The organism is Vibrio sp. dhg, from assembly GCF_003443775.1.
Lineage (GTDB): Bacteria > Pseudomonadota > Gammaproteobacteria > Enterobacterales > Vibrionaceae > Vibrio > Vibrio natriegens.
In genome coordinates, this window is sequence record NZ_CP028944.1 from 1,268,479 (window position 1) to 1,729,851 (window position 461,373).

The 461,373-nt window shown below is 44.3% G+C and carries 389 protein-coding genes, 6 pseudogenes and 1 riboswitch (2 of these 396 cut by a window edge); of the genes and pseudogenes, 219 read left to right on the plus strand and 176 right to left on the minus strand.

The window, feature by feature from the left end; all coding sequences use genetic code 11:
* Together DBX26_RS21435 and DBX26_RS21440 are read left to right on the plus strand one after the other, a co-directional pair.
* On the plus strand, positions 1-1,854 hold the 3' portion of the coding sequence (locus DBX26_RS21435) for a methyl-accepting chemotaxis protein (protein WP_118120834.1). It extends 150 nt beyond the left edge of the window; only the last 1,854 of its 2,004 coding nucleotides appear in the window; its start codon lies off the left edge, out of view; the stop codon is at positions 1,852-1,854.
* Positions 1,855-1,857: 3 nt separating this feature from the next.
* Positions 1,858-3,027, plus strand: coding sequence for an ROK family transcriptional regulator (locus DBX26_RS21440; RefSeq protein ID WP_118120835.1), 1,170 nt, complete (start codon positions 1,858-1,860; stop codon positions 3,025-3,027).
* A gap of 281 nt (positions 3,028-3,308) precedes the next feature.
* Here the strand turns inward: DBX26_RS21440 and DBX26_RS21445 are convergent, their stop codons facing one another.
* Complete coding sequence (locus DBX26_RS21445) at positions 3,309-6,017, minus strand: glycoside hydrolase family 2 protein (RefSeq protein ID WP_118120836.1); 2,709 nt, start codon at positions 6,015-6,017, stop codon at positions 3,309-3,311.
* Between the two features lie 838 nt (positions 6,018-6,855).
* Here DBX26_RS21445 and DBX26_RS21450 point away from each other — a divergent pair.
* From DBX26_RS21450 to DBX26_RS21480, 7 genes are all read left to right on the plus strand, one after another.
* Entirely contained in the window at positions 6,856-8,481 is a 1,626-nt protein-coding gene (locus tag DBX26_RS21450; protein ID WP_065298034.1) for a SulP family inorganic anion transporter, read from the plus strand.
* 3 nt (positions 8,482-8,484) lie between these two features.
* Positions 8,485-9,501: a UDP-glucose 4-epimerase GalE gene (galE, locus tag DBX26_RS21455; RefSeq protein ID WP_118120837.1), complete on the plus strand. Its 1,017-nt coding sequence runs from the start codon at positions 8,485-8,487 to the stop codon at positions 9,499-9,501.
* Between the two features lie 17 nt (positions 9,502-9,518).
* Entirely contained in the window at positions 9,519-10,568 is a 1,050-nt protein-coding gene (locus DBX26_RS21460) for a UDP-glucose--hexose-1-phosphate uridylyltransferase (protein WP_118120838.1), read from the plus strand.
* 256 nt (positions 10,569-10,824) lie between these two features.
* Entirely contained in the window at positions 10,825-11,994 is a 1,170-nt protein-coding gene (locus tag DBX26_RS21465) for a glycoside hydrolase family 88 protein (protein ID WP_118120839.1), read from the plus strand.
* 66 nt (positions 11,995-12,060) lie between these two features.
* Positions 12,061-14,247 (plus strand): 1,3-beta-galactosyl-N-acetylhexosamine phosphorylase, encoded by a 2,187-nt coding sequence (gnpA, locus tag DBX26_RS21470; protein ID WP_118120840.1) that lies wholly within the window; start codon positions 12,061-12,063, stop codon positions 14,245-14,247.
* A gap of 107 nt (positions 14,248-14,354) precedes the next feature.
* The gene (locus DBX26_RS21475; RefSeq protein ID WP_254063558.1) at positions 14,355-16,373 is read left to right on the plus strand and encodes a polysaccharide lyase 8 family protein; all 2,019 of its coding nucleotides are present in this window, start codon (positions 14,355-14,357) and stop codon (positions 16,371-16,373) included.
* A 181-nt stretch (positions 16,374-16,554) separates the two neighbouring features.
* Positions 16,555-19,308 carry a pitrilysin family protein gene (locus DBX26_RS21480; RefSeq protein ID WP_118120842.1) on the plus strand — a complete coding sequence of 918 codons (2,754 nt, stop codon included), beginning with the start codon at positions 16,555-16,557 and terminating at the stop codon, positions 19,306-19,308.
* Between the two features lie 58 nt (positions 19,309-19,366).
* Here the strand turns inward: DBX26_RS21480 and DBX26_RS21485 are convergent, their stop codons facing one another.
* A complete protein-coding gene (locus DBX26_RS21485; RefSeq protein WP_118121248.1) occupies positions 19,367-20,464 on the minus strand; it encodes an AarF/UbiB family protein in 1,098 nt (365 codons plus the stop codon).
* 290 nt (positions 20,465-20,754) lie between these two features.
* Here DBX26_RS21485 and katG point away from each other — a divergent pair, with 290 nt between their 5' ends.
* The 3 genes from katG (at position 20,755) to DBX26_RS21500 (ending at position 27,105) form a co-directional block, all read left to right on the plus strand.
* Positions 20,755-22,926, plus strand: coding sequence for a catalase/peroxidase HPI (gene katG / locus DBX26_RS21490; protein ID WP_118120843.1), 2,172 nt, complete (start codon positions 20,755-20,757; stop codon positions 22,924-22,926).
* A gap of 557 nt (positions 22,927-23,483) precedes the next feature.
* A riboswitch (cyclic di-GMP riboswitch) is annotated at positions 23,484-23,568 on the plus strand.
* Positions 23,569-23,838: 270 nt separating this feature from the next.
* Positions 23,839-25,410: a glycoside hydrolase family 68 protein gene (locus DBX26_RS21495; protein ID WP_118120844.1), complete on the plus strand. Its 1,572-nt coding sequence runs from the start codon at positions 23,839-23,841 to the stop codon at positions 25,408-25,410.
* 72 nt (positions 25,411-25,482) lie between these two features.
* Positions 25,483-27,105 (plus strand): glycoside hydrolase family 32 protein, encoded by a 1,623-nt coding sequence (locus DBX26_RS21500; protein WP_118120845.1) that lies wholly within the window; start codon positions 25,483-25,485, stop codon positions 27,103-27,105.
* 310 nt (positions 27,106-27,415) lie between these two features.
* Here DBX26_RS21500 and DBX26_RS21505 read toward each other — a convergent pair whose 3' ends face one another.
* The 6 genes from DBX26_RS21505 to DBX26_RS21530 form a co-directional block, all read right to left on the minus strand.
* A complete protein-coding gene (locus tag DBX26_RS21505; RefSeq protein WP_065298042.1) occupies positions 27,416-27,700 on the minus strand; it encodes a hypothetical protein in 285 nt (94 codons plus the stop codon).
* A gap of 80 nt (positions 27,701-27,780) precedes the next feature.
* Positions 27,781-28,191 (minus strand): hypothetical protein, encoded by a 411-nt coding sequence (locus DBX26_RS21510; protein WP_118120846.1) that lies wholly within the window; start codon positions 28,189-28,191, stop codon positions 27,781-27,783.
* Positions 28,192-28,200: 9 nt separating this feature from the next.
* The gene (locus DBX26_RS21515) at positions 28,201-28,422 is read right to left on the minus strand and encodes a hypothetical protein (protein WP_014235041.1); all 222 of its coding nucleotides are present in this window, start codon (positions 28,420-28,422) and stop codon (positions 28,201-28,203) included.
* 11 nt (positions 28,423-28,433) lie between these two features.
* Positions 28,434-29,999 carry a M6 family metalloprotease domain-containing protein gene (locus tag DBX26_RS21520; RefSeq protein WP_254063560.1) on the minus strand — a complete coding sequence of 522 codons (1,566 nt, stop codon included), beginning with the start codon at positions 29,997-29,999 and terminating at the stop codon, positions 28,434-28,436.
* A gap of 753 nt (positions 30,000-30,752) precedes the next feature.
* Positions 30,753-31,211, minus strand: coding sequence for an exoribonuclease R (locus tag DBX26_RS21525; RefSeq protein ID WP_118120848.1), 459 nt, complete (start codon positions 31,209-31,211; stop codon positions 30,753-30,755).
* Between the two features lie 157 nt (positions 31,212-31,368).
* Entirely contained in the window at positions 31,369-32,187 is an 819-nt protein-coding gene (locus DBX26_RS21530; RefSeq protein WP_254063562.1) for an AraC family transcriptional regulator, read from the minus strand.
* 262 nt (positions 32,188-32,449) lie between these two features.
* On the opposite strand from DBX26_RS21530, the gene DBX26_RS21535 reads away from it, so the two are divergent.
* From DBX26_RS21535 to DBX26_RS21555, 5 genes are all read left to right on the plus strand, one after another.
* Entirely contained in the window at positions 32,450-33,589 is a 1,140-nt protein-coding gene (locus DBX26_RS21535; RefSeq protein WP_118121249.1) for a tyramine oxidase subunit B, read from the plus strand.
* A 35-nt stretch (positions 33,590-33,624) separates the two neighbouring features.
* Positions 33,625-34,044, plus strand: a complete 420-nt coding sequence (locus DBX26_RS21540; protein WP_014235036.1) for a RidA family protein — start codon at positions 33,625-33,627, stop codon at positions 34,042-34,044.
* A 94-nt stretch (positions 34,045-34,138) separates the two neighbouring features.
* Positions 34,139-35,431: an FAD-binding oxidoreductase gene (locus tag DBX26_RS21545; protein WP_118120850.1), complete on the plus strand. Its 1,293-nt coding sequence runs from the start codon at positions 34,139-34,141 to the stop codon at positions 35,429-35,431.
* A 38-nt stretch (positions 35,432-35,469) separates the two neighbouring features.
* Complete coding sequence (locus tag DBX26_RS21550) at positions 35,470-36,870, plus strand: APC family permease (RefSeq protein WP_118120851.1); 1,401 nt, start codon at positions 35,470-35,472, stop codon at positions 36,868-36,870.
* A gap of 729 nt (positions 36,871-37,599) precedes the next feature.
* A complete protein-coding gene (locus DBX26_RS21555) occupies positions 37,600-38,523 on the plus strand; it encodes an OmpA family protein (protein ID WP_118120852.1) in 924 nt (307 codons plus the stop codon).
* 210 nt (positions 38,524-38,733) lie between these two features.
* Here DBX26_RS21555 and putP read toward each other — a convergent pair whose 3' ends face one another.
* Complete coding sequence (gene putP, locus DBX26_RS21560) at positions 38,734-40,185, minus strand: sodium/proline symporter PutP (RefSeq protein WP_118120853.1); 1,452 nt, start codon at positions 40,183-40,185, stop codon at positions 38,734-38,736.
* Between the two features lie 49 nt (positions 40,186-40,234).
* Entirely contained in the window at positions 40,235-40,621 is a 387-nt protein-coding gene (locus DBX26_RS21565; protein ID WP_014235031.1) for an ectoine synthase, read from the minus strand.
* 137 nt (positions 40,622-40,758) lie between these two features.
* On the opposite strand from DBX26_RS21565, the gene DBX26_RS21570 reads away from it, so the two are divergent.
* The gene (locus DBX26_RS21570; protein WP_020333509.1) at positions 40,759-41,646 is read left to right on the plus strand and encodes a LysR substrate-binding domain-containing protein; all 888 of its coding nucleotides are present in this window, start codon (positions 40,759-40,761) and stop codon (positions 41,644-41,646) included.
* A 125-nt stretch (positions 41,647-41,771) separates the two neighbouring features.
* Here the strand turns inward: DBX26_RS21570 and DBX26_RS21575 are convergent, their stop codons facing one another.
* Together DBX26_RS21575 and DBX26_RS21580 are read right to left on the minus strand one after the other, a co-directional pair.
* On the minus strand, positions 41,772-42,971 hold the full coding sequence (locus DBX26_RS21575) for a type III PLP-dependent enzyme (RefSeq protein ID WP_020333507.1): 1,200 nt from the start codon (positions 42,969-42,971) through the stop codon (positions 41,772-41,774).
* A 263-nt stretch (positions 42,972-43,234) separates the two neighbouring features.
* Positions 43,235-44,149 carry a LysR family transcriptional regulator gene (locus tag DBX26_RS21580; RefSeq protein ID WP_014235028.1) on the minus strand — a complete coding sequence of 305 codons (915 nt, stop codon included), beginning with the start codon at positions 44,147-44,149 and terminating at the stop codon, positions 43,235-43,237.
* Between the two features lie 83 nt (positions 44,150-44,232).
* On the opposite strand from DBX26_RS21580, the gene DBX26_RS21585 reads away from it, so the two are divergent.
* A complete protein-coding gene (locus DBX26_RS21585; RefSeq protein WP_118120854.1) occupies positions 44,233-45,573 on the plus strand; it encodes an aspartate aminotransferase family protein in 1,341 nt (446 codons plus the stop codon).
* Positions 45,574-45,598: 25 nt separating this feature from the next.
* A complete protein-coding gene (locus tag DBX26_RS21590; RefSeq protein ID WP_118120855.1) occupies positions 45,599-47,095 on the plus strand; it encodes a CoA-acylating methylmalonate-semialdehyde dehydrogenase in 1,497 nt (498 codons plus the stop codon).
* Between the two features lie 72 nt (positions 47,096-47,167).
* Here the strand turns inward: DBX26_RS21590 and DBX26_RS21595 are convergent, their stop codons facing one another.
* Positions 47,168-47,815, minus strand: a complete 648-nt coding sequence (locus tag DBX26_RS21595) for a glutathione S-transferase family protein (RefSeq protein WP_118120856.1) — start codon at positions 47,813-47,815, stop codon at positions 47,168-47,170.
* A 118-nt stretch (positions 47,816-47,933) separates the two neighbouring features.
* On the opposite strand from DBX26_RS21595, the gene DBX26_RS21600 reads away from it, so the two are divergent.
* The gene (locus DBX26_RS21600) at positions 47,934-48,767 is read left to right on the plus strand and encodes a LysR family transcriptional regulator (RefSeq protein ID WP_118120857.1); all 834 of its coding nucleotides are present in this window, start codon (positions 47,934-47,936) and stop codon (positions 48,765-48,767) included.
* A gap of 87 nt (positions 48,768-48,854) precedes the next feature.
* Here the strand turns inward: DBX26_RS21600 and DBX26_RS21605 are convergent, their stop codons facing one another.
* A complete protein-coding gene (locus DBX26_RS21605) occupies positions 48,855-49,169 on the minus strand; it encodes a multidrug efflux SMR transporter (protein ID WP_014235023.1) in 315 nt (104 codons plus the stop codon).
* Between the two features lie 118 nt (positions 49,170-49,287).
* On the opposite strand from DBX26_RS21605, the gene DBX26_RS21610 reads away from it, so the two are divergent.
* From DBX26_RS21610 to DBX26_RS21625, 4 genes are all read left to right on the plus strand, one after another.
* Positions 49,288-50,151 carry a LysR family transcriptional regulator gene (locus DBX26_RS21610; protein WP_118120858.1) on the plus strand — a complete coding sequence of 288 codons (864 nt, stop codon included), beginning with the start codon at positions 49,288-49,290 and terminating at the stop codon, positions 50,149-50,151.
* 168 nt (positions 50,152-50,319) lie between these two features.
* Complete coding sequence (locus DBX26_RS21615) at positions 50,320-50,745, plus strand: DoxX family protein (RefSeq protein WP_118120859.1); 426 nt, start codon at positions 50,320-50,322, stop codon at positions 50,743-50,745.
* A gap of 243 nt (positions 50,746-50,988) precedes the next feature.
* Entirely contained in the window at positions 50,989-51,321 is a 333-nt protein-coding gene (locus DBX26_RS21620) for a YggL family protein (RefSeq protein ID WP_014235020.1), read from the plus strand.
* Positions 51,322-51,342: 21 nt separating this feature from the next.
* The gene (locus tag DBX26_RS21625; RefSeq protein ID WP_020333499.1) at positions 51,343-52,095 is read left to right on the plus strand and encodes an alpha/beta fold hydrolase; all 753 of its coding nucleotides are present in this window, start codon (positions 51,343-51,345) and stop codon (positions 52,093-52,095) included.
* A 50-nt stretch (positions 52,096-52,145) separates the two neighbouring features.
* Here the strand turns inward: DBX26_RS21625 and DBX26_RS21630 are convergent, their stop codons facing one another.
* The 4 genes from DBX26_RS21630 to tnaC form a co-directional block, all read right to left on the minus strand.
* Positions 52,146-52,493, minus strand: coding sequence for a RidA family protein (locus DBX26_RS21630; RefSeq protein ID WP_014235018.1), 348 nt, complete (start codon positions 52,491-52,493; stop codon positions 52,146-52,148).
* 250 nt (positions 52,494-52,743) lie between these two features.
* Positions 52,744-53,958, minus strand: a complete 1,215-nt coding sequence (locus DBX26_RS21635) for an aromatic amino acid transporter (protein WP_065300547.1) — start codon at positions 53,956-53,958, stop codon at positions 52,744-52,746.
* A gap of 67 nt (positions 53,959-54,025) precedes the next feature.
* Positions 54,026-55,486, minus strand: coding sequence for a tryptophanase (tnaA, locus tag DBX26_RS21640; RefSeq protein ID WP_118120860.1), 1,461 nt, complete (start codon positions 55,484-55,486; stop codon positions 54,026-54,028).
* Between the two features lie 278 nt (positions 55,487-55,764).
* The gene (tnaC, locus tag DBX26_RS25835) at positions 55,765-55,839 is read right to left on the minus strand and encodes a tryptophanase leader peptide (protein ID WP_076633468.1); all 75 of its coding nucleotides are present in this window, start codon (positions 55,837-55,839) and stop codon (positions 55,765-55,767) included.
* Between the two features lie 492 nt (positions 55,840-56,331).
* On the opposite strand from tnaC, the gene DBX26_RS21650 reads away from it, so the two are divergent.
* Together DBX26_RS21650 and DBX26_RS21655 are read left to right on the plus strand one after the other, a co-directional pair.
* The gene (locus DBX26_RS21650) at positions 56,332-57,345 is read left to right on the plus strand and encodes an HlyD family secretion protein (RefSeq protein ID WP_118120861.1); all 1,014 of its coding nucleotides are present in this window, start codon (positions 56,332-56,334) and stop codon (positions 57,343-57,345) included.
* A gap of 6 nt (positions 57,346-57,351) precedes the next feature.
* Positions 57,352-58,890 (plus strand): MFS transporter, encoded by a 1,539-nt coding sequence (locus DBX26_RS21655; protein ID WP_118120862.1) that lies wholly within the window; start codon positions 57,352-57,354, stop codon positions 58,888-58,890.
* 66 nt (positions 58,891-58,956) lie between these two features.
* On the opposite strand, the gene DBX26_RS21660 is transcribed toward DBX26_RS21655, so the two are convergent.
* The 6 genes from DBX26_RS21660 to DBX26_RS21680 all read right to left on the minus strand — a co-directional run bounded on the left by DBX26_RS21660 (position 58,957) and on the right by DBX26_RS21680 (position 63,373).
* Positions 58,957-59,568 carry a TetR/AcrR family transcriptional regulator gene (locus tag DBX26_RS21660; protein ID WP_118120863.1) on the minus strand — a complete coding sequence of 204 codons (612 nt, stop codon included), beginning with the start codon at positions 59,566-59,568 and terminating at the stop codon, positions 58,957-58,959.
* A gap of 13 nt (positions 59,569-59,581) precedes the next feature.
* Entirely contained in the window at positions 59,582-59,725 is a 144-nt protein-coding gene (locus DBX26_RS25540) for a hypothetical protein (protein WP_162889730.1), read from the minus strand.
* Positions 59,691-60,452 carry an ABC transporter ATP-binding protein gene (locus tag DBX26_RS21665; RefSeq protein ID WP_014235012.1) on the minus strand — a complete coding sequence of 254 codons (762 nt, stop codon included), beginning with the start codon at positions 60,450-60,452 and terminating at the stop codon, positions 59,691-59,693. The genes DBX26_RS25540 and DBX26_RS21665 overlap by 35 nt, the downstream gene beginning before the upstream one ends.
* Before the next feature lie 11 nt (positions 60,453-60,463).
* Complete coding sequence (locus DBX26_RS21670) at positions 60,464-61,414, minus strand: iron chelate uptake ABC transporter family permease subunit (RefSeq protein ID WP_118120864.1); 951 nt, start codon at positions 61,412-61,414, stop codon at positions 60,464-60,466.
* Positions 61,407-62,363, minus strand: coding sequence for an ABC transporter permease (locus tag DBX26_RS21675; RefSeq protein WP_020333491.1), 957 nt, complete (start codon positions 62,361-62,363; stop codon positions 61,407-61,409). Before DBX26_RS21675 ends, DBX26_RS21670 begins: the two co-directional genes overlap by 8 nt.
* 89 nt (positions 62,364-62,452) lie before the next feature.
* Entirely contained in the window at positions 62,453-63,373 is a 921-nt protein-coding gene (locus DBX26_RS21680) for a siderophore ABC transporter substrate-binding protein (RefSeq protein ID WP_081280791.1), read from the minus strand.
* A gap of 196 nt (positions 63,374-63,569) precedes the next feature.
* Between DBX26_RS21680 and DBX26_RS21685 the strand changes: the two genes are divergently transcribed.
* Both DBX26_RS21685 and DBX26_RS21690 read left to right on the plus strand, forming a co-directional pair.
* Positions 63,570-64,508 carry a LysR family transcriptional regulator gene (locus DBX26_RS21685; protein WP_014235008.1) on the plus strand — a complete coding sequence of 313 codons (939 nt, stop codon included), beginning with the start codon at positions 63,570-63,572 and terminating at the stop codon, positions 64,506-64,508.
* 137 nt (positions 64,509-64,645) lie between these two features.
* Complete coding sequence (locus DBX26_RS21690; RefSeq protein ID WP_020333489.1) at positions 64,646-66,676, plus strand: TonB-dependent receptor; 2,031 nt, start codon at positions 64,646-64,648, stop codon at positions 66,674-66,676.
* A 71-nt stretch (positions 66,677-66,747) separates the two neighbouring features.
* Here DBX26_RS21690 and DBX26_RS21695 read toward each other — a convergent pair whose 3' ends face one another.
* The 3 genes from DBX26_RS21695 to DBX26_RS21705 form a co-directional block, all read right to left on the minus strand.
* Positions 66,748-67,959, minus strand: a complete 1,212-nt coding sequence (locus DBX26_RS21695; RefSeq protein WP_020333488.1) for a multidrug effflux MFS transporter — start codon at positions 67,957-67,959, stop codon at positions 66,748-66,750.
* A complete protein-coding gene (locus DBX26_RS21700; protein WP_118120865.1) occupies positions 67,956-68,600 on the minus strand; it encodes a recombinase family protein in 645 nt (214 codons plus the stop codon). Before DBX26_RS21700 ends, DBX26_RS21695 begins: the two co-directional genes overlap by 4 nt.
* Before the next feature lie 257 nt (positions 68,601-68,857).
* A complete protein-coding gene (locus tag DBX26_RS21705) occupies positions 68,858-70,297 on the minus strand; it encodes a sucrose-specific PTS transporter subunit IIBC (protein WP_118120866.1) in 1,440 nt (479 codons plus the stop codon).
* A gap of 387 nt (positions 70,298-70,684) precedes the next feature.
* Between DBX26_RS21705 and DBX26_RS21710 the strand changes: the two genes are divergently transcribed.
* Positions 70,685-71,671 (plus strand): LacI family DNA-binding transcriptional regulator, encoded by a 987-nt coding sequence (locus DBX26_RS21710; protein ID WP_020333486.1) that lies wholly within the window; start codon positions 70,685-70,687, stop codon positions 71,669-71,671.
* Between the two features lie 102 nt (positions 71,672-71,773).
* Here the strand turns inward: DBX26_RS21710 and glgX are convergent, their stop codons facing one another.
* A complete protein-coding gene (glgX, locus tag DBX26_RS21715; protein ID WP_014235002.1) occupies positions 71,774-73,756 on the minus strand; it encodes a glycogen debranching protein GlgX in 1,983 nt (660 codons plus the stop codon).
* A gap of 456 nt (positions 73,757-74,212) precedes the next feature.
* Between glgX and DBX26_RS21720 the strand changes: the two genes are divergently transcribed.
* The 4 genes from DBX26_RS21720 to DBX26_RS21735 all read left to right on the plus strand — a co-directional run bounded on the left by DBX26_RS21720 (position 74,213) and on the right by DBX26_RS21735 (position 78,890).
* The gene (locus DBX26_RS21720; protein ID WP_014235001.1) at positions 74,213-75,490 is read left to right on the plus strand and encodes a maltoporin; all 1,278 of its coding nucleotides are present in this window, start codon (positions 74,213-74,215) and stop codon (positions 75,488-75,490) included.
* A gap of 101 nt (positions 75,491-75,591) precedes the next feature.
* Positions 75,592-76,401 (plus strand): MalM family protein, encoded by an 810-nt coding sequence (locus tag DBX26_RS21725; protein WP_014235000.1) that lies wholly within the window; start codon positions 75,592-75,594, stop codon positions 76,399-76,401.
* Positions 76,402-76,699: 298 nt separating this feature from the next.
* Positions 76,700-77,206 carry a glycosidase gene (locus tag DBX26_RS21730; RefSeq protein WP_118120867.1) on the plus strand — a complete coding sequence of 169 codons (507 nt, stop codon included), beginning with the start codon at positions 76,700-76,702 and terminating at the stop codon, positions 77,204-77,206.
* Between the two features lie 58 nt (positions 77,207-77,264).
* Positions 77,265-78,890 (plus strand): alpha-amylase family glycosyl hydrolase, encoded by a 1,626-nt coding sequence (locus DBX26_RS21735; RefSeq protein WP_118120868.1) that lies wholly within the window; start codon positions 77,265-77,267, stop codon positions 78,888-78,890.
* Between the two features lie 177 nt (positions 78,891-79,067).
* On the opposite strand, the gene pulA is transcribed toward DBX26_RS21735, so the two are convergent.
* Positions 79,068-83,048: a pullulanase-type alpha-1,6-glucosidase gene (gene pulA, locus DBX26_RS21740; RefSeq protein ID WP_118120869.1), complete on the minus strand. Its 3,981-nt coding sequence runs from the start codon at positions 83,046-83,048 to the stop codon at positions 79,068-79,070.
* 542 nt (positions 83,049-83,590) lie between these two features.
* Between pulA and DBX26_RS21745 the strand changes: the two genes are divergently transcribed.
* Positions 83,591-84,784 carry a tetratricopeptide repeat protein gene (locus DBX26_RS21745; RefSeq protein WP_118120870.1) on the plus strand — a complete coding sequence of 398 codons (1,194 nt, stop codon included), beginning with the start codon at positions 83,591-83,593 and terminating at the stop codon, positions 84,782-84,784.
* A 233-nt stretch (positions 84,785-85,017) separates the two neighbouring features.
* Positions 85,018-85,887, plus strand: a complete 870-nt coding sequence (gene pdxY, locus DBX26_RS21750) for a pyridoxal kinase PdxY (protein WP_118120871.1) — start codon at positions 85,018-85,020, stop codon at positions 85,885-85,887.
* A 70-nt stretch (positions 85,888-85,957) separates the two neighbouring features.
* On the opposite strand, the gene sstT is transcribed toward pdxY, so the two are convergent.
* From sstT to malT, 7 genes are all read right to left on the minus strand, one after another.
* Positions 85,958-87,178 (minus strand): serine/threonine transporter SstT, encoded by a 1,221-nt coding sequence (gene sstT, locus DBX26_RS21755; protein ID WP_014234994.1) that lies wholly within the window; start codon positions 87,176-87,178, stop codon positions 85,958-85,960.
* Between the two features lie 356 nt (positions 87,179-87,534).
* Positions 87,535-88,611, minus strand: a complete 1,077-nt coding sequence (rsgA, locus tag DBX26_RS21760; protein WP_118120872.1) for a ribosome small subunit-dependent GTPase A — start codon at positions 88,609-88,611, stop codon at positions 87,535-87,537.
* Positions 88,612-88,891: 280 nt separating this feature from the next.
* Positions 88,892-89,194: a glucose PTS transporter subunit EIIB gene (locus DBX26_RS21765; protein WP_014234992.1), complete on the minus strand. Its 303-nt coding sequence runs from the start codon at positions 89,192-89,194 to the stop codon at positions 88,892-88,894.
* A 197-nt stretch (positions 89,195-89,391) separates the two neighbouring features.
* Positions 89,392-90,009 (minus strand): SCO family protein, encoded by a 618-nt coding sequence (locus DBX26_RS21770; protein ID WP_065298073.1) that lies wholly within the window; start codon positions 90,007-90,009, stop codon positions 89,392-89,394.
* 9 nt (positions 90,010-90,018) lie between these two features.
* Positions 90,019-90,444 (minus strand): hypothetical protein, encoded by a 426-nt coding sequence (locus DBX26_RS21775; protein ID WP_118120873.1) that lies wholly within the window; start codon positions 90,442-90,444, stop codon positions 90,019-90,021.
* 144 nt (positions 90,445-90,588) lie between these two features.
* Entirely contained in the window at positions 90,589-91,506 is a 918-nt protein-coding gene (locus tag DBX26_RS21780; protein WP_014234989.1) for a DUF368 domain-containing protein, read from the minus strand.
* Between the two features lie 557 nt (positions 91,507-92,063).
* Positions 92,064-94,772, minus strand: coding sequence for an HTH-type transcriptional regulator MalT (gene malT / locus DBX26_RS21785; RefSeq protein ID WP_014234988.1), 2,709 nt, complete (start codon positions 94,770-94,772; stop codon positions 92,064-92,066).
* A gap of 569 nt (positions 94,773-95,341) precedes the next feature.
* Between malT and DBX26_RS21790 the strand changes: the two genes are divergently transcribed.
* From DBX26_RS21790 to DBX26_RS21815, 6 genes are all read left to right on the plus strand, one after another.
* Positions 95,342-97,795, plus strand: coding sequence for a glycogen/starch/alpha-glucan phosphorylase (locus DBX26_RS21790; protein WP_065300531.1), 2,454 nt, complete (start codon positions 95,342-95,344; stop codon positions 97,793-97,795).
* A gap of 116 nt (positions 97,796-97,911) precedes the next feature.
* The gene (gene malQ / locus DBX26_RS21795) at positions 97,912-100,092 is read left to right on the plus strand and encodes a 4-alpha-glucanotransferase (protein ID WP_118120874.1); all 2,181 of its coding nucleotides are present in this window, start codon (positions 97,912-97,914) and stop codon (positions 100,090-100,092) included.
* A 281-nt stretch (positions 100,093-100,373) separates the two neighbouring features.
* Positions 100,374-102,578 (plus strand): 1,4-alpha-glucan branching protein GlgB, encoded by a 2,205-nt coding sequence (glgB, locus tag DBX26_RS21800; RefSeq protein ID WP_065303987.1) that lies wholly within the window; start codon positions 100,374-100,376, stop codon positions 102,576-102,578.
* Positions 102,579-102,724: 146 nt separating this feature from the next.
* The gene (gene mtgA, locus DBX26_RS21805) at positions 102,725-103,402 is read left to right on the plus strand and encodes a monofunctional biosynthetic peptidoglycan transglycosylase (RefSeq protein WP_014234984.1); all 678 of its coding nucleotides are present in this window, start codon (positions 102,725-102,727) and stop codon (positions 103,400-103,402) included.
* A 161-nt stretch (positions 103,403-103,563) separates the two neighbouring features.
* The gene (locus DBX26_RS21810) at positions 103,564-105,627 is read left to right on the plus strand and encodes an alpha-amylase (RefSeq protein ID WP_118120875.1); all 2,064 of its coding nucleotides are present in this window, start codon (positions 103,564-103,566) and stop codon (positions 105,625-105,627) included.
* 188 nt (positions 105,628-105,815) lie between these two features.
* Positions 105,816-106,193, plus strand: coding sequence for a YkvA family protein (locus DBX26_RS21815; RefSeq protein WP_065298080.1), 378 nt, complete (start codon positions 105,816-105,818; stop codon positions 106,191-106,193).
* Between the two features lie 95 nt (positions 106,194-106,288).
* Here DBX26_RS21815 and DBX26_RS21820 read toward each other — a convergent pair whose 3' ends face one another.
* From DBX26_RS21820 to nfsA, 3 genes are all read right to left on the minus strand, one after another.
* Positions 106,289-107,593: a dicarboxylate/amino acid:cation symporter gene (locus DBX26_RS21820; protein WP_014234981.1), complete on the minus strand. Its 1,305-nt coding sequence runs from the start codon at positions 107,591-107,593 to the stop codon at positions 106,289-106,291.
* Between the two features lie 420 nt (positions 107,594-108,013).
* Positions 108,014-109,282: a DUF1835 domain-containing protein gene (locus DBX26_RS21825; protein ID WP_118120876.1), complete on the minus strand. Its 1,269-nt coding sequence runs from the start codon at positions 109,280-109,282 to the stop codon at positions 108,014-108,016.
* 272 nt (positions 109,283-109,554) lie between these two features.
* Entirely contained in the window at positions 109,555-110,277 is a 723-nt protein-coding gene (nfsA, locus tag DBX26_RS21830; protein ID WP_014234979.1) for an oxygen-insensitive NADPH nitroreductase, read from the minus strand.
* A gap of 227 nt (positions 110,278-110,504) precedes the next feature.
* Between nfsA and DBX26_RS21835 the strand changes: the two genes are divergently transcribed.
* Positions 110,505-111,146, plus strand: coding sequence for a MarC family protein (locus DBX26_RS21835; RefSeq protein WP_014234978.1), 642 nt, complete (start codon positions 110,505-110,507; stop codon positions 111,144-111,146).
* Between the two features lie 162 nt (positions 111,147-111,308).
* The gene (locus DBX26_RS21840) at positions 111,309-112,181 is read left to right on the plus strand and encodes a patatin family protein (RefSeq protein WP_118120877.1); all 873 of its coding nucleotides are present in this window, start codon (positions 111,309-111,311) and stop codon (positions 112,179-112,181) included.
* A 76-nt stretch (positions 112,182-112,257) separates the two neighbouring features.
* On the opposite strand, the gene DBX26_RS21845 is transcribed toward DBX26_RS21840, so the two are convergent.
* Complete coding sequence (locus DBX26_RS21845; protein ID WP_118120878.1) at positions 112,258-113,238, minus strand: rhodanese-related sulfurtransferase; 981 nt, start codon at positions 113,236-113,238, stop codon at positions 112,258-112,260.
* 362 nt (positions 113,239-113,600) lie between these two features.
* Here DBX26_RS21845 and DBX26_RS21850 point away from each other — a divergent pair, with 362 nt between their 5' ends.
* Positions 113,601-114,089 (plus strand): GNAT family N-acetyltransferase, encoded by a 489-nt coding sequence (locus tag DBX26_RS21850; protein ID WP_065300522.1) that lies wholly within the window; start codon positions 113,601-113,603, stop codon positions 114,087-114,089.
* An 82-nt stretch (positions 114,090-114,171) separates the two neighbouring features.
* On the opposite strand, the gene DBX26_RS21855 is transcribed toward DBX26_RS21850, so the two are convergent.
* Positions 114,172-115,467 (minus strand): alpha/beta fold hydrolase, encoded by a 1,296-nt coding sequence (locus tag DBX26_RS21855; RefSeq protein ID WP_118120879.1) that lies wholly within the window; start codon positions 115,465-115,467, stop codon positions 114,172-114,174.
* A gap of 243 nt (positions 115,468-115,710) precedes the next feature.
* Between DBX26_RS21855 and DBX26_RS21860 the strand changes: the two genes are divergently transcribed.
* Positions 115,711-116,865: a D-alanyl-D-alanine carboxypeptidase family protein gene (locus tag DBX26_RS21860; protein WP_014234973.1), complete on the plus strand. Its 1,155-nt coding sequence runs from the start codon at positions 115,711-115,713 to the stop codon at positions 116,863-116,865.
* Between the two features lie 158 nt (positions 116,866-117,023).
* A complete protein-coding gene (locus tag DBX26_RS21865; RefSeq protein ID WP_014234972.1) occupies positions 117,024-117,242 on the plus strand; it encodes a VF530 family DNA-binding protein in 219 nt (72 codons plus the stop codon).
* Positions 117,243-117,307: 65 nt separating this feature from the next.
* Here DBX26_RS21865 and DBX26_RS21870 read toward each other — a convergent pair whose 3' ends face one another.
* Positions 117,308-117,760 carry a thioesterase family protein gene (locus DBX26_RS21870; protein WP_118120880.1) on the minus strand — a complete coding sequence of 151 codons (453 nt, stop codon included), beginning with the start codon at positions 117,758-117,760 and terminating at the stop codon, positions 117,308-117,310.
* Between the two features lie 206 nt (positions 117,761-117,966).
* On the opposite strand from DBX26_RS21870, the gene DBX26_RS21875 reads away from it, so the two are divergent.
* Positions 117,967-118,731: a ferredoxin--NADP reductase gene (locus DBX26_RS21875; protein WP_014234970.1), complete on the plus strand. Its 765-nt coding sequence runs from the start codon at positions 117,967-117,969 to the stop codon at positions 118,729-118,731.
* Positions 118,732-118,824: 93 nt separating this feature from the next.
* Here DBX26_RS21875 and DBX26_RS21880 read toward each other — a convergent pair whose 3' ends face one another.
* The 8 genes from DBX26_RS21880 to DBX26_RS21920 form a co-directional block, all read right to left on the minus strand.
* On the minus strand, positions 118,825-119,490 hold the full coding sequence (locus tag DBX26_RS21880) for a DUF2057 domain-containing protein (RefSeq protein ID WP_118120881.1): 666 nt from the start codon (positions 119,488-119,490) through the stop codon (positions 118,825-118,827).
* Between the two features lie 209 nt (positions 119,491-119,699).
* Complete coding sequence (locus DBX26_RS21885; protein ID WP_014234968.1) at positions 119,700-120,848, minus strand: AI-2E family transporter; 1,149 nt, start codon at positions 120,846-120,848, stop codon at positions 119,700-119,702.
* Entirely contained in the window at positions 120,841-121,527 is a 687-nt protein-coding gene (locus DBX26_RS21890; RefSeq protein ID WP_014234967.1) for a potassium channel family protein, read from the minus strand. Before DBX26_RS21890 ends, DBX26_RS21885 begins: the two co-directional genes overlap by 8 nt.
* 21 nt (positions 121,528-121,548) lie before the next feature.
* The gene (locus DBX26_RS21895; protein ID WP_014234966.1) at positions 121,549-122,436 is read right to left on the minus strand and encodes an HlyD family secretion protein; all 888 of its coding nucleotides are present in this window, start codon (positions 122,434-122,436) and stop codon (positions 121,549-121,551) included.
* Positions 122,437-122,448: 12 nt separating this feature from the next.
* Complete coding sequence (locus DBX26_RS21900; RefSeq protein WP_014234965.1) at positions 122,449-122,652, minus strand: DUF1656 domain-containing protein; 204 nt, start codon at positions 122,650-122,652, stop codon at positions 122,449-122,451.
* Positions 122,652-124,289: a TolC family protein gene (locus DBX26_RS21905; RefSeq protein ID WP_118120882.1), complete on the minus strand. Its 1,638-nt coding sequence runs from the start codon at positions 124,287-124,289 to the stop codon at positions 122,652-122,654. The genes DBX26_RS21900 and DBX26_RS21905 overlap by 1 nt, the downstream gene beginning before the upstream one ends.
* A gap of 10 nt (positions 124,290-124,299) precedes the next feature.
* Positions 124,300-126,480: an FUSC family protein gene (locus DBX26_RS21910; RefSeq protein WP_118120883.1), complete on the minus strand. Its 2,181-nt coding sequence runs from the start codon at positions 126,478-126,480 to the stop codon at positions 124,300-124,302.
* A 415-nt stretch (positions 126,481-126,895) separates the two neighbouring features.
* Complete coding sequence (locus tag DBX26_RS21920) at positions 126,896-127,753, minus strand: DMT family transporter (protein WP_014234962.1); 858 nt, start codon at positions 127,751-127,753, stop codon at positions 126,896-126,898.
* A gap of 347 nt (positions 127,754-128,100) precedes the next feature.
* Here DBX26_RS21920 and DBX26_RS21925 point away from each other — a divergent pair, with 347 nt between their 5' ends.
* Positions 128,101-128,388 (plus strand): hypothetical protein, encoded by a 288-nt coding sequence (locus DBX26_RS21925; RefSeq protein ID WP_014234961.1) that lies wholly within the window; start codon positions 128,101-128,103, stop codon positions 128,386-128,388.
* 95 nt (positions 128,389-128,483) lie between these two features.
* Here the strand turns inward: DBX26_RS21925 and DBX26_RS21930 are convergent, their stop codons facing one another.
* Positions 128,484-129,539: a trypsin-like serine protease gene (locus tag DBX26_RS21930; RefSeq protein ID WP_118120885.1), complete on the minus strand. Its 1,056-nt coding sequence runs from the start codon at positions 129,537-129,539 to the stop codon at positions 128,484-128,486.
* A 229-nt stretch (positions 129,540-129,768) separates the two neighbouring features.
* On the opposite strand from DBX26_RS21930, the gene DBX26_RS21935 reads away from it, so the two are divergent.
* The 3 genes from DBX26_RS21935 to DBX26_RS21945 all read left to right on the plus strand — a co-directional run bounded on the left by DBX26_RS21935 (position 129,769) and on the right by DBX26_RS21945 (position 131,559).
* The gene (locus DBX26_RS21935; protein ID WP_162889781.1) at positions 129,769-130,521 is read left to right on the plus strand and encodes a phosphatase; all 753 of its coding nucleotides are present in this window, start codon (positions 129,769-129,771) and stop codon (positions 130,519-130,521) included.
* 141 nt (positions 130,522-130,662) lie between these two features.
* The gene (locus DBX26_RS21940; protein ID WP_118121250.1) at positions 130,663-131,052 is read left to right on the plus strand and encodes a cytochrome b562; all 390 of its coding nucleotides are present in this window, start codon (positions 130,663-130,665) and stop codon (positions 131,050-131,052) included.
* A gap of 153 nt (positions 131,053-131,205) precedes the next feature.
* A complete protein-coding gene (locus DBX26_RS21945; RefSeq protein ID WP_118120887.1) occupies positions 131,206-131,559 on the plus strand; it encodes a hypothetical protein in 354 nt (117 codons plus the stop codon).
* Between the two features lie 78 nt (positions 131,560-131,637).
* Here DBX26_RS21945 and DBX26_RS21950 read toward each other — a convergent pair whose 3' ends face one another.
* Together DBX26_RS21950 and DBX26_RS21955 are read right to left on the minus strand one after the other, a co-directional pair.
* Positions 131,638-132,021, minus strand: a complete 384-nt coding sequence (locus DBX26_RS21950) for a VOC family protein (protein WP_118120888.1) — start codon at positions 132,019-132,021, stop codon at positions 131,638-131,640.
* On the minus strand, positions 132,014-132,943 hold the full coding sequence (locus DBX26_RS21955) for a LysR family transcriptional regulator (protein WP_014234956.1): 930 nt from the start codon (positions 132,941-132,943) through the stop codon (positions 132,014-132,016). The genes DBX26_RS21950 and DBX26_RS21955 overlap by 8 nt, the downstream gene beginning before the upstream one ends.
* Before the next feature lie 346 nt (positions 132,944-133,289).
* On the opposite strand from DBX26_RS21955, the gene DBX26_RS21960 reads away from it, so the two are divergent.
* From DBX26_RS21960 to DBX26_RS21975, 4 genes are all read left to right on the plus strand, one after another.
* Positions 133,290-133,973: a spondin domain-containing protein gene (locus DBX26_RS21960; RefSeq protein WP_118120889.1), complete on the plus strand. Its 684-nt coding sequence runs from the start codon at positions 133,290-133,292 to the stop codon at positions 133,971-133,973.
* Between the two features lie 9 nt (positions 133,974-133,982).
* A complete protein-coding gene (locus tag DBX26_RS21965; protein WP_118120890.1) occupies positions 133,983-134,675 on the plus strand; it encodes a spondin domain-containing protein in 693 nt (230 codons plus the stop codon).
* A 140-nt stretch (positions 134,676-134,815) separates the two neighbouring features.
* Positions 134,816-135,559 carry a response regulator transcription factor gene (locus DBX26_RS21970; RefSeq protein WP_162889756.1) on the plus strand — a complete coding sequence of 248 codons (744 nt, stop codon included), beginning with the start codon at positions 134,816-134,818 and terminating at the stop codon, positions 135,557-135,559.
* A gap of 20 nt (positions 135,560-135,579) precedes the next feature.
* Positions 135,580-136,953 carry a HAMP domain-containing sensor histidine kinase gene (locus tag DBX26_RS21975; RefSeq protein WP_118120892.1) on the plus strand — a complete coding sequence of 458 codons (1,374 nt, stop codon included), beginning with the start codon at positions 135,580-135,582 and terminating at the stop codon, positions 136,951-136,953.
* A gap of 32 nt (positions 136,954-136,985) precedes the next feature.
* On the opposite strand, the gene sodC is transcribed toward DBX26_RS21975, so the two are convergent.
* A complete protein-coding gene (sodC, locus tag DBX26_RS21980) occupies positions 136,986-137,507 on the minus strand; it encodes a superoxide dismutase family protein (protein WP_020333445.1) in 522 nt (173 codons plus the stop codon).
* A gap of 537 nt (positions 137,508-138,044) precedes the next feature.
* Here sodC and DBX26_RS21985 point away from each other — a divergent pair.
* The 5 genes from DBX26_RS21985 (at position 138,045) to tdh (ending at position 145,380) form a co-directional block, all read left to right on the plus strand.
* Positions 138,045-139,460, plus strand: coding sequence for an aminotransferase class V-fold PLP-dependent enzyme (locus DBX26_RS21985; RefSeq protein ID WP_118120893.1), 1,416 nt, complete (start codon positions 138,045-138,047; stop codon positions 139,458-139,460).
* A 60-nt stretch (positions 139,461-139,520) separates the two neighbouring features.
* Complete coding sequence (locus DBX26_RS21990; RefSeq protein WP_118120894.1) at positions 139,521-140,450, plus strand: transporter substrate-binding domain-containing protein; 930 nt, start codon at positions 139,521-139,523, stop codon at positions 140,448-140,450.
* Complete coding sequence (locus DBX26_RS21995) at positions 140,450-142,774, plus strand: bifunctional diguanylate cyclase/phosphodiesterase (RefSeq protein WP_118120895.1); 2,325 nt, start codon at positions 140,450-140,452, stop codon at positions 142,772-142,774. Before DBX26_RS21990 ends, DBX26_RS21995 begins: the two co-directional genes overlap by 1 nt.
* 212 nt (positions 142,775-142,986) lie before the next feature.
* Positions 142,987-144,180, plus strand: a complete 1,194-nt coding sequence (locus DBX26_RS22000; RefSeq protein ID WP_020333441.1) for a glycine C-acetyltransferase — start codon at positions 142,987-142,989, stop codon at positions 144,178-144,180.
* 168 nt (positions 144,181-144,348) lie between these two features.
* Positions 144,349-145,380, plus strand: a complete 1,032-nt coding sequence (gene tdh, locus DBX26_RS22005; protein WP_118120896.1) for an L-threonine 3-dehydrogenase — start codon at positions 144,349-144,351, stop codon at positions 145,378-145,380.
* Between the two features lie 134 nt (positions 145,381-145,514).
* On the opposite strand, the gene DBX26_RS22010 is transcribed toward tdh, so the two are convergent.
* Positions 145,515-145,715 (minus strand): hypothetical protein, encoded by a 201-nt coding sequence (locus DBX26_RS22010; RefSeq protein ID WP_020333440.1) that lies wholly within the window; start codon positions 145,713-145,715, stop codon positions 145,515-145,517.
* Between the two features lie 569 nt (positions 145,716-146,284).
* Between DBX26_RS22010 and DBX26_RS22015 the strand changes: the two genes are divergently transcribed.
* Positions 146,285-146,488, plus strand: coding sequence for a cold-shock protein (locus DBX26_RS22015; RefSeq protein WP_024372647.1), 204 nt, complete (start codon positions 146,285-146,287; stop codon positions 146,486-146,488).
* Positions 146,489-146,565: 77 nt separating this feature from the next.
* On the opposite strand, the gene DBX26_RS22020 is transcribed toward DBX26_RS22015, so the two are convergent.
* Positions 146,566-147,003, minus strand: coding sequence for a DUF3859 domain-containing protein (locus DBX26_RS22020; protein WP_118120897.1), 438 nt, complete (start codon positions 147,001-147,003; stop codon positions 146,566-146,568).
* A gap of 342 nt (positions 147,004-147,345) precedes the next feature.
* On the opposite strand from DBX26_RS22020, the gene DBX26_RS22025 reads away from it, so the two are divergent.
* Positions 147,346-148,065: a carbonic anhydrase gene (locus DBX26_RS22025; protein ID WP_020333437.1), complete on the plus strand. Its 720-nt coding sequence runs from the start codon at positions 147,346-147,348 to the stop codon at positions 148,063-148,065.
* A gap of 60 nt (positions 148,066-148,125) precedes the next feature.
* Here the strand turns inward: DBX26_RS22025 and DBX26_RS22030 are convergent, their stop codons facing one another.
* On the minus strand, positions 148,126-149,229 hold the full coding sequence (locus tag DBX26_RS22030; RefSeq protein WP_065301561.1) for a mechanosensitive ion channel family protein: 1,104 nt from the start codon (positions 149,227-149,229) through the stop codon (positions 148,126-148,128).
* Positions 149,230-149,455: 226 nt separating this feature from the next.
* Between DBX26_RS22030 and DBX26_RS22035 the strand changes: the two genes are divergently transcribed.
* Positions 149,456-149,803, plus strand: a complete 348-nt coding sequence (locus DBX26_RS22035; RefSeq protein WP_014234940.1) for a helix-turn-helix transcriptional regulator — start codon at positions 149,456-149,458, stop codon at positions 149,801-149,803.
* Positions 149,804-149,917: 114 nt separating this feature from the next.
* On the opposite strand, the gene lldD is transcribed toward DBX26_RS22035, so the two are convergent.
* A complete protein-coding gene (gene lldD / locus DBX26_RS22040) occupies positions 149,918-151,060 on the minus strand; it encodes an FMN-dependent L-lactate dehydrogenase LldD (protein ID WP_118120898.1) in 1,143 nt (380 codons plus the stop codon).
* A 299-nt stretch (positions 151,061-151,359) separates the two neighbouring features.
* On the minus strand, positions 151,360-153,051 hold the full coding sequence (locus DBX26_RS22045; RefSeq protein WP_014234938.1) for an L-lactate permease: 1,692 nt from the start codon (positions 153,049-153,051) through the stop codon (positions 151,360-151,362).
* Between the two features lie 163 nt (positions 153,052-153,214).
* Between DBX26_RS22045 and DBX26_RS22050 the strand changes: the two genes are divergently transcribed.
* Together DBX26_RS22050 and DBX26_RS22055 are read left to right on the plus strand one after the other, a co-directional pair.
* Positions 153,215-154,114: a LysR family transcriptional regulator gene (locus tag DBX26_RS22050; RefSeq protein ID WP_014234937.1), complete on the plus strand. Its 900-nt coding sequence runs from the start codon at positions 153,215-153,217 to the stop codon at positions 154,112-154,114.
* Between the two features lie 166 nt (positions 154,115-154,280).
* On the plus strand, positions 154,281-156,314 hold the full coding sequence (locus DBX26_RS22055; protein WP_118120899.1) for a prolyl oligopeptidase family protein: 2,034 nt from the start codon (positions 154,281-154,283) through the stop codon (positions 156,312-156,314).
* Between the two features lie 230 nt (positions 156,315-156,544).
* Here DBX26_RS22055 and DBX26_RS22060 read toward each other — a convergent pair whose 3' ends face one another.
* Entirely contained in the window at positions 156,545-157,042 is a 498-nt protein-coding gene (locus DBX26_RS22060) for a hypothetical protein (protein ID WP_020333433.1), read from the minus strand.
* A 195-nt stretch (positions 157,043-157,237) separates the two neighbouring features.
* Here DBX26_RS22060 and DBX26_RS22065 point away from each other — a divergent pair, with 195 nt between their 5' ends.
* Positions 157,238-159,598 carry a Lon protease family protein gene (locus DBX26_RS22065; protein ID WP_065298108.1) on the plus strand — a complete coding sequence of 787 codons (2,361 nt, stop codon included), beginning with the start codon at positions 157,238-157,240 and terminating at the stop codon, positions 159,596-159,598.
* A 116-nt stretch (positions 159,599-159,714) separates the two neighbouring features.
* Here the strand turns inward: DBX26_RS22065 and DBX26_RS22070 are convergent, their stop codons facing one another.
* A complete protein-coding gene (locus DBX26_RS22070; RefSeq protein WP_065298109.1) occupies positions 159,715-160,449 on the minus strand; it encodes a flagellar brake protein in 735 nt (244 codons plus the stop codon).
* A 129-nt stretch (positions 160,450-160,578) separates the two neighbouring features.
* Here DBX26_RS22070 and DBX26_RS22075 point away from each other — a divergent pair, with 129 nt between their 5' ends.
* Positions 160,579-160,854, plus strand: coding sequence for a GNAT family N-acetyltransferase (locus DBX26_RS22075; protein ID WP_020333428.1), 276 nt, complete (start codon positions 160,579-160,581; stop codon positions 160,852-160,854).
* Between the two features lie 8 nt (positions 160,855-160,862).
* The gene (locus DBX26_RS22080; RefSeq protein WP_118120901.1) at positions 160,863-161,840 is read left to right on the plus strand and encodes a phosphotransferase; all 978 of its coding nucleotides are present in this window, start codon (positions 160,863-160,865) and stop codon (positions 161,838-161,840) included.
* A 26-nt stretch (positions 161,841-161,866) separates the two neighbouring features.
* Here the strand turns inward: DBX26_RS22080 and DBX26_RS22085 are convergent, their stop codons facing one another.
* A complete protein-coding gene (locus DBX26_RS22085) occupies positions 161,867-162,367 on the minus strand; it encodes a GNAT family N-acetyltransferase (protein WP_065298111.1) in 501 nt (166 codons plus the stop codon).
* A gap of 388 nt (positions 162,368-162,755) precedes the next feature.
* Here DBX26_RS22085 and napG point away from each other — a divergent pair, with 388 nt between their 5' ends.
* The 3 genes from napG to DBX26_RS22100 all read left to right on the plus strand — a co-directional run bounded on the left by napG (position 162,756) and on the right by DBX26_RS22100 (position 165,654).
* On the plus strand, positions 162,756-163,526 hold the full coding sequence (gene napG, locus DBX26_RS22090; RefSeq protein WP_014234929.1) for a ferredoxin-type protein NapG: 771 nt from the start codon (positions 162,756-162,758) through the stop codon (positions 163,524-163,526).
* Positions 163,526-164,380, plus strand: a complete 855-nt coding sequence (napH, locus tag DBX26_RS22095) for a quinol dehydrogenase ferredoxin subunit NapH (protein ID WP_014234928.1) — start codon at positions 163,526-163,528, stop codon at positions 164,378-164,380. The genes napG and napH overlap by 1 nt, the downstream gene beginning before the upstream one ends.
* A 92-nt stretch (positions 164,381-164,472) precedes the next feature.
* Positions 164,473-165,654: an MFS transporter gene (locus tag DBX26_RS22100; protein WP_014234927.1), complete on the plus strand. Its 1,182-nt coding sequence runs from the start codon at positions 164,473-164,475 to the stop codon at positions 165,652-165,654.
* A 106-nt stretch (positions 165,655-165,760) separates the two neighbouring features.
* Here DBX26_RS22100 and DBX26_RS22105 read toward each other — a convergent pair whose 3' ends face one another.
* From DBX26_RS22105 to deoD, 7 genes are all read right to left on the minus strand, one after another.
* Positions 165,761-166,309, minus strand: coding sequence for an ECF-type riboflavin transporter substrate-binding protein (locus DBX26_RS22105; RefSeq protein ID WP_118120902.1), 549 nt, complete (start codon positions 166,307-166,309; stop codon positions 165,761-165,763).
* A gap of 226 nt (positions 166,310-166,535) precedes the next feature.
* Positions 166,536-167,669 carry an HlyD family secretion protein gene (locus DBX26_RS22110; RefSeq protein ID WP_014234925.1) on the minus strand — a complete coding sequence of 378 codons (1,134 nt, stop codon included), beginning with the start codon at positions 167,667-167,669 and terminating at the stop codon, positions 166,536-166,538.
* The gene (locus tag DBX26_RS22115) at positions 167,669-168,046 is read right to left on the minus strand and encodes a DUF3302 domain-containing protein (RefSeq protein WP_014234924.1); all 378 of its coding nucleotides are present in this window, start codon (positions 168,044-168,046) and stop codon (positions 167,669-167,671) included. The genes DBX26_RS22110 and DBX26_RS22115 overlap by 1 nt, the downstream gene beginning before the upstream one ends.
* 404 nt (positions 168,047-168,450) lie before the next feature.
* Positions 168,451-170,034, minus strand: a complete 1,584-nt coding sequence (locus tag DBX26_RS22120; RefSeq protein ID WP_118120903.1) for a GGDEF domain-containing protein — start codon at positions 170,032-170,034, stop codon at positions 168,451-168,453.
* Positions 170,018-171,502: a hypothetical protein gene (locus DBX26_RS22125; protein WP_118120904.1), complete on the minus strand. Its 1,485-nt coding sequence runs from the start codon at positions 171,500-171,502 to the stop codon at positions 170,018-170,020. Before DBX26_RS22125 ends, DBX26_RS22120 begins: the two co-directional genes overlap by 17 nt.
* 147 nt (positions 171,503-171,649) lie before the next feature.
* Positions 171,650-173,119, minus strand: a complete 1,470-nt coding sequence (locus DBX26_RS22130; protein ID WP_118120905.1) for an IS1 family transposase — start codon at positions 173,117-173,119, stop codon at positions 171,650-171,652.
* Between the two features lie 61 nt (positions 173,120-173,180).
* A complete protein-coding gene (deoD, locus tag DBX26_RS22135; protein WP_014234920.1) occupies positions 173,181-173,891 on the minus strand; it encodes a purine-nucleoside phosphorylase in 711 nt (236 codons plus the stop codon).
* Positions 173,892-174,289: 398 nt separating this feature from the next.
* Between deoD and DBX26_RS22145 the strand changes: the two genes are divergently transcribed.
* Genes DBX26_RS22145 through DBX26_RS22160 form a run of 4 tightly spaced genes read left to right on the plus strand, consistent with a single transcriptional unit; the run spans position 174,290 to position 178,403 of the window.
* Positions 174,290-175,240 carry a DUF523 and DUF1722 domain-containing protein gene (locus DBX26_RS22145; protein ID WP_118120907.1) on the plus strand — a complete coding sequence of 317 codons (951 nt, stop codon included), beginning with the start codon at positions 174,290-174,292 and terminating at the stop codon, positions 175,238-175,240.
* Positions 175,230-176,045 (plus strand): MerR family transcriptional regulator, encoded by an 816-nt coding sequence (locus DBX26_RS22150; protein ID WP_118120908.1) that lies wholly within the window; start codon positions 175,230-175,232, stop codon positions 176,043-176,045. Before DBX26_RS22145 ends, DBX26_RS22150 begins: the two co-directional genes overlap by 11 nt.
* 9 nt (positions 176,046-176,054) lie before the next feature.
* Positions 176,055-177,470 (plus strand): deoxyribodipyrimidine photo-lyase, encoded by a 1,416-nt coding sequence (gene phrB, locus DBX26_RS22155; protein ID WP_118120909.1) that lies wholly within the window; start codon positions 176,055-176,057, stop codon positions 177,468-177,470.
* Between the two features lie 6 nt (positions 177,471-177,476).
* Complete coding sequence (locus DBX26_RS22160; RefSeq protein ID WP_024372651.1) at positions 177,477-178,403, plus strand: L,D-transpeptidase family protein; 927 nt, start codon at positions 177,477-177,479, stop codon at positions 178,401-178,403.
* A 21-nt stretch (positions 178,404-178,424) separates the two neighbouring features.
* Here the strand turns inward: DBX26_RS22160 and DBX26_RS22165 are convergent, their stop codons facing one another.
* Positions 178,425-178,670: an Lpp/OprI family alanine-zipper lipoprotein gene (locus DBX26_RS22165; RefSeq protein ID WP_014234915.1), complete on the minus strand. Its 246-nt coding sequence runs from the start codon at positions 178,668-178,670 to the stop codon at positions 178,425-178,427.
* 544 nt (positions 178,671-179,214) lie between these two features.
* On the opposite strand from DBX26_RS22165, the gene DBX26_RS22170 reads away from it, so the two are divergent.
* Positions 179,215-180,558: a DEAD/DEAH box helicase gene (locus tag DBX26_RS22170; protein WP_014234914.1), complete on the plus strand. Its 1,344-nt coding sequence runs from the start codon at positions 179,215-179,217 to the stop codon at positions 180,556-180,558.
* 88 nt (positions 180,559-180,646) lie between these two features.
* On the opposite strand, the gene DBX26_RS22175 is transcribed toward DBX26_RS22170, so the two are convergent.
* Positions 180,647-182,290, minus strand: a complete 1,644-nt coding sequence (locus DBX26_RS22175; RefSeq protein WP_014234913.1) for a methyl-accepting chemotaxis protein — start codon at positions 182,288-182,290, stop codon at positions 180,647-180,649.
* Positions 182,291-182,638: 348 nt separating this feature from the next.
* On the opposite strand from DBX26_RS22175, the gene DBX26_RS22180 reads away from it, so the two are divergent.
* From DBX26_RS22180 to pstB, 4 genes are all read left to right on the plus strand, one after another.
* A complete protein-coding gene (locus DBX26_RS22180; protein ID WP_014234912.1) occupies positions 182,639-183,460 on the plus strand; it encodes a phosphate ABC transporter substrate-binding protein in 822 nt (273 codons plus the stop codon).
* A gap of 100 nt (positions 183,461-183,560) precedes the next feature.
* On the plus strand, positions 183,561-184,493 hold the full coding sequence (gene pstC, locus DBX26_RS22185) for a phosphate ABC transporter permease subunit PstC (RefSeq protein WP_014234911.1): 933 nt from the start codon (positions 183,561-183,563) through the stop codon (positions 184,491-184,493).
* A gap of 22 nt (positions 184,494-184,515) precedes the next feature.
* The gene (gene pstA / locus DBX26_RS22190) at positions 184,516-185,379 is read left to right on the plus strand and encodes a phosphate ABC transporter permease PstA (RefSeq protein WP_014234910.1); all 864 of its coding nucleotides are present in this window, start codon (positions 184,516-184,518) and stop codon (positions 185,377-185,379) included.
* Between the two features lie 60 nt (positions 185,380-185,439).
* A complete protein-coding gene (gene pstB / locus DBX26_RS22195; RefSeq protein ID WP_014234909.1) occupies positions 185,440-186,189 on the plus strand; it encodes a phosphate ABC transporter ATP-binding protein PstB in 750 nt (249 codons plus the stop codon).
* Positions 186,190-186,264: 75 nt separating this feature from the next.
* Here the strand turns inward: pstB and DBX26_RS22200 are convergent, their stop codons facing one another.
* The 6 genes from DBX26_RS22200 to DBX26_RS22225 are packed head-to-tail and all read right to left on the minus strand — an operon-like array spanning position 186,265 to position 193,288.
* Positions 186,265-187,908 carry a BatD family protein gene (locus DBX26_RS22200; RefSeq protein ID WP_118120910.1) on the minus strand — a complete coding sequence of 548 codons (1,644 nt, stop codon included), beginning with the start codon at positions 187,906-187,908 and terminating at the stop codon, positions 186,265-186,267.
* Between the two features lie 7 nt (positions 187,909-187,915).
* On the minus strand, positions 187,916-189,895 hold the full coding sequence (locus DBX26_RS22205) for a VWA domain-containing protein (protein ID WP_118120911.1): 1,980 nt from the start codon (positions 189,893-189,895) through the stop codon (positions 187,916-187,918).
* On the minus strand, positions 189,888-190,892 hold the full coding sequence (locus DBX26_RS22210; protein ID WP_118120912.1) for a VWA domain-containing protein: 1,005 nt from the start codon (positions 190,890-190,892) through the stop codon (positions 189,888-189,890). Before DBX26_RS22210 ends, DBX26_RS22205 begins: the two co-directional genes overlap by 8 nt.
* Positions 190,885-191,361 (minus strand): DUF4381 domain-containing protein, encoded by a 477-nt coding sequence (locus DBX26_RS22215; RefSeq protein ID WP_065301545.1) that lies wholly within the window; start codon positions 191,359-191,361, stop codon positions 190,885-190,887. The genes DBX26_RS22210 and DBX26_RS22215 overlap by 8 nt, the downstream gene beginning before the upstream one ends.
* Before the next feature lie 28 nt (positions 191,362-191,389).
* Positions 191,390-192,316 (minus strand): DUF58 domain-containing protein, encoded by a 927-nt coding sequence (locus tag DBX26_RS22220; protein ID WP_118120913.1) that lies wholly within the window; start codon positions 192,314-192,316, stop codon positions 191,390-191,392.
* 15 nt (positions 192,317-192,331) lie between these two features.
* A complete protein-coding gene (locus DBX26_RS22225; RefSeq protein WP_014234903.1) occupies positions 192,332-193,288 on the minus strand; it encodes a MoxR family ATPase in 957 nt (318 codons plus the stop codon).
* 246 nt (positions 193,289-193,534) lie between these two features.
* Here DBX26_RS22225 and DBX26_RS22230 point away from each other — a divergent pair, with 246 nt between their 5' ends.
* From DBX26_RS22230 to DBX26_RS22260, 7 genes are all read left to right on the plus strand, one after another.
* Complete coding sequence (locus tag DBX26_RS22230) at positions 193,535-193,735, plus strand: chromosome segregation ATPase (RefSeq protein WP_014234902.1); 201 nt, start codon at positions 193,535-193,537, stop codon at positions 193,733-193,735.
* Positions 193,736-193,918: 183 nt separating this feature from the next.
* Positions 193,919-194,587, plus strand: a complete 669-nt coding sequence (locus tag DBX26_RS22235) for a LuxR C-terminal-related transcriptional regulator (protein ID WP_118120914.1) — start codon at positions 193,919-193,921, stop codon at positions 194,585-194,587.
* 233 nt (positions 194,588-194,820) lie between these two features.
* The gene (locus tag DBX26_RS22240) at positions 194,821-195,477 is read left to right on the plus strand and encodes a LuxR C-terminal-related transcriptional regulator (protein WP_041170441.1); all 657 of its coding nucleotides are present in this window, start codon (positions 194,821-194,823) and stop codon (positions 195,475-195,477) included.
* Between the two features lie 237 nt (positions 195,478-195,714).
* Complete coding sequence (locus DBX26_RS22245) at positions 195,715-196,287, plus strand: calcium-binding protein (RefSeq protein WP_118120915.1); 573 nt, start codon at positions 195,715-195,717, stop codon at positions 196,285-196,287.
* Between the two features lie 76 nt (positions 196,288-196,363).
* Entirely contained in the window at positions 196,364-198,085 is a 1,722-nt protein-coding gene (locus DBX26_RS22250; RefSeq protein ID WP_118120916.1) for a type I secretion system permease/ATPase, read from the plus strand.
* Positions 198,057-199,397 (plus strand): HlyD family type I secretion periplasmic adaptor subunit, encoded by a 1,341-nt coding sequence (locus tag DBX26_RS22255; RefSeq protein WP_081281078.1) that lies wholly within the window; start codon positions 198,057-198,059, stop codon positions 199,395-199,397. Before DBX26_RS22250 ends, DBX26_RS22255 begins: the two co-directional genes overlap by 29 nt.
* A 174-nt stretch (positions 199,398-199,571) precedes the next feature.
* On the plus strand, positions 199,572-200,417 hold the full coding sequence (locus DBX26_RS22260; RefSeq protein ID WP_065298128.1) for a mechanosensitive ion channel family protein: 846 nt from the start codon (positions 199,572-199,574) through the stop codon (positions 200,415-200,417).
* Between the two features lie 71 nt (positions 200,418-200,488).
* Here DBX26_RS22260 and fhuB read toward each other — a convergent pair whose 3' ends face one another.
* From fhuB to DBX26_RS22280, 4 genes are read right to left on the minus strand one after another with little or no spacing between them, the layout of a single operon-like run.
* Entirely contained in the window at positions 200,489-202,456 is a 1,968-nt protein-coding gene (gene fhuB, locus DBX26_RS22265) for a Fe(3+)-hydroxamate ABC transporter permease FhuB (protein ID WP_118120917.1), read from the minus strand.
* On the minus strand, positions 202,453-203,382 hold the full coding sequence (locus DBX26_RS22270; RefSeq protein ID WP_118120918.1) for an iron-siderophore ABC transporter substrate-binding protein: 930 nt from the start codon (positions 203,380-203,382) through the stop codon (positions 202,453-202,455). The genes fhuB and DBX26_RS22270 overlap by 4 nt, the downstream gene beginning before the upstream one ends.
* A complete protein-coding gene (locus tag DBX26_RS22275) occupies positions 203,373-204,158 on the minus strand; it encodes an ABC transporter ATP-binding protein (RefSeq protein ID WP_118120919.1) in 786 nt (261 codons plus the stop codon). The genes DBX26_RS22270 and DBX26_RS22275 overlap by 10 nt, the downstream gene beginning before the upstream one ends.
* Before the next feature lie 52 nt (positions 204,159-204,210).
* Positions 204,211-206,307, minus strand: a complete 2,097-nt coding sequence (locus tag DBX26_RS22280; RefSeq protein ID WP_118120920.1) for a TonB-dependent siderophore receptor — start codon at positions 206,305-206,307, stop codon at positions 204,211-204,213.
* A gap of 145 nt (positions 206,308-206,452) precedes the next feature.
* Here DBX26_RS22280 and DBX26_RS22285 point away from each other — a divergent pair, with 145 nt between their 5' ends.
* Positions 206,453-208,279: an ABC transporter ATP-binding protein gene (locus DBX26_RS22285; RefSeq protein WP_065301535.1), complete on the plus strand. Its 1,827-nt coding sequence runs from the start codon at positions 206,453-206,455 to the stop codon at positions 208,277-208,279.
* A gap of 251 nt (positions 208,280-208,530) precedes the next feature.
* Positions 208,531-209,481, plus strand: coding sequence for a LysR substrate-binding domain-containing protein (locus tag DBX26_RS22290; protein WP_118120921.1), 951 nt, complete (start codon positions 208,531-208,533; stop codon positions 209,479-209,481).
* 104 nt (positions 209,482-209,585) lie between these two features.
* Here the strand turns inward: DBX26_RS22290 and DBX26_RS22295 are convergent, their stop codons facing one another.
* Positions 209,586-211,322: a BCCT family transporter gene (locus tag DBX26_RS22295; protein WP_118120922.1), complete on the minus strand. Its 1,737-nt coding sequence runs from the start codon at positions 211,320-211,322 to the stop codon at positions 209,586-209,588.
* A 321-nt stretch (positions 211,323-211,643) separates the two neighbouring features.
* Here DBX26_RS22295 and DBX26_RS22300 point away from each other — a divergent pair, with 321 nt between their 5' ends.
* From DBX26_RS22300 to DBX26_RS22320, 6 genes and pseudogenes are all read left to right on the plus strand, one after another.
* A complete protein-coding gene (locus DBX26_RS22300) occupies positions 211,644-212,831 on the plus strand; it encodes an aromatic ring-hydroxylating dioxygenase subunit alpha (protein ID WP_014234888.1) in 1,188 nt (395 codons plus the stop codon).
* A gap of 1 nt (position 212,832) precedes the next feature.
* Positions 212,833-214,257 (plus strand): aldehyde dehydrogenase family protein, encoded by a 1,425-nt coding sequence (locus DBX26_RS22305; protein WP_118120923.1) that lies wholly within the window; start codon positions 212,833-212,835, stop codon positions 214,255-214,257.
* A 156-nt stretch (positions 214,258-214,413) separates the two neighbouring features.
* Positions 214,414-214,575, plus strand: a pseudogene (locus tag DBX26_RS25675) (rubredoxin); the annotation flags it as partial.
* The gene (locus tag DBX26_RS22310) at positions 214,564-215,838 is read left to right on the plus strand and encodes an NAD(P)/FAD-dependent oxidoreductase (RefSeq protein WP_254063626.1); all 1,275 of its coding nucleotides are present in this window, start codon (positions 214,564-214,566) and stop codon (positions 215,836-215,838) included. The pseudogene DBX26_RS25675 and the gene DBX26_RS22310, both read left to right, overlap by 12 nt.
* Before the next feature lie 12 nt (positions 215,839-215,850).
* A complete protein-coding gene (locus tag DBX26_RS22315; RefSeq protein WP_118120925.1) occupies positions 215,851-217,167 on the plus strand; it encodes an FAD-binding oxidoreductase in 1,317 nt (438 codons plus the stop codon).
* The gene (locus tag DBX26_RS22320) at positions 217,164-217,514 is read left to right on the plus strand and encodes a cupin domain-containing protein (RefSeq protein ID WP_014234884.1); all 351 of its coding nucleotides are present in this window, start codon (positions 217,164-217,166) and stop codon (positions 217,512-217,514) included. The genes DBX26_RS22315 and DBX26_RS22320 overlap by 4 nt, the downstream gene beginning before the upstream one ends.
* Before the next feature lie 132 nt (positions 217,515-217,646).
* Here the strand turns inward: DBX26_RS22320 and azu are convergent, their stop codons facing one another.
* Positions 217,647-218,099 carry an azurin gene (azu, locus tag DBX26_RS22325; RefSeq protein ID WP_020335439.1) on the minus strand — a complete coding sequence of 151 codons (453 nt, stop codon included), beginning with the start codon at positions 218,097-218,099 and terminating at the stop codon, positions 217,647-217,649.
* Positions 218,100-218,377: 278 nt separating this feature from the next.
* Complete coding sequence (locus DBX26_RS22330; protein ID WP_014234882.1) at positions 218,378-219,028, minus strand: HAD family phosphatase; 651 nt, start codon at positions 219,026-219,028, stop codon at positions 218,378-218,380.
* Between the two features lie 214 nt (positions 219,029-219,242).
* On the opposite strand from DBX26_RS22330, the gene DBX26_RS22335 reads away from it, so the two are divergent.
* Positions 219,243-220,118: an NAD(P)-dependent oxidoreductase gene (locus DBX26_RS22335; RefSeq protein ID WP_118120926.1), complete on the plus strand. Its 876-nt coding sequence runs from the start codon at positions 219,243-219,245 to the stop codon at positions 220,116-220,118.
* Between the two features lie 679 nt (positions 220,119-220,797).
* On the opposite strand, the gene DBX26_RS22345 is transcribed toward DBX26_RS22335, so the two are convergent.
* The 16 genes from DBX26_RS22345 to malK form a co-directional block, all read right to left on the minus strand.
* Positions 220,798-221,415, minus strand: coding sequence for a glutathione S-transferase family protein (locus DBX26_RS22345; protein WP_118120927.1), 618 nt, complete (start codon positions 221,413-221,415; stop codon positions 220,798-220,800).
* A gap of 14 nt (positions 221,416-221,429) precedes the next feature.
* Entirely contained in the window at positions 221,430-222,464 is a 1,035-nt protein-coding gene (locus DBX26_RS22350) for an NADP-dependent oxidoreductase (RefSeq protein ID WP_118120928.1), read from the minus strand.
* A gap of 144 nt (positions 222,465-222,608) precedes the next feature.
* Entirely contained in the window at positions 222,609-223,208 is a 600-nt protein-coding gene (locus DBX26_RS22355; RefSeq protein ID WP_118120929.1) for a TetR/AcrR family transcriptional regulator, read from the minus strand.
* Between the two features lie 33 nt (positions 223,209-223,241).
* The gene (gene yqfB / locus DBX26_RS22360; RefSeq protein ID WP_118120930.1) at positions 223,242-223,568 is read right to left on the minus strand and encodes a N(4)-acetylcytidine aminohydrolase; all 327 of its coding nucleotides are present in this window, start codon (positions 223,566-223,568) and stop codon (positions 223,242-223,244) included.
* A 117-nt stretch (positions 223,569-223,685) separates the two neighbouring features.
* The gene (locus tag DBX26_RS22365; RefSeq protein ID WP_020335431.1) at positions 223,686-224,075 is read right to left on the minus strand and encodes a VanZ family protein; all 390 of its coding nucleotides are present in this window, start codon (positions 224,073-224,075) and stop codon (positions 223,686-223,688) included.
* Between the two features lie 2 nt (positions 224,076-224,077).
* Entirely contained in the window at positions 224,078-225,385 is a 1,308-nt protein-coding gene (locus DBX26_RS22370; RefSeq protein ID WP_118120931.1) for an oligosaccharide flippase family protein, read from the minus strand.
* A gap of 9 nt (positions 225,386-225,394) precedes the next feature.
* Positions 225,395-226,426, minus strand: coding sequence for a glycosyltransferase (locus tag DBX26_RS22375; protein WP_118120932.1), 1,032 nt, complete (start codon positions 226,424-226,426; stop codon positions 225,395-225,397).
* Positions 226,423-227,256: a putative capsular polysaccharide synthesis family protein gene (locus tag DBX26_RS22380; RefSeq protein ID WP_118120933.1), complete on the minus strand. Its 834-nt coding sequence runs from the start codon at positions 227,254-227,256 to the stop codon at positions 226,423-226,425. Before DBX26_RS22380 ends, DBX26_RS22375 begins: the two co-directional genes overlap by 4 nt.
* The gene (locus DBX26_RS22385) at positions 227,253-228,491 is read right to left on the minus strand and encodes an O-antigen ligase (protein ID WP_118120934.1); all 1,239 of its coding nucleotides are present in this window, start codon (positions 228,489-228,491) and stop codon (positions 227,253-227,255) included. Before DBX26_RS22385 ends, DBX26_RS22380 begins: the two co-directional genes overlap by 4 nt.
* A complete protein-coding gene (locus DBX26_RS22390; protein ID WP_118120935.1) occupies positions 228,469-229,515 on the minus strand; it encodes a glycosyltransferase in 1,047 nt (348 codons plus the stop codon). Before DBX26_RS22390 ends, DBX26_RS22385 begins: the two co-directional genes overlap by 23 nt.
* Complete coding sequence (locus DBX26_RS22395; RefSeq protein ID WP_118120936.1) at positions 229,516-230,334, minus strand: putative capsular polysaccharide synthesis family protein; 819 nt, start codon at positions 230,332-230,334, stop codon at positions 229,516-229,518.
* Positions 230,312-232,492, minus strand: a complete 2,181-nt coding sequence (locus DBX26_RS22400; protein ID WP_162889758.1) for a polysaccharide biosynthesis tyrosine autokinase — start codon at positions 232,490-232,492, stop codon at positions 230,312-230,314. Before DBX26_RS22400 ends, DBX26_RS22395 begins: the two co-directional genes overlap by 23 nt.
* Before the next feature lie 15 nt (positions 232,493-232,507).
* Positions 232,508-233,041 (minus strand): polysaccharide biosynthesis/export family protein, encoded by a 534-nt coding sequence (locus DBX26_RS22405; protein ID WP_014234868.1) that lies wholly within the window; start codon positions 233,039-233,041, stop codon positions 232,508-232,510.
* A gap of 12 nt (positions 233,042-233,053) precedes the next feature.
* On the minus strand, positions 233,054-234,283 hold the full coding sequence (locus DBX26_RS22410) for an outer membrane beta-barrel protein (RefSeq protein ID WP_118120938.1): 1,230 nt from the start codon (positions 234,281-234,283) through the stop codon (positions 233,054-233,056).
* Between the two features lie 10 nt (positions 234,284-234,293).
* Positions 234,294-235,694 carry an undecaprenyl-phosphate glucose phosphotransferase gene (locus tag DBX26_RS22415; protein WP_118120939.1) on the minus strand — a complete coding sequence of 467 codons (1,401 nt, stop codon included), beginning with the start codon at positions 235,692-235,694 and terminating at the stop codon, positions 234,294-234,296.
* Positions 235,695-236,156: 462 nt separating this feature from the next.
* Positions 236,157-237,275: a maltose/maltodextrin ABC transporter ATP-binding protein MalK gene (gene malK, locus DBX26_RS22420; RefSeq protein ID WP_014234865.1), complete on the minus strand. Its 1,119-nt coding sequence runs from the start codon at positions 237,273-237,275 to the stop codon at positions 236,157-236,159.
* 670 nt (positions 237,276-237,945) lie between these two features.
* Here malK and malE point away from each other — a divergent pair.
* From malE to malG, 3 genes are all read left to right on the plus strand, one after another.
* Complete coding sequence (gene malE / locus DBX26_RS22425; RefSeq protein ID WP_014234864.1) at positions 237,946-239,124, plus strand: maltose/maltodextrin ABC transporter substrate-binding protein MalE; 1,179 nt, start codon at positions 237,946-237,948, stop codon at positions 239,122-239,124.
* Between the two features lie 79 nt (positions 239,125-239,203).
* Positions 239,204-240,778 carry a maltose ABC transporter permease MalF gene (malF, locus tag DBX26_RS22430; RefSeq protein ID WP_118120940.1) on the plus strand — a complete coding sequence of 525 codons (1,575 nt, stop codon included), beginning with the start codon at positions 239,204-239,206 and terminating at the stop codon, positions 240,776-240,778.
* A 12-nt stretch (positions 240,779-240,790) separates the two neighbouring features.
* Positions 240,791-241,681: a maltose ABC transporter permease MalG gene (malG, locus tag DBX26_RS22435; RefSeq protein WP_014234862.1), complete on the plus strand. Its 891-nt coding sequence runs from the start codon at positions 240,791-240,793 to the stop codon at positions 241,679-241,681.
* A gap of 436 nt (positions 241,682-242,117) precedes the next feature.
* On the opposite strand, the gene DBX26_RS22440 is transcribed toward malG, so the two are convergent.
* The 4 genes from DBX26_RS22440 to DBX26_RS22455 all read right to left on the minus strand — a co-directional run bounded on the left by DBX26_RS22440 (position 242,118) and on the right by DBX26_RS22455 (position 246,744).
* Positions 242,118-242,363 carry a hypothetical protein gene (locus DBX26_RS22440; RefSeq protein ID WP_031779247.1) on the minus strand — a complete coding sequence of 82 codons (246 nt, stop codon included), beginning with the start codon at positions 242,361-242,363 and terminating at the stop codon, positions 242,118-242,120.
* A 159-nt stretch (positions 242,364-242,522) separates the two neighbouring features.
* Positions 242,523-243,008, minus strand: coding sequence for an acyl-CoA thioesterase (locus DBX26_RS22445; RefSeq protein ID WP_014234860.1), 486 nt, complete (start codon positions 243,006-243,008; stop codon positions 242,523-242,525).
* 157 nt (positions 243,009-243,165) lie between these two features.
* Complete coding sequence (locus tag DBX26_RS22450; protein WP_118120941.1) at positions 243,166-245,595, minus strand: ATP-binding protein; 2,430 nt, start codon at positions 245,593-245,595, stop codon at positions 243,166-243,168.
* Positions 245,596-245,631: 36 nt separating this feature from the next.
* Positions 245,632-246,744: a two-component system response regulator gene (locus DBX26_RS22455; protein WP_118120942.1), complete on the minus strand. Its 1,113-nt coding sequence runs from the start codon at positions 246,742-246,744 to the stop codon at positions 245,632-245,634.
* A 529-nt stretch (positions 246,745-247,273) separates the two neighbouring features.
* Between DBX26_RS22455 and DBX26_RS22460 the strand changes: the two genes are divergently transcribed.
* The 13 genes from DBX26_RS22460 to DBX26_RS22520 all read left to right on the plus strand — a co-directional run bounded on the left by DBX26_RS22460 (position 247,274) and on the right by DBX26_RS22520 (position 261,950).
* A complete protein-coding gene (locus DBX26_RS22460; RefSeq protein ID WP_014234857.1) occupies positions 247,274-248,911 on the plus strand; it encodes a BCCT family transporter in 1,638 nt (545 codons plus the stop codon).
* A 422-nt stretch (positions 248,912-249,333) separates the two neighbouring features.
* Positions 249,334-250,233 (plus strand): hypothetical protein, encoded by a 900-nt coding sequence (locus DBX26_RS22465; protein WP_118120943.1) that lies wholly within the window; start codon positions 249,334-249,336, stop codon positions 250,231-250,233.
* Positions 250,234-250,261: 28 nt separating this feature from the next.
* Positions 250,262-250,978, plus strand: a complete 717-nt coding sequence (locus DBX26_RS22470) for a hypothetical protein (RefSeq protein WP_065303924.1) — start codon at positions 250,262-250,264, stop codon at positions 250,976-250,978.
* Positions 250,978-252,156 carry a hypothetical protein gene (locus DBX26_RS22475; RefSeq protein ID WP_020335415.1) on the plus strand — a complete coding sequence of 393 codons (1,179 nt, stop codon included), beginning with the start codon at positions 250,978-250,980 and terminating at the stop codon, positions 252,154-252,156. The genes DBX26_RS22470 and DBX26_RS22475 overlap by 1 nt, the downstream gene beginning before the upstream one ends.
* Positions 252,138-253,535 (plus strand): hypothetical protein, encoded by a 1,398-nt coding sequence (locus DBX26_RS22480; RefSeq protein ID WP_118120944.1) that lies wholly within the window; start codon positions 252,138-252,140, stop codon positions 253,533-253,535. The genes DBX26_RS22475 and DBX26_RS22480 overlap by 19 nt, the downstream gene beginning before the upstream one ends.
* An 18-nt stretch (positions 253,536-253,553) precedes the next feature.
* Positions 253,554-254,852 (plus strand): hypothetical protein, encoded by a 1,299-nt coding sequence (locus DBX26_RS22485; RefSeq protein ID WP_118120945.1) that lies wholly within the window; start codon positions 253,554-253,556, stop codon positions 254,850-254,852.
* A complete protein-coding gene (locus DBX26_RS22490) occupies positions 254,842-255,606 on the plus strand; it encodes a hypothetical protein (RefSeq protein WP_118120946.1) in 765 nt (254 codons plus the stop codon). The genes DBX26_RS22485 and DBX26_RS22490 overlap by 11 nt, the downstream gene beginning before the upstream one ends.
* 23 nt (positions 255,607-255,629) lie before the next feature.
* Positions 255,630-256,946, plus strand: a complete 1,317-nt coding sequence (locus tag DBX26_RS22495; protein WP_254063565.1) for a transglycosylase SLT domain-containing protein — start codon at positions 255,630-255,632, stop codon at positions 256,944-256,946.
* A gap of 11 nt (positions 256,947-256,957) precedes the next feature.
* Positions 256,958-257,536 carry a hypothetical protein gene (locus DBX26_RS22500; protein WP_118120947.1) on the plus strand — a complete coding sequence of 193 codons (579 nt, stop codon included), beginning with the start codon at positions 256,958-256,960 and terminating at the stop codon, positions 257,534-257,536.
* 158 nt (positions 257,537-257,694) lie between these two features.
* Positions 257,695-258,159, plus strand: coding sequence for an Lrp/AsnC family transcriptional regulator (locus tag DBX26_RS22505; protein ID WP_118120948.1), 465 nt, complete (start codon positions 257,695-257,697; stop codon positions 258,157-258,159).
* Between the two features lie 226 nt (positions 258,160-258,385).
* Positions 258,386-258,988, plus strand: a complete 603-nt coding sequence (locus DBX26_RS22510; RefSeq protein WP_014234850.1) for a YitT family protein — start codon at positions 258,386-258,388, stop codon at positions 258,986-258,988.
* Between the two features lie 14 nt (positions 258,989-259,002).
* Positions 259,003-260,196 (plus strand): amino acid aminotransferase, encoded by a 1,194-nt coding sequence (locus DBX26_RS22515; RefSeq protein ID WP_118120949.1) that lies wholly within the window; start codon positions 259,003-259,005, stop codon positions 260,194-260,196.
* A 617-nt stretch (positions 260,197-260,813) separates the two neighbouring features.
* Positions 260,814-261,950, plus strand: coding sequence for a hypothetical protein (locus DBX26_RS22520; RefSeq protein WP_118120950.1), 1,137 nt, complete (start codon positions 260,814-260,816; stop codon positions 261,948-261,950).
* Between the two features lie 76 nt (positions 261,951-262,026).
* On the opposite strand, the gene DBX26_RS22525 is transcribed toward DBX26_RS22520, so the two are convergent.
* On the minus strand, positions 262,027-263,058 hold the full coding sequence (locus DBX26_RS22525) for an AraC family transcriptional regulator (RefSeq protein WP_118120951.1): 1,032 nt from the start codon (positions 263,056-263,058) through the stop codon (positions 262,027-262,029).
* A 184-nt stretch (positions 263,059-263,242) separates the two neighbouring features.
* Between DBX26_RS22525 and DBX26_RS22530 the strand changes: the two genes are divergently transcribed.
* Both DBX26_RS22530 and DBX26_RS22535 read left to right on the plus strand, forming a co-directional pair.
* Positions 263,243-264,745 (plus strand): NAD(P)/FAD-dependent oxidoreductase, encoded by a 1,503-nt coding sequence (locus tag DBX26_RS22530; RefSeq protein WP_118120952.1) that lies wholly within the window; start codon positions 263,243-263,245, stop codon positions 264,743-264,745.
* 30 nt (positions 264,746-264,775) lie between these two features.
* Positions 264,776-265,579, plus strand: coding sequence for an alpha/beta hydrolase (locus DBX26_RS22535; protein ID WP_014234845.1), 804 nt, complete (start codon positions 264,776-264,778; stop codon positions 265,577-265,579).
* A 76-nt stretch (positions 265,580-265,655) separates the two neighbouring features.
* On the opposite strand, the gene DBX26_RS22540 is transcribed toward DBX26_RS22535, so the two are convergent.
* The 3 genes from DBX26_RS22540 to DBX26_RS22550 form a co-directional block, all read right to left on the minus strand.
* The gene (locus tag DBX26_RS22540; RefSeq protein WP_014234844.1) at positions 265,656-266,078 is read right to left on the minus strand and encodes an Hsp20/alpha crystallin family protein; all 423 of its coding nucleotides are present in this window, start codon (positions 266,076-266,078) and stop codon (positions 265,656-265,658) included.
* Between the two features lie 139 nt (positions 266,079-266,217).
* The gene (locus DBX26_RS22545) at positions 266,218-267,705 is read right to left on the minus strand and encodes a diguanylate cyclase (protein WP_118121252.1); all 1,488 of its coding nucleotides are present in this window, start codon (positions 267,703-267,705) and stop codon (positions 266,218-266,220) included.
* 433 nt (positions 267,706-268,138) lie between these two features.
* The gene (locus DBX26_RS22550) at positions 268,139-269,047 is read right to left on the minus strand and encodes a DMT family transporter (protein ID WP_020335388.1); all 909 of its coding nucleotides are present in this window, start codon (positions 269,045-269,047) and stop codon (positions 268,139-268,141) included.
* A gap of 98 nt (positions 269,048-269,145) precedes the next feature.
* Between DBX26_RS22550 and DBX26_RS22555 the strand changes: the two genes are divergently transcribed.
* From DBX26_RS22555 to DBX26_RS22570, 4 genes are all read left to right on the plus strand, one after another.
* Positions 269,146-269,934 carry a helix-turn-helix domain-containing protein gene (locus tag DBX26_RS22555; protein ID WP_014234841.1) on the plus strand — a complete coding sequence of 263 codons (789 nt, stop codon included), beginning with the start codon at positions 269,146-269,148 and terminating at the stop codon, positions 269,932-269,934.
* A 79-nt stretch (positions 269,935-270,013) separates the two neighbouring features.
* Positions 270,014-270,637: a TnsA endonuclease N-terminal domain-containing protein gene (locus DBX26_RS22560; RefSeq protein ID WP_118120953.1), complete on the plus strand. Its 624-nt coding sequence runs from the start codon at positions 270,014-270,016 to the stop codon at positions 270,635-270,637.
* Positions 270,624-272,516, plus strand: coding sequence for a Mu transposase C-terminal domain-containing protein (locus DBX26_RS22565; RefSeq protein WP_118120954.1), 1,893 nt, complete (start codon positions 270,624-270,626; stop codon positions 272,514-272,516). Before DBX26_RS22560 ends, DBX26_RS22565 begins: the two co-directional genes overlap by 14 nt.
* A 1-nt stretch (position 272,517) precedes the next feature.
* Positions 272,518-273,576, plus strand: coding sequence for an ATP-binding protein (locus DBX26_RS22570; RefSeq protein WP_118120955.1), 1,059 nt, complete (start codon positions 272,518-272,520; stop codon positions 273,574-273,576).
* On the opposite strand, the gene DBX26_RS22575 is transcribed toward DBX26_RS22570, so the two are convergent.
* Entirely contained in the window at positions 273,565-273,882 is a 318-nt protein-coding gene (locus DBX26_RS22575; RefSeq protein ID WP_118120956.1) for a helix-turn-helix domain-containing protein, read from the minus strand. The two genes, DBX26_RS22570 and DBX26_RS22575, sit on opposite strands and share 12 nt — an antisense overlap.
* Positions 273,883-273,983: 101 nt before the next feature.
* Between DBX26_RS22575 and DBX26_RS22580 the strand changes: the two genes are divergently transcribed.
* The 6 genes from DBX26_RS22580 (at position 273,984) to cas6f (ending at position 280,985) form a co-directional block, all read left to right on the plus strand.
* A complete protein-coding gene (locus DBX26_RS22580) occupies positions 273,984-274,526 on the plus strand; it encodes a hypothetical protein (RefSeq protein ID WP_118120957.1) in 543 nt (180 codons plus the stop codon).
* Positions 274,520-275,905, plus strand: a complete 1,386-nt coding sequence (locus DBX26_RS22585; RefSeq protein ID WP_118120958.1) for a DEAD/DEAH box helicase — start codon at positions 274,520-274,522, stop codon at positions 275,903-275,905. Before DBX26_RS22580 ends, DBX26_RS22585 begins: the two co-directional genes overlap by 7 nt.
* A gap of 83 nt (positions 275,906-275,988) precedes the next feature.
* Positions 275,989-277,200, plus strand: coding sequence for a TniQ family protein (locus DBX26_RS22590; RefSeq protein WP_118120959.1), 1,212 nt, complete (start codon positions 275,989-275,991; stop codon positions 277,198-277,200).
* 18 nt (positions 277,201-277,218) lie between these two features.
* Positions 277,219-279,318 carry a type I-F CRISPR-associated protein Csy2 gene (locus tag DBX26_RS22595; protein ID WP_118120960.1) on the plus strand — a complete coding sequence of 700 codons (2,100 nt, stop codon included), beginning with the start codon at positions 277,219-277,221 and terminating at the stop codon, positions 279,316-279,318.
* 3 nt (positions 279,319-279,321) lie between these two features.
* A complete protein-coding gene (csy3, locus tag DBX26_RS22600) occupies positions 279,322-280,371 on the plus strand; it encodes a type I-F CRISPR-associated protein Csy3 (RefSeq protein ID WP_118120961.1) in 1,050 nt (349 codons plus the stop codon).
* Positions 280,372-280,382: 11 nt separating this feature from the next.
* Complete coding sequence (gene cas6f, locus DBX26_RS22605) at positions 280,383-280,985, plus strand: type I-F CRISPR-associated endoribonuclease Cas6/Csy4 (protein WP_118120962.1); 603 nt, start codon at positions 280,383-280,385, stop codon at positions 280,983-280,985.
* 711 nt (positions 280,986-281,696) lie between these two features.
* Here the strand turns inward: cas6f and DBX26_RS22610 are convergent.
* Positions 281,697-282,557, minus strand: coding sequence for a LysR family transcriptional regulator (locus DBX26_RS22610; protein WP_118120963.1), 861 nt, complete (start codon positions 282,555-282,557; stop codon positions 281,697-281,699).
* Between the two features lie 201 nt (positions 282,558-282,758).
* On the opposite strand from DBX26_RS22610, the gene DBX26_RS22615 reads away from it, so the two are divergent.
* The 5 genes from DBX26_RS22615 (at position 282,759) to DBX26_RS22635 (ending at position 289,407) form a co-directional block, all read left to right on the plus strand.
* On the plus strand, positions 282,759-283,256 hold the full coding sequence (locus tag DBX26_RS22615; protein WP_254063567.1) for a YgjV family protein: 498 nt from the start codon (positions 282,759-282,761) through the stop codon (positions 283,254-283,256).
* A 112-nt stretch (positions 283,257-283,368) separates the two neighbouring features.
* Positions 283,369-284,418, plus strand: a complete 1,050-nt coding sequence (gene dctP, locus DBX26_RS22620) for a TRAP transporter substrate-binding protein DctP (protein ID WP_118120964.1) — start codon at positions 283,369-283,371, stop codon at positions 284,416-284,418.
* A gap of 97 nt (positions 284,419-284,515) precedes the next feature.
* Complete coding sequence (locus tag DBX26_RS22625) at positions 284,516-286,522, plus strand: alpha-glucosidase (RefSeq protein WP_118120965.1); 2,007 nt, start codon at positions 284,516-284,518, stop codon at positions 286,520-286,522.
* A 106-nt stretch (positions 286,523-286,628) separates the two neighbouring features.
* Positions 286,629-288,251, plus strand: a complete 1,623-nt coding sequence (locus DBX26_RS22630; protein ID WP_118120966.1) for a dihydroxyacetone kinase subunit DhaK — start codon at positions 286,629-286,631, stop codon at positions 288,249-288,251.
* Positions 288,252-288,324: 73 nt separating this feature from the next.
* A complete protein-coding gene (locus tag DBX26_RS22635) occupies positions 288,325-289,407 on the plus strand; it encodes a glycerol dehydrogenase (RefSeq protein WP_118120967.1) in 1,083 nt (360 codons plus the stop codon).
* Positions 289,408-290,400: 993 nt separating this feature from the next.
* On the opposite strand, the gene DBX26_RS22645 is transcribed toward DBX26_RS22635, so the two are convergent.
* Positions 290,401-291,141: a sulfite exporter TauE/SafE family protein gene (locus DBX26_RS22645; protein WP_118120968.1), complete on the minus strand. Its 741-nt coding sequence runs from the start codon at positions 291,139-291,141 to the stop codon at positions 290,401-290,403.
* A gap of 256 nt (positions 291,142-291,397) precedes the next feature.
* Here DBX26_RS22645 and DBX26_RS22650 point away from each other — a divergent pair, with 256 nt between their 5' ends.
* The 3 genes from DBX26_RS22650 (at position 291,398) to DBX26_RS22660 (ending at position 296,076) form a co-directional block, all read left to right on the plus strand.
* Positions 291,398-293,929 (plus strand): formate C-acetyltransferase/glycerol dehydratase family glycyl radical enzyme, encoded by a 2,532-nt coding sequence (locus DBX26_RS22650; RefSeq protein WP_118120969.1) that lies wholly within the window; start codon positions 291,398-291,400, stop codon positions 293,927-293,929.
* Positions 293,930-294,021: 92 nt separating this feature from the next.
* The gene (locus DBX26_RS22655; RefSeq protein WP_118120970.1) at positions 294,022-294,978 is read left to right on the plus strand and encodes a glycyl-radical enzyme activating protein; all 957 of its coding nucleotides are present in this window, start codon (positions 294,022-294,024) and stop codon (positions 294,976-294,978) included.
* Positions 294,979-295,014: 36 nt separating this feature from the next.
* A complete protein-coding gene (locus DBX26_RS22660) occupies positions 295,015-296,076 on the plus strand; it encodes an aldose epimerase family protein (RefSeq protein WP_118120971.1) in 1,062 nt (353 codons plus the stop codon).
* 109 nt (positions 296,077-296,185) lie between these two features.
* Here DBX26_RS22660 and DBX26_RS22665 read toward each other — a convergent pair whose 3' ends face one another.
* Both DBX26_RS22665 and DBX26_RS22670 read right to left on the minus strand, forming a co-directional pair.
* Complete coding sequence (locus DBX26_RS22665) at positions 296,186-296,944, minus strand: DeoR/GlpR family DNA-binding transcription regulator (protein WP_118120972.1); 759 nt, start codon at positions 296,942-296,944, stop codon at positions 296,186-296,188.
* 18 nt (positions 296,945-296,962) lie between these two features.
* Positions 296,963-297,850 (minus strand): PfkB family carbohydrate kinase, encoded by an 888-nt coding sequence (locus DBX26_RS22670; protein WP_118120973.1) that lies wholly within the window; start codon positions 297,848-297,850, stop codon positions 296,963-296,965.
* Between the two features lie 212 nt (positions 297,851-298,062).
* On the opposite strand from DBX26_RS22670, the gene yihU reads away from it, so the two are divergent.
* The 20 genes from yihU (at position 298,063) to DBX26_RS22780 (ending at position 317,540) form a co-directional block, all read left to right on the plus strand.
* A complete protein-coding gene (gene yihU / locus DBX26_RS22675) occupies positions 298,063-298,956 on the plus strand; it encodes a sulfolactaldehyde 3-reductase (protein ID WP_118120974.1) in 894 nt (297 codons plus the stop codon).
* Positions 298,957-299,342: 386 nt separating this feature from the next.
* Complete coding sequence (locus tag DBX26_RS22680) at positions 299,343-300,206, plus strand: class II fructose-bisphosphate aldolase (protein ID WP_118120975.1); 864 nt, start codon at positions 299,343-299,345, stop codon at positions 300,204-300,206.
* A 75-nt stretch (positions 300,207-300,281) separates the two neighbouring features.
* Positions 300,282-300,902, plus strand: a complete 621-nt coding sequence (locus DBX26_RS22685) for a TRAP transporter small permease (protein WP_118120976.1) — start codon at positions 300,282-300,284, stop codon at positions 300,900-300,902.
* A 12-nt stretch (positions 300,903-300,914) separates the two neighbouring features.
* Positions 300,915-302,204: a TRAP transporter large permease gene (locus DBX26_RS22690; RefSeq protein ID WP_118120977.1), complete on the plus strand. Its 1,290-nt coding sequence runs from the start codon at positions 300,915-300,917 to the stop codon at positions 302,202-302,204.
* 192 nt (positions 302,205-302,396) lie between these two features.
* Positions 302,397-302,663: a glucose PTS transporter subunit EIIB gene (locus DBX26_RS22695; protein WP_118120978.1), complete on the plus strand. Its 267-nt coding sequence runs from the start codon at positions 302,397-302,399 to the stop codon at positions 302,661-302,663.
* Positions 302,664-302,722: 59 nt separating this feature from the next.
* Positions 302,723-303,973, plus strand: a complete 1,251-nt coding sequence (locus tag DBX26_RS22700; protein ID WP_118120979.1) for an AGE family epimerase/isomerase — start codon at positions 302,723-302,725, stop codon at positions 303,971-303,973.
* A gap of 520 nt (positions 303,974-304,493) precedes the next feature.
* Positions 304,494-305,879, plus strand: coding sequence for a carbohydrate porin (locus tag DBX26_RS22705; protein WP_118120980.1), 1,386 nt, complete (start codon positions 304,494-304,496; stop codon positions 305,877-305,879).
* 101 nt (positions 305,880-305,980) lie between these two features.
* Positions 305,981-306,670 (plus strand): DeoR family transcriptional regulator, encoded by a 690-nt coding sequence (locus DBX26_RS22710; protein WP_118120981.1) that lies wholly within the window; start codon positions 305,981-305,983, stop codon positions 306,668-306,670.
* 5 nt (positions 306,671-306,675) lie between these two features.
* Positions 306,676-306,906 (plus strand): hypothetical protein, encoded by a 231-nt coding sequence (locus DBX26_RS22715; RefSeq protein WP_118120982.1) that lies wholly within the window; start codon positions 306,676-306,678, stop codon positions 306,904-306,906.
* 922 nt (positions 306,907-307,828) lie between these two features.
* The gene (locus tag DBX26_RS22720; protein ID WP_118120983.1) at positions 307,829-308,602 is read left to right on the plus strand and encodes a hypothetical protein; all 774 of its coding nucleotides are present in this window, start codon (positions 307,829-307,831) and stop codon (positions 308,600-308,602) included.
* Between the two features lie 778 nt (positions 308,603-309,380).
* Complete coding sequence (locus tag DBX26_RS22730) at positions 309,381-309,974, plus strand: glutathione S-transferase family protein (protein WP_118120985.1); 594 nt, start codon at positions 309,381-309,383, stop codon at positions 309,972-309,974.
* A gap of 177 nt (positions 309,975-310,151) precedes the next feature.
* Positions 310,152-310,553 (plus strand): DUF4440 domain-containing protein, encoded by a 402-nt coding sequence (locus tag DBX26_RS22735; RefSeq protein WP_118120986.1) that lies wholly within the window; start codon positions 310,152-310,154, stop codon positions 310,551-310,553.
* 551 nt (positions 310,554-311,104) lie between these two features.
* On the plus strand, positions 311,105-311,380 hold the full coding sequence (gene hxsD / locus DBX26_RS22745) for a His-Xaa-Ser system protein HxsD (RefSeq protein WP_025559343.1): 276 nt from the start codon (positions 311,105-311,107) through the stop codon (positions 311,378-311,380).
* Positions 311,377-312,774, plus strand: a complete 1,398-nt coding sequence (gene hxsB / locus DBX26_RS22750) for a His-Xaa-Ser system radical SAM maturase HxsB (protein WP_118120987.1) — start codon at positions 311,377-311,379, stop codon at positions 312,772-312,774. Before hxsD ends, hxsB begins: the two co-directional genes overlap by 4 nt.
* Entirely contained in the window at positions 312,767-313,885 is a 1,119-nt protein-coding gene (gene hxsC / locus DBX26_RS22755; RefSeq protein WP_005457560.1) for a His-Xaa-Ser system radical SAM maturase HxsC, read from the plus strand. The genes hxsB and hxsC overlap by 8 nt, the downstream gene beginning before the upstream one ends.
* Positions 313,882-314,415, plus strand: a complete 534-nt coding sequence (gene hxsA / locus DBX26_RS22760; protein WP_011106271.1) for a His-Xaa-Ser repeat protein HxsA — start codon at positions 313,882-313,884, stop codon at positions 314,413-314,415. The genes hxsC and hxsA overlap by 4 nt, the downstream gene beginning before the upstream one ends.
* On the plus strand, positions 314,412-314,768 hold the full coding sequence (locus tag DBX26_RS22765; RefSeq protein ID WP_011106272.1) for a TIGR03982 family His-Xaa-Ser system protein: 357 nt from the start codon (positions 314,412-314,414) through the stop codon (positions 314,766-314,768). The genes hxsA and DBX26_RS22765 overlap by 4 nt, the downstream gene beginning before the upstream one ends.
* A gap of 2 nt (positions 314,769-314,770) precedes the next feature.
* The gene (locus tag DBX26_RS22770; protein ID WP_005457553.1) at positions 314,771-316,006 is read left to right on the plus strand and encodes a His-Xaa-Ser system-associated MauG-like protein; all 1,236 of its coding nucleotides are present in this window, start codon (positions 314,771-314,773) and stop codon (positions 316,004-316,006) included.
* Between the two features lie 614 nt (positions 316,007-316,620).
* Positions 316,621-316,797 carry a hypothetical protein gene (locus DBX26_RS25545; RefSeq protein WP_155394588.1) on the plus strand — a complete coding sequence of 59 codons (177 nt, stop codon included), beginning with the start codon at positions 316,621-316,623 and terminating at the stop codon, positions 316,795-316,797.
* Between the two features lie 137 nt (positions 316,798-316,934).
* Positions 316,935-317,540 (plus strand): hypothetical protein, encoded by a 606-nt coding sequence (locus DBX26_RS22780; RefSeq protein WP_118120989.1) that lies wholly within the window; start codon positions 316,935-316,937, stop codon positions 317,538-317,540.
* A gap of 383 nt (positions 317,541-317,923) precedes the next feature.
* Here the strand turns inward: DBX26_RS22780 and DBX26_RS22795 are convergent.
* Positions 317,924-318,937, minus strand: a pseudogene (locus DBX26_RS22795) (IS110 family transposase).
* An 89-nt stretch (positions 318,938-319,026) separates the two neighbouring features.
* On the opposite strand from DBX26_RS22795, the gene DBX26_RS22800 reads away from it, so the two are divergent.
* Positions 319,027-319,557 carry a hypothetical protein gene (locus DBX26_RS22800; RefSeq protein WP_118120990.1) on the plus strand — a complete coding sequence of 177 codons (531 nt, stop codon included), beginning with the start codon at positions 319,027-319,029 and terminating at the stop codon, positions 319,555-319,557.
* A gap of 402 nt (positions 319,558-319,959) precedes the next feature.
* Here DBX26_RS22800 and DBX26_RS25680 read toward each other — a convergent pair.
* Positions 319,960-320,110 (minus strand): annotated as a pseudogene (locus DBX26_RS25680) (IS5/IS1182 family transposase); the annotation flags it as partial.
* 327 nt (positions 320,111-320,437) lie between these two features.
* Here DBX26_RS25680 and galE (DBX26_RS22805) point away from each other — a divergent pair.
* The 4 genes from galE (DBX26_RS22805) to galM all read left to right on the plus strand — a co-directional run bounded on the left by galE (DBX26_RS22805) (position 320,438) and on the right by galM (position 324,903).
* Entirely contained in the window at positions 320,438-321,448 is a 1,011-nt protein-coding gene (galE, locus tag DBX26_RS22805; protein WP_118120991.1) for a UDP-glucose 4-epimerase GalE, read from the plus strand.
* A 55-nt stretch (positions 321,449-321,503) separates the two neighbouring features.
* Entirely contained in the window at positions 321,504-322,556 is a 1,053-nt protein-coding gene (locus DBX26_RS22810; protein ID WP_118120992.1) for a UDP-glucose--hexose-1-phosphate uridylyltransferase, read from the plus strand.
* Between the two features lie 112 nt (positions 322,557-322,668).
* Positions 322,669-323,829, plus strand: coding sequence for a galactokinase (gene galK / locus DBX26_RS22815; RefSeq protein ID WP_118120993.1), 1,161 nt, complete (start codon positions 322,669-322,671; stop codon positions 323,827-323,829).
* A 9-nt stretch (positions 323,830-323,838) separates the two neighbouring features.
* Positions 323,839-324,903: a galactose-1-epimerase gene (gene galM / locus DBX26_RS22820; RefSeq protein ID WP_162889759.1), complete on the plus strand. Its 1,065-nt coding sequence runs from the start codon at positions 323,839-323,841 to the stop codon at positions 324,901-324,903.
* Positions 324,904-324,966: 63 nt separating this feature from the next.
* Here galM and DBX26_RS22825 read toward each other — a convergent pair whose 3' ends face one another.
* The 5 genes from DBX26_RS22825 to DBX26_RS22845 form a co-directional block, all read right to left on the minus strand.
* Positions 324,967-325,965 (minus strand): substrate-binding domain-containing protein, encoded by a 999-nt coding sequence (locus DBX26_RS22825; RefSeq protein ID WP_118120994.1) that lies wholly within the window; start codon positions 325,963-325,965, stop codon positions 324,967-324,969.
* A gap of 257 nt (positions 325,966-326,222) precedes the next feature.
* Positions 326,223-327,230 carry a substrate-binding domain-containing protein gene (locus tag DBX26_RS22830; RefSeq protein WP_118120995.1) on the minus strand — a complete coding sequence of 336 codons (1,008 nt, stop codon included), beginning with the start codon at positions 327,228-327,230 and terminating at the stop codon, positions 326,223-326,225.
* A gap of 178 nt (positions 327,231-327,408) precedes the next feature.
* A complete protein-coding gene (locus DBX26_RS22835; protein ID WP_118120996.1) occupies positions 327,409-330,498 on the minus strand; it encodes a beta-galactosidase in 3,090 nt (1,029 codons plus the stop codon).
* An 85-nt stretch (positions 330,499-330,583) separates the two neighbouring features.
* Entirely contained in the window at positions 330,584-331,462 is an 879-nt protein-coding gene (locus tag DBX26_RS22840) for a MalM family protein (RefSeq protein WP_118120997.1), read from the minus strand.
* Between the two features lie 70 nt (positions 331,463-331,532).
* Positions 331,533-332,774, minus strand: coding sequence for a carbohydrate porin (locus DBX26_RS22845; RefSeq protein WP_118120998.1), 1,242 nt, complete (start codon positions 332,772-332,774; stop codon positions 331,533-331,535).
* 759 nt (positions 332,775-333,533) lie between these two features.
* Here DBX26_RS22845 and DBX26_RS22850 point away from each other — a divergent pair.
* The 6 genes from DBX26_RS22850 to DBX26_RS22875 all read left to right on the plus strand — a co-directional run bounded on the left by DBX26_RS22850 (position 333,534) and on the right by DBX26_RS22875 (position 340,714).
* Positions 333,534-335,654: an alpha-galactosidase gene (locus tag DBX26_RS22850; RefSeq protein ID WP_118120999.1), complete on the plus strand. Its 2,121-nt coding sequence runs from the start codon at positions 333,534-333,536 to the stop codon at positions 335,652-335,654.
* A gap of 361 nt (positions 335,655-336,015) precedes the next feature.
* Positions 336,016-337,389 (plus strand): melibiose:sodium transporter MelB, encoded by a 1,374-nt coding sequence (gene melB, locus DBX26_RS22855; RefSeq protein WP_118121000.1) that lies wholly within the window; start codon positions 336,016-336,018, stop codon positions 337,387-337,389.
* Between the two features lie 780 nt (positions 337,390-338,169).
* Entirely contained in the window at positions 338,170-338,385 is a 216-nt protein-coding gene (locus tag DBX26_RS22860) for a hypothetical protein (RefSeq protein ID WP_254063569.1), read from the plus strand.
* Positions 338,386-338,524: 139 nt separating this feature from the next.
* Positions 338,525-338,785: a DUF5062 family protein gene (locus DBX26_RS22865; RefSeq protein WP_020335235.1), complete on the plus strand. Its 261-nt coding sequence runs from the start codon at positions 338,525-338,527 to the stop codon at positions 338,783-338,785.
* Between the two features lie 152 nt (positions 338,786-338,937).
* Entirely contained in the window at positions 338,938-339,522 is a 585-nt protein-coding gene (locus DBX26_RS22870) for a cold shock and DUF1294 domain-containing protein (protein WP_118121001.1), read from the plus strand.
* A gap of 253 nt (positions 339,523-339,775) precedes the next feature.
* Complete coding sequence (locus DBX26_RS22875) at positions 339,776-340,714, plus strand: LysR family transcriptional regulator (RefSeq protein ID WP_118121002.1); 939 nt, start codon at positions 339,776-339,778, stop codon at positions 340,712-340,714.
* A 115-nt stretch (positions 340,715-340,829) separates the two neighbouring features.
* On the opposite strand, the gene DBX26_RS22880 is transcribed toward DBX26_RS22875, so the two are convergent.
* Positions 340,830-341,321 (minus strand): VOC family protein, encoded by a 492-nt coding sequence (locus tag DBX26_RS22880; RefSeq protein ID WP_065303750.1) that lies wholly within the window; start codon positions 341,319-341,321, stop codon positions 340,830-340,832.
* Positions 341,322-341,599: 278 nt separating this feature from the next.
* On the opposite strand from DBX26_RS22880, the gene DBX26_RS22885 reads away from it, so the two are divergent.
* Positions 341,600-342,196: a tyrosine-type recombinase/integrase gene (locus DBX26_RS22885; protein ID WP_118121003.1), complete on the plus strand. Its 597-nt coding sequence runs from the start codon at positions 341,600-341,602 to the stop codon at positions 342,194-342,196.
* A 231-nt stretch (positions 342,197-342,427) separates the two neighbouring features.
* On the opposite strand, the gene DBX26_RS22890 is transcribed toward DBX26_RS22885, so the two are convergent.
* Complete coding sequence (locus tag DBX26_RS22890) at positions 342,428-342,766, minus strand: cytosolic protein (RefSeq protein ID WP_118121004.1); 339 nt, start codon at positions 342,764-342,766, stop codon at positions 342,428-342,430.
* 891 nt (positions 342,767-343,657) lie between these two features.
* Here DBX26_RS22890 and DBX26_RS22900 point away from each other — a divergent pair.
* From DBX26_RS22900 to DBX26_RS22910, 3 genes and pseudogenes are all read left to right on the plus strand, one after another.
* A pseudogene (locus tag DBX26_RS22900) lies at positions 343,658-343,795 on the plus strand (IS66 family insertion sequence element accessory protein TnpB); the annotation flags it as partial.
* A 132-nt stretch (positions 343,796-343,927) separates the two neighbouring features.
* A pseudogene (locus DBX26_RS25685) lies at positions 343,928-344,243 on the plus strand (IS4 family transposase); the annotation flags it as partial.
* Between the two features lie 177 nt (positions 344,244-344,420).
* Entirely contained in the window at positions 344,421-345,413 is a 993-nt protein-coding gene (locus tag DBX26_RS22910) for a LacI family DNA-binding transcriptional regulator (protein ID WP_118121006.1), read from the plus strand.
* Between the two features lie 126 nt (positions 345,414-345,539).
* Here DBX26_RS22910 and DBX26_RS22915 read toward each other — a convergent pair whose 3' ends face one another.
* From DBX26_RS22915 to DBX26_RS22925, 3 genes are read right to left on the minus strand one after another with little or no spacing between them, the layout of a single operon-like run.
* Entirely contained in the window at positions 345,540-346,529 is a 990-nt protein-coding gene (locus DBX26_RS22915; RefSeq protein WP_118121007.1) for an ABC transporter permease, read from the minus strand.
* Positions 346,526-348,025, minus strand: a complete 1,500-nt coding sequence (locus DBX26_RS22920; RefSeq protein WP_118121008.1) for a sugar ABC transporter ATP-binding protein — start codon at positions 348,023-348,025, stop codon at positions 346,526-346,528. The genes DBX26_RS22915 and DBX26_RS22920 overlap by 4 nt, the downstream gene beginning before the upstream one ends.
* Before the next feature lie 56 nt (positions 348,026-348,081).
* Positions 348,082-349,017 carry an ABC transporter substrate-binding protein gene (locus tag DBX26_RS22925; RefSeq protein ID WP_118121009.1) on the minus strand — a complete coding sequence of 312 codons (936 nt, stop codon included), beginning with the start codon at positions 349,015-349,017 and terminating at the stop codon, positions 348,082-348,084.
* Between the two features lie 669 nt (positions 349,018-349,686).
* Between DBX26_RS22925 and DBX26_RS22930 the strand changes: the two genes are divergently transcribed.
* A complete protein-coding gene (locus DBX26_RS22930; RefSeq protein WP_162889760.1) occupies positions 349,687-350,433 on the plus strand; it encodes an SDR family oxidoreductase in 747 nt (248 codons plus the stop codon).
* A 276-nt stretch (positions 350,434-350,709) separates the two neighbouring features.
* Complete coding sequence (locus DBX26_RS22935) at positions 350,710-352,311, plus strand: xylulokinase (RefSeq protein WP_118121010.1); 1,602 nt, start codon at positions 350,710-350,712, stop codon at positions 352,309-352,311.
* Positions 352,312-352,659: 348 nt separating this feature from the next.
* On the opposite strand, the pseudogene DBX26_RS22940 reads toward DBX26_RS22935, so the two are convergent.
* A pseudogene (locus tag DBX26_RS22940) lies at positions 352,660-352,794 on the minus strand (thioredoxin-dependent thiol peroxidase); the annotation flags it as partial.
* A 166-nt stretch (positions 352,795-352,960) separates the two neighbouring features.
* Here DBX26_RS22940 and DBX26_RS25840 point away from each other — a divergent pair.
* Positions 352,961-353,155: a hypothetical protein gene (locus DBX26_RS25840; RefSeq protein ID WP_367947068.1), complete on the plus strand. Its 195-nt coding sequence runs from the start codon at positions 352,961-352,963 to the stop codon at positions 353,153-353,155.
* A 128-nt stretch (positions 353,156-353,283) separates the two neighbouring features.
* On the opposite strand, the gene DBX26_RS22950 is transcribed toward DBX26_RS25840, so the two are convergent.
* Entirely contained in the window at positions 353,284-353,802 is a 519-nt protein-coding gene (locus tag DBX26_RS22950) for an Rrf2 family transcriptional regulator (protein ID WP_118121012.1), read from the minus strand.
* Between the two features lie 163 nt (positions 353,803-353,965).
* On the opposite strand from DBX26_RS22950, the gene DBX26_RS22955 reads away from it, so the two are divergent.
* From DBX26_RS22955 to DBX26_RS22990, 8 genes are all read left to right on the plus strand, one after another.
* Positions 353,966-355,168, plus strand: coding sequence for an NAD(P)/FAD-dependent oxidoreductase (locus DBX26_RS22955; RefSeq protein ID WP_118121013.1), 1,203 nt, complete (start codon positions 353,966-353,968; stop codon positions 355,166-355,168).
* A 547-nt stretch (positions 355,169-355,715) separates the two neighbouring features.
* Positions 355,716-356,060, plus strand: a complete 345-nt coding sequence (locus DBX26_RS22960; RefSeq protein ID WP_118121014.1) for a P-II family nitrogen regulator — start codon at positions 355,716-355,718, stop codon at positions 356,058-356,060.
* Complete coding sequence (locus DBX26_RS25845; RefSeq protein ID WP_118121015.1) at positions 356,060-356,389, plus strand: DUF2933 domain-containing protein; 330 nt, start codon at positions 356,060-356,062, stop codon at positions 356,387-356,389. Before DBX26_RS22960 ends, DBX26_RS25845 begins: the two co-directional genes overlap by 1 nt.
* Entirely contained in the window at positions 356,373-357,002 is a 630-nt protein-coding gene (locus DBX26_RS22970; protein WP_118121016.1) for an isoprenylcysteine carboxylmethyltransferase family protein, read from the plus strand. The genes DBX26_RS25845 and DBX26_RS22970 overlap by 17 nt, the downstream gene beginning before the upstream one ends.
* Before the next feature lie 34 nt (positions 357,003-357,036).
* Complete coding sequence (locus DBX26_RS22975; RefSeq protein WP_065300095.1) at positions 357,037-357,453, plus strand: hypothetical protein; 417 nt, start codon at positions 357,037-357,039, stop codon at positions 357,451-357,453.
* Between the two features lie 93 nt (positions 357,454-357,546).
* A complete protein-coding gene (locus tag DBX26_RS22980) occupies positions 357,547-358,062 on the plus strand; it encodes a c-type cytochrome (protein WP_025767095.1) in 516 nt (171 codons plus the stop codon).
* Positions 358,063-358,109: 47 nt separating this feature from the next.
* Positions 358,110-360,371: a heavy metal translocating P-type ATPase gene (locus DBX26_RS22985; protein WP_118121017.1), complete on the plus strand. Its 2,262-nt coding sequence runs from the start codon at positions 358,110-358,112 to the stop codon at positions 360,369-360,371.
* 14 nt (positions 360,372-360,385) lie between these two features.
* Entirely contained in the window at positions 360,386-360,748 is a 363-nt protein-coding gene (locus DBX26_RS22990; RefSeq protein ID WP_025767093.1) for a cupredoxin domain-containing protein, read from the plus strand.
* Positions 360,749-361,008: 260 nt separating this feature from the next.
* Here DBX26_RS22990 and DBX26_RS25555 read toward each other — a convergent pair whose 3' ends face one another.
* Positions 361,009-361,194, minus strand: coding sequence for a hypothetical protein (locus DBX26_RS25555; protein ID WP_162889761.1), 186 nt, complete (start codon positions 361,192-361,194; stop codon positions 361,009-361,011).
* Positions 361,195-361,455: 261 nt separating this feature from the next.
* Here DBX26_RS25555 and DBX26_RS22995 point away from each other — a divergent pair, with 261 nt between their 5' ends.
* Entirely contained in the window at positions 361,456-362,097 is a 642-nt protein-coding gene (locus DBX26_RS22995; protein ID WP_118121018.1) for a hypothetical protein, read from the plus strand.
* An 18-nt stretch (positions 362,098-362,115) separates the two neighbouring features.
* Positions 362,116-362,559 carry a DUF411 domain-containing protein gene (locus tag DBX26_RS23000; RefSeq protein WP_025767091.1) on the plus strand — a complete coding sequence of 148 codons (444 nt, stop codon included), beginning with the start codon at positions 362,116-362,118 and terminating at the stop codon, positions 362,557-362,559.
* A 247-nt stretch (positions 362,560-362,806) separates the two neighbouring features.
* Here the strand turns inward: DBX26_RS23000 and DBX26_RS23005 are convergent, their stop codons facing one another.
* From DBX26_RS23005 to DBX26_RS23015, 3 genes are all read right to left on the minus strand, one after another.
* Positions 362,807-364,162: a heavy metal sensor histidine kinase gene (locus tag DBX26_RS23005; protein ID WP_044129450.1), complete on the minus strand. Its 1,356-nt coding sequence runs from the start codon at positions 364,160-364,162 to the stop codon at positions 362,807-362,809.
* Positions 364,155-364,847, minus strand: coding sequence for a heavy metal response regulator transcription factor (locus DBX26_RS23010; protein ID WP_025767090.1), 693 nt, complete (start codon positions 364,845-364,847; stop codon positions 364,155-364,157). Before DBX26_RS23010 ends, DBX26_RS23005 begins: the two co-directional genes overlap by 8 nt.
* A 104-nt stretch (positions 364,848-364,951) precedes the next feature.
* On the minus strand, positions 364,952-365,329 hold the full coding sequence (locus tag DBX26_RS23015; RefSeq protein ID WP_065300088.1) for a DUF3316 domain-containing protein: 378 nt from the start codon (positions 365,327-365,329) through the stop codon (positions 364,952-364,954).
* Between the two features lie 326 nt (positions 365,330-365,655).
* Between DBX26_RS23015 and DBX26_RS23020 the strand changes: the two genes are divergently transcribed.
* Positions 365,656-365,994, plus strand: a complete 339-nt coding sequence (locus DBX26_RS23020; RefSeq protein ID WP_118121020.1) for an NfeD family protein — start codon at positions 365,656-365,658, stop codon at positions 365,992-365,994.
* Between the two features lie 293 nt (positions 365,995-366,287).
* On the opposite strand, the gene DBX26_RS23025 is transcribed toward DBX26_RS23020, so the two are convergent.
* Positions 366,288-367,265 (minus strand): GlxA family transcriptional regulator, encoded by a 978-nt coding sequence (locus DBX26_RS23025; protein ID WP_118121021.1) that lies wholly within the window; start codon positions 367,263-367,265, stop codon positions 366,288-366,290.
* A 112-nt stretch (positions 367,266-367,377) separates the two neighbouring features.
* Between DBX26_RS23025 and DBX26_RS23030 the strand changes: the two genes are divergently transcribed.
* Positions 367,378-367,995: a LysE family translocator gene (locus tag DBX26_RS23030; RefSeq protein ID WP_118121022.1), complete on the plus strand. Its 618-nt coding sequence runs from the start codon at positions 367,378-367,380 to the stop codon at positions 367,993-367,995.
* Positions 367,996-368,613: 618 nt separating this feature from the next.
* Here DBX26_RS23030 and DBX26_RS23035 read toward each other — a convergent pair.
* Positions 368,614-370,374 (minus strand): ABC transporter ATP-binding protein/permease, encoded by a 1,761-nt coding sequence (locus tag DBX26_RS23035; RefSeq protein WP_118121023.1) that lies wholly within the window; start codon positions 370,372-370,374, stop codon positions 368,614-368,616.
* A gap of 172 nt (positions 370,375-370,546) precedes the next feature.
* Between DBX26_RS23035 and DBX26_RS23040 the strand changes: the two genes are divergently transcribed.
* From DBX26_RS23040 to DBX26_RS23050, 3 genes are all read left to right on the plus strand, one after another.
* A protein-coding gene (locus DBX26_RS23040) for an IS3 family transposase (RefSeq protein WP_115389043.1) occupies positions 370,547-371,670 on the plus strand; the annotation gives its coding sequence in 2 pieces (ribosomal slippage) (positions 370,547-370,799 and positions 370,799-371,670; 1,125 coding nt in all).
* A 394-nt stretch (positions 371,671-372,064) separates the two neighbouring features.
* Positions 372,065-373,408, plus strand: coding sequence for a hypothetical protein (locus tag DBX26_RS23045; RefSeq protein WP_254063572.1), 1,344 nt, complete (start codon positions 372,065-372,067; stop codon positions 373,406-373,408).
* 451 nt (positions 373,409-373,859) lie between these two features.
* On the plus strand, positions 373,860-375,317 hold the full coding sequence (locus tag DBX26_RS23050; RefSeq protein WP_118121025.1) for a DUF3360 domain-containing protein: 1,458 nt from the start codon (positions 373,860-373,862) through the stop codon (positions 375,315-375,317).
* A gap of 122 nt (positions 375,318-375,439) precedes the next feature.
* Here the strand turns inward: DBX26_RS23050 and DBX26_RS23055 are convergent, their stop codons facing one another.
* Positions 375,440-376,054, minus strand: coding sequence for a PolC-type DNA polymerase III (locus DBX26_RS23055; RefSeq protein ID WP_014234748.1), 615 nt, complete (start codon positions 376,052-376,054; stop codon positions 375,440-375,442).
* Positions 376,055-376,272: 218 nt separating this feature from the next.
* Positions 376,273-377,202, minus strand: coding sequence for a M14 family metallocarboxypeptidase (locus tag DBX26_RS23060; protein ID WP_118121026.1), 930 nt, complete (start codon positions 377,200-377,202; stop codon positions 376,273-376,275).
* Between the two features lie 187 nt (positions 377,203-377,389).
* Between DBX26_RS23060 and DBX26_RS23065 the strand changes: the two genes are divergently transcribed.
* Positions 377,390-378,295 carry a DUF808 domain-containing protein gene (locus DBX26_RS23065; protein ID WP_014234746.1) on the plus strand — a complete coding sequence of 302 codons (906 nt, stop codon included), beginning with the start codon at positions 377,390-377,392 and terminating at the stop codon, positions 378,293-378,295.
* An 86-nt stretch (positions 378,296-378,381) separates the two neighbouring features.
* Here the strand turns inward: DBX26_RS23065 and pyrC are convergent, their stop codons facing one another.
* Entirely contained in the window at positions 378,382-379,410 is a 1,029-nt protein-coding gene (pyrC, locus tag DBX26_RS23070; RefSeq protein ID WP_118121027.1) for a dihydroorotase, read from the minus strand.
* Positions 379,411-379,568: 158 nt separating this feature from the next.
* The gene (locus tag DBX26_RS23080; RefSeq protein ID WP_014234744.1) at positions 379,569-379,733 is read right to left on the minus strand and encodes a YqaE/Pmp3 family membrane protein; all 165 of its coding nucleotides are present in this window, start codon (positions 379,731-379,733) and stop codon (positions 379,569-379,571) included.
* A gap of 198 nt (positions 379,734-379,931) precedes the next feature.
* Between DBX26_RS23080 and DBX26_RS23085 the strand changes: the two genes are divergently transcribed.
* On the plus strand, positions 379,932-381,749 hold the full coding sequence (locus DBX26_RS23085) for a hybrid-cluster NAD(P)-dependent oxidoreductase (protein ID WP_014234743.1): 1,818 nt from the start codon (positions 379,932-379,934) through the stop codon (positions 381,747-381,749).
* A gap of 75 nt (positions 381,750-381,824) precedes the next feature.
* Here DBX26_RS23085 and nadE read toward each other — a convergent pair whose 3' ends face one another.
* A complete protein-coding gene (gene nadE, locus DBX26_RS23090) occupies positions 381,825-382,655 on the minus strand; it encodes an ammonia-dependent NAD(+) synthetase (protein ID WP_065298221.1) in 831 nt (276 codons plus the stop codon).
* A gap of 216 nt (positions 382,656-382,871) precedes the next feature.
* On the opposite strand from nadE, the gene DBX26_RS23095 reads away from it, so the two are divergent.
* Together DBX26_RS23095 and DBX26_RS23100 are read left to right on the plus strand one after the other, a co-directional pair.
* Complete coding sequence (locus DBX26_RS23095; protein WP_014234741.1) at positions 382,872-383,405, plus strand: nicotinate-nicotinamide nucleotide adenylyltransferase; 534 nt, start codon at positions 382,872-382,874, stop codon at positions 383,403-383,405.
* A 14-nt stretch (positions 383,406-383,419) separates the two neighbouring features.
* Positions 383,420-383,902 carry a hypothetical protein gene (locus DBX26_RS23100; RefSeq protein ID WP_014234740.1) on the plus strand — a complete coding sequence of 161 codons (483 nt, stop codon included), beginning with the start codon at positions 383,420-383,422 and terminating at the stop codon, positions 383,900-383,902.
* Positions 383,903-384,009: 107 nt separating this feature from the next.
* Here DBX26_RS23100 and DBX26_RS23105 read toward each other — a convergent pair whose 3' ends face one another.
* A complete protein-coding gene (locus DBX26_RS23105; protein WP_020335372.1) occupies positions 384,010-384,618 on the minus strand; it encodes an AraC family ligand binding domain-containing protein in 609 nt (202 codons plus the stop codon).
* 192 nt (positions 384,619-384,810) lie between these two features.
* On the opposite strand from DBX26_RS23105, the gene DBX26_RS23110 reads away from it, so the two are divergent.
* Positions 384,811-385,917: a 1-acyl-sn-glycerol-3-phosphate acyltransferase gene (locus tag DBX26_RS23110; RefSeq protein ID WP_065301400.1), complete on the plus strand. Its 1,107-nt coding sequence runs from the start codon at positions 384,811-384,813 to the stop codon at positions 385,915-385,917.
* A 65-nt stretch (positions 385,918-385,982) separates the two neighbouring features.
* Here DBX26_RS23110 and DBX26_RS23115 read toward each other — a convergent pair whose 3' ends face one another.
* Positions 385,983-386,582, minus strand: a complete 600-nt coding sequence (locus DBX26_RS23115; RefSeq protein ID WP_118121028.1) for a hypothetical protein — start codon at positions 386,580-386,582, stop codon at positions 385,983-385,985.
* Between the two features lie 145 nt (positions 386,583-386,727).
* Entirely contained in the window at positions 386,728-387,027 is a 300-nt protein-coding gene (locus DBX26_RS23120; RefSeq protein ID WP_014234736.1) for a DUF406 family protein, read from the minus strand.
* 510 nt (positions 387,028-387,537) lie between these two features.
* Here DBX26_RS23120 and DBX26_RS23125 point away from each other — a divergent pair.
* Entirely contained in the window at positions 387,538-387,999 is a 462-nt protein-coding gene (locus DBX26_RS23125) for a TetR family transcriptional regulator (RefSeq protein ID WP_014234735.1), read from the plus strand.
* 153 nt (positions 388,000-388,152) lie between these two features.
* Positions 388,153-388,674 (plus strand): heme utilization protein HutZ, encoded by a 522-nt coding sequence (gene hutZ, locus DBX26_RS23130; protein WP_020335368.1) that lies wholly within the window; start codon positions 388,153-388,155, stop codon positions 388,672-388,674.
* Between the two features lie 69 nt (positions 388,675-388,743).
* Here the strand turns inward: hutZ and DBX26_RS23135 are convergent, their stop codons facing one another.
* Complete coding sequence (locus DBX26_RS23135) at positions 388,744-389,658, minus strand: chemotaxis protein (RefSeq protein ID WP_118121029.1); 915 nt, start codon at positions 389,656-389,658, stop codon at positions 388,744-388,746.
* A 254-nt stretch (positions 389,659-389,912) separates the two neighbouring features.
* Here DBX26_RS23135 and ppiC point away from each other — a divergent pair, with 254 nt between their 5' ends.
* The 4 genes from ppiC (at position 389,913) to DBX26_RS23155 (ending at position 391,683) form a co-directional block, all read left to right on the plus strand.
* Positions 389,913-390,191, plus strand: coding sequence for a peptidylprolyl isomerase PpiC (gene ppiC, locus DBX26_RS23140; RefSeq protein ID WP_005375342.1), 279 nt, complete (start codon positions 389,913-389,915; stop codon positions 390,189-390,191).
* A 72-nt stretch (positions 390,192-390,263) separates the two neighbouring features.
* Entirely contained in the window at positions 390,264-390,608 is a 345-nt protein-coding gene (locus tag DBX26_RS23145; RefSeq protein WP_014234732.1) for a YajD family HNH nuclease, read from the plus strand.
* 227 nt (positions 390,609-390,835) lie between these two features.
* Positions 390,836-391,126 carry a hypothetical protein gene (locus DBX26_RS23150; protein ID WP_254063574.1) on the plus strand — a complete coding sequence of 97 codons (291 nt, stop codon included), beginning with the start codon at positions 390,836-390,838 and terminating at the stop codon, positions 391,124-391,126.
* Between the two features lie 41 nt (positions 391,127-391,167).
* Entirely contained in the window at positions 391,168-391,683 is a 516-nt protein-coding gene (locus DBX26_RS23155) for a GNAT family N-acetyltransferase (RefSeq protein WP_118121030.1), read from the plus strand.
* A 125-nt stretch (positions 391,684-391,808) separates the two neighbouring features.
* Here the strand turns inward: DBX26_RS23155 and DBX26_RS23160 are convergent, their stop codons facing one another.
* Positions 391,809-393,440: a glycosyltransferase family 39 protein gene (locus DBX26_RS23160; RefSeq protein WP_118121031.1), complete on the minus strand. Its 1,632-nt coding sequence runs from the start codon at positions 393,438-393,440 to the stop codon at positions 391,809-391,811.
* Between the two features lie 499 nt (positions 393,441-393,939).
* On the opposite strand from DBX26_RS23160, the gene DBX26_RS23165 reads away from it, so the two are divergent.
* On the plus strand, positions 393,940-394,281 hold the full coding sequence (locus tag DBX26_RS23165) for a DUF3316 domain-containing protein (RefSeq protein ID WP_118121032.1): 342 nt from the start codon (positions 393,940-393,942) through the stop codon (positions 394,279-394,281).
* Between the two features lie 144 nt (positions 394,282-394,425).
* Here the strand turns inward: DBX26_RS23165 and DBX26_RS23170 are convergent, their stop codons facing one another.
* Positions 394,426-395,352, minus strand: a complete 927-nt coding sequence (locus tag DBX26_RS23170) for a LysR family transcriptional regulator (RefSeq protein WP_118121033.1) — start codon at positions 395,350-395,352, stop codon at positions 394,426-394,428.
* A gap of 422 nt (positions 395,353-395,774) precedes the next feature.
* Positions 395,775-396,977 carry a formaldehyde dehydrogenase, glutathione-independent gene (gene fdhA, locus DBX26_RS23175; protein WP_014234726.1) on the minus strand — a complete coding sequence of 401 codons (1,203 nt, stop codon included), beginning with the start codon at positions 396,975-396,977 and terminating at the stop codon, positions 395,775-395,777.
* Between the two features lie 500 nt (positions 396,978-397,477).
* On the opposite strand from fdhA, the gene DBX26_RS23180 reads away from it, so the two are divergent.
* From DBX26_RS23180 to DBX26_RS23195, 4 genes are all read left to right on the plus strand, one after another.
* On the plus strand, positions 397,478-398,359 hold the full coding sequence (locus DBX26_RS23180) for a LysR family transcriptional regulator (RefSeq protein ID WP_118121034.1): 882 nt from the start codon (positions 397,478-397,480) through the stop codon (positions 398,357-398,359).
* 129 nt (positions 398,360-398,488) lie between these two features.
* Positions 398,489-399,589: an alkene reductase gene (locus tag DBX26_RS23185; RefSeq protein WP_118121035.1), complete on the plus strand. Its 1,101-nt coding sequence runs from the start codon at positions 398,489-398,491 to the stop codon at positions 399,587-399,589.
* A gap of 261 nt (positions 399,590-399,850) precedes the next feature.
* Positions 399,851-400,594 carry a dienelactone hydrolase family protein gene (locus DBX26_RS23190; protein ID WP_118121036.1) on the plus strand — a complete coding sequence of 248 codons (744 nt, stop codon included), beginning with the start codon at positions 399,851-399,853 and terminating at the stop codon, positions 400,592-400,594.
* A 137-nt stretch (positions 400,595-400,731) separates the two neighbouring features.
* Entirely contained in the window at positions 400,732-401,577 is an 846-nt protein-coding gene (locus DBX26_RS23195) for a CPBP family intramembrane glutamic endopeptidase (RefSeq protein WP_118121037.1), read from the plus strand.
* A gap of 86 nt (positions 401,578-401,663) precedes the next feature.
* Here the strand turns inward: DBX26_RS23195 and DBX26_RS23200 are convergent, their stop codons facing one another.
* From DBX26_RS23200 to dgcN, 3 genes are read right to left on the minus strand one after another with little or no spacing between them, the layout of a single operon-like run.
* Positions 401,664-402,521, minus strand: coding sequence for a D-amino-acid transaminase (locus DBX26_RS23200; protein ID WP_118121038.1), 858 nt, complete (start codon positions 402,519-402,521; stop codon positions 401,664-401,666).
* Between the two features lie 10 nt (positions 402,522-402,531).
* A complete protein-coding gene (gene dgcA / locus DBX26_RS23205; protein WP_014234720.1) occupies positions 402,532-403,506 on the minus strand; it encodes an N-acetyl-D-Glu racemase DgcA in 975 nt (324 codons plus the stop codon).
* On the minus strand, positions 403,506-404,510 hold the full coding sequence (dgcN, locus tag DBX26_RS23210) for an N-acetyltransferase DgcN (protein ID WP_020335355.1): 1,005 nt from the start codon (positions 404,508-404,510) through the stop codon (positions 403,506-403,508). Before dgcN ends, dgcA begins: the two co-directional genes overlap by 1 nt.
* Before the next feature lie 1,064 nt (positions 404,511-405,574).
* Between dgcN and alr the strand changes: the two genes are divergently transcribed.
* Complete coding sequence (gene alr, locus DBX26_RS23215) at positions 405,575-406,654, plus strand: alanine racemase (RefSeq protein ID WP_118121039.1); 1,080 nt, start codon at positions 405,575-405,577, stop codon at positions 406,652-406,654.
* A 69-nt stretch (positions 406,655-406,723) separates the two neighbouring features.
* Here alr and DBX26_RS23220 read toward each other — a convergent pair whose 3' ends face one another.
* The gene (locus tag DBX26_RS23220) at positions 406,724-408,814 is read right to left on the minus strand and encodes a sodium:proton antiporter (RefSeq protein ID WP_118121040.1); all 2,091 of its coding nucleotides are present in this window, start codon (positions 408,812-408,814) and stop codon (positions 406,724-406,726) included.
* 128 nt (positions 408,815-408,942) lie between these two features.
* Positions 408,943-409,122 carry a hypothetical protein gene (locus DBX26_RS23225; RefSeq protein WP_065298237.1) on the minus strand — a complete coding sequence of 60 codons (180 nt, stop codon included), beginning with the start codon at positions 409,120-409,122 and terminating at the stop codon, positions 408,943-408,945.
* Between the two features lie 298 nt (positions 409,123-409,420).
* Here DBX26_RS23225 and DBX26_RS23230 point away from each other — a divergent pair, with 298 nt between their 5' ends.
* Entirely contained in the window at positions 409,421-410,422 is a 1,002-nt protein-coding gene (locus DBX26_RS23230) for a permease (protein WP_118121041.1), read from the plus strand.
* A gap of 9 nt (positions 410,423-410,431) precedes the next feature.
* Complete coding sequence (locus tag DBX26_RS23235; protein ID WP_065303884.1) at positions 410,432-410,668, plus strand: thioredoxin family protein; 237 nt, start codon at positions 410,432-410,434, stop codon at positions 410,666-410,668.
* Positions 410,669-410,716: 48 nt separating this feature from the next.
* Here DBX26_RS23235 and DBX26_RS23240 read toward each other — a convergent pair whose 3' ends face one another.
* The 3 genes from DBX26_RS23240 to DBX26_RS23250 are packed head-to-tail and all read right to left on the minus strand — an operon-like array spanning position 410,717 to position 413,735.
* The gene (locus tag DBX26_RS23240; protein ID WP_118121042.1) at positions 410,717-412,042 is read right to left on the minus strand and encodes a TRAP transporter large permease subunit; all 1,326 of its coding nucleotides are present in this window, start codon (positions 412,040-412,042) and stop codon (positions 410,717-410,719) included.
* Entirely contained in the window at positions 412,032-412,658 is a 627-nt protein-coding gene (locus tag DBX26_RS23245; RefSeq protein ID WP_014234712.1) for a TRAP transporter small permease subunit, read from the minus strand. The genes DBX26_RS23240 and DBX26_RS23245 overlap by 11 nt, the downstream gene beginning before the upstream one ends.
* A gap of 60 nt (positions 412,659-412,718) precedes the next feature.
* Positions 412,719-413,735 carry a TRAP transporter substrate-binding protein gene (locus DBX26_RS23250; RefSeq protein WP_065298240.1) on the minus strand — a complete coding sequence of 339 codons (1,017 nt, stop codon included), beginning with the start codon at positions 413,733-413,735 and terminating at the stop codon, positions 412,719-412,721.
* A 208-nt stretch (positions 413,736-413,943) separates the two neighbouring features.
* Between DBX26_RS23250 and DBX26_RS23255 the strand changes: the two genes are divergently transcribed.
* From DBX26_RS23255 to DBX26_RS23265, 3 genes are all read left to right on the plus strand, one after another.
* On the plus strand, positions 413,944-415,371 hold the full coding sequence (locus tag DBX26_RS23255) for an NAD-dependent succinate-semialdehyde dehydrogenase (RefSeq protein WP_118121043.1): 1,428 nt from the start codon (positions 413,944-413,946) through the stop codon (positions 415,369-415,371).
* Positions 415,372-415,410: 39 nt separating this feature from the next.
* A complete protein-coding gene (gabT, locus tag DBX26_RS23260; protein WP_065298242.1) occupies positions 415,411-416,685 on the plus strand; it encodes a 4-aminobutyrate--2-oxoglutarate transaminase in 1,275 nt (424 codons plus the stop codon).
* Positions 416,686-416,815: 130 nt separating this feature from the next.
* Positions 416,816-418,609, plus strand: a complete 1,794-nt coding sequence (locus DBX26_RS23265; RefSeq protein ID WP_041170499.1) for a PLP-dependent aminotransferase family protein — start codon at positions 416,816-416,818, stop codon at positions 418,607-418,609.
* 79 nt (positions 418,610-418,688) lie between these two features.
* Here DBX26_RS23265 and solA read toward each other — a convergent pair whose 3' ends face one another.
* Positions 418,689-419,813, minus strand: a complete 1,125-nt coding sequence (gene solA / locus DBX26_RS23270; RefSeq protein ID WP_118121044.1) for an N-methyl-L-tryptophan oxidase — start codon at positions 419,811-419,813, stop codon at positions 418,689-418,691.
* A 169-nt stretch (positions 419,814-419,982) separates the two neighbouring features.
* Here solA and DBX26_RS23275 point away from each other — a divergent pair, with 169 nt between their 5' ends.
* Entirely contained in the window at positions 419,983-421,140 is a 1,158-nt protein-coding gene (locus tag DBX26_RS23275; RefSeq protein WP_118121045.1) for an iron-containing alcohol dehydrogenase, read from the plus strand.
* A 692-nt stretch (positions 421,141-421,832) separates the two neighbouring features.
* A complete protein-coding gene (locus DBX26_RS23280; RefSeq protein WP_118121046.1) occupies positions 421,833-423,185 on the plus strand; it encodes an alpha-amylase family protein in 1,353 nt (450 codons plus the stop codon).
* 116 nt (positions 423,186-423,301) lie between these two features.
* Here DBX26_RS23280 and DBX26_RS23285 read toward each other — a convergent pair whose 3' ends face one another.
* A complete protein-coding gene (locus tag DBX26_RS23285; RefSeq protein ID WP_118121047.1) occupies positions 423,302-424,306 on the minus strand; it encodes an AraC family transcriptional regulator in 1,005 nt (334 codons plus the stop codon).
* Positions 424,307-424,562: 256 nt separating this feature from the next.
* Entirely contained in the window at positions 424,563-427,010 is a 2,448-nt protein-coding gene (locus tag DBX26_RS23290; protein ID WP_118121048.1) for a glycoside hydrolase family 3 C-terminal domain-containing protein, read from the minus strand.
* Positions 427,011-427,399: 389 nt separating this feature from the next.
* Between DBX26_RS23290 and DBX26_RS23295 the strand changes: the two genes are divergently transcribed.
* A complete protein-coding gene (locus DBX26_RS23295; protein ID WP_014234702.1) occupies positions 427,400-427,693 on the plus strand; it encodes a hypothetical protein in 294 nt (97 codons plus the stop codon).
* Positions 427,694-427,773: 80 nt separating this feature from the next.
* Here DBX26_RS23295 and DBX26_RS23300 read toward each other — a convergent pair whose 3' ends face one another.
* The 3 genes from DBX26_RS23300 to DBX26_RS23310 all read right to left on the minus strand — a co-directional run bounded on the left by DBX26_RS23300 (position 427,774) and on the right by DBX26_RS23310 (position 431,062).
* Positions 427,774-429,732: a monovalent cation:proton antiporter-2 (CPA2) family protein gene (locus DBX26_RS23300; RefSeq protein WP_118121049.1), complete on the minus strand. Its 1,959-nt coding sequence runs from the start codon at positions 429,730-429,732 to the stop codon at positions 427,774-427,776.
* Positions 429,729-430,346 carry an NAD(P)H-dependent oxidoreductase gene (locus DBX26_RS23305; RefSeq protein WP_162889762.1) on the minus strand — a complete coding sequence of 206 codons (618 nt, stop codon included), beginning with the start codon at positions 430,344-430,346 and terminating at the stop codon, positions 429,729-429,731. The genes DBX26_RS23300 and DBX26_RS23305 overlap by 4 nt, the downstream gene beginning before the upstream one ends.
* Positions 430,347-430,636: 290 nt before the next feature.
* Entirely contained in the window at positions 430,637-431,062 is a 426-nt protein-coding gene (locus DBX26_RS23310; protein ID WP_014234689.1) for a universal stress protein, read from the minus strand.
* 579 nt (positions 431,063-431,641) lie between these two features.
* On the opposite strand from DBX26_RS23310, the gene DBX26_RS23315 reads away from it, so the two are divergent.
* Positions 431,642-432,766 carry an OmpP1/FadL family transporter gene (locus DBX26_RS23315; protein WP_065303874.1) on the plus strand — a complete coding sequence of 375 codons (1,125 nt, stop codon included), beginning with the start codon at positions 431,642-431,644 and terminating at the stop codon, positions 432,764-432,766.
* A gap of 100 nt (positions 432,767-432,866) precedes the next feature.
* Here the strand turns inward: DBX26_RS23315 and speG are convergent, their stop codons facing one another.
* Complete coding sequence (speG, locus tag DBX26_RS23320; protein WP_118121051.1) at positions 432,867-433,406, minus strand: spermidine N1-acetyltransferase; 540 nt, start codon at positions 433,404-433,406, stop codon at positions 432,867-432,869.
* A 255-nt stretch (positions 433,407-433,661) separates the two neighbouring features.
* Here speG and DBX26_RS23325 point away from each other — a divergent pair, with 255 nt between their 5' ends.
* Positions 433,662-433,814: a hypothetical protein gene (locus DBX26_RS23325; RefSeq protein WP_014234686.1), complete on the plus strand. Its 153-nt coding sequence runs from the start codon at positions 433,662-433,664 to the stop codon at positions 433,812-433,814.
* 78 nt (positions 433,815-433,892) lie between these two features.
* Here the strand turns inward: DBX26_RS23325 and DBX26_RS23330 are convergent, their stop codons facing one another.
* On the minus strand, positions 433,893-434,951 hold the full coding sequence (locus tag DBX26_RS23330) for a sensor domain-containing diguanylate cyclase (RefSeq protein ID WP_024372867.1): 1,059 nt from the start codon (positions 434,949-434,951) through the stop codon (positions 433,893-433,895).
* Between the two features lie 300 nt (positions 434,952-435,251).
* A complete protein-coding gene (blaCARB, locus tag DBX26_RS23335) occupies positions 435,252-436,103 on the minus strand; it encodes a CARB/PSE/RTG family carbenicillin-hydrolyzing class A beta-lactamase (protein ID WP_118121052.1) in 852 nt (283 codons plus the stop codon).
* A 211-nt stretch (positions 436,104-436,314) separates the two neighbouring features.
* On the opposite strand from blaCARB, the gene DBX26_RS23340 reads away from it, so the two are divergent.
* Positions 436,315-437,649: a ferric reductase-like transmembrane domain-containing protein gene (locus DBX26_RS23340; protein WP_162889763.1), complete on the plus strand. Its 1,335-nt coding sequence runs from the start codon at positions 436,315-436,317 to the stop codon at positions 437,647-437,649.
* A gap of 72 nt (positions 437,650-437,721) precedes the next feature.
* Here DBX26_RS23340 and DBX26_RS23345 read toward each other — a convergent pair whose 3' ends face one another.
* From DBX26_RS23345 to DBX26_RS23365, 5 genes are all read right to left on the minus strand, one after another.
* Positions 437,722-438,288 (minus strand): cupredoxin family protein, encoded by a 567-nt coding sequence (locus DBX26_RS23345; protein WP_118121054.1) that lies wholly within the window; start codon positions 438,286-438,288, stop codon positions 437,722-437,724.
* A 64-nt stretch (positions 438,289-438,352) separates the two neighbouring features.
* Positions 438,353-441,493: an efflux RND transporter permease subunit gene (locus DBX26_RS23350; protein ID WP_020335332.1), complete on the minus strand. Its 3,141-nt coding sequence runs from the start codon at positions 441,491-441,493 to the stop codon at positions 438,353-438,355.
* Between the two features lie 2 nt (positions 441,494-441,495).
* Positions 441,496-443,211 (minus strand): efflux RND transporter periplasmic adaptor subunit, encoded by a 1,716-nt coding sequence (locus tag DBX26_RS23355; RefSeq protein ID WP_118121055.1) that lies wholly within the window; start codon positions 443,209-443,211, stop codon positions 441,496-441,498.
* A 2-nt stretch (positions 443,212-443,213) separates the two neighbouring features.
* Entirely contained in the window at positions 443,214-444,530 is a 1,317-nt protein-coding gene (locus DBX26_RS23360) for a TolC family protein (protein WP_254063628.1), read from the minus strand.
* A 297-nt stretch (positions 444,531-444,827) separates the two neighbouring features.
* On the minus strand, positions 444,828-445,223 hold the full coding sequence (locus DBX26_RS23365; RefSeq protein ID WP_118121057.1) for a hypothetical protein: 396 nt from the start codon (positions 445,221-445,223) through the stop codon (positions 444,828-444,830).
* Between the two features lie 189 nt (positions 445,224-445,412).
* Between DBX26_RS23365 and fdhF the strand changes: the two genes are divergently transcribed.
* A complete protein-coding gene (gene fdhF / locus DBX26_RS23370) occupies positions 445,413-449,681 on the plus strand; it encodes a formate dehydrogenase subunit alpha (protein ID WP_118121058.1) in 4,269 nt (1,422 codons plus the stop codon).
* A 224-nt stretch (positions 449,682-449,905) separates the two neighbouring features.
* The gene (locus DBX26_RS23375) at positions 449,906-450,277 is read left to right on the plus strand and encodes a hypothetical protein (RefSeq protein WP_014234677.1); all 372 of its coding nucleotides are present in this window, start codon (positions 449,906-449,908) and stop codon (positions 450,275-450,277) included.
* Between the two features lie 25 nt (positions 450,278-450,302).
* Here the strand turns inward: DBX26_RS23375 and DBX26_RS23380 are convergent, their stop codons facing one another.
* The 7 genes from DBX26_RS23380 to DBX26_RS25770 all read right to left on the minus strand — a co-directional run bounded on the left by DBX26_RS23380 (position 450,303) and on the right by DBX26_RS25770 (position 456,268).
* The gene (locus DBX26_RS23380; RefSeq protein ID WP_020335328.1) at positions 450,303-451,403 is read right to left on the minus strand and encodes an ABC transporter permease; all 1,101 of its coding nucleotides are present in this window, start codon (positions 451,401-451,403) and stop codon (positions 450,303-450,305) included.
* Positions 451,400-452,326, minus strand: a complete 927-nt coding sequence (locus DBX26_RS23385; RefSeq protein ID WP_118121059.1) for an ABC transporter ATP-binding protein — start codon at positions 452,324-452,326, stop codon at positions 451,400-451,402. The genes DBX26_RS23380 and DBX26_RS23385 overlap by 4 nt, the downstream gene beginning before the upstream one ends.
* Before the next feature lie 4 nt (positions 452,327-452,330).
* Entirely contained in the window at positions 452,331-453,278 is a 948-nt protein-coding gene (locus DBX26_RS23390) for an HlyD family secretion protein (protein ID WP_118121060.1), read from the minus strand.
* 331 nt (positions 453,279-453,609) lie between these two features.
* Entirely contained in the window at positions 453,610-454,401 is a 792-nt protein-coding gene (locus DBX26_RS23395; RefSeq protein WP_118121061.1) for a PhzF family phenazine biosynthesis protein, read from the minus strand.
* Between the two features lie 107 nt (positions 454,402-454,508).
* On the minus strand, positions 454,509-455,564 hold the full coding sequence (arsB, locus tag DBX26_RS23400) for an ACR3 family arsenite efflux transporter (RefSeq protein WP_118121062.1): 1,056 nt from the start codon (positions 455,562-455,564) through the stop codon (positions 454,509-454,511).
* A gap of 77 nt (positions 455,565-455,641) precedes the next feature.
* A complete protein-coding gene (locus DBX26_RS23405; protein ID WP_118121063.1) occupies positions 455,642-455,983 on the minus strand; it encodes a helix-turn-helix transcriptional regulator in 342 nt (113 codons plus the stop codon).
* A 162-nt stretch (positions 455,984-456,145) separates the two neighbouring features.
* A complete protein-coding gene (locus tag DBX26_RS25770) occupies positions 456,146-456,268 on the minus strand; it encodes a hypothetical protein (protein WP_020335323.1) in 123 nt (40 codons plus the stop codon).
* 242 nt (positions 456,269-456,510) lie between these two features.
* On the opposite strand from DBX26_RS25770, the gene DBX26_RS23410 reads away from it, so the two are divergent.
* Positions 456,511-458,268 (plus strand): SgrR family transcriptional regulator, encoded by a 1,758-nt coding sequence (locus tag DBX26_RS23410; protein WP_118121064.1) that lies wholly within the window; start codon positions 456,511-456,513, stop codon positions 458,266-458,268.
* A 24-nt stretch (positions 458,269-458,292) separates the two neighbouring features.
* Here DBX26_RS23410 and DBX26_RS23415 read toward each other — a convergent pair whose 3' ends face one another.
* Together DBX26_RS23415 and DBX26_RS23420 are read right to left on the minus strand one after the other, a co-directional pair.
* A complete protein-coding gene (locus DBX26_RS23415; RefSeq protein ID WP_118121065.1) occupies positions 458,293-459,039 on the minus strand; it encodes a hypothetical protein in 747 nt (248 codons plus the stop codon).
* Between the two features lie 65 nt (positions 459,040-459,104).
* Positions 459,105-459,434, minus strand: a complete 330-nt coding sequence (locus DBX26_RS23420; RefSeq protein WP_014234668.1) for a helix-turn-helix domain-containing protein — start codon at positions 459,432-459,434, stop codon at positions 459,105-459,107.
* 138 nt (positions 459,435-459,572) lie between these two features.
* On the opposite strand from DBX26_RS23420, the gene DBX26_RS23425 reads away from it, so the two are divergent.
* Both DBX26_RS23425 and DBX26_RS23430 read left to right on the plus strand, forming a co-directional pair.
* Positions 459,573-459,881 carry a hypothetical protein gene (locus tag DBX26_RS23425; protein WP_065298272.1) on the plus strand — a complete coding sequence of 103 codons (309 nt, stop codon included), beginning with the start codon at positions 459,573-459,575 and terminating at the stop codon, positions 459,879-459,881.
* A 679-nt stretch (positions 459,882-460,560) separates the two neighbouring features.
* A protein-coding gene (locus DBX26_RS23430; protein WP_118121066.1) for an amino acid permease crosses the window boundary here: on the plus strand, positions 460,561-461,373 show its 5' portion. The gene runs 345 nt beyond the window's last position; the window shows 813 of its 1,158 coding nt (coding positions 1-813); the start codon lies at positions 460,561-460,563; the stop codon falls past the right edge of the window.

Below are 461,373 nucleotides of genomic sequence, written 5' to 3' on the forward strand. Positions count from 1 at the left end.
CCTTATATGGTTGAGTTGAATCGAGTGACAGTGCATCTGCTCACTAGCCAAGCCTTGGCTAACTCTTATTTCACACCGTTGGATGCCGACATATATACAACAATCGAATCTCAGTTTTTAAAAAACCATGAGCGCTATGATGAAAAATTGTTGGAGTTGGATGCGTTGTTCACCCAACTCAACGAACACCAAATTGATTTGTTAAAAACTCCACATGACATCGCCCTATTTTCTCAAACACACGATTTGTTCAAACGGTATCAACAAGTTGTCGACACAGAGCAATGGGTAGAGGGTCGGACTAGGCAGTTTGTTTTAGACAGCACCAAAATGAAACGTGCCGCTTATAGCTTGTCTGGCTCGGTTGATGATATGAATGCCAGCTTTATGGCAAACAATCTAGCAGCCACTATTGATTCACTTATTTTTAATACCAACCAAGGCTTAAATTCGAGTTCGGCAGACGTTATCGATGGACTGATTAAAAAGAATCGCGCCGTCGCCGAGCGGATTATTAAAACCAGCCAGTCTCTCGCGGAAAAAACACGCAGTTATACAACGCGCGATCAAAAACTCCTGAAGACTGTGATCGATCATGCGACGGACGAGCAAGGCGTGTTGGTCAAACATTATCACGCCATGTTGCAACAGGCCGAAGTTTTCGAACTCCTCGCCGAGGTTCAGTCAGATACGGCACAGTTGATCGATCTGTTTGTCCATCAGTCTGAACAGCTTCGACAACTGTCTGAACAGCAAGTTACTGAAGTCAATGTGATGCAAGCCAGGGGAGAAAAACTGATCATTTTGGTTACGTTATTCTCTTTCTTAATCGTGTCAATGGTTGCTGTGACACTAAGCCGGACGATTCGTAACGCGTTATACATGCTTAAAGCGTCGTTAAATCGTATAGAAAATGGCGATCTGACGTTAACTACCGGCATTAAAAGCAAGAATGAGTTTGGCGAATTGTCTAACTCGATAGATCAAATGATCAATACACTCAAACACTTGGTGGCATTGGTACAGTCGGTATCCCATCAGCAAAACCAGCTTGCTAATCACAATCAAGTCACTGCCTCTAAAAGTCAAAAATCGCTGGAGTCACAGCGCATCGAAACCGAAAGTGTCGCAGCGGCGATGAGCGAAATGGAAAGCTCGGTCGCGGAGGTCTCCCAAGCCACACGTACCAGCCAAACTCAGTTAAACGATATTGAGCGTTCGGTCGTGAAAGGCCAACAACAAACCGCCGACAACCTCGAAGCTCAACATCAGCTTTCACAAGCTCTAAAAGAGTCCGCAGATGCCATATCGCGAGTGAGTGATGTAAGCACAGAGATAGGCCGGGTACTCGAAGTGATTCAAGCCATAGCGGATCAAACCAATTTGCTCGCGCTTAATGCCGCCATTGAGGCCGCGAGAGCTGGAAGCATGGGGCGCGGCTTTGCTGTGGTTGCGGACGAAGTTAGGGAACTCGCTGGTCGTACAGGTCGTTCAACCCAAGAGATCCATACAATGACTCAATTGTTGCATAAATCGGTTGAGCAGGCGGTCCAGCAAGTGGAGCAATGCCATTTTTATATGCAGCACTCGCGCGAATCATCCAATCAAACCAGCATGGTAATGCAAGGTATCCAAGCTTCAATTTCTGAACTTGCTCAGTTGGGAGCACATATCGCTTCGGCGACAGAACAGCAACAAAACACCGCGATAGACATAGCAAAAAACATCAGTCGAATCTCAGACATCGCGTCCTCGAATTCAAAAGGCGCTGTGGAAGTGGCAGCAAACGGACAGAAGTTGCAAGAGCTGTCGATAGAGCAACTTAAATTGATTGAGCACTATAAGCTGGGGTGAGTGATGGTGATACGTCAAGGATTAGGTTTGTCCAATAAAGCGATTCGAGTTCACAATAAGCGTTCCATCTTAACGCATTTGGCGAAAAGTGGTCCCTTGAGTAAATCAGAGTTGGCGTCCCGCACTCAGCTTTCGATACCTGCTGTGAGCAAGATACTGTCGGAATTGGATGCTGAATCCAAAATCATGCTTTTCCACGGACCTGTTCAACGCCGTGGTAACAGTGCGGGGATCTATGCACTTAGTAATAAACTCAGTCCCATTCTTTGTTTAAATGTATCACCAAATAAAATCGCAGCACTCGTTGTTACTGCAGACCTGCAGTTGCTACTCGAAGCCTCACAGACCGAGATCAATGTCGAAACACCAGAAGCGTTAATTGACGCGGTCTGTGACGTATATGATAACGCACGAAACACCAGTAAACAGCGCAAACTACGTGTCGCTATCGGCTTGCACGGTCAAGTATCCAGGCACAGTGGGGCATCTTTACATATGCCCCTTGCCAAGTGGAAAGGCGGCTTTGAATGTCGATATTTGTTAGCGCAACGGCTTGATACAGAGGTCATTGTTGAAAACGATTGTGTCGGATTGGCATTGGCAGAAAAGTGGCAAAGTGAACGTCCTGAGCACTTTTGTGTAGTGAATTTAGACTATGGAATTGGCTCGGCTTTTATCATCGATGAGCAAGTCTTTTTTAGTCGTTCTCATGCGAATGGCGAAATTGGACACACTTTGGTGGATATTCATGGCAAGCAGTGTGGCTGTGGCCAGAGAGGATGCCTGGAGACGGTTGCCTCGTTATCGGCATTACAAAGTGAGTGGGACAAGGTTTTACAGAACGGGTGTATAGGTAATACGCATTTTATTGATGCGGTATTAGCGAATCATCCAAGTGCCATACGTTTGAGTGAAAATGCAGTCAATGTGATTGGCCGAACGTTAAGTAATTGCTTAAATTTAGTCGGCATTGAGCAAATTTTACTGTATGGCCCTTTATGTGAGTTGGGTGACGCTTGGTTAAGCAGTATTCGCGAAGCAATTGCCTCACACCCATTCAATGACAACGACGAGCTGACTCAGCATCAAACTCAAGTTATTTTTGGCGAATTATCAACTTCTCAACAACTTAAGGGGTTGGCGTATCTATTTATTGAGCAAAGCTTAAATTAGCCTGAGCATTATTGATTAATACCAACCTAAGTAAGAAAGTGGTCATACTTAATTATAGAGGACCAGAAAACAGGCATCGAACACAAACACGCATGAACCCATCCATGGGGCTTCGATTTGCCATCCATGGCAAATAGAGTTTGTTTATCGAACCCTGTTCCCTGAACAGTTAATTTTCCAAATTGGTATAACGCCTTGGGTATTTAGAACTGGGATAATTTTAATCCCCCAAGGCTTTTGGCTGAGCACAAAAAATGCGCCAACTGAGTTGGCGCGTTAGATTAGAAATGAAATTCGCCACAATCTGATTGTTGCAGTTCAACACCTCGATGCTTGGCTCTTATATAGGCGTTGCGAGCGATTCTATTATCAACTTCCTCAACAAAAGAGTGTTTAATTTCGGCTAATCGCGCAATGCTATCGGATGATTGAGTTGGTAGCTCCGATTGCAGAATAGGAAGCGTATTAGGCTTGGTATCTAATTCCAAAATAGCGGGTACAAGCGTATTCATCCCTTCATTTACCGGACGGGCAATCACCAGTATCTTGCCGGCCGTTTGCGTGGTACGAATCAACGCTGGTGCGCTCCCCCATTCCGTCGCCCTTGGGTTCGCAAAAATGTTGTCGGCTTCGATTAGGCTCGCTTCACCATAAACCTCAAACTTTATGTGATGTCGGGCCAAGCGTTTTACATTTCCATCTTCATCAGTGACTTCAGCAACGATGGTACCAATATCAGAACCATTGGCGATGAGCGATGAGTTGTCGATACTAAGGCGCAGACGTGTTGGTCGTTTTGCCGGATACTTGATTTCGGTGATCACACATTCGTCACCCACAAAGCCTTTGGCAATAATGCAGGCTTCGGTGAACCTTTCTTCGCGGTGCAGGTGCTTAAAGTCCATAAAATCAAAAGCGCCTTTGAATATAGCAGGCAAAAACGGAATGCCTTTTCTCGGATTTTTGACAACTTGCGTACCGAAATATTGACCCGCGACGCTCAGTTCAACTCTGTCCACATTGCTCACCACCACGATATCTGAACCAGAAATAGGCGTAGCTTCGTGGAGTATTTTTAAATGGTAACCCGATTGGCAAATAGGATGGGTTTTGTTTGGGTTACGCTGCGCCATGAATACATGGTAGCTGTATTTATCTTGGCGAAACGCATCCAGAATACCACCCCAAAACTGCTCAGGATGATAACCACGTTGGTGATCAAAACCATGCCATAAAGTGCCGCCAATATGCTGCCGTGGTGTTTGATGTAATACGTTGAGATTGGTGGCATATTCATGGCCGGAACTATCGGATCCTGTAGCGTAGTGCAGCGCTTGAATGATTTGTGCTTGTTCACCCCAGCTACGATGAACTCGGCTGTTAGAGTTGTGAGAATTCCAGTCGTCGACGTTATCTCCCCATTCGCGCGTAAATACGGGAACGTTAAATTCCGCAGGATAAGTCAATTGCCCTTCATCCGCTTCACCTTCTTTGACTTGGTTAGGGTGTGCATACATCACTTCTCTTGCTTCAGGACAATCAATATAGCTGTCGAGTGGAACCCAAGTCGCTTCATCCATTTCTTGATGAACAATTTGGTGTAACTCTTTTAAAAACCAGTTCGGCTGATGGGTTTCATTTAGAGCGGGTTCAAACATCCAAATGCATGCGTGGTTGCGATCGCGACGAATTTTTTCGCGTACGTTTTGCTTGGCTTGTTCAACAAACTGAGTCTCTTCATTCCAGAATTGCCAACCAATAGAAGGCTGAATAATTAATACTCCCAATTGATCAGCGGCATCAAGAAAGGCTGGGTCTTGCGGGTAGTGAGCGGTGCGGATCACCGACAAGCCAGCATCTTTGAGTTTCTTCACATCATTCCAATGCTGACTATTGCTCAATGCAGTGCCGATGTGTGCGTAGTACTGATGGCGGTTAACACCGATTAACTTTTCTTCGTAGGCTTTGCCGTTAATGTAAAGGCCATCTTTTCCTTTAAATTCGAGAGTGCGAATGCCAATTCTCAATCGCACGCTATCAATCTGTTCGCCAGAATTGTCGAAGAGTCGGCAGTCTAGCCAGTACAAATTAGGTGAGTCGGGGTGCCAAAGTTCTGGCTGCTCCACTTGCATTTTACAGCTGACATACTGATCACTAGATTCTATCGAAACATTCAACGACTGCTTGGTAGTAACGTGTCCAGTTTGGCAAGAGCTCAGTTGGCACTCAATAGTGACTGGCTGCGTATTATTCGTTTGATTAATAATCTGCATGCCAAGAACAATGGTGGCACTTTGTTCTGAAATGTTGCGATAGCGAACTCTTAATCCAGAATGTTTAGTATTAGGGGTTGGAGTGTTAGCGATTCCTTCATGGCCAAAATGCATCATCTTTTGTGTGGAATAAAGCCACACATCGCGATAAATACCGCCAACGTAAGTAAAATCAAGCTCGTATTGATTTTTTCCTGCAGGGAAGCTTGAGTCATCGCTATTATCTGCTTTGACCGCAATAATATTGGTTGAATCAAAGTTCAGGAATGACGTTATATCAATAACAAGCGGTAGAAATCCTTCTTTACGCGATGCAATCAGCTCTCCGTTAATCCACACTTCTGATTTACCTTGAATCGCTTCAAAATCAATGATGATTCTTTGATCTTTTAAATTCTCCGGGATAAGAAAGTGCTTCCGGTACCAAACGACGCCTTGGTAGTTAATGGTGCCACTGGCATCTTCAGGTAACAATTCCACACAATGTGGGAGAGAAACTGATACCCAGTTTTTATCATCGCAAATAAGTTGATTGGCGTTTAGAGGATCACCCTTGTAGAACAGCCAGCCCCCATTGAAATCAAAAACGTGACGTGACGGATCCGGCATAGAGAAAAATCCAGAATGAGAAAAATCACGCTGACAATTAAGCGAGTGAATTGGCTTGTGGTGAATGAGTTGTGACAGGCAACGAGTCTGTTCTATCTGTGATGCCATGTGTAGTTCCTAATGCTGTTACTTAGACCGTGGTATTATATCAACGCCTTAAAATTCAATTTGGAACAGTTTTGAATCCAAAATCACACTGCAAAGTTAACCAAGTTTACTATTGTTCCATTCAATCGCGTGATTGTTGGTATTTACGATTGTATAAACTGAATTGTCGCTTTATTTATTAATAAACAAGGTCGAAAAAATAAAGGAATATTGTTTTTTCTTATATTTTCCTTGGGACGGAATGGGTTGTTAATAGAAAGTGTAAGTGGTGATGAACAAGTTAATTGATTGATTTTGTTTATATAAAAAGAAAGAGCCCATAAGGGCTCTTTTAGTATGCAAACAATATCTTAGGAAATATAAAGCTATATCTTATTTCAACCAGTAACTACTTTCGTAGGGCCAATACCAGTTAAAACTTACTTTGAGCTATCAAAGACTTTAAGTTTCAAATGCTGCTAACTTAACCTCATTAAAACCATCGTATTTTAAATGACTCATATTCAATATCTTTGGATTAAAATATTAATCTGATAGTGAAGAAATATTTCATAAAATAAGAACAGCTAATAGCTAACTAGCGTTCACAGCTAAATAGTATCACTATGGAGTGATAAGTCAATTTTGAAACGATGTTTTATAATCTGTGTCACATAATTGAAATTGATAAAAATTAAAAATGAAATGACGTTTCATTTAATGTTGATTGCATCGGGGCGATTGTTTATAGTTTTTGTGCTCATTTTGCTTCTGTATGAATTTTTAGTTTCTGGGTGAGTACAGGAAAGCGAGGTGATCATCTTCCCGTCATAAATCGACTGTTGTTAGAGGAATCGTGATGCGCGCTGTTGAACATCGCAAGTTGTCCCTTCTGTTTCCGTTTTTAAGCTGGTCTTCCAAGGTAAACTCTCAAACTCTTAAAGCGGATATCTTAGCCGGACTTACAGGAGCAATTATCGTGCTCCCCCAAGGTATTGCTTATGCCATGATTGCAGGTTTGCCGCCTGAGTTTGGTCTGTATACGGCAATTATTCCCGCTATTTTGGCATCACTGTTTGGCTCATCGCATCATTTGATTTCGGGCCCGACAGCGGCTCTTTCGGTGATTGTCTTTACCACCATAAGTCAATTCGCTGATCCGGGAACGCCTCTTTACATCCAACTGTGTTTTACGTTGACCCTGTGTGCCGGGATTATTCAACTGCTTTTCGGACTGTTGCGTTTTGGCGTTGTGGTCAATTTTGTGTCTCACTCTGTGGTGCTTGGGTTCACTTTAGGTGCGGCGATTGTTATTGGGGTCAGCCAGCTTAAACATGTATTGGGTTTGCAATACGACTCAGGCGAAACGGCGGTTGAAAATATCATACTGCTCGTCAGTAATATCAATGCATTAAATAGTAAAGAGCTATTAGTGGGCATTGTTACCATCGCAGTTTGTGTGTTGTGTAAGCGCATTTGGCCAAAACTACCCCACATGTTATTCGCGACCTTGGTGGCGATGGGGTTTGCGACTTGGATGAATCATGCCGGTAACGAGGTTTTGATGGTGAGCCAAGTAAGCAGTAACTATTTAAGCCTGTCTTCTCCTTTTGTTGGTTTTAGCCATATATCTACCATGCTTGACGGTATTTTCGCGGTTGCGATGTTGGGTCTGGTTGAAGCGATTTCAATTAGCCGCTCAGTTGCGATGAAATCTCGCCAACAGCTTGATAGTAATCAAGAGTTTATCGGCCAGGGAATTTCAAACATGGTTGGCTCGTTCTTCTCTTGTTATGTCTCCTCGGGCTCTTTCACCCGCAGCGGCGTGAATTACAGTAGCGGCGCACAAACCCCACTAGCCGCGGTGTTCGCTGGCTTATTCTTATTAATCATCATGGTGCTGTTTGCTCCGTACGCAGCCTATATACCGATTGCAGGTATGGGTGGTTTGTTACTGGTTGTTGCCTGGAACCTAGTGGATGTTCATCACATTAAAGTGATTGCAAAACATGATGGTAAAGAAATCTTTATTTTGGCAGTGACCAGTCTAGCGGCGATTTTTCTTCACCTTGAACTTTCTATCTATGTTGGCGTTGCTGCTTCTCTCTTCTTTTACCTGCGCAGAACGTCGCGTCCTACCATTGAATTATTAAATTGCGACGAGCTGAATATTGATGAACAGCAAGATATCGCGGTTATCCGCATCAATGGTTCGATTTTCTTTGGTTGCGTTCAATACCTCCACCAAGAGTTGCAGAAGATCAGTTCTAAGCAACTGATTATTTTGGGAAGAGGGATCAACTTTATTGACCATCTTGGTGTACAGATGCTCGATGACTACGTGTCAACCAGCGGGCGGAGCGTCTATTTCTGTCGCTTTAAAGCGAACGCCAAAGCATCACTATTAAATGGCGCAACGTCGGTACGAGAAGAACATTTTTCCGATCGATTGACGCCATTGTTAAAGCTCATTTGTAAGAGGTAATTCATGAAAGTATTAGTGACGGGTGGCTGCGGCTATATCGGTAGTCACGCCTGTGTTGCATTGGCTGCTGCAGGACATGAACCGATTGTGCTGGATAACTTCAGCAACAGTAACCCTAAGGCCGTGGGTCGTATTGAGAAGTTGATTGGGCGTTCATTGGTTGTATATCAGGGGGACATTCGCGACCGCCTCGTGCTTGATTGCATTTTCGAACAGCACAGAATCGGTGCCGTGATGCATTTCGCCGGGTTAAAAGCAGTAGGCGAATCAGTGGCCAAACCCCTCGAATACTACGATAACAACCTCTCAGGCACGCTGAATTTACTGGCAGCGATGAGAGCCGCACATGTTTATCGTTTTATCTTCAGTTCATCGGCGACGGTCTATGGCGATCCTCTAGCGGTTCCTATTTCTGAAACTGCCCAAACCGGCGCAACGACCAACCCATATGGTACGAGTAAACATATGGTCGAAAGTTGTTTGAGAGATTTCTCTGCTGCCAATCCGGACTGGAGCATCACGCTGTTACGTTATTTCAACCCGATCGGCGCACACCCTAGTGGTTTAATTGGTGAAGACCCAACCGGTATTCCTAATAACCTGATGCCGTTTATTACTCAAGTGGCGATTGGACGACGCGACACGCTCTCTATTTTCGGTAACGACTACCCAACGCATGATGGCACTGGCGTGCGTGACTACATTCATGTGCAGGATTTGGTCGAAGGCCATGTGGCGGCACTGGAAGAGCGAGGCAATGTCAGTGGGCTGCATGTCTACAACCTTGGGACGGGTAATGGCGTCAGCGTATTAGATATGGTTGCGGCGATGAACAAGGTACTCGGCCGAGAGTTACCAGTGCGCATCGAGCCACGAAGAGCCGGTGATATTGCGCAGTGTTTTGCCGAAGTGGATAAGGCTGAGAAAGAGCTCGGTTGGAGCGCGAATCACGATTTAATGGATATGGTTGAGCACAGTTGGAACTGGCAGCAGCGCAATCCGAATGGTTACCAATCTTAATTCTTTAAGGAAACATAATGTCTCAATCATTTGATGTTGCAGAGCATCCTCACCGTCGTTTTAATCCTCTCACGGGTGAGTGGGTGCTGGTGTCGCCTCATCGCGCGAAAAGACCGTGGCAAGGGCAACAAGAAACCCTCAATATTGAAAGCCTGCCGAATTATGATAACTCATGCTTTTTGTGCCCAACAAATACTAGAATCAGCGGTGATGTGAATCCGAATTATCAAGGTACGTTCGTGTTTAAGAACGACTTTGCCGCCCTTACAGAGCAAACCCCTGATTCACCAGTGAGCGATGATCCTCTTTTTCAACTTCATAGTGCCAAAGGGGAAAGCCGAGTGATCTGCTTCTCGCCTGATCACAGCCGCACTTTGCCAGAGTTGAGCGTGGAAGAAATTGGACATGTGATTACTACTTGGATAGAACAAACGGAAGAACTGAGCCAGCGTTATCCTTGGGTGCAGGTGTTTGAAAACAAGGGTGAAAGCATGGGCTGCTCTCAACCTCACCCGCATGGTCAAATTTGGGCAAACAGTTTTGTGCCTACCTTGGTAGCCAAAAAAGACCAACAGCAGCAGCGCTATTTTGCGCAGTACCATAGTCCTCTGTTACTGGATTATGTTCAGCGTGAAGTGGCGTCTGGCGAGCGTATTGTTGTCGAAAGTGATTATTGGGTGGCCTTGGTTCCTTACTGGGCAGCTTGGCCATTCGAAACTTTGGTATTGCCAAAAATTAAGCTAAGTCGACTTACGGAAATGACACCAGAGCTTCAGGCTGATCTCGCCAAGACGATTAAGTTGTTAACTACTAAGTACGATAACCTTTTTCAGTGCTCTTTCCCTTACTCAATGGGCTGGCATGGAGCACCGTTTATCGGCGGAAATCCCGACGCTTATTGGCAAGTACATGCGAGCTTTTTACCACCATTACTGCGCAGTGCCACGGTACGAAAATTCATGGTTGGGTATGAAATGCTAGCAGAGAGCCAGCGTGACCTAACGCCTGAGCAAGCGGCAGAGCGTCTACGCAACGCTTCAGAGACGCACTACAAGCAACAAGACTAGTTTTGCGACGTTCGGAGAAGAAACGCTTCTCCGAACCGCTGAAACATATAGGTAGATAGCGGTTGGTTAGTTTGGCCATGCGCTGTATTAGGAAGCTGACAATCAGCTTTTTTTTGAAATTAATATTTAAAATGAAATGACGTTTTAAAAATGTGAGCGAGTTATGCGTTTATAGAAAAGTATCACTGTAAACTATAGATATATCATCGAGCATAACCCTGAGTTTGCATTACAAAGGTTTTAAGAGAATTTCGGTATGAGTGAAACGATTACTTTGCGTCCGTTGCCAGGCACACTGGACGAAACAAAAGTGGTGAACCATCTAACCACGGTAGTAGAAGCGATTAAGCGCAATATTCCTAAAATTGGTGAGCGTAATCCAAAAATTGGTACGTCGGAGCATCAATGGGATTACTGTGACCAGTTTGATTGGGTATCGTCTTTTTGGACTGGAGAGTTATGGCTTTGCTACCAAATGACGGCTGATCAGCAGTTTAAAAACAGTGCCAAGTTGCGCAAACAATATTTTGCCGACATGCTGCTTGACCCATTCTGGTTAGATCACGACTTAGGTTTCCAATACAGCTTAAGCTGCGTGGCCGATTACAAATTGACGGGCGATGAAGAGTCAAAAATGATGGCAATTCGCGCCGCTGATCACCTTATCCATCGTTTCAGAAAGATTGGTGGTTATATCGTTGCGTGGAATGACACGCATCCTCTTGGCCCTGAAATTACGCAAGGCAAATCGATCATCGATTCTCTGCAAAATACTGCGTTACTATTTTGGGCGTCAAAAGTGACGGGTTCTCCTGTTTATGCGCAAGCCGCAACTCGACACAGCGAGACGCTAGCGAAGCATATTGTGCGTGAGGATTACTCAACGTATCACTCATTTAACTTCCATCCGGTCACTCAGGAGCCGATCAAAGGTGAGACGTTCCAAGGTTACGCGGATGATTCCTGTTGGGCTCGCGGACAGTCATGGGCAATCCACGGTTTCGCTCAAACTTATCTGTACACTCAAGACGAGAAATTCCTAACGGTGGCGAAGAAATTAGCCCGCTACGCCGTAGAGCAAATCACAGACGATGGCGTTCCTGTTTGGGATTACTCGCTACCAAGTGACGAAATTCAGTACAAAGACAGTTCAGCAGGCGCGATTACTGCAGCGGGCTTACTGTTGATTTCGCAGTGTATTCAAGATCCAGAAGAAGCGAAGCAGTACCGAGATTGGGGTAACTTCCTGTTGCAAGGTCTGATGAACAGCTGTGATTTAACGGGCGATGAATCTGCGCTTGGCTTGCTTGCGCACGGTGCTTCGTTTGTCAAAGTTGGTCTGTGCGACAACATGTTGCCGTACGGTGATTACTACTATCTAGAAGCTTTGATGCGCGCAAACGGTTATCAGAAGTTCTTCTGGTAAGCACACTCGAATACCCATTCAGGGGGATGAAAGCCCCCTGTCTCTCCCAACTTTTTGGAGCCTATCATGACCCAAGTTGCCTCTCGTAAAGGTCATATGACCCTGCCTGTCGAAGAAGGGCAGGAAGAAGTAGTACTGGATTTATATCAGCGTTGGCAAGCGGATGCACTTCGCGACAGCGATGGTACAACCATGCCAGATTCATTAGCTGAGCAAGACAGCGACATTTATTCAGTGATGTGCCTTGTTCGTGCTGATCAGGAATACGCGAACCAACATCCAGAGTATTTACATCGTAAATATCTGATGTCGTTCCCTGTGACGGCGATGAGTGATCGCGTTGAGATTTACCCACTTAATGGTTACAGCAAAGACAAGTATGAACTGGATGATGACAGTGAGCCGAAGCTTTGGTGGGAAGTTAGAAACCGTACCTTGAACGAAGTGATTCCGGCTGACAAGTGGGAATTTGATGCGGAACATCAACGTATTGAACTCTTTGATGCGATCCCTTATCACGAGTACACCATTACCTTTATGGCGCGCCAGGTTTGGGACAGCGTTTCTATGTACAACGCGCTGACTAACGATTGGAAAGGCCCTCGTATTAAGAGTCTTGACCCATACCATCCGGAATGTCGTGCACATTTGTTAAACCATTTTGCACACTGGTTGGAAACGCACCCAAATACCACAGTGGTTCGATTCACCACCTTTGCGTTTTTGTTTGTTATCGATACGGGTGAAAAGAACCAAGACATCTATCGAGATTGGACGGGCTATGGCGAAACCGTGAGCCCACGAGCGCTAGAAGATTTTGAAAAGCGTTTTGGCTACAAGTTGTCTCCAGAAGATTTTGTTGATGCCGGTTACTACAACGGTACCTATAAAGTGCCTTCTAAGCAGTACCAAGATTGGATGACCTTTGTCCAGGAATTCGTTGTGGAGTTTGCCGCAGAGCTGGTCAACATGGCTCATCAAGCAGGCAAAAAGACCGCGATGTTCCAGGGTGATCACTGGATCGGGACGGAACCGTTCCTTGAGAGCTACCAAAAGATTGGCATCGATATCAATGTCGGCGCGGTAGAAGATGGCGTAGCTCTGCGTCGTTTGACGGATTCAGGCGGTGATCAGATTCGCGAAGCGCGTTTTTATCCTTACTTCTTCCCGGATGTATTCCGCGAGGGGAATGATCCTGTGGTTGAATCTATGTCTAACTGGACCAAGATTCGCCGTGCGATGTTGCAAAAACCGTTGGACCGTATTGGCTATGGCGGCTACTTGTCACTTGCGAACCAGTTCCCGCACTTTATTGACCATGTGACGGAAATCTCAAGTCAGTTCGGTGACTACCTTGAGTTCACACAACGCAGTGAATCGAAGAAAGTAGCAGGAAAAGTCGCCGTGTTAAGCGCATGGGGCGCGGCACGTAGCTGGCTGCAAAACCAGGCTCGAGACCAGCGTTTCTACGTTCCACCTCGCCCTGATGTGATGGAACTGGTAGGTAACAACATCCTTGAGTGTTTGTCTGGTTTGCCGTTTGACGTTGAGTTCATCAGCTTTGATGACATTGCAGAAAAAGGCATCGATCCGGAGATCAAAGTCATCATCAACACGGGTGATGCGAACTCTGCATGGAGTGGTGGTGAGTGTTGGAACGATCCAAAAGTCATCGTTGCACTGCGTCAGTTTGTTGCTGAAGGCGGTGGCTTACTGGGTGTGTCTGAGCCTTCTGCATGGCAGAAAAATGGCCGTTACTTCCAGCTTGGCGATGTATTTGGTTTAGAGAAAGAAACCTCCCTGACGATGGGACGTGTAGCGATGCCACTGCAAATCGCGGAAAACCATTACTTAAGTCAGTTCATTAAGGGTGACGAAGACTTCGGTAACCCAAGCTATGTGTACCCACAAGCGGATGACTTGACGGTATTGGCAGCGCAGGGACAACATTTGGCGTTAACCGCGCGCGGATACGGTGCTGGTCGAGCTGTGTATCTGGGTAACTTGCCATTCAGTATGGAAAACGCGCGTTTGCTACAACACATTCTGTTGTGGCTGACCCAGCAGGAAACGGTTTCTCATGCATGGTTGTCTAACAACCCGTACGTCGATGTTGCTTTTTATCCTGAGACCAACAAAGCCACGGCCGTGAACTTCACGGATCAAGCTCAGCAGGTCACGGTATTCAATACACAAGGTGAACCACAACAATTGGCATTACAGCCATATGAGTGGAGTTGGTTCGATAACTAATCAAGTCAAAGAAGGTGTGAGAGCACCTTCTTTTTTTATTTTCTGACAGTGAACAAGGTTGACTGTTGCATCCCCCTTTCTGGCTGAATTAAGGAGTTATTCGCATCGTGTATTCACAACATTTGATGCAGATCCGACATAAGGTGTCACACACAATTGTTGAACAGCAATTGTCTCTTCAAACACAACAAGTCTGGCAACGGCAAGTAGCGCAGTGGCAAGCCACTTTTTCTCCCCATTCAGGTTGGCCCGATCTCCAGTTGGCAGACGCCGTGCAGGATGGACAAATCATCCATGCTTATTTACAGCGTGTGCTGGTTCTCGCTTGCCAATTTAAACATCAGCGCTGTTTAAACGCGCATACTATTGCTGAACAGGCCTTGGCGTATTGGTATCAAATAAATCCAACTAACTGGAACTGGTGGTGGAACCAAATCGGTAAGCAACGACTGATGGGACCAATCGCTCTGTTGCTCAGTGAAGAGCTTAGTGAAGCGTTAATCAAGCAGTTGATAGAAGATCTGCCCAATAACGCGTCAATGACAGGCGCCAATCGTGTCGATCTTGCCAATGGAATAGCCTATCGTGGGTTGTTAGAAAGCGATGAATCTCTTTTTGCAAAGGCGATGGAAGCGATAGCAGAAACGATTGCCATCACTCAGGAAGAGGGCATACAGGCTGATTTCTCCTATCAACAGCACGGTCCGCAATTACAAAATGGTGGCTATGGTGAATCGTTTATCAATGTTGCGCTTCCCTGGGTTTATGTTTGCGCGCAGACTCGATTCCGTTTTTCATCACAGCAACAACGTTTGTTATTGACTTACTATCTACAAGGCTCGGTATGGATGACTCGGACCGGGCGCTGGGACTACAACGCTTGTGGCCGGGCTATCGCCAAACCTGATTTGGAAAAACCGCATTGTCGAACCATGCTGACAACTCAAGCGAAGATGTTGTTGGCTTTGTTCCCCGATTATCGCCTTCAGTTGCAAAGATATCTCGAACACCTTCAGGGGCATGACTACCCTTTTTCTGGGTTTAAACACTTCTGGCGTTCTGATTACGCGGTTATGGCTAATAATAAATACGCTGTGTCTGTGAAAGCCAATTCTTGTCGAATCACGCCGATTGAAACTGGTAATCAGGAAAATCTGACGGGTTTTTGGTTGGGTTTTGGCAGTATGAATATTGGGGTGACGGGTAACGAGTACCACGATATTTATCCTTATTGGGATTGGGCTAAGATTCCGGGTGTGACGTGTCCACAAATTGTAATGCCAGCCCACGAATGGGGAAGAATAGAACAACAAACCGACTGGACGGGCGGCGTCAGCAATCGCCGTTGGGGCATCACCAGTTTCGAGCTGGATGTGATGCAAACCCAGGGGCTAAAATCGTGGTTCTTTTGTGAGGGGGTTATTATCGCTCTTGGTGCGGGGATAAGTTCGACGCACCCTGAACCGGTAATGACCACGATTAACCAGTGCCACTATGATTTCCCAGCGTGTGTAAATGATGCATACCATAATGGGGAGTCGACGACAGTTAAAGCCAAAAGTTGGTTGCATCATGCAAATGTGGGTTACGTTCTAGGTAATGTGAATGCTCACTTACATAGTCACATACAACAAGGCAGTTGGCAGAAAATTAATGCCCACTTGAGTGCAGACAAAGTGAGTGGCAGGGTGTTTAAATTGTCAATTGACCATGGTGTTCAACCTAAAAATGCCTGTTATGAATACACGCTGTTACCTGGGTCTTCATTAGCAGAGACGAAACGTTATGCAGCTCAACCTTATGTTAAGGTATTGGAGAATACGCCTGCGCTTCAGGCGGTGGTTTATCAAGGCCATATTGGTTGTGTTTTTCGTCATCCGGGCCGTATTGAAATACCTGAGTCTGATACGCAAGAAGGTGTAACTTTAGAGGTCGATAAGCCGTGTTTATTGATTTGTGAGACAACACAGACAGGTTTTCAGTTTGCCATATCAACGCCCGGAAGAGGGGATAGAGTAAACTTAGTTCTTCACTCGAAAGGGGAGAGTCATCAGTTTTTTGTCGAGACTTCCGACAAGCTTGATCGACTCGGAGAGAGTGTTCGTTTTGACCTACACTTGCATTAGTTTTCTTTAACTTGAGCTGGTGGCTACGCTTTGAGTCCTGCACCTAGACTTCAATTGGATATAAGCCACCGCTAAAGCGGGGTCTGGAGCATGGATTTAAGCCGAAGGCCCCATCACGTATATTAAGGCTATGCGACTAGAAAGAGTTTGTATTGCATGGTCATCATCTCGGATCATTGCTATGCGCTATAGTTTGTTAGCCTCGACCTTAATATTGTCGGGCTGTGTTGTTACCCCTAACTCGACAAAGATTCAGGCTGACACCAACTGGTACGTTAATCAGTTACCGAATGGTTTGAAATATCATATCTACCCGACACAAGGCCAAGAGGTCTCTGTGCGAATGGTGATGAACATTGGTTCGTTTCAAGAGCAAACAAGCCAAAAAGGTTATGCGCATTTTGTTGAGCACATGGCGTTTAATGGCAGTACGCACTTTTCTGGTAATGAGGCGATAAGATTATTCGAGCAGTCCGGAGGGAGTTTTGGCGCGGACATCAATGCTTTCACGACCTATCAGCAGACAGGATACAAATTGGAGCTCGCAAACCCAAGTCAATTGCAAGACGCGCTAATCTGGATGCGAGATATTGGCGACGGGCTGACCTTTTCACCAACCCAAGTGGAAAAAGAAAAAGGCGTGATCTTAGGTGAGTGGCGTCGTGCGAACCCGGATGATAAGCCTTTTGCTTTAAATGCGTATCAAGCTTCGGTAGAAGGTACACTTTATGGCGAGCATGATCCTATTGGTACTCGAGATTCGATAGAAAAGGCGACGCCAGTTACGCTGAAAAGCTTTTATCAACAGTGGTACCAGCCGCAGTACGCCGAGCTTATCGTGACCGGCAATGTTAATGTCGACGCTCTTGCGGAAGACATTAACAAGACCTTTTCCAGTTGGAAAAGTACGTCAGATGTGGTGATTAAAAAACGCCGCGATATTCGCGTTAACATCAATAATGAAATCCTGCCAAGTAATTCCATAGAGTCACCCAGCCTGCATCTTGTTGTTGAACGAGGCGCGATAGGACGCCAAACCGTTGAACAACAGCATCAAGAATGGTTGGATGAAGTCGCTGGACAATTGATCCAGCAGAGACTGATCACGGATCTCAATGATGCTGCTGTTCCTTTCCAGTATGCGTACGCTCAACCTTACTATTCTAACTACCACCGGATGATGTCTGCCGGTATTGCGTTTGCGCCAGAGCGCCGCGAAAAAATGCACCGCCTGTTTATCAGCACGCTAACTTCGCTTCGGAGTTATGGCGTCACCCAAGCAGAATTAGACAGTGTTATGGCTAACTGGCAAGGTGAACTCACCAATCTGGATTCTGACTGGAGCAAGCGTAAACCTAATAGCTACGCTGATGCGCGTGTATTCCAGTTAGAGCAAAACAGCGTCAGCCAGTCCAAATCAAGTTACGCTCAGAGCCTGGCAACGTTTCTCGACAACGCCACGTTAGCCAGTGTGAATGCTCACATTACAGAGCTGCTATCTTTGCCGCCGAGCTTTTCTATCGGGATGAGCAAAAACGAAACACGCGCGCAGTTTCCCGATGTATTTTCATCTCTGAATACGGCTTATTTCCAACCCGGAGAAAAACCATTGTCGATGGAAGCGAGAGCGGGAGGTTTCCTTCAGCCAGTTAGGGAAGGCAGCATTATCAGTGCTCGCAAAGAGGCGGGAGGGTTTGAGGTATATACACTCTCTAATGGCGTCGATGTATGGTTCCAAAAGGACGAAAAAGCGGGTGGGCGCGCTTACATATACTTTGCAAGCCAAGGCGGAAAAGCGGCAGTAGATAAGCCGCTTTACCCAGCTTATGAGATAGCCACCATGGCAGTGGTAAGAAGCGGGCTCGGGTACTTTTCAGGTTCGGAGTTAGACAGTTACTTACGTAGCAACAATACTTCTATTGTTCCGATGTTAGATACCACCAGTCACGGCGTAAAAGTCACCACGCAAAAAGCACAGTTGGAAAGTGCATTGAATGCAATTTATAACCTGAGCACAGAAATTAAGGTCGATGAGCGCCAACTGACAGCGGTAAAGCAAGAATTTAAACAGCAGCGTCGCGCGTTTTTTGAATCACCAATGGGAAAGCTGGTTCAGGAAGCCAATCAAAATGCTTATCTGCCGGAAAGTCGCCATCGTATTTTGGATAGCGATGGTGTCGAGAGCGTTACCGCAGAACAGATACTGGCGGTACACAAGCGTTTATTTAAGTTCAATAACGGCTTCAAAATGGTGGTGGTTGCGGACATAGAACCAGAGCAACTTGAACCTCTGTTGACCAAGTTTGTTGCTTCTATTGAAATGACACCTGGTGAGCCTATTGATTACCACGTGGCATTGAATCCGCAGGCATCTGGTCGCTCTGTAATGACGGATGGTCATGAGCCGTCTTCACTTTATTTGCAGCGTCTGACCAACGCCAATGATGTTACCCAAAGCGCGCGGGACACGATGGTTGTCGATATCTTACAGCGCATCAGTGCAGGACGCGTAATGGCTCAATTACGTGAAGATCTGAGTCTGGATTACAGTCCGAGTATTTACCCGATGATACAGGATCGTGAGCAAGTCTCGGATTGGATCTTTGAATCGCAAGTCGACCCAAAAGATGTGGCGATCATGGACAGTCAGTTAAATAAAATTTTTGATGATCTGGCGAAAAACATTACCCAGAAAGAGGTCGATATCGCAGCGAAACAATTGGTGGTCGCCATGCTGGGAATGGAGGACAGACCTAGCCAGCGAGCATGGGCATATGGTCGTTATCTGGTGCATGACTATGGGCTGGATCTGTTGCTGAATGTGGAACAAACGGCTAAAAGCATCACTTTGGAAGAGGTTAAGTCGCGTGCGCGAGCAGTATTTGGACCGAAAGCAAAACGCACAACGATCATTCTTAATCCAATTAAGAAGTAGCACAATCGTCACTTAGCCCAAGTGAGAAGATGGACATTTTACTTGGGCTATTCAGTGGTTACTGGTGGTTTTTACTGAGCTGATATTCCTTCACCAAAGCAAGTTTGTCGCGGTAGGAGTCCATAAGTTCTTGCTTTGATTTCCCTTCATTTTGGTAGAACAGTGCACCTTGTTCGCTGAGAAAATCATAATGCTCGTTTACCATCTCAAGAACCGTATTGACGCGCTTTAGCGTTGTTGCAGTACAACTTTTCCCATCAATATCATCTTCGATATCCAAAACATGCGAGCGAAACATCTCAACAATAAATAAGTCCTCTAAGGCTTTTTTATTCTGAAGGGCGGTTTGGTATTTGGTCACTTGCGCTTCTTTGTGGTTTAAAACGGCAGAACTGGCGTGGTTAAGACGTAGCCACTTGCATTGCTCTAGTAAGACGCTAAGTGCTTCATGTTTAACGTTTTTGAATAGGGTTAATGATTCTTGGTGAGAATAACCTTGCTGCACAAGCCAGCCCGAAAGGAATCGAGTTTCAAAGCGCTCACAAAACTGAAAGATAGGCGCATTAAGGCCGTCACTGTTGAGCTCCGTTAGCAGGTCGAAGGGGTACATGTAGCCGAAATCGAACAGCCAGAGCTTATGGTCGTCATCTACGAGCAGATTGCCGCTGCACAAGTCCCACTCGAACAGGCCAATTTTTTCACACGCAGATAAGGTTGAGAATAGCTGGTAAAGCAATGAGGAAGATACATCGCTGATGGGTTTCCCTTCTATCCACTCAGAAAGAATGATGCCTAAGCGATAATCAGCGTACACCGTCGGCACGATGCATTCGAAGTCCACGGAGGTGTGCGTAGAATCTTTCTGCTTTTGCAAATCAGAACGACGCTGCACTTCATTCAGGAACGACAACTGTCCATTAAGATTTTGCACCTTGGCTTCAGGGCGCTTCTTTTTCAGAGTGTAGTCTTTTCCGCCAAACCGAACCCGAAATACTTCAGCCGTTAATCCACTTTGAAAAGCTTCCACCACATAAGGAGAAGCCTCCGTCGTTCGAGCCAATTGTTCCGGAGATATCGGACAATCGTCTATATTGCCGACGATGAGATTTTCTCCGCTCTTTTCAAATTGCATTTGCTGCTTTTGACGTTTGTCCATGTGAATGCCCATCTTCCTATTGATTCTGATTATTTTATCAAGAGTGCCAGTTTGTAAATCCTCCTTACTTCATAAACTAAGAGGCTGAGTTTTAAGGCGCATATCGGGAACTGAAGTTTTGTGAGGATGATCTGTATGCGTGTGTCATACCTTTCTGACCAATTTGTCATACAGTTCTTAAACCATGATTAAGGAGGTAAGTGTTTGAAAATTAGCCTAGAGCTTATGCTAGCTTAGCGATAAATGAGATTCACTTACGAAAAGATATTTATCTCTTTAAGGAAAACTTTATGAGTAAAGATAACCATTCTGCGGGGAAGTGCCCGGTGATGCATGGCGGTATGACATCTACGGGTTCTACTGTTATGGATTGGTGGCCGAATGCCCTAAACCTAGATATTCTTCATCAGCACGATAAAAAGACCAACCCTCTGGGTGAAAGTTTTAACTATCGTGAAGCATTGAAAACGCTGGATGTAGAAGCGCTGAAAAATGATCTAAAAGATCTGATGACAGATAGCCAAGAGTGGTGGCCAGCGGATTGGGGTCATTACGGTGGTTTGATGATCCGCATGGCGTGGCACTCAGCAGGTAGTTATCGTACTGCTGATGGTCGAGGCGGTGCATCTACCGGTAATCTGCGCTTTGCGCCATTAAACTCGTGGCCTGATAACGGTAACTTAGACAAAGCACGCCGCTTACTGTGGCCAATCAAGAAAAAATACGGCAATAAAATCAGCTGGGCTGACCTAATGATTCTGGCGGGTAACATGGCGTACGAATCAATGGGTCTTAAAACCTTTGGTTTTGCATTCGGTCGTGAAGATATCTGGCACCCAGAAAAAGATACCTACTGGGGTTCGGAGAAAGAGTGGTTAGCGCCTTCGGGTGTTGAGGGGAGTCGTTATTCTGGCGAGCGAGACCTAGAAAACCCTCTAGCAGCTGTAATGATGGGTTTGATTTACGTGAACCCAGAAGGTGTCGATGGCAATCCGGACCCGTTAAAAACGGCAGCTGATATGCGCGTGACCTTTGCTCGCATGGCGATGAATGATGAAGAGACGGTAGCACTAACTGCTGGTGGCCATACGGTCGGTAAAGCGCACGGTAATGGTGATGCTGCGGAATTGGGGCCAGAGCCAGAAGCTGCAGATATTGAAGAGCAAGGCCTTGGCTGGAACAACCATACATCGCGTGGCATCGGCCGTGATACGGTGACCAGCGGTATTGAGGGCGCGTGGACCACTCATCCTACACAATGGGATAACGGTTTCTTCAAAATGCTGCTTGAGCACGAATGGAAGCTGACAAAAAGCCCGGCAGGTGCTTGGCAATATGAACCAGTAGAAATTGCCGAAGAAGATAAACCAGTCGATGTGGAAGACTCTTCAATCCGTTACAACCCTATGATGACGGACGCCGACATGGCGCTAAAAGTCGATCCTGACTACCGTAAGATTTCAGAGCGTTTTTACCAAGATCCAGCTTACTTCAATGAAGTCTTCGCTCGTGCTTGGTTCAAACTGACTCACCGTGATTTAGGCCCTAAAGCTCGTTACGTTGGCCCAGATGTGCCGGCTGAAGACTTAATCTGGCAAGACCCAATTCCAGCAGGTAATACCGAATACGATATAGAAGCGGTTAAAGCGAAGATTGCCGCTACTGGTCTGAGTGTCTCCGATTTGGTTGCGACAGCATGGGATAGCGCTCGCACATTCCGTCGTTCGGATCTTCGTGGTGGAGCAAATGGTGCGCGAATCCGCTTGGCCCCGCAAAATGCTTGGCAAGGTAACGAACCAGAACGTCTGGCGCGAGTGCTGGGAGAGTTAACGAAAGTGGCGGAAGAATTTGGTATCAGCGTTGCAGACGCGATTGTTCTTGCGGGTAACGTCGGTATTGAACAAGCGGTGAAAGCAGCAGGATTTGACTTTGACGTGCCATTTTCGGCTGGCCGTGGTGATGCGACAGCAGAGCAAACTGACGCAGAGTCATTCGACGTTCTGGAGCCGCTCGCAGATGCTTTCCGTAACTGGCAGAAGACGCACTACACAGTTACTCCAGAAGAGATGATGCTAGACCGCGCACAACTACTTGGTTTAACCGCGCCAGAAATGACAGTCCTGATTGGTGGTATGCGTGTACTTGGTACAAACCATGGTGGTAGCAAGCATGGGGTATTCACTGACCGCGTTGGTGTATTAACGAATGACTTCTTCGTCAACCTAACTGATATGGCATACAGCTGGAAACCAACAGGCCGCAACTCTTATGAGATTTGTGATCGCAAAACGGGTGAAGTGAAGTTCACTGCAACTCGCGCGGATCTTGTGTTTGGTTCAAACTCTATCTTGCGCTCTTACGCTGAGGTGTATGCGCAGGATGATAACCAAGAGAAGTTTGTCAAAGACTTCATTGCTGTCTGGACGAAAGTGATGAATGCTGACAGGTTCGATTTGGTTTAACGAACTAATTCTGTCAAATACAGACTGAGTAATCAGTGTTCGTGTTTAAAAGCCAGCAGTATCTCTGCTGGCTTTTTGCGTACCCATGCCAGACATTTTTTATTTGCATAACGTTGCTTGAATGAAAATCGTAACGGCAGATATGTATCGCTTTATCTTACCCAAATACACTTATTGAATAATTGGTAACGTTCCCTTTTTATTCTGAGTTAAACCAATGTGAGTTCGTTGTTGCGTATGAAATTTGATCGATATTTAAATTGCTAAAATCATTGTCATAAAAATGACAGTTTTTGGTTAATAAATCAGTTGTTTATGAAGGATACGTTAATGTATCTAAACAATTTTATTGTAACCGGATCCAAGTCAGTTTCATTAAGGGTTTGTTAGGTACGCGTATTCATATATAAAGGCGTTCGGATGTCTGAATATTGTCAGAGTTTTATATCCTTAATCTTATTGATCTTGAATTGTCATTTTTCGTTGTTATGCTTTTTCGCGTGGTTAGCAAAGGCTTAGCCACACTCAGTTCATCATCTCTTCTCTTGTAGGATGCATGACTGAAAAGGCAAAACCTCCGAAAGGGGGTGACGCAAAGTCTCCGATCTAACGGACATTTCCTATGATAGCGGGACCGCCAGTTTTGTATTTCGACTTATTAAATTCGTTCGATTTTTAGTATCAAACTCTTTGGTCTGATATTTACATTCACGGGTGCATTCAGCTATTTGTTGATTCTGTTTGTCTGTGAATGGCGAAGTTTTACCTAATTTCGGGAACGTTACCGAAATTGGTGTGATTTTTAGATGATTTCGAATGGGTTATGCCGTTGATAGTTTGTGACATTTCTGAGGGTTAACCACTTCTGGAAAATTGAATATTTTGAGAATTTTATTAACAGAGGTAAGTAAAATGCATTCGACAAAAATGAAAGCGGGAGTCCCTATTTTAGGGATTTTAATGGGAACAGCGGCAAGTCAGTTAGCTTTTGCAGCACAGCTTCAACCTGGTCCAGAGCCAACGGTACACACTCAAGAAGCTTACGCTCCTGAGAGTAATTTTACGGCTAAATGGACCCGTGCTGATGCTCGTCAGCTCAAGCGTATGTCTGATCCAATGGCTGGGTCACGTGAGAACTCTATGCCACAAGAGTACACGATGCCGAGCGTCCCTCAGGATTTTCCTGACATGTCCAATGAGCAGGTATGGGTATGGGATTCATGGCCACTGACTGATGCGGATGCCAACCAATATAGCGTGAACGGACAGGAGATTATTTTCTCACTTGTTGCGGATCGGAGCCTAGGTTTTGATGAACGACACCAGTATGCGAAGATCGGCTACTTCTATCGTCCAGCGGGTATTCCAGCAGAGGAACGCCCAGAAAACGGTGGCTGGACTTATGGTGGCCTTGTTTTTGACGAAGGTGTCACCGGACAAATCTTTGAGGATCAGTCATACAGTCATCAGACACAATGGTCTGGTTCTGCCCGAATTTTCCCGGGTGGTGAAGTGAAACTTTTCTTTACCGATGTTGCGTTCTATCGTGACTCAAACGGCAATGACATCAAGCCATATGACCCACGCATTGCACTCAGCGTCGGTAAGATACACGCGAATAAAAATGGCGTGAAATTCACCGGATTCGATAAGGTGATTAATCTTCTGGAAGCTGACGGTACCTACTACCAAACGGCTGAACAAAACCCTTACTTTAACTTCCGTGACCCGTTTACGTTCGAAGATCCTGCTCATCCAGGCGAAACCTTCATGGTCTTTGAAGGTAACTCAGCAATGGAAAGGGGCTCGGCGAAGTGTACCGAGGAAGATCTAGGTTATCAGGATGGTGACCCGTACGCTGAAACAGTCAGAGATGTGAATGCATCGGGTGCGACATTCCAGATTGGTAACGTTGGTTTAGCGCGAGCGACCAATGATGACCTTTCCGAGTGGGAGTTCTTGCCACCGATCCTTTCGGCGAACTGTGTTACTGACCAGACCGAACGCCCTCAGATCTATCAAAAAGATGGTAAATACTACCTATTCACTATCAGCCACAGTACGACATTTGCAAGTGGTATCACTGGTCCGGAAGGGGTGTATGGCTTTGTAGGTGATGGTATCCGCAGTGATTACCAACCACTGAACCAAGGTTCAGGTCTTGTACTTGGTAACCCAACCAACCTGAACTTCTACCCAGGAACGCCTTACGACCCAGACTACAACCAGCCAGCAGGTCACTTCCAGTCTTACTCACACTATGTGATGCCTGATGGGTTGATTCAATCCTTTATCGATACTATCGGCGTTAAAGAAAACTTCCGACGAGGTGGTACTTTGGCACCAACAGTGAAAGTCCTGATTGATGGAGATACTACTGAAGTCGATTACTCTTACGGGACGAGTGGATTAGGTGGCTGGGCGGATATCCCTGCAAATATAAACGTTAATCCAAGCGGTGTGATCCAGAAAACGCTTAAATAGAATTCCTGAAGTTGTACATGTCATAAATCAGAGGGGCGGGCATTCCGCCCCTCTATGATAATAAGAAGGATTATGCGCTTTAAACTTAACTCACTGACGGGCATAACACTTGTCACTGTTGCCTGTGCTTTATTTGCATTGTTTACTGTCGGTCTCTCACTTTCTGGCGTTGAATTGGCGTCTGCCAGCTCGTCTCAATTTACTCGCCCTTCAGAATGGTCCCCTTATCGGCCAGCTATACATATTACTCCCAACAGACATTGGATGAATGATCCTCAGCGTCCTTTCTTTATCGATGGTGTCTGGCATTTCTACTATCTCTACAACGCTGATTACCCAAATGGGAATGGGACGGCGTGGTATCACATGACATCAAAAGACCTCGTCCATTGGCAGGAACATGGTGTAGCTATTCACAAATATAAAAACGGCCTTGGCGATATTCAAACGGGGAGCGCCGTCGTTGATACCAACAATACGGCGGGCTTTGGTGCCAGAGCGATTATTGCTATTGCGACTCAGCAACACGAAGGTGTACAGCGTCAGTCACTCTTTGTTTCAACCGATGGTGGTTACCACTTTAAAGAGTATGACGATAACCCAATCATGGATAACCCAGGGGCTGAACATTGGCGTGATCCCAAGGTCATTTGGGATGAGGAGAACCTTCAATGGGTAATGGCGCTTGCGGAAGGGCACAAAATTGGCTTCTATACCTCTTCAGATCTTAAACACTGGACATATCAATCCGATTTCCAGCGTGATGATCTTGGTCTTCTCGAGTGTCCTGATCTGTTTCAACTCTCGCTTGATGGTGATCCTAATAACATTCGCTGGGTGCTTGCATCCGGAGCGAATGGTTTCAGAACAGGAAAAACGACGGGCACGGCTTACTGGATTGGAAGCTGGGATGGAAAGCGCTTTATACCAGAAAGTGAAGAACCACAATGGCTGGACGCAGGAGCTGATTTTTATGCGATGGTGTCGTGGCAAGATTCCAATTTAGGTGCTGACCAGCGTCTTGAATCTCGCTACGCGATTGGCTGGCTTAACAATTGGGGTTATGCCAACGAGTTGCCAATTAAAGCATGGCATGGAGCCGCGAGCTCTATTGTTCGTCAAATAAAACTGCGTACTGTAGATGGAAAACCTGTCCTTTTCTCCCAGCCGATTGAGGCAATAGCAGGGCTTGAAGGCGATGCTTATACTCGCTCGGCCGTTGAAGTATTAGAGTCATCGAACACAAGTTTCCCTAAGCCGATATCTGACGCTTACCGCCTTAAAGTCGATCTTGACGCACACTCAAACGCTAGTGAGTACCAGTTACAACTCAAAGGAAAGGACGGTCATTTTGCCATTGTAGGGTATGACTTCGAACACGAAACGGTGTTTATCAGACGCGATAGGGACGCAATAGCAAGCTCAATGCCAGATGTATATCGTGACGAACGTAAAACGGTAGTTCGTGCCCATAACGGTATCGTAAAACTAGACATCATTGTCGATACGTTCACCATCGAAGTGTTTGTTAACGATGGTGAGATGTCGCTGTCTAATCTGATATTTGGAACTCAGGACGCCAATGATCTTACGGCGGTATCTGTTGGAGGCACCACCGTACTCCGTAACCTAGAACTTACGCCACTGAAGGTTACTCCGATTCAGCGTTACTCTGGTGAGGGAGCGAAGAAATAAGAGTTTAATTTGGCAAGCTAAAAGGGCGTGATGGCTTGCCATAATCTGTTCATATTTGTCTCAGAGTCGCTAAACAGACTAACTAAAACATTCCGGCAATTAAGGCTAACGCAAAAATAACAGCCAGCATAACCAGAAAAAACTTCATCATTAATCCAAGATCATTACTACCACCACGTGGGGGTTTATTACAGCAGCTCATGGTTGGTCCTTTATTACTGAGAAATGTCGATCTGATGATAATGGTTACCCTTGGGGAAAGGTAAAGGAGAACGCTCAGATAAGTCTTCCTTTACAGAAATACTAGAGACTAATGAAAATCGACACTGATACCACTTAGTAGACATTCCTGATGATGTGGCCCGCCGATAAACTCTGCCTGTCCCCGAATTTGGCTGCCGACCGTTAGCTCGTCGACGTTGTCAAAAGTGAAACAGTCTAAATGGGAGCCAGGCTCTGTAAAGCAAGGGCCAAACTGACGATCGACCTGCTCGATGAGTAAACGTACCCGATGCTTACCATTTTCATTCTGGCTAATTGCCAGCACCTGGCCGGTTAGGGTGGATTGATTGGGGGCTGCCGAAACTCCGCTCATAGTTGGCTCCGTAAAAAATAACAAGATGCACACCAGCAGTGTAGAAGGTGTGCATCGGCTTGTTAAGTACCCGTTCAATTCTACTTCTTCGCTCGGGTGGATTTTTTCTTCTCAGCGACCGGTTGCTCTTTCGGTTCGGGGATGGCGTCACTGGTCAACTCCGCATCCATGAACTCGTCAGGCATGGGTACATGCTCACCAAGCGCATCGGAAAATGCCATTTCAACCATATCCGGTTGTGGAGCCACGCTTAGGTCGCTTGTTTCTTCGTGAAAGAAGTCTTCAGGACCTGGTGCGGGTGCGTCATCAAACGCAGCCGCTTCGTTGAACTCAGCAGAACCGTTGGGTGCCGGTGCACTCAGCTCATCGTGACTCTCTGCAGCTTCTTCAACGCCTGTAGGGGGAGGACCGTCGTCTGTGACGAATGCCTGAGCCGATGTCTGAACATCAGGTTGTGACTCAGTAATATTGATATTAATAGTCTGTGCCATAGCAGCCCCCTAGAAATAAAGGATGGTGATTTGACTGGTACTGTCTTCAATGGTGCCGGATACAGTTTTACCGCTACCTTTAGCGGCATTGAGCATCATAAACATATTAGTTGAGCTGTCGGTATTGCTAGGCTTAATTTTTCGCCAGCCGATGGTATCGATATACCCCCAGACATTTTTTGAGTGTGGAGTAGAATAGGTACGAAGAATTTTTTTGTTGGAAAAGTTCATGAGTATTTCTCCTAATTCATGTATGCGGCATAAATTTTACTACCGTCGATTTGTACCGAGACGGGTCTATCGAAGGCTCGCGCGTTTACCAATAGATTGAATACATTACTGACGCCATCATTGCTGATACCATCTATTTTCCGCCAGCCGATTCCAGCGAGGTAGGCCCAGCAATTGTTCGTATGAACGGTGGCATACGTGCGTGAAACCGCGACGTTGTGCTTCCATTCTTTCGCCGCTGCACCGCCGACATTGACGTTAGCCGTGATATTGTTGCTCACGCGAGTAATATCGCTAACGGTAACCTTGGAGTCGGCCCCGCTGTAGCTTTTGCTGTTGGGTGTCGAGGTATTGGAGAAGCGATTATTGCTGCCCGATGGAAACGGGTCGTTACTGTCGCCTGAGTTAGCGTTGGTATTGAGATGGCGTTGCCCATCAGCTTGTTCAATATCGACCAGATAATGGCTTTCGTCGGTGTTGTTTGTTTTGTTTTCATCGACATGCTCGATGATCATCCCCTCGCCGGGTAAGTACTGATCGTAACCGCTTTTTTGACGGTTGCTGAGTAGAAAGTACTCCTTGCTGTTGACGCTACCAATCGGAAGCTTGTAAACCTGTGCGTTGTCGCTGTAAGGGTTGAGGTTAATAGCCTGGGCACTGTTGAAGATCACCCCAGGTGTGACCCACCCAGCTTGTACCTTACACCAAGCGGTCGGATGCGCTGGGGTATTACCGCCATTGTTCCAGCTGCCGCCCGCCATTAAATCCCAGCTACCAGTACCGCGACTTGAATAGTCGGTGTCGTATAGATCTGGCCATCCCATTAGCAGATGCCCTAATTCGTGCGACATAACGCCAACCCGGCCATTTTCTGGTGCCATAAAATAACGATCGACCACTACTCCATCTACGTTCTTGGGTGAGATGCTCCATTTATGTGACCATATGTCATCTTTATCACCAGATTGTTCGCCGCCGATGCCCGCACAAATGATCACCAGAGCTTCAACCTTCCCGTTGCCACTGTTGTCGTAGTTGGCGAAGTTGACATGAGGTGCAGCCAGATCAATCACATCCTCAGCCAGTTTTTGAGCATTGCGCGGGTAGCTACCAAAGCCAAAATCGTTGTTGGTGTAATAACTTTTTGGCTGCGGCGCTCGATACCATCCGGCTGTTGGACCGCTGCCGGATACTTGGCCCTGCACATCTAACTTGTTGTAGGACACTTCGCGATAGTATTCACGCATACTGTTGCCACCGAGTGAAAACAGCAGATTATTAAAGTGACTCTGTGGTTGCGTGGCGGTTTTATCTGAAAAGTCGACGAGCAACACCAGCGCCCGTCGCACTCCGGTTACCGGAGCCGACTCAAGAGTGTGGTTATGAGAGCGGGTTTTTGCCGGGCGTCCGGTGATAAGCGTATAAGTACGCATATCAAGCAAGTCGACCTGATCGACCTGGTCCAGTAGGCTACCGTGTAAGAAAGCATCCTTGGACTTGTCTATCTTGTTATGCAGCTCCGGGTCCGGAGGCATAATACATAAGTCTCTACACATAATATAAATTCCTTTTGCCATTATATTACGTTCGATTTCTGGTTATCTTTTAACAGCTTGGCCAGAACGATAGCACGTGCTTACAAGGGCAAGCTCGTTACCAAATGAAGCAGCTGATTCAGTCTTAAATAAGAACATGTCTTGTAAGATTCACGTTACTACTCCACCTGCCCCTGCATTGGCAGAGATGTCTTAAGCTCTTATTTATACTTTACTCAACTGAGTGCATAAAGCTTTAGTCAAGACAATCGGCAAGTCAAATAAAGCAAGGGCTACAGCCTAGTTTGGCAAGACAGAAGGGGCTTTGAAAACGAGCTAAAATGAGCGATTAAGAACGATAATAATGATTAAGTGTGTAAATACTCAGCAACAATGAGGCGGCGTAAAAATAAAAGATATTTTTTAAGTAATTGCTAGATGTTAAAAGGAGAGTTTGTAAATGCGTAAAGTTGCATATTGGTGAATGTGTAGAGGTTTGTTTAACTTTTTGCGTGATTCCATACTGCTCGCATCCAATATGAAAATAGTATCATTATCGCGATTAATTTTCTGTTTGCTCAGATTGTTATAATACGAAAAAATTTATCTGATTTTTTTGTTGAAAGCAGGTGATTATTCGAGTGTGTTTGGGGGAATGGATTCCTCAACTATACGCTATTTTCTAGCTAAGTAGAGGCAGTCCTGATTACACTGCCAGCGTCTAAGAATAGCGTTGTAAAAAGGTGGACCGATGAACCACCTTCTTTCAAATAGTCTGAATAGATCGAAACAAACTTAGTCTTGGGAGCTTAGTTTTGCATTGAGCTCAGCATAAGTGTGCAGGAGCTCTGTCAGCGTCTTAACCCACACAAATACATCCGTTGGGGTGTTTTCAAGCAGCTTTTCTACTTGCTCACAATGCGTTTCCAAAGTGATGGCTTCTTCCAAACGAAATGAAATCGCATAGAAATGCCAAAGGATCAGGCGTGTCATTCTCTCGCTGTTTTGCTTCGCGTTCTCGGAGTCATCAAAAGCTTGTTGGACTTCACTCAGCGCAATAGCCGTCATACGCAGCATCGCATCGAGGCGGGCAGACAACATACGGTCTTCACTATCCACTTCTTCTTGATCAAAAGTAAACAGCTCATTCATCACGTCTTCAGGCACCATTTTGCTGATCATGCGAGCACTAAACTCTTCCAACTCATGACGAGGCATGGTTACAAGGCAATCGAAGGTGTAATCACGAAGCATAAAATCACTCTAGTTTGGTAATAAGTTTCAGTCCTTGCATTCTAAGTGCTGAGATTTCGATTACCACTGTTTATTCTCGTTTAGGAGTGACTTTTATTGTGAGAAAAACAACGCAGAAGTGTACAAATTTAGAGCAAAGCGCACCATTAAAGTGCTTTTAGTAGCAATGAATTCGCTCCAGGTAAGTCTTTTCTTTTACTCTGTTTTGATACTCGAGCGGGGTAACATTCACCAGCTTTTTAAACTCTCGCAGAAAGTGGGGCTGGTCGCTGAAACCTAAATCTGTCGCTAGGTTCGAAAACGTGAGATTGTTGCTGTGATTGATATCGTAAACGGCTGACTGGCAACGAATTGCGCGGCTAAAGCCTTTCGGCGTCAGCCCAATATCATTTTTAAACATACGCTGCAAAGTCCGGCAGGTATATCCTGAAAACCTCTCCAGTTCCTGAACTTGGATATTCCCTTTATGCTGGCAAATTTTTGCGACGATTTGTCGGGTCACGTTCGTCGAATCTCGTAGGCTTTTCCTAGTGAGAAACTGGCTTACTGCTTCAACGTGATTAGAAAAATCTTTTGCTGCTAAGACGTAATCAATGAGTTCATTGGAGTGAGGCATAACATCTTGTAAACAATATTCTTTGTTCGTGAGTTCGCCTGCTGAGGCCTGTAAAAAATCGGGCTTAACTCCTGGATTAAAGCGGACACCGAAATAGCGATGGCCCCGTTCAAATAGTACCGACGAAGCCTCTAATCTCGTCCCGCAGACTAATGCGCCGGATGTGTCTGCATCGCAGTCAAAGACGATATCGATACACCCATCTGGAATGGCAGTCGTTGAGGATTCTGAACTTCCGGCTTTAAAGCTGTAGAAGTGAGACACTTCGGGGTTGCTGGTTGATAGACGCGTAAGAAACTGCTCTGAACTCAAAACAAACCAAGGCTGTTTTGAGTGAATCCCCGAAATATTGAACATCATTGATGAAGCCACCATTCACCTTTCCTCACTGCTCAGCGATAAGCCGCCAAAGCAAGTAAAGCAAGCAAGGTGCCATATTTTCGCCAGATGCCCCGTATTCCCCAATGTCGCAAAAATTCAATACGCCAAGAACATTGCTCAATAGTATCGAAAGCAATGGCTCAAGAAGGAAACCGCCTGATTCACATATAACGGATTTCTTGAGCACATTGATTAATGCATGAAGCAGCAAACAAAAAACTATATGGATATAGGTGGCGTTATGTCAGACAGCACAAAAATTGATTTTATCTACCTTTCAGAGCAGGACATGATTAAAGCGGGTGTAACGGATATGCCTGCATGTGTCGACACAATGGAAGAGATGTTCGCACTGCTCCAAAAAGGTGACTACCGAATGGCAGGTGCGAACAACGATTCGCACGGCGCAATGGTGACATTTCCTGATGAATCCCCATTCCCGAACATGCCTAAACCCACAGCTGACCGACGTTTGATGGCGATGCCTGCATACCTTGGCGGTGATTTCCAGACTTGCGGCGTGAAGTGGTATGGCTCGAACATCGCCAACCGAGAGAAAGGCCTGCCGCGTTCAATCCTGATGTTCATCCTCAACGATATTGAAACCAGTGCTCCACTTGCCTATATGTCTGCAAACTTGCTTTCTGCGTATCGCACAGGCGCAGTACCCGGAGTGGGCGCGCGCCACCTTGCGAGAAAAGATGCCAAAGTGATTGGTTTGCTTGGCCCAGGTGTAATGGGAAAAACCACCGTCGCCGCCTTTATCGCGGCCTGCCCGCAGGTCGATACCATCAAAATCAAAGGTCGTGGCAAAAAGAGCCTGGACAGCTTTATGACTTGGCTCGCCGCTTCTTACCCTCAAATCACTAATGTACAGATTGTCGATACCGTAGAAGAGGCGGTTCGAGATTCCGATCTGGTGACTTATTGCAACTCAGGAGAGACCGGTGATCCGTCTACTTATCCGGAAGTGAAACGCGAGTGGGTAAAACCGGGGGCATTTCTTGCGATGCCAGCCAGCTGTCGTCTCGATGAAGGGATGGAAAAGTCTGATGTTCGCAAAGTAATGGATAACAGAGGGCTGTATGAGGCGTGGTTTGAAGAGGTACCCAAGCCGACTCACAACATCATCCCTCTGGTTGGAATGCGCTTTATGGACATGATCGACGCTGAAAAAATGTCTGCAAGTGAACTGGAAGATCTGGGTGAGATTGTCGCAGGTGTTACTCCGGGGCGCAAAAACGACGAAGAAATCATCGTGATGTCAGTGGGTGGTATGCCAGTCGAAGATGTGGCTTGGGCAACCAAAGTTTACCGCAACGCTGTTGAGAAAGGCATTGGTGTTTCGCTGAATTTATGGGATGAGCCAGTACTTAGCTAAATCGAGTGGCATAACAGAACAAAGGAAATGTAGAGATGGCAAAAATAATCAAGGTAAAAACCGGCTCCCGATTCGAAGAGATTGCGAGTTACTCACGTGTCGTGACTGTCGATAACTGGATATTCGTCTCCAACACTGCGGGAAGAAACCCGGAAACCAACGAAATGCCAGATGATGTGTTCGAGCAAACTGATCAGGTGTTTCTCAATATTGAGCGGGCTCTTGCGGCTGTAGACGCGAGCTTGGGCGATGTCGTGACGTCAAAAGTGTTCATTCAAAATCCAGACGACGTCGGCGCTGTGATGGAACACATCGGCAGCAAGTTTAAAGGAATCGATCCTACGACCACCGTCACGTGTCCTCCTTTGGGCTCAAGTATTTACAAAGTTGAGTTGGAAGTGACGGCTTACCGAGGCGCTTCAAAGAGCGATACCGAACATCGGATTATTGGCTAACAAGGTAGATTCTTATCATTTTAACCTGAGCTTGGAACAAGCAAATCGCGGAGTTTTTGATGGTTCGAGTTCAGGTTACTAAAGGGATGTAGACATGATAAAAACACTCGAAATTGTAGAGACACCAAACGAGCTACCAGCATCGACCAGCGTCGTGATTATTGGTGGCGGCATTGTTGGTATTAATGCGGCACTGACATTAGCTGAGAGAAACATTCCAGTTGTTGTGATTGAAAAAGGCTTTGTTGGCGCGGAGCAATCTTCACGCAACTTGGGTTGGATACGTAAAACCAATCGTCATGCGGACGATGTTCCTTTGGCTCTCGCTTCTGACCAGCTATGGGCGGGTATGTCAGAAAGAATCAACCGTGATGTGGATTACAAGCAAAGCGGCATTATGTTCCTGGCTGATAACGAAAAGCAGATGGGCGCTTATGAGTCGTGGCTTGAATCGGTTAAGTCGCTTTCTCTGGACTCCAAGCTTCTGAGTGCGGAAGAAATCAAAGCGATGGTGCCAGGCGGTGAAGGCAAATGGCTGGGTGGAATCTATACCGCCTCGGACGGCAGAGCTGAACCTTCCATCGCCACCAGTGCGATGGCGAGAGCTGCCATTGAGAAAGGTGCGGTCATTATTCAGAACTGTGCGGTGCGCAATTTGTCTTTGTCAGGAGGAAAAGTCAGCGGCGTGGTGACTGAAAAGGGTGAGATTCGTTGTGAGCAAGTACTGTTGGCTGGTGGTGCGTGGTCCAAAGCTTTCTTGAGTCACCACGGAGTATCTTTGCCTTCGTTGCCTTTGATTTGTTCCGTGATGCGTTCTAAGCCGATGAACGGCCCGACGGACATCGCCGTTGCGGGACCAGATTTTTCATTTCGTAAACACTTGGATGGTGGCTTTGTCATCATGCAGCGCGGCGCGATAGAAGCGCGCCTGACACTCGATCACTTCTTGATTGGACACCGTTATTTAGGACAGCTGAAACAGCAACGCGATGCGCTGAGAATTTCGGTCGGGAGACATTTCATTGAAGATCTTAAAGCTTCAAAACGCTGGTCACGCAACAAATCTTCCATGTTCGAACAGATTCGCGTAATGAATCCGGATCATAACTCTGGATTAAACCAAGAAGCACTGAGAAATCTGCGCAAAGCATGGCCTGACTTTGAGCAAGCTGAAATTGCTGAAGAGTGGGGAGGGCTGATTGATATTACACCAGATTCCAAACCCGTTATCGACACTCTGGACGCGATACCTGGGTTGACTATTGCTACCGGGTTTTCGGGTCATGGGTTTGGTACAGGGCCAGCCGCAGGGATGCTCGCGGCCGATCTGATAAGTGGCACGACACCACTTATTAATCCCGAGCCATACCGATTTGACCGATTGTAGTTGGTTATCTTGATTTAACTAATCTAAGGAATAGAAATATGAACGAAGTAGTCAACACTAACAACATTCATATAGCTGAAGGATCAGCGACTAAGAATCAAAAGTTAAAGATTGGGCTTGGAACAATGATGGCGATTTGTATCGGCCTGGTTATTGTTCAGGGGGCCATGATCTCGGCGACTCAGGGCATTGGCCTCGGTGGTATGGCGTTTGTTGCCGCTATGTTCGCTGCCTTTATCCTCGCCCAGTTTAATGCGATGAGCTTTGCGGAACTGTCTTTGATGTTTCCGCAGGAGGGGTCGCTTGCGACCTACACACAAAAAGCCATCGGCCACTTTCCTGCTATTGTCGCGGTATTTGCTGGCTATGTCGTGGTGTCCGTGCTGGCACTGCCGGTTGAATTGTTCTTAGTCGACGCCATGCTAAGTGAGCTATTGCCCGGTATGCTACCTGAAAAAGTGGTGCCTTTAGGTATCCTTGTTTTGCTCAGTGTCACAAACATGGTTGGCGCGGATGTCTTTGCTCGAGTTCAAAACCTGCTGGCATTTATTCTGGTCGCAGCGCTTATTCTTGTCGGGTTGTGCGCAATCACCGGATTAAGTGAGCCACATCCTGAGTTATCAGGCACAACGGTGGATTGGAGCTTTGGTGGTGTCATTGATGGTAGTTTTGTCGGCTTGATTGCACTTGCAATGTGGCTGATGGTCGGCGTCGAGTTTATTTGCCCGATGATCAAAGAGGTGAAAAATCCAGTTAAGAATATCCCCCGTTCTATGCACCTTTCTTTGTTGTTGATCTTCCTAATATTTCTCGCCTTTGCCTACGGAGCCAGCCTTTATCTCAACGTGGATACGTTAGTGGGCTCACCAATCCCATATCTTGATTACATCAATGCTGTCTTCGGGCAAGCTGGTTTAGTGATTGCAACAGTGATGGCGCTGGCCGCAACCTGCAGTACCGTGAATACGATTTTAGCCTCTATCCCAAGAATGCTGCACGGAATGGCGATGCAAGATCAGGCATTCCCGCAGTTTAAAGCGCTTAATCGCTTTGATGTGCCTTGGGTAGGCATCGTGGTGATGGCTGGTTGTACCTCTATTCCGTTTTTGTTTCTCGATATCGACTCACTGATTGTGTTGGTGATTGCGGCAACCACAAGCTGGTTACTGGCTTACATGGTGGCTCATATCAATGTCATCGTATTGCGTAAACGTATGCCAGAACACAAGCGTCCGTACAAAACGCCTTTCTACCCGCTGCCGCAGATCTTAGGGATTATCGGGATGGGTTATGTCGCGCTGAATAACTCACCTTCACCGGAGATGACATCGCTGGTTTACACCATTACTGGAGGCATTTTAGCTTTAGTGATAGCGATAAGTGTTGTTTGGGTGAAGTTTTACATGAAACGTAAATTGTTTGAACCAGACATGAAGTAGCGAAACCTCGCGTTTAAACGTTAAGTGTATAAAAGTGAATTAAGAATAGAAGGACGCACGTAATGCGTCCTTTTGGTTATTTAAAGAAACTTTTCCAAATTACGTAGAAATTTCATCTGAATTATATTTGATGAGACCAAACAACAATGATGAAGGCTGACTAACCGACTGAGATTAGCTTTTCATCAATATAATTAAAAACATTATTCTTATTAAAACCATTAATGGATGAATTTCTCAGGAAAAGAAAAGGATTGTGAATTTTCATCAGATCTAACGTATAAAACTCACTGTTAAAATACATACGGATGAATAATAATCTTCGATTTGGCGGTTTTGTAAGAACTATCTGAAATACATGTGGTTACAAGTATGGAATTTATAATTTCAAAAATGAGGCGTTCTTTTTCTATGGAGAGGTAATTTGTTAATTTAGTTTGATTTTTGAGCGAAATGGTATGCTTTTATGCATCTCGTGAATTAATGATGTTGAAATTAATTAGCAAGTGTAATGTGACTGGATTCTATAAATGTCATTTATGGCAGAGATAAATTTGAGTTGTTAATTAAAAACCTGCATTCATATAACATGTAATTTCATTCTTATTACTAGTTGTTCCTTGTTTTAATTAAATTACACATTATTGACTCAGTTAATTGATTATTTTTATTTCGATAATTATCGATTTTAATTTTATATCGAATAATTGAATAAAGGCAGAAAAATATATGAAACTAAAAGTAGCAACGCTAGCAATTATTGTGGCTGGTGGTATTTCGGCAGCAAATGCAGCGGACTTAGATCAAAATATCGATAAGTCTGGATTTTGGCTGGGTGCAGCAGCTGGTATGGGTCTATCTGATACTGATGCTGGAGAAAGCGAAGTACTGAGCCCTAAACTTGAAATGGGTTACGATTTCGGCAAGCATTTTGGTCTTTACGGCAGCTACGATTACATGCATAACCTAAGCGATGCAGAACTGCACCTTGGCACATTAGGCGTGAAAGGAAATCTGTACTTCACTGACAACTTGTCGATGTTCGGTAAGCTTGGTGCAACGTACATCTTTGCTGATGGTAGCGAACTAAAAACTGACAGCTTTAGTGGTACTGCAGGTGTGGGTCTTGAATACCAACTGACTAATGCTGTAACGACAAAAATCGGTTACGACTACTACAACAATCTTGAAGCGAAAAATGGCCATGACCTTGACCTAAGCCAAGTGTACTGGGGCATGACGTACAAATTCGGCCAACCTGAAACGCCTCTAGTCGTTGAAGAAAAAGTTGAAGTGCCACTAGAAGTCGTAAAAGAAGTAACGCAGACTTCTCGCTCTACTTACACATTGCCTTACCAGGTGGGTCAGGTTGATGTAAATGACTACGGTCGTTACAACCTTGATGAAGTGATCACGACAATGCGCAGCAACCCTGAGTTGACTGCTGAAATCGTAGGCCGTACGGATGCGACTGGTTCTGCTGCTACCAATGAACGTGTTTCAACGCAGCGTGCAGAGCATGTTGCCCAATACATGATCGATCAAGGTATTGACGCTGAACGCATCCACACTTCTGGTGTTGCAGATCAACAGCCTTTAACGAGTGGTAGTAACGCACAACTTGAGCGTTCTGTTCAGATCACGTTGAACTAACACAAATTCCTACAGCTCTAGGAGGCGAGTCGTGTACTCGCCTCTTTGTTATACAGGAAAGAGTAATCCGTCTTTTTTTGGGACGGTTTATACGTTCTGGGACTGGGAGTTTTGTAAATTGATCTACTGTGTGGTCGGAGTCTTCCTGTAATAAAAAACTACCTTCGTCTGAAGGTAGTTTTCTAGAGACTCAAAAGCAGCCTTATTGCTTTACTTGAACTGCAATGATGTCTCGCTTTCTTTACCGTCGTTTTTGGCTGACAACAACGTTGATACAACAATCACGAGTGTGGACATCAGGAATCCTGGCACGACACCAAAGATATCAAAAATACCTCCGTCCAAAATTTCCCAAACTAATGCAATGGCTGCACCTGTTATCATTCCAAAAATAGCGGCTGCTTTGGTCATCGCTGGCCAGAACAAGCTCAGTAAGATGACAGGACCAAAGGCTGCACCAAATCCACCCCAAGCGAAGGCAACCATGCTTAATAGTGTTTGATCCGCTTTGTTGAATGCCAGCGCAAGGCCAATTAGTGCGACAACAATGACACCAAGGCGTGCAACCAGTAACACTTCTTTGTCAGATGCATTTTTGCGCAAATAGGTTTTGTATAAGTCTTCAGAGATAGTGGTTGAACACACAAGTAGCTGCGAGTCTATGGTGCTCATAATTGCTGCCAGCACACCCGCAATAATCAGTCCGGCAACCAGTGGATGATAAAATGCCTGTGCCAATGCAATAAATACCGTTTCTGCATTATCAAGCTTTGGCTCAAAATAGTATGACCCGAGCACGCCAACAACGACTGCAGACATCATGGTTATGGTTGACCAGACCATGGCAATTCGGCGAGAAACTTTCACGTCTTCTACGCTGCGTACACTCATAAAACGGACGAGCACGTGAGGTTGACCTAAGTAACCAATACACCAGCCACTGAGAGATAAAAGACCCAAGAACCAGCCATTAGATGGTTTTAAGCTTTCCAGTGAAATCTCACTCATAATTTGGCTGTAGCTTACGCCTTGCTCTGGTGCACTAAACAGGAAGAACAAACTTAAAGCGGTAATGAACAGCGATAGCGCCATCATTAACCCTTGGAAAAAGTCCGTCCAGCATACCGCAAGGTAACCTCCCATGAAGGTGTAAGAGACGATAACAATTGATCCAATAATTAGGGCTGATTCGTAACTTAAGCCGAACGTACTTTCAAAGAGAACCGCTCCGCCACTGAGTCCTGCTGCTACGTAAAGGGTAAAAAATAGCAAAGTGACGAGCGAGGACGTAAGTTGAAGAACATTGGTATTGTCTTTAAAGCGGTTGTGTAAATATTCTGGAATCGTCTGAGCATCGTTTAGTTTTTCCGTCTCTAAACGCAGCCTAGGTGCAATCAGCTTCCAGTTGAGATAAACACCCATCAGGGTAAATACAATAATCCATACGGATCCGAGGCCGCCGGCATAAAGCGCCCCCGGTAAACCCATCAACGCCCAACCACTCAGATCAGAAGCCCCTGAGCTTAATGCCGCAACACTTGGTGGTAGATTACGAGAACCTAATATGTAATCGGATACCGTATTCGTTTTTCTGTAGAAGTAGTACCCAATGGCCAGCATTCCCAGTAAATAGAGAATGAAGGCTGTATATAGATAACCCATAGACATTCCTCCCTGAATGTAGTTGTTTGTTATTTAAGGGGCGCTGAGATTAGTAGCTTGATGAGCCATCTCCAGAAAGGTTGTGTCTTTCTGTGCCTTTTAGTGGTGGGTTAAACACAGAGACTAGAATCATGTCGTTTTTCTCTGAAGCTCGCAGGTAGTGCTTATCATGCTTATCCAAAACATAAATATCGCCTTGAGAGATTTTGTAGACATTGCCTTCCATGTCTTCAACTTCGCCATCGCCAGCAATGCAGTAACATGCTTCTAGATGGTTTTTGTATTCAAGGATTGACTCTGAACCTTGTGCAACAACGGTGTGGCAAACGGTAAAGCCCATGCCATCTTGCTCAGTAAGCAGTCGGTGGCTCGTACCGTTACCCCAGTCAACAAAGTAATCACTCGTCGCTACGTCTTTTAAACTTCTTACAAACATGTGTTTTCCTTATGAAATTAATTCACCAATCCTGTTGGCTTTGGCTGGTTTTTGTTACAAAAACAATGCTATCACTTGAGTTTTTTGTAAACAAATGATGAAATCTAGATTAAATGATGAGAAAAAGTTGACTATTGATGAGTAAAAATAAAGGGTTTTTGGTACCTCCTCTTAATGCTCTAAAAGCATTTAATTGTGCAGCAAAATATGAGAATTTTTCTAAAGCCGCCGAGGAGTTACACGTAACGAGTACGGCTATCAGCCATCAGATATCAAACCTCGAAGAGTGGTTTGGAGTTGAGTTATTCAAGAAAAAGGGCAGGAGCGTGATGCTGACCCAAACCGGACATGAGCTTAAGCATAGAACTGGGCGTGTTTTTGATGAGCTCGCGGATATAGCGACGGATTTTAAAGTCAGAGGCAGGAAAAGTTCGTTAGTCGTCGGGTGTATTCCTTCGATTGCAACTCGGTGGCTGGTTCCAAACCTGAAAAGTTTTACCAAGCTCTACCCAGACGTTGAAGTGCAGGTTCTATACGTGGATATGCGGGATCAACTGGCGGGAAGTACCTATGATGTACTCATCACCTACATCGAGCAGGAATCGGATGATGTGATTGAAATTCCATTCATCTCAAGGAACACCTATGCAGTCTGCAGCCCGAAGTTTTTGGAAGAATATGGCCCGTTTGATGAACCTAAAGACTTACTCCGTTCCGAGGTTATTCACGATGAAAACAAAGATGGTTGGACAGAGTGGTTCAAATTGGCGGGAGTCGATGTGGAGGGAGGGCTTCCAGGTAACACTTATGCCGATTTTAACTTACTCGTGATTTCCGCTATCGCAGGCCATGGCGTCGCACTTTGCCCTATTGATGCCTTCCGGGAAGAAATCAAAAGAGGCGATTTAGTTACTCTTTTTGATATCGCGAGTAATACCGATAAGTTTTATAACATCTGCAAAAGGAAAGATGCATCCAAAGACGTGATGTCTTTTGTCGAGTGGTTTGTCGATGTGTGTAAGTAACATGCGCTAGGGTGATATCGGAGCATTTAGATGTTGCTTGTGGCGAAGGATTAATTTGCTGTTTTCTCGAAGAAAAAAGCTCCCAGGGTTGGGAGCTTTTGTGTTCTATCTCTATTTGCTTTTAATTAACCAAACAGACGTTCGCTGCGCTCATCACGCTCGTTAATCACAATCGTTTGAGCACGTTTGAAAAAGTTAAAATCCGTTGCTGTAGCGCTGGTGTAAGCGCCCATCATACGGCCAATGATCAAGTCGCCGTTTTCTAGTTTTGGTAGCATTACGTTTTCTGCGATCACATCAATGCTGTCGCAAGTTGGGCCAGACAACACACTTGGTAAGTACTCGCCTTCGTGCTTCAACGTTACCAATGGGTATTGCGCGTCATCAAACATCAAACCGCTGAATGAGCCGTAGATACCATCATCCAGGTAGTACCACATTTGACCGTCACGCTCTGCTTGACCCATTACTGATGCCACGCTGGTTACTGACTCTGCAACAATAAAGCGACCTGGTTCTGCAATAACCTGTACTGTTTCTGGCAACTCGTTTAACGCTTCGTTAATCGGTACGCAGAATTCATCAATTGGCATCACTTTTTCTGAGTAAGAAACCGGGAAGCCACCACCAATATCCAGTGTGCTCAATGCAGGTAAACCGCGAGCCACAACTTCGTCCATCACTTGCTTACAAGTACGGATTGCATCAACGTATTTCTGTGGGTTCATCGTTTGTGAACCAACATGGAACGACAGTCCCTTAATACGAATATTCCACTCTTTCGCCGTTTCGATGATGTTGAGTGCCTGTTCTGGCGTACAACCGAATTTTTTCGATAAGTCGGCAAACACGTCTGAGTTACGGAAGCTCAAACGCACAAGTAGCTCTACTTTGTGGCTGTACGCTTTGAACTTTTCTAGCTCGTTCAGGTTATCAACAACAAACACATTGCAGCCATACGCTAACGCATCACGAATATCACGGTCACGTTTAATAGGGTGAGTGTGAATCGTACGATCTGCAGGCACACCTTGCTGTTTTACCAGGTCAACTTCACCTGATGTTGCCAAATCGAAACTTGCGCCTTCTTCCAATAGGGTTTTAACCACCGTTGGATGAGGCAATGGCTTCAATGCAAAGTGCAGAGTGACATTCGGTAATGCTTGGCTTAGTGCTCTGTAATTTTTACGAATCATATCGCAGTCGAGCATTAACAATGGCGCGCCAAATTGTTCAACAGATGTTTGAATAAGATCGACTGTCTCCGCTGGTAAAGCCGGAGAAGAAAAAGATTGAAAACCTAGTACAGACGCAGAATGAGCCATCGCAAACCTCCAAAGTTAAGTAGACACTTTTCATGTGCATTGTGATGAAAAGTGGAGCGTCAATAAGAGCGGGGTTACCGCCGTCAAAGAAACTCTTGGATAGTTGCTCTATCGCCTTGCCACAAAACTGCTGTGATGTACTCGGATTGGCTATCATCAAGAAGCAGCGCGATATTAAGGTCATAAGTTTTCACGCGCAATAAAAAATACAGCAAATAAAGAACAAGTTTTTTATCGTCAGGATAACATTTATTAATTAATGTTTACTCTATGATTTCTAAGAATTTATCTAGTATTTGGTTGTGTTTTAACCCGCTTCTGGTCACCAAGGATATGTCTGAACTGAAGTGAAACGTATCGGTAAATAGAGGACGCATTTGGCCTTTATTACACCAATAATCGGCGTAATGCTGCGGTAGAAACCCGATGTAAGTCCCTGTCAATATAAGGAAAGCGATACCTTCGTGATCGGACGCCGTCGCCGAGCATTTTAGCTTTTGATACAGATCGGTGACTTCGGGAGACATTCGGTGTCTTGTGATGACCGAATTGGTCTGTTTAAGGCGCTCTATATTCTGATCACTTTCCATAAACAATGGGTGCTCATTGCTGCAGTAGAGGAAGTAATTTTCGTTGTACAAAGTGCGGTAATCAAAGTTGTTACTTTTGTTATTGGCAGGGAATGCGCCGACATGAAACCGTCCGTCGATTAAGCCTTTTTCGATATCTGCTGGGGTCGACATCGTGATGTTGATATTTATTTTTTCACTCATTTTACGGATATGCTTTAGCGCGCGGGTTATCTTCATGTGTGGCTGAGTGACTAAATTATTGACTAGCGCGATATTGAGCTCGCCACGCAGCTCATTATTGATTTGGTTTACGTCATTACGAAATTGCTCAATCGAGGCAAGCAGAATATCGGCGGATTCTAACACTGCTTCGCCTTCGTCAGTCAGGGTAATACCACCTCGTCCTCGATGACAAAGCTTCATATTTAGCCGTTTTTCAAGATCACTCATTTGTAACGATATGGCTGATTTTGTAATGCCAAGAACGGGCTCAGCAGCGGTATAGCTGCCGCACTCGACAACGGTTTTAAACAGGCGGATCAGTTTGATATCAAAGTCGGTGATCTGATTAATGATGCTTCGGTTTTTATTGTTGAGCTTTTTCATAACTAACGTAAAGTAAATTTATAATCTACTTAACATACTCATGTGCTAAAAATAAATCTAGTCACTACAAGGATGATATAGCGATGAGTAACTACAAATTTGCACAAGACGGAATCGATACAGATCTTTCTGCTCATTGGATGGCATTTACTTCCAATCGCAGCTTTCACCAAAATCCCCGCATCATCACTCAAGCTCAAGGCGCCTGGCTCAAAGATGCCAATGGTCGTGATATCTATGACTCGCTGTCTGGGCTTTGGACGTGTGGCGCTGGCCATGGTCGTCAGGAGATTCAAAAAGCGGTAGCAGAGCAGTTAGGGACTCTCGATTACTCACCTGCGTTTCAATTTGGTCACGAGCTCTCCTTTAAACTGGCAGATAAAATCGTCGAGAAGATGCCACAAGGGCTCGATCATGTGCTGTTTACTGGCTCTGGTTCGGAATGTGCTGACACCTCACTTAAGTTGGCAAGAGCTTATTGGCGTGTCAAAGGCAAAGCGTCGAAAACTAAGCTGATTGGTCGCGTCCGTGGCTACCATGGCGTTAACGTTGGCGGCACCAGTCTGGGTGGCATTGGCGGCAATAGAAAGACATTCGGTCAGCTGTTTGATGCCGACCATATTCCTCACACCCTGCAACCTGATTTAGCCTTTACAAAAGGTTGCGCAGAAACGGGGGGGGTGGAACTTGCGAATGAGTTTTTGAAGCTCATTGAACTTCATGACGCATCCAATATTGCCGCAATTATTGTAGAGCCAATGTCGGGCTCTGCGGGCGTGATTGTGCCGCCGAAAGGTTACCTACAGCGTCTGCGCGAAATCTGTGACCAGCACGACATCTTGCTGATCTTCGATGAAGTCATTACAGCATACGGACGTATGGGATGCTGGACTGGTGCTGAGTATTTTGGCGTGACTCCAGATATTATGAACACCGCGAAGCAGCTTACCAATGGTGCAATCCCAATGGGCGCAGTGATTACGTCTCATGAAATCTATCAGGCATTTATGGAGCAGGATTTACCTCCTCATATGATCGAGTTTGCTCACGGCTATACTTATTCCGCTCATCCCGTCGCGTGTGCCGCAGGGTTGGCAACATTAGACCTGTTGGAAAAAGACGCGTTAATCCAACAGTCGAGAGAGCTGGCACCGATTTTTGAAAATAAACTGCATGCGATAAAAGGTGCAAACCACGTTCTCGACATCAGAAATTGCGGCTTAGCCGGAGCGATTCAGATCGCACCGAGAGACAATGATCCAACGATTAGGCCGTTCGAATGTACATTAGACCTGTGGGAAAAAGGATTCTATGTACGTTCTGGTGGCGACACGATTCAATTCGGTCCAAATTTTAATGCCAAAGCTGAAGATCTAGAGCGCTTATTCGACGCGGTTTACGAGACATTGAATCAACTAAATTAAAAAAATTAAGGAAGGAAGTCAGATCATGGAAGTTATTTCGCACTTTATTGACGGAGACAAGTTCTCACACTCAGGTTCGACGATTGATGTCTACAACCCGGCGACAGGTGAGCCGATTCGCCAAGTAGAAATGGGTACGTCTGAAACCGTGAATCAGGCAATAGAATCGGCGAAACGTGCCTATCCAGCCTGGAGTAAAACGCCTCCGCTAAAACGAGCGCGTATCATGTTTGCGTTCAAGGATCTTTTGGAAGCGAATCAAGATCAGATTGCGCGTTTGATCAGTGAAGAGCATGGTAAAACGATAGAAGATTCTCTCGGCGAACTGCAGCGTGGTATTGAGAATGTGGAATACGCTTGTGGTGCACCAGAGTTATTAAAAGGCGAATACACCCGAGGAACCGGACCGGGCATTAATGCATGGAGTGATCACAAACCTGTCGGCATCGTCGCTGGTATTACACCATTTAACTTCCCTGCTATGGTGCCGCTTTGGATGTATCCACTCGCGGTTGTGTGCGGTAACTGTTTTATCCTCAAGCCGTCAGAGAAGGTACCGGCTTCAACCTTATTTATTGTTGAGTTATTGCATAAGGCAGGTTTGCCAAATGGCGTCTTAAACGTGGTAAATGGCGGCAAAGAGGTTGTTGACGCGTTGATCGAAGCTCCGGAAGTGAAAGCGATGAGCTTCGTGGGTTCGACGCCTGTCGCGGAATATATTTATTCGGAAGGCACTAAGCGCGGTAAACGAGTACAGGCACTTGGTGGCGCGAAGAACCACGCGATCATTATGCCGGACGCCGAAGTATCGAGCACCATCAACTCACTGATGGGGGCGGCATTTGGCTCTTGTGGTGAACGCTGTATGGCGATTTCAGTTGCGGTGTGTGTGGGTGATGAAGTTGCAGATAACTTGGTGAAAGAATTGACCCCGCTTATCCAAGAATTGCGAGTCGGAGCCTTTACTCAGAACTCGGTGGACATGGGACCAGTGATTGCGAAAGAGCATTTAGAGAAGATTTCCGGTTATATTGAAAGCGGTGTTGAGGCCGGTGCGGAATTAGTTGTGGATGGCCGTGGTCTTTCGGTTCCTGACTTCTCTGCTGGCTACTTTATCGGTGGCAGCTTGTTCGATAGAGTGACCCCAGACATGAAGATTTACACTGATGAAATCTTTGGCCCTGTGTTGTGTGTTGTGCGCGTGAACTCTCTTGAAGAGGGCATTCAGCTCATTAATGAACACGAGTTTGGTAACGGGACTTGCATCTTTACACGCGATGGTGAAACGGCTGAGATATTCTGCGACGAAGTGGAAGCTGGCATGGTTGGTGTCAATGTACCGCTTCCTGTCCCGGTGGCTTACCATAGCTTTGGTGGCTGGAAACGTTCGTTGTTTGGCGATCTCCATGCGTATGGCCCTGACGGCGTGCGCTTCTACACTCGCCGTAAATCCATTACTCAGAAATGGCCAAAGCCGCAAACTAACGAAGCGGCGCAATTTGCATTTCCAAGTAACAAGTAATAAATAGCGTTAATTTTCTTGGTTATTTACCTATCCCCTGGCTTTTTAGTTGGGGGATAGGTGATAAGCAGGCTAGATCGGCTCACCCGCTTCATCTTCTCCGACGATGTCCGTTTCAAGGCTGGCTTCCGCTAGCCAACGCTGCATGGTGTCGCTATTCAGGACTTTCTGCTGATATTGCGTAGCCTTTTCTGATAGCTTGATGCCGTAAGTAAGCGTGCGCAGTACCACAGGTGCATACATCGCGTCCGCAATTGACCATTCTCCAAACAGCCAACCATCCGGGTATTGTCCCATTTGCAGTGACCAGATTTGGTCAATACGCTCGATGTCTTTAAGTGCGTCTTTGCTCAAAGATACCGTTCTCTTAGCACGGCAGTTCATTGGCATCTCGTTACGTAGTGCCATAAATCCTGAATGCATTTCAGCTGATATAGCTCTTGCTTTGGCTCGCTCAGTAAGAGATTGTGGCCACGCCTTACCGTCTAAGAAAGCTTCGTTTACGTACTCGAGAATCGCCAGCGAGTCCCACACGGTAACATCATTACAAACTAAAGTTGGTACCTTGGCGGTCGGTGTAATGTCCTCCAGTGTGTTGTAAAATTCGTCCGTAAACAGTTTGATTTTCTCGATCTCAACGTCGATGTCGTATTGCATGAAGATAAGCCATGCTCTGAGAGACCAGCTCGAGTAGTTTTGATTGCCGATATAAAGTTTCATCCATGCTTCCTTATTTCTGAGTGATGGTTTGGAACATTTACGGTAATAGATTGTTTTATCGAAAACTAACGGATAGTTTTGATGGGACACATTAATAAAACCGATAGATAAGCTTAGTATGGATATTGACGCTTTAAGAAGCCTTCTGGCATTTGCAGAAACAGGCAGTTTTACGCGAGCAGCGAAGCAGATTAATCGAACCCAGTCGGCATTCAGTGCTCAGATGCGTAAATTGGAAGATGAACTGAATATTCGCCTGTTTGAAAAAGAAGGACGTAATCTGGTGCTCAGCGAAGCTGGCCTTGCGTTACGAGCTCATGCTGAGCAACTGGTCGCTTTACACAACAAAGCGGTGACACAGGTACGCCGTTATCACGATAAGCTGCCACTAAGGTTAGGCTGTCCGGAAGACTACAACGATGCCATTTTGCCGAAAGTCATCGCGATTCTAAAAAAGGCGGAACCAACCTGTTCTATTCAAGTGTTTAGCCAACCCAGCGTCACACTGAGAGAATGGCTGGATGAAGGCAAATTAGACGCCGCTATACTCACTCGCTCCGCTGGAAGTGAAGAAGGGCATTGGCTTGCTCACGATAAAGGGGTGTGGATTGCCAGTCAGGATTACCAAATGGATAAGACTAAGCCTTTACCATTGGCACTTTTCCAGCCGGATTGTAAATACCACGCTGCTGCAATCGATGGTCTAACTAAAAGAGGTATCTCTTACCAGCTGTTAGCGTGTTGTAATACCGCGTCAGCGCAAAGGGCAATAGTTCGAGAGGGGTTGGCTATTGGTGCAATGGGACGATTAAGTGTCACCAGCGACCTACAGATTCTCGATGATATGCCACCGTTGCCTGCAGTCGACATTGTGTTAGTTTCTGGAGTAACGCCGCACCCACTGCTCAGCTCGTTCGACCTGACTATCGCTGACTTTTCTTTGATTGAGTAAAGAACTTTGGTTGAAGAAAGGACGCTATTTGATGTTTAGATAAGCATTAACGCTTGCGATATAAGGCTGCGTTAATGCTTTTTCTCATTAGTGACCAAGCTTCAACATGACCACGCCAGACAAAATCAGCATGATGCCGATGTAGCGAACCATGGAAGTCGGGTCTCCGTAGAAATAAACGCCGACAAGAAATGTTCCGGCTGCGCCAATGCCTGTCCAAACTGCGTATGCGGTACCCATCGGGATCGCTCGCTGCGCTGCAAATAGCAACGCGCCGCTTATCGCCATGAATACCACTGCCATTGTTATCCCTAACACTTTGTGCCCAGATTGAGCAACTTTCAATCCAACCGGCCATCCAATTTCTGTAAGACCAGCTAAAACTAAATATAACCAGCTCATAATTTCCACCTAATTAGATAAAGGAAAAACATTTGCAGGCTATGGTATCGATTATTATGATGGATAAAAGTTAATAACTATCGATTTTTTTCATATGTTGAGTTTGGAACAAGTTAGGATGTTGGTACTCTCTGCGGAGCTAGGGTCATTTTCTGCCTGTGCAAGGAAAATGGGCAAAGTTCAATCTGCGGTTAGCCATGGTATCAGTACCTTAGAGATTGATTTAGGCATCGAGTTGTTTGATCGTTCGGCCAGAAGCCCCAAGTTAACCCCCGCGGGTGAACGTTTGATACGTAGTGCGAAAAACTTGTTGGCGCAGGCAGACGAATTCGAAAAAATTGCTCAATCCATTGAACGATCGGAAGAAAGCCAGTTGACGATAGCCATTGACGACGGCGTTTATAATCCAAAGTTCGCCGACTTGTTTAAGCGTTTGGATAACCAATTTCCCACGATTCAAATTGATGTGCTGAGTTTAGCGTCTGGCGATATTTCTGCTGAAGTTGCAAATGGTGATGTTGATATCGGAGTGATGTTCACCGAGTTTGAACAGTTAAAGCAAGTCGACTTCTGTTATGTTGGAAGCATTGATTACCTTCCTGTTTGTCATCCGAATTATCCGCTTGCAGATATTGATGTTGAACTGCAATCTGATCTGGCACCGTTTCGACAACTGGCAATCCGAGGAAAATCAAAAGTAGAATCGCAGGCTTTGATCAGTATCGCACCTAAAGTTTGGTGGAGTTCAAGCCATTACAGCGCGTTAGAGCTCGTTAAACAGCAGGTTGGCTGGGCTTATTTGCCATCATTTTTAGTCAACGACTCAATAAAGTCCGGTGAACTACATAAAATTAAAGTGGCATTCGACCACAAGCCCTGGAATGCACCTGTCGATATGGTCTTTAAAAAGGGAAGAATGCATGGGCCGGTATTTCAGTGGTTATTTGACGAAATCAAACAGATATTCACACCGACTACTTAAGTCCTCCTCAACGACACGTTTTCATACCCCAATGTGCTGGTGGCCTAATTGATTTATGTCAATGATGTTGTTCGGAAAAATTGATGAAGTCAGTTAATCTTTTAAGCTGATAATCGCCTTTCCAGACCTCTATAGTGTTAATTATTAGACATAAAAAGGGCAGTGGTTATGGGTGAACTATTAAATTTTATCGATAGAATATTGGCGAAACCCGATCTGGGTAAATTGGTGTTACGTGTCAGTTTTGCATTCCTATTTTTATTGCACGGCGTCCATAAAGTGATTGGCGGAACCGAGTTTATACAAGGCTTGTTGGTCGACCATGGTCTGCCTGCATTTGTAGCCTACGGGGTTTACTTAGGTGAAGTGGCTGCCCCAATCCTAATGATTATTGGCTTATACACTCGCTTGGCTTCTGTTGTTGTCGCTGGCACTTGTTTAATGGTTATCTATCTCTTAAACATGGGAGATTTGTTCGCTTTAAATAAGTTTGGCGCATGGGCGGTTGAAGGCATTGGTGTTTATTTGTTTGCTTCAATTGCAATTATGTTTCTTGGTTCAGGCAAGTACGCATTAAAGCCAGACGCACAGTAATTATTTACTCCTAATACTTTTGATAAAGCTGGGAAATACTCGGCTTTATTTTTATTAGTCTGATCTGTTTAGTCCTTGGCATTATCACAATGACGGCGTAATTTGAGTCTGCCTCTTTCTTAGCTTCATACCTTTCTCCGCGTATCTTTAGCTCAAAATATTTATCCCCCGTTTTAATCAGGCTACTACACTGTATAAAAGTAAATTCTTGTACTCCCGTTTAATAGTGTTTGAGGCAATATTATGGCGACTAAACGATCGAGAAGATTAAGAAAAAAGCTGTATGTCGACGAGTTTAAAGTGTTGGGGTTTTCATTTTTTTGTCATTTGAACTTAACGAATGAAGAGGAGTGCGATCTTCTTATCAATGATTTCTTGTCGTTTTTAGAGGGGCGAGGTTTAGTCATGGGTGGTGGTGCTGATCTCTCTAGCTTTGATGGTTTTGTGGTTCCTGAGCGTAGGTATGATTCAGCTTCAGAAGATGACCGTGTCGCCGTTGAACAATGGTTAACAGCACACAATGCATGCTCTGAAGTCGAGGTTAGCCCTTTAGTTGATGCCAATCAACCCGAATAAACGAGCCGTGAGTAAAGCTTCATGAGTAATGACATCGTCTTAATTAGAGGGCTTTTTCGTGGTCAGTACCATTGGGGCGAGTTTTCACTGCTGCTGAGTGAACTCCTTCCAAACCAGAGAGTTATCGCTGTAGATATTCCCGGTACTGGTGCTCTGTCGGATGAGAAATCACCATGCTCAATAGAGGAAATGGTTGAGAGTATACGTTTTCAGCTGGCAACCAATGCTCAGGTTGATATCGTCGCGATTTCAATGGGAGGAATGATTGCGCTGAAGTGGGCAGAGCTGTATCCCAATCAGGTGAGGCGGGTTGTTTGTATTAATACCAGCAGTCGGGGATTTAGTCCTTTTTATCAGCGATTAAAGCCCGTGAACTATCTCAAAATCATGAAAGCGTTGTTTTCGCGCCCAGAGCAAAAAGAGTCGATCATTTACTCCATGGTATCGAATAAGCCGATAAGCGAAACGGTAATCGATGATTGGGTTATGTTGAATCGACTCTACCCAACCACGGCGTCGAACTTTTTTCGGCAATTACTCGCAGCCATGACGTTCAGGGCGAACAAACCGGTAAACGAAATCCTATTTATCTCGTCTCTCGAAGATAATCTCGTCAGTCATACCGCGACAGAAGCCCCTGCTAAGGCTTGGAACATGCCTATTATCTACAACCATAGTGACGGGCACGATATTCCTTTGGATAATCCTGAATGGTTGGCTTACAAAGTGATTCGGTATTTAAAACTGGATGAAGAAGGACAAACGCCACCTTAGAATAGGTGGCGTTGAAATGTCTTGCTAAGTACTAACTAAGCATTTACAGACTATTGAGCGGCCGTCACGGACATTTCTACCAGAATAACATCTCTTGCCATGCGAGCTTCAACACATGCGCGCGCAGGTTTTTCTCCGTTCGCAACCCATGCATCCCACACTTTGTTCATCTCGGCGAAGTCTTTCATATCGCGAAGGTAGATGGTAACGGATAGGAGCTTATCGCGATGGCTGCCTGCTGTTTCTAGTAAGGCATCAATCTTAGCGAGGCAGCGCTCTGTTTGCTCGGTAATATCCCAAGCCGCATCACCAGCTGTCTGGCCACAAAGATAAATAGTACCGTTGTGTTTAACAATACGGCTCATACGCTCTGTGGATTCTATTCTTTCAATTGTCATTGTTTTCCTTTTTACTGCTTTTTTTTAGGATTTAGTGATAGTTATGATAAACCAACCTAACATCGTGACTTAATAAGCCAATTTAATTAGGTTGGTGTAGTCGTCAGCTTCGACTCAACATGAATATTAACAAAATCAGCCTTTCGTAACAGTGATCGTTTCTTGTTGACCAATCATTTCGTACTTTTCTTATGTTTTAGCTGACGTTCCTGTAAGCATACCGTGAATGTCGAGCCGTAAGTCATGACATCTAGCCAGAATACGTCGGCAGTATTCCCATCATGTTCATAAAATGGAAGGCGGCAGTCACGACACCAAAGAAGATGACGCCCATGAGCATTGGTTGCCCACCAGGAGCCCTAAACCCGTCTTTCGTGCCGGATGTTTTGCGCGCTTTTCTCACTAACAGTGCTGGAATGATGCAGGTCCATACGGTTGCAGCAGCTCCGGCATAACCAATGGCGCTAACAAATCCAAATGGAAACAGCACAGATAAAACCAGAGGTGGGACAAAAGTTACGGCCCATGTTTTCGCTCGACCTGTGCGGTTGTCTTCAAATTTAAATAGGTCAGCCAGGAAATCAAACACGCCTAAACCCACACCAATAAAAGAAGAAAGAATCGCGGCCATTGAAAAGCTGTTAATTGCCTGGCTCACTTTTTCTGATTCAATCACAGAGCCAAGTGAACTTAGCAGTACATCTACGTTACCCCCTTGTTCAATGACTGGGCCAAAATCAACGCGAGGCAAATTACCAAAGATGCTTGTCAGCCATAATAAATACAGAACAGAAGCGATGACCGTACCGCCCAAAATTGCATTTTTAGCTTTGTTTTCTTCACCGTAATAGGCGCGCATAGAAGCCACGGAGTGGTGGTAACCAAATGAAGTCAGAGCCACAGGTAAAATGGCCATTGCATAAGGGGCGTACTGTGATTCCTGACTGATGGTGTCTAGCAGAATAGAGGTGTCTATATTGGCTGCCAGTCCCGAGACACCAAATACGAAGCTAAGTATCATGAACAGAATCAACAGAACTGAGATTCTGTCTACTGCTCTGGTCGAGTGCCATACGAAAGCAGAAAATACGGCCACGAAAATAACCGAAGCGCTTTTGCTATCGATATCAAGCAAGTTCTGAATAATTAACCCAGAAGACGTAATATAGGCATAAAGTAAAATACCGCCGACAAAATAGACGGTCAGGTTATTAATAAAGTTAACTTTTTTACCCAGTAGCTCTTTGGTTACGGTATTAAAAGAAACTTTTAAATCATATTCTTTAAACGCTTCTAACAACATCCAGCCCGATATTGTCATCACGACCATGGTCAATAAAATCGCGAGAATGGACCACACTGTCCAGGCACCTGCACTGGCACTTGGCAAACCAAGCATACCCGCACCAACACAGACACTGGCAATAATGCAGGAGCCACCGACTAAAGATGGGTTTTTATTCATGATGTTATTCCTTTATCAAAATAAATAAAAAGTGCAACCTTCCACGCTGCGCTTAAATTTTTAGTTTTTATACTGTTTCTGCTGTCGTGATGGATGGAGCTTGAGTCTCTGACTCAACCTCTTTTAGACGCGCGGTGAAGTGACGTAAAACTTCCGGCTCATAAGTAAAGTCCAGACCTTTTACATTGGCTGCATTTTCTTTTACCGCCTGGAATGCTTCGACAATGAAATCCATATGCGTTTGTGTGTAGGTAGCGCGAGGAATGGTAAGGCGAAGCAGTTCAGCCGGACACGGGTGTTGTTTACCTGTCGCAGGGTCTCGGCCCAATAGAAGGGAGCCTATTTCTACCGCTCGAATACCAGCGACTTTATAAAGCTCGCACGCCAGTGCATGTGCCGGGAATTGCTCTGCAGGAATGTGCGGCAGGAGTTTGCTTGCGTCAACGAAGGCAGCATGGCCACCTGCCTGCTGACAAACGATGCCAATCGCTTCCAGTTTATCAACCAGGTACTGAACCTGACCGATTCGGTATGCGAGCCAGTCCTGACGCATACCATCATAAAGGCCCACGGCCAGACGCTCCATAGCGCCACCTTCTAGGCCACCATAGGTCGGGAAGCCTTCTTGAACAACACACAGCGTGCGGCATTCTGTGTACACGTCCATTAACGAGTCGTCTTTAAAGCAAAGTAAGCCGCCCATTTGAACCATGGCATCTTTCTTAGCTGACATCGCCAGACCATCGGCGTATTTGTAGCTCTCTTTGGTGATTGCTTCGATTGACCAGTCAGCGTAGCCAGCTTCACGTTGTTGAATAAAGTACGCATTCTCTGCAAAACGAGCCGAATCCATGATCACTGGAATATCGTATTTCTGGCCAATTTCATAAACCGCTTTTAGGTTAGCAAGCGATACTGGCTGGCCGCCTGCTGAGTTACAAGTGATGGTGCTAACGATATAAGGCACATTGGCAGCGCCGACTTCTAGGATCGCCTGTTCTAGTTTCTCCAGATCAAAGTTACCTTTAAAGTCTGCTTCGATTGAAGTGTCGAATGCTTCTTCGGTATAAACGTTTTTCGCAACACAGCAGTTCAACTGTGTATGGCCTTGTGTGGTGTCAAAAAAGTAATTCGACAACGCCACCATCTTGCTTCTGTCTAGTCCTTTCTCTTTCTCACGTTTTTTAATCAGAACCGGAATGTAAATTTGCTCTGCACCACGTCCTTGGTGAGTTGGAATGGTGTATTGGTAGCCAAAGATATCCTCAACGGCCTGTTGAAGTGCATGGTAGCTTCGGCTGCCGCTGTATGCTTCATCGCCGCGCAACATGGCTGCTTGCATCTCTTGCGTAATAGCGCCTGTACCACTATCGGTAAGAAGGTCGATAAACACATCTTCGCTATCCAGAAGAAAAGGGTTCATACCCGCTTTTAGAATTGCTTCTTCTCTATATTCACGTGTAGTGCGTTTTACTGGTTCAATAACGCGAATACGAAACGGCTCAGGTAAGTGTTTAAAGTTTTCCATTTTATTTTCCCTAAAAGATCATTTTTTGAATATTTTTAAGGCATACAGATGGGTTGGAATAAAACAGTGCCTTCCCAAATCTAAAATTCAGAAATAAACGCACTGCGGCAAATACATGACTTATTGCTTGATCAACACCAGAGGTGAGTTATCGGACAAAATAAGTCTCTGATTTACTGTTCTGTATGCTTGATATTTGGTTTGGGCTAATCGAGTGGTACTGCTTGTTTAAACGAATAGCAGTACAGAGCACATTGCTGTGCGCCCAATAAGAAGTGTTATTGCGCAGGGAAAAAGAAGGCGATTTTAAAATCGAGGGTTATCCAATTAGCGATATGGTTTGTAGACAACATACTAAGTCACCTTGATAGAACTAAGTAAACAAAACAATCTAACTAAGCAACCTAAAACAACGCGAACGTTTTTAAGGTGCTGATGGTTGATGCATCTATATCGAAGCATCGATTCAATATTCATTTAGCAAAATACAGACCAAATTATATCTCATTGTTTTGTAAAGAAATTTACTTTATTTCCTTCTGTTGATGTAGAGGTGGTGCACCATTGTGAAACGTACTTGTTCTTTTTTGAGGCATTACAAACAGTTTGATTGAAAAGAGTTGAGTTGCTGACACGGCCTCCAGTGTTCAATCTGCTTAAACTGGGGAAACCACACATTAATATCTACTCCAATTATCAACAAGCTGCGTGGCGCTCCAAATTTCCCCAGAAGATCGTTCAACTCATCTCCTTAGATCCTCACTTTTCAAAATGATCAAAAGTTACTTTACTAAAACTGTACCGTACAGTACAGTTTGTGCGAATCATTAGTTGAGGTGTTCAGTATGAAAAAGAAAGCCATCGCATTACTGCTTGTTTTTGGATCATTATTCGGCGTTGGTTACAGCTTGTATCAGCCGAACATAGTTAAGACGGACAACGCGTACGTCCATTCTGACGTGACAGCAGTGTCACCAGAAGTCGCAGGACAAGTTAGCCAGCTATTCGTCAAAGACAACCAATGGGTGAGCAAAGGTACGCCTTTGTTTTCAATTGACGACGAGGATTTCATCGCAAATTTGGAGATCGCAGAATCGGCGTTAGACGTCGCCAACGCAGCAATCACAGCGAACCAGACCAAAACGGAAATGCAATTAGTCAAAATTGAACAGGCGAAGCAAAGCATTACTAGCGCAAGAGCTAAATCCGATCATCAGGCTGCGGAGTTAGAGCGCTTGTCACGTCTGGTACGAAAGCAATCAGTCAGCAAGAACCAATATGAAGCGCAAAGAACGCGAGCCATTGAATCGCGCAGTCAATTAGAAACGGTTAAATTGGCGCTAAGTGCAGAGCAAAAGCAATATGAGACATTAAAAACCGAGAAAAAGCAGCTTATTGCACAACAGAAACGGGCTCAGGCAAATCTGAAACTTGCTAAAATTGCGCTAGCGAGAACGGTGATAAAAGCGCCATTTGATGGTTTTATTGCAGACAGACAAGTGCAGGTTGGTAAGTTTGTTCAGCCAGGTATGGGGCTCATCGTGATGGTTCCGGACTATGTTTGGGTAGAAGCCAATTTTAAAGAAACTCAGTTAGAAAACGTCATTGAAGGACAGAACGTTGAAGTCGTTTTGGATATGTTCCCTGACAAGCCACTGCATGGCAGAGTTGCTTCGATTACACCTGCAACGGGTGCGCAGTTTAGTTTGCTCCCGCCACAAAATGCGACGGGTAACTTTGTCAAAGTCGTTCAGCGCGTGCCAGTGCGAATTGAGTTAGATATTCCCCAAGAGCTGAGACAGCGTATCTATCCGGGCCTGTCTGTCGAGGTAGCGATTAAAACCGAAAAACAAGGTTAAATTGCCATGAAGTCACGTATCCGTTTATTGACTTGGGTGTTATTCGCTCTTGCGGCATTTGGTATTAACTCCGTGATGTTTAGTGAGCTTTCGTATGAAATGGCGGCGACTATAGGTTTGTCTCTTGATGAAACAGAGCTGGTTAAAATCGGATTTATGATTGCCCAAGTGTTGGGCTTTATCTGGGCACCGAAGTTGGTTCGTCACTGGTGTGCTTACCGGATTTTGATCACTGCTCTGCTCATAGAGATAACGGCAAGTATGATCTTATACTGGCAACTGCCGAGCCCATGGTTATTCAAACTGACTTGGCTGTTCGTTGGCTTTTTCATGAGTGTATTGCTGGTGGTGGTTAATCTCTTTTTGCTCGATGTGTTTGAGCAACGTTGGTTGCCCGTAATCATTGCTTTGACTTTAGTCTTCTCGACGTTGGTGCCGATGGGTTTGTATCCTTGGTTAATGGCACATGTATTGGAGCGATTTGACTGGTCGCTATTTTGTGTTCTATCGGCATGGTTGTACTTTTCAGCGCTTATTCTTGTGAGTATTTACAAACCTGAACCAGTTAACATTGTCGAAAAGCATAAATCGCATGTTGGTGTTTATACTATTGCAGCGTTAGCGACAGGTTTGGTCGTTTATCTGTTAATGCGAGGCCGTTACTATAACTGGTTAGATTCAGAGGCGTTTATTCAACTTACGCTGGTCGCGACCGCATTAGGGCTAAGCCTGATTTACCTCTTAGTTAAAAGACGGCGTTTAAATACCGCGTCATCGCAATTGCATAATACGCTGAAAACCAATGTCTTTATGTATAACGCCTTTTTGGCGGGTTTTGCTGTAATGGCGAGTTCTGCGCTGTTTGGGAATTTCCTTAAAATGGCGTTGAACTACAATCATCTGAACGCTGGCTATGCGCAGTTGCCATTCTTCTATGCGATGATTGTGGGCATGCTGCTGAGTGTGATGGTGTTTTACCTAAGACGAACGCTGGTTGATGCGGTTGTGCCATTAGGTGTTTTAATGATCTTGCTCTCTGTATATCGATTCAGTCTGCTACCAAGTGAGGCCGGGCCAGAATCGTTGCTTTTACCTATGCTTTTGCGTGGCTTTGGGGTAGGGATGCTGAACGTGTCGGTAACCATTGCAGTGTTAACCTATTTTAAAAATCATGAGCGCCTTGAGGGGATTTGTAACTTCTACTTGTTCCGAACCATGGGCAGTGTTATTGGCGGTGGATTTTTTTCTGGCGTAATACACACTCATAGTGCGCAAGCATCGGGTGAAATAGGGCGAACGTTAAAGCAATCGAGCCATGCCTTTTCTGCTTATGAACAGGCACTTACCAGTACGATTCTCACTCATGGACATTTGCCTAATTCCTCCATGGGGGCGGGCCAAGTGGTTGCTGTCGTCAAAGAGCAAGCCACGACTTTGGCATTAAGCAATTCATTGATTATGTTTATTTTCTCGATTTTGGCGCTGGCTCCAGTGCTCCTTATCGGCAAGAAACTGGTAGCAAAACGAGAAGCGAGTCCAAACTAGGGTTCTTTTAAGTTGAGGAATAAGCCGACTTCCAGTTCGGAGGCGGCTTCTGCCTTTAATAAGGAGTTACGCTGATTGTTTCTGATAGAGTGAGAGAAAAGCGGTGACGGCTTTACGAGCATGAGTATTCAACTCTGCATCACTGGGTAACTCAAACCCTAATAGCGCCTTGGTCTGATAATCGAGTTTGATTAGAGCGAGGAGTTGCCCGCACGCGAGATCTGGATCTTCGATGTCTAATTGTTGGCTGACGACGTCTGTCTTTAAAAACTCAATTAAGTGTTGATGAATCCGCATTGGACTCGTTTGCCAAAACTGCTTTGGTATTGAGTCGTGCTGATAAAAATCGGCAGAAATAATTCGGTAAAGTGACAGAACAGGGTTGGAACAAATACCGCGTAGATACTTCTTGGCGAAGTCTTCTAACGTTTGTTGTAGCGACTCATTTTGTTGAGCAGAAAGCTGGAAAGCCGACTCTAAACTGGTTTGAGTGTTGTGCGCCAACACTTCTGTAAATAGCCCTTCTTTATTGGAAAAATATCGGTATAAGGTTTGCTTTGAACCACCACAAATGGCAACTATTTGGTCCAATGACGTTTCTTTGTAACCTTGCGTAATAAAAAGCTCAGTGGCTACTTCGATGATGCGAATTCTTTTTTGTTGAGTGGACGCGCGCATAACAAAACCTAGCTTAAATCAGACTGTTCAGTACAGTATCACTATTGGCAAGGAGAGACACATCTTTTTGTCTTGCGGTACAAAAATGGCGACCTGATGTCGCCATTTCGTAAAGTGCTATTTTAACGTCGATAGTACAAAGAAATACGATTTCCATCGATTTCCTGAACGACAAAACGAATCTCATAAATATCGCTTAGTACCGCTTCATCAATGACTTCGTCTACAGTGCCCGCCTTAATGACTTCACCCAACTTCATTGCGACAATATGGTCAGAGTAGCAAGAAGCAAAGTTTATATCGTGAATTACGATCACCACGGCTTTGTTCTTCAGTTTAGCTAACTTGTGCAGTGTACTCATGATATCGACGGAGTGCTTGATATCGAGGTTATTGAGTGGCTCATCAAGAAAAATGTAATCGGTGTCTTGTGCGACGACCATCGCGATAAATGCCATTTGTCTCTGACCACCGGACAGTTGGTCAATAAAGCGATCTTGCAAATGGTCGATTTCCAGGTGCTGCATAGACTCTTCAATGATGCGATGGTCTTGTTCTGTTAAGCGCCCCTGAGAGTATGGGAAGCGCCCGAATGCGACTAAATCACGCACAGTAAAACGCATATTGATATTGTTGGACTGACGCAGCACGGAAAGGCGCTTGGCCAAATCTTCCGTGTTCCACTGGTCGAGCGGTTTGTCACCGATCACGACGGTACCTGCATCGCTTTCTGTCAGGCGACTTGCCATGGAAAGCAGGGTACTTTTACCTGCGCCATTTGGGCCAATAATGCTGGTCACTTTGCCAAGCGGGAAAAGGGCATCAGCATTTTTCACCACGTATTTTTCATTGTATTTTTTACTTAAACCTTGAATACGGATCATGTGATACACCTTTAATCGAATTTATTTTTCATAAGTAGAACTAGGAAGTAACCGCCGCCAAAAAAGTTGATGATGACACTGATGGTGGTATCGAAATCGAATAGGTTTTCGACGACCCACTGGCCACCAGACAGCAATACAACAGACAGTACAGAACTGGCGACGATCAGCAGGTGATGCTGGTAACCAGTGAAAATTTGACGCGTCAGCGCGACAACAATTAATCCAAAGAACAGGATTGGACCAATCAACGCGGTGGAGATAGACACCATCAACGTGATGATGAACATCACCTGCATCGTCAGTTTGTGTGTGTCGATACCCAAACTCTTGGCGTTGTCCACACCCAGCCACATCACATCCAACTTATGTGAGATACGAATTAAATAAGCGCCGCAAAGCAACATCGGAGCGACACACCAGTAAACCAGTTCACCGTTGATGTTGTTAAAGCTGGCAAACATGGAACCCTGTATGAAGTTAAACTCATCTGGGTCCGTCACCATAGTGAAGAAGCCAGTGATGCTACTGAACAAGCTGCTGAGCACGATACCAATTAATAACAGCGTGAAGATGTTTCGCTGACGGCCTCTAAAGTAGAAGCTGAATAGGGTCATGGCACACACAATCATGATGCCTGTAGACAGGACGAAATTGAGTTTACTGTTGATGACCCAAACACTCAGGCCACCAAACATTACCACCAATACCACCTGAATCATCACGTACAGGGAGTCAAAACCGAGAATCGACGGGGTCAGAATTCGGTTATTAGTGATGGTCTGGAAAATCAATGACGAGGAGGCAATGGCAATTGCTGCCAATACAATCGCCAGAACTTTAGGCACACGACGAGACAAGAAAAATTGGTAGTTGTCCGGAGTTAAACCTTTGCCGATAAATACGGCGCATATCAGTACTGCGACAGCCGCGAGTACGATGACTTTAATGGAATCACGCATTCGCTTTGTCTCTCAATACCAGGTAAATGAAAACAGAACCGCCTAAGATGCTGATGATCATCGAAATAGGGATTTCATAAGGGAAGATAATCAAACGGCCTAAAATGTCACAGGTCAGTACCAGAATCACGCCTGCATAAGCAGTCCAAGGCAAGTTGCGACGCATGTTATCGCCGATAAATATCGACACAAGGTTTGGCACGATGAGACCAAGGAACGGAATCATCCCCACGATCATCACGACAGACGAGGACAATACTGCCACTAAGATGACGCCGATAAGTACGATACGTTGGTAATTTAAGCCGATGTTTTTTGCAAAGCTTTCACCGACACTGGCGGCACTAAAGCGGTTGGCATAAGCGTAAGCTAGCACCGATACAGGGAGCGCCAAATATAAAAACTCGTAGTTACCTTGTAAAACAGAAGCGAAGTTCGCGACCGTCCAGGAGCCAAGTGTCTGCACTAAATCATATTTGTACGCGACAAAGGTCGTCATAGAAGAGACCACATTGCCATACATGATGCCTATCAGTGGTACTAAGACTGTGTTTTTGAACTTCAAACGCTGTAGAAAGCGAACAAAAATCACCGTACCAAGCACAGAAAAAGCGAAGATGGTAATGAGGTGAACCCAGCTGCTCATATCGGCAAAGAAGATCAAAGCGATGATGTAACCGAACATTGCCCAGTCCACGGTGCCAGTTGTTGACGGCGCAGCGAAGCGGTTTTGAACAATTTGTTGCATGATCAATCCAGCAATACTCAAACCTGCGCCGGCTAAAACAATGGCAATTAATCGCGGCAGTCGACTGACCAACAAGATGTTCAAACTGTGACTGTCACCAGCCAAAATTTGCGAGAGAGATACGTTTGCTACCCCGACTAGCAAAGAGATGCCAGCGAGGATGATGAGCAAAGCAAACGCCAAAATATGATGTAATTTCATAGTGAAGATTTAGGTTTATAAATACGACAATGACCTTTCACGCCATAAGCGGAAAGGTCATCTTTTATAGGGTGATTAACGTGGGCTTATTAGTTAACAACGACTTGGTTTAGCTCTTTAATCATGGTTTGAGTTGAGTGGTAACCGCCAGCAGTCAAGTACCAGGCCGCCGGGTCAATAAACATCACGCGACCATTTTTCGCTGCTGGTGTTGATTTGACGAGGTCGTTATCAAACAATGCTTTCGCTTTACCGTTGCTCTGGCCAATTGCCTGCTCACGATCTAAAACCAACAGAACTTCTGGTTGTGCATCGGCAATGTATTCAAATGAGATCAGGTTGCCGTGATTACCGGAGACGGATTTTACGTTTTGAGACGTTGATGGCGCGAAACCAGCTTCATCATATACAAACGAGAAACGGCTCTTTTCGCCGAACATAGCCAGGCTATTACCGCTGTTCGAAACAGTTAAAGCGCGAGGAGGATGTTGTGCCACTTTACTGTGAAGCGTATCTATTTGACCTTGAACGTCTTTGATCAATTGATCCGCTCTATCGCTCTTTTCGAAGATTTCGCCTAGTGTACGCCAGTGTTTTTGTGTGGTTTTCCAGTAGTCTTTGGTATCAATCTCGAACATGTACGTTGGTGCGATGTCTTTTAGATCTTTATAGATGGTCGCCATGCGCGCTTCTGCAATGATCAGATCAGGTTTCAACGTAAACAAGGTTTCGAAATTCACTTCTTTCACGCTGCCTGTGTTTTCCACAGAGTCGCCTTTGTACTTTTCCAGTGTGGTTGGAAGTAGTGTCTTTGGTACGCCAATTGGTGTAACACCCAGAGCATCGACGTAATCAAGGCTGCCGTAGCCGAGAACGACTACGCGTTTCGGTACTTCATTAATTTCTACCGAGCCCATGCTGTGTTGGTAGGTTTTTGCGAATGCCCCGATAGGCGCTAATGCCAGTAGTAGCGCACTTGTTGCTACACGAAGAGAAGTTTTACCAAACATAATGATTCCCAAAAAGGTCTATAAGTCAGTCATCTAACTGGAAAGCGTTTAAAAAAGAAAACAGAGCAAAAGATGATCTGAAAGTACTGAAACTTAAGTTGATTAAAATCAAATAAGAATGATTATTGATTGCATACACGTTATCAGATAGGTTATAACCAGCAACTGAATTATCAGAATAGTGAGTATTCAAAAAGTGAATTTAGCCCAGGTAGATTTGAATTTACTGTTTATTCTCAAGAGCTTACTTGAGGAGAAGCACGTATCCAATACCGCAGTTTTGCTGAATATGAGCCAACCTTCCGTCAGTCGGTCTTTACAAAAGCTGAGAAATTTGTTTAACGACGAGCTACTTGTGAGAACCGCTCATGGCTATGAGTTGACTCCCAAAGCCGAAGTCATCAAACAAGATCTAACCACTGTGCTAACGGGTTTAGAGAAGTTAATGCATGGTCAGTCTTTTGTTCCGGAGAAGAGTAAAGGTACGATACGCTTCTATGGTTTAGTCCCTCAAGTGACCATGTTGTTGCCTAGTGTAATTTCACGCATTCGCCAAGAAGCACCCAATATGATTGTCGATGTCGACTCTATTCCTAAAAGGCATTTTGATGGTTTGATCACGGGTGACGTGCATTTTGTGCTTTCTACCGCTTCGCCCCCAAGCTCTGAGCAAAACTTGTATCGCATGAAAGTTGCAAGCCGCGACTATCGATTCTTGATGAGCGAGTCTCATCCGTTAGCGGATGTTGAAGATTTGACGATAGACATGTTACTTGAATGCAACTTTGGCCAGATTTCTCTTCAGGGCGGCAAAACGCTGTCTATTTACCATCGGTTTGCCGAACTTGGTGTAGTGGATAAGAGCCGAAGTTTGTCGATACCCATACAGCTTTCCAATTTTAATGCAGCACCAGCCATTGCTGAAGAGACGGATGTGATATTCCATTTGCCGACCCCATTTGCGGAAGGGGCATGTGTTGGACGTAAGCTGATCACAAAAACGGTACCAGAGGAAATTCGTCTTGATAGTGAATCGGTATATCTCTATTGGCATAAGCGCTACCACAATGATCCGATGTGTAACTGGGTTAAGTCCTTGTTTAAAGAAATATACGGGTCCATCGAAAGTGAATGATTAAATTTTTAGTTATTCATTTTTTGCATAGTGGTAATTTACTGTCTGTATACGGGGAGACTTGTTTTAGCAAAATAAAACCTATTTAATGCGAACCATTATCATTATAACTTTCAATAATAATAACAGGTTTTAATATGTCTAAAACTACTCTGGTAGCACCAAAACCATTAGCAGTGGCGATCGGTGCACTATGCGCCTCAATGTCAGTTTTTGCTGATACAACCCCAACCAAAGTCGATGAACAAATGGTTGTGACGGCAACACGTACGCAGATGGAGCTGAAAAGTGCACCTGCGTCTATGTCCGTGATTACGGCAGAAGACATCGAGAATGATCCGGGTATTACGTTAGCGGATATCGTTGCGAACCAAACCAGTGTGGAAGCCGATTACGACAGTACGCGAGCTGGGCGTCAGCAGATTTCTATTCGTGGTATGGATTCAAAATACACACTCATTATGGTGAATGGGCGTCGTATGAGTTCTGCGAGTGCGATTGTCCGTGGTAACGATTTCGATCTCTCTGCGATTCCAATGGACTCAATTGAACGTGTTGAAATCATCCGTGGTCCTATGTCTGCACTTTACGGTTCAGATGGCATGGGTGGTACGATCAACATCATCACTAAGTCGCCGGAAAATGACTGGAGTTCTCAGTTAAGTCTGGATAACGCGACACCAAATGACGGAAACGGCGGGCAGAAATATACGGTTGGTTTAACCACATCAGGTGCCTTAATTGATGACACATTGTTCGCGCGTTTTTCCGTTTCTCAAACCAGTCGTGATGCGTGGCAGCCCTATTCAGGCACTAAGACTGCGCGAGGCGTTGAATATGATCGTTCGGATATCACGGCTTTAGAAGGGCGCGATACGTTAGCGATGTTCGGTACATTGTCATGGCACTTATCCGACACTCAGTTTATTGATTTAGACTTAGGTTATAGCAATGACGAGCGTGACACGGTTGCTGAAAGCGCAACGACGGTACTGTCTTCAAACTCTCGAGTTCGACGTGATAGCCAGGCAATTTCACATACTGGCTTATGGTCTTGGGGTGACACACAAGTACGTTACTCACGCGAAAACGTAGAGAATATCGATGCGGCAAATGACGGTGTGGATTCCATCGAAGAACTGACACAAATTGTGGAAGCATCGGCAACAACGTATTTTGGCGATAGTCATACGTTCACGTTTGGTATGGACTACCAAAACAGTGAGCTGACTAACCCAGAAAACCTCGTGGGCAACAAAGCAGAAGCTTACCAAGGCGCTGTGTTTGCTCAGGATCAGTGGGAAATGACGGATACTTTAACCGCAACCATTGGTGGCCGTTTGGACAAGCATGAGCAATTCGGTGAAGAGTTCAGCCCGCGTGTTTACCTGGTACACCAAACCACAGATTCACTGGTTCTAAAAGGTGGCGTAGGCAAAGCATTTAAAGCGCCAACCATGACACAAAATAACCCAGACTTTAAGTTGATCAGCTGTAAAGGTAACTGTGACATTCAGGGTAATGAAGACCTGGAAGCAGAGACCAGCATCAACTATGAGCTTTCTGCACTGTACAGTGCTCGTAACTGGGATATTGAAACGGCGTTATTCCGTAACGAGGTTGAAAACCTGATTGAGCAAACCGATGTGTTCTGTGAAACAGGAACGTGGTCAAGCTCTGTTATGAGTTGTATCGACGAGAATGGTGACCCAATTGATCGTGAGCTTTCTAACCCATACAAGTCATTTAAAAACGTCTCAAAAGCCGTTATCCAAGGGGTTGAGCTGTCAGGCAACATTCAGCTTTCTGATCAGTGGGCAATGTCGGGTAACTACACTTACCTAGATACAGAAGACAAGTCGACCGGTGAAGAGCTGAATGAGCGCTACAAGCACTCGGCATTTGCTCGCCTGAACTGGTATCCAACCAAAGACTTGGATCTGTTTGCGAGCGCTCGTTACCGTGGTGAACGTAAGATTGACTCTGAGCTGACTCAAGACTCTTACACAACGTTAGATATGGGTACGGTATATCATGTGAACGATTCACTGCGCATTCGCGCGGGTATCACCAATCTAACTGATGAGAGTGTGTCGAAAGAGCTTGAAGACATTGGTTATGTTGAAGCACCACGTACTTACTATGTTGGTATGACAGCAGACTTCTAACCAGAAATTCAAACGATAAAGGGGCGTCGCAGTTTGCACTGTGACGCCCCTTTTCTTTGCCTATTCAGATATTAACTAGCCTGAGTTACTTCATCGGCTATGTGCTCTGTAGGTAGGGATGAACTGAATCCTCGCAGGATATTCATCAATGTAATTGCAGTAAACAGTGCGATGACCAGTGACAGGTGCCACGCCTCACTCAAACCGAACTGGACTAACGTCAAACTCACCAGAGAAGAAGCGATCATTTGGCCACCACCAGACATTGCTGCGGCCGTTCCTGCTTGTTCCTTATAAGGTTGCATGACCAAAGCCTGAGCACACGGCAAAGCAATACCGTTACCCAATATCATCAGTAGTTGCCCCAGCATCAAATACAACGGCTCTACCGGACAGAAGAACAACCATATCGCCGCACTGATATGCAACACCGGCGTACATAGCAGCATCTTTTTGTTGCCAATGATCGGGCGGGCGCGGTTACAAATGGTTGTTCCGCCCAGCATACCCAGAGCGGGAATAAGTGCCCACATCGCGTATTCATCGGAAGTCATACCGATTTGATCCTGCATAATAAACGGCATGACAGACACGGTTGTGATCATCAAACTGAAGTTAAGCCAACTTATGCTAGCAAAGCTCATGAAGTAACGTGAGGTGAGTAGATTTCGGTACTGGCGTAACATCGTCTTAGGTGACGGAATGGAAGAACGCTTTGAAATTGTCTCGGTGAAGCGAAATGCAATGATTACCCAGGCGATCGACACATAACCTAGCAACGAAATAAACACCATACTCCAGCCGAAATGGAAGTTGATAAAACCACCAATAACGGGTGCCATCAGAGGTGTGATAGAAGCTGCCATCGCAATATATGACATCGCGACCGGAAGTTCGCTACCGCTAAATCGATCACGGGTAGAAGCTCGGGCTAATACAGCGCAGCAGCCAGTACCTAATCCTTGCAGAAAACGCCCCATGACCATGCCAGTAAAAGTCTGGCTCATAAATATGATCATCAGTAGCCCTGACATGGCAATCAGCAGTCCGGTTAACAAGACTTTTTTTCTGCCTAAAGCATCGGATATGGGGCCATAGATAAACTGGGACGGGCCAAAACCAAGTAAGTAAATACTTACTAACAGCTGAGCTTGGTCGAGTGAAATCGAGAAGTCTTTTGCTATCCATGGCAAAGATGGCATCACCAATCCCATACTCAGCTGACCGACACTGATAATCAGGCAGGCGAGTAAAATGGAACGAAAGTTAATGGCATTCTTCATGATGATTCACCTTTTGAAAGACCAGATCTTCCGCGTGTTCTCATTCCGCCCTCATCGTCAAATTCATTCAGTTTGGCTTTAACGCGTTTTACTGTCGACAAGCTGACATCACACTGCTGGGCAACACTTTGTAGCGTATTACCTTCAAGCAGTAGCGTTGCGATTTGTTGATGCTTGGCTTTGTCTGCAGGGCGACCGCGAAATTTTTGTTTCCACCTATCTGGCTCACCTTTAATCGCACGTCGACCTTGCTCTGCGGCAAACAAGCGATGCTGGATTTGTACTTTTCCGTAACCAGACAGCAAAGTGGTCAAGGTCTTGGTTTCAACCGATCCTGGCTCGAAACAAAGTGGCTCGCACACCGTTTTCAGTGTCACGTTTTTATTTAGTAATAGCTCGATGGTATTGAGTGACTGACTGAAATCACGTCCAAAAGTCGTTAGCCACCAAATGATGATGGTATCGCCAGGTTTGAGGATTTCGAGTAATTGTTGGAATGACTCACGCTCGGTCGGTGGTATGCAGCCACGCGCTATGTCTTCAAAATGTTGCGCGTCAGGAGCCGCCGCTTTCAAAATTGATAGGTTCTCGCTGTAAGCACGATTTCGAGGCGAATAGCGAGAATAGAGGTAGGTTGTCATGATGGTTTGCCTCGTAAAGAAAATGGTTCATATAATGTAATGGTTCATAAATATACGATGGTTCATTAATACTTTCAACACCAAATGAACCAAAGAGAAGGAAATCAGCAGAAATAAAAAAAGCCAGTCAAAAAACTTTTGACTGGCTTGGTATTAAAACCTAATGGCAGGGGGGGCCGTATTTCATCTTATCTATCTCCTCATTTCTCTGGGGCGAGAAATGAGATAGGGCAGTGGTTAACTAAGAGACGAAACGTTTAAGCGGTTGCTTGCTTATTCTGTTTTGCCTTTTCACGCATGCCCAATACGACGGTCAGGGCAAATGCAGTGATGAAAGAGATAATCATGCCAATGATGTAGTAGCTTATTTTGTCTGGTGAGATAGAGATAATGCCAGGTAAGCCTGCTGCACCAAGTGCTTGCGCTTTCACGTTAAATAGGGTGATAAACGCACTCGCAACGGCTGAGCCTACGATTGCTGCTAAGAACGGGTAGCGAAGCTTCAGGTTCACACCGAACATTGCTGGCTCGGTAATACCCAATAACCCAGTGATACCAGATGGGACAGCGATGCCTTTCATTTTCGTATCGCGCGTTGTGAAACCTACCGCTAATGCAGCTGCGCCTTGAGCGACATTCGACATGGCAGCAATAGGGAAAATAAATGTACCGCCGGTGGTTGCGATGTCTGCCAATAGCTGAGTTTCAATTGCGATGAAGCTGTGGTGCATACCGGTAATAACAAACGGAGCGTAGATAAAGCCAAACAGAGCGCCACCAACAAAACCAGCCGAATCGTATAGCCAGTTCAGACCATCACCCAGCATAAAGCCAAGGTCACGAGTAAACGGACCGACCAAAGTGAACGTCACAAAGCCAGTAATAAAGATGGCCAGCATTGGGGTTAGCAAGTTATCCAATACGGAAGGGATAATTTTACGTAGGCCAAGTTCGACTTTTGCCAGAATAAACGCAGACACGAGTACTGGAAGTACTGAGCCTTGGTAGCCGACTTTTTGGATCTCCAAGCCCAGAATGTTCCAAGTTGGGACCGTGCCCGAAACCGATGCACTGCCGAAGCCCCAACCATTCAGTAAGTCTGGGTGAACCATCAGCATGCCTAGTGCAGCACCCAAGAATGGGTTACCACCAAATTTCTTCGAAGCAGAAAACGCCAATAAAACAGGTAAATAAACAAAAGGCGCGTTGGCGAATGTGTTGATCATGCTCGCTAGGTCTGCCAGGCCTGGGTACGCTTCGATGATCGACTGACCTTCAATAAACAAGCCTTGTGCGGTAAGCAGATTGAAAAGACCCATAAGCAGACCGCCGGCAACGATCGCGGGGATGATTGGAACAAAAATATCCGACAGTCCTTTCACTGCACGTTGAACGATATTTTGTTTCTGAGCACCTGCTGACGCGACGTCGTTGGTAGACATTTCGGCCAGGCCAGTCTGTTTCGCCATCTCGGCGTATACCTGATTTACAATGCCAGAGCCGAAAATAATTTGATACTGACCAGCAACTTTGAACTGACCTTTAACCCCGTCTAATTCGCCTATGGCTTTTTCATTGACTTTTTCTTCGTCTTTTAGCGCTAAGCGTAGACGCGTAGCGCAGTGAGCAAGGGCTTGTAGGTTATCTTTACCGCCTAAGTGCTCTAGTAATTGTTTTGCTATGACTGGATAGTTCATTGCACACCCCGATTGGTATTACTGAAATTTAAAATGTATTCAAGTGCTATCGCCAATATTACAGATTGATCATTGTTACCGAATCACCTGTTTTACCACTCGTTATCGAGGGGATGTTTGACTTTATAATACTCAAGCCCGCTTAAGTTTGTGGTCTGAGTACCTATCAGCACCTGATTTATCGTTTTTGTATTTTTGGGAACGTTTGCAAAATGGATTTTTGATGATTATTCACAAGCGGTCAAAACAAAAGACTGAAATGTGTGAGTGTGATCCCCATATTCGTCAACAAAATTCCGCTTAACGAGGGTAAAATCACGTTAATTGACTAGGGATACAGAGCGCTTTCTGCAAACAATCCCAATAAATAAGTGGAATAGGGGCAATATGGCAAGTTTGCACGACGTTGCGCGTTTGGCTGGTGTGTCGAAATCCACCGTATCTCGCGTGATAAACAACGAGTATGGGGTAAAAGAAGCCACCAAAGTGAAAGTACGTAAAGCGGTGGAAGAATGTGGTTACGTAGTGAATCAGGTTGCTAAGGATCTCAAATCTCAGAAGACAAACCTTATTGGCGTGATCGTACCGCGCGTGTCTTCTCACGCTATTTCTCAGGGTGTTGATGGGTTGACCGCTGTTATTGAACGGTCAGGAAAACACGTCTTGTTAGCCAATACACATCAGATTTATGAAAAAGAAGTTGAGTATATTCAGATCTTTAATCAAAAAAGGGTCGAAGGAATCATACTCTATGCAACGCACCTAGATGCGAAACTAGTGAAAGCCATTCAACAATCTAATGTACCTGTTGTTCTGGTGGGGCAAGATGGCTCTCTGCATAATGTACCAAGTGTTGTCCATGACGATGTACGTGTTGGTTTTGAAGCGGGTAACCGCTTGATTGCAGCAGGTTGTCAACATGTCGCTTTCATTGGTGTTCAGGGCGATGACATCGCGGTTGATGCACAGCGTTCGCAGGGACTTGAGCAGGCTTTAGCCTTTCATCAACAATCATTGCTCGTCCATGCCAGAGGCGACTTCACCATAGAGTCAGGCTATCAGCAAGCGCAAGAGTTGATCAGAACCTATCCAGAAGTCGATGGACTGTTTTGTGCGACTGACCGTATCGCCGTTGGTGCTGTTAAGGCACTGCGTGAAATGGGTATAAAGGTCGGTGAACAAGTACGTGTACTGGGTGTTGGTAATGATGAACTTTCGAGCATCAGTATTCCGAGTTTATCTACTTTCAACTATGCCTTTGATAAAGCGGGGGAAAATGCCGCGAAAATGTTGCTTGAACGTATTGAAGGCCGTGGTGAAGAGATGAGCAAAGTGGTGCTGACGTTCCAAAACATCGAACGTGAAACGTGCTAGATGGAAATACCCTTTTAGGGAACGTTCCCCTAAATTAAAAATAAAAAACCGATGCGAATTAAAGCATCGGTTTTTTTATTGTTATTTCATCCAAACAAACGCTTATTCTGCTGAAGGTTTAGCTTTCGAGTTCGGCTGGTAATGTAATATCACCATTGACGTCGGTGAAAGCAGTACTTCGCCTTCAGCGTGGCCTGGATTTAAGTTGCGTACATTGGTATCACAAATCGTTATCCAATTTTGCTTGCGATCATTTGGCAACTTAAAGCGCGCAGTCGCATTGGTTTGGTTGATTAAGTACACCAACTCTTGCCCGTCTTTGCCAATCCCAAGGTGAAGTGCCACAGAGCTAAGGCGGTTCCAGTCATCATGCTCCATTAAGTGGCCATCAGTTCTTCGCCAGAAAATACGATTGTTATTGCGGCTGTCACCACTGAATGAACGAATAAATGGCACCATGTATTTCTTACGATTGGCAACCATTTGCGACATCCAGACTTTGAAATGTTGCTTACGCTCTGTTTGGCTCCAGTTTAACCAACTGGTTTCGTTGTCCTGACAGTAGGCATTGTTATTACCTCCCTGTGTATGAGACAGCACATCAGCGGTTAGGATATGAGGAATGCCGAATGAAAACAACAAGCTCGCGATCAGATTACGTTTCTGCTTTTCGCGAGTCGCAATGATCATCAAGTTTTCCGTCTCACCTTCTACACCGTAGTTTTCTGAGCGGTTATCACCGTGTCCATCGCGGTTCTCTTCGCCGTTGGCTTCATTGTGCTTGTGTTTGTACGACACCAGGTCTTGCAGAGTGAAGCCATCATGGTAAGTGATGTAGTTGACGGTCAGTTTGTAAGGCCAGTTTGCAGCGCTATAGATATCTCGCGAACCCATCAGGCGAGTCGCGAATTCTTTCAAGTAGCCTTGATCGCCGCGCCAGAAGCTACGAGAGATGTCACGAAGCTTATCGTTACATTCATTCCAGCCAAACGGAAAGTTACCCACTTGGTAGCCGTTAGGGCCGATATCCCAAGGTTCTGCAATTAACTTGGTTTCACGAAGAATAGGATCTTGTGCCACCGCTTTGAAAAATGCCGCTTCAGGGTTGTAATTGTCTCCCTGACGGCCAAGTGTGGCGGCCAAATCAAAGCGGAAACCATCCACTTTGAACTCACTAACCCAGTAACGAAGCGTATCCATCACTAAGTTTAGAGCCGGTTGATAAGTGAGATCGACGGTATTGCCACAGCCAGTATAGTTCGCAAAGTGGGTGCCATGCTTAATGTAAAAACGTGAATCTAGGGCCTTGAGGTTGAAAATTGTTGGGCCTTCGCCGCCTTCAGCGGTGTGGTTATAGACCACATCAAGAATGACTTCGATCCCGTTTTTATGAAGCTCACGAATGGTTGTTTTTAGCTCTGTAACCGCGTCCTTTTTCGCATAGCGGGGATCGGGGGTCATGAACAGGTAGGGATTATAGCCCCAGTAGTTCGCTTTCTTCATTTCGAGTAAATGGGGCTCGTGCATACACGCGGCGACAGGTAGCAACTGCAACGTGTTAATGTTCTGCTGCTTATAGAAAGCCAACATCTCTGGTGTAGACAAACCGAGATAATGTCCTTTCTTGGCGGCATCAACTTTGGGGTGAAGTTGAGTGAGACCTTTTACGTGGGTCTCGAATAGCACCATTTCTTCTCTTGGGATTCGCGGGTGTTCCGTTTTCTGCCAGTCAAAGTCATCTTTGATAACCACACACTTTGGCATATCAAAGCTTTTCTTTGCAGAGTAAGGGGGTTGGTAATGGAGCGCCTTATCGATTGATTTCGCGTAAGGGTCCGAGATGAGCAGCGGTTCATCATTATGGGAGACAATGTAGCCGTACTTCTGACCAGCCTTAACTTTTGGAATAAAGGTGTGCCGTATACCAGCGTATTCGCCTGGTAGGTCGTGCAGCGTGTACTTGTCGTCGTCGGAAAACAACGCCAGTTTTATGTCTTTATTCTCGGGCGAGTGAATAGAGAAGTTACAGCCTTCTTTATTCAATGTTGCACCCAAGGGGTATGGGCGAGATCGAAATTGCGTCATCTGAGATTCTTTATTTAATAATTATTGCTACCTATAGGAAACTATAAGTTAAAAACTTTGTCTTACTAAGGTCAACAGCCTTAATTACAAAACAAGATAAAATATTCATGTAATTTAATTACTTTAAATATTCACTTTTGTGTTTAAAATTTGATCCTCCTATCATTTTGTACGAGTCCATAAATAAAAATACTTACGGACTACGCCCTATATCCGTGATATAGCTAGATGAAACGCCATACGGTATATTTTCTACGCCTTTCTCATCCCCCTTAATTTAGTTTAGGGCGGAGGAAGTCATCCTTGTACGCCTCGGGTAATCTCGATTCTGTTGAAACAAACGGGGACTTGTTCCCATCTTACCTCTCTTTCTCTAGGTGAAGTTAAACTGCCTTTTATTCATCTTTAGAGCGAGCAGGGAAGACAGAATTATAAATACCCTTAATGGAGTTAAGAATGAAAAAAGTAAGTGTAATTGCTGCAGCAGTGGCTGCTTCTTTAGCTGCTGGCTCTGCATTCGCAGTGGATTTTCATGGTTACATGCGTGCTGGTGTTGGCGTGAGTGGTGACGGTGGCCAACAAGTAACATTTGAAAAGAACAAAATTGGTCGTCTTGGTAACGAAGGCGATATCTACGGAGAAGTACAACTAGGCCAAGAAGTTTACAACAACAACGGTAAAACGTTCTACGTAGACTCTATGGTTGCAATGACTTCTAACGGCTCTAATGACTGGGAAAGTACTTCTACTAACTGTGGTCTAAACGACGCTGGCGACGCAGTTGAGTGTGTTGATGATGCACAGTTCGCTCTACGTCAGTTCAACGTTCAAGCAAAAGGCCTGCTAAACTTCGCTCCTGAAGCAACACTTTGGGCAGGTAAGCGCTTCTACCAACGTCACGACGTTCATATCTCTGACTTCTACTACTGGAACATCTCTGGCGCTGGCGCGGGTATCGAAGGTATCGAAGCTGGCCCTGGTAAACTATCTTTCGCATGGGTTCGTAACGACCGTTCAGACATCACTGATGAAGGTAACGACGGCGATGCAGCAAACGTTAACACGCTAGACCTTCGCTACGCAGGCCTTTCTCTATGGTCAAATGCGTCTCTAGAAATGGGTCTGGATTACGCAATCGTAAACGAAACTGAAGATGCGTCTAACAGCACTAAAGATGCGAAAAACGGCGTTATGGTTACTGCTGAGTTGACTCAAGGTCTAGACTCTGGCTTTAACAAAACAGTATTCCAATACGGTACTGAAGGTTACTCTAAAGCATTCGCATTCTACGGCGATGGTAGCTGGTACGGTGCAGAAGCTAACGACGGTGCAGACGGCTACCGTATCATCAACTGGGGTGTAATTGGCCTAGGCGACAACTGGGAACTTGGTCACCAGTTAGTGTACGGTGTTGGTAACGACATGTGGGATGGTCAAGACAAGTGGGAAACATTCTCTGTAGTTGCTCGCCCAATGTTCAAATGGGATGAAAACAACAAGACTATCTTCGAAGCGGGTTACGCAATCGACGATAACGATGGTTTCGAAAGCACTTACGGTAAGATGACTGTTGCTCAAGCTTGGTCTGCTGGCTCTAGCTTCTGGGCACGTCCAGAAATCCGTCTATACGCTACTTACCTAACAGCTGACGACGACAACGATACGCAAAAATTTGACGGCGGTCGTTCAGACGATACATTCCAATTTGGTGTACAAGCTGAAGCTTGGTGGTAATCATCTAGCCACTAAGTCCTAAATTGTCCTAGAATGATACAGCCAGAACCTATCTGGCTGTATTTATTTCAAAAACAATAAAAAAGTCGAGGTAGACAGTAATGAGAAAATGGCTTGCTCCCGTACTGCTGGGCATGTTGGCGTCTGGCTGTGCGTCTGTAGAACAAGTAGAGATGACTTCTAATGACCAGCAACAGGTGATCACCCAGTCTGGTGATATTCAATGGGTACCGCTTGATGTACCTGTGGTTACTGATTTTGCTTTGACTGATAAAAGCCAAATGCTACTGGATGGTAACAGTGCAGGCGCTATCGCCGCATTTGCACTTCCGGGAAACCGTGGCAGTCTCGATTTACAACTAGAGACATTCGTTAGCACTGACCTTCAATTTTACGCACCAAATGTAATCGTGGTTAATGCGGACGGAAAAACCGTTTATTCAGCAGATTTTTCAAAGTTTGAGTACGTACCTGCAAAAATGTTGGATAACGACAAATTCGTACTCGATCTCAATGTTATTCCTGACATGAGTGGTAATGACCTTCATGTGTTGATTTACACCACTTCCGAAGATTTGAAAGGAAGTACTCAGATTCTGCATCCGGCGAAAGCCTATGCTAAAGCGCGTCATACTCAGCCGCCAGATATTGCGGATCCATTTGCAAAGCACAGCCCTCTTGGCCAGTTCCGTCTATCGGTAACTGCAAATGATATCGTTACGACTAAGATTGTTGCGAAAAACGATAATATTCCAGAAGGTGCGGAATTAACCGGTTACTACCATCGTGCAATTGAAAGAGCAGTAGCCGAAGACAATATTCCTAAAGCCTTAACCTTGCTCGATGAAGCGAAAGAGTTAGGTATAGAAGGCGCACAAGATGTATTTGTTAAAGCGGTAAATAGCAAATAATCGAATAAAAAAGGCCAGTGCAAGGCTGGCCTTTTAAATAATAAATTAACGTTTGAATATTTACCCCTACATACAGTTACCTCATTCACATATTTATTTTTATCCTTTTGTTTTTAATACTAATTAGAGTAATAATTAAACAATATTCCTAACCTGAATTTATGCTCGGGGGAATATACCTATCCAAGTAAATAAGCTCAGCAGGATAAAGTTTTATTACCTCATGCATGAGGGAATCTCAATATTAAACTTTCTCTGATCTAACGAGCTTTACTAATTAAAAAGGAATGACGTGAATATGAAGATGATGAAGACTTCTCTTGCTGCTGCCTTACTTGTTGCTTTAGTTGGTTGTCAATCTACCTCTGAGTCTGAAACGGCTGCGCAGCCTGTTATGAATATGTCTGATGGGGAAGCGATTGCATTCATGCAGGCTTGTGATAACCCAGATAGTGCAGACAAAGGACCAATTAAGAAACCGTTATTTGTCGTTGGTACATTTGCAGATTCTGACTGGAAACATGTGCCTCAGCGCCAATATAATTACAAAGGAAATAATATCTACCAAGCTGTGACTCAAGAAAAATCAGGCTCATTTAAAATGCAGTATGCAACAGAGTTATGGTTCCCTCAGTTTACGGCTAAAGGTAATCGAATGAATGTTGGCGAATTAACGCCATTAACCTTTGGTGGTTACGGTACAGATACTTCAGTTGATATTAAAGAAGACGGGAAATATGTCTGGAGCCTTCAGTTTGAAGGGGAAGGTAAACCTCTTAATGTCATGGTAAATAAGTGCCAGTAATATTCTGTTAAGTTAGTTTAATTTTGATTTTTATTTAATTAGCCCCTGCATGTGAAAAATGCTGGGGCTATTTTTTGGGAGATTATACGTGAATAAACGACTATATCGATCTTTACTGGCCTTAGCCGTAACAGGCGCTCTTTCGGGCTGCAATTCATCTGATGGTGATAACGGAGCAACTTTACCCGAAGTCAGTAACTATGCTTGCCAGACAAATGTATTGGAGCAAAGTAATCAGCTTCGGACTTATCAGATCATGGTTGAAAGCTTTGTCGATGGCGATACGAGTATTGGTTATTCCACGGGATATGGCACCAGTCATCACAATGGTGACCTGCAAGGTATTATTGATTCACTGGACTACATCCAAAGCTTGGGGATGAATGCAATTTGGCTAACGCCAATTTTTGAGTCTGAAGCCATTGATGGGCAAGATGACTGGGCTGATCGTCTGGATGCCACGGGGTACTATGCGACGGATTACTTTACTATAGATCCACACTTTGGTGATTTAGAAACCGCAAGAACGCTGGTGGAAGAAGCACACAGACGAGGCTTGTATGTCTTTTTTGATGGTGTGTTTGGTCACCATAAAGCGGGGTTAATTAAACCTTCTCCATCCGGCTTGCTACCATCTGGATCAAATAACCCTGTTGATTATCCACAGAGCCTTGAATTTTATAAAGAAGTGGCGACTTATTGGATCAACGAGCTCAAGATAGACGGATGGCGTTTAGATCAGGCTTATCAGGTACCGACCGACGCCTGGACACAACTGCGTAAAGCAGTGGATCAAGCCTCGCAAAACGTGACATACACCAACAGTGACGGTGAACAGGTGAACCCTCTTGGCTACATGGTGGCGGAAATCTGGAAAGGGGAATCAGAGATAGCAGATGAAGCCTATGGCACAGAAAGTGATCCTGCCTTGTGTTCCGCTTTTGATTTCCCGATGCGTTACCGCATTGTCGAAACGTTAGCCGTAAACGAAAGTGGTGTAGGCGGCAGAGGGGCAGACTGGCTGGATAATGGTTACCTTACGCATCAACAGTACCCAAGTCATGCACAACCTAACTTAATGATAGGCAATCACGATTTAGTGCGCTTTGGTGATCTATTGCAACGGGGTGGGATTGCAGATGTGAACGATGCAGAATATTGGTTACGCCATAAAGCGGCATTTGCTTTCCAGGCAGCTTACTCGGGACCGATCACTTTATATTATGGAGACGAAATTGGCGAACAAGTCGATGGTTTTGCTGCAAAAGAAGACATCAATACTTGTGCTTTGGCGGGATTATGTGATGACCACGTTGCCAGAAGCAGCGCGAAAATTGAAGGGATTACCGCAACTTTAGATGCTAATCAGGCTGATCTTAAAAGTTATGTTCAATCTCTGATGACAATTCGTGCTGCGCACCCTGCGTTATATGTAGGTTCACGCGCTAACCTGTTGTCGAGTAACGGCAGCTATGTCGACTTAAAGACAGCTGGTACCGATCAGGTATTGTTTGCGTTGAACACGCTAGAAAGTGCAAAAAACGTAATACTGAGTGAGGAATCGGTAGGGAGTAATAGTGCTCTGGTGGATCTGTTTACCAACGAGACCATTACGTCAAGCAATGGCCAGTATCTAATCCCGATGTCGCCGTTACAAGCTCGATTCTTTACCGTCTCTGAATAAAATTTCTGGACGCTTTTCTCTGAAGCCAAGTGCGATTGCCTATCTGAAAAGGCACCCTTGGCTTTTTAATTGACTGCTCACGTGGGAATCCCAGCCAAATAAACAATGGGTAATATGGACTTATAAAAACACAAAAAAAGGGGAAGCATGGCTTCCCCTTTTTGTATCGTAAATGACTTAGTTTTGCGTCACTGTCACGATTGGTGCTGTTGTATCAGCGGCATTGAAGTGGAAGTTATAGCTTCCGTCGGCTGGTACCGTGATACTGATGTTACCGCCACCAGACTCCATCGTTAATGGTGTACCGAATTCAATTGCGCCCTGACCGCCAAAGTTAGTGGCGTCAGCCCAATCTGAACTTGCGATCTTCATTTCGAACGAGCCCGCAGTCAGGTTGATGTCTAATGAGTAAACATCGTTTGCGACATAGCTGAACTTCGCGCTTTCAATCGCAGCCCAGTTAGCGTCTGTCACATCACCGCGTAGGTAAAGTGCAGTTTCGCCAAACGTTGGTGCGTCTGCTGATTTTGTTACCGAAACAACTGGTTTTTCTACGCTGTCATCTTGAACGTTAAGTGCATTAAGGATGAAGGTGTATTTACCTGTTTCAGTCACAGTCAGTGCACAGTTGTCACCTGTTCCCAAGTCAAGGGAATCACTTGCCTGATCCGCTGCGCTACAACCAATATTTGGGTTCGACCAACCAGTGTCTGCAAATTTGAACTCATGGTCACCAGCTTCCAGTACACCTGTTACAGAGTACATACCGTTACCAATGAAGGTCATTGCCCAGTCTGAGCTGTCTGCCCAACCGTTCATTGTTCCTTTCACGTAAACAACCGTTTCACCGTAAGGAGGGATGCTTGAAACGTCTTTGTTTGACGTATTCACAGGCAGACCCGCACCTTGCGCGCCAGCTTGAGGCTGTACAAAGACTGCCGTCGTCAGCGCTGGTACAGTGAAGGTTTCTCCAGAGAAGCTTGCTCCTTGAACAACAGTATCCGCAGAGTTTTGCTGCACGGTATGAAGTTCAAAGCCGCTTGCGCCAGCGATGGTAAACGATTGTGCCTCAGATGATGAGTTAACTACTGCGACAATTGCGTCGTTGTTTGGATCCAGATCCTGACCTGCAGAGACACCGTCATCAATCGACATAACAATCAGACCAGCAACTTGATCTTGCCCAACGTTACGGAAGTCGACACGATTCATCACTTCTTGAGCGGTATCCAGACGGAACAGTTCACTTGAACTACGGATTTTAAGTAGCTCGAGGAATTGCTGCTTGGTTAGCTCAATGTCAGTTGTATCAGGCTTCGCTGTGCTGTCACTGATGATCGTTTTGATAAGATCCCAGTTATCGCCATCTTTGTCTTCACGAGGCAGACCTACGTTCCAGTTGTTGTCGCTACCGTCAAAGAAAACACGGTTGAACCAGTCGCCAGAATCGTAAGAGTCGCGCTGCATTGATTTTGAACGAAGGAGTTCAGAGCCCATGTGAATGAACGGAATACCTTGTCCTAGCATCACGGTTGAAAGTGATACGCTTTGCATACGAGCACGATTCGCCGAGCTGATGCCTGTCGCAATCTTGTACGCGTTGTTATCCCAAAGTGTTTGGTTATCGTGCTTAGAAACGTAAGAGATGTTCTCTGAAGGCATCTTAGTATAGCCAGCAGGCGCACCGTTGTAGTCTACGTTCCTACCAAGCTTGGTTTCACCGGTGTAATCGACAAGGATGTAATCTGCCAAGTTACCTGCCATACCCAGACGAACGATATCTTGGTTGTGCAGACGACCATTTACTGCGTCAGTATCTGTTTTGGTTTCTTCGTTTGCGTATGCCGCGTTACCAAAACCCTGATTGTAACGAAGTGAGTGTTTACCATCTGAATCGACACCACCATCAAATGGACCACCACCACGAACTGCATCACGTAGGCGATCTGAGAAGGTACCGATCTCTGTACCAGCCATGTTTAGCTGAGTCGCTTGATCGAAGCGTGCGTCGTTAGCCACCTCACCAAAGTCCCAACCTTCGCCGTAGAATAGTGTGTTCGGGTCAATCTCACGGATTTGCTCTAAAGCGTAAACCATTACATCTTTTGGCTGGTGACCCATCAAGTCAAAACGGAAGCCGTCAACTTTGTAGTCTTTTGCCCAAACCTTCAGTGAGTCAACCATCAGTTTACCCATCATCAGGTTTTCAGTTGCGGTGTTGTCACAACAGGTAGAGTTTTCTACGCCACCAGTATTCACGTTTAGACGGTGGTAGTATCCCGGAACGATCTTATCCAGAACAGATTTGTCATTGATGCCAGATGCGTTGGTATGGTTGTAAACCACGTCCATCACCAACTTAAGTTCCATCTTATGCGTTGCCTGAACCATCTCACGGAATTCCAGAATACGCTGTGTTCCATTCGGGTTCGTTGCGTAGCTGCCTTCCGGTACAGTGTAATGGAATGGGTCGTAACCCCAGTTGAAGCTGTCTAGCATACGCAGATCGTTCATCAGCTTCTGTGCAGACCCAGATGCAGGATCGTAACCGTTCAGAACATCTTCAATGATTTTCGCGTCATCTTCTGATTCACAGACAGAAGCGTCAGGTTTAATGCCACATAGTTTGCCAACGGTATCGTTGATGTCGACGCGGTTGTCTACATTCTCATCGACGGTAGCGATATCAAATGCAGGTAGAATGTGTAGCGTTGTTAAACCTGCATCTTTCAGCGCTTGTAGGTGAGAAACAGACTCACGTTCAGGCTCTGTTAGCGCTAAGTATTTGCCGTTATATGCTGGTGTGCCTTGGCTGTCATTGAAACTGAAATCACGCAAATGTGATTCGTACAATACGTGATCTTCGTCTTTTTCAACGGTTGGACGGTCGTAATTGTTCCAGTCTTGTGGCATTAAGCTAGCGTCGTTCAGATCGACAACTTGTGAGTAAAGAGAGTTTAGCGACAAGCTTAATGAGTATGGGTCAGTGACCATACGCGTTTCCACAACACCTGTGGTTGGATGGTAAACCTTCACCTGATAGCGGTAGAACTTGTTTACTACGTTACTTTGTGGCTCGGAAATCCAAATACCCGTTACGCTGTCTTCCGTCATTGTAACGGTTGATTCTTCTTGCAGATTCTCATCGTAGATAATCAGAGAAACGTCTTGAGCCGTTGGAGCCCATAACTTGAAGGTTGCAGCGCCGCCTTCAACAATCGCGCCCAGTTCCTGACCGATCGCGTTACCTGCATCGGCATCAGCGAATACCGCATCCAGTACGCCTGGTTTTTGCACTTCAGTTGCAGAAATGACATCACCATCAGCGTTGTAAGCCACCATTACGATTTGTGATTTCAGAATCGTACGCAGTGTAGCGTCATCCACATCGATACCAGCAGCTTGCAGGCTAGATAGGTGACGGAAGCGAGATTTCAGCTCGTCAGACAAATCACCTGCTTTGCTTAGCTCTACCGCCGTGCCACCGGTAATCTGTTTGTCTTCATCCATTTGGATGTCGTTAGTCAGGCTGTAGTAAAGCTTCATTGAGTCAGCATTTGCTGCCGCTTCCCAAGCAATAGTGTTTGCATCTAACCAATGTGCTTTCTGGCCATCAACGTCAACTGGTCGCTCTTCGATTGGTTCGTAGAACAGTTCGCTACTGCCGTGGAAGCCAAATACCCCTTTAGATTCGCCTATCTTCGTCAGCTCAACTTTCGAGTTTGCACTGCCGAAAGCTTTGTCATCACCATTGTGTAAGATGAAGTTCATACATTCGTATGGGTCAGCGGCGTCAGGATCGACTTTAAGTACGTAGTAGGCACCGTAGGTTTCGCTGATACCGTCATATTCGCGAGGCGATGCCCAATCAGTACCACCGCTTGTAATGCCCATGGCATCTAAATCAGTACTGGTACAGCCTTCGCCGTTCCATAGGTGCAGACCCCAGCCCTCGTAGCCGCTTGCTGAAGATGCTGAGGCAACATCACGTTTATAGTAAACAACAACTTCATTCTCTCCCGCAGGGTACAGTCCTGCACTCGGGCTGGTGGTATTGTCGTCGGTGCTGTCACTACCACAACCGCTGATCACCGCGACGGAGATCAAAGGCAGTACGGTTTTGGCAATTATTGATAATTTAAATGTTTTTTTGTCCACGTTTACAAATCCATTTTTATTGAATTGATATAAAGAACGCGTCAGTTCTTCGGCTCAAAGAACGGAAGAACCATACGTCCTATCTGGTGCAAATGCCGAAAGGAAATGTTCAAAGAAATGCTAATACACTGACTCATCAGCAAAATGTGAGAACGGACTGTTTAGTTTTTTACAAATGAAAATTTTCTTACACAGTGGATTTGGTTCACAAATTAACTAATAAAACGGACGCATAGTGAGAGGAGTGACACACACTCAAAATGTTAATTTTGATAGGAGTAGGAAGGGGGGATGATAGGGGAGGAGAATGTCTCAGCCCCAAAAGCGTGACTACCTTCTATAAAAAACCAACTAATAATTTTCGATAAAAAATAAGTTAAGGCGTCTGAGTTTTAATCACGTCATTCTTTACTTCTCAACTTCAGATTTTCATCGGGTAGCCGATATAAAGTCCAAGTGCTGAAACTATTCAGACAAAAGCAATTTAAGGGTTTCCCTATGGGGGAACGTCAATTTATATCATGGAGAACAAGAGGCGGTTTATGAGTAGCATGGGTATTGCCATTGCGGCAACTGGCCTTTCACTTGTCCTGATATTTGTGTGGATGATCTCGCTGTCGATGCGAAAACAACGTCTGGAAGTAGAGCGGCAGGCTCGTGAGGCGGCATATCGCAAGGCAATGAAAAAAGCTCGTGAGCAAGAGCTTAAAGAGCGGGAATTTAAGGCTGAAACCGGGCACATACCGACGATTTTATTTCTGGCGAAAGAAGCGGAAAGAAACAATATCAAGCAGGCTTTGTATTGGTACGATAAAGCGGCGAAGCTAGACAACATCAGTGGCATGTACGGCATTGTTCGCATGAGTGAGCGTATCCGTGAAGATGTGGTTCTAAAAGAGCAGGCAAACTTTTGGCGCACCGCGATCGCTGGCGTAGAAGGTGATCTGGAAGCGAAATTTATCACCGGAAAAGCGCTGGTTTTTGGCCGAGGTGTGGAACAAAACGTCGCCAAAGGACATGAACTGATCGAAGAAGCGGCCGACGAGGGTTGTGTCGATGCGATGCTGTATATGGGTGAGTGGCAGTTATCCCCGGAAAATACGTCGGGTCACAGTGCCGACGCACTTTATTGGTTTATGAAGGCAGCAGAGAAAGACAGTATCGCTGGAAAAATTCAGGTAGGACTGTGTTACACCAAAGGTATTGGTACTGAAAAAAGCATGCTGAAAGGCCGTTATTGGCTGGAAAGTGCTGCAGAGCTCGGCAGTGCAGAAGCCATGTATTATGCAGGAGAAGCTTGGAAAGATTCGAGCAAAACTGGCAACGCTATTGCCTACATTTGGTTGTTTCTCTCTGCAAGCATGGGGTTCGAAGCAGCTCGAATTTTACGGGATAAAGTCGCGGGTAATATCGGTGTTGATGTGGTGGTGGGCTTACAGGTGATTGCCAAACCGCTGCAAAGAATGCTGGCATCCGGGGTGGTAAAAAAGCACTCTATCATTCGTGCGTTAAACAAGGTTTATAAACGTGAGGCGTACTTCCCTAATGAAGATGAATTAAAAGATGTCATCGCTGATGAGCCTAATCCAGAGCAAGACCAGTCAATCGAAGGATACACGACCAACTCTCGTCATGCGTCAATAACAGATGAGGTGGATACAACACCAAAATCTTCATTCTCCTCTCAGCCTTCCAAAGCTGCGCTCGATTTTACCCAGAACTTCCTCCAGCCGTAATGATTGAATAAGCCTCACACTTGAGGCTTTTACTTTAACAGCCTGCAAACTCTTATTTATACAACACGGTTAAGCCGGCACAAGGTTCTGAAGGCCAAATACGGGCATCGGTAAGGGATGGTTAAGAATTGAGTTAAACAATCTTTGCTAGTCGGATACACTAGCGGCTTCGCAAAACTGGCGCTTGCCGCAGTCTTTGAACTATCGATAACAAAAATAAAAGGACAGGTACAATGCAGGGTATCCTCTCTATACAATCACACGTTTCTTTTGGTCATGCCGGTAACAGCAGCGCTGTCTTTCCGATGCAGCGTATGGGTTTTGAAGTGTGGCCTATTCATACCGTGCAGTTTTCCAATCACACCCAATATGCAGAGGGTTGGACAGGTCGAGCGTTCTCAGCCGATGACATCAGTGAGCTTGTTCGTGGTTTAGGTAACATTGGCGCTCTGGAAAAATGCCAGGCTGTATTGACTGGTTACCAAGGAAGTGCAGAACAGTGCCTCGCAGTGGAACAGACGGTCACTCAAGTTAAGCATAAGAATCCAGACGCAATTTATGTATGTGACCCAGTGATGGGCGCGCCTGATAAAGGCTGTATCGTTGCTCCGGGGATTGCTGAAAACCTTTTAACGCGTCTGATGCCAATGGCAGATGTTATCGTGCCAAATCAGTTCGAACTCAGCCAGTTTGCAGAAATGGAAATTCATACGTTGGAAGAGGCTATTACCGCCTGCCAGCGAGCGCTAGCGAAAGGCCCGAAAGTAGTATTGGTCAAACACCTTTACTGTCTGGATAACGGCAGCTTCAACATGCTACTGGCTACCCAAGATGGTATTTATCTGGCAAAACGCCCACATTTTGAATTTGCCAAACAACCTGTTGGCGTGGGTGATCTTATCTCAGCGATTTTTACTGCTGGGCTACTCAAGGGTTGGAGCCCGAAACAGGCTTTCCAGCACTGTCATGATGCATGTTATGGCGTACTGAGCGCAACTTTCCATGCTGGCGAGTGGGAATTACAAACAATCGCCGCTCAGCAAGAGTTTATCGAGCCAGCTAAACATTTCCCAATTGAAGAAGTGGCCTTAGCCACTGTGTAATCGAAGTTGATATAAAAAATGGGGAGCCAATCGGCTCCCCATTTTATTTGTCTATTAAATCGTAATTCGATTATTGCTGTTCTTTTTGGTGCTCTGAACGGCAAACTGCGGCAGTGAAGACAACGTCTGTAGAACTGTTTAGAGCAGTTTCCGCTGAGTCTTGAATAACGCCGATGATAAAGCCAACCGCTACCACCTGCATTGCTACGTCATTCGAGATACCGAATAGGCCACAAGCAAGAGGGATAAGTAGTAGAGAACCACCTGCAACACCAGAAGCGCCACATGCAGATACCGCTGCGACGATACTCAGAAGCAATGCAGTCAATAGGTCAATTTCAATACCCATAGTATGAACTGCAGCCAACGTTAGTGTTGTGATAGTGATAGCAGCACCCGCCATGTTGATGGTTGCGCCTAGAGGGATAGAAACTGAGTAAGTGTCTTCATCCAGTTTTAGCTTCTCACACAACGCCATGTTCACAGGGATGTTTGCCGCACTTGAACGAGTGAAGAATGCCGTTACACCACTTTCACGCAGACATTGGAAAACCAATGGGTATGGGTTTTGTTTGGTTTTGAAGTAAACGATCGCTGGGTTTACTACCAATGCGATGATAAACATTGCACCTAACAGTACTGCTAGCAGGTGAGCGTAGCTCGCTAGCGCGCTGAAACCTGTTGTTGCGAACGTTGAAGCTACCAAGCCGAAGATACCAAATGGCGCCAGACGAATAATAAAGCGTACGATGTGAGACACACTGTGGCTTAGATCTTCGAAAACCGCTTTAGTAGTAGCTGAAGCGTGATGCAGCGCCAGACCAAGACCAACACCCCAAGCAAGAATACCGATGTAGTTTGCTTCTACTAGAGCGTTTACTGGGTTATCTACCACTTTAAATAGTAGTGTGTGTAGAACTTCTGCAATACCTTGTGGTGGGGTAGCACCCTCAGCGCCGGTTACAAGCGTTAAAGTGGTTGGGAAAAGGAAGCTTAGAACCACGGCAGATAGCGCTGCGAAGAATGTGCCCAGTAGGTAAAGCACAACGATCGGACGCATATAAGTGTGTTGGTTTTTCTTTTGGTTTGCGATAGACGCAGCAACCAAAATAAATACTAGGATTGGAGCAATCGCTTTAAGCGCTCCAACAAAAAGGCTACCAATCATTCCAGCACTTTGAGCGTGACTTGGTGAAACTGTTGCAAGTAAAACACCAAAGACAATACCGACAAGGATCTGGAGAACGAGGTTACCACGAGCATATCGGGCAACGAGGCTGTTATGTTGCATACATCATTCCTGCAATGTTATGCCTAAGTGATTGAATAATAACTACACATTACACGGCGATAATGCCCTTATTAAATAAGGGGTGAGCATTGCTTCTGGTCACTAAGACACATGATTATCAATTATCCTGTTTTTATATAGTCAGTCATTCTCTGACTGAACCGCCCATATCTTAACTTGGTAATATTTTGTGTCTAGTTTTAGTTTGTTTTTGGATTAAATGTTTGCTGAATGTTATTAAATTAAGTTGTTTGTGTTGCAATAATTTGGTGGTTATGAATGATGCTTTTTAACAAAGTTATTAAAAAGGAGACAAATGTCTCCTTAAATTGAATTGACCGACGAAAGTCAAAGCGTTAGTAATCTTGATAGCGTTTACGCTTCTCACTCATCGTATTGCGAACCATTTTTCCAAACTGTCTGTTTCTAGCTCTTTGCTCGGCTAGAGTCGCTCCGTTATTTCTTTGTTCCCTCAATAGCTTTTGGTAGTTTTTTAAGCGACGTTGTTCCAATGTCCCATTTTCGATGGCGGCTTGAACGGCGCAGCCCGGTTCTGAATCGTGGTGACAATCGCCAAAGCGACAATGTTCAGCTAGCTGGGTGATGTCAGAAAATGTTTCACTGACCCCTGCTTCGCAATCTGCCAACTGAAGTTCACGCATTCCAGGGGTATCAATTAAAATACCACCAGATGGCAAAAGGTGTATTGAGCGAGACGTTGTGGTGTGTCGGCCTTTACTGTCATCTTCACGGATATGACTGGTTGCTTGCTCCTCCTGCCCAAGCAATGCATTCACGAGCGTCGATTTGCCAACGCCAGACGATCCAATAAACGCGACTGTTTGCCCTTCATGACACCAGTTCATTAGCTTAGCAACACTGTCAGGGTCTAAACCGTTTACTGCCTCGATAGATAAAAAGTGATCCAATTTCTGTACTTGGCTTGTTATCTCATCATGGTTATCGCATAGGTCCTTTTTAGTCAGAACGATGACCGGTTCTACCATGGCTTCATGTGCTAGCGCCAAATACCTTTCAATACGGCTTAAGTTGAAGTCATCATTCAGTGAACAAACAATAAATACCGTATCAACGTTCGCGGCGATAAGTTGCTCTGCCACTTTGTCACCTGCCGCTTTACGACTGAACAGGCTGCGTCGTTCAAGTAAGCGAACAAACTGTTGGTTCTGATCTAAGACGACCCAGTCACCAACCGTCATACTGGGTAACGATGAGTGAGCATTGAGATGGATGTTACCGTCCTCGCTGGCCAATAAGTAGCCACTGCGATGATGTGCAATCACTCGTGCAAATTGCGTGTTTTCATAATCGTCTAAAGTCAGCTGCTGCTGAAAGAACGGTTTCCAACCTAAACGCTTGAGTGGGTTGCTGGTTGAAGTCAGTGTTGCAAATAAAGTGTGTGTTTTATTCATTGTTGAATTATCCCAGACGCAACAAAGCGCCTTAATACAAATTGCATTAGGGTCTAATTCGGATAGATTTGACCCCGGAGAAAACCGGGCAGAGAAGGGAGGTTGTGGCTAAGCCACCAATTGAACTTTTGGACGTTTACCCTTGCGATGCCCAGTATGTGTTTTGCATTACAATCATTTTGTGTCCTCTTTAGTTGGTTGATAATTGGGTTCGTTAATAAGACGGGGAGAGTATAGCCGCTCTCATTCGTTTGCGGTAGAGAAACTCATGCTGGCAGAGCTAACTTTGGCTGCTCATTCGCTCTTCCATTATCTGTGAATAGCTATTTGCCTTCAGCCCGTAGATGATTTGGATATGTTTATCATCTAAAACCACTACGCCGTGAGCGCCATGTTGTTTCAACGCTTTTTGATCAACGACTGCCGTTGATTTCAGAGTCAACCTCAAACGTGTGGCGCAAGCGCCTGTTTCAACGACATTCTCGATACCACCAATTGCGGCAATAATCGTGTCGACATCCTGATCCATATTTGGATTTACCTGAGTCAGGAATTTTAAAAGACGTTTGAAACCTTTAAGCATGTTGTTGTCTACCTCTGGAACTTGGAGACTAATGTATAGCGTAAATGCACCTATACATTTGAGGGGTATAGCACAGAATTATATTTTGAAACAAATAGCCAGTAAGAATAGAGCGAGATAAATGAGGCTCCCATTGAGGAGCCTCTATCGCTTAATCGTTGCAGTGTTGCGTCGTTACCAGGAGTTCTGTGACTTGACTAGCTTTTCGTCGACGTATCGTTTGAGGTGAGTTGTGAGATTGCCTCGACGATCGGTGCGGGCGTCAGCGTGTGAGGAACTTTGGTGATCAAGGTTCCGTCAGGTTTCAAGAAGTAGAAGTAGGAGCTGTGGTCTAGTGTGTATTTCAGCTCAGAGCCTTCTAATTCTGTTTTGCGGAAAATAACGCCATAGCTGTGTGCCAGCGGAGTCGTGATGTCTAGCGGCGCAGATAGCCCCTCAATCATAGGATGGAAGTAGTGTGCGTATTTTGCCGATGCATCCGCTTCATCGCGCTCAGGATCGAGAGAGATAAACATTGGGCGTAGCTGGGCCTTTTGTGATTCGTCAATTTGGTTGAGTGCGCCTGCTAGCATGGCCAGCGAGGTTGGACAAACGTCAGGACAGCGTGTGAAACCGAAGTAAACAATACGAATACGAGGGTCATTAACGTCGAAAATGTTAACTGGCTGGTCATTTTCGCCAAATAACACCGTCTGCTCTGACTTAGCTGGCTCAGTTTGTTCGGTTGGGATCGCTTCTTGGCTGTCCAAATAGCTTTTAGCGCCAAATCCGAGTACGAAAGCGACCACGAGAAATAGGGACCAGTTGCGGCTCATAATGATTCCTTACCTTTGCATTTTGATGGCGGGATAAATGGTGTCTTGTCCGTCGGAGAGCTCTCCCACCCAAGTCATTGACTCTTGAGTACAGACCGGCAAGACCACTTCACCCATGTATTTTCCTGGAGATACTTTGTTTAATAAAAACTTAGGCTCACCCATTTCCATTTCACGTCCTGACAAGCTCAATACGAGTTGTTCCGCTTCGCTGTCAGACCATTCCACAGTCAGCAGAGCAGGGACTAAGGGCTGAGTGTTATCGACATTAAGTGTCATGGTTACGTCTTGTTGGACGCAGGCCGCCGTAGATAGAAAACAATATTCATCAAGCGGTTTGAGCTCAGAGGAGGTCGACAAACTTTTTAGTAGCGTCGGGGCGTAAAACCCCGCGACCAGTGCCACAGCGACACCAGTGATCTTCAACAGTTTCATTAAGGTTCAGCAGTTATGGCTTAATAAGAACTGCATCGTAGCACACCTGGGCGATGCTCAACGAGACAAGTTCCGAGAAAATGTATTTACCTTAGTAGATTAGAAAAAAACGGAGCCATCGGCTCCGTAATGAAATTAAGACATTTATTTACTTGAATCTGCGAACTTTTCCAAGCTAAGTACTAGCGCTATCGCGGCCAGCATCATGACAATGGCGATAACCAGTTGTGATGGCTGAGAAGTTATGTGTTCATACTCAAACGGCGTCAAGTTGTGCTGAAGTAACGGAACTTGTTCACCTTTTGAGTTTGTGCGCCAGGTTAATGTTTCTTTCCATGGCCAGATTTTAGGCAGTGTGCCAATCATCAACCCGGTTAGGAACATCAATGTTGCGTCTCTAAAGTGGCGCAATAACCAAGAAAGCAAATGTGAGAACGTCAGTAAGCCGATAACACAACCTGCTAAAAACAGCGCCAAAATGTCTACTTGGAAGCCTTTTACTGCCGCTAATACGGGAGTGTACATGCCGATGAGCAGCAAAATGAAGCTGCCTGAAATGCCCGGCAGAATCATGGCGCAAATAGCGATAGAGCCAGCTATCAGCGTATTCACCATTGTCGGTTCCATATGCAGTGGCTTAAGCACCGTAATGCTGTAAGCGAATGCAACGCCAACTAATAAGGTAATGAAGCGAATAGCGTCGCGTTTTTCTACCTGACGCACGATGTGGTAAACCGAAACCAAAATCAGCCCAAAAAAGAATGACCAGATTGGAATAGGGTGCGTGTTCAAAAGCCAGGTGATCAGTTTCGCGAGGGTTGCAATGCTAACGAAAATACCTGAAAACAGCGCGATAAGGAAAAAACCATTGATATGGTTAAACGCCGCTTTCGTTCCCTCTCTTTTCCAGATGGATAAAAGCCTTGGGTTGATGCGTCGAATGCTCTCTAGCAAGGTATCGTAAATGCCTGTAATAAAAGCGATAGTGCCGCCAGAGACGCCGGGAACCACATCGGCTGCACCCATTGCCATTCCTTTAAAGAAAGTAATTAGATAGTTCATTTTCATACTGTTGATTTCTGATGATGGGGCAGAGTATACAAACATTACTGGTAAAAAAGTATGAAATAGTATTGTTATTACGAGATAAATTCCGTTCTAACCGGTTGATTATTGTTCTAAGTTTAGATGTTTTGTCTAAGTATTAAGGTATCACTCAATAATTGTGTTTGGAGTGTATTATTTGCAAATTGCATTTGCTAAATGCAACGACGTTTTTCGTTTTGCTACAGATAATGTTTTAGAACGCTTTCATATGAGATATTGAGCCAAAAATAAAGCTTTCAATTATGGCATGGTTTATGCATAATACGCCGCGACCCTTCTTAAGCCGAGGGTCACCTAGCCAACTGACGTTGTTAGTGAATACAGATTGTTCACATTAAATATCAGCCAATCGCGATTATTGCGATTGGCTATTTTTTTGTCTGAATAAAAGGCTATTTCTGCTCAACCGCAGCTCAGGCTACTAAGTGCAATTCTGATAGCACAAGCTAAATAAAAAGGGCTGACGCTTTCACGCCAACCCTCGCTTTAAGTTACTGAGTGGTTTATCTCTTCTAGTAACCCATCAATTGCAGTAGGTTTTCTGCCGTGATAATCGCTTCCTTACGGTTCGCAATGTTCAGCTTCTGATACAGGTTACGGATGTGGGTTTTAATGGTTGTTCCGGCGACATCAAGCTCCTGAGCAATTTGTTCATTACTGAAGCCTGAGTAAATCAATCCAAGCACCTGCCACTCTCGTTGAGTGAGCGGGCTAGTGCGCACTAACTCTGGTACGTTCGGGTGGTTTACCAAGTTCTCAATAAAGTCTTCATCGAAGTGAATTGAACGGCTGCGCTGATTTGATGAAATGTCTTTCATCAATTGCTGTGCGCGGTGACGTTCTAAATCGCCCAACTCATGGCGCAGGCTAAGCTTCTCTAACAAACCGCCAATGGTTGCGCCATCAATCAAGAAGTTTCCAACCATACCTGTCTGGTTGGTCATTACTAATGCTTCTTTAAGTAAGGCTTTTGCTTGTTCTTCATCTTTCTGACGCGCGGCTAATACCGCTTCAACAACTAAGTTGCGGTTCGTGTCAGTGACTAAGTTACTGCGATGCGCTTCGCTTTGTAGAAAATTCAACGCTTGGCGAGCTTCGTCATATTGACCAAGATTAATGTGCGCACGAACGATATTACGCCACTGCAATTGACAGAAGTGGTTACATGCAGATTCTGGACGAACTGCACTGTTGAGCCACTCTTGTATTGCATCCATATTGCCGCGAGCTTGCCAAAATAAGATGAGGGACAATGATGCGTTCGCCGTCCAGTCGACGTGGTAAGTCGATTGTTTCATCAAGTGTTGAATATGCTCTATAAACTTACCTGCTTTGTCTAGCTCTCCACGTCCAACAGCGATACGTGCAAGCATAGAATAGCTATGTAAGTGCTTGCTTGGCGAATGGCTTTCTAAGATCTGTAAACCCTTATAAGCACACTCTTCGGCTTCATCCAGACGATTCCAGCACCAAAGCACTTGCGCACGAATACGCAGTAAAAACTCATGCAAAGGCACGTGCTGAAGCTGATGCTCTTCAATCAGACGGAAACCCGAATCTTGCAATTCAAAGGCAGCCTGAACATAGCCTTGGGCAATCAATATTTCACTTTGTTGTAGAATCGCCCATAACGCCTGATGATAAACCTGATACTGGCGAGCCAGTTTTTCCGTTTGCTGCATCATCGGTAATGCGCGATCGAGCTTACCCAGTACGTGATTGACTTCACCAACGACTGAGGTCGCCACGATTCGGCTGCGATAGATGGTGTGATCAAGCTCACTGAGTGCAAGTTCTGCTAACTCAAGTGCTTTTTCTGGCTGGTTACTGTTAATCGCAACCTGTGCTAGTAGCGCATTGGCCTGACCTTGATAGTGGACATCCAGCTCAATATCGCGCTTTTGGTGCTCGGCTTCTGCTTCTTCAAGCAACTGACCAACCTGATTGTAACGGTGCTGACTTTGAGCCAGCCATGCGCGTAACATCGTTAGTTTTGGATGACTAAACAGCAGTTCTGAGTCAAGCTGATGAATGGCATTTTCCAAGGTGCTCAACTCGCCTTGGTTAAACATTTTCCAGCCAAATTCGTTAAGAATTTCAACCACTAAATCTTTATCGTCAGATTTCTGAGCGTGGTGAATTGCTTGGTGAGGCGATTTTTGTTGTAACCAAGCTAATGCAGCATTGCGATGTAGATCTTTTTCTTGCTGAGGAATGCGAGCCTGGCGTTCATGAGACAAAAACTCGCCAAACAGGTTGTGGAATCGGAACCAGTTATGTTCACCCTCGAGAGGGTAAATAAACAACCCGTAGCGATTCAGGGATTCAATCATACCGAGTGCATCTTCACGCTGAGTTAACGCGAATACCAACTCGTCGTTGAAATGATCCAGAACCGAAACCTGCATCAGGAATTGGCGGGTTTCATGATCGAGTAGATCAAATACTTCCTCTACCAAGTAATCCCAAAGATGTGCGTGGTTGAACTGAGAAACAGACTCTACCGTCTGCGCCAAGGTACGGTTTTGATGCTGTGCCTGAAGAGCGATAAGTTGCAATGCAGAGGGCCAGCCCTCGACATAAGTTCTGAGGCTATTGGCCATGTCTTCATCAATACCGTCAGCGATGCGCTGGTTAAAGAAGCGGGTCGTTTCTTCTGTGTCGAAGGCTAACATGTCGTTGCCGATTTCGATCATCAAGTCACGCACACGCAGGTTTGCAGTACCTAATGGCGGTGTCGCACGGCTTGTGACGACGACGGTTAAGTTGTCTGGCATGTGCTTTAAAAAGAAGCGCATCGATTCATGAATTTCATCATTGGTGATTAAGTGGTAGTCATCGAGTACCACGTAACATTCCTGATGAAAGTCAGCCATTTCGGCAAACAGCTCGCTATACAAAGAGCGTAAAGAGGATATTTGGCGTTTTTCTGCCAGTTTCTGTGCATTAGAACAACTGAAGTTTGTTGCTTTGTTTAATGCCTGCAACAGGTAATTGACAAAACGGAAGCCGTCATTATCGCTGTCATCAATACTGTACCAACCAACATTAGGCTTATCCGACAGCCACTGCGCTGCCATTGTTGTTTTACCGTAACCGGCAGGTGAGCGAAACAAAACCAATTTGTAATAAGGCGCTTGTTGCAGTAAGTCCAGCACTCTTGGACGCACAATGGCGTTATGTAACCGGCCTGGGCGAGTGAGCTTAGATGGAATCCACATTATTCGTTATGTCCTTAATTTATGTAAGCTAGCGAAATCTGAAAACGGTTTTCGTCACCAAATTTTAATCTGTTTAAAAAGTAAACAAAAATATAAATCGAGTGGGATGTTACGACATCGCTATTACACCTTACTTTGATCCACTTCCTAATTCTCACGAGATGAGCTAAATGGCACCAACTACGCCCTTTATTTGTGAGTTTAATCACTTTTTTAGGCTGGTTTGTTATTCCTTGTAGGAATTATTGCACGATGAATATGTAATTTTTGTGTTTGTGAACAAGGGGAGTGTGATCGCTAAGACAAAATTTACATCATGCTTCGACAGTGTCTTAAAAACTTCATGAGTAAATTTTAGCCTTTTCTCATATTCGCCTGTGATCGAAATCACTAAGAAGCGGAGCGTAAAAAGCTTTGTTGCGATTCAGATCACTAACTGATCGGTTGTACCCCCCTCTACGCCCTCATTCCTCCTCCTTCAAAGGAGGAGAAACAGGAGGATGTTTATTCACACCGGTAAATGCACGATATATGGCAGATGAATTACTAAAAGACGTGAGAATTTCTTAATGAAACCTACACAACAGAAAAAATTTGATAAAAAGTCGTTCCAAGACAGCGTAAAGAAACACCTATCAGTGACTTACGCACATACTGTTGAAAACGCAGATAGCCGCGCATGGTACCTAGCAATGGGTCGTGCTCTAGCGGAGATCACTACTTTTGATTTGCTTGCTACTGAAGAAGATCCTCGAATCAAAGGTGCTAAGAGCGTTAACTACCTTTCTCTAGAATTCCTAATTGGCCGTTTAACGGGCAATAACTTAATCAGCATGGGTCTGTACGAGCAAGTAACAGAAGCAATGGCTGAATTGGGTCATAGCGTAACGGACCTTCTTGAAGAAGAACGCGATCCTTCATTGGGTAACGGCGGTCTTGGCCGTCTGGCAGCTTGTTTCATGGATTCATGTGCCGCGCAAGAATACCCAACAGTGGGTTACGGCCTACACTACGAATACGGTCTATTTAAGCAATCCTTCAAAGATGGCCGTCAACAAGAAGCGCCAGATGCATGGTGTGGCGTAGAAGGTTACCCTTGGGAAGTGGCTCGTCCAGAGCTTGCTCAAGAAATCGGCTTCTACGGTCATGTTGAAGTGGTCAACGAGAACGGTAAAGAAGTTCGTAAATGGGTTCCAGGCATGACAGTAAAAGCGATGCCTTGGGATCTACCAATCGTAGGCTACGAATCAGAAACAGTTTACCCACTGCGTCTTTGGGAATGTCAGGCAATTGCTCCATTCTCACTGGCTAGCTTTAACAATGGTAACTACTTTGAAGCTCAGCATGCGCTGATCGACGCTGGCAACATCACTAAAGTGCTTTACCCGAATGACAACCACGAGAAAGGTAAAACACTTCGTCTAATGCAACAGTACTTCCACTCTGCAGCGTCAGTACGCGATATTCTTCGCCGCCACGAAGCAGCAGGCTACTCATTAGAAGAACTGCCTAAGCAAGAGACTATCCAGCTTAACGATACGCACCCAACTATCGCTATTCCTGAGCTAATGCGCATCCTTGTTGATGAGAAAGGTCTGTCTTGGGAAGCGGCGTGGGAAATCTGTTCGCACACATTCGCGTACACAAACCACACATTACTTCCAGAAGCACTAGAGACATGGCCAGAGTCGCTAATTCAGCACTTGCTTCCACGTCACATGGAAATCATTTACGAAATCAACCACCGCTTCCTGCAAGAAGTTCGTGCTAAGTGGCCTGGTGATGTTGCGAAACAGCAAAAACTTTCAATCATCGAAGACGGTTTCCACCGCATGGTACGTATGGCTAACCTGAGTGTAATCGGCTCATACGCGGTTAATGGTGTAGCTGCACTTCACTCTGAATTGGTTAAAAAAGACCTGTTCCCTGAGTTCCATGAGCTGTACCCGACTCGTCTACACAATGTGACGAACGGTATTACTCCGCGTCGTTGGTTGAAGTTCTGTAACCCAGGCCTGTCTCAGTTAATTACTGACAAGATCGGTGGCGAATGGCCAGCGAAACTGGAGTTGTTGGAAGGCATCGCGAAATACGCCACTGACGAGAAATTCCAAAAAGAATTCATGGCAGTGAAGAAAGAGAACAAAGAACGCCTGGCTCACTGGGTGAAAGAAAACATGGGTATCGAGCTGGATACCAATGCGATCTTCGATGTTCAAATCAAGCGTCTACACGAGTACAAGCGTCAGCACCTAGATTTGCTACACGTGTTGTCTCTGTACCATCGCATCCTTAACGAGCCTGGGTTTGATTGTGTACCACGTGTTGTATTCTTCGCAGCGAAAGCAGCACCGGGTTACCACCTAGCGAAAGAAATCATCTTCGCAATCAACAAAATTGCAGAGAAGATCAATAGCGACCCTCGCATTGGTAACAAGCTTAAAGTGGTATTCATTCCTGACTACCGCGTGAGCATGGCAGAAATCATCATTCCTGCGGCGGACGTATCACAACAAATCTCGCTAGCAGGTAAAGAAGCGTCAGGTACTGGTAACATGAAGATGGCGCTAAACGGTGCTCTGACTATCGGTACAATGGATGGTGCGAACGTTGAGATTCGTGAAGAAGTGGGTGACGAGAACATCTACATCTTCGGTCTGGATGTTGAAGGTGTGAAAGCGCTGAAAGCTCAAGGCTACAACCCGTTTGATTACTACAATGCGGACCATCTACTAAAAGCGTCAATGGATCTTCTTGTCGGTGAAGAATTCACACCAGGTCAGCCGGGTCTATTGCGTGCAACGTACGACAGCCTGCTTGATGGTGGTGACCCATACCTATGTCTTGCAGACTTCGCGTCTTACGTGAAAGCGCATGAAGATATGGGCGAGCAATACAAAGACCAGGCTGGTTGGGCTAAGAAAGCCATCCTTAATACCGCCCTCGTTGGCAAGTTCACGTCAGACCGCTCAATTCGAGACTATGTGAACAACATCTGGAAACTAGAACCGGTTCACCGTTAATAAGACAAGTAAAAACCAAGGTAGCCCTGCGCTACCTTTGGTTATTTTCAAATATAAGTTATTGATAACAATAAAACCCTACATGGAAGGTGTTTGCATTACCTTCGGAGAAAGCGATGAAAGAACTAACAGCATTAAAGAAAGTCGCGGAAATGGCGAGATTGGCTGACAGTTACGTCAGTGCATGGGGAGATGAGGCTAAAGTGTCTGATGAGACTCTGCGCCGTTTGCTCGCTTCACTTGGCTACGATACTAGCAGCGATGAAAAACTATTGGCTTCTGCTGAGAAGAAGCATAAGAAAGACGTACTAGCCCCTGTTCTTGTTTTACGCGACGGCGAGCCTGTCGAAGTGGAACTAAACCTAGGTACGAGTGCTCGTGAGAGTGAATTCAGCTGGCGTTTAGAAACAGAGCAAGGAGAGGTACTTGAAGGCTATCTTCAGTCTCAAATTGTTCGTGATGAACGTGCTGAGGGTGGCCCTCTAGTGTTTGCATTGCCAAAGAACTTGGCATGGGGTTATCACAAACTGATCATCAGTCGTAAGCGTCGTAAAACGCCTTATGAAATGTCGCTGATCATCACTCCAAAAGCTTGTTACAAACAAGATGCGCTTAACGAACACAAAAAGCTTTGGGGCCCGAGTATTCAGCTTTACACATTGCGTACTCAGCATAACTGGGGTATCGGTGATTTCGGAGACCTTAAGCAACTGGTTAGTGACATTGCTTCGCGTGGCGGGGACTTCATTGGCCTGAACCCAATTCACTCGTTGTTCCCGGCAAACCCAGAAGGTGCGAGCCCATACAGCCCGTCTTCTCGCCGCTGGTTGAACATCATGTATATTGATGTGGTATCCGTACCGGAATTTGCTCTGAGTGCAGAAGCTCAGCAACAAGTTGGCAGTGCTGAATTCCAGCAGCGCCTGCAAAAAGCTCGTGATTCTCATTGGGTTAATTACACAGAAGTTTCTGCGCTTAAGATGAGCGTGTTACCGCTTCTGTTCAGCGAGTTCAAAGCACGTCATCTGGACAAGAATACTGACCGTGCACGTGCATTCTTAGAATTCGTAGAGAAAGGCGGCGACAGCTTATTACATCAAGCGGCATTTGATGCAATCCATGCTGATCTACACGCTGAAGACTCAAATATGTGGGGTTGGCCAGCGTTCCCTGAAAAATACCGTACATTCGAGTCGGCAGGAACGCAGAAATACATTAAAGATCAAAAAGGCCGCGTTCACCTGTACATGTACTTGCAGTGGATCGCTGATGATCAAATCAAAGAAGCTCAAGCACTTGCAGAAGAAAAAGGCATGTCTGTAGGTCTGTACCGTGACCTTGCAGTAGGCGTAGCGGATTCTGGCAGTGAAACTTGGGCTGACGAAGGTAACCTTGTTCTGGACGCAAGTATTGGTGCGCCACCAGATGTACTGGGCCCACTAGGTCAAAACTGGGGGCTGCCTCCACTAAACCCACAAGTGCTTGAAGCAACGGGTTACGACGCTTACATCCAACTGCTGCGTGCCAACATGAAGCATTGTGGTTCGCTACGTATTGACCATGTACTTGGTCTGCTGCGTCTGTGGTGGATTCCAAAAGGCGAAAAGGCAACAGAAGGGGCTTACCTGTACTACCCAGTAGAAGACATGCTGGCAATCTTAGCGCTTGAGTCACATCGTCATCAATGTTCAGTTATTGGTGAAGACTTAGGTACGGTGCCAGACGAAATCGTAGATATTCTTCGCGATGCTGGTGTGCACTCATACAAAGTGTTTTTCTTTGAAACCTCAAAAGACGACGGCGGCTTCATTTCTCCTAAGCATTATGCTGAGCAATCTATGGCGGCACTGTGTACGCACGATATGCCAACGTTACGCGGTTTCTGGCACTGTGATGACTTGAAAATGGGTCGTGAGATTGGTCTGTACCCAGACGAAGAGCAACTAGAAGGTCTGTTTGCTGATCGTCTTAAGTGCAAGCAAGGCATTCTGGATAGCGTTCGCTGGCATGGTTATCTGCCTGAAGGCATTGGCCATGATGCGCAGTTCGTACCTATGGATTCGTACTTAAGCGAAGCGCTTCAACTGCATGTTGCAGCAGGTGATTCTGCACTGCTTAGTGTTCAGCTGGAAGACTGGCTAGAGATGGATCAACCGGTCAATATTCCTGGTACTGTTGATGAGTATCCAAACTGGCGTCGTAAGCTGTCGATGAACCTTGATGAAATTTTCAGTCGTGAAGATGTGAATCGAATTGCAAAACGTTTAACGGAAGTTCGCGCTCAAGCAAGCAAGTAAGGACGAATAGAATGAGTGAGAAAGCGAGCTGATTATAAATTTGTTTGCTCTTAGGTAAGAAATTTCCATCTACGTCACTCATTCTATAAAAACAATCCGTTAGGATGGAGTACTGTTATTATGCCCGCAATAATAGCGGGCATTTTCGTTTTTTGATGCTGCTTGCAAACATTGACGTTCGAAGCAGTGCTTTTTAGTAAGTTTACAATGTTGGCTGTGCAAGCCAATATTTTCTTAAACTCGGTGTGTTTAAGGTGGATATTGGTTTTAGGGAGAAAGGTTTGAAAAACACGAAAACAAATAAAATAAAGAGAACAAAGAAAAAGTATGAACGTGCCTATGAACTGCTAGCTCAGGCTTCTTACTCGGATCCCTTTGCGACGCTGGGGCCATTTATTGATGATGGTGAAGGTTCCCTAAGAGTCTGGATGCCAGGTGCTGATAAAGTTGAATTATTGGTTGAAGGGGAGCCAAGAGTTGCCCTTGAACGAGAAGGTGAAAGCGGATTTATTCTCAAAGAAAAACGCGATTTACACCTTACACATTACCGCTTAGCTGTAGATTGGAATGGCGTTGAACAAATCATTGACGACCCGTACCAATACCACAATATTTACCAAGAGTACGAACACCTGCACACACCGAAAGACATGTATCACTACATGGGTTCGCACTTTGTCACTCTAGAACGTGGAGGTAAACATATCTCTGGCGTTCGTTTCCTAGTTTATGCACCACATGCGTCAGCCGTGAGTTTGATCGGCGGATTTAACCAGTGGGATGGCCGTCGTCAGCCAATGCAACGCCTCGATTACGGTATTTGGGGCTTGTTCGTTCCTGGCTTAGAAGAAGGCGTACAATACAAATACGAACTGAAAGGTCCACATGGAGAAGGGTTGCCTCATAAGCAAGACCCATGGGGCTTTTATTCAGAACAGTACCCGTCATTCGCATCCATCACTTACGACCACAACCGTTACCAATGGCAGGATACGCAATGGCAAAGTCGTCCAGTAACGGAAAAGCGCAGTGAAGCGTTGTCTTTCTATGAGCTACACGCTGGCTCCTGGAAACGCAATGAGCAGGGTGAGTTTCTTAACTACCGTGAACTGGCTGAACACTTAGTGCCATATTTGGTCGACATGGAGTACACCCACGTTGAACTGATGCCAGTTTCTGAACATCCATTCTACGGTTCTTGGGGTTACCAGCCAGTGGGGCTGTTTGCTCCAACCAGTCGTTATGGATCGCCAGATGACTTCAAATACTTTGTTGATGCTTGTCACCAAGCGGGTATTGGCGTGGTTCTCGATTGGGTACCAGCGCACTTCCCATCCGATGACCATGGTCTGGCAAACTTCGATGGCACACCTCTGTTCCACGATCCAGACCCACGTCGCGGCTGGCACCAAGACTGGAACTCGTATATCTATGATGTCGGCCGCGAGCACGTCCGTCGCTTCCTAGTCGCGAATGCCTTGTACTGGTTCGAACAATTCCATATCGATGGTATTCGAGTCGATGCTGTTGCGTCCATGATCTACCTTGACTACTCACGCAGTCATGATCAGTGGATTCCGAATGTCGATGGTGGCAACGAAAACTATGAAGCGATTGCGACACTAAAATGGATGAACGAGGAGGTGTACAAACACTTCCCGAATGCTATGACGATTGCTGAAGAGTCGACGGCATTCCCAGGTGTGTCTGCGCCAACATTCATGGGCGGATTGGGCTTCGGATTCAAGTGGAATATGGGTTGGATGCACGACAGTCTTTCTTACATGAAAGAAGATCCTGTTCATCGCAAATACCACCACAATACCATCACGTTCCCGCTTATTTACGCACACAGTGAGAACTATGTATTGTCACTGTCGCACGATGAAGTGGTGTATGGCAAAGCCTCTATCCACAACAAAATGCCTGGTGATGAATGGCAACAAACCGCTAACTTGCGTGCTTACTACGGCCATATGTACGGCCAGCCAGGTAAAAAGCTTAACTTTATGGGCGCAGAATTAGGTCAGACAGCGGAATGGAACCATGATGATCAACTGCAGTGGTTCTTATTGGAGTTTGAACGTCACAAAGGGGTTCAAGATCTGACTCGTGACTTAAACCATCTATACCGAACTGAACCAGCTATGCACGATCAGGATTGTATTCCTGCTGGTTTCGAATGGCGTCTTCAAGATGAAGCCGATGCGAGTATTCTGGCTCATGAGCGTATTAGTGAGGACGGTGAGCGTATTTTGGTTATCACCAACTTTACGCCAGTACCACATGAGAAGTTCCGCTTAGGCGTTCCGAATGAAGGCCGATACGATCTTCTGCTTAACACCGATGACAGCAAATACGGTGGCAGTGGCTTCAAGGTTCACAAGAGTGTTGAAACTGAAGCGATCGAAAGCGAGTCGCTCCCACAATCTCTTGGATTGCGCATCCCACCTTTATCAACGGTGTTCTACAAGCTTGCTAAATAAGCGCCACTGAAAACATCAAGCCCGCTTTACAATGTAAATCGGGCTTTTTTTGACCAAACTTTAACCTCAGAAACTTGTTGTTCTTTGCAGAATACGGCAATCTTGCTCGCTTGCTTTTAAAGCGGAGAGTTGTCGGGATACTGAGAATGATCAAAAGGCTAAAGTCATTTCTAATTAAAGTCGTGTTGGTACTGTTGCTTGCCCCTATTGTTATGGTCGGGGCGGTAAAGTTTATCGATCCTCCAATTTGGGGCTGGAAACTCAGTCGCCTTGTCTCACCTCCAACAAACTATCCTGATCACAGTCAGCATGAATGGGTGCCTTTGTCGCAAATCTCCAAAAACATGCAGCTTGCTGTGATTGCAACAGAAGACCAAAAATTCCCGACGCATTATGGCGTCGATTTTGAGTCTCTGTTTAATGTGATAGCGAATGCGGACGAAAATGGCCCATCCCGCGGAGCAAGCACGATTACCCAACAAACCGCCAAGAATGTGTTTTTGTTTCCTGCCCATTCTTATGTACGTAAGGCCTATGAGCTTTACTTTGCACTGCTGATGGAAGCGATGTGGAGCAAAGAGCGCATTCTGGAAGTCTACCTGAATGTGGTTGAGTTTGGCCCGGGTATCTATGGTACAGAAGCGGCTGCTCAGAACTACTTTGGCGTAAGCTCAGATAGATTGTCGAAGTGGCAAGCGGCGCAATTAGCCGTGGTGTTGCCTAATCCTTATCGTATAAAAGTTTACCCACAAAGCGACTATACACAGCGCCGCACCAGATGGGCGATGAATCAAATGCGAAATCTAGGCAGCGTTCATTTGTAGAAATTTCAAACTACGCCCTGATAAAGCAAAAATGTGAGTTAATCCAAGCTTTAGGGCGTAGTCTATTAGAATGATGTGCTCAAATTTTCATCCATTTACTATTAGTGTGAATAAAACTAATAAATTTGCGTAGGTTACATACGCAATCAATGGATAGAACGATGAAACTGAATCTGATCACGACGACATTATTACTCGCCTCGGCAAGTGCTATTGCTGAACCCAATATCACCATATCTACCACAACGAACAGCCGCGATTTTCCACTCAGTGCCGAGCAACCTTTAGTCGTGCCGCTTACCAAAGACGGCTACACACTAAAAATAACCGGTATTGATGGAAGTTGTACCGCGCCCGACGGACAAAACGTAAAGTTCAATACACCCATTTCACTGAACTGTGGAGAGCCGACAGAACTTGCGCTGAAAATACGTTTTACCGGGGACTACTCGTTTGCCTATGATGAGCAGGCAAAAACGCTTCTGTTTAAGCGAGAACCAAAGAAAGCGGCGAAGACTGAGTTCAAACGCCCGATCCCAAAAGTCCAGTGTGAAGTTTATCAAGGTGGCGAAGTGTCCATTGCATTGGGGGATAGTTTCCCCGATGGAACCAAATTGCGGGATGCTTACTCAGGGCAGGTAGTCGAAGTGAAAAATCAACAAGTCTCTTTGGTGCCAGACCAAGCGTCAGGTGGAATCGTACTTCTTGAGCCGATGAAGAAAACCAAGCAAGCAATACCGTTTGACTACCGAAATGCCAATATCTACTTTGTGATGGTTGATAGATTCAACAACGCAGACAGCAGCAATGACGCTAGCTATGGGCGTAAAAAGGACGGGAAAGAAGAAATCGGTACCTTCCATGGTGGCGACCTCAAAGGAGTGATTGATAAGCTGGACTACATCAAAAGCTTGGGGACAGATGCCATTTGGTTATCGCCGATTGTTGAGCAGGTGCACGGTTTTGTTGGCGGTGGCGACAGTGGCTCGTTCCCATTTTATGCTTATCACGGTTACTGGACGCGTGACTTTACTAAGATCGACGAAAACTTCGGCAGTGAAGCTGACTTAAAGACGCTGGTGGAAGAAGCGCACAAACGCGGGCTAAAAGTGCTGATGGATGCCGTCATCAACCACACCGGTTACTCCACACTTGCCGATTTACAGTTTGATGGTATCGAAGTGCTCAAACCGGGCGCTGATTTGCCAGAAAAATGGGCGAACTGGCAACCAAAGAGTGGTGAAAATTGGCACAGCTACCACCATTATATTGATTACCAAAGTCCGAACTGGGCTAACTGGTGGGGTGGTGATTGGGTAAGAGCAGGTTTACCGGGCTATCCTGAGCCGGGCAGCAGCGATATCACTATGTCGCTCGCTGGGTTGCCGGACTTTGTCACCGAATCTGATAAAGCGGTAACACCACCTAAGTGGCTGCTAGACAATCCGGGTACGCGTGTTAAGGCGCGAGACAATTTCACCGTGTCGGATTATTTAATTGAATGGCAAACGGATTGGGTGAAGCGCTTTGGCATTGATGGATATCGCGTCGACACCGTAAAACACGTCGAAGGTGACGTGTGGAAACGTTTGAAGCAAGAAGCCTCTCAAAGCTTAGAGCAGTGGCGTAAAGAAAACGGTAAATCCGGTCAACCGTTTTGGATGATGGGCGAAGTCTGGGGACATACGGCGTATCGCAGCCCTTACTTTGACGATGGTTTCGATGCGCTGATCAACTTTGATATGCAGAAGAAACTTGATAAAGGCGCAGCCTGTTTTAGCCAAATGGCTGAAACCTACCAAAGCTATGCCGATACCATCGCCAACGAGAAAGACTTTAACCCGGTCAGCTATATGTCCTCTCACGACACCGAGCTATTCTTCTCACGCTTTAAAGACTACGCCATGCAGCGTAACGCAGCGAATGCGCTGTTGTTAAGCCCTGGCGCTGTACAGGTCTATTATGGCGATGAAGTGGGGCGTAACATTGGCCCATATGCAGACGACTTCCACCAAGGCACTCGCTCTGACATGGTATGGGAGCTGACTGACGATAAACAATCGTTGTTGAAACACTGGCAGACACTAGGGCAGTTCCGAAAAGCACACCCTGCGATTGGAGCAGGTAAGCATCACGTAATCGCTCAGGAAGGAGCGTACGTCTTCTCTCGTACTCTTGCGGGTGACAAGGTAGTGGTTGCTTTTGTCGGCCGAGAGAAACCGTAAGTCACTAGTTCAAAAAGCTCATTCTGGGTTTTAATCCAGATTTCAAAAGTCATAGCCCTCAGACTTAGGTTTGGGGGCTTTGTTTTTATTCATCGTATTTTTAAGTTCAGCAAAGAAGCACCCATTAATGTTACGTTCAGATTTGATCATTACTATTATTGCAATCGTCACAACTACCGGAGGCAACGATGACTACAGCCATGTCTTTAAAGTCGGCGCCTAATGACGCCGTTGAAGAAACACTAAAAGCGCCAGATGAGAAAACGTTTTGGCGAAAGATGAAAAACTCGGTGAGAAAAGCGGGTGAAGAACTTGCTGTGATGGGGATTAAATCCTGGCTCGCGATGACAGACGCCAATACCTCCGTGCGCCATAAAGCGATTCTTGGTGGGGCATTAGCGTATTTCGTTCTCCCAACGGATATGGTGCCTGATGTGCTGGCTGGCGTTGGATTCACTGATGATATGGCAGCGCTTACATTGGCTGCGAACACGGTGGGCAACGCTATTACGCCAGAGCATGAAGAACAAGCCAGAGCGAAACTGAATTCAATGGCTAATGACTAAAAGCCTTTAAGATTTCTTAATCAATCTTTCTCAATAAACAAAGCCCCGATGTTTCCATCGGGGCTTTGTTTTAGACAGGATAACCGTAAAACGGTTTAAGCGTCGGCGCGTTTGAGATGCACTTCTTCTTCGGCTGCGCCGGCCATTGGATCGTTGAAGCGAGCTTCATCCAATGCACCTTCTGATTTAGCAACAATAACCGTTACTGCGCTATCACCAGTAATGTTTACTGCGGTACGAATCATATCCAGTAGACGGTCAACACCCATAATCAGAGCAATACCTTCCAGAGGCAAGCCTACTTGGTTTAGTACCATCGCTAGCATGACAAGGCCAACACCAGGAACACCAGCAGTACCGATAGATGCCAGAGTCGCCGTCATGATAACCATCAGGTAGTCACCCATGGTTAAATCAATGTTGAATGCCTGTGCGATAAACGCGGTAGCGACACCTTGCATGATCGCCGTTCCGTCCATGTTCACGGTTGCACCAAGTGGTACAGTGAACGAAGACACACGGTTTTCTACGCCCATACGGTGTTTTGCTGTTTCCATAGTAACCGGAATGGTTGCGTTTGATGATGCAGTAGAGAACGCAAACATCACAGCATCTTCCATTTTACGCAGGAAGGTAATTGGGCTAAGCCCAGTAAACCCTTTCAACATTAGGCTGTACGTTACCAGACCGTGTAGCAGCAGTGTGCCAGCTAGAACGATAAAGTACTCGGCAAGGTTTAGGATTGCACCCAAGCCCAAACCAGTAAACAGCTTCGCCATCAGGAAGAACACACCAAATGGTGCCAGGTTCATCAAAATAGCAACCAGCTTCATGATCACTTCATTCAAGTCTGAGAAGAATGCAGCGATACGCTCGCCTGGTTTACCAGCAGCACTGATCGCGATACCAAATAAAACGGCAAACACGATAACTTGAAGTGTTTTACCTTCAGCCATTGCACTGATTGGGTTAGTCGGGAACATATCAATGATCACCTGACCCAAAGACGGTGCTTCTGCTGACTTGAATGAGCTTACCGCAGTAAGATCAGCGCCTGCGCCTGGCTGGAACACGGTGCCCATAGTCAGAGCAAGTGTGATAGCGACAGCCGTTGTTGCAATGTATAAAGCTAGGGTTTTACCACCCATGCGACCTAAAGTAGATAGGTCTTTAAGAGAGCTAGTACCACAAACGAGTGATACAAATACCAAAGGTACTACTAGCATCTTCAAGCTGGCGACAAAGATCTGTCCACCAACTTCAAATAGTCCATTAACAATGTATGCGTCGACAAATCCGTTGTCAGCAAAAAGTGTGCGAATTGCAAATCCTGTCAAGATACCCGCCACCATACCGAAAATAACACGGCTGGTAAGCGACATCGGTTTCTTGGTATTCATGAGAACACTCCTTATAGTTATGCACTCTGAGTTCACTTCAAAGTGGCGTGCAGGTTAGCAGCGGAGTGAAAAAACACGAAAGAAAAAACCTAATCTTGGTCGGTAGATGTGACCACGGTCACCATAAAAAATATTATTTTAACAGTTATTTAACTTTAAGGCTGGTTGTAATGGCTGTTTTTTAACACTTTTATCGAGTATAAAACTAATGTTCACCTATTGTTACACTTTGGTGTTCTATGTTTTGGTTGCATATTGAACTCGTGATTATTCACCCCTGATTAATGTGGGACTAAATATGCAACTGAAACTTGTTTATATAATGCGCATTAGTAGTCGATAATTAGAGCAATACATTTATCTCACTATTCGCATCGCTCTGTTATCTTTAGCTACTAAGTTGGTAAATTCAGCGCCATATCAACATTGTACATGGGACAGGCTAGATAGCTGTAGATGATCCCACTCCCAACGGCTTTTGTTGTTGTTTGGAATTCCACCAACCCAATATTGTTGCTCAAATTTAACATTACTGTTTAAGCACTGTATTCCATGCTCGGTTATAAACACTTGTTGCTCCCACCAGTTTTTTTCTAACGAGTCTACTGTTATCAGTGGTTTCTCATTGGTCGCTAAAGGAAGGACCAGTGCGTAGAACATCACATCACCCAGATAGGGCAAGGGTTCGCTCTGCTGATAAAGCTGAAACCACTTACTCACTGAAATCTCGTTGCTTTGTTCCTTTAGTGCATCGAGTGCGAGACGCTGAGTGAAGCTCAACCCTGATATTGAATGGGGGAGCTCGCGCAAATGCCGCATAAGAACCGCACTCATATTTGGCAAGCAATCCAACTCATGTTGATCTAATAGAGAGACAATAGAATCTGGCGTTTCTTCTGTGAGAGCTTGCCAACACCGACTGGCCTGGCTCATTAATCTTGCGTTTATCGGCTTGCGATCATGCCAGCATGAACGAATCGCCTCTGCGGGTAGTTGTCCAAAACCGATAAAACGTTCTGTACCGGGGAATTGGTTCAATTCAATGATCTCAATGACTTTAGCTTTTACGTTCTCAAGATAAGTCAGGCAACGGATCAACATGAGTTGATCATAGCTATCATGCTCCACCCAAAATACGATGCGCTCAAACTTATCGTCTAGCAGAGTCTTTACGTTACGCTGCTCTTGCTGAGCGATGTTTTGAACAGATTCTTTATGCCCCATAACGGGCAGCAGCGTATCAACAACGAACTGAGCGCGTATGGCTAAAAATGATTGCTCAGCTTTAGGAATAGGGCCCATGCATAGTGGATCAATCATTGGGAGAAACTGGCCTTCAAAGCCGCTCTCTTTAAGTTTTTCCTGAATATCATGTCCACAACGAACATGGAGCGTACTCAGGCCACTGTCTAACGCTTTTTCTCGTTTAGCGATAGCGTTCTTATGCGATTCTAAACGTTCCACGTGAGCTTTTAGTTTGTTCCAACTCGGTAAGCCGAGCTCTCTTGCTAAAGCATGTTGAACATCAGCAAGCTGAATAGACTCGAAAGATAGAGTGTCGGGTTGGGAGTGAAACTGTTTAACGAGACCCAGCGTATTGAAGTCACGTTGACGAATTGCCTTTAAACGCTTTTTAGCAATGATTTTTTGCTGATTGAGATTAATTGAGAAGCTGTTGTGAGGTTGCATTTTTCACCTTTCTTATTCTCTTCCACACTCGCCTGAACAGAAGCTTTAAGAAGGTAAAAACAGAGTGTACCTGCTGGAAATGCAGGGAAGCCAAATTGCCGTGAACCGAGTTCTTTCCGCGAGTGTTGGGTGCTTTAGGCGTGAGCTCGTTTATCATAGGCGACGGCTGAATGACTGGCAACCGAAAATCAGGGTTCAGAGAAGGAATAGTTAATAAAAACAAAGCCCCACCTCGATTGGCAGGGCTATCCAAGGCAATCGTTCAATACAATCTAGCGCTTTGCTAATCCTTTGCCATGTAAATAAGGCAGAATATGCGGACGAGACTCTCCGGCTAATTTTGTTGTCACTTCCTCAGACCAGGTGCTTTGCTTTTGATTACTTGAACGAGTGGCGTAGTAATCGTGCATGGTTTGGTCGTAAGCTTTTATGTCTTCAATATTTAAAGCTTGGTACTGATTTTCGTGTACGATCACTTTTGCTGGTAAGCGAGGTTTAACTTCTGGGTCTTGCTCTGGATGGCCAAGACACATACCAAACAAAATGGCGGTATTGGCAGGTAAGCCGAGCAACTCATCAACACCTTGGGCATTATTTCTCAAGCCACCAATGTATACGCCACCCAATCCCATCGATTCTGCTGCCAACAGACAGTTTTGCGCCATGATGCCAGAATCAACGGCACCAATCAGTGTTAACTCGGTGAAGTCTGCTTGTACTTGAGGGTTAATAGCCGAGTGACGCTGATAATCAATGCAAAACACTAAAAACTCCGCCGCACTCGCAACGTAAGCTTGGTTACCTGCGTATTGCGCCAGTTGTGCGCGTTTTTCTGGATCCGTGACTCGGATGATGGAAACGACTTGCAGCATACTGGAAGAAGATGCGGCTAGGCCAGCTTGAATAATCGTGTCCAGTTGAGCTTTATCTATTGGTTGCGGGCTGAATTTTCTTATCGAGCGGTGGCTCATTATAGTTTCAATCGTACTGTTCATGATGATTTAACATCCTTTGTTATTGTTTTCATATTTCGTGGAACTCACCTTATCGGCATTTGATGGCTGGGTAAACTTTCTCCAAAGAAAAAAGCTCAAAAGAAAAGCTCAAACGAAAAAAGTGAGCCTTAAACCATAAGTTTTACTAGAGAAAGCCAGTTATCAGGCAGGCTTTAAGATATGGGTATATACTGTCTTAAAATCAATGAATTACATGCGGTAAAAAGATGAAAGAACTGATCGTTCACACAGTAACGGTATTTATGGGTTTCTTCGCCATCATGAACCCTATCGCGAATATTCCCATATTCTTGAGCTTAACTGCGGATGAAGATAAAGAGACGGTTCGCTCCATAGCACTGCGTTCGGTGTTTATTGCTTTTATCATCGTTGCGGTGTTTTCAATTGCGGGAAAACTGATTTTCGATTTATTTGGGATTACGCTTTATGCGCTGCGTATTACTGGCGGAATTCTGGTCTTTTTGATTGGTTACAACATGCTACAAGGTGATACTACCCATCAAAAAACCAAGGAAAAGGCTTACTCACCTGCCCAGCAACAAGCGGCGTTAAGTATCGCGGTTTCCCCTCTCGCGATGCCAATATTGGCTGGTCCTGGCACTATCGCAACGGCGATGAACTTTGCGACCGCTGGTGGGTTTGATCAAACAATCATTACCATCGTTTCTTTTGCTGTGCTCTGTATTATCACGTACATCTTGTTTTTATTTGGCGATAGATTAGTGAAAGCCGTTGGTCCTAGTGCGCTCAATGTTGTGACCAAAATGATGGGGCTGATATTGGCGGTCATCGGCACTCAAATGCTCATTGATGGTGCTGCTGAAGCGTATAAGAACGTTTTCTCTTAATCCTACTAGGATTATGTAAGGTGTAGGCATGGTTACAGGTTGTACTTTGTAGCGAAATCTGACTTGAGTATAGGAATCACCTATCTAAATAATAAGAATAACCAATTGTTTCTATTGCCTTACTTTCAATACTATTTTTAAACACAGTATTGGGGAGGAAATATGGTAAAAAAAGCAATTGTGGTTGAAGGTGGTGCGATGCGAGGCGTCTTCGCTAGTGGCGTGCTAGATGCATTCATGGAGCAAAATTACAAGCCGTTTGATTTTGCAATTGGTGTGTCAGCAGGTGCATCGAATTTGATTGGTTACTTAACTGATTACCCACATCGCAGCATTAATATCATCACCAAGCTTGCAACCTGTAAACGTTTCTTCGATCCAACCCGCTTTATAAAGGGCGGTGACCTTATTGACGTTAAATGGTTATTTGAAGAATCTAACCGCTTATATCCAGTCGATGAAAAGAAGTTGTTTGATGGTATTCCATTTTTTGCGACCACAACTAATGTGGATACAGGTAAGGCAGACTATTATCGAGTCAATCGCGATAACTTCCATCACGCGCTAGAAGCGACGACTGCTTTGCCTATCGCATACAAACATACTCCTTGCTTTTCTGGTGGCTGTTACACCGACGGAGGCGTGGCGGATTCAATTCCGGTTCGCGAAGCTTACCGAAGAGGCGCGAGAGACATTACTGTGGTGTTATCCCACCCGCTGAATTACTCGAAGAAGCCAGCCAAAACAACCTGGCTCACTAAGAAGCTGTTTGCCGAGCATCCTAAAATGGTCGAAGCAATGTTGCACCGAACAGAGAACTATAACGAATCGTTGGCGTTTATTCGTAACCCGCCGGAAGACGCGCGTATCCGCGTTATTGCTCCGCCTGATAATTTTCATGTACAGCGTTTATCAATGCGTCAGTCTGTGTTGCTTGAAGGTTATGAGATGGGGCTTGCAGAGGGCAGAGCGCACCTGAAAAATCTTGCTGGTGCTCATGACTTAGATCGAGAGAATTGTCACTTCTGTATTTAGCGCAGCGACGCTTAACCTTTCGTCACTCGTAAATATGTAAATCGGCGAACCATGGTATATGGTTCGCCAATAAGCGTTAGGCTTGTTTACGCTGTGCTTCTTTTTGAGCAATCTTAGCCGCACGTCGCTCTTCACGTTGCTTCGCGCTTTCACCGCCAACGTGCTGTTCACCACGTTGATCCGCTAAAGAAATCTGCTTTTCACGTTCGCGGAATCGAGCAATCTGCTCTTCTGAATGCGTACCGTGACATTTAGGGCAGCTTACGCCTTGCTCGTAAAGGTCTGATTGTTTGTCTTCTTCTGTGATTGGCAGACGACAAGCGTTACATAAGTCGTAGTCCGCTTTCTCTAGCTGGTGGTTTACAGCAACACGACCATCGAATACGTAGCAATCACCTTCCCACATGCTCTCTTCTTGTGGCACTTCTTCCAGATATTTTAGGATGCCGCCTTCAAGGTGATAAACTTCGTCAAAGCCTTGCTCTTTCATGTACGCTGTTGATTTCTCACAACGGATACCACCAGTACAGAACATTGCCACTTTCTTATGCTTGGCCGGATCCATATTTTCTTTCACGTAGTCTGGAAATTCACGGAAAGTTTCAGTATTTGGGTTTACCGCACCTTTAAAAGTACCGATTTCGATTTCGTAATCATTACGCGTATCAACAACAAACACATCTGGATCCGCAATAAGATCGTTCCAGTCTTTTGGTTTCACATAAGTGCCAACCACATGACGAGGATCGATACCTTCAACACCTAAAGTTACGATCTCTTTCTTGAGTTTTACTTTAGTGCGGTTAAAAGGCTGTGTTTCAGCAAGCGACTCTTTATAAACAGTGCCCGCAAGACGTGGCTCTGCATTTAGCCATTCAAGCAGGGTATCAATACCCGCGCGGTCCGCAGCAACGGTACCGTTGATACCTTCACTTGCCAGCAGAAGGGTGCCACGAATCTGGTTCTTTTCCATCAGTGCAAGCAATGGTTCGCGTAGCTCTTGATAGTTACCTAGTTCCACAAACTTGTACAGCGCACAGACAACATACTGACTCATGAGATTTCCTTTAAAAAAACAGGCTTTAATAAAACAAGTGGTCGACGACCATTAAATTATAACGGCCCGGAGTATACCTGACTAAAACGGTCAGGTATACAGGTAAACCCGTCGGACAGGAAACATGCATGTTGATTGGTTAGTGACAAAATGAGGATGCAGAATGGATAGCTGCTTCCCCGCAAACCTTGTAGGTCTTCAAATTATCAACAAAAATCTAAGTTAATTGACGAGGTTAACCTCGACAGGTTTGTGTGAAATTTGTACGTTTAATTGGTGAGCCCTCGTTACTCGTAAATGCACTCAGCTCAGTACAGCAAGATAAAAAACAAAAATCAATTCAACGGAATGGTTAGTAAGACATGCAGCAGTTTCATATCAGGCGACTCAGAGAAGAGGATATACCGCTTCTCAAACTTCTTTTAGTTGAGCTCGATACTTCTCACTATCAAGCTGAGCCCGACTTTTATCGCTCACCACAAGAAATGGCTGAGATTAGGGATAGCCGTAATATCTTTGAAAAATACTTCGATGGCAGTATCACTGCATTTGTAGCTTGTTCAAATCGAAACATTGTGGGGTTTATTTCGGGAACCACGCGTGAAGTTAACTCCATCATTTCACCCGAGAAATACGTTGGCTTTATCAATGAACTTGTTGTTGCGGAAAGCCATCGAAACTTGGGAATAGGCTTGTCGTTGATGGATAGAATTGAAAGTGCGCTTTGCAGCTTGGGCGTAGAGGAAATCGGATTGTCCGTTGGTTCTTTTAACCACGAAGGCGAAGATTTTTATCACAAGATGGGCTATCGAGTGATCACTAAGTCCATGATAAAAAGGATCAAAGATTAATCGACTGGCGTGATACTCGGTATTGGATAGCAAAACGCCTTTTCATGGTGAAAAGGCGTCGGTATGCAGAACGGGTGTCTTATTAAACCAAAGTTGCCGCAGTCTGGTTACCCATCGCAATTAAGGTATCCAGAATGCGTTCGCCGTCAGCACGCAGACCATTGTGTTCATATTCGTTGGTGATCCACGCTTTTGAGTTCGGCATAGAAGCTAATGTTTCTCGGCTGATGTCCATTTCCACAAACATATCGTCGGCGTAAACCGCACAGCTCACCGGAACTTTGTTCAACGCCAGTTGGTTTTGGTCATAAAGGGGTGACCAGTCCTCTTTGCTTGCCAGCATTTCAGCAGCTTCTTTCAGTGGCTTTAGGTTGGTGTATTGGTCAAACATCCATGGGAAAACCATTTCCCCGGTAAAGTAGAAAGGTTGGCCTTTTTCATAGTTAAACGCCGGGTTTGACTGACGTACTCGGTGTGCACTCCAATTTGAAGCAAAGCCCTGGCAGTATATAGACTCGTGCAAAATGGCGTAAATAGGGTTGGTTTGGAAGTTTTGCTGAGCCAGCATGTCACTTAAAAACTCGTAACGAAGCTGCGTTTTTCCGTTTACTTCTATGAGTGCGCTTTCCAGCCAGTAATACGTTGGCAAGAAGGTATCGCTGACCCCAAAATTAATCCCAATCTGTTGGAATTGCTCAACGGTAAAGCGTTGCCCGTTTGGCAGAAACTCTTCATTTTCTAACAGGTGATCGGCAATGGTTTGGCAAAGTTGCTGCGCTTTAGGAAATTGCTGGAAGAACGCCTGATTCTTATCCATTGTACGTTTAAACGTTGCTTTATACACATCGTCGGGATGACGTGAAACAGACGGCACGCCACCAGTAATGTAGCTTCGGGTCAGGCTTTCAGGGAACAACGACAAATACGTCAGAGAGCAAAAACCACCGAAGCTTTGACCTAGTATCGCCCACTTTTCTACACCAAATTGTTGACGTATAAATTCAGCATCGCGAACAATATTGTCTGCTCGGAAATGGCTCAGGTATTCTGCCTGCTGGAGTGGCGTCAGGTGCGCCAGCGTTTGGTGGTTGATCACCGAACTGTTTCCGGTGCCTCGCTGGTCGAGCAGTAATACTCGGTACTCTTGAAGTGCTCGTTTTATCCAGCCGTTATGGCCATTTTGACGTGGAGAAGGGAAGCCAGGACCACCTTGAAAGTACACAAGCCATGGTTTGGTTGAGTCTTCGTCTCCCACTAAACATACCGAACGGGCGAATACTTCAATAGTGCCTTTGCTCTCTTCCTGGTAATTCAAAGGGACATTAAATGTGTGGGGAGTGTAGTGCAATCCTGCGTCGATAAATGATAGAGCATTCATTGTTTTATTTATATCCTTGTTGGGTTCAGCATCTAGTAGACCTTACGCTCGCTACTTTACTTCGAAATCAGGGTTTAACCAAGAATCCGAAGTAGAGCAAGTCACATCTAAGGCGTTTAATCTCTTTTGTAAAATCAACGTAAGTTCAAGAAAATGAAACGATTAGCGACTGGTGCAACTGGTTGAATGAGCTATGCTCATTAGAGCGACGACAAAGTGAGTGTGAATTGTGGAGGATGTTGAATGAAAGTGTCACTGGCTCAATGGATTATCGTGACTTGTTTAGTTAGCGTGCCCGCATTTGCGGTGGTCACGCCAAGCCCACCTGAGTTACAGGCGAAAGGGTACGTGTTAATGGACTTTCAGTCGGGAGCCATTATCGCAGAACAGAACGGGAGAGCCGGATTAGCCCCTGCCAGTTTAACCAAACTCATGACGGCATATGTCGTGGGTCAGGAAATCAAAGCAGGTCGATTAAATTGGGATGATTTAGTGACTGTCAGCGAAAATGCGTGGTCAGAAAAATTCCCTGGTTCCTCCAAAATGTTCATCAAACCGAAAGATGAAATCAGCGTTGCGAACTTGATGCGCGGTGTCATTATCCAATCGGGAAATGACGCATGTGTCGCTCTGGCGGAACATGTGGCAGGCAGTGAACATGGATTTGTGGCTTTGATGAATGGCTGGGCCGAAAAGCTCGGGCTTCAAGACACTTACTTTGTGAACTCTCATGGGCTGGATAGCGAAGGCATCCAAACTTCTCCTTTGGATATGGCGACGTTGATGAAATCGATCATCAATGACGTACCTGATGTTTATGCGCTCTACAACGAAAAGGTGTTTAAGTGGAACGATATTACCCAATACAACCGTAATAAGTTGTTGTGGGATAAGTCTATTAAAGTGGATGGTGGCAAAACAGGTTACACCAGCAATGCGGGATATAGTCTCGTCAGTTCAGCGACTGAAGGTAAAATGCGTTTGATATCTGTCGTGATGGGAACGCCTAGCGCGCAAGCACGCATCAGTCAGTCTAAAAACTTGCTCAGCTATGGTTTCCGTTTTTATGACACTAAGAAGGTGGCTACACAGGGACAGGTGGAATCAAAGGTTAAGGTCTGGAAAGGCAAGGTGAGTGAAATAGAAGCGAGCTTCCCGCAAGATGCCTATTTGACCCTACCTCGCAGTATGACAGCTGGCTTAGATAAGAGTGTCGAAATGAAAGAACCTTTAATGGCACCGATTGAGCAAGGGGAAGTGGTTGGTAAAGTCGTGTGGAAAAATAACGATGAAACCGTCGCCAGCTATCCACTGGTCAGCAACCAAGCGGTTGAACCTGCCTCGTGGATTGGTCAAATCTGGGACAGCATTGTTTTATGGGTGAAATCGTTTTTTTAATTAACCCCACTTGAGATTAATTCATTAAGCAATGAATCAACTAACAGCCCGCTTTCCGTCGGGCTGTTTTTATTCTGATGTAAATAACAGTTGGGAATCAGGTTTGTTTCAGTTAGATTAGCCCGCCAAATCGCCCTATAAATTGTTGGATTGAAATCATGAGCAACGAACAACCGAATAACCCTCTGCACGGGTTGAGTTTAGAAAAAATCGTCACCCGTTTGGTTGAGCACTTTGGGTGGAATGGTATGTATGAACGTGTTCGTGTTAACTGTTTTAAAAAAGACCCGTCTATTAAGTCGTCGTTAAAGTTTCTTCGTAAGACGCAATGGGCACGAGATAAAGTTGAAGCGCTGTACATCGAAACTTTCTGTTAAGCTGCCGAAAAAGCAATTATTCCCGAAAGCACGATTGTGTGCCGCCGGGAATTTAAACTCGACAATTATTCTAGGTGGTGAGTGCTGCCCACAGTCGCTTCCAGTTCCAGAATCGACTTGCGGACGCTGTCTGGAATCTCAGTCTTAGTGTTATTTTTAAAATCAAACATCACACCCGTTGCCGTCGCGACGGTGACCACTTTTCCCCACTTTTTGCTAAATACCTGATATTCCATTGTCATGCGATCGCCTTGCATGCCGATCACTCGAGCGCCAATCAGAAGCGTGTCCGGGTAAGTCACCGGCAATTTATAACGACACTGAGTCTCACTCAGAACAGGGCTAATTTGCGAGGTTTGCAGGTCGACGAGCAAATTAATCGCTTCAAAATAGTCCAGACGTGCGGTTTCGAAGTAACGAAAGTAGACGACGTTGTTGACGTGTTGCAAGGCATCCATTTCTCCCCAAGCTACTCTGATCTCAGTCACGACGGGGAAGTCTTTTAGTAGTGTGTCCATTTTCTTTGTTCCTTTTTCATCAACGTTGCCACAAATTGTGAAGCCACTTATTAATCTGAGTATTTATTCTAGATGTAATTATTTAGAATGTAATAAAATTGTTCCTGAAGTGTGAAATAAACTGGTTGTTTATGTAAAGTTTAATCTTTACATAGTAACGTTGTAAGCGTAAGTTTATTTGAGAGTGGCTAAAAGGGAGATGTCTCATGGCAGAACTGAAAAATTTCAATCTCGCCAGAGTTGAGAAGCGAATAGACTGGACAGGCGAGCTGTTCAGCTTAAGAGTATCTGGCGCTCCACTTTCCTTTAAAGCTGGTCAATTTACCAAACTCGCGTTGTTAGACGAGAATGGCAACCCAATCAGCCGTGCCTATTCCGTGGTGAATGCTCCGAGCGAACAGTTTGACTGGCTGGAGTTTTTGATTGTTGCGGACCCTCAGGGACAATTGTCGCCAAAACTGCAAAAGTTAAAGACTGGTGACAGTATCTATGTTGGTGAAACGGCACACGGAGATTTGATCCATGATTCGATTCCCAAACAAGCACATGACCTTTGGTTGCTTTCAACTGGTACGGGTATCGGGCCATTTTTGTCATTGTTAGATGACATTAATCTGCTTCCTCATAACGAAAAGATTGTTTTGGTTCATGGTGTTCGCTATGAGAAAGACCTGGTGTATAAGTACTTAATTGAGCACTTAGAGCAGCGCTATGAAGGCCGATTAAAGTACGTGCCTATTGTTAGCCGAGAAGCAGTGGAAGGTAAGTTACAAGGCCGCATTCCCGACTTTATTGCCTCAGGAGAGCTGTCTAATCGAGCGGATGTGCAGTTCTCACCTTGCAGTAGCTTTGTGATGTTGTGTGGCAATCCAGCAATGATTAAAGACACGTTGCCAGTATTGCAAGAACGCGGTTTAGAGAAGTTTCGAGTCAATACTGGTGGTAACATCATTTACGAGCGTTACTGGTAAATCGGAAATATTATAGCTCAGCAGTTGTTGAGGTTATTATAGTACGAAAAAAGCCACATTAGATGTGGCTATATAAACTCAGAAAGACCCAACTTATTGTTGGTTGATGTACGCTTTAAAGCGAGCTTTGGTTTCAGCATCCGCTTTTTGGTACCAGAAGTGCAGCATTTCTTCTGCGGTTGAATCTGCTTTTACTGCCCCACGTGCTTGCTTCATATCTTCAGGGATTTCAGCGGGTAACGTCATTGGCTGAACCATCGCTCCTGCAACAGCAATTGCTGCCACGCCACCAGTTCGATTGTAATCTTCTACTTCGCGAACATAGTCACGGCCAATCTGCATACCTTCTTTGATAAGCTTGTCTTGCTTAACGGCAATCGCGTTGCCAGATGCATCTACCAGTTTCCAGTCTAAGTCTTTGATATTGTCTTCTGCATCGTTCAAGTTACGGTATTCTGGAAGTTGAAGTGCCAGTTTAGAATCTGAAGACGTAAAGCTGGTGACAATCACGTCGCTTTCAACACTGACACGGTCATTGCCTTTGTTGAAAAACGGAGTAAATCGGAATACGACCTGGTTAACGCCATCAGGTAACGTTAGTGTTCTTTCTGAGGCAAAGAAGCCGCCATCCAGCTTCACTTTTTCACCGTTTGCTGCGAGTACCGAAACGTCGTCAGGAACACTAACCGTTACGTCAGCGAATGCCATGCTACTCATTGCCAGAGCGAGCGTGCAAGTTAAAGGCTTGATCAATTTCATTGTTTTTATCCTAAGCACTATTTATTAGTGAGCATCGAGAGTGCATCGTTATGCGTTTGATTGCAACAATCAAGTGTCATTAGTTTGAAAATTTAACATTAGTTTCATTTTTCATCGTTATTGAGATGAAAATGTGACACCAATAAAAACAAACCGCTGCAATGCAACGGTTTGAAAGATTGTGAGTATCGGATTAAGGCTTGGTGAGCTTAAATACCTGCACCGTTGCCAGATTCACTTTGGTCTTTTGCTTCCTCCAGCAAGTCGCCCAATTCCTCTTGCTGCTGGGCTTTCTCAATGCTTAGCCACCAAACGAATAGCTCATACCAAATTGAAAGAATAACCGCGCCAAGGAAGAGGCCTACGATACCGTAGACAAGCATACCGCCGATAGCACCAATCAGAATAATTGGCATCGGAGTGTCCACGCCTCGACCCATCAGCATTGGCTTGAGCAAGTTTTCAGAAAGAGCACCAACGACCGCCCATACGGTAAACAAGGTTGCAGTCGTGCTGTCTTGAGTCATGTACATGTAGCCAATCACAGGTAGCACTGCAAGAAGAGCCGGTAACTGAGCGATACACAAAATCATCAGTATTAGAGTAAGCAAGCCAGCGGCAGGCACGCCAAATACGAAGAAACCCGCACCAATCAGCAACGCTTGAATCGCAGCGACACCGACAACGCCAAGTAAAACGCTTTTAATGGTTGCTGCAATGAGCGTCGCCCAGCTTTTTGCATTGTCACCTGCGGTACGAATGGCAATGGTGGTTAGGCCAGATGCCAATGATTCTGAGTAAGTCATAAAACCAGCGGCAATCGCCAAAGACAGAATAGAAAGCAATACACTACCCAGAGCGCCACCCATCATGCCAAGCAGGGAAGTCAATGCTGACTTAATCTGAGGCATAAAGGTTTGAATTGCTTGTTCTAAATTCGTCGAGAAAAGTGTCCAGGTGTCGTAGAGCTTACCACCGACAAGTGGCCAGTCTGCAACCGATGGCTTCGGCCCAGGTATTTTGACATCACCGCTCTGGAGTACTTGCAGTGCGTGGGTTGCACCGTCGTAAATGGAACCAGAAACCATCACAAGCGGTGTCACTAACAGCGCGATACCAAGCAAAGCGATGGTGGTTGCTGCCAAACCACGCCTGCCACCATAGGCTCGCTGAAGCCTTTTAGTGACGGGTAAAAGTGCCACTGCAATGATCGCCCCCCAAATAACGGGAAGGATGAAAGGCCTGATGATGTCGTAAGTAAACATAAACAATACGAAGATCAAGCCAATTCGTATTGACGATTCCACCATATTACTGATGAAAATCTTACTTTCATTTCTTTCCGATGATTTATCCATTTTTATTTACCTGATGATCAATGTTGGAACTGACGAGGCTAGAAACCACAATAGCCATATAAAACACACCTGTAATGGCCTCTAAATAAACGATGACTTGAGCCAACGGAGTCAGAGGACTGATATCGCCATAACCAAGAGTGGTCAGGGTGACGAAACTGAAATATGCCGCATTGGAGAAGTTTTGCCCCCAGGATATCGCCTCCATACCGGTGAAAGCCTGTGGTGAAAACTCCAGTAAAATGAGGTAGGCGATGGCCCACATCAAACCCAGCAACAGGAATAACGCAACAGACCCAATGACTTTGTTACTGTTGACGTGACCAGTAAACAGGATTTGTCTTGCAATAGATTTAAAGGTGCCAAAGAAAAACGCAAAGGTTAACGCGAGCATCACGACGTTCATTTCTTTGATATGAAAAATCGTTTTTATCACGATGACCAACACCCAGACTGCGAAAAGGGTGTAAAGGAATCGAGACCAGGTTTTATCGAATCGTAGACTAGCAAAACACACGATGAACGTGATTATCGTAAACGCCTGTAAAATATGCTCGATTGCCCCTTCATCCACCACCTGAGCAGATGCTCCGCCAATCAACAAAACGATGAGTGACAGTGTGAGATAGAAGAAGTTATTTTCTTCATTAATGTTTTTGAGTTTTTTTCCAATGACCATAGTTGTTCTCTCACTTAGTAACTATTCATTGTTTTCTGATGAGTCTTTCATCACCATGATGGAAGCGGAAAGGCCAAATCGAAGCTCGATATCTTCTGGCAGTTCTTTAATGGCAATACGCACAGGAATGCGCTGTGCCAGACGAATCCACTGGAAGACAGGGTTAACATTTGGCAGCAGGTTATAACCGACGGTACCGTCCCGTGGCGCGATACCCCAGCCGATAGAATCGACGGTTGCGTCAATAGGTGTTTCTGGATGAGACATCAGCGTCACTTGTGCTTTGCTGCCAGGCTCGATTTGCTGTAACTGGTTCTCACGGAAGAAACCAAATACCCAAAAGCTGTGTTTGTCGATAAGCGCAAGCAGAGGCTGGTTGGCAACCGCTTGAGTACCGTTGCGGATATCCAGATTAGAAACAAAACCGTCGACGGTCGCATAAACCTTGGTATAGCTAAGATTCAATTTCGCAGACTTTAACTGCTCTTCTGCCGCCTTGATTTGTAGTAGAGATTCTTCATAGGCAATCTCACGGCGAATAAGATCTTTGTGGGATACTGCGCCGCGATCTTTCGCTCGGATATCCGTTAAACGGTCGTACTCGATTTTCTTACCGCGAGAGCTGACGATGGATTTTTCCAGTCCCACTTCTGCTTGCGATAATGCAACCTCGTAGGTGGTTGGGTCGATCTCAAACAATAAATCGCCAGTTTTGACTTCTTGGTTGTCTTGTATCGCAACGTTCACAATCGGACCGGATACGCGAGGCGCAACTTTGATGACATTGGCACGTACCTGACCATCTCGCGTCCAGGGATTATTGAAATACTCTTCATACTTTTGATAGCCGAGCCAAGCTGCGCCACCAAGAATGACAAGATTGAGTGCAATTACGAATAGTTTTTTCATCTTGTTTGGCACCTAAAATTGAATATAAAAGCTGTCTATCGCCACCACATAACAGACCATGATGGCGATGAAAGTCAGCGACGGAAAAGCGATAAAACGAGATAAGCGAGTCTTGTTTAACAGGATGACGGTTATCCACGTTGCGGTGACCGCAAGAAACAGCACTAGCAGTAACGGGGAAAAGTACACATCACCCCAAGAGAGTTCATAAGGCATTATGGCTCCTCCCCTTTAGGCGGTTTGTCACCAGCCCGTTCAATAGGAAGTGGCGGTAGAACTCGGTTTTCTTGGTCTAAATACCCATCCCAGTCGGTGCGTTCGACCATCTGCTTCGCAATCTCGTCAGATAAGAACGGCTTACCGGTTTGTGCTTGCCAACCCCCACCAAGGGACTTGTAAAGAGCGACGACCTGGTTGGCAACATTGCCTTTGATAGAGGCGTAGTTATCTTCTGCTCGCGTCATTTTCTCTACTGAGTTCAGTAGACGCTCAAAGGAGATTTGGCCGTTTTCGTATTGCGTCATCGAAATGTTGAAGGCACGAATAGAAGAGTTTACCGACTGCAAACGTAGCGATTTTTGTTCTAAATACAGGTCGTAAGCTTCTAACGCGTTGGTGACTTCATTGACGGCCTGCAGTACTTTTTTGTTGTAGTTGGTTAAGGTTTCCTGAAAGCTGGCATCTTCGTAGCGAATGTTATTTTTCACACGGCCATATTGGAAAATGTTCCAACTAAACGCAGGGCCTGCGACCATCGTGAGTGAGTCACTGAAACTAAAGCTACTGCCATCTGGTACGGTACTGTCGATACCAATCGAACCAAACAGAGAAAAACTTGGATATAAGGCCGCTTCCGCGACACCAATTTGGGCGCTTTGCGCGCGAGCTTGCATCTCAGACACTTGCAAGTCTGGTCGGCGCATGACTAAGTTGGCGTCGATTTGTGTCTCTAAAAGTGGTGGACGCGGTACAATCGAGTTTTCGTCATTGCCAGATAACGCCGTTTTTCTGCCTGTTGATTTAAATTGTGCTTCGTATTCGGCGATACGCTCGGATAGACCATTTGATGCCAGAATGGTGTCGACTTCTTCTGGCAACACGCCTAACAGAAGCGCAATCGCGGAGCGTGACTGCTTCATCGCAATTTCAAGGCTGGGCTGGGCGGCTCTTGTGGTGTACAACTGGTTTTGTGCTTGTTGAACGTCGAGCTCGGTCACGTTACCTGAGTCGAATTGGACTTGAGTAATATTGACCACGCGCTCTTGGATCTCGATGTTTCGTTTAGAGAGCAGAATACGTTCTTGGTAGGTTCGATAGTTGATGTAATTGCGCACCACTTCTGACGTGATGGTTACCATAATATCGTGGTAAGACGCGATCGTTGCATAGTAACCCGCTTCTACCGATTCAATCCCGCGAGCATATTTACCCCAAATATCCATCTCCCAAGCTGCATCAAATGATAGCGCAGCATTGTTGAACCCTTGATCGTTGACGTAAGCACGTGCCAAATTACCGGATACGGTTTGTACCTGTGGATACTGCAAGCCTGATGCAACGCCAACTAAGGCACGGGCTTGGACAATACGCAACCCAGCGGCTTCTAAATCAAGGTTTTGCTGGCTCGCCAACTCAACCAGTTGATTCAGTGTTGGGTCATTAAATTGTTGCCACCACTGCTGTACCTTTTGCTCAGATTGCTCGGTATCCTGTACTGCGTTTTGCAATGACCAATCACTTGGTAAAGCAGATTTCTGGGGATGGACATAGTCTGGCCCCACAGTTGTACACGCACTGAGCCCAATCAGAGTCATTATGGCGAGGCTTGGTTTCGTTAATTTTTGAAGCATCATACCCCTACCTTTAAAACCGCTTCTGTTGTAAGTTCACCCAATCGATATCCTCATAGGTTTGCTTGCAATGTTTAATTGCTTCGAACACGTTCCGTTTTAAATTCAGCAAGATATAAAAACCAGCTATCTCTGAATAAGCGTAGTCAGATAAATCCAATTCATTAAAAAAATCTTCCAGCTTATCTTCGAAGGATTGGTAATCCTGACTGTATTGATTAAATACGGAGTCGAGTTCTTCTGTTACCTGGTGGCTGGCTAATGCACCCGCCATCAAAGGAATGATGGAGTCACGATGTTGTTGACGGAGCTTGTTTATCAAAGGGTTAGACAACAATTTTTTCTCTGCAACCATGAGCACGTTTATGTGGCTGCATAGCACGTCACAAGCTTTGCTGAATGCACCGATCGCCTCTGGTGTCGTTTGGTCAAAATGTTTGTGATTGATTTTGGAACCCCACACTTTGAGTTTTTTCGCAGACACGTTCAATGTGACTATGTGCAAAGCACGCTTAAGTGGCGTGAAAAAGGATTCAGACTGTTTTTGATAGGTGACAAACAAAGCTCGTGTATGCCGGAAATAGCGTTCTTTTATGGTTAAGAATAGGTGCTCGGGTCTTGAACTGAACGGAAAGTAATGAGCAAAAATAATCATGAATACGACCAAGTAAAACAGTGTCATGATCGTCATTAAGATCCCGAAGTGGTAGAACATATTATTGTCCAGCCCAAGTACAAACAGGCCGACCATGTAGAAAATTGTTATCGGTCCGTTGAACAGGTAAAAACCAATAAATGTGTAGATAAAGATAAACAGGCCTAGCTCCAGACCGAGATCCAGTTGCGGCAAAATGAATAAATAAGATGGCACCGCAAACAGGAAACCAAAGGTGAATAACACCAATAGTAAAATTGGATGCACAGGAACAAAGGACAACAAAGACATGAACATGGTCGAGAAAATCACAAATGAGTAGCCACCCGGAGGGTTAAAATAGATCCAGATGAGCCCTGCAACCCAGTAGGTTACGAAGGTTTTGACTGCTGTTTTGAAGTTTTCTGCATCCCACCACAAGAACTTGCCTTTCGATTCTGGCAGTTCAATGTTGAACGAGACATTGTTCGTCACCGAGTCAATACAGCTAATGCTTTCAGCCATGCGCGAGAGGTTCTGATGCATGGATTCCAGCAGAAACCCTAAAGTGATTGCCGAGCCTTTAGTCAGGTGTGGTACCGAATCTAGCAATTCTTGATTGTATTCAACCTTAAATTCTTTAGTGCGGTAAACGTGTTCATTGTCTTCCCAAACCTGCTGACAGGTATGGAATAACTGTTCTATTTCCGCGATCGTTTCATCAAAGTTAGTGATGCACTGACGATCTTCTTCAAGGCTAAAATGGCTATGCACGGCAACCGATAATTGCTGAGTAATTTGTTTGCTCAGGTGAACCGCCAAGCGCCACTCTTTTAAATACGCGGAGACGTCACTGCACTCAACACTCACAGTTGCAAATCGTTGCTCCAGACTATTTTGCGCAGCAAACATTTCTTCGGTGAGCTTGTCGATATTGAGTTGTGATGCTCTGTGTTCTGATTCCTCTGGTGATTCTGAACCATCGACAGAGTCAGGGTGTGATTCATGACTTTGCTCAAAACTATGCACAATCGTGGCGAATAACGCTTGCTGAGTTTGATTCAACTGCTCAATAAGCTGACGCAGATTTTGTTCGGTTTTGACTGGAAATAGAAAAGTACCGACCAATGTATAGATCACCACGCCAAAAACAGTCATGTAGGCGCGATCAACACCGTAAAGAAAAGCGCCGTCCGCATCACCACCATTGGACATCATTAACGTCATCACCCCGGTAAGCATCAGCAGCGTAGGGTCTTTTTGGTAAGCGTTACGAAAATAAAAGATGAATGAAACGACGAGCGACACGCTCAGCATATACAGCAGGCGATCTTGTGCGAATAGTCCAACCAGCAACAAGCCGACAACTGCCCCGACTAGGGTACCGAGAACGCGCAATGTGCCTTTTGCGAGAGACTCTCGACGACTGCCTGTTGTGGCAATCAGCATCACCGTTGTCGCTGCGGTAGACGCCTGCGGCCACCCCATAGCAAAGGGGATCAGATAAGCCAGGGTGAGGCTAAGCGATACTTTTATAGCAAATTTAATTTTGTCGTTCATAGTCAAAGTTTGCTCAGGCTTATCGTTTCAAGTTGATGAATTTGTTAATAAAAAGTTGGTTTAGGGTTGCACTTCCAACTATATTTTGGTTGGCGGAATATAGCGAGCAAAAAGGAGCAGATTGTAAATCTTGTGTCAAAACTAAATGCATATAAAGCGATCAATTTACCTGTATCCCTTGTCATTACTAGGGGCATTGGGTAAATGCTCAAAACCACTACTTTTACGTGGTCTTATTTATGAAACAGATTTACTGGTTTTTCCTAGCCAAGATTTCTTTAAATCTATAAATCGCCTGATACTAAATAGGGGGCATTTGTTTGGTGTCATCTGTGCCACACCTTTAAAAAGCATAGATGATGAATGGGATTTTGAGAGGAAAAGTTTTATTTTTTATTAAGTTGTAGAGTTTTTACTATTCTTTATTTGCATTTTGGGAGCGAGATAAAAAAACCAGCGCGATGCCACCTAAAATGATTGTGCTAGTGAGGACGGAATGAATTGAAAGGGATTCACCAAGCAGAATAGACCCAAGTACTAGGGCAATTACGGGTACCGAAAGCTGGCTTACCGCAGCTTGCAGTAGAGTCAGTTGCTGGATTACGTGATACCACAGTAAATAACCAATCCCTGATGCAAGCACACCGGAGGTGATCGCGAGTGAGATGCCTTCAATGGTGAGATTGACCGAAGAGAGAAGAAAAGGGGAGACCAGTAAACTGATTACCGAGGCTGCAATAAAACCCCATGCGATTCCGCTACTTGGTGAAGGAGCATGCTTACCAAGTGCAGTAAAGAGCGCCCAGCAAACGCCAGATATCACGATAAGAAGTGTCGACCAAATATCAGGACGAGTCGCTGATGGAAGCATCAACCAAGCGAAACCCAGAATGGAGACGGCGATACCAATCACTTCTAAAGTTTTAAATCGTTCGCCTTGCCACCAATGTAAAGTCAGAAGCGTCAACTGTACTGCCCCAAATAAGAGTAGGGCGCCTGTTCCTGCATCCATATTCAAATACGCGTAAGAAATCAGTACCGCATAGCCAAACAATGTCACACCGGCGAGAACTTTAAAGCGACTTGTTGGTTTTTCAGAGTGCCAAGTTCCGGTGATAAGGAGAAAAAACACCAGCGTCGTCGCCCCGGAGATCAACCGGATTATCGTGAAGCTTCCCGCATCGCTCAGTCCATCTACCAACGCTGCACGACATAACAGTGAATTGGCGGCAAAGGCGAGCATCACAACAACGGTCAGCAAAAAAGTAAACATCTTCAATCCTTAAATTGGGTGCATAGAATGAGTGTAGCGGCAAAGTGATTTATTCAATTAGTTGATTAAGTGATTAGTTATACCGGTTGTCTTTTGCTGCCTGGGGAGCTAGCTGATGATCATTTGACTAATGATAAAATCATCACTAAATAATTTAATTTTACAAATTGTAGGGCTTTTGTTAAATATTTGAATAGAAAGGAATAGTCCGTAATTTCTTTCGCTCTGTTAGGATTTTTCCTACACCTATCTTGTGATACTTCTTGCTATCTTTTCCGAAGGCTGGAACACAATCAATATAAACATGTGTTCTTAACGTCAGGCTATAACGAAAAAGAAAGACTACAATGAATGAATTTGTTTTGCGATTGATGAAATGCGCGCGTGCTTATGAAAGCTTCATCGGTAATAAACTGCTGAGTAAACAAAGCATTAATACTGAAGAATTGAAAAATATACGAAAAGAAGCACTAATGCGATTCCCGGAGTTAAAAACGCAGCACCTCAACCAAGTCAAAGAAACGGTGGAGTTCGAGTTATTTAACAAAGTACTGCACAATACCATGTTAAAAGTGGGCTTTCGTATTCCTGAAGGCAAAGCCGCCGGTACAACCGCGATTTACATTCGTCGCTAGAAGAAAAACAGCCGTCCAATGACGTATTGCGTGTCTTGGAGGCTGTTTTCTTATCGTAAGACACAGCGGGTGAGACGCTATAGCCTGAGCTGTTTCTAACTCAACTCACATTTGTTGTTAGATTGGCGTCTGCGTATCCAACCCAGCCATCCCGCTATCATCAACAAGCCAGTCCCGACAGCGCCACCACTACCACCACTGTCACCACTGCCTCCATCATCACTGCTGTCTTCAAAGATCCGAGAGTCACCTTCACTATGGTAATCTTCCGTTGCGGCTAACTCAGCGTCATAACTGGTTTTTACGCCAGCACTGGTTTGCAGTTCAATCCAAGTGGTGTAGTTCAGAACTTCGGTAAACACACTCGGTATGGCGGCAGATTCACAAATGGATGAACCATAACTGACAATACCAATCTGTTGATACATGCCGTTGCTGTCTACGTAAGTGAGCGGGCCTCCGGAATCGCCACGGCATATACCCGTATAATCTCTGCCCTCAAAGCCATTTGCACATAAACTTTCTTCGGAGTTGAAGCCTGTCACTAACGCAGCACACTCTGTGTCAGTCAGTGGGTCGACTTCTGCCCAGCGCAAATAATTTGGCACTGAAGTGTCAGTGGTTGAGGTCTGCCCCAAGCCAAATATTTGATAAGCCGAGGCGTCACTGTAATCTCCGAAATCTTGTGGCAAAGTAATGGATTGCACGTTATCAGTGATTGGTCGGGCAAGTTCTAGCACTGCCAGATCATTAATCCATAAGTTGTAGGGCGCATAGCCTGGGTGAATCGTAATTCTACGAACATCTTTAAATTCGGAGGTATAAACGTCATCCATGGTCGGGTTTTTCACTAACACACGTAAATCGTCAGTGTTCCATCCGTTTGTGAATACCTCTGACTCCACACAGTGTGCGGCGGTTAAAATGTAGCGATCATTCACGATAGAACCACCGCAAAGGTTAGCGAATTCACTAGACCCAGTTTTGTGTAGTATCAAGCGAGCAAAAAATGGTAATTGATTCAAAGTGGTAGGCTCACCACCAATGATAGCAACAGATATATCTTGTGGTGATAGATTGGTATCTGTATCCGCTAAAGTCGTTATAGGCAAAATGAGGAAAGTCCCGAGCAAAGCATGATGTAACCTCATAACCTTATCCTTATTGTTAGATTTGTTATTACATTTACTTTAGTCAAGACTCCAACAAGTACAACATTGCTTCTTACCAGTCTCATTATTCATACTCGATGAAGGGGCTTAGTCAGGAAAAGAGGCATGCTGGCAAGTGTGGATAGGGGAAGTTGAGGTTTTATGTCCTGCATCCTGACAACGTTTGGGTATACAATAGCTGAAACCTGCAAACCAAAGAGAGTAAATGATGGAATTTAAGGTTGATACCCACACACATACGTATGCCAGCGGTCACGCTTACAGTACGTTGATTGAAAACGCTCAGTCGGCAAAAGAGAACGGGCTCGAAATGTTCTGCACCACCGATCACGCAGAGTCAATGCCGGGTGCACCTCATTATTGGTTTTTCTCCAACCAAAAGATTCTGCCTCGTTACCTCAACGGTGTTGCTATCATTCGTGGCGTTGAAGCCAACATTCTTAATATCGAGGGCGATATTGATATCCCTTTGAGCGTTGACCGGAACCTTGATTGGGTCATTGCCAGTTTTCATGAGCCAGTCTTTGTTCCATCCAATAAAGAAACCCATACCGAAGCACTACTTAATGTGATCCAAAGTGGTCGTGTTGATGCACTCGGGCATCTGGGTAACCCTAATTATGACTTTGATTTCGAGACGGTTTTAAAATGTGCGCAACAACATAACGTTGCCATTGAGATCAACAATACAACCCTGAAAGGCAATAGCCGAGTGGGTAGTGTTGAACGTTGTCATGACATCGCTCAAATAGGTAAAGAAGTGGGCGTTTTCTTTACCACTGGCAGTGATGCTCATTTTTGCCATGATGTCGGTAATCTCGATCTGGTGGGTGAACTGATGGACAGAGTCGGTATTAATAGTGAGAACGTCATTACTCACTCGGCTAAGCAGTTTTTGTCGTTTCTGGCGCTTCGTGGACGAGAGCCAATTGCAGAATATGACGAAATGCTTAACGCATAAACTTGATTACATTTTGGGAATGCACCCTAAGCGCGTTTCCTTTACACTGCGAAGCTCAACTATCCGAATTATCCTCAATGAAGGGTGATCGTGATAAACAAAGCCGACAAAGAATTCGGCACTAAAAATGGAGAAGTGAAGATGTTACGTCCTTTAGTTTTAGGGTGTGCGATTGCGTTGGGCTCAAGCTACGCAATGGCAGAAGCTGTCGATCTAAAACAGAACATGAAACAAATGAAGATGGATTTCAAACAAGCGGCCGAAGCGTCGGATGTTGAAACCATGAAAACGGCCATTGATAGCTTACAAGCTATCGTGGAGCAATCTAAGCGTGGTAACTACCCACCAGAAAAGTTTGATACGTTTCTTGAAGGCTTCAACAAGTTGTCAGTGACACTAGACAGCATCGAAGCGGACTTAGATGCGGGTAATCTTACCAAAGCGAAAGCGCAACTGCGCGAAATCGATAGTCTTCGTGAAGAATACCACGACAAACGTAACCCAAGCATCTGGAGCAAGCTGTTTGGCTGATTTGGGATGGATATGAACAATCCCCAACGATTTCAAGACCCGCAACTCTGCGGGTCTTTTGTTTCTGATGGAAAATAGAACTACGCCCGAAATCCTTTATTGAGCTTGTACTTAGAATTGGTTACGCTGTATGAAATTTGTTAAGTCACCGTTATGCGTAGATTAATTCCTTTTTATCGCTCCATGCTGTTTGTTAGTGCCCTGAGTTGGGCGCTGGTAACACTAATGCCTGTTATTAATGCTCATGGTAACAGCATGGGCGTGTGGGCAACGCTTTGTACGCTTAATGGCTTTGAACTGGTACAGGTTGAAGAGGGAGACAATGCGGTAACACATAAGGGGAAACCCTGCCCATTCAGTTACTTTTCACCCTTTCATCACGACTCACTTCCAACTACACCTTTACTTTTACGACTGAGCTCGGTTATTTCTGACAGCTACACTTTTTTGGCTCTAAGTGTGCGATTTGAAACACCAGTTCCAAGGGCGCCGCCAGCCATAGCCTAATCAAACACTTAACGTTTTCTGAACCCTTTTTTTTCAGCCGAGCACTTTAAATACCCCCACGTTTTCCATCTTCACGGTTTACTTTTGATATAACTCCAAAGGCAGCCGATCCGGATCCTGAAAGAAAGTGAACGCTTTACCAGTGAATTCATCAATTCGAATAGGCTCTACTGCGATGTTCTTCGATTCAAGGTAGGCTTTTACTTCCTCAATATCATCAACTTGAAACGCCAGGTGTCGTAAGCCCTGGGCTTCTTGGAAGCTTGGACGCTCAGGTACATCTGGAAAACTGAATAATTCAATCTGGCTACCATCAGGAAGCGCAAGGTCGAGCTTATAAGAGTCACGCGCTGCGCGGTAATTTTCTGCAATAACGGACAGGCCTAATATTTCCGTATAAAAATGCTTTGACGTTGGGTAATCACTACAAATGATGGCGACGTGATGAATCGCATTAAACATGATTAGGTTCCTTTGAGATCAAGTGTTCATTGACGAAATCGATAAACACACGCAAGCGCGCGGGCATGTACTTCGTTTGGGGATACTGCATGGCTATTGCACCATGGTAGTTGCTCTTGATCATCCAATCTGCAAGCACTTCAACGACTTCCCCTGTTTCTAGCGCTTCTTTGACGACAAAGTCGTGAAAGATTCCAATACCTAGCCCTGCTTTAACGCCATTTAAGCGCATTTGTGAGTGGTTTACCGCGTAGCGACCATTTACGGCAACAGAGTGAAAGGCTTCTTCTTTAAAAAATGACCAAATGTTGTCTTTATCGTTTTCTGCCAGATAAATACAGTCATGCTGTTCAAGCTGAGTTGGGTGGTCTGGCGTGCCCTGCTTAGCGAGGTAGTCCGGTGACGCACACAACACCAGGTTGGTTTTACTTATCTCTTTTAATACCAAATTCTCGTCGGGCTTGTCAGTCAATTTGAAAGCGACGTCGATGCCTTGACGAAACAAATCGATTTCTCCATCTGCAGCGCGCAGCTTTAACTGAATCTTTGGGTAGCGCTGTAAGAAGGGTAAAACAAAAGGCTGAAGTACCGAGTTTAAAAACGCCTCTGGTGCCGCAACGGTAAGTGCACCTTTTGGCTCAGTATGATCTTCTGCTGAGAGTTCGACAGCTTGCTGCGCAGCGTTAACCATCGCAATGCTTTGGTCATATACCTTTTGACCAGCTTGAGTGATGAGCAGCTTACGAGTGGTGCGTTCGAATAATTTCACCGAAAGCGCATGCTCCAATCTCGTGATCAGTTTGCTCAACGCTGAAGGTGTAACCCCGAGTTTTTTCGCTGCGGCAGTAAAACTCCCTTCATTTACTACCAAGATAAACGAGGCAAGATCAGGAAGGAGGGCGATAAGTTTAGTATTAACCATAGGTTTTGGTTCTGTAGCGCGTAATGACGGTATTCTCTGGCACGACATGGCTGAGTTCAAGTGTATCAGTCTCGCTTTCACGATATTTTCGTCAGAAAGCATGTATCGCTTGTTTTGTTCAGTAATCAGAGTGCGCTCAACCGATTAGAAAAGGGCCATTTCTACGTGTTATGAAGTGAACCAGAAGTTGTGAGAATTTTATGAGAATTTGATGAAGTTGCCGATAGATCTACTCGCCATGCTTAGAAGCAGAACGGAAGGCGTTCGATCGTAACTTTACCCAGGCAGCCGTAAGACGATGAGTTAACGGGCTTGGATACCACTCTCATTAAAGGATGGACTCACAATGAAAAAACGTACACAACTTAGTCTCGCTATAGCTTCTGTCGCTCTGACGTTTGGCGGAGCATCGGTGAGCGCAGCAGAATTAGAAATTACCGTAACCAACGCTACCAAAGGCATCTATTTTACTCCGCTCATTGTGGCCGCACATGGCGCTAATTTGCATATGTTCAGAGTGGGTGAAGCCGCGACGTCGGAGTTAGAAGCGATGGCTGAACAAGGCGACATTTCCGGTTTATCCAGCGTGATTGGTAACGCAGGAGGCACTGTATTAGAAAATCCGGCAGGCGGCTTCCTTAATCCGGGTACTGCAACCACGTTTACCTTCGACAGCGGCGATCATGGTTATCTTTCTCTCAGCGCAATGCTGTTGCCGACCAATGATGGATTTGTTGGTTTAGATAGCTGGGAAATTCCTACGGCAGCAGGTACTTATAAAGCAGCATTGAACAGCTACGACGCAGGCACCGAAGCCAATGACGAGTTAGTGGCAAGCATACCCAATCCGCCTTTTATTACTTTCGGAAGTGGCGGGACGGGTGTTGAAACTGTGGTCTCAAATGACAAAGTTCATGTACATCCGGGGAATTTGGGTGACAGTGATTCGCTCGGTGGTATGAGCGACCTAGACAGTAGCAGTCACCGTTGGTTAAACCCCGTAGCTACCATCACCATCGTAGTGAAGTAAGGGGGACGTATGAAATACAGAATCTTACTAGTGGCTGCGTCAGTCGCTCTACTCGCAGGTTGTAATAATGATGACAACGACGAGGTAACGTCATTCCGATATACGGTAAATGTGGTGAACCTAACTGCAAATCAGCCTATGTCTCCACTGGCGGTACTTACTCATAATAGTGACTTCCGCTTATTTGAAATTGGTCAAAGTGCTTCGGTCGCCTTAGAGCACTTAGCTGAAGGTGGCAGTAATGCCGAGTTGCTTGAGATGATGAACAGCGACAGCAATGTTTATCAGGGGGTATCGGGGAATGGATTGTTACTTCCGGGGGCTTCTGACGAAGTGACGATTACCCTTAACCCACATCGCTATGGTTTTTTGTCGTTGGCATCTATGTTGGTAAACACTAACGATGCCTTTGTTGGCGAGACCGGCTTGTCACTTAAATCGCTCGCGGTTGGTGACAGCTATGAAATGAACATGAACGTGTGGGATTCCGGAACCGAGCTCAATGATGAACTCGCTGCGACGATTCCAGGCCCAGCTGGTGGCGGAGAAGGTTTCAATGCAGAGCGCAATGACAACGCTGACATGGTCGCTTTCCATGCTGGCGTTATTAGCCACGATGATGGGCTGACGAATTCTACCCTGGCTGCGAATCACCGATTTCTAAACCCTGGCGCGAAGGTGACGATCACTCGAATCGAGTAAACAGAGCTTCCGGCGGCTAAGCTTAATTCTCTTTCTTTCTGCCGCCGGAGCCTTTTATTGAAAGAAAGCGTGCTTTGATCCGGTCATGTGCAGAATGAGATTATCTCAAGATTGGGAAAGTCATTCGCAGGGAAAGGATCATGGCGCAGCAATCTATTAACCCAGCAATCAATTTAGCAGCGAACATTTTGCTGATAGAAGACGATAATGATTTAGCCGAGCTGGTTCAAATGCACCTTAAGTTTCAAGGGCATCATGTCACGCGAGTCGTTAGCATCGAAAAGGGTAAAGCTGAGTATCAGCGACAGACTTTTGAACTGGTGATCCTCGACAGGGGGCTACCAGATGGTGATGGTTTAGAACTTTGCCATTACTTGCGTCAGCAACAAGATTGGACGCCAGTTCTGGTGCTGACTGCGAGAGACAGTGAAATGGACAAAGTCGATGGCTTAGAGGCAGATGTTGACGACTACATAACGAAACCCTTTAGTGTGCTGGAGTTTCAAGCGCGAGTGAGGAATGTATTACGCCGAGCAAACCAAACGACAGATAACAAGGCCAGAGAGACAGAGACCGAAGACGCTTTGAATTTTGGCGCGTTAAAGATTGTTCCGGCGTTGCATCAGGTTTCGCTCAACAATAAAGATGTTTCGCTGACGGCGATGGAATTCTCGTTGTTACAGTTTCTCGCGACTCGCCCCGGCAGGGTCTATAGCAAAGATGAACTGCTCGATCATGTTTGGAATACCAATCACGCCGGATATCATCACACGGTTTGTAGCACCATTAATCGCTTGCGCTCTAAGTTGATGCTCTCGGATTCTGAGCATCATTTTATCCAGACAGTTTGGGGTGTGGGTTACAAATTTCAGTCGCACCAATGAGCCAGTTAGGAGGCGAAAGGATGAGCTTCAAATCGCGTTTGGTCGTGTTTACCACGGTATGGTTTTGTTTGGCTGCCGCTGCCATTGCGCTGACTTATAACTGGCAGAAAGAGACCATCGAACTTCGCACTCAGCAGAGTTTACACAAAGAACTCGCCAGTCATATGCGCGATGATAATCCGTTGATGATAGGGACAGATTACAACCCAAAAGCGCTAAAATCGATCTTCCATATTTTAATGTTGATTGGGCCCGACTTCGAAATCTATTTTCTTGATAGTCAGGGGAATATCACCACACATGCCGCTCCGGATGGGACAAAGCTGTTGAAGTCGGTGGATCTTGCTCCGATCAAACAGTTTTTACGCGGTGATACTTTTCCGATTTTAGGCGACGATCCGCGAAATAGTGAGCAACATAAAGTGTTTTCCGTCGCAGCGATTGAAGAGCTTGGCTCAACGGTAGGTTATCTTTATGTTGTGATCGGCAGCTCACGTCACACAGCGATTGCTAACGCGCAAGTTGATACGCCTTACCTCGCACTCGCTGGGCTGGTGTTACTCTCCATATTAGGCTTCGCTTTCGGTGCCTATATGTTGGTGAAGCGCAGTCTTCTTAATCCTATCGAGCGAGTGACCGATCAATTGCAACAGCAGGCGGAACATGATTTTCGACTGCATCCAGAGTTTACTCGTCAGGTTCCAGAGTTAATACCCGTGGCTCATTCTTACCAATTGATGGCAAAGCACATCCAGCAGCAATTCTTACACCTTGAATATCAATCTTCTCAGCGTCGTCAAAGTCTTGTGCAATTAAGTCACGATTTAAAGACACCACTTTCAAGTGTATTGGGGTATTTAGAAACGTGGCGATTACAACATCCTGAATCGGACCCTCTTATTGATGTGGCTTTTCGAAATGGAGAAAAACTTTCCAGACAACTGCATGCATTACTCGAAGAGGCTAAAAAAGAAGCCACGCTACCGAGCTACGAATATCTTCCCGTAGATTTAGCTGAGTTGGTGACAGAGTGTGCTGAAACGATGCAAGGTCAATTTCAGAACAAGGAAGTGACGCTGAGTGTAGAGATGGAAGAGCAAATACAGACCATTGGAGATAAAGGACTGCTGGAAAGGATGCTGCTTAACTTGTTGGAAAACGCGTTACGCCATAGTCCGTCAGGGGCGACCGTCGTTTGTCGAATCAATCTCAGTGATGACAGAGCCAGTGCCCACTTTACGCTTTCCAACCACATTGCGTCAGAGTCTCACCAAGGTTCATTAGGTATCGGAACTAAAATTGTGCAGTCCATCTTAATGTTGCATCACAGTTACTTAGAAACTGCAATGACAGCGTCACGATTTACCCAACGATTCACACTTCCCGCGGTATGAGAGAAGTGTGAATGAGTCAAGGGTTTGAGTCGTTACTCAATCACTCCACAAACAATGCGGGCCCCACCACCACCGAGTTTCGCTGGTTGATCGGAATGGTTATCCCCACCTGCATGTATCATCAGGGCTCGGCCTTTCAAATCGGACAGCTTTAGGCGTGGTGCAACGACGGGTGAAACGGCATTCCCTTCCATATCCGCATACAAGGGAGGAAGGTCGCCAAGGTGGTTATCGTCTGTCCACGGATACCCATGTTTTCCGGTATTTTGTGGATCATAATGGCCGCCAGCTGCACCGCCTAAGACGGTTTTTCCGTCTTTTTCTGCACTTTCACAAGATGGGTTTACATGTACGTGAAAGCCATGCAGCCCTGCAGGGATACTGGTCAATTGAGGCGAAAATACAACGCCGTATTGACTTTCTGATAGCTCAACCGTACCAACGCTTTTGTTGGTATTGAGATCAGTCATGGTGATCGATTGAGCGATAGCGGCAGGTGCGATCATTCCAATCAATGTTACGGGTGCAGAAATCCGCAGTAATCCTTTTAACATGGTTTGCCCTTCCATATAACTATTCGGATGTTAGTAAGTTCAATGTGCGAGTGTCGGAAAGAGACACGCGTAGCGTCATGCTCTTCAAACAACTTTTGACGTGAACTGGGGAAAGTTCTAAAGCCAGAACCGTATATTCTGACCCTAATAAAACGTAGCACATCAGACATATTTGACATAAGAATCACCGTGATAAGCGGAGAGTCAACGGCAAACTTGTTCGAAACCATGAAGAAAAACAGATGTGTAGAACTAAAAGCGAATGAACGAATCGGTTTTACTCGAGCGAATAAATTAAATTTTCCCTACTAAATCTCTCTAATTTAACTACTATTTTAATATGAGTTTAGGTGAATATAAATGATAGTTTGGGTGTCTAATATGTCATCATTTTGTTAGAAAAATGGAATAAAGATCACTTAACAACGTTGAAAAAAATTCAAGTTTGGTTTGAATAAGTAATAATGTTTTAGTAACAAGTAGTTACGTGTATTTAATTAACAATAAGATGGCTAATTTCGACAAGGAATGAAAAAGATGAGCAACAAGGAATCTACTCAGACTGATCGCAGCCGCCGTAATTTTCTGAAAGGAGCAACGGGTGCCGTTGTTGCTGGTGTGAGTGCATCTGCCTTCTCAGGCCTTGCACAAGCAGGTGAGCAGAAAATTAACTGGGGCAGCCAAGGTCTAGGTAGTAAAAACGATAGACAATTTTGGCGTAAAGTTCAAAAGCAGTTTGTTCTAGACAAAAAAACGACGTACATGAACATTGGCACGACAGGTTCTATGCCTAAGCATGTACTGGAAAACTACGCAGACAATAACAAGCTAGTAGCAACATACCCATGGGATATGCAAGGCAAGTTTGGTTCTTGGCCACAAGTTACCAATATGGCCGCGGAAATTGCTGCGGGCTTTGGTGCAGATGCGGAAGAGATCATTCTTAGTCGTAACACCACTGATGGCTTATGTACAATCATCAACGGACTGGATTTCGAAGAGGGTGACGTTATCCTCACAACGCACCATGAACATGCAGCAGCTCTTTCGCCTCTTCACGTGGCAGCAGAGCGTTTTAAAGCTGAGGTGATTCAAATTCAACTTCCGGTGTTTACTGGTATTGAAGAGGTCTCTGAAGAAGCTTATGTCGACGTGTTCAGTAAGGCGATTGAAGATAATCTTAACGCTGGTAAGAATGTCCGACTGATCGTTTTCTCTCATATCACTTACAAAACCGGTACGGCACTTCCAGCCAAGGCGATTTGTAAACTTGCGAATGAGAACAGCATCCCTACGATGATCGACGGTGCTCACACCATTGGTATGTTAAATCTCGACTTCCATGACATAGACTGTGACTTTTATGCAGGTTCTGGTCATAAATGGCAGTGTGGTGCTGGCGCGACTGGTATTTTATACGTAAGGAAAGGTGATCGTTTAAGCGAGTACTGGGAGCGGGAACTTGAAAACCCGCTTTGGTTGATTAACTCATCACTTGCTCATACTGGTATGTCCCAACAGACTCAGTTTCAGTACATTGGTAACGATAACTTCCCAGCGAAACAAGCGTTAACTGACAGCTGTAAAATGTGGGATGAGATTGGCCGAGATCGAATTGAAGAGCGTGTCCTTGGCTTAGGTAGTCTGTGTAAAGAGTTGCTTGCTGAAGCTTTACCACAAGCAAAGATCTTCTCACCAAACGTAGAGGGTTTAACCAGTGGTATCACGACGTTTAACCCACTTGCAGATGAGACGGACGGTGAAGCTCTCACGTTGTTCCGGGATCGCTTGCGCGAGGAGTATGGCTATATCATCCGTACAACGGATTTCAAGTTGAATAAAGATGATTCATACAATACGTATGCGCTGCGTATCTCTACACACTTGTTCCATGATGAGCAAGATGTAGAAGGGTTAGTTCAAGCAATTACAGACTTGTACTACTCATTCTAAGATTGTTATTGATCACGTAAGCGTCCAGTTTTGGGCGCTTTGTGAAAAAGGTTAAGCACTATGTCAGTCAAGATACTTAAACGAACCATCGCCGCGATGGGGATAATAACGGCCACCGTTATGTCTTCTTCAGTTTGGTCAAGTGATCTCCAAGAGATCCGCGAGCGTGGAGTCCTGCGCCATATCGGTGTTCCTTATGCCAATTTTGTTTCTTATATCGAACAAGGTGAAATGGAAACACTCACCGGGTTTGATGTCGACATAGTGAGAGGATTTGCTCAGTCTTTGGGCGTGCGTTATGAATACGTGCCTGCTCAGTGGAGCAATATGATCGGCAAGCTCATTGGTCAACATGTTCATTACCAAGATAAACGAGCTGTGTTGGGTGAAACGACACCTATTGAAGGCGACTTGATTGCAAATGGTGTGACCATCCTCGACTGGAGAACTGAGGTTGTTGATTTTTCGAAGGACTACTTTCCTTCTGGTGTTTGGTTAGTATCCAGAACGGATTCGTCGCTGTCTCCAATTAAGCCAACTGGCTCCATTGATGAAGACATCGGCATAGTGAAAGATCTCATAGATGGTCGAGAGGTACTAGCCTTGGAACACTCATGTCTTGACCCCAATCTTTATGACTTGTATGACACTGGAGCAAAAGTGATTCTTCCTGATGGTCACCGCCTTCTCAACGAGATGGTGCCAGCAATTATGAAGAATGATGCGGAAAGCACTTTGTTAGATGTTGCAGATACTCTCATCGCGCTTGAAAAATGGCCTGGTGAAATAAAAGTGATCGGTCCAATATCAGAAAATCAAAAGATGGCGGTAGCATTCCGAAAAAATTCACCAGAATTACGCGAAGCCTTTGACCGTTATTTGGACGCGATTAAGCAAGATGGAACGTATGAAATGCTAGTGAAGAAATATTATCCATCGATCTACTACTTTTATAATGATTACTTCATAGAAGAAAGTAAGAAAAATTAATGAAAAAGGCTGTTAAAAAAATATCCAGCAGAAAAATAATAACAATAAGCGCAATATTAGTGTCGGTTTATTTGGCGATGCTTATTGTTGTTACAAGTCTTGGCCAAAATAAATTAAAAGAATCACAACATAGAGAGCTAGACTTAAAAGTAAAAAGTTATGCAAGTACACTTGATAACTTATTTACGATTGCAAGTGAAGACATTGAAAATTTATCCAGTGATAAGACCGTCCAAACATTTTTTGCCAATTTGGCGTCTGGTATGTCTATGGAGTATGGACTGGGTGCGAGCCTGATCAATCTGAAGCATCGTTTTGACAGTAAAATCGCCAGTAAAAAAATAAATAACAGCCATATTTATGACAAGTTAACGCTGGTGGGCGGTGATGGAACGATTATCATCTCTACAAATCCTGAGAAGTTACAGTCGGTTGATGTTCATAAACTGATGATAGATCATAATCATACAGAGGAAGTCTACGCGTCTGATGAGGGTGATGGCACACTCATTCAAGTGGTCAAAAAAGTACAGTTTTCAGGAAAACAAGTCGCTTTTATTGTTGCAGACATCAACACAAGTGTCGTGATTGAGCAATTAACCAATCAAGAGCACGAAGATAGCTATAGCCGAATGGTTCTCAATGTTAAAAACGTTGAGATGGTTGTTTGGGATTCAATAACAAAGAATTCTATAGATAATCAACACGAGAGTTCCGTAGAACCTAAAGAACTGACAAGTAAAATATATTTTGAAGTGCCAGTTGAACGCTATCACTTTAAATTGAGAGCCTGGTTTGAGCCTTTAAGTGAAAGTGATGTTCTTACCTCACGATTATTTATTATTGGCCTGAGTATTCTTGCTGTAATGATTGTTAGCGGTCTTTGTTACGCTTTCATCGCGAATAATAATAGAATTGAATTAAAAATAAAGCTTGAAGAAGAAAAAAAGCGTAAGGATATTCTTTCTAAACAAAACCAAAAGCTTACTAATGAAATAGAGCGTCGTATTGCTTCAGAAAAAGAGCTCGAATTCCAAGCGAAATATGACACCTTAACCAACTTGCCAAATCGTAGTTACGGTTCAGAGCGATTGGCGTTGGAATTGATCCGCGCTGCTCGTAGTGGCTCTAAAGTGTTGGTTATGTTTATCGATTTGGATCATTTTAAACAGATCAATGATTCCATGGGTCACTTTGTTGGTGATGAAATCCTTAAGCTTAGTGCGCAACGTTTACACGGTGTCGCGAGAAAAACCGACTTACTAGCCAGAATAGGCGGTGACGAATTTTTATTAGTGGTGCCTGACTTGCCTGATGGTGACACGGCCAAACGTGTCGCATCTAGTGTGCTTACTGCTTTTGATGCGCCGTTGATGTGGAACAACCATGAGTTTTTCCTCACCAGTAGTATTGGGATGTCAGTGTTCCCCGATGATGGTGACACTGCGGAGCAGTTATTGGCAAGTGCTGATATGGCAATGTATCGAGTCAAGCAAGATGGCCGAGATGCTTTCTGTTTTTATGACCAGAACATGAACCAGGATCTGCAACGCTATCTTGATTTGGAAAGCCGATTGCGTCACGCAATTTCTAATCAACTATTGGAATTGTATTACCAGCCTATTGTTGAGCTGAAAACAGGCGAGATTGTTGGTGCAGAAGCATTAATGCGCTGGAAAGATGAAAAATACGGATTTGTTAATCCTGAAGAGTTTATCTCCATCGCTGAGAAAAATGGATTGATTCACCAAGTGGGTGAGTTTGCCATCCAGCAAGCTTGTCTGCGAGCTGCGCAATGGCAATCAATTACGCCTTTATTTATGTCGGTCAACTTCTCTAGTGTTCAGTTCCGTTATTGTGAAAAATTACTTGATTTGATAACTCAAAACTTAAGTGAATCGGGGCTCCCAGCCGATAAGTTTGATGTCGAAGTGACGGAAAGTTTACTGTTCAACCATGATCAAGAGTTATTGGACATGCTGAACAACTTGCGTTCATTGGGAACCAAACTGACTATTGATGATTTTGGTACGGGCTATTCGGCACTGAGTTACTTGCAGAAATTCCCATTTGATCGTCTGAAAATCGATCGAGCTTTCATGCAAAACGTGTTTGAAAATGAGTCGGATCAAGAACTGGTCAATGTAATTATCGCGATGGCAAAAGCACTCAATCTCAAAATTGTTGCTGAAGGAATCGAAGAGCGCCGACATGTCGATTATCTCAACAACCTAAACTGTGAGTTTGGACAAGGTTTCTACTATAGCCGCCCAGTACCCGCAGAGGAGTTCGAAGCCTTACTAAAGCAACCAAGCTGGTTGTAAATCCTTTCAATACAATGTTATAGCTAAGCATTGATGATATTTGTGCCTCAAGTTCATCAATGCTTTTCCACCTCAAGGGATAATCCCTCTTCCTGCTTTGAATTACACTACAATTAATTGATAAGTGATCGCCGGTGACGCCCGTCACACAAAGGCTAAACCAAATTCAAAACGAGTGAAAACTCGCCAACGTAATCAAGAAGGAATTGCGAATGTCTTCTGCATTTTACCAACAGATTCAACAGCAAATTGAAGAAGTGAAGGCTGAAGGTCTTTACAAAGCAGAACGTATTATTACGTCTCAACAGCAAGCTGCTGTGAAAATCTCAACCGGTGAAGAAGTACTGAACTTCTGTGCAAATAACTACTTAGGCCTTGCTAACCACCCTGCACTGATTGAAGCAGGTAAAGTGGGTATGGATGAGCATGGTTTTGGTATGGCGTCAGTACGCTTCATTTGTGGTACTCAAGACATCCACAAAGAGCTAGAGCAGAAACTGTCCAAGTTCCTGGGTAAAGAAGACACGATTCTTTACACCTCTTGCTTTGACGCAAACGCAGGTCTGTTTGAAACCATTCTTGGTAAAGAAGATGCAATCATCTCTGACGCACTAAACCATGCGTCTATCATTGATGGTGTTCGCCTGTGTAAAGCAATGCGCTTCCGTTACTCAAACAACAACATGGAAGAGCTAGAGCAACAACTGATTGCGGCAAAAGAGGCGGGTGCTCGCCACATTCTTATCGTAACGGACGGTGTGTTCTCGATGGACGGCGTGGTTGCGAACCTTCCAGCTATCTGTGACCTGGCGGAAAAATACGGCGCATTGACCATGGTTGATGACTCTCACGCGGTTGGCTTTATGGGTAAAACCGGTGCAGGCACGCACGAGCACCACAACGTGGTTGACCGTATCGACATCATCACTGGTACGCTTGGTAAAGCAATGGGCGGCGCTTCAGGCGGCTATACATCAGGTAAAGCAGAAGTGATCGACTGGCTACGTCAGCGTTCTCGTCCGTACCTATTCTCAAACTCGGTTGCACCAGCAATCGTAAATGCCTCTATCCGAGTTCTAGACCTGCTAGAAGAAAGTGGCGACTTACGTGACCGCCTGTGGGAAAACGCAGCGCATTTCCGTGCACGTATGGAAGCGGCTGGCTTCACGATGGGTGGTGCTGATCACGCAATCATCCCAATCATGCTTGGTGACGCGAAAGTTGCGGCTGAGTTCGCTGAGCGTGCACTAGAAAAAGGCATCTACGTAATCGGCTTCTCATTCCCTGTTGTACCAAAAGGTCAGGCGCGTATCCGCACTCAAATGTCAGCGGCGCACTCTCGTGAGCAACTGGATCGTGCGATTGATGCGTTCATCCAGGTTGGTAAGGACATGGGCATTATTTAAGTTTCTGTATCGCTCGTGTTTCACGTGGGGTTATGACAAAGGCTTGCCCAAATCTCCCTTGGAGAAGGCTCATTGGGTTAAGCCTTTTCACCCACGCTGTTGAGTGATAATGAAAGTTATAGAGAATTTTTTGTTGCGCACTGAGCGGAGCAATATTTGGTGAATACTATGAAAATTAAAGCATTATCAAAGCTAAAGCCTGAAGAAGGCATCTGGATGACCGAGGTGGAAAAACCTGAGGTTGGCCATAACGACATTCTGATCAAAATTAAAAAAACGGCTATCTGTGGTACAGACGTACACATCTACAACTGGGATGAATGGTCACAAAAAACCATTCCAGTACCTATGGTTGTGGGCCACGAATACGTGGGTGAAGTTGTAGCGATTGGTCAGGAAGTTCGTGGCTTTGAAATTGGTGATCGCGTATCTGGCGAAGGTCACATTACTTGTGGTCACTGTCGTAACTGTCGTGGTGGTCGTACACACCTTTGTCGCAATACCATCGGTGTAGGTGTAAACCGTGAAGGTGCATTTGCAGAATATCTGGTTATCCCAGCGTTCAATGCATTTAAAATTCCAGATGAGATCTCTGATGATCTAGCATCGATCTTCGACCCGTTTGGTAACGCAGTACACACCGCACTCTCTTTCGACCTAGTTGGTGAAGATGTGCTGATCACGGGTGCTGGTCCAATCGGCATCATGGCAGCTGCAGTTGCAAAACACGTTGGTGCACGTCACGTAGTCATCACAGATGTCAACGAGTACCGTCTGGAGCTTGCTCGTAAGATGGGTGTCACTCGCGCAGTAAACGTAGCAGACGAGAAGCTAGAAGATGTAATGGCAGAATTGAACATGACAGAAGGCTTCGATGTTGGCCTTGAAATGTCTGGCAACCCTGCAGCGTTCAACTCAATGCTAACAACCATGAACCACGGTGGTCGTATTGCTCTGCTAGGTATTCCACCATCAGACATGGGTATCGACTGGAACCAAGTGATCTTCAAAGGCCTGGTTATCAAAGGTATCTACGGACGTGAGATGTTCGAAACTTGGTACAAGATGGCTTCACTGATCCAATCAGGTCTGGATCTGTCGCCAATCATCACGCACCACTACAAGATCGATGACTTCCAAGAAGGCTTCGACGTTATGCGTAGCGGTCAGTCTGGCAAAGTTATCCTTGATTGGGAATAACCATTCTAAGTAAGAAAAGCGCTCCGAAAGGGGCGTTTTTTGTTTTAGGGAACATGAATAACCAGTAAACGTCTGGAATTAATCCCCCAAAGTCCTAACTAAGTAGAATTTTGGCTAGCAGATCGAACGACAGGTTACCTCCAATGCTTTTCTTCTAGCTCTTTTTGAGCTTTGTCTAGCAAAGCCATTAGCCTGTCCGCATCTTTGTATTTCCCTGCGATGATGGCACTACGTAATTCGACCTGTAAAGCCTTTAATTTATCTAAGCCAGTTGGAGATTTAACAAGACGACGTAAACCTTCAGCTTGATCCATAGAACTGATGTTATTGTTCATTTAAGCTCCCATTTCGATGGAGAACTATATCTCTTTGAGTTTGATGAGAAAAAACTTCTGCTGAACAATTGATACACTCATATTTGAAGTATTTTTTCCGGAATACTTTTTCTATGAATGTCCGGTGTATTCGATTAAACACCGTACTCTTCTTACACGAAGGGCACATCCCATAGAGTTGCATATAAATTAGCCTACTGACGAACGGACAAAAAATTTATTCATACCTACCTGGGTATGAAACTTAGTTATATGCATGAGATTACTTCGAGTTTTTGTTTTTTGGTGTGATGTGTACCCCATAATTTAATGTTAAATAGATGGTTAGATAAAGTTGGCAGCGGTAGGTTGATGGTGGATTTCTGTTGGATTTTTACACAGGTTAGCCTAAATATTTTCTGCAATTTCTTGTCTATTGCCTATATTGAGCTAATGGTTACTTATAGTTTTATTTGTTTTTATTAATTGGCTTACTTTTAATTCAATATAAAACTTTAAAACAAAATGGCTCTTGTAATGGTGATAACAAGTAAGTCATCCATAGTTCACCAAAGATGAAGATTGAGAATATGAGTACAGGAATAGTTAAGTGGTTCAATGGAGATAAAGGATTTGGCTTTATTACACCAGATGATGGCAGTAAAGATTTATTCGTCCACCATTCGGAAATTAAAATGAGTGGTTATAAGTCGCTGGCGGATGGCCAGAAAGTAGAATATGAAGTAGGGCAAGGGCAAAAAGGTCCGTGTGCGACTAATGTTAAGCCTCTATAACTGAGTATTGAAAAGTAAGCAGGCTCATTAAGTGTCGCTATGAGTCTGCTTTTAGTGTTTTTTAAGCATAAGTCAGGTTAAAACCCTCGGCTTTTCCAGAACTGACCTTCGTCACGAGCAACAACGTTGAATGTTTTTTCAGCGATTGTTTTACCTTGCATGTCTAGCGTCATTCGCCATTCACCTAAGTTGCTTTCTAATCCGTTAATCGGACACAGTAGCTGAATGGTATCGCCAAGATAGAAGTGCCAATCATTACTTCGTACATACACTTCTCCATCAAAAGGCGCGAGTACTTTACCCTTTTTATTGATAATGCCCGGATGATGGATGCAAAACTGTAAAAGTTGTCCTTTCGCTTTCTTAATATTGACGGTAAAGCCAAATTCAACCCCTTCATCGGCAGTAACCGTTTGGGTGAACGCTTTAATTTGAGGCAACTCTTTGGCTTTTGCATCCCAGTGGGAATAAATACCGTAGGATGTCATTTCTATAACTGGAGTACGTTTTGCCACTCATTGGTTCTCGCTCATGAATAATGCCGCGATTCTACCAAATACCTGCAGGGCTTCAAGCAAGGCCCTGTATCCTTGAATAACAGACCAATGTGGTGAGGTTGTGTCTGAATTACTCGACGTCATTTTACGCCTGATGTGATGGATGCGAAGACATCGATGCCTGGCTTTTTGTGACTTTCTGTGAAACAGAAGCTGGTGGGAGAACTATCAATTACATAACAAGAGGTCTTGCTCCCAAAGTTTATTTGCAATCATAGTTTTCGGACTATTCCAACAGGATCTTCTGAGATTAGTATAGCGAGGTTAAAAATACTTAGCTTGATGGAATAAGGTAAAACTATGAATAAGTCACTTACAGCGCTAGGTTTATCTCTAGCATTAGTTGGTACAGCGCATGCTGCAAATTGGGGATATGAGGGTAACCATGGCCCGGAGCATTGGGGGGAATTTGCTTCTGAATGTGCTCAGGGTAAAAACCAGAGCCCAATTGATATTCAGTCTACGGTTCAGGCGGAATTGGCCAAGCTGGAATTAGATTACAATGGTAAAGCTATTTCACTGACAAACAATGGCCATACGCTACAAACGAGTTTAGAAGGGGACAACAACCTGCTTGTTGACGGTAAGTCATTTAACCTCAAGCAATTCCACTTCCATACGCCATCAGAAAACCATGTAGACGGTAAATCCTATCCGTTAGAGGCGCATTATGTTCACGCAGATGAGCAAGGTAATCTTGCGGTAGTCGCGGTATTCTTCGAAGAAGGTGAAGCAAACCCTGCGTTGACTAAGCTATTAGATAAAGTCCCAGCAAAAGACAGTAACGTGACGATCAGTGCGCCATTTGATGCCAGTGCTCTGATCCCGAGCGAGAAGGATTACTATCGATTTAATGGCTCTTTGACCACGCCTCCATGCTCGGAAGGGGTGCGTTGGCTAGTGCTTAAAGATCCTCAGACGATTTCAGCAGAACAAATCGCGACATTTGAACAAGCCATGGGTGAAAATAATCGTCCAGTACAGCCATTGAATGCGCGCCTGATTTTAACCAAGCAATAACGGCTGCTAAACCATAATGAAAAAGCCCACTCAATTGAGTGGGCTTTGCGTTATTTAATGTTAAAAGCCGTTTTCGTCTTGTTCTGTCTGATTGGCCATTTGAATCGGATCCAGCTTAAGCGTTTGAGTTGGGAAGGCAATGTCTGCGTTGTGCTCTTTAATGATAGTGATCACTTGCAGTAAGACATCCTGCTTTACCTCATGGTAGCGCACCCAGTTGACCGTCTTTGTGAAGGTATAGATAAAGAAGTTCAACGATGATGGCCCGAAAGAATCGAAGTTCACGATGAGCGTTTGACGAGCGTCGATGTCTTTGTGAGCCTTCAGCATTTCCTTGATTGCATTGATGAGCTCCGGCACTTTTTCTGCGTCGTCATAGCGAAGGCCAATTTTTTCATAAATGCGTCGGTTGAGCATTCGTGACGGGTTTTCTACCACAATGCTGCTAAAAACCGAGTTGGGAACGTAAAGCGGGCGTTTATCAAACGTGCGAATAATCGTCATGCGCCACCCGATGCGTTCAACTGTGCCTTCGATCTCTCTGTCGGGAGAGCGAACCCAGTCGCCAACTTTGAAGGGACGGTCGAAATAGATCATCAAACCACCAAAGAAGTTAGACAACAAATCTTTCGCGGCTAAACCCACAATCAAACCACCCACACCACCAAAGGTGAGCAGACCTGACAGAGAAAGGCCAAACGCCTGCATGATAGTCAGAACGCCCAATGTGGCGAAGAACAAGCGAGCCACTTTCGCGATAGCCTGCACCGTCGTTTCGTCTCGTTTTTGGTGTTCGAGTACGTATTCTTCTACATTGGTGATTAGCCGCATCAAGGTCCAGACCAAGATGCTGATGATCAAAATGAGCTTGAGTGTGCTCAGCCAATCTATCTTATCGTTTAGCTCGCTTTCTAAAATAATGCCGAGTGATACGGTGGCGGGCCAACACCAGATGAGTGTACTCACCGGCGCTTTGAGAGCCTCAAGCAACATGTCATCCCAATGGAATGGTGTTTTCTCTACCAGGATTGCTAAACGTGAGCGAATTAATCGCCAAGCGATCCATGCAATAAAACTGGCGAGAGTGATAAATAGAACACTGCTGCTCCATTCTTCACTGTGTGTGAGAACATAGTTTTGAAGATCGATAAACCACTGTGACATAAGTAACTTTATTTCGAATGAGTCTTGGTGAGAAAGGTAGCAGATATTAAACGCTCACCCCAGAAATTTAACAAATATTGTATAGCACCGGCGTTATTGTCAGTAGAGTAAGTAACATTACCTTACAGGGCTTGAACGTTTAATTATAAGTTCTTTGACTTATCGCTAACATTAAGCGGTGGCAAGTGTGAGAGGGTATTGCCACTTAAAATTAGCGGAGGCAGATATGGAATTTAAAGAGCAGGATAGAATTGCGCTCTATAACACTTGGATGTCACAAAAGGCCAAAATGCACATCACTCAAATGGATATGGCGAAGCGCCTCGGTGTGAGCTTACATGAGTTTTCTGGCCTATTACGTGGTAGTTCACCCCTGACATTGGGTTTTGTAAAACAGCTATGCGAGCAGCTACATGTGCGCCCTAGTCAAGTGATTCCGACTCTAAATGAGCGAGAAATGTCTGCTATAGGTTCTGTACAACTGCAAAGCCGAGTAACGGTGGATGGCGATATTAGTAACGTATTTATCGAAGGCAACCAGGTGGTGATCGAATACGTGCATCAAGTGAGCTAGTTTTCGTAGCCCGGTCTCAATCACTATTTGAACGACGACTACGCTCTCCAGCCCTTAGCTAATTAGCTATAAAAAACGAGCCTTTGATGGCTCGTTTTTTATTGATGTATCGGATTAGCTCGGGATTTTCACTAATGAGTCTTGTGAAAGGTCGGCAATCGTTTTAGCACCGGTTAACGTCATCGCTACACGCATTTCTTTGTCGTAAAGGTCAAGCAGGTTCTCTACACCAGTACTACCTTGTGCAGCCAGTGCGTAGACAAAAGAACGACCCAGAAGCGTACAGTCCGCGCCAAGAGCAAGCATGCGAACCACATCCAATCCAGTACGAATGCCAGAGTCAGCAAAAATCTTCAGGTCACCTTTAACCGCGTCTGCGATGCTTGGTAGAGCTTTAGCGGTAGAAAGCACACCGTCCAGCTGACGACCACCGTGGTTAGATACGACGATACCATCGGCACCAAAGCGTACCGCGTCTTTTGCGTCTTCTTCATCCAGAATGCCTTTGATTACCATTGGGCCATCCCAAAAGTCACGAATCCACTCTAGATCTTTCCAAGAAATTGAAGGGTCAAAGTTTGCGCCTAGCCAACCAATGTAATCTTCTAACTTCGTTGGTTCACCACGGTAAGTGGAAATGTTACCCAGATCGTGAGGTTTACCCAGCATGCCTACATCCAGTGCCCAGCTCGGGTGACGCATCGCCTGAAATACGCGGCGCATTGCAGCATTAGGACCACTCATACCTGAGTGCATGTCGCGGTAGCGTGCGCCAGGTACTGGCATATCAACGGTAAACACAAGCGTTGTCACGCCAGCCGCTTTTGCGCGCTCGAGAACGTTTTTCATAAAGCCGCGATCTTTTAGCACGTATAGCTGGAACCACATTGGGCGTTCAATCGCTGGTGCGACTTCTTCAATCGGACAAACGGAAACTGTAGACATTGTGAAAGGAATGCCTTTTTTCTCTGCTGCTTTTGCTGCCTGCACTTCGCCACGGCGTGCGTACATGCCCGTCAAACCAACAGGAGCAAGTGCGATAGGCATGGCGAGTTTCTCACCAAAGATCTCGGTTTCCAGGCTTAAATCAGCCATATCACGTAGGACGCGTTGACGAAGAGCGACATCACCTAAATCGTCAGTATTGCGCTTCAGAGTACGTTCATCGTAAGAGCCGCCATCAATATAGTGGAATAAAAATGGAGGTAGCTTGGCTTTAGCGGCTGCGCGGTAATCGGTAGAAGCAGATATAATCATAATTGTGTCCTAGCGTTTATTCTAAGCAAAGTTGTGGAGCGTTGTTTCTCATCGCTACGGAGTAGCTGACGACATCAGAATACGGGTTAACAAAGAAGTACAACTATCAGATAGAGTAATTCTAGTAACCAATTTACATAATTGATTGAACAATCAGTCCAATTATTCAATCAGTTATATAAAGTGATTGAAGGTGACACAGCTACCGGGGGAGATTTGCAGGTCAAATAACCTATGCAGGTAGTGTTGCTAATAGCTGTGTCAAAATCGTGCAGGGCGTTGACACCCTGCGCTTTTATTTACTTCATCAAGGCATCTGTCATGTTGAATCCGTATATCAGTACCAAGCCGATAATGCCCGTCATAACAAGGTAGTAGAACGTTGGGATAACGGTTTTACGCAGCGTTGCACCTTCACGTCCCAGCAGACCTACTGTTGCTGATGCTGCTACTACGTTGTGAATCGCAATCATGTTACCCGCTGCTGCACCTACCGCTTGAAGTGAAACGACAATCACACTTGAGATAGACAGCGTTTGAGCGACTTCAAACTGGAATTGGCTGAACATCATGTTCGATACTGTATTCGAACCCGCGATGAACGCGCCTAGTGCACCAACCGTTGCACTCAATGCCGGGAATGCAGAGCCTACAAGGTCTGAGGCAAAGTTCGCGGTTGTTACTGGCATACTCGCAAGGTCTGCACCATTAACACCTGAGTTAATGAAGATACGTACCATTGGAATGGTGAATACCAGTACGAAGCCAGCACCAATCAGTGTTTTGCTTGATTCGCCGAATGCTTCACGAAGTGGTTTCGCGCTGCCGCTTTGCAGTAGTGCCGCAAGTAGCGCAACAAACACCAGGATGCCACCAGGCAGGTATAGCGGTTGGATTGCTGCACTTACGCCCGCTTCTCCAAGAATATTGCTGAAAGACAAGCTGATGCTTTGCAGGAAGCTCTTGAACTCAGCGCTTACACGGCTAGCAACAAGGATCACAGCCAACAATACGTAAGGAACCCAAGCCATTACCAGGCTCATTGGCTTACCAGATTTCTCTTGAATGTTGATTTTCAGAGAACCTAACCACTCGGCTGGCCATTTATCTTCGCTTTCAAAGTCCCATTTAGTTTTTGGTACTAGGAAGCCTTTCTTCGCTGCGGTCACCACAATTGCTAGACCAACAAGGCCACCAATCAGAGATGGGAACTCAGCACCCAGGAATACGCCAGTTAATGCATAAGGAACCGTAAATGCGATACCAGCAAACAGCGCGAATGGCAGGATATCGAGACCTTCTGTCCAGCTTCTGTTTTTACCGAAGAATCGTGTTAACATCACAGCCATTAACACTGGAATCATAGTACCAACAACCGCGTGGATAACCGCTACGTGAGCAGTAATGTCCTGAAGGTATGCTTCCCATGAAGAACCTTGTGTTACCAATGTCTCGGTAATGTTATGTGAATCCAGTCCTTTATTGACACCGACAATGATCGGCGTGCCTACAGCACCAAATGACACAGGTGTAGACTGAATCATCATACCCATAAGCACAGCTGCCATTGCTGGGAAGCCAATCGCAACGAGTAGCGGCGCAGCAATCGCAGCAGGCGTACCGAAACCAGATGCCCCTTCGATGAACGAGCCAAAACACCATGCAATGATGATAGTTTGAACACGACGGTCGGCAGAGATATCGGTAAAGCCGTTACGGATAGTTGTGATCGCTCCGGTGTGTTTTAAAGTGTTGAGCAAGAAGATGGCGCCAAACACAATCCAGAGAACAGATACAGTAATTCCTAGGCCTTGGAATACGGATGCCAGTACGCGAGTAGCTGACATATCCCAAAACATTAGGGCGATAGCGACGGTAAGACCGAACGCAACAGGCATAGCTTTTTTAGCAGGCCAGTTGAGACCAACCAATAAAATGGCGGCCACAACAATTGGCGAAAACGCCACGAGGGCAAGTAGGGTTTCACTCATTTGTACATCCTTCGTTCGCAGACTTTTTTGAACGGTATGTTTCCGTTGTAGAGGCGACTTTTTGTTGTAATGGTTTTGTTAATTTGGCGTGAATCTACTCCTTTATTTTTTTTAGATATAGGGAAATAATGAAAATAATTAATTCCAAAAGTGACATAATCAAATGAGAGCAGACGACTTAATCCTATTTTCTCAGGTAATGGAACTGGGCAGTTTTAGTAAGGTTGCTGAGGCAAATAACCTTACAAATTCGGTAGTTAGTAAAAGAATCGCCAGGTTGGAAGAAGAAATCGGCGCGCAGCTATTATATCGAACAACACGTAAATTGACCCTGACGGAAGCGGGGAAGGTGTTATTACATAGTGCTAAAAATGTGAAGCAAGCCACTCAGGAGGCTATGGATGCAGTTGCAGGCTTTGGAGAGAATGTAAGCGGACATATTAAGATGTCTGTGCCATCTATTTCTGGAGACTTGATTCTTGCTGATGCAGTAGCCGAATTTTGTAACCTTCATCCGGGCTTAACCGTCGATATGTCGCTCGATAATCGCTTCGTTGACCTTGTGGCTGATGGTTATGATCTCGTGATTCGAACGGGGTATCTTGAAGACTCCAGCTTAATTGCAAGGCATATTCTCGACTCTCAATGGGTGGTGTGTGCTTCTCCTTCTTATATAGCCAAAAATGGCAAACCAGTAGAACCGATTGATTTGACGCGTCATAACTGTTTTCAATATGCCTATCAAACCACAGGTGCTTCCGATTGGGAGTTTAAGAGTGATGAAGGCAATTACATTGTTAAAGTGTCGGGCAGTTTTTCTACTGATAACGCCACCGCGCTTCGTAAAGCGGCACTAGGTGGCCATGGTATCGCCTACGTACCAAGGTGCTTGGTGTATCACGATATTCGTAATGGCCAGCTGGTGGATATTTTTCCTGAATTGGTTGGCAAGAAACTGGGCATTTATGCGGTGTATCCATTTACTCGCCAGCCACCGAATAAAGTAAAATTATTAATTGAGCACATCCGTGATCGTTACTTAACGATTTCACACTATTTTTAGTGGCTTTGAGTTCATGTCGTCTTCAAGGCAAATTGCGTGTTAAGTATCAATTTAATAAATGTTTCAATCTTTTAGTTGAAATCAAACGTTGGCGCCCTAAGGTATGTGTTGAGAATTAGTCTCAATTAAAAATAAAACAAAATTAAAGTGGAGTAACACGGACGTTATGCATTACCCAAAAACTCGCAAAGATTCTGTCGTGGACAACTATTTCGGACACGATATCGCCGATCCTTATCGCTGGTTAGAAGATGATCGTAGTAAAGAAACGGCAAACTGGGTCTCAAGCCAAAACTCAGTGACTTTTGATTTACTGGGTCAGATCCCTTATCGCCAGAAAATTCGCGATCTGGTCGCTAGCAGCCAAAACTATGAGAAATACTCACAGCCATTTGTGCGCGGTGATTACACCTATTTTTATAAAAATGATGGTTTGCAAAACCAAAGCGTACTTTACCGTCGTAAAGGAGAGGGTGAGGCAGAAGTATTTTTAGATCCTAATACTTTTTCTGAAGAGGGGACTACCTCTCTTGGTGACGTGAGCTTTTCAAAAGACAACCGTTTAGTCGCGTATTCTATCTCTGAAGGTGGCAGTGACTGGCGTAAGATCTTTGTGATTGATGCGGAAACCAAAGCACAGTTGGAGCCTGAAATTGTCGATGCGAAATTTACCTCCATTTCCTGGTTGGGCAGCAAAGGTTTCTACTATTCCAGCTACGATAAGCCAGAAGGCAGCGAACTGTCAGCGCGTACTGAGCAGCATAAACTTTACTATCATGAGCTAGGGACTTCACAAGCTGAAGATAAAGTCGTGTTTGGCGCATTGGACTCTCAGACACATCGCTATGTATTCGCTACGACGACAACGGATGATCGCTACTTAATCATCTCTGGCGCGGAATCAACCTCTGGCAACCGCTTGTTTTATATCGACCTGAACTCAGCAGCACAAGAGATTGTGACGTTACGCGAAACTACACAAGGCGATACGCACCTTATTGATAATCAAGATGCAACTCTGCTGTTTTACACCAACCTCGATGCGCCAAATGGAAAAGTCGTCAGTTACAACACGCAAATCTCACAATGGGCAGAGGTTATTGCAGAGCAAGAGCAGCCGTTAGAAGTGGGTAAAGGCGGCGGGTATCTGTTTGCTACTTACATGGTTGATGTTCTGTCGAAAGTACAGCAGTACAACTACCAAGGTGAATGGATTCGAGATGTTGAATTACCGAGCGAAGGCACGGCATATGGTTTAGCAGGGAAGAAAGAAGAAACCACGCTTTACTACACTTTCACCAATTACGTCACGCCTCCGACGATTTTCTCTTTTGATGTAGAAACTGGTGAATCACAGCTTTATCAAGAATCTAAAGCGCCATTTGATCGCAACGACTATGAGTCGAAGCAGGTTTTCTACACCTCAAAAGACGGTACGCAAGTACCGATGATCATCTCCTATAAAAAAGGCACCAAGTTCGACGGTACTGCGCCGACCATGCTTTACGGTTATGGTGGTTTTAATATCAGCCTGACGCCAATGTTCTCTGGTAATGTAGCCAACTGGCTCGAGTTAGGGGGCATTTATGCCGTAGCGAATATGCGAGGCGGTGGTGAATATGGAAAGGCATGGCACAATGCTGGCACTCAACTGCAAAAGCAGAATGTGTTTGACGACTTTATCGCCGCAGCTGAATATTTGATCGAGAACGACTACACAAGTTCAGAACGCTTGGCAATTCGTGGTGGTTCGAATGGCGGATTGTTGGTCGGTGCGTGTATGACTCAACGTCCAGAGCTGTTCAAAGTGGCACTGCCAGCTGTGGGAGTGCTTGATATGCTTCGATATCACACATTCACTTCTGGAGAAGGTTGGAAGTACGACTTTGGTACGTCTGCGCAAAGTGAAGAGATGTTCCAGTATCTGCTTGGTTACTCGCCTGTACATAATGTGAAAGAGGGCGTGCAATACCCTGCAACGCTGGTGACCACTGCCGATCATGATGATCGTGTGGTGCCTGCTCACTCCTATAAATTCATTGCCGAACTGCAAGATAAACATCAGGGCGAAAATCCGGTATTGATTCGAATCGATGTGAATGCAGGACATGGTGCGGGCATGCCGCTCAGTAAACAAATCGATCTTACAACCGATATCTATGCGTTCACCCTATACAATATGGGCATTGAGTCTGTGTAACGACCGATGAGTTAGAAGAATAAAAAATGCCGCGACAGAATCGCGGCATTTTTCATGGTTGGGGGAACTCAAGTCATACTGTTAACAGTATATTGAATCAGATTGACTAAGTCTGACTCGTTGAACCAACCAGTCTCGGCGGCCAAACCGAAAAGCAGCTATGCCCATTTTCAGTAATTCAAAAGTTTTCTTGCCAATTTAGCATCGCTTCAGAATCAGGGGGCTGAGGCTTAATTATAGAGACGCATATTGGCTGATTCGCCAGATATCATTGCCTGCAAATGCAAAAATTGTTCGTGTGCATGAGTCACGTGCTGTAATTCAATCATCCATTCCGCGTTACGTTGCGCGGTACAAAATGCTGCCATATGTGCAAGTAAGTCTTCACTTTGCTGCGCGAGCAGGTGACTTAAGCGCTCAATCAGATCATGGCTTTCCAATTGTAAGAACTGAAATAATGCATAAGTTTGGTTGAGGGCTGAAAAAGCTGCACGTTGCGAACCGAGTCTATTGAGAATCTCTGACTGTGCCACGCTAGCATCACGTAGTCCGCTAATAAGACAAATAAATTGGCAGGGTTTGGTTTGTTCGTTTTCTAACGCTGAGTGGATGTGATTGGGTAAATGATTGAGTACATCTTCATATAAACGATGCGCTTCAGGCCAGTGACCCTGTTGTATTAATTGCCCAGCTTTCATGTAGCGCATCCAGCATTGCTCGATATCCATGTCCAACTCCCCAAATTAGATTGAATATGATATTAAATGAAAATGGTTATCAATTGCAAGTGTGTATTGTTGTCATTTTTTGTAGTTTAGTTGCTCATAAAGTGTTCGGTTAGACCGCGATGTAATGTAAATCACTTAAAATTAAACAAATAATCTCTACACTCAATTGAACACAATAAGAAAAAGGAAGCGGATATGGCAATACTAAGGCTAGAACCTAAGCAGTTGTATTCTGTAGCTGATCTAGAGAATATGCCATGTAAGTCTACCAAGGAATTACCTCCTATTGATGAAATCGTGGGGCAGGAGCGCGCTCAAAAGGCAGTTGAGTTTGCGATGTCAATCAAGGAGAAAGGGTACAATATTTACGCAATCGGTCAGAATGGTCTAGGTAAACGTACCATGATTTTACGTTACTTAAATCGTCATCAACACGATGTAGAAGCGTTATTTGATTGGTGTTATGTCGCGAATTTTGAAGACACTCGCACACCTAAAGTATTGAAATTGCCTTGTGGTATCGGTAATAAGTTACGAGTTGATATTGAAGCCTTAATGGGCAAGTTGCTCAATGCATTACCATTGGCATTTGATAACGAAATGTACTTTAGCCGCGCTGATCGTTTAAAAAACCAACTTGCTAACAAGCAACAAAATGAGTTGGATCGTATTAGCAAAGAAGCGAAAGATAAAGGCATTAGCCTGACGATCACAACACAAGGTGACTACCAGTTCGTTGCGATGAATGGTGATGAGCTGCATACCGAAGAGTCGTTTGATGCACTGAGCAAAAAAGAGCAAGAACAATTCAGTGATGCCATTGATGAGTTGGAAGTGGCGTTGCGCTCTATGGTTCGTGAGCTCACTGAGTGGGAAGAAACGTTTAGTGATAAGATCAAAAAGCTCAATGATGAAGTAACACTGGATGTGATTACTCACTTCATTAAGACGCTTAAGGTTGATTACTCTGAATATCCAGAGATCAAAACCTATCTTACTGAACTTCAAAAAGACATTGTCGAGAACGCCGATATTTTCCTTGATCAAAGTGGTGAACAAGGCGAAATAGCGACCGCGTCTTTAGATAAGAAGTTACCTCGCCGCTACAAAGTGAATGTACTGGTCAGTCGTTGTAACAGTGATTTCCCAATTGTGGTCGAAGAGAACCCTAATTATCACTCGCTGTTTGGTTCAATTGAAACGGCAACGTTTAAAGGCACCGTGTTTACCGATTTCTCGCTTATCCGGGCAGGTAGTTTGCACAAAGCCAATGGCGGCGTCCTTTTGATGGATGCACAGAAAGTGCTGGAGCAGCCTTATGTATGGGATGGCCTAAAGCGTGCGATTCGATCGCGTCAGTTAAGCTTTACCTCACTAGAGAAAGAAGTAACGTTAACTGGTGCGGTTTCACTCGATCCAGAGCCGATTCCGTTAGATATCAAAATAATCCTGTTTGGTGATTACCGAACTTATCAGTTGTTACAGCACTATGATCCAGAATTTAGCGAGCTATTCCGTGTTACGGCCGATTTCGAAGATGAAATGAGCCGAACGCCTGAGTCTGAGCTGCACTACGCACGCTTTATTTCTAGTGTCGTCCACGATAACAACATGCTGCACTGCGACAAGAAAGCCATTGCCCGTATTATCGAATACAGCTCTCGTTTGTCTGGAGATCAGTCCAAGCTGTCGCTGCACTCTGCCAACATTGCTAACTTGCTCCGAGAATCAAACTACGTTGCTCGTCAGGCCAACTCCAACATGATTCGAACCGGGCATGTACAGGAAGCGCTGAAGAATCAAGAAATGCGTGTGAGCCGCTTGCGTGATAGTGTGATGGAGTCCTATGTCAACGGTACTACGCTGATACGCACTGAAGGTTCCGCAGTCGGGCAAGTCAATGCATTGTCTGTGTTGAGTACCAGCGATTATATGTTTGGTGCACCAAACCGCATTACCGCGACCACTTGCTATGGTGACGGTGAGGTGATTGATATTGAACGCAGTGTTGATCTCGGTGGTAGCATTCACTCCAAAGGGGTCATGATTTTATCGGCGTATTTGTCGTCTGTATTTGGTAAAAATGCACGTGTTCCGCTTACGACTACGATTACCTTTGAGCAGTCTTACGGCGGGGTCGATGGAGACAGTGCCAGTATGGCCGAGCTGTGTGCGGTTGCTTCTGCGTTTTCAAAACAGCCAAACCGTCAGGATATCGCCATCACAGGCTCGATGAACCAGTTTGGTGAAGCGCAACCCATTGGCGGTGTAAACGAAAAGATTGAAGGCTTTTATGACGTGTGTGTCATTAAAGGTCGTCATAACGGTCAAGGGGTAATCATTCCGGCGTCGAATGCTCATAACCTGATGTTGCGATCCGATATCGTCACAGCGGTAGAAAAAGGCGAGTTTCATATTTGGGCGATAGACCATGTCACCGAAGCGATTGAACTGTTTACCGGAAAAGTGGCCGGAGAACCAACAGAAGAAGGCTCTTATCCGATCGATACGATTTTTGGTATCGCTCAAGCTAAGCTTAATGCATTGAGAAAGTAGACCAAATCTCGCGGAAAAGAGATTCAGTATCTGACTGAATCAATAAACAAAAAGGCACATTCAGTGCCTTTTTTCTATTCTTGTGCTGTAAGAAAAACGATGAGACAAATGCTGAACTACTTTAATTTCAGTTTGGTTCCGTCAAATTTGAGATTGCTCAGTAAGCGCTTTGCATTGGATTTGCCTACGTCATCAAACTCCACGCCGTAACGGGAGTAATGAGTCGATTTTTGCAGGTTACAAATGCGGCCATTGAGTGGGGCTAGCATGCGGCTATCCTCCGGCATAGTTACATCTAACGAAATGAAGTCACCAACCTGTAGCGGACGACTCATTGGAGAGGTCACGAAACGACAGCCACTTCGGGAAATGTCTCTTATCTCACATTCGTTGCGATATGTTTCGAAGCGTACATGAGCTTTCAAATTGACTTCGTAACGAACTTCTTTCCTGAGCTGATACACTTGCATCGTATTTGGCAGGTTGAGAACCAATAATGGATAAGGTTCACCCAAGCGATGCTGGATTTGCGCTCTAAAAGGAATAATCGCACCTTCACCACGCTGAGAGTACGCTTTGATGTTGATCCAGAACCCTTCTTGAAAGTAGAACTTGAGATCTTCTTCCGAAATATTTGGTAGCTCTACCAACGCAGTATGGTTGGAGTGACAGCCAATAAAGGTGCTGGTGGTTATAAACTTAGTTCCTACGGGCGTCGTCACGTTTAAAGAAACTTCGCTTCCGTGTTCCACCATTGCCATTGCATCGGTGCTGTTGAGTATTGTCGCCTGACGTTCTGGTTCCCTCTTACTTTGAGAAGGTCGTTTGCCATCTCCGGCACTAATTATCATATTTCTCATTATTATGGTCGAACCTGAAAAGGGACTGATATGAAATGACTGGGCTTCCTAGCGTGGTATTGATTTTATTCAGTGATATAGTTCGATTCAATAAGTTAACCGAAAATAAGGAAGTAAGTTATGCAAAAAGTGACGCACGACAGTGAAAGTGGCATCTTTTGGGTTGAACTTGAGCAAGGCTTTAGCGCTAAAGTTGTGTATCAACTGCAAGATGGCGCAATGCATATCACGTCGACCGTGGTTCCTGAAGAACTAAGAGGTAAGGGTTGCGGAAAGGTGATGATGGAAGCCGTACTGCCAGAAATTGAATCATTGGGCTACAAAATCGTCCCGGTTTGTCCTTATGTCGGGCACTATATTGATAAAAATAAACAGTGGGCACATCTTTTGGCGTAGGGGGACAAATGATCAACCCTCTCTATGTGAACATTGGCAATGAGCTAGATCTGGGTAATCTTGCTTCAGTCGAAGTGATTCAGTCACTTTGGGGAGGTTACGGTGAACTGGTGCGAGTGAAGTTCTCCAAGCGCTCAATCATTGTAAAACATGTGACGCTGCCCAAACCATCAGAGCACCCAAGAGGCTGGAATACCGATCGCACCCATCAACGTAAACTGCACTCTTATCAGGTTGAGGTCAGTTGGTATGAACACTTTAGCCAATCTGTCGACGAACATTGTCGGATACCGAAAGGGTTAAAATGCTTTCAAACGGACAATGAATGGTTGATCGTTATGGAAGATCTCGCCGAAGCGGGGTTCACCAAAGTGATGGCTCAAGCGTCCAAAAAACATTTAAAGGCTTGTCTTTCTTGGTTAGCGCATTTTCATGCCCACTATATCGGGGTTTACCACGATCAGCTATGGGATATTGGAACGTATTGGCATTTGGCAACGAGGCCAGATGAACTGGACGCGTTAGAAGATAAAGCGTTAAAACAAGCTGCTTCGTTAATTGATAGCACACTTACCTGCGCAAAATATCAAACTCTTGTTCATGGCGATGCTAAATTAGCCAACTTTTGTTTTGATGACACAGAGTCATTGGTCGCCGCAGTCGATTTTCAATATGTTGGCCATGGATGTGCGATGAAGGACGTGGCGCTGTTTATGAGCAGTGCGGTCGAGCCAGAAGCGTGTTCAGAAATGGAAAGTTGGGTTCTTGATACCTACTTCGCAGAACTAAGGCATGCTCTTCAAATCTACCAGCCGCAGCTTGATGCAAAAGCGGTTGAGCAAGAGTGGCGTCCGTTGTTTCCTGTCGCCTGGGCTGACTTTCAGCGCTTTGTAAAAGGCTGGAGCCCAAAGCATTGGAAAATAAATCCCTACACTGAAGCGTTGACCGCGAGAGCGATTGCTTATCTGAAAGGCCAATCTGAATGAAAAAGCCTCCATGTGGAGGCTGAATTCTAATTCTTACTGGGTCTTATACGTGCCATGTAATAGGTATTGATGAACTCACCATCGCGGAAGGAACCATCAATTGCTTCGCCTTCGATCTCGAAGCCATGCTTTTTGTAAAGGCCGATGGCTGCGTCGTTGTCGGCGTTCACCTCTATTTGAATTCGTCTTACATTTAGCCAGTTATCGGCTAACTCTGTCACTGTCTCAATCAACTTACTGCCGACACCAAGGCCGTGAAAACGGTCGTGAACACCTATCCCAAAAGAAGCCGTATGTGACGTTCTTGGACGTTGTGAGTGATGAAAGCCGATATTGCCGACCACTTTGCCATCTACTTCAGCGACATAGCTGTAAACGCCAGCAGGCATGTTAGATAACCTTTCCACCCACATGGCAACAGACGGGTTAGGGAGCTGCAGGGTTTCACGTTGCGCTTTAGGCTGGGAATAGATTTCAACGAGCGCTGCTGCGTCTTCAACCATGGTTGGACGTACGATTATTTCCATGCTTCTCTCCTATGTGTTTGTTTTACCTTAATCTAACCACTGTTTTGGTTTTTGAATAGCATTTTTTAGAATTTAGTGAATTTATACGTTTAAAATTAGTGGTTTATGTTAGTGGTGTTTTGAGTTTATATAGTGTTTTAGGGCAGAGAATACCGACAAGACTGAAAATGTGTTGGATTTTTATACTGAAACTTTACGCGTTTATAGGCAATTGTGGTGAATTCGTTTTTAGCGGAGAAAGAGGGTTTTCAAACTGTGAAGTGGGTAGCCGCCTAGAGTTGATTTGAATCAAGAGAGGTTGGAGTTACCTCTTATGAGGTATGGGGAAGACGTACGTTTCGGGCTATTTATGCTTAACTTGATAAAGGAGCTTCTTTGAGGAAACGTGATGAAATCTTTCCCGTCAAAAATGTCCCAAAGTCGTCGCCGATTTTTGCGTGATACTGCTCGAACAGCAATGGGCGTTGGTGCTGCAGCCTGTGTATTGGGGCTACAGTCCTTGCAAAGTCAAGCTCGCGAAACCAAAGGGGTCCCAATTCGGCCACCGGGTGCTCTGCCAGAGGGCGACTTTGAATCTGCCTGCATACGCTGTGGGTTGTGCGTACAAGCATGCCCATACGATACGTTAAAGCTTGCCACGTTACTGTCTCCAGTCGCTACTGGCTCACCGTATTTCACTGCACGCGACATACCCTGCGAAATGTGTGATGACATTCCGTGTGTGGTCGCGTGTCCGAGTGGGGCTCTCGATCCTGAATTAACCAACATTGATGATGCCCGCATGGGAACTGCCGTCCTCATCGATCACGAAACGTGCCTTAACTGGCAAGGCTTACGTTGTGATGTTTGCTATCGAGTCTGTCCTCTTATTGACGAGGCGATTACTCTAGAAAAAATTCACAACGACCGCACAGGCTACCACGCCAAGCTGATCCCAACCGTTAATTCTGAGGTCTGTACAGGTTGTGGTAAATGTGAGCAGGCTTGTGTACTGGATGTGTCTGCAATTAAGGTTGTGCCTACGGACTTAGCGAAAGGCAAAGTGGGCAGCCATTACAACTTCGGTTGGCAGGAAATAGATAAACCTTTAGAGAATGTGCTTCCAGAAGAGAACCCTGTACCGACAGGTGCACTTGAGTCTCTAAAAGGAGGTAAGTAATGGCTAAAAACTTAGCTCAAGATGCAGGCAAAGAGGCAATAGAAAAGCTTGGCTGGTGGCGAGCACACCGATTCCTAATCTTACGCAGGCTTTGTCAACTTACCATTATCGCGCTGTTTATGGCTGGGCCAACGCTAGGTGTTTTTTCGGGTAATCTTTCCTCTAGCATGTTGCTCGATACGGTTCCCATGAGCGATCCGCTGATCGTATTGCAGGCGTTGGCTACTGGGCATGTACCGGAGTTTAATGTCTTGTTAGGGGTAGCCATCGTTATTGTGTTTTATGCGATTCTTGCGCCACGAGCATTTTGCGCATGGGTTTGTCCTTTGAATGTGGTGACAGACTTTGCTGCTTGGCTGCGGCGAAAACTGAATATTAAAGCGAGTTATCGCTGGTCTCCATCATTGCGCTACTGGTTAATTCCTGTTTTGATGTTAGGCAGTGCATTCTCAGGCACGATTCTCTGGACATGGATAGACCCAGTGGCCGCGTTGCACCGAGGGCTTGTGTTTGGCATGGGAGCGGGGTGGGTTTTAGTTGGGCTCGTTTTTGTTCTGGATCTGTTACTGGTGGAGCATGGGTGGTGTGGTCACCTGTGTCCTTTAGGAGCAACCTACGGTGTCATCGGCAGAAAGAGTATTCTCAGAGTTACCGCTGTACGACGAGAAGCTTGCACCAAATGCATGGATTGTTTTTACGTCTGCCCAGAACCAGAAGTTTTGAGGTTACCGTTAAAAGAAGGGGATCGCCGGGTGATGGATCAAAACTGCATCAGCTGCGGACGTTGTTTGGATGTGTGTCCGGAACACGTCTTTGAATTTAAAAATCGCCTGAGCGTAAAGAATATCGATTAAGCGTTATTTTACTTTTGCGTCAAATTAGAATGATATTGCGAATTTGTTACATTTAGGGCTATGATGATGCCTTCATATCTAAAGGATGCATCATGAATACCTCATCTCAAGGCTGGAGAACACCGCAAAACTTCTTATTGCTCATCTCCATTATTGTGCCTATCGCCTTTTCAACTTGGATGGCGCTGCTTAACAATTTCGTTATTGAAAAAGCAAACTTTGATGGCTCAGACATCGGTTTGTTACAAAGTGTACGTGAAGTGCCGGGCTTTTTGTCGTTTACCGCCGTATTTGTGCTGCTGTTTATTCGCGAGCAACGCTTCATGCTGGTCTCTCTGGCCATGCTGACATTGGGTACGGCAATAACAGGTTATTTTCCCACTCTGTACGGTTTACTTTTTACGACCTTGTTAATGTCCACCGGATTCCATTATTTCGAAACGCTGAAACAGTCTCTCTCGTTACAGTGGCTTTCTAAAGACGAAGCCCCAGAAATGCTTGGTAAGTTCATTTCGGTAGGTGCGTTGGCCTCTCTGGTTACCTATGGCGCGTTGTGGGTGATGCTAGAGCAACTAAAACTGGATTTTAAAACGGTTTATATGGTTATGGGAGGGATAGGCTTTGTGCTTATCTTGGTGATGGCATTTGCTTTCCCTCAGTTTAAATCTACAGTACCTCAGAACAAGAAGTTGGTATTGCGTAAACGCTATTGGCTCTACTACGCGTTGACGTTTATGAGTGGTGCTCGTCGTCAGATCTTCACCGTTTTTGCAGGGTTCTTAATGGTGGAGAAGTTCGGTTATTCAGCGGCGGATATCACCTTACTGTTTTTGATTAACTACTTATTTAATTTCCTGTTTGCTAAACGAATTGGCCGATTTATTGGTGTTGTCGGAGAGCGTAAGGCGTTGATGTTTGAATACGTCGGTTTGATCTTTGTGTTTGTTGGCTACGGATTAGTTCAAACTGCGGAATGGGCAGCAGCGCTATACGTGGTTGATCATCTGTTCTTCGCTTTGGCACTAGCGATTAAAACGTACTTCCAAAAGATAGCTGATCCGGCGGATATGGCATCGACGGCGGGCGTAGCATTCACCATCAACCATATTGCTGCGGTTGTCATTCCAGTTACGTTTGGTGTTATCTGGCTGGTTTCACCTTCAAGTGTTTTCTACATTGGTGCTGGTATGGCGGCAGTGAGTTTGTTGTTTTCGCTCAACATTCCTGCCAAGCCAGAAGAAGGCAATGAAACTCGTGTGCTGAGATGGAGTTAAGATTTATTAAGTCATCTGCTCACGATGATCTGATTTAACAATGGGATGCACTGGCATCCCATTTTTGTGTCCGAATAGAACGATATAAAGCTTAGTGCTAGTGTGATTAAGTCTCTGTTAGCTTGTCGCTGCCCTTATTGCGTTTAGCTATAGTTCGGATGATGAAGTAGCCAATAATAGAAATAAGTACCGTGTTGCCTGTGGCGATGATGAGCATCTGCGTTAGGACTTTATTAAAAGGTTCAGCATAAAAGATGGTGTCAAGATAGGCTGAGCAGCCATAGCCCAGAATATTACCAATCAGTGCGAGTACCACGAAAAGTATAACGTCTTGCCTGTCGAAGCCTCCCTCGTCTAAGCGGTGACGAGTCAGGTAGGGGAAGAGTCCCATAATCAGGCCGACAACGCCAGAACCCGCCACCCAAGTTAACCATAAGCCCCAACCCGCGAACTGATCCGTGATCCAATGGCCAATAATACCCACCAAAAAACCAACAATGGGGCCGAATAACACCGAATAGACGGCTAATATTGCCATGGCTGGCTTAAGGGTTGTGTTAGCAAAGACAGGGACGCCAAACATAGGTAGGCCGCCGATACCGTAAAGTAAAGCGCCGCTAGCGATAACGATGAGAGTTTTGCCGAAAAGATTCATAGATAGCCTCTGCTTAATAGTCAGCGTTGAATATCGTTCACTTACATTACTTTGAATTATCGATAATTTTGCTGTTTATTACAGCTTAGCAGTAACCTAATTGATTGGGCTTTGGACGAGGTCGGTTTGAAAACAGTGTGTGATAAAACTCACGTATACGAAGGGGGCAGAAATTAAAAAGGAGCGGATATCCGCCCCTTTGTAAGTATGTAGCAAAGTCCATGTATTAATGGTCTAAGTACAGATAGTTTTGCCAGCTCTTCATGCGGATAAGTACTTTACGCATGATAGAAACATGGTGGAAGCTGTCTGAATAAACCGCGACTTCAACAGCTGTACCCATCGGAAGATGGAACTCACTCAAGTCATCGGTAATTTTGAGTTTGACAAACACTCGTCCACTCGTACGAAGTGCGTCTGTGCCTAACAGAGACCCACGTGCCTGGAATTGGCTTTCACCGATTGCTGGGATAACTTCAACCACTTCACCACGGAATACTCGGCCTGGGATCGCACGGAACATGAATTCAGCTTCAAAGCCGGGCTCTAGTCGTTGTAGTGAGTTTTGTCTGAAGGCCGCTGTATAGAACTGGTTGGCTTCTGTATGAACAAAGGTCATTGCCGGAGCCAGTGGTAGAGGTACCGCCATCACGCCAGGACGTAAAGCAAGTTGGGTCACGTAGCCGTCGGTCGGAGCACGAACCACCGTTTGATCTAAATTGAACTCAGCTTTGCGTAATTCGGCAAGCAATTGAGCAACTTGGGTATTCTCTCCGCCTACTTCTGAATCTAGCGCAATTTGGGCTTGTTCTCTTTGTTGCAATGCGACTTCAAGGGTAGCTTCTGCCGCTTTGTAAGCCTGACGACGAGTATCTAGGTCTTGTTCGGTAAATGCGCCGCGATCAAACCCTCTTTGGTAGCGGTCGAACTCTCGCTTCGCTTTATCTCGCTCTGCTTGCGCCTTGATAATGCCTGCCTGTGCCTCTTGAACCCCAGATTCTAAACCTAAAGCCCCTTGGCTCGCTTCTTTTACTTTTGCTTCAAGACGCGCAACTTCGGCCTCAAAAGGTGTCGGATCGATTCTAAATAGTATATCGCCCGTCTTTAATGGTTCGTTTGGTTGTACCGGCACTTCGATTACACGGCCACGAACACCAGAAACGATAGGTGTGGTTGGGTAGATCTGATTACCTATCTGAGTAAAGGGATGGTTGTAGTTCATAAGAAGCACGAGCGTGCCTATCAGTACAACGCCACCAAGGACAGCGGTTGGAACCGACCATTTGTTAAGAGGGATCTTAAAAATTTTGAAAATCGCGATACAAAAGGCTGTGTAAGTCAGGATCAACAATAAATCCATTATTTTTCCTCTTTACTTAGGTCAGCGGTAGGATTTTGCTGAGTTTGTTTCTTTAATACTGATACTTCATTTTTTAGCTCGTTTACTTCGTCAATGAGCTCTTCAAGACGATGATGAATATCGTGTGTTTCTTGTTCCAGTTGTTTAAAGCCCCAGCCTCGCTCTTTGCGCCATAATGTTGCCCAAATCCATAGGAAAGGCCACAAAGCGTGAAGTGTGAACAAACTTACCCAGCCAGCGTAATGAATCGCATCTTGATGTGGGTGTTCACGTTCTTTAGCAATTTCGTAGGGAATATCGTGAATGACGATGATTCCGTAGAAAATAACCAAAGCAACGAAAATGAGTATCCCAAGTGCAAAATAGTCTAGAAACATCTTATTTACCCGTGCTTGTTGCTATATGAAAAAAGTTACGTAAATGAGTTGCTTAAGTATTTGATACAATTATAAATGAATCAAGTATTTTTGACGGTTATGCTCCGCTACTTCCAAGATGCTTTGTTCTGTCTCAAATAGTGCACATTGAGAGACAAAGTAGTTTAAAGTTTTTGTCCCATTACATAGGGATTGCAATCATCAATTGTCTGGAAGAATTACAGCCTTTTGATACGTCGGTTGTTTAAAACAACTTGGCCCCCTAATAGTTAAGTAATAGACCTATATGGGAAGGAATGGAAACGAATTGCAGTACTTAGGAGAAGCAGCAGAGAAAATTACTGCTGCTATGCTGGCGATTACTTAAACGTTAACCGTTCTGTCGCTCAAAAGCTTGGGATCATTTATAACTCGGTACAAACTTGGTTGCGGCCATTGGCTTTCGCGCGGTAAAGCGCTTTATCGGCACGGTAAAAAGTACGCTGTGTATTTTCACCCTCTCGGTGAACAGTAATACCGATAGAAACCGTGAGGCCGCGCTCACCTAAAATATCACGCCAGTTGTAGTGATAAATTTGCTCCCGGTAATGGTCTGCGTGGATCTCGGCATGTTCTAGTTTGTCGTTTTCAAGTATGACGAGAAACTCTTCACCACCAAAGCGGATGCATGAAGCGCCTGAAAAGTTAAAGTAGTTGGATAAATGTGTTGAAACGCTCTGGATTGCTTTGTCACCGACTAAATGGCTCAGTTCATCATTGATGGATTTGAAGTGATCAATATCAATCACCATAAGAGCAAAAGCTGTATCGCGAAGCAGCAAGTCTTTCAGTTTCACTTCTAACCAGCGGCGATTGTGTAACGACGTTAATGGGTCGGTAAAAACGTCCTGCTGCAATTGAGCAACGGTATTCTTGTGTTGTTTTGTCGTCTCTTTGAGCTCTTTGTTTTCGATCTCTGACAAGATAAGTTTGAGCTGTAATTCAAAGCGATCCAGACGATGTAACTGAGCAGAACCTAGCTCACTGATAGGTATTTGCCTAACCAGTTCAGACTCAATATTAAATGCACGTTTTTCGCAATCAAGTGCGAGCTCAAACTGACCTTGAGAAGCACTAATTTTACTCATCATATTATAAAATGTGCGGGCAAGCATCGCGGAAGAGTGTTTCTTTATACGCTTTTCCACTGAACCCATAATTAGGTTTGCTAACGCCGTATTACCTTTTCCATTGAGACAGCAAGCCGTCTCCATTTTGACCATCGCAGACAACCAAAACGTTGTGGAGCTGCCCGAAGTATACTGGACACTAGAAAGTGCAAGTAAAGCGTTTGAATAGTCATGGTTCAATTGATGCAGTTTGGCTCGGTAAAGGTGAATTTGACCAGCGAGGTTTTTATCGCTGACCAGAATACTGAGCTCTTCACATTCAGTGAGCAGCTCCATAGCATCATCTGTGTGTTTTAGACTGATGTAACACGCGAGCATGTATAGCTTGTAGCGTAAACGCAAGGAACGGCTGCTGATCGCATGGTCTATTGCTTCAATTTTTTTATAAAAACGCAGCGCACGTTCGTGATCACCATAGGCATCACACAAGTTACCCATACCGACTATCGCTAATACATACTCGTCTATAAAACCGTAATCAACCGCGATATTTGTTGATTTAATATACTCGATCATCGCTGAATCATAATCACCGACATCAACCAGATGTTCACATAAACTCGACTTTACCGACAAAATATCCTCGGCATTCGCAGGTAGGGTGAGATGTTCCAAGGCTTGTCTGAGCTCGTCAATACTGTCGCTTAGCTGTCTTATCTCTTGGCGATACTCTGCACTGATAATATAACAATGTGCTTTTTCGAGAGGGGTTTCGGCGATGTGATCTCGAATATGTTTCCACAGTGCTATCGCATCTTCACCAGTCACCGATGAAGGGTCAATGCCAGCCTGAGTCACTTTATTAAGCAATTGTTCCATTTTTCATTACCTCTATGTGGCTTTCTTCCAATTGCTCTAATGTGAACGGGAAAGTCAGAATATCTTGTAAATATAGGGTGGGCGTTGGTCCTTTCAGACCTCGTCTCTCCCATGGGTAAATGTTCATCATGGACTGGACCGTTTTATATAGCGATTCGGCGGCCTGACCTTTGTCCGCTATTAACATGGCGAGCCTGTCAGTAGAAAGCCGGGATACTAAATCGGTTGGTGCGGTTAAAGAGTGAACGAGTTCAGTACAGGCATCCAAAAAAGCCGGATTGGTGTGATGAATCATGATAATCGCGTGATTCGACTGTGTAAGTTCACTTTTGAACAGAACGAGTTGCTCCCACCAGTAGGTTTCAGAGACAACGTTAGAAAGATTTTTTTCAGGATCGTATTCATGTTGAGAGCGAATATGATTGATCAGTTTACGAGCGCGCTGTTCAAGTTTGCGCTTGGAGCTGTGCGCTTTATCCGGACTGAGTTGATGCCTTTGATCTTTTATCGTTTGAAGCGAGTGTTTCCGGTATTTTTGGAAAGCGTGGAATGCGGCTTCAAACTGACCTTGTTCTTCTGCAACGCGTGACTGCTGGTAGCAAATCTGACTAAGTAACTCACCCTTATCAAAATGCCGGGCGGACTCTTCGGCGGCAATTAACAATCTCGTCGCATTTTCGGTATTGTTATGCAGAAGTTCCAGACGAGCTCTGCTAATGGACGAATGGGCTTTCATCCAGGTTAGATCATGCTCCATAGCTATCTGATGCGCTTTTTTCGTTGCAACTTCTGCGGCGTCTAATCTCTCTAATCCAAGTAAAGCCAGCCCTTTGAAGTCCCATATTTCGGCATGCCAAGTCGAGTCTTGATGATCTTTTAGCACTTCGGCTGCGCCATCAAGCACAGTTAACATCTTGACGTAATCCTTCTGCAGGTAGTAATCCCATGCTAGTAAGATACGGGCTTTTCCTTCCAGGCTGGAGATACGGACATTGTTCGCCACTTTTACGGCTAGCTCATGCGTTGATGTGGCAAGTTTGTGTTGATTGGTGATACGCCAAACGTTACCGAGCCCAATCAGAGATTCAAGTTGGACTTCGATGTTATTGTTCAGGACGGACTGTTCGAGTGCATTAATCCAGTATTTCTGAGCTGAGAAATATTTGGCTTGCCCCCAGTACTGAAGCGCAAAGGTGTGAAGAATCTCTGGAAGGTAGTCGTCGTTTTCAAGCCGGCTCTGCTTATCGTAAGCGGTCTTTATCAGCTTAAGCCCTTGACGATAATCCATAGCACACCAGCAACAGTGTGACATGATAAGTAAGGCTTGGATTTCGCCTTCGCTAAACAGCATTTGTTCTGCGGTAACACGAAACTGCTCAGCTTTACGCAGAGTGGATTTGGGTTGAGAACTAACTTGCTCTTTAAGCAGTGCTAGCTCACATGCTAGCTGAGTTTTGCTTCTATCCAACGTTTACATCCATGACCATCGAGCAGGAATTTACACCTTAACTTTATCGCTAGGTGCGCATTTCATTACGAGAGCAGATCAAGTACTACTTCATAAATCATCAGGAGATCTCATTGATATCGTAAGCACTCCTAATGATTTAGATGGTTAGGATAGGAGCTGTTTAATCGTCAAAGGTGCGTCAGTAACTTCGAGCCTTTGCGCCGCTGTGAGACCTTCTTTATCTTGATAGCACAAATTATGCCAAGCTCTGAAGATGTCTAAAAGAGGTAATAGACCTCCAGGTCTTAATTTGCGACGCGGCTCGTTGATGAAGCTTTCAAAAAGTAGCTGGAATCGATTTTGGTAGAATTGCACTTGTCGTGTTGTTGCAACATTGAACCATTTTTCAGGCTCATTATGATCACCAGCGAGGTAACAAATGCCCTTGCTGTTATCTCCTTGGTTTGAGATAGCCCAACGGTCTCGCCACCAACTCATATAGGCAATATCAATTTTACCGAATGGTAATCGCATGTCCCATGCTGGATCTTCGTCGACGTACATTAAATCGATATTTTTTTCTTTAATACGAGACAAACAGACGCTCAACGCCGCAGAGCGAAGCAGGGGATCCTGAGGCATGTAGATAGACACGCGTTTGCTTGGGCTGCACATATCGAGGACATGTAAATAATGCGCGTACGAAGTATAAGGTGGTCGAACAATCGCGCCTTTTGATGGGTAATGAAATACGGCCAGATTCCCAAGCGGATCTTCCACATTACCGCGAGCCAAAATGGTCTGGTATTTCTGGTCGATGCGTTCACGAAGTTTGCTTGAGGGCGCCGCTGGTGGCTCGCTGGCTTCTGCCGTGTACTCTTGTGAGACAAAACGAGATACCTGATCGTACGGGTTATGATCAACGCTACCCGTTGGCTCTTCATCAGAAGCGTAGTTAACGTGTTGGCAGAGAATATAACCGGAATGCGCTTCACCGGAGACGATCCAGTATACGCCGTTGTTACTCTTCGGCTGCAAAGTGATGTAATTTGACGCTAACTCGTAGCGATTTGCATGGTTTACCCAGCGAGCATCAATCGTCGCTAATTTACGGCGACAGCGACTCGCAATATGATCTACATGATCATAAAACGTTTTCGGGTTGATACTGAGTTTGCGGCAGATCTCGCGGACAGAGTACCCTGTGAATAGCAGCGCCATCAGGTTCTCTTGGAACTGTAGCTTTTTGTTCGCACCGGACCACTTGTCGACGAACGTACTTTGACACGCTTTACAACGGTAACGCTGGCGATCGCCACTGTAACCGAACGCGTGGTAGAGGTGTTTATGAGTATGGACAGAGAGCCCGAAGTTATCGCAGTCATTATTGCGACAAGCAGGTAAGCCGTCACTATGAACGTGCCGCAGACGATGAAGTTCGTTCACGACATCGCGATTGTTAAGTAAGGGGGGGAAAGCTCCACATTCACGGCATACCATCGCCGGACGCTTGGGGTTAGCATGTTGCAGAACGTAACGTTTTGCATCACTCAATCCAAAGTTGTCACACGCCAATGTTTTACAAAAGTTGAGTTGTAACCCATCTGCATCTTTTGGCAGTTCGCCGTTAGACACGATCGCCCCCTCTGGGTAATTCGGGCAGCCAGTCAGGCACTGGCTGCAAATAACAAGTGACTTAGATGTTGATTGCGGTTTCTAGTGCAACTTTCATCATGTCGTTGAATGACTTTTGACGCTCTTCAGAGCTTAGTTTTTCGCCACGGATAATGTGGTCAGAAACCGTTAGGATAGTCAGTGCTTTAGCACCTAAATCAGCAGCTACGCCGTAAATACCAGCCGCTTCCATATCTACACCTAGGATACCCAGTTTTTCCATCTTCTCGAAGATGTCTGCTTCTGGTGTGTAGAACAGGTCAGCAGAGAACACGTTACCCACTTTAACTGGTACTTCTTGCTGGCGAGCTTGTTTTACCGCTTCTTCTAGCAGACCGTAGTCAGCAATTGCTGCGAAGTCGTGGTTGTTAAAACGGATACGGTTAACTTTTGAGTCTGTAGAAGCACCCATACCGATAACAACGTCCATCAGGTTTACATCGTCACGAACAGCACCACAGCTACCAACACGGATAACGTTTTTCACGCCGTACTCAGCGATCAACTCGTGTACGTAGATGCAGCATGATGGGATACCCATACCGTGTCCCATAACTGATACTTTTTTGCCTTTGTAAGTGCCAGTGAAGCCGAACATGTTTCGAACGTCACAAACTTGCTTCACATCTTCCAGGAACGTTTCTGCAATGTATTTAGCTCGCAAAGGATCGCCAGGCATTAGAACTGTTTCAGCGAAATCACCTGGTTGTGCGTTGATGTGTGGGGTTGCCATAAGTGCTCTCCAAAGTTTTGTTTGATAAAACAGGCCCTAGTATAGATGCCTGTTACCAATTCTGTTGAATTCGTTCGTTTTCGTTGAGGCAATAATATCGGGGAGTACACCTTACCCTTGAGAGGTTGGTCACAAAAAGCGCCCTTATGGAAGCCAGTGCCAATCATTATAACCAAATCTGTTGAAAGCAAAAAGGCAATCGATTTGCTTGACGCAGGTTTGTTGACGGCGCACACAGAATTGCTGGTTTGAGCGGAAATTCTTTTTTGATTATCGGTGATCGAAATTCAAATTAGCTAAGTAAAACGATTAAATTGTACAATTTATTTTCTTGTACAATTAAAACTAACTTGCTATAAGTTATACAACAAAACCTTTTGTATAGGGATGGCGTTACTATGGAATCTTCAATCAAAGTTGGTATCAGTTCTTGTGTACTTGGTGAGCGTGTTCGTTTTGATTCTGGCCACAAGGTCAGCAACTTTGTGACTAAAGAGCTCAGCAATTACTTCGATTTCGTTTCTGTTTGTCCAGAGGTTGGGGTTGGTATGCCAGTGCCGCGACCTACGATTCGTCTCATCTTTGATGAAGAGCGGATTGCGCTCGTTGAAACAAAAAATCCTGAGAATGACCACACGGACAACATGCTGGCGTACTCGGCTAATAAAGTAGATGAGTTACAGGAGCAGCAGCTATGTGGCTACATTGTGTGTGCCAAGTCGCCTACTTGTGGCATGGAACGGGTTAAAGTTTACAGCAAGAATAATGCTTCTAAAGAAGGGGTGGGGCTGTACACGCAAACGCTAATGCAAAAGATGCCATGGTTGCCAGTTGAAGAAGATGGCCGCTTAAATGATCCTGTGCTTAAAGAGAATTTCATCACTCGCGTTTACTGCCTGAATGACTTTTATCAATCCATGGCCGGTGAGCCGACCCGTGGCAAAATTATTGATTTCCACTCTCGTTATAAATTAACGCTGATGGCCCACCATCCAGAATCATACCGAGCGTTGGGACGTTTAGTGGCAGAAGTTGCCAACTACGAGATTGAAGATTTTTATGCAGAGTATCGTCTGGGGCTAATGAAAGCACTTTCGAACCGTGCCAGTCGGAAAAATAACACCAATGTATTGATGCACCTTCAGGGTTACTTTAAACGTGCCTTAACTAAAGACGAAAAAGAAGAGTTAGCGACGGTTATTCACGATTATCGCACGGGCCTATTGCCTTTGCTCGCACCGCTAACACTGATTAAACACTATCTAAATACTTACCCAGACGAGTATTTACAGAAACAAAAATTTTTAGAGCCGCACCCGCAGGAGATGAGATTACGTTATGGTTTGTAGTTCAGAAGAAAAACTGTACGCAATTAGAGATGTTGCAGAGATAACCGGAGTAAAGCCCGTCACTTTGCGAGCTTGGCAAAGGCGATACAATTTGATTCAGCCGCAGCGGACAGACAAAGGACATCGTTTGTATCGCCAGCAGGATATTGACACGATTAAAGAGATACAAAGTTGGCTGGCGAAAGGCATCGCAATTGGCAAGGTGAAAGGCCTGCTGGGCAAAGCCGATGAGTTAGACATGAGCGCTGAGCCTGCGACTTTAGAAGAAGTGGAAACGCTGCTGTCTGCATTATCTGATCTGAATCATGCCAAGACGGAGAGTGTACTGTCATCGGTAATGAAAGAATACCCTCTCAATTTAGTCGTTGAACAGTTTATTGATCCGGTATTTGAAGCATTAGATCTCGTGAAAGGATCGCTTCGCTCAATACAGATGGGGTTGTTCCAGACATGCCTGATCAAACGGTTGGCCCTTATCGTTGACTCTGAAAACAAGGCATCTTCAAAAGGGAAGTGTTTGCTGGTTTGCTTTGAACAAACCCGAGAAGCAGAGAGCTGGATTCAAGCCGCAATACGTTGTGAGCAAGGTTATCACACAACCTTAATTGCTAACGTTAATGACATTTCAGGCTTGGCAGAACATCAGGTTGTCGATCGTTATCAACGTATATTTCTGTTTTCTAATAAAGCACTACCAGCCAAACAGGTTGAGGTGTTAAAAGCGATGCGAACGCAATTCCCCAACCAGATTCAATGTTCAGAAGTCATAGAGAAGCTTCATTTTGAACAGGCAGAGAATAGCTAAGGAGACATCATGATTCTGGTATGGTTTCGACGTGATTTAAGAACGTTAGACCACACGGCTTTGCAGACAGCCCTGGACTCTGGGCAGCCTGTCGTCGCCTGTTTTATTGCGACGCCTCAGCAGTGGCAATCGCACGATATGGCTCCAATGCAGGCGGACTTGATTGCTCGTCGCTTAGAGCACCTGAATCAAGAGCTAGCAGAGCTGAACATTCCGTTTTTGTATGCAGAAGTCGACAATTTCTCCGGTTGCAGCGCCGTCATCGGCCGTTGGGTGAAAGCCCTAAATGCCACGAGCGTCATGGCAAATATCCATTATGAAGTAAACGAGCAGGAGCTTGATCGAGAAGTCTCTGATGCATTAAACCAATCAGGTGTGCGCTTTGAGTTGTTCCATGATAAGTGCGTTCATGCACCAACGACGGTTTTGAACAAGCAGGGCGACTACTTTAAGGTGTTCAGTCCCTTCAAACGAGCCTGGTTGCATAAGTTTCAATTACCAAGAGTTGCAAAACCCTATCCCCAATCACCGCTTTCACCGCAAGTATTGAAAGAGATAGAGGGGGAGTGTTTTGATGATGATTTTACGTTCAATTACCCACGTGAATCTAGCGAGCATTGGTTGGCTTCAACGAGTGACATACTGAATCAGTTAAGAACGTTTGCTCGTGAGCGAAGTGATGAATACCGCGAGCAGCGTGACTTCCCGGCCATTGATGGTACCAGTCAACTCTCTCCTTATTTGGCCATCGGCGCTTTATCTCCGAGACAATGTATTGCCAGATTGTTTGCTGAGAATGAGCAATCGGATTTAACGGAAGGCAAAGCAACATGGTTAAGTGAAATTATTTGGCGTGAGTTCTACCAACACTTGTTGGTGTTTGAACCAAAGCTTGTCAAAGGCAAAGGGTTTATTGATTGGGAAGACAAGATTCAGTGGTCTTACGACGAGAAGGCGTTTGAGCGCTGGAAAACCGGTACTACAGGTTACCCAATTGTAGACGCCGCAATGCGTCAGTTGAACCAAACTGGCTGGATGCACAATCGCTTACGCATGATAGTCGCGAGCTTTCTGACCAAAGATCTTCACATTGATTGGCGCTGGGGTGAAAAGTACTTCATGAGTCAGCTTGTCGATGGTGATTTTGCAGCCAATAATGGAGGGTGGCAATGGTCTGCGTCGACTGGTTGTGATGGTCAGCCTTATTTCCGAATTTTTAATCCTGTTAGTCAGGGAGAAAAGTTTGATGCTGATGGATGCTTTGTGCGTCATTGGGTGCCAGAAATAAAGAGCGTACCGAACAAGTTCCTCCATAAACCATGGACTTGGGAAGGCTTTTCTTTACTGGATTATCACACTCCGATGGTTGATCATAAAGCAGAAAGAGAGATAACCTTACGGCTCTTTAAAAGTGCCAAGGAATAGAGTGAAATGCTTAGCAAGAAGCGGTCGATGAGTATCGCGAAACGAACCCTGTTATCAGTCTCATTGTCATTAGTGAGTGGATTGTCATTCGCTAAGATGTACGAGTTACCTTCAGACAGCAGTCGTCTTATTGGTCGTATTGAAAACCACGTTGTGCAAAACGGGGAAACCATGGCCAATATTGCTAAGTTATATGACGTCGGTATGCTGGGTTTAATGGCCGCGAATAAAGGCGTAGACCCTTTTCTTCCTCAAGAAGGGCATGTTCTGACGGTTCCTACCCAACTCATTCTTCCGGACGTGGCTCACCAGGGTATCGTTATCAATCTGGCCGAGTTACGCCTGTACTATTTCCCGGCTAACGAGAACGTCGTGCACGTATTCCCGGTTGGGATTGGACGTATAGGGCGTGACACTCCGGTGATGTCAACCAGTGTCAGTCAGAAGCGTCCTAATCCGACGTGGACACCACCGGCTTCTATTCGTGCTGAATACAAAGCAAAAGGCATTAACTTACCTGCAGTTGTCCCTTCTGGCCCTGATAACCCGTTGGGTATGTTTGCATTGCGTTTAGCCTACGGGAACGGCGAGTACCTTATTCATGGTACCAACAAAGATTTTGGTATTGGTATGCGTGTCAGCGCAGGTTGTATCCGTATGGAGCCAAGCGACATTGAATGGCTATTTGAACAAGTACGTCGAGGCGAAAAAGTCACGGTTATTAACCAACCGGTTAAAGTGGCGTTAGAACCAGACAGAAGTGTCTTTATTGAAGCTCACGAACCATTAACTCGCAGCAACGGTAAGAAAGATGAATTGGAATTACCGAAAGAGTTAGGCTGGTGGTTAAGTGAATTTGGTATGAAGGATGTGAAGGCAAAAGCTGTGATTGCCGCGCAGAATGGAGTACCAGTAGAAATAACCGCGCCGTGAGGCGCGGCATAACACTATAACTTACTTAGTGTAAGATTGAGCGATGTTGTCGATACGCTCATTAGCACGTGCAGCTTCTTCTTGAGCAGACATTGCTGCGTCTTTAGACATTTGAACGTCAGATTGAAGAGTTTGTACGTCTTGGCTTAGCATGCTAACTTGATTGCTTAGTTCGTCTAGTTTAGCTGTAGTTGCGTCATCAGAAGAAGCACAACCTGCTAGTAGAAGTACTGAAGTTGCTGCAGCTGCGATCAACGTTTTGTTCATATAAGAACTCCTTGCTTATAGTGAAAGTCTCGCTCCATAGTTTTTGTTAGAGGCGAGGTTAAATGTGGATACATTGTATCAGTACATGATGTAGCAAAAGTCAAAAAAATCCAAGAATTTCATGGAGTACCTGACGTTAACTTTTACCTGAGCCTAACAAAAGGCAGTATTCAACCCTTCATTGACTCCAACAACAGTCTTCATGGCAGGTATTTTTGCCACGTTCCTGATATCAATAATTTAGACGATATTGACGCAAATGAAAGCTTCTCTCCGCAAATAAACGCAATATGCATGGATAAGCCTTAATAATCCGCGTATTCGCCATGACAGCCGTATATTGATGAACATAAGTTTAGGGCATAGATTGAAGCCGTGCCGCCCGAACTTGTATGAGTCTCAAAAGTAACTCTATTTTTTCTTCAATAATTAGTTTGTGTGATCTCTATCTATACTCCTATGATTTGCGGTATTATAGCGGGCTTTTATTTATTGCTACGTTAGAGCGGAATGACATTACAGAGCGCTCATATTGACTGATTTATTGGAGAATACTTTGCAATTTAAAGATCTAGGCCTAGACAACCGATTGTTGAAGAACCTAAAACACTACGATTTCAAAAAAGCGACTGAGATCCAACAGCAAGCAATTCCTGTTGCGATTGCAGGCAAGGATCTATTGGCATCTTCGAAAACGGGTTCGGGCAAGACTTTGGCGTTTGTATTGCCGATGCTTCACAAGTCACTTAAGACAAAATCATTTTCTGCGAAAGACCCTCGAGCTGTCATTCTGGCGCCAACGCGTGAATTGGCTAAACAAGTATATGGTGAGCTTCGCTCGATGCTTGCTGGCTTGTCTTACGAAGCAGCCTTAATTCTGGGTGGCGAAAACTTTAACGATCAGGTGAAAGCGCTGCGTCGTTACCCTAAATTCATCGTGGCAACACCAGGGCGCTTAGCTGACCACTTAGAGCACCGTTCTTTATACCTTGAAGGTTTAGAAACCCTGATTCTGGATGAAGCGGACCGTATGTTGGATCTGGGCTTCGCACCAGAGCTTCGCCGTATTCATAATGCCGCTAAACACCGTCGTCGTCAGACTTTGATGTTCTCGGCTACGCTCGATCACGCGGAAGTAAACAGCATTGCCTCTGAGATGCTGAATGCACCAAAACGTATTTCTATCGGTGTTTCTAACGAAGAGCACAAAGATATCACGCAGAAATTCTACTTGTGTGATCACCTAGATCACAAAGAAGCGATTCTTGAACGTGTCCTTGCTGAAGCCGAATACCGTCAGGTTATTATCTTTACCGCAACACGAGATGATACTGAGCGTCTTACAGCGAAGCTGAACGAGAAAAAACTCAAGGCAGTAGCACTGAGCGGTAACTTAAACCAGACGCAACGTAATACTATTATGAGCCAGTTTGAGCGCGCGGTGTTTAAGATTCTTGTCACCACTGACGTAGCCTCTCGTGGTTTGGACATTGCGACAGTGACGCACGTTATTAACTTTGATATGCCGAAGCACACGGAAGAATACGTTCACCGTGTTGGCCGTACTGGCCGTGCAGGTAATAAAGGTGATGCGATTTCTCTTGTTGGTCCAAAAGACTGGGATAGCTTTAAACGTGTTGAAGCATACCTGCAGCAAGATTTGTCGTTCTCCGTTTTCGAAGACTTAAAAGGCAAGTTCAAAGGGCTGAAGCCACGCAAGCCAGATATGCGTAATAAGAAAGGCGCGACGAAAAAAGCACGTCCTCAAGCTAAGAAAGTTGCGAAGAAGCCAGTTAAGCGCGACAAGACTTTCTACAAAACTGTGTCTGTTGGTGATGATGTTTTCATCCCTAAAAAGAAGCCAGCAGAACCGAAAGCAGAAGATTAATTTCTAGATTCTTAATGCTGTTTTAAGCAAAAAAAAAGCTCCGCAATCGCGGAGCTTTTTGATTTTACGAATTTGAAAGCATCAGTGCCTAGATCTGGAATTGTTTCAGTTCCTGTTGCTGCTTTTCTGCCAAGCCAGACAGCTCTTGCGCCGCTGCCGCTGACTGAGTAATGCCTGTGACGTTCTCGCTGACCAGCTGATAGATGTTTGACAGGTTATTGTTGATGTCTGTTGTAACCTGTTTCTGTTCTTCTGAGGCTGTCGCTACGTGCGTGTTAATGGTGTTCAGTTCAGAGATAGACTGACTGATGTTATTTAATGAAAGGCTGACTTCTTCAGCGATAGCTTGGTTGTCTTTTAACATAGCCAGGCTAGAGTGCATGCTTTCGTTTGCTGTCCCGGATTGTTGCTGAAGTTCCTCAATGATGACCTGGATTTCTTTGGTGGATTCTTGAGTTCTGGCCGCGAGCATTCGCACTTCATCCGCCACGACTGCAAAACCACGTCCACTTGCCCCTGCACGAGCGGCTTCTATTGCGGCATTTAGTGCCAGTAAATTCGTTTGCTCAGAAATGCCTTCTATTACCTCTATAACGCGTCCAATTTGCTCTGACTGTTCTTTTAACGAAGTGACAACTACTGCTGCAGCATTGAGTTGTTCAGCCATTTTTGCGCTTGCACGCGTGCTCTCTTCGAACATGTTTAAGCTTTCTGTGGCAAGCTGTCGAGCTTCTGTTGACGCGGTGTCAGCCGACTGGGCATTGTTGGATACTTCAGTCGCCGCCGATTCCAATTGGTTAATCGCTGAGGCTACTTGTTCGACTTCCTGCTTTTCATGATCGGAATTGACACTGCTTTGTGTCATGACCGTGGCTAACTCGGTAGATGCGGAAGCGACATCTTCGCTGATACGCACTAGTGATCTGACCGTGTTACGCAGCTGTTCGATAGTCTGATTCACATCTTGAGCAAGCTGGGATACTTCGTTGTTGCCAATTTCCTCAGCGTTTACGAGCAGGTTGCCTTTTGCTACTTCACGCATCGTGTTTTGCAAGTTGCGAATTGGTGTCACAATATAGTTGGCTAAGATCCAGCTAATCAGAGATGCGACTAACAGTATCAATGCGATGGAAATGGCACTTTGAGTTAAGGTGTCAGAATGCACCTTTCCGTTGGCTTGGACGTCGCTGATTACGGTCTGATTGAGCTTTTCTGAAAGGTTGTCGATGGCGTTGATCATCTCTTCACCCGCGACGCGATAATTTACCATGGCTGCTTCGAAATTCTGGTTGAACTCGGCAGTGGTGTATTGGCTCGCGTGCTTTTGGGTAAGTAATGGCGTCATAGTGAGACGTGTGAAATCCACATAATGGTTCATGGCTTCGCGCATGGCGTTCACTTCTGACTGCACTCCCGGCAGATCATTAATGGAATCTAAGAATTCACGGCTTTCAGCCTGTCGCTGCGACAACTCTTGATTAAGGGATTGAACATCTTCTGCACGAAACAGGCTGTAAATGGCTTTAATGCGCATTGCATAGGTGTTATCGACAATGGCGCTCAGGTCATCTTTATGAACGATAAGAGAGTGTGTGGACGTCGAAACCTTATTAAATGCTTGATCTAGCTTACTTATCCCGACAGTGAGTCCTACAACAAGTAAAACAACAGTAAATAAAACAGGTAAAAATACCTGTAACTTAATAGATAGCGTGCTTAGAAATTGACGCATAATTACCCTCAATCTGAATGAATTATTATGTTTTTTATTATTAGATTTGGATTCTAATTGCTATCTTTTTGAAATCAATAGGTTAGTGGTTTTTATCTATGCCTTAATGCTATAAGAAAAGTTTAAGTTAGAAATAATTATTCAATTGGTAATTAAAATGTAGGTAATTGGTAAAGATGAATCAGAGGTGCATGTAAGCGCCAGATTAATCGTTCATTTCCCCTACGAAATGGATAATCTGTCATAGAGGCTTCAATTAAGTGAAACACAACTGTCACATTTGAGTTCTAAAGTGAGCACCGTTCAAGTGAAACACAACGGCAATAAAGCCACTTTAAGGAAATTGTGATGAAAAAGACAGTAATCGGTGCAATCGCACTTCTAGGCGCAATGGCAGTGACTCCTGTTTCTGCTAAAGAAACTATCTCTGCAGTGGGTTCTAGCAGCGTAACTCCACTGATGGAAGTTTTCTCTGAAACATACATGAAGACGAACCCTGAAGTATTTATCGAAGTTCAGGGCCCTGGTTCTTCTGCTGGTGTTAAAGCAGCAAAAAATGGTTCGGCTGACCTAGGTATGTCTTCTCGTAACCTAAAAGACTCAGAAAAAGAACCAACTCTTATCGAAGAAGTTGTTGCTCGTGACGGTATCGCGGTTGTTGTTAACCCACAAAACAAGCTAGCAGGTCTAACTGCTGAGCAAGTAACTGCAATCTACAAAGGCGAAGTATCAAACTGGAAAGAAGTTGGTGGCGAAGACAAGCCAATCGTTGCAATCACTCGTGATACAGCTTCTGGTACTCGTGGTGCATTCGAAGACATCATGTCTCTAAAAATGAAAGTTTCTGGTAAGAAAGTTTCTGCTATTTCTCAACGTGCTCAAGTTGCTAACGGTAACGGCGCACTGAAAACTATGGTTGCTTCTAACCCATACGCAATCGGCTACATCTCACTAGGTACTGTAGACAACACAGTTCACGCACTAGCAATCGACAGTGTAGATGCAACAGTGGCTAACGTTAAAAACGGTTCTTACAAAGTAGCTCGCCCATTCCTTGTGCTTTACAAAGAAGGCAAACCATCTGCTGAAACGCAAAAATTCCTAGATTGGATGCTAACTGAAGATGCTCAAAAGCTAGTTGACCAAAACGGTTACATCTCAGTTCACTAATCTTATCGTGACACTTAAGTTTGCTCAGCCCACTGTTTAGGGCTGAGCCTTTTCATCCATAGCGTTCATTGGCTAACAACCAGAACCGTGAGATTTTTAAATGACCATCGCAACAAATAGTGAAAAGCTTATGAATACTGACGCTAAAGCTATCAGCAAGCCAGGCCTGCGCGAGAAACGCCGTGTAGACTGGAAAGAGCGTATCTTCCACGGCTTGTTCCTCACCAGTGCCGTTATCGGCATCGTATCATTGGCAGTAATTGCTTACTTTATTGTTCGAGAGAGTATTCCTGCATTTCAAGAAGTTGGGGTCTCGGGCATTGTTTTAGGTCAAAACTGGCTACCACCTGCACTTTACGGTGTTGCAACCATGATTGTTGCTTCCGTTGTTTCGACAGCTGGCGCAGTAATGGTTGGTGTTCCGGTTGGTGTTTTGACTGCAATCTTTATCGCTGAAATCGCGCCTAAGCGTTTAGCTGACGTCATTCGTCCGGCTGTAGAGCTGTTGGCGGGTATCCCTTCGGTGGTATATGGTTTCTTTGGTTTGGTTATCATCGTACCTTTGATCCAAAACATCTTTAACGTACCAGCAGGTAACACGATTCTTGCGGGTATCATTGTTCTTGGTGTGATGATTCTACCAACGGTAATTACCGTATCTGAAACGTCTATCCGTGCTGTACCTCGCGCTTACAAAGAGGGTTCACTGGCTCTAGGCGCATCTAAAATCTACACGATTTTCAAATTGCTCGTTCCTGCTGCTCGTTCAGGGATTATGACTGGTGTGATTCTTGGTATCGGTCGTGCTTTGGGTGAGACGATGGCAATCATCATGGTGATGGGTAACGCACCGGCAATGCCAGAAGGCATTCTGGACTCTGCACGTACGCTAACCGCGAACATTGCTATTGAGATGTCTTACGCAAGTGGTGTTCACGCGAACGCACTTTACGCTACTGGTGTGGTACTGCTGGTCTTCATCATGTCGTTGAACGCTGTACTTCTTTACCTAAACCGAGAAAAAGCGAAGTAATCGCTCGTTAAAGGTGACAATTATGGATCGCGCAAAACTAAAACAAGCTCGCCAGTTCAAAGATAACGTCTTTAACGCTTTCGTTTGGATCTCGGCAGGATTAACGGTAGGTTTTTTGTTCTGGATTATCTGGTACATCCTATCAAACGGTCTGCAACACGTAGATTGGAAATTCATTACTGATAACTACACTCGTACAGGTGATGAACACGGTATCTTCCCGATGATCGTGTCAACCATCTATATGGTTATCGCATCTATCGCTGTGGCAGCGCCACTCGGTATCATGACGGCTATCTATCTGACTGAATACGCAAAAGTCGGTAGCCGTTTAGTGAAAGTAATTCGATTCTGTACTGAATCCCTGGCAGGTATCCCGTCGATCATCTTTGGTCTGTTCGGTATGACTTTCTTCGTGGCAATTCTTGGTCTTGGTTTCTCGATTCTATCGGGTGCACTGACACTAAGTATTCTGATTCTTCCAGTTATCATCCGTACCACGGAAGAAGCACTAATGGCAGTGCCACAAACGTATCGTGAAGGCTCGTACGGCCTTGGAGCTTCTAAAATTTACACTATCTGGCGTTTGATTCTTCCGAGCGCAATGCCAGGTATCTTAACCTCGGTCATTCTTAGTATTGGTCGTGTCATTGGTGAGTCTGCTCCAGTATTCCTGACAGCAGGTATGGTGGCTCGTATTCCTGATTCTTTACTCGATTCAGGTCGTACGCTAACCGTTCACCTTTACAAACTCACTACCGAACTGTTTACCGTTGAGGAATGGAATCAGGCTTACGGTACGGCAACGGTGCTTATTGTGGTTGTTCTTTTGATCAACATGGTGACTAAACTGATTGCAAGACGTTTTAACACTGCAACTTACTAACAAAACAAATTAAGAACGCACGTTAAAAGACACGAATTTAAGATTTAAGAGATTAAGAACATGAACAAGTTTGATATTGAAAACCTAGACCTATTTTACGGTGAAAACCAAGCACTGAAATCAATCAACCTGCCTATTCCAGTTCGTCAGGTAACGGCACTAATCGGCCCGTCAGGTTGTGGTAAGTCAACACTTCTGCGTTGTTTGAACCGTATGAACGACCTGATTGAAGGCGTAACCATTACTGGTAAGCTGGCGATGGATGGTGAAGACATCTACGGCAATATTGATGTCGCGGATCTTCGTATTAAAGTCGGTATGGTATTCCAGAAGCCAAATCCATTCCCAATGAGCATTTACGAGAACGTGGCTTATGGCTTACGTGCTCAAGGTGTTAAAGACAAAAAGTACATTGATGAAGTGGTTGAGCGTTCACTGCGTGGCGCAGCACTTTGGGATGAAGTGAAAGATCGTCTTAAGTCGCACGCTTTTGGTCTTTCTGGTGGTCAGCAGCAGCGTTTGTGTATCGCACGTACGATCGCTATGGAACCCGATGTAATCCTAATGGACGAGCCAACGTCGGCGCTTGATCCAATTGCAACGCACAAAATCGAAGAATTGATGGAAGAGCTGAAGAAGAACTACACCATCGTTATCGTGACTCACTCAATGCAACAGGCGCGTCGTATTTCTGACCGCACTGCGTTCTTCCTGATGGGAGAACTGGTTGAGCACAACGATACGCAAGTGATCTTCAGCAGCCCACAAGATGACCGAACTCAAGGTTACGTAAACGGTGACTTCGGTTAATCAACAATATTTATTGGCATAAATACATAACTATAAGCGATGGTAACTTTGCCCCTCTATATGAGGGGCTTTTTTTTATAGCTTTTCAAGCTCAGGGCTAGATTGAGTTTTTTTCGCCTTTGACAGCTTATTAATATTGTCGAGTAAAGAATCTGAATTCCAAGGTTGCTGCTCGGCACTGAAGCGGGCTTGATTCATCACTTCTAGATCGTGCTTCACTGCTTCCACGACTTCTGAATTCAACGATTCACGGTTTGCATCTAAATATTCGTTAATGGCTCTTTCGATTTTGGCGGCATCGCCTTGCTTGATAACAGCCTTAAGCCCGTCAACGTTCAGTGGAGTTTGAGAATTTATCTCTTGATTTTTACTTTCGTGAGGACGCTTTTTCCAAACCACAACCGTGATGATAGATGTTATTACCCACAGTCCTGCAAAGACAAAAGTGAGCACTCGCCATAGTTCACTCACGCCACCTTGAGCAGCAGGAGTCGCTGTCGTTACTGGCGTTTGTGGCAGAGTTGTTTCTGGCAGGGTAATCAAGCCCATATCACTTTGCTCTACATCCAGTTCAATGGCTTCTATCGTCGCCTTTTTGGCTTCGTCCTGAATGCTGTTCCACCAGTTTAGTGTATAACCGGGCAGGGAATAAGTGCCTACTTCCGTTGGTATGATCACTTGTTTCACCGTCATGACCAGAGTGCCATCTCGCGTCGTTACAAACTGCGGTTGTTCTGGATACACACGCAGTGACGTTGGGTAATCCATATCAATTCGAGGTAAGAACTCTGCTTGGGTTCCACGCGCCTTGATTTGAATAGTGCGAGTGATGGAAGAGCCTTGCTTTACTTTATTCAGTTCATTTGGCGATAACTTGTTACCCTCGTCGTCTTGCCAACTTTGCGTCATCTCTAACGCTGAGGCTGGCAACCATTTCCCCTGAAACTCCGCAGGAATGGCTTTGACCGTAATCGGCATTTGTTCAATGTTGGTTTTGATTGGCATGACCTTGGTCGAACCCGTCAGGCTATCACCGTAAATGTACGAACCTGTCAGCTGTGGACCATTTAACGTGTAAGTGCCGGCAGTATCCGCGGTCAAACGAAAAGATTGCTCTACAACCGTCACTTCAAGCCCATCCATGACTTGCTGACCTTGTTGTATTTCTCCAACGGGTTCGAGTTTCATCCCGTCAATGCTAGGTGGAATGATCTTAGGGTTGTCCAAGCGACGAGTATCCGCTTTGATAATGAGCCGCATACGTAAGTTCGCCGATTGCTGCGGGTATAAAGTATGGTTGTCGACGCTCATTGAGAAGCTGAACAGATCGTCGAGATCAGGTTCCGTTTGACTCGCGGTTACTCGCAATTTAATTGGTTCAGTACTCATTCCGTCCACGGTAAAGCTAGGAATGGTTAACACTCCTTCTTTCATCGGAGCGATAGAGATGCTCCACTCGGTACGTAAATATTTACGACCATTAATATTATTGCTGGAGCGGCCGTAGCGAGGTTGCCCTAAGAAAAAGTCTTTATCTAATACACTGAAATCGATCGCGTCGGAACTCAACTCCGTGTCAGCCATGATTCTCAGGTTGATGACTTCGTTTTTCACGGCTTGAGTTTTGTTGACACTCGCTTCGAGACTTTGAGCCATTGCCGAAATACTCGATAACACGCTGGTCAAAAAAATAAAAACCAGCATTACGCCTTTTTTCATCACAGGCTTACCACTCCTTTTGCGATTGTTGCGGACGTTGTTTTTGCTGCGCTTGCAGCTGCATTTGTGCACGAATCAGAAAGCTTGGATCGCGCGCGCTTTCTACTGCCTCCAGGCGGCGGAATTCAGGATCATCCTGCTGTGATTGGTCTGGTTGAGCCTGAACCTTCATCGGCTGACCGTCTTGCTCAGACGTATTGTCGTCTTTTTGATGGTTGATTTTTGACTCTTTTTGTTGGTTTTCCTTTTTATTTTCAGTGTCTTGACGATTTTGTGACTGTTGTCCTTGCTCCTGAACCTGATCATTTTGAGACTGTTGCTGCTGTTGCTGCTGTTGCTGCTGTTGCTGCTGTTGCTGCTGTTGCTGCTGTTGCTGCTGTTGCTGCTGTTGCTGCTGTTGCTGCTGTTGCTGCTGTTGCTGCTGTTGCTGCTGTTGCTGCTGTTGCTGCTGTTGCTGCTGTTGCTGCTGTTGCTGCTGTTGCTGCTGTTGCTGCTGTTGCTGCTGTTGCTGCTGTTGCTGCTGTTGCTGCTGTTGCTGCTGTTGCTGCTGTTGCTGCTGTTGCTGCTGTTGCTGCTGTTGCTGCTGTTGCTGCTGTTGCTGCTGTTGCTGCTGTTGCTGCTGTTGCTGCTGTTGCTGCTGTTGCTGCTGTTGCTTCAATTTCTCCTCTACTACCGAGAGGTTTTTCTTCGCTGAGTCGAAATCGGGTTTTTCTTTGAGCAATTCTTTGTATAGGTCCGCAGCTTCTTCGAGCTGACCATTTTGCGCCAGAGCATTCGCGAGGTTATAACGCCCTTCAAATGATGGATTGTCAGAAAACGCTTTGATTGCCATTTCATAATCTCCGCTTTGGTAACTCGCTGCACCTTTCCAATTTGGATCGGTAAACACGCTTTTGGCTTTTTCAAATTCGCCTTTTTGATAGAGCTCGGCGCCTTGCTGGTTTTCATTTAAGAATGGGTTTGCTTCAACCTTAGCAGTCCAGGTCAATGGCGTAAGTCCGGCGATAAATAGCCAAATGACGCCGCGACGGAAAAGCAAAGCAGCAGGAAGTAACAGCAACGGCAATAACCAAAAACCATTATTCATTCTCGATCCAGTTTGCACCTCGTCGTTTTGTTTCGCGGCAAAGCTATTGCCCATTTGATTGGTAAAATCAGCAATAGTTTCGACATCCCGGTTGTTATATTGAATCGGAATAAATAGTCCACCAGTTTGATTGGCGAGCGTCTGCAGGTTTTTTAAATTTGTTTTTGCGACTACCGTTGTCCCTTGGCTATTCTTGAGCAGGGGGCCATTTGGCAGCGCAATTGGCGCACCATTTGCTGTGCCTATTGCAAGGACAGATACACGGAATTTTTTACCTTTTAGCAGGTTAAGTGAGTTGGTTAGTTCAGCATCGTCAAGATCGTCGGCTAATACAATAATGTCACCTTGATTGGTTCCTGCTTGCGAAAACTGATTTAACGCCAACTGAATTGCAGATGGCAGGTTAGCCCCTTGAAAAGGCATCAAGTCAGGGGATAAATTCTCGATAATGCCAGCTAACGTGTTTGAGTCGGTTGTGAGCGGGCTCAAGCTGTACGCATCGCCAGCGTAGGCGACAAGCCCAGTTGCACCTTCTTTCCAGTTAGGCAGTAAGTCTAGAGCTTTATAGCGAGTTTGCGCTAATCGGTCTGGTTTGATATCCGTCGCATACATGGATCGCGACATATCGAGAACCAAAATGCGGTTTTGACTCAATTTAAAGCTTGGGCGTTCATTCGATTGCCAGCTTGGGCCTGCCAGTGCAATACAAGCTAAGGCCCAGGTGACTCCCCAAACGGTAAAGGTGTGCTTTGATTGCACAGCGTTTCCCAACACTTTCGCTAAATGAGGAGCAATAAGCGTTGTTCTTTTGTCCGTCAATTTTTTATTTAGCGTGAGCGCGATGGGGATCGCGATCAGTCCAGTCAGCCAAAGTGGGTGGAGGAAAATAAACTCAGCCATGTTTTCTCCTTAGCAAGAATAACAACACAGATAGTCCCAATGCTGCGCTCAGTGGGTAGCGGAACCATTCGGATTGAGGACGCCACGTTTGTGTGTCGCTGGAGACAGGTTCTAATTGGTTAATGGTTTCGTAGATGTTTTCTAGCTGTTCTGTATCTCTTGCGCGGAAATATTGACCACCCGTGACTTCGGCAATTCGGGTCAGGGTCTTTTCATCGAGATCGGCTGCGGTATCGACTTTTCGAGTCATAAAAAACTCTTTGACCATCATTTCACCCGCACCCACGCCCACGGTATAAATCGTCGCGTTGTATTTCTTGGCGATTTCCGCCGCCTCAATAGGGTCTAATACGCCTGCGGTATTTCCGCCGTCACTGAGCAAAACCATCACGCGCTGAGGTGCGTTACTATCGACAAATGTTTTGGTCCCTAAACCAATGCCGTCACCCATTGCGGTGCTTTGCCCAACTAATCCAATAACGGTTTGGTTGATTTGTTGTATGACTGCTTGTCGATCTGCGGTAAGGGGTGTTTGTAAATAGGCATGATCGCCAAACAATACAACACCTAAGCGATCGCCTTTACGCTTCGCGACGAAATCAGATAAGACTTTTTTTACAGCGGTAAGCCGGTCGGTAAACTCACCGTCCAAATTCATGTCTTCTTTTTGCATTGAACCTGAAAGGTCAACGACCAACATTAAGTCTCGATATTTCGGTTGAAACTCTATTGGATCGCCAAACCAAACTGGTCGTGTACAGGCAATGATTAGTAACGTCCATATAGCAATGGACAAGGTTTTTTGCAGCTTTTGTTTCGGCTTGTTGCTGTGTGTATTGTCTGGTAAATAAGCCAGTTTAATCTCAGCTTGCTGGCTTTCTCGTGGTAACAGCTTGTAAACAAGCAAAGGTAGGGGCAGTAAAATCAGTGCCCACCACCAGACAAATTCAATATTCAACCATTGGCTAAGGCCGGTTGCTAAGGTTTGCTCAGTCACGGGTGTTGGCCTTTTTCTTCGGTGGCAAAGCGTGGCTGACCCAGAAAACACAGTCTTCAATTAAATCCTGGTGCTCTCCCTGAGGGGATTTCTGATATAAGGCGGCCTGCCACTGTTGTTGTTTATCTAAGAATCGACTCTCTTCAGTATGGTTATCCAGAAATTCATACCAAGCAGCGCCAGTGAGCGGTGCAATATCTTCGCGTGGAAAGTAACTCAACGCTGCCTGACGTAAGATCTCTAAAGCAGAAGAAGGGGTATGAGGCGTGACTGAGTTTGTCAGAAGCTTCAGTGCTGTTCGTTTAGCGAGCAGACGCTTAGTACGCCATTTGAAATAGAGATATACGCCCAAAATCGTTAACACAATACCTGTCATCAGTGCCCACCACCCCCAAGCGAGTGGCAACCAATCCGGAGCATTAGGTAAAATTAAAGGTTCTAGGTTTAAGCTTTGGTTATTTGTTGTCATTGTTATTACTGCTATTAGAAGAAGGCTGCTAGCTTAGTTGCTGGATTAATGGAGAGCCACTAGAGAGGCTGTTAAATGGAATCGCCATCGAATGGCATAGTTGTTTGATGGATTCCTGATGAGCGGTAAAGTACGATTCAAGCTCACTTCTCTCTCCTTTGGAGCCAAAGTTGAACCACTGACTACGACGACCATCAGAGGCTTTTACTTGTCCTCGGAAGTCCGTCTCTCCCTTTTCTAATGGGTCAAAAAACTGAATGGCTCGAACAGAGTTGTGTTGTTTCAGCCGACGCAATTGAGTCAGTTCTTTTTCACCCGTTTGTGAGAAATCACTCAGCAAAATTAGCTCACTGCCTTTAGGTGTGAGCGTGTGGAGTGTTTCGAATACTTGTGAATAAGGCATCGAACGGCTTCCATTTTCTTCTAAGAGCGACAGCTGTTCATTATGTATGTTTAGAATGGCATGAAGGATCCGCAAGCCCTGTTTTTGTAGGGAAGACGGACGAAACTCCAGGCATTGATGCCCGTCATCAATGACAGCCCCAATACGGTCTTTCTTCGCCAGCGTTAGCCAGATTAATACACTGGCAAAATGGGCCAGTTGAACGGACTTCAGTACATACTTTGAGCCAAAGTAAAGGCTTGAGCTCAAGTCGATGTATAAAATCACCGCTTGCTCTTTGTCTTCGGCGAACAATTTAGTGTGCGCTTTGCCCGTGCGTGCGGTGACGCGCCAATCAATACTGCGAATGTCATCTCCGGCCTGATATTGGCGTACTTCCATAAAGTCCATACCACGACCTTTCTGCCGACTGGTATGGCTACCGCTCATCTGGGACCAAATACTTTGCGCTGGTGGTAACCATAGGATCGATTGGGTCCGATGATGCAGCAGTTCTTCTAAGGTTAATGTCACTCCATTCGCATGGGGTGGCAATGGCTCTTTTGCTGACATATTACTCACCCAACTTTATGCGCTGCCAACAAGGTTAAGTAGCTTATCAATGACCTGATTGGCACTGATGCCTTCGGCTTGTGCGTGGTAGCTCAGTAGCAAACGGTGACGCAGCACTGGGTATGCCATCGTTTGTACGTCTTCGGGAGAAACAAAGTCTCGTCCTTTTAACCATGCATGAGCACGAGCACATCGGTCTAACGCAATCGTCGCTCGGGGGCTGACACCCATCGCTAACCACTTATCCAGTTCGCTGTCATACTCGCTGGCTTGACGTGTCGCCATCACCAGACGCACGATGTATTGCTCGATGGTTTCTGCCATATGAATATCGAGCACCTCTTTACGCGCGGTGAAGATATCTTGTTGGCTGATACTTGGACGTTCGATTGCGGCTTCGCCTTTTGCTTCCCCACGGTTGATACGCAATATTGCCAGTTCGTGTTCGGCATCCGGATAATTCACTTCCAGATGCAATAAGAATCGGTCTAACTGGGCTTCCGGAAGTGGGTAAGTCCCTTCTTGTTCGATCGGGTTCTGCGTTGCCATGACTAAGAATAGTTCAGGCAAAGCATAGGTGTGGCGCCCGGCGGTTACTTGTTTCTCGGCCATGGCTTCAAGCATGGCGGCCTGAACTTTTGCGGGCGCACGGTTAATCTCGTCGGCCAGAATGAGTGAGTTGAAGATAGGACCAGACTGAAACGTAAATTCTCCAGTTTCTGGTCGGAAGATATCAGTGCCGGTTAAATCGGCAGGCAACAAATCTGGGGTGAACTGAATACGGTGGAAATCACCTTCTACGCAGTCGGACAATGATTTGACTGCTCGGGTTTTTGCTAGCCCTGGAGGCCCTTCAACCAAAATGTGCCCGTCAGCGAGCAGGGCAATCAACAGCTGTTTAACCAAGTCCTGTTGGCCAATGATTTGAGACTCGAGGTATCGTTGAAGCGTTTCGAAGTTAGATTTATGCATGTTGTGGACTCTCGATATCCATTTGAGTTGATTATCAGTATTGGTCATTTACTTTGTAGAAAAAGTTCCCAGTAAGACCTTGAAACTTATCTTTTCAATATTGGGTCATTGACAAGTATTACAAGCTTTAAGCTGGGTTAGCCGTGCAGAGGAATGGCGGTAATGAGATGCTTGGTAGCGTGAAGCCGTAGACTTAGATAGAATAAAGACAGTTAATAGTTCAATGAATATATTTAGGTAAGTACTATGAATGATTTCGAACAAGAGCTAGAGCAAATGTCTCAAGAGGTCTCTCAGGAAGAAGAAGTGAAGCTACCTTCGCTGGAAGAGCAGAAGGCGATTGCAGCTGAGCTTAAGAAGCTGGAAGCGGAAGGCAAACTGACTCCTGAGATTCTAGAGCAGTATTTCGGCAAGTTTAACCAAAAGAATGCCGTGCCAATTCACTAAATTCTCTAGGAAAAGGGAGTGTTTACTCCCTTTTTCATGCTTACCCGTCAATTTGCAACTAAAACCATTCTATATCAATATGTTAGGTGGCTCGTATTAGTCATTTTCATACTTGACATTGTTGACGCTCTAACCAAATCTATTGTGTAGTTCAATCTATACGGCTAGAGGAATGTTTAGGGAATGGAGTATCACACTACAGGGGATATCATTTTAATTACTGAGAGAAGTCTACAATCATCGCTGTTGAAGGATGTGTTGGAAACGGAACTTGGTATAAGCGTTATTTTGATAATTCCAGAAAACCTTACCAGCCGATCTCTTAAAGGTCTGCCCATTTCAGCCATTATTTTAGACTTTAGTATTCTGACAGAAGAAACGTTATCGCTATATCGAGACTTCAAAGAGTCACAACTTAAGAGTGTCCAGGAAATCCTGATTAACTGTGACAGAGCCATCTCTACAGAAGATCTCTTCATCTGGAATACGTTAGTCGGCATTTTTTATACTTCAGATGACGTCCAAACTCTGCAAGTCGGTATAGATAAGATCTTGCAAGGTGACATGTGGTTTAGCCGCAAGTTTTCCCAGCAGTACATTACTCACCTTCGTCAGAACAGCAAGCCAGTATACAAGCATGCCCCAAGCATTTTAACGAGAAGAGAGATGCAAATAATCACTTTTCTTGCAATGGGAGCATCGAATCAAGAAATCGCGGAACAATTGTTTGTGAGCGAAAATACAGTGAAGACTCATTTACACAACATCTTTAAGAAGATTGAAGTGAAAAATAGAGTTCAGGCGCTTATCTGGGCCAAAGAAAATATTTCCGAGTATTCGATGTCTGTTTAAATAGATAAAAACACCAACGTCCTAATTTAGTGATGACTTATATTTATTGGGCGTGATTTAAATAATGAGAAAAGTGTTTCTTTTATGAGAAACACTTTTTTTGTTTATATTTTTATTTATTTTATAATTTTAAAAAAAGAAAAATAGCCGTAATCTATCATTCTTAATACTTAGGGGTGAATTATATCGCTAGTGAGTAACTACTAATTCATAAACATTAAGTCAATGAAAGTATGAGAAACATTATGGAACAGCATATGGAAAAGCCAGAAGTCCTAATGATCACGCAGCAAAGCTTACAAAGTGAAAACTTTAAGGAAATGCTTTCTAAAAACACCGAAACAAAAATAACGATCTTAGACTCTAGAAACCCAAGTTATCATGAATGCATTCCAACTCGGTATTTTTTATTGGTGGATTTTTCGGTGGATATGAACTCCGAAACTTTAGATTACTTAAAGAGTAGTAATAAAGTGCTAGGTACAATAATGATCAACCAAGGACATGAGCTCAATATCGAAGAATTAGCGGCTTGGCCTGCGGTAAAAGGTATATTTGGACCCAGAGATTCGATGGAGAAGGTGTGCGATGGCCTTATTGCGATTATGAATGGAGATAACTGGTTACCTCGTAGGCTGCTAGAGCAAATGGTGAGATACTACAAAGAAAAAGAATTGATACCTATTGTAGAACCAGCGATAGAGGTCGAACTCACCAGACGCGAGATACAAGTTTTGACAATGTTAAAAGACGGTGGCTCAAACATGGAAATCGCTGATTCATTATTTATCAGCGAACATACCATTAAATCTCATTTATATAATATTTTTAGAAAGTTAGATGTAAAGAATAGAACTCAAGCGACAAGCTGGGCTAAAAGGAATCTATAGTAATATTGAATTGTAATCTGATTCAATATTAGTTTTTTCTCATACTGATTAGGTGACTGCATCTGATATTTTATTAAATTAGTATTAGATTTTAATATCACTCCTTATTCAAACTCTTAAACACATACATGCCTACTAGACTTTCGGTGTCTGGAAATAATCTAATCAGGCCGAAAACAATAGAGATAATTAATTGATGTGCTCAATTGTTTAGCCAAAGCAAAGGGAGTGAGAAAAATGACTATTTATAATGGTACACCAGGGGCAGATGAGCTCTCCGATTTTGATGGCACTTATGATCTGTTCATTGGATACGGTGGCGATGACTTTATTGTTGGCGGTGGCGGTAGCGACTTCATAATCGGTGGTGCTGGTAATGATCGCCTAATCGGCGGCGCTGGTAATGATGTTCTTAAAGCGGGTACCGGTGATGACTATCTCGGCGGTGGCTTTGGGGATGATATTCTCCTCGGGCTGCAGGGCAATAACACGCTAAATGGTAGTACCGGTAATGACGTATTAGTTGCTGGCTCTGGTGACAACTTCATGGTTGGTGGTGAAGGCAGTGACTTATTTCTATTTACCGATAAGTTTGATGGTCACGGCGAGGCAAAAATTGCCGACTTTACTATCGGTGAAGATCTGATTCGTATTAATAGCTCTACAGTGACCGATTTCGCTGATTTGACCTTTAGTTACGATGCGGCAGGTAATGCTGTCTTTACCGATGGTGCTGATTTAACCGTTAAGCTTATTGGTGTTACTGAAACAGAAATCACTACTTATGGTGCAGATTTATTTATTATCTAAACACTAAATAGGCAGTCAAGCCAGGTACTAGGCGACGTCGTCTAGTGCCTGCGTTTTTGATTAAACGGAAGTTATCGTGCAGAAAACGGTTTTCAAAGAGGTGCGACAAAAGCTGTTCGCGCTTATAGGCTTGTTGGTTGGGTTTAGCCTCTTCATCAACTTACTCATTCTTTCTATACCCTTGTACATGCTGCAAGTGTATAACCGCGTCCTCTCATCATACTCAATAGATACACTCGTTTTGCTCACCGTCATAGTGGTGGCTGCACTTTTTACGATGTCTATTGTTGATATTGCCCGAGCACAAGTAAGCAAATCTTTTGGTTACTGGATGGATACCAAACTGTCTGTGTTTATGCTCAAGCGCAGTATCCAATATCAGTCTCATACTGGCACAAGTTTTACTTCTCAAGTACTCAGAGATATTCAAAACATTAAAGGCTTTTTAAGCAGTCAAGCGCCTTACCCTCTGTTGGATGCTCCTTGGACGCCACTCTTTATCTTATTTGTTTATCTGTTACACCCTTTGTTGGGTCACATCGCACTAGTCGGGTCGATTGTGCTTTTGGGGCTGGGCATTCTCAATGAAGTTTTAGCCAGAAAAGTAATTCAAGAAAGTGAAGTGAAAGCGCTCTCTCAAATCAATGATGCCGAACTGGCAACACAAAACTCTAACTCGATCCTTGCGATGGGCATGATGAATGCGTTTTTAGAAAAATGGCAATCACGTATGACTCAGGTCAACTCGTTAGAAGAGAACGTGGCAGGAAAAACCATTTATATAAGTAACTTGTCCAAATTCGTGCGTAGCACATTACAGGTTTCGCTACTTGGTGGTGGAGCATGGCTGGTGATTCAACATGAAATTACCGCCGGAGCAATGATCGCCAGCTCTATTCTGATGAGCCGAGCGTTAGCGCCGATGGAACAAGCGATTGGCACGTGGCGGGGCGCGATGTCTGCCAGAAACTCCTATCAACGTTTAAAGGATATCGACGCTGTCATCAAGCTCGATGAGTCTGATATGCCATTACCTAAACCGCAAGGGAACTATGAACTCATCGGGCTAACTTACCGGCACTTTGGCGCAACTGAACCAGTACTTTCGGCGGTTTCATTGTCTATTCCCGCAGGTGTTTCGGTTGGTTTGATTGGTCCTTCCGGAACGGGTAAGTCGACGTTAGCGCGGTTGATGCTCGGAAACATCAAACCTTCTGCAGGCAAGGTAACGTTAGATGGTATGGAGGTATCCACCTGGGCGGCGGAAGATCGCGGTGCTCATTTCGGATACCTGGCGCAAGAAGTCGAGTTATTCACCGGGACCATCAGGGAAAATATCGCGCGTTTTAAAGATGAAGACCCAGCCAAAGTGATTCGCGCTGCACAACTGGCCGGATGCCATGAGTTGATCCTCAAAAAGAACAAAGGCTATGACTTTGTTATCGGAGAACGTGGGCGTGGTTTATCTGGAGGTGAACGTCAAAGAATAGCACTTGCTCGGGCCATATATGGTGAGCCTTCTATTGTCGTATTTGATGAAGCTAATGCGAACCTAGATGGAGAAGGCGAGGCCGCATTTCAACGACTAATAGCACATTTAAAACAGCAAGGAACGAGCATTATCGTGATCGCTCATAATGCGAGTACGCTAAGGCAGATGGATCGGCTACTTTATTTGTCGGATGGGAGAGTGAAGTTATACGGCGCTCGGGATGAAGTACTGAAACGCTTAATGGGTAAAGACAAAACGGATATACCGAGGGTGACAAATGAGCAATCAACTGCCAACAGTCAATAAACCATCCACCGACAGTGTTTATCGCTTTTCTCCCGAGCTCCAACTGAGTTTCAAAAAACCTATTCTGCTGGCGGTTATTGCCACTTGCGTTTTTTTGGGCGGTGTCGGTTTTTGGGCAGCAACAGCGAAACTGGAAAGTGCAGCCATCGCCTATGGGGATTTTTCGGTGCTGAGTAATCGACAAGCCATCCAACATTTAGAGGGCGGGATCATCGAAAAGCTGTTTGTTCAGGAAGGCGATTTGGTTCAAAAGGGTCAGCCATTGATTCAACTGTCCAAACATCAGGCAATGGCGAGATTAGACTCATTGAGCGGACAGTTTATTCACACGCTCGCTAAAGAGAATCGTCTGAGCGCAGAGTTGGATGAACTGCCTTCAATTGTATGGTCTGACGATCTTAACAATCTACCTCGAGTTGAAATCGTGCGAGAAGCACAGCTGGTGCAAAGTAAAATATTTGAAGCCAGACAGCGTTACTTTCAAAGTCAGCTAGGGATCATTGAACAAAGTATTTCCGGTGCAAATTTAGAACTGCAAAACCTTCAGCAAACTAAAGTAATTGAAAGAGAAAGATTAAACTTTATTGAAGAAGAGATTGCGAGTAATCAAGCCTTGGTACAGAAAGGCTTCTCCGGTAAGTCAACCTTGCTCCAGCTAAAGCGCCTCGCGGCCGAAGTGAGAAGTACGCTTAGTCAATTGGATCGACAGTCTCTTACGGTGAATAAACGGCTAGAAGAAAACCAATCTCAGGTTGAAGAGTTAAAATTGGAACGGCTGAATGAAGTCGTTGAAGAGTTAAGAGACACCCAGAAAGAAATTGTCAGCATTCGAGAAGAGTACCGTTCTGCTCAGGACGTGGTAACCAGAACGTCTATCAATGCACCAATTTCAGGTCGTGTGGTCAATATGCAGGTATTTACCGAAAGAGGGGTTATCGGTTCGGGAGAAACGCTGCTAGAACTGGTTCCTCAAAATGACCAATTACTGGTAGAAGCGAGAGTGAATCCGCAGGATATCGATTTAGTGAACCCAGGCCAGCAAGCTCGTATCAGAGTGACTGCATTAAATGCGAGAAACTTAGCACCTCTGGACGGAACGGTTCTGACCATCTCTGCCGACAAGCTCACACAGCAAGATCGCGAAGATTTCTATCTGGCCAGAATTGCTGTTTCTCAAGATGACGTCGCAAAATACCACTTAACCTCGGGGATGAATGCAGAAGTACTTATTCTCTCTGAGCCGCGCACACCGCTGAGTTATCTCGTTAAACCTATCACAGATAGTATGAATAGAGCATTTCGAGAAGATTAAGTACCGCAAAAGACGTTTTGACTTCAAACTGGTTAGGATTCGGCCAGTCTGTTCCGAATCCTTGCTGTTTTTGTATCATTTAGAGAGGCTGAGTCGGACAAGTTGTAGATTTTTTTGCTATTGTTGCCTGCTCCGAGAAAGATTTATCAGTAGTTCAATAGCAGGAAGTTGAGAATGGAAAAAGTGCAGTTGGTCGTCAGTTTTCTACTGGCCCATAAAATGCTGTTTACCACATTAATTCTTATTGCCGCGTGGTTAACGCGTCGGACCATTCTCTCTATGATTCGTGGTGATCACACGCTCCTTTCTGAGAAGCAGCGCAGTTGGATGTCGAGAACGAAAAATGGCACCTTTACCATCACGCTGTTGATTCTGTTCGTTCTTTGGCAGTCCGAAATCAGTGAGTTTGCATTAAGTGTGACTGCGATTGCGGTGGCGATAGTCGTGGCCTCAAAGGAGATCATTCTTTGTTTTACGGGGTCTATTCAGCGAGCCAGTTCACGCTCTTTTCGCGTGGGGGACTGGATAGAAGTCGGTAAATTATGTGGTGAAGTGATTGACCACAATATGATGGCTACCGTAATCCAAGAGATCGACCTTCATCATGGTCAGTATCATTACACCGGGAAAACGGCTACTTTACCAAACAGTATGTTTTTTACTTATCCGGTAAAGAACCTGAATTTTATGAAGCGGTATGTTTATCATAATTTCTCGGTTGTTGTGAGGGACTTTGTTAACTTATATCCACTTTTAACGCCATTAACAGAGAAAATTGACGAACATTGCAGTTACTTCAGCGACGTTGCACATCGTTATAACGCGATGATTGAAAAACACGCTGGTGTCGACCTGCCGGGCGCAGAGCCGCATATTCATATTTCTAGCAATGCGACTGGTGAGCAGATTGTTCACGTCATGATTTTTTGTCCAACGGATAAAGCGAATCACTTGGAACATTTGATTCGTCAGGACTTTATGGACCTTTATGAACAACGCTTCCCGGTAGAGATTAAATAACTTGTGTAAGATCTGTTTTACGCAAGGTTAAGAAAACAAAACCCGCTACTTTGATAGCGGGTTTTGTTTATTTAGTTGAACTTACTTTTAAGCATTAAGAATAAGAAATAAGTACTGCCTATTATCGCGACTAAAGTGCCGGCGGCGACTTGGCTAGGATAGATGGCTATCTGGCCCAGCCAATCAGCCCAAAGCATTAGTGTCGCACCAATTAAACTTCCGACCAGCAATTGCTCTTTTACCTTTCTGGCGCCCAGCATCATCGCCATGTGAGGAGCGACCAGACCAACAAAAGAAACAGGGCCGACTGTAGCCGTTGAAAATGCGCAAAGCAGGGCCACAATGGTCAGCATTATCGTATTGGCAACTGAAGGGTTAAGTCCTCTGGCATTAGAAAAGGCGCGGCCAATAGAAATGAGTGTTAACCAGCGTGAAATTGCGAATACACCGGCGAAAAGGATCATGACCGCGATGGTCAACATGACTGCCGTCTGGGAGGTAACACGATAAATCGAACCTGTTAACCACAGCAGGATCTTATAACTTTCACCAGAGCCTTGAGCCAAAGCAAATTGAACTAACGCTTCTAGCAGAGCAGAAAGCGCAATACCCGACAATACGAAGTTCGAAGGGTTAAACTGGCTTCTTTTACCAATTAGAAGCAACAACAGCAAGACCGTCAAACTGCCTAAAAAAGCCACGCCCCAGTTGAATGACGCAAGCAATGATCCGGACATCACGCCAGTGATTATGATCGCAAATGTCGCACCAGAAGAAACACCGAGAATATCTGGGCTGGCTAACGGGTTATAGACAATACGCTGTAAAATGATTCCCGCAACCGAGAGCGCGATGCCGACAGCGAGCGCAGTAATCATGCGAGGCCAGCGCAGTTGCCATTGAAACTCTCCTGGTAGTGCAACTTGAATACCATTCGCTCCATGAGTAATCAGTGAGTAGACCAGCATTCCAGCAAAGCTCATGATGATTAAGCTCGCGACCGTGACTTTTGATAGCTGCGCTTTGCCCTGACTCATCGAAAGGTTGAGCTGATCCGTTGCGGTGAGCTTTTTACGAGTAAACCAAATTAAAGCAGGTGCTCCGATTGCGGCAGCTGCAACGCCACTCGGAATTGTTTCTTCCAGCCATAAGCTTAATGAGATGGCGAGTGAATCGGTAACAAGTAACAGAGTTGCACCCAATAACAGGCTACTTATCAGTTCGTCACGAGGCGTTCTTGCGCCCATCGCACGAGCAATATTCGGGGTTAGTAAACCAATAAAGCTGATGATGCCGACAGCGGTAATGGACACTGATACGAGCCAGATTCCCATGACCATTACAGCGCCAAATGCTGGGAGTACGGCTAGCCCTCGTGCGGCAGCACCTTCCTGGCCGAGTTTTAAGAGTGTTAATATTCGCGGTGCAATCAGAACAATAATGAGTGCGATTGCAGAACGTGGCAGCAACCACTCAAACCATTCCCAACTGTATTGAGAAAGATCCCCAGCACCCCACATGAAGATATTTTGCGCGAACTGAGCATTTAGGATGATAATCGCGGTCGCGACGGATCCAAGCAGTATGTTAATAACCATGCCTGATACCACGAGCGGTAAGCCGGTCATATTTCGAATACCCGCGATAGAAATGATCAATCCAAACGCGATAAGTGCACCTGTCATTGCGGCTAAAGCGGAGTAATCTGCCACCCAATCTACAAACCAGATATTCACCACGACCAATGCTAGCCAGGCACCAGAGGAGGTGCCTAGTGTCAGAGGAGAGGTTAAGTGGTTCTGCGTTAGCTGTTGCATCAAACTGCCGGTTAGTCCAAGCATTGCACCGACGAGTAGGGTGATACATAGCCTCGGCAGTTGAGACTGAAGAAAGAAAACGTCACGAAACTCACTGGCGAGATCTGCTTGAATCAGTAGCCCCCACTGCGCGCCTAATGACAAGCTTGTGTCTAATTGCAGGCTAAAAATACTGAGCAACAGAATCAGTGCTAAGTAACCGATGTAATGTTTTATTCTCATTGTTCTGGTGCCAACTCAATTAAACTATCAGTGATGGCTTCAGCCATGTATTGTAAAGACATTGCCCCACCATATGCCCAAACGGCTCTGACTGAATTAACTCTGTGCTTTTTCACAAAAGGCATGGCTTGCCAAAGGGGGGAGTCCTTTAACTTGTCTTCTTGTGGAAACGGCTGCACATATAAGATGTAGCTGTCTTCAAGATTCTGCAGACGATTAATGCGATCTTGTTTCACGCCCCAAGCTTTAGGTGACTCATGTATCGGGTTGTTTAAGCCCAGGTGTTTAACCACGTAATCTGTGGTTGAGTTTTCCGTAGACAGAAACACCGCATTCGGCGTGGAAAAGCGCATCACGAGTACTTCAAGCGGATCGGGATAATGCTGGTGGATACGTAAACGCATTTGTTCAAACGATTGATCTAAAGCGGTTAGTTTTTCTTCGACAAGATCTTGCTTATCCAACAGTTTTCCCAACGTACGAAAATGACGGATTGCCGTTTCAGCGGCCGCTTCGTTTTCTGAAAAGTTTGGTAGATAAATCACAGGCGCTATTTGAGACAATAATGGAATGAGATCCTGCTGTGGTGACGCAGCCAAAATGACATCAGGGTTTAAGCTGGCGATTTTTTCTAAATTCGGTTCAGCGCGAGTGCCAATATCTTCAATGGTTTCTGGCGCATAGGGATTGACTACCCACTGACGATAGCCCGATAAGTTTGGTGCAGCTATCGGCTCAACGTCTAACGCAAGAACCTGCTCGAGTATATCCCAGTTTAATGCGACCACCCGTTGTGGTGTTTGCGCAAAAGAGTGACTGCCATAATCGTCACTAATGGTAATGGCAGCATGAGCTTGAGAAAGCATTCCCCCGACAATAATGGCAATGGCAGCAAGGCGCTGAAGTAAACGTCTGACTAAGCGCATACAACGGCTACCTTACGGCTGGCAAGGGTGTCTGCCGGAGTCGGATGATCGATCAGTGTGATTGGTGACTCATAGAGTTCCGACAAACGTGCTTCGTCGAGAAGCATGTCTGCTTTACCTTCAAAAGCGATTTGCCCTTTCTTTAGAGCAATGATGTGAGTGGCGTAGCGAAGCGCCAGATTCAAGTCATGCAAAATAACAATGATCCCGACATTCTCCGTCTTATTTAACTCTGACAGTAATGCCATCAACTGAAACTGATGGTGCACATCTAGCGCAGAAGTCGGTTCATCGAGAATCAAAATCGGTGATTGCTGAGCAAGCAACATGGATACCCAAGCGCGTTGACGCTCACCACCGGATAAATCATCTGCCAGAGCCTGAGCGAACGGCGTGACCCCTGTACGCCGCATCGCTTGAGAGATGATCTGTTTATCTTCCGCGTTCCAGCGACCGAGCGCCCCGCGCCATGGGAAACGCCCCAAACGAACCAATTCTTCTACCGTTAACCCTGCCGAAGCCGGAAGTTTTTGCGGCAAGTAGGCGATTTGTTTTGCCAGTTCTTTGGTTTTGAGAGATGAGAGGTTTTGACCGTTGAGCTCGACAGAGCCTTTATCTGGTGACATTTGCCCGGAAAGCAAGTTAACCAAGGTCGATTTCCCTGAGCCGTTATGCCCTAGCACCACGGTGAGTTCATTGGTTGGGATATTGAGTTGATCGATACCGAGGATTTGACGTCCACCTCGAACGATCTGAATATTAGATAGTTGAAACATGGATAGGTCTCAAGATGATACTCCCCTCATAAGAGGGGAGTTGGAAGAACAATTACCAGCGGTAGTTAGCGTTTAGCATCACAGAGCGAGACTGACCGAAGTAACAGTAGTAATCGCAGCCAGAGACAAACTCTTTGTCCAGAATGTTGTTCACATTAAGCTGTGCCTGCCATTGTGAAGAAATGTCATAAGTCACAGATGCGTCCCAAAGTGTCACAGATGGAACCGTTAGATCCGAGCTCGCCGGGTTGTCTTTAGATTCACCCACGTAACGAACACCTGTTCCAACGTTCAGGCCAGGAATTAGGCGGTATGCGCTGTAATCTACCCATGCAGACGCCTGATGCTTAGGAATAAGCCCCGCTTGTTGCGTGCCTTTGCCATAAGTCTCGTCAGTTTCTGCTTTAGTGTAGGTGTAGCTAGCCAGTAATTTAACGTCGTCAGTTAACTGAGCAGTACCTTCAACTTCGACACCAGTTGATGTCACTTCACCAGTCTGAGTTGCCACCCAAGTTGATGGGTTAGTTACCAGTGCATTTTTCTGCGTGATATCGAACCATGCGATGTTAACGAAGCCATCCATAAAGCTCGGTTCATATTTCACACCCACTTCAACTTGCTCACCCTCAAGTGGTTTGTAGAGCTTACCGGTTGCTGTGTCGATGGTGCTGATCACTTCAAACGATTGAGAGTAGTTGGCGTATGGAGAAAGGCCGTTGTCCGCAAGGTACATTAGGCCAGCGCTCAGAGACAGTTCGCCATCATCGCGAGACTCACTCTGATCGACGCTTGCACCTTTACCACTGTTTTCTGTTTTCACCCAATCGTAACGGGCGCCAACATTACCAATCCATTGTTCGTGGAATTTAAGTTGGTATTGCGAGTACACACTGGCCTGATACTTGTCGATCTCGCGTTTAATGTTGTCCGCGGAGTCCAGTGGTGTGTAGTTTCCGTAGCTTGGATTAAATGGGTTTACGGTACCAAATGAATAGTTGTCTTGTTCGTCACCCTTCGTGTTGTGATATTGCAGATCAACACCGACTAAAACTGTATGCTCGGCATTGTCCGTCATCCAGTTACCAACCGCATTGTTGTCGAAGGTGAAACTTTGGTTTTTGCCGTCACGGAATACAATTCCACGATAGTAAAGCGAGTCGTCGTTTAAATCCCAGCCTGGAGATGGCATGCTGTAAACGCTACGCAGAAAGAGCTCGTTAGAACCGTAGTTTGCGTTCTGTGAGAATGTCCAAGTGTCGTTTATATCATGTTCAAGCAAGTAACCAAGTGAGATTTGAGTACGTTCATACTTGTCGTAATCTGGCTCACCTAAGTTAGTTGATGGATCGATCTTGCCGTATTCTGAGTCGACGAGCGTACCTGCAGCTGGGAAGAATGGGTTAGTTGGCACACCATCATCCTTTAGATAGGTCGCCATCAGGGTCAGCATGGTACGATCTGAAACATCGATTTCCAGGCTCGGAGCGATGTAGAAACGTTCATTTTCTGTATCGTCCAGTTCACCATCCTGACTGGTCATCAAGCCAACCAAGCGGTAACGCATCGTACCTGAATCATTAGCTTCGTCAGCAATGTCAAAGCCTATTGACTGATGGTTGTTGTTGCCGACTTCAACCTTTACTTCACCTTGTGGTGTGAACGTTGGCTTTTTCTGAACGGCGTTTACTACGCCACCTGGTGCCGATTCACCGAATAGTATGGCTGATGGGCCTTTTACGACCTCAACACTTTCCAAACCGTATGGTTCAACGAGCCAGGTGTAGTAGCCGTCACGGAACAAACGGTTGCCGTTCAAATAAGTAGCGGCATCGAAGCCACGTACTTTAAACCAATCTGTGTCGTTATCAGCGCCATAAGGTTGAGATGTGACACCTGATGTGTAGCGTAACGCTTCATCTAGCTTTTGTGGTGCGCGAACGCGCAATTCATCTTCAGAGATAATGGAAACGCTGCGTGGTGTTTCTTTGGCTGGCGTTTCGACTTTGAGTGCTTGTGCGGTGACTGTGATGGTTTCCATCTCAGTTGAATCATCTTGTGCGTGTGCCATAAACGAAACCACTGCAGCGGGCGCGATAGCACAAACCAACGCTTTACGAACAGCGATGGTGAGAGAGTTATGATTTGTCATTAATACATTCCCGACAATTATTTTAAACAAAAAGCTTAATTGTAATTATTATCATTTAAACTATTGTTTACGTATTTTACTGACTTTTGCATCAAAAGATAGTAAAACGTCTGCAAATTTGATCGATCTAACCAAAGTAGTTGTTATGTTTAATTGGTTTGAAAAACTAACCCAACCGTTTCCCCTGCATGAAACCGAAAAGCCACCCAAGACCTTGTTTGGCTTTTGCCGTTTTTATACGCGTGGATTTGAAGTGCCGCTTATTATCATGGCGGTGTTTAGTGCGCTGATTGCGATCACTGAAGTCACCCTGTTGCGCTACATGGGTGAGCTAGTCGATATATTGTCTAACCAGGATCGTGCTACTTTCTGGCAAGATCAGGGCGATCAGATGTTGATGATGCTTTTCCTGGTTGTCGTTGTCATGCCGGCATTAGGATTTGTACATTCGATGGTGATGCACCAAACACTGCTGGGTAACTACCCAATGTCGATTCGCTGGCTGATTCACCGTTATTTACTTAAGCAAGCAGTTGGTTTCTTCCAGCGAGATTTTGCAGGCCGAGTTGCAACAAAAGTGATGCAAAGTGCGTTGGCAGTTCGAGAAACGGTGATGAAGCTGCTGGATGTACTGGTCTACATCAGTGTTTATTTTGTGTCGATGATATGGATGATGGGTGAGGCAGACGGTTTGCTCATGCTACCTATCGTTATCTGGCTTGCATTGTATGTACTGATCCAGCTCTACTTCATTCCGAAAATGAAGCGCGTGGCGACTGAGCAGGCGGATGCACGCTCTGTGATGACAGGACGTATTGTCGATTCTTACACCAACATCTCTACGGTTAAGTTGTTTGCCCATTCTCAGCGCGAACTAGAGTATGCAGAAAGCAGCATGAAGCAGTTCCTGGTTACGGTATACCGTCAGATGCGAATGGTGACTTGCTTGCTGTTTAGTGTCGATGCGATCAACTACTTACTGCTGTTGTCTATTGGCGTGATTTCCGTTTATTTATGGCTGGATGCGGCAGTAACGATTGGTGCGATTGCTATCGGTATCAGCATTGCGCTGCGTGTACAGGGCATGTCGAAATGGATCATGTGGGAAGTCAGTACACTGTTTGAAAATATTGGTACTGTTGTAGATGGTATCAGCACGATTTCGAACGACGTTGAAGTGAAAGATGTACCGAATGCAAAGCCGTTGCAAATTCGACAAGGTGAAATCTGCTTCGATCACGTTGGTTTCAACTACAGCGAAGAAAAAGCCGTATTTGACAACCTGAACCTGACGATTAAACCGGGCGAGAAAGTCGGCATTGTTGGGCGTTCTGGTGCGGGTAAGTCAACATTGGTTAACTTGCTATTGCGTTTTTACGACGTGAATACCGGCAAAATCTGTATTGATGGACAGGACATCTCACAGGTAGAGCAAGAGTCTTTGCGTCAGCACATTGGAATGATCACTCAGGATACCTCTTTGCTGCACCGCTCAATCAAAGAAAACATTCTATATGGTGATCCAGCAGCCTCTATGGAATCCGTTATAGCTGCGGCTGAGAAGGCACATGCGCACGAATTTATTCAGACTCTGAAAGATGAGCAAGGTAATGTTGGCTACGATGTTGAAGTTGGTGAGCGTGGTGTAAAACTGTCTGGCGGCCAGCGTCAACGTGTCGCTATTGCGCGTGTACTTCTTAAAAATGCGCCGATTCTCATTATGGATGAAGCAACGTCTGCGCTGGATTCTGAAGTGGAGTCTGCGATTCAAGAAAACCTTGAAGTATTGATGGAAGGGAAGACGGTGATTGCTATTGCTCACCGCTTATCGACGATCGCTGCGATGGACCGTTTAATCGTGATGGATGATGGTCAGGTTATCGAACAAGGCTCGCATCAGGAGCTTCTGCAACTTAACGGAGTTTATGCTCAGTTGTGGAAACACCAGACCGGTGGCTTTCTGACAGAGTAATATTGGGTGATGTGGAATCACATCAATCTCGTGGTTAAAAAGGGAAGCGCAGGCTTCCCTTTTTTATTCCAACAAACATGCAGTGGCACACTATATATCCCGCTGAAGTGGAGCAATTTATGATTCATCTCTATTTTTTATTATTTATAAATTGTCGTTTGACGATGGTTGTCCACAATGGCGGTTATCCACGTGCAACAGAAGATTGCCGGGAATAACAATAATTACAAAGCTGCCATACTGGAAGAAACATGAAAATCAAACCCCTCCCACCTTTAAACAGCCTAGTTGCGTTTGAAGCGTCGGCTCGACATTTGAGCTTTACGCTCGCAGCTGAAGAGCTCAATGTGACTCAAGGCGCAATCAGCCGTCAAATTAGACAATTAGAAGAGTATTTAGGTAAAGCGATGTTCACCCGTGCCAATCGCAGCATCAACCTAACGCCGACAGGTCTGCAATATTATCAATCGATCAGTCAGTCTTTACTCGATATCGCGCAAATCACCGGAGAAGTGAAAAAGTGGCAAGGGGAGCAGAAAATTACCGTCGCTACGACTAATGCAATGGCTGCTCTGTGGCTATTGCCAAAAGTGGCGGAGTTTCAAAATGAGCATGATGATATCGATATACGAATTCTGGCGTCTGATAACGTACTGGATTTAAGACGCCTAGATTGCGATATCGCACTGTTTTACTGCAAAACACCACCCGCCGAAATGGAAGTGACGACACTTTTCTCTGAAGAAGTTTTTCCGGTTTGCAGCCCACTGTATTTAGAAAAGATTGGTCAACCGACTGAGGCTGAAGAGATTTTTAATAAAACGCTTCTTTATCTCGAAGAGTCGCAAAGGGACTGGGTCAATTGGGAGGAGTGGTTTGCAGGCGTAAATTTACCGAATATTGTCCCTCGTAACCGAATGAACATTAATAACTACCCTATGTTGTTGCAAGCAGCCATTAATGGTCAGGGTATTGCCTTAGCTTGGGGCTCATTAGTTGATGACTATTTGCAAAGCGGTGCGTTGGTAAGGCCTGTCGAGCATGTTCTGGCAACACCATCGAATTTCTGTATGTTGGAGCCTAAAGACAGAGGCTTAATCCCAGCGAGTGTGAAACGCTTTCGCGGTTGGTTGTTGCAGCAATTACCGGATGAAGTCGGTGATCGCGGATTAGCCGAAACAGTCGAATCGTCCAATTCTTAGAGACAAAAAGTAGTAGATATAAAAAGTGGGAGCATAACTCCCACTTTTTGTTTTCAGCCCTAAACCACCTACTTCAGTAGGTGGTTATCATTAAACCGACTTTGCTAGGTTAACGCTGGTTTCTGATCAAGCGTTGGATTTTTAGCAGCCGTTGAATCAGCGGTTATGGTTTGCTGAATCGCCGCCTTACTTTCTACAAGTGGCTCTACTGGGCCATCAAGCTTGGTCTCTTCCGGGTGGACGTGTTCTGGTAACATCGCCCAGGGTTTCGGTTCACGTCGAATACTATGAAATAGCGTCAAACTCATTACCGCAATAAATATTGCAATTGGAAAGCCTGCAATGATTGACGCAGTTTGCATTGCTTTCAGTCCTCCTGCGTACAGCAGTACACCAGCTATCGCGGCGATCATTATTCCCCAAAGTACACGAATGGATTTGGGAGGTTCACTGTCACCTGCCGCATCTAAGGTACAAAGAACCAAAGTTCCTGAGTCAGCGGAGGTAATGAAATAGGTACCCAGCAGCAAACACGCTAATACACTCAGTATTTTGCCAAACAGACCGGTATCTAGGTTATCGAACAACGTAAATAATGCGCGAGTGGTATCCGCTTTCGTTGCTTCGAGAATGACTCCGCCCGTAAATGCGTCTGGTGGCGTTTGGCCTGCTTCTTGAGCTGCAACCACTTGAGTTTCATACGCTACGCGAGCATCTTGCTCAACTTTCAGTGCGGCTCCACCGAAAACTGAGATCCATAAGAAAGTGATTAGTGTTGGTACGATTAAAGCGCCACCTATCAGTTCACGGATCGTTCTTCCTTTAGAAATTCGCGCGATGAACATGCCAACAAATGGCGCCCATGTCATCCACCATGGCCAGTAGTATGCTGTCCACCAGTTTTGCCAACCTGAGTCATTTTGGGCGTCACTCCATAAGCTCATGCCAACAATATTTTGCACGTAAAGACCAGTGCTCTCTAAAAGTGTGTTCAGAATGTAGCGTGTTGGACCAATGTAAAGCACAACAAGTACCAGCAGCAAAGAGAGCAACATATTCCATTCAGAAAGACGACGAATTCCTTTACCGACGCCAGACAGAACTGAGGCAACCGCACAGGTACATAAAGAAACGATAATGATCAGTTGAGTGCCTAACCCGATATCTAAACCAAATGTTTGATTTAGCCCCGAGTTGATTTGAATCACGCCCATACCAAGTGTCTGGGAGATACCAAAGGCCGTGACTGCGACAGTAAGAATATCGACAGTGTGGCCGATTGGACCATAAATACGGTTGCCAATCAGGGGGTACAGAATAGATCGTAAGGTAAACGGCAGATCTTTACGGTAGGAAAAGTAGGCCAGAGCAAGCGCAACAATAATAAAAACTGACCAAGGGTGTAGTCCCCAATGGAAGAACGTCAGTTTCATCGATGCCGTGGCAGCCTCATTGGTTAAACCCTGCGTGAAAGGGTTGTCCGCGTAGTGCCACATTGGCTCAGCGACTGACCAGAAGATCAAACCAATCCCCATACCGCCAGAAAACAGCATAGATACCCATGACAGGTAACTGAACTCGGGCTTTTCGTCGTCCTTACCTAATCGAATATGCCCATAGCGGCTAATCATTAAATAGAGCAGAAAACCGACGACTAAAGAAACGAGTCCGATATAAAACCATTTCATATTCTGCAACAGAATACCGGAAATAGATTCGAAATATTGACCCGCTTGGTTAGCTAGAATGGCGCAGAAAAGTACAAAACCGATGACGATGATCTTAGATGCGATCGTCACAGTCGGATTGAGTCCTTTTAGTATCCCTGTTGTTGCTCTCATAGGCGTCCCTCACAGTGTTTTTTGTATGCAGCGTTATCGTTTGTTGTTTTATTGTTAATTTTTCTGGGAGATTAGAGAGAGCTATGCGTTGTTTCAACTGATTAATACTCATCAATTAATGATTTTTAGTCATGCCATTAATATTTGTGCAATTTTTAAAGATGCATTCTTGTCCCAGATCAATGCATGAATGATAAAAACTCATCCATACCCTCCAAAAAAGTCGTTTGTTTGTTGCTGGTTTGTTAATCAAAATCAGCTCCATTGACACAACACGATGTTGTCCGCAATGGATGCAACTCGACTTTCGGAGATAAGAATATGAGCAATGTCAACCAAACCCTAATTCCTGTTGAACTCGTCGATAAGGTTCTTAACCCAATCAGTGAAGCGACTGGGATGCCAAACGATGCCTACATAAATGAAGACTACTTTACGTTTGAACGTGATCAGGTATTTGGTAACACATGGGTATGCATTGGTTTTGCCTCTGACCTTCTTAAAGACGGTTACGTGATGCCGATAGACTTCATGAACCTACCGCTGTTAATGATGAGAAATCGTCAGGGTGAAGTTCAGGTCTTTCATAATGTGTGTAGTCACCGTGGCATGAAGCTAGTACATGAAGCGGGTGAAGTGCAGGGCATGATTCGTTGTCCTTACCACTCATGGACTTACGATCTAGACGGTAACCTAAAAGGTACGCCACATATTGGCGGTATCGCACAGCACAAAGATGACCGCTTCAAGTGCGAAAAGCACGGGTTGAAGCCACTGCGTTCAGCAATTTGGATGGACATGGTGTTCGTAAACCTTTCAGGTGATGCGCCAAGTTTTGAAGAACATATCGCACCGCTAGAGGAACGTTGGAAGCCATTTTTAGGCGAAGACGGTATGGGCCTTTTGCGCCGTGTGAACATGGGCGGCAATCTAGAGATCGAAGTAAACAGTAACTGGAAGCTGGCAGTAGAAAACTACTGTGAAGCCTACCATTTGCCTTGGGTTCACCCGAGCTTGAACAGCTACTCGCGCCTGGAAGATCACTACAACATCATGTTTGAAGAGCGATTTGCAGGCCAAGGCAGCCTTGCTTACAACCTGTCGGATACCGCTGGTACGCATTTGCCTAAGTTCCCTAGCTGGCCAGAAGACAAACTTCGCCATGCAGAATACGTTGCACTATTCCCGAACGTGTTGTTAGGCATTCAGGCTGATCACGCGTTTGCGATGATGATTGAACCAATCAGCGCTGGTAAGAGCATTGAGCATCTGCGTGTTTTCTATGTCGGTGATGAAGCAACCAAAGACGAATTTGCAGCTTGCCGTACTGCCACGGTTGAATCTTGGCGTGTGGTATTCGGCGAGGACATCGGTGCTGTTGAAGGTATGCAGCAAGGTCGTCACTCCCCTGGGTTTGGTGGCGGTGTGTTTTCTCCAGAAATGGATGTCCCAACTCACTTCTTCCAAACATGGTTAGCAAAACAAGTTAAGTCGGCAATGGAGCAGTAGTATGACTCATTACCTAAATTACATTGATGGTGAGTGGTGTGACTCAGAGCAAACCCTCACGGTTATGAACCCAGGTACAGCGGAACCGTACGCGACGATAGCTGAAGCTAATATTGCTGACGCTGATCGTGCGATGGCAGCAGCTCGTCGAGTTGTGAATCAAGGGCTCCTTTCGGATGTTCGTCCAGCAGTAAGAACTGAGTGGATGCTAAAAGCGGCGGCGGCTATTCGTGAAATGGTCGATGAAGGCGGGTTAGTGGCATGTCGTGAAAATGGCAAATCACTACAAGATGCGAAAGATGAATTCATCGAATCGGCACGTTACTTCGAATACTACGCAGGCATGGCGGACAAACTAGAAGGAACTTCAATCCCACTGGGGAAAGATTATGTCGACTTCACTCAATATGTGCCGTTTGGCGTAAGTGTACAGATAGTTCCTTGGAATTTTCCGGTATCCATTTGTGCGCGTTCGCTCGCGCCCGCTTTAGCTGCCGGTAACGCAGTAGTGATTAAATCGCCAGAGATTTCACCACTGGCAATGACCTTACTGATCAAAGCCATCGAAAAAGCCGGTTTTCCGAAAGGCACCATCAACTTGCTTTGTGGTAAAGGCTCTGTGATTGGTAGTCACTTAGTGCAGCACCAGGAGGTCGACCAAATCGTCTTTACTGGTTCGGTTCCAACTGGCCAGCGAATTCTAAAAGATTCAGCGCACAGAGCTACGCCATCGGTAATGGAGCTGGGTGGTAAATCTGCGGCTATCGCGCTGAAAGATGTCAATCTGGACTTACTACTGAAAAGCGTTCAGGTCGGTATCTACTTTAATGCCGGTCAGGTTTGTTCGGCTATGTCTCGATTGCTGGTTCACAAAGACCGCTATGAAGAAGTGAAAGCCGCAGTGGTATCAATGGCTGAAGGACTTTCAATTGGTCAAGGCGAAAGCCAGCCTGATATCACACCGTTGGTTTCTGCTGATCAGCAAGCACGAGTGCTGGAAATGATCGAGCAAGCACGAGCAGATGGCGCGAACATCCTTACAGGTGGTTATGCACCAGATTTGTCTGGCTACTTTGTCGCGCCGACAGTCATTGAAGCCACTCCAGACATGCGTATTGCGCAGGAAGAAGTGTTTGGTCCTGTACTGGTGGTCATGCCATTTGAAACCGAGCAAGAAGCTGTGGCAATGGCCAATGGTACAGAGTTTGGCTTAGTTGCTGGCGTATTTGGTGAGAGCATGAATCAAACCTTGTGCGTTGCTCAACAGCTACGTGGCGGACAAGTGTTCATTAACGAGTGGTTTGCTGGTGGCATAGAAACCCCATTTGGCGGTGTTGGGCTGTCCGGTTTTGGACGAGAAAAAGGGCAAGAAGCGATTTATAGCTATGTCCATACGCGCAACATCGCTATTCGTTTGCAGCAATAGAGCGACGCTTAGCCGACGTGTAACAGATTTCTTCGCCTCACACCTTCTTGGATTTCAGACCACAAGATGGTGTGAGTGCGACGAAACTTTCACTTTTCTATGAGTAAGTAGTGAACAGGCACGGGAAATTGGAACAAGGTAGTTGGAGAAAAAGTGATGAAAAAGTGGCTCTGTATTATTTGTGGCTTAATTTACGATGAAGCACAAGGTTGGCCTGCTGATGGGATTGCTCCAGGAACGGCATGGGAAGATGTGCCGGATGATTGGTTATGCCCAGATTGCTTGGTTGGAAAGGCTGATTTCGAAATGGTTGAAATCACGGGTGATGTGATTGAAGAAGAGGCTGTTGCGCCTGTTTTATCGGGTACGGGTTCAACGCCATTGGATCAACCACTTCCTCCTTCAGTGAGCCAGCCAGTCTTTTCGACGGATCCTATTGTCATTATTGGCAGTGGACATAGTGGTTATCAGTTGGCTTCGGCGCTTCGAGCTCAGTCTGCCAATGTTCCAATTACCGTCTTTACCTGTGACGATGGTGCTCTGTACAGTAAACCAGCGCTTTCGAATGCTCTGGCAATGGGCAAAAACGGTGATGCATTGCAAACGGAAAGTGCATTGGAGTGGGAGCATCGTTTAAATATTCGAGTTTACCCACATACCCGTGTCGAGCATATTGATCGCGCTAACTCAACATTACACACATCGATTGGTCAGTACCGTTATAGCCGCCTGGTGCTAGCGACGGGAGCATCACCTATTGAAATTCCTATTGAAGGTGACCGTTCGTACATGGTTAGCGTCAATGATCTGGTCGATTACCGTCGTTTTAGATCTCAACTTGAAGGCAAAAAGCGCATCGCTATTCTGGGTGATGGCTTAATTGGCTGTGAGTTTGCTAACGACCTGATTGAAAATGGTTTTGAAGTCAGTGTCATTGGTTTAGGGCAGTGGCCAATGGAGCGCATGATCCCACAGCCGTTGGGCGAATCACTACAAAATGCCCTAAGTGAACGTGGCGTACAGTGGTTACTGCAAGACAGCATTGCGAAAATTGAGCCAATGGCTGACACCAGCGCGGAACTCCATCTGACGAGCGGGAAAAAGATCACCGCGGACTTGGTCCTTAGTGCTGTGGGGCTTAAACCTAATGTTTCTCTGGCTGAGCAAGCAGGGCTGGAAATTGGCCGCGGCGTTAAAGTAAACCAATTTGCCCAGACAAGTGATGAAAACATTTACTCGTTAGGGGACTGTGTTGAAACCGAACAAGGCTGGCAGCCATATATTGCGCCTATCAACCAAATGATTCCGTCTCTGGCGAAGAGCCTATTGGGTGAAATGACGCCTATCACGTTAACGCCAACACCAGTGATTGTGAAAACACCGATTCTTCCGTTGACCATCTTCCCTGTCTCACCTAATGCACAAGGACAGTGGCACATAGAAAAGCAAGGTGAGGAATTAACAGCAGCGTGTTACTCGGTGGAAGGTTCAATGATTGGATTTGCGCTACTAGGTCGAAAAGTCCAGTCTCTGCGCTCGCCTTGGCTCGAACAATTATCACTAAAACAATCTGCGGCGTAACGGAGGCCGATAATGATTCATTTACCAAACGATGATGCAACATGTGGCTGGTATCATGCGCTACCAAACACGCCAGCAAAACCTCCGTTGCAAGGGAATACAAATGCAGATTACGTGGTATTGGGCGCTGGGTTTGCGGGTCTTGCGATGGCGAGACGTTTAGCTGAGCATGAACCTGATGCACGAATTCTCTTGATTGATGCGCAGCGCATAGGTCAGGGAGCCTCCGGGAGAAATTCTGGATTTGTGATCGACTTACCGCATAAGTTTTCTTTAGAGCATCCGGACCCAGCTCATAAGCAGAAGTTACTGGCGTTAAACCGTTCTGCGATCGGTCAATTAGATTGTTTGATCAGCAAATACAATATTGATTGCCAGTGGTCAGCAAAAGGTAAATATCAGGGCGCGGTTGGAGAAAGGGGCGAGGCTTATCTCGATCACTTTGAGCACTTGATGAAAGACTTGGGCGAACCGTATTTCCACGTGGATCGAGCAGAACTTGCAAAAGTACTCGGTACAAATTATTACAGCCGAGCCATTTACACTCCTGGTGGCTATTTAATGCAGCCAGCAGCACTAGTTCACGGCTTGGGTGAGAGCTTGCCTGATAACGTAGAAGTGCTAGAAAACTCTCCTATTCGCCGCCTGAGTAAAGAGAATGACAATTGGGTGTTGCATGGCGATAAAGGTTCAGTTCGCACACCAGAATTGTTACTAGGAACCAGCATTTTTACTCGAGAGTTTGGCTACCTGAAAAATCGACTGCTTCCGGTGATGACGTTCGCGAGTTGGACTCGTCCTCTGACGGACGCCGAAATGCAGCGTTATGGTGGTGAACTGAACTGGGGGCTGACTCCGGCTGACCATGCGGGGACGACGCTTCGTATGACAGCGGATCGCCGAATACTGATTCGTAATACTTACAAACACGTACCTAAGTATGGCTCAAGTGTGAGTGACAAAATGAGGCAGAGTATTCAAGAAGATCATCGTCAAGTGTTCTTGGCCCGTTATCCAGAACTTGCCGATGTACCTTTTACTCACACGTGGGGTGGTGTTTATGCCATCTCTCGAAATTTCACCAATTTCTTTGGTCAGCTCGACAAAGGGGTGTATGCCAGTGCTTGTGACAATGGCGTTGGGGCCGCATGGGGAACGGTTTCCGGCACTTTACTTGCTGATTATGCAGTAGGGGCGACCTCCAAACTTCTGGATGACATTCAACAAGTAACCGGTATGCCTAGCCTGAATCCGCCAGAGCCGTTTTTGGGTATGGGAGTGAGGAGTCGTATTCAATTAGCTAAGTGGCAAAGCCGGAGTGAATTATGAAGCAAGTAAAACTCGTAGATAGCAAAACACTCGACTTCAACGTGCGCGGTGATACCCCTGGCATGGCTTATGTAGCAAGAGCGCTCAGCCCTGAGATTTCACCAAATATTGGTGTTGGATTTGCTAAGTGGGAAGGCGCAGAAGTTGCGTGGACAGTACTTTATGATGAAGTGGTTTTCGTCATAGAAGGGTGTTTTGAACTGACCGCAAATGGAGAAACCCATTTTGTTCGCCCCGGACAAATGCTTTGGATTCCTGAAGGTACCGAGTTAGTTTATGGCGGACATGCGTTATTTGGTTATGTTGTACACCCGGGAAACTGGAAGGAACTGCACGGTATCGAATAACACGAGCAGAGGTTTGTAGGCATGACTTTTCCTGTTTTTAGACTGCTAAACTGAGAACTAACATTGAGTTTCGATTAAAAAGGGAAGCCTTAGCTTCCCTTAAATCTTTACATCACGCTAGGGCACAAGATTTTATTTGAATTCAAACTTGCCTTGCATGACTGCCCAGTGGCCAGGGAATGAACAGAAGAAAGAGTAGTCACCGCCCGCGGTCATTTTTTCTGTGCTGAAAGTGATACTTGTACTTTCGCCGCCACCAACGACGTCGGTGTGAGCATAGACACGCTCGTCATCAGGCTTCACGTAGTTATTATCCGCACCTGCGTTCATGCCATCGGTGCCGACGGCTTGAATGTTCGCTGTATCTGCAATAACAACGTTGTGACCCATTGACTGAGCTGGCATTTTACCAGTGTGGTTCAGAGTCAACGTTACTTCGCTACACGTTGCCGGAACACTCAGAGTTTTGGTAGAAAACTGCATCATATCGTTAGCATCCAGAGATACTTCACACTCGGCACTGGCTTGTGCGCCAAAGCTTACTCCAACAAGTGCAAAGGTTGCTGCTAATAAACGTAAAGACATATAACACTCTCCATTTTATATTTTTGGCTGACTGGTTTCATATGAACCAATAGTTCTCATTATCAACGAGTTAATATCGTAAAACTGTGCTGTGAGCGGTACGTTGACACTTTGTTGCAAACTTATACTCATTCATCTCTATGATTGATCACATGACGCATTGCGAGTGGAAAATGCACAAAATAAGAGACAGATAAAAAATAGCAGGCGATTTGGTATTAAGCGAAAAATGAAAAAGCTCAACCATTAGGCTGAGCTTATTGTGAAGAGCAGGTGTGTTATCGAGTTTGTTTCAATTCTTTCAGAACATCGTGTAGCGAAGGGACGATAGAATGACCGAATTGGCGTACTTCGTCACATGGCTCTACCAAATCTGGGATCTGATAAGTCGACATATTTGCGGCGACAGCGGCACGCACACCATTGTTGGAATCTTCAAAAGCCAGGCACTTAGTCGGTTCAACATTCAGTCTGTTGGCAGCAAGTAAGTAGATTTCCGGGTCAGGTTTACCATTGCTTACTTCACAACCTGTCGTCAGGTTGTCGATATATTTGCTCAATCCTGCCAGTTCAAGTTTGATCTTAGCGACATCCTTAGCTGTCGATGTCGCAACGGCGATAGGTAAACTCTGCTCTTTCAGCCATTCTAGCAGTTCAACGACGCCCTCTTTTACAGGAATCGCCTGGTGCTTGACTACAGCGTTGTAACGGGTTCGCCATTCTTGATGCAGGCGGTCCAGATCATTTCCATAAGCTTTGCGGAAAATGGCTTCAATACCTGCGGCATTACGCCCAATGATTGACAGGTATACTTCTTTGTAAAAAGGAAGTTGTTGTACTTCGCAGGCTTCTTGGAACACGCGCATACAGACACGCTCAGTATCAAGAAGCAAACCGTCCATATCAAAAATAGCAGCGTGATAATTCATTACTTTGCCGGTTTGTTGAGTGATGGGGTATTCTGACATAAGTCACACTTTATTTCTCGCGAATTTAAACTGGTCGCGTGTTTACAGCATTGATTCTGTCCTTCAATCATGCAGTTTCCTTTGTGAAAATCAGAGATAAATTACGAGTAAAAAGCAGAATTCTTTAGTAGCATGTTACAAAAGATTTAAATTCAGTTGATTAGGGAAGCAGGCAATGGAAAAACAACGTGTAGCATTTATTGGTTTGGGTGTAATGGGCTACCCAATGGCAGGCTATTTAAGTAAAGCTGGCTACGAAACCAAAGTATACAACCGCACAAAAGCAAAAGCTGACCAGTGGGCAGAAGAATACAACGGTGTTGCCTGTGAAACACCTGCACAAGCGGCAGAAGGATGTGACATCGTATTTACTTGCGTAGGCAATGATGATGACGTTCGTAGTGTGGTTTATGGCGAAGAAGGGCTTCTGGTTGGTCTTAAGCCGGGCGCGGTATTAGTCGATCACACCACGACTTCCGCAGATTTGGCTGTCGAACTGGCGGACGCTTGCACTAAGGTTGGTAATCATTTTATCGATGCCCCAGTTTCTGGTGGTCAGGCGGGTGCTGAAAATGGTGTTCTAACCATTATGTGTGGCGGTGATTCGAATGTCTTTGAACAGGTTTCGCCTGCGATGGACGTCTACGCAAAACAAATTACGTTGCTGGGTGAGAATGGCCAGGGGCAACGATGCAAAATGGTCAATCAAATTTGCATTGCCGGCGTACTGCAAGGCTTGAGTGAAGCTCTGCTACTGGCTCAAAAATCTGGTTTAGATATTGAACAAGTTGTCGAAACACTGAAACATGGTGCCGCTGGGTCATGGCAAATGGAAAACCGTGCCAAGACCATGGCGCAAGATAAATTCGACTTTGGCTTTGCGATTGACTGGATGCGCAAAGATCTTGGGTTCTGCATTAAAGAAGCTGAGCGTGTTGGTTTACAGCTTCCGTTAACCCAAATGGTTGATCAACAATACGCAGACCTACAGCTTGACGGTCTTGGGCGTATGGATACCTCGGTACTTATCAAAGCCGTGGCTAAAAGTTAGGGTCTGTTGACCTTTCGAGCTGATTTTTGCAGCAGTTTGTGGGTTCTTTATGCAAGGCAGAGGCTTTGAAATGTAGTTTACCTACCTGATAAGCCGATAACGTAGTAGAAAGGAGCCACAAACGCTGCCCGAAGGGTTCGGCTAAAAGCATTTTACTCTTTGTTGAGAGGTGTTTTGCTTAGAATTACTAGGCTACAAACCTCTCGCCGCGATTAAAATGCTTTTATCTCGAACAAAATTTAACCACGAAAGGTTAACAGACCCTAGTAATAGATAAACAACTCTTGAGTATCGAAGAGCTTAAAGAAGTCGAAGCTAATCATACTTATCTCCTTACGAATTAGAGGTGCGTAATGCGCCTCTTTTTATTGGTATTAACTCAGGGCTTGTAGGGAAGATTATTATGGATAGATTCTGGTGGAAAGCGGATTGTACTTATTGAATTGATAGTCGGTGACTATGTTCCAGAACTGGATGAAATCAGAAAAGTACTACGTTGAACGGCTTGAATTTAAGAGTGAAATGGATGTTGAAGCGTAAGGGTAGCCAGTTGCTAAAAACGAGTGCTTGATTCAGAGAGCTGTTGCTTTTGTGAGGCAATGCGTTTCTGTTAACCAAGCATCTCGTGATGATTGATTTTGAGCCTGTTAGGTGTGTCGCTTACACCAAAAGGCCAAAGTTAAGCGTATTTGACTTCGAGCTGTTCTGCTTTTGAGAACCCCTCGTGAGTGGCAAGTTGGTTTCCATAACTTTCAATATTAGGGAAATGTTTGCTCATGCCAAACTTATGTACCAATTCCACTATGAAAGACATCATGATGTCTGCTCCGGTTAAGCGCTCCTCTACCAGATAGGTTTTCTCTTCCAAAGCTTGCTCGAAGTAATTCAAAACACTCATGGTTTCTTTATCTGCGTAGCCTGATAAGAACTCTGTTTGAGTTGGTTCTTTGCTTACAAAGACTTTCAGCAATATTGGTAAAATCGCCGAGCTTTCAGCAAAGTGCATCCACTGCAAGTACTGCGTATGAGCTTTCGTTCCGCGTTCTGGAGCAAGTTGACCATCGCCGTATTTTTCGATCAGATACTCTGTAATTGCGCCTGACTCAATGATGATTTCACCGTCATCTTCCAGAACTGGTGACTTGCCTAGTGGATGTACGCTTTTAAGCTCTGGAGGAGCCAAAAAAGTCACTCTGTCACGTATATACGGTACGACTTCATAGTCTACATTGAGCTCTTCGAGTAACCAGATAATGCGTTTCGAGCGAGACTGATTGAGATGGTGAAGTTTAATCATTCTTTATCCTATATTTACAGAGGGGTGTTTACCTGTACAACAACTTTGCCGAAGTTTTTCCCTTCGAGCAGACCGATGAACGCATCAGGTGCATTTTCCAGGCCTTGTACGACTTGTTCACGGTATTGGATCTTTCCTTCTGCCAACCACTGGTTCATGTCTTGCGCAAATTCATCGTAACGGTGTCCGTAGTCATCAAAAATGATGAATCCTTGAACTTTGATTCTCTTTGTCAGAATGTTAACCATCAGTAGTGGCAGGTGGTCTGTGCCTTGTGGAAGCTCGGTCGCATTGTATTGAGAAATCAAACCACATACAGGAATACGGGCGTTTGTATTAAGCAGCGGAAGTACCGCATCGAATACCTTGCCGCCTACGTTTTCGAAGTAGACATCGATGCCATTGTCACATGCATTTTTCAATTGTTGCGCGAAATCGTCGGCTTTATGATCAATACACTCATCGAAGCCCAACTCTTCTTTTGCATAGCGACATTTCTCTTCACCACCGGCAATACCGACTACGCGACAGCCTTTAAGTTTTGCAATTTGACCGACCGTTGAGCCAACGGGGCCGGTTGCCGAAGCAACGACGATAGTTTCCCCTGGTTTTGGCTGGCCGATATCAAGCAATCCCATGTATGCCGTAAAGCCAGGCATACCTGCTACGCCTAGTGCATACGAAGGGTTTTGTGGATTTTTACCCAGCTTGATGACCATTTCGCCTGTTGAAATCGCGTAGTCTTGCCAACCCACAGTGTAAGCGAGTACCCATTCACCCGCCTCGTAATCTGGGTGGTTTGATACTTCAACCTGACACACGGTTCCTGCAACCATGACGTCGTTAATTGCAACAGGGGCCGCGTAAGATTCCGCATCACTCATACGACCGCGCATATAAGGGTCGAGTGATAGGTAAACGGCTCTTAACAACATTTCACCATCTTTTGGTACTGGCTTTGCCACTTCTTCCAGTCTAAAGTTTTCAGTTGTTGGTGCGCCGTGTGGACGTGATGCAAGTACGATTCTGCGGTTAAGTGCGTCTGTCATGTTATTTTCACCTTAGATTAGACCGGTCGTCTAGTTTTTGTTGCAAAATATCCCGCTCTGAGAGCGGGAAAGTATTTTGTGTCTGTTTAAGGCTAGCCTAAAACAGACACTTATAGGGTTGTTCTCTTACTGCGTTGAAGCCACTTACGATAAAGTGCGTGTATTCTGCAATAGATCTTGAGTATAGGTCAGACTCTGCGTCAGTGCCGTCTGATCTTGATACAGCTTGTTGAGTAAGCTTGCACCATTCCAAAGGTAGTAAAGTTGTCTTGCTAACAAAGCACTGTCACCGTTTGCAATCGATCCGTCTTGAATACCAACATCAATACAGTCCGCGATGGCTTGAATTGATATGTCGGCTCCACGACGCAGTGCAAGTCGCATTGGTTCGGAAAGGTCAGAAACTTCCGCGCTAAGTTTGACTAACAGACATCTATTTGAATTACATACGTGATCTTCAACTTTGGCCAACTCCTCAAAGTAGCTCATCAGACGTTGGTATCCGTTGCGATCAGTATTAGTAAAGAGCTCATCTAACTTGTGGAAATAGCGATCGAAGTAAGCCTCAATCAAAGCCTCACCAAACTGCTCTTTGGATTTAAAGTAATGATAAAACGAGCCCTTTGGCACTGCTGCCGTTTTTAGAAGCTCGGAAAGTCCAACGCTCGTAAAGCCTCGGGTTACGATTAACTCGTATCCGACCTCGAGAATGTGTTGGCGTGTGTCGTTAGTCTTAGCGTTCATGGGACGTACTATAGTTAAAACTAGACCAATCGTCTAGTTTGTTTTGAGCAACTCGTATTCAATAACGAAAAGTGTGTCAGTATCTGGGTAAATCTCCCTAATCAGCTGCTTTAACTTTGGTAACTCCATGGCTTCTTGTTCAGCATGGAACTCATTGATTTCATCAAAGTTAAGTGGATTTACCGACAGGATCTTGATGTCACAGACCTTGCGGTTAGTCTCTAAAGTAAAGACTTCCACTTCGGTATTTGGGATGTAGTGACTTTCTGACTTATCTCGTATCGTGATGGTTTTTTTGCCTGATGTGATCAAAGGGGTCAGAAATTCAAAAAAGGTGATGGTTGTTGGATGAGATGACATGCAGCACTCGCTTCTCAAGGTTATGTAAATGCATTATATAGCGATACCTGAATAACCTCGAGGTGCTTATTTCAGTGCACGTTGCTTATTAACCCTTAGTTGGCTAAAACCGACAGCTTAGTGATTTCGTATGCTAAGCCATACCTTAGCGGCAAAGTAACCAAGTAACATGCCGCTCCAGTTGGTACTGAGATCCGCAACGCTGAATGTGCGGTTGGGGATAAAAAGCTGACTAAACTCCTCGAGTGAAATTATTAACAGCAGACACAGCAAAAGTCGAATTCCAAAAGTATCTGCTTTGTTTGGTCTGGCATGGCGGGGAAATGCAAATACGGCACAGAGGCCAATCAGCAGACTGAAGGTAAAGTGGAGCGTCGTTGATCCGCCGACATAGTGCTCCATATTGAGATAGGTCGCATGACTCAAATCGGAACTTTTCCATAAGGAAAGGATGACGGTCAGTAGTGATACGAAGCCAAAACTGATGCGCGCAATCATAGATGACATAATTAGCCTACCGGAAAGAATCCCAAATATCGTTTAACAAAGTACAGTGCGGCAAGGTTCTGTATCGCCATTCCGATTGCCATAGCCCAAGCTGCGCCAATAACACCGTGAATGTGGCACAAGACGAGCAGCAGCAAAATCGAGATGGTTCCAGAGCCAATGGTGATGTATTTCATTGTTTTTTCATGTCCGCTCATTAAAAGCAGAAACCCGACCGAGCCAGTGGCAACGTTGACCAATTGACCGAGGGACAGCACCACAAGAAGAGGCGCGGCAGCGACAAACTCTTCGCCAAAAAAATTCAGTACAAATACAGGGTACAGTGTACAAATCAACACTGGAATTAATGCGGCTGCAATGTTCATTCGACAGGCCATCCGGCTCAAATTGCGTAATTTGTCCATCTCACCTTCTTTGTAAAGTGACGCAAACATTGGAGCGACGACAAAGTTAATAGTGATTAACACAAAGCCGATCAATAGTGAGGTCCGTTGGGCTGCGGCTAACAAGCCAATCTCTGAAGCTGAAATGAAGAACCCTGCGATGACGAGACTTCCCCACTGAAGAACGTTGTTAAATATGCTCCCAATCCAGACTTGTTTGGCTGAAGCCGTCAGTTGGAGATTAGGCGTTGACGTTGGTTTGCGAAATTGCCCCGATCTCACCCAGTTTGTTGTCGATGTCGTGGCAACAATCACGCATGTTAGCAGTAGAGCTGCCATGAGATAGTTGAGACTTTGCAGGCCAAACATGGCTAAAGCAGCAATAGCAAACACCATCAGCATACTCACACCCAATTGCAAAGCGAATAGCGAAGAGACCACTTTTTTGCTCGCTTGCAAGACTCGGCTATTGGTTTGTCCAAGTACTAAGAAAGGAACACAGAGTAACGCGAGTGCAACGGCTGGTAGTGGGGCATTGGTCTGATTGACTGTCTCGGGGAATAGATAGAATCCGGCAAAAATGACCAGTCCGGCCGGGACGCAAAATGCGAAGCTTCGGGATAACGCTGTTTTGTAATTATCGCTTTGTTGCTGAGCATTGTGACTGCTAAAGGCTATGGCGTTGTATCTCACCAAAGCCACGTCAAAGCCCAACTGAGAAATAATCGCGGTCAGTGATACCAGATTAAATAAGAAGAAAAACTGACCTGCTATCGAGGCATCTGTGGTTCGGGACACCATGACTGCAAGCAAAAATGCAAACAATGCGCTGAACACTCGGGTAAGCGCGGTTTTTAAGCCAAGTGAGAACAAGCTTTTTTGTTCGCTGGGCGCAGACAGTCTTTTTTGTTGAAAGGCGTGAAACATGTAATATCTCTAACGGTAGATGCTATTTAAAGCGAGACGCTGCTTTTCTTCACTGAATGTGTCGTTCAATTCAGTCGTGTATTGGCCAAAATCAATATCGTGATAGTGGTTGATACAGCGGGTCAGCTGTTTTGCCATTTCTTGCGGCGTTTGCGCCAAAAATGGATAGTTCAGAGCTTCTGTCGCGCCAATCTTGCGAATCACCATTGGGAGATGCAGCTTAGCGGCCTCGAGAATCGTTAGGGGCATCCCTTCCCAAGCGGCAGTGTGCAGATAAATATCCGATGCTTTTAATTGCTTCATAACTTCACTACGAGGAAGCATGCCAGTCACGTGTACGCCTTGGTCTTTTAAACGCTGTTCAAGTTCTTGGTCGCCACCCCCAATCCAGGTGATCTCAAACTGACGATTGAGTATTGAAACATCAAGGTGGGAAAGAGTATCAATCAGAAACTGAGGGTCTTTCTGAGGTGCGACCCGGCCAAGTACCACTAGTTTTAATGCGGCGGCTTTATCTCGGCTTTCGCGCTCTTCACTTTGATAAGATACGTAGTTATTAAGTAACTCAGCCTGCTTGGCGCCGATGCTGATGGCTAAGTCACATTCACGTTGGCTGCATCCCGCCACGATATCGATTCTATCTAATCGCAAGCGCTCTAACGTTTTATAGAGTTGTCGAGCAAAGCCTGAAATATCCTCCCGCTCAAATGCGTAGCAGTGGGGCGTGTAAACTAATCGTGCGTTGTTGAGTCGCAAAAAACGCCCCAAAAAGCCTGCTTTGCTCGAGTGTAGGTGGACAATATCTGGTTTGACTTCATCGATTGTTTTATTTGCATCTTTGATGAACTGCAGCAGTCCACCCTTTACCCATTGAACACGTGAAAATACATCGTGGTCGCTGTCATTGGTTAAATCATTTTCGCGAGCTCTGGCAACCAGAAAATGCTGATAAGGTTCATGACGGGAAGAGTGCGTGTAACTGTAAAGTGCAGTTTGAACACCACCACCAAAAGATTCGGTTATATGCAGTACTTTTTTCATGATGACTTGGTTCCCGGAGTTTGCTGCCATTTGGACTTAAATGCGTCTCGCTCTTGAACTGAGTAAACATGTTGATAAAGCGGCAAGTCGTACATGTAGAACAACTTAGAAAAATCGTATTGCTGCTTAAAGTACTGATAGATGTTTGAATACCATTTGTTTTTCGCTTCGTTGCTATTCTTCAACTCAAAATTGTCGACATTCAAGAACTGGCCAATCTCTCGGTCTAGCGAGCTGAGCTTTTCGCACTTAATTAACAGTACTTCTGCCTGACTGTTGCTAAAGGTAAAGAAAGGCTGGGTGTTATCAACCTTCTGGTCCAATACGTCGATGTTGAAGTTACGTTTCAGTTCGTTGTCGAACCAGTCGGCAAAATAGTTGAGGTTAATGTAGTTGTCGAAGCAGTGCTCCAAATGCTGGTAGGTCACGTCCATGTCGTTGTGGATCGCTTCGTTTTTTTTACCTTCGATAAACTGAAAATGCAGGTCCTGGAAAAAGCGAGACAATACAGTAGCGATAGGGTCACGCACTAAAGTGACGATTTTTATCTGTTCGCGTTTTTGCAGAATTCGTTTTCTTTGGTTAAGGACCAAACGGTAAATCGCACGGTTTTTGAAATCGAAGAATTTCTTCACATCGCGTTTGTTGTGATACATGTGGAACTCCTCATGATCATCAAAGGTATGGATGTGGTAACTGGGAATATTACGCTCTCCCAACGTGTGTTCAATGGAAGATGAGCCGACTTTGCCCATCTGGTAAACCAAGACAAAGTTGTCAGCTCGAAGCTCTCGGTTCTTTTCAAATTGTCGAGCGATTGAATATTTCATTGATCAAGTCCTTGATTATTAAAATTGGTGGCTTTAATTCCCGAACATGAAGGCATGCGGCTGGATTCATCCGTGCGTTTTATGCTGAGCATTACCGGTAGTAACAGGATTAAAATAATCGTGGTATTTACCGCAACGAAGCAGACCATAATGAGCGCGTACGCTGCGAGTAGCAGGCTTTTGCGGTTCTCATTTAAGCTGTAGAAGCAAAATTTGATGAAAAAAAAGTATCCACCGAACAACAGCGCAATACCCAGTAATCCATACTCGATGGCGGTATCTAGAACAAAGTTATGGGTGTAAATCGCCAGCTCTTGGTAGTTAAAGTAATTGACCATGAAGCTAGGCAACATTTTGGCTCCCACACCTAAGATGGGATGCTGTTGCAGAATGTCGAAACCATTGGCGAGTAAAAGTTTTCGGTGCAAATTGGATACCCACCTCGCTTCACTCTGATTGGCAAACAAGATGTCTTCTTGGGTGAACTCTAGCTGATCGGCTAGCGTGTCGAAGCCCACATATGAAGTGATGGACACCGCAGCCAATGCCGCGAAACTCAGCGTCAGTAATATGGTCCAGGTATATGTTTCACTGACGGTTTTTCTCATCAAACTCTTAATGAAAAGCTGATCCAAAAGAAACAATAAACAAAAGCCAAGCAGGGCTTTGCGCTCTTGCGATAAAACCAGTAAGACCAGTGCTATCAGCATTAAAATATGGAAGGCGCGAATTTTGTCTCGATATAAATAGAGCAACGAGCAGAGCAAGCCAAAACCATACTTACTGACCCCAAGCAGCTTGAATCCACTTTGATAACCTTGGGCAAAATGCCAAGCGGCAACCAGACAGCAAATAACGAAGAGAATATAAGAAAAGTACACCATGACTCGTTCATCTTCGAAAGCTCCATAAGCGAACAGTAATCCGAGCAGACTAAGAATCGCTACCCACTGAACGGTTTCGGTAACGAGAGGCATCAAGGGCACACGATTAAGCAGGCCGTTAATAAACACATAACCGGTGAACAGCAATACAAATCCGATGCACGGATGCAGGAGCTTGCGTGTTTTGCTTTCCATAACAACAAGCGCACTTAATCCCAGAGAGAGAAGGCTTGCGATATCACTCGGCGCTAGCGCAATACCTCCCGCTTGAATTTTCACTGGCACAAAAAAGAGCGCTAGGGTAAACGCAGCCAGCAGAGGGATGTGATTACTTACTGGCATAGAGTTCATCATAAGCCTTGTAATAGCTCTCTCTGAATTGTTCCAGAGTGAAAGATTTACAACGTTCGACAAAAAATTGGGTAGCCATTTCATAATGGGCTTGGCTGCTGCAAATTATCTCAATCTTATCGGCTAATTCCTGTTCGTTTCCTAGTTCAAATAAGTAGGAGTCGTTACCAATCACTTCATCTAATCCCGGAACATTCGAGCCTAAAACGGGCAACCCTTCAGCCATCGCTTCCACGGCCGCCAGCCCAAAGCCTTCAATAATTGAAGATTGAACATACACATCAAGATTGGATAAAAAAGTCGGTACATCTGAGATGACACCATGCCAGTGCACACGGTGAGCGCAATTTAATTGTTGCGCTAAATCTTGCAGCTGTTGTTTTTTATCACCGTCACCCGCTAAATGAAGGTGGTAGTGTTCCGGTAATTTAGCGATAGCCTTTATGAGCGTCGGGTGATCTTTATAGCCATGAAGTCTGCCTGCCATCCCGATATTGATTGGGCTGTCTGGTTGAATTCTGCTATACGATTTGGCTTTTCTGGAGAAACGATTTAAGTCGACGCCATTGTAAATAACGTCGTAGCGATCCTTGTATCTCGGCAAGAACCTGACTAACTCTTCTCTTACTTTATTGGTGATACAAATCGTTTTCTGATGTTTTTGGTACATCAGATACTCCATAAACTTCAAGGCAGGGTATTCTCTGCGTCTATTCGTCGTATTGTGTTCGGTTTGTACCCGTTTCTTACCAATCGCCAGTAAAGCGACGTATATCGAAGGAAATAAATGGCTGTGGATCAGGTTTGGCCAGCGCAACAGCCTCCACTTTTCTTTTATCGACAGGGAAGGCCAGTAATAGAAACTGACCCCGTTTTCATTTAGCTGGGTCTCGAAGTCATTGTCTTTATTCAGAACCAGTATCTTTACTTCGTAGTGGGGCTTATGCTTAACAACAAGGTCAACCAGAAAGCGTTGCGCTCCCCCGTTGTTAGATAAGTCATTAATTATATGCAGTATCTTCATTTATCTACCAAGCTGTTTCTGTGTGTATTTGTTCTTGATGTTGTCAATTTCTGAGCTCGTAAAGAAATGCATAGCAAGCTTTGAAGAGAGCATGTCCTCAACAAACTCTGGTTTGAGTCGGTAAGAGCTCTTGAACTCAGTGGCAAGTGGCGAGTACCACTTGTTTTCCGATTGGTTGTCATGAGTCACTTGGATGTCTTGCTGCAAAAATTCACTGATCGCCTGCTGTGACTGGTCCAGTTTGTCGGTTCTAATCACCATCAAAGAGAAATTGCCCTTTTGATAGGTTTGATAACCAAGCTCATGATCAAAAGGATGAATAAAAACATCTATTCCTGTGAGTGCTTTGATTTCGTTGTCAAACCACTCAAGCGGATAGTGATGATTCACATGCTCCTCAAACGCTTCATGAAGCAGTTGAGGACGCTCTGAACGTACGGCACTGTCATCTTTGAGGTATTTATCCGCGACCCAAAAAGGGAGTGACTGAAAGAGCATGGATATGTTTCTGCCAATAGGCTCTCTGACCAGCGAGATAATACGCACATGCTGTTTACGTTTTAGCATGCTGATCATAATCGCCCGTTTCAGTAGCCGCTTGACGTAGTTGGTTTTTGGTTTGTATAACTGTGCTCTTACCGGGGAGATCTGTTTTGACGCCGAAATGGACATCAGGTCATGCAGATGGATCGATCCCTCAATCGACTTTTCGAGTGCACTCGAACCCACTTTTCCCATTTGGTATATCAATACGGGCTGTTCCTGACGCTTCAGCGTTTGGTACCAAGACACTTGTTTAGTAGGCGTATTTGTGGACATATAACGCTTCCCCTTCCTTAGATTTTGCCTGTGTAATAAGCACGCCAAGAGATGGTACGGAATGTTGTAATTGTTTGGATAACGCAACGTTAACCAGTTGTGCTTTGGTCGACTCTGCACGAATAACGGTAATCAGACCATTCGCATACTGACCCAAAATCAGAGCATCGCTCACTGACAGTAATGGTGGTGTGTCAATAATGATGCGGTCGTATTTTTCCTGAAGGTAATCCAATAGCTTCTTAAATCGTGCCGAGGCTAACAGTTCCTGCGGATTTGGCGGAATTAATCCTGCTGGCAAAACATCCAGCTTTGCTTCTTCCACTCTCACAATGCAGTCTTTAATGGCCGTATCCATCGTAAGTATGTTGGTTAAACCCGGTTGAGATTCGGCAATGTCGAATCTTTTGGCCAATGAAGGTTGGCGAAGGTCACAGTCAATGATCAATACCTTTTCCATGGTAGAAAAAGACACGGCCATATTAATGCTGGTGGACGTTTTCCCTTCTTCCGGGATAGCAGAAGTAAAGGGCAGAACTTTCTGTTTTGCGTTGGTCAGTCTGAGTAACAGAGAGGTTCTGATAGAGCGACACGCTTCACTAAACAGTTTTTCATTCTTGTCTAAGTAAGCCGTGTAGCTGAGTCCACTTTGACGCAAGCGACGACTTTTGACGAGTGGGATAGTGCCCAAGCAGGTCACGCCTAGTTTTTCTTCAACATCCGATGCGGTTCTTATCACCTCTCGCAATGTTTCTAAAATGATGACGAGCGCACAGGCAATCGCAAACCCGAATACTGTTGCAATAAAAACCAGCTTCATTCTCTGTGGCGCAACGGGAAATAGAGGAATAATGGCTTTATCTGTGAAACGAGCGGTGACATTTTTGTAGTCGCTGGTCGCACTGGTTTCCTTCTCTCGGTTTAAGAACGCTTCGTAAAGCGCTTTGTTGGATTCAACTTCTCGCTTGAGCTGTTCATAGCGCGCTTTTTGTGAACCCAATGATTGGAACTCTGTTTTCTTGCGATTCAACTCAGCACGCAGCATGTCTTCCTGAGATTTTGCTGACAGTAAGTCTTGCTGTTTACTGAACGAGATTTCGCGAATGAGCTGTTGGGTTCTGGTTTGGATCGAATCTAATTGAGCCTTCGCCTGAATCATACGATCGTGCTTAGGCCCGTAACGCTGTGCCAGTTCGGACAAGTTCTTTTCCGCCTGAGCCTCCGAGAGTTTCAGATCACGAATCTGTACTTGGTTGGCGAACTCATCTATCGACAGCAGGCTATCTAAGCTTTGTGATGATTTGCGTCTGAGAAGCTGAATCAAAGACTGCGCTTCAATACGGTTGTTAACAGCGGTGTTGAGTTTTCGGTTGAGCTCTTCCAGCTCATTGGCGTAGATTTCATCGATACCATTGATATCAATCAGTCCCTCTTGCAATAAGAAGTCTTGCAGAGCCTGTTCTGAGTCTCTCAAACGCTCTTCTAACTTTTGTGAGTTGTTGGTCAGCCAGGTTGCGGCATTTTGTGTGACGACTAATTTCGCTTCAAAGTTTGTGTCGATGTAGGCTTGACCCACCGCATTGGCGACTTGTGTTGCTAGTTTAGGATCCACCGATCGAAAACGGATTTTAACCATTTGCGTATTGCGGACAGGTTCTATTTCTAGCTTGTCTTTAAATGTTTGCAGTGCTCGATAATAGGTATCGGAATACTGCGCTGTTTCTGTTGGGTTTGGCGTAACGTTGAGTAAGTCTTGAACCAGTGGAATTGATTTTATGTTATCAATGGTTTGTTTTAGCCCACCTGTACTCGTGAACTCGGGATACTGAGTCAAGTTAAGGCCTTGGATAACCTTATCCGCGATGTGGTTCGACTGTAAAATCGCCACTTGAGTCTGGAAGTACTCTTTCTTGGTCGTATCCACGCCATAGACTTCTTCTATGGACAAAGCGCTTTTTTGCTCTTCTTGAATCAAAAGTGTCGCTGTTGCTTGGTAAATCGATGTTTTCGAGTAGATGTACCAGGTGCAGGCCAAAGAGAAAATTAGGGTAAAAGCAGCAATACTCAACCAGTTCTTTTTGAGCGTATTATAGTGATGACCAAAACGAATCAGTTCTACTTTGTTCATCGGGAAGGTGCTTGGGTGAGTTCCGTTCATTTGATTACCTGTCACTTAAAAGAAGCTTTGATCAATAAATACAATGTCACCAGGCTCAACATTCAGGTGCATATCGACATTTTCTACCGTTTTACCGGTCTTGTGTTTGGTGAGGTTAATTCCCTTGCGTGATGCTCTGTCAGTGAGCCCACCCGCAAGAGCGATCGCTTTTTCTATCGTTAGACCCGGACGATACTCAAAACCACCGGGTTTACGTACTTCGCCATTGACGTAGAAAAGGCGGAAGTTATTGATCGTAACCATGACTTTTGGATCTATCAGGTAATCGCCCTTAAGTCCGGTTTCAATTTCATCTTTAATCTGTTTGGGCGTTTTCTGGATCGCTTTAATTCTGCCTAGATAAGGGTAATCAAAGTAGCCGTCAGACGTGATCTGTATGTTCAAAATCGACAAATCTTCTTCACCATAAACTTGTATTGAAATGGTATCCCCGGTATCAAGTAGGTAGTCTTGTTCATTCGTTGTAGCCGTGGCGAACGTGCTAAATAGCAATAAAACCAGGCTAATAAGCGTCGTTAATGGGTTCATTAAAAATCCTTTTTACAGCGAAAATTGAGTGCTTAGTGTCCAAACATTCTGTTGGAAGCTATAGCCTGTTCGGTCTGACGTTTTATCTTGGTATTGCCAGTGGGCCTGCAGTAGAATCCAACGTTTGATTTGATAGTCGATACCGGCAGACAGCGAGTAACGTTCGCTATCTCTTGAGTTGCTATCTCTTAAAGTAAGGCCCGAAAGCTCCCCGGTGTAGTCATCTTCTTGGTATAGGAATCCTAACTCTGTGGCGAGGTAGCTATTCCAGTCATGCTTAAAATAAATTCGATAGCGAGTTTGCAGGTTGTAGTCGCCATCTTGATCTGGATTCACCGCAGCTTGAGTTGTTTTTACCGTAATCAGCGTTTGCTCTTGAGGTGACCACTCAAAGCCGATATCCCAACTGAAGCCTTTAAAAGTCTCTCGCTCATTGCTATCAAAATCTTTTATTTGGTAGCCAAGTCGAGCAATACCCTGTGTTTTTCCGGTTACTTCCCATTGTGCTCCGGTATAGTAAAAGCCCGCCGTATTGTCTCTGGATGCCATGGCTGGGTTTCTGTGCTGATAATCGGTTTGAATTTGCCTGCTGCCTATCAACCAGTAAGTTCTTGGCGTTGCTCGCAAATAAAACTCAGCGTGAGCACTGGGTGCTCTAAAGTCGTTGTATTTTGTTTTCGCATTTGGTGCGAACGTTAAGCCGTCGCGATAGTTTTGATAGGTTTTGTCACTATAGTTCAGGCCTAATTCGAACCGTCCTTTGGCCCCTTCAGAACCAAAAATGTAATTGGTTTTTAGATCGTTACGGTGGAATCTAATTGGCGAGTCAACCGCGTCACCGTTGCCTTCTGTGATGTTTTCACCTCTCAATTCATGTTGGGCACGGAATTGATAATCGACGACCAGACGATTCCGGTGGTTAAACTCAAAGAAATTAGTGAATTGAAACGTGTGATCATCGTAATCATTACTGTCATCCGATGAGAAGCCCGCTTTTAATTTGTACATAAGGTTAGCGCGATATTGATTTCGCTCTATTCGGGCCAGCAGGCTTGGCTCTACTCCCCAAGTATTATTGGACTTCGCGTTCTCTTCGTCTTTATTCACGTTGTCGTCGCCTTCATAAAAGGCTTTCACTTGCGGAATAAATTCAATACCTGAGCCAGTTGTATACGCCATTGGTTCTGCCAAAGTGAACATTGGCAAAAAGAGTAGCGAAATGATTGGAGTTGCCGTCTTCATCGTCTCTACCTTAGTAAGCGTTAGCGCCGGTGAATCCTTTAAATACGGTCAGGAATATGATTTTTATATCCATCCATACCGACCATTGGTGGATGTATTCCAAATCAAACTCGACGCGTTTTTCCATTTTATCGAGAGTATCGGTTTCGCCTCGGTAACCGTTAATTTGAGCCCAGCCAGTAATGCCGGGTTTTACTTTATGTCGCAGCATGTAACGGTCGACAATTTGACGATACTCTTCGTTGTGGGCAACGGCGTGAGGACGCGGTCCTACGATGGACATGGTGCCTTGCAATACGTTAAAAAACTGCGGCAACTCGTCGAGTGATGTGCGGCGTAGAAACCCACCAAACGGGGTAATACGAGGGTCGTTTTTTGTTGCCTGTTTAATGTGGCTACCTTGATCCATGGTGGTCATGGAACGGAATTTCCAAACGGCAATTTTGCGACCATCCAAACCATAGCGGTGCTGCTTAAAGATGACTGGTCCTTTGGACGTTGCTTTGATGCCGATAGCTATCGCAATGAGTATTGGCGAGATTAAGAGCAAGATCAGACTTGAGAAAATGATATCTTCAAGACGTTTTATCCAGGATGAAACACCAGCGAAAGGCGTGTCGAAAACGCTGAGAGTCTGAACTTGCCCGATTTGATCCCAGCGAGAATGCAACAAGTTATAGGTAAAGAAATCTGGTATGAGGTATGTGTTTGCGGTGGTGTCAGAGAACTGATTAAGAAGCGATGCGATACGCTCATTCGCATGCATTGGCATCGCGATATAAACATAATCGACGTCGCCCTTTTTAGCACGTTCTAGTGCTTGGTCAACAGGACCTTTTATTGGGTATTGGGAGTGAGGGAGTCTGTCTTTGGAGCGTTCGTCGTAGAAACCATCAAACAAGACACCATGCTCGGTATGAGATTGTATTTCGTTCGCTAGGGTAATACCGTGTGGGGTTTGGCCGATAATGATGGCTGTACGAGTGTTTAAACCCATTGTTCGCAAATACGCTAAGCCCGTGCGGAAGGCCAGTCTCCACGTTAAAAGCAAAAGCGGTGTAATGATCACCCAAAATCCTAAAATGCTGCGATCAAACAATGGATACACTTCAGAAAAATAAATAACCGCAAACAGCAATGCGACGGTTATCAGCCACGACATACAGGTGATGAGTGCTTGTGCTTTAAAGGAGCTGGTACGCCACGAGCGATAAAGGTTGCCGCTCTCAGCCATCAACAAGAATGAGATACCAGCGACAAATGAGAGTATGACGTAGTCCTTGTCCATTGTGGTATGCGTTCCTCTGAATACCAGGAACAGCATAAAGAAGACAATGACGGTAAGATCGGCGATGCGATATAAAAAAGCGAACTCTGCTTCATGAGAACGAATAAGTCCTTTGTATTTCATTACCTAGATTCCCTTCTGACACGCTACCGCCAATGGAGTTATTGTCCAGTGGTTGTGCCGTAAACGTTTTAATTAGTGAACAGATTTTTCAACGAACTTTTGTACTGCGAAAACACTTAAATTCGGTATTAAGTTTAAAAATTCGTTGCGTAAAGGTAAGTGGAATTAAGAATGAAATTTAAACTTGGTGCTCAGCTTCTTATTTAGGATAAAGCTGGTACTTAGAAGCAAGGGATGAGTAAAAGTATGATGAAAGTAGACTGAAAATTTAGACCAAGGTTTATATAGCTAGTGACCTAATGAACTAGCTTTTGAGCAGAAAAATAATGGATTAGTTGTGGTTATTTTTAATTAGACGTATTGCTATGAGCGGTTTTGGTGAATGTTTTTGCTTTATTGGCCTGGATATAAAAATCCCTCTCAGGTGAGGAGAGGGATTTTTAGTAATTAGAGATGAATTAATTATTCGACGTCTACGCCATTCTCTTTAAATAGGCGACGACATGCGCGACCATCGCTGTGGAATAGGTGACAACGGTGTGCCGGGATACCAATTTCCAATTTATCACCCAAGTCGACAGCTAGCGTATCTGGTTGACGGAAAATAACGTCAGCATCTGCACCTTCAAGGTTTAGGTATACCTGAGTTTCGTTACCTAGTTTCTCCACAATCATCACTTCACCGTGAATGCTTGCGTCTGCTTCAGAAGCGGAGAGTAAGTGCTCTGGACGAATACCCAAAGACATACGGTCACCGCGGTTAACGGTTGTGCCGTCAACAGGAATCCAGAATGATACGCCGTTAGATAGCTGAACTTTTACACGTTCTGCTTCGGCTTCTTCAATAAATACACTCATGAAGTTCATTTTTGGAGAACCGATAAAGCCTGCAACGAAGCGGTTTTGTGGGTAATGGTATAGCTCTAGTGGCTTACCAACCTGAGAAACATAACCACCATCCAAAACGACGATCTTATCTGCCATTGTCATCGCTTCTACCTGGTCGTGCGTCACATAAATCATCGTACAACCCAGCTGGCGCTGTAGTTTAGTGATTTGAGAACGCATGTTTACACGTAGTGCCGCGTCAAGGTTAGACAGAGGCTCATCCAACAGGAATACGTTTGGCTGTGAAACCAGAGTTCGACCAATCGCTACACGTTGGCGTTGACCGCCTGAAAGTGCTTTAGGTTGACGTTCAAGCAGGTGACCTAACTGTAGGATTTCTGCTGCGTGTTCAACACGTTTGTCAATCTCAGCTTTGTCTGCTTTAGCCAGCTTAAGACCGAATGACATGTTGTCATAAAGGTTTAAGTGTGGGTATAGAGCATAAGACTGGAATACCATACCAACACCACGTTTGGATGGTTCAACGTCATTCATGCGCTCGTCACCAATATATAAATCACCTGAAGTAATGTCTTCTAGACCGGCAATACAACGTAGAAGGGTCGATTTACCACAACCTGATGGACCTACGAAAACAACGAATTCACCTTCGTTAATTTCCAGATCTACGTTTTTAGAAATCAATACGTCGCCATACGCTTTACAAACATTTTTTAACGTGACACTCGCCATGTAGCTCGTCCTCGATCAAATTTTTATTTTTCACCACTCATCATTATATGAATTATCTAGCGAGCAGTAACAGTAGGAATCGGTAAGTAAAGGTGGTTGATAAGAAAAGTAGGGTAGCACTTCAATAAATTGTCCTAAGAAGTGCTACCCGTCACAGCCAAGTACGAGTTTCTCTCCCCCACATTAATAGCGTTGTCTCCCCCGTGAAAAAATAACCACAAACAACACCAATCAATGACATTCCACTCGTATGGCAATGCAAAACCAGCCTATTTTCACCTAACTAATAGGTATAGCTGGGAAAGGGTTCTTACCATCCACTCTTGGATGGGTGCAGTTTCTAAGATTGTTCCTTTTGTCACATCCTCCTAATCGAAATAATTGTGGGGGGAGTAGACGGGGAGGAGTAAAAAAGGAGGAGTAATGAAGGAGTTGGGCGGAAATCACATTATCACACCACCTAAAGTTGAAGTGGATCACGACAAAAGCCCTTTTTGTGATTTGGGTCTCCTATGCTTGACGATATAGATCACGAAAATACGCCATAATTGATAGGGCGTAGGGATTAGGAGGATGAGACATACTGGATTATTTCAGATGATATATGTCGAAATACGGCTGAACCTCAATGGACTAGCCCTACATCAAAAATATAACAAAGGATACGAACATGAAAAAGTTAAGCGCTGTAGCACTAGGTACTCTTGTTGCTTTGGGGTCATTTGGTGCTCATGCTGCCATCGAAGAAGGACAACTAACTATCTGGATCAATGGCGACAAAGGTTACAACGGCCTTGCTGAAGTTGGTAAGAAGTTTGAAGAAGACACTGGTATTAAAGTAACAGTGGCTCACCCTGATGGCCTTCAAGATAGATTCCCACAAACAGCAGCGACTGGTGACGGTCCTGATATCGTATTCTGGGCTCACGACCGTTTTGGTGGTTACGCAGAAGCTGGTCTTTTGGCAGAAATCAAACCTTCTAAAGAAATTCAGGAAGGCATCGTTGATTTCGCATGGGATGCAGTGCGTTACGACGGCAAACTTATCGGCTATCCTGTAGCGGTTGAGTCTCTATCTCTAATCTACAACAAAGATCTTGTTCCTAACCCACCTAAAAGCTGGGAAGAAGTTGCAGAGCTTGACGCGAAACTTAAGAAAGACGGCAAATCTGCAATCATGTGGAACCTAAAAGAACCGTACTTCACTTGGCCACTAATGGCTGCTGATGGCGGTTACGCGTTCAAATACACTTCTGAAGGCTACGACGTTAAAGACGCGGGTATCGCTAAGCAAGGTGTGAAAGATTCTATGTCTTTCGTTAAAGGTCTTGTAGATAAAGGCGTAATTTCTGCAGATATGGATTACTCAGTATCTGAGTCTGCGTTTAACCAAGGTGAAACTGCGATGACTATCAACGGTCCGTGGTCTTGGGGCAACATCGAGAAGTCTGGCATCAACTACGGTGTGACTACACTACCTAAATTCCAAGGTCAGTCTTCTAAGCCATTCGTTGGTGTTCTAACAGCAGGTATCAGCACTGCGTCACCAAACAAAGACCTGGCGGTAGAATTCCTAGAAAACTACCTGCTAACTAACGACGGTCTGCGTAAAGTTAATGATGACAAGCCATTGGGCGCGGTAGCACTTAACTCATTCCAACGTGAGCTAGATTCTGATGCACGAATCGCGGCAACAATGGATAACGCAATGAACGGCGAAATCATGCCAAACATCCCTCAAATGAATGCATTCTGGGGTGCGGCTAAGAACGCAATCATCAACGTTGTTGACGGTCGTCAAACTGTAGATGCAGCGCTTGCTGATGCAGAAAAACAAATGACTAAATAATTCTGTAATACCTTTTTAAGGAGGGGGTAACTCCTCCTTACTTTTCTATACTTATTCTATATTCGCTAGCAGGTTCCCTATGCAGTCAGTTCAAGGTACAAAAGCTATGACAGCACCAGCAGCCAACCTTCCGAGCAGCAAAAAAGTGTTTATTAAATGGGCGCTTTTAGGCACAGTCGGCATTCTTAATGGTTACGCAACAATTCTTATGTATTCGCGCGGTGAGATTGCGTTTGCACTTCTTACGATTATTCTTACTGCTTTAGCACTGTACATTTTTGGTAGTAAAAAGACTTACGCTCACCGTTACATTTATCCTGGTATTGCAGGGATGATTTTGTTCATTCTTTTCCCATTGGCATATACCGTAGGTCTGGCATTTACTAACTACAGCGCGAAAAACCAGCTCTCTTTCGAGCGAGCCCAAACTGTACTTTTGGACAGGACGTATCAAAGTGGTGATAGCTATCCGTTCACGTTATACAAAACTGAACAGGGTCATCAAATTGTCATTGATAAAGATGGCGAGTTACTGGCTACGCCGACTTTCCAACTACAAGGTTTCTCTGCAACGGATTTAGATCTTGCGCCAATCCAAGAAGTGACTGGTGAGAAAGAGCAAATCAAAACCATCGTGAGTAATCGCGACGCACTAAGCAGTGTTGACCTTCATCTGCCAAGCGGTGATGACATCCGTATGAGCGGTCTGCGTAAGTTCGCAGCGGTTGTACCTTTGTACACGCTACTAGAGGATGGTGAGGCACTATTTAACAACCGTACTCAAGAAACCCTACTGCCAAACATGGAAACGGGTTACTACCAGCCGATTGATGAAAATGGTCAGTTTGTCGGCAGTACAGTATCACCGGGTTTCGTGGTTGGCATTGGTAGCCATAACTTTGAACGAGTTTGGAAAGATGACGGTATCAAAGAACCATTTATTAGCATCTTTATCTGGACGATTGTTTTCTCTGCACTAACCGTACTATTTACTCTAATCATCGGTTTGGTTCTGGCGAGTGTGGTTCAGTGGGAAGAGCTAAAAGGCCGCTCTGTTTACCGACTTCTACTTATTCTGCCTTATGCGGTTCCAGCGTTTATTTCTATCCTGATCTTTAAAGGTTTGTTTAACCAAAGCTTTGGTGAGATCAACATGCTACTTGAAGGTCTGTTTGGTATTAGCCCTGCTTGGTTCTCTGACCCATTCATGGCCAAAAGCATGATCTTGATTGTAAACACTTGGCTTGGTTTCCCTTACATGATGATTCTATGTATGGGGCTGCTTAAAGCGATTCCTGATGACCTTTATGAGGCTTCTGCTATCGATGGTGCGAACTTCGTGTCTAACTTTACACGCATTACGTTGCCAATGATGCTTAAACCGCTGACACCACTGTTGATTGCAAGCTTTGCGTTTAACTTCAACAACTTCGTGCTTATCCAGTTGTTAACAGGTGGTGGTCCAAACATGATTGGTACTTCAGAGCCTGCAGGTTACACAGACCTATTGGTTAGCTACACCTACCGTATCGCATTCGAAGGTGCTGGTGGTCAAGACTTCGGTCTGGCAAGTGCGGTAGCAACACTTATCTTCCTGTTGGTTGGCGCGTTGGCTCTACTAAACCTACGTGTAACTAAAGTAGCTCAAGATTAAGGAGACATTATAATGGCAATGGTACAAGGTAAGTCATTAAAGTATCGTGTTTGGGCTACTCATATTGCAATGTGGGCGTTCTTGGCACTGATCATTTTCCCTTTGCTGATGATCATCGCGATCTCATTCCGTGAAGGTAACTTTGCAACGGGTAGTCTGATTCCTGATAACCCAACATTGGATCACTGGAAACTGGCTTTAGGTTTCTCTGTGACTAACGCAGATGGTACTGTTACACCACCTCCATTCCCGGTAATGACATGGCTATGGAACTCGGTAAAAGTAGGTGGTATCTCAGCGGTTCTGATTGTAGCGCTATCGACGACTTCTGCTTACGCGTTTGCTCGTATGAAGTTTAAAGGTAAGAACACCATCCTAAAAGCGATGATGATCTTCCAAATGTTCCCGGCAGTGTTGGCACTGGTTGCTCTATACGCTCTGTTCGACAAGCTTGGTCAGTACATTCCGTTCCTTGGTTTGAACACTCACGGTGGTTTGATCTTCGCTTACTTGGGTGGTATCGCCCTGCACGTTTGGACGATTAAAGGTTACTTTGAAAGTATCGATTCATCTCTGGAAGAAGCGGCAGCACTCGATGGTGCGACACCATGGCAAGCGTTCCGTTTGGTATTGCTTCCACTGTCAGTGCCAATCCTGGCTGTAGTATTTATCCTGTCGTTCATCATGGTAATCGGTGAAGTTCCTGTAGCGTCACTCCTACTTTCTGATGTAAACTCTTACACATTAGCAGTAGGTATGCAGCAATACCTATACCCACAGAACTACTTGTGGGGCGATTTCGCAGCTGCTGCAGTACTATCAGCAGTGCCAATCACTGCAGTATTCTTACTTGCTCAACGCTGGTTGGTTGGTGGCCTAACCGCTGGTGGTGTGAAAGGATAATCTCAACTGGTCTTTGAGATTGACAAGAATAACTAGAAAAGGGCGACCAAATGGTCGCCCTTATACTTAGCACTGATATTACACTTTTGGTTTGGCCGCCGATCAGTAATATCTTGCTTTTATTGGCGTTACGCATAGCTGGCTGTTAGCTTAGTTCCTTACGACACAATCACTAACAGTTCTTGTAACCATAACCTGAGTTCAGACTCAGGTTTTTTTATGTCTGTAAAATCATATCTTTACGTATTTAAACAATCGTAGAATACGGTGATGATGTTTATTGCCAATAATGAGTAAATAGATATTGATGATGCAGGCCAAGACTATCGGCTTTGTAATGGATTACATAGAGCCTTGGAAATGGCCTGCGTAGCACTTCACATAAAAATATCGCGCAAAAGCGCTGGGGGAGAGGGTTAGCTAGGCGGGTTAGCCGTCAAAACTCACGGCTTGAAGGCGCACATCCTACATACTGGAGCAAGGTATATAAGCTCTCTTGCTGCAGTGCGACACGACGAAAAAGGTTGGCAAAGGTTACGTCTCCACCAAAACACGTTTGAATATAATGGTTGATTTCAGTCTCGTTGTAACCCTCGACATACATGGTTCTTACCCATTGATATTCGACTGCCTTTAAATTGGTCAGCGTTTCTTCACTTAAGGTGGTTTTTACAGTTCCCAAGATCCACACTCATTCATTTCCAAATTAGTGCAGGGATTTAAGCAAATCAAGGTGAAAGATTTATGACAAGGCAGGAGAGTGTGTGAAACAAATGGCAGAAGCATGACATTGCTTCACACAACAATTGGGGCTGCAGATTTGAACGCTCGTTGTAGGTGGTTACTTGAGGTATTTAACGTGAGCTTCCATCTCTTCGCCGATTTCTTTACGCATGTTCATCAGCGCAATGGCAGATCGCTCTAACGCTTTGTCCTCATCGGATTCAGGAACCCACTTAGGAATATCTGTTGGCTTGCCGTCTTCGTCTACCGCAACCATGATCACAATACAGTGAGTGGTTAAACGGTTTTTCATTTCTTTGGGATCGCTCGCCTGTACATCAATGGCGATGTGCATCGAGGTGCGACCGGTGTAAATCACTTTTGCACTGACTTCAACTAGGTTACCCACATGGATCGGTGCAACAAATCGAATCCCCCCCGCGTAAGCGGTAATACAGTATTTGCCACTCCAGGCGGCAGAGCAGGCATAAGCAGCTAAGTCTATCCATTTCATTACTGCACCGCCGTGGACTTTACCACCAAAATTTACGTCGCCAGGTTCTGCTAAAAAGCGAAGGGTAATATCTCTTTGACCACTGCTCATCTGTTATTCCTTTGTGAATTTGTTGTTACAACCATACCTTGAAAAAATGATCGACACCACTAGTTTTAGACACCAAGTCAAGAGCCTACAATTCACATAAAAAAGCAGGCCCAGAGTTTGACCGCAGTACCTGCTTTTTAGTGCTAGGTAAACGTCTTTATTCGCTTGGAACCATGGCCTCTTTGAATTGACTTAACTCGACTTTGACTTGCTCCATTAGCTTCAGAGCGTCGTCAAAATGATAGGTTGATACTGATTCAGACAGAGCATAGCTCAGTTCCGGATTAAGTTTTTCAAAACAGGACTTATGCTTGGAATAATAAAATTCAGACTCCAAGTCGCACTCTTCAAGAAGCGCTGTCAGGTGGTTCACTTTAGACTCAAACTCCTCGACTGATTTGATATCACACTCGTGTTGAAGATGCGTGGTATCAACAAGCACAGGTTCTGGAAGCTCTGTGTACTTAGGAATTACTGATATACCGGAGTGGTCAATATCGAGTTTGATGGTAAACCAGAAATTGCTCCCTTTATCTAGCTCACTGTCGACACCAACATGACCGCCCATTAACTCTGCGAAGTGCTTAGAAATCGCAAGGCCAAGGCCAGTACCTCCGTATTTTCTGGTCGTTGAGGCGTCTGCCTGCTGGTAGCTGTCAAATACGACGGCCTGATCGTGTTCAGATAAACCAATCCCCGTATCCATGACACTAAATAGCAGGTGAATATGGTTTTCACTTCTTTGTACGACACTGACTGCGATGGTTACATCTCCTCCTTTAGAAAACTTGATGGCGTTACTCACATAGTTCAGGAGGATTTGCTTAATACGAAGTTGATCGCCAACGACCTGAGGAATGGACTGATCAACTTTAGTCATAAGATGAACATCGTTTTTTCTGGATTTGTGCTCAACAAGGTCGTGCACATCCTGAATTGTCGCTCGGATGTCGAATGGGACCTTCTCAATATCAACCTTATTTGCTTCAAGCTTAGAAAGGTCGAGAATGTCGTTAATCAGTGTCAGCAAGTGCTTGCCTGACTTATCGATTTTCAGCAGGTTATCTTTTTGCTCGGACGTGAGGTCCGAACTTAACAGTATGTGAGATAACCCGAGAATCGAATTCATCGGCGTGCGGATTTCATGGCTGACATTTGAAATAAACTGGCTCTTGGCTAGGTTAGCATGTTCAGCCGATAATTTTGCCTCAGTCAGTTCGGAAGTGAGCCTATCCAACTTGCCACCCATGTTGATGATCGCGTTTGCTGTTTCATTGAGCTCTTTTAAACGGAAGCCTTCATGAGCTAAGTTAAAATCACCCAGCCCGACTCGATTGACCATGCTCTGGATCTGATTTAATGGCTTAGCAATAAATTCGCTCATCTTCTTAGATGAACGCCAGATGAGGATGAAGAACAAGGTGTAGAATGCCACTAAACCGAAGATCAGAATGTAACCAATGTTTTGGTATTTTTGTTCTAGCGCACGAGAAGTCGCGTACATTTCCTTCTCACCAACAATCATCAGTAAGCGCCACTGGGTTTCTGGTATGGTCGACCACGATAGCAGTTTATTTTCACCATTCAGTTTGAGCTGCATAAATCCATTGGTGTTCTTGAGTAAACGCATGCTCAAGTCAGCGGTGTCATCACGTTTATACAGGTTAAACGCGTCAGGCTTAAAAATCTCTTTCGTGATTGCTTGCTGGTAGCTGTGCTCAGTGAGTTCTTTCAAGCCAAAATCGTGTTCGCCTTGTGGTGGCAAAGCCATAATTGTGCCGTTACTACTCGCTAAAATAGCGTAGCCGCCCCAAGGAATGACAAGATTTTGAATGCTCTCTATAATGTCACTGACTTTGATATCAAGCCCGACAACCCCTTCGAGAAAACCTTGGTTGTAGACCGGAGCGATAGCCGATGCCATCCAGCCGTGACCCGCAGGATCAATGTAAACATCTGTCCAAACTGTCTTTTTGTCAGGATTGTTCTCAGCGTTTGCCAGATAGTAAAAATTGTAATTAGGGATATCCATTTTAACAGGATACTGATCGACGGTAGAAAACCATGGGTAGATTCGGTTGTATGAATCCCAGGAATTAAAATAAATTGACGCAACTAATTCGCTGTTATTTTCGATTTGTTTCATAAGTGGATCGAGGTGAGCAAGTCTATACACCTTCTCCCAATCTTTCTCCGCGGTTAGGCCAGAGTAGAAAGAAGCTGAGCCCCCTAAATCTTGTTTAGAATACAAGACGCCATCTTTGCTAACGGCAAGATTATCTTTTTCAGAGCGGTCAATGGTGTGTTCTTCTGATAAAACACGTTCGGTTTCGTTTCGGTATACGGTTGTTAAGCTTTCTATTGAGAGCAATTTTTCTCGAATGATTGCCGCTTCTCTGTCCGATGAAATCTTCAATTCTTCATTTACTTGTGTGTAAATGTATTCCATGTTGTCGGTACTGATAAAGTGGTTACTTATCAAGTAAACGGCAATAAGAACCGATTCCACCAGAATAAGTGGAATGATTCCGGTTTTGACCATTGAACGCCACACCCACGATTGTGTGGTGATTTTGTTGTCTTTCATATTTTTCCCAGAAACGGCTATAAGTACTTGTCTTATTTAGTTCGTGTATGCTTGAGCAATGGCATCGAGTTCATCTGTAATTTCAGCGAAGGCATCGATGATAGTAGGGTCAAATTGAGTGCCTTTGCCCGACAAAATGATGTTTACTGCATCTAAATGAGTAAAAGCAGGCTTATAAACTCGCTTGCTGATCAGCGCATCATAGACGTCGGCTATCGCCATGAGTCTGGCTGACAACGGAATTTGCTCTCCAGCAAGACCTAATGGGTATCCTTTACCATCCCAGCGCTCATGATGCGAGTAGGCGATCTCTTTTGCGACAGTCAAAAATTTCATTGGCTGATCGCTTACTTTCTCTGCGTTTTTAATCGCTTCATAACCGATGGTGGTGTGAGTTTTCATCACCTGAAACTCATCGTGTGTTAGCGGGCCTTCTTTCAACAAGATAATGTCTGGAATACCTATTTTTCCGATATCGTGCAGAGGCGCTGATTTATATAATAAATCAATATATTCATCGTTTAGTTCTGATACATAACGCGTGCTTTTTCGCAATTGTTCGGCTAACCGTTTTATGTAGGCTTGGGTACGTTTGATGTGGTTACCCGTTTCGTTATCGCGGGTTTCAGCCAACGATACCATGGCATAAAAGGCAACATCCTGAATTGCGTGAAGCTGTTCTTTTTGGCGCAGAGCTTCAGTGGTTCGTCTTTCGACTTCTTGCTCTAGCACTTGATTCTTGTCTTTTAAAATATCGGAAGCCACTTTGAGAGACACATGAGTGTGGACACGTGCTTTCACGATCTCTGGGTTAATCGGTTTGGTTATGTAGTCAACGGCACCCAGTTTTAGCCCTTTATGCTCATCGACTCTTTCAGCTTTCGCAGTGAGGAATATGATTGGGATATCACTGGTTGCAGGGTTTGATTTTAGTTTCTCACATACCTGATAACCGTCTATTTCCGGCATCATAATGTCGAGCAAGATCAAATCGGGGTTAGCGGTTTCTGCAAGTGCTAGTCCTCGCTCACCGCTATTTGCCCCTTTTACTTTGTAATCATCTTTAAGTAATTGGTACATCAACGTGAGGTTCTCAGGGATATCGTCGATAACCAACACAGTCGGCTTGGATGAAGAAAAATCGAACATCCTTTCTCCTTTTGGCAGCAATACGGCAAATTGCGATTTAGTGCTTAATATTTGTGTCAATAATCAATTAATGACCTTGCACTATTATTTTTTATATTAGTTGCACCTAAAGTATCATAACCCTCTGTTACATATAGTGATGGCCTTCAACTTATAGTGATCTCCATTCCAAATTTGATTGGGTTTTTTGATATGAATTCGGCGTCCAATAATGCTGCTGAAGATAAGTCACGTATAGGTTATCGATTTCATAAATTGTCATATTTGAAATGTATAAAAGAGAACTTTTATACTCTCGTTTAGACACGTTACTTAAAGCACTTTGTTACTGAAATACGTCACATTTTTGCTTTGCGTGCTTGCATTTAGGTGTCTAACACATGCCGTTTATTTTCGACTTTTTCAGTTGGTTTTGAACGCATTCGAGATGTTTTCATTTATTAAGACTTATACTTATAGCTAATAAGTAGTTGTTAATTGATCCATACCTTTCACCTATTTAGGTTGTGTAAAGATAAAGGAACATTCAATGAGTAAAGATAATGGTGGTATTCCTAAACACAGCGGAAAAGCCAACCCTATAGATACCGATTATCAAGTCGGTCAGGACAACGTCGTGTTATCCGTTGGACCTTTTGGTTTAGATATTCATAACCGAGTGTTTGCGGTCTCTGGGTTAGCAATTGTGATATTTGTATTTGCTACCTTAATTTTCAGGGAACAAGTAGAGCCGATTTTTGTCCATATGCGATCCTGGCTAACCTCCAGCCTTGATTGGTTTTTCATCCTTTCCGGTAACATATTTGTTTTAGTTTGTATTGGTTTGGCCATCTCTCCACTGGGTAAAGTTAGGATAGGCGGGACGGAGGCTTTACCTGACTATAGTTACGCTGGCTGGCTGGCAATGCTGTTTGCCGCAGGTATGGGTATCGGGCTGGTATTCTTTGGTGTATCGGAGCCAATGTCTCACTTCAGTTCTTCGCTTGCAGGGCCTGTGCTTGAAAATGGAGTCCGAACAGATTGGGCACCTTTAGGCGGCGCTTTAGGTGATATCGAAGCGGCTCAGTCATTGGGTATGGCCGCAACGATTTATCACTGGGCTTTGCATCCATGGGCCATTTACGCCTTGCTGGCATTGGGTCTCGCCATATTCTCGTATAACAAAGGTCTACCGCTGACGATGCGTTCGGTTTTTTACCCGGTTTTCGGTGAACGTATTTGGGGCTGGCCAGGGCACATTATTGATATTCTTGCGGTAGTAGCGACAGTATTTGGTCTTGCTACTTCATTGGGTTATGGTGCTTCTCAAGCAGCAACAGGTTTGAATTTTCTGTTTGGCGTACCGCTAACAGACACGACACAAATTGTCCTGATTATTGTTATCACCGCATTTGCGTTGATATCCGTACTTGCGGGATTGGACGGTGGTGTTAAACGACTTTCCGAAATTAACATGGTATTGGCGGCATTATTGCTGTTCTTTATTGTTATTGTTGGGCCAACCTTGTTTATCTTGACTGGCTTTTTCGACAACATTTTGTCGTATATGGAAAACTTCCCAGCATTGTCGATGCCATTTAATCGCGAAGACGTTAACTACTCTCAAGGCTGGACTTCATTCTACTGGGCTTGGTGGATTTCATGGTCGCCATTTGTTGGTATGTTTATCGCACGTGTATCGCGCGGACGTACCGTTCGTGAATTTATTTTCTGCGTACTCATTGTCCCTTCAACAGTCTGTGTTTTCTGGATGACGGCCTTTGGTGGAACAGCAATTAGCCAATTTGTAAATGATGGTTATGAAGCCGTTAAAGATGCCGAGCTTCCGTTGAAGTTGTTTGAGATGCTGGAAGTTATGCCTTTATCAAGCATTACCTCTTTTGTTGGTATCATTCTGGTTGTGGTGTTCTTCATTACATCATCGGACTCGGGTTCGTTGGTTATCGACACTATTGCCGCTGGTGGTAAAGTCGATGCACCGACACCACAGCGCGTATTTTGGTGTACGTTTGAAGGCTTAGTGGCGATTGCATTATTGTTGGGAGGGGGACTAGCCGCTGCGCAAGCGATGGCAGTGACGACAGGTTTCCCATTCACAATTGTCTTATTAATTGCCACATTCTCGCTGATTTTAGGGTTAATGAACGAGCCAAGAGCCCAAAAGTAAGGGCACATTCATCCATTAAGCAAGGGGCGTATCCGTTAGGATACGCCCCTTTTCGTTGTTAAGAGGCCATTTAATCAGGCTCTCATCACATTACTTTTGTCTGTTTTTCAATCACTTAATGTTGATCGAAGTCACACATATTGAATTTATGCATTATTAATAAATGTGTTACTAATTCATTGTTATGAATATTAGTAACTTAGAGGAAGTCTTATTATTGAGTCATGAGTTAAAATAATCACCTTTCTGTGTAAGGTTTCTGTCATATATAAGATTAGTGGAACTGATGTCACATTTATCGTTTGTTTGAATAATAATTCAAAAATAGTGACTTATTGTTTGAATGTTGTTCACTTGAATAAAAAGGAGTGGTTTCATATCTTGCTGAGCTCATTATCAAGTTAACGAATTAGGCTTAGAGTTTGTTCCGCTGTTTTCTTATTGTTTTTAGCCTCTTAGTTGGGGTTGGCTGTGCTAACGCACAGTCTTCAGATCGTTTTATCTATGTTTTAGGAACAGGAGAAACGATAGATAAGGCTGTAATTGATGCAAAAAAACAATTAGCACTGAATATTTATAGCGAAATAGAAGTTCGTGAAAAGAGTCTGTTCACCAAAATCGACAACCAAGTATCGAGTTCATTTGAGCAAGAATCTTCACTTCGTTCACTTCCAATAGAAATTTCAAACCTCGAATTGGTTACCTCTGAGTGCCAGAACAACCTGTGTGAATACCGTTTTAAAATTGATCGCCTGGCGTGGTCGGAAAAACTCACACGCGAGTTAAACAACAGCTTTGAACTAGCTGAACTAAAGCTTGAGAATTTGGGTAATCGTTGGGTTGATTTCAAAAGATTTTCACAGGCAAACGATATCGTTGCGAAAAGTAACATTAATATGAAGCTTTTGAGCTCTCTTAGTGCGAAAGATGCAAAGGACTTAAGCCCACGGCATCAACGTGTTCAGCAACAATTAGAACGCTCTACGCACCAATTTTCGATCTCATTCCGTTCTTCATCAGACGCATTTGCTGGCCAATTACTGAGTTTACTGTCGAACAATGCCATTTCTAGCCCTCAAGGCGCGATTTCGATTTTCATAAAGACTTCTGCTCGAAATGGCAGAGTTGGGGGCAATTTTGTTGTACGACAAAACGTACAGCTAAAAATCTTTGATGCAGCAGCACCCGGAGTGATGGTTGCTCAAAAATTGGTGACTGAATTAGGTGAGTCACCAAAAAGCTTGGCAGCAGCAACGAATGACGCTAGGCAAAAACTAATTAAAAAACTGACAAGTGAGTCTATCTATTCAATTTTTGATTGAAAGAATTAACACAATTAAAGGATAAAAAATGTTTAAGAAAACAGCAGTGGCTACTCTATTCGTTTCTGTGCTTGCAGGATGTTCTTCAATTCCAGGTATGGAATCAGCAACCGTAGACCGTAACGAAATGAGCACTCAACTAACAAAAACGTGTGCTGAGTTAGGTTCTGACTACACCCCAGTCTCTGTTGCAGTCGATCAAGTGTCAAAAATCATGGTGTCAATTCAAGAGCGCCAATGTTCTGTTTTCCAAGACTACCGTACGCTTGCAGATAAACACGCAGATGTTGCAGGTTTCCTAGCAATTAATGCAGACAAATCTGATGAAGACTTGCTAGTTGCAATGAATGCGTTTGATGAAGGCAAACCTGCGAACAAAAAGATCCGTCCGCAGGTTGAAGCTTACAAATCAGCATCAGACTCAATCTTTGATAAAAACGTTGAACTAGCTAAAGATATTGCGATTGAGACAGGTAAGATTGCTTATATCGCATCTCAAAATGCTACCGTACTTGGTCAAGAAACAGCTCTAGCAAGCTTAAAGAACGCATTGTCTTTTGTGTCAAGCTCATCTGAAGATGAAAACGCTGAGAAGGAAGTTGTGCCAGTGGTAGAAGCTTACAACGAACTAAAAGCGCGTTCAGTACTGGCTTACGACGCTAACGAAATGATTTCTCTGGATCAAAATACAATCGATCAACTAGAGAACTTGGACAACGTTGTCGCGGAGCAAGTGAAGTCATAATGAAATATTCAAAGATCGCAACGTTGGTCGCTGCTGGTCTTGTGCTTGCTGGGTGTAATAGTACACCCAGTCAGCAGACTTACGCAGTAGAAAGCAACGCTGGCAACTCGTCACTTATCATTGGTAAATCCGCTTTTGATTTTGAAGACAGCGATATTGAAGTGCCAGCGTACTTTAATACCCAAGGGCTTCAGTTTTGTTCTTATGAAGCCAACGAAAAGGATACTCGTTGTCCTCTAGCCAAAAAGACCATTCGCCTTTACTTCGGTGATGTGAAAACGGATGTGAGTGAAAGCTTGCAAGGAAAGTCTGCGGATGTATTTAATTCTATGCACAGCAGTATTGGCCAGTTTGAAACCAAAGCACTTGAAAATACCCTTGAAACTCAGTTTGCAGGTGTAAACCGTTTCCGCATCCTTACCCGTGATACCAAATCAGTAAACGCGGCGTTAGAAGAAATTCTAGCGGATGAGGGTGCTGCCAATGTTGCTCAAAAGATGAGTAGTCGAGAAAAGCTTTCTACCGATTACATCATGAAAGTGGATGTACTCAAAACTGGTGACATGCTGTTTGGCTCGACGCAATCTCTGTTCCAAACGTCAATGGAAATGACGACAGGCGTTATCGACCCGTATACGCGTGAAAAACTCAGCTACCCAAATATCGGTAAAATTCGTGTTTCGAACTTCGATGTGCGTGACAAGAAGAGTTTTACCACCGTTATTGCCAACGGGGACTACTACCGCGGCTTCAACTACACCAGCAGTAAAGATGTTGACTCTGTCATGAATGAAATGGCATCTCGTGGATTCGATATCATGCTGACCCGTCTATTGAAAGAAATGCCAGCAACCGCACAGGTTCAGGGTATCAAAGGCGATCGAATCTCACTTGACCGTGGCCAAAATGCGGGTGTTTTACCAAATGAAACCATGGTGGTCTTTGAGTACAGCGCAGGGTTCGTAGAGCCGATTGGTGTTGCGACAGTCAACCCAAGCCAACAAAGCGCACAGGGAAAAATTGTGCGTTGGAAAGACAGCGATCTCGCAGATCAAGTACGTGATGAGGCTGAAAATGGTATCTATCGTCCGGATCGTCAGCGTCGAATTTTTGCGGTTAGTGTCGGCGTCCCAATGGAATTCATGAAGGAACGCAGTACATGGGCACAAGAAGGCTAAGAACTGCTCTAGTCTTAGGTGGTTTGTTTTTCGCTACTCAAGTTAACGCTCTAGAACTTGATAAGAGCCAGTCGGCACTGGCTCTGATTGAGCAAGGTTGCTCCTATGGTCGTGGCTCGCTGGCTATTGAAGCGGCCAAAGCGGATGCACTTAACAATCTGCGTTTTTTCCTGAACGGTCAAGTTAGCATGTCGTTGTCAACCTATGATACCGAATTGCTAAACGATCAATTTAATCAGGCTACGCGCGACATGTTGGTTGAGGGTATTGATCAAGGGTTGATTAGTGCTGACTTCAGCCAGCCAGAGCTATTGGGGGACGATACTTGTGTTACCGCACGTGTAACCCCTCCGAAGATAGATCCATCTTTGAACGAAGATGACATCTCTTGGGATTCTGAGCCAACGGTTTCTGTGGTGGTTGTCGGAGAAGGCATTGCAAGCAAAGCTCGCGGTTTAAGCGCGCGTGAAGTAGCGGAGCAAGATGCGTTTCGCAGGGCTATTAGTCAGGTACTTGGAGTTATGGTTAAGTCCGGCTATTTGCAGCAGTCTTATTCCAGCATGTCGGCGAACTCAACAAGTGATGACTTCGACCTCCACGATGTAGCGGTGCAGTCGCTTTCGATGCAGTCACAAGGCATGATTACTGGATGGAGTGAAATCTCCAGTCAGACGAAGCCTAATGGTGTATTCACTATCACTTTAGATGTCTCTGTTGAGCGTCAGAAAGTGCAAGCGAAAATTGCTCAACTGATTAAGAGCTTAGGCCAGCCAGCTGTTTACGTAGATGCTAACCTTCCCGTAGTACGCTCTACTTTTTCTACCTCATTGGCAAATATGGGATTTGACCTTTCATCTGCGCCCGAGTTGGCAACGGTCATCCTCAAAGTGAATGAAACCAAGAAAGTGACGCCTTCTGGTTTACAGTTGGCGTTGTCAGCGCAAATGCAGGATCGTAGTGGGAATTTATACGGTGAGTGGCATAACGACCCAACCTTAATGACCCTGCCAAACAAAGAAGGCATGCTCAATGAGCTCGCTTCTGTTCACCTGGCTGTTGAAAAAAACAAAACTGCTTTAACACAGGCTTTGCATGGCGCTGTACAAAAAATGGCGATGCGTGGCGGTCCGGTTCGAGAACTTATCTTCACGCCAGCGGCAGCAGGAAAACAAGGGCAACTTTTCACGCTTATCAGCGCCATTAACGGAGTGTCGGATATCAAGATTGAAAGCCGCTCTGGCAGAGTTGTCGTTAAGCTTCGCTCTCTCAATAACGCCAATGATCTCGCGCAGTATATCGAACCAACTTTGCGCATCCATCAGCCCAATTACCCGTCAAAATTACGTGTCTTAAACGATTATCAAATTAACGTACTTTAGGACATTTAAAGGATTATTATGTTTAAAAAATCACTCCTTTCATTGGTACTTGCGAGTGCCTTTAGTACTGCACACGCAAGTGCAGATTTTGATCTTAATGATCTCGTCCCTGCAACGAATACTGCTGAAACACAGGCTGTGAATACTGATAGTGTCAAAGAGGTTGGAGACGTAGTCGTTGCGGCTGACCCTAAAGCAGCAGTCCTTGTTGCTCACCAAAGCTTGATTGAAGAAGAAGGCGACGGCGTCAAAATGATCGCTGTCGGTTCTGGTATTGGTATTCTGTCTACAGGCTCTGGTAGCTACGAAACGTACGAAAACCGTAATGCAACGCTACTTTCTAAACGCGCGGCGTACATGAAAGCGTTCCAAATTGCTAAAAAGCAACTGGTTGAAAACATGGAAGGCATGAGCAATATGTGTGCGACTGCCATCAACGAAACCATGGATATTATTGATACCGCAACAGAAAGCACTGCGAATACAACAAGTATGATGAGTGATAACTGTGCTGAGTCAGTAAAGGGTGCGCTGGCTGGTTACGTAACTTTTGATGTCTTTGATGACCCAAGTGAGAACCTGGTTCGCGTTAGCTTAATTTCTACACCAAAAACTCGTGAACAAACCAAACGTAAAGTTGGTGCTATCACGCAAACTACTGAACCAAACGTCATCTTCAAACAGATTATTGCCGAGCTCCAATCCGGTGTTTTGCCTCCAGTTGGCGCAAAAGTCATTACCAATGCTGAAACGGGAGAGTCTTTTGTTCTGGGCTTTGGTTCATCAATTATTCGCGACAACAAGAACAATGCCGTAAAACGCAAATTGCTTAATGTGTCTAAGTCTCAGGCACAGGCTAAAGCACGTAATGGTTTGATCGCCGTAATGCAAGGTGAACAAGTTTATTGGGAAGGTGGTTTCACTGAGAATCAGCTTGAGAAAAATGAACAGTTCGAATACGAACCAGATAGCATTAATCCAGCAGATGCGAAAGTGTTGGCAGAAACCCAGCACACTTTCCTAAACAACATGAAGAGTGCGGATTCATACAAGTCGTTTGCTTCGGGTAAAGTACCTGCAGGCGTTTCTGTGAAAACCTTCAAGAGCCATGATGGCGACTGGATGTTAGCGGTAGCGGTTTATGCGCCTTCTTTGGAAGCGGCAGCAAAACAAGCGGCAGCAGAAAACAAACAGCGTGTGCGAGAAGGCCAGACAGTAGGCACAAACCATAAGATCTCGACAACAGGTGGTTTGACTGATGGTGGCAACAATACTCAAGGCCCATCAGGCCAAGTGAGTAATGCGAATGATCTGTAACCACAGATACGCGTTAATGCTGGCGGGCTGTATATGCCTGCCAGCCTTTGCTTCAGAACCGCAAACCTGGTCATTTAATGGCACAGATTATCTCGTTAGTGATCGTGATGCTGAAATTTCGGTCGTGGTGTCAAGAGAGCACGCACTGACAGCCAAGCAAATGAAATCGCTCTGTCGTAAAGGCTTAGGGCTGAGTTTGAGAAAGCAATATGAAGACAAGCTGGTTCAAGGAGAATGGATTAGCGAACGGCTTGATACCTGGCCGTTTGCGAACCTGAGCTATGAGTTAACCAGTATACAGTTCTCATCGCTGGAGAAAGATCAGGCTTCATGCTCTGCGGTTATCAATGATACTGGGTATAAAACCAACCTTCAAACGACTGCGCTGAACTACGCCATTGCGTATTACCAGACCGAGCAATTTGCGAAAATAAAGCCCATTCTGCCGTTGTTAATGAAGGACTCCAGCGTCGCTATGGACGCGGCAGGGATCGTTAGTTTGCTGCTGGCTCAGTCAGACACCGATAAGGCGGATAGCTACTATCAACAGTATGTAGATAAGCATCTTATTACGCGAAATGAAGTAAAAATCTGGCTTGCTCAATGGAAGTATGACCAAGGTAATCTTGAAGAGAGCCAGTTGCTTGCGAAGTCTTGCAGCAGTAAGCAATGTGAACGTTTTGCTTTGAATATTGAAGAAATTCTATTTGAGCAACAAGCGGAAAGCGCAGGGGATCTCTCCTCTTACTTTTGATGAGAAAGATGACGGTAGCAAGAATGATGAAACTAAAATATTGCGCACTGACAATACTATTGAACCTAACTGTCACGATGCCAAGTCACGCCAACGACCCGTTCGCGGAACTCGACCAAGAGATAGAGCAGCTTACTGTTGACGACACGGCCGAGTTTGAGCAATGGTACGCAGCGCACATCAAAGAATTCAACCAGTGGCAACAAGCGTATTTAGCAGACTGGGACAGCAAACAAAAAGCATCCATTGAAAAATGGAGTGACAATAAAATCTCCTCACCAGAAGTTATTGTCGTTTACGACAATAAACACGATGCGCGGACGGTTGTCGATTTGGAGAAAGGCGAAGTCACAGTAAGTTACCTGCCAAAGGATGAAACTGAAGCCAAAACAGGGAAGACTCAAGACGCCGACGTTGTTAATGCTGTGATTAAGAACAATGCCCAACTATGGGGAGAGGTTGGTGTACCGCAGCCTGCTGAAGCAAAATCGACAACGGTTATTGTTGAAGAGGTGAAAGTTCAGGAAAAAACATTCGACCAAGTGAAGCAAGAAATTGAAGAACAGACAGAGCGCCAAATGAGTCAGTTAGACATGTTCGTCACTCAAGAAGCTTCTGTACTAAGCGAACAAAAGGCTGAGCAACTTGTTTCTGAACAAAAAAATGAGATGAATAAGCAAAAAGAAAAACGCATCGTAAAGATGAAACAAGCGCTTATTCAGCAGGAGCAACAGCTGAAAAAGGCACCGCGCAAAGTGGTGGCTTATACAGTGAAGATCCCGAAGTCATCTCTCTCTGACCGAGCAAACAAATATTTACCTGCAATAAAGGAAGAGGCGGAAAAACGTCAGTTAGCACCGGCTTTAGTGCTTGCGATCATGCATGAAGAATCTCACTTTAATCCAAAGGCGAAATCTCACGTACCAGCGTATGGGTTGATGCAAATTGTCCCAACTACAGCTGGGCATGACGTAAACAAGCTTTATCGTGGTAAAGACAAGCCAATGCGTGAAAATGATCTCTATGATCCAGCGGTCAATATTGAAACGGGCAGTGCTTATCTGAAGATTTTACAAAGCCGATATTTGAAGGGGATCAAAGACCCTAAAAGTGCAACGTACAGCATTATTGCAGCTTACAACACAGGTTCTGGCAACGTTGCTAAAGCGTTTGGAGAGCGACGCGTATCCCGAGCAATAAAAAAGATTAATAGCATGAGTTCTGATGAAGTATATCAGCAACTAATCAAAAACTTACCTTACCAAGAGACGCGCAATTACCTTAAGAAGGTGAACGATAGAATGCAAACTTATCAAGCGCAGTCAAACTCAGTCATTTAAAAGGAATGGGGATGAAACATCATATTCTTACCGCGGCAATCGGTGCTCTGGTTTTATCGGGGTGTGCAAGTCAAAGTGCGCAAGTAGAAACAGCAAAAATTGAAACGAACACAGCAAATAATGTACCTAGCTGGGTTCTAAATCCGGCTTCGGCAAATGGTTTTGCGGCGTCAAACTGTGTGGAGTCATCAGGTAATTTTTCTATCGATCGTAATCACGCGGTTTCTTTAGCACGTAATACACTCGCACAAAACTTAGATATCAAAGTGAGTGTGCTGGAGAAAAACTATCAAAAGATCAGCAGCTCTGTAGACGGACAATCTGCGGGCACTACTTTTGAACAGATCGCGAAACAGGTCTCGAATACTTCAATCCATCATAGTGAAGTAGAGGAGATCTCACTGGTTGAAATTGACGGTGCGAAGCAGGTTTGTGCATTGGTTGTCATGCCAGAAGTTGAATCTGAAAAGCTGTTTAATAGTGCGTTAAAAGTGTCATCTATCGATCCAACCGATAAAGCGTCTCTTTATAAAGAGTTTGTTAGTCAAAAGACTACGAAACAATTAGAAGAGCAGGCAGAAGCGCTGTAAGTTGTTTGTGACCTATTAATAAAGCGAGCGTGAGGCTCGCTTTGAACCCTCTGGTCGATTCTATCCAGAAATAAGCCTGCACAAATACGAACCGATAAGTAGTCGAGATTGAGAGGAGTTGTTACACTCACGAGCTGCTAAAAAGGAGTAAGCTTTACATGGCCAATGACCTGGATGACTACGACGTAAAAATTCTGCAGTTATTGCAAGATAATGGACGTCTGACAAATCAAGAACTTAGTGAGTTGGTTGGGTTGTCAGCCTCGCAATGTTCCCGCCGTCGCATCACATTAGAAAACAATAGCCTCATACTTGGCTATCATGCTCGCTTATCACCAAAAGCGCTAAAGCAGGAAGTGATAGCGATGATAGAGGTGAAACTGCTTAATCACGAAGCTAAGAAAACTCATAACTTTTTGAACTTTATCGATAATGAAGCGTGCATTGTTGAAGTCTTTAAAACCACGGGAGATGCGGATTATCTTATAAAGTGCTTGGTCGCTGACCTGAACACGTTAAACGATCTGATCAACCGCATCTTCACTACTCAACTCATTTCCCATATTAAGACTTCCGTCGTGCTTGAGCGTGTAAAAGAGTACGGCACTACCCTCCAATCTTGATAAATGGTTGCACCAAAATAGCTCGCCCCTGCGGGTTTGGTGCAATTAATTTTCAACCTATGCATGAAATCGTCATTTTTGTGTTTTTACTTGCACGATATATTTGTTGTGTTATTAATAATGCACAAATTACGCATGTTGTTGTGCGAGGACAGTGATCAAGGAATAGGTTGATTGCTGGGGTGTAAGTGTTAGTTAAGGGATTAATAAAGTGTCAGAGGCGACAATGACGAACACAGGCCATAAGTGGTTTGAAGACGTGTTCGCTCTTTTTATGGGAACAAGCTTAGTATCGTTTGGCGTGTTGTTTTTAAAACAAGTGGGAATGGTGACAGGCGGCACTGCTGGGCTATCTCTGTTCCTCAGCTACAACTTTCAATTAGAGTTTGGCACCATCTTCTTTTTGGTAAACCTACCGTTTTACTATTTGGCTATCCGTCGTATGGGTTGGTTGTTCTGCCTGAAAACCTTTACTGCAGTCGGTTTGGTCTCATTTATCACCAATACACAATCCAACTTTGTTGAAATCAGCAATGTGCACCCACTATATGGGGCGATTTTTGGCGGGTTTTTATTTGGTACTGGGTTTATCATCTTATTTCGTCACAAAGCCAGCTTGGGTGGCTTTAATATTCTAGCGTTATACCTTCAGGACAAAATTGGTTTACGCGCAGGCTGGTTCTTAATGGGCGTAGATGTGACAATTATGTTAGTGTCTCTATCCGTTGTCGGTTATGTCGAACTGGCTCTATCAATACTCTGTGGTGTCATATTGAACTTTATCATTGGTTTAAATCACCGTGCAGACCGCTATCAAGTTAATAATTAACAAGGAGAATTTCAGTGCTTAATCATGTAACAGCCTATGCCGGAGACCCAATATTGTCTCTGATGGAACAATTTATGGCGGATGAACGTTCTGAAAAAGTGAATTTAAGTATCGGCCTGTACTACGATGAAAATGGAAAAATTCCAACGCTACCATCTGTTGCAACTTCGCAGCAGCAGCTAGCCGCAGAAGAAAGTCAGCCTTGTATTTACTTGCCAATGGAAGGCTTAGCACCATATCGTGAAGCGGTTCAAGCTCTTGTTTTTGGTGAAAGTCACCCTGCGTTGGAAGAAAAGCGAGTAGCGACGATTCAATCACTCGGTGGTTCTGGTGCGCTGATGATCGGTGCGGATTTCCTTAATCACTATTTCCCAAATTCGAAAGTGTGGGTGAGCAATCCTACATGGGAAAACCACAATGCCATTTTTGCAGGTGCTGGATTCGAAGTAGGTACTTACCCGTACTTTAACCCAGAAACGAAAATGCTCGATTTCGATGGCATGGTTTCTCAGTTAGAAGCGCTACCTGCAGAGAGTATTGTTCTGCTTCATCCTTGTTGTCATAACCCTACGGGCGTTGATCTTACTAATCAACAATGGGACAAAGTGATCGAAGTGGTTAAAGCACAAAAGCTGATCCCATTTTTCGATATGGCTTATCAAGGATATGGTGAAGGGATTGCTGAAGACGCTTACGTTATTCGTCAGATTTCTCTGGAAAAAGACGTAGTGAGCTTTGTAAGTAACTCATTTTCTAAAACTTTCTCACTTTACGGTGAGCGAGTTGGTGGCCTGTCTGTCGTATGTGGTAACGATGAAGAAGCATCCCGCGTGCTTGGGCAGTTAAAAGCGACGGTTCGCCGTAATTACTCAAGCCCGGCAAAGCACGGTGCGGTTGTGGTTTCTAACGTGCTCAATACGGAAGAACTAAAAACTCAGTGGTTTGGCGAAGTAGAAGGCATGCGTAGCCGTATTCTGACGATGCGTGAAACCTTGCACGAACAGCTAAAAGCGTTACGCCCTGAAAAAGACTTCAGCTTTCTTATCAAACAAAAAGGCATGTTCAGCTACACGGGTTTCTCGCAAGCGACAGTTGAAAAGCTTCGTGAAGAGCACGGTATCTATCTGATCAACAGTGGCCGTATGTGTCTAGCGGGTCTGAACGAACAAAATGTTGCACGAGTTGCTGAAGCATTTGCTGCTGTTTAATAAGGCATTAGATTAAGAATATACACCCAAGTGCTCTTAAGTTGCTTGGGTGTTTTTTTATGCTGTTAGCGAAGTGCATATTAGCCCCTGATACCCTTGCCTGAAAATAATTCAGATAGTTATCTCGGGCTTATGAATTAGTATTAATAAATTTATCATTATCTATATAGCCAAAAAGAATAATTACTATTAGATTAAAAAGTCTAAAATTTTAGAGTTCAAAACCCTTCTCATATCGTTAAAAATCTATTTCTTTTAGGTCCGGTTTTATCGCTGTCTATTCGGGACATACTTTAATGAATATCTCACTAACCTTTTGCAGCTAAAGGTGAATCTGACCAATTAGCCCCCCTCGTCTGCTCTAACGGCTACTTTGGCTTGAAACCTTTGCATGCCATCCTATCGTGTTCTTTGTTTTATGAGAATTGAAGCGCTTCTCCTGCCTAGCACATCGTATGTTTACATTTAACCGTTTACGAGACGGTAAGTTTCATATTGTTATTACTATTTAATCTGATGCATATGCATATAGGTCACTACACTTTTACAAATGCTTAACAAATTAAATGGTTCAATGTCGAACCATTTTAGTCACCACCAAACAAGGAAGAGCAGCTATGAACAAGACAATGCTTTTTGTTTTAATAAGTTCACTGTTGAGCACTGGCGCATGGGCTGGTCCGCCGGGAGAAAATACGCATGGTAGTACAACGATTTCGGTATCTGAGAGTATTCTAGGAGCGGATACATGCATAAATCCAGCCTCTGCCATGGCAAATGATTCAGATAGCGATGTATCAGCTGATGCTTTAGCTTACGCGATGTCCGGGGCTTCTTCATATATCGACATCAGTTATTCTGGGGGCGTGACTCTAGACTTAACAAGGCACGGAAACAATGGCGCTGTACATCAGGTCGAGTTAAACGCGAGTATGGGAAGTGGTACTCTTTTTGCCCAAGTGGCTGAGTCCGACACAGAAGGGGATTCAGAGGCTTCTGCTTATACTAGTGCAGAAGCGGAAGCCGCAGCTACGATGATTGCACAAGCTTACATGAGTGTATTCCAAGGTATTAATGAGGATATTGACCTCGTAGTAACAGAGATCACCATTAAGATTGGTACCGAAGCGACAGCATCAGCTGTTGCCGGAGTTGAAGGCTCAGCAGAGAGCGAAGCAGTCGCAGAGTCTGAAGCTAGTGCGGATGGCGATAGTTCTGCTTCTGCAAGTGCAACTGGCGGAGGTATATCGTCGAGTGGATCTTCATTCTACGTACAAGGAGCCAATATCGAAGAGTTTACAACACAACTGGGTGTTGCAAGCGGTACTGTATTCAATGTTCAGACTTCAGCTCTTGCGCAAGTATACGCTGACGCGATGGCAACATCATTCGTTTACGCCATGGCAGAAGCATCAGCTCAAGCGCAGGCCGCTGGCAAGCTTACGTTTGAATGGGACTTACCTGTTTTAGGGGCAGGTTCGTTACCCATTGTGACCGCTTTTGACTCTGCGGCTGATGTCGCGCAACAAATAGCCGATGCCACTCAAGAGATCATTTCGTATGCGCAAGCTGCCGCTACCTCTTCTGCAAGCGCTTTAGGTGGTTCTTCCGTTAACATGAATATGATGGTTCATTATGAGAATCTACCTGGTACCGAAGATTTATTGGAAGTCGTGGGAAGTGGTAGCCTTGCTTTAGACTGTTCTCAAGCTTCGGCCAGTGCGACTGCAAGTGCAGAGGCTGAGACTAATTAGAGACTTAGTTTAGCCAAAACAAATACCAAGTCATCCAACGCATGAGTTGGATGACTTTTCTTTTATGTTCGGATAGTTATTTAAAATCAAGCTCTTCTAGAAGCTGGGCTCGGTAAGCTCGCGGAGTGACTCCAAACCAAGCCCGACAGGCGCGGTTAAATGTGGCTTGTTCTGAGTAGCCTAGTAGACCGCTGATCTGACTTAACTTTAGGTTTGGATCTTTCAAATACTTGGTCACGATAACTTGTCGCTCACTCACTAATATTTGCTCGTAAGTAGTACTCTCTTGGGCGAGTTTTCGTTGCAGTGTTCGCTTGTGCATAGAAAGGTGAGAAGCAATGTTTTCACTGCTACATTGGCCTGTGGGAAGCAGACCTCTAATGAGTCTTCTTACATCATCAGAAACGGAACTGGCAAAGGGAATGGGTTGTGATTCCAGGTAGTGTCTTGCCAGTTTACAGGTTTGCTCATCTTCGCTGGATAGCGGAGTCGCGAACGCCGACTCTGGGAGAATAAATCCGCACCAGTTCTGATTAAACTCGACCGGACAGCCAAATACGTTTTGATACGACGCCTCATTTCCTAGCCGAGAGTGCATAAAGTGCGCAGAGATGGGTTTAAAGTCGTTTCCGCATAATAACTTAATCACCTGCATCGCATTCGCCAATCCCAGCTCATAGCACTGTACAGAGTAGTCAATGCCACGACCCTGCACGCAGTATTCCAACTTTATTGTTCTGGCTTGTCCCTTTGTTTGAACGATGTGTTTTGTCGTTAATGCTGAACAATGCAGGTGTAAATAATTGGAAATATTTTCCAGTGCATCACCAACCGTCGCCGAACTGCGTGCAATCACCGAAATCGGGCCAAGAATGCCCATACCCTGATATTCAGCGAGTCTCAGGCCGAAGTCCGGGCAATTGAGAGTGGTTACCGTGTCTTCCAGCAAGGCAATCATATTACGAAAGATGAGGAAGGAATCCTCATCTCGTTTGTCTGCACTAGGGATGTGATATTTCGACAGCAGATAGAGAGGATCTCCACCCAAAGATTGCGTGAGATTGTCGTATCCGCGAAGGTTTGTCGCTCTAATTAGAATATGCACCATGACTCCCTTGTCTCTATTTTTCCATTCTATCGCTGATACAGTTCAGTTAAAAATATGGAATTAACATTTTAGTAACATTGTCGTGTTTTATCAAAAAATAGTCGTCATTCATCAATATTGTTTGCCTTACTTTCTGAAATATTGAGCAATGTTTAGTCAATAATAACGACAAAAGGAAAACGTTATGACCGCTGCGCACTACGACACTATCATCATCGGAGCCGGACTTTCAGGGATTGGAACCGCTTGCCACCTAGCCTCTGAGCACCCTGATAAAACATTGGCGATTTTAGAAAGAAGGGAACGAATGGGAGGTACCTGGGATTTATTTCGCTACCCAGGAATTCGTTCTGATTCAGATATGGCGAGTTTCGGGTTTGACTTTAAACCTTGGTATTCCGATAAAGTTCTGGCAGAAGGAACAAGCATCCGGGAGTATGTTGCGGAAACGGCTGAAGAGTTTGGCTTTGACGACAAGGTGCAATACGGTTTGGCAATCACTTGTGCAGACTGGTCTGACGCTAAACAGCGATGGACTGTGACCGCTACGCACGAGTCGTCAGGTGAGGAAAGAACATTTACTTGCTCGTTTTTGATCAACTGCGCTGGCTACTACAATTTTGATAAAGGGCATCGACCACATTTCGAAGGAGAGGAGTCGTTTAAGGGCGATATTGTTCATCCTCAGTTTTGGCCAGAGGATTTTGATTATTCGAACAAGAAAGTGGTCGTCATTGGTAGTGGTGCAACAGCCATAACACTTTTGCCAAGTATGGCGGAAAAAGCTGCGGGTGTGACTATGCTCCAGCGCTCGCCAAGCTACATTATGGCGGTTCCGAATACGGATAAAATTTCTGTTTTCCTTAATCGTTTTTTACCGAAAAAGTGGGTATTCAATCTGATCAGAAAACGCAACATTCTCATGCAACGAGGTATGTATCTGGCGTGTAGAAAATGGCCAGAAAGAATGCGTAAAGTGTTGCTATCGCATGTTCGTAAGCAAGTTGGTCCCGAATTTGATATGAGTCACTTCACGCCGAATTACAACCCATGGGAGCAGCGCTTGTGTGCAGCGCCAGACGGTGATTTTTTCAAAACCTTGCGTTCAGGTAAGGCGAATATCGTCACTGATTATATCGAACACTTTACGGAAAAAGGCATTAAGCTGAGATCTGGACAGTACCTAGAGGCTGATGTGATTGTGACCGCAACAGGTTTGGATATCCAGTTAATGGGGGGCATGGAGTTTTTGCTCAATGGCGAGCCAATCAACGTTCCGAATCGCATGATATATAAAGGGATCATGATTGAAGGGGTGCCAAATTATGGTTGGATATTTGGCTATACTAATGCGCCATGGACGTTAAAAGCGGATATCGGCGGACGTTATTTGTGTCACTTGTTTAGTCATATGGAACAACATGGTTTTGCCGCTGTTCGACCTGTGGACAACGATAATGCCAACACGGGTGTCAGCATGCTAGATGGCTTTGCGCCGGGTTATATGGAGCGGGCCAAAGAAAGAATGCCGAGACAAGGAAAAGAAGGGCCTTGGGTTGTCACTATGCACTATGGAAAAGACAAAAAAGCGTTGACTGAGGATCCTATCGAAGATGGCGTTTTACAGTTTTCTCCTGCTGTAAATCAAGATAAAGCAATGGTTCAGGAAGTTGAAGCGACAGCATAAGACGACTTACCTTAAGTGAAGGACTTGAATATGAAAATACCTGATAGCACTAAGCCGCCGGTGGTACTTATTCCCGGAATGTGGAGTACGGGAGAAACCTTATCAGAAGTACAGCAGGCTTTTGAAGCGCAAGGTTATGAGGTGGATTCTCTTTGTCTTCCTGAGCACAAGAACAAGCTCGAATACAGTCAAGCGGATAAAAGCCGACTTGCTACGACTACATTACAAGACTACGTGGATTTCATCGTTGCCAGAGTTAAGTCGCACGATCTTGCCCCTATTTTGGTTGGGCATTCAATGGGAGGATTGTTAGCACAATTAGTGGCGGTTAGGGTGCCAGTCAGTAAATTAGTGCTGCTCTCATCTGCCTCTCCTGGTGGCATTAATGGTTGGAGTTGCTCGGTTATTCGTACATTTGGGCTCAACTTATTGGTATTTCCACTTTGGCGTAAAGTCACGGAAGTTGGCGAGAGTAATGTCCGCTATGGCATTGCTAACTCTCAAAGTGACTCTGTTCAAGAGCAAATCCTAGACAATATGACCTTTGAGTCGGGCATGGCAACGTTTCAGATTGGCGTTGGTGGCTTTTTCAAAAGTGGTTTTTCACGGGTTGATGCAAAGCAGGTGACGTGCCCAATACTGGTACTGGGCGGAACCGCAGATCGTATTACGCCTATCAAGGTGCAACGCGAGATCGCGAAAAAGTATGGGCAACAGGCTACTCTGGTCGAATTACCAGAGGTATGTCACTGGACAATAGGGGGAAGCAATTTACCCCACGTTACATCGGTGATCTTTGACTGGCTTGATGAACAAATACATATCGCCGCGTAAATACAGCGTTTGTACATTGAACTGCATGTTTGAAAAATGCCCTCCTGTTATAGGAGGGCATTTTGTTTACTCTTAGCTAGCGAATTGGAATCTTGTGTTCTTCTTCGCTGTGTCCGGCTAGTTTAGGTACCACGACAGTCAAAACACCGTCGGAAAAATCAGCGCTAATTTCTTCGACATTAATGTTGTTACCGAGCGTAAAACTTCGAGACATTTTGCCACTGTAGCGTTCACTGTGGACTACTTTACCTTCTTTTTCTGTCTCTTTTTTAGTTTCGATACTGGCTTCGATGGATAACACACCTTGCTGGCAGCTAAGTTTGATATCTTCTTTTTTCACTCCCGGCAAATCGGCAGTGACTTCGAAAGCTTGGTCTTTCTCGACGATATCAACTCGTGGTGAAAAAGACCCTTCTTCGAATCGTGTCCTCAATGCAGGAAATGAATTGTCAATGAACCGGGAGAAATCTGCCCAGCTATCACGAGGAACCAAGCTCATAAGTACCTCCTAATTCACTCTTTCCTAACATCACTATAAGTGTAATTCGGGTGTGCGAATTTTCAGGAAAAATTATTGCTCTGTTTGATAAATATCAAATATTCAGCGGGAGGTTTTTAGCTCTCAAAAAAACGTCCTACTACTTAATCTCAGACCATTTTGTCGTTTGATTTCGCCCTTGCCTTTTAGATGTATAAAGCGCTTCATCTGCTCTGTCTACAATGCTATCTATGTTCTTATCACTTGGATGTAATTCGGCCACACCCAGACTGATTGTAAGTGGTTGACCCGGACTGAATAGGAATGACTCTGTTTCTTTTCGTATCGACTCAGCCACTTTCACCCCGTTATCTTCCGATGTGTTGGGCAGTAGAATAATGAACTCTTCGCCTCCCCATCTTGCCAAAATATCACTATGCCTTATTCGATTTGATACAAGCTCACTCAATTCTTTGAGGTAGACATCACCGACATTATGCCCAAACTGATCATTAATGGATTTGAAATGGTCAACATCAAACAGGATGATGCTAAAAGTAGAGGTGAGGTTTTTACCCTGTACAAATTCATATTGTAAGTGCTCGGTGAACTTGTTGCGGTTGAATACTTGAGCAAGAAAGTCGGTATTCGAAGCAGTAGTGAGCCTTTGATTATGTCTGTGGCTAGCGAATATGCTCCAAGCGGTCACGGCAGAAACCAACAAGATAAGTAATAGGTATATCAGATAGTTATTGCAAAGCTCTTTCAGCCTCGCGTCTTGCGTACTGGAGATTAAGTACGCAACATGTTCACCCTTGATATTTTTAATGGATAAAAAGCTCAGTATGTATGTATTGTCACCGATAGTAATATCGTGGGAGAAGCTATGTTCGTCTAGGGTTAGTGAGCTTAAAGACTTTTTAAGCGTGTCCGCGTTGTCTAACAAGTCTCTGTATTTTATTTTCGGTAAATGTTGTTCGAATACGGCTTTATCAAAATAGTAGTTATCGGATAAAAAGCTGTTTAGATAATTGTATGCCATGTCGTCGAAGAGCTTAGACTCTACGGTCGATTTGTTGATGATAAAATGGAAATCATCATCGGGGTACAATTCAAACAGTAAGTCGACGATGCTACCCATGGAAAGAGACACTTCTAATGTACCAACTTGTTTATCGTGATCGACAACTGGGTACACGAATCGGTAACCATTAAATATCCGGCCTTCTTCGAAGCCTTCGACAAAGCGTTCTTCGACATTCGCTAATCTGACGGATTCTCTTATGGAGAATAGATTATCGCCAAACTTTTCTGGTTTATGAACTCTTAAGGAACTGTCGCCATTTTTGAAGTGAAAATGCAGTTGCCTGAAATTGTACTCCTTTAACAAGGCGTAGTCTTTTTTCAACAACTGGTAGATCCTCTGTCTGTTTTTGTCCCGAACTTCTTCGCCAGAATAAGCTGCAGCCGCGAATAAAGGGACGATTTCCTTATCTCTCTCGATTTGTTTAAAGACATAGTGAGAAAACTTGCGATATACACCAATACTCGACTGAACTTTGGATTCAAACGTTGTGGAATAGTTGTTAAGGATAGTTGATTTCTGCTCGTGATAGCTGTCGAAGAGCAAAATGAATAAGGAGACCAAAAAGAGGCCAAGTGCAGCATAGCGGGTGGTTAATTTATGGGGTGTTAACCGAGAAAATTTAGGCGTATTTCGTGGCGACAAACGCTAGCCTCTAAAACTTTAAAAAATAGATTATGACAGTAGGGGCATAGTACAAAGATGTTAGTAAATTTAATAGGTTTTTTAGTATATTGTTAGATTGCGATCAGGTTTATGTTTTCCGAAAAGCACATCTTTTTGTGCCCAAACATAGCGCCCACCAGAGCCGTGGTTGAGCGCTATCTAATCTCGTTCTTATTAGTCTGTGTATAATGGTCCAATTCATTCAAGTTTGTGCTGCAATGTTAGCGATAGGATGAATCAAAAAGCCCTTTTAGGCGCTTCTGTTATTACGCGTCGAAGGTTAAATGCTACTCCCTCAGTTCAGCACGAACTTCTCTACAATCTAATTCGTTTATGAAATGGTCGCTGAAGACAACTCTTGGGTGTGTTTGCTGCTTTTACGGCGCACTTTGATCTGCGAGAGAATAACACCGGAAATAACAAATAAGCCGCCAACAATATGGTAGAGATGAACTTCTTCGCCTAGTAATGTCGATGCTAACGCCACTGCAACCACAGGCATTAGATTCATGAACATGGCACTGGAGTCAGCACCGATTAAATCTATCGCTTTCACCCACATTAGCGGAGCGAAAATTGAGGCTGCAATGCCTGCGTAAGCAATCATCGGGAGCGCTTCTTGGCTAGGGAGAAGATGATCACTGGTCAACCACAATGGTGCCAGCATGATCACTGAGAAAAATCCTTGCATGTAAACCAAAGTCAGGCTGTTAAATGGCATCTTCCAGCGTTTAAGTAGGACGCAGTAAGTAGCGTAAACGAAGGCGGCAAGTAACATTAAACTGTCACCTTGAGTCATGTCCTGATGGAAGAAATAGGTGATGTCTCCGTGGCCAAGCATAAAGGCTAACCCTAACAACGAAATTAAGCCGCCAACGATACTCAATTTAGAAATCGACTTACCTAACAGAGGCACACTCAGAAAGACGCTAATAAGCGGAACCAATGACGTAATCAGTGCCATGTTAGAAGCTGTGGTCGTTAAACCAGCGTAATAACCCAGTGATTGGTTTAAAACCATACCGAGCAGAGCGAGACAAGCCAATTTACTGAGATAAGGGCGAATAACGTGACGCTGCTTAATCACAGCTGGCAGACAAAACGGTGTCAGTATCAGCAATGCGATAAACCAGCGGTAGAAACTCATTGCACTCGGTTCAATCGCACTGGCTGCCATTTTGTTGACGATAGCATTCCCACCCCAAATCATGACGGTAAAAAACGGAAGTAAATAAACCATAAAAATCCTATCGCACAATAATTGATGACGATAGTCTGGCAGGTCTTTATAATGAAAAGTATCTCCTAAAAGACATAGTGAGCGATAGGAAGACAATTTTGAAAAAGAGTTCGCGAAACCTCCACCCTTCATTATCAATTGATAGGGCACCATCCGACGTATTTATGAATTTCGAAGCGTTTTTGTCGAATACAGAGACTCGAATTCACAGCCATCCCTGGGGGCAGGTACAGTTGATCAGTGGTGGCATCTTGGAAATTGATGCAGAAGACACACGCTTTTTAGCACCACCTCATTTGGCTATCTGGGTGCCTGCGGGAATTCGTCATACTAGTTATAACAGAAAGCCGATCGAGTATTGCTCGCTAAATATTTCTCCTGAATTGACGGCACATTTCCCGACCAAAACCAGTTTGATTAAGGTCACGCCAGTCATAGCTGCGATTATTGAGGATTTTCGCCAACGAGATATCAATGTCGCGCATAGTGATGAAGACAAACGTCTAGTGCAGGTACTTCTCGATCAACTGGCAAAACAAGAAGTGGAGCACCATTTCTTACCGACTACCGATAACAAGTATCTGGAACCTATCCTTAAAGCGGTAGAAGAATCTCCCACGGATGAAATCAGTTTGGCAGAGTGGGCCGTAAAGGTGCACACCACCGAGAGAACGCTAGCGCGTCATTGCCAGAGTGAACTAGGGATGAGTTTTACAGAATGGCGATTACGTGTCCGCTACCTGCATTCTATGGAGCTGCTACGCAAGGGACAAACGGTAAAAGAAGTCGCATTGACCCTAGGTTACAATCAGGCGAGCCCTTTTATTGCAATGTTTAAGAAATACTCCGGCATGACACCGGAGCAATATAAGAATCGTTTGTTATAACTGGTGTGGCTTGATATGTGCATAATAAGTTAGCATAGCCTATTTTTTGTTGTAGGTTTACAACAAAAGTGACTCTGTTATGTATGATCAGACCCAAAAAGCTTCCTATGTGCATAACATTCGAAAATTTATGAGTTTGAAGAATGACGCTGTTGTAAGAACAATGTCGGTTCTCGAATTCGATTTCTGTTTTCACCTTGAATACAATCCTAATGTAAAATCATTCATATCCCAGCCTGACAGTTTGTATTACTTATTCAATGGTCGACGCTGTCGTTATACTTCTGATTTTTTAGTTAAAGGGCTAAATGGTCAATCTTCATTAATAGAAGTTAAGCATTCTTCAAAAATAAATAATCCTGATTTTCGAGCTAGATTCGCCGAAAAGAAAAAAACTGCGATTGAATGTTATGGTTTGGGTTTGAGACTTGTCACTGACAAGCAAATTCGAATTAATCCAATTCTTAATAATTTAAAATTATTACATCGTTATTCAGGGTTTCACACGGTAACTGAAGTGGAAAAATTTGTTTTAAAATATATTCAACGCAATAAAAATGTTCAGTTGAGAGATATGTCAGAAGTCCTTGGATTATCAGAACAAGAGACTATTATTAGTTCTTTGTGCTGGCTATCAAGCGGAAAGATACAGACTGATTTGAAGGGTTCGGAATTCGGGTTGGACAACTATGTCTGGGGTTGAACACGAGAATAGTATTGATGAGGATTTTTTAGGGTATTTTGATGAATTTATAGAAGAAAACCTTAAAATTTCTGATAGTGGTTATGATGAAATATTCAACAAAATTGATAATAGTTTTGAATCAACTTTTGATAATTTGCCCAAAAGAATACAGCAAGAGACTTTAGAGCGACTTAATCTAATAAAGTTTATAGAGCAGCGTCTAAGAGGTGGGTGGACTGAAAAAAATCTAAATCCTTTATTAAATAAGTATAAAGCTGAAACTGGAAAACATGTACCTAGTTGGAGGGTACTAGCCGATTGGAAATCAAAATATTATAAATCAGATAAAACACTTTTAGCTCTTGCCCCACAACATGCCAAGAAAGGTAATCGTTCGAGAAATTCTGATTCTGAAAAATTGATACGTGAAGCTATTCAAGTAAAATACTTAACTAATAAACGTGAATCGGTGGCTGATGCGTATAATTACTATAAGAGTCGAGTGATCGAAGAAAATCGAAATATCATTGAAGGTAAGATAAAGAGAATAAGTCAAAGAACTTTTTATAATAGGATCAATGAACTTCCTCCTTACGACGTTACAGTAGCAAGGTATGGAAAAAGGTATGCAGATCGTGAATTCCGCCTAGTTGGTCAGGTTGAACCTGCTAGGTATCCGATGGAATATGTTGAAATAGACCATACCCCAACACCAGTTATTTTGGTTGATGACAAACTTTATCTTCCCTTGGGACGACCATACTTAACCATATTGTATGATCGCTTCAGTGGTTGCATTGTCGGGCTATATGTTAGTTTTCGAGACCCTAGCTATGATTCTGTACGTACTGCGTTTTTAAATGCTGTTTTACAAAAAACTTGGATAAATGAACGCTATCCCAGTGTTAAAAGTGAGTGGCCTTGTTTCGGAAAAATTACCTATTTAGTTGTTGATAATGCAGCAGAGTTTTGGTCGGATAGTTTGGAACAAGCGTTAAAACCGCTCGTTTCTGATATACACTACGCTAAAGCAGGGAGACCTTGGGAAAAACCACATGTTGAAAAGGCGTTTGATACATTTTATAAGCTATTGTTTAGTCAAATGCCTGGGAAAACGTTCAGTAATATAACCCAGTTAAAAGATTACAATCCCAAAAAAGATGCGGTGGTTCGTGTATCGGTGTTTCTTGAGCTGCTCTATAAATGGGTTATTGATTATTTTAATCACAATCCAGATTCACAGCTAAGACGAATCCCTTATCGCCGGTGGTGCGAGTCAAGTTATCGCCCAAATTTTTATGACGGTATCGAAGCCGAACAATTGAAAATTGAATTAGGCATCATAAATTATAGAACGCTAGGGAAAGATGGGATTCGACTACATCGTCTTAGATATCAATCCGAAGCTCTTGTGGAGTATAAAAAGAGATCAGCAAAAGCGTACAAAGTAGGAGCAAGACTTAAGATAAAAACAGACCCTGACGATATCAGTCACATCTACGTTTATCTTGACGAAGATAAAGTTTATTTGAAGGTCCCTGTCGTGGGAGAATCGGAACATTTGAGGGGGGTATCATTATATCAGCATCAAAGAGTATGCGCAGTGAATCGGCTGAATACGAAGCTGAACAAAAATGAAGAATTACTCGCTGAAACATATCTTTTCATACATAGGAAAATTGTTGAAGAAGGTGAACGAATGGCTAATCAGAAGCCATCTAATTCATCGTTACCTAAGACAACTAATCTCAAGAAACTTGCCCAATACCAAAATGTTGGAAAAGAGGGTTATGGTTCATTGTTGACTGACTCTGGTACAAATACTGCCGAACCATCAACTAAAGAAGACAAAGATCATTATCATGGGATTGATCTGAGCGATATCGACGGGTACTAAAATGTATGAACTGTCTGCTACACAACGTAATCAACTAATTGATTTTCGAGAGTGCTTTATTGAATATCAAGAGGTTACTGAAATATATAAGACATTTGACCGGATGATTCTAAATGGTTCCTTAGGAGGTGAACAGGAATCGTTATTACTTACAGGTGATACTGGTTCTGGTAAAAGTGCATTGATTCATAATTATGTAAATCGCTTTCCTGAGTCAAAAGGTCTTTGGTCAGATATGCCAGTATTAAACACTCGTATCCCAGCGAAAGTTAAAGAGCAGAATGTTTTGGAGCGTTTGTTACTGGATTTAGAAAGTATTACCTCTAACCGAATGAAACATAAGTCTCGTGAAGGTTCGTTAACTACTCATTTAATAAAACAGCTCCGTCGTAAAAATGTAAGGCTGATCATTGTTAATGAAATTCAAGAATTGATTGAATTTAAAGATGAAGAAGAGCGACAAAGAATAGTAAACACATTCAAGATGATAAGTGAAGGGGCACAAGTGGCATTTGTTTTAGTTGGAATGCCATATTCAGCATTGCTAACGGAAGAATCTCAATGGAACTCTAGACTAAGCTTGCAAAGGCATTTAGATTATTTTCACTTATTTAAAAAGCTTAAGAACGGTCAATTAGTCCCTGATGGTAAGGGCAAAATGCACTTCGCTAAATTTGTCGCCGGACTTGCTTCAAGAATGGGATTTGATAGCCGACCTAATCTAACTTCTGATGACATTTTACTGCCATTGTTTGCTGTCTGCCGGGGTGAGTGTAGAGTACTAAAACATTTTCTTGATGATGTATTGTTAGATGCGCTTACGGAATCATCACTAACGATTGATAAATCTCGTTTAGCAGCGACGTTCGGCAATAAATTCCCTGATGCTAAACATAATCCCTTTTTACAAAACCTGGAGGATTTAGAACTTTATGAGCTAGAGGTTGAAACTAAGTATCGTAAAGACGCCAAGTATACAGAAGATAGGTTAGTGGGGAGGCAGTTTACTAATGCTTTGCCTCTAAGTATGCTACTAACGAAGCATCCACTAAAGGCTTGAGCGTTTATCTTCTAATTCTTGTACTAATTTTTGTTTATCTTCCTCACTCAACTTATCAATCAGACAAGCCAATTCTGCCGTTACTTCATCCTTACAAAAGAAATAATTCAACGGTACATCCAATTCTTCAGCCATACGGGTTAACGTTCCTATATCGGGAACATGACGACCTTTTTCATAGTGGTTCATTCGACCACTTGCCGAACTTTCTTCCATGCCTATTCTCACCCCTAGATCTTTTTGGGTGATTTTGGCTTTTTTACGCGCAGCTTTGAGCCTCTCTGGGATTGGGTTGTGGTTTTGCACTTGCTCATTTCTAACAAACCTATCGATAACTTAGATTGTCTAAGTTTTACTGATTTTTGTATACTTAGCAATCCTAAGTTTTTATTGATTGTTATAGCCACATGAACAGAGTCACCAAAATTAACCCACACATGTTTAACTTATTGATTGAAAGAGGAATGGATGATTTCTCTGTAACAGAAGCGAGGGATGCGTTACTTGAAAGCGGTGTATCGTTTCCAAGCAAAGAGGATGCTCGAAAGTATGTTTATAGGCAACTCCTATCGTTTGAGGGCAAAGGATGGCTATTAGCAGATGGACTGCGCCGAGATAAACGTTACCACCTAACTGCGGAATTTAAAACGTTAGCAGTAGAACCACGAACCCTCAGTGATAAAAATGGGATAGTGGATTCAAACGCTAATCTAAAGGAATCTGTTCTAAATACCTTGGTGCAAGAGAGGAAGCTGTATGAAGGAGAGTTAGCGATTACTTTGGGCGAGATTGAAGAATATCAATCGTTGTTGTCTCGGTTTCCAAGTAACAAGAAAGATCTGCAACCACTCTATAATGCTGCAAAAGAACATTCAGCGAAACTATTGGGTAAAATCAATGCGTTGAATAATTATGTTCATATAGCAAAAGATAAGGCACAAAAATGCTAAGGGTTTGGCAAAGCGAGTGTGTAACTCAAGTTCTGAAAAAGTTTACATCAGCCAGCCATTCCCATTTCTTCTGTCAAGCGACTCCTGGATCTGGCAAAACAGTAATGGCCGCAGAGGTTGCAAAGCGCTTATTTGAAAATGACATGATTGACTTGGTCCTTTGTTTTTCGCCATCCCTCTCAGTTGCTGAAGGAATGAGAAATACATTTTCTTGGAAGTTAGAATGTTCTTTCAACGGAGGATTGGGCTCTTTGGGGGGATCTTATACGTACCAATCCATCCGATTCTTGGATGAAAGCTTTTGGAAAACGGTCAGAAAGTATCGAGTGCTAGCAGTATTTGACGAAATTCATCATTGTTCGTTTGATGAAGACGGTCGTTCCAATTCGTGGGGGATAGAAATTATTAGGAAACTCCAAGGGCTTGCACAATATACACTGGCGTTATCTGGAACACCCTGGCGATCAGACCGGTCACCCATTGTAATGGCTGAGTATTCTGACCCAGATGGAATGGTTATTTGTGATTATCAATATGGATTAAAACAGGCTGTTGAGGACAGGGTATGTCGTCGTCCTCAAATTGTATTAATAGACAATGATCATCTGAGTATTTCTAAGGGGAATACAAATCAGCACTTTACCTCCATTTTGGATTGCTTGAAACAATCAGATGTTTCTTACCAGAGTGTCATTCACAATGAAGATGCCATGAACTATATTCTGGAGAGTGGTTGCCAAAAGTTAGCACAGGTAAGAAAAGAATCACCAAATGCAGGTGGGTTAGTTGTTGCTGCTTCTGTTAGACATGCGAAAGATATTCAGCAGAGACTTATTGAACGCTTCAATCAATCAGCCTGCGTTGTTACTTATCACCTTAACAACCCGCTACAGGAAATTGAATCATTTCGGCATTCAGATACACAGTGGATAGTCAGTGTGGGGATGATAAGTGAAGGAACCGATATCCCTAGATTACAAGTATGTTGTCATATGAGTGCGGTTAAAACAGAGCTCTATTTTAGGCAGGTATTAGGACGAATACTTAGAATCAATGACTCGCCGAACCAAGAAGCCTGGCTTTATACCTTTGCCGAGGAGAGCTTAATTGGGTTTGCTGAAAGGATTGAACAAGACATTCCGGAGTCATGCCAGTTAATCAAACTTAACAAGTGCAGTGAGGAATATAGTAAACAAGAAATGAACGCTATTTCTACAGAGCGTTTAGTCGATAAGGCCGTGGAGCCTAAGGCGGCTATATCCAGTATCAATTGGTCCCGGATTGGCCCTTTTTCTAATACGGCCATCCTTCCAGTCGTGGGTTACGATGAACTGCATTTAGGTGATTTTAAACAAAGAGTTCTTGCTACCTTTATGTAATCAAGAAAAATATTATTCACCTTGATTTATACACCTCATCAGCAATACTAAAACTTAGTTATTCTAAGTTTTAGTGGTGACTTGTGATTAAAAATATTCAACTATACCCTGATGAATCGCTCGAAAGCTTTCTGTTGCGACTATCGCAAGAGCAAGGGTACGAGCGATTTTCCCATTTTGCAGAAGACATCTGGTATCAAACACTTAATGAAAATGAGGCGATGTCAGGTGCTTTCCCACTAGAGCTTAATTGCATCAACATTTATCACGGGCATACAACCAGCGAAATGAGAGCGCGTGTCCTCATTGACCTAGAACGCCGAATTAAACTCAACAACTTTGGTGTTTTACGTTTGGCCTTAATGCACTCAAAAGCCAATTTTTCACCAAAATTAAAAGCTGTGCATCGTTTCGGTGTGGATTATCCCTTTTCCTTTCTGAGAAAGAGATTTACACCAATTTGTCCTATGTGTTTGGGTGATGCGCCGTATATACGACAGAATTGGCAGTTTATACCTGTTCAATCATGTGCGGAGCACGGCTGCAAGTTGCTCCATCAATGCCCAGAATGCGCTTGCCGACTTGAGTATCAGAATTCAGAACGCATTCAATATTGTGAATGTGGTTCTAACCTTGCCGAAGCTGAGGCAAAAGTATCGTCTGAAAGCGAGTTGATGGTAGCTCACTGGCTAGCCGGAGAGTCACCTATGGAAGGGGGCGTCATGAGCAAAGATATGACAACCTCAGAGCGCTATGGTTTTTTGCTTTGGTACGTGAACCGCTATGGCGATCTAAAAGATATCAGCTTTGACGCCTTTGTAAAATATTGTGCAGAGTGGCCAAAACCGTTACACCACGAACTGGATAAGCTGGGAGATAAAGCTGATGTGGTTCGAGTAAAGCAATGGAGAAAGGTGTTTTTCAGAGAAGTGTTTGGGGAATTGTTGCTAGAGTGCCGTGAACTCCCAAGTCGCCAGTTAAGTAAAAATATTGTGTTAGTTGAGATTTTACATTATCTCACTCGTTTAGTTGCAGACAGTTCCTCGTTGCCTAAAGGAAATATCGCAGATGTTTTGTTGAGCCCTTTTGAAGCGTCTACGTTGCTTTCATGTAGTACCGATGAAGTATATCGTTTGTATAATTTCGGTGAGATTCAAGCAGCATTTCGACCGAAGATACACACTAAACTAGCTCGCCACGAACCAGTATTTACTTTGAGAGGAATGATAGAGACTAAGTTGGTTCGTATGTGTTCCGAGAGTGATGGCCTTAGTGTCTATCTCTCGAACTGGTAATTCAGGAAAGTAATAACGATGAAGCTAAGTGATGTATTGCGAATTGAAGATGAAGTGGTCAAGCAGAAGACGTTAAAAAAAGTATTCATGCCTTATAGTGAAGATATCGAAATTGATGGCTGTGAAAAAGAAGCTTTAACCATACTGCTTAACTTAAGTTTTTACCCCAAAGGAGCGAAGCATATTAACTGGCTGGGTGATGAACGAGCGCTAGATTATCTCACAGAGCAAGACAACCTAACAGCCTCGCTGGCAGAGGTACAATGGTTCCACACCCATAACCTAAAATACCCAGATTGCCGAGTAAGTAAGCAGAATATTATTGGTGAACCTCTTCCTGCAGATGACGTTTTCATTTCAAGTGCTACGTTGAAGCCAAGCTTAGGCTGGGCGCATAATTCGGCTGCTTATCGCTACACTATTTGGTTGCTGAATTCTTTCATTTGGCAGTCTCAACCCACCAATATTCTTACCTTAATAGAGCAACAAAACCCAATTTGGCTAGACTTGCTGAGGGCCTTTGGTTTGAGCGAAAAGTCGCTTGAACGCCTTAGAACCGAAATTGAGTTGCAGCTTTCCTCACAATCGTTTCCTCGCTATGTTGATTCGTACTCTAAGCAGCTGCGTTTCCCTTGGAACGGAGATTATTTATCGATTACTCCCGTTGTGAGCCATGCGATGCAACGGGAATTGGAACATCGTTATCGAAACGCAGAGAGTCATCTCAAGTTTGTGACTTTGTCATTCCCTAACTCAGCAAGTATCGGGAATTTATGTGGTAGTGTGGGTGGTAACATGCAAGTACTGAATTACCCATTAGATGTGCCTTCATCGACAAATAGGTCAACATTAAGAAAAACACTAGCCGACAGCAGGTTAGCGAGTGGTCGGTATTTTGATGATTTCCAGCTAACGAATGAAAGAATATGTAAAGTTCTAAGTCGTTTGACTGGAACAGAAACACCTACATCACACAAACGAAGAATTAAATCGCGAAAAGATCAAAGTAGAATTTTGAGAAAGCAGGTCGCCTTGTGGATGCTACCGTTAATTGAACTGCGCGATCGTTTCGATAACGATGAACGAGAGGGCGTCATTGAGGAGCATGAAAGCTTGGTTCAAGACTTTCTAACGCTACCTGAATCAGATCTACCCGCGCTGGTAAGCCAGTTCAATCAGCGCTTACATTATGTATTTCAAGAGAATAAATTTACCAGAAAATTTGCTTATCATCCTAAACTGCTACAAGTTGTTAAATCTCAGATAGTTTGGGTTCTTAACAAACTGAGCGAGCCTCAGGAAGATGAAGTTAGTGGCCAGGGTGAACAGTATATCTACCTTTCTTCACTGCGGGTGCAAGACTCCCTGGCGATGAGTTGTCCATACTTATGTGGTGTTCCATCACTAACGGCTATTTGGGGCTTTGTTCATCACTATCAAAGAGAGTTCAATAGATCGATCAACAGTGATGTGTTTTATGAGTTTGCCGGCTTTTCGATATATGTCCGAAGTCAAAGCATTACTCTGGGCGCGAAGTTGACGGAGCCCAATTCAGTAGAAAAAGTCCGTGCCATTTCAAATGCAAAGCGTCCAACGATTCGAAGTGATAGGTTTGCTGACTTAGAAATAGATTTAGTTATACGCGTAAAAAGCCATGGCAGATTATCGAATTACTGTGCAGAACTTAAGTCCGTACTTCCGCTCTCTTTGGCTGGAGGTTCATTGTTCCAACCTCTTATCTCATCAAAAATCGACTGGCTTCGAACGTTTGAAAGTCGCTCTAGCTTGTTTCATTCATTAAAGGGCTTACCCGTTTATGGGCGCTGGTTATATCCCTATGAGCTGCAACCTGATAGTTTTGATGAATTGGAATCGACTTTGGATCAGAATAGTGGCTGTCTACCAGTCTCAAATGGATACCACTTTTTAGAGATTCCTATACATCGAAATAATGCCCTCACTGCGTTACACACTTATGCCGAAAATACATTGACTGTAGCTAAACAGGTTATTCCTATAGAGATGCGTTTTGCCGGAAGCAAACAGTTTTTTCAGGAGGCTTTTTGGTCGCTAGAATGCAGTTCAACAACTATTCTTGTAAAAAAATACAAGGAATAGGGTATGGAACTGTGTCGTCAACTCAATTATTTGCGGTCTATCTCTCCAGGGAAAGCGTATTTTTACTACTTGGCTTCGAATGGAGATAGGTGCCCTTTAGCGATTGATAAAACTCACATACGGGCACCAAAAGGCGGGTATGCGGAAGCTTATCAAGGTAGTTCATTTGTCAAAAAAAATGTTGCACCTCAGGACTTATCTTATTCCAATCCTCAATTTATTGAAGAATGCTATGTTCCACCATTGACCAATGAAATAATCTGTGAGTTTTCACTTCGAATCAGAGCTAACTCGTTACATCCTGATGTATGTAGTGATGATAAAGTGCGCGAGCAATTAATGTCGCTTGCCAAAGTTTATAAAGAGCTGAACGGTTATCAAGAACTTGCTTATCGTTATGCGAAAAATATACTGCTCGGGAGTTGGTTATGGAGAAATAAAGATTGCCGTGGAGTTACAATCCAAGTGATGACGAGTGATGGTGAATCCATTGAAGTCTATGATGCAACAAAGCTTTCTTGGTATGGTAACTGGGATGAGCAATCAACACAAAGCCTAGAACAATTAACGAGCTATTTGTCGAGAGCATTGTCTGACAGATCTCAATGCTTCTATATGGACGTGAAAGCTGTAATGTCAGTCGGACGAGGGGATGAGGTCTATCCAAGCCAAGAGTTTATAGATGTTAAACAAGATGGAATTCCCACAAGGCAGTTAGCTAAGGTGTCTTTGAACTATGAACAAGAGACAGCTGCATTTCATGCTCAAAAAATTGGTGCAGCATTACAATCAATCGATGATTGGTGGCATGAAAATGCAGATAAGCCGTTAAGAGTGAATGAGTATGGGGCTGACAGGGAATATGTAATTGCAAGACGTCATTCACTATTAGGTAACGATTTTTATCAGTTGATTCGTCGTACTGAAAAGTGGATAGAAGAGATGGATAAATCTAAATCGATACCTAATGATGTTCATTTTATTTTGTCGGTGCTTATTAAAGGTGGTTTATTCAATTGCTCGAAAACCAAATCTAAATCCAAATCTAAATGAGGGGGATACTGATGGAAAGAAGATATTACTTTTCGATTCGCTATGTTCCATCGTATGCGGATTTTGGACTCTTGGCTGGTCGCTGTATATACCAGATGCATTTGTTTTCAATTAACAACCCTGACGTGAAAAATAAAGTGGGAGTTTGTTTTCCTCGCTGGAATACGAAGGATGTTGGTGACATGATCGCCTTTGTTATGGAAGATAAAGAAGCGCTATTGGGGCTAGCTTTCCAACCTTACTTTTCCAGGATGACAAAAGAAGGCGTATTTGAACTTTCGAAAGTTGATGAGGTTCCAAAATCGTCTTCTGAAGTGAGGTTTGTAAGAAATCAAGCGATTGGCAAGAGTTTTATTGCTTCTAAAAAACGAAGGATAAAACGATGTATGACGAGAGCTGAATTATTGGATTTTGAGCATACCCCGGTTGCTGTTGAGGAACGTGTTGTGGAACATTATCACCGCATTCCAATTTCTAGTGGCTCATCTGGCCAGGATTATATATTACATATTCAAAAAGAACGCGTCGAATCAAGAGGGCAGCAAGATTTTAGTAGCTATGGCTTAGCGACAAAGCAAGAAAAAAGAGGGACGGTCCCTGCGCTGTATATTTGACCATCTTTTTGAAGTTCCCATTTATTTTACGATAAAACAGTGGGTTACAGTAAGAGGCAAGAAAAGGGTAATATACAAATTTTTGTTTGTTCTAATAGGAAAATCATTAAGTTATCGTCTATAATTTATAGTGATCTGCCGAGTAGGCAGCTAAGAAAAATCACAACTTTTGGCTAACACACAGCATCGGGTGACCTGCCGAGTAGGCAGCTAAGAAAATGTTAAAAAAATACTCAGGTAAAACCCTGCCGAATAGGTAGTTTGAATTTTACCATTTATAAGGCAGATATAGTGGTTCTGCCTTTTTTGTTTCTCGGATCTCAAACAGTTAAACCGTTACAACCAAATCAGTATTTTCAGCGTATCAGAATGCATGTAAATTATAAAACGTTCATTTGAATGGATAGCTAACCAAGTGCGTCTTTCGGTGATTGCGAACACTCATTTCGTGCGCCTGAACTTGAAAGCACTGTTAAAGCTGATCTTACCTTGAGTAACTTTAGCGATCACATCAACAGAAAGCTGGGAACGAGAGTCCGTGATGATCATCCTTACTAACCCCTGAATGGTGAGTTGACCTATTCAAAGGGTTAGGTATAGAAATGGATCCGTCATTTTCCCTTGGTAATTAGTCAACCGACAAAATCGGTTGGTAGTTAAGGTACGATAGAATCGCTTGGTGATCACAGTGTGAAAAATGAAGACACTTTTCTAGCTTTTCACTTTCTGTATAAATGCATGTCGCACAGGGTCTGAAAAAGCAGAGTTCCACAATAAGCCTACTGACCACAGAGCATGTTCTCCGGTTAAAGGGATGAAGCGTATCTGAGGTTGACTGATACGTGCAACACTTGCTGGAATAATAGTATAACCCAAACGAGCAGAGACCAATGCTAATACAGTAATTATGTCATCTGCTTCTTCAACAATTGCTGGTCGCTGTTGAGCTTCCCACAGATAGGTGGTGATGTGCTTGTTCATTGTCGGGTTTTTATCACGGCTCAAGGCAAGGTAATTGAGGTGACTCAATGATCTCCACAAATTTTTAATGTCTATTTTCTCTTTTTCATGGACGGCGATTGCTAGACGATCTGTGAATAATGGTATTGCTGTTAACGGTGATTCTATAGGGAGTCGGTCAAACCCCAATTGAAGATTTCCCAACAGAAGTTCTTCGACCAGTTTATGAGATGGGTAGTCGTTTAAAGTAACGTGCACATTAGGGAAATCTTGTTTAAATCGGGCAATGTAGTTTGGGGCTTCGTGAAACGATGATATACCAAATCCGATATTCAAATGACCTGATGTTCCTTCTGCTACAAATTTTGATAGAGTCTTGAACGAGTCAAATCCTTTCAGAACACGTTTTGCTTCTGGTAATAAGACCTTACCCATAGGGGTTAACTCTGCGCCATGTCTGCCACGATCAAACAGTACTACATTGAGCTGCTCTTCAAGACGCTTTACTTTTTTTGTGAGTGCGGACTGAGTGATGTAAAGATGTTCAGAAGCGACACGGAAGTTCTTATCGTCAGCCAACTGGCAAAAAGTGCGAAGTAAATCTATATCCATTCTGTTTTGGAATTGAAAGCTGAATTTTATTCATTATAACTCATCGAACATGTCTTTTATAGTTGGCTGCATGTAAGGATAAATGTGGTCCGGCATAAATCAGTAACTAAGCTCTACAAGCAGGTTGTGTGGGTTAACTGCCGATTGTGATGTGGGATTCCTTGTTACAGTTTTGCTCTCTGTTTACTTCTTGGAAATGGAATGATGGATGAGGTTTTGATTCAATCACTAGGATTTGTGGCTTTAGGTGTGAATATACTAGCCGCATCAACGGTTAACGATAACCGAATGAGATCATTGATATGTGTTTCTTGCCTCATTTTCTCAATCCACTTCACCTTACTTGGTGCAGTTGTTACTGGCTTTAACCTGTTTGTGAATTCTTTTCGTGCGTTAGTTTCTGTTAAATTTAAGGGTGTTAAAGTTTTTTTAATTTTCTTTGTAATCCAAGTTTTAATCAGTATTTATTTTTACTCTGAGCCTCGAGATTTACTTCCGACTATGGCGTCAATTATAAGTTGCTACGCTTTATTCTGTGCGCATGGTATGCGTATGCGAATAGCCTTCTTTAATTGTACTCTTATCTGGGCAGCTAATTCTTTTTTAGTCGGTTCATATGGTGGGCTCATTAATGACTTATTCAATTTGACAATGATAAGCATTACTATTATTAGACTTAATAATAAACAAAAATTGTAAATTAAAATCAGTTGATGATATACGCGTTACTTATATTTTAAAATAACTTCTCTTCGCTTTAATAAAACAGTAATAAGAAGAGTCGTAACCAATAACACAGAAGGGACAAATTATGAAGAAAACACTATTGAGCCTCTCTTTGGCCTCTCTTGCCATCGCAACTACTGCAAGTGCAGCAGAGTACAAGTTAACAGTGCCTCATGTGACAACAACGGACGGCTATAACCATCAGTCGCTACTCGTACTTAAGAACTATGTAGAGTCACGCTCGAATGGCCAGATAGAAGTAGATATCTATCCTTCTGGTCAATTATGCTCAAATGCAAAAGAATGTATCGCGGGTGTACAAGCTGGTATGTTCGATTACTTCCAAACAACCATTCCTGAATTAGGTAACTTTTGGCAGCCAGTCGGTGCCTTTGACCTACCTTACCTATTGCCAAACGATCGTGTCGCAGAGTGTGTATACGACAATGAGAAGTTTATTGGAGATGTGCGTAACGAGCTTCTGAAGCGAGCACCAAATGTACGTCTAATGGCGGTATCTAATTCTGGAGGTTGGCGCAATATTGCAACGACTAGTAAACAAGTCAAGAATCCTTCAGATGTAAAGGGTCTGAAGTTGCGTACAGTCCCAGCAAAAACTCAGCAAGATTTAGTTAAAGCACTTGGCGGGGCACCAACGCCAATTGCATGGCCAGAGGTATATACAGCATTATCAACAGGCATGGTTGATGGTACAAAAAATGGGGTCGTAGACATTACCATGAACAAATTCCATGAGAGTCTTGAATATATGATTCTTGATGGACATGGTTACATGGGGGGGGCTTGGGTGTTCAACGACAAGAAATTCAAGTCTTTTCCTGATGAGCTAAAGAAAGTCATTATAGATGGCATAGCGGCTCAAAACCAGTATCTGCGCTCATACCCTAAGCATAAAGAGTACTCGGCTTACGAAGAGTTTAAGAAAGCTGATGGCGTGGTTTACAACCCAACAGAAGATGAAAAACAAGCATTTAAAACTGCAGCTGCACCAGTTAAAGAATCTTTCTTGGAGTCAACCGGTTCTGAAGGTAAAAAATGGTTAGAACGTTTCGAGAAGGAAATTAATACTTGTGAAATGCAAATTCAGTCTGATTACGATATTCAGTTTAATTAATTTCCTTTCCTAATTAGGAATATATTAAAAACACTAGTAGGTGTACTTCTACTTTCAGTGCACCTTTATTTTTTTCTACAATTTGGGAGTGCCCTAGATGAAATTAATTCAAACTCAAACCGGTTTTATTATTAACCATAAAAATAGGACTGTATTAGAACATACGGAATTTAACCCAGCTTTATATCTCGGTATTGGTCAAGGTACTTTTGATATGTATCGAGGAAACTTTGATATTAAAGATTATGTCGTGGAGCGCTTGCCTTTAAAGAAGTTCGTTATTGCTGAAAACACGAATGATATCATGATTAGCTTTAGTTATGATGGTGATGTGGCATTAAATGTACGTATATTTGAGACCGTAGAAGGTCGGTTGAAATTAGAATTTACCTCTTTAGATGCAAAATATAATCGTTTCTGGATTCGCCTCGCAGCGACGGAGAATGAAGCCGTTTACGGTTGTGGTGAACAACTAAGTTACCTAAATTTGCGGGGTAAAAATTTTCCACTTTGGAGTTCTGAGCCTGGTGTAGGACGTAATAAAAATAGCTATACCACTTGGCAAGCTGACGTTAAAGATAAAGCTGGTGGTGACTATTATAACACTAACTATCCTCAACCAACTTTCATATCTGATAAGAAGTACTTTTGTCACTTAGAAACTACGGCTTACGCTGATTTCGATTTTACTCACAAACAGTATCATGAGTTGCAGTGCTGGAATATACCTGACTACTTGCTTTTAGATGCAGAAGATTCTTTCCCCGAGCTAATGACTAACATTACTGATGTATTTGGTCGCCAGCCAAGATTGCCAGAATGGGTCTACAACGGTGTTATCTTAGGCATTCAGGGTGGGACAGAGATTACTCTTGACAAAATATCATCAGCAAAAGAAGCGGGGATTGAACTCGCAGGAGTATGGTGTCAAGACTGGCAAGGGATCAAGATGACATCGTTTGGGAAACGCTTGCAGTGGGATTGGCAATGGAATGAAGAACTATATCCTGACTTGAACACTAAAATTCACCAAATGAAAGAAGATGGTATTCGCTTCCTAGGGTATATCAACCCTTATGTGCTAGAAAGTTTCCCTCTGTATGAAGAGGCGTTAGATAAGGGCTATTTAGCAACAAAAGAAGATGGTTCAAAATACGTTGTCGATTTTGGAGAGTTTTACTGTGGTGTTGTTGATTTCACTAACCCTGAAGCTTGTGAATGGTACAAGGGTGTTATTCAGAAAAATATGATCGATTTCGGCCTTGATGGCTGGATGGGAGACTTCGGTGAATATCTGCCAACAGATTGTTCATTATACAATGGCGTGAGTGCAGAGATTGAGCATAACAAATGGCCACTCCGCTGGGCAAAAGTACAACATGAAGCAGTTAGAGAAGCAGGAAAAACTGACGACATTTTATTCTTCATGCGTGCCGGTGCTACAGGAATACAGCGCTACTGCCATGCACTTTGGGCGGGAGATCAGTCAGTGTTCTGGGAGAAAGATGACGGTTTAGCGTCAGTAATTCCGGCGGCACTTTCTGCTGGCTTGATGGGCAACGGCATTAGCCATAGCGATATCGGCGGCTACACCACACTGCATGGAAATAAGCGTTCAAAAGAGCTGTTTCAACGTTGGGCCGAGATGGCAGCATTTACGCCAATCATGCGTACACATGAAGGTAATCGACCAGATGATAATCACCAGTTCGATACTGATTCTGAAACTATGGCTCACCTAGCACGTATGACCAAAGTATACAAACACCTCAAGCCATACATCAAAGCAGCAGTAGAAGAAAACGCAACCAAAGGAATGCCCGTTCAGCGCCCACTGTTTATGCACTATGAGCAAGATTCAGAAGCATACCAAATTCAATACCAGTACCTCTTTGGTAGGGACTTGCTGGTGGCACCCGTTTACAACCAAGGTGAAACAGTGAAAAAGCTTTACCTACCTGAAGATGAGTGGGTACATGTTTGGAGTGGCGAAACGTTCACGGGCGGTTGGGTTAAAGTAGACGCTCCAGTCGGTCAACCGCCTGTATTCTACCGTAAGAAGTCTAAGAGCGTGCACCTTCTAGAAAGTATCCAATACATCTAGTTCAGCCGTTTAGTGTACCAGTCTGGTTCACTATTAAAACAACAAGTCAGCATCTCCAGAAATGGAGGTGCTCCTCAAATTCGTTTGAACAAAATCTGGAATAAATATGTCTGATCTAATCTTAAACAACAAAGAGTCGTTCGTAATGGACTCTATCTGGGGCACGCTTTACACCAGTGCTCGTGAAAACCTCACTTTTCTAGACTTCGATGATGACATCAAAATCGTAGCACGCAGCGATTGGAACAAAGAGAAAGTCGCATTGATTTGTGGTGGTGGCTCAGGTCACGAGCCTGCACATGCTGGTTTTGTTGGCAAAGGTATGCTAACAGCCGCGGTATGTGGTGATTTGTTTGCTGCGCCAAGTGTCGATGCGGTGCTTAACGCTATCCTACATGTGACAGGAGACGCTGGCTGTTTGGTTATCATCAAAAACTATACTGGTGACCGCTTGAACTTCGGTTTGGCCGTCGAGAAAGCCAAAGAGATGGGGCGCAACGTTGATCTTATCGTTGTGGGAGATGACATCTCAATCCCTGGTAACCCTCAACCTCGAGGTATTGCTGGCACAGTGCTTGTACAGAAAGTTGCTGGTTATGTTGCTGAAAGTGGCGGCTCGCTTGAAGACGTAAAACAAGCGGCTATCGATGCAAACGACAAAACCGCTTCTATTGGTGTAGCATTAAAGAGTTGCTCATTACCAGGTGAAAGCAACGACCGTATTGCTCAAGGAAAAGCCGAGCTGGGTTTAGGTATTCACGGTGAAGCTGGTATCGAAACTATTGACCTGCCAAAAGCAAAAGAGCTCGTTGCGACCATGATAAGTAAGTTAGTTGACGCTAATTCACTATCAGATAACGCTATTTTGATTAATAATTTAGGTGGTTTGTCTCCTACTGAGATGAATATTGTGGCTAAAGAAGTAGTGGAGTCAGAGCTCGGTCATCATGCTAAGCTAATCGTCAGTGGTGCACTAATGACGGCGATTGATATGAAAGGCTTCTCAATCTCTTCAATTCAGCTGAACGATGAAATCACTAAAGCACTTATGTCTGAAGTTGAAACTGCGGCATGGCCAGGTGCTGTTGTTCGGCGCGAAGTCCCTGTAACTAATTGTCAAAACCAAATTACCAAGAACACCTTTATGCCATCTTATGATGAAGAAACGGCGCAGGTGTTATATAAAGTTTGTCAGACAATCATCGATATTGAGGCTGAACTTAACCATTTAGACTCAATCGTTGGTGATGGGGATACCGGCTCCACGTTCGCCGCAGGTGCTCGTAAAGTGCTAGCACAACTAGAGGCGAAACAGCTGCCCCTACAAGACAAAGCGAAACTACTAACTACAATCGCAGACTGCCTAACGTCAGTTATGGGCGGGTCGTCAGGCGTGTTGCTATCGATCATGTTTACAGCAGCGGGACGAGACTTTGAACTTAATGGTTCGCTTCCAAAGTCACTTCAAGCAGGCCTTGGACAGATGATGGCTTATGGTGGAGCTAAACCAGGTGATCGCACTATGATTGACGCACTGCATCCCGCGCTTGAGGCATGGATTCAAGAAGGCTTTGTTGCCGCCATCGAAGCTGCACAAGCGGGGGCAGAATCAACAGTAGCAATGACTAGCGCTAAAGCAGGCCGCTCTTCTTACCTAAATAGCGACAGCCTATCAGGAACCAAAGATCCAGGTGCATTCGCTGTAGAGAAAGTATTTAGTCAGTTCTAACCACGCAAAGGGTCACCAGTGTTGGCGATCCAAGCAATTACTGTGAAACAGAATTAAAAAGAAGGAATTCAATATGGACAACATTATTATCTCTCCTAGTAAGTACATTCAAGGTGAAGGTTCTTTAGACAACATCGGTAAATATGTTTCGGTATTTGGTAAAAAGCCCCTCGCAATTGCTGATGACTTCGTTATGGGTTTGGTTCGTGACCGTACAGAAACCAGCGTTATTGGTGAGGGTCTTGAAGCAAACTTCGATACCTTTGGTGGTGAGTGCTCCCGCGTTGAGATTGAACGTCTGATTGAAGTAAGTGCACAGCAAGGCAATGACGTAATTATCGGCATCGGAGGTGGTAAAACCCTTGATACCGCAAAAGCAGTAGCCTACTACTCTAAAGTGCCTGTGGTAGTTGTTCCTACTATTGCATCAACAGATGCCCCAACCTCAGCACTAGCCGTAATCTACACACCAGAAGGTGAGTTCAGTGAATACCTAATGTTCCCATCAAACCCAAATATGGTAATCATGGATACAGGTATTATTGCAGCTGCCCCAGTTCGTACGCTCGTAGCAGGTATGGGGGATGCGCTATCAACTTACTTTGAGGCGCGCGCAAATGGTTTATCAGGTAAATCGACTATGGCAGGTGGTGCGCCAACACGCTCAGCTCAGGCATTAGCAAAGCTATGTTATGAAACATTGATTGCAGATGGTGTGAAAGCCAAAGCGGCGGCTGAAAATAAAGTGGCTACTAAAGCACTGGAAAACATCATTGAAGCCAACACTTACCTTTCTGGTATCGGTTTTGAAAGTTCTGGTCTGGCTGCGGCACACGCAATTCACAACGGCCTGACTAAACTAGAAGAGTGTCATCACCTATTACACGGTGAAAAAGTTGCGTTTGGTACAATCACGCAGTTGGTTCTAGAGAATGCAGCGCAAGCGGAAATAGAAGAGGTGCTTAACTTTTGCCGCGCGGTCGGTCTACCAACTAACTTACACCAAATGGGTGTAAAAGAATTGAACAATGATAAGCTAATGGAAGTAGCAAAAGCGTCATGTGCTGAAGGTGAAACTATTCATAACATGCCTTTCCCTGTAACAGCGAAATCAGTGTATGCCGCAATCCTAACTGCACATAAGCTTGGTCTGTAAGGATACAATAAATAGCAAATCGGCTCTCAGGTGAGGGCCGTTTTTGTATCTGAGTTTAGTTCTATTGTCTGTTAAGCCGTGAGGTTACCACACAAAAATCAGATGAAAAGGAAATTACCCACTTAATTCACAATAAAGTGGTCTATGTAAACCATTCACTATAAATTTATTCGATTGTTATTAAATCGGCTACTTATTCTTCTTTATTTTCAGTTGCCTTACACCACTCATACTAAAACTACTTCAAGTTTCAGAGTGTTGTCCCTGGCGTAAGTTTAAAGAAAATAGTGCCGTGAAATAGCGTGCTCCCTCCAGTAATTTGATGCAGAAATCTTGTCAGTGCCATGCTCCCGAAGGGCGAACTCTCTTTGTCCACATGCGTTGTTACCAGTTTTTGATTTAGAACCACTCGATCTTTTAAAGTGGGAAATAGTAAAAATAGCGCTGATATTCCCCAAAAGATCATTGCAGTAAAATATACAGAACCTGACGATATCAGCCCAGAAAAGCTTTTTATTGAATTAAGCTCGACAGCAAAAGAAGTGGTAATCAGGTCGATGACCAATACAAATCAAGCCAAGCCAATTATTTAAATGACTGCCTAAATTATTGAGGTTAGATTCTAGGAGCTGTTAACCTTTTGAGCTGATTTTTACAGCAGTTTGTGGGCTTTTTATACAAGACAAAGGTTTTGACATGTATTTGACTTACTGTTAAGCCGAAAACGCAGTAGCAAGGAAGCACAAACGCTGCCCGAAGGGTTCTAGCTAGGCGCTCCCGCTAAAAACGTTTTACTCTTTGTTGATAGGTGTTTGCTCAGAATGACTAGGCTACAAACGACTAGCCATTTGCCTTTGGCCACGATTTATATGCTTTTATAAAGAACGAAAATCAATAGACCCTAGTGAAAAATCTGGTTCTGGTAGGATATTTATGGATGCAAAAATAAAAAACGGTAGCTTAGCGCTACCATCTCTTAATGTTTCTTAATGTCTAAAAACTGACATTTTTGTACACAAGCATGCAACCAATGATAAGTAAGAAAGTGTGGACGATTTTGTGGTAGTCAATATTGTATTTCTGTAAGTAATGGTAGCCGATCATACCGCCCGTTAGCCCAATAGCAAACGCTGGGAGTGCTGAAACAACATGCGATAAAACTTCATCGGTAATCAAGCCTTCATTCCAGAAACTAATATTTGCGCCAATCATTTGCAGCATAAAGAAAAAAGCTAACGTCGATTTAGTTTGGTCTGCTGTCCACGGCTGCATTGACGTGTAAGCAATCACTGGTGGGCCAGACTCACCCACTGTCGCACCAAGAACTCCAGAGGTAAAGCCCGCACCTACTGTAATTGGAACTGAGGTCTTTTTAAACAAAGGCTTAGATGACATCATGGAGTGCAGGCTAGAAATAACTAATACGCTGCCCATAGTCAAAAGGATGTACTGAGAGGGCATGGTTGCCAGCAGCTTTGCACCAACAAATGACGCTGGAATTGAACCAGCAAACAAAACTAATCCTGTTTGGCGCTGAATAGAATGTCGCATTTTCCATACAACGGGTAATGTGACTAACCAGCCAAAAATACCTGCAATCGGTACAGCTGTTTGGGCCCCTACTATAAGTGAAAGTAGCGGAACTGATACCAGCGCAGACCCAAATCCTGTCAAGCCTTGAGTAAAGCCTGCTAAGGCTATGATCATCGAGATAAATAGTATAGTGGTGTCCATATGTCCTAGTTCTTGAACTTAGTGAATGTAAGATTACTATAGAATTATTGAAAATAATTACCATTGCGTATGTCACATTTTGTTGTTTTGTGTCCGTTTGGTTTCGCTTTGTGACTCTTGTCTCAGATGGTTTTTACCTCTTTCGTATAATGAAACTTTCTACTTTTCGACCTTTGGCATGGTCAAAATGCCAATGCTCATATTCTTTTGAGTGAGTATCGGCATTTTGATTATTTATTTTTTGATGAGGTTAGCTATGGAAAATTTCCAAGCAGAAAAAGTTAGTTGTTACGACCTAAGGACAAGTCATCACACTGACGCTATAGGAACAGAAGCATTTGATAAAGTGTATGGGTTGGGTTATGAAGTGGGACATGAGGATTGGTCACCGTTCCCACGAGTAAATAAACTTCGTCAAACCTTTCTTGACAGACCGTATGATATTGATGTTGAGAGATTACGTTTGGTTACTGAGGCGTTTCAAAATAATGAAACCGTGCCACGGATATTACAGTGTGCTTATGCGTTTGAAAATATCTTGCTTAACAGTACGCTTCATATTTATGAAGACGATTTGATCTTAGGGGAAATTGCAGCGCCAGCGAAAGCGTCACCTATCTACCCGGAGTTTTCTGTCGATTGGATTATCGATGAAATTTTAAATTCGCCCTTTGAAGAGCGTACTAACGATCAGTTCTATATTCGTAATGAGCAAGATCGCGCAGAAATCCTTGAACTATGTGAGTACTGGAAAGGCAGAAGTGCCAATGAGTTTATTAGTGCTCATCTAGATGATGACCAAAAGAAAGGGTCGCACATGGGTGAGAAAGTGTTCCAAACCAATAACTACCACTTTGCGGGAATTGGTCACTTTGCGATGGATTTTAAAAAACTGATGACGCTCGGTTACAACGGAGTGTTAGAGCAAGCGAGAGAGGCCCTTTCTCAGTTGTCTATACAAGACCCAGATTACAGTGAAAAACGTGATTATTACAAAGCGACCATTATTACGTTAAAAGCATCAATTAAATACATTACTCGTTATGCTTTGCTCGCTGAGGACATGGCGTTTTCTGAAACGAAGAATAAGCGTAAACAAGAACTTCAAGCTATGTCAGCAAACTGTTACCAAATCGCCGGCGGTGTACCGCAGACTTTCTGGCAAGCAGCTCAATTGTTCAACTTTGCGGTAACTATGACCCAAATTGAGGGTAATGGGCACTCAATATCTTATGGTCGTATGGATCAATGGATGTTGCCTTTCTACAACAAAGATGTCAGCGAAAATGGGGTATCGAAAGCGTTCATTCTTGAAGTACTTGAAGTACTTTATGTCAAAATGAATAACCCAACCAAGCTAAAAGACAAGGGCACGGTGAAGGTTCGTAATGGTCGCGGATTTGGCGGAGAAAGCCTAACGATTGGTGGTGTTGATGTCGAAGGCAATGATGCAACTAATGATCTAACCATGTTGATGCTTGAAGCGTCTGTTCACACTCGAATGATGAATCCTTGGGTATGTTTACGTCTGCATGAAAGCACACCATATGAGTTGAAAATTAAAACCATTGAATGTGTTCGTGCTGGCTATGGGCACCCTAAATTGTTTAACGATGGTCCAGCAATTAAAGCTATGTTAGGTAAAGGCGTCACATTGGAAGAAGCGCGGGATTATGCTGTTGTTGGATGTGTAGAGCCAACGATTCCAGGTAAAGAATACGGTTGGTTAGATGCTGGTTATGTGAATACTCCAAAGCTGATGGAGATGGTAATAAATGGCGGCCGCATTCTTTCTGGTCCAAATGCTGGTATGCAGCTCGGCCCAGATACAGGTAGCCTAGATACATATCAATCCTTTGAAGAAGTCCTTGAGAGTGTCGATAAGCAATTCGCATATTGGTGTGATCAGTTATGCAGCTGCCTCAATGTGACTGACAAAATGCATCGAATGATTAAGCCAACGCCTTACATTTCAGCCTTCTTTGAGGGGTGTATAGAGTCAGGAAAAGATTTGACTTATGGCGGGGCAAAATATAATGGTACTGCGCCACAAGCCGCTGGAATTGCGACATGTGCAGACTCGTTAGCTACCATCAAAAAGTTGGTGTTTGATGATAAGAAGTATACAGGTAAAGAATTGCTTGATGCTGTTAAGGATAATTGGGAAGGGCATCAAAAGCTCTATTCTTTAGTGAACAGTTCTAAAATTCCACACTATGGTAACGATAATGATGAAGCGGACGAACTGTTCTCGTTTATGTTCGATTGTTACTGCCGTCATATTAAAGAGCGTGACAATCCCCGCGGCGGTAAATTCAGCCCTGGCGTTTACACTGTGAATGCGAATGTTGGAATGGGGTTGTACACCAATGCTTCGCTTGATGGCCGCAAGAGTGGCGAGCCGATTTCAGATAACATGGGGCCTGTACATACGGCGGCTGGATCTCACGACATTAATGGTCCAACGGCGGTGATTAATTCGGTGACCAAAGTTGATCACAGCTTGGCGACCAATGGTACATTGCTTAATCTACGTTTTCCTGAAGACGCCGTATCTGGTGTAGAAGGTCGTGATATCTTGGTTAGTTTTGTTGATGAGTACATTAATAAACAAGGCATGCATGTCCAGTTCAACATTATGAGCTCCGAGAAGATGCGAGCTGCGCAAAAGAACCCTGAACTCTACAAAGATATGCTGGTTCGAGTAGCGGGGTACAGTGCGTATTTCGTTGAATTAGGTAAACCGTTGCAAGACGACTTGATTCAGCGCACCGAACTTAGGTTTTAATTAAATCCAGATGATACCCAAACTACCACTAGCTCATTTAAGTACATAACGGGTTTGGGTATCCGCGATTATTACATAATTTGAGGCTTATTGTGTCAAAACTAGCAACGGTACTAAACGTTCAGCGATTTACTCTACACGATGGACCGGGAATACGTACTGAAATTTTTCTTAAAGGTTGCCCGCTCCGCTGTGATTGGTGCGGTAACCCAGAGAGCTTCAAGCGTTTCATAGAGGTTGGGGTTTATCACCGTAAATGTATATCAATCGAGCATTGTGGAACATGTCAAGAAGTATGCCCTGATAGTAATGTGCTGATTTACTCTGACTCTATGTTGAAGCAAATTGATAGTGATCAGTGCTTAAGCTGTATGAGGTGTGTAGAAGATTGTCCTTCAGAAGCTATCAAGCAATGGGGACAGTTGATGTCCGTTGATGATTGCATGGCGCTGATTTTAAAAGATAGAGGATTTTATGAGCGTTCTGGTGGTGGAGTTACAGTGTCTGGTGGAGAGCCTTTGCTGCAAAGTGACTTTGTATTAGAGCTCTTCAGGGCTTGCAAGGAAAAGGGAATCCATACTTGTTTGGAGTCGAGTTTTTATGCCAACTGGAATCTCATCGAGAAGGTGATGCCTTATACTGATTTGTTTATCTCCGATATTAAACTTATGGATACCTATAAACATAAAATCTATACCGGAGTCGATAATAGTAAAATTCTACGAAATATTAAGTCTTTAACAGAGTCTGGTAAGGAGTTGATATTACGAATTCCAGTGATTCCAACGATTAATGACAATGACCAAAATATTTACGCAACTGCAGATTTCATTGAATTTGAGTTGCAAGGGCGAGTTAAGGTACTGCAATTACTGAGCTTTATGCGCTTGGGGGAAGAGAAATATCAGTCTCTAGGGTTACCCTACAAAATGAAAGAGCTTTCGTTTGATCGTCATAATTTTCAGGTTCGAGTGAGCGAAATAGCCGACTACTTTAATGGACGCGGGATACACTGCTCTGTAGGAACTAAAGAAAAACAAGTAGCATAGAAAAGCTCCAATAAAACATAAACAAGAGGTCATAACGTGAAATTATTGGAAGAAAACTGGGGTGTGGTCGAGGGACAAACGACTCCCGTCAAACTGTTTACGCTCAAAAATAGCCAGGGTATGGTGCTTCGGGTTACCAACTATGGTTGCATCGTTACATCGATAGAATGCCTTGATCGCAATGGTGACAGAGCTGAAGTTGTGCTTGGATATGAGAGCTTACAAAAATACCTAGGGGGTCATCCTTTCTTTGGTGCTGTGGCTGGTCGCTATGCAAACCGAATCGAGAATGGTTGCTACACACTTGATGGAGAGAAGTTCGTTTTAGAAGTCAATGAACTACCAACTGGACAACATTTGCATGGTGGAACCAAGGGGTTCGATAAGTATGTATGGGACTTTACTGTTGAAGAGCAACGAGAGGCGATCTTTGTTCACTTTAGCAGGATTTCGGCTGATGGGGAGTCGGGTTATGGTGGCAACTTATTGGTAACTCATACAGTAGGTTTAGATGAGCTCAATCAAGTTCACTATAACTTCAAAGCCATGACGGATAAGCCAACCGTGGTTAATCTATGTAATCACAGTTACTACAACCTTGCTGGTCATGACTCTGGTGTAGTAGACAAGCATGAGTTGAAGCTATTTTCACTATTTTACACGCCAGTGGATGAGAATATGATCCCAACTGGTGAGGTTTGCTCGGTCAGAGACTCAGGGTTAGATTTTACCGTAGCAACTTGTATTGGTGATAACAAAGCAAGAATGAAAGACGGCGGCTTTGACCATAACTTCATTCTTGATGGTAATATAAAAGAAGGTGAGTACAAATACGCAGCGGAGCTATATGATCCAAGTAGTGGTCGAATGATGACAGTACTTACGACTCAGCCAGCAGTTCAGTTTTACAATGGTTTTAAGCTTTCAAACAAACGTTGGTTTGGTCGCCATGGTAAACGTTATGAGTCGTGTCATGGTTTGTGTTTAGAAACTCAGCATTTCCCTGATAGTCCTAACAAAGAGTGTTTTCCAACTACGCGTTTGAATCCGGGTGAGGTATTTGAAGAGAAAACCATTCACCGTTTCTCGATAAAGTAACGTGGTGTTACTGATACATTACTCTGTTCATTTTGAAAAACAGAGCTTTTTATATTTAACACACTTAAAATTAAAAAAGCGACTGTTTAAGAGTCGCTTTTTGAATTGATTATGAGCAGATAACTAACTCGGTTTCACCTTGCTTAGCTGCGGCTTCGATTGAAGGGCTTGGTTGAGTATCAGTGAAGAAACAAGTCACATCTTGTATATTTGCTAATGTAATCGATCCCTTTGGAATAAACTTGCTAGAGTCCATTGCAACTAATACATGCCGCGAAGACTTCATTACGGTTTGAGTTATCAATGTTTCATTTAAATCATATTCTAGTAGGGTACCGTCGACATCAATTGATGCGGCACTAGTTATTAAATAGTCAAAACGGAAGTTAGAGATGAAATCCATTGCTTCTGTGCCAACAATTCCACCGTTAAAGGCTTTTACTTTACCACTTGGTATCAAAACATCCATAGATTTGTTTGTATGGAGAACACTCGCAACTCTCAGACTATTTGTAATAACCTGTAAATTAGTTTTGTTAGCTAAGTGACTGGCTATTATTTCTGCAGTTGTACCTATAGTAATAAACACAGTTGAACCATCAGGAATCATATCAGCGATCGCTTGACCGATGGCATGCTTCTGATCTGTATCTGAAACCTTGCGCACTTCATAGTCTAGATTGTTCTTGGTTGCAGGAGAGCTTGCTCCGCCGTGGTGACGTATTACCAAGCGATCATTGCTGAGTTTTTTTATATCTCGACGAATAGTCTGTGTAGACACATCAAGTAGCTCTGCGAGTTCTTCTACACCGTAATAGCCTTTGTCATTGACTAGTTGAATTAACTTATCTTGTCTGGGGTTTGTCACATCAATACTTCGCTTTGTTTACTTTTGTAATATTTGATCCACTTCTAGCCTAGTCGGAATGCCTTCTCGACCACCTTTTTTTGTACATTTTAACGCGGCAACAGTATTTGAGAAAACAATAGATTCGCGATTTTGTTTAGATTCTGCGACAGCAACCGCTAAAGCACCATGAAAGACATCACCTGCGCCTGTTGTATCAACTACATCTACTTGGACAACCGGTTCGTGGAGAATATCTTTACCTTCTAACCAATAGCAACCTTTTGACCCGACTGTGACATAAACCATACCGTCTGTTTGTTTTTGTGCAAGTTTTAATCCTTCTATTGGGTCAGAACATCCAGTAAACTTTTTAAGTCCAGGCTCCGAAAAAGCAACATGGTCTGCTAACTTCACTAGGTCATCAATTGGGTCTGGAGCGATATCAGCATCAAGAACTGACGGGATATTGTACTCTTTTGCTTGTTCCAAAGCATATTTTGCTCCTTCTGGCCAACGTACGTCCGTCAAAATAGTTTTGTATTGAGAAAAGTCGATTTTCTCAAGAGGTTCGGGGTTGCGACTTAATGTCTGATCTTGGTAATTAATGATCATTCGTTCACCTTCGTCATCAACTAGTACTGCTGAAAATGCAGATGAAGCTCCTTCAACACATACCATGTTTTCCACATTAACGCCGTACTCTTCTAGTTCAGTTAACATAGTTTGAGCAACACTGTCTTGACCGACACGACCAATGAAATCCACTTTGTGGCCTAATTTTGCTACCGCTACTGCTGCTGTAGCTGCTGGGCCTCCACCAACTTCAAAGTAATCTTTGGCTACATATTTTCCGCCTGTCGTTGGCAGACTGTCTACACGCTGAATTCGATCAAGTACTGTAATACCTACACATGCAATTGTCATAGTTCTTCTCTTAAGTTATCCACGTAATTGGGTTGTTAAGCCTACAAAGTAATGTCGTTAGTATATTTACATTATGATATTTATCTAGGATAACAATCACAAATCAATTAAAAAATGACAAAAAACGACAAAATGTGACATTTATAGTGGTTTAAATGTCCAATAGTGTTTATATTGAACTCAACTTAACCGCTAACGTGAAGGAATAAGATATGTCTCAAATCGGATTTATTGGCTTAGGTCAAATGGGCACACCCATGGCACTTAATCTAATCAAAGGAGGTCACACATTAAAAGTATTTGATATTAATGAAGTTGCTGTTCAGACATTAGTTGAAAGTGGAGCGAAAGCAGCTGTTTCTCCAGCTGACGCTGCATTGGATTCTGAATTTGTAGTCACAATGCTTCCAAATGGGAAACTAGTAAAAAACGTAATTTTTGGTGAACACGGAATTGCGTCAGCTTTAGATAAAAATGCGCTGCTTATTGATATGTCGACTATCGACCCACTTGATACTGATTTGTTGATTCAGGAAATGAGCGATAAAGGCTTTTCTATGATGGAAGCACCAGTGGGGCGAACCTCTGAGCATGCTGTTCGAGGTGAGTTATTGATTATGGCTGGCGGTACGAAAGAGCAAATCGAGCGTGCTCAACCACTATTTGATTGTATGGGATCAGAAACCGTTGACGCTGGTGGTGCTGGCAAAGGTATCCGTATCAAAATCATCAATAACTATATGAGTATTGCCCTTAATGCATTATCGGCAGAGGCTGCAACACTCGCAGAGGCGATTGGGCTTGATTGGGATACTGCTATGAAGGTGATGAGTGGAACCCCTGCTGGTAAAGGGCATTTTACCACAACTTGGCCAGGTAAAGTTCTCGCGGGTGATCTATCTCCTGTATTTATGGTTGACCTTGCACACAAAGATCTTGGAATTGCTCTAGATCTTGCCAACCAGGTTAATGTTCCAATGCCATGCGGGGCTGCATCTCGTGAGTTATACAGTATTGCACGCGCAGCAGGTCGTGGTCGTCAAGATTGGACTGCGATTCTTGAGCAACTTAGAGTAACTTCAGGTTTGGAACCGAAGGTGAAATAGAACCTAATTATTGTGATTGTCAATAAGGTGGTTTTTGTATTTTATTTAAAATTTTATGACATGTGAGTTCTCGTGGTCCTCATTGTATTTAGTTAAGAACTCAGATCGTAATTAAGATGATTAAAATTAACTTAATATCAGTTTCTTACGGTTGTTTGGATGTCTTTTAATTTCTATTTAGAACTGTATTTTTAATTAATTACTGCAGTTATACGTGAATCGCTTAACATTGGAATTTGTGATTACGCGTACATTTTTGGAATTAAATGTCACTTAATTGACATGTTTGTTGTGTGGATAACAGAAATGGACAAGTTGAATTGCTAACTTGTAGTCAAAGAGACAAAAGTCTTAGAAATCGAAATTTATATAAAGGAAGGAAAGTCATGCCTTACTTATCAGGTAAAACAATGATTCAAGATGCGTGGAATAATGGTTACGCTATTGGCGCGTTCACTGCACATAATTTAGAAACTATTAAAGCAGTTCTATTAGCTGCCCAAGAAGAACAGTCTCCAATCATGATTCAGATTGGTCAGAAGGCTATAAACGAAATGGGGATGAAACCGCTTCGTGATGCTGTGGACTCTCTTATTCAATATCACAAAATAACTGTTCCTATTTGTGTTCATTTAGACCATAGCCGTAAATTCGAACAATGTATCGAAGCGGCAACACGCGACTTCCAGTCGCTAATGTATGACGGTTCTGCACTTCCATTTGAAGAAAATATTCGCGTTACAAAAGCAGTAGTAGACGTTGCGAATGCTCTTGGTTTAGGTGCGGAAGGGGAAATTGGTAAAATTGGCGGCACTGAAGATGACATCACTGTAGACGAGAAAGATGCGATGATCACAACAGTGGAGGAAGCGTTAGATTTCTCTGAACGTACTGGAGTTCACTACCTAGCAGTATCTATCGGTACAGCACACGGTGTTTACAAGACAACACCTGAACTAAAATTTGACCGTCTTTCAGAAATTAAAGAAGCGGTTAAAAAACCAATCGTACTGCATGGTGGTTCTGGTGTACCAGATGATCAAATTTTAGAGGCTGTTAAACGTGGCGTTGCCAAGATCAACGTAGACACTGAGCTACGTCAAGGTTTCATTACGGGTGTACAGACACACTGGAAAGACAACGAGACTGACTACATTCTTGCCGATGTAATGAATACAGGGATTGCTTCTATGAAGGAAGTAGTTCAACACAAGATCCGCTTATTTGGATCAAACGGAAAAGCAAAATAATAACAAAGAAATAACCGACTATGGGTGTTGAAACCTCAGCACCCATAGTCTCTCTAATCTAATAATGGTGATTCCATGTTAAGAGCCATCGAAAAAGCGTTAAACACGGTAACGACCCCTCTGTCAAAGGTGCTACGCCATGTGGCGGGTATCCTCCTGCTAACTATGACACTTATTGTTGTTGCACAAGTACTATATCGCTATGTACTAAATATCCCACTTAGCTGGACAGATGAATCGTCGAGATTCCTGATGATATATATGACATATCTATGTTTGCCGTTTGTTTATTTAACGGACAAAAATATAGCAATGACATTTGTGACAGAAATCCTAGAAAAGAAAACACCTCGTTTTTTTGCGTTCCTCGCTCTATTAGCACATATCTCTGCGATTCTAGTCTTTGTTGTTTGGATCAAGTTTGGTCTGAACTTCTTTCAGACTGGTTCTGTAATGGCTGATAGTCTTCCAATACCAATGTTCTACATATACATAATTCCACCTGTCATGATGGCATTAACCATCCTATATGCGTTGCAAAAATGTATTGCATCACTTCGAGGCATGATTGGTGACTTTGAAGATGTGTCTAAAACAGGTAACACAGCTGAATTGTTTGAAGCTTCGGAGGCTGAAGACAAGCCAGCTGAAGAGCCAAACGAAACGCAGTCGTTTGAATCTAAAACTGCGGCTTAAGGAGGCGTTAAAATGGTTTCTCCAATTTTCTTACTTTATTTTTTAATTCTATTAATCATTGGTGTACCAGTACTATTTACACTTGGCTTATCACCTATGATTACGCTGTTCCAAAACGACCAAATGCTTTTTGCAAATATGCTTTATCAGCGTTTGTATTCCGGCTTGGATAGTTTTCTCTTATTAGCACTACCTTTCTTTATGCTTGCAGGGGAGTGTATGACAGCGGGCGGTATTACTCCACGTATCATCGCTTTTGCTCAAACTATGGTTCAACATCTTCGAGGTGGTCTTGGCCATGTTGTTATTCTAGCATCAACTATCTTCGGAGCTCTAACAGGATCGGCAGTTGCTGCGACTTCTGCGATTGGCGGCATGCTAATCCCGGAAATGAAAAAATACAAATACGATACTGGTTACTCTGCAGCATTGACTGCCGCAGCCACTGTACTGGGCAACATCATTCCGCCGTCGGGCATCATGCTTCTTTATGCGTTTGTAATGAACACTTCTGTCGCAGCAATGTTCTTAGCGGGTGTAACGCCAGGTCTCATATTTTGTATTGGCCTGATGATTATGAATCGCTACCAAATTCGTAAGTATCCTGATGTAAAAGCGATGGAACGCGCTCCAGCGATGGAACGTCAGCAAGCATTCAAGTTAGCGATTGTCCCATTGTTAACACCAATCATTATTCTTGGTGGTATTTACGGCGGTATTTTTACACCGACGGAGGCGGCAGCTGTTGCAGTGGCTTACGCAATTGCAGTATCTCTTTTTATCATCAAGGTAACTAACGTTAAGGCAACTTATGCGTTGTTTGCTAAGGTTGCGGTAAATGCAGCATCTATTCTTATTATTGTAGCCGCTGCAAGCGGGTTCGCTTCTCTAATCAGTTTATCCGGTGTGTCGGACATGGTTGCTGGTTTTATGAATGGTATTACAGACAACCCATACCTGCTCTTTGCGATTATCAACGTACTACTCTTTATCATTGGTATGTTCCTTGATGCAGGGCCCGCGATTCTGATTTTTGCACCAATCTTTGCCCCAATTATGATTAATGCAGGTATCGACCCAGTTCACTTCGGTGTTGTTATGTGTGCAAACTTGTCGATTGGCCTAGCGACACCGCCTATGGGGTTGGTTTTATTTGTAGCATCGGGCGTTTCTAAGGTGCCAGTCTCAGAAATATCTAAGAAGATTATTCCGTTTCTTATAGTTGAAATTGCATTGATTTTCGTAATTTCTTGCTTTCCTCAACTTGTCATTGGTTTACCTCAGTTGTTCGGGATCATGTAACCACGTAATTAATATTTGCATTTGAGCCAGAAACTAATCCGTTTATTAACAGTGGGTATCTACAAATAAACACTAAGACGGTTAGTGCAACGCTTATAGTAATGACAATTCGACTCGAATAGACGCTAAAGATTTTAGCAAAACCTATTGTAGGGGGAGCGACTACTTAGACTCCGCCTAAGGAGAGCAAAGATGATTAAAGATAAAGGTAATTTAGCCGCAAAAGCTCAGAAGATACTCACAGCACTTGGTGGTATCGATAACATTAGAGATGGAAACATAGACAATTGTGCTACTCGCCTTCGTATTCAAGTGGAAGATATGGGCTCTGTAGATGAAAAGCTTCTTCGACGACAAGGAGCGTTGGGGTTTATCCACTTACCCGAAAACCAAATCCAAGTTGTGTTCTTTGATGTACATAACTTAGCTGAAGAATTAAGAAAACAAGCGACCATTTAGCAAAGAAAATTGCTGTTATGCGTTAGATACATAGATTTTTTATTATAGGTAAAGTTGATATGAAATGGATTAATAATCGTTCTCACACTTCGTGGTTGGAAACTGAGACCGACCGCATTTTCGAGTTTGGCCGTAATTCTGTTGTTCCAAATGGTTTTGGTTGGATAGGGAATAACGGTAACGTGCGTGAGGAAATGGGGACTCGGCTTTGGATTACAGCGCGTATGCTTCACTGCTATGCTCTAGCGGCACATATGGGGCGCCCAGGTGCGTACGATTTGGTCGAGCATGGTATTGCTGCGCTTGAAGGTCCTCTAAAAGATAAAGAATATGGCGGTTGGTACGCAACCATCGATAATGAAGGCGAAGGCATCATAGATTCGTCTAAACAAGGCTACCAGCATGCGTTCGTTCTATTAGGTGCAGCAAGCGCGGTAACAACGGGTCACCCTCGCGCACAAGCGCTACTAGATGAAGCGATTAATGTTTACGAAGAACGCTTCTGGGTTGAAGAAAAGCAGATGTGTTACGAGTCTTGGGATCAAACTTGGACTGAGACCGAAGATTATCGTGGTGGTAATATGGCTATGCACTCTGTGGAAGCATTCCTGATTGTATATGATGTCACAAAAGATCAGAAATGGTTAGAACGCGCCCTAAACATAACAGAATTCATGATCAACAAGACGGCAAAAGGCCTGAACTACCGTGTAAACGAGCATTTCGATTCCGATTGGAACACGGTACCAGATTACAACAAAGATACGCCAGCTAGTCACTTCCGCGCGTACGGAGGCACCCCAGGTCACTGGATAGAATGGGGCCGCTTAATATGTCACCTACGTGCAACGCTACAAAATATTGGTGTTCATTGTCCTGATTGGCTATTGGAAGATGCGATTGGTCTATTTGACGCGACAGTTCGTGATGCATGGAATGTTGATGGAGCGCCAGGCTTTATCTATTCCGTTGACTGGGAAGGTAAGCCAGTAGTTAGAGAACGCATTCGCTGGGCTCCTGTAGAAGCAATCGGTACGGCTTATGCCCTTTATACAGTAACTGGTGATAAGAAGTATGAAGATTGGTATCGTACGTGGTGGGATTATTGTCGGACATACCTAATTGACTATGAAGGTTGTTCATGGTGGCAAGAACTTGATGTTAATAATCAGGCTGGTGGTAGCAAGGTATGGGATGGAAAACAGGATATTTACCACCTAATGCACTGCTTAGTTATTCCGCGTCTTCCTTTGACACCAGGCTTAGCCCCAGCGCTGGCTGATGGATTACTTGATGTCAATTTAAAGTAGATAATTACGCGAAATCCTCAGTACTGCTGGGGTGACTCATGCAGGTTTGGTCGTGGTAATCACTTGCGGTTCTAATTCGTTAAAAGTGAATAAAAGTTCTGTGAGTCTGTAATTGTCTTCGATTAAATAAAGGGCCAATAAATTGGATGTTGCCTTTAAAAGTAACATCCGAATCACCTTAAATTAGACAATACCTAGGAATGTTTATATTAACTAACGTAGATTAAATCTATCCACTTAAATTTAATTGATTATTGTTAGTCATAAATATTTAAAGATAATCCAAGGAATAATAACTTTATAATTAGTTCGTTAAGCCAATTTACAATGTTAAATTGAATTAAATTTTAATTTAATTGTAGGTTGAAGTGTTTTTATTAAACTTGGTTTTTATGATTTTCCTATAAGAAGTCTAGGGCTGAAATGCTTTCTTTCTCTATTAAACATTTAATGGGGAGAGGATTTTATACACTTAAAATATAAATAACATATGTTAAACCCTACATTCAGGATAATATAAATGAAACAGATAACTCCTTTTTCTATTTCACATCTAATCTGTGCGAGCTTAGCTGTGTCCTCTATAAATGCAAACGCAGAAGACTTAAGTCAAAAAAATGCTCAAGCTATTGAAGATATGGAAGTTGAACTCAATAAGCAAAAAGATGAAGCAGTGCAATGGCACGGTTATTTTCGTGCTGGATTTACGTCTAACGAAAACGGTTCGGGATCCGGAAATTCAACTATACAAGCACCAAACGCCGGAGCGTTCTACCGTCTTGGTGGTGGTGAGAGTAACTACGCTGCTACTAATTTTAGTCGTAAATTCAATACTGATAGTGGAGCATGGGCAAAAGCTTATTTTGGTTTAGTATACGAAGATCGTGATGCAAGACGTTGGGTTTTTGATACTCAGAATAAAACCATTTTTATGGACAAAGCTTACGTAGAAATGGGTAATTTAGATTTTTCTCCAGAGGCTTTATTTTGGGCTGGACGCGTTAACTGGTCTGATGATATTCATATTTTGGACCGAAAATATTATGAAATTCGTTCTCCAGGTATTGGTGTAAAAGGGATTGAGTTAAGTAACGGTAAATTGGATCTATTCTTGACTTCCCATGATAGTGATGGAGATAAAACCTACACTGATGAGAACGGCACAACTGTTACTTATGAAGATGACGCTAGACCAAGAACACATACACTTGGCGTAGAATATCGCACTGGTCATTGGTGGTTAACTGGTAGCGTACAGACAAATAGCGAGAATAGTACTTACTCTGTGACAAAAACAATCGACGGCGTGGAAAGTTCTTATGTCGGTGAAACAGCCAAAGCAGGCGCACACGTCATGGTAAACTACACTCAGCCAACTTATTTTGGTTTAACAGATGGTCGAGTGAAGTACGTCGCGCAATACGCTTCTGGTACTTCAGCTGCATTTTTAGGTCGCCATGGTGATACTAACCAATCGAATGACGGCGGCCAGAACTACCGTGTGTTTGTCGATGGTTTGGCATCGTTTGGTAACTGGGACATTAATACAATCGCCTTGTTCCAACAGAAGGACGATGTGGACTTTGAGGGTAGCGACAACACATGGTGGACTATTGGTGGGCGAACTTCTTATTACTTCAATCAAAATCTAGCGTTGCAGCTTGAAGCTGGTTACAACGGTAGTAGTTATTCAAGTGATACGGAAGAAGAAGAGGGGGGGTTAGCTACATTTACTATCGCACCGACGTTAAAGCTTAACAAAGCATTCTTTAGTCGTCCTGAAATCCGTTTTTATGCAACATACGCGAAATACACTGGTGACTACAATGCGGGTAGTTTAGACGGGTACAGTTCTAATGAGGATGATAGCTTTACGTTCGGTGCACAGGCTGAGATTTGGTTCTAAATACGCTCTCTAGGTAGAAATTAATTAGTGTATAAGGGGGAAGAATATCCCCCTTTAATTATTATTTTTTACAATTCTACTTAGTTTATATTAAGGGAAGTATGAAAAAAAAGTATATGCAATTACTTCGTAGAGAAAAAATATTAGCAATGTATGAAGAATCTGAGGATATAAGTACAAAGGATATCGCAAAATACTTTAATGTTAGCACTCACACTATCAGACGTGATCTTAATGTTCTTGCAAGTGAAAATAATTTGAATATTTATCATGGAGGAGCAAAGAAAGTTAGGAAGACGAAACTAGAAGAAATAGAAAATGGGATGAATATTATAAATAACATTATTCCATTTATATTTGAAGGATGTAATATTTATATGGAGGCTTCTTGTGTTTCTGAATGTTTAGCGGATTCTTTACCCAATATTAATATTAAAGTTTTTACTAATGATATTAATGTGTATCAATTAATCAAGCATAAAGATAAAATACGGATGTTTTTCTTTGGAAATTCTTCTTCAAGTGAAGACTTAGACATTAATTTTTCAGAATATATTAATAAAGATATTTTTGAATCTATCGATATCGCCATTGTCGAATCTGAATATATTGATAGTGAAGGGTATATGCTAAGTGAAAATTTATCTAGAGCGACATTAAATCGGCTTGCTATAGAGAAAGCAGAATACAGTTATCTTATTAAAGATAATAGGAAAAAACATTATTCGAATAATTGTGTATATAAAGTTTGTTCAACAGACAGTTTTGATAATATCTTTGATGGGGAGTAATAACTTTGGATAACGATAAAATAGAGTATGAGTTAGAACATGCTAGAGCTAATTACTGGATACTGACCGCAATTTGTGGGGTTTTTTTATATCTTTTTATAAATAAATTCATGTTATTGGAATTTGATGCTATCAGTGGTATGTATGCTCTTATACTAATTTTTTCAGGGTATTTCGCAATAAAACTTTCTGCATATATAAACAAGTTAAAAGATATAAATCTAAGAGATGGTTAATAATTTATCATATGAAAAACAACGGTATTTCATAAAGTAAAGAGCGTTTTATTATTGCAATTTATTGATTCAGATTTTCTCCAGTTGGATTGGACACTTAAGACCAAGTGAATTATTCGATCAAAATACTCAGTGTTCAAAGTTTTTCCTCCATGCTGCAAACGCATAAAGAACAAATCTGTAACTTCTCTACATAAGGCAAGTTGATGAGCGCCATGACCGAAACTGGTAACGACTCTATTGGGTTACTCTGCCGAAAAGAGCTAGGGATAGAGGTTCTTACTACTTCAAAATCAAGATAAGGCAGTTATAAGCACCTGAGGTATTTTCTATATTTTGTCTATCGCCGTTTCATATTGTAATGACTATCTTATTTCCATTTTTGAAGCAAGACAGACATGCAAAGCTGTAAGAATGTTTCTTACATTCAAACTGCTAAGGCGTTACCGATTTCTAGTCAATGACACCTTATGGTAACCATAAATGTCACTATATGGTTCTTATAATCATGTAAGATTCTGATTTTTAGAAGGTAGGAGTGTCACTTTATAGGCCTAGCCACACCAATAAATTGAAGGTAATCGAAGGTTGGCGTACCCTCGATCTATCATCGGAAAGCCTATCCAAAGTTTAGAACGTCTCAGCAAGCTTGGGGTGTCACTATCGGAGAATGATTTATATAACAATCATTTAAGTTTCAGGGTGTTTTTTCTAATTAGTTAGAAACGATGTCCCACAAATTGAGATTTTGGTGAAAAATCACCAAAGGCGTGTCAGGCTGAACTGTTTTATTCGGTACTTTCTAGCACGAAAGTGCCCAAAAGTTTGCTACCTGTAAATTAATGCATTTAAACTCAGTTCAATGTTTGACCTACACTTACTAATGCGATTTTTACGTATGTAAGGGTATTCATAGGAATATATGAAGAAGGTGTTGTTACTTCTGGTCACCCTATCATTGCTCCCTTATGGGACGTTTGATGGTAACTGCGAAGTCATTGACTATGAATCTAAGTATGTCGGTGACGTGGTTAAAATGAAGCGTCCGATGGGGTACTTATCAGGTTTAGGTGTATGCAATGATCTACCTAAATATGTTGCTATTAATTCAAGATGTCGCTTCTTGTATAACACTGAGTATGTACTAATTGAACTAACGAATGCATGTGCGGGTTGCCTTGATAAAGAGATATTAGTTGCCCCATATCGTGTTCATTTTGAGAAAGATGTTGCACTAAAAGTAATCGATTCATTTATGATTCGGGTCGATGACTTTTTTTATAAACTTTTCTCTTCACCTCTTGAAATGCTGGTGTTAGAAGATGACACAGGTCGTCAACTTGAAATGTCAGAAATAATGTATGAAACAGTAGTTGTTCGAAGTGAACCTAGTCGTGAGGACGAATTAATTTTCCTAGACTATAAGCGTTACCATGAGCAAAAGAATATATTTACAAAACGATTTTGCTTTACTGATGGCGTATCTTCACCAGAGAAAATGATGACAAATGCTTATAAATTAGTAAATAGCTTTGAGTTAACTGAGACCATCAAGATTTATACTCGAAGCGGTTGTGATAAGAACCAGAACCGCAAACATGGCTTCAAAATGGAAGCTAATAACTTTAATGACTATATTACGTTCAGGTATTACCTAGCTTCATGGGGAGTTTACGGGAAGTGGTATGATTATTAAGTCCTTACTCTAGTTTGTGTCATTTCACCAAAGCTAATCCTAACGAGATATGGTAGGACGGGAACCCTGTGAATCGTTTCCGCTCCGAAGTGAGTTTGCGCAACATAACGAAGGTTGCCTTAAAAATAGGTTTTTAGATTCAAATATCGAACAACTCAATATCGAGATTATCTCGCTTTGTATTTTCGTGTGACTTTCTTGTTAGATTTTTATGTTGTGATTGTAATTGATATGCTCTAGATTGAGTAATGATAATTTATTAATTTAAGAGGCAACCATGTTTCCGATCTCTTTCATCATAATTCCATTGTTGTTGCTGTACGTGTTATTTAATGTAATCGTCGGTTATCGTTTAGGAAAAAGTAAAGTTAACAAAGGAAAGCTAGGTGCCATTTTCTCATTGATCTTTGCGTTTTTCCCTCCAGTAAATTTTGTTTTCTTCGCGTTTTTAGCATTTAAAAGAACCTCTAGAGTAAGCGCATCATAATGCCGATATTTTAACCATGTATCATTGAACTCCGTTACAACTGAACTGTACAACGAAAACCAGACAGCGACTTTTCAATACCTGAGTTATTTGCAAACTTTTAATTTACCAAAATGACTAGCAACGTTTGTCCATCTTCGTTTCGGGTTGATTGGGCTGAAACATTTTTGCCCCAAACCTTGTTAGAATGAGCATTTTGAATTATTTAATGAATTCATTTTTGGCCAAATTTATTTAATGCACAAAGTATGAGATAAATTAACTACCCATCTTTTATTGGTAGGAGAAAATATGGAAGTTCTGCTGTACAGCGCCAAAGGTTCAAATAGCTCAGAAAGAGTGGAATGGGCGCTCAATTTCAAATCTATCCCATATCAAAGAGTTGAGGTTAGTTCTGAGGAACTATCTACAACTTACCTAGCTATAAACTCGTTTGGTTACGTACCGTCTATATCAGTTGATGGTTTTGTTTTTTCTGAGTCAATGGCGATTGCAGAATACCTAGATGAACGATTTGATAGTTGTTCATTACTGGGTCGAAATCTAAACGAAAAGACCCGTATTCGGTGTATTTGTGAATATGTTAATTCCAGTATCCATTCTCCTCAAAATAGGACGGTACTTAAGTTTTTGCGTCCTGAACTTGATGAAGCTGAAAAACGAAAACTCCGTGGTGATTGGATAATAAGTTGCCTCGAAACTTTGAGTTCTAGCTTATGTAAACAGTCAGGTTATGCAGTAGGTTCCGATTTTAGTCTCGCAGATATATTTGTAGCTTCAATATATAAGAAAGCACTGCAACATGGTTGTGTTGAAAATGACTTCTACGCTAATCATTTAAGGTACATAAGAAAAAATGAGCGCGTAGTAGCGTCAGAACCATAAGCCGAAACTGTGTAATAACAAAACCGAAGATAAGTAGTTTTGACTTATTTGTGCCCCATTCTCATTTATCCCTAGATTTTTGACTAGCTACATATGGCGGTTATTGACCTACTTTTTGTAATAGCTAACTATGTGTTTGATAACCGCTGTTACAGCCCTGTACATTTTGGAGGTCAAATGGATGTTCTCATAGAGCAAGAGATTGAATTACACCAATATGAAACTCGTCAAAATAAAACGGATATTGAACGTTTAATCAATCCTAGCTTTTCAGAAATAGGTAAGTCTGGGAATTCTTATGACTTTGCTTCTATCATCAAAATGATGGCAACAGAAAAGCCTTCAAACACCCGAGTTCATTCACAGAAATATGAATGTATTCAGCTTGAGCCGTCGGTTCAGCTACTAAAGTACGAGTCAGCTTTGGTAAATGACTGTGGAGAAATCAGTGACTATGCCAAACGTTGTTCCATTTGGGCCTTCACCGGTACTTGCTGGCAATTGATGTACCATCAAGGTACACCTTGCTCTCCCTTCGAACTAGAACCGATACAAACCTTGTTCGCTAGTGCCGACTAGCACGAGTTTGCCCCAAAATGATTTTGAGCTAGGAGCATCAGCGAAGTATTGTCGACAGACTGACCTATTTTTCCTAATGGCTAACATTAACATGTTCTAAGCAAAGTAGTGGGGTATACGGAATGCCAAGTAAGGGCTCTGAAAGACATATATTTTCGTTCGATGGTGGTAATAAGCTCACAATATTGGCGGCTCTTAATGTCGGCAAATGTTTTGTAAGGAGTGATGTCGACCTCCATCATGGAAGCAATCTTTAGATCTCTAGGCTCGGGGACGACTTTCAATCAGGCATCTAAACCGTGGCGAAGTAAGGTGATGAGTAGAGAGCTGTTGTTTTTCTTACAAAAAGCATTGCAACTATTTCTTTTGAATCAAATCAATGTACTTATGCCTCAAAACTAAATAACGCCCCCCCTCTCAAATGCGACCACCATCATAACCACAAAATGCATATGGTGCTATATTTTCACTTTACATAATAGTTTTGCACTCCTTTAGCGACAAACTCAACGTGCCTTTTGTGGGAGCAAATCCAATTAAAAGGTGTGTACATGTTAATTCATCAATTAGAAAAAAGTACTTTCTCAGAGTCGGTTGTCCGGCATGCTTTGTATTGGATGTCGCCTTTAACCACCTGGAAGCTAGCAGATGAAGACACACGGTGGACCGTCCATTTTTCTTCCCAAGATGAGGATATCATTCTGGAATTCGAACGCCTGTTGAATGACTATCTGCTTCGAGAAAAATTATCAAAAAAAACCAGTAGTTATCTGGAGGGTATTTCCGCAGCTGTTCTTAGCTCCGTTGAGAAGAAGCTATCGAAATGAACGTACTCCCTTTTAACTTCGAGTTTCTTGACTCTGATATTGCGTTATTAACGAATCAGGCCGGGTTTCATGCGTACTTAAGCAGAATGGAACTCAATTCGCTGATAGATAAAAACTCCACCGATGATGCTGTCATCGATGAGTTGCTTGAAAGAAAGCTCTTTATTTGTGATGACGAATACAAATCTGCTTCGGTTGGCTCTCTCGCTTCGGGTATGTCAAAACGCTTAATGTCGGCGCTCAACTTCAATCCCATATTTATGATTGTGCCAACGCTAAGATGTGATCACACATGCCATTATTGCCAGGTGAGCCGAGCCTCTGTCAAAGCAAGTAACTACGATCTAGATCCAGACTTGATTCCCCTTTTGCTCCAAAGAATCCGTTCCCTCGGAAATGCTCCATACAAGCTGGAAATTCAGGGGGGCGAGCCTCTTTTAAGGTTTGATCTCGTTCAAAAGATCTATCAGGAGGCGGTTTCTAACCTGGGTGTCGACCAGTTTGAGATAGTAATTGCAACGAGCCTTTCTCTACTGAACGATGACGTTTTGACATGGAGTGAAGACAAACCTATTAATTTCTCAACTTCACTCGATGGAGGGGCGTTCACACATAACTCCAATCGAGTATTGAAGGGTGGAAATTCCTTTGAACTGGTGAAACAAGGCGTTGAAAAAATTAGACGTAGGTTAGGTCCGGATAGAGTTGCTACCGTTACCACCGTAACCGAGGCGTTGTTGCAAAAGCCTGAAGATATCGTCGATGCGCATAGTGATCTTGGATTTTCCGACATGTTTGTTCGCCCGATAAGCCCTTACGGTTTTGCCAATAAAGGGAATGCAAAGACGTACGATATTAAGGCGTTCATGGCTTTTTATGAACAACTCTTGAAGGTCTTAAACCGAAAGCGACTCGCGGGGGAAAGAATCATCGAACATTCTGCATTGATTCACCTTAGAAGAATATTTGATGCGGATTACAGTGGATACGCAGACCTAAAATCCCCGAGCGGCCTAATCCTAAACTGTATCATGTTCAATTATGATGGTCGTATATATGGAAGCGATGAGGCTCGGATGCTTCAAAAGACCAACCCCGATATCGATTTTTCACTTGGAACCATTCAAGAGCCAGTCATCGAGTCAAACAGTCTGTACAAATCAATATTGTCTCAGTCTTTTATTTCTGTTCATCCGGGATGTGCCTCCTGTGCATACCAACCGTTTTGTGGCTCAGACCCTTGTCAAAACATTAGTGTTTTTGGAGAGCCAATCGGCGATAAGAGCCTTTCTCGATTTTGTCAGTATCACAAAGCAATGTTCACATTAATTCTTAAGCATCTATACGCAGAAGACGGCATTGGTGAGATGCTTAAGGAGTGGTTACATGAGTAACGTCATTCGACCCGATACATTCTCGTTGGAAGAGGACGGATTTTCGACCTCTGGTTTTTATCAAATCCGCAAAGATAAAGGAACGAGCGACAGTCGTTACTTAGAACAGGTCTTCCTTGCAAAGGAGCAACAAGCGCACCTGAATTCTGCTAGTGACGATTTTGTTGGTGTTATCACTCATGCGACATTACATAATTCTGTAGATGATGGTGATGTGGTTAACATAAACCAGTTTGGACAGTTGCGGGTTATTTTGTCGCGAAGAGCCAATCACAACACACTGCTTGTAACCGAGCGCTGCAATAACCTTTGCTTATTTTGTTCGCAACCTCCACGAGAGGAAAGGGATGACTGGTTGTTGTCATACGGAGCGCTCGCTCTAGCCGCATTTGGGTTTGATGGTGATGTTGGTATTAGTGGTGGGGAGCCACTATTGTACGGTGATGCTTTTATCAAATTTCTGGAGTTTGTCTCAGACCATGCTCCCAACACTCGTTTACATGTCCTGACCAATGGGCGGGCATTTTCAGATTCAGAATTTACTGGACAGCTGGCTTTGATGGCTAGTCGCCTCGATATCACCTTCGGTATTCCTCTCTATTCGGTGAGAGGCCGAATTCATGATCATCTAGTTGGAAGAGATGGCGCGTTTTCACAAACGGTCGTTGGGATGATTAACGCTGGAAACTCAGGCATTAAGATGGAAGTGCGCTTCATTCCGACTCAACACAACGCTAGCGAGTTACCACAAGTTGCCGAATACGTTGCTCGTGTTTTTTCTGGTGTTGTGCAGTTGTCGATAATGAACCTGGAAGCGACTGGTTGGGCTAAAAGAAACTGGTCAGCGCTAAAGTGTGCTCCAGAAGATTATGAAGACGCCCTGATAAAGGGCCTGTTGACTGCTGAAATGGCCGGGTTAAATCCGACGCTGTTTAATTTTCCACTTTGTCATTTACCTTCTTCAATCAGGTCGTACGCTGTCAAATCTATATCAGACTGGAAGAACTACTACCCTAGTGAGTGTTCAGATTGCCAGTTAAAAGACAGTTGTGGAGGTTATTTTTCATCGTCTCGTGGAAAGTATCATGCATCACCAAGGAGAATAATATGAAAAGGAATTTCAATCTAGCTGCCTTACTACCAGGTTTCTTCGCGTTAAACTCAGGTGCCAACGCAGGTACTGCAGCACCGGAGGAGCTCGATGTTAAAGATGAATTGTTACTCGACAAGGTTGTGTTAGCGCCACTAAATGAGGCTATTCCCCTATACATCGCTGCGCATCGGAGCCACAGTAGCCACAGAAGTCATAGTTCCCATCGGTCGTCCGCGGGGTCGACCTATAGTGCTCCAGTTAAAAAGCAAAAATCCCAACCTCTTACTCAACCTTCTACCCCGAGTTATACAGCGCCTGCAACCAAACGACCAGTATCTACTGCAGAGGAATTAGAAAAACGTAAGGAGCTTATCATCCGCGTTCAGTTCGCACTCTATACAAGTGGTTACTACAAGGGAATCATAGATGGGATTATGGGCAAGCAAACTCGTAAAGCATTAAATGCCTATCGAGTGGACAACAATATACCTGTTTCGCAAACCCTTGATACGGTGACATTGAATTCACTAGGGATTATTGCGCGATGAAGCGTGTTTTTTACTTCATTATTTCACTGTGTTGTATCGCCTGGATAGGAATCTATGTGGTTTCACCCGTGTTTGCATACTTCTATTATAAAAATCAGTTTATGGAGCAAACCGCTGAGTGTTCTCTGGCGATGGATGAGACTTGGTATATTGAGCAATTGGAATCAAACACATTGAACCAAACAGCAAAAGTACATTTATTGGCGTGCCACGAATATGACAAAACTCGGAAGATCATGCTTGCAATGCGAGTACCAGAGTCTGTACTTGGTTACCTTGGACTGGAGGCAATAGAGCTGCACCAACGCTCTATTGAACCATTGATAGAGCAACATAGGTTTAGGGAGAGGTAAATGTGAAAGCCTGGCTTCTTGTTATGTTTGCGTCATTCCAGGTTAGCGCCATGTCTCTGGATGAGACATTAAGGGTGGCTATTCAAGCGTTTGAGCTTGAAGGGAATGTTTGTTCAAAGCCGTTGGTGAAAGAACCTTCGTATTTGGCAGATGTGGGCAAAGTGGTTTTTGAACGTCCTGTGTTGAGTGGGGATAAGGACACTGCTTGTGCTAATTGCCATCTTGATAACAAGGCACTCACTGATGGGCTACCTTTAGCGATTGGTGTTGGAGGGATAGGTGAAGGTGAGGAGAGGTTAGCTAGTGATGGCGCAGTTGTGCCGCGTAACGCTTTTACTCTTTTTGCTCGGGGTGATAGCCGATTCAATACGTTCTTTTGGGATGGTAAGGTTCAAGCTATTGACGGAAAGATTTTTTCACCCGTTGGCGAGGGGAGCTCGTTGGGCTTTGATTCTGCGCTCGCTGTTGCGGCAGTTTTACCACTGTTGGCTCGTGACGAGTTTCTCGGGACCAGTAAACGATTCAATACCAATCGGCATGTCGACCTAGTTGAGTCACAATACTATGCTGACAAGGTGCCTGCTCAAAATACCTTCATTCAAGAAAGGCTACTCGAAAAAAATGATCCTGATGTTCGAATGCTGCTGGCCGCAATGGAATCTGCCAACATACCTCAGGCAGACCTGACGTTACCTTTGGTTGGTAATGCATTGGCAAGCTTCATAAGGCAGAAGGTCAGTGAGGAGTGTACGCCTTCAGCTTGGGAACAATACATAAATGGCGATACGTCTGCATTGTCAGAAGTGCAAAAACGCGGTGCCATACTTTTTTATGGTAAGGCGCGTTGTGCTTCTTGTCATTCTGGGGACTTAATGAGTGATATGTCGTTTCATTCAATTGGTGTTCCTCAGGGAAATCAAGGCCCCCACATGTTTGGACAAGATTTTGGTCGAGCACTGGTTACTCTGGACAACAGTGATAGATATGCTTTTAGAACGCCTTCATTGGTAGCGGTATCTAAAACGGCTCCATATGGACATAATGGTATTTTTCCTACATTGAAAGGGGTGGTTAAGCATCATATCAGTCCCATTTTCTACTATCGGGATCCGACAGTCTCCGATCAAATGATTCTCGATAATAATGAATCGCTGGACAGACGCAGTGACATGCTACGCTGGATTAGAGTGGATGAAAGTGAGCTTAGTCAGTTGCTGACATTTCTGGATGCCCTGTAGAGCTAGGTTGTTATAGGAATTACTTGCTTGGTGTAAATGATAGGAACTGCTAACGCTTAACTCCAGAATGCAAAGGTTTTTAGGAGGGCGGCATCTGGTAACAGGTGTTGCCTATCCGACAGAATTGTTTCATTCGGCACCTTCTAGCACGAAAGTGTCCCATTCCTTCTCAGCGCGAATGTTCACTCACAATATGTGATTGTACGTTTGCCTTACCTGTAGTTATCCGAGGGAGTGTCCAAGTAAGCTTTTTAAAAATTATGCGTCGGTCATTTTGCATTCTAACACCCAATACCTCTCATTAACATGTAACATGTTGATTATCAATCGAACTGTGATAGAAAAGGCTGCATGATAGGATTGTGAAAAGAGGCTAAAAGCCGTATAAAAAGCGTTATGAGTTCCTAATAAACTTCAAATAAAGGGATATAGGTGATATGGCAAATGACGTAACTTTCCATGAGTGTATGCATTGCAAAGGAACAGGAACTTGCACATCAGGGAAAGATGGAGGTTCATGTGCAATTTGTGCAAGGCGTAATTTTATTCTCAAACATACTCCAGCTTATGGGTTAGTTTGTTCAGTATGCAAAGGACATTGCAATGTAGAGCCAATGTCTTCAAGGTTAAAGAACCGTACTGGTCCAATCATTGCTCTATACATAATATCAACAGCGATAATGATGACTGTAGTAGGCAGCAAAGAACACTTCTCTGAAGTTTTGGCGTTTGTAGGTACATTAACTGGTGCTGTGACAGGCTTCTATTTCAGTGGAAAACGAAACTCATAACAATCTGTTTAAGAGTGATTCGCAACACTTGGCATTTTTACTATGCGTTGCGTTTAGTGTTTAAGGTGGTATGCGGGAGCTTCGGTATTGCGTTGCTCACACCTTAACAGGGCGTTATATACCTAGGGAGAATAAAGGTGAAAAATAAAATAAAGTTAGTTTACTCATTGTTATTGTTAGTAGTTCTTACAGGCTGTGCATCTACGTTGAAAACGCAAGATCTTAAGGACGTTGAAACCGTCGGGGTAGTTAACGAGTTTCCTGAATATCCTAACTTTGTAACGACTGGTACAACGATATTTAACAACGATTATGATGCAGTTAAAGATAGTTCTTTCTCTGATTTACTTGTTAAAACGGTCAAAGACTATGTAGAGGCAAAAGGGATGGCGGTTAAGCTTATCTCGGAGTCAGAAATCGGTGATGTTGATATGGCTATAAAGCTTGTACCTAGAGATATTTATGGTGTATCGAATACTTTCGGCTATGGTGTCCATCAACAATCAATCTTTGGTAAACGAATGGGTGCAATAACATATGTATCGTTAAATGTTGTTCCATATATTGATGGCGACAGCAAATGCAGTACGTGTTACTTAAAAGGGGTTAAGGTTCTCGACATCGAAGAGCTTCCCGCGCAGTTCTCACTTTTATCTCAAGATGAACAAGCGCATGTAAAAGATAGTCTTGATAACAATATCCAAGAAACACTGACTAAAATTTTAGTCGATAGCGGTATATAACAAACTGTTTAAGAGTGATTCGCAACGCGTGGCATTTTTACTATGCGTTGCGTTTAGTGTTTAAGGCGCTCTGCGAGGCTTCTGCATTGCGTTGCTCACACCTTAACAGGGCTACATGGATTCCCCCGGTTGTCAAACATCCGCTAAACTTCAAGTGATGGGTTTTGGACTGCCGCTCTACATTCGGTCTTTATATCAACGATTCGCATACGTTGTGACCCTGATGACTTTGCGCGACTGCGGTGCCTTATTCGTTAGATGACATTTGGTATGTCCGCCGCATTAACAGGCTCTCCGCAAGTGGTCTTAACCTATCTCCATCCATTGCGTCTGCAGTGACCCGGTGGGTGTGTTCTCGTTACGCTGCTTGAGTTAGTGTTAACTTAAGCAGCGTAATTCTCGTATTCCGTTTGGTTGTGCAGTAGTGACCAGATGATTCGGGCATTCTTTGCAGCCAGAGCCACGATGGCTCGGTTCATGCCCCGACGTTCAAGAATGCTGCGGCACCACTGACTCAACCTATCTTGTTTATCTCCCAAGTTGGCCATAACCGTTCGGGCACCATGAACGAGCAAAGTTCGTAGATATTTATCACCGTGCTTGGTTTACGGTTTACCGCCAGTTGAGAACTGTTTTGGGACTAACCCTAGCCAAGCGGAGAAGTCTCGGCTCTTGTCGAACTGAGTGCCATTCCCTATCGACGCTAGTATCGCCGTAGCGGTTTGAGGGCCAATGCCTCTCACCTTCATAATCCGCTGAACATTGTCACTGACTTTAGCAAAAGCATCGAAGACCTGTTCTGTGTCAGCAATACGTTGGTTTAAAGCTTCAAGATGATGGTAAGCGTCAGCAATAACCGTCCTAGCTATATGAGGTAGTTCGTTTTCGGCGTCTTCGAGCATGAGGGGAACTTGCTTCATCAGTGATGAGCGTCCAACAGGTATGATTAGTCCGAATTCGGAAAGCAGTGCTCGGATACGATTCATTAAAGCAGTTCGTTCACGAACCCAATGTTCTCTCATACGGTGCACCGACAGTATGGCTTGTTGCTCAGGGGATTTTACGGGTACGAAGCGGGTAGATGAATGTTGTACAGCTTGGCAAATAGCAATCGCATCATTGAGGTCATTTTTACCTTTTGTACGGTGTGGGACGACATACTTAACCGCCATGATGCGAGCATCATGGCCAAGCCCATTAAGTGTCCTTGCCCAGTAATGCGCTCCACCGCACGCTTCTAAGCCTATACGCATAGGTGGCATATTTGCTAATGTAGGCAGTAGTTTAGAGCGGGTAACGGATTTATGCAGGATGACTTTACCTTGCGAGTTTACGACATGAATACTGAAGTGATTTTTAGCTAAGTCGATACCGCCAAAATAAGAATAATCAGACATGGTGCCTCCAGTGCAAATAAGTACCACATAAGTGTGGTCGATCCTCGGGAGGGGGAATCCATGTCATTCGTTATGCATAAAGAGGAAATATGTCAGATATAGCTAATGCAATAAATAGTCTTGCGGAACCGAGATTAATTGACTGGGCAACGCTTATCGTGGCTGCCGCATCATTGATAGTTGCATGTTTCGCAGCCAAGTTTTCACTTGAGCAGAAGCAGATATCGAGTAGAGCGGAGCGTGCTAAGGTATTAGAAGACCTATTTGATATTTTACACATTCTTAAACACTATGATGGTGAAAATATAGATAGTGATCTGTTAGATAAGACTTTTAAAAGGTTACAAAAAATCAAGCTTACTAGTACGGAGCTTTTTTCTGAGGAAGCAACTGAATTTGTAACAGAAGTAATGGAAAAAATGCATGCTATGGGTACCAAAAGTGCACTGTATAAAAATGGTATACCAAATTTGTTTTTTCAGATAATTGAGTCAAGTGGCATTGAGGTTGAACTTCCTAATTTAGAAGAAAAAAATCGCACGGTTTACAACGAATATCGCTATTTTTTCTTCAAAGGGGCATTTGATAAATTTCAGAAGCTGTTTGCAGAATATGCATAACAAGTGTTTAAGGTTTCAAGATACTTTTTCTAATCTGAGATATGCGACTTACCAGATTTCTCGTAACATGCTTCTGTCCAGAAGCTTGCTAGAGATTGATCAGACTTTATTGTCATTTCCACAGTGATTCTGGTAGCAATGCTCCTTAAAAATGATCAAACTTTAGCTTTTTATAGTCTACGAATCGCTTGAAAAGGCACGTTTCCGATCAAAGTTTATTGTCCTCCGACAAACGTTGTTGGTCTGTTCCTGAATGGAACTGGTAGGAATTGCCTTGGATCACCAGAAACAATATGGATCTCGCAAGAAGTGGAAAGAGGCCGCCGATTATAGCTGCCTCATAGGCTACTGACTTCGTTGCCGAATTTAGTTTAAGAGTAATGGTATCTAAATAGCCTGTTTTTAAACAATATACTGAGTTTCGAGCATACCTAGCCTTGTAAGTTTTTTAACACGTTAATCGTGACGTCCCCACAACTTGTGCGTTGTAACTACGAAGAGTCAGCGGTGCTCCGAGTAGTTGCTTCAAACGACACTTGGCAGTTTCAGACAGTTAACCCTAGTGGTAACGATTACAATATTCGTGGCGATTTTTGGATGCTATGTAAGTTATATTTTGTCATTTGCGTGTGATTACTGTTAAATTCTCGTGAATTAGTCTGGTTGTGCCCATTTTTTTTACAAAAAACTTAAAATTTTTCTTTTTATTTTATGGTAACGTTTACACTAATTTGAGTTTGATCACGGACCTGAATCGGTGTTGGTTGATAGACTTTTAACCATTGAAGAATTGGGCGTATCGACTTGGTGTGAATAACGCAGGCTCAGTGAGCATCAGGTCCGGTACCGAGCAGGAAGCAGCAACAGCGGAGAAGCAAAAGTGAGAGTACTTGTCACAGGTGGTATGGGTTACATCGGCAGTCACACATGCGTTCAGATGATTGAGGCGGGCATGGAGCCCATCATTGTCGATAACTTGTGTAACGCCAAAACAGAAGTATTGAGCCGTATTGAAGCGCTAACTGGCAAACAGCCAACTTTTTATCAAGGCGATATTCGTGATGAAGCGTTTTTGAATTCGGTATTCGCTGAGCATGATATCCAAGCGGTCATTCACTTTGCAGGTCTAAAAGCGGTAGGTGAGTCAGTCGTCAAGCCATTGGAATATTACGATAACAATGTCAATGGCTCATTGGTGTTGGCGCGTAGTATGCGTAAAGCGGGTGTGAAGAGCATCGTATTCAGTTCCTCTGCAACCGTCTACGGCGATCCAGAAATCGTTCCGATCACAGAAGACTCACCAACAGGTGCAACCACTAACCCATACGGTCGTAGTAAATACATGGTGGAAGCGTGTTTGAGTGATTTGTTCAATGCTGAAAGCGATTGGAGCATCACTTTACTGCGCTACTTTAATCCTGTTGGCGCGCATCCATCAGGCACCATGGGCGAAGACCCGCAAGGCATTCCAAACAACTTGATGCCGTTTATTGCACAAGTCGCGGTTGGTCGTCGTGAAAAGCTCTCCGTATTTGGTAACGACTACCCAACGCCGGACGGTACAGGTGTGCGTGATTACGTCCATGTAATGGACCTGGCTGATGGCCACATTGCGGCACTGAAAGCTGTGGGGCAGAAAGCGGGCTTGCACACATACAATCTAGGGACTGGTAAAGGTTCTAGCGTACTTGAAATGGTGGAAGCTTTCGGTGCCGCCTGCGGTAAACCTGTGCCTTACGAATTGTGCCCGCGTCGTCCAGGTGATATCGCCGAATGTTGGGCGAGCACAGACAAGGCAGAGCGTGAGCTTGGTTGGAAAGCAACACGCAGCGTTGCTGAAATGACTGCCGATACTTGGAATTGGCAATCTAACAACCCACAAGGTTACTAATTTTCATCCGGTGCAGTGCGTCGGACTAGTAAGAAGAATAAGTTGAGTAAGTAAAATGTCGAACGTTGAATTTAACCCAGTGGATCACCCACACCGCCGTTACAACCCACTAACGGGTCAATGGATTTTAGTTTCACCACACCGTGCAAAACGTCCTTGGAGTGGGGCGGATGAGAAAGCTGCGATTGATGAGCTACCAAGCTACGATGAGAAATGTTTCCTGTGTCCGACAAATGAGCGTATCTCTGGCGATGTTAACCCAGATTATCAGGGGACTTACGTGTTCAATAACGATTTTGCTGCTCTGATGGTGGATTCGCCAGATGCACCAGAATCAGACAACCCACTATTTAAAACCCAAGGTGTACGCGGTTTGAGCCGAGTGATTTGTTTCTCTCCTGACCACAGCAAAACCTTACCTGAACTACCGGTAGACAAAATCCGTGGCGTGATTGATACGTGGAACGAGCAAATTGAAGAGCTAGGTAAAGAGTACGTTTGGGTTCAAGCGTTTGAGAATAAGGGTGAAACCATGGGCTGTTCTCAGCCTCACCCACACGGTCAAATCTGGGCGAACAGTTTCTTACCAAATGAGATTGAACGCAAAGAGCAAAACCTAAAGGCTTACTACCAGGAACACGGTAGCAATCTGCTGGTGGATTACGTACAAGCTGAGCTAAAAGATGGCTCCCGTGTCGTCGTTGAAACCGAGTATTGGTTGGCGGTTGTCCCTTACTGGGCGGCGTGGCCATTCGAAACCATGCTGTTACCGAAAACACACATCCGCCGTATGAGTGAGTTAAACAATGAGCAGCGTGACGACTTGGCGGTAGCAATTAAAAAGCTGACCAGTCGTTATGACAATTTATTCCAATGTTCTTTCCCTTACTCAATGGGTTGGCACTACGCCCCTTTCTTTGAAGAGGGCACAGACATCGACCATTGGCAGCTTCACGCACTGTTCTACCCGCCTCTTTTACGTAGCGCGACAGTTCGTAAGTTTATGGTGGGTTACGAAATGCTGGCCGAAAGTCAACGCGACTTAACCGCAGAGCAAGCTGCGCAGCGTCTACGTGATCTTAGTGACTTGCACTACAAAGAACAATAAGCCCTCAAATTTAGGCTGATAACGAACAACGGGATAGCGCGACGATATAGATAAAAAGTTAGGCTCAGCGCGTTATCCCAACATTAACTTTAAGTTTTAAGAGTACGTCCCTATGTCTGATTTAATCCAAAATGTGAAAGCGTCTTTTGAGAACGTGTTGGGCTATGCGCCAAGCCACATTATCCAAGCGCCTGGTCGTGTAAACTTGATTGGTGAACACACCGACTACAACGATGGTTTTGTACTGCCATGTGCAATCAACTATCAAACAGTTGTTGCGGCAGCAAAGCGTGAAGACAACTTAGTACGCGTAATATCGGTTGATTACGCCAACGCGATTGATGAATTCGATATCACTCAAGAAATCACATTCCAAGAAGACAAAATGTGGGCGAACTACATTCGCGGTGTCGTGAAGTGTCTGTTGGCTCGTGGCTACCAGTTTACCGGTGCTGATATCTCTGTCAGCGGCAATGTTCCTCAAGGTGCGGGGTTGAGCTCATCAGCGGCACTGGAAGTCGTGATTGGTCAGACGTTCAAAGTGCTCTTCAACCTGGAAATAAGCCAGGCGGAAATCGCATTAAATGGTCAGCAAGCCGAGAACGAATTTGTTGGTTGTAACTGCGGCATCATGGATCAAATGATTTCGGCAGAAGGCCGTGAAAACCACGCCATGTTATTGGACTGCCGCAGTCTGGAAACAGAAGCCGTTTCTATGCCTGAGGACATGGCAGTCGTGATCATTAACTCGAATAAAAAACGTGGCTTGGTAGACAGCGAATACAACACTCGTCGTGAACAGTGTGAAGAAGCGGCGCGCATCTTTGGTGTTAAAGCTCTGCGTGATGTCACCATTGAGCTGTTCAACGAGAAAGTCTCTGAGTTGGATGAAATGGTGGCAAAACGTGCGCGTCATGTGATCACCGAAAACGACCGCACAGTCGAAGCGGCAAAAGCGCTCCGTTCGCATGATATTAAACGCATGAGTGAACTGATGGCTCAGTCGCATGCATCAATGCGTGATGATTTCGAAATTACCGTCAAAGAAATCGACGTCCTGGTTGAGATAGTGAAAGAGGTAATTGGCGAAGAAGGAGGCGTGCGCATGACCGGCGGTGGCTTCGGTGGCTGTATCGTCTCTCTCGTTCCACCTGCATTGGTGGATAAGGTGAAATCGACGGTAGAAGCTAAATATCAAGCTGCGACAGGTTTAAAAGCGTCGATTTATGTGTGCAAAGCCAAAGATGGAGCTGGTCTGGTTGAAGCGTTGTAAGGGCAGGCGATGAAAGCATATTTTGAACAATTAGAACAAGCGATGATGCAAACGCCATCGTTTGACGGTCAAGCGGCGAATCTGCTCCACCTTACTAATGCGAATGGTATGACGGCATCGTTTATGGATATTGGTGCGACTTGGTTGAGTTGCACGTTGCCGTTAGATGGTGAACACCGTGAAGTGCTATTGCGCTCGCCAAGTATGGCAGAACACATGAAGCAAGACGCCTATTTTGGTGCTATCGTCGGTCGTTTTGCCAACCGTATTGCAAACGGTCAATTTGCGATCGATGGAGAGCATTATCAACTTGGTGTTAATAATGGTGAAAACTCGCTCCACGGTGGCTTAGATGGGTTCGATAAACGCCGCTGGAAGATAGCGGAACAAAGTGATCGACAAGTTGTTTTTACGCTTCGATCGCCTGATGGTGACCAAGGTTATCCTGGCAATCTCGATGTCAAAGTCACATACACGTTAACCGATGAAAATGAACTCGTTATTGCCTATGAAGCGAATACCGATAAAACCTCTCCGGTGAATTTAACTAACCACGCTTACTTTAACTTGGCGGGCGAGGCGAGCAACGCGAAAAGTTTGGACCATACGTTGCAGCTTAGTGCAGAGCATTACTTGCCAACGGATGCGGGTTTAATTCCTACGGGTGAACAAAAACCTGTCTCTGGTACCAGTTTTGATTTCACTGAGCCAAAACTTATTGGCCAGGCATTTCTTAGCGAGCAGGATCAGAAAAACGCGGGTGGCTACGATCACGCCTTTGTGTTCAAGCCTGAAGTGACCGATTGTGTGTCTGTTGCCGCGGTTCTTATTGCACCGAAAGAAGATGTGGTGATGAAGGTCAAAACCACTAAACCAGCCATCCAGTTCTATTCAGGAAACTTTTTAGCAGGTGCGCCGGGCGCAAGTAAAACTTACGCGCTTTATGACGGCCTTGCATTGGAAACGCAATACTTTCCTGATGGACCAAATAAACCAGAATGGGGACTCAACATGGGGACGTTGAGCTCAGGGGATTGCTATCAGCATCGAACCGTGTATCAGTTTGAATTTTAGATAGCATTTTTGGTGGGCTCTATGCCCACCTTTTTTGATTCGTAGCTAATTAGATATAGACAATCAACAACGCTCAACAGAATTTCTGCGCACTAATGTTGGGCTGAAAATAATAGTTTCATCTTCAACCTGTTCATCACGTGACAGTGCTAAAGCTAAGCGAGCAGCACGTTCAGCCATCATCTCGATTGGATAGCGAACTGTGGTGAGGCGAGGATGAACAAAGCGTGCAATTAAGCCATCATCAAACCCCACCATCGATATCTTACTGGGTACTTCAATGCCGTTTTGATCTAATGCTGACAACGCACCCGCTGCCATATAGTCGTTGTAGGCGACAACGCCAGTCATCTCCAAAGATTTGGTTAACAGATTCGTCATCGCAACTTCACCGCCATCACTGTTTGGCTCACCGTACTCGATATAATTTTTTGATAGCTCAATGCCATGTTCTTTTAGTGCATCCAGATAACCTTGCAGGCGTTCATCTGTATCTTCAATATCCTGAGTTGAGGCGATACAAGCTATTTTTCGATGCCCGTGACGAATCAAATATTCCGTTGCTAAGAATGCGCCTTTGCGGTTATCAAGGGAAATACAACGATTGGCTAACTCGGGAATATTCCGATTGATCAGCACCATGCTTTTTACCTCTTTGGCGTAACCAATCAGTTCTTTATCAGACAGTCCTTTGGAGTGGATGACGATTGCATCACAACGACTATTGATTAGCAATTCCAGGGCTTGGCGCTCATCTTCAGGATTGTGGTAACCGTTACCAATAAGGATATGTTTGCCATTTTCACGCGCGACGTTATCGACTGATTTGACCAGTGTACCGAAGAATGGGTCGGACACATCACTGACTAACACACCCATCGTATCAGTGCTTTGGCTTACCAGTGCACGGGCTGCTGCATTGGGTCGGTAGCCTAACTTGCCCATCGCTTTGGTCACAGCATCGATTGATGATTGACTTGCTTTAGGTGACTTGTTTAACACACGTGAAACGGTTGCGACCGAAACTCGTGCTTCTTTCGCCACATCCTTAATCGTTGCCATATAGAACCTTTAGTGGTTAAAAATTTTAACTGGAAGTATGAAACCCCGTTATGTAACAACTTAAATTAACCAGTAGGTTTGGGTTGTAAGCTTTGGATTTTATCACTTATATTTTAAATAGCTAATGTTGTGGTAGCGTTTACATTATAGTGTCGGTGAAAAGTAAATCTTGATCACTTTTCAGGTATATGAGGTCATGTTAAGTAGAGATAAGTACGAAAAAGAGTGATCAACATTGATGAAATTGCTCGGTGATATTAGCTCTCTATGCAGCTTACAGAAGAGCGCTTCACTAATATTGGTATAAACAGTTTAAATTCTGTACTTTCTATGGATTCCTTGTTGATTAACTTCAGCGAAAGCTTTACAGCTTCGTTTGCCATAACCTGAATCGGGTAACGGATAGTCGTAAGGCGAGGATATATGTAACGCGCGATGTGACCATCATCGAAACCAATTACAGACATATCTTCGGGGATGCGAATGCCATTCTCTTGTAGCAGAGTCATACAGCCTGCAGCCATGTAATCGTTGTAGGTAGCGACGGCAGTGATTGGAAGGTTCTTCGCCACTAGATTCACCATGGCTTGTTCACCACCGGTTTCATCGGGTTCACCATATTCAATATATTCTTCACGGATTTCGAGGCCATTGTCACTCAGAGCGTCCAGATAACCTTCTCGTCTGTCGCGAGCATCTTCAATATCGTGACTGGAGCAAATGTAGCCGATATGCCTGTGACCATTACGAATCAAATGCTCGGTAGCGATGTAAGAGCCTTTACGGTTATCTAATGCAATACAGCGAGAGGCAATCTCCGGAACAATACGGTTGATTAACACCATACCCGGAATTTCCTTTGCTAACTTGCAGAGCTCTGAGTCGCTCATCCCTTTACTGTGAACGACTAAAGACTCACATTGGCTGTTAATCAGCAAGTTTATTGCGTTCCGCTCTTTGGTCGCATCGTGATAGCCACTGCCGATGAGAAGTTGTTTTTCTTGTTCACTAGCGATGGTATCGATGGCTTTAACCATCGTGCCAAAGAAAGGGGCGGAAACGTCGTTGACTAACACACCAATCGCATTCGAAGATTTACTGACCAAAGCTCGAGCATTGGCATTCGGACGATAACCCAGTTTTTCCATTGCTTCTTTCACTGCAACAATGGCAGCTTCACTGGTGTGAGGGGCGTTATTTATAACGCGTGATGCGGTAGCAATCGAAACACCGGCTTCTTTTGCGACGTCTTTAATGGTAGCCATAGGGAACTCAGAATCTTTAATTTCAGCTATTTAACTATGAAGGCAGTAGGAACTCAATTAGTGAGATAAGAATAGTGACGGTGTTTAAAGGTTTTGTACTGATTACGGGGTGATTTGAATAAAAAATCCCCAAACCAGAGTTTGGGGATTGACACGATAAAGGGTCTAGATCGGCTTATTAAGCGGGCTGAAACGATACTCGGTATGCATAGTGATTGTCTGTAAGCTGGAACTCCTTATGTACACTCGGGCTCCAAGAGTCATCACCACCTACACCCATATGTTTATGATCCAGGCGCAGATAAACCTGTTCTTCTTTGTCTATTTCATTGGTGTGCTTCGCTTCTGCCAAAGCGTGCTGTGCATATTGGCTAACGCTAAACTGAAAATCACCAGAAATGATCAGCTCGTTAATTTCTAAATTCCGGGTACCACAGCGCAAGCCACTGTCGGTAGGAAAAATATAAGGTGTGTGCATTTGGTCCAATGTTTGAGTATGAAGACCGAATCGCGCAGCAGCTAAACGATCCGGATAGTTCTCAAACGGACCTAAACCTTGCCACGTTACCGTGGTATTTTGCTCTTGTAGTGGCAATTGCATTTCCAAACCAATACGTGGCATAGGCGGTAAGTTATCCGCTAGTTTAACCTCCACGTCCAGTTGCATTTTGCCATCATTGTTTAGGGTATGAACCCAGGTTGTGATAGCCTGCACGTCTCCATTGAAGTGGTAGGCATAGATAGAGGTCACTTGTACGGTCTGCTCAAGTGTCTCGCTTTGGCAGGAGACACATTCACGTTCCCACTGACCAATACCAGCCATGTCCCATCGGCATATCCAAGCGTTAGGATCGACGTTGTCAACTTCACTGACGCCAATGTCGTTATCCAGCGGCGCACGGAAGAAGTTGTCTTGCGGCGCTGCCAGCATCTGCGCTTTGCCTTCTACTTGCCAATCAACCAGTAAGCCAGTGTGGCGATCCCAGCGCCATTGATACTTCTCGTCTAAGCTAACCACCAAAATTGCGTTATCTTGTTGAATCAAAGACGGAATTAGTTTGGGTTCCAGTTTAGGTATCACCAGACCCGCGTAGTTACGCACAGAAAATTGTTCTGTCGCGCAAACATGACCCGCAGGAGACCATGGTGTCTCTTTGATTAAGGTAATGTCCGTGTTTAAGTGATACACAGCGCCTGCTTTTGGTTCGAAGCTTAGTTCGATTTCCAACAGGGCTTGGCTATTGGCTTCGATATCAAGCTGTGCTGAGCCAGACTTAATCACTTTGCCGTCTTCCAATAGTGACCAGTTCAGCTGTTCATTATCTGTGGAGCGGAAAAGGTTTTCATTGTTGACTAGCAGATTACAACGCTCTTTTGTTTGCTCTTGGAGAGATACTGTGATCATGCGCTGGCAATATTTTGCTTCTTCTAATGTTGGATGCACGGTGCGATCAGGGAATATCAGCCCGTTAATACAAAACTGGCGGTCATTAATTTCATCGCCGAAGTCACCGCCGTATGCCCAGAAGTGCTTGCCATTTTCATCCCATTGACTCAAGCCTTGGTCTACCCAATCCCAGATGAAGCCGCCTTGTAGGCGAGGAAACTCGCGGAAAGCATCCCAGTATTCGTTAAAGCTACCTAAACTGTTGCCCATCGCATGAGCGTATTCACACAAGATAAGAGGACGTGTTTCATTTGGTAATGAAATCCATTTTTTGATCGGCCACTTAGGTACCGCTTCGTCTTCGATTACCGTATTAACACGTGCATACATTGGCGCAATGATGTCGGTAGCCGTAGTATTTGAGCCGCCACCTTCGTACTGGATAGGACGTGATGGGTCGTAGTGCTTAGACCAAGCGTACATGGCGTTATGGTTGCTGCCATGACCAGATTCATTACCCAAAGACCAGATAATGATAGATGCGTGGTTCTTATCGCGCATGACCATTTGCGTGTAGCGGCTCATGTAGGCGTTTGCCCACTGAGGATCGCTCGACAGACGGTTCATCGGCTGCATGCCATGAGTCTCAATGTTTGCTTCATCACATACATATAAGCCGTATTGGTCACACAACTCGTACCAACGAGGGTGGTTCGGGTAGTGGGAAGTACGTACCGCATTAAAGTTATGCTGTTTCATTAAACAGATGTCGCGAACCATGTCTTCCTCGGTCATCACATGTCCGAGCTCTGGGTGATGTTCATGGCGGTTCACGCCGCGAATCAACAGTGGTTGACCATTTAACTTCAGTTGCCCATCGGTGATCTCAACTTTACGGAAACCTACCTGATAGGCTTCGCTTTCCAGATGTGTGCCGTTTTCGTCCAGTAGAGAGACAACAAGGCGATATAGGTTTGGTGTTTCTGCTGTCCACTTTTGCGGATCATTAACGTGCAGGGTTTGAAACACAACGTCATTCCATGAACCGCGCTCGTCAATCCGGCGATTATTTGGCGTGTCGATACGAGGTTTCGTGACGGCTTGCTCGCCATCAAATAACTGAACCTGAACTTGGTATGTGTCTGGCGCTGAAATATGGGTCACGACAGACAAAGAACCATCGCGATAGCAGGCGTCCAGATCCGGAGTGATGAACACATCTTCAATACAGTGTTGTGGTTTAGATAATAAAGTCACATCGCGGAAAATACCGCTTAACCACCACATATCCTGATCTTCTAAGTAACTGCCATCACTCCAGCGGATCACCATGACTGCGAGAGCATTCTCTCCTGCGATCAGATGAGGTGTTAGGTCGAATTCAGCTGGAAGGCGGCTATCTTGGCTGTAGCCAACCCATTTACCGTTACACCATAAATGGAAAGCTGAGTTAACGCCGTCAAAAATGATGCGTTGTGTATTTGTAAGTTCTTCTTCAGTAACAGAAATCGTTGTGCGGTAACATCCGGTTGGGTTGTCTGCTGGTACAAACGGAGGGTTCACCTCAAATGGATATTTGACGTTGGCATAAATAGGCTTGTCGTAACCTTGCATCTGCCAGTTTGAAGGAACAGTAATTTCATCCCAGTGGGTATCATTGAAGTGCGCTTCAATAAACTCTCCGTCGACCTGCTCTGGCGCTTCGAACAGCTTAAACTTCCACTGACCATTGAGTGAATGTCGCTGAGCATGAATATCGTCACGGGCATGGTCAATATTGCGATAGCTAGAAAGCGGGCTATGTGCTTTCAGGCAGTGAATGTTCACTGATTGTGGGTTTTCCCAATCGCGTCGTTGAATAATATCTGAAAATGCCATCATGTTTCCTACTTAATTTTTTATTTCTAATCTTGTTTCACTACGTTAATTGAATTCGTAATGAATAAATCTTTGCTTTTATAATGAGCTATTTAGCTAACTGCTGTACGAGATAGTCTTTTGCTTGGCTCATGCCTTGTTCTTCGGCTTTATTGGCGATTTCTGCTGCTTGTTTTACGTTGTTCACTTCTAGAGCCGAATCAATTTGTTCCCGATAGTAGGACCATACCTGTGGTGACTCTGTTGATGTCGCTTGTGGTACTGACATTTGTGGTTGGGTATCAGGATTCTTCTTGCCGAGTTCTGCCAAGAGTGTCAGTACCGCATTGTTGTCTGACGCACTGGTGGTTACGTCAATCACGCCAAACGGTTGGTATTCCGCCGTGAGAGGCAATTGCTTATTGCCAATAATATTTTGTGAATCTGCGTAGACTTGTTCAGGATGAATGCGGGTTAATTCTTTACCAAACAGGGCATTATCTGACGCGATAACAATGTATTTCGCGCCATTAAGTTGTGGATTGATAGTGACGACTCTCTCAATACGTTCTAATCCACGCATTCCTGTCGTTCGGTAGTCGAAAGTTTCAGCTGAATAGCTGGAAATTAGCTGCCAATTACCATCATAAATGCGAATGTTCGCAGCAAAGAGTGCATTGTTATCAATATAAGATCGAACTAACAGCGAAAAAGGCGTATCCGCTGTAATTCGGTAGCTCGTTACAGGAAGTGCTTGTGATGAAGCGGTTTCTGAACCCGATAAAACCGCGATACTCAATGTTGGCAAATTGGCGTCCATAACCACTTGCTGGTGGAAAGGTGTCGACAATGCCGTCAGAGGTAACGTGTCTAGTGTTGAGCAGCACGCCTGCGTGTTCAAGTCAGTATTAAAGGCTTGCTCTGGTAAGCTACTGCATGCGCCAAGAGACAGTGCTATGAATAGAGTTGCCAACGGTTTTAGTTTCATCGGTTTTGTCCTTTTACGGGGTGAGTAAATCTCTCACCCCATTGCGTTCAAAAATAGTAGCTTTGGTGCATTACCACCATGTTTCGACGTTAAAGCCGAATGTCACTTCATCTACGTCGCTCTTGCTTATGCTTTGTGAGTCGCCATAAACGTCACCGCCGCGGCTCCATTCATCGGTTTTTTCTGAGTATGTTGCGAATAAACGCAGAGATGGACGAGCCCAAACCCCTTTGCCAGCCTGGAACATCTGCGCTAGCGTGACTTTGTACATATCGTTTGTGCCAGCACCGTTTTGTGCTTCTACTGACTCGTAACCCACTTCCAGAGCAGTCGCCATATATTCTGTCCAGCTGTATTGAGGTCGCGTACCTACGCTAAACCACTTTTCGCCTTCGCTGTTATCCAGGTTATTGTCTTGGTAGGCGATGGAATACATCACTTGGAAATCTTCGTTGACGTTCAGATCACCAGAGTTAAAAATGCGCCAGCTGTAACCATCATGTTCGACACCAGTGCTGTATTTACGATTAGAACCGCCTTCCGCACTCATTAAACCGCCCGCAAGCGCGTCAGTGCCGTATTGGAATGCAAATGTGTTTGAACCATAGTTCCAGGCTTGACGATAAAGGGCAGAGAGCATGGCGCCAGAGGTGGTGATGTCACTTTCGTCGTAGCTTGAGTTTTGGGTGAAGACATAATTCAGACCAACGGTAAGATCCGCGCTGTTGCTTAATTCGATGCCACTCAAGCGTGCATCCAGATTGTGTAAACTACGTCCATCTGCACTCGAATTTGGCGCCATCCAGGCAAAATGACCTTTGGCAAAACCGAGATCCCAGTTTTCAATACCGATACCAGTGCTTGAGGTATCCCAGTATTTAATGTCGATCATGTGCACTTCATGACGGCGGTAGAAACGTTCACCCGCCCAGATGGAAGCGTCAGCTTGGCCGTCAAACAGTCCGTAACCGGCTGACCACATTTGGATCACACTCACGTCACCCCAGCTTTCGCCACTGCCCAAGTAAAGAGTGGTATCAAAGTACGCATCACCTTGCTGCCATACGTCAGCTTTTACACCCGCTTCCCACCAATTCAGTTCGTTACCCAAACGGTAGTTACCATAACCTTGGCCTGCGCGAATCACGTCGTTACGTTCGCCTTTACCATCGTTGTGTTCGTCGTTATCGGTGTAGATATTGCCCCATTTGGCGTAGCCAAAGTAAGTCACGTTTTCCACTGCAGCCATACTAGCAAGCGGTGCTAAGGCAAGGGTTAACCCAAGCACTCTTACAAGCGTCTTTTGTTTCATGAAGTGTCTCCATTCTATTTTTATTTATGGATTTATTTTTTTTATTTGAGTCCTAACTCGCGAGCAGTGTAATGAAACTCTGGAAACGTTTTCATGATGAGGTTGGCATTTTTGTTCTGAACAGGGCTTGTTTGTGATTTTGTGTGATTTAGATCGCTTTATTGGATTGGTTTAATGGGGTTTTGACGTGTTTTGTGTGGAATCGTTTACGGGTTGAGGGCGTATTTTGCTTGGGTTGTCAGGAAGGGGGTTGGTGAGTGTAATAGGATGAAAGAGAGCCCAACTGAACTCAATTGGGCATGTGAGACAAGGAAGTATAAACAACAAGTCGTTCGTGGCGTAATGAACACGGCGGCGCGCTGAATTGTCAAGCTGGGATATAAAGTTAGGACCCAAGAGAGACACTTCATTATGAATCTCGAAGCATTAAGAATACGAGTGTCGCTTGATCACTGCAAGAGTTTGAAGGTTTAACTGCGTGGTCTTTAGGCTTATTTTCATATTTGTTTGTAAGTTATATAGAATTTTTTTCTTTAATTATAATTGTTTATTGTGTTTTTCTGTCCAATTTTACAACAATAAAATCTTACATTCTCTTTCTGATTTGAGTTAAACATAAGAGGGTATTAGGCCAAATTACGCTCGCCTCAGTATGAAAAATTTATCTGTAAACGTTTCCATGATTTAGGACTGGCTCACAGATTATTTTGTTCTTTTCATTATGATGCGACGTAAATTTCAGTTTCAAGGTAAGACAAGATGACGGAAAAAACGCTGATTGAGCTAGCAGGTAAACAGACTCAACTGATCGTAGAGTTAGGAGAGTATGCGGAGATCCTGCATTGGGGACAGAAAGTAAGCGGTGATCTGGAAGGTTATCGTGTCACTCTGCAACGCCCGGTACCTTATGGACGTTTAGATAAAGACGTATCCATGACTCTGCATCCTGAGCTTGGTCGCGGAGTGTTCAGTAGCCCTGGGGTGGAAGGTCATCGCGATGGGCAGGATTGGGCGCCCGTATTTGTCATTACCCGAATCGAACCGAGTACAAACTTCATTGCTATCGAGAGTGAAGACACTATTGCTGGCCTGCGCTTAAAGACCATTTTGCAGATGGATGAGCATGATGTGGTCAAGACCCGTCACACGCTAACCAACATCAAAGCGGGGACGTATCATGTCAATCGTCTTTCTAATACACTTCCGTTGCCAGCGAGAGCAAATGAGTTGATGACGTATTACGGACGCTGGGTACATGAGTTCCAGACTGTCCGTCAACCTTTAACTCAGGGGGGGTACCAACAAGAAAACCGTCGCGGTCGTACCTCTCATGAGCATTACCCTGCACTTGTTGCTGGTACGGCTCACTTTGATGAAATGAATGGTGACGTATGGGGATTCCACTTTGCCTGGAGTGGAAACCACAGATTGCGCGCGGATGTGAAAGCTGATGGACGCCGTTACATGCAGGCAGAGGTGATTTATCTACCGGGTGAAGTAGCGCTGGAAGAAGGTGAAAGCGTGACTACGCCTTGGCTGTACGCAAGCCACAGCAGTGCAGGTTTGAATGGCATGAGCCATCACTTCCATTCTCACGTTCGCGATGCGATTTTGCCAAGCAACTTTAGCGACAAGCCTCGTCCGATTCACTTGAATACATGGGAAGGTATTTACTTCGACCATGATCCGCAATACATCATGTCGATGGCCACTCAATCGGCAGAAATGGGGGTAGAGCGATTCATTATTGATGACGGCTGGTTCAAAGGTCGCAATGGCGACAAAGCAGGGTTAGGGGATTGGTTCTTATGTGAATCCAAGTATCCAAATGGTTTGCAACCGATTGTTGACCACGTAAATGTACTAGGTATGGAGTTTGGATTGTGGTTCGAACCAGAAATGATCAACAAAGATTCTGACTTGTACCGCATGCATCCAGATTGGTTACTTGCAGTCGATGGATACGATCAGCCGACAGGTCGCAACCAGTATGTGATTAACCTGCAAAATGATGATGCCTTTAACTTCTTGTTCGAAAGATTGGATCACTTCCTGTCAACTTACAACATTGCTTATATCAAGTGGGACATGAACCGTGAAGTTGTTCAGCCTGGTCACCTTGGTCGAGCGGCAGCGCACAATCAAACTCGACGCTACTATGAGTTAGTGGATAAAGTACGTGAAAGACATCCACAAGTTGAGATCGAATCGTGTGCGGCTGGTGGCGGCCGTATTGATTACGAAGTATTAAAACGTACGCATCGTTTCTGGGCTTCGGACAACAACGATGCGCTTGAACGTCAAACCATTCAACGCGGTATGAGCTACTTCTTCCCACCTGAAGTCATGGGGAGCCATATCGGAGCCAGCCATTGCCATAGCACGCGTCGTCGTCACAGTATTGAGTTTCGTGGGCTAACCGCTCTGTTTGGTCACATGGGCATAGAGCTGGACCCGGTAAAAGAAGAACAACAAGAAAAGCAGGGCTTTGAGCGCTACATCAGGCTACACAAAGTATTGCGTCCGTTGCTGCACAGTGGCAGAACATGGCGAGTACCAACTGATGATAAAGCCCATCAGATTCATGCGGTTGTTTCTGAGGATCAGTCCGAGGCTGTGGTAATGATCGCTCAGCTCGCGATGCCGACCAATTCACTCAGCGGTCATTTACGAGTTCCGGGTTTAGATCCTGAGGGGATATATCGCGTTTCTGTGTTAGATAAGCCTTCGAATTACGATGATATCGTTAATTATCAGCCTCCATGGACAGAGTCGGATTGCGAACTCTCCGGTGATTGGTGTGCCGAAGTGGGATTAACCATGCCTATTTTAGATGCTGAAACTGCGATGTTGGTGAAGTTTGAACGCGTAAACGCATAATACCGCATCGCCAGATCTTAATTTATTTTAAATTTTATTAATTCATGCCGTAGAAACGTAAAGTTTGTGCGGCTTTTTGCGTTCTCTTAAAAACGTATCCATGAGGTTTCTTTATTGTTTGTGTTTATAAGTCATTGATTAACATTTGATAAATTAACTAGTTACCTAAATGAAAAGACAAAATTATTGCTCTATGTCTCATTTTGAAAACTTATCTGTAAACGTTTCCATGAAGTGGTTGTGGATCACAGTAAGGCATTATGTGTGTGAGTAACATTATCACCGAAATATAAATACAATACGTCGACGTTATGGATTCTAGTTAGGGGAATACATGGCAGTACGGCACTAAGGAACGATTATGTCTGATAAAATAACGCTACAGACCAAGGCTTCATACGGTCTTGGTGCACTTGGTAAAGACTTTGCCTGTGCTCCTATCTATATCTTCTTAATGTTTTACTTTACTGATGTGGCAGGTTTGTCTGCAGCATTTGTTGGTACTATCTTTCTGGCGGCTCGTATCGTAGATGCAGTCACCGACCCGATGATGGGCGTGATCGTTGATAACACCCGCTCTCGATTCGGTAAATTCCGCCCATGGATTGTGATCGGCACGTTATTAAACGCGGTTGTGTTGGTTGGTCTTTTCAGTACTCACATGTTTGAAGGTACGGCACTGTATATCTATGCCGCGGCGGCTTACATCTTGTGGGGTCTAACCTACACCATCATGGACATCCCTTATTGGTCAATGATTCCAGCGCTATCTAGCTCTCGCGAGGAACGAGAAAAGTTAGTCGTTTGGCCGCGTTTATTCGCTAGTCTTGCTTGGTTCATCACTGGTACTTATGGCTTACACATTGTGGGTAAGTTAGGTAACGGCAACCAAGGTGATGGTTTCTTTAACGTGGCAATGCTGATTGCGGTACTGTTTGTTATGAGTGCATTCCTGATTGCGCGTAACGTAAAAGAAAAGGCTGCACCTACAAACTCAAAAACTGCAGAAAAATTTAACTTCAAAGATGTGCTGGCCATTATTGGTAAAAACGACCAGTTAAAAGCTCTGATCGGTACGGTTCTTTCATTCCAAATCGCAAACCTTTTGGTTGGTGGCTTTGCAATTTACTACTTCTCTTACGCGTTGGGTGATGCTGAATTGTTCCCCGTGTACATGATGGTAGCAGGTGTGGCTGAAGTTGCTGGTGTATTCTTATTTCCTCGTATCGCAGCGGCTCTTCCACGTAAAAACTTATGGCTCATCGCATGTGGTTTTCCTGTTGTTTCTTGTGTACTACTGCTCGTTATGGGGTTTGTTGCTCCAGCGAATGCGCTCATGATTGGTATGGCTGGTGCTGCGATTAAGTTTGGTGTGGGCATTGCAAACGCACTGCAAACGGTAATGCTGGCTGACGTCGTTGACTATGGTGAGCACAAAACAGGCCGTCGTAGTGAAAGTGTTATTTTCTCAGTACAAACCATGTTGGTGAAATTCGCGGGTGCAGCTGGTGGTTTCATTGTTGGTGTCGGTCTATCGATTGTTGGCTATGTACCAAACGTTGAACAATCAGAAAGCACGATTATGGGGCTTGAATTTATGATGATTGGTTTGCCTGCAATCATGATGATCATCAGCGGTATTATTTATCGACGTTACTACCGCTTACACGAAGGCTTTATTAAAGAAGAGCCTCACTCAAATGGACGCGTTGAAAGTGTTTCAGTAGAAGCTTAGTCTTTTCAAAGTACTGTTGACGAAAAGTTTATAGTTATAACGGGAGGCTATTTAGCCTTCCGTTTCTTTAGATGCGTTATGCCTTTGTTGTAATGACCCATTTGTTAAAATGGAACGAATTAGCAAATATCAAGGCCTGTAGTGGTACGGAGTAGCAGTTTCATTTATATGGCCTCCATTTCTGTTGTTTAGTTTATCCTTGTCGATTAATTAAACTGATTCTAATTAACTGAACGGCAGTCTGCATATCAACCTACGAAGTCTTGGAATTTTCCGCTAAAGAGGATTGCTGGTAATTACGGTGCAGTCTAATCGTGCTCGAACGTAATTTGACTTACATTTTCCGATGTCTGCAAAGTCATCTTAGTATTGTAAGGACTCACTAGCCTCTTGTTGGATGTGAAAGTTGGGAGCTGGTCAAGTTGATTATTTGAATTGATAATAGCTACAACAATCATGACTGACGTGGTTTGGCCCACACTCTAAAATCGCATTTTATTAAAGTCGCCAGCTTTGATTGAACTAAACTCAGGTTATCCGAAGCAGGCAAGGCGAAGACATTTCACAGAAGACATTCCACAGAAGACATTCCACAGAAGACATTCCAACGAGCTAGCTCATTTATGCCCCGTTTCCATTTAGATTTATTACTCAAGCCGAGCCTCGTCATCTATATTTGACCAAATTTCTCTAATGCATCAATATGTGTTTACTTGATTATCCATGTAGCACACTTGCATCTACTTATTCAGTGGCTAATCAACCCAACGAATGGTCGGCGTGTTTAGCAAACGTAAAGAGCAGGTATTCAAGCCACATTATGAGTTTTCAGTGGATAAAGATACGGGGGTTATCAAAACCAGCTTGTACTGCGCTAGCCAGCTAATGCGAGCATTAAAAGGCGTAGCCTTAGCAGGTCAACAGTTCATCACAAGAGTCTTTCAGTGGCAGGTATCTTCAAGCGTTCGCTTTGCTCTTTACCTTGGAGTTCTGTGAATAACTGTATTTTTAACTAAAAACCCAATGAATTAACCAAAAATGATTTACTTTGCAATTTAGGAAACCATCAGTTGCGAGCGATGATATTGCGGATATATAGTGGTCTCGAGCGGGTTGACGCTGAGGAGGCTAAAGCATGTCCAAAGTAACAAAAATGCGTAACGAAGATAAGCTCGTCAAGAAAGCATTAGAAGTGGGTTCTAAGCTAGCAAAAATGCAAGGTTTTGAACTACCTCAACACTCCCAACCGACTCTAGCGAAAGCTGTGTACCTGTTCTTGGTTGAAGCTAAGCAAATCACACCATTACCAGCAGACAAGTTGGACGGTGCGAACATTAAGAAACGCTTAGCCATATGGATTCACAATGCATTGCCAGATGGTGATCCCCTAAAATAATGATTTCAAATCATTTATGCCTCAAAGTTTGCTAGAGCTGTCAGTTTCAATAGTACCTTCCGTTGCTCTTTGGCTTAACTTATCTAATACTGCCATATGAGACAAAATACTTATAAAGTGGTTTTCTATTAGAGTATTAATTGAGGATTGTGATGAAAGGTCAAATAGTAAAGTGGGACGATTCAAAAGGTTATGGGTTTATATCTGCTTTGGATTGTGAACATAGAGTTTTTTTCCATGTGTCCTCGGTAGAGAGTATAAATCGTCGCCCAAAACTTAATGACCATGTGACTTTTGATTTGAGTAAAGATAATCAAGGTCGCATAAACGCTAAGAATGTGTACATTGAAGGTGTACATGGCGTACCTATAACCATTCTATTCAGTTCTATTTTTCTGGTTGTCCTTGCCGCATCTATATTTGCTTTTGACGGTGAGATGTTTCTGTTACCGTTGTATTTAGTCGCGAGCCTATTCACTTATCTTATGTTTGCATGGGACAAACAAGCGGCTCTGAGTGGGAATTGGAGAACATCTGAAAATACTCTTCATCTCCTTTCTCTAATCGGTGGGTGGCCTGGAGCGTTGTGGGCACAATACCTATTGCGACACAAATCAAGAAAGCAACCATTTAAATCGATACTATGGGCAACAATAGTTTTTAATATCTGTGTACTCATTGGCTTGTTCACGACTTCTGGAAGAGAGTTTATTCAAACTTCTTTGGCTAGTCTATAAAGTCGCTTGAAATCGAAAATGCCCCATTGTGGTTTAGTGTTGAAACTCCAAGTTACGCAGGTAATGCGTATTCGTATTGCCTAAAGTAATACGAAGAAGTCTAAAAGCCAGCATTTCTAAAATTATGAACTATCTTGCAATCTAACCTCTCAATCTGTCATTAACCTATTTGACTCTCTCTGGTTGAAGTTCGTCATGAACCTGTGGTTCTGTCTGAGCATAGGGACACAAAGAGTGGTTTTCAGTATAATTAATGATTATTGAAAATGTATTTATTAATAATTATTGGTTTCTAATTATGCTCAATCCTATTTGGCTTAACACTTTTAAAACATTGGTCGATGTTGGACACTTCACCAAAACGGCCGAGTTACTCCACATGACGCAACCAGGGGTAAGCCAGCACATAAATAAATTAGAAGCTGCATGCGGTTATCCTCTGATAAAGAGATTTAACAAGAAGTTTGAGTTAACCATCTATGGGCGTAAAGTTTACGATTATGCTGTCAAACACTTTGAAGAAGAGTTTGAGTTATTACAGAACTTGGCACACGATGAACCTTTCCGAGGCCGCTGTACTATTGGCTGTTCGGGAACTTTCGCTTGGTTGATTTATTCAGAGTTACTTTCTTTGCAAGCGAGTTATCCAGACTTATCCATTGAGTTAGAAGCAACACCAAACAAACGTATATTTGAGCAGATACTGCAGGGAAAATTGGATATAGGTCTAGTGACAAAAGAGCCTAACCCTAAATATTTCGCGAGCCGTATTGTTGGTGCGGAGTACCTTGCTCTTGTGCTGCCGCTTTCCGCAGACGAAAGCTTGCCGATAAATGAAATGTTAATGGAGTTGGGAGTAGTTCGTCATCCAGATTTGGCTCACTATTTCCAAACTTATGTTGATCAAGCGAATAATGATTTGCTTCGTTTGGTCGATTTAGAGGATGTTTCGACACAAAGCTACATTAACCAAGTGCATCAAATATTGGTTCCTATTGCTAAGGGGATCGGTTTTACGGTGGTGCCTCGATGGTGCGTCAACCTGTTCGCAGACAAAGAACAGCTAAAAATATTCGATATTACCGCTGATATACAAGAGCCTGTTTACTTGATTAGCAAACTTAATTCACCACTTGCTAGGCGTTATGAGCAGATCATTAAAGTTATCGAGAACTCTTTTGAAATAGTTTGATGAGAGTTAAGAGCAATTATTCAGAAGAGATTAGCTTTTTTGGCCTTATATCTGACCTAGGAATGAATACAAAAAAGGTTGGCATCAAAGCCAACCTTTTGCTTTACGTTTTTACTTATTCATAGTCTGAAGCGTAAGTGTCTTCGTAAGAGTGTGAGTAGAACTCAAACAGGTTGCCAAACGGGTCTTCTAGGTAAACCATTTGTGCTTGTTTTAGCTCGTCTTCTGGATGGTAACGCATAATGTCCATACGAACTTTACCGCCATACTCTTCAACACGCTTGATTGCGGTATCAAACTGTTCTTTTGGTAGCTGTAAGCAGAAGTGGAAGATACCTAGGCGAGAGAAGTCTACTTCATGACGTTCTTGACGATCTTTCATCTCAAACAGTTCAACACCGATACCATCTGTTGTTACTAGGTGTGCAATATTGAAGCCTTTGAAGCCCTCACCAAAAACAGCAATACACATGCGCCCAATCGCAGACTCTCGTTCTTCAATCACTTTAGTGTTGTTCATTACAATGCGAAGACCTAGCGCTTTAGTATAGAACTCAACCGCTTTGTCCATATCACCAACCATGATACCTACGTGATTCATTTTCATAATTTGCTCCCAATACCTTTCATTTTGTAACTATCGTTTTAATAGAAAGGAGTATATGGCGGCATTTTTTAATATAAAATTATCATTATTTATTAAAATAATAATTTTGTATTATAACAAAGGTAAGGTGTTACATATACGACCTCAGTGCGATCTAGGCTTGCACGAAAATGACCAGGGGTATTTCATACATCCCGCCGGACTGCGATCCAAACTGCAACAGTTGTAGTTGATAGCCAGACTTTATGTTGACCAATAGCGCCTATGAGGAGGTCAACATGAGAAAGTTATCTTCCGGAAAATGTAGCGGTATAAAAAGGCCATTTAAGCTTGAAGAAATCTGGCGAATCAGGACCAGGCTTGAGCTTGAGAACGACCTGATGCAGCTTGCTCTGCTAAACCTAGCCATTGATAGTAAGTTGAGAGCGAGTGATTTACTAAAACTGCACGTATACGATGTTTCATCGCAAGGAGTGATTTACGAAAGGGTTCAATGCATCCAGCAAAAAACGGGCACTGATGTACACTATGAAATCACTCCTCGAACACAGCAAAGTATCAGTCGCTGGATCTACTCCGCATCCCTAGAAGCAAGTAGCTTTTTGTTTCCAAGTTGTCGCCGTAAAGGGCAGCCCATTAGCTACTCATTTTATCGTTCGATTATAAGGAACTGGGCTGCAAAACTGGGATTGAATGCTGGCTATTACGGCACTCATTCCATGCGCCGCACCAAAGCCACTTTAATCTATGCCAGAACGAAAAACATCAGGGCCGTACAGATCTTACTTGGACATTCGAAGCTAGATAACACAATTCGATACCTTAGCGTTGAGCTAGAAGACGCTCTGAGGTTGTCTGAGAAAACAGACTGCTGACAGACAGGAGCTGTTACAGGCTTTTCTTCTGAAAAGCCTGTGCCCCAAAATTGCTTTTGGTAAGTTGTGGTAAACGATTTACCACAACTTACCACAATTTGATATTTTGGTGAAAAATTCACCAAAGAGCGTATCAGGCCGATCTGTTCACAGTTGGCACTTGGTAACTCAAAAGTGCCCCGTTCCTAGCTAGGGATGCCAATTCGCCGATTTCAACTTACTGAATATTTTTCAGTCCATTCGGGTAATAAAGGTTTGCTCGTCATCCACAAAAGCTACAAAGCCGCCGTGATAGATAAACACCCGACCACGCCCCTCAACTAGACAGGCAAGCTGTGGGTTCAAATCTTCTTCGTTGTCCTGGCTTTGAAAAGAGCCGGTATCTGTGATCACGCCGCTGAGTATAGGCAAATATCCATAAGCACGCTTGGCTTGATCGATCAGGTTCAATTCGCTGTCGATAGAGAAGCAAGAGGGGATCGCACCAGCGTCTTCGATGAATATAGGTTTCAGTTCTTCAAAAGCTGTAATCACCAGCCAGTCGATGCCGTTAACATGATGGATAAACATAGAGTTACTCGATAATTTTGATGCGGAGATTCTATCACTATCAGGTGCAGAGCGTAGTAGAAATTTAGTTGCTAAAGGCGGTAATTCTATGCCATTTTCGGACGTTCACTAGACCACTCGATACACGTTTTTGTCCATTTTCGATTCAGCTTGAGCTGAATCATTTGTGCCCCGAAGTGAGTTTGCGCAATACAACGAAGGTTGCCTTAAAAATAGGTTTCTAGATTCAAATATCGAACGACTCAATATCGAGATTATCGCGCTTTGTATTTTTGTGTGACTTTATTGTTAAATTTTTATATTGTAATTGATATGCTCTAGATTGAGTAATGATAATTTCTTAATTTAAGAGGCAACTATGTTTCCGATCTCTTTCATCATAATTCCATTGTTCTTGCTGTACGTGTTATTTAATGTAATCGTCGGTTATCGTTTAGGAAAAAGTAAAGTTAATAAAGGAAAGCTAGGTGCCATTTTCTCATTGATCTTTGCGTTTTTTCCTCCAGTAAATTTTGTTTTCTTCGCGTTTTTAGCATTTAAAAGAACCTCTAGTGTAAGCGCATCATAATGCCGATATTTTAACCACGTATCATTGAACTCAGTTACAACTGAACTGTACAACGAAAACCAGTCAGCGACTTTTCAATACCTGAGTTATTTGCAAACTTTTAATTTACCAAAATGACTAGCAACGTTTGTCCATCTTCGTTCGGGTTGATTGGGCTGAAACATTTTTGCCCCAAAACTTCTCAGACTAAGATTTAGGTCACGTGTCTTTTGCTACAAATTGACCTAATTAATCTAATGATTGGTTTGATGTGTTGTAAGAGCATCATAAACCCCACATTCTAATCAATATCGGTACGTCCTAAGATCAAATGGAGAACTGAAATGACTAAACGGCGCACCTACCAAGAATGGCAAACCCTGTTCTGGCAAGACGAATCCAGTCAACTATCCCAACGCGTGTTCTGCGAGCGCCATGGTCTGAGTTTTTCCATCTTCTATGCAAAACGTCAACATTTGCAGTGCTCTGGACAATCACCCATCTAGGACGAAAATGGTAGATGATGAGAGAGTTTCTAGAACAGCAAGGGAGTATGAAGCAGTATGGGTATCAGCCTTACATCGAGCGATTAATAAAGCTGTCCTCCAATAACCAAGAGTCCCGTTTATGGATTAGCCCTACGACAAAGCCGCACTAGTTGCCCACGAAGATTTTATATTATTTTGCTCATAGCCCTAATGCAGCAACTTATGTTTTAGCTGGCCGGGATACGTGCGCAAAACCAAGGGTGGGATAGACACTTTCAAGTAAATACAGTTAGAAATCGAAATGTTCTGTCTACCCGTTCGATTAGGTATGGAAGTTCTCAGGCGACCAGGCTACGAGGTCACAACTCAACATCTCTTCTCAGCGGCGGTTGATTTAGCTGAGCAGCTCTTAAAAGGTAGCTATGCTCTGGGGGATTTATGAGGGGCTCCCTCAGGACAAACCCCTTATGTTTATTACCTAACCTTTGTTTAATGATAAGATAAGGGTTAAGAACTGACAGAGAACGCTGTCTAATATCAATACTGATCAATAAAATGGTCTTGTATGTTTATAATTTTAATGGTTTAAATCTGATTTTGTTAAATTGGGCAAGATGTAATGATCACAAAGAACGCAACTATAAAGGATGTAGCCCAAAAAGCTAACGTGACGAACATTACGGTTTCTCGCGCATTTTCTAGTCCTGATAAAGTGAAGAAAGAGACAAGGGAGCTTATCTACAAGATTGCAGATGAGATGAACTATATCCCTAACGTCTATGCAAAAAATTTGAAAACGAAAACAAGTAATATTATTGGTTTCGTGACTGACAATGCTTTTAACCCGGTTTATTCTTCAGTAATTAATGAAGTCTGCTCAGTAGCGGAACGAAAAGGTTACTCAGTCATGATTTTTTCAAGCTCAGGCTCTTCAGCTATAGAGGAAAAAGCTATAAAGACACTGGTTAGTTATAAAGCTGCCGGGATTTTTCTTTCTGTGGTTAATGATGATAGTGGCTACAATCCCCCATATCTAAGTATGGTTAATAGTTCAGATACTGAACTTGTATTGATGGATAGAGATATTAAGTCCATGGAACTCCCTGGTGTTTTTATTGACAACCATGATTCAGGGGAAAAGGTCGGTAACATTTTATCGTCAATGAAGTGCAAGCGAGTTCTCGTGATTGGAGGCGATGAATCGTCAATGATCACGCGAGAGAGAATAGAAGGAATACAATCTACGATTTCAAATGACGTCTCCCTTGATTATCTTTTCTCCGATTATGAATATGAGAAATCCAAGCCAATAATTATCAATTATCTAGCTGATCATAAAGGTGAATATGATTGTATTGCAGGCCTGAATGGTATTATAACCCTAGCATCCATTAGGGCGACAAATAAGCTAAATTGGCATGGTGTTAAATTCGTTTCAGTTGATAACGTGCCAAACGCTGATGACTTTGGCATTGAGATTCCTTGTGTTGTACATGATAATCTGCGTTGGGGAAGAGAGCTTGCTGAACTACTATTTTCTAAAATTGATGGTAGCCATTTAATGGAGCGTGTATATCTTAAAGGAGTTACATTAAATACTAAAAAATTATAATCGTATTTATTGTTACAGATATAAAAAATAGCCAAGATGTTTTTGTAAACATCTTGGCTATTTTATTAGACGGGGTTTATTTTTATCACTTTACCTTGCTATTAATTATTGGACTCAATGGGGTTACTATGAACGTTTCTTTTCAGAACCCACATAAATTGCGACCAGAATTATGATGCCTTTGATAACATTCTGGACGTAAGGAGATATACCAGCTAGGTTCAGGCCATTATTCAATACCCCTAGCAACATAGCCCCAACTAGTGTACCTATAATCGCACCTTTACCACCAGCCATTGACGCACCTCCCAACACCACAGCTGCGATGGCATCCAACTCAAATGCAACACCTGCATTAGGCTGGCCAGACATAAGACGGGAAGTAAGGATCAAACCTGCCAGAGCAGCGGTTGTACCACTAATGATATATACCGATAGCACAGTTTTGGAGACTTTAATACCACTAAGTCGAGAAGCTTCTTCATTACCTCCGATTGCATAAACGTGGCGCCCAAAAGGAGTATGGTTGAGAATAATGTAAGCCAAAAAGTAGGTGATAATCATGATCAAGATTGGAGTCTGAATCCCCATGATATCTCCACGACCAAATACTGAGAACCATTTAGGTAGGCCTGCGATAGGATAACCGCCAGTGTAAATAAGCGACAAACCACGAGCGACACCCAGAGTGGCAAGGGTAACGATAAACGCCGGCATTTTCGCATAAGCTATCAGAAAACCATTAACCCCACCGAATGCAGCACCTAATAAGAGGCCTAAGAAAATGGCTAATTCTGGGGGCAAACCGGAAACCATCAGTCCGGCTGTCACTGTGCCAGACAAAGCCATAACAGAGCCCACAGATAGATCTATTCCACCTAACAAGATGGCACAAGTCATACCGACAGCAATGATGGCATTGATAGATACCTGGCGGGCAATGTTTGTCAAGTTATTTGAGGTAAGAAAATTGTCATTAGCGAACATCATAATGATGAACACAGTCAAGAAACCAACCATAGGATAGAAAACCGGGTGTTTAGCCCAGGTTTTAATTCTCAGTTTCCATGTTGGTGTATCTTGCTCTAATTGGATTGCGTTTACTTTTGTATTCATTGTTTGTTCCCCGTTGCATGTAACATGATGTTATTAGACTCAATATCATCACCTGTTAATTGAGCTACAATTTCCCCTTCGCGAAATACCGCAACACGGTCACATACACCAATCACTTCTGGTAACTCAGAAGAGATCATGATGATTGAGATACCTTGTTCGGTAAGACTACGCATTAGTTCATAGATTTCAGCTTTGGCTCCAACATCAATACCGCGAGTTGGTTCATCGAAAATCAGAATGTTACAAGAGTTGTTTAGCCAACGAGCAATAACAACTTTCTGTTGGTTACCACCGGAAAGGTTTTTAACTTTGGTATCGCCTGATGGGGTTTTAATACCAACTTTCTTAATTAACCTTTCAGATTTGTTATTTTCAGCACGACTACTGATGAGTGTTTTCATATAGATTTCATCAGTATGGTTATTAAGGGTTATGTTGTCCGTTACAGAGAATGAAAGTACCAAGCCTTCATTTTTTCTATCTTCAGGTAAGAGGCCTATTCCTTTCTTAAGTGACTCCGCTGGGCAGTTAAAGGCATGCTTATCACCCATATAGGTAACCTCTTTCTGGGCAGCTTTATCAGCCCCAATAATAGCCCGTGCGACTTCTGTCCTTCCCGAGCCAACCAATCCAGCAAAACCGAGGATCTCTCCTTTATAAAGGTTAAAGCTGTTAACGGGACCGTTTTTTTTCAGCTGTAGTGACTTAATTTCTAAGATAGGCTGTTTACGTTCAATATAATCCGCTTTGGCTGGGAAAATTGATTCAACTTTACGCCCAACCATCATTTCAACTAATTCGTCGACAGTAGTACCAGCGACGGGGCGGGTGCCAACATAGGCGCCATCACGTAAAACAGAAATGGTATCGCATATTTCATTAATTTCTTCGAGGTGATGTGAAATAAAGAACATACCTACCCCCAGTTCTTTTAGTTCCCTCATGAGATTAAATAAGTGTGTTGCTTCACGTGGTGTTAATGTTGCCGTTGGCTCATCGAATACTAGGATTTTTGCATTAAGTGACAGCGCCTTGGCAATTTCAACAAATTGTTGCTGCGCAATACTCAGCTGCTCTACAGGAACAGTTAAGTCCACGTCCACATTTAACCGCTCGAGGATAGTAGCCGCTTCCTGACGCATCAAGTTTTTGTTCAATAATCCAAACTTGTTTTTTATTTCCCGGTTAAGAAAGATGTTTTCTACTGCGTTTAAATAGGGAATAAGTGAAAATTCCTGGAATATAATACCTACACCAGCAGCTATCGCATCCCGGTAGCCGTCAAATTCTTGCGCGACCCCTTTTATTCGGATTATGCCTTCGTCGTTATTATGAATGCCGCAAAGCACTTTCATTAAGGTTGACTTACCTGCACCATTTTCTCCAAGCAAAGCATGAATTTCGCTGCTTTGTAGTGTAATAGTGATATTGTCTAACGCTTTAACTCCAGGAAATGACTTACTAATCCCATCAAGTTCTAACAATGCACTCATTATTTACATTCCTCTTGGTAACCAGCCCTTACTCGGTAAGGGCTGGATAAGGTGAGTTACCAAGCAAAGCTGCCTGCGTTTTTGTGGTCAATTAAGTCGATGTTGATTGGAGTTTCTGATGGTATATTAGCGCCCCAAAGCTTAGCCAGACCGAGGCCGACACCAATGCGAACCATATCTCGAGGGTGTTGCGCCGAAGTAGCAATTAAGTGGGAGCCTTTTTGGATGGCTTCAATCGCTTCAGGGTGTCCGTCAACAGAAGTGAATTTCACATCCTGACCAGAAGCTTCAACGGCAGCTAAAGCTCCCATAGTGCCATCATCATTAACAGAGAAAATCCCTGCCAGGTTTGGGTGTGCCTGAAGCATGTTCTCAGTCACTGTGAGTGTCATTGAACGTTGTTGTTTGCCATTTTGCTTATCTACTACTTTGATATTCGGGTAGTTTTTCATGGCATCTTCAAAACCGCGAACACGTTCAAGGATAGGCACTACAGGAATACCATCGATAATGGCAACTTCACCTTTTTTGCCAATGGCTTCTGCCAGGTATTCACCCGCTTTGAACCCGGCGTCGTAGTTCTTAGAGCCAACAAAACCATCAACTCCACCTTCAGCTTGGGCATCAATCGCGATGGTGATTACACCAGCTTCTTTAGCTGACATCACAGCTGATTGAATACCAATAGAATCTGTTGGGTTAATTAGCAGAATATCGACATCCTTCTGCAACATATCTTCTACATCGTTGATTTGCTTAGATACATCATGGCGAGCATCAGTGATAATAATCTTCGCGTCAAGCTCCTTGCCAATCTGCTCTAATGATTCCTTCATTACGATGAAGTAAGAGTTATTAAGATCTTGGAATGACATACCAATAGTTAGTTCGTGGGCTTTATCTTTGGCATAAGCTCCAGCCGTCATTAGTGATGCACCGGCAATACATCCGGCAATTGCAGCCTTGCGTAGAGTATTTTTGATTAGAGACATAATGTTTCCTTGTACTGGTTTCGATAGGTTTTTTATATACAGCAAGTTATTGGTTGTTATGAAGCATCAAAATATTGACGATGTTATTTTGGCTTTTTCTTAAATGACAACGTCAACATTATTGAGGGTAAAATCGACATTTACTGTGATTTTTATCACGCATAATTTTTTGTTAAGGATATTTGGTGTGAAATTGTGACAAATGTTAAATTTATTATGTGAGCCACGCAATTTATGTTAACCAAGCGTGGTGATTGTGCATCACGTAAAACATAGAGAGAATCTCCCGATAAAATTTCCCAAGGTTACAAGTAAATAATCCAGTGGTAACATGTGTGGATAAAAGGAATTTGTGTAGATTAATATCGCAAAAAATAATGATAATATAGTTATTTTATCTAGTTAAATTGCTATTAATGATACTTGTTACATTTAGCATAAATTCTTAATCGCAGTTTGTTTCGGGGGAATGGCTAGTTTGTAAGGTGTGGTTTCTTTTTGTCTACATGTAGATTGCAAGTGAATCATCCGGGATGAATCTCACAATCTTCAAACTAATTGACCTCTATGAACCGAAAGTGTGACTTGTATTAATCTTACTTAGTGTAGATGATGTTTATAATGTTGACGTTAACATTATGAGTTCGATTTTATCTCGAGGAGCAAAAAATGAATCAATGCAATCTTATTAACACATCTCTTGAAGGAAAAGTTGCTGCCATTACCGGCGCTGCATCAGGTATAGGCCTGGAATGTGCAAAAATCCTGCATAAAGCGGGAGCCAAAGTCGTCCTGATTGACCGAGATGCCAAAAAGTTAGACAGTGAAATAACCCAGATGGGAGAGAACGCCATTGCGCTGCAAATTGACCTTTTGGACCCAAATGCTGTTGATGGCCTCCTAAATAAGATTTTGCAGGTAGCAGGAAGGCTGGATATTTTTCATGCTAATGCTGGGGCATACATTGGCGGCGCTGCTGCCGAGGGCGACCCGAACGTATGGGATAAAGTGCTAAACCTTAATGTTAACGCCGCCTTCCGTTGTGCCCGTGCTGTTCTTCCCCACTTTATCGAACAGAAATCAGGCGACCTTCTATTTACCAGTTCCATCGCTGGTGTAGTACCTGTTGTCTGGGAGCCAATCTATACGGCATCAAAGTTTGCGGTACAAGCTTTTGTCCACTCCACACGTCGCCAGGTAGCAGAGCATGGTGTACGGGTAAGCTCTGTTCTGCCTGGCCCAGTGGTAACATCACTTCTTGATGATTGGCCGAAAGAGAAAATGGAAGAGGCTTTAGCAAACGGCAGCCTGATGCAACCAATTGAAGTCGCTGAATCTGTATTATTTATGGTTACCAGATCGCCAGGAGTCACTGTACGTGATTTAGTCATTTTACCTAATAGTGTCGATTTGTAGCACACAATTACGTCGAATAACTAACACTGTTCCTGATTACAGCTCTCTCGTTTGCACGACTTGTTCTGCAAGGGATTGTTCAAGCATTTTGTTGCACCCTTGTACGGCAAGTCTGCAGCAAAATACTTGATAAGAGTAGTGCAGCAAAAGGATCAGAATGCCAAATGTAGCAGTATTAGGAACAGCTATTAGTGGTGCGACGAAGACACGATTTTCTTTCATACAGAATCTATTACTTCTGGATTTGCCATCCATTCTATTGCGCAGGAGTCATATATGTCGGAACAACACGATAGAGATACAATTATTGCCGGAAATGCCATTTTAGGTATCGAATTAGGGTCAACCCGCATTAAAGCAGTCCTGATCAACAATGAAAACCAACCAATCGCCAGTGGTGGTTTTGGTTGGGAAAGCTGTTGTCAAGACGGAAATTGGACCTATGACCTAGACGATGTCTGGAGTGGTATTCAGCAGGCTTATATTGATCTGCAAACCTCTATTCGCAATAAATATTCGACCCAGTTAACCAAGGTGGCTGCGATTGGTATCAGTGGCATGATGCATGGCTACCTAGCTTTTGATAATGAGTCCAGGCTTTTGGCGCCATTCAGAACATGGAGGAATAACTCAACCTCCCAAGCGTCAGCGGCGCTAATGGAGCTATTTAACTATCCTGTCCCCCAACGCTGGAGTATTTCTCACCTTTACCAGGCTATATTGAACGGAGAAACCCATGTTGCCGAGCTCAATTTTATTACCACATTAGCCGGCTATGTACATTGGCAATTGACAGGAGAAAAAGTATTGGGTGTAGGTGATACCTCCGGCATGTTCCCGATAGATGTGGCCACGGGTACATACTACAACAGTATGATCAATCAATTTGATCAGTTAGTAGCTGATAAGCAGTATCCATGGAAAACTGCAGATATCCTTCCCCAGCCACTCAAGGCCGGGCAGAGCGCAGGAAAACTTACCCCGGAAGGGGCATTGAAAATCGATCCATCAGGCCAATTACAAGTCGGTTGTCCTTTGTGCCCGCCTGAAGGTGATGCCGGAACCGGAATGGTTGCGACCAACAGCGTGGCTACCAGGACGGGTAACATATCTGCAGGCACCTCGATCTTTGCCATGCTGGTATTAGAAAAAACGTTGTCAAAGGTTTACCCTGAGTTGGATTTGGTGACTACCCCAGATGGAAAACTTGTTGCGATGGCACATTCAAATAATTGTACATCGAATATTGATTCTTGGGTCTCACTGTTTCGGGAGTCTATGGTGAGTATGGGCTTCGATGTTGATACCGATGAACTCTACAGCACCTTGTACAACCAAGCGCTCCTTGGTGACAAAGATTGCGGTGGGCTGCTTTCTTATGGCTACTTGTCTGGTGAGCATATCACCGGGTTTGAGCAAGGGCGCCCACTTTTTGTATGCTCAGCTGGCAGCCGTTTTAACTTGGCCAATTTCATGCGCGTCCACCTGCAATCTTCATTTGGCGCTATGAAAATAGGCATTGATATGCTAGTCAAAGAAGAACAACTCAAGCTAGAGAAAGTTACGGCACATGGCGGCTTATTTAAAACAGAGGGCGTGGCACAAACCCTGCTGGCAGGAACATTAAATGCCCCAGTTGCTGTCATGGCTACTGCGGGGGAAGGAGGAGCTTGGGGCATAGCACTACTTGCTTCATATATGGTGAATCAAGATTTAGGTGAAACACTACCGGATTTCTTGAATGAGAAGGTATTTGCACAAGATGAAGAAAGTATAGTCACTCCAACAGAGGCGGATGTGTTAGGGGCAGAACAATTTATGCAACGTTATACTAATGGGTTAGGTATTGAAAAAGCCGCGGTTGAACATCTATTGTAAAATCACGACTAAACATCAGTATAAATTTGAGCGCCCTATGAAAACGTAGCCGCTGTATGAATAAAACAAGTTTTTTAAAAGAGAAGACCTCAGGCACTGCGATAAGCTGTGCCTGATTGCGTTTTGGGATACTAAACTTATCGATAGGGTAGAAATTAGCCCGTCGTCGTAAGTTGGAAATGTCCATTTTCGTTTCAGCCTGATCGGACTGAAACTTGTGATCACCAAACGATTCTGTCGTACCTTAATTACCAAGCGAATCGAGTGAAGATAGCAGTTCGAAAGCTCGTTAAGCGGTTCCAAGCAGAGCCGGTACTAGTAGCACCGACTCCGTTTGCAAATTAAGAGTTACTTGTTGTTTAGGTAGTCTAAAACAACTTCATGATGGTCTTTGGTTTTGAACTTATTGAAAACGTGTTCAATCACGCCGTCTTCGTTGATTAGGAAACTGATTCGGTGGAGTTCATTGTAGGCTTTGCCCATGGTCTAAGGTGGTGCTCAAAAACACGGGTGAACTTTGCCCTCCCGAAGAGCAAGAGATTGTTAAGAAAATTACATCTTTTCGACAAGTGATAATAGAAGAACTGATTAAATACCGGCACATAGTTTTGACAGAGTAGAAAAATTATCTAAAGGTGAATTTGTTGAAATTGAAGCCGATTTATCCCCATTAGGATTAGTTTTTTATCCTGGAGAACAAATTCGATTTATGATTAGTTCTCGTAACCTTATGGGAGCATTGATGCCTGCAATAGATGAGTATGTAGGAGCAAATAAGGGTCAACACATTGTTCATTGTGGTGGGGAAATATGCGTCTTACTTACAATTACCAGTTTTAGGTAAATAGTTCATCTTCAAGTTGTCATTTTTAATAAACCTCAGCAGTTTGTCTGAGGTTTTTACGAACAGAAGCTATGAATTCTAAGCTAACTCTAAGGTTAAATGGGCCATACATCTATCGTGGTCGGGGGCTAAGCTTTATTCTCAGGACTTCGAGTTGAGCCTATCCAATCTTTAATTTCTATAGCATAGGTAGAGTGTGCTTTTTCATACATTTGTTTAGAAAGCATTAAAATAGATTGTTCCGCTAACACTTTTTCCATTTGGTACTGAGCTTTTCTCATTACTGAATTAATACCGCAGATGCCTTCGCATGCCCAACTCGGTACGTCATCGGTGAAAATGTTCATACGCTGACGGATTTCTTTACATTCAAAAATAGATTTTTCACCATCAATTGCAATCGCTATATCAAGCACGCTTATGTCTGCTGGGGACTTAGCAAGCTTATAGCCACCTTTGCGACCTTCCGAACTCTCGACTAGCCCAGCTTTTGAGAACTTAGTAAATATTTTTCCCAAATAATCATAAGGTACGCCTTGCAACTTTGCCGCTTCTCGAACTGACATCTCCCTAGGCATACCTTCTTCATCAACCATGTTCACCAAACAGTGAATCCCGTACTCGACGCCCGAGCTGTAAAAAGCCATGAGTTTCCCTCTATATCTAATCACTTGGCAGTGTAAATCACTCACTTGCTATAAGCATAAATAAATTGATCAAAAAAATAAACTGCGACCAATGTTGTCGCAGTTTATTTTTTCTTGTATGCTTCGAAAAAATGATGAGACAGAAGCTAACGAGGAATCTCAAATGAACAAAGAAATAGTGATTGTAGGTGCAGGGTTTGCGGGTATGTGGGCAGCTTTAAGTGCAGCGCGTTTGGCAAAGCTAAAGAATGCGGATGACATCAATGTTACCGTTATTGCTCCAGTGGCAGAGCTACGTGTTCGTCCACGTTTTTATGAATCAAAAGTACATACACTGGTATCTCCACTGATGCCTGTATTCGATACGATAGGGGTTAAATTTGTTTCAGGTGTAGTCACGAATATCGAGTCAGAAAAACAACAAGTAGTTTATCTAGACGAAAAGAATCACTCTGTGACTAAGGGCTATGACAGACTTGTACTAGCGGCAGGTTCAAACCTCCGCAGAGACATGGTGAAAGGTATTACAGAAAATGCTTTCGACCTCGATCAAATCGATACCGCATCATTGCTTGAACAACACATTAACGATTTAGCAAGTAAGCCTTCATCTAAATCTCGCAATACTGTTGTGGTTTGCGGCGGGGGATTCACAGGAATTGAAATTGCTACGGAACTGCCTTCCAGGCTCAAAGCGATGTTTGGTGAAAGTGAACCGGTCAGAGTAATTATCGTTGAACGTAATAATCAAATCGGCACTAATTACAGTCAAGAGCTTCAGGATGTAATCAAACAAGCTACGGACGATCTTGAGATTGAATGGATGCTTAATGCTCAAATTGAAGAAATTACTTCAAATGGTTTATTACTGTGTAGTGGTGAGGAAATTCAGTCAGATACGGTAATTTGGACAGCCGGAGTTAAAGCAAATGATCTGACTAACATGTTTTCGAAACAGCAAGGACCTCAGGGCAGATTACTAGTAGAGCCATCATTGAAAGTGAAAGAGCACGAGGATGTTTTCGCAACCGGTGATGTAGCCTACGCAGCGACGGATGATAAAGGCAATTACGCTCTTATGAGTTGTCAGCACGCAATATTAATGGGTAAGTTCGCTGGGCATAATGTAGCAGCTAGCTTGTTGGATTGTGATTACTTGCCATACAAACAAGAAAACTATGTTACCTGTTTAGACCTTGGTTCATGGGGGGCTGTGTTTACTGAAGGTTGGGAGCAGAAAGTCAAATCGATAAAAGAAGAAGCTAAAGCAATTAAAATCTCAATTACAAATGAACTTATATACCCGCCTAAAGCAGATCTAGAGGTAATAATGGAGCAAGCCGATCCCCTTGCCCCTTGGGTATAAGTAACGCCATAGAACATTAAAGTACACAGGCAAAACGAACTTATCGGATTTGTCTGTGTACTTTTAATTATCTTATTCTGATAGCTAAAGTAGCGATTTAATCTAATAGATAGTTATGTGCATTCTTCTTATTTCTCTATATTAGTGAAGCTGAGAATTGATGTGCACATATAATTTAGCTTCCCTAAAATGAGCTTTCCCATACTTGAAGTTATTCGTATTCCGCTAATTTACGTAATGACTCTAAGAAGGTATTGTCCAAAGGTGTGCTGACGGGGTGTGTAACACAGAAATGCCCCAAAGTAATTTAGAGTGAAAGTTCACCTCCATCCTGTTCCTGCAGTTTTCCATACTAAACCTAATCCGAAAACCTAAAAGACAATCCGTCCCCGATTTTTATAGAAACTTCGTAGTATAAATCCATCATGAGGCTAGATTACAGAAATGTCATCTATGCGTCAGTTTGCTGAAAGTACTTATTCGTATAGTAAATATGGGACTAGATAAAACTGAAGTGAAGTAGCGGAAGTGCTGAGAGGAATAACGGATGACTTTTAAGAAAGTAATCGCAATCTTCGATGAACAGCGATTAGATGCAGTGAAAACTAGACTTATCAAGCATGGTGTAACTGGCTTCACGGTCCATGAAGTGTATGGTCGAGGGAAGTATTTTGATGCCATAGATGAGCAACATCTTATTAAACATATCCAGCTAACCATCTATACCATTACTGAGCATGCAGAAAAAATAGCCAAGCTAATCGTTGATACTGCGTATGTTAATGCGGACGCGGAAGGATTGGTTGCGGTGGAAGCCGTAGATGGCCTTTATCGGATCCATACAAAACAACCTTCAAAGGCCGAAGAACACAGATTTCATGGGGAAGAATAATGGCAAGGCAATCACGTTCTTTTTGGACCACACCGAACGGTTGGGGTGCTATCGCTCTGATTGGCGCTGCGAGTTATTTTCTTATAACCGAACATCGTGAGCATCTTTTTGAGTATTTTCCATACCTCATTCTTTTGCTCTGTCCTGTGATGCATCTTTTTATGCACCATGGTCATGGCCATCATCATAATGATGTTCACCATCGAGAATATGGGCAACGAGATGAATCGTCTTCAGATAGAGGCAAAGATGGTCATATGGAAGAGAGCTGGCGTCTGACTAAACACAAATCTGAAGACGAGTACGAGAATCATGAGCGAAGGAAGTGATTACGGGCTTTGGGGCTTGGTACTGATGAACTCAGCGATCTTCATCTTCTTTGCATTTAGTTTTGTGAAACCGAAAAGCCAAACGGACTGGCGCAGCTTAGGTGTTTTTTCAGCATTTATTGTCGCTTTGTTTACAGAAATGTACGGGTTTCCATTAACTATCTATTTATTGTCTGGTTGGTTAACGGAGCAATTTCCCAATGTTGATTTTTTAACACATGAAAACGGACATTTATGGCACACGTTGTTCGGTTTTGAGGGGGATCCCCATTGGGACCCGATGCATATATTAAGTATGTTCGCTATTTTCTTTGGATTCTATATGTTAGCAACCGCGTGGAGTGCGCTTCATCGGGCGCAGCAGTTACATGTTGTCGCTAAGGAAGGGTGGTATGCCCGTTGTCGGCATCCGCAATATATCGCTTTTATCCTTATCATGCTGGGCTTCTTATTACAGTGGCCAACTATTCCGACCCTGATTATGTTTCCAATTCTTGTGGTTCTATATGTACGTCTTGCTAATCGCGAAGAGAAATACTCAATACAAGAATTCGGTGATGAATATCTTCAGTACATGAAGCTTACTCCCGGTTGGTTGCCTAAACAGCTTTAGATTTTTCAGACAAAAATTATTTAAGGAGAATCGTATGAAAACGTTGATTACTACCATTGCAGTCTCGGCCGTGTTGGCATCGACACCTATTGTTGCCAGTGCGCATCAGGAAAACCACGGTGCGCAACAAGGTGGAATGGCGATGGGAATGATGAGTGGCGATCAAATGGATGTGATGCACAAACATATGCACGAAATGCAATCGCTAATGGCAAGTATTAAGCAAGAAAGTGACCCTGAAAAGCGTGAGCAATTACTACGAGAACACCACAATAGTATGCAGGAAGGTATGCATATGATGATGGGAGATACGAGCGCACAGCATGATCAAATGAAGGTCGATGAACGCATGAATATGATGGAACAGAGGATGGGCATGATGAATATGATGATGGAACAAATGCTGGAGTCGGATGAAATACATCAACAGCAGAGTCATGGTCATGAATAAAGTTATCTCCAATCTGATCCTGACTGGGCTATTTTTACGGTAACGGAACCTATTGTGTCGTAATTTTTAGCTCTTCATAAAGGTTGATTAGGCATGAAAATACAAATAAGGCAACTACGGTGGGGATGGCTTCTTACCACCCTTGTATTAGTCGGTTGTGATATGTCGGTTAGCCACATGTATTCCACAGTAGATAAGAGCCGCACATACCCAACAAACGGTGAACAGATCTATTTCACCGGAAGAAGTCAAACCGGAAGCATGATTGCTTATCAAGGAGGGAATATGCGCGCTCGGATGCATTTTACTGCTTGTGCCGACTGCCATGGCGAGCAACGCGAAGGTGGTCGGCGGATGTATCCGTCTTTCTGGCAGAAGGCTCCTTCATTGAAAGCCGAGGTTTTGTTTGGCGAACATAGTGATGGACATGGCGATCATCCGGCATACAACAAAGAAAGTCTTAAACAGGTGATCATCTTCGGTGTCAACCCGTCCGGAGAGCATCTGGATTCGACAATGCCGCGTTGGATGATGAGTGAACAGGATCTAGATGATTTAGTCAATTATTTGGCCGAAGGTACTTCGGGGACAGAGGCGCAGGATCACTAACCTTTCTAGTGGGTTGTATCAAGCCTCAATAAGCAGAGGAGGTTCAAGTGAACAATTCTCATATCCATAATGAGCATGGCGTAACGTGTGAGCTAATTATCGATGGGGCGACCTGCGCCAGTTGTACCCGAAAGATAGAGCAAGCTTTATTGGAAGTAGATGGCGTAGACAATGCCACAATGAACTTTTCTTTACGTACCGTGACAGTAACGGGAAGCGCCTCTCCTGAGATGTTGATAAAAGCGGTTGAGCGTGCGGGGTATAACGCCAGAAGTGGCGAAGAAGCAAGCGATGAAGAGTTGCTTGACGACAAAGAGCAAGCAGACTGGGCATACTACAAGCGCTTGATACGAGAAATGACAGTCGCCTTGTCAATTGGTATTCCTTTAATGCTCTACAGTATTGTTGTCGGTGAAATGACAGTCACAACAACCACAGAGCGAATTGCATGGTTTGTCGTCGGATTGCTGACTTTAGGCGTAATGTATTTCTCGGGTAAGCATTTTTACATTGGTGCATGGAAGTCTTTTGTCAACCATAGCGCTAATATGGATACCCTCATTGCACTAGGTACTGGAACGGCATGGCTTTATTCCATGGTCGTGGTTTTTTTCCCAAATTTTGTACCGGAAATGGCACGCCATGTCTATTTCGAAGCTTCCGCTATGATTATTGGCTTAATTGACCTTGGTTTAGCCCTAGAGATAAAAGCTCGGGGGCGAACATCAGAAGCGATTAAGCGGTTAATTGGCTTACAGGCAAAGACGGCTCGGGTAATTCGAGATGGTAAAGATGTTGATATTGCTATTGAGGAAGTACTGCTTGGTGATAACGTCAGAGTCAGGCCGGGAGAAAAGGTTCCAGTGGACGGGGAGGTACTAGAGGGCCACACCAGCATAGATGAATCGATGCTGACAGGCGAACCTATGCCGGTCGAGAAGACCACTGGTGATAAGGTGGTCGCAGGAACGATGAATAAAAGTGGGTCAATCTTATTTGAAGCAACTAGGGTTGGTAAAGATACTGCGTTGGCTCAAATTATAAGCATGGTGAAACGGGCACAAAACTCAAAACCACCTATTGGACGCCTTGCTGACGTCATCTCTGCTTACTTTGTTCCCGTAGTGATGATTATTGCCATCGTCAGTTCCCTTATGTGGCTCAACTTTGGCCCAGCCCCCGCAGTCGCTTTTGCTACAGTATCTGCTACCTCTGTGTTAATTATTGCCTGTCCTTGTGCTCTGGGTTTGGCTACACCTATGTCTGTTATGGTTGGGGTCGGTAAAGCCGCAGAAGCAGGAGTATTGATCCGAAATGGTGAGGCTTTACAGACATCGTCAAAAATAACCGCCATGATCCTTGATAAAACCGGCACGATAACGTTGGGGTCGCCTAAAGTGACCCGTATCTATCTGGCAGAAGCCTCTGATGAAAATGAAGTATTGCAACTGGCTGCCAGCCTTGAGGCAGGTTCCGAACACCCATTGGCGTTGTCGATTGTTGAATCAGCCAAAGATCGGGACTTGGTTCCTGAACAAGCTGAGAAATTTCAGGCGATAGCCGGACATGGAGTAGAAGGCGTCGTCCGTGGACATCGGTTGTTTTTTGGTAACGAAAAGCTGATGCGCGATCAGTCAATTGATATTGAACCACATATCGAAACGGCTCAGCTAATGGCCAAAGAAGCGCAGACTCCTATTTATCTTGCTGTCGATGGTAAGCTGGCTGCCATCATTGCCGTATCCGATCCGATCAAGGAAGACTCCATCAGTGCAATCAAGCGATTGCAGAACAATGGTATCCGGGTCGTGATGCTCACCGGCGACAATAGGGCAACAGCTAAAGCCGTGGCCGAAAAAGTGGGAATTAAGGAGTTTTTCGCAGAAGTCTTGCCAGAAGATAAATCGAATAAAGTTGCAGAGCTACAAACGGAGGGAGAAATTGTTGGCATGACCGGTGACGGTATCAATGATGCTCCTGCTCTGGCCTTGGCCAATGTTGGCTTTGCCATCGGTACAGGAACCGATGTGGCCATAGAAAGTGCTGATATCACATTGATGCGAGGCTCCTTACACGGTCTTGCGGATGCTATAGCGGTAAGTAAAGCAACGTTGCGTAATATAAAACAGAACTTATTCGGAGCGTTTATTTATAACGTCGCTGGTGTTCCGTTTGCTGCCGGACTGTTTTATCCGTTCTTCGGGGTGCTGTTAAATCCTGTAATCGCTGGCGCGGCAATGGCATTCTCATCATTAACCGTAGTGAGTAATGCAAACCGATTACGGTTGTTCAAGGCAAAAGAACATTAACGGGAGGGAATGACATGATAATAATTAATCTACTCGGGCTGCTGTTAATAGGTTTAATTGTCTGGTGGTTTTGGCTGTATAAAGCAAAAGAGGTGACGGCAGATGAGGGAGTGATCTCGATAAAAGTTGAAAACGGTACCTATGAGCCATCACGTGTACGAGTAGAGGCAGGTAAGCCTATAACATTACGGTTTCTGCGCAAAGATGCTTCACCTTGCGCTGCGACCGTGGTGTTTGCCGACTTCGATATTAGTGAAGAGCTGCCACTGAACAAAAATAAAGATGTTTATTTGCCTCCCGGAGAACCTGGAGAGTATAGCTTTACCTGCCAAATGCAAATGTACCGTGGTACGTTAGTTATTATTGATAAAAAATGAGGTGTCGGCGCTGACCAAAGACTGATAAGAAGAATAGGGCTGGATATACATGCCTTAAAGTCTCAGTATTAGTATGGTCTTTTATTCGATCCTATTGACCTTTCCCTAGGGGAAGGGTTTATATTTTTAAGTGAGTTTTGTAAATCGATATTGTATCGGTAATTGAGAGGTTGTGATGCTAAAATCGCTGCACACAATTTGGTTGACGGGGCTAACACTGGTTGCTTTAGTGCTCTCCAGTATGCCTGTTAATGCATCTCTTAATTCACCAGTTCTAAATCAGGCTGGTGCGCAGCCGTCACTCTCTCTATCACATGATGCACACATTGATTGTTCATCATCACAACATGAGACTCTCGCTGTAAAAACTGACTGCCATGACACAGCAAATAGCGATGTTTCTGCGCATCAATGCTGTCCCGCAAGCTGTACGGCCAGTTATCCACTCATATCACAAGTTATCGTTAGTCATCATCAAACCTCTCGTTTGATACCTTTCCTTGCGGACACTGTCGAGTATGCCAACTCGGTTACTCGTTCGTTATACCGACCTCCAATAGTCTAAACCCTTCAAGGGCTATCGCTCTGTCCATCGTTACATTCACAAGCTCATTCTAAATGGCGCTTGTCAATATAACCTGCTCAACCACGTCATTAGTTTAACGAACACTTAGTAGCCGTGCTTATAAGCGCGAGAAGGTAACTTCATGAATACCAGAAGATTTTTAGTCTGTTTTTCTGCCTTTCTATTAGGTTCTCATGCACTGACAGCATTTGCCCATGAAGGTACGAATCACACCAAGGAACAAATGAGTGTAGAAGAGGCAAACCAAGATGTTCCGGCATTAACATTGGATTCCGCCAAATTTAAACAAGCAGAAACGCTTTTTCGTACCGTTGGTGGTTATGGCTGCAGCGCCTGCCATGGTCTGTTTGCACAAGGGGGTGGCAACGTGGGAGGCAATATACGAGACCACTCATTAAGCCAGATAAATGATGCGCTCAAAAATGAACCGACAATGCAGCTCCTGAATAATGCGCTTAGCGATGGAGAAAAGTATCTGTTGGCGGGATATCTGAAAGCCTTAGGTAATCTACAGCTCATTGAATGGACGATAGATGGTGACGTTTCATACACCGAAGTAAACGTCGACAAAAGCAATACTAATCAACTGGTTATTTTAAACAAAACCTTTGAAACCCTGGATTTGACGTTGAAGCCGATTGGATCTGGCCGTGCATTGTCAATTGAACCTTATGAGACCAAATCCTACTCATGGACCGCAAATGCCGGTGATTACAGATTGAAGTACAAACAGCATGTTCTTGACATGCATGTCATGTTCTAAAAAATTAAGGGAAATTTGATGAAAAAGTATCTTAACATTACCGCAATTTCAGCACTTGTGTTTAGTGTAAATGCCTTCGCTAACCCAGTCGTGGAACTTTATAAATCACCAACTTGTGGTTGTTGCAGTCAATGGGCGGCCACAATGGAGAAAGAAGGCTATCAAGTCAACGTTCACAAACAACACAACTGGGATTCAGTGAAAGCGCCTTTCAATATGCCTAAACAGCTTAGCTCATGCCATACCGCGATTATTGATGGCTATATGATTGAAGGTCATGTGCCAGAGGCAGAGGTAGCCCGTCTTCTAAAAGAACGTCCGGCAAATATATCAGGCATAGCAGTACCAGGAATGCCTCGTTATTCCCCAGGTATGGCTCGTGATGGAGAAGCATATAAAAACTTCAACGTTGTCGCTTTCGATAAAAATGGTAAACCAAGCCTGTATAAAAAATATGACTAACCTGCCACTGCCTAAGAATTTTGGTATTGGCTTATAACATGGAGAATATATTATGAGTTGCTGTAATCGACCTCCTGCAGGAGGCCCCAACAATAACGAAATGGGTTCTATGCTTAAAGGGATAGGTGTGTTGTTAGTCTTGATCTTAGCGTTAGCTTATTTCTTTGGCTAGTGTTCAATTCTTTATCAGGCAACAATCCGGCCACTTACATACTACTGGCCGGATTGTTCTTGCCATGAGACATAACTAACTCGCGGAGCGCAAGGTGATTTGGAAGGTCGTGTGTTGGCCTTTAGACTTTACATTTATCTCACCATCATAGGCGTGCACAATTGATTGAGTGATGGATAAGCCTAATCCAGCGCCAATGCTCCCCAGATTTTGGCGTGATTTATCTGCCCGATAAAAACGATCGAAAATATACGGTAAGCTTTGCTTAGGAATCTCGTCACCCTGGTTACTGACTGATATTGTTAAGTGTTTGCCGACTTCTTGTACTTTAATAATGATCGTCGAATGAGCATAAGCATGGCGAATGGCATTAGAAAGCAAATTGCCCACGGCTCGCTCAAACATATTCTTATCCATGTAAAGTCGCCCTTTACCAGAGCTTACTATCTGCACTTCGGCATCATCAGCGAGTATCTCAAAATACTCCACTAGGCGAGCAAGTTCCTCATGCACTGCGAACACTTCGTCATTGCGATGTATTAGCTTGTTTTCTGCTTTCGCGATGTACAGCAAATCATTGATGGTCTTAGTGATGCGATAGAGCTCTTCCAACGTTGAGGCTATCGCATCCTGATACTCTTCTGGTGATCGGCAGGCTCCCAAAATAACCTGGTTTTGCGTCGTAATATTGGTAAGTGGCGTTTTTAATTCATGGGCAATATCCGAAGAAAACTCGCTTAACCGACGAAACCCCATCTGTAATCGATCGAGCATTGCATTGTGCTTGTTTGCCAAGTCTCGCAGTTCTGTTGGCAAAGAATCAGGATCGATACGGATCCCCATCTGTTCTAGCGAAACTTGCTGAATGTGCTTATTAAGTCCAACGAGCGGTTGAAGCCCTCGCTTTACGATAAAGCTGCTAAATACAGAAGAGAATAAAAATGCAAAGCCAAGTAACCAGAATAGAATCCAATTCAACTTGTCTAAAAATAAAAAGTGGTGATTAATACTCATACCAAGCACGACCACATAATCGCCCGTCTGAAATGCAAAGGCACGAATATTAAGCGAATCTTCGCTCCATTCTATCGCCCGGTCGTTGTTTAAAATTTGTGGCGAGCTGAGGGTATAGGCCCGAACTTGAGGAATCGTTAGGCTTGAGTTTTGATAGATAGCGTTTTTGCCTTTAAACACCCACATGTAGAGTGGGGTACTGTTTGACTGTTTAAATATTGATTCTGGCGACTTTTCTAAATCCTTATCAATGGCATTAAACCTACTGGAGATATAGTTGAAATCTTGAGTGTAAAAGTGGCGTTCTATCGCATAGTGGAGAATGAAAGCCAAAGAAAAATAGGTGACAAGCGTCATACCAATGAACATCAGCACGAGCCTGTTTTTCATAGATAAAGGGAGTGAAAGTTTAGGCATCGGGGATATCTTCTAATTTGTAGCCCATTCCTCTAATTGTGTGAATCATTGGTTTATCGAAAGGTTTATCCACTTTACTGCGCAGGCGTTTGACCGCCACATCAATGACATTGGTATCACTGTCAAAATTCATATCCCAGACTAACGAGGCAATCGTGGTGCGAGAAAGCACTTGTCCAGTTTTTCGCATCATCAGTTCTAATAAGGCATATTCTTTGGCAGTAAGAGGGATCGAGTGTCCTGCTCGCGTGGCAACCCGTTTGATCATATCCAGCTCCAAATCCGCTACGCGTAATATTTGGGGCGAAGCGACCACCTGCGCTGCAGTATGATGACGAAATACATTTTGAATTCGTGCCATTAGTTCAGCGAACGCATAAGGTTTTACCACATAATCATTAGCGCCTAGCTCGAAGCCACGTACACGATCTTCTACTTGTTCTTTTGCTGTCAGCATAATCACTGGCGTGTGAATCCCGCTACTACGCAATGTATTAAGTACCTGCCAACCGTCGAGTTTTGGCAACATAATATCGAGGAGAATCAGATCATACTCTTCACTGGTCGCGTGGTAGAGCCCATCGACACCGTCGTGCACTAAGTCCACTACATACCCAGACTCAATCAACCCCTTTTGTAGATATTCTCCGGCTTTATGTTCATCTTCGACGATCAGTATCTTCAAGTTAACTTACCTATGGCATTAGCGGGATGGGTAAACGCTCAGTATAAATAGATAAAAAAGAGCATGATGTGAGCCACAGTATACTCTTTTCCATTGACATGACATTATTGATTATCACGACGTTCTACATAATGCACTTTGACGTTCACCTTACCCAGGTACTCCAGTTGACCATTTTCATTCATGCGCTCTTGTACCGTGACGAAACCACCGTCTTTCAAGTGAGTGCTTCGTGATTTCACATTGAAGGTCAAAATATTGAGCTCTTTGTTCAGTTCGCTCGCTGGCAACGATTTAAGAGTATTAAGTTCGGATAACGCTTGTTGATAAGCTTCATCCGACGATGACGTTGGTGCGACATAAATCGTTTTCATCTCTTCACGGCTAACGTAGTTGCCCGCCGCGTATAGAGGTTGCGCCAATGCTGACGCGCTGGTCATTGTCATAACAGTAACGAAAAGAGCCGTTTTGATTGTGTTCATGTTTTTATCCTTTGAGTGCTTGTTTTCAGTGTTGACATTATTGAATATCGCCTCTGACACCACCCTTTCAGTAAAGTGACTTTTTTGTCATGAAAGGTAAGTTTTTAATCATGAGCAGGGACAACGGGATTTGTTATATAGGGGGCTTAAAGACTGGAAGCAAATTTGATTAGATTCAATCAAATAGAGAGTATAGCGCGTCCAATTGTACAAGAGTATTGTAAGAGTTTTCTGTTTGATGCAGAGATCTATTGCCCCGGAACCTGATATAAAGCCCGCTGATTGCGAACTATAATTATATAAAGTACCAATCGAGCCAATCCATTATGTGTCATGTTTTACTCGCTCTTCCTTTATTAGTACTGCCAATTTTTTGGTTGGCTCCTTTATCCATCGCGATTCCAGTCTATGGCCTGATTTTTACGATTTCTGTGATCATCTATTGGCTTGCCTATCGCGCGATGCATTTACCCGTTGTTACGGGGGCTGAAGCTCTTCTTCACCAAGTGGGGACAGTAGTCGGCATAAAGAACGGGTTATATAAGGTTCGTTTAAACAATGAATATTGGAATGCGCTTTCTGATGAGCAGTTACAATCAGGCGAGCATGTCGAGGTTTGTTCGGTTCATGGAAATACGCTGGACATTAAACGTAGTAAGAGTTGAGTGATACATTGCCAAATGTAACGTCCAGAAATACGTTTATTGATTCCTCCTGATTTAGAGTTTTTACCACTGAAACCCAAAAGGTGATAAAAACCATTTCTACTATTGGCTTACGTATTTATGTCAACCGCTTATCTGTTAATTTCTTGTCTTAAACTTGCTTTTGCCCCAAAACCATTTAGATCTTATGCCCATTACACCTTCTGAAAATTGTACATGCCCCAGTTTTTATAATGAGTCAGAAATAGAAGGACATTGAATGTGAAAGGCTGCTAGCTAGACACATATAGTCATCACGCTATCGAGTCGCGACGGCATTGTCCTGGTGTTACGCCAAATCTTTTCTTGAAAATCTTGCATAGATAGCTGATGTCCCGAACGCCCACTTCATCTCCAAGTTGGGCAAGGTCATGATTAGAATGCTTCAATCGCCAGTAAACATGTTGTAAACGTAACTCTTGCCAATAATGACGCGCTGAGATGCTGAGCTTTTGCTGAAATAAGCGGTCTAATTGTCGTCGACTAATCCCGATGAGCGCAGCAACCTGTTCTACGCTTATTCTCTGTTCTAAGTTTTCTTGCATCAAAGAAATCGCTCTGTCCATATGACGATTCCCGTATAGTCTTTGCTCTGACGACTTCAGGCGGTGTTGCATACTGCGATTTTCATCAACCAGCATATCCGCTAGCCCTTTTTCTGCCTTCGTTTGCCCGACATGCTTTTGCAAAATTGCCACCGCAAGGTCGATAGTGGCACTTCCGCCAGTGCAACTGATTAGCTTTTTATCAAAATGATAAAGCTGTTCATCTCTTACGATCACTTTAGGGTAGGTTGCTTGGAACTCACTATGATGCCGCCAATGAACCACAGTTTGATGACGGTTAAGTAGCCCTAACTCAGCTAAAGTAAAGCAAGCGTTATCAATGCTGACGATTGGTATTCCATTGGCAACGACATTTCGAACAAAAGAGCGGTAATAAGCGGCTTGCTGCTGAGATTCAGATGCAGTGCGGCTACCAAAGAAAACCACATAGTCAAAATCCGCAGGTTTAACGTCACTAAAATCGATATCTACTCTAATGGGGATCCCACTACTAGAAATGACTAATCCTTTGTTGTGCGACAAAACTTTCCATGAGCAATATCGTTGTTGACTGTGATCCGCTTCATCTGCCGAGAATCGGAGCTTATCTAAGAAGCCACCAAACGGAAGCATGTTGAAGTTATTTAGAGGTATCAATAAAAATCGGACACCATTATTTTCATTCATTTGTATTGAACCTTTGTCTAAATATTCATATTTTACGTCCAGAATATACCATAGATAAATTGAGAACTGAGAGATACTAATCTCCCTTGAGTTCTCAATTTACTGGTTGGTTATGACGTTTGAAATTTGGTGTGTCTTTGCTTTGTCTGCACTGGGTCTTGCTTGTGTTCCCGGTCCTAACTCGCTTTTAGCTCTTAGCCACGGTGCACGATATGGCTATAAGAAGACAATTTGGACAATATGCGGTGGCGTGAGTGGCTTTTTCATCTTGATTACGGTAGCTATGCTGGGGTTAGGTACCATCCTAGAAGCAAAACCTGAGTTGATGATTGGTCTTCAATGGTTGGGGGCTTTATATCTTGCATGGCTGGGTTTCAAACTGTTCTTCGCGTCTGCAATTAGTATTGAGCAAACAACAACTGTAGTGTCTGTTTTGCCTAAAGAACTATTTAAGCAAGGTTATTTCGCTGCTTTGTCTAACCCGAAAGTCTTACTATTTTTCACTGCTTTTTTAGCTCAGTTTATTAACCCCGACGAGGGGTTTATCCCCCAATTTCTGGTGATAACATTCAGCTTTCTTTGTATTGAATTCGCCGTAGAGTATATCGTGGCCAGATTGGCTGATAAGGTTAAAACAGTGCTTTTAGCCAATGGGCGAATTTTCAATCAATGTTGTGGTACAGTTTTTTTGCTGTTAGCTGCGGTAGCTGTTGTAAAAAGCCTAGTCTAACTGAATAACTAAGCTGTTCTTTGGGACCTTAATATTGGGGGGAATGCGCTTACTTAAATCGTAACACCTTTGCCTGCTTCTCTTTCTGTCTGACTATACTTCCCACTAACAGGTATATTAGGCAATGACCATATCGGGCTGTGGCAGCAGTACTTTGCCCAAATTCATATTATCCGAAGTTGATGACTTCGAGCATTAGCTCTAACACATTTATGTCCAAAACCGAGTTTCGACAACCTGTAATGTGTTTGTGATGTGTTGCTATGCTTGGGGATTGATGATGTTGTTGATGTGTGATGTTTCTATCGCGTATGAGTTGGTATCAGAGCAGGCAACTTGAAAGCTCAGCGTTTATATCAGGCCTATCATGTAAGAAAGTTTCTTACGCAGTTTTCGGATGAAAGTATAAAATTGCTGATTTATACTGCAATTTTATGCTGTTATTTACTGCAAATACAATTCTAACTTATTGATTTTCTGTTGTGGGTTATGCTGACTTATGCTGCGCGTATCATGGCTGGATCCATACGGTTTCGCATGTCTCCGCTGAAAGTAGAAGTTGTCGAAATCAATTTCATACCCACTCAGGCAACGATTTATAACGAGCTTAAGTAAGCGTTATCCTAAATGCTTAAACTGCAACGCTATCAGTCGCTGATAGAGCTCACAGCTTTGCATCAATGATTGGTGGTTACCAATATCGACCAGTGCGCCATTGTCTAAAACCGCTATCTTATCTGCATGTTGGATGGTCGATAAACGATGAGCAATGATCAGTGTGGTACGGCCTTTCATTAGCGCCTCAAGCGCTTGCTGAACATGATGTTCACTTTCGCTATCGAGAGCGCTGGTGGCTTCATCAAGCAGTAGGATTTTGGGATCTTTAAGAATGGCACGCGCAATCGCAATTCGCTGTTTTTGCCCTCCTGATAGCCTTACGCCGCGCTCGCCTAAAAAGCTGCGATAGCCTTCAGGCAGCTTTTCAATAAACTCATGTGCATGGGCTTTTTTCGCCGCTTCGATAACTTGTTCGTCCGTTGCCTCTGGATTGCCGTAGCGAATATTGTGGAATACGTCGTGGCTAAATAAAGCGGGTTGCTGAGGAACGAGTGCCATTTGCTGACGAAGCTCTTTCGGGTCAAACTGGCGAATGTCCACGCCTCCAAACAGAACCTGACCTTGTTGTGGGTCGTAAAAACGTTGTAGTAGTTCGAAGAGTGTCGTTTTACCAGCACCAGACGGACCAACCAACGCCAATACTTTACCTTGCTCAGCGGTGAGATTTAATTCCTTAATGGCCGGTTGGTCGGGACGAGAAGGATAGTTGAAATTAACTGAGCTAAATGCCACCTCTGCTGAGATGGTTGTGCTTATCGGTAAAGCATGGTCCGGCGCACTAATATCGCTCTCAACTTGGAGAATCTCAATCAACCTTTCAGTGGCACCAGCGGCCCTTTGTAGCTCGCCAAGTACTTCAGAAATGGTTGCTGTGGAGGACGCGACCATAATGGCATAAAACACAAATGCTGCTAGGTCACCGGCTGACATTTTACCGTGGATGACATCGCTGCCACCTACCCAAAGCATGCCGGCAATCGCGCTAAACACGATCACAATGACACCCGATATTAAAATCGCGCGTTGCTTTACTCGCTGTCTACCGACCTCAAATGCTTTTTCTACTTCCACGGCAAAGGCGGCTTTCTCATGTTGTTCTGAGCTAAAGCTTTGTACTGTTTTAATATGCTCTATCGCTTCTCCTGCATAGCTGCCCACATCTGCCATGGAGTCTTGGCTTTGGCGGGATAGTGCACGCACTCGTCGCCCATAGACCAAAATAGGCACCAAAACGAAGGGCACAGAAGCCAGTACAATCAGAGTGAGTTTAAAGTTGGTCGCAAACAACATAATGATCGCGCCAATACACATTAACGCACTGCGCATGGCCATCGAAAATGAGGATCCGATAATGCTCTGCAGCAAAGTCGTGTCAGTGGTGAGGCGCGACATAATATCGCCACTGCTGTTGGTCTCAAAATAACTCGGGTGCAGAGAAATAACATGGTTAAACACCGCGAGGCGAATATCAGCGCTAACGCGCTCACCTACTGATGAAACAAGATAGAAGCGAAAGAAAGTACCGATAGCAATACACAGAGTGACACCGACAATAAATTGAATCGCACTCGTTAGTTCTTGCAATGATTGTTGAGCAAACCCTTGGTCGATCAGCATCCGCACTCCATAGCCCACCGATAGCGTCAGGCTTGCGGTCGCGACTAGTGCGATCAAGGCTGCGGTAACTCGCCACTTATAAGGAGAAACAAAGGTGTTTAGCTTAAGAAGAATGCTGAGGTTTTTGTTATTTTTGCTGCTCATGAGTGGTCCACAAACCTTTAATAGTATTTGGAATAGTAAGTCACTTAGTCTGGTGAAACCAGTAGCGTTTACTTTTGAGGAACGATGAACGGTAGAAGTGGTCCCCAATTTTCGGACATGACTTTAAGTGATTGATCTGTTTTGATAGTACCCAACAATACTGGAACAGATTATGACTAGAAAACGTAGAAACCACTCTCCTGAGTTCAAAGCTAAAGTGGCACTTGCTGCCGCCAAAGGTGATAAAACTGTTGCTGAGTTAGCGCAGAAGTACAACCTGCACCCTAACCAAATCTCAACATGGAAAAAAGAGTTGCTTGAAAATGCTGCCATGATTTTTGCTTCTGAAACTCAGTCGGGCAAGGACAGCTCCGAAGAAGTGGACAAACTCCACGCCAAGATCGGTCAATTGACCATGGAAAATGATTTTTTGGCCAAAGTGCTCGGTCGCTAGACCGAGCACAGCGAAAAAGTTCGCTGGATAAATCCACCCTGTTACCAATAAAGCGTCAGTGCGAGCTTCTTAATGTTGCTCGCTCTACGGCTTATTATCAGCCTGTCGGACTCTCTGTTGAAGAGATTGAATTACGTCGTATGATTGACGAAATCCACCTTCAATATCCGTTCATGGGCAGTAGGCGTATTCGAACCGAGCTGGCTAAAAAGGGCCACAACGTTAATCGCAAGCGTATTGTTCGGATCATGCGAGATATGGGCATTGGAGCGATTTATCCCAAGCCAAAAACAACACTGGCGAATAAAGCTCACAAGGTTTACCCCTACCTGTTACGTGATATTGAAGTCACTTACCCGAACCAAGCTTGGGCTATTGATATCACGTACATCCCAATGGCTAAAGGGTTCCTGTACCTAGTCGCCATTATCGACTGGTATAGCCGTAAAGTGTTGTCTTGGCGCTTATCGAACACCATGGATACAAGCTTTTGCATTGAGGCTCTTGAAGACGCGCTTCAACATTACGGGCCGCCTGATATCTTTAACTCCGATCAGGGTAGCCAGTTCACCAGTACTGACTTCACGGAGAAGTTACTTGACCACGGAGTACGGATCAGCATGGATGGAAAAGGTCGCTGGGTTGATAATGTCTTTATCGAACGACTATGGCGAAGCCTAAAATATGAGGAGGTTTATTTAAAAGCGTACACCACACCCCGAGAGGCAGAGCTTGAAATCGGTCACTACATGGTGTTTTATAATGAAGAGCGTAATCATCAAGGACTCAATGACCTCACTCCTGATGAAGTCTACTTCGGCAGACAAAGATACGCTGCATGAGCAAGATCAACCACTTAAGAAATTAGCTTATGTGTCCAACCATCGGGGTCCACTTCTGGTATTTACTATAAAAATGAAAAGATAAACTGGTTATACAGAAAGTGGGTGGCAAATGTGTATAAGAGCTTTTTCTTCTTAAAAGAGCTTGAGCTACTTTCACCGCTAAAACGACCATGTTTCCGAACGAACTAATCTGATGAGACTGTACAGACAGCGCTAATTTCTGGCTTTTCAAAACAGTTGAAACTAATACTTAAGTTAACCTTATGTTCTTTGCCAAATGATGTTTACTCTAATAGCTGAGTAGAATTAATAAGCATCTGCTGTAGGTAAATGTACTTAGATAAATGTTCAACTCTATAAAACGAGACAGCGGATGTTACTAAGACAATTCATGTCCTTAAAACTGTTATTAAGTTCATCCATACTATTCCTATTAACAAGCTGTGCGATTATCCCTGAAGACTTAGTTATGTCGAGCCCAGGAATGCATCTCACAAAGGCTGAAGTCACCAATCAACTGGCAATGGATGAATTAGCACTACAATCGTTAATCATGTCGATGGCCGATGATTACATCGCTTCTGTTTCTGAAGTTGCCTTCCTGCACTTACGACCAAAAACTGAAAATAGTCACGAACGAGTGTTAGTTCAATCCTTTATGCGCAACAGTTTAGGGGCTGCAACAGAAATAGCTGCAGGACGAAGCCCCGATATCGCGTTACTCGATCTCCTTGTGTTATCAACATTACAACGCTCAACTTTCGAGAATTATTGGATACCCAAAATATGGGGAGCCGAAAGAGCTCAGGATGCTTTAAATCAATTAAAGAAAACAGAAGATCGCCTTTGGCAGCGCTCCTCTCGGCTGTTGACACCTTCGCAGCAACAGGTACTTCGTGACTTGATAGATGTTTGGCTCGAAGAAAATCCGGATAGGCTAGTCGTTGAGCTAACCCGATTTGACTCCTTCACAGATGCTCGTTGGATACCTCAGCATCGGCACCGACAAGAAGCCAAAGGTTTACTCGAAGAGATCGATTCTGCTGTGAGCACCGTTGATAGAGCATTGCTGTTTGGCGAACGTGCAATGTGGTATTCCAGTCGCTTGACTTATATTGCAGGCGAGCAGGTAGAACTATCGGCTTACCGTATACTTGCTTCTCCCGAGATTCAAGAGATGCTAGCTCGATACGATGAAGCGAAAGAGAGGTTTGAAGAACTCCAATCGACATTGGCTTCGTATCCGACCTCACTCGCTGAACTAGAAAATAAGCTTGTTGAAGACATCCAGAAAGAGCGTGAGCTCGCGCTCAACCAACTTTTTGAATACATTGCCTATGAACGGGAACAGATCTTTGAGTTAGTTTCAAACAGTAGCAACAAAGCAGAACAGATGCTGCCTGCGACACTAGAGTTAGTAAAGGCATCTTCGGACCTGGCTGACAAAACCAACCAAGCGAGTATCAATATTGACCGTTTATTAGCGCGCTTTGATGAGAGTTCAACTGATTTAGCCGGAGGACCTCCAGTCAACCCACTGGAGCTAATTCAGGCATCCAGCGATCTTGCCAATCAGTTACAGCAGCTAATCTCGCATCTACAACGCGATATCAATGAATTGGAAAGGCTATCTACCAACGTGCTGGACCATATCTTCTGGCGTATTGCCATTCTGATCCTGCTTGTTTTCATTGGCTTAGTCATCCTGCGGTTTATTCCAAGAAGGCTGAAATAAAATACACTGAATAGCCTCCGCGTCAGTAGACACTAGATAGCTTCTCTTGGAGCGTTCCCCCTTGGCCTTTTGTTTAAAAATCACGCACGAAAGATCAGCACGTCCTAATGAGATGTTAAATCTTTGTGCAATAAGTGAGATTTTTGTTGTTCTTTTACTAATGTCTAATATTCCTACCGATAGCAATACATGCTTAATAAGCTCAGTTCAAAAATTGGCTCCAAACCTCTTTCTTAGTGTGGCGTCGATGTTTGATGTGAATGTTTGGCAAGATACTTTTCAGTTTTCTTGTTTTCACTAGCGAAGTAAATCCATGTTTTCTTCGTTTATGAAATCAATAAGGGTGCTCGGTAGCACTTAGGGTGTTGTCTCGTATTGGTCGAAGGTTTGTATACCAAGCGAAACTCTGGTTGACATAGTTCAACTTCGAAACATAACAAAGGATAACTAAATGTCTGACACAAGTAAGACTTTTTACAGGGATGTGCGCAAAAAACCGCATGAATTTGAAAACCGAGAAGACTTTCTAAACCATGATTTAACCATCATGAGCTTTCGCCGCTGGGGTATTCATTTACCATCTCGTGATTACAGTATTGAAATCGAAGACTGGGTACCTGCATTAGCCGCAACCATTGGTAAAGTGGTTATGGTAACCGCTATGGTTGCCGCCTTTGCTGCTCAGTTCGGTTTATCTCCTGAGTTTGTCGCAGAAAACGTGCGTTACGAACTGCTTATCGCGGGCGCTCTGTTTGTTATCCTGTTTTCTGCCATCCTAAACCCGAACGCAAACTTAGCCGGTACTCACGGCCCCATGATACCGCTGATTCCAATGATTGCAGCAGCAGGGGGCCATCCACTGGCTCTCGGCTTGATGGTATGTGCTTTTGGTTTAATTCTCGCTTTTACCAAGGGTGGTTCTAAACTCATGACCCTCACTGGCATTGGGGTTCGAGGTGGGTTGCTGATCTACCTCGGCGCCGTTGGGTTGATCGGACAGATTAATAAGACTGAAGCGTGGGCTGCAAGTACGGACCAAAGCTACATTTCGTTTGTGGTCATTGGTCTAACGGTGTTGGTTTATGCCTACTTAGCCAAGATCAACAAACGTTGGTTGGCCATCCCGTTGTGTTCTGCACTAGCGGGCATTGTCGCTTATGCGATGGGCGCTGAGTTTGCTTTTACCACGGAGCCGGGCCTGCCTAATTTCAGTCCATTCTACTGGTGGGGTGAAGATACCGGCTGGCAACTAGGCTGGCCAACCTTAGAGCACTTTATTGCCGTTACTCCATTTGCTCTACTAGCCGTTGCTATGTGGTCTCCTGACTACCTCGGTCATCGTGTTTTTCAAGAACTTAACTACCCAAAAGAAGCAAAAGGCGTACTAATGGATGTCGACGACACTATGGTCGGAGCGTCTGTTCGTCAGGGCGTTGGCTCACTATTAGGTGGCGGTAATCTAGCGTCTTCTTGGGGTACGTACATGATTCCGGCGGCAATTGCCAAACGTCCTATTCCAGGCGGCGCGCTGTTAACGGGGTTAATGTGTATTGCGGCCGCAGTAATTGGTTACCCGATGGATCTTGCAATGTGGGAGCCTGTTCTACGCGTAGCTCTGATTGTCGGCGTATTCTTACCACTTCTTGAAGCGGGTATGCAGATGATACATAAGCATAAAGATTCACTCAGTGCTGGTATCTGTATTTTTGCCTGTGCATTCGTTAACCCAGTCTTTGGTTGGGCAATAACTATGCTGCTGGATAACCTCGGACTTATCGGCGACCATGAGCGCGCCAACGAGCTATCGGGCAAAGATAAATACCTGATTCCTGGTGTTGCCTTTGTCGTTTGTGCTGGCTCACTTGCTGTAGTTGGTCAGCTTCCGGGTATTCCCGCTCTGATCGGTTAATTGAACCTCGCTCTAAAGGCATAGGTGGTTACCGCCTATGCCTTTTTTCATTTGACAAGCAATGGCTACTTAGAACGAATGTCACTCTCTTCGTTGTCCAAAAATGTATTTAACCAGATGAATTAAATACGACTTTTAGCGAGTAGCAGATCCACTTTGCCTTTTGCTGTCTTACTAACGGTTTGCATAAACTGAAAGCTTGGCTTATTGATTCCTGATTGCTCTAACTCCGCGACCATTTGAAGCCAAAGTTTGGCTGTCATTTGTGCATCTGCTAACGCACGGTGAAAAACACCGTCGTTTTCGATGTTTTTGTAGCGAACGAGCTCGCCTAGTTTGTGTGACGGCGCATCTTGAATCAGTCGTCTTGCCACCAGTAACGAACAAGCGAACTCACCTGAATAGCCTTTGTTTACTCTTTCAAGCTCTGCGTCGAGAAATCGTTTATCGAATGAGGCGTTGTGAGCGATGAGGTTTTCATTGGCAATAAACTCACTAAACGATGCCATCACCTCATCGCAGCTTGGTGCGGTGCGTAACATGTTATTGGTGATGCCGGTATAACTTTCAATGAATGAGCTTACTCTGAAGCCCGGATTCATGAGCTGCTGAAAACTATCGACAACCTCACCATCAACTAATTTTACTGCTCCAATTTCAATTGCGCGGTCACCAAGGTTAGGAGAGAGGCCAGTGGTTTCAAAGTCGAGCACAACTACGGAATTTGCTTGAGGCATGAAGTTTTCCAACTAAAAAATAATGTGCAGAGTATCCTAGAAAGTACCAGAAAAATAAAGGCGATGCGCTGCCATGAACTTACGTTGGGTGTCTGAATGGCATTGAACAATGTGTTGTAGTGTTAGCCTGATAAAAAGAAAGCTTCCACTTTCATAGTAGGGCACTGTATGAAAGTGAAAGCGGAAACTTATTGGAATGAAATTAAGATATGAGCGGCTTACACAGCGGGCTTGAGCTGTGATAGAACGTAATCCAGTCCGCCTACAACCGCTGCAACCTGAGCGTCATTACATTCTTCGTCAGTGACTTTTGGGCTGTCTGGGTAGACTTCAGTTGTCGTACCATATTGGCAGTTAGTCACACCGCCACATAATCCCAGTTTCACCATCGGGTAGTTGATCACACCAAACTGAACAACAGGTGATCCGATGATTTCTCCTTGATCGTCCGCAGGGGCAATGTGCGTCACTTTCGCTACCGATTCAATCACTGCTTTTTGGAACTCTGGTTGCGGATTCTCAGTGTCTCCGACGGTGTAAAAGCCGTCTGGAATCAAACCTTCGATGTATTCAACACCATCGCGAGCGGCTAAAGCTGGGCGGAATTCTGTTTCATCCGAGTCAGTTGTCTCGTGAAGATCAATGTGCATCAATACATCACCCAGTGTCGCAACCAGCTGGATAAGGTTCGCGGACTCTTCCGCAGGGCTGTTTGCGTAGAAAGAGCGGTTCGGGTCTATCGCGTTTGGGTTCCAACGGTTAATCACCTCATAACCCCAAGGGCTCACGCATGGCGCAACAACGATATTGAAGTGCTCTGCGTAACGCTCCGCTTCTGTGTCCACGAATTTTAATGCTCCATGTACACCACTGGTTTCGTAGCCGTGCACGCCACCGGTGACAAGAACAACAGGTTTTACTGAATCCCAGTTGCGTGTTTTGATGCAAAATAGTGGGAAACGATCTTCGTCATATGAGAGCGCGCCGTATAGCTCGACATCAAAACGGTCGCGAAGTGCGTCGATTTTACTGACGACTTCTTCCTGATAGCTGCGTTTTACATCGCGTTCTGCTAACCAGGCTTTACGTTCAGCTGCGCCCCAAGGTTGACCTGGGGTACCAATTGGGTAAGTGTATCCGCTTTTCATCTATACTTTTTCTTTTGTTTACTCAAAGGTAAGACAAGACTAGACGTGTCTTATCTCGACAGCAATATAAAATACCGTCCGTTATCATAATCTTTGCCAGATAATCACTTTGCTGAGCATATTTGTGGTGATACATTTTAATTTTTACTAGATTTAATGTAACTAATTGCATTTAAAGAGATAAAAAATGGCTGGAGCAAGTTTACTCACACTGTTAGATGACATTGCCACGGTACTCGATGACATCGCGGTGATGTCAAAAGTGGCGGCAAAAAAGACAGCAGGTGTGTTAGGAGATGATTTAGCATTGAACGCCCAGCAGGTACAAGGTGTTGCCTCTGAACGTGAAATACCAGTGGTGTGGGCAGTTGCCAAGGGATCGTTTAAGAATAAATTGATTTTGGTGCCCTCTGCACTACTCATTAGCGCCATTATTCCGTGGTTGATCATGCCATTGCTTCTGCTTGGTGGTCTCTTCCTCTGCTTTGAAGGCACAGAGAAAGTACTAGAGAAACTCTTCCCCCATGCTCACTCACATGAAGACAAAGAAGAGATGTTGGATAAAGGAGAGTCAGTAGAAGAGTTCGAGAAACGGAAAGTCAATGGGGCGATTCGTACCGACTTTATTCTCTCTGCTGAAATCATTGTGATTGCTTTAGGTACGGTTTCAGAAGCCAGTTTTGTCACTCAGGTTATTGTGGTGAGCCTGATTGCGATAGTGATGACCATTGGTGTTTATGGCTTAGTCGCAGGGATAGTTAAGTTGGATGACTTGGGCTTGTACCTTGAGGTGCGCGCGAAAGGAAAAGGCTTCATGGCAAAAGTCGGTAACGCACTGGTAACCTTTGCGCCGAAGTTGATGAGATTGCTAACCATAGTGGGCACGGCAGCGATGTTTTTGGTTGGTGGGGGCATCATTGTTCATAACGTGCCAGCCATTCATCACTTTGTAGAGCCAATTCTGATGGACTTTAGTGGTCACTCTTTTGCCACCGCAGTGTTACCGATTTTACTCAATGGTCTTATCGGGTTTGTTGCTGGTTTGCTTGTCGTTGGTGCCTGGACAGTGATAGAAAAGGTGCGTGGGAATTAAGATCACCAAAAAACAAAAAGGGTCATGACTTCTTTTATTGATAGAAAGTCATGACCCTTTTTATTTGAGCTAGTTAAGCGAAGCGCTTATTTAACTTGCCATTCAATCTGTTCGTTCGCGCGGATAGGCACAACGATGTCATTGCCAAACGGCATTGTTTCTGGCACATCCCAAGCGGCTTTTTCTAGGGTAATTGTGTCTGTGTTACGAGCAATACCGTAGAAGTCTGGGCCATTGAAGCTTGCAAATGCTTCCAGGTTTTCCAGTTTACCTTCTTTGTCGAATACCTCAGCATAAAGCTCAACGGCTGCGTGTGCGGTGTATGAACCCGCACAGCCACACGCTGATTCTTTTGCACCTTTTGCATGTGGCGCTGAATCTGTACCTAAGAAGAACTTCTTACTGCCGCTTGTTGCCGCTTCAATCAGCGCTTGCTGGTGGGTATTACGCTTTAGGATTGGCAGACAGTAGAAATGTGGCTTAATGCCACCGACAAGCATGTGGTTGCGGTTGAAAAGTAGGTGGTGAGCAGTGATTGTCGCCGCAACGTTATCAGACGCTTTTTTAACGAAGTTAGCTGCGTCAGCGGTGGTGATGTGTTCCAGAACAATTTTTAGATTTGGAAAATCATTAACGATAGGAGCAAGAACCGTATCAAGGAACTCTTTTTCACGGTCGAAGATGTCAACGTCGTGATGTGTGACTTCGCCATGGACCAACAGTAGCATGCCGACTTCTTCCATTGCTTCCAGAACGTGGTAGATGTTCTTTGCATTGGTCACGCCAGAGTCTGAGTTGGTGGTTGCGCCTGCTGGGTAAAGTTTTGCTGCAACAATTTTGCCAGTTGCTTTTGCGGCACGAATTTCGTCTGGAGTGGTGTTATCGGTTAGGTACAGCGACATTAATGGTTCAAATTGCTCGCCGTGCTGTTCTTTAAGGATTCTATCTCGGTAGGCTAACGCCATTTCAGTGTTGGTAACTGGTGGGACGGTGTTTGGCATGATCAGTGCGCGACCGTTGTAACGGCTGATATCGCGAACGGTGTCTTTAAGAACAGCCCCATCGCGTAAGTGAACGTGCCAGTCGTCAGGACGAGTAATAGTCAGTGTTGTCATTAATTGCTCCCACCATTGAAAAAGTTGTCTGATTGGAGCCTAAACGAAGCACTGGCATTGTTAGCAAACGCTTGCGCTTAGGCGACAGGATGATAGAGGAATTGACTTCACATTTCATCCCATTTTTCACTTTTCTACGATTGTGGAAGCACGATAAGTTATTTCATCGTCAACCAAAGTGCATGAATCGTACCTGGCAGGAAGAAGAAAAAGGTCAGAATTAAGTTGATGAAGAAGTCTTTATTGAAACCTCTTTCCATGAACACCGCAACAGGTGGAAGAAAGATACACAGTAAAATGAGAACGAGTTTTCTAGTATCCATGATAAGCCTCTAGTCAATTTGTCGTTGTTGTCAAAAGAGTGGCGAATTATGTGTCTTGTATCACACTTTATCAATCAGCGTTTGGTCAGCGTGTTGTAAAAAACGCAACGGTTAGATTTAGTTAAGTCAATGCCTTACATTAGTTAAGACTTCTCCTTACAATAGTGCAACAAATAAAAGCACTGCAGGAAGAAAGCCATGTCACAACCCATCTTATCCCAAATAAATGTCTTTCCGGTTAAATCAGTCGGAGGGGTTGCTCTCTCGTCTGCGTGGGTAGAAAAGCAAGGCTTGAGCTTTGACCGCCGTTTTATGATTGCCAAAGCAGATGGCTCGATGATCACCGCAAGGAAGTACCCACAAATGGTCACCGTAAAATCTGCGATACTTGCCGATGGTGTTGTGTTTAGCTCCTTAGGTATGGAGCCGCTTAAAATCCGTTATCAAGATTTCAAAATGCAGGAAACGTCGGCAACGGTTTGGAGTGACACGTTTACCGCTTATACCACAACGGACGAAGCCGACGACTGGTTTACCCGTGTTTTAGGGCAACGAGTCGAGCTGCTTTTCTGTGGTGAACAATCGAATCGAGTACGAGATAAGTTTGGTCATAATGTGAGCTTTGCTGACGGTTATCCTGTATTGGTCATCAGTCAGGCTTCTCTCGATGAGTTGAACAAGCGAAGCTCTGAGCAGCACTCAATGGATCAGTTTCGCACCAATCTGGTAGTGGCAGACACGACGCCGTTTGAAGAGGATTCTTGGAAACGAATTCGCATCGGCGAGGTGGAATTCGAGTCACTTAAGCCTTGTGAGCGTTGCATTCTTACAACGGTCAATACGCAAAGAGGCACATTCCGCGAGAGTAAAGAGCCGCTGAAAACGCTACAACAGTTCCGTGCCAATGAGCGAGGCGGGGTCTTTTTCGGGCAAAACCTTGTAGCGCGTAACGAAGGCATTATCCGCCAAGGTGACAAAGTCGAAGTGCTTGAATATAAGGAACCGGAGTTTTATGAGGATAACTCTCCTGCGCGTTTAACGTTAACTTGCGTCGAACGTGAAGAAATAGCACAAGATTTTGTGACATTTTGGCTAGAGCCTAGTAAAGGCAAGTTACCTAATTATCTGCCGGGACAACATTTACCAATCGATGTTGAAGTAGAAGGTAAAAAAATAGGCAGACGTTATACTCTTTCTTCGAGTCCTTCTCGTCCGGGGCGATATGCTGTTTCAGTTAAGCGAATTTCCGGTGGCCGTGTGTCGAACTCTCTGTTGGATAATCTGCAGGTTGGCGACGTATTAGAAGCGGAAAACCCAGATGGGGAGTTTCATCTTAAGCCGCATCACACTCAGCGTCTATTGTTGCTTTCAGCAGGCAGTGGCGTTACTCCAATGCTGTCGATGGTGCGTTACTTAGCCGATCACAATCAATTAGATGACGTCGTGTTCTACCATCAGTGCCGCACTGAAAAAGACATTCCTTGTAGAGCTGAACTGGAACAACTGAAGCGAGAGCATCCGGGACTAGAGGTAAAATTCTGCCTGACTCAGCCAGCGATCGATTGGTTTGGATTGAAAGGTCGACTCAGCCTTTCGCACATCAAACAAATTAAAGATGCGGAGCAGCGTCAGGTGTTTGTTTGTGGCCCTGATGGCTTTATGCAAAAAGCGAAAAACTTGCTAATGAAAAAGGGGCTGCCTGAAGAGAACTACCATCAGGAAGCGTTTGGTGTCTCTGCGGTAACAGCACAGCCAGAGAAAAGTATCGAAATCGAGTTCAACGGCGCTAAGATTACGGGCACTAATCAGAAAACACTTCTAGACCAACTTGAAGATGCCGGAAAGGACATCAGCAACAGCTGCCGCGCAGGGTTATGTGGCGCTTGTAAAGTACAATTGAAATCGGGGCAAGTTCACCATCCAGACGTACCCGCTTTGAGTGTTGAAGAGCGTGCTATGGGGACGGTATTAGCGTGTTGTGCCGTTCCGGAAACCGATGTCACAGTGACTGACTAATCAGGTTACAATACTTAAGAAAAACGCTGCCCTTGAGCAGCGTTTTTTATAGCAAACATTGCGTTTAAATGTTGCTTAGTCGTAAATTGTCGGGATTGGTTGACGTTTGTGCTGCGTAGCTTTGTAAATAGCTACCAGACGGTCACTCACTTGTTGAGACACTGGTTTACCTTCCAGGAAGTCATCAATTTGTTCGTAACTTAGGTTCAACGCATCTTCGTCCGCTTTTTGTGGAGCGAGTTCTTCCAAATCTGCCGTTGGTGTCTTTTTCACAAGTAGTTCTGGTGCGCCTAATGTTGCCGCTACCTCACGTACTTGACGCTTGCTCAAACCAAATAAAGGCGCAAGGTCACAAGCACCATCACCAAACTTCGTGTAGAAGCCAGTAATGTTTTCTGCCGAGTGATCGGTTCCCAGCACCAAACCGCCAACGTAACCGGCAATTTCGTATTGTGCGACCATTCGGGCACGTGCTTTTACATTGCCTTTCACAAAGTCTACTTTTGCCGCGTCGGTTGGTAGAAGGCCAGTTCCCTCTAGCGCAAAGCTAGATGCAGCATGCATACCATCTACACCTTGTTTGATGTTTACTGACACAGAGTGTGTCGGTTCAATGAACGATAAGGCAAGTTGTGCTTCATCTTCATCTTTTTGCTCACCGTAAGGCAGACGAACCGCGATGAACTGGTAGTCGTTACTACCACTCGCTTCATTGAGTTCATTAACCGCAAGTTGGGCAAGGCGACCACACGTGGTTGAGTCAACACCGCCACTGATGCCAAGCACGAGTGACTTACAACCTGCTTCTTGTAGCTTACGCTTTATGAAAGCAACACGGCGTTCAATTTCGAAATGCGGATCAATAGAAGGTAGAACGCGCATTTCATCACGGATGGATTGTTCCATTTAGGGTTCCTTTTCCTGCAAATATGTCAGACACCAACAGCGTTGGTAGTTACCAATACCAGTAAGAGTGTTGAGGTGAATATTCAATAAATGGTGACAAACCATCCAATTGAGGCTCACAAACATCACTTTGGTGTCAAAAAGCTATAAAGATTAGTAGTATCATACCGAAATCATCAAATTAGAAAACTCTCTTAAACCAGGTAATCGCCGGATATGAAAAAAATTGCCATTTTTGGTAGCGCATTTAATCCACCTAGCTTAGGCCACAAAAGTGTTATTGAGTCTTTGGGGCACTTTGATCTTGTGCTTCTAGAACCCAGCATCGCACACGCATGGGGCAAGGAAATGTTGGATTACCCAACCCGGTGCAAGTTGGTCGATGCGTTTATCAAAGATCTCGGGCTTTCTAATGTTCAGCGTTCGAACGTAGAGCAAGCTTTATACCAGCCTGGACAAAGTGTGACGACCTATGCGTTATTAAACAAAATTCAAGAAATTCATTCGACGGACGATCTAACTTTTGTCATTGGGCCTGACAATTTCTTTAAATTTGCTAAATTTTATAAAGCACAGGAAATTACTGAGCGCTGGACCGTCATGGCGTGTCCTGAAAAAATAAAAATTAGAAGCACAGATATTCGAAAAGCGCTGATGGAAGGAAAAGACATCAGCGCCTTTACTACGTTAACAGTCAGTGAACTATTGCTCAACGAAGGTTTATATAGAGAAACTTTATCTGGTAACTGAGAGGTTAAATGTTCATGGTCAGATTAGCCGTATTTAGTACGTGCGCGCTGCTTGTATATTCGCAAGCAAGCGTAGCATGTAACTATTTTTCTGATCGATCGGTCGTTTTTGCTGACAATACCATGCCTATTTGTGAAGAACTTTTTGATAGCGTAGGCGTGTTAAGTACTGACTCGTTGAATTGGTATGCACCAGAAATCGAACTGGATGGACCCACGAAAAATTATTGGGAAGAGTGGGCGTTTACGCCGAATGAGACACCTATCCTTACGCAAAACCTAGAGAAGAACTACTTTGGTCTTGGTATCTGGATGCCTGAAGACCTTCTAGACGAAGAAAGTGACATGACGACGGAAGAGTGGATTCGCAATCACGGTCTGATGTTTAGTATCGGTTTTGGTGATAAGGGCGATGGTGAGCCCAGAATGCGTTTGGATTATCGTTGGCACGAATACTATGACGCTGACTGGATGATGCAAATTGAATTGCCATTCTGAATAATTAAAAAAAAGCGTACATCAAATGATGTACGCTTTTTTGGTTTTTGAGCACAGGGTTGCTTAGTGTGGGGGCTATTTTAGTAATTAGCTACTTTCGTTAGCAGTTATAAAGGCTCGCCAAAGACCAAGAAACAAAGTTGCTCATACTCTTCGCTATTTCCTGCAAAAAGTGCTTCAACAATATCAGCATCTTTTTTCCCTGATAATTTCATCTTTCTTGCTTCTCTCAGCGTGAGCACCAGACATAACTCTCTTGAGATACGTACGTCACCCCCTGGCTTCCACTGATTGATGACTTTGCTTAAAGCTGAGCTAGAAAGGGCGGGAGAAATCGTAACCACTTCGTGTTTTACTACTGCAAGTAAATCTAGCTCGATATCCGAACGGGACTCTACAGTCGACAGTCTGTCGAGTAATGCTTTGAGTAGAACTGATGGTGTAATGAAGCCCGCCTGCTGAGGAAAATCATCACTCAACCGCACAGAAAAATCACAACGATGCACACGAGTGTTAGGTAAAAAGGTGAGGGAGCTCAAACATCCCTGAGGAATCCAAAAAATCTGACCCGGTTCAATGGCATACTCCTGCTTACCCAATTTAATGATCACTAATCCTTCAATCACAGATAATAAACTGTGCTTTAGCGCTTTTTTGCGTGCAGTAACATTAAGAAAAGGGTAATTAGCGTCGTGAAATTCAATTGCGTAGTTCATTATTATTACCAGTGATTTTTGGGCGCTAAGCGTAACGCTAAACCTATAGGATTCCAACCGGTTAAAAAAATTTTTTAGCCATACTTTTGTTAGGTGAACTGGTATGACCATGAGAAAAGTATGAGCTGAAATGCTGCTATACAGTAAAACTATGCGTAAAATGTGCCAGCTTTTTTAGATATGTAATGAATAATGACTGCCAATACCGACCCTTATATTGAAATTCGTCCTTATAATGACGAAGAAATTCCAGCAGCGCTGGATCGTCTAATCCAAGATGATGAATTTATCACCGCGATTCTTGATCACCGTTTTGCCAATAAAGCAGGATGGTTTAAAACTCTTATGAGTCCGATTGTTCGCCTTTACCTAAAAGCAAAGTGGAGTAAGCTTGACTCCGTAGAAGCGATCCAGATCGAAGTGAAAAAGTATCTTGAAGATATGCTTGATAAGACAACGGATGGCGTCACTTTCTCTGGTTTAGATAAACTGGACAAAAATACCTCTTATCTATTCATTTCTAACCACCGTGATATCGCGATGGACCCTGCGTTAGTCAACTACGGCTTACACCAAACTGACCACCGCACTGTCCGCATTGCTATTGGTGATAACCTCCTCAAGAAGCCGTGTACGACGGAACTGATGCGCTTGAACAAGAGCTTTATTGTTAAGCGTTCAGCAAAAGCACCGCGCGAAATGATGAAAGCGTTAGGACAGCTGTCGAGCTACATCAAGCATTCTCTCGACACAGGCAACTCTATTTGGATCGCGCAGAAGGAAGGCCGAGCAAAAGACGGCAACGACTTCACTGATCCAGCCATTCTTAAAATGTTTCATGTTGAAGGGCGTAAGCAAAAGATCAGCTTTGGAGAGTACACTCGCTCTTTGAAAATCGTGCCTGTTTCTATCTCTTACGAGAACGACCCTTGTGACCTTGCGAAGGCGAAAGAGTTATTTGCTAAAGCAGAAAGTGGCCGCTACGAGAAAGGTGAATTTGAAGATATTGAAAGTATCATTCAAGGTATTATCGGTTACAAAGGTCGCATTCATGTGGCGTTTGGCGATGTGATTGAGCAAGAATTTGAAACACCAGAGTCTCTTGCTGCTGAAATCGACCGTCAAATTCACAACAACTACCGACTCTATCCAATGAATTTGCTCGCTGCTGGTCGTGATGATTCAGAGGTGCCTGAAAAGGTAAAACGTCAGTTGGCGGAAAAGCTTGAAGAGTTGCCAGAAGGCGCGCGTCCTTTCCTTGTTGCGAGCTATGCTAACCCGGTAAACAATCAAGAGTAGATTGATTGGTTTATTTTTGAATCAAAATACCTCGGGCTCTGTCCCGGGGTTTTTAATATCTGTTGCTATGGTGCGACAGCGCCGCCTAAAGTCAGGTTACTTGGCCATTTAGTGATTTGATTCCCACCCAGAAAGATATTTCCTTTTACAGTCATAGTGTCAGGAAACGCTTTGAGTGCCGAGCCCCCAATGTAAAGATTTCCATCGATGATTAAGCCATCAGGCAAAGCCGTTAATGGTGTGCGGATTACACTTAAATCACCATAGACACGAAGTCTTGCAGGAAGCTTTTTTAGTGGAGTGTCAGTAAGGTTTAAATATCCGCCGAGTTTGACGCCTTTCGGCCAGTTTTCAACTTGGCTACCTAATAAATTTGCATAGCCTTTTATGCTGGTACCAGGCCTGACGGTTTTAAGTGCGCTGTTTGTTGCTTCTAAACTGCCACCGACATTGAGACCCTTCGGTAGCCGAGTGATAGACGTTTGGGAAATGTTCAGGTTGCCTTTAATCGACAAATCAGATGGTAATTGAGTAAAGGGTTTGTTACGTAGATCTAGGTTGCCATAGTTGTCTAGGTAAGCGAGCTTGGTGTAGTAATCCAGTTCGTACGCCACTGAAGGTGTGTTGAATGTTACCAGTGCAATAATAAGTAGGATGAAACGCATGGCTGATGACTTTGCTGGATATAAAACCAGCCAAGCATATCTCAAAGCGCTAAATACGGCTATTCCAAGTGTTAACACTTGAAGGAAAGTAACACTTAAATGGAAGTAAGTAGAAAGCGAGCAGAGTGCTCGCTTTGGAATAGGATTAACGCGCTAATGAACGAGTTTTTAATTCAAAGATCAGCTTTTCTGCACTGACTTCGAACTTGAAGCGGGCTGATGCTTCTTTAGACTCTTCTGTGATTTCACTGACATTATATTCAACGTTAGCACATACTGATTTAGCTAGTTCAATGTAGGCAGCTATTTCAGACTCTAATGCCGCTTTAGACTCTGCGAAAATCGTTACGTCGGCAACTTCGTCGCCTTCTTTAATGACAAAGCCAATTTCACCCGCACAGCCACATGCTTCGCAGACTTGGTTTCCTTCTAATTCGATGCTCATAACGAATCCTCTTGTAAAAACTAAGGGTATTCTAGCAGGTATTTGATCTCTATCTACAAAAATGAATGAATCTGCATAAAAAAGCACACAAATTAAAGGGAATAACGCTCGATAAGGCGGAGGAAGGGTATGCCTAATGTGATATATATCAATATTTAAGAGTAATTACACTAGCTACGAACGAGTTTTATGTTTGGTCAGTTGAACTGAAGAACAATTTATAAGAGTATTTATTGAGTGAATAATTCTACATGATTATCATTCTTAACTCCTGAGTGGCTTTGATGGATAGTCTCGTGCAACACCTTGATGTCGTTATCTTTTCATCTGGGGTGCGTATGGTAAACATTGATGAGCATTCCCTGGCATGTTGATGATTGCGCAGTACTTTATCGCTATGACAGAGGTCCGCGTTTAGATTAGGAAGCACAGTAATAAAACTGAGGATGATTTCACTCTGGCCTCGTTGAGTTGTGAGTTAGATGGATTTAATAAAGAAGAGCTTAAAATATGCCAAAGCGTAGTAAAGAAGATACTGAAATAACTATCCAGAAGATCATGGATGCCGTCGTTGACCAATTGCTTAGACTTGGTTACGACAGAATGTCGTACACAACGCTGAGTCAGCAGACGGGTGTATCACGTACAGGTATTAGCCATCACTTCCCTAAAAAAACGGATTTTACTGCAGCACTTGATGCTCGCATCTTTAAAATGTTTGTCGAGCACTTAAGGTTTGATAAAGGGTTGGCTACGTTTTCGGATAGCTGGATGACAGCACTGGAAAATGCTGAATTTGTGGCTATTTTAAAACTCCTGTTCCATCACATCGTAGCCACAGAAAACGCCCATGAATTTGCAACAAATGGTATTGATCGCTTGTATAAAATGGTCGGTAGCCAATTTGGGGATGGCAGTGACAAAGAACTTGAATGGTTGATTGGTCGTTCTCTGATTCAAATGAGCAAATAACCGATACAGAATGAACAAAGCCCTGCTAGTAACTAGTGGGGCTTTATGTTTTGTTTTGGCCCAAACGCCTTTGTATTACGAGCCCCTAGCCACAGAGCCAGCAATGCGAGGCTATAATACCAACCACAGTGGTAGAGAACCTCAGGAATTAAAATGAATCAACAAGTGAAACAAGAGCGCCTGCAAGGCCGTCTGGGGCCGGAAATCAAAGCGTTTCGTCAGGAGCGCCAAACACTACAGTTAGCTACGGTTGATGCTGAAGGCCGACCTAACGTCAGTTACGCCCCGTTTGTACAAAACCAGCAAGGTTACTTTGTTCTTATTTCACAGCTTGCTCGCCATGCACGCAACTTACTAGAAAATCCTAACGTCTCCCTAATGATGATCGAAGATGAAGGCTCTGCTGGTCAAATTTTTGCCCGTAAGCGCCTGACGTTTGATGCGGTAGCAATCGTTGTGGAACGTGACACCGAGCTTTGGCAACAAATTGTTGCTCAGATGAAAGCACGTTTCGGAGAGATTATTGATGGTTTGAGCAATCTGGAAGACTTCGTTTTGTTCAACTTAAAAGCAGAAAAAGGCTTGTTTGTGAAAGGCTTCGGTCAGGCGTATGAGGTTTCTGGCGATGATCTTGTGGACTTTATCCACTTAGAGAAAGGACATCAAAAAATTTAGAGATTTATTGGGCACAGTCAAACCATTTGGGGGAGGCGTTTCTCGAGCTCCCCCTCTCTGCCTGCGAAGTTATGAAGCCATAGCTGTAGCTTCAATCTCCTTCGCCCCTCTCAGCATGGCTTCAATTAACTCACCAGCGTTAAACTTTACCAGAGCCTCGTGTGCACCCACTTGATGGGCGCGATCAACGCAGATTTCACTTGAAAGAGAAGTGTGCAAAATACGGTACGAGTGGTTAAGTGCCGAGTCGTTTTGCACTTCGAACGCCAGCTCGTAACCATCCAGTCCCGGCATTTCAATGTCGCTGACTAACAAATCAATTGGGCTATGTAGTGCCGCTTGATCTCTCATGAATTGCAACGCTTCCGCGCCATTTTTACTGATTTGGTACGGGATGTTAATGCTGTCTAATGCATCACTTAGTTGCTTACGTGCAATCGAAGAATCGTCAACGAGTAAGATATTAAGAGCTTTTAAACGTTCACGTTCTACGTCAGTCAACATTGGGATTTTTGAATGTTCATATTGCGGATAGATCTTGGACAGAAGCAATTCGACATCCAGCATTTGAACCATTTTGTTTTCATACTGAGTAATGCCCGTGACAAAAATATTTTGACCAGCGCTCTCGGGTGGTGACTCTATGGTTTTCCAGTCACAATCAATGATTTTTTCAATGCTTCGAACCATAAAGGCAACAACGGTTCGCAGGCAGTCAGTCACAATCAAGTAACAGCTTTGATACTCTTCTTCCTGAATCGGTCGGAACCCGACGGCTGCCGCCATATCAATTACTGGCACGGTTAGGTTGCGAATCGTCACTGTGCCGATTACGTGCTGGTGGGAGTATGGGATCTTCGTGGTCGGCATGTACGGAACAATTTCACGGACTTTAAGAGTGCCTATCGCGAAATATTGTTGCAGGGTAAGCTTGAATACTAACATCCCCTGAGATTGATTCGCTTTGCTAACGACTTTTGCCATGAAATAACCTTATAAATACCAAATGATTACCTCTAATCTAATCGGATAAACCGGCGGCATCAACAGCCCTACACCGAAAAGTTAAGTTTTCATTCAATCTATTAGCTTTGCAGATGTGAGAATGCTTAAATTCCGCTCAGGTCGTGTTAACAAAACACAAATAGAGCTTCCCTGTAGGCGTGGTGAGAGAAATGTTTGGCGTGCTTGGGTGTATTCGGTAAACTTGCGCTAACAGAACAGCGAGAGATAAACAGATGGCAAATACAGCAGCCGCATTGCATATTCTTGTGAAACACAAAGAACAAGCAGAAGACATCATCAAGCAACTTAAAAAAGGGGCTAAGTTTCAGACACTGGCAAAGAAATACTCGACTTGCCCGTCTGGAAAACGCGGTGGTGATCTTGGTGAGTTTCGTCGTGGACAAATGGTGCCTCAGTTCGACAAAGTTTGTTTTTCAGGTGAGGTGCTAACACCGCATTTAGTAAAAACTAAATTTGGCTGGCATGTGGTAAAAGTATTATATAGAACATGATATTTAGCGCGAGTACAGGAACTTTGTGCTCGGGCTAGCATCTTATTTTAAATCACACGTGAGGTTATACGTATGGCATCAGATTATTACGGAACCAGTGCCAGTTATGCACGTAAAGAAGCCGGTTATCGCGAGAAAGCACTGAAGCTCTATCCTTGGGTATGCGGAAGGTGTGCTCGAGAGTTTGTGTATTCAAATCTGCGTGAATTAACGGTTCATCACAAGGATCATGACCACACGAATAACCCGGAAGACGGTAGCAACTGGGAGTTGTTATGTCTCTATTGCCACGATCATGAACATAGTAAGTATCTAGAGCATGAACGTTACGGCAGCGAAATTAAACCTGGTGAAGATGAGCACCAAGGCGCGACGTACAATCCATTTGCTGATTTAGCGAAGATGATGAAGAAGTGATGCTTAAGGGCTAAAGTGGCGTTAGTCATCGATAACGCCACTAGATTGAGTTTAGCCATTGAGCACAGCAGTATACTTCGTTACTTGTCACGTTTCTAAGGATCGACGTTGCCCCAAACTTCCAACTGTTACGATAGCAACATGATTTTTTAAAATTGATTTAAGGGATCTGGTTATAGTGATTAAAGCAGCTAACTAACGTAAAACGTTTTATAGCCTCATTATTGATGAAATCCATTATTACTTTGTTGCATATTGGTACAGAAGGCACCATTATTTTTGAACAGGCGTTATATGCAAAGGAGATTGCAATGAATATAGACGCGACATTACTGCTTCAAGGTGCTTCTGTCTATTTGGTGATCAGCTTACTTTTGAGCTACTACTTGGGTCGGCGTAAAACCAGTACTCCAATGATTTCTGCGTTAGTCGGTGTTCTTTTAGCCTTGATCCCCCCGTTAGGACTGATTTATTTAGCTTTTTTAACACTCAAAAGTGATTATGCCGAGAGAACCTAAATTTTTCTCACCTAACTTGCGCTAGGAACATAAAGGAATTTATGCAGCAAAATGTAGAAACGGATAGGTTGATACTCAGACCCTTTACTTTATCGGATGCCAAGCGTGTCGCGCTTCTGGCTGGTGACAAGGTTATTGCGGACATGACAGCGAACATCCCTCATCCTTATTCGCTTGCCGATGCGGAGTTGTGGATTAATACTCATGAGCCACTCTTTGATAGAGGTAAAGGTATCGTCTATGCCATTACTTTAAAAGAGAGCGGTGAGCTGATTGGCGCGGTGAGTTTTCTAGGAATAGATAATGGTGTGGGCACCTTAGGTTATTGGCTGGGCGTACCTTATTGGGGGCGCGGTTATGCGACTGAAGCATCGAAGGCAATAATCACCTTTAGTAAATCGAATCTTGGGTTGAGCAAGTTACATGTCATGCACCTTTTGGGCAATGAACGTTCCAAGTCAGTGATCAAAAAACTCGGCTTTACCTATATTGAAAATCGCATTAATCGTATGCAGGGAAAGGCGCGAGAAGTTTGTGTTTATACTTCAGATCTTTAATTTATGTATTCGAATAAACAATGGAAATGACAACTGTCCGGTTGTCACAGTTTAGTTAGGGCTCGTTTGCGAACACTCATCGACGAGTTCGGTTTTTGATGCCTGTTTTAATTTAGATAAAGCGGCTACTTTTCCGCTGCTTCACTAGTGCCACTTGGTGCAAGAAGGTTCGCCAGTACTTGATTGTCGACAATAAACAGCCACCTGCCACGGTAGGGAGTCATGTAAATGGCATTGGTTTCCAAAGGCTGTGTTTTCTTACGTTGAACCCAGATGGTATAGCCCGGCTGCGTGGTTAAAAATGCGTTTCTCTCTGGTTGTGATGACGGAATTAAATTTAGCGGTTTTTCCAGTTTACCTGCGAAACCAAAGGTATTGTGATACTTGCCAACGTACGAAATGCTGTGTCCTTGAGATTGCAACTGATGGATTTGACGACCTGTCTCTGTTACATCATAAACGTTGTTGAGGACTGGTGACAGACTGGCCATCAAGGCGGATAAGCTCAGCAGTAGTGCCCCGATATTAAGCGCAAGACGATCAATAGGCAGCTTTCTTTTCCATAATAGCAACACGATCAACATCGCCGGCAACAGGCTCCAACTTAAGTGAACATCCGTGACTTCCGTGCTGCGAAACGCTTTTTCTGCCCATAGTGGAGCACTTAAGATGGCTAGCGTAATAAGCACGATGGCTCCCACTATCGCTGGCTCGGTTTTTACCTTCGCGAGATCCAATCGCTTCGCGATCCAAATGGCGATAAAAGGGAAAATCGGAAGTAAATAGTGAATCTGTTTTCCGCTGAAGCAACTGAATATTCCCACCACAAACACAAACAACGAGAAACAGAAGGTATCTCGTCGTCCGACCCAAATCCATGGACGGTTTCGCCAGAAACTAATGAGGAAAAGCCAAGGAAAAAGTAAGGCTGGCAAGAGTGACACATACCAGTAAAAAGGTCGGGCATGGGCAAAAGAGTCTTGTACCCTCCCGGCAGATTGCACCCATAAAATGGCCTTCGTGTACTCTTCTCCACCGACTATCGCTGCAGGTAGTGCCCAAAGCAGGATGACTATAACCGCGATACCCACTGTTTTGAGAATCGCTTTGAAAAAAGCTTTGTTGATGGAAGCGGGTGAAGGGTGCCAAAGATGGGCTAACAGAAGGAAAGGGATAAAATAGACGAACACCACAGGTCCCTTAGTCAGCATTCCGAGCCCAAGGCACACACCACTTAAATATGACCATGAATCACGTTCTGTTTCGGAGTATCGCCAAAAACTCAATACCGCAAGTTGGAGGAATACGGCGAGTATTAAATCGAACATGATCATACTGGAATACAAAAACCAGCCAAGAAAACTGATAAGAATGAGGGGAGATAACCACTTCGCTTGTGCTGAGTCGGGGTAAATTTTCTCCGCCAGTTTTCCTACAAGATAAAGGTTTACCAAAGCGAAGCCTGGTACTACTAAACGCGTCACGGTATCGGATGTGCCAAATAAGGACCAAACGGCGCTGAATAACCAGAACATTAACGGTGGTTTATGATCGTATGGTTGCCCATTGAGTTGTGGTACCAGCCAGTCATTGTTGAGCCACATTTCCCACGCGACAGAGACATAACGGGTTTCATCGATGGGAAAAATAGGTCGGAACCAGAGATTCACGGCTATGAAGAATAACGCGGCAAAAAGTGCCAGTGCAGTGTACTGAACATGCGGAGATAAAGGTGAGGTTGCCTTCTTAGATGTCATTGTTGTTCCTGCTATCTAACGTTACTCGTAGTTAATGAGTTCAATCCATCATTCTTATGAGTGAATAGTTGACCTGTCTCATTCTCTACTTAGTACTTTATTTGCATTTTGTTACATTTAGTTAGCATAGCAATCTTCTCTGATAGAACAACATGTCAATGTTTAACCAGGCTGGATCCCCAGAAGCAGCATTTTATTTCTCAATTAGTGTTAACTTTCCACAGCAAGGTACATGCCTCAGCATGTTGTTAGGTTATAAGAGGTGAAACTCGACCTAAGGGTAAGTGCTTGTCTTTTGATCCCTATCATAATGCCAGGTCAGATTTCAGGTGTAATCTAGTGCTTCAGCAGCGCTAGTCACCAAGGCTATTAGTGCCATTTCGCCCATAGTGAAATTCTGAAACCTCTCTTTATCTTCCTAGTTCAAATATGAATAATAAACCCAACAAAACGCGATAGGTTCCTATCAATATTAATTAATACATTAAAGGGTTTTATTATGAAAAAATTATTCGTACTAACTACTGGTCTACTTATGGCTTCATCAGTATTTGCTTCAAATATTACTATTACAGAACATACAAATATGGATGCAGGTACTTATCAGAGCAGAGAGCAAGCACTCAATGCAGGCTTTGATTTGTCAGATTCATTAAAATCAATGTCTAAATCAGAGTTACGACGTGAATTTGGATTATTTGGATACACTAATGTAAATAATATCAACATCGATGACAGTAAAGTGATTATTAAAGAAGTGGCTTACGCACGTGATGACATTCAATATCGAGCAGTTCTAAATGTGGATTACCACTTCAACGCAATGAGACTACATGACTAAGTTATGGCTTATTTAGTCAAACATCCACATCTAAAATATTATCTTAATTGTATTGGGGGACATAATACTCCCCCAATAATAAATGCCAATAAATCTGATACTGACGTAAATTGAATATTTATCAAAATATAAATATTGTTTAGTTTACGTCATGTAACTCTCCCATATCGGTGGGCTTCCAATCGTATTTTGTACCGTTTCAATAAACAGTTTGACCAGCGGAGGCTGATTGCGGTGTGGATACAAGGCGTACAAGCCACCGGTATAAGAGATTTCATAATCAGGTAATAATCTAACCAGCTGCATCTCTTCGATACTCTGCGTGAGCATCAATTGGCCCACGATGGCATAGCCTAGCCCCGATTGCACACCATCCATTAATAACTCCACCTCATTGACATGATAGCGACCTTGAGCCGTAACGGTGACGGGATGTGCTTCTTCATCTTTCATTGATGATAATTGCACTTTATTCATTTGGTATGAGCCGTTGGAATAAATGACAGCGGGTAACGCGGCGAGTTCTTGAGGTGTTTCAGGGTGGCCGTATTCAGCGATAAAGTCTTTTGATGCAAGTAATAGCAGCTGATGATTTGCCAGTTTTTTCGCCACTAAGTTTGAGTCTACGGGAGAACCGACTCGAAATACAACATCATAACGTTCTCCAATAAGATCGACTCTCCTATCATTAAGGATGACTTCGACACTGACTTGCGGGTACTTTTTGAGGAAAGCGACCACACTTTCCTTTACGTATTTCCGCCCGAAGAGTGATGGGCAAGATATTCTAAGATGGCCCTTAGGCGTATCACTGAACGTATCCGCAAGTTGACGAGTCTTTTCTAAAGCGTCGCTAACTTGCTGGGCTTGCTTTACTATTTCTTCGCCTGCGGGTGTAAGCGAAAGTGAGCGTGTAGAGCGATTAAGTAGCCTGAGACCAAGCGACTCTTCTAGTTTTCTTATCTGTTTGGATAATACCGAGCGATCGATGCCACGCGCGTCCGCAGCATTTGCGAAAGAGCCCTGTTTAGAAACTTCGAGTAGTAGTTCCAGTCTACTTGCAAGATCCATGAATACACCTAAGTAATGACTTTCTGGTTTAGTATGGCTGATATTATCAATATTTAATTAGGCGATACAATAAAATGTATGCTCTAAAAATGGGACAGATAGTTAGTTTTTTTGGCTGTATAGCTCTGAGATAAAAGTTATTAAACAGTGGTTAATTAATAAATAAGACGAATACAGTGCAGGTTGTTACTTTATTCAATTAATCTAATACTAATTTAGTTCTATGTGTGGATAGTATCTGCATTTTAAAATTAAAAATCACAAAAATAACGATGGAATAAATTGCTAGATATAAAAAAGCGGGCTGGAATTCAGCCCGCGGCAGGGGAGTCAAGCCCACATTAACGATCGCAGTTATTATCGTTGATTTTGGTTAATTTAATAACCTATCCCCTAAAAATTAGGCATTTTCTGAAATAGCGTTACTTGCTAAATTCACCGTGCGGGTCAATAACAAATTTCTTAGCTGCACCACCATCAAAGTCGGCGTAACCTTGAGGTGCTTGATCGAGTGAAATCATTTGTACGTTTACGGCGTCAGCAATTTTAACTTTGTCGAACAAAATAGATTGCATCAGACCACGGTGATATTTCATTACCGGGCATTGGCCAGTATGGAAAGAATGTGATTTCGCCCAGCCAAGACCAAAGCGCATGCTCAGTGCACCTTCTTTCGCAGCTTCGTCTTTCGCACCCGGATCGTCTGTAACGTAAAGACCAGGAATACCAATCGAGCCACCGGCACGCGTTACTTGCATCGCAGAGTTCAGTACTGTTGCTGGTGCTTCTTGAGTATGACCACCACAGCCACATCCGTGCGCTTCGAAACCAACACAGTCAACAAAACAATCAACTTCACGCTCATTCAGAATGGCTTCAATTTTGTCTTCCATGCTGCCGTCTTCGCGTAGGTCAATGGTTTCGCAACCAAAACTACGTGCTTGCTCTAGACGATCTGGGATCATGTCTCCAACGATGACACAAGCGGCGCCAAGTAGTTGAGCCGATACTGCAGCTGCCAGACCCACAGGACCTGCACCAGCAATATAAACGGTAGAACCAGGACCGACGCCTGCGGTTACACAGCCATGGAAACCCGTAGGGAAGATATCAGACAGTAGTGTTAAATCCTTAATTTTCTCTCGTGCCTGATCCGGATCTGGGAACTTAAGTAAGTTAAAGTCAGCGTACGGTATCATTACGTATTCAGATTGGCCGCCAACCCAGCCGCCCATATCAACATAACCGTATGCCGCACCTGGACGAGCAGGGTTTACGTTCAGGCAGATACCAGTCATGCCTGATTTACAGTTGCGGCATCGGCCACAAGCAATGTTAAACGGTACTGAAACGATATCGCCAACATCAACGAACTCGACATCGCGGCCTTTTTCTAAAATGATGCCCGTGATTTCGTGACCAAGTACTAAGCCTTCTTCAGCGGTTGTACGTCCACGTACCATATGTTGGTCGCTGCCACAGATATTGGTCGTCAGCACTTTAAGGATTACGCCGTGCTCACACTTACGATTGCCTAATGCGAGTTCTGGGTATGGAATTGACTCGACAGCAACTTTGCCCGGGCCTTTGTAAACAACGGCGCGGTTTGATTTTTCGTAGGACATAAGGTCTCCTTGTTGAGGCTTATTATAGTTCTAGTGGTTCCTTTACCAGTGAAATCCGTTAACGATGACAACAGCTTTAAAACTCAGATTTATCAAACCATTAGGGCGATTTTAGTCCTTGGTGACAACAGCATTTCGGCTCATGTTAGCTAAGATTTATTGGTGCTTTTCTTTAACTTTCGTGTCGGAGAATAGCGCTCACCTAATGCACATATATGTCGCATTGCGCCGCATTTTGGTGCGTTTACGACGTGATTGAGATAAGAAAATTGATGCTGAGATCAAGGTCACAACTGTGTCATTAAGTGAGGGTGAGTGCTCAAAAGTGCAAAAGTAGGCACGTTACTTGTCCACTCAGAAAAACCTAAGTTGAGCTGTTGACCTGCCATCAGGCATTTTCCTTCTTTAGAGGATATGACGAGTCTGTACTTTTCATATTCATTAGTTTCGCTATGATAGTGGGACTAATTTTGTCATTTTTGCAATAAAACGGAATTGAAATGCTTACACGATCGGATGATCTGGAAATACTGGTTAATGTCATCGACAGTGGCAGCTTCTCGCTTGCCGCCGAAGTGTTAGGTATTCAAGTCGCCAAAGTCTCTCGCTCGGTTAGTAGAGTAGAAAAACAACTTGGTATTACCATCCTCAATCGGACGACGCGACGTTTGGAACTCACGGAAGAAGGAAAGCGCTTTGTTGAATCGATTCGATCTGGTTTGCAGCACCTTCGTCAGGCAGAAGAGGATTTGCTCGTCAGTCGGGTGCTCCCTAAAGGCAAGCTTCGTGTGGATGCAGCAAGTCCGTTTATGCTTAATCAGTTGGTCCCGCTCACTCAGGAATTTCACGAGTGTTTTCCTGATATTGAGTTGGAATTGTCCTCAAACGAAGGTTACGTAGATTTGCTTGAGAAGCGAACAGATGTAGCGATTCGAATCGGTAAACTTGCTGATTCTTCGCTACATTCATCATTCTTGGGTAAGAGTGCGTTGTTCGTGGTGGCATCTCCCGATTATCTCGCCCGAAAAGGTTTCCCTTTTACGCCCGAAGACCTTTTACAGCACGATATTATCGGCTTCACTTCGCCTAGGGCGTTAAATGTCTGGCCAGTGCAAGGTGTTGATTATATTGAATCTACTATTGCGTGTAGCAGTGGTGAAACGGTTCGACAACTTGTTCTCAGTGGAAATGGGGTCAGTTGTCTGTCTGGATATATGGTAAAGAAGGATATTGCCGCAGGGCGATTAGTGGTGCTTTTGGACTCGTTTATGACTCGATCTTCAGAGCGTGAGTTGATCAATGCCGTGTATTACAAATCTTCACACGTCGCTCGCCGGATATCGGCGTTCATCGACTTTATCAAGCCACGTCTGACGCTTTAGTTCCATCTGTCATGTCTCCTGCTACTTTTGCAATTATTGCAAAAATGTTTTGTCCTTTTGCTGCTTAATTGATGTGAGCTGCGTTGTTAGACTCTGCTAAAACGTATTCAGATATCAATAGAGGCTCTTATGACTGACGCATTATTTCAACCGCTCAAAGTAGGTCGATTCCAGTTAGCTAACCGTATCGTTATGCCGCCAATGACTCGTTCAAGAGCGACTCAACCACATGATGCGGCAAATGAGTTGATGGCCAAGTATTATGCTCAGCGAGCGAGTGCGGGCCTCATCGTCAGTGAAGGGACTCAAATTGCGCCTAACGGTAAAGGGTATGCGTGGACGCCTGGTATATACAGTGAAGAGCAAATCGCGGGTTGGAAAAAAGTGACAGATGCCGTGCATGCTGAAGGCGGTGTTATTTTTGCACAGCTCTGGCATGTGGGGCGCGTTACTCATCCAGATAACATTCTTGGCGAACAACCTATTTCAGCATCAGCCATTCGTGCTGAAGGGGTTAAAGTTTTTATTGATAATGGTACGGATGCACCCGGTTTTGTTGATACTGCTGAGCCAAGAGCCATGACAGAAGAAGATATTCAGCAGGTCATTAGTCAATTTCATCAAGCAGCAAAGAATGCGTTGCTAGCCGGGTTTGATGGTATCGAACTTCATGCTGCGAATGGTTACCTTATCAATCAGTTTATCGACTCTGAATCGAATCACCGTACAGACATGTATGGCGGCAGTTTACCGAATCGACTCCGTTTTCTTGACGAAGTGGTGACCGCACTGTGTGACGCGATTGGTTCTGACCGTGTTGGTGTGCGCCTGGCACCACTGACAACATTAAATGGAACGGTGGATGCGAACCCTGCTGAAACTTATGTTGCGGCAGCAAAATTGCTCAACCAACATGACATTGCGTATTTACACATCGCAGAAGCAGACTGGGAAGATGCCCCTCTGATGCCAGTGACCTTCAAGCAGGAATTACGTGACGTTTTCTCTGGTACCATCATTTATGCGGGTAAATACAACGTGGAAAAAGCAGTTCAAGCTTTGGATTTAGGTTTGGCTGATATGATTGGGTTTGGAAGACCATTTGTGTCAAACCCAGATTTACCAGCCCGAATTAAACATGGTCATCCTTGGGCATCTCATCACCCTGACACTCTGTTTGGTGGCGGCGAAAAAGGGTTGATTGATTACCCAGCTTATTCTGAGAGCTAATCTCCATTTAAGCTACGTTCATGGTAAGCCTCTTCAGTGAGGCTTTTCTATTCTTTGGGGGCGGGAAATAGTTTGGAGTGTCTCTCCAGATCATTGATAGTTAGCTACTTAATGGTGTCATATAACCTGATCATTTCATTCTCCTCGCTGGTATAAGTTGTTTGAACGAGTCGCAAAGTTTCATCTTCAAATAACCGTTCCTTTTTGAGGATGTACTAAGCTACTTAGACAGCCATCAACATAATACAAAAAGGAATTGTTATGAAAATCAAGCTCATTGGGTTGGCACTTCTTGCTGCGGCTGGCAGCTGCTCTGTTTCTGCTGGTGAGAACGTGGTTTACCAAGTTGGCGATGTTTCTTACGAAGGGTATTGGGCTAAAGTTGACGATAATGCGCCGCTAGTGTTGTTGGTCCATGACTGGGACGGGCTGACCGAGTACGAAGAAAAGAGAGCACAAATGCTTAACGACATGGGTTACAACGTATTTGCTGCTGATCTGTTTGGTCAAGGAGTACGCCCAACTAAAGTGGAAGATAAAAGGCAGCATACCGGGGAGCTTTATAAGGACAGGGAAAAGCTGAGAAAGCTAATGAACGCTAGCTTGGCAGAAGCGGGTAAGCTGGGTGGCAATTTAGATAACACGGTTGTGATGGGGTACTGCTTTGGCGGTGCGGCAGTACTGGAGTCTGCGCGATCTGGCATGAATGTGAAAGGCTTCGTTACTTTCCATGGTGGCCTTAAAACACCAGAAGGTCAAAGTTATGCAGATACCAAGGCTCCGGTTCTTATTCTTCATGGCACGGCTGATACTGCAATACCAATGAGCGAATTTGCTCAGTTGGCTGACGAACTCGAGCAAAACAAAGTTCCACATGAAATGGTGGCTTACGGCGGTGCACCTCATGCCTTCACCGTGTGGGACTCCGATCGTTATCGTAAAGATGCGGATGAGAAATCTTGGCAAGCATTCTCAAGCTTCTTGACCGCGAATACGACAAAGTAAAGTTAAAGCATCACGTAGCATCTTATCAAAGCTAAAAGGCTACCAAGATTCACGGTAGCCTTCTTACTGTCTGTACTTCTTTCCTTTACAATTCAACCCTGATTTACTGAAGCACAATTATAAAAAAGGACTTTTTCATGCTTCTTGATGCCACCGTCTGGGTATGGCTACCCCTTTTGTTTGCGACAGCTACAGCTTTCACTCGACATAAATTGACGGCGATATTGCTGTTACTCGTGGCTCTGGTATGTGCTCTTATCGTTGACCGTATTGAGTTTATCGCGTTTATTACGGCATTGTTTGTGCTCGCTACCGCTTACCAATTACCCAGGCTAGCTAACAACCAAAAGGGTAGGTGGGTTTACTATAGTGGCTGGGCACTTGTTCTGATTTGGTGTGCGGTGCTGTTTACCCACGCTATGCCGGGATTTAATAACCTCCAAGTGCTTGATGATGTTAAATCGGGCCCGCAAAGTATTCCCTTCTCAATGTATTTGAATTTGGATAAACCACTCGCCTTTTTTGCTCTTCTACTCGCTTACCCGAAGTTATTGGGGGAAACAAAGCAAATCGAATTTAAGCATATTTTATTGATACTGGTTCCGTTGCTCAGCTTACTGCCAATTGCGAGTTTTTTGGGAGCATTGAAGGTGGAACTTAGCCTACCTGGCTGGTGGTGGTTATTTGCTGTTAATAACTTGATGATTACCTGCGTTGCGGAAGAAGCATTATTTCGTGGGTTGATTCAACAATCTCTGGGCCGTCGTTTTAACTGGAAAGTTGGCGTGGTAGTTGCGGGTGTCTTGTTTGGTGTCGCGCATATCGCTGGTGGCGGATTACTTGTCTTATTCGCGACGCTTGCAGGGTTAGGCTATGGGTTGATTTTCTACGTGACTGGCCGATTATGGTGTGCGGTATTGGCGCATTTTCTGTTTAACTTTGCTCATCTAGTTTTCTTTACCTATCCGGCAGCCGCACAATGATTGTTATAGTGCAACTCATCGGTGTGAAAAGAGATTCAACCGTGGCCAAGGTTGTTTGGCCACAATAGTTGAATAGTATGTTGGAGTTAAACCGCCAGTTCTTTTGACGTCTTAATGTAAATATCACGCAGCCTTAATGCGATTTCACCAGGTTTGCCACTGCCAATTGGCTTATCATCGATTGCTACGACAGGCCACACGAAGGTTGTTGCAGAGCTGATAAACGCTTCTTTCGCCTGATAAGCTTCTTCGATGGTAAAGAAACGCTCTTCAATGGTTAAGTTCAGCTCTTTAGCGAGCGCCATTAATGATGCTCGGGTGATACCGTGCAGAATATCATTGCTTAGCGGGCGAGTGACCAGCACATCATCTTGGGTAACAATATAGGCGTTACTTGAACCACCTTCGGTAACATAACCGTTTTCAATTAGCCAAACGTCTTCTGCGCCAGCTTCGTGTGCGATTTGTTTCGCTAAGCACGCGGGTAACAAGCTGGTGGTTTTAATATCACGTCGACGCCAGCGAATATCATTAAACGAAATGACTTTAATCCCTGTCTGAGCTTTTGGACTATCAATCAGATTGCGTGATTGAGTAAACAGCACCAGTGTGGGTTCAATCTTGTCACTGTATGAAAAGTCGCGGTCACCTTCATTCCCGCGAGTTAACTGAAGATAGATTCCCCCTTCCACTAAACTGTTTTTTTCAATTAGCTGTCGCTGAATATCCATCAACTGTTCACCAGTGACTGGCATCTTAATGCCAAGCTCTTTAGCCGAACGTTCTAAGCGGGCAAGGTGACCTTCGTGGTCAATCAATTTACCATCTAATACCGCCGTTACTTCATAGACGGCATCTGCAAAGAGGAATCCTCTGTCAAATACGGAAACTTTTGCTTCACTTTCAGCGAGAAACTTTCCATTGAGGTATACAATACGTTCCATTACTTTCCCCTTATCCCCACAATTTTCTGTCGAAAGGCAGCATAGAGTTGTTTTCGAACTCAAAGCCATGTTCGATATCTTCACTGAGCAGCAGTGGACCATCTAAATCGACGACTTCCGCTCCTTGGGCGACGACAAATGCTGGCGCCATACTTAATGAAGAAGCCACCATGCACCCGACCATAATACGTAGACCTGCCGCTTGAGCCTGTTCTTTCAGTGCCAGAGCTTCAGTTAAGCCACCCGTTTTATCGAGTTTTATATTGATCATGTCATACCGACCAATGATCTTTGGTAGACTCATTCGATCATGACAAGATTCGTCGGCACAAATTGCTATCGGTCGTTCAAGGTCATCCAATATATGATCGTCATCGGCATGAAACGGCTGCTCAATCATTGAAACATCCAGCTTTAATAGTTCAGGTATGAGCTGATTATAGGTATCTAACGTCCATGCTTCGTTGGCATCCAGAATGATCGCAGAGTTGGGTGCACCGCGGCGCACTGCCTGAACACGCTCAAGATCTTCTGCACCACCTAATTTCAGTTTAAGCAGTGGTCGATGAGAATGCTCAATTGCCTTTTTCTCCATATTTTCTGGGGTATCCAAAGAGAGGGTGTACGCTGTGGTTAGTTCACCTGCTGCCAAACCAATTTTTTCCCAGATAGACTGGTTTGCGGTTTTACATTCCAAATCCCACAGAGCGCAGTCGACGGCATTACGCGCTGCGCCCGATGGTAATAACGGTTGCAACTCTTCTCGGCTTATCCCAGCTTCAATATCAGGGATGATGCTTTCTATCTCTGCCAACACATTTTGAATAGATTCACCGTATCGGCCATATGGGACACATTCGCCACGTCCTTTCAAGCCTTGGTGTTCTATTTCAACAATGATGGTTTCTGCGTGGGTTTTACTACCCCTAGAGATAGTAAAACTACCGAGAATCGGCCAACTTTTCGTTTCAAGACTAACCTTCATTACAGCTCCGCTAATTTATCGACAATACGCGCTACGCCTTGACGGAATGGATCGACAACTGGCAAGCCTACTTCAGACTCAACGCTATCCATGTATTCCATTGCTTCACTTTCTGACAGGCCTGAAGTGTTGATTGAGATACCGACAAATTGGACATTTGGATTGGTGAGTTTTGCGGTGGCAATATTGGCTTCCATACAAGCTTTGATATCCGGTAATGGATAATCAGGCAGGCCACGCATATGGGTGCGAGTCGGCTCATGACACAACACTAAAGCGTCTGCTTGAGAGCCATGGATAAGACCTGTGGTAACACCTGCAAATGAAGCGTGGAATAACGATCCTTGGCCTTCTATGACATCCCAATGTTGTGGATCATTTTCTGGCGCGATGGTTTCAATAGCACCGGCAATGAAATCGGCGACCACACAGTCTGCACTCACACCATCACCAGTGATCAGAATACCCGTCTGACCGGTGGCGCGAAAATCAGCATCGATGCCTCGCTCTTTCATTTCTTTCTCGATCGCCAGCGAGGTATACATTTTGCCTACCGAGCAGTCTGTACCTACCGTTAGTAGGCGTTTGCCTGAACGTTTCTTACCGTTTGCGACAGGGTAGGTTTGTGTTGGATAGCGAACATCGAAAAGGCTGCAGCCATTTTTCTTTGCACTCTCTACCAGTTCTGGAATGTCGCTTAATTTATTATGTAAACCTGCAGCGATGTCCATACCTGATTCAAGTGCTTCGATCAGGACCGAAATCCACTCCTCAGAAATCACGCCACCTCGGTTAGCAACGCCAATAACCAATGTTTTGGCACCCGCCTCAACAGCTTGTGCCACACTTAGATCGTCAAGACCAACATCAGCATTACAACCTTCAAGGCGTAATTGTCCAACACAATGTTCTGGTCGCCACGTTTTGATTCCCTGTGCTACTTTCGCTGCTAAAGCATCTGCAGCATCGCCTAAAAATAATAGATAAGGTTGTTTAAGTTCCATCTTGTGTTAACTCCATGTCGTGAATTGGATTTCTTACTAGCTTTTAATCTTGCTTCTCAATACAAACTACAGTGCAAAATTCGTGACATCAACATCAGTCGATACGTGAAAATATTTAAAGTATAAGCAATGAAACTCAAAAACATGCAATATATATTCAAATAAAATGAATTTAATGCATATATATTCACTTAATTTTGTTTTCATAATATTCTGATTTTGACCTTGGAGTCGCGCGTTAAATGTCGTTTATGTGTATGTCAGTAACAGATTGTTTTAGTACTTAGTGAATTACGCGTCTTATCTATAAAATACGCCATGACTTATTCATTGGTCATTTATACTAAGTTTAAATTAATATATAGATGATTCTATTTTGTGATGTAATTCAAATTTTTCTGGTTGGTTTTATAATTAGAGCCCAATGATATTTTTTAATATTCATCTAAATGCACCAAAATAATACATATTGACCCTAATTGGTGCGTAGTTTGTCATTTTTGTCTTGTTTTTATCGTAATAATCCCATATTTATTTTATGGTTTTATTGGTACTTGCTTTTATATATTAATCTGATATTTTGATTTATATCGAAATAATATACAGGTTTTAGAATTCCAGTTCGGAACTTATACCATGAGAGTTTATTTAGGGTATCTCACTGTAAAAAGCTTAATGGCTGAGTGTATGTGCTGATTGGAACGATGGTCTGTATATTGCTTAATTGATATTGAGCATATTTGCGTTGAGTTTATTTGGTGGCTTAGGCAACTCGTGTAGAAAGACCGTAAATTATCGCAAAATAAGAGCTATAACCGTTATTAATCGGCTCATCAAATACAATCCAATGAATTGTGTTCGTAGAGCTGACATGGAAGAAATTCAATACCAATTTGAATGAGGAAATAGTCATTTCATTGCGTTGGATAAATCGCATAGAGCAAGGTGTCGATAGCATTAACTTGTTATTTTAATTACCGATCTCTTACCCAACCATCAGCGAATTTAACCTGCAAGAATGATGAAAAACTTACTCCGATTGGTATATCACTGGGAAAGAGTTAATGATCACTGCTGAAGCTGTTATCAATCTAAAAGCACTTAGCGATAACTACGATGTACTTAAAAATAAATGCGCTGATAAATCTGTTGTCGCTGTGATAAAAGGTGACGCTTACGGGCATAACGCAGTAAAAACTGCACAAACACTGACGCAAGCCGACATGTTTGCTGTGTCTCGTATCGAAGAAGCGCTAGAGCTAAGAAGCGAAGGTATTAAACAGCCAATACTGCTGCTGGAAGGTTGTTTTTGTAAAGCCGATCTGGAAACGGCTGCACGTGAAGGTTTCCATACGGCGATTCATTGCAAAGAGCAGTTGGAAGATCTTAAACAGGCTGATATCACTACCCCTGTTACTGTCTGGCTCAAACTGGATACTGGGATGCATAGATTGGGGATCCACCCCTATGAACTCAGCGACTACGTTCAACAAATCGAAGCGACGAACAAACTCGCGGGACCGGTTGGTTTCATGAGTCATTTTAGCTGTGCTGACGATTTATCCTCTCCTGCGACGAAAAAGCAGATCGATCTGTTTCTGTCGCAAACCGCCGACTTCCCAGGACCTAAAACATTAGCTAACTCAGCGGGCATTCTGTATTGGTCTGACTCTCACCTCGATTACATGAGAGCGGGCATTTCTCTTTATGGTATCTGCCCAAATGAAAATGAAACGGGTAAGGAGCATGGGTTACGTTGTGTAATGACGCTGAACTCAAAGCTCATTGCGATACGTGAGCATAAGGCGAATCAACCTGTCGGTTATGGTGAAAGCTGGACTTCAGAACGTGATACCAACATTGGTGTTATCGCGATGGGGTATGGTGACGGCTATCCACGAAATGCACCGGTAGGTACACCTGTCTATATCAACGGACGAATCGTTCCTATCTCTGGTCGCGTTTCTATGGATATGGTTACTGTGGATCTTGGGCCTGATGCAGGTGATGCTGTCGGCGATACCGTCGAGTTTTGGGGCGACAATCTACCGATTGAAAAAGTCGCGAAACACATAGGTACCATTCCCTATGAGCTCGTAATCAAACTGACTAAGCGAGTTCGCAAAACGTACGTAGAAGTTTAGTTACAACCAGCCCTGCTTAATCAAATGATTAATAGGGTTCAAGCCATAGAAATATTTGGGTTGGTTTCGCTATTTAGAGTCGTCATCAGAGTGGGTTGAGTCACTTCCAGTTCGAATGTTATCAACCGAATCCTTATAAAAGGATGAGGTGGTATGCATCAGCTGTTTTACGATCTGCTCTTTGTCCGACTCACTGATCAGACGTTGCCTGACAAACTTCTCAAGGTGCGCTTTTTGAACCGTATTCAGCATATGATGTAGCCATTTTCTATGGGCTGTCGCCGTAATTACGGGGTAGGTTTTGTCCAGCTGACTGACGGTATCTGCGCTTTGCTGGCGCCAGGACTCCCAAACCTGAAGCACTTGTTTTTTCAAAGCTGGTTCAACTGGGTAGTCGTTTAGCAGAGCTTTAAGTTCGATAAGCGTTAAATCGGTAGTAAGTAATCGAGACCAAGCGAGTTCGTATTGAATGGACACATCTGACGTAGGTTTGTGTGTCCACTTATCAAGCACACGGAAAAGAGATCTCGTGTGAGTATGTTGAGAATTTGGCTGTTGGTATTTATGGCGCGCCGCGTCCATTTGTTGATCAAAAAACTCTCTGTGCTTTTGATAACTTTCCATTGATATCAAGCCTTGATCATAAAGCAGATAGAGATATTCACTCTCTATACTCAAGCCTTCCATGATGAGTTTCTTATACAAACTTTGAGTGTCCACTTCTGTGGTGTAGAGGTGGCGTAAGTCGCGCTTTTCTTCATCCACATGCGATTTAAGTGATTGCATGATTTCATTAGGAGCACCGCTGTCGGCTAACGGTGTTTTAGCCAGATGTGCCAACACTTTCTCACTGGCTTTCATCGCCGATAACATAAGCTCTTTCTTTGTAATCTTCTCTTCAATGCTGGTTTCATCCAGTTTTAACTGGCTCGCAAGAGGAGATAACGTCAGCCCTTGAATCAAAATGGTAAAGAACACCGCACCCATTGCAACGGCTAACATGGTTTCTCGTTCTTCGATAGCAAATAATGAGGTGTCGGTAATCACCAATATCGAAAGTGCAAGAGTGACCGCACCTCTCAGTCCACCCCATAAGCAGATGTGCTGGTATGAACGAGGCAGCGAGTAAGACAGGCGGCGAAGTCGCCCGAAAAATGGCAAAATCCAGTACACAAAACCCGCCCTTGCAGCAAGCATGCTGATGATCACCAGCAGAGTGTTTAACCAGTGCGACGCGATCAACTCCAAGTTTAACCACAACCCCACCAGTATAAAAATCATGGCTTTAGCGAGATCGGATAAGTAGGTCCAGAAGCTATTTAGATACTGATTGGACTCATTACTTATCGGCAATGGTGTGTTTTTTGCCAAGACCAAACCGCAAATGGTCAAAGCGACAATGCTGCTGGCATGGACAAACTGCTCAACAGCGACAAAGCATCCAATCGCAGTGACAAGGCTGATGCTTATTTCGATATAAGGATCGTCGGGCAGCGCCTTCATCAGCCAGAGAAGCAGGTGACCAGTGACATAGCCACAAAGTGCGCCGACTAAAAAGACCCAAGTGAATTGCCACAGCCCGGTGAGTACCATTTCGGTCGGGGTTAGGTGCATGGCAAAAATTAGCACCGCGATTTTGTATGCTGCAATGACGGTTGCATCATTGAATAAACTTTCTCCCTCTACAATCGTGATGAGATCTTTAGGCGCGCCGGACTCCTTAAAAATAGCGATCGTGGCGCTGGGGTCGGTAGCACTTAAAATAATCCCAAGGATTAGGGCGGTCTGAGGCGTTAAAATACCAATAAAAACAAGTGTCGCCGTAATGACTAACGTTGAGAACATGACGCCGGGAATGGCCATGATCATAATCGCGGACCAGTTAGCGGTGAACTTAGCGAAATCGAATTTATAGGCGGCCTCAAACACCAATAACGGTAGGAAGACGAATAAGATAGTCTTCTCTGCAATATCGGGTTCGTAGAATATGCTGATGCCTGCTGGCAGTTCGGGTAGAAGTGTAAGGCAAACACCAGACATCACCAGAATAATTGGGAAGGGGACTCGCAGCGCTCTTGCAATCAGGGACGAAGCCACGGATACCGTGATTAACAATACGATACCTAAGATCGATGATATGAAAATATCAGGAACATTCATACTTACTGGACGTCTTATTGGCTGCGCTAAACCTATGAATTAATAATGGTTCATCTTTGGATAAGATTCCTGATTAATTTGAAAAGTACCTAATGTTCCTTATCTGTTTATCATTCACGCGATCGAATTTACTTTTTGCAGCTAATGACGGCCGCAATGATTAACCCCATCCCGATGCCAGCAATCAGACAGCCGACAAAGGCGAGCGCAGAATGCTGAATAAAGATCATTCCCACCCCTAAGCCGAGTAGAGTTCCACCGCCAATAGCCCAGTTGCTTTTATCTTTCGGGTTTGTCTCATCGTTCATTTTACAACTCCTTGATCGTTGTATCTGTGACTAACTATAGCTAAGGATTCGGCAATGATGATGTCGAAGGTTTCAACTTGGTGTTTTCTAGCCAATAAGACTATTAAATGCTTGTCGTGAAAGATTAAAAAACAAAGGTGAAATAGTGCTGTTAAATGAAATTAGCCTGAAGATATAGACTAGAATTAGAGTAAAAGAACTTATTTCTCAAGGTATCAGAGTGCCTTGTCTCACGCTGTTGACTTACTTGCAACATCGATGAGCAGACAGGTCATCGTAGTAAGTATAAGGATTCGATATGTTTGAGGTTTTTACACGTCTCGCTGATTGGGTGACTTACCAGCTTTTTTCTTTTCAGCCCAATACCAAGCTCGCGGATGCTATTCACTTTTTTATTGAAGACGTCAGTAAAATCCTGGTGCTACTGGTCGTCATGATTTATGTGATTGCGCTGTTTAGAGCCTCGTTAAATGTCGAAAAAGTGCGGCACTATTTAGCGGGGAAACGTAGATGGTTTGGTTATCTTGCGGGCAGCTTCTTTGGTGCCATCACACCATTTTGCTCTTGTTCTAGCATTCCAATCTTTTTAGGGTTTACCTCTGCAGGTATTCCTATTGGTATCACTATGGCTTTCTTGATCACCTCGCCGTTGATTAACGAAATCGCCGTGTTGTTGCTATTTAGTTTACTTGGCTGGAAGTTCACGGTTATGTACGTGGTGATAGGGATGCTTATCGGCATCGTGAGTGGCTGGATCCTTGATGTGATCGGCGCACAGCGCTGGTTACAGCCACTGGCATCAAAGGCGATGCGTAATGCCAAAATTCCGCAACAGAGTCATGAAACCCTAAGTGGCAATGGGAGCGCGGGAATAACGTTGTCAGAGCGACACACGTTTGCCAAGCAAGAGATGGTCGAGATTGTAGGTCGTGTCTGGAAGTGGGTGTTTATTGGGGTCGGCATTGGCGCTGGTTTACATGGCTTCGTTCCTGATGGTTGGATAGAAACACATTTGGGATCCGGTCAATGGTGGTCGGTTCCGGCGTCGGTACTTATTGGTATTCCTCTCTATTCGAATGCGACTGGTGTGATCCCGGTGATGGAAAGCTTACTTCAAAATGGTTTGCCAATCGGTACAACATTAGCATTTTGTATGAGTACTGTTGCGGCGAGTATTCCTGAGTTTGTAATGCTGAAACAAGTTATGCAGTGGCGGCTTCTTGGTATGCTTTTCGGTATGTTGCTGCTCGCGTTTACGATGATGGGATGGATATTTAATTTACCACTGTGGCGATTTTAGGAGCTGGAGATGAAAATTTTTAAAGTGTTGGGGTCAGGTTGTGCGAACTGCGTTAATACCGCTAACTTGATTGAAAAAATTGCGGCGGAGCAAGGTGTTGAGGTTGAAGTGACGAAAATCACTGATATGGAAACCATCATGAACTACGGAGTGATGTCTACACCAGCCGTGGTGATGGACGAAGAGTTGGTGCATTCTGGCGGAGTCCCTCAAGCGGAAAAAATTCAGTCGTGGCTAACATCTTGAACGCAATAAAAAAGGCTGTTTTGCAACAGCCTTTCCTTTCTCTAATATCTAGCCCATGACTTGGTTTGGTAGCCAGGTCACTAAATCTGGGAAAACCATAACGATACACAAAACCAGCAATTGCACCAGGATAAATGGGGTGACTGATTTATAGATATCCAGCATGGTAATGCCTTTTGGCGCGATGCCTTTTAAGTAGAACAGAGCGAAACCATAAGGTGGAGTTTGTACAGCGATAACGATGTTAAGGATCATCAGAACACCAAACCAGATAGGGTCGTAACCCAATGCGACTGCGACAGGTGTAAATATCGGCGCACACATCAAAACAATAATGAACTCATCAATGATGAAACCAAGAAGTAGCATGATGATCTGGAACATGATGATGATCATGATCGGTGGTAGATCGAGACTGGTTGTGATGTCTGAAACCATGCCTTGTACTCCCATCAGAAGGTGGAAGTTACTGAATACTGACGCACCAAGGATGATCCACATTGCGACGCTGACTAAGGTTGCCGTTTGTAGTCCGGCTTTCTGAACCATTGCTGGCTTAAAGCGTTTAAACAAAATAGACAGGATAATCGCACCTACAACACCGATTGCACCAGATTCGGTCGGTGTCGCGATACCGGCGATAATACTGCCCAACACAGCAACAATGAGTAGCAGAGAAGACGCGCCGTCACGAATGGTTCTGAACAACTCATAACCTTTCGGGATCTCGATGTCGTTGTCGCTATCAGTGTCTAGTGGAGCGCGATCCGGGTTGATTTTACAGGAAATCACTACGTAGCTAATAAGAAGCACAATGGTAATCAATGCGGGAACCATAGCGCCAAGAAACATCTTTCCGACCGAGTTTTGGGTCGCGGATGCAAACATGATCATAGGGATGCTTGGCGGAATGAGGATACCTAGAGAGCCGCCAGCCATGATGACACCCAATGCCAGGCGTTTATCGTAGCCACGTTCTAGCATCGGTTTTAATGCGATGCTGCTCGACGTCATGATACCTGCGCCGATAATACCAACCATAGCGCCAATCATTGAACACACGCCTATAACGCTGATCGCCAATGAGCCGCGAATTCGCCCGATAGCTAACTGACTGGCGTTAAACATGGCATCCCCGATGCCAGAGCGAGTCAGAATCTGGCCCATGTAAATGTATAGTGGTATCGCCAAAAGGATAAAGTTGAAAAAGGTGCTCTCAACGGTAGTCGGAATAATATTAAATAAACCTTCCCCCCACGTTATGTAGCCAACGCCCATGGCGATTGCCGCTAATGCGAGTCCGACTTGTGCACCTAAAGCAAAAGCGGTAAGGATACAGGCCAATAACACCCCTGTAAGTACTTCAATCTCCATATGCCACTTCCTCTGTGTTTTGCTCTTTATTAAATTTTGTTGAATCTACTTTGAACGGCTGCTCTTCAAGCGAAGAGGGTACGTCGTGCTTTGATGGTTTCAGAAGTTCTCTGGATGTCAGCAGATAAAACAGGTTGCAAATGATTTGCACCGAGTACTGGGCAATAAATACCCCTGAAGATACCGTAATCATCAGCCAGAAATGATGTAACGGTGGAGCCCATTCACTCTGAGTTCGGTAGTTAAGCTCCAGGCTTTCGAAAAACATGCCACCGCACACTTTGGCCATTACGGCTAAGAAGCCAATCGCCAATACGGCGGTTAGCAAATCGAAACAGCGTCTAACTTTTTCGGAAACCTTAGCGTGGATAATATCTACATTGATATGAGCGCCTTTCTGCTGTGCATAAGCGCCACCCAGAGCTGAAATATAACCAAATAGAAACAACGATGTGTCGTATCCCCAAATGGTCGGGCGGTCCAGAACATATCTTGCGAACACTTCGTAAGCGACGACACCAGCGAGTATTGGCAGGAGGTAGGAAACAGAACGCCCAATACCTCTAACTACACTCTGAACGACTCGACAGTATCCTATGAGAATTTTTTCAATCATGTGGCCTCCTTGCAAAACAGACAAACAGAGGCGGAGCGAACTCCACCTCTCAATTCTTTGTTACTGTTTTTCCAATATGTCGATAAGCTGTTTAGAGTACTTATCTGCTGCTGCGTATTCTGCTGCAAGAGATTTACCCGCTTCTTCCCATGCTTTTTTGTCTGCTTCAGATGGTTCTGGGCTCCATTTCAAACCTTTCGCTTCCATGTCGGCGATTGCCTGAGATTCCCACAGGATAGATTTGGTCATCTGCTCTTGTGCGTGAACAGTGGTAGCAGCGCTGACGATAGCTTGTAGATCGGGAGATAGCTTTGCCCATGCTTTCTTGTTGACCACAATCGGCAGTACCTGTGCGCCAGCCAGAGGTAGCGGGTACATGTATTTCGCTACTTCAACGTGGTTACCATCACGGTGGTCAATCATGTTAGAGCCAATTGAACCGTCGATGACGCCTGTAGCCAGAGAGGTGTAAATTTCACTCCAAGCGAGTGAAACCGGTGAAGCTCCAAGGTTTCTCAGGAACTTACCGTAAGCACCTGGCGCGCGAATTTTCATGCCTTTGAAGTCTTCAACAGACTTAATTTCTTCTTTAGTAATGATGTATACCGGAGGCTGAATGTAAGGATCCAACCACACCAGATTTTGAGAACCATAGGCGTCTTTTAATACTTCCGACCAACCCTTTTCGTGGAACAAGGTCGAAAGTTCGCCCACATCGTCTGTACCGCCCGGTAAGCCAATCTCGACAACGCCAGCTGGGAGTTCACCCGCGTGCATAGATTGAAATGGTGCACCCATCTGGATCAGGCCAGATTTAACAGCGCCCAGAATACCCTTAGTACCAACGCCTTCGCCTGAATATAAAACCTGTACAGCGATTCGACCGTCAGACATGGTTTCAATATTCTTTGCCAGGTTTTCGTAAACTTGTCCATAAGCCGTTCCACGGCCATAAAGGTTGGCAAAGCGCCAGTTCTGCTCTGCAGCAAAACTTGCCGCTGAAGTAGCCATAGCGCCCAATCCCAGTGTCGCTGCAAGCATACTGCTCAGTAGCTTTTTACCTTTTCCCTTTAGCATAGAAAGTCCTCTTCTAAATGTTTTTCGATTCCGTTTTCGATACTCATATTAAGAGTCGAGTGCTAAAGGAATAGAACCAGTCGGTGACATACGATGGTACCAGTTTAAATTTTTATGCTGGTACCATGAATATTTTCAAACTGGTACTTAGGCGCCGTTTTTTTTGTCGATAGCATTCTTCTCATAGACGAAAGTAAGAGAGTGAATTATGGACAAGGTTTCGAACCAATCCCTGTTAAAGGGAACGTGTGATGCAAGCGATGACGCTATTGCTGTTGTGAACCCAGCAACAAATGAAGTGATTGGCTATGTTCCATCACTACAGCCAGCGCAAATTGAAGGGCTAATTGAGCAGTCCAAACAAGCTAAGAAATTATGGCAGGATCGAACCGCATCAGAGCGCTCCGCCATTTTAAAGCGTTGGTACGATCTGGTTATCGAAAACAGTGATGATCTCGCCCGCATTATGACCTTGGAGCAAGGCAAACCAGTAGCTGAAGCGAAAGGTGAAATTATTTACGGCGCATCATTTATTCAGTGGTTTGCCGAAGAAGCGAAGCGCACATACGGCGATACCATTCCTACACCAGCGGGTAGCAAAAGACTCATGACAATCAAGCAGCCAATTGGTATTGCTGCAGCGATTACACCATGGAATTTTCCGACTGCGATGATCACGCGCAAAGCCGCGCCAGCATTGGCAGCAGGCTGTAGCTTTATTGTCAAACCAGCAAATCAAACTCCGCTTTCTGCCTACGCTATCGCTGAATTAGCTTATCAGGCTGGACTGCCGAAAGAGTTGCTGGTTGTGGTGAACAATCACTCTTCTGTCGCGATTGGCGATCTTTTCTGCCAACACCCAGATATTCAAAAATTGTCTTTCACTGGCTCGACTGGGGTGGGTAGCCAACTGATAAAACAGTGTGCTGACACCATCAAGCGTACATCCATGGAACTCGGCGGAAACGCGCCATTTATTGTGTTTGATGATGCCGATATTGATGAAGCGGTTAAAGGTGCGATCGCCTCTAAGTTTCGTAACGCGGGTCAAACCTGTGTCTGCGCTAACCGCTTCTATGTGCAGGATGCCGTATACGACCAATTTGTTGAAAAATTCAAAGCCGCTGTGGCTGAGCTCAAAGTCGGAAACGGTATTGAGCCTGGCGTAACAATTGGGCCACTTATCGACAGCAAAGCGAAAGCACAGGTGATGGGTTATATCGAAACAGCTGTCGCACAAGGCGCGAACGTAGCCTTTGGTGGCGATGACCTGGGTGGATTATACGTACAGCCAACGATTCTGACGGATGTGACTCAGGATATGGATATTGTACAGACGGAACTATTTGGCCCAGTTGCTCCAATTATCCGTTTTAGCAATGACGAAGAGCTGGTCACACTCGCCAACGATACTATTTACGGCTTAGCCAGTTACTTCTACACCAATACGCTAACTCGCGCGTTCTCTATCGCCGAAAAGCTGGAATACGGAATGGTGGGAGTGAACGAAGGGATCATCTCAAATGAAGTCGCTCCGTTTGGTGGCGTTAAACAATCTGGTTTTGGCCGCGAAGGTGCAAAACAAGGTATCGATGAATACTTGAACATTAAATACATCTGCCTCGGCGGAATGTAATAAACAACAGACTGACGATAGTTTTAAAGGAACAAGGCTATGACAAATTCACAATGGCAAGAGCGTAAAGAAAAAGTAGTTGCTAAGGGCATGGCAAACCTTAGCGCGGTATACATCGAGAGTGCGAAAAATGCACTTTTGACGGATATCGAAGGCAAAGAATACATCGATTTTGCCGCTGGTATCGCAGTAACGAACACGGGGCATTCTCACCCTCAAATTATTGCAGCAGTAAAAGAACAGTTAGAAAAGTTCAGTCACACTTGTTCGATGGTAACCCCTTACAGCAGCTTTATTGAATTGGCAGAAAAAATCGTCGATGTTGCTCCGGGTGAAGGTGAGAAAAAAGTTGCCTTTTTAACCACGGGAGCGGAAGCGGTGGAAAACGCAGTGAAAGTGGCACGCGCTCATACTGGCCGTAGTGGCGTGATTGCCTTCAAAGGTGGTTTTCATGGTCGTACCAATATGTGTATGGGCCTAACGGGTAAAGTAGCTCCGTACAAAGCAGGCTTTGGTCCTTTTCCTAACGAAATCTATCACTTGCCGTTCCCAAATGAATATCATGGTATCTCTGAGCAACAGAGCTTAGAGGCATTGGATGATTTGTTCGCGTGTGATATTGAACCAACTCGCGTTGCGGCGATGATCTTTGAGCCAATTCAGGGCGAAGGTGGTTTTTACCAGGCACCTGCTTCGTGGGCACAAAAGCTGAGAGAGATTTGTGATAAACACGGCATTGTTCTTATCTGTGACGAAATACAGACAGGCTTTGCTCGAACTGGCAAGATGTTTGCTTCAGAATATCTTGGAATCGTTCCCGATATCACTACAATGGCAAAAGGTATCGCTGGTGGATTCCCGCTATCGGGTATTGTTGGTAAAGCTGAGATCATGGATTCAGCAAATCCAGGTGGTTTAGGTGGTACTTATGCTGGTTCACCTTTGGCCTGTGTCGCTGGTATTGAAGTTCTTAACATTATTGAGTCAGAATCTTTGTGTGAAAGAGCGGAGCAGATTGGCCAAACCTTCGCCGAGTTGTTATCTGAGATGCAGAAAGAAGTGCCCCAAATTGGTGATATTCGCCAAGTTGGTGCAATGATCGCAATCGAATTTAACGACCCTGGTACTAAAGCGCCATTACCTGAACTGACGAAAAAGCTGGTTGCAAGTGCAAATAAAGCAGGCGTGGTATTGCTTTCATGTGGCGTAAAAGGAAACGTTATCCGCTTCCTGCCACCGCTAACGATTGAAGATGAACTGATCTGTAAAGGGTTAGATATCATCAAATCTGAGTTGCAGGCTTTAACTCGATAGCTGATAAAACCTTCAAAAGCGGCATTTAACGTGCTGCTTTTGAGTGGTATGGTTTAGTGACCTGAATTCAGGTTAAGTAGTTGAAGCCGGGCATGTGTAAATGGCCGGCGCAGTAAAGGCTAGGTCATTTATGCTCCAGGGTTACATTCACATCGATCCTCTCGATTCTCGTACGTTACAAGAACAAATCAAAAGCAGCATCTCTCAGGCGATATTTGATGGCTTTGTTTCCAAACACCGCAGCCTTGAATCATCACGAAAGCTCGCTCAGTCCCTTTCTGTATCTCGGAACACTGTACTCAGAGTCTATGACCAACTCACTGATGAAGGTTTACTCATTTCGGTAGAGAGAAAAGGCTACTTCGTTAATCCTGAGTTAGAAGTTTCCGAAAAAAAAGCCCCTGAACGCGTACTTGAATCTGAAAGGCAACTGGATTGGGAAAAATACCTGATAGAAGGCGATGAAGCGCATGGCTCAGCCGCGAATAATCTCAAGAATTATCCTTACCTCTTTGTCCATGGCCAGGTCGATGAGGATCTCTTCCCGGTATCCGAGTGGCGTAAATGCAGCATTCAATCACTGAATAAGATCAATCACAAAAGTTGGACTTCCGACGATAATGACTACCACGATCTTATTGAGCAGATTCGAACCCGGGTACTGCCGAATCGCGGAATTTTTGTCGATGCGGATCAGATAGCGTTAACTCATGGTTGTCAGAACAGCTTGTATTTAATCTCCAAACTGTTGGTTTCACGTTATACAAAAGTCGGCTTTGAAAACCCCGGATACCCTGAAGCCCTTCAGCAGTTCAGAGCAAGGCGAGCCAACGTTCAACCATTAGAAGTCGATAGAGAAGGCATGGTTGTCGACGACAGACTCAACTCTTGTCAGCTTGTTTACACGACACCGAGTAATCAGTTTCCTACGACAGTTAGAATGTCTTCGCAACGAAGAAAGCAATTGATGGACAAGGCTGAGCAGGAAGATTTGCTCGTTATTGAGGACGACTTTGAGCATGACATCAACTTTATCAGCGACAAGTGCCCGGCGCTTCGTAGCGAGTACCCGAGTGAGCGTATTATTTATATCTCTAGCTTTTCCTCGATTATTGCACCGGGCTTAAGGTTAGGGTTTATTGTGGCGTCGCCACCGCTTATTAAGCAGATAAGGCAAGTGCAGCAGCGGATGCATAGTTTACCGCCAAAGAACAACTGCCAGACGTTGGCACTTTTCATCAGCCTTGGTTATTACGATTCGTTAATCCAGAAGATGTTGAAGAAATATCGTGAGAAGTGGTTAACCATGGAAAAAGCATTAAACACTTATTTTCCTCAATCCGGTGTCATTCCCTCGCTCGCGGGAACCGCATTTTGGATAGATTACCGTGAAGACTTTGATGCCGGTTTACTTGAGGAATTGGCGAAGGCTCATGGCATATTGATAAACAACGGTGCCAAGTATTATACGTGTGAAAAGCGTAATAACAGTTTCCGCCTCAGCTTTCAGTCGATAAAGAATTCCGATATTCGCAGCGGTATCGAGAAGCTCGCTCAATTGGCAAAGAAAATACTACCTATTCCGCGAGTAGAAGATGCAGAAGGCGTTCGCTTAAACGGCAAGCGTATACGAGAGTTACTTTCTGACAGGGTCGTTCTGACAAGAGATTGCTTCAATATCCCATACCGAATCACCTTTCAGGCGGATGGCAAGATGACAGGGGTGTCGGATAGACCGAATGACGCGGATGAAGGTTACTGGTGGATTGAAAATAATCACTTTATGTACCAGTGGCGTAACTGGCAATTTGCGGATGTACGCAGAGTAACGGTTATTTTGGATGGCGACGCTATCAAGCGGTTTGGCGAAGATGGCTACTTTATTGGCGATGCCACGCTGGTTGGTGAAACAGCCCAAGCCTAGAAACCAGTCAAAAGAACATGGTTGTATATAATCAACCATGTTCAAATTCGACCTGGCTATTTTCTTAATAGCGCTGGGTTTAATTAAACCGGTCCACTGAGAACAGCGACAAGTTAAACTTAGCCGGTTTATCAATCGCCATATCCGCGACCACTTCGCCAATCACACTGGCGAATTTGAATCCATGCCCTGAAAAGCCGGACACTAGAACGACATTGTCATTATCAGGGTGCTTATCGATAATGAAGTTTTCATCTGGCGTTCGGGTGTACATACAGGTTTTACCAAACTTCAGCGATTCAACGTGGGGCATGTGTTTATCTAGTAGTTGTTGAAGGTCTGCTGAATCTGCCTGGTTGTCGAAAGGCGTGATCTCTGCGTTGGGATCTTGGTCTTCGCCTAAATCATGACGGCCTATTTTTAATCCTGCGCCATCAATACTTGGGAATCCGTAATAGATACCCTCTGGCGTCACAAAGGAAAAGGCTGGGAAAGTTCCTTCACCGTAAAGTGCCTCTGGTGCGTTATACCAGGCAAAGGTTTTACGGATAGGGCTGATAGGGAGCTTTATGTCTAGCATATCCAGCAGGTCGTTTGACCATGCACCAACGGAGACGACCAATTTCTTACCCTGAAATGTATTGCCGTTTGCTGTAACGCTGACGCCATCATCAAGACGTTCAATGCCAGAGACCTTATGGTGTGTAAGCAGTGTTGCGCCGTGAGCAAGGGCGAGATCACGGTATGCCTGAATGCAATCTTCCACTCTAAGCACGCCTGACGTCGACTCAAAACAACCAATATATTCTGGTGGCAGGTTGAGGCCTTCGAAGCGTTGGTTCGCCTCATCGGCACTTAAAATTTCAAGCGGAAGATGATGTTTTTTTGCACTGGCAATCAGCATTGAGATAAAAGGCGAGCGCTCATTCCCAATGTTAAGAACACCTGTTTTGAGGAATAGAGATTTGCCTGATAACTGTTCTAACTCGCCCCACAATTCTTGCGCTCGTAACGCCAATGGTACGTATTCTTCACCTTCTCCGTATGCATGGCGGATAATGCGGGTTTCACCATGATGACTGGCGTGTGAATGGGGTGGATCAAAAGCATCAAGAAGTAGTACTTTTTTCCCTTGTTTAGCTAAAAAGTAGCCTGTGGACATGCCCATCGATCCTGCACCGACAACAATCACATCGTACTGCATTATTACTCCGTTAACGTTATGTAAAGCTGTCGAAACTCTATCATATTTCAATTGATTGAAAAGTCAGTATTCATATTGATATCAATGTCGATTGCCCTTGACTTGTCGTGCCTGAATCGTTGAGGATTTATCGATAGCCAAAACAATACATCGATTCCCAGGACGCAATATGAACAACTTTACTTACTTCAACCCTACCAAAGTGCACTTCGGTAAAGGTCAAATTTCGACGCTTACAGAAGAAGTGCCACTCGGTAGCAAAATTCTGATCACCTACGGTGGTGGCAGCATCAAAAGTAACGGCGTATACGAGCAAGTGATGGCTGCTCTCGATGGTTACACCGTGTTTGAGTTTGGTGGAATCGAACCTAATCCACATTACGAGACATTAGTGAAAGCGGTGGAAATCGCCAAGGAACAAGACATTGATGTCATTCTTGCTGTAGGCGGTGGCTCCGTTATTGATGGCAGTAAGTTCATTTGTGCTGCTGCCTGTTATGAAGGCGATTACTGGGACATCATCGCGACGGGGGGAAGCTGTGTAGAAAGCGCCTTAACGTTAGGCTGTGTGCTGACGTTGCCTGCGACAGGATCTGAAATGAACCGAAACGGCGTGATTACCCGCGCAGAAACACAAGATAAGCTGTCTTTTGGCTCAGAGTATGTTCGCCCGTCCTTCTCTATCCTAGACCCTGAAACCACGTACTCTCTGCCGGCACGACAAATTGCCAATGGTGCTGTCGATACCTTTGTACACATTTTGGAGCAATACCTGACTTACCCAGTGAATGCTAAAGTGTCTGATCGCTTCGCAGAAAGTCTGATGCTTAATGTCTTGGAAGATGGCCCATTGGCTCTTGAAACGCCAAACGATTACGAAGTACGTGCAAATCTGATGTGGACTGCGACGATAGCGCTTAATGGTACATTGAAGTGTGGTGTCCCTACGGATTGGGCAACGCATGCCATTGGCCATGAGCTGACCGCACTGTATGGATTGGATCATGCGCAGACTTTAGCGATCGTTCTTCCTGCCATGTGGAAATACAAAAAAGCACAAAAACGAGGCAAATTGCTGCAATATGCTCAGCGCGTATTCAACATCACGTCTGGTACAGAAGAAGAGCAAATTGATGCTTCCATTCAAAAAACAGAAGCGTTCTTTGCCGCAATGGGGAATCCCACCACGCTTTCTGCATACGGTTTAGGTGAGAACGACATTCCTGCCGTTAAAGACAAGTTGATTCAACACGGTATGCTGGCAATGGGTGAGCATAAAGACGTCACGCCTGAGGATGCAGTGGAGATATTAAAGCTCGCTTTATAAATACTACCTGTCGTAGTAAATCACGGGTTACCTTAGCTTGATAATATACTCGACAGCTTTGTTGGCAATTTTTGTTGCCGACTAACAACTTAACCCGTGTTTAGGTTATTCGTACTTCCTTAAACTGTCTGGGGAAGTACGCTCCTACTACAACCGTCTCACCTTAAATTTGATTCTCTATTTAACACCTCTTTCAGCGGCTATATCTACGCATTGCTCACCAACGCGATAGGAAAAACGGCTGTTTATCGGGCTCTTTGGCTTGAATTGTGCTTGTTTTACTCTAATTGAGAACGGTTTTATTTCTCCCCGAATGTGATCCAGTGTCCAGAATCATTTTGTTTAATTTTTGTTATCTAGAGGATTGGAAGTACTTGTTTTATCAAGATTAGTGAAATGAGGGAGTATGTGAGCTTTGTATTTATATGATTAAAATTTGATTATAAAACAAAGGATTACGTATTTTAGGGGAGCGTTATTATAAGAGCTGTCACACGGTAAAGAGCAAAGTAAGCCTTTATGTGTGGGAAAGGAGTAGGGTGTACGCCTTTATTTTCATCCTTGAGTAAAACCTCAAAGGGTGAGGGGCTCCTAGCGATAGCACTTATAATTTTTACTATTGAATCCGCTTACTGTGAATCGAAAACCAAACAAGCAGCAACGAGTAAGTGGAAGCTAGTAGGAGAATAAACATGAGTGGCTTACAGGAAATACAATCATCTGGTGCGAACGTGATTCTGCATGCTTTTGATTGGAAGTATGCTGACATTGCCCGACGTGCAAAAGAGATCCATGAGCTAGGCTATGGTTCTGTTCTGGTCTCTCCACCAATGAAAAGCGCTAACGACGAACGCTGGTGGCAGCGCTATCAACCTCAAGATTATCGTGTTATCGACAATGCCCTTGGTAACACTCAAGATTTTATCCATATGGTTAATGAACTGGGCCGTTTTGGTGTACTCGTGTACGCAGACGTTGTGTTCAACCATATGGCGAATGAAGCGCACATGCGCTCAGATCTGCAATATCCAAGCAAAGAAATTTTACAGGAATACCAAAAGAACCCAGAGAAATACCAAGCGCTCAAGCTGTTTGGGGACCTATCTGAGCCGCTATTCACTGAAGAAGATTTTGTGAAAGCGTTCGGTATTAAGAACTGGAAAGACAAATGGCAAGTACAAAATGGCCGCATTACTGGAGGACCAGCGGATCCCGGTTTACCGACTTTGCGTGTTTGTGATCATGTTGTTGAGCAGCAACGAGCCTATTTAAAAGCACTGAAAAAGATCGGTGTGAAAGGGTTCCGTATTGATGCGGCTAAACATATGACCCTTGAGCATCTTAAGCTAGTCTGGACCGACGATATTACCCAAGATGTGCATATTTTTGGCGAGATCATTACAGATGGCGGGGCGACCGTCGAAGAGTATCAGCTGTTTCTAGAGCCATATTTACAAGAAACGCGCTTAGGTGCCTATGACTTCCCGTTGTTTACCACCATTTTTAAAGCGTTTTCGAAAAACGGCAGTTTTAAGACGTTAATTGATCCGTATTGTTTCGGTGAGGCACTGTCTCCGGGACGAGCCATTACTTTTGCTGTGACGCACGACATTCCAAATAACGATGTTTTCCTCGACTTAGTTATGGATGAAGAAGACGAATGGCTGGCGTATGCGTATATATTGGGTCGAGATGGCGGTGTTCCTCTGGTTTACACCGACTTAGACACCAGTGGCATTAAAGGTAAAAATGGCAAACCAAGATGGAAAGGCGCATGGAGTGATCCTCGGATGGCCACCATGATTAAGTTCCACAACGCCGTTCATGGTCAACCTATGAAGGTTCTCGAAGGTAACGACGACATGCTGGTGTTAGAGCGGGGGGAGCAAGGTATTGTGGTCCTCAACAAATCATCTCGTCCGCAATCTTTGTCGCTTGCAACAGAAGGAAATTGGTTAGATATGATGACTGGAAACTCAGTTTCGTCCCAAGATGAGATCAAGATACCGGCTAAGTCATCGATGCTACTCTTGGCCCAGTTGTAGTGCTCTAAGCTTGTTTAACGTCGATTAATCAAGGCGTTAAACAAGCTACCTATGTGTTGTGATTGCTTCGAACAACGGCATTGTACCTTAGTACCTTAGTACCTTAGTACCTTAGTTCAGGCGTGACGAGCTTGTTTTCGGTACTGGTTAGGCGACATATTGGTGTGCGTACGGAAAAATCTGGAAAATACCGATTGAGAAGAGAATCGAGTCAGTTCACTGATCTCGTTCATACTCTTATTGGTTTCGGTGAGAAGTTTGACGGCTCTATCTAACCGGACTTTATTAAAAATATCGGTAAAACACGTATTTTCTATCGCTAACTTTTTATTAAGTGTCCAGCGACTCATTTTTAATTTGTCGCAAACATTATCCAAAATTTTTTGATCGCAAAAAACCAGTTGTTCAGATACTAAAGAACTCACAATATCTTCAACAATAAATGAAAACTTACTTTGATTAATTTCATGATTGACTTTATCTAAATTTATTCTTTGTAGCCTGTAGAGGTTCTCGTTAAAAAAGGCATTTCTTTTGTTTATTTGCGGAGATTTTACAATTAAGTAGTTTTCGTTTTGGCCAAATAAGCATTTAGTATCGAGTTTTTCGTTTGCTGTATGATGCGGAATCAAGTTCGTATGAGTTAACCCTACAGAGTATTTTCCATCTGAAATATACTGGCTAATAATTTCACGAATAAAGACAAAGTTTGATAATGCACTGGAAATCATTTTATTCGGCCCAGTATCAGTATATTTTATCTTCATCGTATCTTGATCTACTTGTACTTCGCACCGGTCGCAACTGCCAATGACGGCGCGGTACTGAATATAGCTACTCATAGCCGACTCTGCAGAAGACTCATTAATGCATAAACTAAATAAATCAGGGAATAATGAATACATGCCCTCTAACCCAGAATCTTTAAAGAATCGCTTTTGGTAAGGCATAAATGTTTCAAGAAGAGCATAATGCGCATCCGAAGAGATTCGTCCATTCTTTTTATTGAGTTCATATTTGTTAATACCGCAACTTTGTATAATTTTATCTGTATCATGTCCTAATACAGATAGTTGTTGAAGCATTGTAGATGTTAATACATTAGAGACACTGCCATTCATTATTCGTCCTTTATTAAGATTATAAATGAACAAAACCCAACCATTAACATGGTATATCTCTTTTGATATTTTTCCGTTACGGAAAAATGAATTAGTGATCTACTGCTAAAAATATATTTTACTTCGTGAAAAAATAGGAATCGAGATCAGATTCTTACTTCTGATGATCGATTGATGTGGATAGGTAACGTATGGACAACATAAGAACTAAAAAAAGCCCGAAATAAAATTTCGGGCTTTGATCGGTAAACGTGAATTACTCTTTGATAGTCAGAAGATCTTCTTTTGTGACGCCTTCTTCTAATGCAAGCGCGTTCGGAGTTGTTTGACTTACAACAATCTCACTGCTCACAGTAAATTGTACTGATGGTGCTTCGGTGCCAGCCACATCTGAAGACGGCGCGATATAGACGGTGTAAGCGCCTGGTTCAACGATCCATTGATTGTTTTCCGCATCAAAGCTCGCGAGGGTCTGAGCTGAGATATTGAAAGTCAATGTCTCAGACTGACCAGCGTTCAACAGATCTGTCTTATTGAAGGCTTTAAGCTCGATGGTTGGTTTTTTCAGCTTCACTTCTGGTGCATTTACGTAAACCTGAGCCGCTTCTTTACCAGCCACACTACCGGTATTGGTAATTGTGGCGCTGATGGTAATAGAGCCTGATGCACCACCTTTGGACAACGTATTGGAGACAATCGATGGGTTGCTGTACTCAAAGTTCGTGTATGACAGGCCGTAACCAAATGGGTATGCCGGAGCCTTATCAAACGAAGAGTAATAGCGGTAGCCGACGTAGATACCTTCGTTATATAGAGACTCATCTTCTAGACCGTCCCCATCGGTATCAGCGCCTGGGAACGTATCTGCTGATGGAACATCTGCGTAGTTTACTGGCATAGTTTGCGCAAGTTTACCGCTTGGGTTAACTACACCAGATAGTATATCAGCGACTGCATTACCGGTTTCTTGACCACCCATGTAGGCAAGAACAATAGAGTCTACTTTCTCTGACCAACCAGTCGTTTCAACAAGGCCGTTTACATTGAGGACCACTGTGACCGTTTTTCCTTGTTCGTGGAATGCTGTGGATACCGCATCAATGATCGCCAACTCTTCATTTGTCAGGCGGTAATCACCTTGTTCTGCACTTCGGTCACCACCTTCACCAGCCTGACGGCCGATGGTAATGACTGCCGCATCATCATTTTCAGCCGCGGCGTCGACACGTGCTTGCAAGCTAGCATCAACTTCCGGCTCTAAACAGAATTCAAAAGCACCGATTAGCGCTCCTGTCGATTGTTTGTTGGCTTCGAAGTAGTCGCTGTAGTAGTTTGTAAGTCCTTGGTTAAGCTCAAACTTGTTCGCTAGCGCCGAGGCAATATCTACGATGTAAGCAGCATTCACATCACCACTCCCCGTGCCACCTTTGAGGGTATTCACTTGAGTGGTACCAAATGAAGCCACTTTACTACCTGATGCAAGTGGAAGGGCAGAATCTGTATTTTTAAGTAGAATCATACCTTCTGCAGCGGCTTGTCTGGCTAGTGCCGCATGTGCATCAAGATCCGGTGCATCGGAGTAGTTGTAGTTATTGTAAGAAGGGGTTTTCTGCATTTGGGCAAGAATTGCCACAACGCTGTTATCGATCTCTTCTAGTGTCAGCGTACCGTTATTATAAGAGTTAAGAAGATCCGTTTTTACACCGCCTGGTTCAATCAAATCGTTGCCAGCTTTCACTTGCTTGGCCGCTGACTCTACATCTCTCCCTTGTGGTACTTGGGTTCTAAAGTCAGTACTTAGTCCAGCTACGTTGCCTGCAAACCAGTCTGACATTGCCAGTCCTTTGAAGCCCCATTCACCTCTCAGGATATCAGTCATTAGATCTTTACGTTGGTTAGCGTATGTGCCATTAACTAAGTTATATGAGCTCATAATCGCCCACGGCTGCGCATCTTCTACTGCGATCTGGAAGCCTCTTAGATAGATTTCACGTAGGGTTCGTGGATCGGCGACCGTGTTATTGAAAAATCGGTTGGTCTCGGCATTGTTTGCGACAAAGTGTTTGATGGTCGCCCCAATATTGTTGGACTGGAGCCCGTTCACCATCGCCGCTGCGATTTTGCCTGATAAGACTGGGTCTTCTGAATAGTACTCAAAGTTACGACCAAGAAGTGGGTTACGCTGAATATTCATGCCAGGTGCTAACAAAAAGTCGACGCCATATTCTTTGACTTCGTTACCTTCAGCTTGACCTACTTTTTGAACCAGTTCGGTATCCCATGTTGAAGCCAGCAAAGAGCCAATTGGCCACGCGGTTGCGTAATACGTGTTGCTGTCACCATCACGTAATGGTTGAATTCTTAAACCAGCAGGACCATCAGCCAGTTTCACTGCCGGAATATCCAATTTCTTGTTTTTAACACCGTTGATGTAGCCAGCTACACCTGTCACATCTTTTTCAGGATCGAGATTAATCGCGTCCTGACCTTGATAGGTGGTTAAGTCCATACCCGGGCCAGACAAGATATCCAGTTTTTCGCTGAGGCTAAGTTTTTTCAGCATGGATTCTGCTTTTTTAGTGTACTTAACGCCACTGTCCTGAATTTGTAGGTTGTCTTTATCGTTAGCAGCAGTCGCAGTACCTGCTAACCCAAGTGCGACAGCAACGGTGATTAGCTTTGGTAGAGTTTTAAAGTCAGACATAGGGTTTCCTTGTTGTTATTTGAGGTTTCTTACCTAATGAACCTAAGAACGCAGTTGTAAGATGGTTCTGACAAATGACTTTAAAGATTTCAGCGCGTCGACACTTTGCATTTCGGAGAAATATTGTGCATTTTGGGGAAGCATTGAGAAATGTGATATTTATACCAGTTCAGCGAGTAGCGTTTTCACCCTTATCGGTTTAATCACAAGCGCAGCCAGAATTTCGCTTTCATCGCCCGTGCATTCGGAGAGTTTCATGCCGATATTTTGGTTTGGGAGAAAACTTGTTTGATCTGATGAGACAGATCAATCTTAACCATTTTTTCACCTGTCGGTCACATTAGTTCATCTACACTTATTGTTGAATCGGCAGGCACAAGGAGACGGCTATGATTGCAGTTCATCGAGACTATTGTTTATCCAGACGCCCGGATTTACACGCGCATATAGAAGTAAACCCAGTCGGTAAATTAAAAGTCGAAATCGTCGAACTTCAAGAGTGTCACTCGACCGCGTTTGACGATTTGTCTTTTGAAAGCCGCGGCAACGAGACGCGAATTTGCGGTAAAGACAACGCGACTCCTTGGCAATTCAAGCTTGCGGTTTCTGACGCTAGAGAGCTTTCTCATTTAGTCGAGGAAGCGAGTGAAGAATATGAGATTTTAATGAATGATCTTATGTGATTTCGACTTCTAGTGGCGTGTAGTGGTGTTCTAAATATTAAAAACCTCCCTAAATCAGGGAGGTTTTTTTGTTTAACAAACTACTGGGTTTCTTCCTTGGGAAGGTGCAGTTCGTGAACGTTTTCACCTTCAAAAGTATCTGCATACTCTTTAGGTGGCGGAGTCCAACCACGCTCAGAACGAGAAAGATTGTCGTGGCGGTCTTTGCCCATTTCCTCTGCCATCTTTTCCTCTAACTGAATAAATAGAAGGCGATAGTTGTTATCAAAGCGTTTGCCTTCCGAGTCGTCCTCCCACGCTTTGTACAGCATTTCTGATTTACGCTCCTCGACGCGTTTGTAGGTCGCTTTTTGCTGTTCGACATAGAAAGGGTGAATGCCAAGAACATTCATTGTTTGCCCTCCCAATTCTAACGCTGAGTGATAAGTTTCTGACTCAATGATATCTGCTCCTGCCTGTCTCAAAAGGTAGCCATGGCCTCGGTCGAAAGCGCGCGCGAGAATTTTCACCTTGGGGTAGGTGTGTTTTACGTATTTGACTAACTCAACACTGGCTTCTCGGTTGTCGATAGCGACGACAAATGCTGCTGCTTCTTCGATGCCAGCGGTATGAAGCATGTCTGGACGAGTTGCATCACCAAAATAGGCACGAGTACCGATTTGGCGTAAGTTATCAACTTGATCGGCTTGGTGGTCCAGCACCACGGTATTGACCCCATTGGACACCAATAAGCGATTCACTATTTGCCCGAAGCGCCCGATTCCCGCAATGATTACCGTTCCTTTTTCTTCAATCGTGTCACTTTCTCGTTGATTAGACTGACTTTCGAATCGAGGCAGAATGACCTTATCAAACAAAATAAACAGTCCTGGCGTCAGGAACATGGATATCGCGACAACAAGAGACAGGGTTTGTGATAACTCATAAGGGATCACGTGGTTTTGTACTGAGAAGCTGAGTAGTACAAAACCGAACTCACCAGCTTGAGCCAAGCTCAGCGTGAACAACCAGCGGTTACTGCCTTTAACTCGGAAGATGATCCCAAGGCTAAAGAGCACTAAGGCTTTTAACACCATGACGCTAAGTGTCAGCGCCAAGATTAACCAGAACTCACCAAACAAAACGGAAAAGTTAATCCCCGCGCCAACGGTGATAAAAAACAAGCCCAGTAGTAGTCCTTTAAATGGCTCGATGTTGGATTCAAGCTCATGGCGGAACTCGCTGTTGGCTAACACTACTCCGGCCAAGAAGGTTCCCAGCGCAGGCGATAGGCCAACCAGGCTCATCAGTGCAGCGATACCGATCACTAACATCAGGGCGGTGGCGGTAAAGATCTCACGCAGTCCTGAACTGGCAACGTAACTGAGTAGAGGACGGCTCAAATAGTGTCCGCCAACAACGACGATAGCAATCGAAGCGGTTATCACCAGCCCGTACGCCCAGCCTGGTAAATCGGCGACGAGATTTAAATCGTCGTGATGCTGCGCTGCAGTTTGAGCAGTTTGTTGAGCGAGCTCCACGAGTTCAGGTAATGCGAGAAGTGGAATGAAAGCCAGCATTGGGATAACGGCAATATCTTGAAAAAGAAGCACGGAAAATGCGTTTTTCCCGCCATCACTTTTCGTTAAACCTTTTTCGCTGAAAGTTTGCAGTACGATCGCCGTGGAAGAAAGGGCAAAAATCAAACCTATCGCCAGCGAAATGGTCCATGGTTGTTCAAAGTACAAGGCAATCGCCATGATAACGCCAGTGGTTCCTACAACCTGAAGACCACCTAAACCCATTAAGCGATTACGCATTGCCCAAAGCATTTTAGGTTCGAGTTCCAGGCCGACTAAGAACAACATCATCACGACGCCAAATTCAGCGAAGTGCTGTATGGTCGTTGTTTCTTCTCCAACTAAACCAATAATTGGGCCGATGACAACGCCCGCGATTAAATAGCCTAAGACGGAACCAAGACCAAACCGCTTAGCGAGCGGTACAGCGATGACTGCGGCAAAAAGGTAGACAAAAGCCTGTAAAAATATTCCTGTCATGAGGCTTCCTTAATCAGTTCAGGCAGAGCACTGTTGAGTTTAATCAGTGAAGCAGCTGCATCAATATCAAGCCTGTCTTCAACCAATGCGGTTAATAGCTTTCTGTAGCGTTCCACATGCCGAGGTATCCGGCCTTCTTCTGCTGCGGTGCGAGATCCAAACATCGCCAGAGGGGCGACGTAGTTCATGCCCGTCAGAGCGGACATTTGTTCAATAGGAGCCAGCAGCTCACGAATCGTGAAATGGTTATAGCCTTCCGCTTTGTAGGCTTCTTCTTTGCCGCCAGCAGAAAGCACACAAAGCATGGTTTTGCCTTGCAACTCAGTACCATCGGTGCCGTAAGCAAACCCATATTCTAAAACCAGATCTTGCCACTCTTTTAGAATCGATGGGGTAGAGTACCAATATAGAGGAAACTGAAAAATCACTACGTCATGGTCGCGCAAGCGCTGTTGTTCACGATCGATATTGATATTAAATCGCGGATATTCACCATAAAGATCAACACATGTTACGCCATGTATTTTCTGAGCTTCTTTAAATAGCTTTATATTCACTTCTGAACGATGTTGAGAAGGGTGAGCAAAGAGAATTAATACTTTTTTATTGGTCATGGGGATCCTTGCCAGCTGCTTAACCATTTGAGGAGTAACAACCTGTTTTATATTGGGAACAGGTACGCTGCGTATAGTTACCAAATCTAACTCATAAACTTTAGCCTAGCTAGTTTCTACGTTGGTACTACTTAATCGCATTGGCCTATCAGGATGGTACCTACTCTAATAGGAATTAGTGAACGAGTGGGCTGAGTCTTAATTTTAATTAACGTCGATACAAAAAAGCCGATAGTGATGCACTATCGGCTTTTGCTTTATATTGGATATCGAATCTGATTGACAGAACCCTAGTCGTGAATAGGCACAACCAGAATATCGACTGGTGACTTATTTATTAGATGACGAGAGTAGGAGATAAGTTTGCTCCACAAATCCTGATGGTGACCACAGATCAGTAAGTCGACTTCTTGCTCTTTTATGGTTGTTTCTAGTTTGTCAGCTAAATCGCCAGTACCCACAAAGAAGTGTTTTAGTGGGTAGTCCATATAATCGCTGAACGTTTTTAGACACTCCATCGAATGCTCATTTAGCGGTACATGATCTGGATTTGCTTTGATATCCACGAGCTCGCGATAAATTTCACCATGAGTACCATCCACATGGATGAATGAAATGTCGGAGTCGAGGTAGTTTGCCATTTCTACTGCTCTATCAATCAGCACTGTGCTTTCATCAGCAAGTTCTAGTGCGACAAGAATATGTTTGTATTTCATAACCACGCCCTTAAGTGGATTATATTCACCCTAAGCATAGTATGGCTTGACAAAAAATTGTGTCGACAAGATCGCGAAACCAGTTAAATGTGTAAATAAAGATCAATAAAAGTAATGAGTTGGAGTGATTTGTTAGTATTGACTGTTCGCTCACTAATTTTGCTTTCGACGATGCACTGAGCCTCATGATAGCTGCTTATTCACTGTTTAGTCGGAAAGAGCGTGAGGCGGAGGCACAGAGTGCTTTCATGTGTATAAATATTGAGACAGAAATTGATTTTTGTCGCTGTGTTTACTCTTCACTAGTAAATAGCAAATGAAAATAGACTGGCTTTAAACGGCCAGAGTAGGACCGTTTTTTACACTGACAATCTCATAGGGCATGCAGTTTCATCGCGTGTCCTTATACCAATATGAGTAAGGTTTGGGAGAGCAAAAGTAAATCTGGACTATCGATTCAATACTTTCTTCGCGCTCTACTTCATTGAGACCTATGCTTTGTAACAACGGCAGTGTTTTTCAATAACCTACATCGGTTCACTGTGGCATAGGTTCTATCTAAAAATAATAGGCTTTGTTATGAAAAATCTATCAAAAATCATCGTTGCAGGCTCGCTATTAAGCTGCGCGACGGTTCAAGCAGCTGGTTTGTACTTATACGAAACGAATACAACGGACATCGGTCTCGCATCTGCAGGGATGGCTGCAAGAGCACAGGATGCGTCAGTTATGGCAGCAAACCCTGCTGGTTTGGCAAATGTTTCAGGTCAATCTTTCTCTGGTCACTTAATCAGTCTTTATGGCGATGCACAGCTGGATACATTAGCGGGAGATGCGGGTAACGTAATTGGTTTTGTTCCTATGGGCTCTGCATTTTATAGTCAGAAAGTGAACGAAAAATGGACGTTGGGTATTGGTCTATATGGAAACTATGGTCTTGGACTGGGTTACGAAGGGTTGGTGGACAGAACCGTTGCTAAACTAGATATTCCTACCGCGATTACGCAAGCGGTAACTGTCCAGCCGAGTGCTGCTTATCGGATTAATGACCAGTGGTCGGTGGGGGCTGCGCTCGGTGTTCAGTATGGTAAATATCAAGTGGAAGCAAACGCCAGCTCGGCAAATAATAATTTCTCATTTGAAGATGATGATACCGATGTTCAGGTCAATGGTCGCTTTGGGGTTCTGTACGAGTTGGTTCCAGGGACGCGTTTCGGCCTATCTTACTCGAGCGAGACTAAGTTTGAGTTTGAAAACTCAGAATCTGTTGCACCTCAACAAGTGATCTTCAGTATTTATCAGCAGATAAATGATAAGTTTGCGTGGATGGGTAACGTGAACTGGCAAGACTGGAGTGAGTACCAAACCACGTTGAATGTCGATACTCAGGATACTTATCAGGTCGCTTTTGGTACTCAGTATAAGCTGAATAGCAAAGTGATGTGGAATGCTGGTGTGGCGTTTGATAGCAGCATGTATGAGGATCAATCGAAGGGGGACATTACTGTTCCTACTGGTGATGCATACCGACTAGGCACAGGCGTTGATTACAAGTGGGACGAGAAAAATACGGTAAGCGTCGCATTTGAAGCTGTCATCATTGACTCGTCGGAATCGACGTTGGCGAATGGTACGAAGCTAGCCGGATACAAAGACCCTACGTTGTACTTCCTAAGCTTTGGCTATAACTGGAAAAATCAATAATAAGAATTAATCGGTACCCCGAGTTTAGATTAAATAAAAACGCAGCGATTGAGCTGCGTTTTTATTTATAGCTGATTGGGTAGGCTGAAGCTGCGACGAATTAATTGCTTTCTTTCTTCTCTTCCATCGACTTTTGATATTGATGCTTCAGAATATACATACGCTTAACGTCTCGATAACCACCATTAATGAAATACTCTTCAATTAAGTGGCCTTCTTCTATAAACCCACACTTTTTATATAAGTGGATTGCAATTTCATTTTCTACTGCGACCAACAGATAAATTTTACGCAGATTGAGGATAGAAAATGAATAATCTAACGCTCTGTGTATCATATCCATGGCGTAGCCACGGCCCTGGTGCTCCGGCGCAATGATGATCTGAAACTCTGCGCTTCGGTGGATGTAGTTTATCTCGATAAGCTCAACTAAGCCGATAACAATACCGTCAATATCCTCTACAACGAAGCGCCTTTCTGCATCGTCATGAATGTGCTTCCGGTACAGTTCCTCTAGCTCATCGTAAGATTCGTAAGGTTCTTCAAACCAGTAAGCCATAATATTTCGGTTGTTATTTAGCTCGTGGATAAAACGAAGGTCCGATCGTTCTAACGCACGCATTTTAAGCCCTTTCGTCATGATACTTCTCCAATGGGAGCAGGTGTTGCTCCTATTCTTATGTGTGAAAATATTAACTTACTATACGGAATTTTATTACTTGTTTTTTTATGATTTAGTGAAGTTTATCCGTGTTGAAAAATAGCAAGGTGAGGGGGTGGAAATAGTAAAAAACTTAATCCTAACGACAAAAAAGCTGATTAGGTAAACGATGCTATTTCATATTAAATACCTCGCATTGACTCATTGTCTAAATCTGAATAAAAGGTATTTTATATGTTTTCAATCGGCGAAGAAGTAGTTGCAACTAAGGGTGTTGACCTAGGTAAAATGGTAGTTAGAGGTGTGAGCAGCGGCGGTTATTACACACACGTAAAAGCGGGCGAAGCGACGTTAACATACCCAACTAAAGACCTTAAGAAAGCATAATTGAATCTGCTCATCTCGCTGGTGCCTGAGTAAGTCTGGAGTCAGCGCGAGTAGGGATAAAGGTAGCGTTTTAGGTCGCTACCTTTTTTTATTTTGGGCTTCATGGTTTATTTCAACGCGGTTTCTACCCGTTTCTTTCGCTTTATATAACGCTAAGTCAGCTCTTTTAATCAGTGGCTCAAACGAATTATCAACACTGCACACTTGAGTAACCCCAATACTGGCAGTTATCGGCATTTCAAGGCCAGAGTGTTTCATGACGGTGCTTTCTAGTGCGTTGCGGATGGTCTCTAATGTATCAAGTGCTTCCTGAGATGATCGTCGTCGAAGGACAATCGCAAATTCTTCGCCTCCAACTCGCGCAAGTAAATCGTAGTCACGCAAATGACCCTTTATGGTATTAACTACGTGAATCAGCGATTTATCGCCAGCATCGTGCCCATACTTGTCATTTAACTTCTTGAAGTGATCTAAATCCAGAATAGCTACGTGGAACTTGATTCCCTGAGTACGGTAGTCTGAAAGGCGGTTTTCAATCTCACGCATGAACTCTCTGCGGTTTGGTATTCCCGTAAGATCATCCGTTTTCGCAAGATGCTCCATTTTCATGACCTGAATATGTAAAGCGATATTCAATGCAATCCAGTTCGCGATACATTGCAGCTGCGAGGCTTGTTCTTTAGTGTAAAAGTGGGTTTGATTGTGGGCGACATTCAGCGTACCCAAACAAGCCTTGCCGTGCATCAAGGGCGCATCCATACACGTCCCCATTCCGCTTGAAGACAGCATGACACAATCGATTTCATCGGATTGGCTTAAGTCGTCACAAATGATCAATTGCTGAGTATCAAAAGCTCGGCCAACGAAAGACTGAGCAATTGGCACGAGAAAATCTGTCGGGATCGCTTTGTTTCCAGAAAAAGAGTAGACCTTCAAGAAGTCACTATTTTCATACAAAGTAATACTTGCACGATCAGATTCAAAGATTCGGTGAATCCACTCTGCGACGGTATCAAGTACCTGCTGTAAGGTTTGTGACTGAGCCAAAAAGTGAACAAAGCCGATCGGCAAACATATCGGACTTTCCATGTTTTGCGTCGATAGGTCAGTGGGGGCAAATGTTCTTTCAAGTCTCAATAGCCATCTCCTCGGGCATTCCCTTAATATAAACAATAAGTAACGCTTAGATATTTTCAAGAAAAATATTAACGCTGAATAACATGCGATTAATTTGTCGCCTATTTCACCCTAGTGTTAACGCAAAGTGAGAACTAAATCACTTTATCTGGTGATAGGAATTAATAACCCGAAAGATGTATACAGTAGGAGTAGAGTGACTGTAAATACTACTAAGAAGGTAGACGTAGGAGAAATCTTGGATAGCTTAGCGTAAAAAGTGCCCTTGTTAAGGGAGGGAAGGGCACTGCATTTTAGTTGCTAGATGTTTCGGTACTTATACAAAATAAGTTGGCTAATTTGGGCGATGAGTTGCTCTCTTGCCTGAAGCGACAGCTCGGTTTCTGCCAGATAGATACTGATGTATACCGGTTTATGGTTTTCTTTCCAGATGATGGCGTTAAAGCCAAGTGAACCGTTGCCACCTGCTCCTGAGCGATCGGCAATAGACCAACCCGACGGTAAAACGGAACGCATGAGTGGATCAGACACTTTACTGTCTTGCATCCATATCTTTAATTGAATTCGAGATTCATAAGAGAGCGCATCACCATCGATCAGTGTTTCAAGTGTGTTTACCATGGCGTTAGGTGTTGTCGTGTCATGCTTATCGCCCGGCATAGCTTCGTTGACGCTCGGTTCAGCGCTGTCGAGCCTGGTGGCTTTGTCTCCGATGGTACGCAGGAAAAGCATGACCGACTTAGGCCCGCCGATTTCACTCAGTACGAGATTCGTCGCCGTGTTATCGTTCATCAACATCGCGGCTTCGCAGGCATGCTCGATACGGACATTCTGCCCAGCCAGTTTATCCATGATGGGAGACCACATCACCATATCTCGTTTTTCTACAGTCGCGGTGGCATTTTTTTTGAGGATACCGGTATCCATCTCACTCAGCATGGTTGCGCAAGCTAACGTCTTAAAGGTTCCGACTAAAGGAAATCGTTCGTCACCACGATAAGCCCAGTGTTTATCGGTCTGAGTATCCCAGACGGCGATCCCAATACGTCCGGAAATCTGTTGCTCAAGAAGAGAAACGTCTTCATGTAGTTTCGATGCGTGACTTAAAGGTGAGGCGACCATCAGCGCAAGCAAAAAAAGTAACTTTTTCATGAGTGATTATCTTTATTAATTTTTCTGGTTCGCATTGATGCGAAATCAACCGTGACTATAGCGATGGAGTGCGCTAACGACTGTTAAATCCCTGTAGATTTTTTGTAGAATTCCTCTCAAGTGATGCGTTTTTCTCTGCTTTACCTTGGTTTACGTTGCTTTACGTATGGTGCACTAAACTAGAATTGTCGTCAGTGGTGGAGTAGTGAACATGAAAACAGTACGGAATTCTATATGTCTTGTGATTGCAGTCGTTTCGGTCATATGGTGTTTGAGTGAACCACAGCTGCTTTCATCGACGCAGTTTTTCTATTGGCGCTCAGCGCTGATTCAGTATTCTGGTGTTCTATCACTCGCCTTAATGTCTATTGCTATGGTGCTAGCACTGCGCTTACCTGTTGTAGAACAATGGGTGAATGGTATGGATAAAGCCTACCGGGTTCATAAGTGGTTGGGTATTTCGGGGGTGAGTTTAGGTATTGTGCATTGGCTGCTTTATCAAGTGCCCAAATGGTTAGTCCAGTCTGGAATGCTGGAAAAACCGCTTAAACATACCGGGGAAGGGCCTAGTGGGAATAACTTAACCGCGTTGGAATCCTGGATTGTTGACTTGCGTGATGTTGGCCTTAGTCTTGGCGAATGGGGCTTCTATTTATTAGTTGTGCTGTTTGTTATTTCGCTCTGGACTGTCGTGAAGTACAAGCCCTTTAAAGTCTCGCATCGCATGATGGCGGCGGTCTATTTGATGATTGCGGTTCACTCTGTGTTGTTGATCAAGCGAGCCTATTGGGGGGAGCCGATTTACTATATTTCTATCGCATTCGCCTTAATTGGCAGCGCTGCGGCTATCTATAGCTTGTCGGGTTTTGTTGGCCGAGTTAACCGTCACAATATGAAAGTGAAGTCGACGCGCTTTTTCCCACAGGCTCGAGTCATGGAATTAGTACTCACCCCAACAGATTCTTGGCAGGGGCATAAAGCAGGACAATTCACCTATATACGATTTGGCGATGAAGACCCGCATCCGTTTACCATCGCCTCCGCTAATGGTGAACCAGAGTTACGTTTCTTGATCAAAGAGTTAGGTGACTTTACGACAGGTTTATGTGAAAGGGTAAAAGCAGGCGATGAAGTCACTCTGGAAGGGCCTTATGGTCGATTAGAGTTTGATGTATCCAAACCTCAGATCTGGATAGCGGGTGGTGTTGGTATTGCGGTTTTCTTTGCGATACTTGCTTCATTAAAAGAGCGTAAATCGCATCAGCCAGTGCATCTATTCTATTGTGCACGCGGATTGGATAGTCAACTAGTGGATGAGTTATGGCGTTGTGCTCATCACGCGGATGTTGAAATGAGTGTTATTGATACTCAGGTTTCGCCAAGACTTAACGCACAACACATCGTTAAGCAGTGTGGTAATTTGGCAGACTATGAGCTTTATTTCTGCGGGCCTGAAGCATTTTCGTCAGCATTGAAGCAACAGTTGATGGAGTATCGATTCGACACCGAGCATCACTATCATGAAGAGCTATTTGTGATGAGGTAAGAATCCGTTTGAAAGAATAAAAGGAGCGGTAATCCGCTCCTTTTGTTTTATGGACTGTCACGTCACTGAAGGTTATAACTTCAGTTTTTTCACCATGCCGGCTTCTGCGTGGCCCGGGATGTTACACGCAAACTCGACATTGTTGTCGCCGTGGAAGTGCCACAAGAGTTGCTTAGCTTTGCCCGGTTCAACCGTTACGGCATTATCTGAATCATGCATATGATTGCCAGACATGTTTTTCATCATTTCACGGTGCTCTAGCTGCTCTTCGGCTGAGCCAATTGTGAACTCATGATTTATTTTACCCGTGTTCATTACGACAAATTGGACAACGTCATTGGGTTCGATCTTCACTTCTTTTTTAAAGGTGATTTTCATGTCATCACTTAAAAGAACGTGCACGACTTTATCCGGTTTCGCTCCATTTGCAGGCATGCCGACGGCAGACGTTGCTACCATGCCTCCCATACTAGAATGATCCATGTTGGAATGGTCCATAGGCATGCTGTCGTTCTGCGCATGTTCCATAGGCATAGAGCCGTGATCCATGTTGTCATGGTTCATGGTTGAATTATCCATCTGAGCAAATACACTGCCAGAGGCTAAGGTCAGAGCAAGAGTGATCAGTGTCTTTTTCATATCGGTTTCCTTTATCGTCAATGAGGTAGTGCGCTATGGTCACTGGGACCATAGCGTTTTATGTTTATTTCTCTGTGTTTTTGTTAGGTTTTACTTCGCGCTGTTTCCAGAGCATAAAAATCGCTGGCAGTACCAGTAGAGTTAGCAGTAAGGCAGAGGCCATACCACCGATCATCGGGGCAGCGATACGTTGCATTACCTGAGAGCCTGTCCCGTCGCCATACATGATTGGAATCAGACCAATAATGACGGTGAGTACGGTCATCATCACTGGACGCACACGTAGACCTGCTCCTTCGCGTATCGCATTAGTCAGATCATCTAAGCGCAGTGGCTGGCGTTTTTCTTCTGCATCCAGTTTTTTGTGGTGCCATGCTTGGTTAAGGTAAACCAGCATAATGACCCCAATCTCAACAGCGACACCTGCGAGGGCAATAAAGCCAACCCCGACCGCAATCGAGAAGTTGTAACTGAGGCTGTACATTAACCACAAGCCTCCCACCATCGCCAATGGCAGCGTCGCCATGATGATCAAGACTTCTCCGATGCGACGGAAACTGAAGTAAAGCAACATCATGATGATCACCAAAGTGATCGGCACGACCACACTGAGTCGGTCTTTCGCGCGTTCCATGTACTCATACTGACCCGACCAAGCAATAGAATAGCCTGTAGGTAAAACCAGCTGATCCGCGACGGCTTGCTGTGCTTCAATCACGTACGAACCAAGATCTCGTCCGTCGATATCAACAAACACCCAGCCATTTGGACGCGCGTTTTCTGTTTTTATCATCGGTGGACCATCTTCGTAGCGGATATCGGCCACATCAGCGAGCGCGATACGTGCACCGTTTGGTGTTACCAGCGGTAGGTTTTGCAGTTTCACCACCGAATCACGGTAGTCTTGCGGGTAACGAACGTTGATCGGGTAGCGTTCCAGACCTTCGATAGTTTCACCGACATTCATGCCTCCCACCGCAGTGGAAATCACCTGTTGAACATCTTTGATATTCAGACCGTAACGCGCGGCGACACGGCGTTTGATATCGATAGTGACGTAGCGACCGCCAGCAACACGCTCAGCGTAAACCGATGAGGTGCCAGAAACGTTATTAAGAATTGGCTCTATTTGCGCACCAATTTTCTCGATCTCTTTCAGGTCAGGGCCGGCGATTTTTATCCCGATAGGGGTTTTGATACCAGTTGCGAGCATGTCGATACGAGTCTTAATCGGCATAACCCAGGCGTTGGTTAATCCAGGGAATTGCACCAGCTGGTCAAACTCTTTACGCAAAGACTCTGTTGTCACGCCTTCACGCCATTCTTCACGTGGTTTAAATTGAATAACCGTTTCGATCATCGTCAGCGGGGCAGGGTCGGTTGCCGTATCCGCACGACCAATTTTCCCCCAAACCGTTTTCACTTCCGGTACGGTCTTGATCAACTTATTGGTTTGTTGGAGCAGTTCACGTGCTTTACCGATAGATATACCCGGATAGGTGGTCGGCATGTACATCAAATCGCCTTCATCCAGAGGCGGAATGAATTCACTGCCCAGTTTACTGGTCGGGTAATAAGCCGATGCCATTAGCCCAAGAGCCAGCACGATCATCGCTTTTGGATACTTCAAACTCAGGTTCAGCAGTGGACGGTAAAGTGCCACCAAGCTGCGGTTAACCGGGTTTTTGTGTTCAGGAAGTACCTTACCGCGAATAAAGTAACCCATTAATACTGGCACTAGCGTGATAGCCAAAGCCGCCGCCGAGGCCATCGCGTACGTTTTAGTAAAGGCGAGAGGCGAGAACATTTTGCCTTCTTGCCCTTCCAGCGCGAACACCGGCACAAAGCTCAATGTAATGATGAGGAGCGAGAAGAATAGGGGAGCACCCACTTCTTCGGCTGCTTTGCCAATTACCTGCCAACGGTTTTTGTCTGTAAGTGGCGTCCGTTCGATGTGTTTATGTACGTTTTCTATCATCACAATCGCACCGTCCACCATCGCCCCGATAGCAATAGCTATCCCACCGAGTGACATGATATTGGCATTAATGCCTTGATAGTGCATCACAATAAAGGCAGCCAAAATACCCACTGGCAAGCTAAGTGCAATGACTAAAGAAGAGCGGATATGGAACAAGAACAAGGCACAAACGATCGCTACCACGATGAACTCTTCGGCGAGTTTTTTCCATAGGTTGTCTACTGCTGCGTTGATCAACGTTGAGCGATCGTAAGTTGATACGATTTCTACGCCATCAGGCAGGCTTCGCTGCAAATCATCCAGCTTCTCTTTGACCTTACTGATGACTTCGCTGGCATTTTCACCGTAGCGCATCACAATCACGCCGCCGACGGCTTCCCCTTCACCATTTAGCTCAGAGATACCGCGACGCATTTGCGGGCCGAGATTGATGTCTGCGATGTCTCCAAGTAGGAGCGGCGTACCTTTGTCGGTCACTTTGATTGGCAGAGATTCAATATCTTCGATGCTGGTTAAGTAGCCAGTTGTGCGAACCATGTGTTCCGCTTCTGCCACTTCCACAACGGACGCCCCCGTTTCTTGGTTGCCGTTCTGGATAGCCATGTTGACTTGCTGCAGAGTGAGGTTGTAGGCGCGCAGTTTGGCCGGGTCGATCTGGACTTGGTATTGTTTGACCATCCCGCCAACAGTGGCGACCTCAGAAACCCCATCAACCGTTTGAAGTTCGTATTTTAAGAACCAGTCCTGAAAACTACGAAGCTCAGCAAGGTCGTGTTGCCCTGTTTTGTCTTGCAGTACATAGCTGTAAACCCAGCCCACACCTGTCGCGTCCGGACCTAGCGTCGGTTTTGCACTTGGCGGCAATTTCGGTGCTACCTGGCTTAGGTATTCTAAAACACGGGATCTCGCCCAGTACATGTCGGTATCATCATTGAAAATGATGTAAACATACGAATCCCCGAAGAAAGAATAGCCGCGCACTGTTTCTGCGCCCGGAACGGCCAACATCGCTGTGGTAAGCGGGTAAGTGACCTGATCTTCAACGACTTGCGGTGCTTGGCCTGGGTAGCTGGTTTTTATGATCACCTGAACATCAGAAAGATCGGGAATAGCATCAACAGGTGTATTCTTTACGCTGTAAAGCCCTGATAGCACAACCACTAAGGTGGCGATTAACACCATAAAGCGATTGTTGATAGACCAACGGATTATTGCTCCAATCATAGTTAGCCCTCAATCGCTTCGAGTTGTTTTAATACGTAGTCAGTGCCTTGCTTCTCGATTAGAAACCGAACTTTTTGGCCTTCCTTGAAACCAGATAAGCTGACTTCGTCACCTACTGTGAAGTTCATTTCACCAGCGTCCCAGTTCCATTCTGCAACAGGCATGTGATTTAGCGTGATCATGCCAAAGTCAGCCATGAGCATGCTGATGTCACCCGTAAGCCATACATCGGTAGCAACGACACTGCCATCTGCTTTGTAATCAATAATTTCGTACTGGCCTGAATCGGTTTTCTGCATTTCAAATTCAATGTTTTGACCTTTTTGCAGATCACCCATTTCCACGTTGTCGGCAAAGGTAAAGTTCATCACCATGCCTGGCCAATCCCATTCCGGTACTGGTTGGTGATTGATGGTGAGCATGCGATGGTCTTTCATTACATCGGTAATTTCTCCTTTCGCCCAAGCCGTTTCCGCAGCCGACTCTTGCGGAGCTGAAATACGAGAAAGATCGGCCGTTTGGCTTGATTCTGAGTCCAGCATAAAGTGTGCGGAGGTAACAATACGATCTTCTTGGCTTAGGCCTTCTAATACCTCGGCTCTGTCATCGGCTTCGCGACCGACTTTGATTCGGGTAGAACGGTACTTTCCGTTGCCTTCAGCAAGGACAACTCGGGTCATACCGCCAGAGCGAATAACGGAAGACTTAGGAATAGTCAGCACGGCATCGTCACTGACAGGCTGCAGCGCAATGTTGGCAAACATGTTCGGCTTCAGTTCACCATTAGGGTTCGGGAACTTGAGGCGCACGCGCAGGGTTCGGGTTTTTGGATCAAGAATGGGGTAGACGTAATCAACCGTACCTTGCCAGTTTTTACCCGGAATCGCGTCTAACGTCATAGTTGCATTGCTGCCGGCTTTCATCCAGTGAGCCTGACGCTCAAACACTTCTGCATCTACCCAAACATTCTCCAGTGGACCAGCGCTAATCACGGCTTGAGCAGGTGATAAGTAACCGCCTTCGCGCACATTTAAGCTGGCGATAATACCGTCGTCTGGCGCTTTAATTGCGATGGTTTGGGAAGCTTTGCCGCGCTGAGTTATGGCTTTGATTTGCGAGCGATCGACACCAAGTGTGACCAAACGTTCAGTCGCGCCTTTGACTAAGCCACTGCGGCCAGTACGGTACGCGTTGAGCAGCTCTTCCTGCGCTTTAACCAGTTCAGGCGAGTAGAGTGTAAATAGGACATCGCCTTTTTGGACTTTTTCGCCAACGGCGTTGATGTGGAGTTTCTCCACCCAACCAGCAACACGAACGTTAGTTTGCCATAACTTACTCTCGTCAAAGGCAATGTAACCAACGGTTTCAATACGCGGTGATAACTTCTCTACTGAAACTTGAGCGGTTTTAACCCCAAGATTGTTTTCGACAGAAGGGTCAATGGTGACCGTGCCAGGCTTATCTTGTGCTCCGGCGAGATCTTCATCATAAACAGGAATCAAATCCATCCCCATTGGTGACTTGCCCGGTTTATCTCGTTTGTAGTTAGGATCCATCGGGGCGACCCAGTAGAGCGGCTCGTTTGAGCTATTTGACGCACTATCCTCAGCTGCCATTAGTTCATGATTGGCACTCGGATTTAAATGGCTGATACCAAAGCCTAAGGCTCCACCTACTATTAAAGCGATGGTGGCGATTTTGATAGAATTCGAACTCATTGTTACTTCCTTAATTCCGGTGCTGATACTTGATATTCAAAACCACCCAGTAACGTTGCCAAGTTGCTATTGACGATATTTAAATCAGTGATCAAACGTTGTTGCTCGAGCTGCAAAGCAAGCTCATCGGTACTGGCCAAAATCACATCGTTGAATTGCGCGGTGTTATTTTGGTATCCCCGTTCTACTGCCCGAATCCGAGCTTTGACCTGAGGAAGTAAAGTGGTTTGATAACGCTCCAGGCGTTGGCTTAAGTTGCTGCGGTCGACCAAAAGCGTGTTCACTTTGGCGTTCATTTGCGTCAGTAATGTGTCTTTCTGTGAGCGTGCAGCTCCTACCTGATACTGCGCCGCTGCGAGGTTTTTATCTTGGCGATTGCCAGTGAATAGCGGAATATCCATCGTTAAATACGCACTGACTAAATCTGAAGCCGGCTCACCTTTCATGTTGTTTGACTGGCGATAGGCATAGGCAACTTCGACACCAAACTGCGGACTATAAGCTTGCTCGGCAATTTCAACCTGAGTTTCATTAGTTGAAATGCTGACATCGGCCATTTTCACCATTGGGTGCTGGCTAAGTAGTTGATAGTGCTGCGTAGAATCAGCCCCAGAGGAGAGGGCCTGATTTAGATTATTCCAGTTAAGTTGGTTGCTGGCTTGTAGCGATGGAGTACCTTGTTGAGAATGATTAATCAACCAGTCAGAGCCTAGCCATTCAGAAAGCTGGGCTACCAAACGTCGCTGCATTTGAGCATTAGCCTGTAACTTTTCATCCAGCTTGCTTACTTGCAGCTGTGCGTTAAGAAGGTCCTGAGCTTCGCTTTTGCCAATTGAGTAATTGGTTTGTATGAAGTTCTCCATTTCCTTCATCAAGCGGCGGTTTTCTAACATGATCTGTTCTGCTTGTTGTTGATAGCCAAGCTCAAGCCAGAGTTGAGTCATGTTATTCGCTATATCCAGTTCTCTTGCATGCACTTGCAGAGATAAACCATCCGCTTGTTGGTTAGCTTTCTTCTGTTGAAGGTCGAGGGTAGAACCGCGCTCAAACTGCTGCATTAGACCAACTGAGATATTAGTCATCGGGTCTTCGTCGAACTTAAAACTGTCGACAGGTAGTCCGCCAACACCCACTTTTAGTTTCGGATCCATTAGCGTCGCGCTTGCAATGCCGGTCTCACGCATGGCTTCCGATTGAGCAAAGAACTGTTTGCGATTGCCATCGTTTGCAAGCGCAATATTAATCAGCTTTGCCAGTTCTTGGGTCGATTGTGCTTGAGATACATTGACTGCTTTTTCGTGTGATGGCGTTTGTGCCATCACATTAAATGCAGGCAAAGCAATCAGGGCTAGTGAGCCTATTGATGTCACTAAGTGATTTGGGGTGAATTCCATCGTTTTCATCCAAATTAATACCAGACTTGCTCGTAAACGCACAAATAGTGTGAATCGATGCGAAAGCTGGTGATTGCCGGACGTTTGGACGTTGTGATTACTTCAGCTCTTTGACGATACAAATAATCTGAGATCGTAAGGCGTTATTTGAGTAAATAGACCAATCGTCGGGCGCAATTAAACAACCTGCAAGGTTAAGCAGGGTCGAATGCTTTTATTGAATTAAATGATAGGAGGTCGGTAGAGATCGTGACTGACTTGTACGACAGGGTCATGGCTCTCAATATTGAAGGAGGTTCTTTGTGCCAGCGGAGAAAGTCGGTTTTCGGGAACGGGTAGTGAAACAAAAACAAACGAACAGGACGTTGTGCAGCAGTTATGAACCGTACCCGAGTTGTCCGCACAGCTCATTGGTAAGTCGGAAGGGGCTGAGCTATGAGACGTCGCCATACTCATATCCATACTGTGTGACCCACAGTGCTCATCTTGCTGAGTTATTGTCTGATCTGACATCATTTTTAGGTTCATTAGTGGTGCACTGTTTACCACGCTCGATACCAAAAGGATCAGCGTTGTCAGCAGAGTCAACCAAATTGTATGCCAGGATTTAAGGTGCATACTCGTTCCAGTAAAATGAATGTATCTCGTTAATAACCCTTGAATAGTAAAGGTTACCCTAGGGGGAAAGTCAATAGTTAATATTTGACAATAAAAATGTAGTTAGTGAGCATTTTGTCACATGAACTTACCGCGGTAGGATTTATCCTTAAATTAAGTAAGGGTTAAGTGGCTAACTCAGGGTAGCGTATGATCGAAATTATCATCGACGGGAAGTATCGAATTGTAGAAGAAGGGCAAACTCTTCTTGAAGCGGCAAAAGTATGTGGGGTCGAAATCCCGTCGCTTTGCGGCATGAACAAAAGTAACGAGAAAGTGCCATGTGACTTATGTGTCGTTGAGATAGAAAGTGGTGGTACCAAACGAGCGTGTGAGCTCGAAGTCTATCGAGGACTTAACGCCGTTACCCAGTCAGAGCAACTCAGTGAACACCGAAGAAAAGCCCTTAACCGAATTATGACGGACCATTACGCTGACTGCGAAGCTCCGTGTAAAACGGCTTGTCCCGCTGGTGTTGATATTCAGTCTTACCTCTACCATATCTCACAGAATGATCACCAAAAAGCGATTGAAGTGATCAAAAAAACGCTGCCAATGCCGCTATCAATCGGACGTGTTTGTCCTGCCTTTTGTGAAAGCGAATGCCGCCGTTCTTTAGTCGATGAGCCTATTGCCATTCGTCAACTTAAGCGTCACGCGGCAGACACCGATTTGGCTTCTTATGACGCTTACGTGCCGGAGAAAAAACCGACCAAGAACCTTAGAATTGCGGTGGTAGGCAGTGGCCCGGGGGGATTAACCACCGGCTATTATCTTTCTAACGAAGGCTATGACGTTACAGTCTTTGAGTCGATGCCGAAAGCGGGCGGGTGGCTACGCTATGGCATTCCGGAATATCGCCTTCCAAAGGACATTCTGGATAAAGAAATCGAACTGATGTGTCGCAATGGCATGCAGATCAACACCAATAAAAAGCTTGGCGTTGACTTTACGCTCTCCCAATTAACTGAAGATTATGACGCAGTGTGTTTGGCTGTCGGCGCATCTCAAGCGGTGGAGATGAACTATCCGGGTAGCGATTTAAAAGGATGTTATTTGGGTGTCGATTACCTCAAAGACTACGTGACCGAACAACGCTATGTTACTGGTAAAAAAGTGGCGGTTATTGGTGGTGGTAACACCGCGATCGATTGTGCCCGAACGGCGCGACGAGCAGGGGCTGATACAACGCTGATTTACCGTCGAACTCGAGACGAAATGCCTGCGGAAGACTACGAAATTGTTGAAGCTGAACACGAAGGCGTGAAGTTCCACTTTCTGACCAATCCTGCGGAAAATTTACCGGATGAAAACGGGCGCGTTCATGCCGTTCGTTTAGAACGAATGGCTCTGGGGCAACCAGATTCATCAGGTCGTCGCAGCCCAAAACCGACAGGGGAGTTCTTCACCGAAGCGTTTGATACGGTGATCGCTGCCGTGTCTCAAAAGCCAGATTTAAGTTTTTTAGACAACGATGCGTTGTCGATTCCCGTAACTCGTTGGAACACTTCGGAATCTGACGCGCAAACCATGCATACCGGTACAGGCAATATTTTCAGTATTGGCGATTTCCGCCGCGGGCCTGCGACAGCGGTAGAAGCGGTTGGAGATGGGCGAGTTGCCGCAAAAGCGATTGATCTGTTCCTGAATGGCGACATGGCAGATATGCCAACACCGGCTTTTAACTCTCGTAAAGAGCAAAAATTGTCGCAAGTTGATCCGCTTCACTTTGAAAATATCCAAAAAGTCGCTCGTACGATCATGCCGGAGTTAACCCCAGAACAGCGTGAGCAGAGCTTTGCCGAAGTTGAACTCGGATTTGACAATGAAGAGGCTATGAAAGAAGCGGCACGTTGTCTTGAATGTGGCTGTCAGGCGAACACAGACTGTGCTTTACGAGATTATTCAACGGAATATCAAGCTGAACAGAAATTCGGTGATTCGTTACAAGCTAAAGCCACTAGTGTCGTCGATCATCAAGGATGGCTTGATTTGCGAGCAAAAGATCTTCGCCATAAATACGAAGTCGACCGCAGTTCGGAGTTTATTGAATTCGATGCCAACCGCTGTATCAGTTGTGGTCAGTGTATTCAGGCATGTCGGGAGCAAGCCGTTCATGGCGTGCTCAGTTTTGTGAGCGATGCTAATGGCCGTCCGGCACTGAGACCGGATGATCGACCTCGATTCCGTTCAGAACAAAAAGGGAATAAGCCTAGTGGTTTAACGCTAATGGGCGATTCCAAGTGCGTGCAGTGTGGTGCGTGTGTACAAGCGTGCCCAACGGGTGCAATGGTAGACAGCCGTGATCGATCACAAGGCCGAACTGAGGATTTGAAAGCCGTTGACACTATCTGTACCTACTGCGGTGTCGGCTGTAAGTTAACCATGTTTGTTGACGAGGCAGAGAATAAAATTCGCTATGTCAAAGGTGCTGACTCACCGGTTAACCAAGGTATGTTGTGCGTAAAAGGGCGCTTTGGTTTTGACTTCATTGGCAGCGAAGAGCGGTTAACTACACCGCTTATTCGTAAAGATGGATGGCTGCAACCTGCAAGTTGGGAAGAAGCTATTCAATTAGTCGCGTCTAAGTTTACGTCTATAAAACAAGATTTTGGCAGCAATGCGCTGGCGGGTTTCTCTTCAGCAAAAACCACCAACGAAGACAATTACGCGTTTCAGAAATTCATTCGCCGCGAACTAGGTACCAATAACGTTGACCATTGCGCGAGACTTTGTCATGCATCAAGCGTCACTGGGCTGGAAGCCTCACTGGGCAGTGGGGCAATGACGAATGATATTCCGAGTATCAAACACTCGGATGTGATTTTTATTATCGGTTCAGACACCACTTCTGCCCATCCAATCATCGCATCTCATATCAAGCAAGCCATTCGTCATCATGGTGCACGTCTGGTGGTGGCAGATCCAAAACGTGTCGATATTGTTGAGCATGCAGAGCTTTATTTAGCACATCGTCCCGGTACGGATGTCATGCTACTAAATGGCGTAATGCAGCTGATTATTAAGAATGGCTGGTTTGATCAGGAGTACATCGAAGAGCGCGTTGATGGCTTTGATACCTTACTGCAAGAAGTGATGTCACCCGATTACAACCTGGACAAAGTAGAACTGGTCACGGGTGTGAAAGCCGACGATATTTTCGCCATGGCACGTATGATTGGGACAGCCAAGCGTACGGCTGTGTATTATTCGATGGGGATTACGCAGCATACCACCGGGCATGATAACGTTCGTTCGATTGCTAACCTGCAATTGTTGTGTGGAAACATTGGTATCGAAGGTGGAGGCATCAACCCATTGCGCGGTCAGTCAAACGTGCAAGGGGCGTGCGACATGGGGGCATTGCCAAACTGTTATCCGGGCTATCAAAAAGTGTATAACCCGATGGTACGACAAAAGTTTGCCATAGAATGGAATGCGCCCGATTTGTCGGCAGAGCAAGGGTTAACTCTGACTGAAATTATTGATGCCGCATGCAAACGAGAAGTTCGTGGCATGTACATTATGGGTGAAAACCCTGTATTAAGTGATCCAAACCAAGCGCATGTCATTGAAGGCTTAGAGACACTGGATTTCTTGGTTGTACAGGATATCTTCCTTACTGAAACGGCGCAGTATGCCGATGTGGTTCTGCCTTCTTGCTCATTTGCTGAAAAATCAGGGCATTTCACTAACACCGAGCGTCGGGTGCAGCGTGTGAATGCTGTTGTTTCCGCCCCGGGAGAGGCCAAAGAGGATTGGTGGATCATTCAAGAGCTGGCTAACGCGATGGGTAGTGACTGGAATTATCACTGCGTGTCTGAAATTACCAGCGAGATTGCTCGTGTGACGCCTCAGTATGCGGGTTTACGTTGGGACGCTATCACGCCAAATGGTGTGCAATGGCCGAGCAACAAGAATAACCCGAACGGCACGCGAATCATGCACCAAACCCAGTTTACTCGTGGTAAAGGGCAAATGGTCGGCATTCCGTTCCGTTATGCTGCTGAACTTCCAGATGAAGAGTATCCTTTGGTACTGACAACTGGCCGAGTGCTGGAGCAGTTCCATACCGGGACCATGACGAGAAAAACGAAAGGATTGGATAATCTTGCGGGACCGAGAGCCATGATCAGCGTCGAAGATGCCGAAGCTTTGGGGATCAGCAATGGTCAGCGCCTGAAAATATCGACACGTCGTGGTCATATCGAAATTGATGCGTTTGTAACCAAGAAAATGCAAAAAGGGGTGGTGTTTATTCCTTTTCACTTTGTGGAATCACCAGTTAACCGCTTAACAACTACGGCAACGGATCCGCATGCGAAAATACCAGAATTTAAGGTTGCGGCGGTAAAAGTTGAAATCGTAGAGCCGGTTAAATCTGAGAGCTTAGCTACCGAACACGTACATACGGATTAGGCAGACAGGATAAAACGGGCTTCGCATTGAGCCTCGAAAAGAAATGGGCAGGAATCATAATATGATCCCTGCCCTTTTTTATGTGAATTGGACGCGAGATTGTCAGAGAATTGACTGTTTCTGACGGCCCTCTGTTATTCAGGCAAGTTCTATAACCTAAAATTTGCTGAGCTCCTATACTCAGACTACAACGTTGAGTTTTTATAACAACAAGAGGCACTTGCATGACAAGAACAACCTCATTAGCAGTCGTTTTTTTATTGATGTGCGCATATTTTGGATACAACCGATTTTATGTGTACCCAAAGCAGTTGGAATCTCAAGCCGAATCAATGCTACTTAAGATGGCAAATCGAGAAGAATGGCTGGATGCGTTCGAAGTGATGAACCGAGTTGATGCGCACAAAGGTTACTTAGAGCTTGCAGCACAAATCAAATCTTCCGATGGCAATCGAGCCTATAGTGAAGGCTTTATCACCTACAGCGATCGCCAAGGCATGGTCTGTAAAGAAGTTGTGTTTGATTTTAAGATAGACTCTTTAAATAACTACACAATTTCTCAAATACGTGACTGCTCTATGGGCGAGTACTATTAAAAGATGCACAGCGTTTGGTACGCTGTTAATCGAGCGACTTCTTAAACCTGAGAGAAGCAACTACGAGACCGAGTATGGTAAATCCAACTAGCCATAACGTATCTCGCCATAAATCGAATAAGTCCGCACCGCGTAGCACAATTCCTCTAATCATCCTCATGAAGTGGGTGGCGGGAAGCACTTCCGATATCCATTGTGCCGCCACTGGCATTCCTTCATAGGGGAACATAAAACCAGACAACAGAATGGATGGCAGCAGAATAAACACGGTCATCTGCATAGCTTGAAGCTGTGTTTTTGCGATGGTGGATATCATCAGGCCTAAGGTCAGACTCGCCGCAATAAAGAGCAATGTCCCAAACAGCATTTGGCTGATGGCACCGTTGATAGGAACGCCAAAAATCCAATGGCCGAGACCTAAAATGATAAAGACTTGAATCAAGCCGACGAAGATATAAGGCACGATCTTCGCAATCATCAACTCAATAGAGTGGATTGGTGTCGTGATGAGAAGTTCTAAGTTACCTCGTTCTCGTTCCCGAACAATAGCCGCACTGGTAAATAAGATCATCGTCATGGTGAGAATGACGCCGAGTAACCCCGGAACAATGTTTACCGCAGAACGGCGACTGGGGTTGTAGTAAAGCGCAACCTCAAATGTTTTGGTCGGTCTGGATCGAATCTCGAAATCAAAGTCTGTGAGAGGCATGGTTTGCAGCGACAATATCGCTGAGCTGATCATGGTATCTGAACCATCGACGATCCATTGGCCCAGTTCGCGCCCTTGCATCATGCGTTGCGTAAGGTCGCTCGGCAAAATCAGCACTGCTCGCACAAGCCCGTCCTGGATGGCTTGCTCTGCTTCTTGAGCAGTGGCATAGGTCTCTTTGATATCGACAACCTGAGTGACTTCCACAGACTGAGCAATGATACGCCCGGCCGTACTGCCACTTTGATCGACGACACCAACCGGAATATTGCGAATATCCGTATTGATTGCGAACCCGAACAACAGTAACTGAATAAGCGGGATCATCACGACCATGCCAAAGGTGATCCTATCTCGGGAAAGTTGGCGAATTTCCTTGATCATCACGGCTTTCATTCGGGCTATTGGCTTGATCATTGGCGACCTTTCCCTGTTACAGTGACGAAGACATCTTCCAGACTTGGTCGTGCATGATTCATTTCGGCATGTTCTAATTCCGGAAATGTCTGTTTGAGCCAATTTATTGGATGCTCAACATGCTGGTGGATCAGAATGCGCAAACGAACCCCTAATTGAGCGGCAGAACGAACCTCATCACGTTGAAGGAGTTTTTCTTTTAACTCACGCAGTTTGTCTGATTTGACTTCAATAATGTTCACGCCCATATTTTCCATCAACTGTTCCGGCTCGCCATCGGCACGAATTTCACCTGATTCCATAATAGCCAGACGATGGCAACGTTCGGCTTCGTCCATGTAATGGGTGGTTACTAAAATGGTGGTGCCTTGGTCGCATAAATCAAACAACTGTTCCCAAAAATCACGTCGGTTTTCAGGATCGACGGCGGAGGTAGGCTCATCAAGAAACAGAAGTTCGGGGTTATGCATTGTTGCAGCAGCAAGAGAAAGACGCTGTTTTTGCCCGCCACTCATGCCGCTGACTCGTTGCTTTCGTAGCTGATCTAACCCATAGGTTCTCAATTGTTGTTCAATCCGGGTTTTAAGCGCTTTGCTACCCAGACCAAAAATTTGGCCAATAAATTCGAGGTTTTCTTGCACCGAGAGATCGTCATAAAGCGAAAATTTCTGAGTCATGTAACCGATCTTGAGCCGCAGCATTTCGGACTGCCTAGGAATCTCCAGCCCAAGAACATCGACGTTGCCTTCCGTGGGGCTGAGCAAACCTGTCAGTACACGAATAGTCGTCGACTTCCCGCAGCCATTCGGACCTAAAAAGCCGTAGATAGAGCCCTTGGGAACGTTTAGTGTGATGTCGTTAATCGCCGTAAAATTACCGAATTTCTTGACGACATTCTTAGCCTGAATGGCGTATTCCGTCATCGCGTTACTCCACTAGGTCAACTTGAGCTGGCACACCAGAAGGCAGCGATTTTGCCGACTCAGGTAAATCGACTTCAGCCAGGTACATCAAACGCGAACGTTCTTCTTCTGTGAGCGCGAAATAAGGTGTAAATGACGGTTCAGTGGCTACCCAGCGTACGGTTCCCTGTAAAGGACTTGCTAGCCCATCCACGTTAACCGTAACGGTTTTTCCCGGGACAAAACTAAGACGAAATTTAGCAGGAACGTAAACTCGGGCGTAGGGGACCCTGCTCGCTTGTATTACCGCAACGATACCATTCACAGGCACTCGCTCCCCAAGATTGTAGGGTAAGTTATCCAACGTTCCATCACGCGTGGCGGTAATAGTCAGTTCTGCCAGTTTCTGTTCTTGCAGCGCAACATCTGCTTTCGCTGCCATCAATTCCGCTTTAGCCTGATCAATATCTTCAGGTCGAGAACCGGCAGTGAGTTTGCTGAACTCTTCTTTGGCGGAGTTCAACTCAGCCCGAGCTGAATCTCTTGCCGCCAGTGCGGAGTCTTTCTCCGATTGGCTAATAAGCTTCTTGCGTACCAGTTCGACTGTGCGCTGGTAGCTTTTCTGCGCTTCTGTGAGTTGAGCTTCGGCTCTTGCGACTTTTGCCGAGGCGGCAGCGATGTCTTCAGGACGCTCACCGTTAGTTAACTTCAAGAGATAAGCTTCGGCTTTGGCCTGCTCGGCGACTGTATGAGCGAGCACCGCTTGTTGGTTCTTGGTATCCAATTGAACGAGGACTTCACCTTCACTGACTTGGCTGCCTTCCTTGACGGGCAGAGCGCGAATTATCTCATTTGAGGTTGCGGTGAAAGTGACACGGTCACGTTCTAGTGTTCCAAGTGCCTGATGTGTGTTGTCTTTTGAACATGCAGTCAGTAGAGCAATAATTAAGGTGCCAAAGATAATTCGCTTCATAGTGCGGTGCTTCCCTGAAAGATGTTTAGACAACTACTCTTGATAAACTGAAATTACAGGATACATTTCAGCAGTGAACGAGCTTTACTACAGCTTAGCATGGAATGAAGAAACTATTCTTTTAAAATTTAGAGGCTTAGGTTCACAACTGAAATGCCAAGAGGTCAGTGTGCAGAATCGAGAGCATGATCGAGTTTTGTACTTCTTTATGATGTATCCGCAGGTGCGGTTAGTGAGTAAGCCAGCAATTAATCGGCTGTCGATATAACGTCTTTTGAGAACAAAGCCCAACCGCGGCTGGGCTGTGATTAGATTGTTTATTGCCGTTACGTTAAACGAAAATTTTTCCTTTCAGGTAAAGCACGCCATCACCGGAAACTTCAACGCTGTTATCATTTACTTGGCAGTGCAATACGCCACCTCGAGCCGAGGCTTGATAGGCAACAAGTGAGGTCTTGCCAAGCTCCTGTGTCCAAAATGGCGCGAGTCCGGCGTGTATAGAACCCGTTACCGGATCTTCGTCACCACCGTTAGCAGGCCAAAAGTAGCGCGAAACAAAGTCATAATCAGTGCCTTTGGCGGTAACGACGACGTCATAGGGAGCAAGTTGTTTAAGCTGCTCAGATTGATATTGAACGTCCAGCACTTCTTGTTGGTTTTCCAATATGACAAAGTACGCTTGCGGGCTTAATAGCACTCGGTCTACTTTGCAATTCAGTCCTTTTATCAGTTGTGTAGGAATAGTGCTGACTGGTTCAGGTGGTCTGGTAGGGAAGGTCATTTCGATCTTGCCCAAAGCATTTTTCACGACACTGAGTTTACCGACTTTTAGTGTGTGAAATTCGATAGTACCGTCGACATTGAGTTGGTCGAATAAAACCATGGCTGAAGCAAGTGTTGCGTGGCCACAAAAGTCAATTTCCGTAAGGGGAGAGAACCAGCGGATTTCATATTGATTCTCGTTAATCTGTTTTAGAAATGCGGTCTCAGAGAGGTTATTCTCAGCAGCGATACTTTGCATGAGCTCAGGTGCTAACCATTCAGTAACAGGGACGACAGCGGCAGAGTTGCCTTTAAATTGTGTATCTGTGAATGCGTCTACAACATAAATATCTAATTCCATTTATTTTCCCTTTTTCCACGAGCTCAAACGAAGTTTCATACTCACTATACTGAAACGCCTTCCGAAAAGGGAAGGCGTTTTGAAGGATATCAGTTTAAATTTTCTAATTAGCTTGTGTATTTGGCTTTCATTCGGAGTGCGACGTTAACTAACGCGATTAACACCGGGACCTCAATCAGTGGGCCAATCACACCAGCGAACGCTTGGTCTGAATTTAAACCAAATACCGCAATAGAAACTGCGATAGCGAGTTCGAAGTTGTTACCAGTCGCTGTATAAGCAATAGAAGCATTTTTGTCGTATGGAAGACCGATTTTTTTACCGATAAAGAAGCTAACAAAAAACATCAATACGAAGTAAATAGCCAGTGGAATTGCGACTCGGAATACATCCATAGGAAGCTCTAAAATCATTTCACCTTTTAAGCTGAACATCAAAACAATGGTTGCAAGCAGAGCGACTAACGTGATCGGTGAAATTCGCGGAATGAACTCGTCTTTGTACCATTGCTCCCCCTTAGCTGCGACTAGCCACTTACGGCTGAGAAAACCAGCGAGAAAAGGGATGCCAAGGTAAATCAGAACGCTTTCAGCAATATCTCCCATAGAGATATCAACGATGAAACCTTCATAGCCAAAATAGGGTGGCAGTACCGTAATAAACAGCCATGCCATCACGCTGTAAGTCAGAATTTGAAAAGCACTGTTCAAAGCGACCAGCGCGGCCCCATACTCTTTGTTACCGCCGCCGATGTCGTTCCACACCAGAACCATCGCGATGCAACGAGCAAGACCAATGAGGATTATCCCAACCATATAGCCTGGATGATCGCCAAGGAATGTCAGCGCAAGAATGAACATCAGAATCGGACCAACAATCCAGTTCATTATTAATGAAAGCGTGATGGCTTTTTTGTCTCTCGTCACCGTTCCCAGCAAGCTGTAGTCAACTTTCGCCAGTGGCGGATACATCATCAGAATCAAGCCAATAGCCAGCGGTATGTTGGTACTGCCGACTGACATGGCTTCGTTCCACTCAGCTACTTGAGGGAAAACGGCACCGATAGCGACACCAATTGCCATTGCGACGAAGATCCATACTGTGAGGTATCGATCCAGAAAACTCATTTTATTGCTGGCACTACTTAAAACTTCAGTGGTCATCTTGTCTTCCTCGTATATCGTCGAAAGACGATTATTGAGTTTGCGCTTACTCGTCTTAACGTGTAAGGCGGAATCAGTTAGTTGAAAAGGTTTGAGAATTCAGTGCTGAAACTATTCAGTGTTTCTCGCTGAATACGGTAGCAAACTTTTGGTGGATTAGGCTCGGCAGTAATAAAGCCTGCCTGTTTTAGAATTCGTAAGTGCTCAGAAACGGTGGATTGCGCCAGGCCCAGCTCAGAGACTAAATCACTATTCAAGCAGTTGTCCATTGTGTCTAACTTATGGAGGATATGCAGGATGCGTATACGTGCAGGGTGTGACAAAGCTTTTGCCTGTACAGCCAAGGTTTTTTCTTTGTTCAGTTGTTGCTCAGTCGTTTCAAAAGAAACCTGGCAGGTATTATCGCATTTATCACTCATCTGTCGGTCTTTATAGTTAATCGTCGAATTGCGATTAAGTGTACGTGGTACGAGTGGGTTGTGCAAGTTGATCCTGAGGATAGCAAGTATGGAGAGAAAGAAAGCAGAACCTAAAGACATTGGGGGTATCAGGAGCTAAGGTTCTGCTTTGCAAAGGGGGAATTATGACCAGTGGAACATCTCATTGAGGTGGACCAGGGCCATCACTTCTAGTTTGCTGTGCGACTGAATGAGGCGTTTTTGGAAAAAGTTCGCCATCGGTGCTTTATCTGGTTTTGACATCATGTTTATTTCTCCTTCTCGTGCTGACAAATTCAGTATGTTGAGAAAAGGGGATTAATAAAACAGAGTGAATTTATTATTTTTGTTCCTGTTAAGGCTAAAATTAAGCGGACGTTGGGCTTTTTGGCGCGAGAAAAGGCGGAAAAGAGGAACTCATTAGTTCGAGATTTTCTTATTTTGTTTCTCCTAACTTCAGTAAAATACTCCATTCCCAAAAGCCTCATCAAAAGATAAGGAAAAGCTCCGTGTCTGATCTGAATTTGTTTCGTTACTATCAACGTTTAATGCCGTTTGAAGTTGGTAAGGAAACGAAAACCACGCTTCATGAGATTGCTGAGTTATTGTTTGTGTCGCCTCGTCATGCGCGAAGCCTGTTGGCTCAAATGCAGCAGCATGAATGGTTGAGCTGGCAGCCTAAAGCAGGCCGAAATCATCGTTCTACCTTATTAATGAATGTTGAGCTGAGTGCATTGAAGGAAAAGCTCGCAAGAGAGCGAATTAAGTCAGGAAAATACGAAAAAGCGCTCTCCATATTAGATGAAGACGAAGCGGCTTTTGGGCGATTACTGAAAACGACTTCTGGTGCCTCACTTCAAGAAGGCCAACTCAATATACAGCTAACTTATAAGCGGACGTTTGAACGTGTGGTGCCGCATCAACTTCAGAGAAGCAGTGAACGATTTTTGCTGCGACAAATATACTGTTGCTTAGTTGCTAGCGACAATGATGGCCAGGTTAAAGCGGAACTGGCACATCATTGGCGATATGACGAGACCAAGTACGAGTGGACTTTCTATCTTCGTCCCGGACTGACTTTCCATAATGGCAGCCCCATTGATGCAGATACGGTTGTCAGCCTGTTTAATAAGTTAAAGCTTCTCGATTACTACGAAAAAGATTTGGCCCATGTCGAAACGATAACTGCCCCAAACCCGCTCAAGGTGATTTTTACTTTGAACACGCCTGATTTGGGTTTTGCGGGACTGATTTCCGGGGTGAAATATGGCATCCAGCCTGCGAGTCAGGTCAATGAGGCAAATAATCGACTCGTTGTTGGGAGTGGCCCGTTTTCGGTGATCGAACATAATGAAAACCGTTTAAAGCTACAGGCGTTTGAAGGCTACTATTCTTGTCGAGTGCTGACCGACCAAGTGACCATATGGATTGTCGATGACGAAAAGATGGAAAATCCCTCCTTATCTTCAAACTCAGAACTGGTTGAGGCTAATTCGGATGATGGCGCGTGTCTTCACTATATGTCGATGAGTGATGCACAGACATATGCGGCAAATAAAAGAAGCCGAATCGAAGACGGCTGCTTGTTTGCTTTGTTTAACCACCGGGCGAAGCACGCGTTGTCTTTGGCGCAACGTCGTTATATCGCCGAATTGATTCAACCCAAGTCTTTGGTTGAAATCATGAAAAGTGAAAATATCGTGTTCGGTAGCATTCCTGCGTTCAATTTATTGCCAACCTGGAGACCGGTTCTCCGTCCGTTTGGTGAAGAAACCAAGCTACCCAAACACATCAGTATTGCTGGTTATAACTATACGGCTTTGCGGCGGTGCGCTCGTGCTATCTCACGCCAATTAGAAAGTACGGGTTGTAAAGTAGAGACCGTGATGTACTCATATCGAGAGTTGAGTGAGCGAGCACGCAATGGCACGCTGAATGAAACACTCGTGGTGACCAATATCAATTTGGATGACAATCGGCATGCATCGGCTTTCAGCAATTTTTATACACACACCGTTTTGCATAATACCTTGAATCAGGAAAATGCAGTGTGGATGGATGAGCAACTTGAACGACTTCGGGCAAATACTCAACTCGAAGACTATTTGGAAGCGCTAGAACCGATTGCTTCAACGCTGGTCAGTGAATATTGGATTGCACCCATGTTTCATCACACCCAAACGCTACGTTTTCAGGGGGTACTCGAAGACGTAGCGCTGACTAACTGGGGCTGGCCAGACATACGTTCAGTGTGGTCAGCGGATTAGCGTTAGCTCGAGATCGTATACGCGCTACAACGGTGATTCGACAACCACATATTTACGCTGATCTCGTAAAGGGAGAAACCAAGCGTTTTGATATTGAAAGTAAGTTTGTCCATTCACCACAACCGTTTTCTTAGTGCTAGGCAAAGAATCAACAATCTCTCCTTTTTTGAATGGACTGTTCGGGGACACATTAGTTGAAGTCGAGCTGGAGCTTTGTGTGACGGTCGCACTATTTGAACCGGAATAGCTTACCACTTCGTTTCCATCGATGACTGTGTAGTTTCCCGCCGGTGGACTTTCTACGTACACGTAGCGATCGCCACTTTTCTTATAATAAGCGTCCTGAATAATTGCGTAAGTGATACCAGCAAAAATCGCGAACGTCGCGATATCGACTAAGTCTCGGTGATAGTAGTAATAATGGCCACGGTATGGTGGATAACGATGTCCACTACGCACATAAATATAAGTCGAATGATGTTTAGGCGGTCTAATCACTACGGGAGGCCGGTGGTAACTCGGTGGGCGATGATAACTCGGTGGTCTGCTGACATTCGGAGGACGATGATAGCTTGGTGGTCTATGCTGAGAAGGTGGATGAGTTGGCTTTACTATTGGACGTTGCACCGGACGGGTCTGATGCTTATTCCCTGGTTGAGTAATTGGGCGCACGGAAGTTTCGTTGTGTGGCTTAGCCGACACCGATGTGCTGCCTATAAGGAAAAACGTCAAGGCTGTAATAACCCATCTGCTAATTAAACCGCGTTTCATAAAACGTCTCCGTTACATATTGGAGAGCAAATATACTCATACCTAATTATAACAGAGCATCAGGCTTAGGAAGTGTTCTTCCGTTGCTCGAGTACGAGAGACAAAAGACGTACTAATAAGGATTGAGCTTCAGGTGATAGTAAGCGTGCGATAGAAGCAAGGTCCTGTTCTGTCACATGTTCTACGCCCCTGACGTCGAGAGAGAGATCAAGATCAGTGAGTTGCATTGATCTTAAGATTGAACGGTATTGTGAAAGCTTGAGATCAGATTCACCGCGCTCAATTCTTTGATAGGTTTTTACGCTCATCCCTGCCATTTTGGCAATTTGTTCGCGGGAAAAACCCATCTCTTTTCGTCTTTTGATCAGTGCTTCAATAATAGGGTCGACATGCATAGCTTCTCCAGACAGGACTGTTTTGACCTAATTAAAGCAATTTGTGGACCAGTTTAACCAGCTGCTCTTTATCTTATTGATAATTAGGTATATGAATGGCGACCTAAAAAATACATATATTTCAGTTGGCTATAAAAAATGGAAAATTATCAGTCCTATCATTTAACCACGAATGAAACAGATATTCGCAAAATGCAACGCATTTTAGATACGTTACGTAGTGAAATTGCAGACAAACAGCAGGCTTTCGGGAGAGGTGTGTTGGCGTTGACGCGTGAATCTCAGTTGCGACTAATGAACTACAAGGAACTTTACTTACATCGTGAATCGATTGGTGAAGAAGAATTGCAAACCCTTTATAAGAGCATGAGCAAAACCGAAAAAGTGATTGCAGATGAAGGGATTCATGCTTTGACATATATGATCCAGGCTTTAGACGAAAGCTGACTAATAAACCCAAAGCGTTATGTGTCGTATAGATTTGGTTTAATACCAAGGGAAATGTAAATGCTGGGGAACCGAACCCAGCATTTCGTCACTTAAGTTACCAAATTTTCGAACCGTAACTCAGTGTTTTAGAGGTATGTGAACCGAACGATGTCGGTACGCAGCGAATAATAGCGATATTGTCTGATCTAGGCTACGGCATTGGAATTTAACGTCTTCCTCCAAGCTGTAAATAAAAGTGTACACTCGATATATCTCCGTGGGAGTGCCAGACATTCCTCTCTTTACTGGTTATTTTAACCGCACATGTTAGGTGTTTAGTTGCAACCACTAAAATATATGGCTGAAACTTTGACCTTTTACTTTTCAATTCTCCTGGTTATGCCGTACAATCTCGCCGAACCAATCTCATTCTATTTCGAGTGAGAGATTGATGAATTTGATGACCTATTTTGCTTCGAACCCAAAATGTGGGCATCCCATCAATCAGAATATCGTCCAAAAATGCTCGCCTACATGCCGATGAAATCAGAGTGCTTTCTCTTTTTTCAGTGCATGTTATTGCTAATTGACGCCGGTTTTTGGCCAATTTTGGCAAATAGGGGACGTTTTGTTGTTTGTACTTTGGATTAAGTGCGGCAGGCGAAACAAAAACGGATTGAATTTAGAGGTATTAACCGTGAATCTAAAACTTGTCGGCAGCTCCCTGATTGTTGCAGGTACTGCTCTTGGCGCCGGTATGCTTGCTATACCTATGGTGCTTGCTCAATTTGGCCTCCTGTGGGGCACACTTCTTATGCTGTTCATCTGGGCCGGAACTACTTACGCGGCGCTGCTTCTTCTTGAAGCGAGCTGTAAAGTCGGTGGTGGCGTTAGCATGAATGCAATTGCGCGCGAAACGCTTGGTAAAGGTGGTCAGTTGGTTACTAACGGCCTGCTTTATGCGCTGCTTGTTTGTCTACTCATGGCTTACATTATCGGCGCTGGCGATTTGCTACAAAAAGTTACTGCGTCGATGGGACTCCCAATCTCGACAATTTCAAGCCAGGTTGGCTTCACTCTTTTGGTTGGCATCATCGTTTCTGCCGGTACTGGCGTTGTTGATAAGCTTAACCGCGCTTTGTTCATTGGTATGATCGCCGCACTTATCCTTACTCTTTTCGCTCTTATGCCAAGCGTGACGTTTGAAGGGCTAGATGAAGTCGTGAGCGAAGACAAAGTAGCGCTGATTAAAACCAGCTCAGTTCTATTTACGAGCTTTGGTTTTATGGTCGTGATTCCGTCTCTGGTTAGTTACAACAAAGAAGCGAGCAAAACGCAGTTGCGAAACATGATCATTGTTGGCTCAACCATTCCTCTTATTTGTTACCTGCTTTGGCTACTTGCAGTTGTGGGTAATTTACCCCCTCAGGAGCTGGCTCAATACTCAAATGTGACGGAATTGATTGCGGTGCTTGGTCAGCAGTACTCTGGTCTGGAGTTTATTCTGTCT

Excerpts from the sequence above, each read along its gene's own strand:
- DBX26_RS21440 (WP_118120835.1), top strand. The coding sequence starts at position 1,858 with ATGGTGATACGTCAAGGATTAGGTTTGTCCAATAAAGCGATTCGAGTT.
- DBX26_RS21445 (WP_118120836.1), bottom strand. The coding sequence starts at position 6,017 with ATGGCATCACAGATAGAACAGACTCGTTGCCTGTCACAACTCATTCAC.
- DBX26_RS21450 (WP_065298034.1), top strand. The coding sequence starts at position 6,856 with ATGCGCGCTGTTGAACATCGCAAGTTGTCCCTTCTGTTTCCGTTTTTA.
- galE (WP_118120837.1), top strand. The coding sequence starts at position 8,485 with ATGAAAGTATTAGTGACGGGTGGCTGCGGCTATATCGGTAGTCACGCC.
- DBX26_RS21460 (WP_118120838.1), top strand. The coding sequence starts at position 9,519 with ATGTCTCAATCATTTGATGTTGCAGAGCATCCTCACCGTCGTTTTAAT.
- DBX26_RS21465 (WP_118120839.1), top strand. The coding sequence starts at position 10,825 with ATGAGTGAAACGATTACTTTGCGTCCGTTGCCAGGCACACTGGACGAA.
- gnpA (WP_118120840.1), top strand. The coding sequence starts at position 12,061 with ATGACCCAAGTTGCCTCTCGTAAAGGTCATATGACCCTGCCTGTCGAA.
- DBX26_RS21480 (WP_118120842.1), top strand. The coding sequence starts at position 16,555 with ATGCGCTATAGTTTGTTAGCCTCGACCTTAATATTGTCGGGCTGTGTT.
- DBX26_RS21485 (WP_118121248.1), bottom strand. The coding sequence starts at position 20,464 with ATGGACAAACGTCAAAAGCAGCAAATGCAATTTGAAAAGAGCGGAGAA.
- katG (WP_118120843.1), top strand. The coding sequence starts at position 20,755 with ATGAGTAAAGATAACCATTCTGCGGGGAAGTGCCCGGTGATGCATGGC.
- DBX26_RS21495 (WP_118120844.1), top strand. The coding sequence starts at position 23,839 with ATGCATTCGACAAAAATGAAAGCGGGAGTCCCTATTTTAGGGATTTTA.
- DBX26_RS21500 (WP_118120845.1), top strand. The coding sequence starts at position 25,483 with ATGCGCTTTAAACTTAACTCACTGACGGGCATAACACTTGTCACTGTT.
- DBX26_RS21505 (WP_065298042.1), bottom strand. The coding sequence starts at position 27,700 with ATGAGCGGAGTTTCGGCAGCCCCCAATCAATCCACCCTAACCGGCCAG.
- DBX26_RS21510 (WP_118120846.1), bottom strand. The coding sequence starts at position 28,191 with ATGGCACAGACTATTAATATCAATATTACTGAGTCACAACCTGATGTT.
- DBX26_RS21515 (WP_014235041.1), bottom strand. The coding sequence starts at position 28,422 with ATGAACTTTTCCAACAAAAAAATTCTTCGTACCTATTCTACTCCACAC.
- DBX26_RS21520 (WP_254063560.1), bottom strand. The coding sequence starts at position 29,999 with ATGGCAAAAGGAATTTATATTATGTGTAGAGACTTATGTATTATGCCT.
- DBX26_RS21525 (WP_118120848.1), bottom strand. The coding sequence starts at position 31,211 with ATGCTTCGTGATTACACCTTCGATTGCCTTGTAACCATGCCTCGTCAT.
- DBX26_RS21530 (WP_254063562.1), bottom strand. The coding sequence starts at position 32,187 with ATGATGTTCAATATTTCGGGGATTCACTCAAAACAGCCTTGGTTTGTT.
- DBX26_RS21535 (WP_118121249.1), top strand. The coding sequence starts at position 32,450 with ATGTCAGACAGCACAAAAATTGATTTTATCTACCTTTCAGAGCAGGAC.
- DBX26_RS21540 (WP_014235036.1), top strand. The coding sequence starts at position 33,625 with ATGGCAAAAATAATCAAGGTAAAAACCGGCTCCCGATTCGAAGAGATT.
- DBX26_RS21545 (WP_118120850.1), top strand. The coding sequence starts at position 34,139 with ATGATAAAAACACTCGAAATTGTAGAGACACCAAACGAGCTACCAGCA.
- DBX26_RS21550 (WP_118120851.1), top strand. The coding sequence starts at position 35,470 with ATGAACGAAGTAGTCAACACTAACAACATTCATATAGCTGAAGGATCA.
- DBX26_RS21555 (WP_118120852.1), top strand. The coding sequence starts at position 37,600 with ATGAAACTAAAAGTAGCAACGCTAGCAATTATTGTGGCTGGTGGTATT.
- putP (WP_118120853.1), bottom strand. The coding sequence starts at position 40,185 with ATGGGTTATCTATATACAGCCTTCATTCTCTATTTACTGGGAATGCTG.
- DBX26_RS21565 (WP_014235031.1), bottom strand. The coding sequence starts at position 40,621 with ATGTTTGTAAGAAGTTTAAAAGACGTAGCGACGAGTGATTACTTTGTT.
- DBX26_RS21570 (WP_020333509.1), top strand. The coding sequence starts at position 40,759 with ATGAGTAAAAATAAAGGGTTTTTGGTACCTCCTCTTAATGCTCTAAAA.
- DBX26_RS21575 (WP_020333507.1), bottom strand. The coding sequence starts at position 42,971 with ATGGCTCATTCTGCGTCTGTACTAGGTTTTCAATCTTTTTCTTCTCCG.
- DBX26_RS21580 (WP_014235028.1), bottom strand. The coding sequence starts at position 44,149 with ATGAAAAAGCTCAACAATAAAAACCGAAGCATCATTAATCAGATCACC.
- DBX26_RS21585 (WP_118120854.1), top strand. The coding sequence starts at position 44,233 with ATGAGTAACTACAAATTTGCACAAGACGGAATCGATACAGATCTTTCT.
- DBX26_RS21590 (WP_118120855.1), top strand. The coding sequence starts at position 45,599 with ATGGAAGTTATTTCGCACTTTATTGACGGAGACAAGTTCTCACACTCA.
- DBX26_RS21595 (WP_118120856.1), bottom strand. The coding sequence starts at position 47,815 with ATGAAACTTTATATCGGCAATCAAAACTACTCGAGCTGGTCTCTCAGA.
- DBX26_RS21600 (WP_118120857.1), top strand. The coding sequence starts at position 47,934 with ATGGATATTGACGCTTTAAGAAGCCTTCTGGCATTTGCAGAAACAGGC.
- DBX26_RS21605 (WP_014235023.1), bottom strand. The coding sequence starts at position 49,169 with ATGAGCTGGTTATATTTAGTTTTAGCTGGTCTTACAGAAATTGGATGG.
- DBX26_RS21610 (WP_118120858.1), top strand. The coding sequence starts at position 49,288 with ATGTTGGTACTCTCTGCGGAGCTAGGGTCATTTTCTGCCTGTGCAAGG.
- DBX26_RS21615 (WP_118120859.1), top strand. The coding sequence starts at position 50,320 with ATGGGTGAACTATTAAATTTTATCGATAGAATATTGGCGAAACCCGAT.
- DBX26_RS21620 (WP_014235020.1), top strand. The coding sequence starts at position 50,989 with ATGGCGACTAAACGATCGAGAAGATTAAGAAAAAAGCTGTATGTCGAC.
- DBX26_RS21625 (WP_020333499.1), top strand. The coding sequence starts at position 51,343 with ATGAGTAATGACATCGTCTTAATTAGAGGGCTTTTTCGTGGTCAGTAC.
- DBX26_RS21630 (WP_014235018.1), bottom strand. The coding sequence starts at position 52,493 with ATGACAATTGAAAGAATAGAATCCACAGAGCGTATGAGCCGTATTGTT.
- DBX26_RS21635 (WP_065300547.1), bottom strand. The coding sequence starts at position 53,958 with ATGAATAAAAACCCATCTTTAGTCGGTGGCTCCTGCATTATTGCCAGT.
- tnaA (WP_118120860.1), bottom strand. The coding sequence starts at position 55,486 with ATGGAAAACTTTAAACACTTACCTGAGCCGTTTCGTATTCGCGTTATT.
- DBX26_RS21650 (WP_118120861.1), top strand. The coding sequence starts at position 56,332 with ATGAAAAAGAAAGCCATCGCATTACTGCTTGTTTTTGGATCATTATTC.
- DBX26_RS21655 (WP_118120862.1), top strand. The coding sequence starts at position 57,352 with ATGAAGTCACGTATCCGTTTATTGACTTGGGTGTTATTCGCTCTTGCG.
- DBX26_RS21660 (WP_118120863.1), bottom strand. The coding sequence starts at position 59,568 with ATGCGCGCGTCCACTCAACAAAAAAGAATTCGCATCATCGAAGTAGCC.
- DBX26_RS25540 (WP_162889730.1), bottom strand. The coding sequence starts at position 59,725 with ATGGAAATCGTATTTCTTTGTACTATCGACGTTAAAATAGCACTTTAC.
- DBX26_RS21665 (WP_014235012.1), bottom strand. The coding sequence starts at position 60,452 with ATGATCCGTATTCAAGGTTTAAGTAAAAAATACAATGAAAAATACGTG.
- DBX26_RS21670 (WP_118120864.1), bottom strand. The coding sequence starts at position 61,414 with ATGCGTGATTCCATTAAAGTCATCGTACTCGCGGCTGTCGCAGTACTG.
- DBX26_RS21675 (WP_020333491.1), bottom strand. The coding sequence starts at position 62,363 with ATGAAATTACATCATATTTTGGCGTTTGCTTTGCTCATCATCCTCGCT.
- DBX26_RS21680 (WP_081280791.1), bottom strand. The coding sequence starts at position 63,373 with ATGTTTGGTAAAACTTCTCTTCGTGTAGCAACAAGTGCGCTACTACTG.
- DBX26_RS21690 (WP_020333489.1), top strand. The coding sequence starts at position 64,646 with ATGTCTAAAACTACTCTGGTAGCACCAAAACCATTAGCAGTGGCGATC.
- DBX26_RS21695 (WP_020333488.1), bottom strand. The coding sequence starts at position 67,959 with ATGAAGAATGCCATTAACTTTCGTTCCATTTTACTCGCCTGCCTGATT.
- DBX26_RS21700 (WP_118120865.1), bottom strand. The coding sequence starts at position 68,600 with ATGACAACCTACCTCTATTCTCGCTATTCGCCTCGAAATCGTGCTTAC.
- DBX26_RS21705 (WP_118120866.1), bottom strand. The coding sequence starts at position 70,297 with ATGAACTATCCAGTCATAGCAAAACAATTACTAGAGCACTTAGGCGGT.
- DBX26_RS21710 (WP_020333486.1), top strand. The coding sequence starts at position 70,685 with ATGGCAAGTTTGCACGACGTTGCGCGTTTGGCTGGTGTGTCGAAATCC.
- glgX (WP_014235002.1), bottom strand. The coding sequence starts at position 73,756 with ATGACGCAATTTCGATCTCGCCCATACCCCTTGGGTGCAACATTGAAT.
- DBX26_RS21720 (WP_014235001.1), top strand. The coding sequence starts at position 74,213 with ATGAAAAAAGTAAGTGTAATTGCTGCAGCAGTGGCTGCTTCTTTAGCT.
- DBX26_RS21725 (WP_014235000.1), top strand. The coding sequence starts at position 75,592 with ATGAGAAAATGGCTTGCTCCCGTACTGCTGGGCATGTTGGCGTCTGGC.
- DBX26_RS21730 (WP_118120867.1), top strand. The coding sequence starts at position 76,700 with ATGAAGATGATGAAGACTTCTCTTGCTGCTGCCTTACTTGTTGCTTTA.
- DBX26_RS21735 (WP_118120868.1), top strand. The coding sequence starts at position 77,265 with ATGCTGGGGCTATTTTTTGGGAGATTATACGTGAATAAACGACTATAT.
- DBX26_RS21745 (WP_118120870.1), top strand. The coding sequence starts at position 83,591 with ATGAGTAGCATGGGTATTGCCATTGCGGCAACTGGCCTTTCACTTGTC.
- pdxY (WP_118120871.1), top strand. The coding sequence starts at position 85,018 with ATGCAGGGTATCCTCTCTATACAATCACACGTTTCTTTTGGTCATGCC.
- sstT (WP_014234994.1), bottom strand. The coding sequence starts at position 87,178 with ATGCAACATAACAGCCTCGTTGCCCGATATGCTCGTGGTAACCTCGTT.
- rsgA (WP_118120872.1), bottom strand. The coding sequence starts at position 88,611 with ATGAATAAAACACACACTTTATTTGCAACACTGACTTCAACCAGCAAC.
- DBX26_RS21765 (WP_014234992.1), bottom strand. The coding sequence starts at position 89,194 with ATGCTTAAAGGTTTCAAACGTCTTTTAAAATTCCTGACTCAGGTAAAT.
- DBX26_RS21770 (WP_065298073.1), bottom strand. The coding sequence starts at position 90,009 with ATGAGCCGCAACTGGTCCCTATTTCTCGTGGTCGCTTTCGTACTCGGA.
- DBX26_RS21775 (WP_118120873.1), bottom strand. The coding sequence starts at position 90,444 with ATGAAACTGTTGAAGATCACTGGTGTCGCTGTGGCACTGGTCGCGGGG.
- DBX26_RS21780 (WP_014234989.1), bottom strand. The coding sequence starts at position 91,506 with ATGAACTATCTAATTACTTTCTTTAAAGGAATGGCAATGGGTGCAGCC.
- malT (WP_014234988.1), bottom strand. The coding sequence starts at position 94,772 with ATGTGGATTCCATCTAAGCTCACTCGCCCAGGCCGGTTACATAACGCC.
- DBX26_RS21790 (WP_065300531.1), top strand. The coding sequence starts at position 95,342 with ATGAAACCTACACAACAGAAAAAATTTGATAAAAAGTCGTTCCAAGAC.
- malQ (WP_118120874.1), top strand. The coding sequence starts at position 97,912 with ATGAAAGAACTAACAGCATTAAAGAAAGTCGCGGAAATGGCGAGATTG.
- mtgA (WP_014234984.1), top strand. The coding sequence starts at position 102,725 with ATGATCAAAAGGCTAAAGTCATTTCTAATTAAAGTCGTGTTGGTACTG.
- DBX26_RS21810 (WP_118120875.1), top strand. The coding sequence starts at position 103,564 with ATGAAACTGAATCTGATCACGACGACATTATTACTCGCCTCGGCAAGT.
- DBX26_RS21815 (WP_065298080.1), top strand. The coding sequence starts at position 105,816 with ATGACTACAGCCATGTCTTTAAAGTCGGCGCCTAATGACGCCGTTGAA.
- DBX26_RS21820 (WP_014234981.1), bottom strand. The coding sequence starts at position 107,593 with ATGAATACCAAGAAACCGATGTCGCTTACCAGCCGTGTTATTTTCGGT.
- DBX26_RS21825 (WP_118120876.1), bottom strand. The coding sequence starts at position 109,282 with ATGCAACCTCACAACAGCTTCTCAATTAATCTCAATCAGCAAAAAATC.
- nfsA (WP_014234979.1), bottom strand. The coding sequence starts at position 110,277 with ATGAACAGTACGATTGAAACTATAATGAGCCACCGCTCGATAAGAAAA.
- DBX26_RS21835 (WP_014234978.1), top strand. The coding sequence starts at position 110,505 with ATGAAAGAACTGATCGTTCACACAGTAACGGTATTTATGGGTTTCTTC.
- DBX26_RS21840 (WP_118120877.1), top strand. The coding sequence starts at position 111,309 with ATGGTAAAAAAAGCAATTGTGGTTGAAGGTGGTGCGATGCGAGGCGTC.
- DBX26_RS21845 (WP_118120878.1), bottom strand. The coding sequence starts at position 113,238 with ATGAGTCAGTATGTTGTCTGTGCGCTGTACAAGTTTGTGGAACTAGGT.
- DBX26_RS21850 (WP_065300522.1), top strand. The coding sequence starts at position 113,601 with ATGCAGCAGTTTCATATCAGGCGACTCAGAGAAGAGGATATACCGCTT.
- DBX26_RS21855 (WP_118120879.1), bottom strand. The coding sequence starts at position 115,467 with ATGAATGCTCTATCATTTATCGACGCAGGATTGCACTACACTCCCCAC.
- DBX26_RS21860 (WP_014234973.1), top strand. The coding sequence starts at position 115,711 with ATGAAAGTGTCACTGGCTCAATGGATTATCGTGACTTGTTTAGTTAGC.
- DBX26_RS21865 (WP_014234972.1), top strand. The coding sequence starts at position 117,024 with ATGAGCAACGAACAACCGAATAACCCTCTGCACGGGTTGAGTTTAGAA.
- DBX26_RS21870 (WP_118120880.1), bottom strand. The coding sequence starts at position 117,760 with ATGGACACACTACTAAAAGACTTCCCCGTCGTGACTGAGATCAGAGTA.
- DBX26_RS21875 (WP_014234970.1), top strand. The coding sequence starts at position 117,967 with ATGGCAGAACTGAAAAATTTCAATCTCGCCAGAGTTGAGAAGCGAATA.
- DBX26_RS21880 (WP_118120881.1), bottom strand. The coding sequence starts at position 119,490 with ATGAAATTGATCAAGCCTTTAACTTGCACGCTCGCTCTGGCAATGAGT.
- DBX26_RS21885 (WP_014234968.1), bottom strand. The coding sequence starts at position 120,848 with ATGGATAAATCATCGGAAAGAAATGAAAGTAAGATTTTCATCAGTAAT.
- DBX26_RS21890 (WP_014234967.1), bottom strand. The coding sequence starts at position 121,527 with ATGGTCATTGGAAAAAAACTCAAAAACATTAATGAAGAAAATAACTTC.
- DBX26_RS21895 (WP_014234966.1), bottom strand. The coding sequence starts at position 122,436 with ATGAAAAAACTATTCGTAATTGCACTCAATCTTGTCATTCTTGGTGGC.
- DBX26_RS21900 (WP_014234965.1), bottom strand. The coding sequence starts at position 122,652 with ATGCCTTATGAACTCTCTTGGGGTGATGTGTACTTTTCCCCGTTACTG.
- DBX26_RS21905 (WP_118120882.1), bottom strand. The coding sequence starts at position 124,289 with ATGATGCTTCAAAAATTAACGAAACCAAGCCTCGCCATAATGACTCTG.
- DBX26_RS21910 (WP_118120883.1), bottom strand. The coding sequence starts at position 126,480 with ATGAACGACAAAATTAAATTTGCTATAAAAGTATCGCTTAGCCTCACC.
- DBX26_RS21920 (WP_014234962.1), bottom strand. The coding sequence starts at position 127,753 with ATGTTTACTTTTTTGCTGACCGTTGTTGTGATGCTCGCCTTTGCCGCC.
- DBX26_RS21925 (WP_014234961.1), top strand. The coding sequence starts at position 128,101 with ATGAATGAATTTGTTTTGCGATTGATGAAATGCGCGCGTGCTTATGAA.
- DBX26_RS21930 (WP_118120885.1), bottom strand. The coding sequence starts at position 129,539 with ATGAGGTTACATCATGCTTTGCTCGGGACTTTCCTCATTTTGCCTATA.
- DBX26_RS21935 (WP_162889781.1), top strand. The coding sequence starts at position 129,769 with ATGGAATTTAAGGTTGATACCCACACACATACGTATGCCAGCGGTCAC.
- DBX26_RS21940 (WP_118121250.1), top strand. The coding sequence starts at position 130,663 with ATGTTACGTCCTTTAGTTTTAGGGTGTGCGATTGCGTTGGGCTCAAGC.
- DBX26_RS21945 (WP_118120887.1), top strand. The coding sequence starts at position 131,206 with ATGCGTAGATTAATTCCTTTTTATCGCTCCATGCTGTTTGTTAGTGCC.
- DBX26_RS21950 (WP_118120888.1), bottom strand. The coding sequence starts at position 132,021 with ATGTTTAATGCGATTCATCACGTCGCCATCATTTGTAGTGATTACCCA.
- DBX26_RS21955 (WP_014234956.1), bottom strand. The coding sequence starts at position 132,943 with ATGGTTAATACTAAACTTATCGCCCTCCTTCCTGATCTTGCCTCGTTT.
- DBX26_RS21960 (WP_118120889.1), top strand. The coding sequence starts at position 133,290 with ATGAAAAAACGTACACAACTTAGTCTCGCTATAGCTTCTGTCGCTCTG.
- DBX26_RS21965 (WP_118120890.1), top strand. The coding sequence starts at position 133,983 with ATGAAATACAGAATCTTACTAGTGGCTGCGTCAGTCGCTCTACTCGCA.
- DBX26_RS21970 (WP_162889756.1), top strand. The coding sequence starts at position 134,816 with ATGGCGCAGCAATCTATTAACCCAGCAATCAATTTAGCAGCGAACATT.
- DBX26_RS21975 (WP_118120892.1), top strand. The coding sequence starts at position 135,580 with ATGAGCTTCAAATCGCGTTTGGTCGTGTTTACCACGGTATGGTTTTGT.
- sodC (WP_020333445.1), bottom strand. The coding sequence starts at position 137,507 with ATGTTAAAAGGATTACTGCGGATTTCTGCACCCGTAACATTGATTGGA.
- DBX26_RS21985 (WP_118120893.1), top strand. The coding sequence starts at position 138,045 with ATGAGCAACAAGGAATCTACTCAGACTGATCGCAGCCGCCGTAATTTT.
- DBX26_RS21990 (WP_118120894.1), top strand. The coding sequence starts at position 139,521 with ATGTCAGTCAAGATACTTAAACGAACCATCGCCGCGATGGGGATAATA.
- DBX26_RS21995 (WP_118120895.1), top strand. The coding sequence starts at position 140,450 with ATGAAAAAGGCTGTTAAAAAAATATCCAGCAGAAAAATAATAACAATA.
- DBX26_RS22000 (WP_020333441.1), top strand. The coding sequence starts at position 142,987 with ATGTCTTCTGCATTTTACCAACAGATTCAACAGCAAATTGAAGAAGTG.
- tdh (WP_118120896.1), top strand. The coding sequence starts at position 144,349 with ATGAAAATTAAAGCATTATCAAAGCTAAAGCCTGAAGAAGGCATCTGG.
- DBX26_RS22010 (WP_020333440.1), bottom strand. The coding sequence starts at position 145,715 with ATGAACAATAACATCAGTTCTATGGATCAAGCTGAAGGTTTACGTCGT.
- DBX26_RS22015 (WP_024372647.1), top strand. The coding sequence starts at position 146,285 with ATGAGTACAGGAATAGTTAAGTGGTTCAATGGAGATAAAGGATTTGGC.
- DBX26_RS22025 (WP_020333437.1), top strand. The coding sequence starts at position 147,346 with ATGAATAAGTCACTTACAGCGCTAGGTTTATCTCTAGCATTAGTTGGT.
- DBX26_RS22030 (WP_065301561.1), bottom strand. The coding sequence starts at position 149,229 with ATGTCACAGTGGTTTATCGATCTTCAAAACTATGTTCTCACACACAGT.
- DBX26_RS22035 (WP_014234940.1), top strand. The coding sequence starts at position 149,456 with ATGGAATTTAAAGAGCAGGATAGAATTGCGCTCTATAACACTTGGATG.
- lldD (WP_118120898.1), bottom strand. The coding sequence starts at position 151,060 with ATGATTATATCTGCTTCTACCGATTACCGCGCAGCCGCTAAAGCCAAG.
- DBX26_RS22045 (WP_014234938.1), bottom strand. The coding sequence starts at position 153,051 with ATGAGTGAAACCCTACTTGCCCTCGTGGCGTTTTCGCCAATTGTTGTG.
- DBX26_RS22050 (WP_014234937.1), top strand. The coding sequence starts at position 153,215 with ATGAGAGCAGACGACTTAATCCTATTTTCTCAGGTAATGGAACTGGGC.
- DBX26_RS22055 (WP_118120899.1), top strand. The coding sequence starts at position 154,281 with ATGCATTACCCAAAAACTCGCAAAGATTCTGTCGTGGACAACTATTTC.
- DBX26_RS22060 (WP_020333433.1), bottom strand. The coding sequence starts at position 157,042 with ATGGATATCGAGCAATGCTGGATGCGCTACATGAAAGCTGGGCAATTA.
- DBX26_RS22065 (WP_065298108.1), top strand. The coding sequence starts at position 157,238 with ATGGCAATACTAAGGCTAGAACCTAAGCAGTTGTATTCTGTAGCTGAT.
- DBX26_RS22070 (WP_065298109.1), bottom strand. The coding sequence starts at position 160,449 with ATGATAATTAGTGCCGGAGATGGCAAACGACCTTCTCAAAGTAAGAGG.
- DBX26_RS22075 (WP_020333428.1), top strand. The coding sequence starts at position 160,579 with ATGCAAAAAGTGACGCACGACAGTGAAAGTGGCATCTTTTGGGTTGAA.
- DBX26_RS22080 (WP_118120901.1), top strand. The coding sequence starts at position 160,863 with ATGATCAACCCTCTCTATGTGAACATTGGCAATGAGCTAGATCTGGGT.
- DBX26_RS22085 (WP_065298111.1), bottom strand. The coding sequence starts at position 162,367 with ATGGAAATAATCGTACGTCCAACCATGGTTGAAGACGCAGCAGCGCTC.
- napG (WP_014234929.1), top strand. The coding sequence starts at position 162,756 with ATGAAATCTTTCCCGTCAAAAATGTCCCAAAGTCGTCGCCGATTTTTG.
- napH (WP_014234928.1), top strand. The coding sequence starts at position 163,526 with ATGGCTAAAAACTTAGCTCAAGATGCAGGCAAAGAGGCAATAGAAAAG.
- DBX26_RS22100 (WP_014234927.1), top strand. The coding sequence starts at position 164,473 with ATGAATACCTCATCTCAAGGCTGGAGAACACCGCAAAACTTCTTATTG.
- DBX26_RS22105 (WP_118120902.1), bottom strand. The coding sequence starts at position 166,309 with ATGAATCTTTTCGGCAAAACTCTCATCGTTATCGCTAGCGGCGCTTTA.
- DBX26_RS22110 (WP_014234925.1), bottom strand. The coding sequence starts at position 167,669 with ATGGATTTATTGTTGATCCTGACTTACACAGCCTTTTGTATCGCGATT.
- DBX26_RS22115 (WP_014234924.1), bottom strand. The coding sequence starts at position 168,046 with ATGTTTCTAGACTATTTTGCACTTGGGATACTCATTTTCGTTGCTTTG.
- DBX26_RS22120 (WP_118120903.1), bottom strand. The coding sequence starts at position 170,034 with ATGGAACAATTGCTTAATAAAGTGACTCAGGCTGGCATTGACCCTTCA.
- deoD (WP_014234920.1), bottom strand. The coding sequence starts at position 173,891 with ATGGCAACCCCACACATCAACGCACAACCAGGTGATTTCGCTGAAACA.
- DBX26_RS22145 (WP_118120907.1), top strand. The coding sequence starts at position 174,290 with ATGGAATCTTCAATCAAAGTTGGTATCAGTTCTTGTGTACTTGGTGAG.
- DBX26_RS22150 (WP_118120908.1), top strand. The coding sequence starts at position 175,230 with ATGGTTTGTAGTTCAGAAGAAAAACTGTACGCAATTAGAGATGTTGCA.
- phrB (WP_118120909.1), top strand. The coding sequence starts at position 176,055 with ATGATTCTGGTATGGTTTCGACGTGATTTAAGAACGTTAGACCACACG.
- DBX26_RS22160 (WP_024372651.1), top strand. The coding sequence starts at position 177,477 with ATGCTTAGCAAGAAGCGGTCGATGAGTATCGCGAAACGAACCCTGTTA.
- DBX26_RS22165 (WP_014234915.1), bottom strand. The coding sequence starts at position 178,670 with ATGAACAAAACGTTGATCGCAGCTGCAGCAACTTCAGTACTTCTACTA.
- DBX26_RS22175 (WP_014234913.1), bottom strand. The coding sequence starts at position 182,290 with ATGCGTCAATTTCTAAGCACGCTATCTATTAAGTTACAGGTATTTTTA.
- DBX26_RS22180 (WP_014234912.1), top strand. The coding sequence starts at position 182,639 with ATGAAAAAGACAGTAATCGGTGCAATCGCACTTCTAGGCGCAATGGCA.
- pstC (WP_014234911.1), top strand. The coding sequence starts at position 183,561 with ATGACCATCGCAACAAATAGTGAAAAGCTTATGAATACTGACGCTAAA.
- pstA (WP_014234910.1), top strand. The coding sequence starts at position 184,516 with ATGGATCGCGCAAAACTAAAACAAGCTCGCCAGTTCAAAGATAACGTC.
- pstB (WP_014234909.1), top strand. The coding sequence starts at position 185,440 with ATGAACAAGTTTGATATTGAAAACCTAGACCTATTTTACGGTGAAAAC.
- DBX26_RS22200 (WP_118120910.1), bottom strand. The coding sequence starts at position 187,908 with ATGAAAAAAGGCGTAATGCTGGTTTTTATTTTTTTGACCAGCGTGTTA.
- DBX26_RS22205 (WP_118120911.1), bottom strand. The coding sequence starts at position 189,895 with ATGGCTGAGTTTATTTTCCTCCACCCACTTTGGCTGACTGGACTGATC.
- DBX26_RS22215 (WP_065301545.1), bottom strand. The coding sequence starts at position 191,361 with ATGACAACAAATAACCAAAGCTTAAACCTAGAACCTTTAATTTTACCT.
- DBX26_RS22220 (WP_118120913.1), bottom strand. The coding sequence starts at position 192,316 with ATGTCAGCAAAAGAGCCATTGCCACCCCATGCGAATGGAGTGACATTA.
- DBX26_RS22225 (WP_014234903.1), bottom strand. The coding sequence starts at position 193,288 with ATGCATAAATCTAACTTCGAAACGCTTCAACGATACCTCGAGTCTCAA.
- DBX26_RS22230 (WP_014234902.1), top strand. The coding sequence starts at position 193,535 with ATGAATGATTTCGAACAAGAGCTAGAGCAAATGTCTCAAGAGGTCTCT.
- DBX26_RS22235 (WP_118120914.1), top strand. The coding sequence starts at position 193,919 with ATGGAGTATCACACTACAGGGGATATCATTTTAATTACTGAGAGAAGT.
- DBX26_RS22240 (WP_041170441.1), top strand. The coding sequence starts at position 194,821 with ATGAGAAACATTATGGAACAGCATATGGAAAAGCCAGAAGTCCTAATG.
- DBX26_RS22245 (WP_118120915.1), top strand. The coding sequence starts at position 195,715 with ATGACTATTTATAATGGTACACCAGGGGCAGATGAGCTCTCCGATTTT.
- DBX26_RS22255 (WP_081281078.1), top strand. The coding sequence starts at position 198,057 with ATGAGCAATCAACTGCCAACAGTCAATAAACCATCCACCGACAGTGTT.
- DBX26_RS22260 (WP_065298128.1), top strand. The coding sequence starts at position 199,572 with ATGGAAAAAGTGCAGTTGGTCGTCAGTTTTCTACTGGCCCATAAAATG.
- fhuB (WP_118120917.1), bottom strand. The coding sequence starts at position 202,456 with ATGAGAATAAAACATTACATCGGTTACTTAGCACTGATTCTGTTGCTC.
- DBX26_RS22270 (WP_118120918.1), bottom strand. The coding sequence starts at position 203,382 with ATGCGCTTAGTCAGACGTTTACTTCAGCGCCTTGCTGCCATTGCCATT.
- DBX26_RS22275 (WP_118120919.1), bottom strand. The coding sequence starts at position 204,158 with ATGTTTCAACTATCTAATATTCAGATCGTTCGAGGTGGACGTCAAATC.
- DBX26_RS22280 (WP_118120920.1), bottom strand. The coding sequence starts at position 206,307 with ATGACAAATCATAACTCTCTCACCATCGCTGTTCGTAAAGCGTTGGTT.
- DBX26_RS22285 (WP_065301535.1), top strand. The coding sequence starts at position 206,453 with ATGTTTAATTGGTTTGAAAAACTAACCCAACCGTTTCCCCTGCATGAA.
- DBX26_RS22290 (WP_118120921.1), top strand. The coding sequence starts at position 208,531 with ATGAAAATCAAACCCCTCCCACCTTTAAACAGCCTAGTTGCGTTTGAA.
- DBX26_RS22295 (WP_118120922.1), bottom strand. The coding sequence starts at position 211,322 with ATGAGAGCAACAACAGGGATACTAAAAGGACTCAATCCGACTGTGACG.
- DBX26_RS22300 (WP_014234888.1), top strand. The coding sequence starts at position 211,644 with ATGAGCAATGTCAACCAAACCCTAATTCCTGTTGAACTCGTCGATAAG.
- DBX26_RS22305 (WP_118120923.1), top strand. The coding sequence starts at position 212,833 with ATGACTCATTACCTAAATTACATTGATGGTGAGTGGTGTGACTCAGAG.
- DBX26_RS22310 (WP_254063626.1), top strand. The coding sequence starts at position 214,564 with ATGGTTGAAATCACGGGTGATGTGATTGAAGAAGAGGCTGTTGCGCCT.
- DBX26_RS22315 (WP_118120925.1), top strand. The coding sequence starts at position 215,851 with ATGATTCATTTACCAAACGATGATGCAACATGTGGCTGGTATCATGCG.
- DBX26_RS22320 (WP_014234884.1), top strand. The coding sequence starts at position 217,164 with ATGAAGCAAGTAAAACTCGTAGATAGCAAAACACTCGACTTCAACGTG.
- azu (WP_020335439.1), bottom strand. The coding sequence starts at position 218,099 with ATGTCTTTACGTTTATTAGCAGCAACCTTTGCACTTGTTGGAGTAAGC.
- DBX26_RS22330 (WP_014234882.1), bottom strand. The coding sequence starts at position 219,028 with ATGAATTATCACGCTGCTATTTTTGATATGGACGGTTTGCTTCTTGAT.
- DBX26_RS22335 (WP_118120926.1), top strand. The coding sequence starts at position 219,243 with ATGGAAAAACAACGTGTAGCATTTATTGGTTTGGGTGTAATGGGCTAC.
- DBX26_RS22345 (WP_118120927.1), bottom strand. The coding sequence starts at position 221,415 with ATGATTAAACTTCACCATCTCAATCAGTCTCGCTCGAAACGCATTATC.
- DBX26_RS22350 (WP_118120928.1), bottom strand. The coding sequence starts at position 222,464 with ATGACAGACGCACTTAACCGCAGAATCGTACTTGCATCACGTCCACAC.
- DBX26_RS22355 (WP_118120929.1), bottom strand. The coding sequence starts at position 223,208 with ATGAACGCTAAGACTAACGACACACGCCAACACATTCTCGAGGTCGGA.
- yqfB (WP_118120930.1), bottom strand. The coding sequence starts at position 223,568 with ATGTCATCTCATCCAACAACCATCACCTTTTTTGAATTTCTGACCCCT.
- DBX26_RS22365 (WP_020335431.1), bottom strand. The coding sequence starts at position 224,075 with ATGTCATCTATGATTGCGCGCATCAGTTTTGGCTTCGTATCACTACTG.
- DBX26_RS22370 (WP_118120931.1), bottom strand. The coding sequence starts at position 225,385 with ATGTTTCACGCCTTTCAACAAAAAAGACTGTCTGCGCCCAGCGAACAA.
- DBX26_RS22375 (WP_118120932.1), bottom strand. The coding sequence starts at position 226,426 with ATGAAAAAAGTACTGCATATAACCGAATCTTTTGGTGGTGGTGTTCAA.
- DBX26_RS22380 (WP_118120933.1), bottom strand. The coding sequence starts at position 227,256 with ATGAAATATTCAATCGCTCGACAATTTGAAAAGAACCGAGAGCTTCGA.
- DBX26_RS22385 (WP_118120934.1), bottom strand. The coding sequence starts at position 228,491 with ATGAACTCTATGCCAGTAAGTAATCACATCCCTCTGCTGGCTGCGTTT.
- DBX26_RS22390 (WP_118120935.1), bottom strand. The coding sequence starts at position 229,515 with ATGAAGATACTGCATATAATTAATGACTTATCTAACAACGGGGGAGCG.
- DBX26_RS22395 (WP_118120936.1), bottom strand. The coding sequence starts at position 230,334 with ATGTCCACAAATACGCCTACTAAACAAGTGTCTTGGTACCAAACGCTG.
- DBX26_RS22400 (WP_162889758.1), bottom strand. The coding sequence starts at position 232,492 with ATGAACGGAACTCACCCAAGCACCTTCCCGATGAACAAAGTAGAACTG.
- DBX26_RS22405 (WP_014234868.1), bottom strand. The coding sequence starts at position 233,041 with ATGAACCCATTAACGACGCTTATTAGCCTGGTTTTATTGCTATTTAGC.
- DBX26_RS22410 (WP_118120938.1), bottom strand. The coding sequence starts at position 234,283 with ATGAAGACGGCAACTCCAATCATTTCGCTACTCTTTTTGCCAATGTTC.
- DBX26_RS22415 (WP_118120939.1), bottom strand. The coding sequence starts at position 235,694 with ATGAAATACAAAGGACTTATTCGTTCTCATGAAGCAGAGTTCGCTTTT.
- malK (WP_014234865.1), bottom strand. The coding sequence starts at position 237,275 with ATGGCGAGTGTCACGTTAAAAAATGTTTGTAAAGCGTATGGCGACGTA.
- malE (WP_014234864.1), top strand. The coding sequence starts at position 237,946 with ATGAAAAAGTTAAGCGCTGTAGCACTAGGTACTCTTGTTGCTTTGGGG.
- malF (WP_118120940.1), top strand. The coding sequence starts at position 239,204 with ATGCAGTCAGTTCAAGGTACAAAAGCTATGACAGCACCAGCAGCCAAC.
- malG (WP_014234862.1), top strand. The coding sequence starts at position 240,791 with ATGGCAATGGTACAAGGTAAGTCATTAAAGTATCGTGTTTGGGCTACT.
- DBX26_RS22445 (WP_014234860.1), bottom strand. The coding sequence starts at position 243,008 with ATGAGCAGTGGTCAAAGAGATATTACCCTTCGCTTTTTAGCAGAACCT.
- DBX26_RS22450 (WP_118120941.1), bottom strand. The coding sequence starts at position 245,595 with ATGAAAGACAACAAAATCACCACACAATCGTGGGTGTGGCGTTCAATG.
- DBX26_RS22455 (WP_118120942.1), bottom strand. The coding sequence starts at position 246,744 with ATGTTCGATTTTTCTTCATCCAAGCCGACTGTGTTGGTTATCGACGAT.
- DBX26_RS22460 (WP_014234857.1), top strand. The coding sequence starts at position 247,274 with ATGAGTAAAGATAATGGTGGTATTCCTAAACACAGCGGAAAAGCCAAC.
- DBX26_RS22470 (WP_065303924.1), top strand. The coding sequence starts at position 250,262 with ATGTTTAAGAAAACAGCAGTGGCTACTCTATTCGTTTCTGTGCTTGCA.
- DBX26_RS22475 (WP_020335415.1), top strand. The coding sequence starts at position 250,978 with ATGAAATATTCAAAGATCGCAACGTTGGTCGCTGCTGGTCTTGTGCTT.
- DBX26_RS22480 (WP_118120944.1), top strand. The coding sequence starts at position 252,138 with ATGGGCACAAGAAGGCTAAGAACTGCTCTAGTCTTAGGTGGTTTGTTT.
- DBX26_RS22485 (WP_118120945.1), top strand. The coding sequence starts at position 253,554 with ATGTTTAAAAAATCACTCCTTTCATTGGTACTTGCGAGTGCCTTTAGT.
- DBX26_RS22490 (WP_118120946.1), top strand. The coding sequence starts at position 254,842 with ATGATCTGTAACCACAGATACGCGTTAATGCTGGCGGGCTGTATATGC.
- DBX26_RS22495 (WP_254063565.1), top strand. The coding sequence starts at position 255,630 with ATGATGAAACTAAAATATTGCGCACTGACAATACTATTGAACCTAACT.
- DBX26_RS22500 (WP_118120947.1), top strand. The coding sequence starts at position 256,958 with ATGAAACATCATATTCTTACCGCGGCAATCGGTGCTCTGGTTTTATCG.
- DBX26_RS22505 (WP_118120948.1), top strand. The coding sequence starts at position 257,695 with ATGGCCAATGACCTGGATGACTACGACGTAAAAATTCTGCAGTTATTG.
- DBX26_RS22510 (WP_014234850.1), top strand. The coding sequence starts at position 258,386 with ATGACGAACACAGGCCATAAGTGGTTTGAAGACGTGTTCGCTCTTTTT.
- DBX26_RS22520 (WP_118120950.1), top strand. The coding sequence starts at position 260,814 with ATGAACAAGACAATGCTTTTTGTTTTAATAAGTTCACTGTTGAGCACT.
- DBX26_RS22525 (WP_118120951.1), bottom strand. The coding sequence starts at position 263,058 with ATGGTGCATATTCTAATTAGAGCGACAAACCTTCGCGGATACGACAAT.
- DBX26_RS22530 (WP_118120952.1), top strand. The coding sequence starts at position 263,243 with ATGACCGCTGCGCACTACGACACTATCATCATCGGAGCCGGACTTTCA.
- DBX26_RS22535 (WP_014234845.1), top strand. The coding sequence starts at position 264,776 with ATGAAAATACCTGATAGCACTAAGCCGCCGGTGGTACTTATTCCCGGA.
- DBX26_RS22540 (WP_014234844.1), bottom strand. The coding sequence starts at position 266,078 with ATGAGCTTGGTTCCTCGTGATAGCTGGGCAGATTTCTCCCGGTTCATT.
- DBX26_RS22550 (WP_020335388.1), bottom strand. The coding sequence starts at position 269,047 with ATGGTTTATTTACTTCCGTTTTTTACCGTCATGATTTGGGGTGGGAAT.
- DBX26_RS22560 (WP_118120953.1), top strand. The coding sequence starts at position 270,014 with ATGTATGATCAGACCCAAAAAGCTTCCTATGTGCATAACATTCGAAAA.
- DBX26_RS22565 (WP_118120954.1), top strand. The coding sequence starts at position 270,624 with ATGTCTGGGGTTGAACACGAGAATAGTATTGATGAGGATTTTTTAGGG.
- DBX26_RS22570 (WP_118120955.1), top strand. The coding sequence starts at position 272,518 with ATGTATGAACTGTCTGCTACACAACGTAATCAACTAATTGATTTTCGA.
- DBX26_RS22580 (WP_118120957.1), top strand. The coding sequence starts at position 273,984 with ATGAACAGAGTCACCAAAATTAACCCACACATGTTTAACTTATTGATT.
- DBX26_RS22585 (WP_118120958.1), top strand. The coding sequence starts at position 274,520 with ATGCTAAGGGTTTGGCAAAGCGAGTGTGTAACTCAAGTTCTGAAAAAG.
- DBX26_RS22595 (WP_118120960.1), top strand. The coding sequence starts at position 277,219 with ATGAAGCTAAGTGATGTATTGCGAATTGAAGATGAAGTGGTCAAGCAG.
- csy3 (WP_118120961.1), top strand. The coding sequence starts at position 279,322 with ATGGAACTGTGTCGTCAACTCAATTATTTGCGGTCTATCTCTCCAGGG.
- cas6f (WP_118120962.1), top strand. The coding sequence starts at position 280,383 with ATGGAAAGAAGATATTACTTTTCGATTCGCTATGTTCCATCGTATGCG.
- DBX26_RS22610 (WP_118120963.1), bottom strand. The coding sequence starts at position 282,557 with ATGGATATAGATTTACTTCGCACTTTTTGCCAGTTGGCTGACGATAAG.
- DBX26_RS22615 (WP_254063567.1), top strand. The coding sequence starts at position 282,759 with ATGATGGATGAGGTTTTGATTCAATCACTAGGATTTGTGGCTTTAGGT.
- dctP (WP_118120964.1), top strand. The coding sequence starts at position 283,369 with ATGAAGAAAACACTATTGAGCCTCTCTTTGGCCTCTCTTGCCATCGCA.
- DBX26_RS22625 (WP_118120965.1), top strand. The coding sequence starts at position 284,516 with ATGAAATTAATTCAAACTCAAACCGGTTTTATTATTAACCATAAAAAT.
- DBX26_RS22630 (WP_118120966.1), top strand. The coding sequence starts at position 286,629 with ATGTCTGATCTAATCTTAAACAACAAAGAGTCGTTCGTAATGGACTCT.
- DBX26_RS22635 (WP_118120967.1), top strand. The coding sequence starts at position 288,325 with ATGGACAACATTATTATCTCTCCTAGTAAGTACATTCAAGGTGAAGGT.
- DBX26_RS22645 (WP_118120968.1), bottom strand. The coding sequence starts at position 291,141 with ATGGACACCACTATACTATTTATCTCGATGATCATAGCCTTAGCAGGC.
- DBX26_RS22650 (WP_118120969.1), top strand. The coding sequence starts at position 291,398 with ATGGAAAATTTCCAAGCAGAAAAAGTTAGTTGTTACGACCTAAGGACA.
- DBX26_RS22670 (WP_118120973.1), bottom strand. The coding sequence starts at position 297,850 with ATGACAATTGCATGTGTAGGTATTACAGTACTTGATCGAATTCAGCGT.
- yihU (WP_118120974.1), top strand. The coding sequence starts at position 298,063 with ATGTCTCAAATCGGATTTATTGGCTTAGGTCAAATGGGCACACCCATG.
- DBX26_RS22680 (WP_118120975.1), top strand. The coding sequence starts at position 299,343 with ATGCCTTACTTATCAGGTAAAACAATGATTCAAGATGCGTGGAATAAT.
- DBX26_RS22685 (WP_118120976.1), top strand. The coding sequence starts at position 300,282 with ATGTTAAGAGCCATCGAAAAAGCGTTAAACACGGTAACGACCCCTCTG.
- DBX26_RS22690 (WP_118120977.1), top strand. The coding sequence starts at position 300,915 with ATGGTTTCTCCAATTTTCTTACTTTATTTTTTAATTCTATTAATCATT.
- DBX26_RS22695 (WP_118120978.1), top strand. The coding sequence starts at position 302,397 with ATGATTAAAGATAAAGGTAATTTAGCCGCAAAAGCTCAGAAGATACTC.
- DBX26_RS22700 (WP_118120979.1), top strand. The coding sequence starts at position 302,723 with ATGAAATGGATTAATAATCGTTCTCACACTTCGTGGTTGGAAACTGAG.
- DBX26_RS22705 (WP_118120980.1), top strand. The coding sequence starts at position 304,494 with ATGAAACAGATAACTCCTTTTTCTATTTCACATCTAATCTGTGCGAGC.
- DBX26_RS22710 (WP_118120981.1), top strand. The coding sequence starts at position 305,981 with ATGAAAAAAAAGTATATGCAATTACTTCGTAGAGAAAAAATATTAGCA.
- DBX26_RS22720 (WP_118120983.1), top strand. The coding sequence starts at position 307,829 with ATGAAGAAGGTGTTGTTACTTCTGGTCACCCTATCATTGCTCCCTTAT.
- DBX26_RS22730 (WP_118120985.1), top strand. The coding sequence starts at position 309,381 with ATGGAAGTTCTGCTGTACAGCGCCAAAGGTTCAAATAGCTCAGAAAGA.
- DBX26_RS22735 (WP_118120986.1), top strand. The coding sequence starts at position 310,152 with ATGGATGTTCTCATAGAGCAAGAGATTGAATTACACCAATATGAAACT.
- hxsD (WP_025559343.1), top strand. The coding sequence starts at position 311,105 with ATGTTAATTCATCAATTAGAAAAAAGTACTTTCTCAGAGTCGGTTGTC.
- hxsB (WP_118120987.1), top strand. The coding sequence starts at position 311,377 with ATGAACGTACTCCCTTTTAACTTCGAGTTTCTTGACTCTGATATTGCG.
- hxsC (WP_005457560.1), top strand. The coding sequence starts at position 312,767 with ATGAGTAACGTCATTCGACCCGATACATTCTCGTTGGAAGAGGACGGA.
- hxsA (WP_011106271.1), top strand. The coding sequence starts at position 313,882 with ATGAAAAGGAATTTCAATCTAGCTGCCTTACTACCAGGTTTCTTCGCG.
- DBX26_RS22765 (WP_011106272.1), top strand. The coding sequence starts at position 314,412 with ATGAAGCGTGTTTTTTACTTCATTATTTCACTGTGTTGTATCGCCTGG.
- DBX26_RS25545 (WP_155394588.1), top strand. The coding sequence starts at position 316,621 with ATGTCTTCAAGGTTAAAGAACCGTACTGGTCCAATCATTGCTCTATAC.
- DBX26_RS22800 (WP_118120990.1), top strand. The coding sequence starts at position 319,027 with ATGTCAGATATAGCTAATGCAATAAATAGTCTTGCGGAACCGAGATTA.
- DBX26_RS22810 (WP_118120992.1), top strand. The coding sequence starts at position 321,504 with ATGTCGAACGTTGAATTTAACCCAGTGGATCACCCACACCGCCGTTAC.
- galK (WP_118120993.1), top strand. The coding sequence starts at position 322,669 with ATGTCTGATTTAATCCAAAATGTGAAAGCGTCTTTTGAGAACGTGTTG.
- galM (WP_162889759.1), top strand. The coding sequence starts at position 323,839 with ATGAAAGCATATTTTGAACAATTAGAACAAGCGATGATGCAAACGCCA.
- DBX26_RS22825 (WP_118120994.1), bottom strand. The coding sequence starts at position 325,965 with ATGGCAACGATTAAGGATGTGGCGAAAGAAGCACGAGTTTCGGTCGCA.
- DBX26_RS22830 (WP_118120995.1), bottom strand. The coding sequence starts at position 327,230 with ATGGCTACCATTAAAGACGTCGCAAAAGAAGCCGGTGTTTCGATTGCT.
- DBX26_RS22835 (WP_118120996.1), bottom strand. The coding sequence starts at position 330,498 with ATGATGGCATTTTCAGATATTATTCAACGACGCGATTGGGAAAACCCA.
- DBX26_RS22840 (WP_118120997.1), bottom strand. The coding sequence starts at position 331,462 with ATGAAACTAAAACCGTTGGCAACTCTATTCATAGCACTGTCTCTTGGC.
- DBX26_RS22845 (WP_118120998.1), bottom strand. The coding sequence starts at position 332,774 with ATGAAACAAAAGACGCTTGTAAGAGTGCTTGGGTTAACCCTTGCCTTA.
- DBX26_RS22850 (WP_118120999.1), top strand. The coding sequence starts at position 333,534 with ATGACGGAAAAAACGCTGATTGAGCTAGCAGGTAAACAGACTCAACTG.
- melB (WP_118121000.1), top strand. The coding sequence starts at position 336,016 with ATGTCTGATAAAATAACGCTACAGACCAAGGCTTCATACGGTCTTGGT.
- DBX26_RS22865 (WP_020335235.1), top strand. The coding sequence starts at position 338,525 with ATGTCCAAAGTAACAAAAATGCGTAACGAAGATAAGCTCGTCAAGAAA.
- DBX26_RS22870 (WP_118121001.1), top strand. The coding sequence starts at position 338,938 with ATGAAAGGTCAAATAGTAAAGTGGGACGATTCAAAAGGTTATGGGTTT.
- DBX26_RS22875 (WP_118121002.1), top strand. The coding sequence starts at position 339,776 with ATGATTATTGAAAATGTATTTATTAATAATTATTGGTTTCTAATTATG.
- DBX26_RS22880 (WP_065303750.1), bottom strand. The coding sequence starts at position 341,321 with ATGAAAATGAATCACGTAGGTATCATGGTTGGTGATATGGACAAAGCG.
- DBX26_RS22885 (WP_118121003.1), top strand. The coding sequence starts at position 341,600 with ATGAGAAAGTTATCTTCCGGAAAATGTAGCGGTATAAAAAGGCCATTT.
- DBX26_RS22890 (WP_118121004.1), bottom strand. The coding sequence starts at position 342,766 with ATGTTTATCCATCATGTTAACGGCATCGACTGGCTGGTGATTACAGCT.
- DBX26_RS22910 (WP_118121006.1), top strand. The coding sequence starts at position 344,421 with ATGATCACAAAGAACGCAACTATAAAGGATGTAGCCCAAAAAGCTAAC.
- DBX26_RS22915 (WP_118121007.1), bottom strand. The coding sequence starts at position 346,529 with ATGAATACAAAAGTAAACGCAATCCAATTAGAGCAAGATACACCAACA.
- DBX26_RS22920 (WP_118121008.1), bottom strand. The coding sequence starts at position 348,025 with ATGAGTGCATTGTTAGAACTTGATGGGATTAGTAAGTCATTTCCTGGA.
- DBX26_RS22925 (WP_118121009.1), bottom strand. The coding sequence starts at position 349,017 with ATGTCTCTAATCAAAAATACTCTACGCAAGGCTGCAATTGCCGGATGT.
- DBX26_RS22930 (WP_162889760.1), top strand. The coding sequence starts at position 349,687 with ATGAATCAATGCAATCTTATTAACACATCTCTTGAAGGAAAAGTTGCT.
- DBX26_RS22935 (WP_118121010.1), top strand. The coding sequence starts at position 350,710 with ATGTCGGAACAACACGATAGAGATACAATTATTGCCGGAAATGCCATT.
- DBX26_RS22950 (WP_118121012.1), bottom strand. The coding sequence starts at position 353,802 with ATGGCTTTTTACAGCTCGGGCGTCGAGTACGGGATTCACTGTTTGGTG.
- DBX26_RS22955 (WP_118121013.1), top strand. The coding sequence starts at position 353,966 with ATGAACAAAGAAATAGTGATTGTAGGTGCAGGGTTTGCGGGTATGTGG.
- DBX26_RS22960 (WP_118121014.1), top strand. The coding sequence starts at position 355,716 with ATGACTTTTAAGAAAGTAATCGCAATCTTCGATGAACAGCGATTAGAT.
- DBX26_RS25845 (WP_118121015.1), top strand. The coding sequence starts at position 356,060 with ATGGCAAGGCAATCACGTTCTTTTTGGACCACACCGAACGGTTGGGGT.
- DBX26_RS22970 (WP_118121016.1), top strand. The coding sequence starts at position 356,373 with ATGAGCGAAGGAAGTGATTACGGGCTTTGGGGCTTGGTACTGATGAAC.
- DBX26_RS22975 (WP_065300095.1), top strand. The coding sequence starts at position 357,037 with ATGAAAACGTTGATTACTACCATTGCAGTCTCGGCCGTGTTGGCATCG.
- DBX26_RS22980 (WP_025767095.1), top strand. The coding sequence starts at position 357,547 with ATGAAAATACAAATAAGGCAACTACGGTGGGGATGGCTTCTTACCACC.
- DBX26_RS22990 (WP_025767093.1), top strand. The coding sequence starts at position 360,386 with ATGATAATAATTAATCTACTCGGGCTGCTGTTAATAGGTTTAATTGTC.
- DBX26_RS22995 (WP_118121018.1), top strand. The coding sequence starts at position 361,456 with ATGAATACCAGAAGATTTTTAGTCTGTTTTTCTGCCTTTCTATTAGGT.
- DBX26_RS23000 (WP_025767091.1), top strand. The coding sequence starts at position 362,116 with ATGAAAAAGTATCTTAACATTACCGCAATTTCAGCACTTGTGTTTAGT.
- DBX26_RS23005 (WP_044129450.1), bottom strand. The coding sequence starts at position 364,162 with ATGCCTAAACTTTCACTCCCTTTATCTATGAAAAACAGGCTCGTGCTG.
- DBX26_RS23015 (WP_065300088.1), bottom strand. The coding sequence starts at position 365,329 with ATGAACACAATCAAAACGGCTCTTTTCGTTACTGTTATGACAATGACC.
- DBX26_RS23020 (WP_118121020.1), top strand. The coding sequence starts at position 365,656 with ATGTGTCATGTTTTACTCGCTCTTCCTTTATTAGTACTGCCAATTTTT.
- DBX26_RS23025 (WP_118121021.1), bottom strand. The coding sequence starts at position 367,265 with ATGAATGAAAATAATGGTGTCCGATTTTTATTGATACCTCTAAATAAC.
- DBX26_RS23030 (WP_118121022.1), top strand. The coding sequence starts at position 367,378 with ATGACGTTTGAAATTTGGTGTGTCTTTGCTTTGTCTGCACTGGGTCTT.
- DBX26_RS23035 (WP_118121023.1), bottom strand. The coding sequence starts at position 370,374 with ATGAGCAGCAAAAATAACAAAAACCTCAGCATTCTTCTTAAGCTAAAC.
- DBX26_RS23045 (WP_254063572.1), top strand. The coding sequence starts at position 372,065 with ATGTCCTTAAAACTGTTATTAAGTTCATCCATACTATTCCTATTAACA.
- DBX26_RS23050 (WP_118121025.1), top strand. The coding sequence starts at position 373,860 with ATGTCTGACACAAGTAAGACTTTTTACAGGGATGTGCGCAAAAAACCG.
- DBX26_RS23055 (WP_014234748.1), bottom strand. The coding sequence starts at position 376,054 with ATGCCTCAAGCAAATTCCGTAGTTGTGCTCGACTTTGAAACCACTGGC.
- DBX26_RS23060 (WP_118121026.1), bottom strand. The coding sequence starts at position 377,202 with ATGAAAAGCGGATACACTTACCCAATTGGTACCCCAGGTCAACCTTGG.
- DBX26_RS23065 (WP_014234746.1), top strand. The coding sequence starts at position 377,390 with ATGGCTGGAGCAAGTTTACTCACACTGTTAGATGACATTGCCACGGTA.
- pyrC (WP_118121027.1), bottom strand. The coding sequence starts at position 379,410 with ATGACAACACTGACTATTACTCGTCCTGACGACTGGCACGTTCACTTA.
- DBX26_RS23080 (WP_014234744.1), bottom strand. The coding sequence starts at position 379,733 with ATGGATACTAGAAAACTCGTTCTCATTTTACTGTGTATCTTTCTTCCA.
- DBX26_RS23085 (WP_014234743.1), top strand. The coding sequence starts at position 379,932 with ATGTCACAACCCATCTTATCCCAAATAAATGTCTTTCCGGTTAAATCA.
- nadE (WP_065298221.1), bottom strand. The coding sequence starts at position 382,655 with ATGGAACAATCCATCCGTGATGAAATGCGCGTTCTACCTTCTATTGAT.
- DBX26_RS23095 (WP_014234741.1), top strand. The coding sequence starts at position 382,872 with ATGAAAAAAATTGCCATTTTTGGTAGCGCATTTAATCCACCTAGCTTA.
- DBX26_RS23100 (WP_014234740.1), top strand. The coding sequence starts at position 383,420 with ATGGTCAGATTAGCCGTATTTAGTACGTGCGCGCTGCTTGTATATTCG.
- DBX26_RS23105 (WP_020335372.1), bottom strand. The coding sequence starts at position 384,618 with ATGAACTACGCAATTGAATTTCACGACGCTAATTACCCTTTTCTTAAT.
- DBX26_RS23110 (WP_065301400.1), top strand. The coding sequence starts at position 384,811 with ATGACTGCCAATACCGACCCTTATATTGAAATTCGTCCTTATAATGAC.
- DBX26_RS23115 (WP_118121028.1), bottom strand. The coding sequence starts at position 386,582 with ATGCGTTTCATCCTACTTATTATTGCACTGGTAACATTCAACACACCT.
- DBX26_RS23120 (WP_014234736.1), bottom strand. The coding sequence starts at position 387,027 with ATGAGCATCGAATTAGAAGGAAACCAAGTCTGCGAAGCATGTGGCTGT.
- DBX26_RS23125 (WP_014234735.1), top strand. The coding sequence starts at position 387,538 with ATGCCAAAGCGTAGTAAAGAAGATACTGAAATAACTATCCAGAAGATC.
- hutZ (WP_020335368.1), top strand. The coding sequence starts at position 388,153 with ATGAATCAACAAGTGAAACAAGAGCGCCTGCAAGGCCGTCTGGGGCCG.
- DBX26_RS23135 (WP_118121029.1), bottom strand. The coding sequence starts at position 389,658 with ATGGCAAAAGTCGTTAGCAAAGCGAATCAATCTCAGGGGATGTTAGTA.
- ppiC (WP_005375342.1), top strand. The coding sequence starts at position 389,913 with ATGGCAAATACAGCAGCCGCATTGCATATTCTTGTGAAACACAAAGAA.
- DBX26_RS23145 (WP_014234732.1), top strand. The coding sequence starts at position 390,264 with ATGGCATCAGATTATTACGGAACCAGTGCCAGTTATGCACGTAAAGAA.
- DBX26_RS23150 (WP_254063574.1), top strand. The coding sequence starts at position 390,836 with ATGAAATCCATTATTACTTTGTTGCATATTGGTACAGAAGGCACCATT.
- DBX26_RS23155 (WP_118121030.1), top strand. The coding sequence starts at position 391,168 with ATGCAGCAAAATGTAGAAACGGATAGGTTGATACTCAGACCCTTTACT.
- DBX26_RS23160 (WP_118121031.1), bottom strand. The coding sequence starts at position 393,440 with ATGACATCTAAGAAGGCAACCTCACCTTTATCTCCGCATGTTCAGTAC.
- DBX26_RS23165 (WP_118121032.1), top strand. The coding sequence starts at position 393,940 with ATGAAAAAATTATTCGTACTAACTACTGGTCTACTTATGGCTTCATCA.
- DBX26_RS23170 (WP_118121033.1), bottom strand. The coding sequence starts at position 395,352 with ATGGATCTTGCAAGTAGACTGGAACTACTACTCGAAGTTTCTAAACAG.
- fdhA (WP_014234726.1), bottom strand. The coding sequence starts at position 396,977 with ATGTCCTACGAAAAATCAAACCGCGCCGTTGTTTACAAAGGCCCGGGC.
- DBX26_RS23180 (WP_118121034.1), top strand. The coding sequence starts at position 397,478 with ATGCTTACACGATCGGATGATCTGGAAATACTGGTTAATGTCATCGAC.
- DBX26_RS23185 (WP_118121035.1), top strand. The coding sequence starts at position 398,489 with ATGACTGACGCATTATTTCAACCGCTCAAAGTAGGTCGATTCCAGTTA.
- DBX26_RS23190 (WP_118121036.1), top strand. The coding sequence starts at position 399,851 with ATGAAAATCAAGCTCATTGGGTTGGCACTTCTTGCTGCGGCTGGCAGC.
- DBX26_RS23195 (WP_118121037.1), top strand. The coding sequence starts at position 400,732 with ATGCTTCTTGATGCCACCGTCTGGGTATGGCTACCCCTTTTGTTTGCG.
- DBX26_RS23200 (WP_118121038.1), bottom strand. The coding sequence starts at position 402,521 with ATGGAACGTATTGTATACCTCAATGGAAAGTTTCTCGCTGAAAGTGAA.
- dgcA (WP_014234720.1), bottom strand. The coding sequence starts at position 403,506 with ATGAAGGTTAGTCTTGAAACGAAAAGTTGGCCGATTCTCGGTAGTTTT.
- dgcN (WP_020335355.1), bottom strand. The coding sequence starts at position 404,510 with ATGGAACTTAAACAACCTTATCTATTATTTTTAGGCGATGCTGCAGAT.
- alr (WP_118121039.1), top strand. The coding sequence starts at position 405,575 with ATGATCACTGCTGAAGCTGTTATCAATCTAAAAGCACTTAGCGATAAC.
- DBX26_RS23220 (WP_118121040.1), bottom strand. The coding sequence starts at position 408,814 with ATGAATGTTCCTGATATTTTCATATCATCGATCTTAGGTATCGTATTG.
- DBX26_RS23225 (WP_065298237.1), bottom strand. The coding sequence starts at position 409,122 with ATGAACGATGAGACAAACCCGAAAGATAAAAGCAACTGGGCTATTGGC.
- DBX26_RS23230 (WP_118121041.1), top strand. The coding sequence starts at position 409,421 with ATGTTTGAGGTTTTTACACGTCTCGCTGATTGGGTGACTTACCAGCTT.
- DBX26_RS23235 (WP_065303884.1), top strand. The coding sequence starts at position 410,432 with ATGAAAATTTTTAAAGTGTTGGGGTCAGGTTGTGCGAACTGCGTTAAT.
- DBX26_RS23240 (WP_118121042.1), bottom strand. The coding sequence starts at position 412,042 with ATGGAGATTGAAGTACTTACAGGGGTGTTATTGGCCTGTATCCTTACC.
- DBX26_RS23245 (WP_014234712.1), bottom strand. The coding sequence starts at position 412,658 with ATGATTGAAAAAATTCTCATAGGATACTGTCGAGTCGTTCAGAGTGTA.
- DBX26_RS23250 (WP_065298240.1), bottom strand. The coding sequence starts at position 413,735 with ATGCTAAAGGGAAAAGGTAAAAAGCTACTGAGCAGTATGCTTGCAGCG.
- DBX26_RS23255 (WP_118121043.1), top strand. The coding sequence starts at position 413,944 with ATGGACAAGGTTTCGAACCAATCCCTGTTAAAGGGAACGTGTGATGCA.
- gabT (WP_065298242.1), top strand. The coding sequence starts at position 415,411 with ATGACAAATTCACAATGGCAAGAGCGTAAAGAAAAAGTAGTTGCTAAG.
- DBX26_RS23265 (WP_041170499.1), top strand. The coding sequence starts at position 416,816 with ATGCTCCAGGGTTACATTCACATCGATCCTCTCGATTCTCGTACGTTA.
- solA (WP_118121044.1), bottom strand. The coding sequence starts at position 419,813 with ATGCAGTACGATGTGATTGTTGTCGGTGCAGGATCGATGGGCATGTCC.
- DBX26_RS23275 (WP_118121045.1), top strand. The coding sequence starts at position 419,983 with ATGAACAACTTTACTTACTTCAACCCTACCAAAGTGCACTTCGGTAAA.
- DBX26_RS23280 (WP_118121046.1), top strand. The coding sequence starts at position 421,833 with ATGAGTGGCTTACAGGAAATACAATCATCTGGTGCGAACGTGATTCTG.
- DBX26_RS23285 (WP_118121047.1), bottom strand. The coding sequence starts at position 424,306 with ATGAATGGCAGTGTCTCTAATGTATTAACATCTACAATGCTTCAACAA.
- DBX26_RS23290 (WP_118121048.1), bottom strand. The coding sequence starts at position 427,010 with ATGTCTGACTTTAAAACTCTACCAAAGCTAATCACCGTTGCTGTCGCA.
- DBX26_RS23295 (WP_014234702.1), top strand. The coding sequence starts at position 427,400 with ATGATTGCAGTTCATCGAGACTATTGTTTATCCAGACGCCCGGATTTA.
- DBX26_RS23300 (WP_118121049.1), bottom strand. The coding sequence starts at position 429,732 with ATGACAGGAATATTTTTACAGGCTTTTGTCTACCTTTTTGCCGCAGTC.
- DBX26_RS23305 (WP_162889762.1), bottom strand. The coding sequence starts at position 430,346 with ATGACCAATAAAAAAGTATTAATTCTCTTTGCTCACCCTTCTCAACAT.
- DBX26_RS23310 (WP_014234689.1), bottom strand. The coding sequence starts at position 431,062 with ATGAAATACAAACATATTCTTGTCGCACTAGAACTTGCTGATGAAAGC.
- DBX26_RS23315 (WP_065303874.1), top strand. The coding sequence starts at position 431,642 with ATGAAAAATCTATCAAAAATCATCGTTGCAGGCTCGCTATTAAGCTGC.
- speG (WP_118121051.1), bottom strand. The coding sequence starts at position 433,406 with ATGACGAAAGGGCTTAAAATGCGTGCGTTAGAACGATCGGACCTTCGT.
- DBX26_RS23325 (WP_014234686.1), top strand. The coding sequence starts at position 433,662 with ATGTTTTCAATCGGCGAAGAAGTAGTTGCAACTAAGGGTGTTGACCTA.
- blaCARB (WP_118121052.1), bottom strand. The coding sequence starts at position 436,103 with ATGAAAAAGTTACTTTTTTTGCTTGCGCTGATGGTCGCCTCACCTTTA.
- DBX26_RS23340 (WP_162889763.1), top strand. The coding sequence starts at position 436,315 with ATGAAAACAGTACGGAATTCTATATGTCTTGTGATTGCAGTCGTTTCG.
- DBX26_RS23345 (WP_118121054.1), bottom strand. The coding sequence starts at position 438,288 with ATGAAAAAGACACTGATCACTCTTGCTCTGACCTTAGCCTCTGGCAGT.
- DBX26_RS23350 (WP_020335332.1), bottom strand. The coding sequence starts at position 441,493 with ATGATTGGAGCAATAATCCGTTGGTCTATCAACAATCGCTTTATGGTG.
- DBX26_RS23355 (WP_118121055.1), bottom strand. The coding sequence starts at position 443,211 with ATGAGTTCGAATTCTATCAAAATCGCCACCATCGCTTTAATAGTAGGT.
- DBX26_RS23360 (WP_254063628.1), bottom strand. The coding sequence starts at position 444,530 with ATGGCACAAACGCCATCACACGAAAAAGCAGTCAATGTATCTCAAGCA.
- DBX26_RS23365 (WP_118121057.1), bottom strand. The coding sequence starts at position 445,223 with ATGCACCTTAAATCCTGGCATACAATTTGGTTGACTCTGCTGACAACG.
- fdhF (WP_118121058.1), top strand. The coding sequence starts at position 445,413 with ATGATCGAAATTATCATCGACGGGAAGTATCGAATTGTAGAAGAAGGG.
- DBX26_RS23375 (WP_014234677.1), top strand. The coding sequence starts at position 449,906 with ATGACAAGAACAACCTCATTAGCAGTCGTTTTTTTATTGATGTGCGCA.
- DBX26_RS23380 (WP_020335328.1), bottom strand. The coding sequence starts at position 451,403 with ATGATCAAGCCAATAGCCCGAATGAAAGCCGTGATGATCAAGGAAATT.
- DBX26_RS23385 (WP_118121059.1), bottom strand. The coding sequence starts at position 452,326 with ATGACGGAATACGCCATTCAGGCTAAGAATGTCGTCAAGAAATTCGGT.
- DBX26_RS23390 (WP_118121060.1), bottom strand. The coding sequence starts at position 453,278 with ATGAAGCGAATTATCTTTGGCACCTTAATTATTGCTCTACTGACTGCA.
- DBX26_RS23395 (WP_118121061.1), bottom strand. The coding sequence starts at position 454,401 with ATGGAATTAGATATTTATGTTGTAGACGCATTCACAGATACACAATTT.
- arsB (WP_118121062.1), bottom strand. The coding sequence starts at position 455,564 with ATGACCACTGAAGTTTTAAGTAGTGCCAGCAATAAAATGAGTTTTCTG.
- DBX26_RS23405 (WP_118121063.1), bottom strand. The coding sequence starts at position 455,983 with ATGAGTGATAAATGCGATAATACCTGCCAGGTTTCTTTTGAAACGACT.
- DBX26_RS25770 (WP_020335323.1), bottom strand. The coding sequence starts at position 456,268 with ATGATGTCAAAACCAGATAAAGCACCGATGGCGAACTTTTTCCAAAAA.
- DBX26_RS23415 (WP_118121065.1), bottom strand. The coding sequence starts at position 459,039 with ATGAAACGCGGTTTAATTAGCAGATGGGTTATTACAGCCTTGACGTTT.
- DBX26_RS23420 (WP_014234668.1), bottom strand. The coding sequence starts at position 459,434 with ATGCATGTCGACCCTATTATTGAAGCACTGATCAAAAGACGAAAAGAG.
- DBX26_RS23425 (WP_065298272.1), top strand. The coding sequence starts at position 459,573 with ATGGAAAATTATCAGTCCTATCATTTAACCACGAATGAAACAGATATT.